We start from the raw sequence: 461,373 nt of genomic DNA, 5'->3' as shown, positions 1-461,373 counted from the left end.
AAAAATCTGCACCATTCCGGCTTGTGCATCCTGCTGTTCAATCGCTTGAAAAGCCTCTGACGGCAGCGGTGCCAAATCAAACTCATCGTGCTGCTCCAGAAAATGTCGGACAAACTCATCGTTCTCGGATCGCTCAATTGTACAAGTACTGTACACCAGTATCCCTCCTGGCTTCAGCAAACGATGCACCTTATCGAGCAGTGCTGATTGAAGGTTGCAGATGTTCGATACATCCTCCTCTTCCTTGGCCCACTTCAAATCCGGCTTACGGCGGATTACGCCGAAAGCCGAACAAGGCGCATCCAGCAGGATGCGGTCGAACGATTCCGGAGCAAAGTGCTCCGGCAGCTCTAACGCATCCATAACAAGTGTATGGATGGAAGTAAGCCCGAGCCGCTTAGCCTGATCTTCGATCAGCTTGCGCTTGTGCTCGTGCAAATCGCACGCCCAGATTTCACCCTGGTCGTTCATCTTCTCTGCGATGTGCGCCGTCTTACCTCCCGGCGCCGCGCAGCAATCCAACACCCGCATGCCCGGCTGCGGGTCCAATGCCTCAGCGACGAGCATCGAACTCTCGTCCTGAATCGAATAGTCCCCCTGCTGAAAGCGGGGGTCCAGCGCCATGTTGCCGGCGCCTTGCACAAGGATGCCGGCTGGCGCCAGCGGCGACGCTTCCGCGCGGATGCCGCTCTCCTGCAGCTCGCGAAGCAGCTGCTCGCGATCGGCGCGCATCGCGTTCGCGCGAAGGCTCAAGTGCGGCGGCTCATTGTTCGCCGCACAGATTTGTTCCGCCAGCTCGACACCGTACTGGCGGATCCAACGGCGTACGAGCCATTCCGGATGGGAATGGCCGTACGCGATGCGCTTGACGTCGCCGAACGCGGTCGGCAGCGTCAGCTCTTCCTTGCTGCGGATGATACTGCGCAGCACGCCGTTGACCATGCCCGAGATGCCCTGATGGCCTCGGCGCTTCGCTATCTGTACGGCTTCGCTTACGACCGCATGGTCAGGTATGCGGTCCAAATACTTCAGCTGGTACAAGCTCAGCCTCAGCAAGCATACTACCCAGGGCTCCAGCTTAGCGAGTCCCTTGCTGACAAAACGTTCGAGAAAAAAATCAATCGTGTTCTTACGGCCGATTGTGCCGTACACTAACTCCGTAGTAAGCGCGGCATCCGCGCGCTCCAGCGCATATTTTTGCAATGTCTGATTGAGCAGTAAGTTGCTGTAGGACTGGTTTTCCTCGACACGAACAAGCACATCAAGCGCGGCTTCCCGTGCCGAATGCGCAACAGCGCTGCTTGTCGCAGCGCTCTGGGATCGATGCTTTGAAGTTTTGGTTGCAGGCGGCTTTGCGCCCGCAGGTGATGAGTGGTTCGCAGCGGGGCGCTTGCTTGCATGTGCGCGGCCCTGCGTACGCTCTGGTTTTTGCGTTGACAATTGGTTTCCCTCATTCTATTGCTATTGATATCCCGCTTTTGCGATGCAGCAAATAGCGTTGCGATTTTCCATAAATAGTAATTGCAACCTGCCTAGCCCAGCACAGTTCCTGCGGGAATCTTAACTCCTCGTAAAAACTGGGCTGCATCCATAGCTTTCTTACCGGCCGGTTGAATGTGCGTAAGCCAGATTGTTCCGTTACCGGTCTTCACTTCGATCCCTTGCTCACCGCTGTTAACGACCGTGCCAGGTGCAGCAGAGGCACCCTGCAAATGAACCTCCTTGCGGCTAGCCGGAGAATCTCCGCTCTCTTTGGAAACTGGATTTGCACAAGCCCATACCTTCATGACATCCCCATTCCATAAGGTGTATGCACCTGGAAAAGGATGAAGCCCGCGAACCTGATTAAAAATGTCCGCTGCTGATCGAGACCAATCGATGATCTCGTCTTCTCTGCGAATATTCGGTGAATAAACGGCTTCCGCTTCGTTCTGCGGAACAGCTTGTAGGCGTCCGGCAAGAAGGTCGGGCAGCGTTCTTTTCAACAATTCAGCACCCGCTATGCTCAATTTATCGAACATCGATCCGGTGGTATCCGTGTCCTCGATTGTGACCTCCACCTTGCTAATCATATCGCCGGTATCCAGCCCTTCAGCCATATACATAATCGTGACGCCTGTAACCTGTTCGCCGCGGATAATCGCATGATGAATCGGAGCTCCGCCCCGGTATTTGGGCAGCAAGGATGCATGGATATTGATACAGCCGTGCTCGGGTAGCTCTAGCACAGATTTTGGCAAAATCTGACCGTACGCCGCCGTTACTATCAAATCGGGCTTTAACCCGCGCAATACTTCCACCGATTCCGCCTGTCGCAGCTTTTCCGGCTGAAGGACCGGAATCCCGTGCTTCTCTGCTTCAACCTTGACAGGTGTTGGCGTAAGCACCCGTTTGCGGCCCTTCGGACGGTCAGGCTGCGTTACAACAGCAATTACGCGATACCCTTCTTCCAGAAGCGCACGCAAGGAAGGCACGGCAAATTCCGGCGTTCCCATAAATATGATATTCAATTGGAATCTTCCTCTTCTTCGCCTGTATAGGTCTTGAGCGCCAAATCCGTAAACAGCACACCGTTTAGATGATCGATCTCATGCATAATACAACGCGCCAGCAATTCAGTACCTTCAACAAAAATCTCATTGCCATTGCGGTCCTGCGCTTTGGCTTTGACTTTCATCGGTCTGCTGACATCCCCGCGGAGTCCTGGAATACTTAGGCAGCCTTCCGGTCCGGTCTGTTCACCGCTGGAAGCAATGACCTCCGGATTCACCATTTCAATTAATCCCCCATGCTCATCGCCGCAATCCATGACAACTACCCGCTTCAAAATCCCAATCTGCGGAGCCGCCAAACCGACGCCTTCAGCATCGTACATCGTGTCTGCCATGTCGTCGAGCAGCTTATGTAAGTTGGAGTTGAATTTGGTCACGGTTACTGCTTTCTCACGCAATACCGGGTCCGGGTCTTTCACAATAATTTTAATCGCCATAAAACCACACCTGCCTCTATATTGTTAAAAAGATCTGTTGGGTGCATCGAACTGCCATCCATATGTTACATTAAGTATTGCGGATCCACATCCACGCTGATCTGCAGCTTTTCCTTGGAAGACCGCTCCTCAAACCAGGACACCGCGCTGCCAATCAGCTGCGAAGCCTGAACATTCCCCCGATATTTTACCACGCATTGGAATCGATATCTATCTTTGATTCGGGATATTGGTGACGCAACAGGTCCTAAAACCTCCATATGAGCTGGTTCCGGAGTCTGTTCCACAGCTGAAAATAAATCATTTTCACTTCTAAGCTGATCTGCTGCCAGTTCCTTCAGTCTCGTGACAAAAGCTTCAGCAGACTTGACCAACAGCGGAAGCTCCTCATGTGAAAATGTAATCAAGATCAGTCTTTGAAAAGGGGGATAACCTAAGGTTGCTCGAATATCCAGCTCATGATTGGCAAATCCGCCGAAATCATGCCTGCTCGCACATTGAACGCTGTAATGCTCTGGCGTATAGGTTTGTACAAAGACCTCGCCCAGCTTTTCATGCCGTCCCGCCCGCCCCGCCACCTGGGTCAAAAGCTGAAAGGTTCGTTCCGCCGAGCGGAAATCGGGCAGGTTCAGAACCGTGTCGGCAGCGATAACGCCAACGAGCGTCACATCCGGGAAATCCAATCCCTTGGCAACCATCTGGGTTCCCAGCAAAACATCCGCTTGCTTCTCTCTGAACATAGTCAGCCACTTTTCGTGGGAGCCCTTCTCCGTGGTAGTGTCTACATCCATGCGAATGACGCGTATGCCGGGAAACAGCTTTCCGAGCTCCTCTTCGACGCGCTGCGTACCTGTTCCGAAATGACGAATATGCTCGGAGCTGCAGCTTGGACATTGCGATACTTCCCGCTCCGCATAACCGCAATAATGACACCTCAGCATGCGAGAGCTTTGATGATACGTCAGAGAAATGTCGCAATGTGGGCAGGTTGATACAAACCCGCATGTCCGGCACATCACGAATGTCGCATATCCACGCCGGTTCAATAGTAAAACCGTCTGTTCTTTCTTGTGTAACCGTTCTTCAATCGCTTTATACAGCGGGCGGCTGAACATAGACCGGTTTCCGCCCTTCAGCTCCTCACGCATATCCACAATATGAACCTTCGGCATTGGCCGTCCCGCAACCCGCTGCTGCATCAAAAGCAGCCGGTAGGAAGGCTTTCCTCCTCGATAGCTTCGAGTGCGTTGAATACTCTCTAAGGAAGGAGTCGCCGAACCAAGCACAACGACTGCTTGATGCTGAAGAGCTCTCTGTACCGCAATCTCGCGGGCATGATACTTAGGACTCTCTTCTTGTTTGTACGAGGATTCATGCTCCTCATCAATAATAATGAGCCCAATTCGGGTAAATGGCGCAAATATCGCCGAGCGAGCTCCAATGACGACCTTTACTTGCCTGCGCGTAATTTTCCGCCACTCGTCATATCGTTCTCCGTTAGACAAGCGGCTGTGAAGAACAGCAACCAAGTCACCGAAGCGGCCTTTAAACCGCTCCACCATTTGCGGAGTCAGCGAGATCTCGGGCACCAGCACGATAGCTTCTCGCCCTTGGTCCAAGCATTCTTGAATGGACTGCAAGTAGACTTCCGTTTTACCGCTGCCGGTCACGCCCTGTAGCAAGAACACTTCATGCCGATGAGCCGCTACCGCACTCTGGATTTCTTGGAAAACATGATCCTGCTCATCCGTTAACGGCAGCGGTTTGGTGCGGAGGAATGTCCTGCCTGCATATGGATCACGGCCGACTTCAACTTCACGCAATTCAAACCAGCCTTTGTCCGACAAGCTCTTAACGGTCCCGGCCCCGACTTGCAGCTTATCCATGAGCTCTGCCAATCGAATCGGTACGGGATGATCCATCAGGAAGCGAAGTACTTCTTTTTGTTTCACTGCACGTACCGAAAGCTCTTGAACCGCATCTTCCAAAACGCCGATTTGTTCCGGCGGGAATATAGTTAATGCTTTTTTGGTATTCATGCGGTCTTTGACAATCTGAACCTCGCTGAGAGCGCCACTTTCAATTAACTGTTTAACTAGAAGCCCCTCATTAGGAAATCGTTCCATCAGAGCCTCCATGCCAACAGTCCCTTTTAACCTGACAAATTCTAAAATATCTAAAACGTCGGGGAGCGCCGTACGAGCCTGCTCACCAGCATGGTCCCCTATTTGAATCCCACGTTCATACTTCGCTTTAAGAGCACCGGGCAGCATGGCCTGCAGAGCTGTTACTTCATGGCATAAATACATGCCGCTCATCCATCTTCCAAGCCCGACAAGCTCCGGAGTCAAAGGAGGCACTACGTCCATCACATGCTGAATGGCTTTAACTCGTTTTGGATCTACACTGCTTTCCTCTTGAAGCTCCACGACAAATCCTTGAAGTACCCGGGGGCCGAATGGAACCCCGACTCTACTGCCCACCTCTACCCATTTGCGAAGCGGCAGCGGCACTACATAATCGAATGCCCGGTTGGTCTGCTTAGCCGGCACATCCACGATGACTTTTGCATACATCCCCATTCCCCTTTACAACCCTGAGCTTTCCTTATTCGGCGCCATACGCGCAGCCGTCAATTCGAGCAGCTTGCGCGCTACCTCCATCTTGCTGAGCATCGGAAGTGCCACTACAAGACCGTTCCGATCGTAAATACGAACGATATTGGTATCTATGCCGAAGCCCGCTCCCTCCTGCGAAACATCATTGCCGACAATCAAATCACAGTTTTTGCGGTTCAGCTTATCCATAGCCCGTTCGTCGAGCAGCTCCGTCTCCGCAGCAAAGCCAACAACAATTTGCCCTTTTTTGCTCGCTCCGATCTCCTGTAGAATGTCAGGATTTTTGACGAGTTCCAGGGTCAAGGTTTCGGACTTCTTCTTTATTTTTTGACTAGCGATTTCAATAGGTCTATAATCCGCTACGGCAGCCGCCTTCACAATGACATCCTGTTCCTGCAATCTGCTAAGAACAGCTTCTCTCATTTGCAGTGCAGATTGGATGTTGATCCGTAAGACTCCATCTGGACACGGCAATGCCGTAGGACCAGAGATGAGCGTCACTTCCGCCCCCATTTTCGCTGCCATTTCCGCGATGGCATACCCCATTTTGCCAGAGGAATCGTTGGTGATGTAACGAACAGGGTCGATCCTTTCGACCGTCCCCCTGCCGTTACAAGCACTCGTTTCCCTTGTAAAATTCCTTGTCCTGTAAAATGACGTTCAATGGCTGCAAAGATCTCCTCTGGCTCCGCCAGTCGCCCTTTGCCTACATACCCGCACGCTAGCTGGCCTTCTCCAGGTTCAATAAATCGAACGCCTCTACTTCGTAAGGTGGACATATTCGCTTGTACAGCTGGGTTGGCATACATATGCACATTCATCGCAGGTGCAGCCCAGATCGGGGCCGTCGCTGCCAAGAGTGTTGTGCTCAGCATATCGTCGCCAAGCCCTAGCGCAAGCTTGCCAAGCATATTGGCTGTAGCTGGCGCGATCAACATCAAATCGGCACGATCCGCCAAATCAATATGTGCAACAACCGACGCATCCTTCTCATCGAACGTATCCACAAATACGGGATGCTTGGACAACGTTTGAAACGTCAGGGGAGCAACAAATTGTACCGCTGAGTCCGTCATGATCACCCTTACTTCGGCACCTGCTTGGGTTAGCTTGCTGGTGAGGGCAGCAGCTTTATAGGCCGCAATGCCGCCGCACACTCCTAATACGATTGTTTTCCCTTGAAGCACACTCATCGGAAGACCTCCTTCTTGGGATTCCTCTTGACGGGAAAAAAATAACAACCACTAGGGTTGTCGGATCAAGCATTATTTCACGAGTTCTTTGGTCTGGATTTTCTCGTAAGAGATCAGATCACCGTACAGTTCTTCCAAGGCAATGCCGACGTTTTTGTGGGATTTTTGTCCTTTCAACTCGGTCTTGGAACCGTCTCTTAGCAATCTGGCTCGCTTTGCAGCGGCAACCACCAACGAATATTTGCTGTCTACTTTATCAAGAAGCTTATCAATTGAAGGGTACAACATGATTTACTTCACCTCACCAATCCATTGAATAATTTTCGGAAACATGCGGTCTTTTTTGCAATGCTCAGCCGCAAGTATTGCCTGAATCTTCGAACATGCGGTTTCCACACGGTCATTCACAATAGCGTAATCGTAGTGTTCCATTAAGCGGATTTCGTCTACGGCAACCGACATACGGCTTTGAATAACCTCTTCCGTTTCGGTTCCTCTTGTCACAATCCGGTTCTGCAGTTCGTCGAGAGAAGGCGGCAGCAAGAAGATGAACACACCTTCAGGAAACTTCTGCTTGACTTGAAGAGCTCCTTGCACCTCGATTTCCAGAATAACATCATGCCCGGAACGAAGCGTGTCCTCGACAAAACGTCGCGGTGTGCCGTAAAAATTGCCGACATACTCCGCCCATTCCAGTACTTCGTCAGCATCAATAAGCTGCTGGAATTGTTCCCTGGTTTTGAAAAAATAATTCACGCCTTCCACTTCGCCCTGTCTTGGAGCGCGTGTAGTCGCGGACACGGAATACACAATATCCGAAGACAGCTTGCGCAGAGCTGCGCAGACAGTTCCTTTGCCGACACCGGAAGGACCCGACAATACAATTAATATGCCTCGTTCGCGTTCTAATGTGTTCGTATTACTCGTCATGATCATCGTCCTTGTTCGAAAGTCGATGCGCTACCGTTTCAGGTTGTACCGCCGACAAAATAACATGATCACTGTCGGTGATAATAACGGCACGGGTTCTTCGTCCATATGTAGCATCAATCAGCATGTGGCGATCGCGCGCCTCCTGAATAATCCGTTTGATCGGCGCCGATTCCGGGCTAACGATCGAGATAATTCGGTTCGCTGAAACGATATTGCCGAACCCGATATTGATTAGTTTGATAGCCATTCAACTTCCTCCTCGCGAAGCGCTCTCGCACCTCACTCGATATTCTGTATTTGTTCCCGCATTTTTTCCAATTCGGCTTTCATTTCAATGACTCTAGACGTCAGTTCAGCGTAGTTAGCCTTGGAACCGATCGTATTGACCTCGCGGTTCATCTCCTGAATCATGAAATCAAGCTTGCGCCCCACCGGTTCACCGGATGTCAAAAGAGCTTCACACTGAGAAAAATGGCTTTGCAGTCTGGTTAGTTCTTCATCAATATTGGAACGATCTGCAAATAAAGCAATCTCTGCGGCCAATCTCTGCTGATCAATGGTGGTCTTGATCCTGCAGCAAGGACTGAATTCTGACTCTTAGCTTAGCTGCGTAATCTTGGACAACCTGTGGAGCATAAGCTCGAAGCTCCGCATGAGCGGTTTGTAAGCCGCCCAGCTTAGCCGCAATATCTTCAGCAAGATGGACTCCCTCTCGTCGTCTCATCTGCGACAAAGCGGCCACCGCTTCGGTCATGCATTCACATAGCTCTTGCTCCACTACATCATCAGATTCAGGTCGTTCTTCTCTCGTCTGCACCAAATCCGGCAGCTTTAACAGATCCATCAGTGAAACCTGTTCCTGAAAGCCATATCTTAGCTTCAATTGCTCAGCAGCTTGCATATAGGCATCCGCTAAAGCAATGTCAACGGATACCTCTTTTGGGAAAGCCGCTTCCTTTTCTACAGTTACAAAGACATCGACACGTCCCCGCTTGACGGTTTGCAGCACTGTCTTTTTCAATGGATCCTCAAAACGCGCCCATTCCTTGGGCATCCGAATCGCGACTTCACAGTATCTATGGTTTACCGATTTCGCCTCAATAAACACCTTATAACCCGCAAAGGAACGGCTCGCTTGTCCGAACCCGGTCATGCTGCAAATCATCCTGTTCACATCCATTACCCTATTTTAATTCATTTTGAAAGTGGGTACAAGTGGAAATCATGACGATTCGACTTTTCCCACACATAGTTCGTCAATTGAACGCTCATTTCATAGAGCAGGAAAGGCGTCATCAAATAGATGCCGTTAAAATATTTCATAGCTGCGTCCAGGAGCTCCTTGGCGATCTCAACGCCAACAGCGCGTCCTTCTTCGCCCTTCAAGTCCTTCATGCGAGCCCTGACTTCATCGGAAAGCTGAATGCCCGGCACTTCATTATGCAAATATTCGGCGTTGCCTCCACTGGCAAGCGGCGCTATACCTAGGAAAATAGGCACATTCAGATGCTTGGTAGATTCATAGATTTGCTCGATCAATTCAGCGTCGTACACGGGCTGTGTCATGATATAATCGGCCCCTGCTTCGATTTTACGTTCAAGCCGCTGCACGGCTTTGTCTAAGTGCTTGACGTTTGGATTGAACGCGGCGCCAACGACGAAGCTAGCTTTCTTCTTTAGCGGCTTGCCGGAGAAGGCAATCCCTTCGTTCAACTGCTTGATCATGCGGATAATCTCAAAGGAAGTAAGGTCATAAACCGACTTGGAACCGGGCAGATCGCCAAACTTGGCCGGGTCGCCGGTCACAGCAAGCACATGGTTGATACCGAGCGCGTGCAGCCCCATCAGATGGGACTGTGTCCCAATCATGTTGCGGTCGCGGCACGCGATGTGGATCAGCGGACGCGCGCCCAGCTTATCCTGCACGAGATGGCCGAGTGCCAGGTTGCTCATGCGCGTTACCGCAAGCGAGTTGTCGGCCATCGTAATGGCGTCGACGTGCGCGTCCTGCAGGGCCTTCGAGCCCTGCATAAATTCTGTCAATGTCGAGATCCCTCGGGGGATCTAACTCGACAATGACGGTCTTGCGCTGCTTGACGATGTCCAGCAGCGTTGGCTCTTCCGCCGGCGGCGCAGGCTGCGCCGGCTCGATCACGCGCACGGCAGGCGCGTGCGCTGAAGCGGCGCCTGGCGCCGCCGGCACGTAGCCGCTGAGCGCCTTGGCGACAGCGGCGATATGCTCCGGCGTCGTGCCGCAGCAGCCGCCGATCAGGTGCGCGCCGAGGTCGGCGAGGCGCAGCGCGCTCTCGGCGAAGTACTCGGGCGTCGCCGCAAAGGGTAATCTTCCCGTCCACGTAGTCGGGAAGTCCCGCGTTCGGGAACGCGGAGAATGGCACGCCCGAAAGCGGGGCTAGGCGCTCCATGGAGCGCAGGATGCCGTTCGGGCCGACACGGCAGTTGAAGCCGATTACGTCGGCCCCGCCGTCCTTCAGACGCTCGAACGCCTCTTGCAGTGGCACGCCGTCAGCCGTGCTGCCGGCCGCTTCTGTCGCGAACTGGCAGATTACCGGCAGGTCACTCATGCTTCGAATGATGCCCAGAGCAAGCTGCAGCTCCTCGAGATCGTAGAACGTCTCCAGCTGCAAGCCGTCCACCGGCGAGTCCAGAAGGAAGCCGATTTGTTCACGAAGTGCGACTTCTACATCGGCTGTACGTACGTTTTTCCTTTTCCCCGCACGAATCGATCCAATTGCCCCCACCACGTAGGCTTCGCTCCCGACAGCCTGTCTGGCTAATGCTACGCCTGCACGGTTAATCGCCTCAACATCACCTTCCAGACCATATTTGGATAATTTCTCGCGGTTGGCCGAGAAGGTATTCGTTTCAATAAGACGAGCACCGGCCTCAAAATAGCGTCGGTGCACGTCGACAACCGTTTCCGGTCTGAGCAAATTCAGTTCTTCATAAGAAATGCCGACAGGAAATCCCATCTGATATAAGTAAGTCCCCATAGCGCCGTCTCCGGTAAGGATACTTGTCTGCAGCGCCGTACGAAGATCCGTTTTCATCGCAACTCCCCATTTACTGAAAAAATGTAGTTCTACTGTATCACAAAAAGAGAGGGAATAATAAGACAAAAGCTTATCAAATAATTTGATACAACTTATTACACTAGCTTACATAGCTTACATAGCTTTCATAGCTTTCATAGTTTTCATGACTCACATACTTGCATCGCATCCTGATGCATTGTTTTGTTCCCCGACTACAAAACTCCGTTGAAAACCTCCTCTGCCGGCCCCGTCATATATACGTGGTTGTCGTCTTCCTTCCACTCAATATGCAGGTCCCCGCCTTTCAAAGGAAACGATCCCTTGACGATCCGTAAGACCATTCAAGACAGCGGCAACAAGCGTAGCGCAAGCTCCGGTACCGCAAGCAAGAGTTGGTCCCGCACCGCGTTCCCAAACTCGCATATCCGCGTAGTCACGGCTTTTTACAGTAACGAACTCGACATTGACTTTGCGTGGAAACACCGGATGCACTTCCAGTTGCGGACCCCAAGCATCGAGGTCGAAATGCACGGCGTCATCCACAAAAATCACACAATGCGGGTTCCCCATGGAAACAGCTGTGAAACGGAATTCTTTTCCGCCGACTTCGATCGGGTGATTCAGCACAGGCTCTTGATCAACTGTGGTTGGCACCATCAAGCCATTTAGAATCGGCTGTCCCATATCAACGCGTACGGTCGCCACTTTTCCGTCTTTTACATTCAGCTGCACCTTCTGCACGCCAGCGCCCAAAGTTTCGACCGTAATTTCTTCATTCGACGTCATTCCATGGTCATATACATATTTGGCTACACAGCGGATTGCATTGCCGCACTGCTCGGCTTCAGACCCGTCTGAGTTAATGATACGCATTTTAAAATCCGCTTGCTCGGAGGGAAGAATATAGACCAGGCCGTCTGCACCAATTCCAAAGAATCGATTGCAAAGCTTCACGGCTAACTGATCAACTCCAACCGGCAGCTCTTGCTCTCCTGCTATAACAATAAAATGATTGCCTAATCCATGCATTTTGGTAAAGTTCATGGCTCTCCATTAGCTCCTATACTCGTCGTTTAGCCAATATCATAGCGTAAAAGCAGTTCGTTGCAAAGCATTTTCAAGCAAAAGAAAGGCTGCTACTCATTGGCATGATGTGCACCTACAATAAAAAGAGCCGCCACAGGGGCAGCTCATGATATGTTGGTTGGTTCTTAACGGAAGCTTGGCTTTTTGCTGTAAGACGCGCCGCTGGAGCGCTTGGTCTTCTTCGGAGACAGAACGCTGCCAAGCCCCATCAAGAATGTTGGAATGCCGGCGGCGATCAATACAAGAATCCAATCCTTCCAACCGAGCGGAACTGTTTTGAAGATTGGCTGCAGTTGATCTACATACATCACGGCGAGCATTAAAATCAAGGAAGACAGCACAGCAAGCACCAGATAGCGGTTTTGCAGCGGATTGCGATGGAAAATAGAACGCGAACTGCGGCAATCAAATACATGAATAAGCTGCGCCATAACTAATGTGGCAAACGCAACACTTTGCGCTTTGACCAGCGTCTCTGGGTCATCCGGATTTACACGGAGAACAAGCCAGAAAGCTCCCAGTGTGCATATGCCAATCAAAATCCCACGGCTGATAATTTTCCAACCCAATCTTCTGGCGAAAATGTTCTCTTTGGAGGAACGCGGATGCTGCTGCATCAGATCTTTCTCCGCTTGGTCCACCCCCAGAGCCATCGCAGGGAGCCCATCTGTAACGAGGTTGACCCATAAAATTTGAATCGGGACAAGCGGCAGCGGCATGCCGGCCATCATGGCGATAAACATCGTCATAATTTCACCTACGTTAGATGCCAGCAAATACCGGATGAACTTACGAATATTCTCGTAAATACCACGGCCTTCTTCTATAGCTGCCACAATCGTCGCAAAATTGTCGTCACTGAGAATCAGCGATGAAGCTTCCTTTGAAACATCCGTACCGGTGATTCCCATTGCGATCCCGATGTCAGCCGCTTTGATCGCAGGCGCATCGTTGACCCCGTCTCCGGTCATAGCTACCACATGTCCTTTGCGCTGCAAGGCTTTGACTATTCGAAGCTTATGCTCGGGCGAAACACGTGCAAATACGTACATATCATCGATTTTGGCATCCAGCTCTTCATCAGAAAGAAGTCCGAGCTGCTGCCCGCTCATACTGATGCCGCCTGTCGGCAGCATGCCTAGCTGCTTCGCGATGGCCTCAGCTGTCGTGAGATGATCCCCCGTAATCATGACCGTACGGATACCAGCTTTACGGCATTTGGAGATCGCTTCGCGTACTTCCTTACGCGGTGGATCGATCATGCCGGTTAGGCCTACGAATACCAGTCCATTCTCAATATCCTCGGAATCTTCCCAACGATCCGTGCTTTTCAGCTCCTTGTAAGCTAGCCCAAGTACGCGAAGAGCTGATTTAGCCATGCCTTCGTTGGCGGACATCACTTTTTGCTTTAACGTGCTCGTAAATGGAATGACTTTGCCGTCCCACAGGATGTAGCTGCAGTGCTGAAGCAGCACATCGGGAGCACCCTTCGTGCAGGCTAACCTTCCCCCATCATAGGAGACCAGAACAGACATTCGCTTGCGCTCAGAATCGAACGGAAATTCAGCGATTCGTTTGAATTGATCATCAAGCTGATCTTGGGTAATTCCACCTTTGGCGCTGAGAACAACCAGTGCGCCTTCTGTCGGATCGCCTTTGATGCTCCAGGTCGAAGCTGTATCTTCTGCAGCTTCCTTCCCTCTCTTGCGCTTCTGTTCTTGCTTTTCCTCATACAGCGACGCATTGTTACAAAGCAAAGATACCTGCAGCAGCTTATTCAGCATTGGGTGTTTGCGCGGATCCGCCTGCTGACCATCTGCATGAATGTGACCATTCGGGGAATAGCCGTCGCCTGTCACTTCCAATATATCTCCGCCTACCCAAATGTGGGTGACGGTCATCTTGTTCTGCGTCAATGTGCCTGTCTTATCGGAGCAAATCACCGATGCGCAGCCCAGCGTTTCAACGGATGGCAGCTTACGAACGATCGCCTTCCGTTTAATCATGCGTTGAACGCCAAGAGCCAAAGCGATCGTAACAATCGCCGGTAATCCTTCAGGAATAGCAGCAACCGCTAAGCTAACGCCGGCCAAGAACATAGCATATGGCGGCTGTCCATGCATAATACCAGCCACAACAACAAGAATAGTGAGTGCGATCGCGACGATAATGAGAATCTTGCCTAACTGCTCCAGACGGTGCTGCAGCGGCGTCTCCATCGATTCTGTGTTTTGAATTAAATCAGCGATCTTGCCCATTTCCGTATCCATGCCCGTCCGAATTACTACGGCCCTGGCTGTGCCTCTAGACATCATCGTTCCCATGAAGCCAAGATTTCGTTGGTCCCCTAAGGCCACTTCCGTATTCGGCAGCGCATCCGTCATTTTGCTCACCGGTACGGATTCGCCAGTTAATGCAGATTCCTCAATATATACACCGTTCGTTTCAGGAACCTCACATCCGCGGGGATCCGATCTCCGCTTTCCAGCAGTACGATATCGCCAGGGACCAGATCGCGCGCTGGAACTTGGTGAATGCCACCTTCCCTAATTACCTTGGCATGTGGCGCGGACAGCTCTTTTAGAGCACGCAGCGAACGTTCAGCCCGAAACTCTTGCAGAAATCCTAAAATACCGTTCATCATGATAATGACGACGATTGTAATCGCATCGAGATACTCGCCCAATAGACCCGAGATTAATGTCGCGCCAAGCAGCACCAACACCATAAAGTCTTTAAATTGATTCAGAAACAGCGTTAACGGCGAGATGCGCTGTCCTTCCGCAAGCTCATTGCGTCCAACCTCAGCCTGACGCTTGATCGCTTCTTCCCAGGGCAACCCTTGCTGCATACTCACCTGCTGAGATTGCAAGACTTCTTCCGCCGTCATCTGGTACCAATTGCTCTGACTCATCCGCCCTTCTCCCTCCCAATTCCTCCATGTACTTGCCTTTCCTCGAAATAGGGTTACTTGTCCGTGTCCTTCCCGAACTGGACCCAGTAAACAACCTCTGGTACGTAAATGTATTCAGACAAGCAGGAAAATATCCCTGAAATCATCTTTCCGAGGAAAAGCCGCTTAAGTTTTTGCTGAAAATATGGCATGATAGAGGCTAGCAGTTTCAACATAGAATGGAGTTGTATGGAGTATGGCATTAGACGGACTCGTTCTGCATGCGCTTGTGCATGAGCTTCAAGCATGCGTAGGCGGACGAATAAACAAAATTCACCAACCGAACGATAACGATGTTCTGCTGCATATCAGGGCGCAGGGACAAAATATAAAGCTCTTGCTTTCCGCAAACCCTACCTACCCAAGGATTCACGTAACCAGCCAACAATTCACAAACCCTCTGGAAGCACCCATGTTCTGCATGCTGATGCGGAAGCATTGTGAAGGCAGTGTGATCGAGGCCATCGAGCAAGTTGGGATGGAACGTGTCATTCGTATTCAAGTGCGCCAGAGAGATGAGCTTGGCGATGTGAGCACCAAAGTGCTTCTCATCGAAATTATGGGGCGTCATAGCAATATCATGATTTTGGATCCATCTACCGGAACGATTCTAGACGGAATTCACCACGTCACTCCTGCAATCAGTTCCTACCGCATTGTCATGCCGGGGAGTAAATATACCGCGCCTCCCGAGCAAGAGAAACGCAATCCGCTGAACACAAACAAAGCCGAGTTCATGGAAATGATGCATGCACATGAAGGTGAGAAAGCTGAGAATCGAATCGTGAACAGCTTTAGTGGTCTTAGCCCATTAATTGCAAAGGAGATTGTGTATCGAAGCGGATATCCAAGCGGAGAAGAACTGACGGAGGTCATTCTAGAGTGGATATGGAAGGCTTTCCGCGAACTGATGGAAGCGGCCACCAACAACAGAATTGAACCTGAAATTGTGGAAAGCCGAGAATCGGGAAAGCTCTATTTTGCTATGACCCGGCTTACTCACATCGATGGGGAACCTACTCGATTTGCTACGGTAAGCGAGTGCCTCGAAAGCTTTTACGGTGATAAAGCCGAACGGGATACAGTCAAGCAGCGGACAAACGATCTGTTTCGTTTCCTTCAAAACGAGCTCAATAAGAATATGAAAAAGTTAGAAAAACTGCATGAAACCCTGGAAGAATCCAAGGATGCAGACAAATTCAGGATTTCAGGAGAACTGCTCAATGCATCCCTTCATACTGTGAAAAGAGGAGATAAGGAGCTTGAGACCGTCAATTATTATGACGAGGACCAAGCCTTGATCCGTATTGTATTGGACCCTCTTCTGACACCATCGGAGAATGCACAACGGTATTTTAAAAAATATACCAAAATGAAGAACAGCACTTCGATTGTTCAGGAACAGATTGAGCAAACCCATCAGGAAATTGATTATTTGCGGACCCTGCTGCAGCAGCTTAGTTCTGCTTCTATGGCTGATATCGAGGAAATTCGTGAGGAGCTCGTTGAACAAGGCTATGTAAGGGACCGCCAGAAAAAACAACGGAAAAAGAAAAAGCAGGATAAGCCGATCCTTGCTTGTTATCTATCCAGTGACGGCATTCCGATCTATGTAGGCAAAAACAACACGCAGAACGAATATTTGACAAACCGTCTCGCCGGTTCCAATGACACATGGCTGCATACGAAAGATATTCCCGGCTCTCATGTTGTGATTCGCAGCGACAGTTTTCCAGACAGCACGTTGCTAGAAGCAGCTGAGCTTGCCGCCTACTACAGTCAAGCGAAGCAGTCCAGTCAAGTGCCTGTAGATTACACATTAATCCGGCACGTTCATAAGCCCAACGGCTCCAAGCCGGGGTTCGTGATTTATGTCAATCAAAAAACAATCTATGTTACACCGGAAGAACAAAAAATAAAGCTCATGAAGCTCACCATGAAGTAACTAAGCATAAACGACTTTGTCGTCCTTAAAGGACGAGCGGATTTGTCAACTGAAATAGGCTATCCCTCTTAGGCCGCGCCGCGACCTGTGGGATAGCCTATTGTTTTGTTTTATAGAGTAAGTTATGTAAGTATTAATCCCATTTTCGAACCAAATCCGTCAAGTAGGCCTTCACTTGCGCCTGCAAATCGGGTCTTCTCAGGGCAAGTTCTATAGTTGCTTCGATGTATCCTAATTTGTCCCCTACATCATATCGGTCGGCTTGCATTAAATAGGCTACCATTTGATGCTCGAGGTTCAATTTACGCAGCGCATCGGTTAACTGGATTTCTCCGCCTCTACCCGGCTCCTGATTTTCGAGAATATGAAAGATTTCGGGTTCAATAATATACCTGCCTATGACAGCCAAATTGGAGGGGCTGCGCTCCTGTCAGGTTTCTCGACCAAATCCTCAATCAGACTGAATCCATTCATCTCGTTGGCTGGAGAAACAATACCGTATTTATCAACATCCTCCCACGGCACTTCCTGTACCGCGATGACCGAGGTTTGTTTTTGTTCATAGAGATCAATCATTTGCTTAAGTCCGGGAGGATTCGACTGCAAAATATCGTCCCCCAGCAGAACGGCAAACGGCTCGTCTCCGATAAACTTCCGGGCGCAAAGAATAGCGTGACCTAAGCCAAGAGGTTCTTTTTGCCGAATATAATGAACGTCAGCCAGGTTTGAGACCGACTGCACGATCTCCAGAAGCTTGGAGCTCCCCTTTACTTCCAAAGTCGTTTCCAATTCCACGGACTTGTCAAAATGATCCTCAATCGCCCGCTTGTTGCGTCCTGTTACGATGATAATATCTTCGATGCCCGAAGCCATCGCTTCCTCAACAATATACTGAATAGCAGGCTTATCCACGATAGGCAGCATTTCCTTTGGCTGCGCTTTGGTCGCAGGCAAAAATCGTGTGCCGAGCCCCGCGGCCGGAATAATAGCTTTACGAATTTTTTCACTTTATTCGCTCCTTCCTTTACGCAGTTCCGTAACAACCTCGATGCCTATTCGTCTGGCGCCGATTGGCGCATGGAAAACAACGCCCCCTCGTTCACCGTGGAAGTCTGACCCCGCCGTCACAAGGAGACCGTTCGTCTTGGCTAACTGTACATACTTCGCTTCTTGCTCCGGGGTATGGTCTGAATGATAAGCCTCGATACCATCCAGCCCTTGTGCCATGATGATTTCGACCAGCTCATCATCATGATAGATGCCGGGATGGGCCAGAACAGCCTTGCCCCCCGCCTCATGAATCCATTCGATAGCAGTCTTCGGCTCGATCCGGGGTGGGTTGGCGTATGCCGCAGCTCCTTTGCCCAAATAGCTGTCAAAAGCCTCGCTTATGGAAGCAACGACACCCTTTTTCAGCAAAACAGCCGCTATGTGCGGCCGGCCTACCGTGTCGCCTTTTGTTTTCACATTTGCGACCTCTTGAAGCACCTCATCCATTGTAATCGCTATACCCAACTGTTGGAGCTTCTCAATGATCATCTCATTGCGCTTGTCCCTCGTTTCGCGAAGCGAGTCCAAACGGCTCAATAGCTTCGCATCGGTGATGTTGATGTAATAGCCCAGCACATGGATATCCTGACCGCGGGCAACCGTACTAATTTCAACCCCCGGCACAACCTCGATTCCAAGCTTACGCCCGGCCTCGAGTGCCTCCGCAACACCGGATACTGTATCATGATCCGTGATAGCAATAGCTCCGAGGCCATTTTCATAGGCCATTTGCACATTAGCTGCAGGTCGCTGTGTGCCGTCCGACGCCGTTGTATGTGTATGCAAATCTGCTTCCATACGTAATTCCATCCGGAATCCTCCTTCATTCACAGCCACTGGCTTAAATTTTCTTGGCGCATAAAGGTCATAAAGCTGACTGCCGATATAGGCAGCAGTGTGGAATTTAATGAAATAGCGTAAAAGCTTCGTTCAAATCGGATATTTTCGATTTCTTTAATCTTAAATAAGCCTAATGTAACCTCGTGCTTCACGGAGGACTGCGAAAGGATGGAAATCCCGAGCCCGGCTTCTACAGCCGACTTTATGGCACCGGTGCTTCCCAGCTCCATCACGATATTCATTTTACTGTAATCAACCTTAGCCTTCGTGAGCTCTTCTTCCATCACTCTTCTCGTCCCTGACCCCTGCTCACGAAGCACGAACGGATATTTAAGCACATCGTCAAAGTGGATGACATCCAATTCATCAAGCGGGTGCCCTGCAGGGACAATCAGCTTGAGTTCATCACTCAGAATCGCTTCGGTATGAACGTCGGGATGATGAATCGGCGCTTCAACGAGACCAAAATTCAGCTGATGGCCGAGAATCTCATCGAGAATCTGCGCAGTATTCATCACCTTCATGGATACCAATATATTCGGGTATTCTTTACTGAACGGTCCGAGTAGCCGCGGCAGAATATATTCCCCCATCGTCAAGCTTGCTCCCAGCTGCAGCCGGCCCTCGATCATTTGCGTGAATTGGGACATCGCTACATCGGTCTCGCGAATAAGTTCTATGCTGCGCTTGGCAAACGGCATCAAGGTTCGGCCCGCCTCGGACAGCTCGATTTTCTTCGTGCTTCGGTGAAATAGCTTTACGCCAAAATAATCCTCGAGGGATTGAATTTGCATCGTTACAGCAGGCTGTGTCATATGCAGCGCGTTAGCTGCGTGCGAAAAGCTGCCTTTTTCCGCTACGGTGTAAAATATGTGAAGTTGGTGAAAATTCAGTGCCATCGTCGACCGCCTCTCTTTTGCTTTCATTATATGTAAAAAGATAAGCAGAGTCTATTCGATTGCGTGCTCAAACCCAAAAAAGAGCATGCGGATTCATGCCCGCACACTCTTTGAATACCAGGATTTGAGCTATCTGCGCTTGCGGCTGTTCTTGATCAAGGTCATTCGCCGCGAATGCCGCAGCCATGAATAATACGACTTCAAATCTCGAAGCTCAATGGTTTCCGACATCTTACCCAAGAAAGTAACGATGATCATTTTGTGCAAGGGATTGCCCGCGATGTCCGTTTCCTTCTCCATTTGCGTAAATTCGGCGACCACGACAAGGTCCTCATCAATTAAATAGACGTCCTGTTCATTCCGGTAATAAGGGACGATCTTATTGTTTTTCAGCTTTTCCCACATGAAGGAACAAATTTCCTCCAAGGAAGCGTTATCTATAGAGACACGATCAGTCCATCTCAGCTTCGCATGATTGGTGATCACGATGTCTGCTACTTTCTTATCTCCTAGTTGTACGAAAAATGGTTCGTAAGTACTCCATCTCCCCATTATCTTATCTTTCATGATCACAACCCCTCCCTTCTGAAAATGAGACCGATTACCTATTGTTTACCATTTGTATGTTATATTTTACTTTACCTCATTACAATTTTCATTGTCAATTCCTATGAAATTATTAATACATATTGATCAATTCACGGAAAAATACCCACTATTCAAAAATTCAAACAAAAAGAAAAAGCTTCTTTCGAAGCTTCTGTTTTGCACTGTCGCCTCAGAGGGTGTAAAATCTAGTTTTGTCCGGCATATTACTACTGTATTCTGTTTTAATTTCGTTGCGGTACGAGCGTTCTATCTTCTTCACGTAAGGCAGCTTCTGCAGACTTTTCATCGTCTCTTCCAGCTTACTGCTGTGGATGTAGAGAACCGCATAGTTCATTTTTTTGGATATGTAGTGTAGAGAGCCGAATCGTTCTAAATTTCTTGCGGCTTTCGTATCACTTACCCATATGATTAATCCGCTTCGCTCGATCATCATCATGATTACCTTCTTTCGATAAATCCCGTTATGGAGTGATTGTCATTTATGAAAATGTCCAAAGCCCTAGTCCGCGTCTACCGCGGACCTCTTACTGAAAGCATCCACCGCATCCATCTCGCGGTGGTTAACTCAAAAGGATCGCTGCTTCACGAAGCCGGCGATCCCTTCCTTCGCACCTTCGCCCGGTCGACGGCGAAGCTGATCCAAGCGCTGCCGGTCCTCGAGTCCGGCGCGGCGGCCCATTTCGGCCTCAGCCAGGCCGAAATTGCTTTATGCTGTGCTTCCCACAACGGGGAAGCGCAGCATGCCGACTTGGCCCAGTCCATCCTGGCCAAGATCGGCCTGTCGCACACGCATCTGCAGTGCGGCGTGCACGAGCCTTACCACACGCCAACTGCACAGGAGATGCGTAGGCGCGGAATTCAGCCCACGAGCTTGCATAACAACTGCTCGGGCAAGCATTCGGGAATGCTCACACTTGCCGCCTATTTGCAGGCACCTGTGGATACTTACATGGATGTGAACCATCCAGTGCAGAAGTTCATGCTGGAAGCAGTCAGCGACCTGTCGGATGTGAGCCAAGAAGAGATGATCCTAGGTACAGACGGCTGCGGTGTTCCTGTGTTCGGCATGACTATCGATCGTCTGGCTGTGGCTTTTGCGCGATTGGGTCAACCTGACGGTTTGGCCGCGGAGCGTGCAAGCGCTTGCCGACAAATCATCGACTCCGTTCGGAAGAATCCCGAATGCTTAGCTGGCGATGATCGCTTCGACACCCAGCTCATCCGCGCAACCCAAGGTCGGATTGTCGGTAAGATGGGAGCCGAAGGCGTCTTCGCGCTTACCATTCCTATAGAAGGAATAGGGTTCGCAGTTAAAGTTGAAGACGGCAACCAGCGTGCGCTGTATCCTGCCGTCGTGGAAGCTTTACATCAGCTTAGCCTGCTCTCAGCAGCGGAAGTTGCTGCTTTAGCTGAGTTCCATACCCCTGTTCAGCGCAACTGGCAAGGGACTGAAGTTGGCCGCATCGAGCCTGATTTCAGCCTTTAACCGCAGTTACCGCTGCAGCTTCCGCCGGAGCTGCAGCCTTTGCCGGTGGGCAGAGGATTATTACTCGGCACTTTAATAGAATCGGAGACCGCATGCGCGATCGTTGTGGATACTGTATACAACAAGTCATCTAACCGGTCTTCGGCTTGCTTAAAGCGGGAAACGGCTTCAATCGCATTCAGCCTCTCCTGCACTTCATTTACTGCGGCTAGCGCATCGTGATAGCTAGGGTGATAGTGTCCGAATCTTTCACACTCTTCAAAGGCTTCTTTTTCTTGGCAAACAGCTTCTTAAGCTCTTTGACTTCTTCGCTGTTCTCCACAATGGACTTCCAATATAAGTAATCTGCCACTTCGGCAGAGGAATTAATCATATCGCCCATGTCGTACGCCTGAAGCAGAATCGCGGACATGTCCAGTATTTCGCTCTCCATAATACTCATAGGTAGTATTCAACCTGCCTCTCCATTAGAACTATATTACTTCTTCATCATAACATAGTTCTCACAGACTTTCTTCCTTTTCTTCGTCATTAATACCTGGCAAAACAATTTGCATTTGCTCCCAGGCATCCCCCGCCAGCGTAACCTCTTTATGATTTTCAAAGCCAATCAGCGACCAACCAGTTCTTTCTTCATAGAGCGCTTTCGGAACAATGAGCCTTTCACGGCCTTCTTCACGCAGTTTAATGAAGCTCTTCCATTCAATTGCTTTGCGGATCATATCCTTGCGCGTAGCAGCATGATACTCTCTACAATCCTTCAACCAACCGGATGGAATCTCCTCTAAATCAGGATACAACTCACGATGATCGGGCCAAGCCGTGTCAATTTCATACAGCTGAATGTGATCTCTGGTATAGAACATACCCTTATTTTTCTTGTTTTCTCTGTCCGAGTCCTGGTCCCCGGACATATCCCGACCCACAACGGTATCAGTAGAAGATGCAACATGCTTTTGCAGCATTTTTTGGGATGATAGCCCATTTTTTCGACGATAACCTGTACTTTCTTGAGATGTTCTTTTTGGATTCGGAAGTCCTTCGTTCCGATTTTTCTTGTAAATAAGGTTGGCATGACGGATGCTTTTCTACTAACTCAGCGAGCTCAGCCGACTTACAGCGCAGCAGTGTAACCTCTTCGAAATATAACTTACCCAGCTGCTGCTCCCATTGATGAAGCGTTGTTGGAATCACCTCCGGCACTTCAAAGCAGGCATACTCCATTAGAAAAGTCGAAACGGAAGCTGCGCTATAGCCCGATTCACATGCTTTTAAGCTTTCTCTATTTATGCGGTACATTCGCACTGCATCCGAGGTAAGCAGTTCGGCAAAAGAGGCAATCTCCCATTCAATGGAAGGCGGAACATCCGGAGGAAGGATCAATTCAAAGTCCGGTTGTACATAAAATGTAGCCGAATGCCCGGGCTTCTCATCCATATTCTTTTGTAATGAAAAGCAATTATTGTTCCGATCACTGAATGACATATCGACTAGAACATGAAACCACAGGCCGCCCTGTTTATCCACAGCCAGCTCTAGCCACCGGAATAGTTGAAGCGGTCGAATCCACTGCTCCAGAAGCGCAGACATGACCTGCTCTTTGGATAAACCGTCGTCCCAACTTTGCATGTCGACTGCAGCGGCGGCAATATCATTTAACGAGTGCCATGCTTCTTGTGCTTGCTCCGCGCTATTTTCAATAAGAATCATACAGTGATGCAGCCATGCCGGCGCGGGCAGATACAATTGTCTCCAGTGCTTATAAAGTTCAGCCTCCTGCATATCATAATACAGCTGCAGCCATCGCCCAAGCGCACTCAAATCTATGAAGATCCCCTGATCATCAGGCAGAAGGATGTTCAGTTTATAAGCACTTTCCAGCAAAACCGCTACTAAAGGCTCATAAGCATCTTTAGCTGTAAAGGAAAGACCTGTTCGGCGGAGCACCTCACCACCTAAAGAAGGTTCTTGTAGTAGCTTTTGGAGCTGCTTTTTCGGCAGCACGCCTTTCGCAGAGTAAAGTAATCGTTCCTGCTTCGCACATTGGACTAAAAAGTGAAATAGGGTCTGTGCCAGTCCCCTTTCTTGCAGAATAAGTGCTTCCTCCGGTTCAAGATGCATATCCAGGGCCATAGCTTCGTCTAGCTTGCGGATGTGAATATCAGGGAATAAGAGCGTCAGCCACGCATCAATGCCATCCTCCGGCAGTATGAAGAGCTGCTCCCCCAGGACTTGCGGAATGCAGCTACAAGCCCTTGTCGCCGCAAGCCGTAAAGCCCGGCTTGGATTTCAGCTCCGGATAATCTGGCTCCCGCGAATTTTTCAAGACCATGCGTCGTGAACGGCTCCGCAGCAAAGGCTGTCCATATCAGCTTCAGAACACGCAGCTCCGTCTTCGACAGCATTCGGCGCAAGCTGCTCAAAGCTTCATCATCGGTTAATAAAGCGTGAATCCGATCCAGCGGCAGCCCCGATTCTGCAAACCACGGACCTGCCTTCAATTGTTCTTTGATTTCACGCGGTAGCTTTCTATACACCTGCTCGTACTTCATGATGTCCTCCTGTCTCGGTACTCTGCTGCCAGTGCTCCCAATCGAGCCATGCATACTGGTAGCCCTGCTGAACAAGAAATAATTGTCTCTTAAGCGAGAAATCCTGCTCTTTGGTGTCCCGGCTCACAATGGAATAAAAAACCGCTGAATTTGTCCCTTTTTTAGGTCTCAGCACTCTTCCAAGCCTCTGGGCCTCCTCTTGTCTGGAGCCGAAGCTGCCTGATACTTGAATCGCAACGGATGCGTCCGGCAGGTCCACAGCAAAGTTAGCTACCTTAGATACAATCAAGACCGATACGCTGCTGTCCTTGAACTTCTGATATAAGATGTCCCGTTGTTCCTGTGGCATTTCTCCGTTAATGACCGGAGCGCCAGTCCTTTGGGATATGCGCTCTAATTGATCCAGATACTGACCTATGATGAGCACCTGCTCTTGTTCATGCTGCTTGAGCAGCGCATCAATCACATCCAGCTTGACGATATTTTCACCTGCGATACGAAATTGTCTCTTTGCATCCGAGAATGCATAGTCTTCACGAGCTTTATCCTCTAAGGGCACACGTAACTCTATACAGGCTACCTTAGCGATATAACCGCTGGATTCAAGCTCCTTCCATCCGATCTCATAACGCTTGGGGCCAATCAAGGAGAAAACATCCTCTTCCCTACCGTCCTCTCGAATCAAAGTTGCTGTTAAGCCTAATCTTCTTGTGGCCTGGATGTCAGCCGTGGCGCGAAACACTGGCGCAGGCAGCAAATGTACTTCATCATAAATAATTAACCCCCATTCCCGCTGATGAAAAATTTGCATATGGCTAAATTCATCTTCTTTATTGGCTCGATGGGTTAAGATCTGGTACGTAGCGATGGTCACAGGCTTCACTTCTTTGCAAGCGCCGGTGTATTCTCCGACTTGTTCTTCCGTTAAGGAGGTTTTGGACAGAATCTCCCGTTTCCACTGTTTAACAGAGGTCACATTGGTTGTTAGAATTAATGTAGCGCAGTTATAAGCCTCCATCGCGCCAATCCCAATAATCGTCTTACCCGCTCCGCAAGGAAGCACCAACACGCCGCTGCCTCCGCTTGCACCTCGTCCAGCAGCTTCCGTACAGCGAAATGCCTCTACCGCGCTTCTTTGATAGTCCCTCAGCTGAAACGGTTCTGCCTCAAATGTTTCCTGTCGGAAATCGATCGGGACATGCTCCCCGCTTCGATAGACAGCCATATCGTCGACTGGATAACCCATTTTAATTAATTCCTGCTTGAGAAGGCCTCTATGTTCCTGTGAAATGCTGATGGCTCTCTCCCCCTTGGCCTCCCTTAAATAGGAGCTCAACGATTCGCGGCCGATAATTTCTTTCAGAATGACCGTATCGTCGCTGACCAGATGGAGCTCATTACCTACACTCTCCAAGCGTAAGACCCCATACCTGTACACGTATTTGCGTATTCCGCCAAGCACTGCAGTGGGCAGTCCAAATTTAGCCTTCTGCTGCAAAAACGAAGTGATTTCTTCCAGTTTCATCCCTGAAGCGGCTGCATTCCAGACCGACAACGGTGTTATTTTATAGGTATGAAGATGCTCGGGACTTTTCAATAAATCGGCAAATTGGCTTAATTGAGTCCTTACTGCCTCAAAGTCCGGGTGATGCGTTTCTACCAGCACTGTGAAATCATTCTGCACAACCAAAGGCCGGGTGGGATCAAATTTCATTCGGCATCTCCCTTTTCTATTTAGTATGAAAGGAAAAATGTCGATTTAAACATTCGAAGCCGTTGGAATTTGTCATATTTTCCCGAGCCCTCTGATAAGTTCTTGCCATTTCCTTGCCAACCGTGCTACCTTCTAATTGGTCATTCATTCTACTTACATACCGAGGAGCCCACATGAAATCGTACCTGCATCCAGTATTACTTATTCTTTTGATACTCACGGGCTGCTCTACTCACCTAGATTCCCAAACATCTTCTCCGAAAGATGAATTCGTTCGTCAAATCCTGAAGAATTACCCTGAGTTAAAGCAGAAGTCCGTCTCTACGGATACGGTCAAGCGGGTTATTGACGGGGATACGTTTGAAACGAATGCAGGTGAAAAAGTTCGACTGATTGGTGTAAATACGCCGGAGGTTTATGGAGAAGTACAGTATTACGGCCGTGAAGCCAGCGACTATAGTAAAAAGCAGCTCTCTAATCAAGCTGTTTATTTATTCTCTGACGTCGGAAATACCGACAAGTACGGTCGATTATTGAGGTATGTGTTTATGAAGAATAATCCTGTTATGTTCAATGAGATCCTTCTCATGGAAGGCTACGCTAATACGATGAGTGTGCCTCCCAATGTTACCTATGCGAAGAAATTCGCAGGATTGGAACGGCTTGCGCGGGAACAGAACAAAGGCCTGTGGAGTGGTCCGGTAACTTCCCCTTCACCTACTCCATCATGCAAAGAACCGAAAATCAAAGGTAATATAAACGCCCGCAACGAGAAGATCTACCATGTTCCCGGCGGCAGATATTATGATCAAACCCATGCGGAAATGATGTTCTGCACCGAAGAGGATGCTGTGGCGCAAGGCTTCCGAAAGTCATCCCAATAAATTCATCAGAAAAAAGAGCCATAGATGCGTTAAGCAGCAGCTTAACGCATCTATGGCTCTTTTTTATGAGGCAAGCCAGCGAATTGCCAGTATCAACGTAATACCAGCAGCGCTGCCTGCTAAACCAGCTGTGATTCGTATCGTTTTCCGATTGCTTCCGTACCAATGAGCGTAACGGTTTCGATGCTCTAATTTTCTGACATGATCTTCGTATCTTTTCTCTATTTCGTATGGATTCCACATCTATGTCTCCCCTATCCTCTGGTTGCGATTGATTTTACCATAGCCATAACTTCCAGAGTTATCTATAATAATTGATAGTTTCCATCGAAAAAACAGATGGTTGGGGAGGACCAGCAGCATGGACATATCCGTTTACAAGACAGCGCTTGAAGTGGCAAAATGGCAAAACTTCACAAAAGCAGCCGACATGCTGGGCTATGCTCAGTCCAGTGTCACGTCACAAATACAAAAACTTGAAGCGGATTACGGCATCGAGATGTTCGAACGTATCGGGAAAAAGATGAAGCCTACCCCGGCTGGAGAAGAGCTTCTTCGATATGCCGCCAAATTGGTGAGGCTGTATGAGGAGTCCAAAGTATCCGTTGCGGGCCAAACTGCAGGCAGCTTTATTTTGGGCACATTCGAGACAACGCTGGCATCTTATATGCTGCCGCCGTATCTTGGCTCATTCAAGAAATTGTATCCGCAATTCAGCATTGTACTAGGCGAGGTAGCAGAGAATGATATCTACCGGTCAATCAAAGCCGGGGAATGCGATATGGGGTTCGTGGTAGAGGATAGTCTGTTGGATCCGGACCTACGGTTCGAACCCATCAGAGAAGAGGAGTTCATCCTTATCGCTCATCCCGACCACCCTCTTGCACAACGAGACGTAGTTCATCCTGCTGACTTGAACGGCACCGAGCTGCTCATGTCTACGCAAGGATGCCGCTGCCGGAGGCTATTTGAACAAATGCTGCGCAGCCGGCAAGTTAAGTACACGATCCCTTATGAAATTAATAATTATGAAACTGTCAAAAAGTGCGTCATGCACGGCCTCGGTATTTCCATCATCCCGAAGACTATTGTGTTAAACGAAATAAAAACCGGGCAGCTGGCGGCTTTACCGCTCCACTACCCGGCATTCAAACTCATGGTTCACCTTTGCTATCATGTGAAGAAACAAATTTCCAAGCCGATGCGCGCATTCATTGAATCCTTATGCGGGACTACTCAACCCGAATGGCCTGCTCCTGCGCAATCAGACACAGCTCTGCCGCTTTGAATGCATGCTCCTGCGTCATAGCATTTTCCGTACGATGGATGCAGTCCAGAATAAGCTGACCAAAGTAAGGATAACCTACCTTGCCGCTTAAACTGAAATGCTGCTCGCCATGTTCATTCACCAAGTACAGCTGATCCCCTTGGGAATCCCGAGCAATATCTATGTACTTACGAAGCTCGATATAGCCTTCTGTTCCCAATATAATCGTACGTCCGTCTCCCCAAGTGCCTAGACCCTTTGGCGTCAGCCAATCGACCCGAAGTATTGTGTCGCGCCGTTGTCCCCGACTAGCGTCGCGTCACCATAGTCTTCCAGCTCCGGATAATCTTTATTATGATAGTTGGCTACTTTACTGCTAACAACCTTCGCATCCTTACACCCTGCATAGAACAAAAACTGCTCTACCTGATGGCTGCCGATATCGCAAAGGATTCCCCCGTACTTCTCTTTCTCGAAAAACCATTCCGGACGAGAAGGTGCATTTAGTCTGTGCGGCCCAAGGCCCATTACTTGAACAACGCGTCCGATCGCACCTTCCTGAATCAATTGACCGGCAAACACCGCGCTTTCAACATGAAGCCGTTCGCTGTAGTAGACAGCGTATTTGCGCCCTGTAGCAGCTACCTTTGCTTTGGCGGCAGCAAGCTGTTCAAGAGTCGTGAGCGGCGCTTTGTCTGTGAAATAATCTTTACCGGCATCCATAACACGTAGACCCAGAGCACAACGCTCTGAGGTAATAGCTGCACCGGCAACAAGCTTCACCTCAGGATCTTCCAGAACTTGCTGCTCGGGAAGCAGCCGATTGCACTTGGGGATACGTATCACAGAACCTTTGCACTTTGACCGGATCCGGATCATAGACCCATTTTAACATCGCGCCTGCTTCTATTAAGCCGTTACACATCCCATAAATATGTCCGTGATCCAGACCAATCGCTGCAAAGGTAAATTCTCCTTCGCCGACAACCGGACTCGGTTTTCCCTTAGGCGCATAGTTCATGCCATCATTTTTTTGCATAAGCTCTCTCAACTCCTTTTTCTCTATACTTCAAATGTTCTGTAAGCTTCGTTTTTCTTGGCTTTAGATGTTTTGATTTTCTCTTGTAGATGGTGGTAAAACAATTCTTCATCAATCGGGAGATCAACCCAGTTATCCGTCCACGTGGAGAGCAGCATAGCATTGGACAGCATGAGCCCTTTAATGCCTTCTTCACCTGGAGCAACAAGCGGTGTACCGTTTAGAATGGCATCCACCCAATTTTGTGTGATTCCCTTATGACCGGTTTCCTGCCCCTCAATCGGGATCTCGCACTTCCAACACTCCGGACTGCCAAACCCGCCGCGGAACGTCTGATTAAATTCCCTTTCAGATTGGCGCAATCTCCAGAATGTCAGCTTCCCATCTTCAACGACAATTTTGCCGCGGTCGCCCGACAGTTCGAAACGATTGGTTCCAGGCGCTTCACCGGTTGTCGTCACGAACAAGCCCGTAGCGCCGTTCTCATATTCAACGAAGGCCGTCACATCATCTTCCACTTCAATGTCGCGATGCTTGCCAAAGTAACAAAATGCACGAACACGCTTCGGCATCATATCGATCGTCCACTGCCACAGGTCAAGTTGATGCGGATCCTGATTAATTAAAACTCCGCCGCCTTCTCCCGCCCAAGTTGCACGCCAGCCGCCTGAATCATAATAGCTTTGGGAGCGGTACCAGTTCGTAATAATCCAATTCGTTCTGCGGACCTCACCTAGCTCCCCCGAGGATACTAAATCTTTGAGCTTTGTATATAACGGGTTTGTCCGCTGATTGTACATCATACTGAACACTTTGCCTGATGCCGCAGCTGCCGTATTCATTTCACGCACTTGTTTGGTATACACACCAGCCGGTTTTTCACATAGAACATGGAGGCCGTGTTGAAAAGCGCGGATCGCGACATCTGGATGATCATAGTGCGGCGTTGCAATTAATACGCCATCCATAGCACCGGATGAAAGAAACTCTTCTAAATTCTCAAACAGCTGTACATCTGGTCCCAGGTTTTCCCTTGCCCATTCCAAGCGATCGGGTCTGGGCTCACATACTGCTGTCAAGACTGCTCCCTTTACTTCCTTATTGATTAAGTATTTCGCATGTCCTGTCCCCATATTCCCGAGGCCAATCATACCAATTCGTACTAGCTCCATCTTTATGTCACCTTCTCATTTCTTAATTTCGTTGTTGAACACGTTATCAATGTAACACAAGACCGCTGAATGCTTCTTGTCGATGATTGACCACCTTATTGCATTCTTTGACCGTTAGTCACGATTATAAAAAAAGCCGTATCTCCCTATGGAAATACGACCTCAGTTCTTCAGAATTCGCTATGAAATATTAAAATTAACGAGTGCCAACAGGGGTTTTATCTTCGGAAATTTGGCTCAATGCCTGTCCAGCCTCATCCTGAGTGTTGTTACGAACAGCCAGGTCACCAATGGCCACAACGCCGATTAGCTCTCCGTTCTCTGTGACAGGCAGACGACGAATCTGCTCCTTCGCCATCAATTTCGCAGCTTCTTCCACAGTTGTGTTGGCATCAATCGTAGCAATTCCATCTGTCATAACGTCTTTAACTGCAGCAGAGCCGGATCTCTTCTCGGCATAGCCGCGAATGACCAAGTCACGGTCCGTCACAACCCCTATCAGCTTTTTGCCTTCTACAACAGGAACGAAACCAATGTCATGCTGTTTCATTTTTGTCGCAATTTCGAATACATTATCCTGCAGAGTAACGGTCACACAATCTTTAGCCATAATCTCTTTAATTGTTTTCGCTGCCACTGGACACAACCTCCTTCGATGTTGGAAAGAGCTACTCCAAAGGCGGAGTAATCTGCTTCACCCATATCGTCTGTCGAAAGAGGAAAAATGATTCATTCCATATAATCCAAAGCCATTGCAAGCAGCAGCTTAGCTGCATTCAGCATGGAACGTTCATCAATATCAAACTTTGGATGATGATGCGGATGGACGATCCCCTGATCAGAATTTCCAGCGCCAACAAACATATAGCAGCCAGGCTTATGCTGTAAATAATAGGAAAAATCTTCTCCAGCCATAATCAGCGGGCTTTCGTGCACCGCGGCTTCACCAAAAACGGTATTGGCCACTCTGAAGAAACGCGCGGTTTCTGCGGCATCATTAATTACAGGAGGGTAGCCCATTTTATACTCCAGTTTGTAGTTTGCATTCAGCATGCTGCAAGTAGCATCTGTAATCTTTTCCAAGCTGATGCGGACCTTCTTGCGCAGCTCAGGGTTGAAAGTGCGAACCGTGCCTGTTAGCGTACTTGTTTCGGCAATAACATTAAAGGTGCTTCCACCGTGAAAGGATCCGATGCTGACCACACAAGGCTCGACAGGGTCCGCTTGGCGGCTGACGATGGATTGCAGGTTCACGATAAGCTGGGCTCCGGCATGGACGCTGTCAATGGCTTGGTGCGGCAGCCCTCCGTGACCGCCTTTCCCCTTAATTTGAATCATAAATTCATCAGGAGCTGCCATCATGGGACCTGCTTTGCAGAATACTTGACCGATCGGGAACGGAGTCCACAAATGAACGCCAAACACGACGTCAACTCCATCCAGAGCTCCGTCTTCAATCATTGAAGCTGCTCCTCCGGGTGTTGTTTCCTCTGCGTGTTGAAATAGAAACACTAAGTTCCCTTTTAAATCATCACGGTGTTGACTTGCAAATTTAGCAATACCGAGCAGCGTTGACGTATGGGCATCATGCCCGCAAGCGTGCATAACACCGTTTACTTTGGACGCATACTCGCAGTCTTTTTCATCCTGGATCGGCAGAGCATCCATATCTGCACGAAGAGCTACAGTTGGTCCTGTCCCTTTGCCGCGAAGCAAGCCTACAACACCGCCCCCCTACTTGCCTTCTCACTTCTATTCCCCAGCCCGTTAAGTGCTCGGCTACAAATTCGGCTGTACGAAACTCTTGAAACGAAAGCTCTGGGTGCTGGTGCAAATAACGTCTCCAGCTCACCATTTCATCATAGATTTGTTGTAACCCGTTCAACATTTCATTCATAGGACGAATCCTCCGCCTCAACTAATAAGCTTGACTGATAAAATCAGTGCTTTCTTTGAATCCTATTCTATCAAATATAAGGATTTGTTTCATCTAGAACTGGCATATCTAGGTTGCAGTCACATTTTGAAATTGCAACATACTGTTCACTTGCACAAGCACTGGAAACATACTATCATGAATAAAGAATGCATACGTACAATATGGAGGCGTTAAAAAGTGATTATTGAAACTACAGGTTTAAAAGGTTTGAAGAGCGATCTTGCTCACCTTGATGAAGTGACATCCAAATTGGGATTTGTTCGTTGGCAATGGGAATACACCCGCGCTACATACGATCTTAAAATTGAAGATAAATCTGGTAAAGCTGTCTACTTCTTACGTGTAAATGCTCGCGTAGAATCCGGTAAGCTGGAATCCCCTTACGCTGTCCTTTATCTAGAGGATGCCTACGTCGGAAGAGAAACATTCCCTCATGGCTTGGACTATAACGTAACTCTGCCAGATTCCGTCAACAAAATTATTCAGCAAAAGCTGTCGCAGCTAAAGCAATTACTAGCCGAATAAGCGGGGATTTCTTATGAATCCCCCTCGTCGAGGAACGCCGGACTTTCCGCTGCTCTTTCTCACATTGGCGCTCGTCTGTTTCGGACTAGCCATGGTATTCAGCGCCAGCTCTGCGACAAGCGCTTATGCCAACCACGGAGATCCATGGGTTTTTACCAAGAAACAGCTCTTGGCTGTCGGCATGGGTGCCGTCGGTATGCTCTTCTGCATGAACATCCATTACTCCAAGTTTAAGAAACTGGTCATTCCAGTATTCTTCGTCGTCATCGTGATGCTTACGCTTGTGCCATTTATCGGTGAAAATACCAAAGGCGCCAACAGTTGGTTTTATATTGGAGCCTTCGGTATTCAACCTACTGAATTCGCTAAGCTCACTATCGTCCTCTATTTGGCTGCGTTGATCAGTAACAAGGAAGAGAAATTTCGAGATTTCAAAAAAGGGCTCCTTCCCGCTCTCCTGGTTGTCGGATTCGTATGCTTTTTAATTATGCTTCAACCCGATCTGGGGTCTTGCATGATTCTTCTCGTCGGCTCCGCAATCGTGATCATGGTCGGAGGCTCCAATCTCAAGCACATCTTCTATTTAGCAGCAGGCTTTGGCACCATCGGGCTGATGGGCTTCGCTATATTTATCTTAAAGGGCTCCTCATCCGAGCATAACTACCGTTTGGACCGATTAACGTATTTCATGGACCCCTGGTCTGATCATCTGGACAAAGGGTATCAGGTTGTGCAATCCCTGCTTGCCTTCGGGCATGGGGGCTTAACGGGCACCGGGTTCGGTCAAAGCATTCAAAAGCTGCATTACCTGCCTGAAGCTCATAATGACTTCATTTTTGCAATCATTGGGGAAGAACTCGGTTTTATCGGTAGCGCCATATTTATTCTCATTTATTTGCTTTTTATCTGGAGAGGAATTCTGATTGCGGTCCGTAGCCCGGACATGTTCGGCATGTTAACCGGAGTTGGGATTATGGGCATGTTCGCCTTTCAGGCATTCATCAACATAGGCGGTGTGACCAGCACAATTCCACTAACCGGTGTTACGCTGCCTTTTATCAGCTACGGAGGGTCATCTATGATGGCCACCTTGATCAGTATGGGCGTGCTGCTTAGTATTTCACGTGAGCAGCATCGTGTCACAGAAACGACTGTAAAAAAAAGACCACGCTCGAATGTCTAATTCGAACGGGGTCTTTTCTATTTACTTCACTCTATGAGGGTCATCGATGTCATCTTCTTTGAAAGCAACGCCTTCCACCTTAACATTGACTTCTACAACTGACAGTCCCGTCATATTCTCGACGGCTTCTCTCACATTTTCCTGTAATTCCCGGCATACATCCTGAATCCGGGAGCCATAATGAACAATAACTCTTAAATCAATCGCGGCTTCTACCTGGCCGACTTCGACCGATACGCCTTTTTGCACGTTTTTCCCGCTCAAACGTTTTGCCAAACCTTCCGAAATGCCGCCTGACATGCCTGCAATTCCTGGTGTTTCCACAGCAGCAAGACCTGCAATCGTTGATACAACATCATCTGAAATGCGGATTAAACCGGTTTGATTGTCTTCGGACATACGGATCCACCCCAAACTTGATATAAATCTATTGTAATAAGTTCAATTGCTGAAAGCAAGAACAAGCCCCATTGCTGAAAATCGAATTTACTTTACATGGAAAAATCGGTATAGTAAATACGTCAACACACTGATCACATTTTTTTACAGTCGGAGGGTTCAAATTTGAAAGGGAAATTGTTTTATCTCGGCTTACTTGTATCGTTCGTCATCAGCGCCGCCGCGCATTATCTACAATGGAATCATACGGTTCAATTCGTAATATCAGCGATAGCTGTAGTGTTCGTGGCTGGTTTTTTAGGCAAAGCAACCGAAAGTGTGGCCCATTATGCCGGAGAGCGTATGGGAGGGTTTTTGAATGCAACATTCGGAAATGCCGCCGAATTAATTATCGCAATCTTTTTGGTCAAAGACGGCTTGTTTGATGTTGTAAAAGCCAGCTTGACCGGTTCCATTATCGGTAACCTGCTGCTGGTTCTCGGGTTGAGCGTCTTTGCGGGAGGGCTTAAATATAAAGAGCAATCCTTCAATGTAAAGCTCGCCTCACATAACTCATCATTGATGCTGTTAGGTGTAATCGCTCTATTTATTCCGGCTGTTTTCGCGAGAGGACTTACGACGAAGGAGACTTCGTCAATGAGTATGATCGTCGCCATATTGCTCGTTGCCGCTTATTTATTATGGCTGCTGTTTTCTATGGTCACCCATAAGAACATTTTATCCGACGAAGCGATTGAGCACGGAGAACCCGCCTGGTCAAAGAAAACGTCCATTCTCTTTTTAATTCTAGCAACTGCCATGGTCGCCTTCACAAGCGAATGGCTTGTGGGAACACTGGAAGAGGTCACTCATCGATTTGGGCTCTCTGAGCTGTTTGTCGGGGCCTTTCTGATTGCCATCATCGGCAATGCCGCAGAACACAGCGCAGCAGTTATGATGGCTATGAAAAATAAAATGGGAGCTGCCGTTGAGATCGCCATAGGAAGCTCTTTGCAGATTGCTTTATTTGTTGCTCCTGTTCTTGTTTTAGTTAGCTTTCTGATGGGTGGAACTCCGATGAATATCGTGTTCTCTACCTATGAGCTAGCCGCAATTGGTGTAGCTGTATTTATCACCAAATCCATTTCTCAAGACGGCTCCACGAATTGGTATGAAGGGCTGCTGCTTATGATTGTTTACATAATCCTGGGCGTTGTCTTCTTCTTAGTTTAGCTGCAAGTCCTGAAAGACAAAAAAAGTAACCCGCTTGTAGGGTTACTTTTTGGCATTTAGCGCTTCATACAGCTGTGCAAGATTTCGTTCCAATTTGCTAAGTATTTCCTTGCCAACCGTCTCAGATAATAGACCTGCTCGAACGGCAAAATCAATTTCTCTCGATAATCCGTACATTTGAGTATCTAATACTTCTTCATACAGAGGGCACTGACGTGTCGTCAAGTTTGCCATCTGTACTTCAATCAGCTTTTCGATTTTATCGGCATCTTCTTGCAGAAGACTGAGCGCTTTTTGATTCAAATTAAGCAATAGATCAGATGAAGACATTCCAACTTTCCCCCTTGTACGCTAAGTCATCCGTCCTTATATGATCTATATTAAGCGATATTGCCTGAATATACAAGAGAAGGTACCCTCAGAGATTGCGAGGATACCTTCTTTGAATTTATGTATTTATTCTTCAACAATGTTAACGCCTAGGCTATGCTTAGCAAACACATCAGCCATTGCTTTTTTAGCTTCATCAGCGTCTGGGCCATGTACATGAAGATCATAGTTACTGGAGCTAAGTAACGTAGTGAACAATCCTAAGATACTTTTCACATCGATATACTTATTATCGTATTGAAGAACGATAGACGATCTAAATTTGTTTGCAGTTTGGGAGATTTCAACAATAGCTGCGTTATTTGCACTTGGCATAGTACATTCCTCCATTTTCACATATAAATCGGGTCACTTGCTTCCTCTATGATAACTTGTAGATACATGTAAGCGCAACAAAAATATTTCCTTCAATATCCATACTCACTCTTTACTTTTTATTGGATGTAAGCATTTTCTTTGACCAATTCCCAATGATCAGCAAAATAACAAATACCACTACGAGCATGAGAAGCCTGCCTTTGTACTTATGAAAATGAAACAAGTCATGCGCAATCATGGATTCCAGAAACACAATCGGAGCCTTCCCGAGCAGTGTTCCGTACAGAAATTGTGTAAATGGCATCCTAGTAAGTCCCGCTGCGTAATTAATCGCTGATGAAGGCAGGATAGGGATAAGCCTCCCGATCAACACATAAAAGAATCCCTGCTTCTCCATCCGTTCGCTAAACTGCATAACTGCAGGAAAGCGCTGAATTCTGCGTTCAACCCAATCATGCCCATAGTACCTGGCAAAATAAAAGGATGCTACGGCTCCTACACAAGCCATTATGTAATTGACGAAAAATCCCCAATGTATGCCGAATATCACCACATTCGTACCGGCTACCAGAACAAAGGTATAAACGGAAAAAAGGTTTGCAGAATGACCAGCGCCATACCTAATAATTTGCCATAAATACCAAGAGACCTTAAGTAATCAGATAGTTGCTGCATATTGCCATGCAAGATCCGGTTTCCGGCATGTGTATCAAACAGAAAATAAAGCAAACCTGCAATAAGCAGGATAATCATAAAAGCTTGTACGAGCTTCTTTCTAGTAAAAAACGACAATTTCCGACCACCCTCTCCTCAGACCCAATCATTGTACCATGATCGGACAAGTTCAGGAAGAGGAATCTGGTATCACAGCAGGCGCTTTTACTGTATCAAATTGAAACGTTGTGATCGAGCTTTCTTGCCTCTCTGCCCCTCCCTGCTTATAATCCATCATCGTCGTGATCTGCATCTGTTTTATGGTTTGGGCCCCGGACGCATCCAGCCATATTCGACATAACCGATTGACGGCGAGGGAACCCAGCATTTCGTCCAATTGGGATCTGGATTCTTTCATGAAAGTCTCAAGATTCGTGCTAACTTGCTGTCCTTGTTCCTTTGGGAGCTTGCTTAACTCACTGTTTGTCAAGCTTCGGGCCTTTGTGTTCAGAGCTTCCCATCGTTGTTCCAACTGCTGCTTAATAATGGGAGTCATTACTTCAGAACCGACCTTCACATCCATAACACGTGCCGCGCCCTTACTCAGTTCTTCATTCCAGCTCGGAACAGCATTCAAAGCTCTAAGCTGCTCTAATTGATCTATCGGATTAACCGGAATAAGTACATTCTCTTCATCCGATGGCTGCTCCTTTGAACGATTTGACTGTATTAGCAGTTGTTGCTCTCCTACTTTGTGCCCTTCAAACGCATTAGCAGTAAAAACTGTATGTCCCGCAATTGAGACTTGGGAAATCCCCTGAAAATATAGACTTTGCTGCTGCTTCACGCCACTAATGGCCTCCAGCATAATCTCATTAGGATTGCCTTTCTCTGGTGCGGAGCAGGACGTTAAGCAAAGCACGATTAAGATCATAACCCATATGTCAAATTTCATCGTCATCTGCTTCTTCATCTTCTTAACCTTCTTTCTCCTATGAAGAAGGTTTCCCAAAGACAGACAAAATTACGCAACAAAAAAACACAGCTCCAGGCAAGTGGTCAAGACCCCATTTAGTAGACATTGAAAAAAGCCCTAGGCAACAAGCTGGCGCCGGTACTCAACCGGAGTCAGCTTGTTTAGTTTTTTCTGTGCTCTTTCCTCGTTATAAAATCGAATAAATTCCTCAATTCGCCTTTGTACTTCCTCGATACTTCGGATATCATAGGGATAGAGAGCTTCCACTTTCAAATGAGAGAAGAAACTTTCCATAGAGGCATTATCATAACAATTGCCTCGGCGGGACATGCTGATTCGGGCGCCAACCTTTGGCAGCATGTCGTGGTAAGCATGAGACGTGTACTGGCTTCCTTGATCGCTGTGAACGATCAATCCAGACACGTCTTTATGCGCTTTAAATGCTTTTCTAAACGTATCTAATACAAGCGGATTGTCGTTACGGTTACTGATGTGATAAGCCACAATTTCGCCGTTCCAGAGATCCTTTATGGCCGATAAGTAGACCCGATCATCGAACACACGATATTGCGTAACATCTGTAACCCACTTTTGATTTGGACCGTCGGCATGGAAGTTCCGCTTTAGCAAGTTCTCGGCCACTCTCCCGTCGGATATAGCTGCTTCATGACTCGTTTGATACTTATATTTGCGGCGGATAATTGACTTGATGCCAAGTTCTTGCATAAGGCGCAAAACCTTCTTATGATTGACGATAAGGTTATGCTGACGATACAACTCATCTTGAATACGGCGGTACCCTAGAATCTTCTTACGCTGCTCGTAGATCGCCAAGATTTTGAGCTTTAGTTCTCCATCAGGATCTGTTGTCCTACGCTTTACATAGGCGTAGTAACCACTTCTGCTTACTCCCAAATAAGAACATAACTCTTTCACGCTTTGCTGCTCCTTCAACTCATCTATGACGTAGTATTTATCTTGTGCACCTCCCGACTCAAGATTTGTAACCACTTTTTTAGCACATCTACCTCTAATTGCAACTGTCGAATTAGTCGCTCTTGCTCTGTCTCTGCTCGAAAGGGGCCTCCACGCTTGTCCTTAAAACTTTCTTCGCCGCACTCACGGTATTTACTCATCCACTTCTTGACCCGTCCCTTATCATATATCCCCAAATGTTCTGTGATTTCTCGGTAGCTCCAACCCTCCACCTCATGTAAACGAATAGCCTCTGTCTTGATGGATTCTGGATAATGTCTAAACGTTTGTCCTTTGATCGCCATAGAAATGCCCCCCTAATAATTCATCGGTTTACCCAGGGGGTTTTTCCAATGTCTATTATAAGGGGGGCACTCCAAAGCTCAAGCTGTGTCTTCATATATCAACCTATTTGAATTTGATTTCGGCCATTATTCTTCGCTTGATACAGCGCCATATCCGCGCGATAGAACAATGATTCCACACTGATTTTATCTTCTTCCCAGTTCCAATCCGACACACCACAGGAAACGGTTACTTGCGGATTCGTCTCTTGGATTACTCTTGTACGGATTCGCTCCGCTATTCTTACCGTTTGATCCTTAGCTACCTGTGGCAGATAAACAGCGAGCTCCTCACCGCCCCACCTTGCGGCAATATCAGTATCTCGAATGCTTGTTTTAATAATATGACTGACCTGTATCAAAATTTTATCGCCAATTTGATGCCCATACGTGTCATTAACTCGCTTAAAATTATCAATGTCCACTACAATCAACGAGCCGCAAAAATCCTTTTTTTGCATAAGATTCGCTTGCTCATCCAAATAATGACGGGCGTATAACCCTGTCAAATTATCCGTGATGACCATCCGCTTAACCTCAGCATGTAAAGATGCATTGGTCATAGCCAGTCCGATGTGTCCTGATAATACTTGAAGCAGCTTATAATTATCGTACGAGAAGAAATTCGGTTTGCTGTGAACTACAAGAATAACTCCGACCACTTCACCATTCACTAAAATAGGAGAACCTATCAAAGAACGCGACTGACTTCTATCCATTAATGTCGAGCTTACTTTATTGTTCTGCCAATAATCCGAAATAATGATCGGCTCTTTTGTTGTATATATTAATCCGGAGAAGCCTTCGTCTAATGTAAATGTTTCGTGATACATCGCCGGAAGATTCGTCGCTTGCACGACAAGCTTCTCTTCATTTTTATCTGTTTGAAGAATACAGCAATAATCGGCTCCAAAAATAGAGAGCAGCTCGCTAGACGCAAAATTAAAAATTTCGTTCAGTCGCAAGCTTTGCTGGTTCAACTGCTTTGTAATTTCATTAATAAGACGCAGCTCATTGATTAATAAATTGGACTGCTCGTACAGCTTCGCATTCTCAAAGGCGGAACCGGCAGTATCCGCTAGTACAGAAATAAACTGCAGATCGGTGGAGTGTATTAAATCATACGCGGAGTGAAGATACAAAACTCCATACACGCCCTGTTTCCCTGATAACGGCACAGCAATGTTGCCATAGCTTGGACCATCTGTATCCGAAGTCGGTTCAAAAATAACGTGCCCTTCCATGAATGCTCTTGTACTGATGTCGTCTTCCAGGCTTTGAAAATTAAGTGGTTTTACAGGAAGACTAGTACTGTGGCTATCTTGAGATAACAACAGGTCCACTTCAATATTTGGGTACACACTGTGTATACTTTCGATTACTTCTGTTAATACCGAATCAACATCGATCTTGGCGTGAAGTTTTTTGGAAGCCTCGAATAAAACTTCCTGCTTTTTGGATTCCCTCTCGCTTTGCTGATTATGGCGGACTAGCTGCTCATATTTCCGTCTCTCTGCAAGAAGATACACACTGCTTTTCAAGGATTCCGCAATCGTGTATAGAGACGACACAAGCTTCGAAAACTCCGAAACTGTTAGACTTACGAATCCTAGGTAACCAATTGGAGTGCTCTGTTCATTCCAGAAGGGAACTGCCACACCCCTAGTTTCTAAATGAGTCGAGGTTTCTGATCGTTCGCTGACTAGTTCTAAGATAGCTGGCACAGCATCAGAGCTGGAAACTCGCTCCCAACAAGCAGATGGCCGGACCAAGTCGGTAAATTCGGTTTGAAGATTAGAACATGAATCTATAGGATTAAAATCTGTATTCATAAGCAAGAAGCAAGACTCTGAAGGCAACAGTTCTTCTGCGCCTTGGCTTCTCCACCCTGCAAACGCTTGCTGTATAAACGGCAGATATTGAACGGCACTTACATTATCGCTGGAAAGAAATAACCCACGGCGAAGAAAATCTTCGAAGTGCTTTGTATGAAAAATGGGATTCTGACAACGAAGGTTTTCGCTCATAAGCTGCTCCTTTAACAACTAAGTTATGTCATGATAGCTCTTGAAAACAATAACTGATACTATCATACTATTTTTCTTGGAGCATTGCACGAATTTTTCTCGAGCCACCAAGGGAAAGTCACTTGACACTACAAGGCGTTTTTTATAAAATAAGAAGTCGAGTACCAACATGATATCGGTGAATGCCATTTGTGATCACCCTCACTGATTTTGCTCCTGACAAGACAGCGGCTGAACTACTCTTGCCAGGGAGTCTCTACCTATCAGACTCGTAAGCAAAACCAGGCACTTGTCTTCACTCGAACATCTAGTGTATCTTACAACTAAATGTGAAAAAGAAGGAGTTTTTCCTAACATGGCACGTTATACAGGTCCTAAGTTTAAATTAAGCCGCCGTCTTGGCATTTCCCTAAGCGGTACTGGAAAAGAATTGAAACGCCCTTTCCCTCCAGGACAACATGGTCCAGGACAACGTAAAAAACTGAGCGGCTACGGCGTTCAACTTCAAGAAAAACAAAAACTTCGCCATATGTATGGTTTGAACGAAAAGCAATTCCGCAATCTGTTTGATAAAGCAACAAAAACAAAAGGTATCGCGGGTGAAAACTTCATGATCCTGCTTGAGAGCCGCCTGGACAACCTTGTGTACCGTCTTGGTCTTTCCAACTCCCGTGCAGGTGCACGTCAATTAGTTGCCCACGGTCACGTAACTGTAAACGGCAAAAAAGTGGATATCCCTTCTTACACTGTATCCACTGGCGACGTTATCAGCCTTCGTGAAAGAAGCAAAGGTCTTTCCACTGTGAAAGAAGCGCTTGCTAACCGCAACTACCTGCCAACTTACCTGGAGTTCAACGACTCCGGCATGGAAGGTAAATTCATCCGTCTGCCTGAGCGTTCTGAGCTTCCTCAAGAAATTGACGAGAAGCAAATCGTCGAGTTCTACAGCCGTTAATAAAAAAGGGACTGTCCCAAATGGGACAGCCCCTTTTTCTTTTCAATTAGCCTTGAAATTGAGCTAAATAGTAGTTTTTCTTCCCGCGTCGAATCACCAGGTAGGATCCACCTAAGCGGCCAAGATCACTTACCTTAGCTTCCGTCTGCTGCACACGTACACCATTGACAGTGACAGCACCGCTCTCAACATCCTGTCGAGCCTGTCGCTTGGAAGGTGCTGCTTTTACAGCCACTAGCAGATCGAGGATTCCCATATCTTCCAGATCAATCATGCTGGATGGAACATCCTGGAACGCTTCCTCAATCTCACTCTTTGACAGCTCTTGGATATTACCGCTAAACAATGCAGCTGTAATATTCAAGGCGCTCTGTAAAGCTTCTTCCCCATGTACGAGTTTGGTTACCTCGCTACCTAGTGTTTTCTGTGCCTCTCGTTTTTCCGGCTCCGTTTTCACTGTTTCTTCCAGACGATTAATCTCTTCATGACCAATGAATGTAAAGTATTTCAGGAAACGAATCACATCGTTATCATCTGTATTCACCCAGAATTGGTAGAATTGATACGGCGAGGTTTTGGCAGCATCCAGCCATATGGCTCCGCCTTCAGTCTTCCCGAATTTCTGACCGTCGCTCTTAGTCACGAGTGGCAGCGTAACTCCATAAGCTCGAACATCCGTCGTTTTGCCGATAAGCTCAAGACCCGCTGTTATGTTGCCCCACTGGTCACTTCCTCCGATTTGCAAGGAGCAGCCCTTGGTCTCAGCCAGCTTTAAGAAATCGTAGGATTGTAAAATCATATAACTGAATTCCGTGAAAGAAATCCCCTTGGTGATTCTAGAATCGACGGAATCCTTAGCCAGCATGTAATTCACCGTGAAATTTTTACCGATATCGCGAAGGAATTCAATCACGTTCAGTGGACCTAGCCAATCATAATTGTTCACTAACTCGGCTGGATTTTCACGTTCTTCGGAGAAGTCCAGGAATCGCGAAAGCTGAGATTTAATACTTTCCGACCAGGCTTCTACCACCTCCGGACCATTCAGCGTCCGTTCGTTCGCTTTTCCGCTTGGGTCTCCAATCAAGCCTGTACCTCCACCCACTAACGCTAGAGGAATATGCCCCGCTTGTTGAAATCTTCTTAATGTTAATATCGGAAGCAGACTTCCGATGTGGAGGCTGTCCGCCGTAGGGTCAAAACCGCAGTACAGCACCACTTTCTCCTCGCTCAGCTTCTTGTCGAGTCCCTCCCGATCCGTAATTTGATGCAGCAATCCGCGAAACTCCAAATCCTGTAAAATGTTCATGTTGAGCCAGTCTCCTTTTTCAAGTAATAAAAAAAAGCCTTATCATCCACAAGGGACGAGAAGGCTTTAGCTCGCGGTACCACCCTAATTAAAACAGCGGTTACGTATATTTATACATAAACCTGCTATTTTCACTCAATACCGATAACGGCGGCGCACCGGCAATCGCTACTCATGAAGGGATGTACCCTGCAAGTTCCCAACTGCTGCTCAGAACCGTAATTCACTAACGTGCAGGTACCGGTTCTCACCAACCACCGGCTCTCTGAAAGCATCTGCAAGCTACCTACTGCTGATTCGTCTTCGCATTTTTCATTATCCAATTTTATAGCACAGCATATGAATTTTGTCAAACTTGATCCTTCCACTTTATACGAGAGAATTACCGAACCAATGGCAAATATGGTATAATAGCAAGGTTCACGTTAGGAGGAATTTTGAACTTATGCGCAAATTTTTTGCCAAATTAAATCGACCTTGGATAAGAATGACGTTAAAAGTAACAGGAATTACTCTGAAATGGCTAATCATAATGGGATTCCTCGCCGGTCTTCTAGGAGGATTTACCGCATTCGGCTATGTCAGCGCGTTAGTAAAAAAGGACCCTGTCCGCAGTGAGGAATCCATTCGGGAGCAGATTCAGGAAAATGCAATTACAGGCTTCGCCTATTTTGATGACGATAAGGTCATCGGACAGCTCCGTACAGAGGAAGACCGCCGGCTTGTTGCTCTCGCGGATATCCCGCAAATTCTTTTGGACGCGGTGCTATCCATTGAGGATAGTGATTTTTACAATCATCGTGGCGTTGATTTTAAAGGACTTTACCGTGCTGTCACTCAAAAGCTCTTGCATGAGGACGTCCAAACAGGCGGAAGCACCATTACCCAGCAGCTGGCCAGACGTGTATTTTTGACCCTGGATCGGGATGACGGAAGGAAAGCTAGAGAAATTCTACTCGCTTTGCGAATGGAACGACTGATGTCCAAAGACGAAATCCTGTTGGCTTACTTGAACAAAATCCCTTATGGCAATGGTCATACCGGATATAACCTTTATGGAATTAAGGCAGCTGCCAAAGGCTTATTCAATATTGATGATTTAAACAAATTAAACATCGCTCAAGCAGCTTATCTAGCAGGCCTGCCTCAGCTGCCCTCCCAATATTCGGCTTATACAAGCAAGCCTGAATTTGACGAAGACGGATTCAAGAGAGCTGTTACCAGGCAGCAGCTTGTGCTGAGACGCATGCTTGAAGAACACAAAATAACAAATGAACAATATCAAGAAGCGTTGTCCTTTGATCTTCGCGGTTCGATGCCGGAGGCTTCTCAAAAAGCTTATACAACATACCCGTATCTCATGATTGAAACAGAACGGGAAGCAACTGAAATACTACTGAAGCTGCAAAAGCCGGACATTGATCCCAACAAGGATCCTGCCGCTTACAATGAGGCGTTCAAATCTGCACAAACCCAGCTCCTTCGGGGCGGATATCAAATCTATACCACGATAGACAAATCGATCTATGATTCCATGCACGAAATCTCAGGCAATGATAAGAACTTCGCGCCTTATGATGAGAAGAAGAAGGATGAGCAAGTTGGCGCCATCATGATTGACAACAAAACCGGTGCGATTAAAGGTATGATTGAAGGAAGAGACTTCTTTAAGGAACAGCTGAATCATGCCACGCAAGCCTATAGGCAGCCGGGTTCGACCATGAAGCCAATCGCCGCTTATATACCGGCACTTGAAAAAGGCGCCATTCAGCCTGCTAGTATTTTGGATGATGTGCCGATCATTCTAAAAGATGGAGTTAAAGGCTTCCATCTTCCGGAAAACTGGGACCACAAGTTTCACGGCTTGATGACCGCGAGACGCGCTCTTAATCAATCGTATAATATACCGGCCATTGACCTATTCTTAAACAAGGTCGGAATCGATGAGGCTTGGAACTTTGCCAAGACGCTTGGTATCACCTCCATTGCCAAGGAAGATTACTACGCACAAACAGGGGTCATCGGAGGACTCAGCCGCGGTACATCCGTTAAAGAGCTGACAGGCGCTTACGCCTCCATCCCGAATAAAGGTGTATTTAATGAAACTTATATGATCAGAGCTATTAAGGATTCTAACGGCAAAACAATCTACGAACATAAGGAAGAGCCAGTTACTGCCTTCTCCGAGCAATCGGCTTACCTGATAACGGACATGATGAAAACTGTCATCTCCCAAGGGACCGCTACCGATTTGATGAAGAAATATAAATCATACGGCAAGATTGAAATATCGGGTAAAACCGGTTCTACGCAGGACGATGCCGATGCATGGTTTATGGGCTTTACACCGGATATTACAGTTGGTGTATGGATTGGATACGACCAACCGATTAACAAGCTTTCCTCGAAAATCGGGCAAACGAACCACGCCAAAGATATTTGGGCGCTTGTCATGAACAGCACCATTGAAAAGCACCCCGAGCTGTTTCCTAACAAAGCATTTGAGAAGCCAGATGGCATTGTCAGTGCGACAGTTTCCGATCTTTCAGGTATGCTGCCAAGTGAGCTCACAACCAAAACCGGTCATTTGGTAACCGATATTTTTAATAAGAAATATGTGCCTACAGAAACCGACAATGTCATGCTGAATGCGAAAATCAGCACCTATAATGGGGTTAATTACTTGGCACAGGAAGATACGCCGGCAGACTTCGTCCAAGAGAAAACCGTAATCAGAAGACAGAAGTCGATCAGCGAGCTGCTTAAGGAAGTTGAAACCGCCATGAGTAAGCTTCCTGAAAAAAGCAGAAAGCCGATAGATAGTTACAAACCGACGGACTACGATTCAGACGCGCCTTCCGAACTCGATCCTCGTGTTGATGACGGCCTAGTACCAACGGCTCCGAGCACTGTCGTTGCCACTAAAGCCGGCGATAACGCGGTGATCACATTCAGGCCAGCCCAAGTCCAGATCTGGTCGGATATCGGATTTATCGCTCTGATAACCACGGCAAATTCCAGCTGCTGGGCGGCAAAGTTGTTCTAGCCGGCGCGGAAACTAAGTTTGAAGATCACGTGCCAGCTTCTAGCCTGCAGGGATACTACATTACGGCTGTAGACGTAGCAGGCAAAGAATCATCACCAAGCAGAGCCGCTTTTACAGACGGAAGTTCACTCGATACACTGTTTGTACCATCATCCGATGGTAGTCAAATACCTGGATCAATCAATGAAAAGGGAACCGAAGAGAACGGATCAGGACATTCGACTTCACCAACCGATCCTTCCAGCAACAGCGGCAAACCAAGCACCAATGCAAAAGACAGCCCTTCAGCGCCAACCGGTTTAAAGGCTAAGGAGGATGGTGCCGGCATCGTGATCAGCTGGAAAGCAAACACGTCCAAGGACAAAGTCAAACAGTACAATGTCTATTTCAGCGATAAAGAAAAAGGAACCTACACCAAATTAGGTTCCGTTAAGGATTCAACAGAGTTCCATTACTACGCAGCAGCCTATAACGGCTATTACAAAGTAACAGCTGTCAACGATGCAGGCGAATCGAAGCCCTCTGCAACAATAGCTTATAATCGGTAAAAGAATGGCTGCTCACGGTGTGTTGAGCTGGCCTCAGCCCTTAAAGTGATGGTCCTTCGGACAGAACAAACAAAGACCCATCGGGAGAAAATTCCTGATGGGTCTTTGCTTATTAATCTTCGATCGTGGATAAATCGCCTGTCGGCAGATTCAGCTCCCATGCTTTAAGCACACGGCGCATGATTTTTCCGCTTCTTGTTTTCGGCAGCTTGTCTTTAAACTCGATCTCTCTTGGTGCCGCGTGAGCAGACACGCCCTTCCTTGACGAATTTAGAAATGTCCGCTTTCAACTCATCGGATGGTGTAAAGCCTTCTCGCAGGGCGATAAACGCTTTAATAATTTCCCCGCGCATAGGGTCAGGCTTCCCGATAACACCAGCTTCGGCAACAGCGGGATGTTCTACAAGCTTACTCTCTACTTCAAATGGTCCTACACGTTCACCGGATGTGTTAATGACATCATCGACACGTCCTTGGAACCAGAAGTAACCCTCTTCATCTCGATACGCTGAATCACCGGAGATGTACCATCCGGCAATTCGGAAATACTCCTCATACTTGGCTGGATTGTTCCATATTTTGCGCATCATGGACGGCCAAGGCGTCTTAATCGCCAGATTCCCCATTCGGTATGGAGGAAGCTCGTTACCAGCATCATCGATAATCGCTGCTTGAACGCCTGGAATCGGCCGTCCCATGGAGCCGGGCTTTATCGCCATGCTTGGATAGTTGCAGATTAAGTGTCCACCTGTTTCTGTCATCCACCAAGTATCATGGATACGCTGACCGTATACTTTCAGTCCCCAGCGCACGACTTCCGGATTCAAAGGCTCTCCCACACTTAGGACATGGCGCAGCGAAGTCAAATTAAATTGTTTGACAACCTCATCGCCTGCTCCATCAGCATCCGGAATGCAGTCGGTGCGCTGTACCATACGGTTACCCCGTATTTCTCAATGGTCTGATACCAGTCCTGCGGACTGAAACGGCCGCCGCGGATCACATTCGTCGCCCCGTTAAGCCAAGGAGCAAAAATACCGTAGGAGGTCCCCGTCACCCAGCCCGGGTCAGCCGTACACCAGTATACGTCATCCTCTTTCAAATCCAGTACGATCCTGCCTGTAAAATAGTGTTGAATCATGGCATTGTGAACATGAAACACACCTTTAGGCTTACCAGTGGAACCGGAAGTATAGTGGATGATAAGCCCGTCTTCCCTGTCCACCCATTCAATATCTAATTCCTCGGAAGCCGCTTCCATTTCTTTATAAAAATCGACTTGGCCTTGGTCAAGTTCCAGATCGTTTCCAACAAGAATCACATGCTTCAGATGCGGAAGCTGGCTGACAGGTACACGTGAAAGAAGTGCAGGTGTGGTGATGATAGCAACCGCGCTACTATCTTCCAGACGATCTTTAACTGCGGTTTCCATGAATGCCTCAAACAGAGGGCCTACAACGGCTCCAACCTTGATCGTTCCTAGGAGTGCATAGTACAGCTCCGGAGTGCGCGGCATAAAGATAAACACACGCTCACCCTTGCCAACACCCAGCTTACGCAGCACATTTCCGAATCGATTGGATCTAGCTTTCATTTGTCCGAAGGTGACAGCCTCATCCCGCGAAGCGTCACTGTAATACAAGGCGACTTTATCTTTTCTTGATGAATCCGCATGTTTGTCAATCGCTTCATAGGCAAGGTTAATTTTTCCACTCTGATGCCAAGAAAAGCTCTTCTCCACTTCTGCCCAGTCAAAATCTGCATAAGTTTGCTCGTAGCTTTGCATATTGGGATCCAGTGCTACCGCATCAATCAGCTCCACTTTCATTTGATCCATGTGTGAAAAGCCTCCTCACGAATATTAAAACGCTTTCATTTTACTGATTTATTTGAGCAAAATGTGATCGTTTTTTTGACATATTCTATTATATCATATTGGTAATCTTTCGCATATGCCCAAAACGCTCTTGTTGTTGCACTTTTCATTGTCTGTAAAGTCTGCTATCGTACATAATAGAAGTTTTCTTCAATAAAGGAGAGCTGAAGTTATGCAGCATATCAAGCGCTACCACTCTCACAGCTTTCGCACTACGCCGAACCACCCAGAAATTACGGTCGAAGGCCCCGTCCTACCTGAAGTCTTACAAACATTATCCATGCACAACCAATTAGATGCTTTTCGCAGACCGAAAGAGCAGCTGGAAGCACTAATCGAAATTGCCGAACTTCCGGAGGGACGCATCATCATTGCACGGGACGGCTTCACGATCGTCGGCTACGTCACGTTTCACTATCCCGACGAAATTGAGCGATGGTCGGAAGGAAACATGGAGGATTTGATTGAACTTGGCGCAATTGAGGTCGCGGATGACTATCGGTCAATGGGACTTGGCAAAAAGCTCATCCAGCTATCCTTCATGGAAGAGCAGCTGGAGAACGTGATTTGCTTCACCACGGAGTATTATTGGCACTGGGATTTGGAAAAGAGCGGGCTCAACGTCTGGGAATACCGCCAGATGATGGAGAAGCTGATGAAGAGCGTAGACATGGTCTGGTTCGCTACGGATGACCCAGAAATCTGTTCGCATCCAGCCAACTGCCTCATGGTACGTGTCGGCAAGGATGTTCCTTTGTCATCGGTGGAACGATTTGACCGCATTCGTTTTCATCAAAGATTCATGTATTGAATTTGCAATCTGGCATGTTAAGGGAGTTAACCGGATATGAACAAAAACGCTCACGGGACCCCTCTCTTCATCTACGATGATCGGGAAACCCAATATAAATTTAATGATGAGCATCCCTTCAATCAAAATCGCCTGATCATGACCGTCGATCTGCTCCGAAAGGCCGGCGCGCTCCCGGACAGCGCGCTGCGCACACCGCGGGCCGCAGCTGAGGACGAGCTGCTGCGGGTTCATACTCCCGCTTACATCGAAGCTGTGAAAGCGCTTAGCCTGAGTGTACCGGAGGAGCGCTACATCCAGGAAGCGGCACGCTTCGGATTAGCTGACGACGATACGCCGTATTTTGCGGGGATGCACGAAGTAACATCCACGGTGGTTGGCGGCTCCATCACCGCTGCGGAGTTGGTGATGTCAGGTAAGGCCCCGCACGCGCTTCACTTGGGCGGGGGGCTGCATCACGCCCTGCGCAGCAAGGGCGCGGGCTTTTGTGTCTACAACGACGCCTCTGCGGCGATTGCGCATGCCAAAGAGACGTACGGCGCAAAGGTGCTGTACGTCGATACGGACGTGCATCACGGAGACGGCGTACAGTGGAGCTTCTACGCCGACCCGCAGGTATGCACGCTGTCCATCCATGAGACGGGGAAGTTCCTCTTCCCCGGCACCGGCGCTGTGAACGAACGCGGCGAAGGTGACGCGTTCGGCACTTCCCTCAACATCCCGGTAGAGCCTTATACCGAGGATGACTCATGGCTGGAATGCTTCGGCGAGGTGCTGACCGAGGCAGTCGCCCGCTTCCAGCCGGACGTGATCGTCTCCCAGCATGGCTGTGACGCCCATGCTTACGATCCACTCGCGCATGTCCACTGCTCCATGCGCGTGTATAAAGCAATGCCCGAGCTGATCCCTCCCTTGCGCACCAATGGTGCGAAGGGCGTTGGGTGGCGCTCGGGGGCGGCGGGTACGACATCTGGCGTGTCGTACCACGGGCCTGAGCCTGCTCTGGCTCGAGATGAGCGAGCAGGCTGTTGTCCGGCAGCTGGACGCGCAGCCGCAGCTGCAGCTTCCCCAGGCGTGGCTGGACGCCTGGCAGAGCAAGCCCGGTCCAGCTGCCGCATACGTGGCTGGACCCTGTTGAGACATGGGCGCCGATGCCCCGGCGCCAGGAGATCACGACCAACAACCGGCGAACAAAGGAATTAGCCATGATGTATTTGAGATAAATAAATGAACACTATTGAGCTCGTAGAGAATCATGGTCTCTCGAGGAAGATCAACCGCGTTTGTAGAGCTAATTATCCGCCAATCCTTAAGCATCATTGCAATCTTGAAACAAGGATTTCCATCTTATAGCATTCTTCTAAACTTGATTGAATTGTTACATTTTATCCAATTAAATCAATCCCCCACGAAGTGGCACCTTGGCTTCGAAACACATTCAGGTACTTTACTGGGGCACCGCAAATGAATGGTTAGAAAAAAGCCCAGCGCTCCTGACTGCTAAGCAGCCATTCAAGCGCTGGGCTATTTGATATGCTACAGATGTTTCAATATGCTTACAGATGCTTCACTATATCTTCTACCATTTTATACGAATTCTCGGAAGCTTGTACGGTAAATTCAGCGAAATTCACATGCGCCGATCCGTCCGCTTTGTCCGACATCGATCGGATCACGACGTACGGAATTCCGTTCATTTGGCAAACCTGAGCTACCGCTGCTCCTTCCATCTCTGTGCAGGTTCCGCCCAGCTCTTGATGAAGCTCAGCCACCAGCTCACGGTTAGCAACGAATTGATCGCCGGAGAGCACTCTTCCCAGCTTCACTTTTCCAGCGAACAATCGCTCACCGGACGTCGCCGCGAGCTGAACAAGCGTTTCGTTAGCAGCAAACACAGACTCCGCTTCGTATGGAATGACGCCCCTTGGAAATCCAAGAGCTGTAACATCCATATCATGCTGCATGCACTCCGTTGAAATGACGATATCTCCAATATTCAGTGCAGGGTCAAGGCACCGGCGACACCGGTAAAAATAACGGCTTCGACGCCAAAATTATCCACTAGAATTTGAGTAGTTACAGCCGCATTCACTTTACCTACTCCTGTCTTGCATACGACAACCTGCTTATCGAAGTACTTCCCTTCCCGGAACGTAATCCCCGCTTTAACAGTTTCACTTACATTATCCATTGCCGCAAGCAGCAGTTCAATCTCTTCATTCATGGCGCCGATCAGCGCGATCTTATTCCATGTCATCTTCGAATCCTCTTTCTTCTCGTTAAGTACCAAATAGAAAGATGGCTCATGATAAATGAGCCACCGAGTGACGATTAATAATTTCGTGAGGCAAGATCACCTGCATATAATCTGTTGATTCTTTATTCATAAGCTTCGTCAAAAGACGCATCGACACGGCTCCGATGTCATACATCGGCTGAGCAACGGTAGTAAGGGTAGGTCTAACCATGGAAGCCATACGGATATTGTCAACGCTAATGACAGAAATATCCTGTGGAACTTTAAGTCCGGCATCCTGGATCGTATGAATGGCTCCGATGGCCATCTCATCTGTTGCAGAGAAAATCGCAGTTGGCCGTGGATCGAGCTCCAGGAAATACTTGACCGCGTCCACACTAGATTCATAGCGGTAGTTACCGATTCTCACATACTCGTCACGAAGCTCAATTCCCGCGTTTTCCAGAGCTCTCTTATACCCCTGATATCGAGCAAAGCCGTTCGCAGGGTCCTGCAGCGTTCCGGAGATCATAGCAATGTGACGGTGGCCCTCTTCTATGAGAACGTTCACAGCATCGAATGCAGCCTTCTCATGGTCGATATCTACAGATGGCATCGTGTTGTTCTCATCCTTGGTTCCACAGAGTACAACTGGAACAGATGAAGTACGGAACGCTTGAATATGATCCTCTGTTACTGCGCCTCCCATGAATAAGAGACCATCGACCTGTTTCTCCAGCAAAGTATTAATGACTCGAATTTCTTTTTCCTTCTTCTTATCGGCATTACATAAAATGATATTATAATGATACATGTTAGCGATATCTTCAATGCCACGTGCAACTTCAGCAAAAATGGAATTCGAGATGTCGGGGATAACTACACCGACTGTCGTAGTCTTCTTACTAGCCAGTCCTCTGGCTACAGCATTAGGTCGGTAACCCAAACGCTCGATCGCTTCGAATACTTTTTTACGGGTTTGAGGTTTAACATTGGGATTGTTGTTTACGACCCTGGAAACGGTCGCCATGGAAACTCCTGCTTCTCGCGCTACATCATAAATAGTTACGGTCACGGTTACTCTCTCCATCTTCAAAAGTATTCTGCGATCCTATCATATTAAGGATATGATACGACAAATTACATCATCTTGCAATGAATATTGAAAATGCTTTGAAAAAATATCAAAACTTATTTTCAAAAAGCCAATCTCACCTGAGATTGGCCGCCAAAACGCTTATGTTGACATGGTATGTTGGGTGATTTGCGCCAGCCGCTTACGGATCTCTTCCGTCCAAGGAACATCCCCGAGTGACTGCGCCAGGAGAAGCACATCAAGGAGTTCATTGATACGCTCTTCTACGATCTTCTCCATCGAATCATTCATATGCTCTCTCTCTGTCACCTTCAACAATAGGTAGGCAACTTCCGATACTTCATGAAACATAATCTGCTGTTTATCGGGCTTACTGCCTAGCTTGCCGATAAGTCCGGTCAGCTCCGGTTTGACATGCGGCACGACTTCACTGCGGGTGCATGTCTCGCAAGAGTAAATTGGTACATTCTCGATGTCAACTTTATTTTGATAGATAACTGTACGCAGACGTAGATTCATAGATTGTCCGCATTTACAATGCTTTTGCATCCTACACACTCCTTCATGACAGGCGGCATGTACAACTCTTTTTCTTGTACTATGATATTCTACTTTATCGGTTGATTTCCTTCCGAATTATGAGTAGTATATTTTGCCACAAGCCTGGGCATTGTAGGATGAAGGTATGAATGAACCTATGTATTGCTTACAAAGACCGTTGATGATGATTAGCTCGGAATATTGTAGGGAAGGTATGAATTAACCTTGGTATTTGGCCAGTACGTCGACGAACGCCTTTGAGAAAGCTGGCAGGTCCGGCGGTCTACGCCCGGAGACAATATTCCGGTCAATCACCACTTCCTCGTCAACCCAAGTAGCTCCGGCATTTTCAAGGTCGTCGCGGATACCAGGCGTTGATGTCATGGTGTAACCGTCTACGATTTTCGCTGAAATCAGTACCCATCCGGCGTGACAGATCTGTGCGATCGGCTTCACGTCCGCATGAAACTCACGCGTCAGCCTAAGTACATCGGGATAACGGCGAAGTTTGTCCGGTGCCCATCCTCCTGGAACGTAGAGTCCGATATAATCAGAGGATTTCACCTCATCGAAGGCGTAGTCCGTTGTGATGGGAACCCCATACTTTCCATGGTAAACGGTTTTTGCCTTAGGTCCAACAATATCAACAGCCGCACCGGCTTCCTCAAGCGAAGAACGGGATACCACATTTCCAAATCTTCAAACTCTTCATCTACAAAAGCAAGTACTCTCTTACCTGTCAGTTCCATTTTAGTTTCCTCCTGCAATGGTTTCAGCCTGCTCAACTTGCGCCAGCAGCTCTTTAATTTGTTCACTGGATTTGCACTTGATCACTTTGTCCACTAGCTCACGGCATTTGGAGGCATTGCTGCGAAGCAGACGATGCTTAACCTGAAGCAAGGTCTGGACAGAAATACTCAATTCCTCGATGCCAAGTCCCAACCAAATCGGCAAAGCTCGAATGTCTCCCGCCAGCTCACCGCAGACCCCCACTGGAATTCCTGCAGACTGTGCTGACTCGATCACATGCTTCAAGAGACGAATTACCGCGGGATGGAAAGGATCGTACATATGCGCGATGTTCTCATTCATACGATCCACCGCCAAGATGTACTGCACCAGATCGTTCGTCCCGATACTCATAAAATCAACCTCACCTGCTAAGACATCGGCAATCATAGCTGCTGCAGGCACCTCAATCGTGAGGCCAACCTCAATATTTGGATTAAAGACAATCCCTTTGCCTGCAAGCTCTTGCTTAGCTTCTTCTAGCACGGCTTTTGCTTGGAGGACCTCACTAAGCGAAGTCACCATAGGATACATCAGCTTCACGTTACCAAAGCTGCTGGCCCTTAGAATGGCCTTAAGCTGCGTTTTAAAAAGATCTTTGCGGCTCAGGGAAATCCGTATCGCTCGGTATCCAAGAAACGGATTATCCTCCTTGGGAAGAGGCATATAATCGAGCTTCTTGTCTCCCCCGATATCCAGGGTTCTAATGATAATGGGCCGCCCCTGAAGCTGCATGGCAGCATGCTTGTATACCTCGAACTGCTCTTCTTCCGTAGGCAGGGATTCCCGATCCATATACAGGTATTCCGTCCGAAATAAGCCGACACCTGATGCTCCATTACGGATCACCTGTTCGATTTCCATCACAGAGTTCATGTTTGCATGAAGCTGAACTGTTTTTCCATCCATCGTCATGGGAGAGACATCGGCAATTTCCTGTAGGCTTTCCTTGAACTCCAACCAGTTCCTTTTTCCTTGCTTGGTAGCGCTCAATCGTATTCGGCTCCGGATTGATGTATAGTGTTCCTTCTTCGCCGTCAATAATGAGGAAATCACCATTTTGGATCGGTCTTAACAGCTTGTTCTCCAGTCCTAGAACATAGGGAACCGACATCGCTCTGGCCATAATGGATACATGGGAGTGTGTCCCTCCTAGAATCGTTACCAGCCCCAGTACTTTACTGGGGTCCAAATGCGCCAGCTGTGAAGGAGTCAGCTCTTTTGCAACCAGTATGTAAGGATGATCGATAGGCGGTACATTACTGCTCGTGTCGCCAAGAAGATGCTTCAGCAGTCGATTACCGACATCCTTAATATCCAGCGCACGTTCTTTCATGTATTCATCATCGATCAGATTGAACATGCCGACGAACTTGTCGATGACCTCTTTCACGGCGACTTCCGCGGCCTTATATTGAAGCTCAATAATTCCTTGGATTTCATTCATAAAAATAGGATCTTCCAGAATCGCCAGATGAGCATCAAAAATATAAGACTGTTCCTGACCTACAACCTCTTTGATCTCTTGCTTGATCAGCTCAAGCTCATTCTTCGAAGAGCGGATACCATCATACAACCTCTCAAACTCATAAGCGAGATCTGTAACATCAATCATTTTTTCTGGAAAATCCCACTCCCAAGTGGGAATGACAAATGCTTGGCCCATAGCAATGCCAGAAGACGCTCCTATCCCTCTGATCATCCGTTCGTCCCTCCCGACGTTTTAGTAGGTTTCAAGACGACGGACATCACAGAAGCTTGGCCTTTCTTCACTGCTTTGAATGGTGCGAAGCTCCAGGATTTGACTAAATCCTGATTGGTTATGATCATCGGTGTCGCCAAAGATGAAGCCAATTTTTTTACTTTATTCAGATTAAATTTCACGAGCAGTTGCCCTGGTTCAACATGATCTCCTTCTTTAACCACAGCCGTAAAACATTTGCCCGGGATACTCGCCGTATCGATGCCAATATGAAGAAGCACCTCTAATCCTTCTTCCGTTAAAATACCAAGTGCATGCATGGTCGGATAAATATGCATAATGGTGCCCGCTACCGGCGAGACCAGCTCTCCCTTATCTGGAAAGAAGGCCACACCGTTCCCCACAAGCCTAGAAGCAAATATTTTTGTCCGGGACCTCCTCAATGGGGATCATCCTGCCCTGCATCGGGGCATTAAAGAGTACCATTTGTATATCTTTTCGCAGTACTTTCATGATTTCTTCACGAATCAATTCTGAGAATGTGCCAAACACAACTTGAACATTGCCTCCCCCAAGACGGATGACGCCTGCTGCGCCTAGATGACGTAAAGCCGCGATGTCCATCAGACGATCATTAGCAAGTGTGAGCCTTAGTCTAGTGATGCAGGCTTCAATCTTTTTAATATTGTCTTTACCACCAAGTGCCTGCAGAATGAGTGGAGATCGATAGGGAATATCTCCTGCCCACTCCTCAAGCGGAGACCCTTCCTCCCTGCCGGGGGTCGGTATCCGAAATCGACGAATAGCAAAACGGAATAAAAAATAGTAGAGCAATCCATAGAGGATTCCAATTGGAATTAAGAGTAAGCCATTATGCGATAAATGCAGGTTGATCAAATAGTCAATAGCTCCTGCTGAATAAGAAAAGCCGTGTCGGATGCCGAGCTCATATGAGATCCACATCGCAGCACCGGACAGTACCGCATGAATGAAAAACAGATAAGGAGCTACAAATAAAAAAGCAAACTCAATCGGTTCGGTTACGCCGGTCAAAAACGATGCCAGAGCTGCCGTTAAGAACGTAGCTTTTATTTTGGGTTTTAAGTCTTCCCTTGCTTCTTGAATAATTGCAAATGCAATTGCCGGCAGGGCAAACATCATGATCGGGTATAAACCTGCCATGTACGTACCTGCAGTAGGGTCTCCCGCAAAATAGCGCGGCAAATCGCCATAAACCATTTTACCATCCGGTGTTTCATATGCGCCTACTTGGAACCAGAAAAAATTGTTCAAGATATGATGCAAACCGGAAGGAACAAGCAGACGATGTGCGATTCCATATAAAAAAGCGCCAAAACCGCCAAGCCCCAAGAGCCACTGGGTAAACTTGCCCATAGCCATTTCCAAATAAGGCCCTATCACTATCATTAGGTAAGAAAATACCAAGGTAGCAAGCCCCATGACGAGCGGCACAATTCGGGGTCCGCCAAAAAATTGGATATACTCCGGGAGCTTAAACTCCTTGAAGCGATGATAAATAACAGCGGCTAGTAAACCGATTAATATACCGCCAGGTACTCTAATTGAAACTGCGATCCCAATTGATGTTCAACAAGCCTGGTGAACATAAAATAACCAAGCAAGGCTGATAAGCCTGCGATTCCATTACTTTCGGTTAACCCTAAAGCAACTCCAACTGCAAAGATGATGGGTATGTATTCAAAAATTGTGTTTCCTGCTAACATCAGCATGTCCCCAAAGCCCGATGCATGAATCGCATCCCATGGAAGATCACCTATCCTGAGCAGGACCGCTGCTATAGGAAGCACGATGGTAGGCAGCATCAAGGAGCGCCCAAGCTGTTGCAAGTTCCCCATCCAGTTCAATCTAACGCTACCTCCTTTCTATATCAAATCGTATAGCCTGCAAGCCCGTTTGTCAAAAGCAAAAAAGCAGGCCGATAGCATCGACCCGCTCAATGGTGCTTTCGTAATTAGTAAGCAGAGTTGTAGCCGAATTGAGGAGCTACGTTGTTAATGCCTGTTTGAAAAGAGTTGGTATAACCTTGGGAGCCCATGCTGCCTTGAAAGCGCCTGTTTGTTGTTGAGCTGTGGTCATAGAATCGGAACGCAGGTAGTTATCATGGCCTAGTTGATTCCCACGGTAGTTCGCTGTGTGATAGGCATTTGGGTTAACAGCTTGACCATAGGATTGGTTAGCTTGAACAGCATTGCCGTAAGGTGATGCTGCGAATTGGGTTGCATTCCGTATTGTTGCGTGAATTGATTCATGCCGAATTGGTTTTGTGCTTGTGCGTTCATACCATAGGAGGAAACGCCTGCCTGGAAGCTCGACGGAGTTTGGGAGTCGGAACGCAGATAGGCGTCATGGCCGATTTGGTTTCCGCGATAATTCGCTGTATGATAAGCTTCCGGAGAAGCAGCTTGCGCATAGCCTTGGTTACCTTGAACGCTTTGGCCATAGACAAGATTGTACATAACCTACAGGTTGGTATTGTTTTTGATATCCTTGGTATTGGGTGTTCATACCTTGTTGAGTAGCGTTGCCGAAAGAAGAAGCGCCATAGTTGTTAAAGCTGTTGTACATGTGTAAATCCTCCTCTTGGTGGGTGGTTATAGATTGGGGCTCCTTCAAGAAGCCTTTTTTATTCTTTCCGCATCCGCGGTTTTTATTTATCGCAGCACACTCCTTCTACATGGAAATTTCTTCTAGATGATTCAATAAAAAAACCGTTCATGCTATTTCAATAAGCATGAACGGTCTTTGCTGCTTTTAATTATTTCTTGGATTTAGAATCGCATCTTCAACCTTAATGCATCGGTCCATGATGGCTTCCAATCCTGCATCTGTTGCGATTCTTGCTGCTTCCTCATTGACAATGTCGAGCTGCAGCCAGAATACTTTCGCTTTGATGTCTACCGCTTCTTGAGCAATAGGTACAACTTGATCCGCACGTCTAAATACATTCACGATATCCACAGGTTCAGGAATATCGGACAAAGAAGGATAGCAGGTTTCCCCTAGAATGGTTGAAGCATTAGGATTAACCGGAATAATGCGGTAACCGCGGCTCTGCATAGCTGCAGCAACCATATGCGAAGTGCGGTCTGGGTTGTCGGACAACCCGACTACTGCGATATTTTGAGCACTGGCTAACAGCTCCTTGATATGCTCCCTAGATGGATTCTCAAATGCCATATACGTTCCTCCTATTCAAGCTCATAGGTAAGTCCTTGTTTGCCCATTGCTTCCCAGCTGGCTATAAATTGGTTCTTATCGACTTGAAATTGCTTTTTGCCGCTAAGAGGGTCATTGACATATACATGATTCTCATCATACCCAACTAGAAGAACGGCATGCTCTGCAAATGAGGTTCGGATCGGCCCAATTGGCGTATCCCAGCTTGCCCATTTATACGGCACATTAAAATCGATCGTTGTCCAAACCATAACGGGTATTCCGCGGGCAACCTGCTCTTCATACAACTCGAATGGCTTATCTGTAATATCTTCAGCCTGAGGAATATAATGCTGGAGCAGCGGATAAATCCCGGTATGGTAAATGCCAAAAACCCTTTGCTTACGCGTCACATCTCCTACGAATCCTGTATTCGGGTTGCCCCAGTATTTGATGGAGCCGTCGCCATTATAAACAATAGGCGTCTGATCGACCGGCATTTCAGCCATCAGCTGCATTTTCGTCTTATCCATGCCGCTGAATTGAAGCAGCATCGTTAACGTTGTAATTTCACATCCAGCGGGCAATTCCGGCAGCTGCTCGATTATAGGTGCATCAATCGTAGCTGAAGCTGGTTTTTCAAAAACAGCCGGGGTTGGCGCTGCCGAGGGCGCAGGAGTCGCGACTTCAATGGGGGCCACCACAGCGGGACTTGAAGCAAGGGCAGCGGCTCTTTGCCTGTTGCTTTTGAATATAACAGCACTGAAAAAACAGCGCTAGCGAACACAAGCCCCACGATTAAGAAAAATCCGAACGTCACCTTCAATCCTTGCCATATAATCATCATGCTGATTCACCCGTTCGCTTCGTAATGATTTACTCGCTGACAAGTTCAACCTGAGCGCCAATGGAACGCAAATGATCAAAATATTGTGGATATGATTTAGCAACATGGTGAGCGTCTTTGATGATAAGGCCTTTCTTCGAGCGAAGTCCCACAACCGTTAAAGCCATAATCACACGGTGGTCGAAATGAGCGTTAATTTCAACGCCTCCCTCCACCCCTTCAGGCTTACCATGAACAATGATTTCACTCTGGCGTTCTTCGACGTCAGCCCCTGCTTTACGTAATTCATTCAAATAGTCTGTAATGCGATCACATTCTTTATAGCGCAAATTCTCAACATTGTAGAATCTTGAAGTTCCTTCTGCAAACACAGCAGCCGCGACCATCGCCAGGACAGCATCGGTAAAGTGGTCTCCATCGAACTCACCTGCTGTTAACTGCTGATTGCCTCGAACGTGCACGATGCCGTTATCATGAGAGAGGTTCACTCCCATCGCGCGGAGCACATCCACACAGGCTTTCTCTCCCTGCTTACTGTTCTCTTCCAAACGAAGCACACGTACATCGGAATTTGTAACAGCTGCAGCCGCCAAGACTGCTGCTGATCCTGGGTAGTCTCCTTGAATGACATATTCCTTGGCTTGATAAGCTTGTCTGCCTGGAATTTTGTAATGCATGAGATCAGCGCTTGCTTCGACCTTAATTCCAGCCTGCTCCAGCACTTCCAACGTTTGACCTACAATAATTTTGGACTTCAGGTCATGGAGTACTTCAATTTCGGAGTCTTCCTCTAAAAGTGGTGTCATAAACAATAAAGAGCTTAAAAACTGTGAGCTTACATTCCCGGAAACTGTCAGCTTACCGCCGCGGGGTTTCCCCCCTTTATTGTGATCGGAAGCTTACCCTGATTATGTTCAACTTCGATTCCCATTTGCTGTAATGTAACAATTAAGTCGTCATGCGGACGCTTGCCTAGTGACTCCGGATACTTGTTGATAAATGTTACTTCCGGACAAAATGCTGCAATCGACATCAAGAATCTCAGAACAGCTCCAGCATTGCCCACATTGAGTTCAGAGACATGCTTCGGATTCTTGCCGAATCCAGTAATAACAATCTTCTCATCGTCTTCCTCAATAACTGCGCCAAGATCTCTCACACAGCGTCTCATCGCTTCGCTATCTTCACTATGAGCAGGATAATAAATCGTGCTAGTTCCTTCAGCCAAAGCGCCGATCAACAGATAGCGGGTTGTGTAATTTTTGGAGGATAAAGCGTTAATTTCACCCTGTAAATGGGACGTAGGCTTCACAATTGCTTTCATGGGTACAATCTCTCCCTATATGTAATATCCGGTTTTAAATCAATGAGGTCAAACATTCCTTAGAAGATAATTACGACATAATTACTGTCAGTGTATCATACGAAATAGAACTTGGGAACCTACTGAAAATGGATATCAAGTGTAAAAACCGACACCTCAACACCTGTTGAAATGAAGCGCTGCGCCAGTTTGACAACCCTGACCATTCTTTCTATCATGGGTAAGGATGGGACAACTTCCCAATGAAATCACCATCTATCAGGAGGCCTAACATGGATACTATACTTCCAATCGAAGTGAAAGATCGATTAGATCGAGGCGAGAAGCTCACTATTATTGATGTACGCGAAGATGAAGAGGTGGCAGCTGGAATGATTCCAGGCGCCAAGCATATCGCCCTCGGACAGCTGCCGGAACGGCATGCGGAAATTCCTAAGGATGAAGAAGTCATCCTCGTATGTCGAAGCGGCGGCCGAAGCAGCCGTGCACTTGGCTATCTGGAATCCCTTGGCTACAGCAAGCTTAAGAATATGACAGGCGGTATGCTGGAGTGGCCGCAATAACGCCGCTTCCTTCTAATTCAACAAACCCGCATGCTCTATAATTTTTGCAGCAATCTCATCCGTACTCAGCGCAGAGGTGTCGATCGTCAAATGGGCGAAGTCATACGCATGTCTGCGCTGCTCCATAAGGGTATGCACCCTTTCCTCCAAATTCCCCTGCAATAAGGGACGGCTTTGATCGCTTTGTACCCTTTGAATGATGATCTCGGCCGTGGCAGTGAGCGCAACGACTAAGCCATTACTTAACATACACGTCCGATTGGCCTCAGCGAGTACGGCTCCTCCCCCAGTTGCCACAACTTGTCCCTCACCTGCAAGCAAATTCTCAAGTGCCTGACTTTCTAACTTGCGGAAAAAGGCTTCTCCTTGCTCACGAAACATATCCGCGATGCTTGTCTGCTGCTGCTGTTCGACAAATGCGTCGGAATCTTGGAAGTTCCAGCCAAGCTGGTCAGCCAATTTTTTGCCGATCGTCGATTTACCAGTTCCCATGAATCCAACTAGAACGATATTGCGCGTACTCACCATAATCCCCTTTTCTCTATTTCAATAGATGCAAACTTTCCCAATATCATAGCACAGGCAAGTGAGACATGAATACATCGTGTCAAAAATTCATATAGTAATGTGAATAAATTCCAGCACGAACAGCAAAGATGGAAGTATGAGACCACCAATCGACAAGGAGCGATGGATATATTGAACGCCACTTCCCCCTATACAAATCACACCAAGGGTAAACTGGAACAAATTTTACACCCCAGCCATCCGTTGTGTAGAGACGATGTTGTGTGGATCCTGGAATTCATTAAGAAAAAAGTGGCTGAAGAAGACCCGCAATTGCAGGACCTCAGTCAGCCACGCTTGATGAGAAACTTCCGATATTTTGCCGAAGTTGCTATGATGCTGATTCACCGCAGAAACGGCTTCGATCAGGAAGCTGACCGATTAAAGATGTGGCTGCGGGAAGCGGCCTACGGCCTGCAGGACCCCTCGAAGAGATAGACCGCAGGCCGTTTAGCGACACTTCATCTTGTGAATGGAAAAGATTAGTTCTCCATCCAGTTAAAGTGGTAAGAACCTTCCTTATCCACACGTTGGAAAGTGTGTGCTCCAAAATAGTCACGCTGAGCTTGCAGCAGGTTAGCCGGCAGTCTCTCTGTACGGTAGCTGTCATAGTAAGCAAGTGCTGAAGCGAAAGCAGGAACCGCAATACCGCGAGTAACAGCCTCAGCGATTACTTGTCTCCAAGATTGCTGGTACTTATCTACAACTCCTTGGAAGTAGGAATCCAGCAGGAGGTTTTTCAGTTCAGGATCACGATCATACGCATCCTTGATGTTTTGCAGGAATCTCGCGCGAATGATGCAGCCGCCTCTGAAGATCATGGCGATACTGCCGTATTTCAGATTCCAGTTGTATTCTTCAGATGCTGCTCTCATTTGCGCGAAGCCTTGTGCATAAGAGCAAATCTTACTTGCGTACAGCGCTTGACGCACAGCTTCGATAAACGCTTTGCGATCGCCTGCATAAGCGGAAGTCTCAGGGCCGTTCAGCACTTTGCTTGCCGCAACGCGCTCTTCCTTCATTGCAGAGATAAAGCGGGAGAAAACAGACTCCGTAATGATAGAAAGCGGAACACCTAGATCAAGTGCACTTTGGCTGGTCCATTTGCCTGTTCCTTTTTGACCCGCGGAATCCAAGATCACATCTACCATAGGCTTTCCAGTCTCAGGATCGTACTTGGTGAAAATATCTTTGGTAATTTCGATCAGGTAGCTGTCCAGCTCCCCGTTATTCCACTCTGTGAAAATCTCATGCAGCTCTTCTGTGCTGACATTCAGTACATCCTTCAGCAATTGATAAGCTTCGCAAATCAACTGCATATCCCCGTACTCGATACCGTTATGAACCATCTTCACATAGTGACCGGCACCATCAGGACCGATATATGTGCAGCATGGATCGCCATTTACTTTTGCAGAAATCGCAGTAAGAATCGGCTCTACCAATTGATAAGCATCCTCTTGACCGCCTGGCATGATCGCCGGGCCTTTCAGCGCGCCTTCCTCGCCACCGGAAACGCCTGTTCCAACAAAACGAATGCCATGGGCTTCAAGCTCTTTGTTGCGGCGCTGTGTATCCGGGAAGAACGCGTTGCCTCCGTCGATCAGGATATCGCCTTTATCAAGCAGCGGGAGCAATTGATTAATTGTAGCGTCTGTAGGACCTCCTGCTTTGACCATGATCAAAATTTTGCGAGGCACTTCGAGCGATTGCACGAATTCCTCCATGCTGTATGTACCTACCAAATTTTTACCCGGAGCTTCTTCAAGAAGCTCTTTTGTTTTTTCGGAAGAACGGTTATAGACCGAAACACTGAAGCCTCTGCTTTCAATATTCAGCGCCAGGTTTTTACCCATGACCGCAAGACCGACAACACCGATTTGTTGTTTTGTTGACATCTCTCTCATACATCCTTCCGACTAATGTTATTTAAATCGTCATCGCGCCAAAACCGCCATCCACTCTTAAGACAGAACCGGTAACGAAGCTTGAAGCCTGTTCAGAGGCCAGGAAAACCGCAGCGCCTTGAAGCTCTTCCGCTTCGCCGAAACGATTCATCGGCGTGTGCCGCATAATCGACTCGATTCGATCCGGGGACAAAATCTTACGATTCTGCTCCGCTGGGAAAAAGCCTGGAATAATTGCATTGACACGAACCCGGCTAGGGGCAAATTCGCGCGCCAAATTTTGTGTAAGATTGTTGACGGCCGCCTTGGAGGCAGAATACGTGAATACACGGGATAAAGGCGGATCTGAAGAAACGGACGAAATGTTGATGATGCTTCCGCCTTTTCCTTGATCGACCATATGCTTCCCGAATACCTGGCAGGCTAGCACGACGCTTTTCAAATTTACTTCCATAATAGAATCCCATTCTTCCATGGAAATGTCAAAGAAAGGCGTAGCACTGTTCTTACCGGGGCAGTTCATGAGAACATCGACAGAACCGGACCAAGCTAGAACATCTTTCAAAAGCTGCTCCAAATCTTCACGGCTTGTTGCGTCCGCTTGGAAACATTGTGCCTCTCCACCCGCTTCTATGATACGTTCCCGCACCTGTTCACTCTTCTCCTGATTGCGGCCGACTACAGCCACTTTGGCTCCATGTCCGCCGAGTGCTACCGCCATAGTCCCGCCAAGCGTACTATTTCCGCCGATAATGACGGCTGTTTTCCCAGTTAGATCAAATAAATTCATGGTCTTCGTCCTCCTCTTTTATGTATACATAGGTTGTTTATCGTGACGGAGGACTCTGGAGGTTCATCTCTTGAAAAGCGGTAATCGCATCGAATTGATCTTTTAATTGATGATATACGTTCGTGTAAATAGATGTCAATTGCTTATAAATGCGATGATCCGATTCATTCACCTCTAAGAGCCCTGCCTACGCGAATCCAATTATGGGCATAGGACAAATCGTCGATTTCTCCCATGGCCAAAAGTCCAAGCAGTGCGGCACCAATTCCGGAGCTTTCAATGGAGTCAGGAACCGTTACGGAAGTGCCCGTCATGTCAGCAAGCAGCTGCAGCCAAAATGCAGAACGAGCAAAGCCTCCGGATGCGCGAATTTGAGAAGCAGTCCCCATCAAGCCTTCCAGAGAATCCGCAACGGACTTAATGCTGAACATAACGCCTTCCAGTGCGGCGCGAATCATATGCTTCTTCTCATGACCGAGCGTAAGCCCGAAGAACACGCCGCGCGCGTTCGCATTCCAATACGGTGCCCGTTCACCGGAAAGCAGCGGCAGGAACAGCAGACCTCCTGAACCCGCTTCAACCTGCGCGGCAAGCTCAGTCAGCGTATCATAGGGATCGCAGCCTTGAGCGCGCCCCTGCTCGGCTTCAAGCGTAGCCAACTGGTCTCTCACCCAGCGAAATACGATGCCGCCGTTGTTGATGGGACCGCCCACCACCCAGAAACTCTCAGTCAGTGCGTAGCAAAACAGCTTGCCTTCCGGGTCGGTCACAGGCTCGGTGACAACACTTCGCACAGCGCCGCTCGTGCCGATTGTAACCGCGATGACACCAGGCTCGAATGCCCCTACCCCCAAATTTGCCAACACTCCGTCGGAAGCGCCCACGACAAAGGGAGTATCGATGGAAAGCTGCATAGCAGCCGCATATTCTTCGTGAAGACCCTCTACTCGATACGTCGTCGGAACCAGCTCGGACAGCTGCTCCCGAGTCACGCCCGCGAGACTCAACGCTTCCAAATCCCAGTCCATATTTTTTAAATTGAACAAACCTGTCGCGCTCGCCAACGAATGATCGATGAGAAACCGGCCGAACAATTTGGCGAAAACAAATTCCTTAATGCCGATAAATTTATAGGTGCGCTGAACCAGCTCAGGCTCGTGTTCACGAAACCACATCAGTTTAAACAGCGGCGACATCGGATGAATCGGTGTCCCGGTACGAGCATATAGACGTAGGCCATGATCCGTGTTACGAAATCTTTCCGCATAGCTTGCGCTGCGATTGTCCGCCCATGTGATGCAAGGGGTTAACGGATTCAATGCTTCATCGACCGCAATTAAGCTGTGCATAGCCGAGCTGAACGAGACGCAAAGCACTTGCTCCGGTCCGATGCCAAGCTTGCTCATGACGGCTGCGATTCCTTGCACAACGGCATCAAAGATCTGCAGCGGGTCTTGTTCCGCCCTGCCCGGAGCAGGCGTAAATAACGGATACTCAATTGAATTCGAGGCACATACGTTGCCTTGACGGTCAATCAAAAGCGTCTTCGTGCTCGTCGTACCGATATCCGCTGCTAGCACGTAAGGCTTCGCTGCTGAAAGCTCACTCATTTGCTGATATTCCCTTCTGCATTAAAAATAAGATCAAACGGCTCGGTCAGCACTTCAATATCCGGGTGCTTCCTTGCCTCTTCAAGCAAATTAACGGAGATTTCAATTTCGCCAAGGTGTAGCGTGTCCTGAATGCGAACCATTCTGCAAGTCGTATAGTCCAGTATGTTACAGGTTTTCACAGCTGCTTTAATGGCGTAATAATCATTTTCCAATGTCGTTGCCAGCTTTGTCGGCGCACAGACGGTGGAGGTCAATCCATTGGCATAGGTAGCAGCCAAATCAGTCTTATCTACCAGGCGCTGAGTTGTGAAATCGGCAGTCCCTACTCCATTAGCATTCCTTTAGTTTCCGGTGTTAGATCAAGAACAACCATTTTAGACACATCTGGTCCGCCATGTGCATACGGGGTCGGGTATCGACCGGTAATATTCGGATCCATACCGTCGCCACTGATGTTTTTACCGATGTAATCGATGACAAGAACGTCAATTTGGTCGAACAATATCTTAGGCAGGCGAGATTTCGCTTCAATAAGAAGCTGCTCTTCCTTAGCTTCAATTTCTTCTGCAAGAAGCACCTCTACGCGGCATGTTTCGTCGTAAGCATTTTCTACAAAAGCAACCCCGAAGACGATCGGCAGCTTCTCGATCATAATGTTGGCCATAGCAGGTACGTTCTCAGCCATATATTTAAATCCAAGCTGATGACAAGCTTCAGCTCCCTTTTGCTTACCCAATCCGATCGCAATCATCTTCATGATCCCGCTCTCGATGCGTCCGCGGAACGCCGTATGCGGTTTAACACGGTTTAGAACAACGATTGCGTCCGCTTCGGATGCAATTTTGTCTACATAAACAGGCAGTCCGTTCGGCAGCTGGTCAAGCTCCACGACTTCCATGGAGGAACGAATCGGCGCTCCCATCGTCTCTTCGGTAATGCCAAAGTGGCTCAACACCTCAGCTTGGCCTGCTGCTGTTGCTCCGCCATGGCTGCCCATACAAGGAACGATAAACGGATGAGCTCCTCTTGATTTGATCGCATCAATTGTCGTCTTCGTGAATGCTGCGATATTGGCAATACCGCGGCTTCCAACGGCTACCGCGACCTGCTGGCCCGGCTGAATGCGTTCAAGTCCTCCGCTTTGCTCAAGCTTGCGAAGCAGCTCCTGATCAGGATGTTCCAGCTTGGTAGCATCAAAGCGTTGACGAATTCGAACCATTTGCGGAATCGGAATGTCTTTTAATAGCTCTCTTAGAATACTCACGTTACATACCCCTCACTTTTGCCAATTGTTGAACGGATTCGCGGATCATTAATTCAGTTTTCAGCAGGACCTGATCCGCATCAAGCTGCTTTTTTCTATCATCTGAATGATTCGGCGGGCGCCCTCCCGACTGAGCTGCTCGATCGGTCTGCGCACTGTAGTTAACGCCGGAGTGACATAGGCGGCAAATTCCGCATCGTCAAAGCCTAGAATCGAGATGTCTTCCGGAACTCGCAGCCCTGCTTCAGCAGCAGCTTTCATCGCACCAAGGGCCATTTGGTCATTACAGCAAAAGACGGCTGTTGGCCTTACCTCCAATGCAAGAAATTGCTGCATCGCCATGCGGCCGCTCTCGAGATCGTATTTGCCCGGATACCTGTAATCCGGAGAATCCGCGACCCCATGCTGCCTCATTGCTCGCTCAAAGCCTTCCTTTCGGTTTTGCGCAGATTTAAAGCCTGCACGCCCCTCTATCAAAGCAATGCGCGAATGACCTTGTTCCACTAAATAAGAAGCGGCCTGAAAGGCTCCCTGCTCTTCATCCGACAGCACATTCACAACCCCCGCTGCCGCATCAACCGGACGATTGAGCACCACAAGAGGGATCCCCTTCTCTGCCGCGTGATGAATGAATTTCTGATCATCCTCGCTCTGGCTGACAACGATGATGCCGTCAAAATTCCGCCGAGTAATCATTTGAAAATTGTTGTAATCGTCAATCCCTTTGACCACCAAATAATACCGGTCCTGGATGACGCTGTTCACACCGCGTATAGCCTCATAAAAAAAGCTCGCAGAAGTACCCTGACTAAGCGTTGTAAAAAATAAGCCCACATTGTATGACCTGTCCAGCACCAGACTCTTAGCGCTGAAATTGGGCGAGTAGCCCATCTGCTGCGCCATCGTACGGATGCGTTCCTTCGTTTCTTCATTAATTAAAGGACTATCGTTCAAAGCCCTGGAAACCGTCGTGTGAGAAACGCCGACAAGTCGAGCGATATCTTTAATCGTTACGCTCATTCACTCACCTCTGCAATTAGCATATCACAGTTATGCACACGTTAACAATACTATTTTCGCAAGGATTTTTCTCGGTAAGATTAGATTTCCCTTCATGTTTATCTTTCATGAAACACAAAAGAGAGACCGTATTTACATACAGGCTCTCCTTTTATTTCAAAGCTATTTTCATTTTCACATCTCCAACAGCAGCATCTCTTGACGCATCTCGTCAAGCTTGGTTTTACACGCCATAGCCGCTTTCTGATCACCGGCTTGAATGGCATCAAACAACGTAGCCAGCTCATAATCCATTTCTAAACGCAATACGGGAATTCGTTCTTCCGGCCGTTTGGACTTTAATGCTTGCATCACTTCTTCAACCGTGACCGCAGGCTCTTTTTGATAGAGCACCTTATGTTCGATGCCGCTAATTTCCACCATTCGGATGATTTCTCCGAACATGATATTTTCAATCAGAATTTGACGGTCTTTAAATCGTTTGACAACCGCGTGACCTCGTGTATCGCCAATTAGCTTCTCCATCATTTCAGCCAGCTTCTCGTCTTTGAATGAATAGTTGCCTACAATTTTGTACTTTTCGCCGATTCGCTCGAATTTCAGCTTAATCAGCTTCCGTCCGGTACGAATGGATATAATGAATTGCTGTTCACTTTCGTTCCAATACAAAGAATAACCTTCCTGAATAAGCGCTTTGATAAAATTACGGATTAGCCGACGATCAAATCGTAACTCTAGGTTGCAATACTCAACTTCATGACTCTTACTCACGGCAATCCCCTCCATCATTCATTTGGAACATTTTAACTAAATATTCAGACAACTTATCCTCTTACCCTTATCTTATTATGAATTCTATGTTTTAGCAACTTGGTTTATTGACATTTTTTTAAGCCATAACGCACAAAAATATTGACTTCCCTCCATCGTGTTTTCCTCTATTATATGCAGCTCCTGCGCAAATGAAAACGCAAACATTTTTTTAGAAATCGGGACAGATGCACAATCATAAAAAGTGCCCACTCCTTCATCGCTCTGAGCCATACACTATCCGTGTAGTGCAAAACAATCAAACGAAAGGGTGATTGGAATGGGTTATGCAGCAGGTGTAGGTTGTGGAACTGGTGTCGGTTATACTTCCTCCGCAGCAATTCTGGTACTGTTCATTCTGTTAGTTATTATCACTTCAGCATTTGCTTGGTAATTTGAGCAGGTATGGTATAAGGACGATCTGCAAGTACAGCAGAGAGCCCTTCTATTGTTAGAGGCGTATGGATAAGCAAGATGCTGTCTGAAGGAACCGGGACATTCGCACAATCATCATATGGCCCAAACATCCCGGGTCCTGCGCCATATACTAACCGTGTAGTACAAACAAACCAAATCGAAAGGATGATTAGAATGGGTTATGCAGCAGGTGTAGGTTGTGGAACTGGTGTTGGTTACAACTCCGCAGCAGCGATCTTGGTACTGTTCATCTTGTTGGTAATTATCACTAGCGCATTCGCTTGGTAATCTCCCCCAACTGACGAAAGTTGCCTGAGGGATCAGGCAGCTTTTTTGAAGCGTTTGTTCCTACCGGGACAAACGCACATTCGCAGAATTGGCCCATACACATTTACTTGAGCCACATATAATGACCATGTAACACAAACCAAATCGTTGAAAGGGTGATCTACATGTCCGGAGTAGCAGGTGTTGGTTACACATCTTCCGCAGCAATTTTGGTGCTTTTCATCTTGTTGGTTATCATTACAAGCGCATTTGCATTCTAATGAACCCATAGAAGGGGCTGCCGGTCAACGGCGGCCCCTGTTTTTTTTCATACCGGAGAAATGGAAGGAAATGAACCTGCCTAAGCTGCTCACAGCACGCTATCTGTTCATCATGGTTCCATATATTAGCACCATGTAGCGAATGAGCATCAGCAACAACGGCACAATCAGCCAGAGGCCATTTTCAAAAGGCGTAGGAATAAGCGGCATGGAAGAGCGAGTCAAATTGGTGGGGGGCGAGCTGTGGGTAGAAGTCAAAGAGCCTTTTACCGTAACTACACTTCTTCCTAGCTACCAAAAATAAGAGATGTTGGATAGGAGTTACCACCATGATAAAAGTAATGATTACGGATGATGACCCGTTTATCCGAGAAAGCTTAAAGCTGATCATCGGACTTGATCCGGAAATGCAGATCACGGGGACCTACAGCAGCGGGCAAGAAGTACTAGAAGCCCTGCAAACCGGCGTAGAAGCCGACATCATTCTAATGGATATTCGAATGCCTGTGTGCGATGGTGTGCAAGGGACCCACTTGATCAAGCTGTCGTTCCCCCACGTGCGCGTTCTTATTCTGACCACATTCGACGATGACGAATTTATCGTTCAAGCGCTCCGAAACGGAGCAAGCGGGTACCTGCTTAAAAACATTCCGCCGGATCGGATCATCCAAGGCATCAAAAGCGTTCATCAAGGACATGTGTTAATCGATTCCGACATTGCCAAGAAGCTCACGTCACTCCTCACGACGGTAACCCCTTCTGAACCGGCTACCCCTCATTTCTTGACTGAGCGCGGCTTGACTCCCACAGAACAGAACGTTGTCATAAAAATATCTGAAGGCCTCACAAATAAAGAAATCGCCCAGGAATTATTCCTGAGCGAAGGTACGGTAAAAAATTATATTACAGAAATTCTAAGCAAATTATGTCTTCGGGATCGAACCCAAATCGCGATTTACTATTTGAAGCGGCTCCACTCCAGCTAAGTTACTCCGGCTTGGTAACCTGGATATCTTCCATGGTGGAGCTGCCCACCGTGTACCCAAGAGCATCGTTGATATCCACCGTCTTGGTCAGATGTAAGGTTGTCTTATAGAAGTGACCGTTCTCATTAAGCAAATACTCGTAGGTATTTTCCTCAGGCAGAGCATCAATAATGATCGGTGTTGTAGCGTAGGTTGTGTTATTGATCGTGTAGTACCGGTATCCATCTACATAATTCTGTAGAGCTTTCCGCTTCATCTCATCGGGCTCACCCGTGATAATCACTGGCTCCGTGGTATAGGTAATTTGAGGCGACTGTCCCCATTTGGTCTTAAGCTCTTCCTCACTTACGTATAGGTCTCCTGTATACTTCTCCTTGGCTTTACGCAGTCCATCTGTGTTGATGCCCATCCGGTTTAAATCCTTAAGCCTATAATAAGCACGGTCCGTGGCATTGACGAGAACCGGGTACTGTCCGCCTAAATACTCCAGCATCTGGGCGTATGGAAATTGCAGGACAATTTCCGTGTACGTCGCATCTGTGCCTTCCTCAGGCTGCTCCGCATGAATCCGGCTGTTCACATAAATCGTTTTATTGCTTTCTTTCCAATTGACGACAGCTCCCAGGTATTCTCCTAATTCTTTAACCGGCAGGTAGCTCGAATTGTTATAAATTAAAGGCGGATTCGTTAATGCCACTTCTTTACCGTCAACAACAACATGAAAATCTTTTCTCAGGTAAGCGTCTACCCGTTCTAATAAATCCTGCGCGTACACGCCTGCCGTAAAACAAGTGCCCATGATTGAGCCGAGAAGAGCAATCTTTGTCCATTTATGAATCTTCATCGATTTGGCTTCTCCTTTTCTGCTAAGTTTTGATATGTCTGGAAAACATTCGCCATAAATCGTCAATCTCCTGCTTTTTTCTACAAAGACAATAACTGCTTTTGTGACTATTTGCCGTACAACAAGAAAATTGCAGGATACGGAGATATGCTTTATGATGATGAAATACCAAGTATAGGAGAGACATTTCATGAGTTTTAACGGATTTACTGTCTATGATTTTGAAACGTTTATCATTCCCGGTCTGGAAGGACGCATGGAAGCGATACGAGAGCGCATTCAGCCTAAATTTCGTGCTTTAGGAGATTCATTAACCCGTCATCTATCCATCCTTTCCGGGACGGAAATGTTCCTGCATATTGCTAAACACGCTCGCCGCACTGTCAATCCTCCCGTAGATACCTGGATGGCGATTTGCCCGAACAAGAGAGGCTATAAGCAGGTGCCGCATTTTCAAGTAGGTCTCTTTGATGACCGTCTATTCATTTGGCTTGCTTTGATTTATGAACTTCCGAACAAAGATAAGATTGCATCCCGATACCTTCATCAACTAGACAGCCTTCAGAGGGAAATTCCCCAAGACTTCGTGATATCGTTTGACCACATGAAGAAGAATACAACCGATGTTGCTGAGCTCGATGAGACCGGTTGGACCACTGCATTAGCGCGTTTCCGGGATGTAAAGAAAGCGGAGCTGCTCATCGGGCGCAATCTGACTCATGATGACCCTCTTCTAACCAAACCAGAGGAGCTAGAGCATCTGATCAAGCAAACTTTCGAGAATCTAATGCCCGCTTATTTCGCCGCCGTTGATGCCGGAAAAATTTAGGTTATCTTAAGGTTTCTTTAAAGTAATATATATCCTTTCTGCAAAGACTACCTCTTGTAACTCACCAAGTTGTAGAAAGGGGTTTTAGCAAGAATGAAACCAATGAAACTTCCATTATGGAAAAAGCTGGGCGTTAGCTCCGTCGCGCTTACGATGCTGCTATCAGCAGGCTCACTATCAATGGGGAGCCTTCCTGTACATGCAGCAGCAGAAGATACATCCTCTGTACAAGCAGGCAGCGAATCACAGGGTGTGCACAAGCACGGCCATAAGTGGCCGATCATCGAAGAATCGGCTTCGCTCATCGGCGTGAACAAGGAAACGATGGTGAAATCGCTTCAGAACGGCAAGAGCATCGTTGATGTGGCGTCGGAAAAAGGGGTCAGCGAAGCGGACCTGACAGCGAAGCTGATGAAGCTGCGCACGAGTAAAATTGATGTCGCCGTGAAGGAAGGCAAGCTGAGCAGCGAGCAGGGTGAGAAGCTGAAGCAAAGACTTGACCAGCACTTGAAGCAAATTTTGAACGAGAAGAACCTTTTGGAAAAGATGAAGGAACGAGGCGCATGGAAAAAGCACGGGCATGGGCTAAGACCCGACACTGCTCAACTGGCACAATCGCTGGGCATGACTCAGGAAGAGCTGCGGGCTCAGCGCAAAGCCGGCAAATCTTTGGCGGAAATTGCTCAATCCAAAGGAATGTCGAAGGACAAATTAATCGAAACGATTAAAGAGCAGCTGACTCCTTCGATTGAGAAAATGGTTGATAGGAAGAAAGACGGAAAGAAAGAGTAACACCAAATTATAGGCAAGTGAAATAGAAAAAGCCGTACATCCACCTAAGGTGAAGTGTACGGCTTTTCGCGCTAGGCAACTTGACCCGCTGCGCTATGACGATCCAGCAGCACGAAGCGCTGCAGCAGGAGAATGGCGGCTAGACACAGTACGCCGCCGATTAGGAAAGGCAGCGCCCGGTCGATGGCGAACACGGCCCCTCCCAGCAGCGGTCCGGCAATCCGGCCCAGGCTGTCCATAGAGGAGCTTAGGCCGGTTGCCACGCCCTGCCCTACCTTCGTTCGCTGTGTAATCAGCGAAGTCACACAAGGCCGAATCAGCGCGTTTCCAGCGCCGAATACGGAAAGATAGATGGCAGCGGTCACTACGCTGGAAGAAAACAGCAGCAGGATGAAGCCCACTGCGGATAATACCAGACCGATTGCGATAACTCGCTGCTCGGCGCCTTTTTTGACCAGCCTGCGTACAACGCCTCCTGGATCAACGCCCCGACAATACCGCTTGCCAGGAACATCATACCGATGTCGAAGGGAGATGCGCCGATTTTATCCATTTCATAATACTGAAGTGTCGCTTCCAGTCCGGCTAATGTAAAGGTAACAAAGAATGAGAGCACATATAAATACTTCAATGATCCTGCAAACGCCGTCCATCGTGAAGGCTTGCTCTGCCCCGCAGCCAACTTGCGCTTCTCAGCCGTAAGAGACTCTTTCAGCACCAGGAATGCAAACACGAAGGACACCAAGGACAATCCCGCAGCAACGAAGAACGGAAGCGCCAGCCCCCATTTACTAAGGATACCACCTAATGCAGGTCCAAAGATAAAGCCCAGACCAATCGACATGCCAACCATGGCCATTCCCTTTGTCCGATTCTCAGCGGTTGTAATGTCGGCTACGTAGGCGACCGCACATGACGTCGCAGCGCCTGAGAACAGTCCACCTAATATTCTGGACACATACATGAGCCACAGATGATTGTCTGCAAACCCAAATATCAGGAAACTGACGCAGAAGCCTAGCAAACCGACCATGATGATGGGTCTTCGACCAATGCGGTCAGACAGTCCTCCCCAAATCGGGGACATGAAAAATGAGGCCGCCGAGTAGACCGAAAGCAGCAGCGCATTGTGAAACTTATCTCCACCCGCCCCGATAATTACTTCTGGAAGTACAGGAATAATGATGCCAAAACCGATAAATATGGTGATCAGCAGCAAACTTATGATTCCGATTTGTTTATTCACGATGCTTGTCTTCCTCCATATGAAACGTTTTCCATTATCGTACCACACCTTTTTTTCCGATGGAAATGAACATTTGTAGAACAAGGAGCACGACAAGCACAGAACCACTGAGCAGAAACGGGGCGTGATGACCGTACACATCCCACATCCTGCCTGAGACGATCGGTCCTACAATCATGCCAAGGCCTTCAATGGTTAGAAAAAATCCCCAAACGGCCCCCTCTTCTCTGGAGGAATCACAGATGCAATGAGTGCATTCCAAGAAGGAATGATCAGCGCATAGCCTACGCCAAGCATTGCCACAACCACATACAGGAGCCCCATACTCCGAATGTAAGTGAATATTAGTAAGCTAGCCGCACTAATGGCGAACCCCGCGATCAAGAACGACCTGATGCCTACTCTGTCTACTAGCTTACCTATAGGAATTAGGAAAAGAACGGTCACAGCGCCGCCGGCAATAAGGAACAAGCTGTATTGATTAGAGGTTAGCAGCAGAACTTCCTTGGCGTATAAAGTGAGAATCGGCGTTAAAATACCTAACGCAAACGTCTGTGCAAACATCGCCGGGAAAAGCAGTGGAGAAACCTTCAAGGAACGCTTCACTTCATGAAAGTACATCGCCGCCCGTTCTCGCCAATCGGTAGGAGGAGTACCTTGATGCTTATTCTCATTGACGCGGGAACCAGGCTCGGCAGAAAGCCTACTATTGCCAGAGGTCGACTGTTGAGGCTTTCTGGGCAAGAGAAGCGCCACTAATACGACAACAACCATACATCCAATCATGAATTGAAATGCGTGCCTGAAATCATGTCCTTTGATAAATAGATTAATAACAACAGGTCCTAAGCCCACACCTGACAACCAAGCCATATACACTACACTCATCACAGTGGCTTTGGCCTCGTCTCCTGCAACCTCCGTCGTTCCTGTAATGACACTCGGCCAAAGCGGGGCCGTACCGAAGCCTAAACCCGCGCAACCTAGTATGATCCAGATATAATCTGAAGTGAGCGCAATCAGCAAGAGAGAACCGAACGTGATTACGACCCCCAGTTAGCATAACGGTCCGGTACCCCGCCTTATCGATCAGCCATCCTACGGGCGTGCGCAGCACATTATCCCCCACATATTGAGCGGCTAACGTGAAGCCTATGACAAAGGTTGATGCGCCGAGGACTGTTTTCATATACACAGGCAGAATCGTCAGCAGCAAAGCTCCTTTAACAAATTCAACGCCGAACATGATGATCAAAAGCTCCCATACAAAAGGAGAAAACACTGCTTTACGGCTCCACTTTTTCATCCCTTCCATACTCCAAATTCCGCATCCTTTCATGAAACCGTTACGTTGTTTTTGTTAGTTTCTCCTATATTGGCACAAACTATAGGTAACCATGATCTGATTTAGAAAAATTTCACTTGCATGAAATTTCTATTTTGTTATACTCATTTTGTTTGTTGCTATGATCAACAAGCAATTTACAATAGAAGGGAAGCGATAATCAGGTGGATCAAAACCGTACCCCCCTGTTCTCCGCACTGCTCCAGCATGCTGAGAAAAATCCGATTCAGTTCCATATTCCTGGGCACAAAAAAGGAGTCGGCATGGATCCGGAGTTTCGTTCCTTTATCGGGGACAATGCTCTATCCATCGACCTCATTAATATAGCACCGCTGGATGATCTGCATCAGCCGATGGGCGTGATCGAAGAAGCACAAAAACTGGCCGCACAAGCCTATGGGGCCGACCACACCTTCTTCTCTGTGCAAGGTACAAGCGGAGCCATCATGACGATGATCATGACCGTTTGCTCGGAAGGCGATAAAATCATCATACCGCGCAATGTACATAAGTCGGTTTTGGCCGCAATTATTTTCGTCGGCGCCAAGCCCGTGTTCCTAAAGCCCGTTCGCGACAAGAATTTAGGTATCGACCATGGCGTGTCCTCCCGTTCGGTTCGCAGAGCGCTTGAGAAGCATCCTGACGCCAAAGCCGTGCTAGTCATTAACCCTACCTATTATGGGGTTTGCACGAACCTGAAGGAAATTGTAGACATTGTACACGAATATAACATTCCTGTATTGGTTGATGAAGCTCATGGCGTGCTCATTCATTTCCATGAAAAGCTTCCTGTATCCGCTATGCAAGCCGGAGCCGACATGGCTGCCACCAGCGTTCATAAGCTGGGAGGCTCGATGACACAAAGCTCTGTGCTTAACGTTCAGGGCAACCGAGTCAATCCGAAGCGTATCCAGACGATTATCAGTATGCTGACGACCACCTCCACCTCTTACATCTTGCTTGGGTCCTTGGATACGGCACGCCGTCATCTGGCTCTTAATGGACATGCCATGGCGGAGCGCTCCCTGGAGCTCGCACAGTATGCACGGAAGTCCATTAATGAAATTCCTGGTCTGTATTGCTTCGGGGAAGAAATTCTAGGTGATGAAGCTACCTTTAATTACGATCCAACCAAGATTACCGTTCATGTCCGCAAACTAGGCGTAACAGGCTTTGAGGTTGAGAATTGGCTTAGAGACAACTACAACATTGAAGTTGAAATGAGTGATATGTACAACATCCTGTGTCTAGTAACGCCAGGCGACACCCAAGAGAACATCGATATCCTGCTTGAAGCATTGCGCAAGCTCGCAGAGGTTCATCACGGTGCCGATACGATTCATGATGTTGTCATTAAAATCCCTGCAATTCCTCAACTGACACTGACGCCGCGAGACGCGTTCTATGGGGAAACCGAAACGTTACCTTTCAAAGATGCGGCCGACCGCATCATCGCTGAATTCATCTACGTGTATCCGCCAGGGATTCCGATCCTGCTTCCAGGTGAAGTGATCACCCAAGAGCTGATTGATTATATTGTCGAGCACGTCGAAGTCGGACTCCCAGTGAAAGGTCCCGAGGACCGAAGCGTACAAAATGTCAAGGTCATTGTAGAAACTCCAGCCATCTTCTAGCTCATAGGGCCATCAAGGGAAAATATTGTAAAACCGTTTCCATGGTGCTATGATGTTGGTGGGAGGTTCGATATACATGGCTCAAAGCGCTTATATCAAGTTTGTAACAGGCTCCGCTGTCTCCGCCCTTTCATTGGACGAGATCAAGGGAGAAGCTGCTGCATTACAGGGAGCAACTTTCCTTAACCGCCAAGCAATTGGGCTGGGAATATGACGATGCCGGGTTCCCTTACTCCATCGAAACAAAGCCGGAAGGCGAAGGCAAATGGTTCTATCTCAAGGGCACAAATCCGCTTTATAAAAATATTGTAATCGGCATAGGCACTGAGAACACGTCTGAAGTGCAGCACCATTATGTTCAAGTGGTGCTACCGGATAACGCAACTCACGGCGATAAAAGCAAAGGCAATGAATTTTGTAAATACTTAGGTAAGCAATTAAAAGCAGAACTGCACTTGTTTAACGGCAGAATCATGTATTTTAATCCTCGTAAATAAAGGCTAACCAATGGGAAACCCCCTATCAGCGGCGCTGAAAGGGGGTTTTATGTATGGTTCCTATTCTTCTTCTTGAGCTATAATTTCATTGTAAATATTAACGACACGTTCCCATTCCGCTTCATCTTCAATGTTAACGAGGTACGCTTCCTCGCCTTCTTCTTCGACACGGAAGATCACCCCGTCAGCTTCAGGATCATTTCGATCCAGCAAAACCGCATAGGCCTGCTCCTGGGATTGGAAAGTGTACACCATCACCATCTCATGCTCTTTACCGTCCTCATCGGTTACGATAAAAATATCTTCCCCATGCTCATGATCGTGATCACAGTCTGGGCCGTGTACATGATCGTCTTTATGATCGCTCACAGGCAGTACCTCTTTTCATCTCATAATTGGCTTTCCCAATTATCCTATCATTTTCATATGTTGAGGTCAAACGACAGTTTGAGAGCATACGATAGGCGAGGACGATTAATTAGACAGAATTTGCTTTTCTGAGACAACGACATAGCCGGAGCTGTCATCCAGCTGCATTTCAAATTTCACCTTGTAATTTCCATATTCATCAAAGGATACACCGTTAAAAAGAGCTGGCAGCCAGAAAGAACTCCCTGACGGCTTCTTATCGGGTACAAAGGTTCCGACCTCTTGACCGCTAGGCGATTCGATAGAAACGCGCACAGACGAAATCGATGTCGATAGATTATCCACCTGAGCTAAGATCACGAAGCTGTGACTTCCGCCCTTCTTGACCACACTGAACGGTCCTGTGATGTTAAATTCATTATCAATGCTGCTTGCTACGATCATGTGAACATTCGGCTTATAAATCGAAACCGTCTTGTTCGTATTGTCCCATTTCACCATAGCTTCCAGAGACTTCGTCAGCGATCGCAGCGGCAACATGGTCTTTCCGTTTACGATCAGTGGCGGCACATCCGAATCGCTAAACTCCTGTGTTTCATCGTTGATACTTAACCTTGCGATACTGAATCCCTCATAATTCCCCCATATCGAAGAAGCTACCACCGTAGCCGTACTTAGTCCAAAAAACACCAGCATCAACGTGAATATCCGCTGAACCTTCATCCCTCTTAACCTCCAGCATGTTAGTAGTTTCTGTCTGTCTCTTTATACTCTGGTGGAACGTAAGAGTTGCGAAGGAATTTATAATTTAGCAAAAAAAGAGCTGACCCGCCGCGTGTATTCTTCTGAAAATAGCCTATAAGTGCCTACGTGTCCTGCCTCGGAGCTGACCCACAGATCAAACACATCTTGGTGACGAGTCCACATGGCTTCGCTGTGACGGCTGGGAATTGCGGGGTCATCCTTGCTATGGATAAACAAGATCGGTCGGGGATACACCTCATCAACTGCTTGCAAAGCATCCACTTGAGCGGGTCGAATCCCTGTCAACCAAGGAAGGATCGTCAAGATCATTGGTGTAAAAGGAACATTCGGCAACTTGGACCATACCGGCAAATTATCCTGCAGATAAGGTTTTAACTGACTAAATGCACTGTCTGCGACTATACCGCATACGGACGAATCCATAGCGGCGGCTAAGATCGAAGTGCTCCCCCATGGAAAAACCGAGCAAACCAATTTTGCCCGGTTTATGTTCTTTGACCCAGTCGATGGCTCCAAGTAAATCCTGCTTTTCCATGTAGCCAACCGTTGTCATCGTTCCTTCAGATTCACCAGAATTACGAAAATCAAACATCAGCAGGTTGAAGCCTTCCTCAACAAGCGAGCTGCACAGGGCCAAAGCGGGTAATCCCTTCTCCAGTCTATTACCTGCATATCCATGTGAAACGATAATCGTCAGCTTCGCTTCTGGAAGTACGGATGGAAGAAACCAACCGCACAGCTTGACCCCACCGACCCTACTAGGAAACTCGACTGATTCATACATCAAACCATACTTTTCAGGTGAATCATCCACCGCCTTACGGGCTGGATGGGCGAGACGCCAGCCAACTAAGACAGATACGGCTGTGAGTGCGGCAACGACGATCAAGATAAAGCTAGCAGCTATCCATACCATATCTTCTCCTCATCATTTCTATGATTTCATGATTACTAGTTCCTTTTACCTATTAAATATTGTAGAATTACAGTATATGGGAATTGCTAGGAGGAATTGTTGTATGCCTTGTTCAACTGGGCTTGAATTAGAAGCCGAAATCAACGATTTAAAGAAACTGCTGATTTCAACGGCAGCTTCTTATACCTATAATCTTCACCATCCTCAGGTTATTGAGATCAGTCAAAGATTAGACCAGCTTATTGTAAAACTAGTGAAACAACGTGCATCTTCATAGAATAAACTAGTATTCCAGTTCAGTAGTACTAAGGTCTTATTTTTTTAAATTGAACGTACATATATACCCGCCATGGAAGCAGCATACCAAAGGCAAGAATGAAGAACACCGCCCCTGTTTGATAAATCGTGATCCACTCTTCCACATACTCATGTAACGCCAACCTTCCGATGAGCAATACAAACAAAATCCCTAAAAATGCTTTGGAACGCTTCATATACACTTGTCCGTCCTCTAGATACAATCGTGACGTCCGAATTAGCGGATAAGAAAACAGAACAGCCCCGGCAAGGAATGAAATGAGTCCCCACCACAGTGGAATTCGAGTCAAGGGTGCAACAAACATGAGAAATCCCGTGCTCATCCCGATTGGCGGCATAATGATCTTCATTATATTAAGAGGCTTCGCGGCAGACCGCAGACGGACTACCATCACCATTAAAGCCATACCTAGGGATCCAAACAGGGAAAGTGCATGTAGATGGGACCCGAGTGCTAGATTCATTTGAATATCCCTCCACTCTTTTTCTTTCATTATATCACTGCAAGCTCGCTGATCAAAAGTCTTTACAACCTTTTTGCACGCGCTTTACTTAGATTTCACAGAGAATTTACATTTAGGTTGAAATTGCTCAAGAACACGTGCTACATTAAGAAAAGGTGATTTTTGTCGAAAAATGGGAGGCTCATGAATGAGTTGGCAAATTCAAATGGTCGGTACCGGAAGCGCATTTGCGAAAAAATATTATAATACAAGCGCTCTGATTCTAAAGGATCAAGTGAAAGTGCTTATAGATTGCGGTTATTCCACTCCACAAGGATTACATGCACTGGGAGTAACTCCCGACCAATTGGACGGAATCGTAATTTCACATATTCATGCGGATCATGTCTTCGGTTTGGAAGAAATCGGATTCCGCTTATTTTATAATTACAATAAGAAAAGAATGAAGTTATTCCTAACTGAACCCATTGCCCGTGTATTATGGGAAGAAACACTACAGGGAAGTATGTACAATTCGGCGGAGAACTGCGTCCAATTGACGGATTACTTCGACGTGGTCATCCTTAAGGAATATGAAAAAACGACACTGTTCCCCGGTATAGATATTGAAATGATTCCAACCCTGCATGTCCCCAGCAAGAACAGCTATTCTCTATTCATCAATGAACAAACCTTTTACAGTGCAGATCTGCAGTTTAACCGCGAGTTGATTCTAGATGAAATCATTGGAAGACGGAAATGTCATACCCTTCTTCATGATTGTCAGTTAAGCGGCCCGCCGATTATTCATGCTTCCTTACAGCAGCTGCTCACTCTACCTCAAGACGTTCAAGAGAAAATATGGTTAATGCACTATGATGACCGTATGGAGCAGTTTATCGGTCAGACTGGTCATATGTCGTTTATCCTCCAGCAGCAGATTGTAACACTTCCTGAATAATTACATCGCCTCCCAACCATACTAGATAGAGGAGGCGATATAGATGAATCCTTTTGACCAAACATCTTCAGGAATGGAAAATGCAGCACCAGGCAAAGAGCAAGTTGTTGCTGTTAGAAAGAACGGTGACGGCGATATTGTACAATTACAGCTCTCTTCGGGGGCAGTGGTTGACTACAAGCAGGCACAGCAAATGGCCAAAGCAGGCCAAATCGAACATGTCAATGTCTTTAAAGGACGGGACGGGGATGAGCATCTTCGATCAGATGCCGACGGAGATCCTACCAATAATTTGGACAATTTACCAACTTTTTAAATAGAAGCAAGAACCTGTGGAGGAAATCTCTCTCAGGTTCTTTTTTTCGCGTTTTTCCTCTGAAATTCTTGTAATTTTTTCCTAAGTGATGCAGGTATTTTTCAAAAAATAGAGAACTTTACACATGATATACTTGAATCATCATCATTCATACACGGTTACCTATGCACTCAGGAGATGATAATGTTGATCTTGAAATCGATTCTCTACGCGTACGTCTTAATGCTTTGTGTTTATTCCATAGCTAAGCATAACACCATGCATCCATTAATCGTCTTAGCTTTCGGATTTTTGTATATTCTTACCCTTCAAATGAAGCGGCCTAAAAACCTCCTCCCTTGGATCCGGCTGATTGTCCTCTTTGGATTCCACGCGGTTACGCACCAAAGCATGATCATTATCCTGTATTTGCTATCCATGTCCATCGAAATTAATAATCAAGAACAGCAATGGCGCGGTTGGATCCTGTCTTTCTTCTATGCCTTAGGCTATTTCCTGCTTTCCTGGTACGTTCCTACCATGAAATTCGATGATTCCTGGCCTTCTTTCTTAGCCATCAGCATGCTGCATTTTGTGTCTGCCTTCTATCTGACATTATCCACTATGCACAAGACTAAACAGGCTGAAATGTTGAAAATAGAACGCACCCGCCTTACTACACAAGATGCCTTAACTGGGCTTGTTAACTATGAAGAATGCCACCGTCGTCTGGAACAGCTGGTCGCGGATAAAAAGAGCCTTGCCTTCATATTGATCGATTGCAACGATCTCAAGTCCATGAACACCAATAAAGGCTTTCAAGCCGGTAATATTATTTTGAAGCAAATTGCTGATTTACTGAAAATTTTGTTCTCTGATGCTTACATGATATCTAGATATGGCGGAGACGAGTTTTCCATTGTTCTGCCAATTGCCGATCAACAGACAACCCCTTCGCATTACAAGCTTTTGTTAGAATCTGAGCTCCCTAAGCTAACCGGGATACAAATTACATACGGAATATCAACTTTCCCTTATGAAGGACAGACCAAAGACGATCTTGTTCTGCTTGCCGAGCATCAGCTCTCATTGAAAAAACGGGAGGTGTGGCTAAAACGTGAGGAACACATGGTTCGAGCGGAGAAGCTACGAGTCGTAGGAGAGCTAGCTTCCGGGATGGCTCATGAAATCCGTAACCCTCTGACTACCGTTCGGGGATTTTTGCAAATTTCGAAATCGAACGATTACAACATTCGAGATTGGTATTCAATGATTATGGATGAAATCGATCGCATGAGTGAATTAACAGGAGAATTTTTACAGTTTTCAAAACCTCACTCTACCTTGTTTCATATTCGTTCCCTTCAGGAATGCTTGACACGTGTGATTTCGCTTACTGAATCAGAGGCTACACGGCTCGGTCACATCATCCGATATCAAGCTCCGGAGATGGCCATATATATTCTAATGGATCAAGATAAAATGATTCAGCTCATCCTGAATTTAGTAAAAAATGCGTATGAAGCTATTGAGGATAACGGCGTCATCCAATTACATCTAGCTAGTAACGGTTCGAGCGCCATCATGGTAATCGAGGACAATGGCCCGGGGATTCCGAGCGAGATGATGGAAAAAATTTTCCATCCATTTTACACGACGAAAGAGAGCGGCACTGGACTTGGGTTGTCCATCTGCCACAAGATCGTTCAAGAACACGAAGGAACCATTGAGGTTGAAAGCCAGCTAGGCATCGGGACTAGATTCATTCTCACATTCCCCATTGCCGCTGATCAAGAGCAACGGAACCAAGCCGCTTTAAGCTAAAGCGGCTTTTTCATTCTTACATGAAGGATTCCGGCATCATAGAACGGTTCTTCTGAAATAACCTCATAACCCAGTCCCCGATAGAAGCCCTCTGCTTGGCATTGCGCATCTAGCATCGAATAGGAGCAGCCCAATTCCTTCGCCTGCTCTTCCATGGCTAGAACGAGCTTTTTGCCAAGTCCCAAGCCTCTGCTTGATTTCAAAACCGCAATACGCTGGAGCTTGGCGGTATCCGGTTGATATTTATACCAGCGGGCTGTTCCAACAGCTTGACCCTCATGTACAATAAGAAAATGATGGCAGGATTCAGGCGATTGATCTTTCTCATCCATTTCCAAATGCTCCGGTACCTTTTGTTCTTCGACGAATACCTGCATCCGTATATCAAAACAGCGCTTTAATTGCTCTTCACTTTCAACTCTGATGATGTCTAACATCCAGACTTCTTCCTTTCCTAGAACATGCTTAGAGAATAGCGTATTCCGGAAGAGTTGTCCAGACTAGTCTCATTTAGATTCCATGAAATAACTTAGGGAACCGACTGCCGCGCCGAGCATGGCACCGCCTAATACTTCCGTGGGAAGATGGCCCAATCTTTCTTTGAGCTCTTTGCGGCGCCGTTCATGATAGACGCCAGGGTGCTGCTGTGCCAGCTTCTCGACCTGTTGATCCAGATCGTTTACCTCTACAGCGATCTCCCCTGCTGCGCGGCGAATCCCCATCGCATCATACATGACTACGGCTCCGAAGACAGCACTTATTGCGAAGTCCACCGCAGAGATCCCTCTCTTAAAACCAATGTAGGATGCCAAGGATGCTACTCCGGCCGAATGGGAGCTAGGCATACCGCCTGTTTGAATCAACTGTGACCAGTCCCACTCTCTTGTCTTGGCAAATGTCAATGGAACCTTCATAGCCTGTGCCGCACCTATTGCTACCAATGCCGTTACTATCGCTCGATTCATCTATGGATCACCTCTCTCTTAGAATCCGACGCAGATTTAGATTCTATTCACGCTTTTTGCTACAATAGTGAAGTATGATCCTGTACAAAGGGAGTTTTGATGGATGAATATTGCGTTTTTTCTTTTACCTAAGTCCGATGTGATCACAACCACCATGCAAGCCACACTTCGGCAAACCTTAGAACGAATGGAATACCACAGATACACAGCCGTACCTATTTTGTCTGAAAGCGGTCACTATGTGGGGACTGTAACCGAAGGAGACTTGCTTTGGTTTCTAAAAAATGCCGAAGGCATCAGCTTCGACAATGCCCATCGCCATCTTCTCCAGGAAGTGCCGCTGCGTATGAAGAATAGACCCGTACACATTCATGCCGACATGGAAGATTTGATTGAGCTAGCGAAGGTGCAAAACTTTGTACCCGTCGTAGATGATTCCGACAAATTCATTGGCATCGTTCGCCGAAGTGATATTATTGAGTATTGTGCCCAGCAAATGTTTAAATCCCCTTCCGCTGCAGCAGAGCACTAATGATTGCCAAACGCACTAATTGATAAGTCTGTGTGATAAAATAAGCGGTTCCCAGCATAAGGAATGGCAGCATCCCATACAAATATCGATCTACTGGGATAAAGAGCATATGGATGCCAAGAAACACGAATAAACCAACAGCTAAGTAACGTATGGATGTATCCCTGCGGCTGAATAGCAACAAAGCCAGCGATCCAAGATGGACCAAATAATCATGTAACCGCTCCAACAGATGAGCATACCACTGTGGAATTGAAAACGGATACGGGCCCACCCACATTGTTTTATAAAAAGCATGCAGCTTGCCAATCGTCAGCCAGCGAAGCCACAGCAGCGGCTCCGTCTTTAGCCCTTCCTTAATTCGCTCCACTCCTGCTGCAAACTGTTTATCAGGGTCAATATGATTCCAATCGATGGTGCCTCGAAAGTATGGGTCGGTTCCTCCTAAGAATGGGTTACCCGCTTCTCCTTTTGCAATAAATATGAACTCATGAAACGTCACCATGTTGCGAATCCACCAAGGAAGCATAACGATCGCGAATGAAGCCGCTGCCCATAGGGCCGGCTTTATTTGTATTTTCCTTGCTTGACTCCATAGAATTAGGTACGGCACGATCGCCATAGGAAGCGAATTCGGCCGAAACAGCACACAGATCCCTAGAAGGATACCTGCAAGGATATGATCTCTCCTTTTATTATCCTGTATGATGCGAACCTGCATGTAAATTAGGCCTGTGAACGCGGTGAGAAAAGGAACTTCCGTCAGCACTAGAGATGCAGACCATACATAGGAAGGATAAATCGCAGCAAATGCTGCTGCAAGAACCCCGGTCATGGCATTCATCAGTCTGCGTCCAATCAAAAAGATCAAGACAATAGCCCCCAACGCGATTACACAGTTCACAATCCGAACGACCATTAACGCAGGTTCAAGAGGCTCATAGCCTGTGATGCTAAAAATCGCCGCCAGCATCATCGGCCAGCCCGGGGTAACCAACGTATTCGGCTCCGTGTCCCGATAAGCATAAATGCCTTTTTCCAACAATTGAATGGCTGTCTTGGTATATTCGAGCTGATCCCATTCCAGTGGCGTATAATCTGCCTGTAACACGTAATCCAACCGCAGGTACAAAGCAACCCCAAGCAGCAGAATCAAGCCTATCCATGTGCCTTTATTCAAAATTCGGATTCCTCCTTTATTTCGCTAGCATAAATGCTCCGCCAACCAGAAGGAACAAGCCCATCCATTGAGAAGTAGTCAGCGTCTCTTTAAATACGAGAAGTCCGCACAAAGCCCCCAGCACATAAGCAAACGACTGTAGAGGATAGACGCGGCTAAGATCGAATCTGCTGAGTGCATAGAACCAAAGCAGAGTTGCTGCACCATAAAGAAGACAACCGAGCAGCAGATAGGGCTGCACCAGGACAGAGCCAAGGCTATCCCACCCATTCAAAGGCGTCCGAGTCAGCGCCAGCTTCCACAAAATTTGACCAGCCACAAGAAGCATGACATTGATGCCCACCAAAAGTAACGGGGAAATTGCCATTATTCCGCCCCCCCGTTCTTAAGCTGCTCCTGGAGCAAGGATACTTCTTGGACAAGTCTGGTTAGCCTTCGATGCAGCTTCGAAATAACAATCGTCAGATGCATAATGAACACCAGTGAGAACAGCAGACCTACCAGAAAGAGCAGGGATGGTGCGTAGTAAATTCTCACGAAGTGAGACAGCGGATTCAATATGTCGGGAAAGAAGCTAAACAGAACCATTACAGCACCCAGTGTCAGCCATAGCAGTGCATACTGCTCCTGCAGCTTTTGCCTTCTAATGAGCTCCACCGTGATAAACACAAACATCAAACAAAACACAATACCAAATAAATAAATATTCATCGTTATCAGCTCACATTGCGAATTCTTGTTATACAAACCGCCAATGATACTTTCAACATGTAATATAAGGACTTCAGCGGTGTAATCGAAGAACGGCCCGCTTGTCTTGAATGCATCAGGACCGAAGTCTCCATGACACGATATCTTTGTCTTTCCAGCAGCATAATCGCTTCCACTTCCGGATAATCCTCCGGGTAATAATCGGCAAATAATCGAATAATGTCCCGATTTACCGCTCTAAATCCTGAGGTTGGGTCGGTATAGGTCTTGCCGATCATCCACTCAATCATCCATGTGAAGAACCAGATGCCCATTCTGCGGCTCCATGCCGAACGGTATTCGGTTCGTTCCAAGAAACGGGACCCAATGCAGCAGTCCGCTTGACCGGTCATGATGGGCTCCACGATTTTACTCAACTCAGCCGCATCGTGCTGCCCGTCAGCATCCGTTTGAACAGCGATGTCATAGCCCTTCCGGTAGGCGTATAGATAGCCCGTCTGCATCGCCCCGCCAATGCCTAAATTGACAGGCAAATCAATAACAGCCGCTACACCGGTTGCTCTAGCCACTTCAGAAGTGCGGTCTGTGGAACCATCGTTGACTACCAAGATATCTGCTTTATGCACAGCGTGTTTAATCGACCGAACAACCTGCCCGATACTTTCTTCCTCATTGAAAGCCGGAATAATGACAAGCAGCCTCATGTCTTACGATTCCTCCTCCAACTGCCTATTACTATAACAAGGATACCCGGGAATAGATGGAAATAAACACGGATTCACCAAAGTGAAGATCGCTGCAAACGCAAAAAAGAATGGGCTTGTCCCATTCTTTCCTTCGTGAATACTATGTATGATTTCGTAAAGAGAATACAAATTCAATCAGTAGAACAACCGCAAGAAGATATGTATTTCGGCTGCGTTCGCAATCTATAACGACGTCTCTACCACTACCGAAAGCGAATCCTCGGCGTTCATCATGGGCAACACCTGCTCTTCTTCCTGCCCAAAACATATACGATCCTCTTGCTCTTGCCCGCCCAGCCATTGCTGCCATTCCTTCCGTTGAATGCCCAGCTGTTTTAATACCAGATCAATATCAATCTCTCTCACGCTTCCACACCTCGTTTCACAATTTGTTCTCTCTCTCTTCTACCCTATACTTTATCGGTCATTACAGATTCTGTAAATAAGTGCATATTGTCGAAACCTCTAAAAATTAAATTAAAGAGATATAAAGGAAAATTAATCGAAAACATGCCAATTCGACAAAAAGAACCGCACAAGCGGTCCTTTTGTCTTATTGCAATTGATCCGATCCCGAACTTTTACTTAGAACGAACTCACTGGCCCAATCTACCATGCCGTTCATGAGTGTCAGAACAAGGTTGACGGCGTCTTTTTCTGTCATAGAACCGCTAGATTGGTCACTAACGTATTTGGCGGTTTTTTGCTCCAGTTTATCCACCATATCCTTGATTTTAAGCAGCTCGTACGCCAAATCAGACACTTGACCGCCGCCTGAACCACCACTGCTTTTTCCGGATTGCGCAGACTGCTGGGACTGCTGCCCCTGACCTCCGCCCCCTGCCTGCGACTGTTGGTCCTGTCCTGACGCCTGCTGCTGCCCGCCTTTTTGCCCACTACCGCCTTGGGAGTCCTGGGACCCTTGGCCTCCTTGTGATCCTTGTGATCCTTGTGATCCTGAACTTCCCAGGAGCATTTTCTTTACCTGCTCCAGTTCGATCAGTACCATGTCGTTTTGTTTGGTCAACTCGTCCATTTGAAGCTTTAGGTCTTGTGTTTTTATCATGCTACATCGACGCCCCTTTGACTATTTCACAACTCCGCATGCGACTCTTTTGCCTGAGTTACCTGCTGGGTCCGATACCATATCATCAGGCTGTTCATGTATCACCAGGCTAGTGCCGCCCGGTTTGAACAACGAATTAGGCTTGTCCGGAAGAAGGACTACCTCTTTGGAAATGACATCCATCCGTCCGTTACCCTGTGAATCCACCGTCAGATTAGGCAGATCTCCTGCATGTGGACCTTTAGGATTTTTGAAGCCATGCTGCTTATGCAGCGGATTCAAATGTCCTCCCGCCGAAGTAAAGTCAGGAGCTTCGCACACACCCTTTTCATGAATATGAAAGCCATGCACACCTGGCTTAAGCCCAGTGACCTCGAGCTGAATGCGGACACCTTCTGCTACTTGCTGAAGCTTGGCCGTTCCGATTTGCTTGCCTGCTGTCCCAACAATTGCAACATTCACTACACTTGGCGGAGCAGCCGCTTCTGCAGACGCAGCCATGTTAGCGCTTTGGCATCCACTTAAAGTAAACAGCAAAACGCTGGCGGACATGAGTAGTTTTTTGGATTTCATCGTTTAAATGCTCCTTCTGCTTTTCTATGTACTTACAAAAATCTACCCTTATATTGTGCAAGTAAATTCCAGGGTAAACATGTCGCAGGGAGATTTTTTCACAAAAAAATATCCGCAACCGGGTTCGATTGCAGATGAATTCCTCTCAATTACAATATAGTCATTAATCTCGCGATTGTCTGTAGGTTCTCCAGCTTCCTCTTATAAAAATGGTACTCCACCTTCGTTTGCTCCAAAGCGGCTTCTACCTGTAGGACCTTTTTTTGAAGCTCCTTCGTATAGGGCCACATTTCAGCCTGACGCTGCTGTTCGTTCTTTCCGCTTACCAATCCTTCTCCAATAACCTCGCACTCCTTGGACAACAGCTCATGTTTCGCCCACGCAAGCTCAGTCACTGCATCAGCATAAATCGCCTCCGCCTGTTTAAGCAATTCCGGGACAAGCTGCAATTCCAAAATGACCTCGGACCGATTCATTTCGGATTCCTCCTATCGGCTTGACAATAATTCAGATTAGGTTGCTTCGCCTCATATATATTCACAGGAAGATGAAACATGCTCATGTATAAATTATCTGAACATTCACATAATAGGTGTGTACCAAAACAAAGGAGATGATTGAGAATGGCTAGCAACAATACTTTAGTCGTACAACAAGCAAAGGCAGCTCTAGATCAACTGAAGGTTGAAGTCGCTCAGGAAATTGGTGTTCCCCTCTCCCCTAATGGATACAACGGACACCTTGCTACACGTGATGCAGGAGCTGTTGGCGGACACATTACCAAACGCCTCGTGCAAATCGCTGAACAACAGCTGTCCGGATTTCAAAAGTAGGTACTTGTTTTAGTTGTATGCAACATTAGCTAAGGACTGTTTCCTGCCTAAAACAGGGGATGGTCCTTTTTTAAGCTTAACATGAATAAGTCTATGGGTTCCCGATCATAGTAACATGGTATTTATTTAATGAAAGAGAGGCCCTAAGATGCCAAACACGAAACCAACCATAGAAACCGATCGAGATCCCACCACGATCTATGAAGATACTCGCGCGCACGAGCGCCATGGGCTTCGCGTTAATGATAACGAGCCCGTGAATAGCAATGGCCAGCCTGAAGATAAAGTCGATGATATCGGGATATAATTGGAAGAGAAAAGACGCGAGCGCGCTCGCGTCTTTTGTATTCTATAAAACCGGGTCCATTACGAGCTTAAGCAGCTTTTCTCCGACGCTGATGACATGTAGTTAATACATGCATGAACTACATTGCTCCCAGCATGTGTTGCACCATCTGTTTGAGCCGCTCCCATATAGTCAGTTCCTTCTCCTGCTCATCATCCTTGTTAGAATCCTCCAACACTGGAGAATTCAGAGTAGGCACACCCGAATTGTTACGCTCGTGTACCCGAAGAATTGTACCCGCCGATTCTGAAATAGGATCCATGTCCGTTCCCAGCCCAAAGTAAAAAGAACCATCCAACTCTTCGAACGATCGCGCAAACGTTTCTTGAGGAAATCGTACAATCTCCGACCAAGCGGAATCATGGTCCAGTTCGGATACCTTCGCTTGATAGACAAGATTTGTATATACATTCGGTTTCGATTTCACATAGGCGAGAACATAAATATGATTGTCACGGATGAGTATATCCATTGGAACTGCTTCACCATTAGGCAGACCAATACGCCTCGCATCGTTAATGTCCTTAGCGATAAATAACCCTTTGGATTGCCACTGATGATCATTGTAGACCTCACCGCCAATATAAACAATCCGATCACCGACCACCGTAGTTCGAACCATCCTCATATATGGAGGTTTGTTTTCCTTAACATGAACCTCAGGTCCAGGAAACATTTTACTTCCATACACCGTAAGCTCCTCGGTAACCAGCTTATCAGAGCCATGTTTCGTCTGCCCTTTTATTGATAACATTTTATTTTCGTCTGACCACTTATCATTCTTAGGAAGGAGGCTGCCCAATGCATACAAGGTGTCCTTAAATTCGAAGAGCGTATACACACGCTTAGCACCGAATGCATGTAACTCAGCCAACTTGGACCAGCTATTGCCATCATCCTTGGATACAAATACATCCGAAGATTTGGCGCTCGTGCCGACAAAAAGGTTCCCATGATAGGAGGCCATGTCATATACATGGATTGCATTGGGAATATTTCTGAACTTGTTCCACTGGTCTTGATCCAGTCTGTAAAAATTACCGAAGTCCCAGCTGTCTCCCCGCGGGTCATGACCAGGAATATACAACTTGCCTTTGATGATTTTATAGAGATCGATCTGCTCCTCATCCACATATTTATTCATTTTTTTGGTGGAGGCAGCTGCCACCTCTTGCGTATTAAAGCGGCTGGCAGCAGGATCATAATAGACAATAGGAATTGGACCAGCATTAGGCGAGGGCCCCGTATTGCTGCTGTTGCCATAACCTAGATACACTTTTCCATCATATACTTGCATGTCCCACACATTCCGTGCATAAGCCGATTTTGCGAGAGGCTTACCCAGGTCCTCGACATTCAAAGTATTCACGTTCACTGCTGTTTCTGATCCGCTCGCGCTGCTGGCCGACACTGTTGACGAACTGATTCCTGAGCCTACGCATACCGAAATTGGCAGTAGTAATACAGCAGCTATAGATAGGATAAGCTTGATTTCGATACGATTGTTCATGGAGTGTACCTCTCTATTACTTTTGATATCATTGATACGTTGTGTATCAATGATATCACGACAAGTCGAAGATGTATAATCCTCCCAGAGGCCCAAACCGGTACAACCGCACATCTTCCTGATGGCCCAATCAAGCCTCCGCTTCGTTCATATGATGGTGATGTAAGGCAAATCAATCAAGTGAAAGGGTGATTTGAATGGCTTATGCAGCTGAAAGCGCATGTGGAGGCGTTGGTACTACTTCTGCCGCAGCAATTCTGGTTCTATATATTTTGTTGGTGATTATCCTTAGCGCGTTTGCTTGGTAATTCATATATATGAGCTCGTACATCAAGAAGGGGCCTGCTGCATGACGCAGCGGGCCTTTTTTTGACAAAATCTCTTATTTTACACCTCTATCATTCCGGTACGATTGATGATATTTTAAGATATACGAATCAATTTCGAAATTAGCAATTCAGCAGAATGCACCAATATATAGACTTTTAAGATATTAAATATCAACATATAGTTTTGGATTCTGTTTTATAGCTCATTATGAAATTGATTCATACATCAAATAAGGAGTGATCGTGTATGAGAACCGTTTATGAAAACTATAGGGGCTTCAAAATCAGCAAAGAAGATAACACATACAGTGCCATACACAATGAAGTGATATTTAACCAGGGCTTATTAAGCGACGTGTTGGATCATGTTGACCATTACATTGAAATTCATATTGACTCTACAGATAATGGTGATATTTCCCAGCATTAAGTCTGTCTATTCATCCATCCCTGGTATTAATTTAAATACCTCTTCTGATTCACAGGCTTCTCGGATTCATGCTCTCTGGCGGATGCCCAGAACATCACCATACAAAGCGCAAACATAAACCCAAGCAGCAGCATACTCAGCATGACTTCACTGTGCAATTGAAGGTAGATCATCACCGGAATCGTGGACATCAGTATCAAGTACAACAAGATGTGCAGTTTTTTGGAAGTTCGACGCTTCATCTTATCCCCTCCTATGCGGTTATTGATCTATATCTATGGTATTGTCCATCGCCAAGAACCATTCCTCACGCTCGAAATTTACCATAACTTGATTCAATTCGACTCTTCACGACAATTAATCCCCTTTACTCCTCACCTTAATAAGGCTATGATAAAAGTAATCAATTGAACATTTGGGAAGCTTTGATCTCGATTCTGTATGTGGGCGCTTGGAATCGAAGGAGCGAGTAGTGCAACCGACCATCTTTCCTACGGAAGATGGATTTTTTATTTCTGTCTTCCATTATTTATAGACCAAACAATAGGAGACAAGATGAACATGCCGAAAACTACACTTGCTGCCGAAACCATCGTACAACAACTAGCCATTCAACCCGATTTGTTCAAACAATGGAGATTACAAGTCGAAACTGTCACCATGAAAGGACCTGAGCAACCACCTCTTCAAGCGAAAGTGTTTCAGGCCGTTTGAAAAGAAAGACCGTCTCGATTCCTGAACTGTGACCCCCATCGTACAAACAAACCTTGGAGGTACTATTCACACCTAGACGGTCTTTGATATCTTTTTGAGTTCTTGATGCTTCAGCTGAGCAGTACGTATTATTGCTCCTCATTCGGAGCGACCAGCGATTGAATATGTGTAAAATTAACCGGCTCGTAATTCCATCGTTCTACGCTCACGTTGATGTATTGGTTGCTTTCATATTTTTGCCCATGGATGTGTCCATGAATATTGACATAGGGCATGTGTTTATTCATATACATGGGTTCATGCGATAATAGATAAAATCCTTGGTATACAATCGGGTATTCACTGACCTCGTCGAAGCCGACATCAAGCCACCAGCTCCGGAACGGCCCCTGTCATGGTTGCCCAAAATCAATATCTTATATCCATGCAAGCGCTGTACGATGTCCTTCGTCTTCTCACGATTCAAGAACGAGAAATCCCCTAAATGGAACACTTTATCCTCACTACCAACGACAGCGTTCCATGTGTCAATCATAACATGATTCATCTCATGAATATCGGCAAACGGCCGGGATTCAAAATCAATAATGTGACCATGACCGAAATGATGATCCGAGATGATGAATACATTTTGCATGCAGCATGTCTCCTATCCTTTACATTTCCTCGCCGAATCTACATCTACCTTAGCAGGTTACTCACATAAGAGCAAAAACTATTCGTAAACAATCAAACGTCATAGTCGAAAATGCCTATTAATTCGACAAAATTCTACAATAGTAGTATAATAGTCCTTAATCAATCATATCGAGGTGGGATCCTTATGGTCGAAGTATTGTGGAATAGTATCGGTCTATCGTTGCTTGGCTCCATTGTGTTTCTGTCCGTAAAAGAATATCACAGTCATCACTAATATACGTTTGTATGAAAATCTTTTACTATCGGCTGAATAGTAAGGGATTTTTTTATTTGTGTCATGTATACAGGGGTTTCCCCTAAGAATATTGGATAAAAAGGTGAGCATCCTGTATTTAATCATTGGTGATCTGCTTTATTATCTAATCACCTATAATTTTACGATGTGGAAATTCAACCCGATTGGCTTTGACAAGCACATTTATGCTAACCATGTCCTCATCACACTCGGCATCGATTTTATCAATTTTCCTGCTGTCGTCCTCCTATACCTCGGCAATTACCCGGATAGAAAATCAATCACTCTACAAGCAATCTATATAATGTGCTGGTCCGCTTTAAATTCCATCCTTGAATATATTTTCTTTATCGTATCCGGCGTTAGCTATGATAATGGCTGGAATTTTTGGTGGTCCGCATCGTTCAATATCCTCTTGTACACGTTGCTTCGGATTCATCATTTGCGTCCATTATTGGCCTGGCTGATATCCGCTGCCATCCCATTGCTATACTGCTACTTCTTTAAATTACCGTTAAATTCTATGAAGTGAGAAGCTATCCATATGCCATAGAGTACGTTGCGTCAGTCGGAATTTAGATAAATCAAAGAGGAAGACCATGACAGTCCTCCTCTTCTCTCTCATTATGACCAGTTAAGTATCATTCGTGCTAACATAGCCAAATCGGTTATGTCGATCTTGCCGTCATCATTGAGATCGGCAAATTTGCATTGCTCCCAATCTGCGTCGTTCGCGGTTTTTCCATAATACTTAGCAGCTAAAGCTAAGTCGCCTACACTCACTCTACCATCCTGATTCTGGTCTCCAGGAGTTCTTGTGATGACCGAATCATTGAACGCTTGCAGTGCCTCATTCAGTTGCTCTTCAGCTGCCTGGACTTCATCTTCAGTAGCAGCAGGGTTGACAGCTACCGCCACAGCGCTATCGATTGCTGTTTGTAGAGAGGCTTTTGAACCGCTAGGGTACTGTCCGGCATTCGAACCTTCGACTGCTGCATCATGGATTTGCTCCGCCTCGCTTATCCGTGCATGAAGGGCCGTCTTATCTACAAACATAATCGCTATGTCATGAGACGTGTCATCAACTTGAGTCTCTGCTCCAAGTTCATCGGCAATGACAATGCTAGTGATTCCAATCGAAGTTGTCGACGATTCTGTTAACGGCTTCGCCTTCCAATGGAGCTTCATCAAGCCGCCTAAGGGTATCGCACCTTCGCCCATTCCGGCAGCAATGATACGCAGCTCACCTTTCGTTTCTTTTTTATCTACGATAATGAATCCGTCTTTGATGGATTCAGCGGAGACGAATTCCACCTTTTCCGGATCAAAAATTACAGTAAGATCTTGAGCATAGACACGGCCGGTGACGTTATTAAGTTCATAGGTCATATCGAATGAATTACCCGCAATCACGCTGTCCATCCCGGTTAATGAGGCTTGAGGTCCCTTTGCACTAGCCGATACCAATACAGGAATGACTCCGGTTTCAGCTGTGGAACCGTCGGCTGTCCGAGTAATTTCCAGAATCAGATTAACGGTCGTCTCTTCATCCGGAGGGATGATGGTTCCGTTCGTTTGGATGACAGCCGGATTGCTCGAACTCTTAATGGTTACCGTAAACCCTTCAGGTACGGCCGGAAGAGTTAAAGCAGCGGCATTGTTATCGGGTGCTGCGATGGATGCGATACCGTTAGCAACCTCCTGCGCGCTGACTACCTCGCCGCCGCCAAGCTCAGGCACAATCAAGCTGTCCAGTCTAAGACCGCTGCTGCCGTTTGATTCTAGTGTAATTGTGTTTGCTCCTCTGTGAAGCGTAACGTCCTTGCCTACAAGAGAGTAATTGATATAAGGCACACCTTTGGCGTCATTGCCATTTGATGTTGTAGGGAAGGCAATTCCATCGTCCACTACCGTATCATTGACCGTAAGCTTCATGACTTTGGAATCTACCGCGCCATTGCTATATCTAAACGAGATCGGATAGGTTCCCGTTGCCGTTGCTACCACCTGGAATGTGACGCTGTCTCCAGCAGCATGTTGGTAATTCACATAGCCGATGCCTGTAAAACCGTCATAATCATCGGGGTTAGAGCTGGTGAACATAGTAGAGCCTAATAAGGTTGCATTCTCCGCTTCATACTTATCGGAAGCAGCCTCTCCGGAAGGAAGCGGCAATTCCGTGGTGTTGGATACTGGTACTCCAAAATTCGGCACATCCCCGTCCCATGTGATCTTCTGCATTCTTACATCACGTTCGTTCGGAACCTGGTTCAAACTACTAACGGAATGATAGACAAACCAATCTTCCGTTCCATCAACTGATGGAAAGAATCCATTATGTCCAGTTGATACTACACCATCTGCGATGGAACCGGTAAATACGGGCCCTGTCTTGATCCAGGAAGCCGGGTTCAGCAAATCATCGTTCTGATTCGCAGTCAATAAACCCAAGCAGTAATAATTCGTTTGGTAGAAGCTTCCTGAAAATGTCACATAGACCTTACCATTTCTAATTAAAGCGATCGGACCTTCATCGACGGGTTGACCACGTCTTTCCCATTCCTCTGTCGGCTCGGAGATCATGACTCTTGCGGAATCAATCGTCCACGGATTGCTCATATGTGCGATATATATTCTTTGAATATCGCTAGGCGTTCTTGTCGCATCATATTTCCCAGACCAAAGCATATACAAATCCCCGTTGACTTCGAATACATCTCCATCAATGGCATTTTCGTTCGCAGCGTCACTGACCTGTCCTTTGTAAGTCCAAGTACCCGTCATAGGATCGGTGTCTGCACATTCAAGGACATGCATCCTTCTGCCTGTGTCACCGGATCTGGTGCTGTTGTAGTAAATGTACCATTTACCGCCCAACTGATTGATTTCTCCTGCCCAGACGTCATTTTCCGCTGCTGGCATGGTAAAAACAACTTTTTGTTCTCCATAAGAAATCCCAGCCATACTTTGTGATCTTCTGAGGGTAATTCTATTGTTCTTGCCCGCACCTTCGGTAACTATCATGTAATAGTAACCATCATCCGCCATAAGCACATAAGGATCTCCTCCTCTGTTGATCTTAATCGGATTGTTGAAGGTAGTCTGTGGATAAGCTATGGCTACCGTATACTCGTTTGAACCTACACCGGAGCCATCCTTCGATACTGCCTTAACCGTGACAGTTCCTTTCGAAACGGCTGTCAGAAGTCCATTGGCATCAATCGTCGCACTACCCGTCCCATTCGTAACGGACCAGTTTACCGATGCATCCGTCGCATCTGAAGGTGATACATCCGCGACCATCTGCAGAGTTCCGCCTTTGGATGGTATGATCGATTCAGCGTCCCCGCTGCTCACTGATATGGAGCTTACAGGAATAACTCCAGCCCCGTTCTGACCGGAAATTTGTACAGTAAACTCATTGGACACGACCTCCGAACCATCCTTAGCGGCAGCCAACACGGTTACTGTTCCATCATCCTTAGCTGTCAAAAGTCCGGTAGGGCTTATCGTGGCCCTGGTCGATGGGCTTACTTTGTCGCTTCCTGCTCCATCATACACTTTCCAATTTACCAAACGCTCTACAGCAGCATCGGCGGGAAACACGTTTGCCTCCAGCTGCAACGATCCTTCTTTTGTATGTATCATCGAAACACCGCTTTGGCTGCTTACTTGTATGGATGACACACTTGGCATATAGTCAATATAATCAAAATTTGCGTATGCACTGGTTGCTTTGCTGTTTTTATTGCCTGTCGCGACCATTCTAATGGTATGCTGACCTGGCGTTATATTTCCGCTGTCATACATCGTTAGTTTGTATGTAACTGAGCTTTTGTATAAGTCAACCTCTTTGACAAAGGTGCCGTCTAGGTAGACATCCGCGATCCCAGCGCCAGGTCCCATCCTTGTTCCAAGTATGACTCTGCTAAAAAAACCGGTGTATTCCGTATAATTGCCGGCAACATTATGGGCAGAAAGAGTAGCGTTATAGTCGCCCTGACCATTAGTCAGTGTCCAGTTCCCCGAAATCGCCGAATAGGTGATATTTGGGTCTCTTTCATCTAATCTGACGAATTTATCAATGGTTATGGTGTAGGTATTGAGGGTCGAAGTACCGTCAGTCAGGCTAACCGTCAGTTTGTTTTTTCCGGGAACGAGAGACTTTGTCCCCAAGTCTGCTGGATTCACTGTAATTCCGGAAGATGATGTGCCAGCAGTCACCGTTGTCGAATTCAACGAATAATCCACTGTCGCTGTATAGCTTGTAGTGTTAGGGTCGAATGCAGGACTCAGTGTTATACCGCTCAAGGAAAGTGAATCTAATACAGGAGCCTGCGCAGCATGCACAACTTGCAAAAATGAACCGGAAATACTCAGCATGCTGATACTTAACATCATGACAAGCAAAACGGTCGATATCCTTCTCATTATCGCTTTCCCTCTAGACATAAATCCCTCCATGTACTCTTGAATATTCCCATCACCTGCGAGAAACCATTCCGTATCCATGACTTTCGAATGAATTTTTTCCTCCTTCCTTCATTAACTTTATCAGATTGAAAGCGTTCTTAAATGTTCATTTGTACTATGTCCATTTGTTTGTTTGTAGTATGATGGAACATGCAGCTCAGCACTTCACTTATGATTAAGGGGAGGGAACAATTCAGTTGATGGATGAATATACACACGAGTTTGCACACCATATCTACCATACACCCACTCAGCTCGAGCGACACTCCGGGATCATTCCTATTCGCACCGGCTATAACGAAGCTAAACCTAATTATAAAATTGGGCCCAGCAGTATTTTTTATTATAGCTTTCACTTTGTATTGAGCGGTTCCGTAAACTTTATTTATGAGAATCATCATTTGCAGCTTCAGCAAGGTGATCTATTCCTGCTGTTTCCTCACAGAACTCACCAATACTTCATCTCACCTGAAGCTAGCGAGACTCTTCGAATGTTTTGGATCGCCGTTGACGGCAAAATGCTCCCGTTACTTACCCACCGGCTCGGTGTTACGCCGCAAACGCCTTACGTGAAATCAATATTTGATTCGGATTTCCATCCTTGTCTTTTCAACTTAGCAGAGACATGGGAAAAACAATCGAAAAGCGATGACCTCATTTTACTTGCGCAACTAATTTCCCTCTTTAATCAACTGATCCAAATGTCCACAATCAAAACCCAGAAATATTCTGCCGATCATTGGCTGAACATGAGTCTGGAATATATACACCTATATTATACGGAAGGGATTACGGTGAAAGACATCGCCGATTATTTAGGCATTCATCGTGTCCATTTCTCGAACATGTTCTTTAAAAAGATGAAAGTCCGCCCGCAGCTGTACATGAAGAAAATGCTGATGGAAAAGGCGCTTACCATGATCAAAGATACATCCCAGCCCATCACTCAAATTGCCTTGACGCTTGGCTTTTCAGACATCTATTCGTTCACCCATTCTTTTAAAAATTATTTTGGAAAAGCCCCTAGTGATTTCCGAAAATGATCAAGAGGATGCCCCAGCCATTTTCATGGCTTGTGAGGCACCTTCCGCATAACAGAATTGGTCTAATTGATGATTTTACTGGCCATAACTGCTAAGTCAGTGATATCGATGAGACCGTCATGATTTAAATCCGCCTTCATGTACATGCTCCAATTTGGATCATTGGAAGTTTTTCCATAGAACGAAGCCATAATGGCTAGATCCCCAATACTGAACGAATCATCTTCGTTCAAATCTCCCGGATTCTTTGTATGGACGGAGGCGAGGAACTCTTGCAGCGCTGTGTACAGCTTATCTTCCGCTTGATCGATCTCGACTTGAGAAGATTGAGCATCATCCGCTGCTGCTTGCGCCCCAAGAATGGTATTCTGCAGAGCAGCTTTGGAGCCCGCCGGATACTGGCCAGCACCGTTTCCTTCTACTGCTGCATCATAAGTTTGCTGCGCTTTAGCTAGCAAAGATAGAAGTGATGTTTTATTCACATACTGAATCAGTACCGTATGCGAAACAGGACTCAGCGGAATTTCATCACCTGTACCACCCGCGATTACGGCATTCGACAGGGAGATTTCGGTCTGTGCGTTGCTTGTAAGAGACTTCGCTTTCCAATTCAGGACAAGCAGCCCTTCACTTGGCGAAGAGGCTTCCTCATTCTCCTCAATTCGAGCTAAAAGAACACGAATTTGACCCGTTGATTCCCGCTGATCTACAATTTCCACCCCAGCTTTGGCGGAATTGACGGAAAGCAGCTCTACCTTTTTGGGATCATAGGTGAAGGTCAAATCCTGCGCGTAGACGCTTTGCGTGACAGATTTCAGATCGTAGATGAGATCAAACGATACTCCGGAATTAACTTGGTCCGCTCCCTGCAATACCGCTTCAACCGATTCTGGTGCCCCATTCAATTTGAAATGAACCTTGTAGGTCAGCTTCGTTACTCCATCCTCGGCTGTCACCGTAATGTCTGCTTCTCCAGGCAAGCCTGAAGCCTGAATGATTTCAACCTCCGCATGAGGATCGTTGGCTGCTGCGGATACGACCGGCACATTTGTCGTCCCTTCCGGAAGCTCCAGTGTGTAGGTCCGTACATCTGCGCTGAATCCGTCTATCTGCTGCCCATCCACCATGATTTCACTTAGTGAAGCATCATCGTTCTCTGAATTCGCATCTCGAAGAGCCTTGACGGTCACGGTAAACCATTTGGTTAACCGTTCGTTGCCGCTTTGAATCGATGCTATCAGCGCTACCGTTACATCCGGCTCTCCTGGGCAGGGCAGCACGACATTCCCATGAAAGTCCACAACGGAAGAGTCAGAACTAGCCCACGTTATCATAACGTCAGGGATGCCTGGCACGAAGTTGGGCAAGGTTAAGTTCTTGGTAACTGCGCTCGTATCGCCCAAATCAAGAGCTTCCGCAGCCTGTAGTACCTTTACTTCATTATCGTTCATGGCCTTGACGAGAAGCATAAATTCTTTCGTTTGGCTTTCTTCGCCTTTGGTCAGGATGGCCGTGAGCTTGACACTTTCATCCGGCTGTCCGACGCCAGGCCGATGTACGATACCCGTGCTGCTTACTACGCTGTCGTTGGTACTCTCCCAGATCATAGTTGAACCAAATCGGCCTGACTTCGGCAGATAGACATTATTTGTTACCGTTGCGGAATCACCAAGATGAAGCTCCGCTGTGTCAGCCCGCACGTCTCCCTTATTACCATGAGCCACAACAACTACAGAAAATGACTTGGTCAAGGAGGAAGCTCCACTTGTTATGGTAGCAATCAGTGTTACTTCTGCATCCGGCTGATCCTGACCCGGGCGGCTCACTTGACCAGTCCCGCTCAGCACTGCCGGGTTTGCACTCTCCCAAGTAATGGAAGTTCCATGCTCGCCGCGAATGGGAAGCAGGATATCATCTGCAACGGCAGTGACGTGTGTTATTTGAAGATGCGCTGCGTCCATGTCAACGGCTTCTGCACGGGTAAGCGGGAGAACAAGTATGTGAAACATTTTCACAGCAAATGAATCGCCCTTTCCAATTGTTGCCGTTAGGTCAACCGCAGCACTTGATTCACCTGGATTAGGTCTGGATAGAAGCTCACCTGCAGCACTTAGGATCTCTGGATTAGAGCTCTGCCACGAAATGATTGTCTGCTGAGCACCTGATGTAGGCAAGCTCAAATCATAGGAGACTGCTGAGGTATCCCCCAGGTTCAGTTCTTCCTTTGCTGCTTTGACAGCTCTCGTGTTGCTCTCTCCCGCCGATGAATCATGCTCGATGGTAATATCATCAAAGGAACCGCGGAAATAACCGGGCTCTGCTCCGCCGGCGTCAAAGCCGAGTAAGATTTGATCAACGAATTTCCCGTTTGCTACCTCTCCAATATTAGCCGAGACGTAATTCCACTGGTCTTCGATAATAAAACCGCCTGCACCTTGAACGTTCGGATGGAGAGTCACGCCATGCTGGTCTTTTGCCCCCAGATCATGTAAGTAGGTACCATCTGTGAACAAAATATCTAACGCGACGTACTTGCTTGTTGTGCGTTCAAGAGACGGCAGGACGTCTGATTCTTTCTCTGGGAAGACCCAGTAGGAAAGAGTTGTAGAAGGTCTGATCATCAGCTCTGCATCAAAAATTTGGTTGTACGCATGTGCCTCCGCACTATTCAGAGCATCACCGGAAAACAGCAGCGCTCCCGCTCCATTATGTGCTGCCGATCCTTTTTTGGATTCCATTCCGCCGATTCCACAGCAGAACTCGCCGACATTTTTGGTAAGCGGCAGCACTCTGTAGGTATCAGCTGGACCTGCTGTATCCTTCGGCGAAATGTCCCCAGACTCAAAGCCGGTTTCAAAGTCCACTCCCGCTTCATAGGTTGAATCTGCTGCCGTCATAGCTAACACCGTAATTGGAAACTGTTTGGTCTCTCGTTCTGAGCCCTTCTGCACCGTTGCCGTTAAGGTCAATTGCTCATTAGGTTCGCCTAGCCCCGGACGTCTCAGCAGCTTGCCTGCGTTATTCATCACAGAGGGCTTGGAACTGACCCACGTAATCGTGGTGCCCTTCTTGAAGTTAACGGGAAGCGTTACTCCATGGGATAAGGCACTGGTATCACCTAAATCTAAAGAGTCAATGGCTGTTTTTACCGAAGAAGCATCATCAAGTGCTGGAGCATACAGCTTCCAATCGGCTAATTGAGTATTAACACGCTCCCCGCTATTCGACAGGATGAATAGACGATAGTAGGCGTACTCGGCCACCTTTTCATCCGCAATGGTGTATTCTTTGGTTTGAAACCGCGCACTAAAGGATTGATTAGTCTGCTCATCCAATACCGTCCAATTGCTTCCATCATTCGAGCCTTCAACCCGCCAATTTTGCGGATCTCGCGTCTGCGCATCGTTGGCTGATACCATCGCATACTTTTGAACAGCTTGCGTGTCTCCGTATTTGAATTGAAGCTGCACCCACACATTTGTTGGCTGCGCGCCAAGCCATTTGGTATTCGGGCTACTGTCAAACAATTTGTCGGCCGTTTCACTTGGCGGATTTTCTTTGTTAAAGGTCACGATCAGATGATCAGCAGTCGCTACATTCACAAGATCGTCTGTTGCTGCTTGAGCGGACAAAATCGGTATTAAGCAAACCAGCAGCGCAAAGCATGACGGCAGGAGAATTTTCAGGAAAATTCTTCTAATGAGGGGCCCTCTCATTGGTTCAACGCCCCCCTTCACGTCCATCGCTTCCTCACGATGACTTGCCGAATTAAGCGATGCCAACAAAGCATCTTCATAAATGCTTGCCAGGTCTTTGGCAGGCATGGAGGGTTGAATGCGTCGATGTCCGTGTCCGCTATCGCTGTCCATGTCTGTCAACTCCTCTGCCACCTTTTCCACTGCAGCTTCACTTCGAGCAGGGTTACTGCATGCCGGGGCGTCTGTGGTTGCTGCTGCCAAGCTGCCAAGCTGTCAGTCTGCACAGATTTAGAAACGTTAAGCGGTTCCGGAGGAGTGGTTGCCCAGCTCGTATTTGGCGTCGTTCCCAGTGTAAAGTCAAGCACAGCCCCGTTGTGAATACGCTTGTAGGGCAGCCAGGTACTATCGTAGTTTTCCCCATCCAGCTTCAGGTTTTGGATATATTTAGCATCCTCTGATGCTCCATGGCCAACGATCTTGATTTGGTTACAGCCATTCACATGAATGATCGTTTCTTCAAACATGGGCGCGCTGAGCGAAAAGCCTCCTACACCCGGAATAGACGGATACATGCCCAGTGCAGCGAGTACATACCAGGCCGAACCCGCGCCTAAGTCATTGTTTCCAATCATACCGGCGGGACCGTCATGGAACAATTCAACCATTCCCTTGCGCACAATCTCCTGTGTTTTCCAAGGCTCTCCGGCAAAATTATAAGCCCACGGGACGCCGTAGCTCGCCTGATTACCTAAGAAGGAGTGCGGCTCCTGCGAACCGGCATTTAATTCTTGGAAGAAGAAATCCAGCCTGTCTCTGGCCGCATCTAATCCGCCCATTTTTTCAAACAATCCCTTGTAATCAAAAGGCAACACCCATGTATATTGAGCCGAGTTCGCCTCTTGAAAGCCGTGCTCGGAGGCTGGATCAAAGTTGCTTTCAAAGCTTCCGTCAGTATGACGGGACTGGACATAGCCGTCTTTAAAAGAGTCCTTCCAGCTTTGTGAGCGTTCAAGGTACCTGCTGTAGGTCTCCTCGTCGCCCAGTGCTTTAGCAAGCTGCGCAATAGCAAAATCCGCATTATTATACTCGATCGTGTAGCCGGTCACCCAACCGCCGCGTTCGATCGGGATAAAACCTAGCTTTACATAGTCATCCAGATTAAATCGCCCGTTCAGCGGAGACGGTGTAGAGGCATGGTAATCCATCACTTGCAAGGCTTCTTGGGCATTAAAATGTTTCGCACCAAACGCATACATATTCGCAATCGTAATCGAGGCAGGATCCCCGTTCATCACATTCGTCTCGGAATTGGCGATACTCCATTTCGGCAGAAAGCCGCTTCGGCTTTTGGCATCATCGACTAGTGATTGAGCAAAATCAGCGCCGAGCTCAGGGAACAGAAGAGCAATCAGCTGCATCTGTGTTCGATACACATCCCACCCGGAGAAAGTAGAGTAATGCGTGTACTTGCCATTCGTGTTATAGATCTTTTGGTCAAACCCTCTATAATCCCCGTCCACATCACTGTACACATTCGGATGAATTAATGAATGATACAAGAAGGAATAGAACATCCGTTTGTGCTTTTCCGTTCCTCCGGAAACCTCAATTTTCCCCAGTGCCGCTTTCCATTTGGCTTGTGCCGTCTGCTTCACAGCATCGAAGTTCCAGCCAGGATTCTCGGTTGTTAGATTCAGCTTGGCATGATCGATATCCGTATAGGAAAGCGCAACCTTGACATACACCTGCTGCTGCTCGGTCGTATCGAACCGGACATAGGCGCCAACCTTGCGATTGTCGGGCACATCGGATTGCTCGGACACACTTCCTTTCGAGATATCTGAGCCCTTATAAGTCCCTACCTCAGTGAAAGGCACATTAAACTCTGCAGCAAAATAAACCGTATAATTGTTGGTGTTCTCAGCTAAAGTACCGCTGCCCTTCGTTCCGCAAAATCCACCTGCATTGACAGAACCGGTTACAATCCCGCTGCTTGCATCAATGTTAACGCTGGCATCCCGCACCCCGTACCGTTAATCCCTGTGTTGATTAGCATCATAGCCTGAGTGGATGCGGGGTACGTAAACTTGCCGATACTGGTCCGTTCCGTTGCCGTAAATTCACTCTTGATGTCGTATTTGTCAAGCAGCACACTGTAATAACCCGGTGTTGCAACTTCATTTGCACGTTGAAAGCGAGACGCATAATCCTCAAAATGAGTCGCCGGCGATTTGTTTAATTTCCCGACCACCGGCAAAATCGGCACATTCTGCCCGATATCACATCCAGGTCCATCGATATGGGTTAAGCTAAAACCGGATATCGAGGTGCGGTCATAATCATAGCCCGAGCCCAAAGGGGCCTTCCCCGTACCCAAATCGTTATAGCCGGTATCCGGGCTCCATTGGATCATCCCGAAGGGCACCACTGCCCCGGAAATGTATTACCGCGGTTGCCGCCGAACCCGATAATATCCAGCTTATTGTTCTGCGAGCCTAGCAGGGGGTCTGCATACAGGGTGGGATCAAAGTCTGCATTTCGAATTTGCAGCTCATCAAAAAAAGCTTTGTAGCTGCCAGCCCTTCCTACACGCTCATAGGTAACAAGGATCCGCTTAATGGTTTTGCCTGACACAGCAGAGCCGATCTTAGATGTCACAAAATTCCATGTATCTAATGTTAGTGCACCATCCTCCCCCTGCTCCTTCGCTTGAAGCTGAACCCCGTGTTGGTCCAAAGCGTCATAGTTGTGCAGATAAGTGCCGTCTTCAAACGCAAGATCTACAGCCACAGACCTGCTGTTCTCCTCACTTTGCGGATAGACCCAGTACGACAAAGTTGTATCGTCGTTAACGTCGATATTCACATCAAACACTTTATTGTACACAGCAGCATGATTAACACTTGTGCTTATACCGCTAAAAAGCAGTGATTGCGCGCCGGACTGCCTTTTCTCATTCGTGATCTGGGATTGAACATCATTTACATTCTCGCTTGCTTCTGACTCATTAACCCAAGCGGGCAATGTACCGTCCTTGCTTTCTAGTCCCGAATAAAAGCTCGGCGCTTTTGCCTCTGCCGTTTGAATGAACAAAGCTGGCAAGGAAACTCCGCTAGCCAGCGTGCAGCAAAGCAGTATACTGCACCATGTCTTCATAGTTGTTCGGATCATTCCATCAACCTCCATTTCCCCTATATGGATGATGCTAGGACTATACAATTGAACTGCTCGATAAGCATTCCTCCTTTAGTGAAGAGACGGTCGGTCTACAGCACATTGAGCAAAAGCAGGGCCAGACGCATTTGCTGACATCTGACCCTCCGCTCTTCTTTTTCAGTTACAACGCGAAATTGAAAGCGTTTTACAAAATCAATTTTACTCAATTGTGAAGTGTCCTTTTAATGAGGTAATTCTATCTTTTGTTCTGTTTTTATATACAGATGGGTTGGTTCTATCCATTACAAAGTTTAATAAGTCACCATTTCCAGGTGCTGTTCAGGTCAAAGATGTGTAGATAGTGTAAATACTTGGCTAGGCGTGTAAGAAAACCATATATCTGAGTCTTTTAACGCGGATACTCATACAAATACAGGAACAATCAGACATAAAAATAGACCACTGTTGCCAGTGATCTGCAATAATTAGTAGTTATTCGATACCATAAATCACTATAGCCCCCGCTTGGGCCCGCTTGGGGGACCCTTTGCTAAAACAAATCATGGAGATCCTGCGTGGGAGTCTCTGTGTTCCCTTTCAAAAAATATTCATGTTGGCTAAGCTTCAGCAGTGCCTCTTTGTCGGGCAGCCATACCCACTCGTCAATTTCCGTTTGGCAACGATGAGCTCGAAACGCAGCGAGCTTCGCTTCCAAATGATCACGAACATCGACTTGAATAACATCCTTACGGGTATACCCAAACCGCGCCGGATGTTTCATCGCATCACCGAACGTAATGAAATATAACTTACTACGATGTCCTGTCCGCCTCATAGCGGCAGTCGTTGCTTTTCCGATCGCGCAGTGATCTGGATGTCCGCCCAGTTTTTCGTGAAAAGTAAGCACTACATCAGGATCAATATCGTGGATGAGAGCTGCTACCCGTGCAATCAGGTTCTCCTCATCCGCAAACTCCACCGTCTTGTCACGGATATCAAAGAAAAGAAGCTCTCGAATGCCAAGGCACATACAGGCTTGCCTTAGCTCCAACTCACGTGCAGCAGGCATTGATTCCCGATTGAGATAAGGCGGATTACCCATGCGTCGTCCCATCTCACCTCGTGTTGCGCTAACCAGCGTAATCTCGACCCCTTCACTTGCATATTTTGCGAGAGTACCCCCACAGATAAACGACTCGTCGTCAGGATGGGCAAGAATCGCAAGAATCTTTCGCGTGTCTGTATCTGTCCTATTCATTCCGGAAACGGCTCCTTTCCTAAGTGAAGGGCAACATTCATCCGACCTCTATCGTCATAGCCGGCCAACAAAAGCCGGTTCTCAGCTACCTCATAATGCGTGAGCGCTTCCATTCGCAGCCAGCCATGCCCGTCGAATCGAAGAGCCACACGAAAGGGACCTTCCCCGCTATAAACGAATGAGTAACATGAACCTTAAAATTACGTTGTAACCGTCAAGTCCATTTGAGCATTTTTCGATAAATAAGTTTGAACAGTTTTAGCTGAAAATGGTCTGTCGATGCTTCAACCGATAGCTGTCCCCTTGGAGCTGGATGATTTCACTTTTATGCAGAATTCTGTCCAGGATTGCTGTGGTGATGGCAGGATCGCCTAGTAGCTCTCCCCAATCATCCGGACCCTTATTGGAGGTCAAGATGATCGAGGATTGCCCATATAACTTGTTTATAAACTGAAAGAATAAGTTGGCTTCATAACGGTCCATGGCCATAAACATCAAGTCATCCATGATCACAAGTTGGGATCGGTATAGCCGTTTGAGCTTGGACCCAGAGACCCTTGATATGGTCTCCGTTTTCAATAATTGAATGAGACCGTCCATCGTAATAAAACTGACCCGGTACCCTTTTTTCAATGCTTCCACGCCAAGACCTATGGCCAAATGGGTTTTTCCCACGCCCGGCGGCCCCAGAAAAATTAGATTGTAGTTTTGCTCGAGCCAAAGTAGCTCTCTTAGTTGGTTAAACTGCCGTCTGCTGAGCGACTGCTGCTCCTCTAGCATGAAGTCGTCGAGCCTCTTAATCTCCGGAAACAGAGCCCAGCGAAACCGTTTGGCGAGTTGCTTTTCTTCGCGGCGGTTCATTTCGTACTGCAGGAGCCATTGCAAGAATTGGCGGCAGGTCCATTCCTTGGAGTCCGCTTCCATTAATGTTTGCTCGATGACCTGAGCCGCTTCCGTTAGATTGAGATTTCGTAGTGCTTGTCTAAGTTCTACAGTCACTTCATTCATCGCTGTCCCCCCGTAAGAATGGCCTTGTAGGCGTCGAACTCCCGAATTTGGGGCTTGACTTTACGCTTGGACTGATCTTGATCGCTTAGCAGTTTTAGAGGAGCTTCTGAGGGAATTTCCGGTGGTCTCGGCCTCTTGTAATGCTCCACTGCATCAGCAAAGTCGGTTGCCCGATACAAACGGTGTTTGATACAGTAACCCAAAGCCTTCGTTACAGCATCCGGCTCTGCGGGCTCCAAAGCACGCTGAATGAGCTGTAATTGGTCCCTAATGTACCGGGGCTTACGGTTGTAAATCTCGTTTAGGAAGGGGCTAGCCGCTGTTGGGTCTGGGAATGCTTCCGCTACGGTTTGGATGTAGGCTGCAATGCCCTTCGTTCGATCTCGTTTGTGATTGGTGTTCTGAACGAGTTGTCCATTGCCTGTGGCCAGTGGATGTTCGGCCAATAGTTGCCCGCTGTCCAGATCTCGAATCGCTAGGCGCCCCATTTCCGTAACCTGAATACTCACTTGCTTGTCTGTCCCGTCATAGGTTCCAAGCGGAACTGAATACCGGTTTCCTTCATACCAAATGGTGTTGTCCTTCCGAACGGTCCTTGTTATACTTGGTGGTAGCGAGTTTATTTTTGTGTGGACCGGGCGGAGGTGCTCTTTTTCAAGAGCATAGACTTCGGCCGGTATTTTTTTAGTGGTGTGATGGATCTTGGCATTTCCCGTGCGATGGAGCCAAGCTACACAGTCTTCATTGAGCCTGTCTAGGTTAGCGAAGAGGCGATGCCTTGCGAAGTTTCGCTTTACATACTTGACTACATTTTCGATGCGGCCTTTACTTTCAGGATCTTGTTTCCTGCACATTCGGATTCGAAAATCCCGCTGCTTAACATAACTTGCAAACTCATGCGTGAATAACAAATCTCCATGATTCTCGCTGGTAAGAAGCAGATGGTCCTGGTCGTAAACAATCTCCTGCGGGATCCCACCGAAGAATGCGAACGCTTCCTCATGCATATCCACCACATCCTTCGTAGTAAAGGGACGGTCCAACCACTGTACATATTTATGCCTGGAATGGGACAAGACGAATCCCATGAACCACAACCGCACCAAATTTCCCTGAAGATTCCGGAGCTTTGTTTCCCCGAAGTCTACTTGTAGCTGATAACCCGGAGGAGGATCTTGTACAGCCTCGTATTGTCTGGCTTGCATGACTTTGGGGATGTTGTACTTTTTCCGAAGGTCCCTTACGTAGTTTCGCACTGTTCCCTCTGAAATGTTCTGCACCTGAAACCGTTCCTTGAGCCAGTCGTGAATTTGAGCAGCCGACAGGTCGGGATATTCCCGCAACCATTGTAGAATGGACGATTCATATCCATCTAACTTCTTTTGTCTAGTCTCCAGTTGTTCCAAATATTTACTAAATTCATCTGGATTCATTTCCAAGAACTTGTACACCGTATTTCTGGATACCTCTAGCTTTCGTGCAATTTGTGTGATCTTTAAGCCCTGCTCCTTCATTCCGAGTATGGAGAAGTACATATGCCACCTCTCTAAGCGCCTCATATCTCTTCCTCACCCTAATCTTTATGATCTAAGATGATTTTAATAGGGTGGGGTATGAGATGGAAAGAGTGTTCATTCTTATTTGTTGTTTTCTGTTGACTCCATTTTACCGGTTACATACGTACAAATACGAATGATGTTGCCTCGCTATGGATATACACATCCGCCCCGATGAAGCCCCTTAGCTCTGCCTCTACCTTTGATTTACTTATTTTGATCATCTACAACTATTCTCCCTCATGACTAAAAATATTGAAATTGAAGGTCACTCAAGCGTTCAATTTACATAAATCTATTATAGACATTAACGTTTCACGATTTACAATCAACTGTATCGTCAGCACTAAACTGTACAATTTTATAAGCATACTTCTATAGCAGAATCTAATGTCAGTATGATTAAAATTACTCACTTTCCAGCCAATTAAACTTTAGAATCTCGCATTTTAATATCTCTCTTGCCCATACTTCAACTTCTCTTTTAGAGTAAATATTGGTTGTGGAAGTATAAATAACCTTGGATTCTTTACTAATCTCAACTTCAAATACAAACTCATCAAGTGATGGAGAATATATCTTATTTGCAACAATAGTAAAGTGAATGTTATTTACAACAACCTGAGAAGTCCATTCATCCATCCCAGCACCTCATATCACTTAAAATTGTTGATTTACTTAATCTCGTTCCCTTAATGATACAATTAGTCAAATAGATTCACTCCTTTTTACAGGAATGTATGTTCTGTTTTTATTATATTGCAATGGATAAGTATAATGCAACGAAAAAAGACACATACCAAATACCTTGGATGTGTCGCATAAAAAAGAAAAAAAACCTTGATTTACAAGGTTTTTTTGTATGACCTGTAGTGGGCTCGAACCACTGACCCCCACCCTGTCAAGATGGTGCTCTCCCAGCTGAGCTAACAAGTCGTATCGTAGACAATAACAATATATCAAGCTTCAGTTTTATTGTCAACGATCAATTCCATATGTACTGCCCGTCTCCCCTCTCACACATACATAGGACCAAATCCAGGTACAGACCGGTAGCGACCATAAGAATGGCGCATGCATGATATAGCTTTCGACTGGTACGCCTAGTATGGTCCCGCAAAGAACGCCTAGCAAATTCCAAGGAACCATAGCTGCAAAAATCAGACTAGTGTCGGCCACGATACGTGTGAGTTGATGTCGCGGAAAGGTTTGCTCCCATCTTGGAAGCAAGCTGCGTCCTGTCATCATGATGGGGAGCGTTTGATTGCAAGAAATCAAGCACAGCAATAAACCGAATATCGATGTGCGCATTGTCGCTCCAAGCAAGGTGGGCTTCGTCCCTAGCAGTTTTTCCATAAACAGTTGCAGCACTTTGTTTTCTTCAAGGATTCCGTTGAAAGCTCCCGCCATCAAAATCAGAACCATGAGTTCGATCATGCTGGAGAAGCCTTTGGTCTCAAGGCTATGGAATCTATCCGAGCTATATCCGTTCCACAGATACTGAAACCATGTTGTCCATGTAATATGTTGAAATAGACTGCCTATGGTAACAGCTGAAAGTATAGAAAGCATGAATCCGTTCCTGGTGCCAAGCCGCAGAGCTATAGACAACAATAGAATAGCTGCGGGAACAAGCAGCCACGGACTGTATATGAAGCCTTCACCGAATTGCTGCTGAAAACCGGCGATACCAGCATGGTGCCAGCTTCCCTCCCAATCTTCCCAAGCAAAACATACAACAGCTACCAAAATACCCGCCACCGTAGTCGGCAGCATAGCCTTCCACTGCTCTTTCCCCTTCACTCCGGTTGAAGCTCCTGTCAGCTGCCTTGCGCTTGAGAACGGCGATGTGCGGTCTCCGACAAAAGCCCCTGAGACGAGTGCTCCAGCAAGCATCGACAAAGGAATGTGTAAGTAGCCTCCAAGTCCCATCAGCGGGATCCCGACCGAACTAAGTGTACCGGTAGAGGTGCCTAGCAGCATAGAAATAACAGCAGAAAGCACAAATGCAAATGTCACAAAATATCGGGGATCTATGAAATGGATGCCGCTGTCAATCATATAAGGAATCGTTCCACTGGCCGTCCAGGCCGGAATCAGAAGACCGACTAATGCAAGGATCCACACCACTTCTCTGGTATGCTTCATTCCAGCAAGCATGCTCCCGGTTAAAGTTTTGGCAGATAGGCCAGCTTTCCAGGAAAATCCCAGGAGTGCAATAAGCCCCAGAGCGAATCCAAAGGCCAAAGGAATATTCAACAAATACGCTGCGGCCAATCCTGTAATCGTTGTCATGACGATGAAGATAAACTGCCTGGTTGATAGCATCCGCATGTCCATGCCCTACTTCATGTCAAAATGATGCTTGCAGCATGCTGCGAATTGCTTCTTTGCTTGCTTCAATAGCTTGTTTCAATGGCTCTGTCTCTCCACGAAACGGATGAACCGTTCCAAAGGTATGATCACCGCTTGGAACTTGAATCCACTGCGTCCTCGTATGCTTGGCTGCAAGGCTAGCTGAGCCGTTCCGACGTTTATCCCCATCTTCCGTCCCCTGGATGAGATAAACAGGGAATTTGGCGTTTGCGATCCGACCCAATATATCAAATCGCTCATGCTCTTTTTCCATGTCTTCCAAAATTTCCAGATCCAAAGGCATCATCTGCTTAGTACGGCCATTTAGCGTGTAGCTGCGCCTTTCTCTCTCATTTCGGCCTTATTTTCTTCGCTGAGCAGGTCTACATCCACAATTCCATTCCAGCTAATAACACCGGCGATGCTCGCTTCTGGATGATCCAACGCATGAATGAGACAAACAGCCCCTCCGCGGCTATGACCGAGAAAAATAAACGGCTTACTTCTATTAGCGGGCTTGAAGCTATCATTGATATGAAAATGAACCGGCAGTTGCTCCGCTTGCATGATGTTTGTTTGAAATTCATCAGATGCAACCAGCCTTTGAATTGCGTTCAAATCTTCCAAGTCTTTGGAGTACGTTGCTTTTGCAAATTTTTCAAGCTCCGTAAATTCAAGCAGATCGTCTCCCACCCCATTATGCGAGAAATTTATAGCAACAACGTCCACATCTGAGGCTAAAGCCTCTGCCGCATGCGGGAACATCCCCCAATCTTTAAAACCCTTGTAACCATGACAGACAATCAAAGTTCCTAGAGATTCGGCGCTTGATGCAGGATAAAAATCCGCCCGTATCATCCGATCTTTAGACATCTCCAACTGAAAAGACTTCTTTTCCCCATTCGGCGCTACCTTCTTTCTTTTAACTACTTGTATAACGCTTGTGCATACAACTGCTATTTTAACACAAAATTTTATGGTAAAAGAGGCTTCTGCTTGTGCAACATTTCCAATCATCGTCCGTCTGTAGCAATAGAGGTGATAAGAATGATAAAAAAGATGGAGTTTACTAGGAGTAATGATGTTCGCGCTTGTTTGTACGTTTTGTCAGAGTGTGTTTGCCTTTACGGATATTGAAGGCGATCCGGCTCAGAGCAAAATCGAAGCCTTGCAAAAAGAAGGAATTGTTAGCGGGATCGATGACGATTTATTCAATCCCAAAGGGCATGTGACCATCGCCCAAGGTGTTCATCTAATTGTGCAGGGGCTTCACTTGAATATCGATAACATTCGATTTATCAAAGAACCGAAGGCCAGTGACTACTACTCTCATGTACCGGACAATGCCTGGTACGCCCCTTCCATGATTATTGCGGCGCATAACGGGATTGAGCTAAACCGCGATTTGATGCCGGATGACGAGATGACTCGGGAGCAATTTGCAGCAAATTTGTATCAGGCGATTCAGCATACCGGAACCTATGTTACGAACAAAATGTGGATCATCATGAAAGATGAGAACGCTTTTTCAGAAGGAACCATGAATGCAGTCCAGGATTTGGTGAAAATGAAGGTGATCGAACTTGACAATGGAGCCTTTCACCCCAAAACTCCCATTACCCGCTCTGAAGCAGCTGAAATGCTCTATAATGCGATTGAATTTGTAAATAGCCATAAACAGCCCGTCCAAGAGCAGTCCGTTACCTTTACATCTACACCTGTGAATGATGACGTGAACAAAATTGTCGTGTCCCGAGGCACCAAGCCTCATGCTGGGTACAAAATCGAAATAACAGGCATTGATTTCCAGACTGACGGCACTGCGGTAATCCGTTACCATCTGACCGATCCCGATCCCCTTGCTCTGTATGCTCAGGTGATAACCGAACCTACGGCCGAGACGTATGTTGCCTCCTCTTATACCATTACGCTGAAGCAAGAATAAGCATGCTATAGATGTGAAAAAGAAGACAAGTCCTTAGGGATTTGTCTTTTTTTATCATAAATTCGACATGTTTAGTAAAAACTTCACTAGAATGCTTCAACACTCACTACACCTCACTCAGGAGGCATATTTCGATGTTTCGATTCCAATCTTTCGGCTTTACAGCAGCACGTACAGGCATATGTCTGTTCATGACTTTGACTTCGGCGTACGGAGGACAGACATTGAATGCCGAAGCTTCTACGGAACAGATCAATCCGAACCAGATTCACATGATTGTCAAAACCTCACCACAATCGCTCTATCAATCCGAAGAAAGCTGGACGGATAAAAAAATAGTTCGCGATCTGGATGAGGCCAAGACATCGCCTTCTTACGATGCGGCGCTTTTGCCCGATACGGTCATTTCCTATGAATCCCAAACAGGTCAAACCAGGCAGTGGGCCGTAACACCGGAAGGTGATGTTGTGGATCCTATTCACAAACAAACCATGATGGTATCATCCCGAACCAAAGAAGAGTTAAAGCAGCATACGCTAGCTCTACGGGCAAAGCATTACGGAGAGATGCTGCCATGGAAAGAAGCAAGCATGGCGCTTCCCAAATACAGCAAATTCGAAATCATAGATTTGGAAAGCGGACTTCGCTTTCAGGGGCAGCGCCGCGCCGGCAGCAGTCATGCGGATGTACAACCGCTGACCAAGACGGACTCCGCGACGCTCAAGCAAATCTACGGCGGCCATTGGAGCTGGGACCGCAGAGCGGTCCTAGTGAGGCTTGACGGCCGCACGATAGCCGGCTCCATGCACGGCATGCCGCATGGAGGCGATGGCATTCCCGGAAATGACTTCAAGGGTCATTTCTGTATTCATTTTTTGGGGAGCGAGACTCATGGCTCCCATTCCATTGACCCTGCGCACCAGGTCATGGTGCACAAAGCCGCCGGCTTGCTCAGCGAGTACATGAGCAAGCTAACGCCTTGGCAGCTGATCGACGTGTGGATCGCTGCTGCCAACCAAGGCGACCTGCACCTACTGCAGGCCGCCACGGGGCAAGAGCAGGCGGTGCATGTTCGCAGCATGCGCCGCCTGTCCAAATTCCAGGAGCAGGATACTTCCGGGCTCCTGGAATTCGAAACCAAGGTCGAAGTGGCGGCTACGCCAGAGCGTTCGAGCAAGCTTCAAACAAGGCGAATCCTCTTTCGCCTGGAAAGAGTTTCGCCTGAGTCGCGCTGGTATATCCGCAGCGCCCAAATGAATAAATAAGCGGCACGTATAGGCGCCATTCTCAGAGAAGGCGCCTTGTTTATTCCCCTATTTCTTGCATTTCCAGCTCACTTGACCGCCAATCCGCTCCAGATTCGAATCCAAAATCATCTTAGATGATTTACAATGAACAAAAATAAAAACCTTCGCTGTCCTTAGCAAAGGTTTCTTTCGTATGGGCCCAGAGGGACTCGAACCCCCGACCAATCGGTTATGAGCCGACCGCTCTAACCAACTGAGCTATAGGCCCTCATACTTGATAATTGGTTGCGGGGGCAGGATTTGAACCTGCGGCCTTCGGGTTATGAGCCCGACGAGCTACCGGGCTGCTCCACCCCGCGTCGTTAGTGCCGCTAACAGCGACAAAAATAAATATACACTACACGCAAGTGTGAAGTCAAGCACTATTTCTCTATTAATCCACATGCAATCCGTTCCGTTATTGTGTGCTGTACCTCACACCAAACCGCCCTTTTTTCGATTTATACACTTCAACTTCCTGCGGACACTCGTATCCATAAATCCACCAGTCTTCCTCCATTCTTTTTGCGAGGCAGCCGGCTTGAAATTTAGAATCATATAGCTTTGCCCAATATACCCAATTCATCTCATAATCACTCCGTTTATTCTTCGTCTGTATTCCTATCTTAACCATTAAGGTGCTCAGATATGAGCCAAGCTCTTTTTCCATCCGTACAGTTTTAGAAAAAGCAGGAAAGCGGTATAATAGTACACAGACCAAGCAAGCGACAAGGAGGTATGTTCCATGTATTGCGGTATTGCCATTTTTCCGTCCAAAGAAATCCAAGACGCTGCCAATAGTTTTAGAAAACGGTACGATCCCCACTACAATCTGATCCAGCCCCATTTGACGATCAAGGAAAAAGAACAGTGGAATGAAGATCAACTTGCTGCTGCTGCCGCACATCTAGAGCAAATCACGAAATCGATTCAACCGTTCGAGATACACTTCAACCGATTTTCATCGTTTTACCCAGTAAATAATGTCATTTACTTGGCTCTGTCCGATACTACGGAAATGATCAAGCTTCATAACACGATATGTACCGATGTGTGCAGGGAGTCGGAAAAGCCGTACGCTTATAACCCCCACCTTACGATCGGTCAGGAGCTGGGCGCAGACGAGCTGCATGATGTACTTTCAAGCCTGAAAAACAGGAAAGTGAATCTCACATCAAAGGTTGACCGGGTACATCTCCTATTTCAAACCGATAATGAAGCGTGGACGGTCCATCAGACTTTTTTACTACGCGGCTAAGGAATTACTTAAACATGAAAAAGCCTCAAGCGCTGATCACACAGTGCTTGAGGCTTTTGTGTTACTTTCAAAAAATAGATGTAGAGACATAACATCGAATGAAAAGTTAGATTCCTAATAATTGCTGCTTGCCTCAATTTCATTAAATGAAAGGCATAATTTCAAATTACTGCTTAAATTCCGTAAGGAAACGCTTGGCAGTATCTCCCGCTGCTGTCGTAAATACTTCGTAAATTTTAACCGTTAGCGGGAAGTCAAGCTGTCCTGAATTGACATTCAAAGAAATCGTATTCGTGCCGTTATATAGACGATTGGTTCCGGCTAACGCTTCGGTTGTGCTGCCTACGCGATTGCCATCATTATCATATAAGTCAAATTGCAGCTTAGAAGTGTTGGCATCAACTGTTACAGCCTTATCCTGTTCAATATCCAAATCCAGCTTCAGCTTGTAGTTATACAAGAAGGATGTTGGCTGGAACAACGCAGTGATCGACCAGTCTCGAATGTTCACATTATATGGATACATTTTGAGCACAGAATCATCGGACTCTTCTTTTTGAACCGGAACCTTGGCTGTAGCTAACAGAGATTTATACGTCGTATCCGCGGTGGTTTGCGTGCTGTACAAGTTCATTTTCAAGCCTTCACCTGTTTCGGAAGCTGGAAGCGAGAACGCATAACTAACGATGTAAGAAGCTTTAGGTACGACTGCAGAAGCGGTGTTCGCCTGCCTAGTTCCAATATAAGAATATCCATCCTTGCTGATCAACTCGGTCTGAATGTTCGGAATCGGCAGCGGACGGTCGCTGTTGTTCGTTACTTTGAACTTCGCGACTGCCGTATTGAAGGCATCGTCATCGTTACCCGAGATATGCAGCTCCTCTAGTGAGATTTCCACATTGGAAGGAATAAATTTGTTCGTCGAATCCAGTCTCACAGGGGTACCGAGGGTATAGCTAGGTGCAGGAATCACCCCTTGTGTTGCCGCGCCGGCAGGGAGCAAGATGTTGATACGGCCTACACGGTAGGATTCTTCACCCGCTGCAGTGGCAAACTTCTCTGGAGTTACGACATTCAAGCTTGTGAACTCCGTATCCAGATCCGTCGGAATGACGACGTGAACGTATTTCTTTTCACCAGCCTCTAAAGTGACCGAAGACTCCGCTCTGCTTCCGGAATACACACTGCTCTCGGTTTTGCCGTCAATGGCGAAATTAGGAACGTTTTGACGCTCATCCGTAGGGTTTTCCGCTTGGATTTGAACGACTGTCGATACACCCTTCGCGGTAATCTCCTTATGAATATCGATAGGTCTGAATACGATAGAAGAATGGAGAGAAGGAAGCGTAAACGGCTCTCCCCATTTCAAGATCGCACCTTGATTCGTAATTGTGCTGTCCACACCGTTCCAAACCATGGAAGGATCCAGCGGCAGAGTGAGCAGCGTTGTTTCTTTTTTCGGATATACCTCCAAATCCACATCGACCCAGCTGATGTCTGTGAGTGTAACATCATCAATGCGATCTACGGTGGACAAATAGCTGAGCTCTTGTTCACTTTTGCCTTTGACTGCCTTTGGATTTTTAGAGCTAGGCTCCAGCGTATACTCGACTCCGTCAGCCGTACGAACGCGCAGTTCAAAATCCGGTACACGGGTCAATTTGGAGCCCGTGTTTTTCAAACGAATTACTGCACCCAGCTTGGTGGAATCCGATTCATGTTCGTTAAGCAAGCTTTTCAATTCAACCTCGATGGAGCCTGAGAGCGGATAACTTGCAACAGCCTGTGCAGCTATCGGAGCCTCTGAGGCTGCAGGTTCCGATGCCCATGCCGGATAGGCAGCAGATGTGAGTAATGCGGCAGATAGTACCAGAGTCGTTAGCGATTTTTTCATTGTCTTATTCACTTTGTATTCCTCCTGAACGTAAATGCGTTTCAATTCCGATCGTTAGTTTGCAACTTGAACCTTATCTTTATCTTTCAACTGATGCTGACCTGAGGTGATTAAGATTTCTCCCTCTTTCACACCGGAGATAATTTCTTGATTCGTCTCATTTAAGCGGCCCAGTTCCACTTTTCTTTTTTCCGCGATATCCCCATTCAAAATATACACGAAGTTATCTCCGCCTTCACGGACAATACTCAGCGTAGGTACAACAGGTACGATCTGCTCATCTTCCTTCGTCAGTTGGATTTGAGCTTTAGAGCCAGGCTTGATCTTACCGTCAGGATTCGGAATTTCCAGCTCTAGGTCATACGCTTTGGTTTGACCGTTAATAACGTCTGACAAATACGTGATCGGAGCCGTCGTCTTATCGAGCACATCCGGTATGTAGAAGGTAAGCTCCGTTTTGCCTCTAACAAGGCTAGCAGATGCTTCAGTTAATTGAGATTTAATTTTCACCGGATTGATCTGCTGAACTTCACCAGCGCGATAGCCTGCTGTTACACTTTGGCCCACTTCCACGTTCAAGTCCGTTAAAATTCCTGAAGTCGGTGCTTTTACTTCCAAATTATCCAAAGCTCTTTCGATGCTGCGCTTATTCACTTCCGCCGATTCCAGCTGTGTCTCCGCTTGAGCCAACGTGTTGGTCTCTTGTAAAGCCTTCAGCTGCCTATGCAAGCTGTCAAGGCTGCGCTTTACTTTATCCAGCGCATTTTCCGCCGCATCCAGGTCGGATTTGGACGCCTGCCCCTGATCGTACAGATTGCGGGTTTTGTTGTACGCTTTTTCCGCATCGCTGACCGTCGTTTCCATCGTCGTAATGTTATCTTTCATATCGGCTACATTGTTAGCCGAGCTTTTCTGTGCGGAAGAAAGCCCCTCTTGTGCACCCTTGAGTGAAACGGCATTTAAATCCTTCTGGATCAAGGTGTCGGTCGGGTCAAGACGGAACAGAACATCCCCTTCTCTACCTTCTCTCCACGTTTCTTTAGAATCTCAATGACTTCCCCTTGACCTTTGGTCACAACATCCAATTGAACCGAAGACACGACATCCCCTACCTGCTCAATCGGATCACCGATTTTCTCTTTGGTGATTTTTGCCGTCTTCACGGTCTTAACCATATCTGCTTGCGCTGCACTTGTTGCAGCTGGGTTAGCCGCTTGTGGAGCGGAACAGCCCGCGGCAATCGCCGCGCTCAGCGCGACGACCCGATAAGTTTGGTGCTTTGTTTTAAAGACAACAACTGACGTTTCATGTTTCAATTCTCCTTTTCCCAGTAAGCTTATTGCATAGACGTTGCAGCATTATCCGCTTGAATGGCATCCATTTTTGCTTTCCGTTTGGCCAACTTTCTCTCTTTTCTGCTAAAGATAAGCTCATACACGATAGGCACAATCACTAACGTCAGCAGTGTTGACGTTGTAAGACCTCCGATCACGACGACAGCCAGACCCTTGGAAATAATGGTACCCTTCGAAAGTCCAAGAGCGAGTGGCATAAGCGCTAAAATCGTAGCGCCAGCTGTCATAATAATAGGCCGCAGTCTGGTCATGCCTGCTTCAATGAGAGAATCCCGAACCGAATAATTCAATTCTCTTAGCTGCTGAACGCGGTCTACCAATACAATCGCATTCGTTACGACGATACCAATGAGCATCAGGAATCCGATCAAGGAGGTTACGTTTACGGATTCACCTGTAACAAGAAGTCCTAGTAGTCCTCCAATCGCAGCAAGTGGTAGGGAGAACAGAATCGTCAGCGGAGCACTAGCGTTTCCAAACGCTAACACCATCACCAGATATACAATGAAAATGGAAGCCCCCATCGCCATGAACATTTCCATAAAGCTTTTATTAATATCATCAGATACGCCTTTCACTTCTCTGCTTACACCTGACGGCAGCTCGATTTTGGCCAGCTCTGCTGAAACCTTCTTACTGACGCCGCCTTTATCGACATTGTCGATTTTGGCCGTTACATTCAACACCTGTTCCTGGCTCTCGCGGCTGATGCCGGTCGGCGCATCAATCTGTTTCACTTTCGCCACTTCGTTCAGCTGAACCGTTTGACCGGTTGACGTCTTCATCAGGAAGGCGCCCATCTTTTCAACAGAATCCTTATAAATCGGATCCAGCATCACCTTCGTTTCGTAAGTAACATTATTAAACTTCATATCCCCAAGCTTCTCTTCGCTAATCCAACTGTTTACCGTTTGAAGGATTTGACCTGCAGTGAGCCCATAGAGTCTAGCTTTGTTTTGATCAACCGTAATCTCTACCTCAGTTTTGGAATCGCTCAGACTGTCTTTAACGTCTGTTAGCTCCGGGAACTCTTTCATCTTCTCTTTAACCAGCTCAGCCGCTTGCTTGAGGTAGAGTTGATCGTCTCCTTTAAGCGAGTAAGAGAAGTCTGCTCCGCTTGAGCCTCCGCCACCCATCGTGATGAGCTCCATATTCACATCTGAGCCGGTAGGCAGCAGCTTCATGATCTCTTCCTTATATTTCTTTACAGCTTCCTTCGCATCAATGGAATCGTTAAATTCCGTAAACATGGTTGCGCGGTATGCAAATTTATCATTACTTCCCAAGTTGTAGCCTACAAGCGCTTCGTTATATTTGAAGACCGGATTACCTTTATCATCCTTCGCCGCTTTCAGCATAGCTTCAATTTCCATGGACTTCTGATTCATCATATCGAGTGATGTTTCACGCGGCAGCTTTAATTGAACGTAAGCTTGACGATCAGTTTCACTATCCGGCATGAATGACATAGCTAAATGCGGAACGATTAATACGATCGACAGCACGAAAATCAGCCCGGCAATTAACAATGTTTTAATTCGGTTGTTCAAAGACCAAACCAGCGCTTTCTTGTAGCGCATAGCCATGGGACCAACATGATTCTCATCATGTGTAGTAATTTTCTTGCTTTTCAGAACCAAAATCTTTGCCAGCATCGGAATTACGGTTAGTGCTACAAGCAGTGAAGACATTAATGCACAGACCAGCGTGATGGCAAAAGGACGGAATACTTCTCCGACTACGCCGCTAACAAAGGCAATCGGGCCAAATACACCGACGGTTGTAATCGTTGAAGATGTAATAGCTGCCGATACTTGCTGAGTAGCTAACTTGATCACGGACTCATTTCGTTCGTGCGCTTTTTGTAATTGGCTGTATATATTCTCAATAACGACGATACTATCGTCAACGACCCGGCCGACGGCAATCGCCATCCCTCCAAGTGTCATAATATTGAGGGAAATACCTAGAGGCGCCATTAACAGTAAGGTCACAAGAATGGATAAAGGAATGGACACGAGTACGATTAACGTCATACGAATATTTCGCAGGAAAATCAGAATCATCAAGGAAGCTAGAACGGCCCCCATTCCACCCTCTTGCACCATACCATGAACCGATTCCTTAATGGAGGTAGCGCCATTCAAAACAATATGAAATTTAACGCCTGGAATGGATTTCTCCCAATCCTTCATGAGCTTATCTGCACTATCGGCAAACTCAACGGCATTAGCTGCTTTTGTCTTGTAAAGCAATACACCGATCGCCGGTTTATCGTCCAATCTTGCCATAAACTTCGATTCGCTGATTGCTTCCACTTTAGCGACCTGCTTTAACAGCAGGGTATCGCCTGTTTTTGTCATGATCTTCAGATTATCCAAATTGTAGATGGTGTCCATATCGCCCTTTACCCGCACCATCTGCGAATTCCCATTAAAATCAACTGTACCTGCCGGACTGGACACCAGCGATGCTTTTATCATGTTAGAAACATCGGAAGGAGTCATACCGTAATTGTTAATAGCTGCTGCATCCAGCTTAATGGAGAGGACTGCATCCTGATTCCCGACGGAGTCTACGTGGTCAATCCCTTTTAAACCGTTGAAGCCCGGCAGAATCGTGTCTTTATACACTTTGTCGAGCTCTGTCTGATTCATCCCTTCCTCGCCGTATACCGCCATGTAATACACCGGCTCCGACGCAAAACCTGCTGTCAGCACCCGAGGCTTCTCCGCGCTATCCGGTAATTGAACATTGGAGACCAGACTTTCGACGTCCTGCTTGACATCCTCAGGATCCTTGCTCTGCTCAAGCTCTATGATGATCTGTGAATAGTTGTCCTGCGAGCTCGAGGTCAGGTTTTTTAACCCATCCAACCCCGCGACCGCTTTTTCGAGCGGCTTGGTAATTTCCTCAAGAACATCCTTAGGCGGCGCCGTGTATGTAGTACTTACGATCACAACAGGAAACGTAATATCCGGCATGCTTTCGACCTTTAACGTCGTAGTTGCGTATGTCCCCCCTACTAGCAGCAGAATCATAATAATGAAGATCGCTGCTATATTTTTCATCGAAAACTCTGTAAATTTGATCATTCTCACTACTCCCCTATCCCACAAACTGTAACCAACAAAACAAGCGGGCATTGCTTACTTTCATCATAAACGGTAAATCTTAACAAAAAATAAACCAGGTTTGAAAATTTTATGTTTTTTTACTTACCGCTAAATGGTTTTACTCCCCCCACTTTCTCTTCTATAGTAAAGTTTGACTGTGTTTCCCGGAATTCCTACTTCAAACAAACTTCAAAAATTTCCAATTCAGACAGCATTGCTTTCATTATATATGCCAAGTGAAAGAATGACAGGTGAAATAGGTCATATGTGCAGTCATAAATTGAGTCATGCGCAGAGTCGACTTGTTATGACTCCATGTGACTATACGGCATGGAACCTGCAGTGGTTCCAACAAGAATAAAGCGAAGCCCCTTATGGGCTCCGCTGACTTTGTTGATAAAGAAGGGTGCATTCCGAGCTTTAGTAGATTTTCTCCGATCGCTACGCTTCTCCGAAAACTACTGAGCCCTCCATATACCTTTATCAACAGTCTGAACGAAGTCCCCATAGGCTCCGCTCGTATTGCAAGATAATAGGTATTAGTCCGTTGTTACAAACCAGTCGATATCTTGGGAGCCCAGCAGCCTTCTTTGACCATCCAGCTCATCGTACAGGCTCAGCTTGTACTTTTTAAGGAAGGTAGATTTATAAATCAAATCCTCATCCGTCATGCTAATTTCAAAGTTCTCATGCTTGCCCAGCTTCAACTTCGTCCCAGCCGTATCAGGCGTGTCCCCGTCGACGGGATCAATTTCCTTTGCTTCAAAGGACTTTTCAAAGCCTTTTCTTCCCTTACCGTCTTCAAATACCAGCACCAACTTATGCCCTTCCATATTCGTTTCAATCAGCAAATCTTTTTGAATCTCATAATTAAAGCCGAGTGTAAACGTACTGTTATCAATCTGCGTCGAGATGTGGTCCAGCGTGATCGTATACGGATACAAGGTTAAGCCTTTCAAAGTAGATTTAGCGTCCTTCAGCTCATCCGGCAGCCAGAATGAAACTGGGTTTACGTAGGAGTCCGGCTTTTTGTCCCCAACGGTCAATTCTCCTTCGGTTATCGCGTCGCCGATCATCAAATTCATATTCTCCGTAGAGAATCCCTTCGGGATTTTTGCGGACACGTTAATCAGTGCTTTGCCGCTCGGACTCACTTTATTTGTAATCTCAGCTACATCCGCTGGGAAAATCGTACCGTCCGGCGCCCGGAAATGCGCCACAATTTTGGAAACATTCGTATAACGTTTCTCGGCGTTCGTCGCTTCCAGTTGGGCTGTGAATAGACTGCCCGTATTGCCTCCATACGTTTGAATGCTGCGAATTTTATAATTCGTCCTGTGACCAGCTGATGTCGTTGCGTACGATTCTCCCATTCCAATGTAAGGGATTGCTTGAAGCTCAGCTTGGGATGAGAACTCTAGTACATCGGTCAAATCAGCACTGCCGGTATCCGTTCCGGATGAAGTCGAATCGCCGTCCGCATCCTTCTCCTGCAGGACAAGCTTAATTTGAGAAAATTCATAAGTGTACGGGATTTTTGCTGCGATTTGCAAATTAACGCTTGAGCCAGCCGCAAGCCCAATGACCTTGGCCGTTTGAACTAGGTTTGCTTCAACCTTCACGGCATCGTCGAGCAAAAAATAACCCGTCAATGCCGGAATAGGCAATGAATCATCACCCTTGTTGCTAAGCGTTAAATCAGCTGTAACGATATCTTGATCTTCCCACGGCAGCCGATGAAGGCCGTTCAGGGCAGCATAATACACCCCGGACTTATCTGTGAATGAATATTCCTTACCAAGGGAGCCTTCCTCCTGTGAGGCAACAGCCGGAAGCTGAAACGCAGCGATTGCAATGTTCATTTTCAAATCTGCTATTGCCTCTGCTAGGGTGAGCTGCCAACCATCAGGAGCTACCGCTACGGGAATGGACCCTGACAATTGAATCTCTTTACTTTCTTTAGGGTTAATAGTCAGATTCTTCGTTCCCTTAGCCTCTAACGGATAAAGCAGTCCCTCTGGGGTACGTATAGAGAATAAATAGGAAGGAATTGTAACGGAATGTGACCCTGAATTCTCTAGAGTTAGATAGACCGTCGGAACATAATATTTCTCATTCTTGTTACTGACAAACTTCTTAATGGAGGCAGTCACATCATTGCCGCCTACGGAGATGATGCTGGAGCCGTCAGCCGGTGTAATATCCGTGTATCCATCCGGAACCTCAACCTCACCAAGAACGCGTTCAAAGTTGGACTGGCTGAAGTCCCATTTGATGAATTGGACGATCAAATCCTGTAAGTTCGTATCCGAATTGACCGTAGCATAGAACGTTAAATCCTCAGATGACTTTGGCGAGACCCGGTTTTTGTCCTTATCGGCAGGAAGCAGTCGAGCAGAGAATTGATTGCCTGTTTTGCTTTTAAGACGTACCCAGTAGTCGATAAATTGCAGCTCATTGCTGCTGTCATTATGAATCGTAATGGTAAAAGTAGCTAATTTGCCGCTTGCTTCCGGCAAGACGTGAATTTGTTTCAACTCGAAGTAACTGCTGTCTGAAATGGACACCGTTCCAACCGACGAAACAACCGGCGCAGACTGGCTGTCAGCCCACGCGTTGTTCATCGGACCAAGAACTAAAGTTGCAGATAAAGCCATAGCAGCTAATCGAGTGTAACGGAACCTGCTGTTCATGATCTTGAAGTCCTCCTTTGTAACGAGTAAGTCTGGTTTGGTGTATTAGCCTGCCGCACCAGCAGGTGCTGGAGGTGTGATCGGTCCATTCGGGTTATCCTTGATTTGTTTCAGCATGGTATCCCCTTGGGTTTGCCACTCTTTCAGACCCTCCCGCGCAGTAATCTTGCCGTTAAGCACATTAAGGAACTGCTGGCGGCCTAGATCCTGTACTTGATAGATATTCGGGTTGTTCTGGTAGATCTTCGTATTCGGATCGATCGGAGCCGGAATCACTTTATAGAATGCTTCCATGTGGAAATCTTCTCCGTCCTTCGGCTTCAAATATTTGGATCGGGATACGAGTTGATAGGAGCTGTGGGATTTCAGCTTCGCCCAGTCATCGCCATTGACGAATTTAATAAAATTCCAAGCATCTTCCGGATTTTGCGCTTTTGCATTAATGGCCATAATGCCGTTCATATAGATCGAACCGCCGACACCCTTAGCTTCCGGATGAGAAGGGACCGTTACAACATCCCAGTCAATCGGTGTAAAGCCCTTATAATTGGCCGCGTTTTTGTTGGCATTTACCAGCTGTTGGATCTGCCCGTAATTAATGATTCCCATCGCAAGTCGTCCGGACATAAAATCATCGTAGGCGAACGGATTTTCTTGATCATACTGACGATTCATTTGCTTTTGAGGGTCAACTACCTCCGGGAACACATGCTGTTTCTGAAGTTCTGCCATTTTGGACCAAACCTTCTCCCACTGATCCGTGTCCACCGTCATTTTTTCTGCATTGTCATCAAACATCTTCAATTGAAGCGGAGCCGTATACATCTGCATGCCGTAAAACAAATCCATCTGAGATTGCGTATAGAAGTTGAAGCCGTTAATGGTTTTATCTCCATCCTCTTTATATACCCGTTTGGCTAGATCGAAGACTTCATCCCATGTCATATCGTCCTTAGGGAAATCTACGCCGGCATCGGAGAAAATCTTCTTATTGTAAATGAGTGCCGAGGAACTGAAATTTGGTGCGAGCGCGTACAGCTTTCCTCCACCAACGTTTTTAATGCCGTCAATCACAGCGGGAACGATTCCGGTCGTATCAAATTTATCCTTCGTTACGAGTGGATCTAACTGGGTAAGCAGATTGCTATCGATGACATCGGGGAGCTGTTCGTAGCCCATCATGACCACATCGGGAGGGTTATCTCCCTGCATGACCTCTTTGAGTTTCTCAAGAGGGTCTGGCATTTTCTCCCCGGGAGCCGGGGCTTTATATCGAACCATATCATCCATCGTTGGAATGATCTCGATCTTAACATTGGGATTCGCAAATTCATAAATTTCCGTAAACTGCTGCCGCAGATATTCTTCATCGTAGCCATAGCTGGTTGCAATTTTTAATACACGCTCGGTTTTATTATCCTCTGTGGTGCCTTTACTGCACGCAACAGCCAGCGGTGCTGTCATGACAAGTGTCAGTGATACCGCAAGCAGTTTTCGATTGATGGTTTTCATCTACAATTCCCTCCAACTTATGAGTCCCTTATTATTGTTCATTAAGCTTTCTAGGCGCTTTGATGGTTATGGTCTCTCCGTCAAACTCCATGGTCGCTTTTCCCTTAATTTGCAGTGCTTCCAGATACGCTTTCGGTACCTGAAGCCGACCGACACGGTCAAGGACCACGTACTCCTCATGAGCCCTCTGACTTAGAGCAGACTGTCCGGTGTTAGTACCATCCCATGAGGCAATAAGCGGATTACGCGCTATAAACTCCGTACTCGTCATGCCGTCCCTAATCGCAACAACTCGATTTACCTTACCAGCTACAGACATATCATGGGTAACGATAACAATCGTAACGCCCAGTTCTTCGTTTAACTTTCGAAAGATGGATAAAATCATATCAGCCGTCTTTGTGTCCACCGAGCCTGTCGGCTCATCGGCTAGCAGCAGCTTGGGCCGGTTCGCCAGTGAAATGGCAATCGCTACGCGCTGCTGCTCACCACCGGACAACTGCTGCAGCTTGTTGTTCATCCTGTGGCCGAGTCCGACCCATTCAAGCAGCTGTTTGGCATACTCACGGTCATACTTACCGCTGAGCATCATCGGCATCTCCACATTCTCTAGAGCCGTCAAGTATGAGACGAGATTGCGGGCATTATTTTGCCAAATAAAACCTACGGTATTTCGCTTGTATTCGACCAGCTGCTGATCGGTGATCTTAAGCAAATCCCAGTCTCCCACCATAACCTGCCCGGCAGAAGGTCGATCGAGGCCTCCAAGAATATTCAGCAGCGTAGACTTCCCGCTCCCGCTGTTTCCGATAATCGCCATTAGCTCGCCGGTTTCCACCTGGATATTCAGCCCTTGCAGTGCGACCACTTCGATTTCATCCGTTTTATAGATTTTGACTAAGCCTTCGCAAGTGATCATCTCTTATTTCTCCTCTCCCAGCTTCACAGCTTGATGCACGCGCAGCCTGCGGATATGCATGAACAGTAGTCCTGCTCCAGTTGCCATCATAACGGCTACGACCAGATAGAGCTGGATCGTGTCTTTGGAATCGAAGACAACCCGGAACGGCGGTACTTGACGCTGAATATTTTCTGAGGTTTGCAAGAACGGCAAAAAGAAATAACTGGTCAACTTGCCGATGCCGATACCGAGTGCGATGGAAAGCCCCGCCGTAAAGCCTTGCTCGAGCAGCAGCATCCCTGTCAATTGTTTCCGTGAAAGTCCCATAGCCCGTAAAACACCGAACTGTACGACTCTGCTGGAGAGATTAAAGAACCAATACAAGATATAACCGATCAATGAGACGATAACCGACACCAGGAATCCCAAGCTGAGAATTCCGAACACGCCGCCACGGGCAGGATGCTTTTTCTGTGAAATGAGTTCATTACGTACATCTTTTACGGATACCAAATCAATATGTTTCGCCTGTAACTGATTGATAAGGGGCGCTACTTTAGCATCCGGCTTCATCTTCAGCCATACCTCATAGGGCATAATTGAAGCTTGATCGTACAAATATTCCAGATTCGTGATGAAGAACGGGGTCTGATCTGGATATTGGCTGGGCCAGTAAGGCAAAATGCCGACGATCACAAATTCAAGGGGCTGCTGTTGAATGGTAATCGATAGCAAATCTCCCTCTTTAAGCGAATATTTTTTAGCATAATTCGAAGGAATAATGACAGCTTGTTCATAGGAACCAAGCAAATTCAGATAAGAATTAATATGCGCCGGAAACAAATCAGGTCGATACCAGGCTACTTTAGCAAAATCGACGTTGTCGATCCCCATCACTAGTCCTTGACCGGTCGACTTTCCCGAAACCACGACATTCGCTTTGGTCTGCAGAACTCGAGCTGCGGCTTCTACACCATCCAGCTCACGAAATACTTGAAACGGCGGCTCAATATACCGGATCTTCGTCGGTATTTGCTCTCCTGGATTGGAACCAGGCTGTCCGCCTCCCGCTCCACCTGCGCTACCACCCTGTCCTTGGCCAGAACCGCCCGATGTGCTGCCGCCACCTTGCGAGGATCCGGCGTTTGGATTATCGGTAGGCAGATCGTCTGATACGCCCTCCCATACCGCTTGCAGCACAACATCGGTGCCGTATTGATAGAGCGTCCGCTCTGTTGAGTTCAAATCGATCGTCCGTGCAGCCGAAGAATTGTAAATTCCAAGGCCGAGGGTAAGAACGAGCAGAAGCATAAGCGGATAATAGGAGCTTGCGGACCGGGATAGCTGAGCAAGTGTCAGGTATAACGGAACAGGCAGGAATCTGCGTCCAAGCCAGCCGAACAAACGCAGCAGCCAAGGGAAAATCCGTAGAAAGAATAATCCAAGAGAAAATATCGATAACGCAGGCACAAAGAACAGCAGCGGATGCACTTGAAGCTGGTCCGTCGTCAAACCTGTTTGCACTGAAAGCAATTGACGCTGGTCAAATAAATAGAAACCATAGGCTACTACGCCTAGCAGAACAATATCCAAAAACCATCGCTGCCAGAATGGTCGGCGGTCGCTTCTGGCCAGCTGCTGCTTGTAATTAACAATGGATGACCTGGCAAACATCACAGCAGGAATCACGCTGGACATGATAGCGATAACAACGGCAAGCAGTCCGTAGGTCATCGCCTCAACCGTAAACCCAACCGGAATCGACTGTCTGTCGACGAAGGTCAGGAATCCACTGGAGGAACCAATGCTCTTGGCCATAAACCAGCCTATCGCTGGACCGACTACCAAAGCCAATGCGCCAAGCAGTAATCCTTCCAGCAAATATATGCCTGTAATTTGCCTTGTCGAACCCCCACGACTCCGGAGTACGGCAATTACGCTTCGTTGTCGTTCCAGCGATTGTCTGGCATTCATGACAATGTAGTAAAACACCATGGCAATCATTGGAGCTGCTAGGGTAAAGAGTAAAATTTGCATCTGCAGGCTTTGTGATTTGAACTCAGCCAAGATTGGCTGAAAGGATAGATCTACTTTCGTATCCTTCAGCTTTTGATACAAGTTGATATCGAGCCGCTCTAGACGATTGCCTAGAGGTGACAATTGACTCGTCTGAATGTCGCTTAAATCAAATGCGTAATACCAATTGGCCAGTTGGAGGGGCAGCTTTTTATCCGTAAGGAGGGTCTTTGTAAACAAGTCATCACTTACAATTAGAGAGTTTACTATTCCTTCCAATCCTTGAAACCAGTAAGGATCGTTCTCGTTTTTGGGCTTAAAGGCGCCGACGATTTTTACAGTAAGAAGTGAACTTCCATTACTCCCCGATGCCGAATAGCGGAATTCGTCACCCACGTGCAGATCGTTTCGGTACATAGCCTCTTCCAGTACAACAGCAGGAATCATGCCGTTATCCAGGTGGTCGGGAGCCATATTCCCCATCGTCCACTCCACATGATCGTTGAGCGACTCCAACGTGGAGATCGTCATCTGCCTGCGCTTGCTGGGATCTACTTTTTTAGGATCAACGGGTGATAAGTTCGAACCTTTAATGGAGTAGCTTCTGGCATAAGCCTCAACGGGAAACCCGATATCCTTCGGAATTTGCTCCTGTATATACACATTGACGTCCTTGAGTTCATCCATCCCTACACGATCGGAGCCGACTGCTTGATAACGCATCAGCAGGGAGCCTGCCGGAAGCCCGCTGCTTTTCTCCTGGAGCGACTTCGCGACAACACGTTTCAACGATCCATCGGCATACATCGGAATACTCGTCGTAAACGCAACCGCCATGACAAGCCCCAGCCACGTGCTGAGCGTCAACCACCTCGTATTCCACATTTTTCGAAACAAGAAACGCAGCATCGGCATAGACATTATCGACCCACTACTTTCTGTCCGGCAGTGAGACCCTTCACAATCTCCACTTCCGTCGATGTTTGCTGTCCGATTTCCACGTCAACTTCACGTTTGTTCCCTTGATCATCCACGACCTGCACATAGTTGCGGCCTGCATAAGACCTTAATGCCGAAAGAGGGATGGTGAGTGCATTCTCTTTGCGGTCCGTAATCACAGTAACACTCAGCTGAAGTCCCCTGCCCAGACCAGGCGGAAAATCATCCAATTCTACAACAAGATAGTTATCGATCGAGTCTTGCTCACTACCGGAACCTCCAGGATAGAAGCCGCCTCCATTCCCGTTATCCGATTGTGGAACAGGTAGAGACTTCACCTTCCCCTTAAACTGTCCTGCGGTATTGATATCGACAATCGCTTCCATTCCTACAGCGAGCTTCTTGGCATCATCTGCACTTACGCTTGCCGCCACAGTCAACTGGCTTAAATCAGCAATCGTTGCGACCGACTCATCCGTCTTCACTGTGTCGCCTTTCTTCGAGGTTACACTGACTATCGTGCCGCTAAACGGCGCAAGCAATTTCGCCTTGCTCACTTGCGACTCCAGCTTCGCCAGATCCTCCCGCTTCAGTTCAAAATCAATCTTCGCCTGCTCGACTGCCTCGGGCGTCATTTCGTCCGCCTTGCGCAGTGTTTCTATCATCGTCAGCTCGTCGCGCCTGGTTTCAAGTCTTTTGCGTTTCAAATCGCTCTCCAAGTCCGACACGTCCAGCTCCGCGATCGGTTGTCCAGCCTCAACGGGATCACCGCTATTCACAAGCACGGCATTGATACGTTTTGCAACCATTTCCTCGGGGAAGAACAGCTTTTCTTCCTTTAAAGCCATCAATCGTCCGCTTCCTCTGACTTTGGTCTCGAGTGTTCCCGATTTCACTTCATATTCGGGCTTCTTAGATAATTTGGGCGGATTGATCGTCGGAAGCACTTCCTCCTCCTGCTCCTTCGGCAAAAGCGAGCAGCCGGATGTAAGCAGTAAGGATGAACAAAGCACGATGGCGGCAATCGGCTTTATGGCTTGATTACGTGACGAACTTTCCGTCAACCATTTCATAAACATGATCGGCAACCTCCAGAATCGTAGGGTCATGAGTAGTCATACAGATTGTAATTTGTTCAGTTTGAATAATGCTACGAAAAACAGACATGATTTGTGCCCCCATTTGCGAATCCAGCTCCGCTGTCGGTTCATCCGCCAAGATAAGCGAAGGCTTATGGGCAATGGCTTTCGCAATCGCTACACGCTGCTGTTCTCCCCCGACAACTCAAAGGGACGATGATGCATCCTTCTGGATAAGCCTACCAAGTCCAGACAATGCTCGACCCGCTTTTTCCATTCGGAGCGAGGGGTTCCTGCCATTCGCAGTGCCAGCTCAACATTCTCCCAAGCTGACAATAACGGCATAAGCGCAAACGATTGGAATATAAAGCCAATCTCTTTACGTCGAATCATGGTTCGCTCATCGTCGCGCAGTGTGTGAAACGGCTTTCCCTGAAAATAAATCTCGCCTTCATTCGGCTGATCGAGTCCGCCAATTAGGTTTAGCAGCGTCGTTTTGCCGGAACCGGAGCGGCCTTTCAGCATCACAAGCTGTATGGGTAGAAGCTTCATCTCAATTCCTTTCAATACGTGCAGCTGCTGCCCGCCAACTTGAAATGAACGCTCTACTCCCCTCACCGTTAACAAAGGATCTATCGCGTCGTTCGGGAAATCATCCCCGGTTTCAGTAAGCGGACTATGTACGGATTTGCTGCGAAACCAACTTACCATGCGCGTAATCCTCCCTTTCCATAAGTAACTGTATGATGAAATAGACGGAGCAGCGTTTTAAAAAGTTTCATGAAACTGAAAATTTGCTGAAAATCTACGAACCTTGCAGTTCGGTGTATGTTTCTATTGAAATATACTAGAATTTGGATTATTTTACAAACTACTTCGCCAGAACCCAGAGATGAATTCTGAAAAAAAGCTGTCTCATGTTACAATAGAAAAGGAAATAGTCTTCCATTCGAATAAGAATTTATGATGCAAATCAACACGAATGGCGGATTTCGAGCAAATAAAGGAGTGGCTTTATGCAAATACAAACAATAGTGGATTATTTCAAAAAGGAACGGGAGCGGCATTTGGAGGAGTTAAAGCAATTCTTACGGATTCCAAGCATTAGTGCCGTGACGGATCATAAGGGAGACATTCTTCACTGTGCTGAATGGGTGGCGGAGTCGCTGCGTCAAGCAGGTATGGAGAACGTGGAGATTATGCCTACGGAGGGCCACCCTGTTGTGTATGCGGACTGGCTTCATGCTCCTGATGCTCCGACTGTTCTGATATACGGACACTATGATGTCCAACCTGCGGATCCGCTGGAGCTGTGGGAAATGGAGCCGTTTGAGCCAGTTATTAAAGATGGTAAATTATTTGGGCGAGGCAGCACAGACGACAAAGGACAGCTCATGCTGCATGTCAAAGCCGTGGAGGCTTTCATGCAAACAGAGGGCAAGCTGCCTGTGAATGTGAAGTTCTGCATTGAAGGCGAAGAAGAAATTGCCAGCAAGCATTTGCCTGCTTTCGTTGAAACCCATACTGACAAGCTTGCAGCTGATCTCATCACGCTTTCGGATACTCAGATGCATGGACCGGGTCAGCCTACTTTAATGTATGGACTGCGAGGACTTGCGGGTATTGAGCTCTCTGTTCAAGGCGCGAATAGCGATCTTCATTCTGGATTGTATGGCGGAGCTGTTCAAAATCCGATTCATGCGCTCTCTGAGCTTCTCGCCTCCTTTCATGATGCCGAAGGCAGAGTGGCTGTGGAAGGCTTCTATGACGAAGTCATTCCTTTATCGCAACAAGAACGGGAGGCCTTTAAGAAAGTCGAGCCCGATGAGGAGAAAATTCGTAAAGACTTGCAGGTCAAAGATCTCTACGGGGAAAAAGGGTATTCGTTCTATGAGCAAACGACATCCCGGCCGACGCTAGAGATCACTTCCGTCAGCGGTGGCTTTCAAGGAGAAGGCATCAAACCGATCATCCCGAATCTGGCTACTGCCAAAATCGCCTGCCGCCTTGTTGCCGCGCAGGTACCTGATCATGTCATGGATGCTATTGAAGATCATGTGGTTAAGCATACACCTGCAGGTGTCCAAGTATCCGTGAAGCGATCGTTATGGGGGAACCCGTTCATTACGCCTATCGATCACCCGGTCATGGTTTCCGCTGCAAAAGCGTACGAAGAAACCTATGGCGCCTATCCGGTATATACGCGAAGCGGCGGTTCCATTCCAATTGTGGAAGTATTCGGACGGCTTCTGGAGGCGCCAGTCGTCATGCTAGGTTTTGGACTGCCCGGAGAAAACCTGCACGCTCCGAATGAACATTTCCATTTGGAGAATTGGGATAAAGGCCTAGAGACCATATCTCGCTTTTGGCTAAAGATCGCCCAGTCTAATGAATAAATAAGGGGAACTGGAACAACATGACTAACATAGATATCAACAAGTTAACGATCCGGGATGCAAATCTTGAAGATTTAGCGGAAATCGTTCGTATCTACAATTCAACGGTTGCAGGCCGAATGGTTACTGCGGACACAGAGCCTGTTCCCGTCTCAAGCAGAGAACGATGGTTCCACGAGCATTCACCTGACTTCCGTCCTCTCTGGGTACTGGAACAGAGTGGAAAGATTTGCGGTTGGTTATGTTTTCAATCGTTTTACGGAAGACCTGCTTATCAGGCAACCGCCGAGGTTAGCATTTATCTCGACGAGGCCTGCCGCGGGCAAGGAATCGGACGTTTTTTGCTGCAGCAGGCTATCGACGCTTGTCCGAAACTGAACATAAAGACGCTGCTCGGCTTTATATTCGGCCACAATGACCCTAGCTTGAAGCTGTTCAAAAGCTTCGGCTTCGATAATTGGGCCCAGCTGCCAAGAATCGCCGAGTTGGATGGCATCGAGCGGGATCTCATCATTGTCGGCAAGCGGGTGCTGGAGTAGGGTAAGAACTACCGTGCAAGAAGATGTCTATGAAAGCTGTTCGTAACTTTGAATCCAAATGGCAGCTTCGTGACGAACAGGGAAATTTAACATTCGTATAGAAAAACGCTTATTGAGGCCTTTTACCTTTGGCCACCAATAAGCGTTTTTTATAGAGTAGCCCTACAAGATTACACGTACTTTGCTAAATGCTCTCTCAAGCTGTCCCCTACAGGCACCATAGGCAGACGAAGCGTATCCGATTCGATGAGTCCCCTCTGAGCGAGCATCCATTTTAGCGGCGCAGGATTCGGCTCTGCAAACAGCAATCGAATCAGAGGCGATAGCTGTTCGAATTGCTGTTTGCTCTCAGTAATGCGACCCTCTTCGAAATCCTTGAGCAAATCTACAAAACGTTCTGTCTCCATATTCGCCGTAGCACTCATGGCACCTTTCGCTCCGCAGCATAGTGCTGCAAATAACAGCGCATCATCTCCGCAAAGAACCGGTTTAGATCCCAAGCGGGATAACTCGGAAACCAGATGAATAGAAGGAGTACTATCTTTCATGCCAATGACACCATCCAAATCCAGGATCGATCTAACCGTATCCAGCTCAAGTGTCACGCCTGTTCGATGTGGAATTTCATATAGAATGACCGGTAGACCTACCTCCGCAACACGGCGGAAATGCTCAATAATTCCTTTTTGGCTAGGGCGGTTGTAGTAGGGAACCACCACAAGAGCAGCATCTGCGCCAAGCTCAGCAGCATGCTCCGTCTTTTTGACGGTAGCCATCGTATCGTTCGTCCCCGTTCCAACAATAATCGGAACATCAACCGCTGCAGCCTGCCTGGCCGTTTGCGCCGTCGTGAACATAAGCGCCATCTCATCACTAGACAAACCTGGCGACTCGCCCGTTGTACCACCCACAACTAGGCCATTGATTTCATCTTCAAACAAGTGATAGGTCAAATTATAGAATGAAGCAACGTCTAGTTCATATTCCTCGTCAAATGGTGTAATAACCGGTACATATAAGCCTTTAAGATCATTTTCCGTCAGCATCCTGCATTCCTCCATCTATCATCCTTCGGGCGTGAGCGTCCGAGCTTTCATTATGTTGTAGTTACACTGTAGCATGGAAGCTATCATCACAGTTAGCTATAAATAATAATAGAGGTCATCAAAAATATTAATAATAAGCGTTCTAACTTCAAATCCCGATTGCAACATTTACATGCTTCCAAGTAACATTCGAACGTTATTTAATACCTTGACACGGATAATCGTATCGCGTACACTCATTTTATACCGATCAGTACAGAAAGGAATTAGATTATGGTAAGACCACGGGAATTTGATGAACATACAGCATTGACTGCCGCCATGATGGTTTTTTGGGAGAAAGGCTATGAAGCTACGTCCCTCACCGATTTAACGCGTGCCATGGGTATTCAACGTCCGAGCCTATACGCCACGTTCGGCGGAAAAGAATCGTTGTTTCAAGCTGCTTTAACGCTTTATGCCGAGCGCAGTCTCATCTTCATTCGTCAAAAACTTCAAAACGCTCCCTCAGCTAGATCCGCCATCCTTCTCTATCTACAGGGGATTGCTGACAGCGGCGATGGGCGTAAGCCTGAGCTGGGCTGCATGTGTGTGAACACAATTGTTGAATTAGCCCCACATCATCAACCATTTACCCAGTTCACAAGAGAGTACCAGCAACAGCTGACTGCATTGATTCAGTCAGTTGTGGAGAATGGCATACATACAGGAGAATTCTCACAAAATTTAGATGCCTCTTCCATAGCAGGCGCCATTGTTATCGCGGCCGTGGGCCTAGCAGTCACGATGAAATCGTGCCCAGACCATTCAGTCGTTGAACAGGCCATACATCAAATCATCAAAATGCTCGATTAATTTTTTTCGTAGTTTTGTACTGATCGGTACATTATATGATTGTGAGGTACTTACATGACAAAGCAAGTTGCTTTAATTACTGGAGCCTACAAAGGAATAGGGCTTGAGATTGGACGGCAGTTGGGCCGATTGGGCTTTATCGTACTTCTCGGAGCTCGAAATAAGAACAAGTCGGAGACAGCAGCTCTTTTGCTGCAAGAGGAGAACATAGAAGCGCACGGTGTTGAACTGGATGTGACCAATAGTGTGCATATCGAAGCAGTTGCGAAAAGAATAGAAGCTGAATATGGAAAGCTTGATGTTCTTGTCAATAATGCAGGTGTATATACAGATCATCTTGAAAACTATCTCGATGCGATTCGAGCCAGCTTTGAAGTGAATCTTTTCGGCCCTCAAGCGCTAACGGAGGCTCTGCTCCCTTGGATTAAAGCAAGCCCCGCAGGCAGAATTGTGAATCAATCCAGTATTCTAGGATCACTCGGAACATTGCTGTCCAATCCCATGTACGGTGAAAGATCTGCTCCTGCTTACACAACATCTAAAGCCGCGATGAATGCCTGGACCGTACAGTTATCTATCTCTCTACGCGACACCATGATTAAGGTCAATGCCTGTCATCCGGGTTGGGTAAAAACGGATATGGGCGGCTCTAGCGCTCCGATGGAGATCAGCGAGGGTGCAGAAAGTGCAGTTTGGCTAGCTACGCTTCCCCCAGATGGGCCCACAGGCGGCTTCTTCCACAAAAGAGATCAGCTTCCATGGTAACCAGTTACAAATGTGAAAACCTGAGCTTATTTCAATTTTACAGCTAGACCTAAGACAAATAAAAAAGGAAAGCACGGATTTTCACACCGTACTTTCCTTAGTAACTCAAGATTTATGCTCTTACATCAATATTTTGTCCTAAATGCGGTGTCGCAGATGCAGCAGCTGAAATTTTCTGTTGTGACTTAGCAAAATCCTGCAGCATCACGTTCGCTTGCGCCGTTTGCGCATCGTTTGTCTTGCTCAGCAGCTTAATTCCTACTGCTTGCTTAACAGCGTCCCCGCTTCCGATTGCGGATAGCATGGCATTTACACTCATGAAGAATCCTCCTCTCATCGTTCGGCAGCTGGCTGGCGTTCGACCTCAAGCCGATTAGCCCCTTTAGCTTTGCGTCTGGTGCTTTCACACCATTTGCCATTTCGCAGATGTAAGGCATTGCCAATACATACATTAAGTATAGGTACTTCGCCCTGATCCGTCAATCCATACACGTCAATTTCCTACAGAATTCGACCGAATTATACGCCGAAAGCAGCAGGATTCGCTCTCCAGGAACGCAAAAGCTCCATGTCTTCGGACTTAATTTTGCCTTGCTCAAGCGCTACTTCCAACAAGGAAGTGTAGTTGGAAAGCGTATGAAGCGGCATACCCGCTTCTTGGAATGCATTAACGGCTTTATCCAACTCGTAGGAGAAAATCGCTAGGACTCCGAGCGCTGTTGCGCCCGCTTCGTTAACGGCAATTGCTGCCTTCAGCGAGCTGCCTCCAGTCGAAATCAAGTCCTCAATGACGATGACTTTTTGTCCGGGCTTTACGGAGCCTTCAATCAAATTCTCTTTACCGTGACCTTTCGCTTTATCACGAATATAGATCATCGGAAGACCAAGCTTTTGAGCAACCCAGGCTGCGTGAGGAATGCCTGCTGTTGCTGTACCGGCAACGACTTCTGCTTCTGGGAACTTCTCCTTAATGAGCGCCGCAAATCCATCGGCAATGAGTTCGCGAATCGCCGGATAAGACATCGTCAACCGGTTATCGCAATAGATCGGGGACTTCAAACCAGAAGTCCAGGTGAAAGGCTGATGCGGTCTAAGCGCTACAGCCTCGATTTCTAAAAGTGAAGAAGCGATTTGCTTCGCAATCGTCGTAAGCTGACTCATGGGTTCCGTATCCATCCCTTCGTTTTTTCAGGTACTGGCTGATGTAGACTTACACGACTGAGTCGATGATCGACTCGATCGCCGCGCGGGGATCGGCAGCGCCGGTAATCGGACGGCCGATCACCACAAAGTCGGTGCCCTGCGCGAAAGCCTCCGCCGGCGTCATGACGCGCGACTGGTCGCCGATATCCGCGCCCGCAGGGCGGATACCAGGCGTCACGGTGACGAAACCGTCACCGCACGCCGCCTTGATCTGCGTCACCTCAAGCGGTGACGCGACGACGCCCTGCAGCCCTGCCGCTTGCGCCAGGCGGGCATATTGAATGACGGCCTGCTCAACCGAGCCCGGCAGGCCGATCTCTTCATTCAGCACCTGCTGGCTGGTGCTGGTCAGCTGCGTGACGCCGATAACAATCGGGCGTCCGGCTCCCGGGCGAGGGCCTTGTCCACGCCCTCGAGCGCAGCTTCCATCATGCGCTTGCCTCCGGCCGCATGAACGTTAAACACATCCGCGCCAAGGCGCGTAATGCTCTCCGCACCGCCCTTAACGGTGTTGGGGATGTCGTGCATTTTCAGATCAAGAAATACCTTATAGCCTCTATCCTTCAGACCGGCTACAAAGCCTGGACCTGCAGCGTAAAACAGCTGCATGCCCACCTTCATATAGCAAGGGATGCCCTCGAGCTGCTTAAGCAGCTCGGAGGCACCCTCCGCAGAAGGATAATCTAGCGCGACCATGATGCGGCCGGCAACGTCGGTTCGCGTCAGTGTACTCATCCTATTTCACGCTCCCTTACGCATACACAGGCATTGCGCGGGATGAGAAGTTGATGGACTCGAGCATATTGACTAGCGCGCGAACTGTATCCAGAGAAGTCATACAAACGACGCCATTCTCTACCGCTTCACGGCGGATACGGAAGCCGTCACGTTCCGGCGTTTTGCCTTTGGTGAGTGTATTCACGACAAACTGCGCTTCGCCGCTGCGAATCAGATCAAGAATGTTAGGTGAGCCTTCGCTCAGCTTGTTCACGGTAGTTACCGGAAGTCCGGCTTCGTGAATCGCCTTCGCCGTTCCACCTGTTGCGATCAATTTGTAACCAAGACGGTAGAAGCCTTTCAGAATCTCAATCGCTTCTTCCTTATCCTTGTCAGCCACCGTTACTACTACAGAACCTGCCGGAGGAATTTTCATACCCGCACCGATCAGACCTTTGTACAGCGCTTTTGCAAAGTTGGTATCGCGGCCCATAACTTCGCCAGTGGACTTCATTTCAGGTCCAAGCGTCGTATCTACGCGGCGCAGCTTCGCAAAGGAGAACACCGGTACTTTTACGGATACGTAATGATCTTCCGGCCACAAGCCGCTTTGGTAACCCATATCAGCAAGCTTTTGTCCCATAATCACGCGTGTTGCTACGTTAGCCATCGGGATGTTCGTGACCTTACTCAAGAATGGAACCGTACGGGAAGAACGCGGATTCACTTCGATCACGTACACTTCATCGTTGAAGATAACGAATTGGATATTCACCAGTCCGACAACCTTCAGCTCCAAGCCAATTTTTGTCGTAATATCTATGATTTTTTGCTTGATTTCAGCAGAGATGCTCTGAGGCGGATAGACCGCGATCGAGTCACCGGAGTGAACCCCTGCGCGCTCTACATGTTCCATAATGCCAGGGATCAGGACCGTTTCTTTATCGCAGATTGCGTCAACCTCTACCTCTTTACCCAGCATATAACGGTCAATCAGAACCGGATGCTCAGGATTGATTTTCACAGCGTATTCCATGTAGCTCAGCAGCTCTTGGTCAGAATACACGATCTCCATCGCACGGCCGCCCAGTACGTAAGAAGGACGAACCAGAACCGGGTAACCGAATTGGGAAGCTACACCAACAGCCTGATCGACGGAAGTCACTGTGCCGCCTGGCGGTTGTGCGATGGCCAGCTTGCTGAGCAGCGCTTCAAATTTCTTGCGGTCCTCTGCGGTATCAATGCTCTCCAGATCGGAACCCAGAATGCGAACTCCTGCATTTGCAAGAGGTGCTGCTAGATTGATCGCGGTTTGACCACCGAATTGTACGATAACGCCGATTGGTTTTTCGCGCTCGATGACGTTCATAACATCCTCGAAGAACAAGGGTTCAAAGTACAAACGATCGGATGTATTAAAATCTGTTGAGACGGTCTCAGGGTTGTTGTTGATGATAACCGCTTCATAGCCTGCAGCTTGAATCGCCCATACGGCATGTACCGTAGAGTAGTCGAACTCAATTCCTTGACCGATACGGATCGGACCGGAGCCTAATACAACGACTTTCTCTTTGCTTGTTTCCGTTACTTCATCCTCTTGCTCGTAGGTTGAGTAGTAGTAAGGCGTAGATGCTTCGAACTCGGCTGCGCAAGTATCAACCATTTTGTAAACAGGCTTGATGTTCTGCTGCAAACGATGAGCCCGAATTTCCGCTTCTTTTGTGAAAGTCACAGCACCTGCAGCTGTGCGGATTTCTGCGATGGCGCGGTCTGTGAAGCCTTTGCGCTTCGCTTCAAGCAGGAACTCTGCATTCAGGTCGGACTTCACAATCTCAGCCTCGTACTTGATCATGCCATCCAGCTTGTTCAGGAACCACCAGTCGATTTTGGTTAAAACCTGCAGCTGCTCTACTGTATAGCCTCTGCGATAAGCTTCAGCCAGGAGGAACAGACGCTCGTCATCCGGCTTCTGCAGTCGGAATTCCAAGGTTTCTTGATCCAACAGATCTGTTTCTTTCAAGAACAGGCGGTGTGCGCCGATTTCTAAGGAACGAATGGCTTTATGAATGGACTCTTCGAAGGTACGTCCAATCGCCATAACTTCGCCTGTCGCCTTCATTTGCGTACCAAGCTTACGGTTGGCAGCAGTGAATTTATCGAAAGGCCAACGCGGGATTTTCGATACGATGTAATCCAGTGTAGGCTCAAAGCAAGCGTAAGTTTGTCCTGTTACTGGGTTTACGAGTTCATCCAGTGTATAGCCGATCGCGATTTTCGCTGCCATTTTGGCAATCGGATAACCGGTTGCTTTGGAAGCAAGCGCGGAGGAACGGCTTACACGAGGGTTAACTTCAATGACGTAATATTGGAAACTGTGCGGATCCAGTGCGTATTGTACGTTACAACCGCCCTCAATATTTAAGGCGCGGATAATTTTTAGTGAAGCGGAGCGCAGCATTTGATATTCACGGTCCGACAACGTTTGGCTAGGCGCCACAACGATACTGTCACCGGTATGTACGCCTACAGGATCGAAGTTCTCCATGTTACATACCACGATACAATTGTCGTTAGCATCACGCATAACTTCATACTCGACTTCTTTCATACCCGCAATGGAGCGTTCAACCAGACATTGACCGATCGGGCTGTAACGAATACCGGAAGCGACGATGTCCGTCAGCTCTTCCATGGTGTTACAGATACCGCCGCCTGTACCGCCTAGTGTATAAGCAGGACGTACGATGATAGGGAAGCCGATTTCCTGAGCAAATTCTACGGCTTGAGCCACAGTCGTCACGATTACGCTGTCCGGTACCGGCTGCTCCAGCTCTCTCATGAGATCACGGAACAGGTCGCGGTCTTCTGCTTTCTCGATGGCAGTCAGCTGTGTACCTAGCAATTTGACGTTCTCGCTTTCCAATACTCCAGCGCGTGCAAGCTCAACCGCCATGTTGAGGCCCGTTTGGCCACCCAATGTTGGCAGCAAGCCGTCCGGACGCTCTTGACGGATGATTTGTGTTACGAATTCAAGTGTAATAGGTTCAATGTATACTTTATCGGCCATATTCGTATCTGTCATGATTGTAGCCGGGTTGCTGTTGATCAAGATAACTTCCATGCCTTCTTCTTTCAGAGCCTGGCAAGCTTGTGTTCCTGCATAGTCAAACTCGGCAGCCTGACCGATGACGATCGGGCCGGAACCGATAACGAGAATTTTTTTGAGTGTATTATTTTTTGGCATACTGAAGTTCCCCCTTTTCCTCTGTCTGTGCTGCTTGAGCTTTCCAATTCGCTAGCATTTGCGCTTGACGTGGCTGCTGCGGATGATCCTGCTTGTGTTTGCGGATCATGTCGATAAAATCATCGAACAAGTAGCTGGAATCAAATGGACCCGGCGCCGCTTCTGGATGGTACTGTACGGAGAACGCGGGATAATTTTTATGCTTCAACCCTTCGATGGTACGGTCGTTATTGTTAATGTGCGTCACTTCAAGATCGGTTCCTTGAATGGAATCATCTTTTACGGTGTAGCCATGGTTTTGCGATGTGATGTAGCAGCGACCGGAAATCAGATCTTTGACCGGATGGTTGCCGCCGCGGTGACCGAATTTCAGTTTTTCCGTATCAGCACCGCAAGCTAGTGCGAATAGCTGATGGCCCAGGCAAATACCGAAAATCGGGAATTCGCCGAGAAGCTCTTTAATCATACCCACTGCATGGGAGACATCCTTTGGATCCCCAGGGCCGTTGGACAGCAGAATGCCGTCCGGAGCCAATCTGCGGATTTGTTCAGCAGTCGCATCTTGTGGCACGACGACAACATCGCAATCCCGTTTGCTAAGATCGCGGATAATGCCGCTCTTCGCTCCGAAGTCAACGAGTACAACACGCTCTTTGTGGCCTGGTGCACCGAAGACACTCTTCGTGGAGACGCGGGACACTTGGTCAGTCATAAGCGGAGTAGCTTTCAGCTGCTCCATCAATTCTGCAACCGATTTATTAGAGGTTGTCAGCATAGCCTTCATAACCCCGTGATGACGGATTTTGCGCGTAAGCATACGTGTATCGATACCACTGATGCCGATGATGCCGTATTCCTTCAGCAGGCTGCCCAGCGTATACTGCGCTCTCCAGTTACTAGGAATTTCTTCATGCTCACGCACTACGAAGCCGTGAATAAATGGACGAACAGACTCAAAATCATCGCGGATCACACCGTAGTTCCCGATCAGCGGGTACGTCATGGTCACGATTTGTCCACAGTAAGATGGATCGGAGAGAACCTCTTGATAACCTGTAATCCCTGTATTGAACACTACTTCGCCGACAGAATCGCCTTCGCCACCGAACGATTTACCTGTAAAAAGCGTGCCGTCTTCCAGCAATAATCTTGCTTGCATGTACTTTCAGCTCCTTCGCTATAGTCAACCGGCTCCTGGGAACCGAAGATGTGTCTGATTTGTATAAATAATTATCATTCTGTATAAATATACACGAATTTTCATTCGCCGTATAGCCCATTATGACCAGACGATATTCCCGGAAGCAATCGTCGTTACTGGCCAGCCCTGCAGCTTCCAACCGATAAACGGCGTATTCTTGCTCTTCGATACAATCTCTTCTTTTAGAACTTCTTGTTCCGTTTCCAAATCAACAATGGTAATGTCAGCAGCGCTGCCGGCATGGAGTGTTCCGTAAGGAAGACCAAATACATCAGCAGGCTTGGCAGTCATTCTGTCTACCAGGAACCCGAGCGTCCATTTTCCAGTCACAACAAACTTGCTGTACAGCAGAGGGAACGCCGTTTCAAACCCTAGAATGCCGAAAGGCGCAAGCTGCATTCCCTTCTCTTTCTCTTCCTCACTGTGCGGCGCATGATCCGTTACGATCATGTCGATCGTACCGTCCTCAAGCCCTTCGATCACGGCTTGTACATCGCGAGGCGTGCGAAGCGGAGGGTTCATTTTCCAGTTAGCATCCATACCAGGAATATCTTCATCCGACAGCACCAAGTGATGTGGACAAACCTCAGCGGTTACCTTGATCCCGAACTGCTTAGCATGACGGATGAGGCGAACAGATTGTTCGGTACTCACGTGACACACATGATAATGAACGCCCGTCGCTTCAGCCAGCAGCACATCGCGTCCTACGTGAATGGCCTCGGATTCGTTCGGAATTCCTTTCAAACCGTGCTTTTTGGCAAACGCCCCCTCAGTTACCGCTGCTCCTTCGACAAGTGTGTTGTCTTCGCAGTGTGCGATAATCGGCATGCCCAGCGATGCGGCAAGCGCCATTGCATCCTTCATCATCTGAGCGCTTTGGACACCCACGCCATCATCCGTGTAGCCAACGACACCCGCTTCTTTCAGCGCTGCAAAATCCGTCAACTCACGGCCGAGCTCATTCTTGGTAATACAGCCGTAAGGTATAACTCGCACGACACCTTCTGTTTCTGCTTTATCTTTTATGTAATTTACGGTATCAACCGTATCAATAACCGGTCTAGTGTTCGGCATGCAAGCAATCGTCGTAAATCCGCCTCTTGCTGCCGAACGGGTACCTGTAGCAATGGTTTCCTTGTGTTCGAATCCTGGTTCACGCAGGTGAACGTGCATATCGATGAACCCGGGAGCCACCAGTTTGCCTGACGCATCAAGAACGGTATGTCCCTCTGTGTTTGGCTGAGCGTCTGTTTCTGCATTTAGTACTTGAACAATTTTGTCACCTTCAACGAAGATGTGCTGTTTCGTCTGTACATTATCGGCACTCACTGTAAAACCGTTCACAATCCAAATTCCCATAATCTTTGATTGCCCCCTGTTCTATGATAAAGCCCGCTCGATGACCGCCATGCGGATCGGCACGCCGTTTGCGATTTGAGTGAAAATCTTCGACTTCTCATGTTCAACCAGTTCATCGTCCAGCTCAACATTACGGTTAACCGGCGCCGGATGCATGATGATAGCGTGAGGAGCCATTTTGCTTGCGCGTTCAACTGTCAGACCGTATTGTTCTCTGTACTCTTCTGCGGATTTGATCATCCCTTTATCATGCCGCTCAAGCTGCACACGAAGCATCATAACGACATCTGCTTTGAGCGCTTCGTCGAAGGATACATAAGGAGCAAACTCGGCAAGCTCTGGCGCTTGCATATTATCCGGAGCACACAGCTGAACCTTAGCTCCTAACGCTTGAAGTCCCCACAGATTCGATCTTGCTACTCTGCTGTGCAGGATATCGCCAACGATAGATATTGTCAGCCCTTTGATTTCACCAAAATGCTTGCGCATCGTATAGAAATCAAGCAGCGCTTGCGTCGGATGCTCGTTGTTGCCGTCGCCCGCATTAATGAGCGGAACTTTGATCTTCTCAGCCAGTTCTTGAAGTACCCCGATCGGCTTCAATCGAATGACTCCGGCATCGATCCCCATCGACTCTAGCGTGCGTACCGTGTCGTAGATCGATTCCCCTTTTTGCACACTGGACTCAGCCGCCGAGAAATTCAGCACCTCTGCTCCCAGTCTCTTTTGCGCTAGCTCGAAGGAAAATCTAGTTCTGGTGCTGTTTTCAAAAAAGAGGTTGGCTACAAATTTCCCTTGGAGCTGATTGGCTATTTTAATCGGATACTGCTCCCAGTATGCTGCGCGATCCAATATGCTCGTAATCTCCTGCGCGCTTAGCCCTTTCAAGCCCAAGAAATGCTTCGTTGCCTGTACTCCAGCGATACTCATTCTTGTTTCCCCCTCTGTTGAAATATAAGCACTTGATCATTCTCGTCGATTTCTGTCAGTAGAACTTCGATCTTTTCACTTTTGGAAGTTGGAACATTCTTCCCTACAAAGTCAGGTCGAATCGGCAGTTCTCTATGCCCGCGGTCAATGAGAACCGCCAATTGAATCATCTGCGGTCTGCCAAGGTCGATCAAGGCATCCATCGCAGCTCTCACGGTACGGCCCGTAAAGAGTACATCATCGAATAAGATCACTTTCCGATCCTGGATTTGCAGGTTGCCGCCTTCTTGGATGTCTTCGACCGCTTTGACCTTAATCCTGTCGTCGCGGTAAGATGTGATGTCGATTTCTCCTACCGGTACCGGGACACCCTCGATCTCGAGGATTCGCTCCGCTACTCGCTTAGCCAAGTAGATCCCTCTAGTTCGTATTCCGATCAGTGTACAGTTCTCTACACCTTTATTCTTTTCCAGGATCTCATGGGCAATCCGTGTGAGGGCTCTGCGAATTCCCATTTCGTCCATAATACTGTGTTCGGTGGTCTCGTCCATCCTTACAGCCTCCCTCTCGATTTGCACAGGTACCCCCGGTTCCGAGCAACCAAAAAACTCCTCGCCATTGTTCGGCAAGGAGTTACATGTGCACGCGAATAAAGACTAGGTCGTGAGGGTGCACCTCACCCCCAAGATTACACATACGGAGAATACCCTCTCATTCGTATGGCTGTCTTCATATTACGGTTACCTTGCCAGCCTCTCTGGACTGTTTTTAAAGGTACATATTTAATTTAAAAAAATTATCCCATTTTCGACAAGAGAAGTCAAGATATAATTTAAGAATAAACTTCCTATTCCTTATTCTTCTCGTCGGATGAACAAGAATGCCTAAAACCTTCCAAAACGGACAAAATATCATATAGCTGCATACGTTGCTCGTTACTGAGTCCATGCAGCAAGTTTTCCGAAAGTTCATTAAATACTTGACGTGCTTTCCGCATTTGCGGAGGAGCTGATTCTGTCAATTGAAGAAGGGTTGCTCTTCGGTCCGTAGGGTCTGGAGTTCGAATCAACACCCCCTCCTTCTCTAATGCATCGACGAACTGTGTAACCGTCATCGGCTTAATGCCCATTTTCGCTGCCAAATCGTTCATCCGAATTTGCCCTGCGTCCGCTATCATCGACAATAAACGTAAGCGAGGTCCTGTTAAGTAGGAAGGAACACCAGACTCTGAGAAGCCAGTTTCAAAGCCTTGCCGAAAGTAGTGTGCAGAGCGAAAAATAGCCTGAATCAGTTCGGCGGCATGGATCGGCCTGTCTGCTGGTGAGTTTGTCGGTTTCATGGCAAATCCTCCTTGACGTCTTGGAAAGAGTTAAGTAAACTAAAATCACCCGAATTTAATAAGTATACTTATTATAAGTATACATTATAATTGCATTGGATGCAAAGGAGGACATTCATGTTTACCTTGTTTAGGCTCTTGAAGCCTTATCGCCTTCCACTGATTGCAGTAATTGTTCTGATGCTGCTGCAATCCTTGGCTCAGCTGTATCTCCCTACACTGCTATCCGATATTGTCGATACCGGTGTCGTGAAAGGCGATGTACCCTTTATTCTCAAGTATGGTCTGTACATGCTTTGCGTCGCTTTGGGAGCTACCGTCTGTGTGGTGATCGCAAGCTATTTGCTCGCTCGTTCCGCTACAGGCTTCGGGAGAGACCTGCGTTCAAAAATGTTTACCCATGTAGAAAGCTTCTCCCTAGGTGAATTCGATAAACTAAGCACCTCTTCACTCATTACACGCACAACGAACGATATTGCTCAGGTACAGCAGGTAATTGTGATGATGCGAATGTTCATCGGAGCGCCCACCATGTTAATCGGCGGGGTTATCATGGCCATTTACAAAGATGCCCAATTGTCCATTGTGCTCATCTCCATCATCCCGATATTAGCCTTTGCAATTTTTGCTATCATGCGCAAAGGAATTCCTCTGTTTAAATCTCTCCAGGTCAAAATCGACAAGATCAACCTAGTGCTGCGAGAGAATTTGACTGGAATCCGTGTCATACGCGCCTTCAACCGAACCGGACATGAGCAGGCCAAATTCGAAAAGGCTAACCTTGATTACACCCAAACTGCCATTAAAGTCAATGTAATCATGTCAACCATGATGCCTCTCATGATGCTGGTATTCAATCTAGGTGTGGTCGTGATTCTATGGTACGGCGGTATTCGAATCGACCATAATCAAATCGAGATCGGAGATCTGATGGCCTTCATTCAATATGCCATGCAAATTATGTTCTCCATGTTCATGATGACCATGATTTTCGTCATGATTCCACGCGCATCGGCTTCCTCCGTTCGTATTAATGAAGTATTTGCCACCACGTCTTCCATTTCTGTTAACGCAGGTGCAACGAATTCATCTTTTGGGTCCTCAGCTGGGAAAGGTGCAGTTGAATTTCGCCATGTTACCTTTAGTTATCCAGGGGCTGAACAAGCAGCGATTCGGGATATTTCCTTCCGGGCAGAGCCAGGTCAGGTAACTGCGATCATAGGCGGTACAGGTGCAGGCAAATCAACACTCATCAATCTGCTCTTACGTTTTTACGATACTACCGAGGGTTCGATTGAGGTTGGCGGAGTTCCACTGAATAAGCTTGACCTCGCCCAGCTTCGAGAACATATTGGTTATGTGCCTCAAAAGGCACTTCTCTTCTCAGGAACTGTTGCTGATAATATCCGTTTTGGCAAGCAAGATGCCACAGAAGATGAAATTCGTCACGCCGCACAAATCGCCCAGGCGTCCGATTTTATTGGCGAAATGAAAGACGGCTACCAATCCGTTCTTGCTCAGGGAGGTACTAACTTATCCGGAGGTCAAAAGCAGCGTCTATCTATCGCTCGTGCTTTAGCGCGCAAGCCCGATATTTTTGTATTTGATGATAGCTTCTCTGCTCTTGATTTTAAGACAGACGCTAAACTTCGGGCTGCGCTAAAAGCTGAGATACAAGAAGCAACTATGATCATCGTGGCTCAGCGCGTCAGCACCATCATGGATGCAGATCAGATCATTGTGCTGGATGAGGGCAGCATTATGGGAATCGGCACGCATCAAGAACTGCTGAAGACGTGCTCGGTATATCAGGAAATCGTCGCTTCCCAGCTGTCAGAGGAGGAGATTGCATGAGCGAAAAGCAGAACAAACCGTCTCCTAGCGTTCATCCCGGACATTTTGGCCGTGGAGGCATGGGAGCGATGGGAAGACCCGTACAAAAAGCGAAAAACTTTAAGGGGACTCTAAAGCGATTAATCAGCTTCATGCTTCCCTTCCGTCTCTCATTAACGCTTGTCTTGATCACTGCTGTATTGAGTACGGTATTCAGCATTGTTGCTCCGAAATTAATGGGCAACGCCACAACCGTTTTGTTTGAAGGTTCCATGGCTAAACTAAAAAAACTTCCCGGGGCAGCTATCGATTTTAACGCCATTCTGCGTATTTCTGTTATACTCGCTGTACTTTATGTATTAAGCGCCATATTGAGCTACATCCAACAAAGGATCATGGTCGGTGTTACCCAGAAGATTGTATTCAATCTACGCAAGCAGATCAGTGATAAATTGGCTCGTGTTCCTCTTTCCTTCTTCGATTCTCGCAGCCACGGAGATACCATGAGTAGGGCCACCAATGATGTGGATACGATCAGCTCTACCCTGCAGCAAAGCTTAACTCAGCTTATCACATCGCTAGTTACACTGCTCGGTATCGTCATCATGATGCTGACCATCAGTCCTCTTCTGACTCTAGCTGCTATTATTGTACTGCCTTTGAGCATCCTCGGAACGAAAATGATTGCCTCCAGATCGCAGAATTACTTTAAAGGACAGCAGCAGGCACTCGGTCAGCTAAACGGTCACATTGAAGAAATGTATACCGGACATACCATTGTCAAAGCTTTCGGACATGAGCGCAAATCGATCGAACAATTTAACGAAATCAATGAACGTCTCTATCATTCGGGATGGAAAGCTCAATTCATTTCCGGCTTAATCTTCCCTCTGATGTCCTTCATCAACAATATCGGTTATGTGCTTGTCAGTGTCATCGGCGGCATTATGGTAACCCACGGAGCTGTAAAAATCGGCGATATTCAAGCCTTCATTCAATATTCCGGACAATTCGGAATGCCGATCACCCAAGTTGCGAACATTGCCAACGTCATTCAATCGACCATCGCTGCTGCTGAACGGATTTTCGAGCTGCTTGATGAACCTGAAGAATTACAGGAGCCGGCACAGAGAAAGCTTTCTCAGCAAGCACGGGGTCACGTGCAGTTCGAGCATGTTGCATTTTCATATAAACCTGAGGAACCGCTCATTCAGGATATGAACATCCATGTGAAGCAAGGTCAAACTGTTGCCATTGTAGGTCCAACCGGCGCGGGTAAAACGACAATCGTAAACCTGCTTATGCGATTCTATGAATTGGGCGGCGGTCGTATACTCATCGACGGAATTGACGCCAAGACGATGAGCAGAAGCGAGCTGCGCGGGCTGTTCGGCATGGTTTTACAGGATACCTGGCTGTTTGGCGGCACCATCCGTGACAATATCGCCTATGGTCGAGATGGAGCAACGGAGGATGAGATCGTGAGCGCTGCCAAGGCGGCCTATGCGGACCATTTTATACGCACCTTGCCTGATGGCTACGATACGATATTGAACGAAGAAGCATCTAATCTTTCCCACGGGCAAAAGCAGCTGCTTACAATCGCTCGAGCTGTCCTCGCCGACCCGGCCATCCTCATCCTTGACGAGGCAACCAGCAGCGTGGATACGAGAACTGAGGCTTCCATACAACGGGCTATGCACAGTTTGATGAATGGGCGAACCAGCTTTGTGATTGCTCATCGACTCTCCACCATCCGCGATGCTGACCTCATTCTTGTGATGAATCACGGTTCCGTAGTCGAGCAAGGAACGCACGAACAGCTGCTCGAAAGAGACGGCTTCTACGCGGACCTATATAATAGTCAATTCGCCCAAAAGGTCTCAATGGACCCTTCTTGATCGACAAACAGCAGCAAGGCTCTACTCAGAGTCTTGCTTGTTTTTTCATTCGCGGGTCTTTTGCGAACTACATCCACAGACCGAAGAGTCTCTGTTTGCTACTGTGTAGAATGAGAATATCGAACATGACCTTAAAGGAGAGATAAGTACTCATGACTCCATCACAAGGCAATTCATTCCGAGACTCTTACAGCTATAGGAATAGGAATATGAATCCACCATCTGTATCGAAGCGTGCAAGTTTCTGGACTGGCTCAGTGACGATTCCTCTTTGGTTTGATCTATTCGGCTGGTTCTATTTCACTCGCGATATTCGTACCAACTACAGCTCCGTTCTATGTGAGCATAAATCGTTTACAACAATACGCAGTGTCTCCGCGCATTGCAAAAAAGCATCACAAATCTGAGGAATTCAATACTGGCCGATTAACCTATTCAAGCTTTTTCTTATAGAAGGGTGTTCGAGTTTTACCGCATTACGCCACCCTTCTGTTCGCTTGTTTTCGACAAAATCATCGAAACGCATTGGCTCAAACGCGTCCTTTCTGATAATATAGGAGAGTCAATCTAATTACATAAGGAGATGTAACCATGTCAGAAATGAATACGCTAGAGATTATTCAATTTATTAAAGAAAGCACAAAGAAGACTCCTGTGAAAGTATATGTAAAAGGGAACCTTGAAGACGTTAATTTCGGTGAAGGCAGCCAAGCCTTTATTTCCGGAGGAAGCGGCGTCGTATTCGGAGAGTGGAGCGTAATCAGCCCAGTTTTGGAAGCAAACAAAGCTTTGATCGAAGATTATGTGGTGGAAGCGGACCGACGCAATTCGGCCATTCCTATGCTCGATTTGAAAGGCATCAACGCCCGCATTGAGCCAGGCGCAGTCATTCGCGATAAAGTACATATCGGTAACAATGCTGTCATTATGATGGGCGCTTTGATCAATATCGGCGCATCTGTAGGCGACGGAACGATGATCGATATGAACGCCGTACTTGGCGGCCGCGCGCAAGTAGGTAAAATGTGTCACATCGGAGCAGGCGCTGTTGTAGCAGGCGTTATCGAGCCTCCTTCAGCTCAACCGTGCGTGATTGAAGATGACGTTCTTATAGGCGCAAACGCAGTTATCCTGGAAGGTGTGCGCATCGGTAAAGGCTCCGTTGTCGCAGCTGGCGCTGTTGTTACTCAGGACGTTGAAGAATACACAGTCGTTGCCGGAGCTCCTGCACGAGTGATTAAGAAAGTGGACGACAAAACCAAATCAAAAACAGAAATTCTCCAGGATCTTCGCACTCTGTAATTAACTTTGGAGGGAAAACCCATGGCAAGCCCTTTCGTAGAGCTGCGACGTCAGCTGCATCAAATTCCCGAGCCCGGCTTTCAGGAATTCAAAACGCAGCAATTGCTTCTTGATTACCTGGACAAGCTTCCGCAGGATCGAATGACGATTCGCACTTGGCGTACAGGCATACTCGTCCATATTGCCGGAACGAATCCGAAGCGGCGCTTCGGTTACCGCGCCGACATGGACGGATTGCCGATTCCGGAAGAGACGTCTCTGCCATTCCCTTCCCTGCATCCGGGGTATATGCATGCATGCGGGCATGATCTGCACATGTCTATCGGTATGGGCATCGCGGCGAACTTTGCCCATGAACCCATGGAAGATGACTTGATTGTCATCTTCCAACCGGCGGAAGAGGGTCCTGGAGGTGCTCTTCCCATGCTCGCAGCCGAGGAACTCCAAGACTGGAAGCCGGATCAGATCGTTGCGCTGCATATCGCTCCGGAATATCCGGTGGGTACAATTGCAACAAAACCAGAAATCCTGTTTGCTAACACTTCCGAGCTATTCATTGACCTGCTAGGAAAAGGTGGACACGCCGCCTATCCTCATCTAGCCAATGATATGATTGTAGTCGGATCGCAAATGGTCGGTCAGTTGCATACGATCGTTGCGCGAAATGTGAATCCGCTAGATTCCGCGGTGATTACAATCGGCCGCATGGAAGCTGGGACGAAACAAAACATTATCGCAGAAAAGGCACGCCTGGAAGGAACGATACGTACGCTTTCCGCAGATTCCATGGCGAAGGTCAAGAAGCGCATCGAGTCCGTCGCTGCGGGGATCGAGCAATCATTCGACTGTCAGGTATCCATCGATTACGGCTCCAATTACCGACAGGTATACAATGATCCTGCATTGACACTTGAATTCATGGATTGGCTGCGCGGCAGCGAATCCATGAGATTGATAGAATGCACAGAAGCTATGACCGGTGAAGACTTCGGGTACTTCCTGGAGCAAATCCCCGGATTCATGTTCTGGCTCGGCGTTGAAACGCCGTACGGCCTCCACCATGCCAAATTACAACCGGACGAACAGGCAATTGATCTTGCCATCGATACAGTAGCGGCTTATCTTCGTTACAAATCCGGTCAATAAAACCTAACAAAGAACCTCCGAATCGCGTTCCTGCTTTCAACGCATTCGGAGGTTCTTTGTTATCCATGGTTCTATATAAGCTTATTAACAAACCGTTCCAACCTGTCCAGCGATTGCTCCAAAACTTCATGTGAATAGGCATAAGAAATGCGGATGTATCCTTCGCCGAATGTCGTAAATGCATCGCCTGGAACAACAGCAACATGCTCTTCTTGAAGCAGCCTCATTGCAAACTGTTCAGAAGGTAGGCCGAATCGGGTGATGGAAGGAAATAAGTAAAAGGCGCCGTCCGGTTTATCCAGTTCAAAGCCCATTTGAGTCAGACGATCATACACATAATCTCTGCGAGCCACATAGGCCTCACGCATAGGTAGCGCATCATCAAACCCATTCGTTAGAGCCTCCAACGCAGCGTACTGGCTGACAGAACTCGCACAGGACACGTTATATTGGTGAACCTTCACCATATGCTGTGTAATGGCTGCTGGAGCAAAAGTAAACCCGATTCTCCAGCCTGTCATTGCGTGGGACTTGGATAATCCGTTTATGACAATGGTCTTTTCTCGCATGCTGCGAATTGTAGCAATGGAATGATGCTTTTGTCCATAGACCAGCTCGCTGTAAATCTCATCGGATAATACGAAGATATCTTTGTTTTCCAGCAACGCTGCCAGATCCGCAAGCTCTTGATCAGAAAGAACTTGCCCCGTTGGATTGGAGGGGTAGCACAGTATGACGCAGCGTGTTTTAGGCGTTATATGCGGTTCAAGCAGTTCTGCGGTAAGCTTCAGATTATTGCTGCGCGTATCGACATAGACAGGTATCCCACCGGCAAGTCGAATCAGAGGTTCATAGCCGGGATAGATTGGCGCCGGAAGAATCACCTCAGCTCCAGGCGTCAGAATCGTCCTGAGCGTAATATCGACAGCTTCACTAGCTCCGACAGTGACAAGAATTTCGTCTGCCGCGCTATAACGCTGTCCATATTTACGGCCTACGAATGCGGAAGCAGCCTGTCTCAATTCGATGATTCCGGGATTGGCGGTATACACCGTCTTATTTTCATCTAATGCTCTTTGACCCGCTTCAATAATGTGCCTCGGTGTCGGGAAATCCGGCTGACCAATGGTCAGTGTCAAGGCTCCAGGGATCGTACTGACTAGATTGGAAATTTTACGAATGCCCGATATTTGAATATCCCTGACCTCAGGGTTTATTAAATGCTCCATCGTTGTTTCTCCACCTCTTTTAGCTCCTTGCCAAGACAATACCCTATGTCGTTCTCAATGAAAGCAGCAGTGAATTCATATCTTCAGGCAGAGGCGCTTCAAATTGAAGCTGTTCCCCTGTACGAGGATGAATAAAGCCGAGCACTGCCGCGTGAAGCGCTTGTCCCTCCATGAGCATGCCTTTGCTTTTTCCATACATAGGATCCCCGACAAGCGGTTGACCAATAAATTTCATATGTACGCGAATCTGATGGGTCCTTCCTGTCTCCAGCTTCAGTTCAACTAAAGTGAAGTCACCGAACCGTTCTAAAACGACAAAATGAGTTACCGCGTGCTTGCTGTTTTTGTCTGTCACCGTGTACATCTTCCGATCATGAGAATCCCGACCAATCGGAGCATCAATCGTTCCATGCTCATGCTCAATATTCCCATGCACCAGAGCTAGATATTTACGATTTACCGTGTGATCCTTCAATTGCTCCGCCAAAGAAGCGTGAGCTTTATCATTCTTGGCAGCCATAATAAGTCCCGAGGTATCCTTGTCAATACGATGCACAATACCGGGACGCAGCTCACCATTAATGCCTGACAAATCCTTGCAGTGGTACAGGAGCGCATTGACCAATGTCCCTGAATAGTGTCCCGGTGCCGGGTGTACAACAAGACCTCTCGGCTTGTTAATGACGATGACATCCGAGTCTTCGTAAACAACTTCTAGAGGAATGGGCTCACCCGTCAATTCGACAGCCTTTGGCTCCGGAATGGTTAAGATAATATGGTCCCCTTCAGCAAGCTTGTAGTTCGCTTTAACCGTTCTACCGTTGACCGTAGCATGTCCATCCTTGACCCATTGCTGTACTTGAGTACGAGAAACTTCTTCCTCCAATGATTCAGTAATAAACTTGTCGATACGCTCGTGATCGAATTCAGCCGAGACCACCCATTCGGCCGGTTCCGAGGCCAGGGACTCATTCGAGATCAGGTTTTTGCTCATGTTCTGCTCCTTTTTTCTCTTTTCTCCAAGCCAGTAAAGAATCAAGGAATATAAGGATAACACCGATTACAATGGCTGAATCCGCTATATTAAAGATTGGATAGATATAGTAAATGGCTTTTCCAAACAAGGTAAAGTCAAAAGTAAACTGCAAGAAATCCACAACCTCACCAAACAAAGCGCGGTCCAGGAAGTTACCCAAAGCTCCGCCTAACAGCAGGCTAAGCGCAAATGACAGCATTACCTTGCCTTCGCGAATCGTGCGGCGGATGTACCACAGAATCCCAACTACCACGATCAAGGTAATCAGAATAAAGAACCATCTTTGATTTTGCAGGATACCGAATGCCGCTCCGCGGTTTCTGTGTGAAGTAATGACAAAAAACTGACCGATGACGGAGCGTTCCTCGTGAAGCGGAATATGTTTAACAATCATCCATTTCGCAGCTTGGTCTAGTAAGAAAACAATAAGCGCATATACATAGTATTTCACGGATTTCAACGGACTTCCCTCCTATGCTTTTCCTTAAGTAGAATGACTTCAAGCTTATTCTGAGGACTTGCCGTGATTTGAAACAATTACCTCACTAAAAAAGATCATTGCTCGGAATGATAACGATTATGGAACACCTGTAAGAAGGGAGCTGCAATCATGAATCATCTTACCGAACAGCAACTAAGAGAGTTGAAACTGCAACTTTTGGAAGAAAAGCTCTATCTGGAACGGCACTTTGACCGAAACGATAATTACGGCTTATCCCAATCCTTCATTGAAAATACGGGCGAACTCTCCATGTATGACAATCATCCGGGTGACATTGGTACTGAAATTTACGAGAGAGGCAAAGATATCTCATTAAATGAGCATGCCGAGTTCCATCTCCGTCAAGTCAATGAAGCTCTCGATCGAATGGAAAAAGGAAACTACGGTATTTGTATCTTGAGCCAAAAGCCGATTCCTTTTGAAAGGCTTCAGGCTATTCCCACTACACTTTACAGCATTGATCACGTGCCTGACCCACATGAATCCGAACGCAGACCTGTAGAAGAAAAGTTCCTCCAGCCTCCATTTGGGCGTACAAGCTTGGATGAACTAGACACTCAAAACGGATTCGATGGAGAAGACGCTTGGCAAATCGTGGAAAGCTGGGGTACGTCGAACACGCCCGCTTTCGCTGAAGATCCGAATGTTGACGACTACAAAGACATGTATATCGAAGCTGATGAACATGAAGGCTTTGTAGAATCCTTTGAAAGCTTCATAGCAACTGACATGTATGGCGAACACGTTAATATTGTTAGAAACAAAGCGTACCGCGACTATATGAGCAGCGGCGAAGGAGATCACTCTTTGGAGCCGGAAAGCGAGTTTGATCTCGATAAATAAAGGAGACAGGCTAAACGAGCGACCCCCACGAGGGAAAATAACTCGTTTGCCTGTTTGCTCCAATTACTCGTGGTAATGTGCAGTAACTACATCATTGCATCGGACACAGAGTGTCGGATGCTCTTTACTTTGTCCTACTTCAGGTGTAACTATCCAGCAGCGTTCGCATTTCTCTCCTTCTGCGACAGCAATTTGAATAACCGTATCCTTCAAATAGGTGACACCTTCTGGCTTAGGTTCCGTTGGCAAGTGAACCTTCACTGCGGAAACAATAAACAATTGATCCAGCTGCTCGAACCCGCTTAACAGATTGTATACCTCTTCACTAGGATATAGATGCACAGCAGCTCCAAGAGAATTACCAATCACTTTTTGCTGTCTAGCCTCTTCCAAAGCTTTAAGAACCTCATCTCGCACATCCAGGAAACTGTTCCATTTTTGCTCCAATTTATCGTCGTAAAGGGTAGTTTGAACCTCAGGCAGCTCAGCAATTTGCACGGTCGGAAGCGTAATGCCCGGGATATATTTCCACACTTCATCAGCCGTATGAGGCAGAATTGGTGAGATCAGCTTTGTAATTGCAGTCAGCACCTCATATAAGACGGTTTGCGACGCTTTACGTGACGCGTCTTCCGGCGCATTCGCATAAAGTCGGTCTTTAATAATGTCCAGATAAAAAGAGCTCATCTCAACGGCACAGAAATGATGAATCGTTTGATAAACAACGTGGAACTCATAGTTTTCATACGCTTGGACGACCTTGCTGATCATACGGTTCAAACGAATCAATGCATAACGGTCCAGCTCAGATAGATTTTCTGCAGCAACTCGATCCGTAGCAGGATCGAAGTGGCTTAAGTTCCCCAGTAAGAAACGCAGCGTGTTGCGAATTTTCCGATATACTTCAGATGTTTGATTCAAGATGTTATCGGAGATTCTATGGTCGGATTGGTAATCGACAGACGAAACCCATAAGCGTAGAATATCCGCTCCAAGCTTGTTACTCACCTGATTCGGGTCGATCGTGTTGCCGATCGATTTGGACATTTTGCGTCCTTCGCCGTCCAGTGTAAATCCGTGACTGAGAATACCCTTGTAAGGAGCTTCCCCTTTCACGGCAACACCCGTAATGAGAGAAGAGTTGAACCAGCCACGGTATTGGTCAGAGCCTTCCAAGTACAAGTCAGCTGGCCACTGCAGCTCTGGACGAGCTTCCAATACACCGGCATGACTGGAGCCCGAGTCAAACCATACGTCCATAATATCCGTTTCTTTGCGGAAATGATCGCCACCGCACTTAGGACAAACTGTACCCTGCGGCAGAAGCTCGCTCTCGTCTTTGATAAACCAAGCATCGGAGCCTTCCTTGGCAAAAAGCTGCGCCACATGCTCAATGGTTTGTTCGTTCACGAGCGGTTCATTACAGCTGCGGCAATAGAAGATCGGAATGGGAACTCCCCACACTCGCTGACGGGAAATACACCAGTCTCCGCGTTCAGCGATCATGTTGTGCAATCTCACCTCACCCCAAGTTGGCGTCCATTTCACTTCCTTGATTTCATCCAGCATCTCTTGTCTGAATTTATCAATCGAAGCAAACCACTGCTCTGTGGCACGGTAAATGACAGGTTTCTTCGTACGCCAGTCATGCGCGTATTGATGCTTGATTTCTCCGACTTTCAGTAGCAGGCCTGATTCTTGGAGCTTCTCAATAATGACTTTGTTTCCCTTTTCGTAGAATAAGCCCTCGAAGCCAGGAGCTTCCGCTGTAAAATGACCTTGATCGTCTACGGGACAAAGCACACCGATGTTGTAGCGTTGACCGATGGCGAAGTCGTCTTCACCGTGTCCAGGTGCTGTATGGACGCAGCCAGTACCGGCTTCCAGCGTTACGTGCTCGCCAACCATGACCAGCGACTCTCTATCGTAGAATGGATGCTGGCAAGTCACATACTCCAGTTCACTGCCTTTCACTGTCGACAATACTTCTACGTCCGTCCAACCGATCTCTTTCGCCGCTGTTTCCAGAAGCCCTTGTGCAAGCACGTATTTCTTGCCGTCCACTTGCACGACAGCGTAATCGAACTCCGGATGCAAGCTGATACCCAGGTTGGCAGGAAGCGTCCAAGGCGTAGTCGTCCAAATGACGATGGCTGCATCCTGTGGAAGCTTGCCCTTGCCATCCTTCACAGGAAAAGCAACATAAATGGAGGAAGATGTTTTTTCTTTATACTCAATTTCCGCCTCAGCCAGCGCACTTTCTGACGAAGGAGACCAGTATACCGGCTTTAGCCCTTTGTAAATATATCCTTTTTGCACCATTTGGCCGAATACGCGAATTTGATGTGCTTCATACTCAGGCTGCAGCGTAATGTATGGATGATTCCAGTCACCACGGATTCCTAACCGTTGAAATTGGCTCTTTTGTTTCTCTACCGATGCCATCGCGTACTCCGCGCAATATTTGCGGAATTCATGAACAGACATTTTTTTGCGGTCCACTTTGCCACTGTTTGTGATCGCTTGCTCGATTGGAAGACCGTGAGTATCCCAACCCGGCACATAAGGGGAATCATACCCTTGCAGCGTTTTGAAGCGGACGATAATGTCTTTCAGCACTTTATTCAGTGCATGCCCAATATGAATATCACCATTGGCATATGGAGGACCGTCATGGAGAATAAATTTGGGTTTGCCTTTGCGACTTTCTTGAACCAACGCGTAGATATCCTCCGCTGCCCACTTTTCCTGCATTTTCGGCTCTGCCTGAGGCAAGTTCCCACGCATTGGAAAATCTGTTTTGAGTAGATTTAATGTTTTGCCGTAATCCATTTGCTCCACTTCCTTCTACAGTCATTAAAAATAAAAAAGCCCTCATCCCAAAAGGGACGAGAAGCTTATCTCGCGGTACCACCCTCGTTAAAAAGCAAGGTCCATTCGCATCATATGCATCATGAACTAACGCCTTTTCACTCGACCATGGATAACGGCATGACCCGATACTCTCTACTGAATTCAAGAGATGCTCCTGGGGGATATTCGGTACGCTGCAGAGGTTAGGCTTCCACCAAATCCCTAACTCGCTAACACTGCCATTGTCGTCCTACTCGTTCCAGTCATCGTTTTACTGCGATACAATTTACATGGAGTATAACGAATTCGCCCGGCATAGTCAATATGGCGAGCGCTGAAGCTGATTTACTCATCTCCTTGATCCATCTGCATGCTGTTCCAGCCCTCTGTATTTAAGAGCTCTAGTTGAGCCTCCAACAGTGTCCGGAACCTCGTGCGATAAATGGAGGCTTGCTTCTTCAATTCTTCAATTTCAAGGGCAACTTTGCGTGAACGCCCTAGAGATTCGTTAATAATGCGGTCGGCATTCTTCTCCGCTTCCTTCAGAATCAACTGGGCTTCTTTCTTGGCGTTATTCTTCACCTCATCGGCTGCTTCCTGCGCCACGATGATGGTTTTGCTTAACGTTTCCTCGATATTGGCAAAGTGATCCAAACGCTCCTGTAAGGCAATCGTCTGGTTTTGCAAATCTTTGTTTTCACGAATCAAAGCCTCATAATCCTTGATGACTTGATCCAAAAATTCATTAACCGAGTCCTCATCGTATCCGCGGAATGATCGGGAAAATTCCTTGTTATGTATGTCCAATGGCGTAAGTGGCATTGGTGCACCTCCCTGTATGCATAGGCTAAGCCTTATTCAAAGAAACATTCGCTGTATTCATGACGGAATCATGTATCCTGTCCACAAATACTGCATCCTGAATGTTTATTTCGACAGAAAACAAGAAATTCCTGCATAGCCGTTGGAGAAAATGACCAAATTCATGCATACCTGCCGATTATTACGCGAATTCTGCCTTTTTTTGTAACGCCTTCCACTTCAAGAACCTTAAAACGTCCAAAGCCCTGTAAAGAAATCATATCGCCTTCCTTGAGCGGCTTACTTGGGTCCTCTTCGGTTTTCCAGTTAACCCTGCAGCGTCCCGCCTGAATAGGAATGAGCACCTTGGCACGGCTAAGCCGAAAAACATCGCTGACAATACCATCCATCCGCATGGAAGCAACGGACAAATGTAGCTCCTCAAGTCGGGTTGAAGCAACCTGCAGCTTGTCCAGTGAAAGCAGCTCTGTCTGAACATGGACACGATGCACCTGAGATAAATTCATGTGCAGATAGCTGGCCGCCTCGTCTGCGACCAAGCAATGGCAGCCACCCTCTATAACATGAATATCGCCAATCTTGTCCCGCTTCATGCCGAGACCAAGAATGGCGCCCATGTAATCCCCATGCTCCAATGTGAGAAACTTACCGTCCCCCGACGAAATGGCCAGCACCGAGATATTCATTTCTTCATCATCTAAATGACGGTAATCAGGAGCGATTACAGCTCGTTTACGCTCCGCATCCGGATATCCGCCCTCGAGCCGGCAATGAACATCCGGATGACGGTTCACCAGGGTTGTAAGAATGAAAGTCTGTCTCGGGTCCAAAAAGTCAGTACGCTTGACTGCATGCTGCTCCGCCGAGCGCTCGACCCACTCCCAGGCTCGATCAACAAAATGATGTTCGTCCGGGTGAAAATGCGTGTACAGCTCTTTTTGAATCATAGGAACAATCTCACGATAAACGCAATCACTTGATACAACCCTTCCACAACGAAGTTAAGCGCAAGCAAAGCGACAATCGGGGAAAGATCGATAAATCCGATCGTTGGAATTATTTTACGGAAAGGACGTAGGTACGGTTCAACCACCTTGCCCAAAAGGTCACCGATAAAGCTTTCGCGCGCATTCGGAAACCAAGAGAGCAGGATATAACCGATAATCATAAAATAATAAATTTCTTTCAGGTAATGCAGTGCGACATAAATTTGAGTAAGCAATTGCGCAGTCACCTCGAGAGTCAGGATATGCGTCTATTCCTCGCTAACCATTTCCGAAATGTGCCCATGAATATCCACAGAATCCGGTGTGCACAGGAAAATATTCGTACCAAGCTTAGAGATAGACCCATTTAAAGCATATACCGTTCCGCTCAGGAAATCCACTATACGGACGGCTTGATCCGGACGAACACGTTGAAGATTCACCACAACCGCCTTTCTCGAACGTAGGTGGTCGGCAATATCCTGCGTTTCATCGTAAGTCCGCGGCTCACTGAGCACCACTCGCGTATTCTTCTGGGAATGGATGCTCACTACGTTTGCCTTATTTTTATTACGAGCTTCGTAAGGATTGGTTTCAGGTTCTTCCGTCTGTTCAACGATTCGTTCACGCTCTACGATTTCTTCCTCTTCCTGAAGGCCAAGAAAATTCATAAACTTATTCATTACGCCCATTAGTATCCCTCCTTATGTATGAGAGTCTTCTTTCACCAAAACACTGCCAAGGCGAATCATCGTAGCCCCTTCTTCTATCGCAACTTCAAAGTCACCAGACATCCCCATGGAAAGGTGCTTTACCTCATAAGGGAAAATGTCGCGGCCATTGAGAAGGTCCCTCAGCTCTCTAAGTTTGCGAAAATATGGCCTTGCCGCTTCTGCATCAACATCGTATGGAGCCATGGTCATGAGACCCTTAATATGGATATGCTTCATCTGGGCGCTTATCTCTGATCCGAAATCAAACAGCTCCTCAGGCGCCATCCCGTACTTGCTTTCTTCTCCAGATACATTCACCTGAAGCAAGCATTTCAACTGTAGGCCCTTAGCCGCTGCTTGCTTGTCCAGCTCTTTAGCAAGGGACAGACGATCAAGCGAATGGATGTAATCAAATTTACCGATGACATCCTTCACTTTATTCGTCTGCAAATGACCGATAAAATGCCAGGTTCCACGATCGTGGAGAGCCTCCCACTTGGGCTTAACATCCTGCCAGCGATTCTCACCGATGTGCAGAATGCCTTCATCCAGAACGGCCCTGGTTGTCTCAAGTGAAACATATTTGGTTACGGCTATTAGTTCAACATCCTGCCTGCTTCTGCCTGAACGCTCGCAAGCTGCCTGTATGCGTGTCTGAACCTCAAGTATCTGATCTCTTAGTGCCATTGATACTTTTGTCACCTCAATTCAAGCCATCTCTTGAATCGCCTTCATCCTTAAGTCCGATCCAAGCGATCATTCTCCCGGTTGCACCGCCTTCTTTTCGGTGGGAAAAGAATAGGTCAGTTCTGCAACTCGTACACAACTGTGTTACTTCGATATGAGACGACAATATTCCTGCTTGATTAATCAAAATTCGGTTTAATTCTTGCAAATTCAACATATATTTTCCATTCTCTTTACTTATCAAAACAAGTGCTGCTGCCTCTGAAGACACCTTTGTCTCTTCTAAGCAAGCCTTCACCCTCTGTGCCACCGTCTCATCCACCTCGTAGCAGCATACACCAATGGAAGGTCCGATCACAGCTCGAATGTCAGCTGGCTTGCTACCAAAAGTATGTGTCATTGAGGATATTGTAGCCATGGAAATCTTTAACACAGTGCCCTTCCAACCTGCATGTGCCAGGCCGGCTGCTTTATTGACCGGATCGTAGAAAAATAACGGCACACAATCCGCATACTGTGTACATAATATCGCACCAGGCACATTCGTAATCATAGCGTCTTTGGCCTGAATCGCATGCTCACGAGAATCCTTGCCCTTACCTGCTTCCTCAGCCGTCACGACCTGCACATCACAGCCGTGGACCTGTTCCGCGAACGTGAATTGTTCAAAAGGCTGATCAATAGCGTCAGCAATCAATCTACGGTTCATCACGACGTGCTGCTCATTATCCATGACATGTAGTCCACAGTTTAAGGTGCCAAAAGGCGCTTCGCTGATTCCGCCAAGGCGTGAAGTAAATCCGGCTGTCAATTTAGGAAAATGCCGCGTCCACGCTTCCAATTCCAAAAGAGTCAGTTGACCCTTTCGTTCTCTAATGACGAACGGTTCCACGCTTCTTTCCACTCCCTTATCCATTCTTTTCTATACTTTAGCACAAAATGAAAAGACACACGATCATTGCTTTGGCTTTCCGTGATTACGGATCGCACTCTGCTCGTGTGCCCATGCTTAGGCCCGGAATTGATTGTTATATTCGTAGCTCTGCTCGTTCTCATCGTTTTGCCGGTAAGGCCGGGTATCCTCCAGCTTCACGAGTACTACGTCAGCCCCGATTTTGACGATATGCTTCCATGGGATAATCACATCCGTCGCCGTGCCGAATATCCCAAAGAAGCGGCCTTGATTAGGAACAACAATCGATTCAATCCGGCCGTGTCGTAAATCCAATTCCAAATCGCTGATCTGCCCGAGCTTTTTCCCGTCCACGATATTAATTACGTCTTTTGTCTGAAAATCAGATATTTTCATGAGGCCAACACCTCGCGTTCGCAAAGTTTTTCGACTTTGTACTAGTATATGTGGAGATCGGGCAAAATGTCCTGAAAAACCAAAAAAGACCATCACGGCCCGTCCAAGGGGCCGATCCGATCTTTAGGTAGGTTGGTTAGGTCTTAACGTGTTTTTGCATTTGTGAGATCGCTGATTTTTCCAATCTGGACACCTGCGCTTGCGAGATGCCGATTTCGTCGGCTACCTCCATCTGCGTTTTGCCTTCAAAAAAGCGCATGGATAGGATCATCTTCTCTCTGGCGTTCAGCTTGCGCATGGCTTCTCGAAGAGCAATCCCTTCAATCCAAGACATGTCTTTGTTGCGCTCGTCGCTGATTTGATCCATGACATAGATCGGATCACCGCCGTCGTGATAAATCGGTTCGAACAGCGATACGGGGTCTTGAATAGCATCAAGCGCAAAGACAACATCTTCTTTAGGAACATTAAGTGCTTCAGAAATTTCGTAGATCGTCGGTTCGCGTGAATTCTGATTGGTCAAGCTGTCTCGAACCTGCAAAGCTTTGTAAGCAATATCCCGAAGCGACCGCGAAACGCGGATCGGGTTATTATCGCGCAGGTAACGGCGGATTTCGCCAATAATCATAGGCACCGCATACGTTGAAAATTTGACGTTTTGGCTGAGATCAAAATTATCGATTGCTTTCATCAATCCGATGCAGCCTACCTGGAAGAGGTCGTCCACAAACTCTCCTCGATTATTGAACCGCTGAATCACACTGAGAACCAATCGGAGGTTCCCGTTCACTAATTTCTCTCTTGCCGTGCGTTCCTGTTTCGTCTGCAGCTCAGCGAAGAGCTCCCGCATTTCCACATTACTCAAAACAGGCAGTTTGGCGGTATCAACACCACATATCTCGACTTTATTTCGGGTCACCGTGATTACCTCCCAAGGAGAAACATTAATGTTAATTATCCCCGAGGGCGGTCGATTTATTCTTCCATAGTCCGTCGATCAGCTACTTGACAAACTAGATACGACTCGCTCCCACTTGCCACTGCTGATTAAAATTTCATTTTGCCGACAAAAAATTTTTTTTCAAAAATAAGAAGAGAGGCTGCCCTCTCTTCCTTTACACCATTTTATTAAATTCCTTACGCAGCCGTTTAATGATCCGCTTTTCCAGCCTTGATATGTAAGACTGAGAAATACCTAATAAATCGGCGACATCCTTCTGCGTCTTCTCCTCGCCATCCTGAAGCCCAAATCGAAGCTCCATAATAATCCGCTCACGTTCCGTTAGCTTATCCAGTGCTTTATGCAGCAGCTTCCGGTCCACTTGCTCCTCGATATTGCGGTAAATCGTATCATTTTCCGTCCCCAGTACATCGGAAAGCAAAAGCTCATTGCCATCCCAGTCGATATTGAGCGGCTCATCGAATGAAACTTCGGTCCGAATCTTACTATTTCTGCGCAAATACATAAGGATTTCATTCTCAATGCAGCGAGATGCATAGGTCGCCAGTTTAATCTTCTTCTCCGGATCGAATGTATTCACTGCTTTAATGAGGCCGATTGCACCAATGGAAACGAGGTCTTCAATGTTGATACCCGTATTCTCAAATTTTCTTGCTATATAGACAACCAAACGCAGATTCCGTTCAATCAGCATCGCTCGAACAGCCGCATCCCCGGATGGTAATTTTTCCAACAAATATTCTTCTTCTTCTCTAGTTAACGGGGGCGGCAGCGCTTCACTTCCGCCTATGTAATAGATTTCCTCGCCTTTGAGGCCAAGCTTCATCAAAATCTTGTAATATACAATTTGCAAGAGCAATTTCCACTTCAAGAGCATGTTAGTTTCCTCCTAAGAGTTTTGCGTAAGAAGCCTTGCAACTCCGGCAAAACTGATCGTAAGCATACTTGTAAGATTCGCAGTAACAAACTTATCCAGACGAACGTCAATGAATGCGGCATTACCCGGCTGCAACAAGTGTGGGATGGATGATCGCCTGATACGATCCGTCGCTGCAAAGCTTGCCTCCATCCAAACCGATTAACACCTTAGAGGCTTCGATATGCTTGTCGTTATGATGTATCACCACCTTATCAGGCTTAATGGCCAGCATGAATTGTGTGTTGCGGTTTACCCCCCGATATGGCACCAGACGCAGTCGATCCTGCCAAATGAATTCCTCGCTTCCCAAACCGCTAATAATCTGGTCTACATCTGCAGAACGAATCCGCTTCAGCCATTCCTCAGGTAGCACCTCCCCCACTCCGATACTTCCATAACCATGACAGGAGTTCTGGTCAGAGGATCGTACAGCTGATTGCCCGTATCGATCAAACCTCTGCAAGAGGCCGTAAAGTCACCAACATAGATCGTTACGTCTGCTAGAAACGTTGTTAGCTCTTCTCGTTGTTTGGTACTGCTGAATACGGTACGATACCACCACACCATGATCACAGCCAAAATCAAGATTACAGCCAAGCTGCTCATTTGGATTCGGAAAGCAACGCCTCCTGCATGCGTAAATAACAAGCCATCCATAACTTCGGACGAAGAAGACAATATATAATGAATCCCAAAGATACCGCCCGCTACAGCAAAATTGACCAATAGAAAGGAACCCGTATTCCTTAAAAAATTTTGTAAGCTTCCAAATCCAAAAGCTGTCATAATCATACCGACACAAAACATACATTTCACAGAAAATGTAAAAAGCACGGAGAGATCGGGAACGAACATCAGTACGACATAGGAAGCGCCAATGCTGGCGGAGAGCGCGATTCTCCACCATTTAAAAGCCATTTTACGAGATTTGGCTGTTACAATCAGCATAGCTGCATCCATAAAAAAGTTTAAGAGGAAAATGAGATCCGCATAAACAACAATGACCGCCTCACCTCCCAGACGAATGCATTTCACACAGGTATCCTCTAAGGTTCTAGACCAGTATATAGTAATCATATTTCAAAGTCTGTCTAAACTTGCTAGTTGACAGCAACTTTTTTTGTCATTTGACGCTGCCAGCTGCAGGCTAGAAATAACCTGCATACAGCAAAAAACCGAAGCTTTGTGCATCTGCACAGCTTCGGTTCTTTGGTATGCCTCATGTAATTATTTGTCGGTATTACGTCCTCGGTTACGTAGGAACGTTGGTATATCCAATTGATCGTTAGAAGGCTGAGAGCCAAACGGTCTCAAATTATTCAACCGATTATCCGATCCGCTGTCAGAGGTTCCCCCGGTTGAGGGTCTTTTGGTTTGCGCGTGGGTTGGAGCTGCTTTGTGCTCGAATCCGGTAGCAATAACCGTCACCAGAATCTCGTCTTTCAGCTTCTCGTCAATAACGGCTCCGAAAATCATATTGACTTCAATATCGGATGCAGATGCAACAATATCAGCTGCTTCGTTAACTTCATAGAGACTTAGACTTACGCCACCCGTAATATTCATGAGCACACCTCGTGCTCCTTCGATTGATGTTTCCAAGAGCGGACTCGAGATCGCCTTCTTAGCAGCTTCTGCAGCACGGTTCTCACCAGTTGCTACACCGATACCCATCAATGCAGATCCTCGCTCTGTCATGATCGTCTTGACGTCAGCGAAGTCCAGATTGATCAGACCAGGAATTGCAATCAAGTCGGAGATACCCTGCACCCCTTGACGGAGCACGTTATCCGCTTCACGGAAAGCTTCCAGCATCGGTGTTTTTTTGTCTACGATTTCTAGAAGTCGATCGTTCGGAATAATAATAAGTGTATCTACTTTTTCTTTCAAAGCAGCAATACCTTGCTCAGCTTGAAGGGAACGCTTACGACCTTCGAAGGTGAACGGACGGGTAACTACACCAACGGTCAAAGCGCCGACTTCTTTTGCAATTTCCGCAATAACCGGTGCAGCACCAGTGCCAGTTCCGCCACCCATTCCTGCGGTGACAAACACCATATCTGCGCCGCGAAGCGTATTCAGAATCAGTTCTCTTGATTCTTCTGCCGCTTTCTTACCAACATCCGGGTTGGCGCCAGCGCCAAGTCCTCGAGTCAGCTTATCGCCGATTTGCAGCTTGTGTTCAGATTTGGCTAGGTGCAACGCTTGCGCATCTGTATTCACCGTAATGAATTCAACGCCTCGAAGCCCGTTTTCAATCATTCGGTTCACAGCGTTGCTGCCGCCGCCGCCTACTCCAATTACTTTTATTTGAGCCAACTGGTCCATATCCATGTCGAATTCAAACATGTGAGCCTTATCCCCCTAACTATACTTTCACTAGCATCCCTAAATAAACTCGCTAAAAAAATTCTTTACCCGTTCCATAAAACCGGGCTTTGTCGTTGTTGTGGTGGTACTGGAGGATTTTTTGCCTGCCGCCTTCGTAACCAACTTCTTAGCGAATCCTGATCCCGACGTACGGTTCCTCATGTACTTGGAAACGAACTGTATGATCCCTACACCACTGGTAAAGGAAGGGTCCCGTACACCGATAAAGTCTGGTACTGCAATGCGGACAGACGTTGCGAGTTCGGCTTGTGCGACGGCTAACATCCCTGGCATACATACGGTCCCGCCAGTCAGCACATATCCGCCGGAGGGATCTGAATAACCAAGTCTGTGCACTTCTGCACGAATCAGTTGGAAGATTTCCTGCACGCGAGGCTCAATAATATTAGCAAGATCCACTTGCGAGAACTCTTTCTCCACGTTGCTTCCGATCCTCGTTACTCTGAATACTTGATCGTCAGCGGAGTCATCGACAGAAGCGCATCCGTACTTCAGTTTGATTTTTTCCGCATATTCAAGCTGCGTACGAAGTCCAATTGCTATATCATTGCTGACAAACTCTCCGCCGATTGAAATCGTAGAAGTAGCAGCAAGATTTCCATTCTCGAAGATCGCGATGGTGGTTGCTCCAGCACCGATATCTACAAGCACGGTTCCAATGGATTTCTCATCCTTGGATAAGGCAAGCTGTCCAGATGCAAGCGACATCAGGATGAGACCTGCCACTTTCAGTTCCGATTTTTCCACAACACGGACTAAATTATGTATCCCTGTTTTGGCGCCGGTAATAATGGTTGCTTCTACTTCGAGACGCACACCGATCATACCGCGCGGATCATTAATGCCTTCTTGACCGTCAACTAAGTACTGTTTGGGTACAACACCAATGATTTCACGCTCGGGAGGTAGGGCGATTACTCTGGCTGCCTGAATCACTCGTTCAATATCCTCTTCCCCGATTTCACGGTCTTCATTAGAAACAGCCACAACTCCGTGGCTCGACTGAAGAGCGATATGATTGCCGGATATTCCCACGTAAACTTCAGATATTTCTACGCCAACCATTCGTTCAGCATGATCAACCGCACTGCGAATGGAATTCACAGTTTGATCGATATCGACGATGGCACCTTTGCGAATACCTTCAGAATCGGCAGATCCCACACCTATTATATTAATGGTTCCGTTTACGACTTCCCCAATAATAGCACGAACCTTGGATGTACCGATGTCCAAACTAACAATGATGTCATTGTTGCTCAATCCCTTGGCACCTCCTGTAACTTAACTAATAAATGTAAGATAAAACACATACTTTTGTACTTATTCAACACAACTGCCATATTCCCTCTTTTTTCTACATTTTTTTTACTACTCTGCAAAGATTCCATTTTTTCACAAGTAATTCAAACTGGCAGACAGCATTGTGATTGCATATACTTCGTCGTTTCACGCTGGATTGTGAGGGTAGAGAAACACCTTTTGGGCGTGATTCTAAAAGTAACCATAAAACTAATTTTAACATTATTTCTATTGATTGAGTAGTCTCTTTGCGTGTTTTTTGTCAGGAATCACGCGTATTTCCCTTAGGGGTAGATTGTGGTGTCGTTTTGGGAGTGGGAGATTCCCCGGCGGCCTTCGTACTTCCTCCGCCTGTTTGGGATTTCCCCGAGTTCTGATTGTTCTCAGTGTCAAACGGAGCATGGTCATCGACTTCAAGCATCCTAATCATGCCGCTTGTAATGTTCTCCTCCTCCAAGCTTGCTATATATGCAGGCAGCTTGTCAATTTTCTCTGGAAGGTAAGTGATCGTTGTATAGACTTCAAAGTCCGAACGCGTATACAGCTTAATCTTATCCGGATACGACTCCGAAGGATCAGGCTTGATTTCCGAGATATCGGCCAAGGCGCCAACGGGGATATCCCCCAAAACCTTGCACAACGCAGCTTTGTTCGGGTCATCGTCCGACCAGCCTGTCAGAATCGGTTTGTCGAGCGGAAATGCCCCATCCTTCAAGGTGACAACCGCTCCGTCAGCCAGAACGGCCTCTTTCGTACCGTCTGCAGTAATTTGGAACGCTACCTTAGGATACTCCTGAACCTGGATATGAATGCTGCCCGGAAAATGTTTGACCACCTGGGCGCTCTTCACCATCGGCAGCTTCTTGATCCTCTGTTCAATCGCTCTGGAGCTTGTTGCAAAAAAACGGTCTCCCGCAACAATTCCAGCTGCTTGTCCAATAGAATCAGTTGGGATTAGCTCATTACCCTCGATTTGAATATCACTAATACGACTTAGAGAAGATTGAAAGAAGAGAATGATAAGTACAGTGATGAAGAAAATAAACAAGAAACTAAGCAGCTTACGGTTTGAACGAGATCGAGGTCTCGGATTTGGAATAACAGGTACTTTACGTTCTTCAGGCAAGATAGGCACCACCTAAGAGTTTGATAAAGCAGCGTTGTATTGGATCGAGCTTATCGGAGCTGATGACCTTGAGGAAACGTCCTCCTCGCATGAAACCGCATATCCCCTCCTGCAAGCAGGAAGGGATCGGCGGATTGCTGTAACAATAAGCATTATTCGCTCGGAACAGGCGCCTGACGGTGCACGTTGGCTCCTAACCGCGTAAGCATATTCTCAATTCTATCATATCCTCTATCAATATGATGAATCTGCTCAACAATCGTCGTGCCATGCGCAACCAGACCGGCAATAACCAATGCGGCACCGGCTCGCAAATCGGTCGCCTCTACTGTCGCGCCGTAAAGCCTCGGCACGCCTCGAATAAAGGCGGAGCTCATATCCACACGGATGTCAGCCCCCATGCGGGACAATTCATCTACGTGCTTAAATCTACCTTCAAATATCGTTTCTTTCATCACGCTAAGTCCATCTGCTAGAGATAGCAGAACCATGACTTGAGACTGCAAGTCGGTCGGAAAGGCCGGATGTGGCGATGTCACAATCCGCTCTACCGCTTTCGGTCTTCCCGGACAGCTTACATGTATTATATCACCGTCGCAAGCTATTTGAATACCTGCGCGCTTCAAGACATGAATGACGGAAGTCAAGTGTGCCGGATTCACTCTTTCCAGCGTAATACTTCCCCGCGTCGCGGCAGCCGCGACCATGAACGTACCGGCGACGATCCGATCTGGAATAATACGATAATGGCATGGAGTCAGCGATGTTACACCGCGAATCGTAATGGCATCGGTGCCGGCACCGATAATATCCGCTCCCATAGCATTGAGGAAGTTTTGCAAATCCTGAATTTCCGGCTCTCTGGCGGCATTATAAATCGTCGTTATGCCTTCGGCCATTACAGCAGCCATCATAATGTTTTCCGTAGCGCCGACGCTTGGGAAATCAAGCACAATTTCGCTTCCCTTTAACGTTTCGGCCGTACAAACGATCATGTTATTGGATTCTTCGATTTGAGCGCCGAGTGCTTGCAAGCCTTTGAGATGCAAGTCAATTTTGCGCTCGCCAATCGCGCATCCGCCCGGCTGGTACACGGTCACGCTGCCGAATCTGGCTAGTAGCGGACCCATCAGAAAGATGGAGGAACGCATCTGTCCCATCAAATCTTCAGGGATATGAGAGGAATGAGCTGTGGATGTAAGAACGGTTACGGTATCGTCCTGCTGCTCCGCCCGGCATCCTAGTGCGCGGAGAATCTTGAGCATCGTTTCGATATCGAGCAATTTCGGAACATTCGTAATCGTATGAGTACCGCTAGCTAAGATGCTGGCTGCTAAGATAGGTAATGCGGCGTTTTTAGCGCCGTGTATCTGGATGGCTCCCGAGAGAGGTCTTCCACCTTCGATAACGAGCTTCTCCAAAATTCCACCTCCGATTTACCTCTCACCCACCACCAGAACTTCAGGCACCAGCGATATACCGTACGTATCAAGTACGATTTGCTGCACCTCTTGAATGAGGGTGAGGACGTCCTCGGCTGTCGCATTCCCGGTATTTACAATGAAATTGGCATGAAGCATGGAAATTTCCGCGCCTCCGACTCGCTTGCCTTTGAGTCCCGCTTCTTCAATCAGCTTGGCGGCAAAGCCGCCTGCCGGATTGCGAAACACACTTCCGGCGCAGGCTAATTGCAGCGGTTGCGTTCGCAGACGCCGATCCCGGTATGCTGCCATAGCTCCCGCAATTTCTTTGCGGTCGCCTTCCTGCAGTTCGAAGACGGCCTCTGTTACAATGCCGGGCAGCGTATGAAGAACCGAATGTCTATAGGCGTACTGCAAATCTTCTAGCTGCATCCTTACCAATTCCCCTGTATCCAGGATGACTTCAGCCTGCTTGAGTATGCGTGACACGTCCGATCCATGAGCCCCCGCATTCATGTAAACGGCGCCTCCCACAGAGCCGGGGATCCCTCCCGCAAACTCAAGTCCGGTTAATCCTTCTTTGGCAGCCAGAATAGACAGCTTAATGAACGAATACGATGCGCCAGCATATACGGTAGTGCCTTCAAAACGGAGCGTTTCCAGCGCGCTGCCTAATTTGATGACAACTCCGCGGATGCCTTTATCTCTCACAAGCAGATTCGAACCTCGGCCGATAACAGTCCATGGAATGCCATGCTGCTGTAAAGTTCGAATTGCAGCGGCAATCTGTTCTTTATCTTGCGGAATAATGAGCACATCTGCTGGTCCTCCAATTTTCCAAGTGGTAAACGGAGCCAGCCGTTCATTCGTTCTAATTTCCGTAATTCCTGCTGCTTTCAAATCAGAAATTAACTGCTGCATGGGAAACCTCCTTCACAGAACTTAGGGCGGAATACAAGATTCCGAATTATACGAGTGAGGCCGAATGCGGCCGATATTCGGTGAAACACCGCGTATAATGCCTTTGGGTTTCTGTCACGGTTATAGTGTAGTTTATGTAAAATCGAAAGAGAGTGTGACAATTGCCTATCCATATTCATCAAAGTTATGTACGCGAGCTGCTGGATTCGATTAAGTGGACAATCATGTCAACCGCGTTTGCTTCCTTACGTGACTTCATGGCTTCCATATAGGTTTCACGCTGTTCGTAAAGAGCGGTAACTCGTTCCGCCAGCGTTGTCGCCGTCAGCTGTTCTTCGAACAGGACGTCAGCATAGCCCGCTTTCTGGAAGGAATCCGCATTAAGCAACTGATCCCCCTGCTGGCTTGCAAAGTAAGCGGAATCAAGAGCATCGGCTTTCCAAGCATCAGAAATTCATAAATCGAGGTAGCGCCTGCGCGGGACACCACCAGATCCGCCATCGCCATAATATCCGGAAGCTCCTCGGTAATGTATTCAAACTGGCGATAACCCCTCTTACCAACAAGAGCGTTATCTACATGGCCTTTGCCGCAAATATGAACGATTTGGAAGCGCTCGAGCAATGTGTCAAGTTCGCTGCGCACAGCTTGGTTAATCGCTTGCGAGCCTAAGCTCCCGCCCATAACAAGCACGACCGGCTTTTGCTTATGAAAATCACAAAGCTGCAGGGCTTTTGAAGCCTTACCGCCTGATATTTGATCGCGAATCGGAAGTCCGGTCAGCACAGCCTTATCCGCTTGAACATGCTTCATGGATTCCGGGAATGTGACACACACTTTGTCGGCAAAAGGGATCGACAACTTGTTGGCAAGCCCAGGCGTCATATCCGATTCATGGATGATGACGGGAATTCGGTTCATTCGGCTGCCAAAAACGACCGGTACGGAAACGAACCCGCCCTTCGAAAAGACGATGGCGGGCTTCAGTTGGCGCAGCAGTCTATACGACTGGTACACGCCTTTTAAGACTTTGAATGGATCTTTTATATTTTTAAGATCAAAATATCTGCGAAGCTTTCCAGAGGAGATCGGATAAAAAGGAATGCCTTCCTTTTCAATAATATCCTTCTCGATCCCAGCGGCCGAGCCGATATATCGGATATCCCACCCCATGCGCTTCAGCTTGCTGATCAGCGCTAGGTTAGGGGTAACATGGCCGGCAGAACCTCCTCCGGTAAAGACGATCGTTTTCATGCTAGATCACCTCGAATAGCGGGATATGTTAAGCAGAATGCCGATGGAAGTCAGCATGAGCGTAAGTGATGAACCTCCTGCGCTTATTAGCGGCAGAGTAATACCTGTTACCGGGAACATGCCGATGACAACCCCGATGTTGATGATAACTTGTACGGCAATCATGCCGATGATACCTACCGCAATCAAGCTCGCGAATGAATCCGGCGCTGTGATGGCCGCTCTCATTCCTCTCCAAACTAGGATGGTAAAGAGCAGTAGAACCAACGAACCTCCGATAAAACCAAGCTCTTCAGAAATAATGGAAAAAATAAAATCCGTTTGAGGCTCCGGTAAATAGCTGTATTTCTGTCTGCTCATGCCTAGCCCTAGACCAACTAAGCCTCCGGGACCAATCGCATATAGCGATTGAATCGATTGATAGCCCGCTCCGAGCGGATCCTTCCAGGGGTCAAGGAATGCGGTAATCCGCTGCAAGCGGTAAGGAGCTGCAATAATCAGACCAACGAATCCAGCTACACCAACCATGGCTAAATAGGACAAGTGCAGAATCCTAGCGCCAGATGTGAAAATAATCAGCAAGGAGGCACCGACCAGCACGACCCCGGTTCCAAGGTCAGGCTGCAGCATGATGAAGCCAAATGCTAGCCCCATAATACCAAGTGGAGGCAGCAGCCCTTTTGTAAATTGCGTAATTTGCGACTGCTGATCCGACAGCATTTTGGACAAGAAAAGGATCATCCCGATTTTCATAAATTCCGATGGCTGTATCCCGAATGCTCCGATCCCCAGCCAACTTCGCGCCCCGCCACGTACAACCCCGATACCGGGTATCAATACGATAACAAGCATACCGAAGCAAACAAGAAGAGCGACCTTGGCATATTTTTTCCAAATGGGATAATCCACGTTCATCGTGAAAAACATCGCGACGATCCCTAGCACGGCAAAGAGCAGCTGCCGCTTCAAATAATAAAACGAATCGCCAAATTCCCGTAAAGCAAGAACCGCACTGGCACTGTACACCATAATAACGCCGATTGTCAATAACAACAAGGTAGGAACGATAATCCATATGTCCGGAGCGGACCGTGCTTTACCCATCACAAACACCTCTTACGCGTTGTAGTGGGCTTATCCCGTTTGCGCAGGTGGATAGGCCCTACTTAAAGGTTATGCACGGACTCCTTAAACATGCGTCCCCTGTCCTCATAAGATGGGAACATATCCCAACTTGCGCAGGCAGGCGATAGCAACACGATGTCGCCGGGCTCGCTTAACTCCGCAGCAAGCCGCACCGCTTGTGATACAGCGTCCGCCGCATCCTTAGCAGTATCGACGGTTTTCACCTTGCTAATCCCCGCCAATTCAGCTACACGGTTGATTTTCTCACGCGTTTGCCCTAGGGTGACAACACCTTTGATCCGTTCACGGAACGTTGGAAGCAGCTCCATATAATCCGAACCGCGGTCCAGGCCTCCAGCAATGAGCACAATGCCCTGCTCGAAGGCTTCAATAGATTTCACCGATGCGGCAGGATTTGTAGCTTTTGAATTATTATAATAAGTCACACCATGAAGCTCGCGCACGAATTCCAGACGATGCTCAACACCTCGAAATTGCTTTAATACGGCCGCAATCGAATCCAGCTTCACGCCTGCCGTTATAGCCGCCGCTGCAGCTGCCAGCGCATTTTCAATGTTGTAGCTTCCGGGAATCCCCATTTCCTTAGCATGCATAATCGTATGCACATGTCCTAGTCCGTCTGCATAGACCAGCGCATCGTTTTCCGCGTTCAAATAGACACCGTGAGGAAGCGTTTCTTTCATGGAAAAAGGCAGCAGCTTCGCGCGCAGCGATGGCAGCAGCTCCCTGCAAACCGCATCATCCCAATTCAAGATCGCCGTATCATCCTCCGTCTGATTCGCAAACAGCTTCGCCTTCGAGTGGATATAATCCTCCATTGTGCCGTGATAATCTAAATGGGTTTCGTACAGGTTCAATAATAAGGCGATTCGGGGTCTGAACGCACTTGTGCCCTTCAGCTGGAAGCTACTCAGCTCCACAACGAGCCAGTCGGACTCCGTGACTTCAGGCGCTGCCTCTGTTAAAGCGCGGCCAATATTTCCCGCTACAACAGGAGATAACCCTCCCTCAGCCAGCATAAGGCCGATTAATGTTGTTGTCGTCGTTTTTCCATTGGACCCGGTAATACCGATAATAGGAGCGTGGCTGAAATGGTAAGCAACCTCTACTTCTGTAACGACTTCAATGCCCAGCTCCTCGGCTTTCTGAATCGGCCCTACCGAATAAGGGATGCCCGGGTTCTTGACAACGAGGGCCACTCCAGGATGAACCAGTGTGTCCGGATGATGCCCGCATACAACAGAAATACCCAGAGCCTCCAATTCGTCGGCTTCAGGGCATGCAAATCGATCCTTCTTATCATTGACCTGGACGATGGCTCCCATCTGATGAAAAAGCTTAGCCGCAGCAACTCCGCTGCGAGCCAAGCCCAGAATAACCACTTCTAGTCCACGATAGTCACGCGGATGTCTCATTCTCTATAACACCTCATTCATATATAATCCAAGCGCGGCAAGCACTAAACCGACAGCCCAGAATGTGATAACGACACGCCATTCCGACCAGCCAACCAGTTCAAAATGGTGGTGAATCGGCGCCATTTTGAATACACGCTTCTTCCTAGTCTTGAAGGAGACGACCTGGATGACAACAGAAAGAATTTCCACAAGAAATACACCGCCTATGATGGCCAGCAGGAGCTCAGCTTTGGTCAGAATGGCTACAGCCACAAGTCCTCCGCCGATACCAAGCGACCCTGTGTCCCCCATGAACACTTTGGCAGGATGCGCATTGAAGACCAGAAAGCCAAGCACAGCTCCTACCATTGCCGCTGAAAAGATAGCCGCTTCCGGCTGCGTATTGCTCATCGCAATGACCGTATAGGCGCCAAACGCAATAGCGCTTGTACCTGCCAGCAAGCCATCAAGCCCGTCTGTAAAGTTAACGGCATTGGATGCGCCCAGCATGAGAATGGTCATAAGCGGAAAATACAGCCATCCCAGATTAAACTTAAAATCGATAAATGGGATAAATAATTCCGTGCTGTGACCTTCTTTGACAAGCAAAAAGCATACGATCGCTGAAATCAGCAGCTGACCAAACAGCTTTTGCTTCGCTGTCAAACCAAGTGATCGTTTGAAAATGATTTTAATATAGTCGTCCAGGAACCCGACAAGTCCATAGCCAAGTGAAGCGATCAGCAGAATCAGCAGATCCACCGTTTTGTCCGCAAAGCGCAGCGAAGCCAGCGCCAATGCGAGCAAAATAATGGTGCCACCCATGGTTGGGGTACCTTGTTTTTTCAGATGACCTTGCGGACCGTCTGTCCGGATCTGTTGGCCGAATTTCATGCGCCGCAGGATCGGAATAAAGAGCGGTCCCATGATGAGGGCCAGCACAAAGGCTACGCCCATCGTCAATAATATTGCGTTTTCCAATTTCGGTTCCTCCTGCTCGCTCGACACCATAATGGTAGATATCCTCTATAGGCAAGCGATATGCTTGTTTGTTACGGTGATTCTGCTAAAAGCCGGTTCACGACCTGCTCCAGCCGCATGCCTCTCGAGCCTTTGACCAGCACGAGATCCTCAGGATTAGCTAGCACGGCAAGCTCTGCGGACAACTGCTCCTTATCATCGTAAGCGCGGACGGCGCCGGACGGATACGCCTTGGCGGCTTCCTCCGCGATCAGGCTGCCCAGACGGCCGAAGGTGAACACGCCGTCAATTCGTTCCGGCGCGAGCAGCCTGCCGATCTCGCGGTGGTAGTGCTCTTCGTGCTCGCCCAGCTCCAGCATATCGCCGAGCACGACATACTTGCGGCCGAACCCGCTCAGCTGTTCGGTCAGCTGCAAGGCAGCCCGCATCGAGGCCGGGCTGGCATTGTACGCATCGTTAAGCACCGTGAGCCCCGTGGCTCCGGTCAGCTTTTCGATGCGCATGCTTGTCATTTGCAGCGACGCAAGTCCCGCTGCAACGGCACTCGGCGAAACGCCGAAGGCTTCGCCGACGGCAACAGCGGCGAGCGCGTTGATGACGTTGTGCTCGCCCAGCAGCGGGATGAACAGCTCCGGATACTCCGGACGGTTCATCCGGAAGTAAGCGCCATCCGCCTCCATGCGGATGCCGGTAGGCTGCAGCTCCGCGTCGGCGCTACGGCCGAAGCGGACACAGCGCAGGCCCTGCGGAAGCGAGGCCTCCTGTATAGCCATCTCGATCAGAGGCTCATCGGCGTTATAAATGAACAGCGCCCCTTCCGGCATTCCTGAGATGATTTCAACTTTAGCCCTGGCGATCTCTTCTCTGGACCCAAGCTGAAGCAGATGCGATTCACCGATCATCGTGATGATTGCAGCTTCAGGCTCGGCGAGCTTGGAGAGCAGCTCAATCTCACCGCGTCCGCTCATTCCCATCTCTACGACGGCAAATTCGGTCTCTTCCCCTAATTGCAGCAGGGTTAGCGGGAGTCCGATATGATTGTTGAAATTCCCCTTAGTCTTATGAACGTTATAAGTACTGCCAAGAACGGCAGCGACCAAATCCTTCGTTGTGGTTTTGCCGTTGCTGCCAGTAATCCCGACAATGCGCACGGGGAGCTGTCTCCGATAGGCGTTGGCCAGCTTTTGCAAAGCGGTCAGCGTGTCTTTGACGCGAATGATAGGCATCCCTTCCGGCGGGTGCGGCCGGTCGTGCTGCCAGATCGCTGCAGCTGCTCCTCTTTCATAGGCTTCTGCCGCATACGCGTGTCCATCGAATCGTTCCCCGACTAACGGTACGAACAAGGTTCCCGGCTCAATGGACCTGGTATCCGTGGAAACCCCATGGATTCGAACGCCCGGCTGTATATTCGTCGCTTCCGACACAGCCTGCGCTCCAAGCATTTCATATATTTCGGCAAGTGAACGGCTTATCATCGGCTTCTTCCCCTTATCGCAGCCTTAGCCACCAAACGATCGTCAAAATCATGCTTGACTCCCATGATATCCTGATACGTTTCGTGGCCTTTTCCTGCTATCAATACTACATCGCCCGGGCCTGCCAGTTCAATAGCCTTTTGAATGGCGGCCTTACGATCTACGATCAGTTCATATTTATTTTGCGGAACCCCAGCTTCTTCAAGACCTGGAACAATATCCTGCAGAATAGCATCTGGATCCTCAGTTCGGGGATTATCCGAGGTTACGAATAAGTAATCGCTGTAGGCTGCAGTCACTTTGCCCATCAGCGGTCTCTTCGTACGATCCCGATCCCCGCCACATCCAAACACAGTGATGATCCTTCCCTCTGCGAATTCTTTAATCGTAGATAAAGCATTCTCAAGTCCATCAGGCGTATGCGCATAATCGACAAGGACGAGATAATCCTGCCCTTCACTCACAGGCTCCATTCGCCCTTCTACAACAGCCACACCTTCTAAACTATTCCGAATTTGTTCGAGTGCGACGCCTTCGGCCAAAGTTGAGGCAATCGCCCCTAAAGCATTGTATACATTGAACTTGCCGACCAACTTCATTCGGAACCAGGCTTCTCCAACAAATGAAACCAACTTGAACTCCGTACCCTGCGATGTCACTCTAATTTGTTCTGCGCGGACATCACACGGAGTGTCAATGCCATAAGTTATTACTTGTGCAGCCGTTATGCTTTTGAAATAATCGGACGCCGGGTCATCCCCGTTCAATACGGCAAATTGGCGTTCATCGGGATTGGCACTGAAGCTGTTGCCCAGTCTAGAAAACAGCAGCCCCTTTGCAGCCCGGTAATTGTCCATCGTTTTATGATAGTCCAAATGATCCTGTGTCAAATTCGTAAAAATACCGGTGCGGAAATGAACTCCCTTCACCCGCCCCATATCCAGACCGTTGGAGGTGACCTCCATGACGCAATAATCCGTTTTGCAATCTGCCATCTTGCGGAGAATCCGTTGCAGCTCCACAGCTTCCTGCGTATTCGTCGACTTATTTTCAACATATTCATCACCGACTTTAATGTGGATATTCCCCATCAGTCCAGTTGTGAAGCCTTGATCACTTAATATCTTTTCAATTAGATAAGTCGAAGTCGTCTTGCCGTTTGTGCCCGTAATCCCGATTACTTTCATGGATTTGCTTGCATAGCGATAAAAATGGGCGGACAAAGCTGCCATCGCGTATCGTGCATCCTTGACGACAATCTGCGGAACAGATAGATCCAGTACTCGTTCTGTGACAAGCGCAGCTGCCCCCAGCTCTACAGCTTTGGGGGCGAAATCGTGACCGTCTGCAATTAATCCGGGTATACAAAAGAATACATCACCCGGGTTTACTTTACGGGAGTCGGCTTCCATGCCGGTAATCTCCCTCTCTGCATCTCCATGTATATGAGCAATGAGCAGTGCGGAAGCAAGCTCTTTCAAATTCACTGGCTAACCCTCCCGTTCCTTAGAAACATGCAATCTTTTCTATTATGGACAATTTTATGCGCCGGGAAAAGCAAAACATGTCTCCGCCTGCATCTTTTTTCAGAAAAAGTGAACATTTTATTGCTGCGGCGGCTCGCTGTCGGACAAGAATATCCGAATGGTAGAGCCCTGCTCCACCCTAGCACCAGGCTTCGGCGCTTGACTCATGACGTATTTGCCATTACCGGACTTAGCTAGTTTAAAGTTCATATTTAAATCCTCGTAGAGATCCTCCACGGTAGCTCCAATCAAATTAGGTACTTCTACAATCGGTGTTTCACCATATCGATAATCTCTTTCCAGCTGATCCTTGCTCGGCTCCACCTTCATGTATCGAAGCGCATCCGCCATGATGTTTTTTACGAGAGGTGCTGCAATGAGTCCCCCAAACTGAATCCCCTTCGGATCATCAACAGCTGCGTAAACAACGATTTTCGGATTATCAGCAGGAGCGAACCCGATAAAGGAAACGATATGCTCATCCGGTGAATAGCGCCCGTTCACGACCTTTTGCGCTGTTCCTGTTTTACCGCCTACACGGTATCCGTCAATAAATGCATTACGCCCGGTTCCTTTGGCGACGACACTCTCAAGCGCTTCCCTGACTTGCTTCGAGGTACTCTCGGAAATGACATTTCTCACAAGCTCCGGTTCAACAACATCTACAACCTCACCTGTCTCCGGATTCGAGAAGGATTTGGCCACATGCGGCTTGAACAGCTTTCCTCCGTTGATGGCTGCTGACACTGCTGTGACTTGTTGAATCGGTGTTACCGAGACACCTTGACCGAAGGCGGTAGTCGCCAGCTCTACTGGACCTACCTGAGAAGGCTTAAACATGATACCGTTCTCTTCCCCTCCAAGATCAATCCCTGTTTTCTTACCAAAGCCGAACTTGGATATGTAATCAAATAAAGTTTCCTTTACCTAAGCGCTGTCCCATGACAACGAAGCCAGGGTTACAGGAATTCTCGACGACTTGCAGGAATGTCTCGCTCCCGTGTCCCCCCCGTTTCCAGCAGCGGAGTCTTGCTCCTCCTACCTCAATGAATCCAGGGTCAAAAAATTGCTCGTTCTTTAAATCTACCTTTTTCTCTTCTAGCGCCGCTGCCAATGTAATGATTTTGAACGTAGAACCTGGTTCGTACGTTTTCCAAATCGGCAGATTGCGATTATATGTCTCTGAAGCGTAATTTTTGTAGTTACCCGGCTCATAGGTGGGTCTGCTGCCCATGGCCAAGATTTCGCCATTGTTCGGGTCCATCATGATAGCCAGAACATTTTGAGCCTGATACTGTACCATCGTTTGATCCAGTTCTCTCTCGAGGATAGATTGAAGATGGCTATCGATCGTAAGCTGCATATTCAAGCCGTCCTTGGGCTTCACATACTCATCGGTTGTCCCTTTCAGCTGTCTGCCCGCCGCATCAGCCATATAAGAAATACTTCCTGGAATGCCGTTTAAGTACTTATCGTACTTGGCTTCCACTCCCGTCAAGCCTTCATTGTAAGAATTGGTAAAGCCAAGAATGTGAGCTGCGAGCGATCCGTAAGGATAAAATCTTTTGTTATCTTCAGCTACCACGATGCCAGGCAGCTTCAAATTACGAATTTCCTGCGCCTTTTCAACGGTAATTTTACGACCAGTCGGTTTAATCTCGTTAATTCTTGTCCGTTTGGTCATTTGCTTGTAAATTTCGTCTTCGTTGCCTTGAAGTACCTCTGCCAATTTGGCAGCTTCTGCTCTCGCATCTTGCAGCTGTACGGGTATGGCCATGACCGATGGTGTGCTCACATTATAGGTAAGCGTTACGCCGTTTCGGTCCATAATTTCCCCTCGCTTCGGGGCAAAAGGAATGTCCCTTCTCCAGCTGTTCTCGGCTTTCTCCGCGAGATCCGGTCCTATCCATAATTGAACATAGGCAAGACGCAGGATGAGCGCAAAGAAAATGAATGTTCCAATAATAAGCGCAGTGAACAATCTGCGACGAACGGTAACGTTTGATACACGCATGTGCGTTCGCTCCCCTTTCCCAACAAGTCAAGATCGTTTCATATCAAGACTATTCGGGACAAACAGGGGTTAGAACAAGCCTTCTCTACTCAGCAGGCTTGGCACTCTTCTCTTTAGAGGCCGAATCCGATTTACTGCTGTTGTCTTTTGCGTTCGTTTTTGCTTTTGCTGCATTAGACGGAGTCGGAGTCGGGGAAGCGGCTGCTGTTTCACTGAGCGGCTGCAGCTGTAGGGTCACGGATCGGGAGTCCCCTTCACCGGATACGCTCTGATCGACAACGTAACCTTCACCAGTCGTTTGACAATCGAGTCTTAGGAACGAACAGGCCTCCAGCGCATCACGCAGTGATCTCCCTTTAAAGTTAGGAACCGGCAGTTCATCATAAGGCTGCACAGACACATAGATTCGTTGGGCGGTCGTGATTTCAGTTCCAGCCTTCGGAAATTGTTCGATCACTTGATTTCCGCTGCCAAATACATCAAGCTTCAAGTTCAATTCCTTCGCTTTATCCTGCGCAGATTGGAGGGTCGATTCGACCAAATCAGGCATAGTCAATGTGTTCGCTTGTTTGGTCTCCACCTTTGGTTGCTTATTCGAAGCCACCCCCATATATTGCAAGGACTGTGTGACGATATCTTTGAAAGCAGGTCCCAATACTTGTCCGCCCAAGTGGTAGTTGCCGCCGAGGTCCGGTTGGTCTGCAATTAAGGTGAGCAAGATCTTCGGATCTTCCACCGGAGCATAACCGATGAAGGATACGAGCCATTGATCCGTAGCATAAGTCCGATCTCCAGGTAGGACTACGTTCGCTGTACCTGTTTTACCGGCTACCCGGTACCCGTCAATATAAGCCAGCTTACCTGTACCGATATTCTGATCTGATACGACCTGCTCCAAGTATTCTCCAACCTGTTTGGCCGTTTGCGGTGTTACTACCTGACGCACTTCTTTGGGCTCAAAGGATTGAATAACCTGGTTTGTCTTCGGATCCAAGATATCTTTAACAATGTGGGGCCACATCATCATGCCGCCGTTGGCAATCGCTCCATATGCTGCGGTCTGTTGAATAGCCGTTACCACTACTTTACCTTGTCCATACGTAGCCGTCGCATACTCGGTAGGGTATTTCATATCAATTAAGCCTGACACTTCTCCAGGCATATCGATATTCGTTTTCTCATCAAAGCCGAACTTGTTAATATAGCTTCTAAGTTTATCCTCACCGAGCATCTCATAGCCCAACTTAACAAATGCAACGTTACTGGAACGTTTTAAGCCTTCGAGATAGGTGATTTTGCCCCATCCGACACGGTTATGGTCATGAAGCTCTCGATCCTCTACCCGAATAGCCCCGGATTGGTATTTGTCCTCCGGTTTGAACAATCCTTCTTGAACAGTAGCCGCTAAAGTGACAATTTTAAAGGTCGAGCCCGGCTCATAACGTGAAGCTACGGCATTATTCTTAAAATCCTCCTGATTGTCGATGGTCCAGTATGAATTCGGATTAAACGTAGGGACATTGGCCATACCAAGAATTTCCATGGTATGAGGATCGACAGCAATAGCCGTCAAGCTTTTTGGATGCCATTCCTCATTGACTTTTGCAAGCGCGCTTTCGATGTAATATTGGATGTTCTTGTCAATCGTTAGCCTTACATTCTTGCCGTCCTCCGCCGGTTTATAGGTAACTTTGGCATCAGGCAGCTCTACCCCTTTGGCGTCTGTCTCATAATTCATCATCCCCGGCACACCTTTAAGAATATCATCCATGGAGAGTTCCAATCCTAAAGCAGCTTTGCCTTCTTTGTTGGTATAACCAAGTATGTGCGAGGCGAGAGTTTCACCGGGATAGTACCTTTTCTTATCTTCAGAAATATAAATCCCTATATTTTCCTTGGATTTCACATCCAACTTATTCTGTATAGAGGCGATTAATTCCTTGACCTGATCGGCCTTGTCCTTGCTGATCTTCCAGCCTTCGTTTTTAATCTCAACGTTGACTAAAAATGTGCCGTCATTCCGCTTTTTGGTGCCTTTTTCTCGGATTTTGGCTTCTAGCTCGTCTCTTGTTTCATCGGAATCTTTTAAAATATCAGCAAGTCCTTGCGTTATGTCTTCTAAATCATGATAGGAATTAATAATTTCAGGATTCAAAGAAACGGTGTACGCGGTCGCGTCTACGGCGAGCACCTTATCGTTCCTGTCCAGGATCGAACCTCTGACGGGAGCAAGAACTTTATCTTCCTCCCACAATTCTTTCGCCTTGCTTGTCAACCAAGACGCTTCTACTACTTGAATCCAATAGACCTTTGCGATAAGCACAACAAAAAGAAGGGTGAAGAACCCTCCGATCAGTAATGAGCGCATTTTAATTTTTTTAGTCATGATCAAACTCCTGCCCTGTTAAGGATTAAAGGCTACTTTCGTCTTCTTATCCGTGGATGTTTTTGGCTTTGCAGCAGCGGTCGCCGTATGTGATTTCATCCACTCCTCTTGAGGTTTCAACCCGAGACGCTCTGCTTCCTTCTTTAAACGGTCAGGACTTTGCAGCGCCTCGGACTGCTGCTTTAAAGCACTGTTTTCCGCTTCAATCTGGCGAACCTGCTTTTGCATCTGAAGAATGCTTGCATTCATTTGGTAAATCGCCGCGTAACGCCATACAATGACTCCGGCAACAATCACACAAAGCACAACCGTAAATAGATACAACATTTTCTCCTGTACGGGCAAAGATTTGCTGCGGTACACGATTTTTGTCGTTTCCTTCATCTTCACTTTAGTCTCTTGACGTGGGCGTTTTTGGTCCAGGGCTAAATTCCCTTGAATATAGGAAGGCATCTATCATGTTCCCCCTTTATATTTATAGTTTCTCTGCTATTCTTAACTTGGCGGATCTTGCTCGCTGATTATGTTCCAGTTCTTGATCCCCGGGCACAATCGGCTTACGATTGACCAGCTTTACAATGCCTTTGTTTCCGCAAACGCATAGCGGGAAGTCAGGCGGACACGTGCATTTTTCAATGTATTTATGAAAGGTTTGCTTGCAAATTCGATCTTCCAGTGAGTGAAAGGTAATGACTGCTACTCTCCCTTGCGGTGCCAAGCAGCGAATGGATTGCTCGAGCGCATCTTCGAAGGCTCCTAACTCGTCATTCACGGCAATGCGAAGCGCTTGAAAGCTCCTTTTCGCCGGATGTCCGCCGGTCCTTCTAGCGGCTGCAGGGATGCCCTCTTTGATTAATTCAACAAGTTCACCGGTTGTTTCGATGGTGTGGTCAGCTCTTGCTTTGGCAATGCCTGCAGCAATGCGGCGGGAGAATTTCTCTTCACCATACTCAAACAGAATCTTTGCTATGCGTTCTTCCGGCCACTCGTTGATGATCACCTTCGCGGTGAGCTCACTCGTTCGATCCATCCTCATATCCAGTTCAGCGTCTTGATGATAGCTAAAGCCACGTTCTGCTTCATCCAATTGAGGAGATGATACGCCAAGATCGAAGAGGATTCCGTCTACTTGCGGCCGCCCGTCTTTCATAGCTTGGGGAATGGTTCTGAGCACCTGCTCCAGATACCGAAAATTACTCTTTACGATCTGCACGCGATCCAAGTAGGGAGCCAGGACTGTCTTGGCATTGTTCAAGGCAATGTCATCTTGATCGAAGGCAATCAGAAGCCCGTTTGGGCCTAATTGCGAAGCAATCAGAGAGCTGTGCCCCGCTCCGCCCATCGTGCAATCTACGTAAATACCATCGGGTTTTATATGTAATCCTTCTACCGACTCTTCCTTAAGTACTGTCACATGATGAAACACTTGTTGTCCTCCTAGCGTGTTGACTCAAAAAATCGTATGCTTACACTCTTTTATAGATCAAAATTAAAGTCTACGAGCTTCTCTGCAATTTCATTAAACGACTGCTCCGACTCATTGGAATAGCTTTCCCACATTTGCTTGCTCCAAATCTCAACACGATTGGATACACCAATCACGACACAATCCTTTTCAAGCTTTGCATGCTCAATCAGATTACTTGGGATGTTAGCCCTGCCTTGCTTGTCAAGATCACATTCCGTAGCACCTGAAAAGAAAAACCTTGTAAACGCTCTTGCATCCGATTTCATGAGTGGAAGTGCTTTGAGCTTCTGCTCCAGCACGATCCATTCGCTTCTCGGATACACGAACAAACATTGATCCAAGCCGCGGGTGATGACAAAGGACTCGCCGAGCGCCTCGCGAAATTTGGCCGGTATGATCATTCGGCCTTTTTCGTCTATGCTATGTTGGTATTCCCCCATGAACATAGCATGGCGCCCCCCTTTCCCTCCACTTTGTACCACTTTCCACCACTTTTATAGAATATTTCGCCAAACAAACAAAAAATCCTGCTCCAAGAACAGGATTTCTGAAAATTTTTTCATATTTTTCATATCATTTTGGTTCTACTTGGACTCATTTTCTTCCGATTCATGCAGTTTAGCGGCATTTTGTTCTTTGATCTCACTTCTTATGCTGGCAAGCTGACGTTTTTTTCGTCTCCGGTTCCACCATATGGGCAGCAGAATGACTGCTAGAATGACAACCACTGGCAGTGCGGCCGCTAGGAAAATTAAGATCCCTTGCAGGACTGCCGCCAAAATATTCAAACTGGAATACCACGCTTTCCCGATCCTCTCGCTTAACGACAACTCATTAGGATCCGAAAGCAGCGGCTTATTGCCTGTTTGTTGATACATGCGGAGCTCGATGGTGGAATAAGCGACATTTTGATCCAAATACCGCATTCGTCCTTTTATTTGCTCGATTTCCTCCTGAACCTTCGATAGCTCGTTGGAAAACGCAAGCAAGTCATCCGTCTTGGACGCTTTCTCCATGAAACTAAGCAACCTAGTCTCCACCATCTGTTTGGCTTTTAAACGGGACTCCAAATCCACATACTCTTCTGTAACGTCCTGTCCTTGCACGTTCCGCTGGAGAGAGGGACTTATGGACTCTAGACCGTCCAATAGGGAGACAAAACCCTTGGCCGGAACTTTGATCGTAAATGTCCCCCCTCGTTCTGAAGTGCCTGCATTCTCGGAGAATTGTAAAATGTACCCACCGCTTAAAGCCACTAGATCCCTGAGCTTGGTCTCTGACTGAACATAGTCTGTCACAGGCATGACCAGATTTGCATGATAGATCAGTTTCCGGTTAAAGCCTTCTTCCCCTTCATTTTGCGCGGCCGGCACAACAGACGTCTGTGATGGACTCGTAGTGGTGTTGCTCTCTGATGAAGTCGATGCCAGTGCTTTATCCTCTGCTGATGCCAACGGACTCCTGTCCCCCATTTGTTGACTTTGCCCCGTAACCTTTGCAGGTTCTGCAGCAGCCGAAGCAGATTGCGCTTCCGCTTTAGGCGCGCCCGCGGATTTTGCTGTACTGTTCTCTCCTGAAGAGCCACAGCCGCTTAAGATGGCAGCTACCAACAGTGTCGTTAAGCATAACCCGCTCATCCTTCTTTTCCACCCAGTACCTTTGTGACACCATAATGCGACGGTTTCTCTTTCTGTTTGAATGCGCATTCTCATCAACCCCTCTTTTCCATTAATAGGTCGTTCAACCTCTAAACGGAAAAAGATCGAAAAAGTTGCACGATTTCAAATTCAGCAACTTTCGATGATGAACACCCGTTATATGGGGAGAAGGAGGTGGCCGATGCGATCTACAATGATGCTTCTCGCCATTCTTGTTGTTATGATCACGCTTTTAATAGGATGCAAAAGCAATACCGTAGACTCAGAACCTTTACAACCAATAACGTTAAAGCAGCTGTACCCAGGCGACATCCAGAATGTCGATCAAATTGACATCCGGAGCGGATCAACAGGCGAATTAAAAAGCTATACGAATCAAAAAATGATTCACGCCTGGATAGACGCTGTAAGCGAACTAGAATTACAACCGGATCCGAATCAAGAAGGCCGCACGGGGTTTCAGTACAGCGTCACATTGTATGAACACAAAGAATCAAAGCTCTCATTTCTTACGAATTCCATCCACGGACATTACTATTTGGACAACAAAGCATTTACAGACCTCATCAAGCAGCTCTTTGAAAGTACACCTCAATGATACACTCTAAACTAAGCGATAAAAAAGAAAGCCGGAGGGACACGTTGTCCACTCCGGCTCTATGTATCGGATTAATGCTCCGCCCAGCTATCCAAGTACGATTTTTGTTCTTCCGTCAAAGAATCAATGCTTGTGCCCAAGGATTCAAGCTTATATCTTGCAACCTGTTCATCCAGTTCGTAAGGCACGTTAACAACTTTGCTGCCGATATTGTTATACTGTTCGTTCACATATTTCAAAGACATCGCTTGCAGCGCGAAGGTCATATCCATGATTTCTGCAGGGTGGCCATCACCAGCTGCAAGGTTAACCAAGCGTCCTTCCGCCAAGACATAAATTTTACGACCATCTGTCAATTCATACTCTTCAATGTTACGGCGTACCGTACGCTTAGAGACGGATTGCGCTTCCAGCTCCGGTTTGTTCACTTCCACATCAAAGTGCCCTGCGTTGGATAAGATAGCCCCGTCTTTCATGACTTTGTAGTGTTCACCGCGGATCACATCACGGTTTCCAGTAACCGTTACGAAGAAATCGCCTTGCTTGGCAGCTTCGACCATCGGCATAACGGCAAAGCCGTCCATGTAAGCCTCAACCGCTTTGATTGCATCTATTTCCGTAACAATGACATTGGCACCAAGTCCTTTAGCACGCATAGCAACACCTTTGCCGCACCATCCGTAACCGACAACTACAACGGTTTTTCCTGCTACAACTAGGTTTGTCGTTCTGTTGATGCCGTCCCAAACGGATTGACCCGTTCCATAACGGTTATCGAACAAATATTTACAAAAAGCGTCGTTCACCGCAAGCATCGGGAATTGCAGCTCGCCTTCTTTTTCCATAGCTTTCAAACGCAGAATGCCGGTTGTTGTCTCTTCCGCTCCGCCTCTTACATTCTCAAGAAGGTCCTTACGCTCGGAGTGCAGAATCGTCACTAGATCTCCACCGTCGTCGATAATAAGGTCCGGCTTGGACTCTAACGATTTGATCAAAAGTGATTTGTATTCTTCTGGACTTGGATTGTACTTGGCAAATACGGTGATTCCGTCTTCTGCCAATGCTGCACAGACATCATCCTGAGTAGATAGAGGATTACTGCCTGTAATTGTCACCTCGGCGCCGCCCGCTTGAACGACTTTGGCCAGGTAAGCTGTTTTCGCTTCCAAGTGCAAGGAGATCGTCACTTTCAAGCCTTTGAACGGCTGCTCCTTCTCAAATTGCTCACGAATACGGTTTAAAACCGGCATATGAGCCTTCACCCAGTCGATCTTCAAGTGACCTTCCGGAGCGAGCTTGATATCAGTTACAATGCTCTTCTCTACTGAATTCATCCTAACATCCTCCTGTATTTTACAAATAATAAATGCGATGTTGTCCATCTACCGGTATGGGAGTTTCGACTAATTGCTTCAACCAACCATTCCCGTATCGATTCATATAGGCACAACCATTATACACTCTTTCCTGCGGCTTGGCTAACGGCCTGATCGTAAGCTGAATGCGGTCAAGGTGACGCAGTGTAGATTCGAATTGCGCCTTGTGGCCGTCTGCAGCTTTTTGTTCGAGATATTCGATCTGATTCAGAATTTTGGCCAGATTCGATTCTCCGAGCAGTTTCACACCAGCATTAATAGCAGCCAAAGAGTCTACCAAGGGTCCGTAGCTCGCTTTGAACTCTTCCTTCACCACTTCAAATCTTTCCCCAAGACGCATCGTATCCTGCTTGCTCAGCCAAGACTGCTTCTTCTCTTCAAACCGGTTCAGCACGTCGTCAAAGCTCAGATCGTATCTGACCATATGTTTATGTACGGTTCCTTCGATCAAAGTAAACTCCAACCGCGGCGCCACAATCGGAAGCTTCATCCCAAACATTTCAAAGGCACTTGCTGTCAGCCCCCAATACGCTATTTCCCCGGGACCCAGCACCGTTGCCAGCACAGGAAACAGATATTCCTGCATGAGCGGCCGGGTCATCACGTTATTGCTAAGCCGCTGCGGATGCGTAACCGATATATCAAGCAGCTGCTCGCGAGAATAGGAGACTGATTTCTTTTTATCCGTAAAAAGTCCATCCTCCCGCTGCAGAAGCAGCCGGCCCCCTTTTTCAAAAACAAATAGATTCGCGCCATTCTCTGTAATATCTGCTTGCGGCTCATATCCGCATTCACGTACCCGCTTCCGTCCTTGCATGAGTGCATCGCTTAAAGCTTCATTGCGAGCGATCAACTGCTCGAACATGGCTGATTCGACACCTCTCAGAGGTGGGTCATCTGCATCAAGCAGAACAAGCCCGTATTCGCCAAATAACCACGCCATCCATCTGGCGAAAGCATCGGACAATGTGGAGGAAGGTAGTGCCGCGTTCTTCAACTTAGCCAGCAGCTCCGCTTTGAATTCGGTATCTATCAGCGAATCCTCTAAAGCCTGCAGCGCAGCTATCCATACATGCTCCTTCAAAGGCAATCTACTAATAGAGGTTCGTTGGCCTGTCGGATGTTCTACCTTGATTTTCTCGACGGTCTGGGCGCTTGTGAGTGAATAGATATGATTTACCTCATCAAAGTCATGATCTTCTCCGGCGATCCAAAAGACAGGAACTATCGGACGGCTCAGTTTACCGCTCCATTCGCGAGCCAATTGAATAATCGTAATTGCTTTATACAGCACAAGCAGCGGTCCTCCAAATAGACCTGCTTGCTGACCGCCTACAACAACCAATGATTCAGACTTCGATAAATCCTGTATCTTTTGCAGCGCTTGCTGCGTATTCCCGATTCTCTCGTTATAAGAGGTTAGCACGGCTGCTAATTGATGCCGGTCCGCACGAAGAGCTGAGGATTGTTCCGTAACCCAAGCAGCACGGGTCAACCAATCCTCAGTCCGTTTATAATGAAAATGAAATAAATGATTCGCCGTGCCTGAATCTTGTATATAGTCCTCGGCAAGCGCCTGATTTTTTTTCCAATGAAAAGCTTCCATCTGCATACCGTTATCCCCTTTCCGTAATGCAATTGTACACCCCTGCTTGTGATGAAGTCAAAACTGTATTTTATTCAATTACATTTAATACAGAGAAAAACCGCTCCAATCGGAGCGGTCAGTTTACTCTTAATACAAATGGCAAGCTACCAGGTGACCCGGTTCAACCTCTTTGACAGGCGGCATCGAAGCCGCGCATTGCGGCATCGCTTGCGGACAGCGTGTCCGGAACGGGCATCCGCTCGGCGGATTCAACGGACTTGGAACGTCGCCTTCCAAGATAATGCGCTCACGTGTTCGCTCTACTTCCGGGTCCGGAATCGGAATCGCGGAAAGCAGCGATTGTGTATAAGGATGGAGCGGCTTCGCATATAAATCATCGGAGGTCGTGACCTCAACTAAGATTACCCAAATACATGACACCGATCCGATCGGATATATGCTTAACCATCGCAAGGTCATGGGCAATGAACAAATAGGTAAGACCATGCTCTTTTTGTAGTCTTTTGAACAAGTTAACAACCTGCGCTTGAACAGACACGTCCAATGCTGAAATCGGCTCATCGGCAATAATAAATTGCGGCTCAATTGCCAGCGCACGCGCGATACCGATCCGCTGACGCTGACCGCCGGAGAATTCATGCGGGAATCGGTTGGCATGCTCTTCATTCAAGCCGACAGCTTTTAGCAGTTCAATCACTCGTTCTCTACGCTTCGTTCCCGAATAGAGACCATGGATATCAATGCCTTCCGCAATAATATTCCCAACTGTCATTCTAGGATTAAGGGAAGCATAGGGATCTTGGAACACCATCTGCATATTCCGGTTAAATTCCCGCAGTTTTTTCCCTTTCAGCTTGTGAACATTCTCACCGTTAAAGATGACTTCGCCTTCCGTAACATCATACAAATTAATGATGGTTCTGCCGGCTGTAGACTTCCCGCAACCCGACTCCCCAACAAGACCAAACGTTTCACCGCGGTATATTTCAATGGAGAAATTATCAACAGCCTTTAGTACACGGCCGCCTCCAACCTGGAAATGCTTTTTCATATTGCGAATCTGTAAAATGGGTTGTTTAGACATGCTGGTGACCTCCTATCTGAACAGGACGCTCAACCTTTGGTGCATCTGGATGCAGAAGCCAGCAAGCCGCGCTGTGCGTCTCCGAAAGCGGAGTGTGCTCAGGATCCTCTTCCAAGCAAGCCTTCATGGCGTATGGACATCTTGCCGCAAATGCACACCCCTTAGGAGGAGCGAACAAATCCGGAGGAGTCCCTGGAATAGGGATCAACTCTTCGTCACTATTTGTATCCAGACGAGGAACAGAGCGAAGAAGTCCCCACGTATACGGATGCTGAGGGTCGTAGAAAATTTCATCTACAGTTCCCTGTTCGACAATTTTACCGGCATACATAACCACGACTCGCTGCGCCATATCTGCGACAACACCAAGATCATGCGTGATAACAATAATAGAAGATTCCGTTTTTTCGGAAATGGACTTCATCAAGTCGATGATTTGCGCTTGAATCGTCACATCGAGTGCCGTAGTCGGTTCATCTGCAATCAGCAGCTTCGGCGAGCAAGCCAAAGCGATCGCGATCATGACACGCTGACGCATACCGCCGGACAGCTCATGCGGATACTGATGTATCCGCCCTTCCGGACTATTGATTCCTACCAACTTTAACAGCTCAATCGCTTTCTGTACGGCCGCCTTCTTTTTCAAGCCGCGATGCTTGATCAATCCTTCTGTAATTTGTTCGCCAATCTTCATCGTCGGATTCAACGATGTCATCGGATCCTGGAAAATCATCCCCATCTCGGAACCACGAATCTTCTCCATCTGTCGGTTAGACAGTTTAACAATATCCGTTTTACCTTCGAATAGGATAGAACCACTCTTTATATAACTAGGCGGAGTAGGAATTAAACGCATCAAGGTTTGAGCGGTTACGGATTTCCCGCAGCCGGATTCACCAACGATCGCCAAGACCTCGCCTTTATTTAAATGAAAGGTTACGCCGCGTACGGCTTGCACTTCACCCGCATAAGTACGGAAGGAAACCTTAAGATCTTTAACATCAAGCAATCTATCGCCCTTGTTCATCACGATTCACCCCTTATTACTTGCGCATCTTTGGATCAAGCGCATCGCGCAAGCCATCGCCAAGCAAGTTAAAACTCATCAAAACCAAACTGAATATAATACCAGGATAAATAAGTCGGTATGGGTACAGTCTCATAGAATTGGCCCCATCCTGCAGCAAGTTACCCAATGAAGCCATTGGCGGGCGAATACCCAATCCAATGAAGCTCAGAAAAGCCTCAACAAAAATTGCATTCGGTACAACGAATGTAATTTGAATGATAATGATTCCTAGCGCATTCGGAATGAGATGGCGAAGAATGATTCTCCATGGACTTGCACCCAAAGTACGGGAAGCCATGACGAACTCTTGCTCTTTCATAATCAGCATTTGCCCGCGGACAAGTCTCGCCATCGGAACCCAGCCTGTTATGGAATAAGCTAGAATGATGGTAGGTATACCGGGTCCAATGACCATGATCATCAAAATCGCGATCAAAAGGAATGGAATCGACCAAACGATCTCAATGATTCGCTGCATAGCGTCATCAATTTTACCGCCGTAATAGGCAGAAATGCCGCCGTACAGCACACCAACTACCAAGTCAATGAGCGCAGCTGCTATCCCGATAAATAATGAGATTCGAGTACCCCACCAGACCCGCGTCCAAATGTCGCGTCCAAACGCATCTGTTCCCATCCAGTGAGCGGCGGACGGCTTCAAGCTCTTATCCTTCAATACCTGAGTTTGGTAATCATAATGCGACAGAAACGGTGCAAGAATTGAAATCACTACAAGTAAAACTAGTATAATTAAGCCAGCCATTGCCAGTCTGTTTTTCTTAAGTCGTCTCCATGCATCCTGCCAGTAATTCAATGACGGCCGGACGATGGCCTCGCTTTTCAACTCAGTAAGTGAAACAGGAGCAAATCTGCCTTCGATGTCTTTCTTGTGGGTTGTTTGTTCCACGGCTTATTTCCCACCTTTCCCAATACGAATGCGAGGGTCAATGAAACCATAAAGAATATCGGTAATCAAAATTACGATAATCAGAATTGCCGAATAAAAAATGGTCAAACCAGAAATCATGGTATAGTCATTTGAATAAACGGAAGTTACAAAATGCTTTCCAAGACCAGGAACTGCAAACACTTGCTCAACAACAAGCGTACCTGTGATTACGTTTACAAAAATTGGTCCCAAGATGGTTACAACCGGCAAAATCGCATTTCTAATCGTATGCTTGCCGATCACCGCAAGACTGGACAAACCTTTGGCTTTAGCTGTCTTAATATAATCTTGATTTAATACATCAAGCATGGAAGTACGCATCAATCTAGCCAAAATAGCAATCGTACCAAATGCGAGTGCTACCGAAGGCATGATCCGGTTTAAAGGTCCATCCCATAGAGCAGCTGGAAGCCATCCCAATTTAACCCCTACATAATAAGAGAGCAGCGGTCCAAGTACGAAAGATGGAATGGATACGCCTAAAATAGCGATAAACATGGCTGTATAATCCCCAAGCTTGTTATGCTTCAACGCTGCGATGACACCCAGAGTTAGACCTACAACAATGGCAATAACAATGGAGTAAACACCAAGTTCCAACGACGCTGGGAATGCTTGCTTAATAATATCCGTAACCGTCTGAGCTGGGAATTGGAAAGAAAATCCAAGATCACCATGAAGCAGATTTTTTAAAAATGTCACATACTGCTCCCACATCGGTTTATCTAAGCCATATTGCTTGAGCAGCATCTCCCTTGTTGCTTTCGGGATTTTTTCAGAGCCTTCGCCTAACGGATCCCCCGGCAAGTTTTTCATAAGTACGAACGTAAAGCTAGCAATCAGCCATAACGTAATAAGTGCGTACAAGAGACGGCGAAGAATAAACTTAAACATATTGCCCCTCCTTGGGATAAAAATTCAGAAGGGGCCATCCTCACCAGGTGCGAACGACCCCTTCAACCTATCTTCTTATTTCACACTTGCCCATTTCAACTCAAACTCTGTACCGTATGCCGGCAAGAACATTCCTTGAATGCTATCTCTCTTCACGTATGGACGAGCACGGAAGTAGATCGGAGCAACACCCGGATCTTCCATCAGTATTTTCTCAGCAGCAACCATGAATTGAGCGCGCTTAGCTGGATCAGTTTCCGTTTGAGCCGCTTTTACGTTTTTATCGTATTCAGCATTGCTATAGTCGCCTTCGTCAAACTCTCCGCCAGTTACCCACATATCCAAGAATGTCATCGGATCGTTGTAATCCGCTCCCCATAGGGAAAGAACGATGTCGAAGTCATGCTTCGAAGAGTTTTCGATACGTAATTTATGCGGAACAGGGTTAGCTTCTGCTTCGTAGCCAAGATTTTGCTTCCATTGAGCAAGAATGAACTCATCGGATTTTTTCGCAACATCCGTATCATCGGAAAGAAGCTTCAATTTAGGCAGTTCTGTCAGACCAACTTCTTGCAATCCTTCTGCAAGCAATTTTTTTGCTTGTTCCGGATCAAATTTATATTGAGTTTCGCCAGCTGTTTTACGGAATTCGCCGCCTGCTCCATCGGAAGTACCTTCAGGAATCAAACCGTTCGAAGCAATAGAACCATCCATCAGAACAGTATCAACGAATGCTTGACGATCGATCGCCATTCCTAGAGCCATACGGATCTTCTTGTTAGCAAGAGCCGGAACTTTCTTTTCTTGGAACTGCAAGTAAGAGTTCGTAAGCTCTTTCTTCAAAATAAGATCAGGTTTTCCTTTATACAATTGAGATTGCTCACCGTTGATTTTCGCAAAATCGACTGCCTTCGACTCATATAGGTTCAAGCCTGTGTTTGTATCTTTCACAACATTAATCGTTGCTTTAGTGATCTTTACATTAGCAGCATCCCAGTACTTGTCGTTCTTCTCAAGCACCAGAGTCTGGTCATGATCCCACTTAGTCAATTTGAAAGGTCCAGCGCCGATTACGTTCGTTGCTTCCGCACCGTACTTGTCGCCTTGGGAAGTTACGAAGTCTTCTCTTTGCGGGAAGAATACCGGGAAGGATAGAAGCTGTGTAAAGAATGCGATAGGCTTGGACAGCGTAATCTCAAGCTGCTTATCACTAATAGCTTTTACGCCTAGATTATCCAGTGCAGCTTTAATCTCTGCATCCGTCTTGGCTTTCGTGACTTCTTCGCCGCCCTTTAATCCAAGCAACCATGAAGCTGTATTGAGCTGCTGTTGTTGGATTCAGCGTTCTTTTGAAGGAGTAAACGAAATCTTGAGCTTTAACCGGTTGTCCATCCGACCATACAGCATTATCGCGAAGGTCAAACGTGTAAGTCAGACCGTCAGCAGAAATTTTAGGGAAATCCTTCGCAAGACCCGGAACCGGCTTGCCGTCTTTATCTGTACGATACAAACCTTCGTTGAAGGCATTGATGATTGTAAACGCTGCTTCCGCTGTACCTTTGGAGCTATCTAGTACAGGTGGATCTGCAACGACGGACAGCTTCAATTCTTGACTAGCAGCCGGTGTGCCTGCAGCTTCGCTTCCTGGGGATGCAGCCGGAGCTTCTTCTTTTTTTGTACAACCGATAGCAACGCTACCTACCAAACTAAGTGCAACCGCTGTGGTAACCCACTTTTTCGCTTTCATAAAACTCCTCCTTTAAAATTATGTATATCTATTTATGGTCAGGTGATATGTTATTATCTGTTACATTAACCTTACACCTTTATCCCAAAAATATAGTGAATCTCTATTTCTACCCGAACAAATCTAACATAAATCTCTGGTAAAAAAATTTACTAGAGTATACGCAATAAATGATGGCGAAAATCAATTTGATTCACCACTTTATTTACCAATGTTAAATTAATAATCAAAAAAAGAGCTTCACGGTTTTTAATTATACAACCATTGGTTAATAAAATCTACACGAAATTCAATGTTATTTTCTACAATTCTCAAAAAAATATTACAAACAATTTACAACCTCACCTAAAACACCTTATTAAAAATCACTTTTGCGATCCCCGCTCAGCACCTTATCAATGGCATAGGACAGTTCTCTGTATACATCCGGTACCATTTGGCGCAATTGTGTTTTCACGAACATTTCGCCTTGATTCGAAGCCACATACTTGGGCGGAATCCTGTTAAGCGTGATAGCCATAATATCATCAAGCAGTCTATCATCACATTCCTTCAATTGAGCTTGCGTCTGTTGAAGTTCCTTCAAGCATTGCTGAACCAGATCCTCGATTAAATTATGAACCATATATTCGTCTTCCCTTCATTCTCTTTATCATGATTAAGTTACATATATATAGTTCTTCCCTATATTCAGAAGAAACAACAGTATGTACAGCATGGATAGCCCTAAAAATCCAAATCTCCAAACCACTCTACTAACCTTAAGCAGATCCGTTTTCCCTTTTAAGCGGGTTTGATAGCCTCCAATTGTTCCGAATGCAATCAGCAGCACGAGCATAATGAGCCAAAAACCAAAGGAAGTCTGAAAGAGTTGATTCCACATGAAGGCTACGGAACCGATAAGGAAACAAGTCGTAATATCCATCGTCAGTCTTGTTGTTTTTTTCTTATCCTTCATAATAAAATACACGACAAACCAGATGACAACAAACGTCAAAAACGGTGCAATCGCGAATAACGCGTATATTTTCGACAACACGTCAGTCAGAGTACTCATTGTTCGATCACCTCTTATTCAAGAGCTTTTACAAGCCTGTGAATGGTCCGATGGGTAGGAATACTGATCTGCCACTGCTCTGCAATTCGAAGCAAACTGCCGTTCAAGCTGTCAATCTCCGTTCTCTTGGAGTTCATTATATCTTGTAGCATAGAAGAATGATTTAAAGAAGTTGATCTGCATACTTGCAGCAGCGTCTCCCACAGCTGTTCATCGATCGGCGTCCCGTTTGCCTTGGCAACAGCAGCTCCCTCGATATATAGTTCTCGCATAAGTGAAATGGACCACTCGGAGTCCAGCAAATCCCCATTCCGAACCTTCATTACAGCTGTGAGCGGATTAATGACACAGTTCATGATGAACTTATTCCACACCTGTGTTAGGATGTCTTTCGACAAAATTGTCTGAAATCCTGCTTGGTTAAACAGGTTTACCAGCACTTTTTGCCTGACAAGCAGATTTTGTCCGTTTTCCGGCCGTGCGTTACCTATACGAGTCAAGCCGCGTCCGGTGTGAAGCACCTCGTTCAAGCCCTCTTTTTTCCTGCCTCTGTAGTAACGGCCAAGAGCACTCTATCCGCTCCAACGACATGCTCCAATTTTTCTCTATGACCGATCCCGTTCTGAAAGCATACAACAACGGCATCAGGAGGCAATTGTTTGCCTAGATACTGTAGTAGGTCGTCATCAAGCGCATATTGTTTTACCATCATCAATACGTAATCGCAATCCTTGATAGGGGCATCTTGCTCCACCTCATTTTCAAATGAAACAAATGTAAGGTTCCGTTTTCCCTTTAGGTAGTGACCGTCGAGCCGAATACCTTGCTTACGAAGAGCATCCGCTTGCTCATCTGTACGAGTCATTACAACGATTTCCTCACAGAACTCAGCTAGGCCCGCTGCAAACAACATGCCAAGCGCACCGGCTCCAATCACTCTTATCTTCATTGTCGTTATCCTCCGAGCTTCTTCTATGGTCCTATTATAATAAAATAACCCCACAAAGTGGAGCATTGGCTTGGAAGCTGAGTCAATTGCTAAACCGGGAACCCACATAATTAGGACGAGAAAAAAGCCCTAACCAATGGCATCTGCCAGTAGTTAGAGCTTCACAGTTACATCTCAACAAGAATTAGGATCCTTTCTTACTCGACTCTTTCCAAGTTTCCATTCGCGTCCATCTTGAACCGCGGCTTATCTTCTTCTTCCTCTTCTACGAGGAACGCCATCTTACGAGCACGATCCATGATTTGAATGAGAGCTTTGTAATCGTCATTGACAACGCGGTAATCCGTTGCCACTTCATTCACTTGCTTGTTCAGTTTATCATTTTCTCTGCTTAGACGCTCCATTTCTTCCTCTTTATCCTGAAGCTCTTTTTCTAAATTTTTAATATGGCGATTCATATCCTGATACGTACTTTTCCATTGTCTAAGAAAGCGAATTACAGCGTCGATCGAAAGTGTTTCTTCCGTGATTTCCGCTTTACTGGAGACAGTCGGCAAGTCATGTGGATCCAGCATGGCAATCGTAGGACTTGAAATACTGCTTACTGCTGCATGTTTTTTAAGCTGTGTACGTTTTTGTCTTTGTGCCTTCGCTATTTGAATGGCTGCTTCATATTTCTTTCGGACGAAGCTATTCCATCTGAATCCGCACGCAGCCGCTGTCCGGCCGATCCGCTCGCCCACTTCCTCGAATGCGGATAGCTGCGTACTTCCTTCCCGAATGTGACGAAGTGTTACCTCCGCCAAAATCAAATCGTCTTCATCGCTCCAAGCATCTTGTCTGATTGCTGACATAAGGTCAATCCTCCTAACGTAGTGTGCAGATGCATCTATACCGTAACCGGACGAATCAAGCTTCTTAATTGCCGCGCCTATACGGTAATGAATAAGAGAGAATCAATTCGCAAGAGAGGTATCATTGATTCGTGCCATTATTACTATATCTATGCCCATACTAGAGTTCATAGAATCTATTTGATACTAAATGGTATTGCCATTTTTTTTAAGGCTCATACATTGGATCTGCCCAAAATGCCATACTAGACATAGACGATGAAATGTTTTTAAATTCGTCACGGTTTGACGGTTTACACTGCTTCCATCAAAAGGTATAATGTGATGTAGTTAAAAGTGCAACGAGGAACGAGAGGGGGATATAACGTAGATGGATCGCATGTTTCGGGTTCTTGGATTTTGGACTTTGGTCATTGCCTTGATGAGTTTAGCTGGAGATATGATTCCAATGTCTCTGCTTTTCTTTTTCCAAACAGCCGTTTTCGTGATTCTAGGCTATATGCGCTTAGCTGAGCGTACTTACATACTGCTGTTTTGGGGATATATGATTATTTCCTTCGGCGGATTTACGTACTGGTCTTTCTTTAAAATGAGCGTTTAACAAAAAAAGCGGTTCGAATGATTACTCATTCGGACCGTTTTTTTTATGAGCTGTCCATACCTTAAATAGCTCGCTCATTTGATCGCTAAGCAACAACTGCCGGATAGTCCGGTTTCGTCTCGAAATATCGCTGAAAGGATTCGGATCGTTGTGCTCCTGCAATTTTTGTAGAATCCCTTGCTGGACAAGAAACTCTCTTTGCGTTTGGAGCCGAATGTCTTGAAAGCCAGCCTTCTCTGCGGCTTGAATGCATTGACTAAAATTAACATGTGACGTGATATCCTGCTGCCCAAGTCCATGCAAGAAATCTCCAGAAGCTTGATGCTTCCTATAGCAGAGAAGAGTCCCTTGATGGCGATGTGAAGCCAACAATTCGTCCTGAAGATCTCCATAATCGATGACTATGCATTCCCCGTTGCCCATCCTATCATAAAGTGCAGTAAGCCAAGAGGAAGCGTCAAGATTTAGCTCCATGATTTGGCCCTGTGTTAATTGAACCTTCTGTTCATCTAATAAGTCTAATATTCGCTTATCCTGAACCGGAAGCCATATCTCCTCAAATGACTGCTTATCTTCACACCATCGAATGAAGCTTTGCAGGAAATGACCGTCTAGGTATTGGAGGCGATGAACAGGAAACGCGTCCAACAGCTCATTGGCGATCACAAACATATAATCGACGGATGGGCTCTCTTCCCATTCTTCAAGAAAAAGAACCTTATCTCGGTGCTGCACTAGCTCTTCCATCTGCAGTCCGCGATGAAAGTTGCTGGATTCGATCATAACGTAGACTAGCTGATCATAAAGATCTGGCGCTATTCGTTTCATCTCTTCAAGCAGGTGAGAAGCCATTCGGCCGTTCCCTCCCCCCATTCTACAATAGAGATTATTCTTGAAGCCGAAACATTACCCCGCACTTGATGTACGATATAAGCGGCCAGCATCTCCCCCATAATAGTTCCTATCGAAGAACTGGTATAGAAATCGCCATCTTTTCCTATCTTTACATCCTTGTTTTTGTAATAGCCAAATGGCTCATGATATAGACATAATTCCATGTATGCTCGAAAATCTATAGCCTTCCTACTGCTGCCCTCTATGGCCGCTTTCACTGCTTTCACAACTTCAGTATGCCCTAAATCCGTATTCAATCGCATTCCTCCTATCCCGACACACGAGTGGTACATTTGCATTACTTACATACAGACAAATAGTGAACAAACATTTATAATGGAAAAGGACTTACGGAAGGAGATAATTAAGAAATGTTAAACAAATGGATGACATTAACGGTAATTACAGCACTAAGCCTCACATCATTAACCGGCTGCACAGACAACACCAAAATAAAGGAAGCCGTTGAGCTTTCCTTAACGAAACAAAAAGAGATGAAGTCTTATTCCTTTGATGGAAGCGCAGCACTTGAGCTTAGCGATGCATGGATGGCTTCCCCCAATCCGTTAACCAACGGAATATTAGGCCTCTTTCGTGAGTGCACGATTAATTGGAAAGGAGCAAGCAGTGCAGAGCCTCTTCAACTAGAGACCGACATTAACATTACACCTAAGGGCTCAACATCACCCATTGCCATTCCAATTCTTATTAAAGATAACAAATTGTATTTTAACTTACCAGCTATAAATACTTCGCCGGATGAGTACTATGCGATAGATCTTCAGCAAATGAGCCAAAATAGCAGTTCTCCACTTAAGCTTGACAATCTGAAAAACACGTCCGAATTAACCACAACACTTGGTACCAGCATGTTTCAAAGTATTGATCCTAAATGGTACTCGGAAGCTAAGGAGCCTGTTACACTTAAGGATGGCACTAGCGCACGTTCCATCACTGTAGATATTACAGATAAAAACGAGAAAGAACTGAACACCTCCTTGCAGGCTAAATGGCCAGACATGGTCAGCACCCTTCAAAACAACGGACTTCTAACTGCCGAGAAAGCCGACAAGCTGAAAACCATGCCATCAGGCTTACAAGTAAAAGCACCTGGCAAGCTATCCGTTGCCATCGATGATCAAGGATTTATTCGTGATGAGGTATTGGACTTACAGCTATCCATTCCTGCTGCGGACGGTAAAGCGACAGACAATAAAATTACTCTTCATCAAACCTACGACGGCATTAACCAACCTCCAGCTTTCACAAAGGAAACACCCGCTCATGTAAAAAGCTTTGATGATATCTTAAAGCTATTGAACAAAACAAAGAAATAAGAACCAAACAAAGAAATGACGACCATCAACTAAAAATACTTGCCCCTCTCTCCCCCGGGTAAGTATTTTTTTGTGCTTCATTTAATAGAAATATGATAATCTGTACATAGGAGGAGAACCGGCTGAAATGAGATATTGGTATAAACCTGCAATCGTCATCTTGTCCGCCCTGCTTATATGGAGTTCACATCTGCAGAGCCTAACTGTTTTCGCTGAAGAGGACAACCATCAACCTGAGGATACGAAGGAACTGCTGCAAAAAGGGCTAACCATTTACGAGGTCGATCGCGAAATCGAGCGATTAAATCAAAAAGATGGCCAAATTACGAATCAAATCGGACAAAATGAAGCCGATATCGCCGCTCAAAAGCAGCACGTCCAGGTTACGAAGGAGCATGCCGGCAAGGTGCTTAGAGCCTATTATATGGGTGATCGCGATACAATTTGGACCCTGCTATTCTCAGTAACTTCCATAAGCGATGCGATCCGAATGTTTGAATATATACAAATGATTATTTCGAATGATCATCGATCACTGGCAGCATACTCGGATTCATACGACCAGCTTAAACAGCTGCAGTCCAAGCTGGCGGAATCCCATGTACAGCTGCAAGAGACCAAAGAAAAATGGCTCCAGCAGCGGCAGCGGCTTGTACAGCTTCAGGAAGAATTGGACAAACAACTGGCTGTAACTGCTCAAGCTAATGTCATCCAACAGCAAATTCAATCCTTGAACGATCAGTGGAAAGCGCAAGGACTTCCATTGTTTCGTCAATATTTTAATCAGCTATCTGTTGCATTCTCGGAACTGCCACAGTATATTATGCAAAATAATGCCGATAATAAGTATTTGAACTTATCTTCCCTTAATAACCCGTTGATCACGATAAGCGACGACGATTTCAATCAGTATTTGCATCAAAGAAACGAACAGTTAAAAGACCTAACATTCGAATTTAAGGATGACGGGATTACGGCATCAGGCAAAACAGATGGCATGACCCTGCAGCTTCAAGGTCAATTTGCCATTGTGCAGGGCGTGGGTATGAATGAAGTTCATTTCATCATTGATCGCATTGATTTTAACGGCTTTGAGCTCCCCGATACAACGATTGAAGATATGATGAAGGAGTTCAAACTTGGCTTTGTGCCGAAAAAGCTTGTGAATTACCTCGATGTTGTTGACGTCGAAACCAAAGACAAGAAAGTGATCGTCAAGCTCAAGCTTTCTTTCTAAAAAAGCGAGGACATACATAATGGAAACCAAAATCGCACTGCTCATGGATCTTCCGGAAGGCAAGCTTCCAGGATTTTATGCTCAAATTGTGAAAGCACTTGCCGGAAAGACACAATTATTCGATCGCGACAAAGAGATGCTCATCGTATCAACTATCGAGGAGGAGCGGTCGGTTCTGAGCGTGATGGAGCAATATAACGTGAAGACTGAACGTATGGAGCTCCTTTACCTGCCGGATCACGCGGAACTAACCGACCAGTTTGAGGACTACGGATTTATTAGCCGATCGGAGCATCCTTACCTGTATAAAAAGCTCGCACAGCTTGTTCGAATTGAAGCTATTTCACCGCAATCAGAGCGGAAACTGGCCTTGCTTCAGCTCGATGAGCATTTGCTAGCGTGCTATGAAGAGGGGCAAACGGAGATCTTTGCATTCGATCGGCAATTGCAAGAGCTTGTAGCCGGAATCGCCAAAGCTTACAAGTGTGAGGCTCAATTTTTGTTATAGTAAGCTAGTCTTTACAATAAAAAAGAGATGCGCGCTCCTAGTTTATGGAGTCACGCTTCTCTTTTTTTGTGAGAATAACGTTATAGGAGATCAGCAGCCAATTGCGCGAGATGCGAACGTTCTCCGCGTTCAAGGGTAATATGTCCGCTGATATTCTCTTGTTTGAAGCGTTCTACGACATAAGTAAGACCGTTGCTAGAGGCATCGAGGTAAGGATGGTCAATTTGATCAGGATCGCCGAGCAGTACGATTTTACTGCCTTCACCCACACGAGAAACGATCGTCTTCACCTCGTGCTTGGATAGGTTTTGCGCTTCATCAATGATGATAAATTGTCCCGGTATGGAGCGCCCGCGAATATAAGTCAATGCTTCAACTTGAATGCTTCCCAGACCAGCTAGTATTTTTTCAATGTCTCCCGTTTTCTTCGTATCGAACAAGAATTCCAGGTTGTCGTAAATCGGCTGCATCCAGGGGCGCAGTTTTTCATCTTTTTCGCCAGGCAGGTACCCGATATCTTTACCCATAGGGACTACCGGACGTGCGATCAGCAGCTTTTTATATTTGCGCTCATCTTCAATTTTCATGAGTCCTGCCGCTAATGTCAGCAGCGTTTTACCCGTTCCAGCTTTACCTGTCAGGGTGACCAATGGGATTTCATCATTCAACAGCAGCTCCAGAGCCATTCGCTGTTGAGCGTTACGGGCGGCAATGCCCCATACAGGATCATTACTCATGAAGAGCGGCTCCAGCTTCTTCCCTTCCGCATTCACTTTTAGGAGAGCGGATTTCGAGGTACCTAATTCATCTTTGAGAATAACATATTCATGAGGATTCAGCGGATACCCCAGATTTAATGACTGAGTGCTCAAAAATCTGTACGTATAAAACTCATCTATGATGGACGGATGCACATGTAAAGTTACATAACCGGTGTACATATCTGTTTGTGCGACAATTCGATCCGTTAAATAATCCTCTGCAGTCAAGCCAAGCACATCAGCTTTAATTCGAACCAGTGTGTCCTTGGTGACAATAACCACAGGCTTCGGCTGGTCATTCTCCTGCTCTTCCAAATGATAATTGAGTGCAACCGCAAGAATACGGTTATCATTCGTCAGCTCGGCAAATGTTTCCTGAAGCTTGGCGAAGCTGCGATGGTTCAGCTCAACCTTAATACTTCCTCCATGTTCAAGTGTAATGCCTTCGGACAACGTCCCCTTCGATCGTAATCCATCGAGCAATCGGGATACGTGTCTTGCATTTCGTCCTATTTCGTCGGCGTTCCGTTTCTTCGAATCGATTTCCTCCAACACCACGGCGGGTATGACTACTTCATTATCATCAAAAGCAAACAATGCGTTAGGGTCCTGAAGCAGTACATTTGTATCCAGCACGTAAATTTTTTTCATAGGTGTGTTCCCTCCCGGATTTGGCGTTAGATCTTGTGCGATAGGAATCAAATTTTTGATTCATACGAATCCATACATTCCTCTGGATAGGGAACAAACGCGCATTGATTCATACGAATCAAATTTATTCCTGCTTCTAGGGTGCCATAGTGGTATATGAATGAGATTCATACATACAAACAAGCTTGGCAGGACAAACTAAACGCAAGAATCAAGGAAAAGAAAGGGTCGATGATGGTGAAACGTACTGGCCTGATATTGCTGCTGCTCTTCCTTGCTGCCGGCTGCAGCCAAGCGCCGAAACAGGGTAATTCTTCTGCGAATGCCAATCAGAATCAAGTCAAAGTGCAGCAAATCGCTCCGCAGAAGCTAGAAATAAAAAACTCTAAAGAAGTGGCCGATCGACTAGAGCATATCGCTACCAGTATTCCGCAGGTAGAGAGCGCTCATTGTGTAGTTTTCGGCAATACAGCAGTTGTCGGAATCAATCTAAAAAAAGATATGGACCGCTCCAGAGTAGGAACTGTCAAGTATTCTGTCGCTGAGGCACTTCGAAAAGATCCTTACGGCGTGAACGCCATCGTTACTGCAGACATGGACTTGGACCAACGGTTGCGTAATATTCGTCAAAATATTCGAGACGGTAAGCCTGTGACCGGCTTCGCGGAACAGATGGCTGATATTATGGGACGGATCATGCCGCAGCTCCCAAGAGATATCAGAGAAAATATCCCAGATAACCCAAGACCAACTGACGCGAATCAGGTCGGAAATCCTAACCTATAATATGACAAATCATGATGAGATAACAAAAAGCCTGACTGCACAAAGCATGTCTAGGCTTTTTCATCGCATCAAAAACTTGACCGTCGAGCTTGTCAGCAGCCCGCTTGTCATAAGTTTTCTCATATTCAGGTTCAGTTACAATTCGAGCGCCATAAAACATAGCGTCATGAACCGACTCAATGTCGACATCGACACAAGCCAGCTTGAAAGGAACATCCTCCAAGGAGTCTGTTACTACGCGCGCACTCCCGTTGATGGCATGGACAGAGCCAGCCCCGATAAAGCTCAAGGAGACGTGCGGGTTCTTCTGAAGATTGGACACGATCCGGGACCGTGCATCAACAGCAAATCGCAAAGTTCCAGGGTCTTTGGCATAAACCCAAGAAATTGCATGAACACTTGGATAGCCAGAATCTGCATCAAGGGTGTTCAGAATTAAAAATTTCTCTTTTTGCAGGACTACAAATAGCTGCTCCGGTAAAGTTGAGATCATTTCTGGCATGATGTTTGCGCCTCCTACAAGGTAGTAGCATACCAACCTTACAATATCAGTATATCATAAGGAAACCTACGTGTTCCACCATTAGAAATCTATTTTTGCTCCGCGTGAATGCTTTTTCAGGTGGATATACCCTATTGTATCTCCAAACTGGAAAAGTTATGTCGCAGAACAGGCGCTATTGGTTATATTTTGGATTGGAATTAATATCCTCGAGTAACTTTTCTGCGGCCTCGCGGTCAAAGACTTGCTGTTTACTAATCCCTTCTTGTTCATAGGTGATTGTGATTTTCAGCGTATCTTCAAGCGTTTCCATTCCGCTCACTGCGTGGTCTTCATTTAGCACTACCGCGAAAAAATCCAACGTGTCCTTTGCAGCTTGGTCATCGGGTCTGGCTTCTACGACGATGTGCATTTGCAGCCAATTAAATAATGCGTCTTGCAGCTTCATTAGATCCCGTCCTCTCTCAGCAACATAACCGCATACCCTTTGTTTAACCATTCCAACCACTTGTGCAGCCAGATGCTTTGCACGGATGCAGCAGATGAGTTCTCTAGCAATGTTTCAACCAAGCTTTGCGTCACTTTCGTATCCAGCATTCGATCTAGAAATGCCTCGGCACAGTGAGAAAGCGTCAACAGGTTACCATCAAATACAATACATCCCTCTTCAGATAGCTTCAGTGCCTCCCATTCTGATCCACATGCATCTTCATCATCACTGAGCAGCAGATCAGCCTTAAACAAAGGGAGCAGCCTAGCATGCTGCAAACTTGCCTTATGTCGAAAATCCTCTAACTCTTCAAGCTGTATACAGCAAATTCGGTCTGCCCCGATCGTAACAGGCTCCTTCAGCTTGACAGGGGTAAGCCAGTACTGAACCATTTGCTCCCTCCTTACACGCGGATTATCAAGAAGGTCTCTTGCCAGTGCGCCTCTCGACAAAATAACGCACACGAACAAGAAGCATCAACAATACAGCAACGGCTAAGCTAAGAATAATCGGGAGCCCTGCCACCTGAAACACCAACAGCATGATCGAGCCGATCGCGATCAGTACATAGACGAGCAGCGTTTTGAGGACAGGCAGCTTCCGAGTACGGAATACTTTATTGTAAACGTAGGACATGAAGATAAAGATTAATAGATATGTAATGTAGATATGGTTTCCAAACCATCCGGTCAACCACTGCATCCGTGCGCACCTCCAAAATAAAATAATTCCTAATAGGGAAAGGGAAATGCCGGCAAAAGCTGCGCTTTTTCCGCATTTCCCTCTTTTCATGACATGTTTACACGTTCGTTTCAGCCATTTTACGATGCTTCTCGGCACGCTCACGCTCTGATTTATTCAAAATCTTTTTACGCAAACGAACGGACTTCGGCGTAATTTCACAATACTCATCATCATTACAGTATTCAAGCGCCTGCTCCAAAGAATAAATGCGAGGTGTTTTCATTTTCACCGTTTCTTCTTTGTTCGCAGAACGGATATTATTGACCGCTTTTTCTTTACAAATGTTCACGATAATATCGTTATCACGTGTGTGCTCGCCAACGATCATGCCCTCATAAACCTCTGTTTGCGGATGTACGAACAGGATTCCGCGATCTTCAACGGACAGAATTCCGTACAACGTGGATACGCCCGTTTCACTGGAAACCAACACACCTTCATGACGTCCGCCAACTCCAGCCCCCATGTAAGGACCGTAGCTGTCAAACGCATGGTTCATAACTCCATAGCCGCGAGTCAGCGTCAAGAAATACGTTCTATATCCGATTAATCCACGTGCCGGGATAAGGAATTCAAGGCGAACATTACCGCTGCCGTTATTGATCATATTGACCATCTCAGCTTTGCGTGTTCCCAGACTCTCCATAACGGAGCCCATGCTTTCTTCCGGAACGTCGATGATCAAACGCTCAATCGGCTCCATCTTTTGTCCGTCAATCTCACGGATGATAACTTCCGGCTTGGATACCTGAAGCTCGTAACCTTCACGGCGCATATTCTCAATCAGAATACCTAGGTGAAGCTCACCGCGGCCAGATACGATAAATGCATCCGGGCTATCCGTATCTTCTACGCGCAAGCTCACATCAGTTTCAAGCTCTTTGTACAGACGCTCACGAAGCTTGCGGGAAGTGACCCATTTCCCTTCACGGCCTGCGAATGGGCTGTTGTTAACAAGGAATGTCATTTGCAGCGTCGGCTCATCAATCTTAAGCACCGGCAGCGCCTCAGGATTGGCAGGATCTGCGATCGTTTCTCCGATATTGATGTCTTTAATACCGGCTATCGCAATAATATCGCCAGCGCCCGCTTCCTCGATTTCTACACGCTTAAGTCCAGAGAAGCCAAACAGCTTTTCAATTCTTGCCTGCTTCATACCGCCCTCGCGCGTCATCACCGCAACACTTTGTCCTTGACGGATTTTACCGCGGTTCACACGGCCAACACCAATACGTCCTAGATACTCGTTATAATCCATCAAAGTAACAAGGAATTGCAGCGGCTGTTCGACATCCTCGGTAGGAGAAGGAATATGCGTGACAACCGTTTCATAGATAGCTTCCATGTTCGCATCTTGCTTATCAGGATCCAAGCTCGAAGTTCCTTGAAGCGCCGAAGCGTATACAACGTGGAAATCCAACTGTTCATCCGTTGCGCCAAGCTCGATAAAGAGATCCAGGACCTCATCCACAACCTCTGCTGGACGTGCGTTTGGACGGTCGATTTTGTTTACAACGACAACAGGTGACAAATTGGATTCTAATGCTTTACGAAGCACAAACTTCGTCTGCGGCATCGTACCTTCAAAGGCATCGACGACAAGAAGTACACCGTCTACCATCTTCATGATCCGTTCTACCTCACCGCCAAAGTCGGCATGCCCCGGTGTATCAACAATGTTAATCAAATAATCCTTATAGTTAATGGCCGTATTCTTAGCCAAAATTGTAATTCCGCGCTCTCTCTCTAAATCGTTGGAATCCATCGCTCTTTCCTGTACGGCTTCGTTCTCACGGAACGTACCGGATTGCTGCAGAAGCTTATCTACCAGCGTCGTCTTCCCGTGGTCAACGTGTGCGATAATCGCAATGTTGCGGATCTTCTCTCTTGCGTGCATGAATGTCAAACCCTCTCTATCCTTTAATTTTCGTCTCTGATCTCATAAAAAGAAGCGTCGGACGAAAGCGCCGACGCTTGACATTTAACCTTATTATATGCAATAAAGCGACATTATGCAAGATATTTGCCTTGTAATTCTGCAAAACAACTGATTATGTAGCATTTACCTGTTACCAAGATCTCGGTTTGCGTGAAATGATTAGTACACCAGCTGCGATCAATAGCAGGGCAATCACATAGATGCCCAATTTCACCAATAATGTAATGGCAAAACATATGGTTGCTACTATACCTAAAACCATAGCTGCGATCCACACTCCGCGGTCGCTGTTTCGATCGAACAGATGAAATTCATATAGGCCGATGGCTACACCAAGAATAAATCCCGGCCATAAATAACTCGTCGCATGCCAACCGAAGATATTGCAATAAAAGAACATCAGGGCATAGGTAGTTAAGATGCCGCCCGGCACCAACACGCCCGCAGGAAGAGAACGGTTAAAATATAACACATGAAACAAAAGCCCCGGTATAAGCAGCACGACCGGCCATAAGAATGCAAATACAAAGTGAATGACGCCGATCTTACCAAGAATCAGTACGACTGCCAGGCCAATCAGCAGCAGCCCGATGGAATAGCTGTTTCTCGCCATCCGACTTCCCCTCCTCCAGCGCGATAAGTGAGATTTGTTTCGACACTTGTCTACAATAGTTTATCTCACTTTTTTCCAAAACGCTAGGTGAGCAGGGCAATATTCCCTGTCACCTTCGATTGCGCCGCTTCGCATCCAGCAAGCGGCTCATCGCGTCCGGCGGCGCAGAGCGCTCCGCCGCCGGTGGAGCGCTCTGCGCCGCGCCCTCCTGCTGCGGCGGCCCGGCTCCAGGCCGCTGCTGCGCAGCAGCGGCCCCAGGCGCCAGCGGCGCGCTCGCCGAAGGCGGCGCCGCTGGCGCGGAGGCGGCGGGCTTCGCCACCGCCGCAGGGCGATGCAGCTTGCGCGAAGCAAGCTGCTGTCGCTCCCGGAGACGCGCAAGCGGCGTCTCCGCCAGGGCATCGCCGACGACGGCACACGTCGGCGGCGGGTTCACGGGCGCGCGGGCATCGCGCGCGCCCGGCGGCACAGCCGGGCCTGCTGCGCGGGCCCGAGCTGCTGCTGCCGTCCGGCGAAGGAGCCCGGACGGCCAGCTTATGCGGCGCGCTGCGATATCGAGCAGCAGCAGCGCAAGTGCTGCCATCAGCAGGCATTCGCTGATGGGCTTCTCTTGCCTCTGCCCTGCGGGTTCGAAGGCGAATACCTCTTCCGGATGCTCCAGAGACAGCATCCGGCCACCGGTTAAGTCTGCCAGCTGCTTCAGCTTCGTAAGCCCTTGTCCGTCTGTAATCCGGTACTCAGGGGAATAAGGAACAACAACCCCCGTCGTTGCGCTGCCGACAACCTGCGGCTCGCCTCCATGTCCATTATCAGTATCAAGCAGCTTGGTTTGCAGAAGATAGACGCCAGACTTATCCACAGGCATCCTGGTTGAATAAGTTCCAGGTGCAGTCGGTATGAAGCTGAGTTCCTTCGTTTGCAGCGATGCATCGGTTGCCACAGCTTGGAGATCCCCATGGAAACGAGGGTCCCCTACCTCAGCCTCCAACGAAGCTTCATTACCTGACACGTGCGTCGTCAAGGTAAGCGGGGAAGACTGGAATTGCGGAAATGTCCATTTGATCAAACCGGTAAGAAAGGCAGGAAATCTCTGCCACGCAACCCAATCAGACGACCAACCGCCCGTCACATCACTTGTCCACGCAGCTGATCTTCCAGTGCCATACTGCCACGTTGCCAGAATCGGATCCGGCTCAGCGCTTGATAAGACAACCTCTGCCGTCTCTTTTGGCGTTGTTGCTATATAGCCCTTTAGCCCAGGAACTCCGCTCCCAAACAGATTGCCCCATTCCGCGCCCCCTGTAAAAGAGGGGACAAATGGCTGATTCACCACATAGGTTCTTGAGATGAGAACAGCCTCCCGGCTAAAAATGGCGGGAATCGTTGTTTCATCCACAGCAGCGTAATATCTGCCCTTTGCTAGCTCAGCTAGCAGCTTGAGCAAGGTCTGGTCTGCATCTGTCCCGATGGCTACCGTTGACATCGTCACATTTTGCTGCTGCATGCTTTGTGCCAGCGCTTGGTAGCTCTGATTTGTCGAGGATTGCCCGTCCGTCAGCAGAATGATATGCTTCCGCTGTGCGTCCACATTCTTTAACTGTGTATAAGCCTCAGCGACAGCTGAATAAATTTCAGTTCCTCCGTCAGCCGGAATTGAATTGATTTTACCGATAATCTCGTCTTTATTTGCCAGCTGCTGCGGCTTCACATACCATACCGGTGAGGAGTCAAAACCTAGTACGCCAAGCGTATCCTTATCCCTTAGCAAATCGACGGTGCGAGAAGCGGCCTCTTGAGCCAACTTCATTTTATCGCCGGACATGCTTCCTGATTTATCGATGACTAGCACGATCCCGAGGGAAGGAATTTCTCTTTTCCCCCGCAAATCCATATACACCGGCAGCGCACGCTCAATCGGCGTTTGAAAATACCCGCCTAGTCCATAGCTGTCCTCCCCGCCAAGCATCACGAGTCCGACACTGTAGTCACGCACCGCCCGCTCGATCATGTCCATTTTCGCCTGAGGAATTCTTGTAGCCGGCACATTGTTCAGTACAATGCTGTCATAGCCTGCGTAAACGACTAGCTCATTAGAAAGTAGCTCCGGTTGAATGGTTTCATAAGGAACCAGCGCGGATTGAAGAGCTGCCTCTATATTGCGTGAGTTCCCCTCTGTTCCCTCCACAATTAGTACCTTAGGCGGACCTTCCACTTGACTAAAGGCATAGTCAGTATTATTGACGGACAGCTCGTCACCCTCCGTATACAGCTCCGCCTTGTACGAATGAAAACCGGGCTCCTTGGCCAATGTCTTGATAGCAAAGCGGTTCTCCCCCTTTTCCAGCTCAACATCCTGTTCGGTCATTTCATGATGATCTTCATAGATGCGCAGCTTTGCGCCTCCCGTGAATGTAGAGCGAATCCTAACTTCCACAGTATAGCCTTCGGCTTGGAACAGCTTATCGGGTATTTGAAGCGACTCCACTGCCGCATCCTTGCGCTCCCGCTGCGGGATCGGAACGACATCCACAGGTACTCCGAGATCCTTCAGGAGGTTGCCCTGCCGCAGCATATCGCCTACATTCTCCTCCCCCGTCACTGAGCAGAACGATACGTTTGCCTCCCTCTGTATGGAGCATCCCGGCCCCCAACTGCAAGCCTTCCGCAATGTTGCTGAATTGAGTATTCATCTTTGTCGTAAAATTGAAGTCTTCCAAGGAACGATTCGAAACTGCTGTCTCCAGCGCCGCATCCAATCCAATGGATACCACGCCTGTTACATCTTCGGCGGCTTTTGTTTGCGCAGCACTTTGAATCCAGCTCGCTAGTGTACTTTGAGCTTTTACACTATCCGATCGATCGACGGCAAACACAACACTGCGATTGTGCTGCCAAGTAAAAACCTGAGTCCCTGCTAGACAGCATATGAGCAGCAAAAGCAGGAAAAAACGCAATGTGAAGACAATGTATTTACGTACCCCGTATAAGCGAGGTGCTCGCTTCCATACCAACCATGTATACAAGAGTAGAAGCACAAGAAGCAGCAGCAGCCAAGGTCTTTCCCAATTAATACCCACGCCTATACACCTCCCATTCCACGAGAAGAAGCGCTAGAATAAAGGCTGTGATCCACGTCATCATCGACGCATTCGATGCTGACTCCTTATCACTTGAAGTAAGAAGGGACGGGCTGTCAGCTCCTACCGCTGGGCCTACATGCTCACTGTCAGTAACTAGCTTCAGATCTACGGTTGTCCCAATGCGGGATTCCCGTGGGTCTAGAATCGACTCAAGCAACCTCGATTGGATGACTGCTCCTGAGCGATCATATTCAACAAACTTGTACAAGCCTGGTATAGCGGGGACTTTTTGTACAGAGGACAGTCCATTTACTGTTTTTCCAATAGGATGTACTTCCTCTGAATCTGACATCGCCCGGTCATCACTCGTTACAGCCGAGACACCTGCATGCTGTTCATTCTTCGATTTACTTGGGCTAGAGGATCGTCGTGTTTCCAAAATTTCAGATGCATCTGTTACTTGCCCCGCATTCCTAGTTTCATCCGTTGCAGACAGCCGCTGCCCCTCCGGTCTATGCATTTCGGGGGATGATACCCTCTGCCACTCAGCTTTAACCGATTCCGGAGATATGGCCATTTCCAATTGCTCTGATGCCGTCCTGCGTCCCAGATTACCTCCCGCTTGATTCGTCAGCCATGAAACAGCATTCTGGATAAGAATCGGAAATTCCGCGCGCAGCGGCAGATCCGATTGTTCTAGAGAAAAGGCAAACAACAGCCTTGAAACCCCCATTTGTTCCCCAGCTAGAAGAAGCGGCTGATTACGCGTTGAAATAATTGCTTTTGCCCAAGTTAGGTCGGTAGAAGAAGTGTTCAAAACAGCATGTCCTATCTTGGACACATGGACATCCTGCCATTGCAGGAGGCGAGTAACGGGGTGGTCCGTCAACTGAAAAGGAGGTTCTGCAGAGGCTGAGTTCAGAGCACCTTGTGTATCATCAGCAGGCGGAATGGAAAGCACAGGCTCCTCACGAATCATCTTGCCCCACTCATTTCCGGCAATCTCGCTATCCATGACTCCGTTTAGAATAATAAGATCCTGATCCCTCCCGCTTGGCAACGAATACGTCCCGTCAGCCCCCCGTTGGCTTTTGATTACATCCACTTTTGCCAAGGACAGCGCTTTTTCAAGAAACAAATTATCCTTTCCCACATATAACGCACGCCTGCGTTCTCTATATTCGGCAAACGCATACGCAATATTGTCCATCTCTAAAGCATCATTCGAATCGATTTGCAGCTGATAATACGAAGCCGGCGATAGATGATTCCAATACATGGACTGCTGCTCGCCTGCCTGAAGCATAACCTGCTGAATGACAGGTGCCTTTGTTTCTGCATATAAGGCTGCGCGAAAGCTTACAGGCTCAGCGCCCCAATTTTTATAAACGGCAACAGCTTGCTCCTCATCACCTTCAGAGGAATGATTGACACCAAATTGCAGAATACTCACATTCCCAGCAGAGTTCGATGTGTCCAGCTTTTCAACGGTAACCGGAACCGAGAACACAATGCCTTCTGCTGATTCTGTCCATTCACAGTCTGAATAAACGCGAACCTCCGCATTTTTCTCATCCCGAGTCAGCGCAGAAGCAAGAGAAAGCGTCTCCATATAAGCTGCATGGCCGTAGCTCGGATCAACTTCACTTAGCGCTTCCTCCAGCAATTTCAAATCGGACTGATTTTGCAATGCAATATGGGGCTGATCTTTAATGACAAGTAATGAATAGGTGCTATAGGCTGCATGCTCTTTGGCAAATGACAGAATTTGACGCTTCGCCTGTTCCATCCGCGTCGATACTCCCGTTAACGCCTGCATACTGCCTGATGCGTCCAAAACAAACCAAACATGCGGTTTTGCCGCAGCGTGGTCCCAAGCAGGCACGAATGGCTTCATCAGGGCTCCTACCATGAGCAAAGCAGCTAACAGCTGCAGCCACAACAAAAGCTGCTTTTGCAGTCGCTGCCAGGGACGATTGGCTTCCAGCTGCTGCAGCGCACGCTTCCATAGCAATTGGCTGGGCACTTCCTTATCGAGATAGTGTCGTTTTAACAAATACAAGCCGGCAATGATCGGCAACGCCGATAAAAACCAAAGCGCGTTCAAGGACGCGAAGTGCAAAGGAATCCCCCTTTCTCATTGAAGTCGCACAATGATCTACTCTATTTAACGAATCAGACCGCTGCTCTGTAATTCATTCCACAACCAAGCAACAGGGTCGGTATCCGTTACCGCTAGAAAGCAAGCGATCCCGTGCTCATGGCAAAATGCTTTCAGATCTAGGGTATGCTCCTCTACAGCCAGACGGTATGACTGCAGCACTCTCTCGGTCATGGCAACCTCCTTGGACTGTCCTGATTCGCTGTCAATCAATTTTAATTCTCCGGTTAAGGAAGGAGTTATTTCTTCAGGTGTCAGAATTTGCACAACGACCACTTCTTGCCGAGCTGCGAGAAGATACTTCAAAGACTCCTTCACGCCCGCTTCATACATAAAGTCTGAAAAGAGCCAAGTCATGCCTGGTTGTCTGTACAGCTGGCCCGAATACTTGAAAACGGCTCCTATGTCTCCCTCTCCATTCGTTTCTACTGTTTCAAGAAATTCGAATAATCGCGGAACGCTCCCCTTACCTCGCAGCTGCTTGACTTGCCCCGTTATCGTATCTACAAATGTGGAGACGGACACCCGGTCGTACCTGCTGAGTGAAATATATCCAATGGCGGCAGCGAGTTGCCGGGCATAGTCCCATTTGGTCAGCGGCGCCTGTGAAGAATATGAATAGGAATAGCCTCCAAAATCCATAGATTTGGAAGCATCCAGCCATACATGCACATGCAGCTCCTGTTCATCCATAAAAAGCTTGATAAACGGTCTACCCGTCCTCCCATAAACATGCCAGTCCAGTCGGCGCGGATCGTCCCCCGGGGTATACAACCGATAATCCGCAAATTCCATCGATGTCCCCCTGTCAGTAGAACGTCTTTTTCCTTGCATTGCGCCTCGAATTCTGTTTTTGGAGGCTATACTGAGCTGCTCGAGCCGATGGAGCATAGGAGCATCTAACAGCGGAGTCCGGGATTCAGACTTCATCGGCTATTCTCCAAATGTTCGATAATGGTACCAATAATAGAATCCGGGGATATATCCATCGCTTGTCCTTCAAAGTTAAGCATCAGCCGATGACGCAGCGCAGGGTACGCAACAGCTGCAATATCCTGCTTGGAAACGTGGTATCTGCCGGCCAGGAACGCCCTGATCTTGGACACAGCGATCATAGCCTGCACGCCTCTCGGACCTGAACCAAAGCGGACATATTGCTTCACCATCGCCGGTGACTCACTCTCCTGAGGATGCGTACACATCAGCAGTTGAACAGCGTAATCCAACGTGTCCTCGGCAACGACTACTCCCTTTAATCCTGTCTGAATGTCTGTAAGAAGAGCGCCATCTATTATTTTCTCTGCTTGCTCCACAATCGCCAAGGTTGTACGAAGCACGATTTGTTTAAGCTCCTCCTTCGTGGGATAACTGACTGCGATTTTGAGTAAAAATCGGTCAAGCTGCGCTTCAGGCAGCGGGTAGGTCCCTTCCTGTTCCAACGGATTTTGCGTAGCCAGCACAAAAAATGGAGACGGCAGGCGATAGGTCTCTGAACCAACCGTCACTGTTTTCTCCTGCATCGCTTCCAACAAAGCACTCTGTGTCTTCGGTGTTGCCCGATTGATTTCATCCGCGAGGATGACATGGCCGAACAACGGTCCTTTTTGAAACCGATAGGAATTATCTCCCTGTGCTCCAAATTGAATCACATTCGTTCCGGTGATATCGGCAGGCATGAGATCAGGCGTAAATTGAATTCTGGAAAAGCTCAGGTCAACCGTATCCGCTACCGTTTTGACGAGCATGGTTTTACCTAAACCGGGAATTCCTTCAAGCAGTGCATGACCGCCTGCCAGCAAACACCAGAGAAGCTGCTCCACGACTTCCTGCTGGCCGACGATCACTCGTCCTATTTCCTCACGTATGCCTGCTATTGCTCTGCTCCAATCCTCAAGCTGTTGCTTTGATTCCAGCATTATCTGTGCACTCCTTTCGTTAAATAATAAATTGCTTATCCATTTTCCAAACTGTTATCGTTGTGGCTGTATCTCCAAAAATAATCCCGAACTAAACTTTGCACTTGCTGCGGCAAGTCGGAACGATTCATCGACTGGGATGCTTCTGCTTCATACTCCGCATAGACGTCCTCGTAAGGCCTCGATGCTCCGTCCATTGCGGGAGCGGATTCCCCAGCGCTTATTTGGCTTCCATGTCCGCCGCTGCTCAATGGGCCCCCATCTACGTACGTGCTGCCCGAACCGCTCCGCTCCCGCGGCGTCGAGACGAGCCCGCGAGTGCCTGCGCCGAAGCCGCCCTGCGTCCCGCCTGCTCCACTCGCTTGCGCTCCTGCTCCCGCGCCTGCTCCGCCCGCTTGCGCTCCTACTCCCGCGCCTGCTCCGCCTGCTTGCGCTCCCGTTCCCGCACCTACTCCGCCTGCTTGCGCTCCCGCGCCTGCTCCGCCTGCTTGCGCTCCTGCTCCCGCGCCTGCTCCACTCGCTTGCGCTCCTGCTCCCGCGCCTGCTCCGCCCGCTTGCGCTCCTACTCCCGCGCCTGCTCCGCCTGCTTGCGCTCCCGTTCCCGCACCTACTCCGCCTGCTTGCGCTCCCGCGCCTGCTCCGCCTGCTTGCGCTCCTGCTCCCGCGCCTGCTCCGCCCGCTTGCGCTCCCGCTCCTGCTCCACTCGCTTGCGCTCCTGCTCCCGCGCCTGCTACGCCCGCTTGCGCTCCTGCTCCGCCTGCTTGCGCTCCCGCTCCCGCGCCTGCTGCAAGCCGCTCGGCTAAGCCGCCCGCGTCCCAGGCAGCGCCAGGCTGACCGCCGCTTGCCGCGAGCTCGCGTGCCTCCGGCAGTGCGTTGGCGGCCATCTTCGCGGCGAGAGCTGCCGCTTGCGACTGCTCCTGAGCGAGCGCTTCTGCATCAGCGCCCGCTGTGGCTAATGCTGCGCCGAGCTCCTCCAGCGCAGCATCAGCCTTTCCGCTGCCACGCAGCGCAGCGGCAGCTTGCTTGAGCTGCGTGCGCAGCTGCTGCTCCTCTTCCTGCGTCGGCGCGGCAGCTGCTGAAGCAAGCCGTTCCAGCTCGCTGGCAAGCTGCTGCTTTTGCTGCGGTGTCATTCTTGCAATCCGTTCGCCTGCTTGGCTAACTGCCGAGCGAATTCGATCGGATTGCCGCGACTGAAACGCTTGCCCGATTTGTCGCAGTGCCTCTGTACGCTGCCACGATTCAGCCCACTGCTTACTCTGCAGCTGCTTCTTCTCGAGCTTAGCGATACTTGCATCCAGCTTTTTCATCGCCTGCTCCATCTCATGAAGCGCCTCAATTGAAAGCTTCGTATGGTCAAGCTTATCTTGCAATATCTGCAAAGCTTCTCCTATTTCTTTGGATTCCAATAAATCCGATGGTTTTTTATTCCAGTCTTCCTTCCACGCTTCCACCTGCTTACTTTGCTTCTCCATCCATTCCTGCTGCTTGTGCCGATTGGCCAAGTAAGTATCCATTTGATTAGGAATAAAGAGCATCAGAACAAATGCTGCTAATAACGACGACGCCGAAACCCAATGAATAGCTCCAATTCGCACTTTCAAGCGGCTCTTTAAATCCTTGCTGACAAAGCTACTTACCGCTTGTTCAGCATCCTCACGAAGCAGCACCGCGAAAACGGTGGTTTGATCTTCGCTTTGGAGCGCCGTAAGCACCCTGTCATCCAAGCCGTTCCTATCCAGCCATTTCGCAGCTGCAGCATCTCCAGGACGATTCCGATAAAACCATATACAACCCATCCCGAGAAATGCAGTACAGCTCGCACAAGCCCATATTCGGTAATCCGTAATGGGGAAGATACGAGCCATGACCATCCACGCGCATGCAGCCAACAAACCTAAACTTAGACTTGTGAGTCCATATTGAACGCCCAAGTTCATCCATAATCTACGTTTCACAGGACGCAAGTGAGCCCGAAGTGTTAAATTTGGCATAGGAATACGCTCCTTTCTCCCCTAATACTGGATTACTTATTTCTTCTTCGTGATAGGCCGCAAGTGACGAATGCTGAGCCACAAGAGCAGCACCGATATAATCGCGTATGCCGCAAAGAAAATGTGCCACATTTGCAGCCAAGAATGTTTTTGGAAAAATTGTCCTGCAGCCTCAGGCACCATTAAGCTTATCAATACAGCCATCGGATTTACGCTCAGAAAATATGAGAGCACCTCTTCATTCATACCGTTCCGTGACAATTGAGCGAAGAATAAGCCTGCTAAGGCTGTAAATCCGTAAGCAAACAAAACAAATCCATAAGTTGTAATGACCGAGATCACAGTCTTTTTGAACATCGTAGAAAAGAATACGCCTACCGTTCCGAGTACGATCATGGTAAAGATATAGAACAAGAACACAGACAACAGCTGCCACGGAGAGACGCCGCCATATAGGAACACGATGCTGTACAATGGCATTGAAGCAAGGACAGTCAACAGCATAAAGCTCAGTGAAGAGAACAGCTTGCTAAGAATAATCGTCGAAGAGCTTTGCTGCGTTGTAAGCAAAATGTTGAGCGTCTGCTTCTCCCGCTCGCCGCTAATTACTCCAGCCGTAAGTCCCGGTGTCATAAATGAGATCAGTACAAGCTGTGCCCCGCTTAAAAAGTAAAACAGCTCACTGCTTGTTCTCGTGCTCAAAACGCCTCCCGATAACTGCCCCATGTTGATATAAGCAAAACCTAACGCCAGAACACTAAGAACAAACAGATAAACCAAAATCGAAATCGGTGAACGCACGGTACGCATGCGAAGTCTGAATTCTTTCTCCATGACCGGATTAATCATATTGATTCTGCGCTGCATCGTGCGCTCCGCCTCCTTTTGTAATTTCCAGAAATACATCCTCGAGATTCGTCATAGCCTCACTGAAAGACACGATCTGAAAGCTCATCTGCAAGCATTGTGCCAGCAAAGCCGCCTGCTCTTCATCCGAGCCTCCAAAGTGAACGTGAACTCCTTTTTCATCGGTAATCACCATCGTAACCTGGGGCTGTCCCTTCAAAAATTGGGCACATTCCTCCTGCCGCTGTAGAACGCGAATATGTAAAACACGGTTCGCCTTCATTCGGTTTTGGATGTCTGCGACCTTTCCCTTAGCAATCAGCTTGCCATATTCAATCACACCAATTTCATCGACCATTTCGGCGAGCTCCGGCAAAATATGAGAGGAGATGAGGATCGTCTTGCCCATCAGCTTCAGCTCTTTCAGAATCTCCCGCATCTCAATGCGCGCTCTTGGATCTAATCCCGATGCAGGCTCATCTAGAATCAGCAGTTCAGGCTGATGAACCAGACAACGAGCCAGACAAAGACGCTGCTTCATCCCACGGGACAATGAATCCACATAAAAATCCGCTTTATCCGTCAGGTTAACAAGCTCGAGAAGCTGCGGGATTAGCTTAAGACGCTCCGCACGAGGAATTCCATAGCTCGCTCCATAGAAATCCAGGTACTCCGTCGTTTTGAAATTATCATAAACGCCAAAGAAGTCGGGCATGTAGCCGATCAGCTTCCGCACTTCCTTTGGCTTTTCCGTTACATCGTAACCTCCCACCTTAGCGATCCCAGAAGTAGGACTTAGGAGAGTTGCCAGAATGGACATCGTTGTTGACTTCCCTGCACCATTAGGTCCTACAAAACCAAACACTGTCCCTTGGCCAATGTCCATCGTTAACGAATCCAGAGCGGTAAAGCTGCCGTATCTTTTGGTCAAATTCGTGATTTCTATCATGACTGTACCGTCCCTTCCAGAGAAATGGCAGGTATGCGGAAGTTTACATTCGGTTGAACCGTCGACACCTTTAAGCGGATGATCTGTTCCTCACCTGCAAAAGGCGCAAATTTGTCTTCGTTCCATTGGAGCTCCGGTTGTGTCGGTAACGATTCCCATGCCTGAGACTTACGATTCCAAATTTCCACTTTCACATCCTGATTGACTTCTGTTTGCAAACTCAGCTTCTGATATACAGCTCCGGATATTTGGGGAAACGAATAGGTTAGCGTCATGTCTCCGCTGCCGATCTGCATGTAAGGCCCATTTTGAAACATGATGGCATTCATGGTCGTATGGTTATCCGTTATCTGTGGAACGAGAGCGCTGCTTGGTACTACGATTTTGCCATCAGGGGTCACAAAGTTCATGTTCATTTCTTGGGTTATTAGTGTGAATCGGTCCGTCGGAATTTGGTCTCCGTTTGTTAAAGATAGTTTCTCTCCATCCTTGGACCATCCGATGACCATCGGTTCAAATGCCCCTGCTGCATTCGTTTTTACATTCAAATATGAACTTAGCATCGATCGCTGCTGATAGTAGATATCTTCTGATGCAGAACCGCCTTGGTACGGGAAAACCACATTAGCCGCGTCCTGTGCATAGGAAATGTTGGCCGCTCCTGCCGTAGTGAAGGCTGCTTTGGCACCGGCTTTTAATTCCCCGATCCGGATCACATTCTGATTCATGATGACGGCAACGTCCGACATGTCCCATTTCGTCTGATTTATAATCTCGCCTTCCGCACCATTTATGGACAAAGAACGAAGTGTATACTCAAGCCTGCCTGTTTCAAGAGGGGCGTCCGTATCGATCTGCATTTTACTCACCGAAGAATACGGTACATCCTGTATACGAACCCGAGAGTTTCCGTCCCTTTGCTCAATGACCAGCTCATTGCGACCTGTCGTAGTACGGCTTGAATTGCCATCCACTGCTCTAAAGGGACTTACGTGTGTATGCCCCGGCAGCTGCAGCTCAAGGCTTCCGCCTTTCGGCAAAAATACAGATAAAAGCGCCTTCTCCGTTCCCATGCCTGTGCCGTCCAGCTCCAGAGTTTGAAACAATTGCGCCATCGTGCTGCCTCTGCTTGAAGAGCCGATTTGAAAGATACCCGCACTTACAGCAACGGCTAATACCGGAATCATCACCCAAGCCCATTCCCTGCGGTCCATTCTCTTCAATACTACATACAAGATGGGGCCAATAATTACAGAGTAGACCAGCATAACCCAAGCCAATATGGATAGTCTAGGCGGCTTCAAGGATTGGAAAAATTCTAAAGCGCGACTCAGATCCCAATAGGGACCAGGTCCGAACTTCATTTGATTCTGATTCGCTTGATAGGTTAGTTCGAATGGTTCTTTTAAAATTTGTTCCCAAAGCCTTGGGTTTCCGTTCCAGGATGCCATTGGGTTCAAGGCCAGATCATAGGCGGCATACATCACTTCCCCTCTGCCTACCGCAATGTCAGCAAATAATGGCACTTGATCTTGGGTTGCCGCTATCACGTTCGCATCCTGTTTAACTGCTGCCTTCGAGATGGTGAACGAATCCGTCAATGAAAGTTCTTTATCCCCCAGCTTTTCCAAAGCTTCAAGCACACGAATACTCTCTGTATGCTCATAGGTAACAGGTGAAATATCAACGAATGGCGCAGCTGTTTTCGGATAACCGGCTCCACCGGCAAGAAGCAAGTATCCTCCGCGGCGGACCCAACCTTGGATAGCAGAGACCTGCTCTTGCGAAAGAACATCAGAGGCAAAATTATTGAGCACCATCACATCGAAATTGTCTAAAGCCAGTGCTATATTCGGCACATCACTGCCCTTCAAATGTACGATATTCGTCTTTTTACCGTTTTGACTTAACAGCGCAAGGAAGTTCATCGTATCCACATCTTCGGCAAGAACACCTACTTGAACGGTATCTGCCGGAATTGTCGTTGTCTCCAAATAGGATGTACCTTCCAGTGGTATTGGCTTGCCATCCTCCAGCGAATCCCGATAAAGTAAGATTGCATTATTCCCTTTGGAGTAATCCATACCAGGTAACAACATGGTCACAGTCTTCGTGCTGCCGCGTGGCAAGTCAACATGCTGCACAAACATGCTGTCCTTGTTACCATCCATGCCGGCTGATTGAAAGGCAAGGTCTCCTGATACGTCTTCTCCCGAGTTGTTCAGAGTAACCTGGACAGGAAGCCAACGTCCCAATTTGACACCAGATCCAAACACTTGTTCCGTTTGTATCTGAATGGTCCCTGAAGGTTCAGCAGCGGCATGTCTCGCAGTACCTGGCGCGAGCTGCAAACAAGCTGCAACAGCTAACCATGCGGTGCAGACTTTTAGTATGACATTTCTCTTTATACTTAATATCCTCACTCTATAGACTCCCTTCATAACCACTAACTATCTATCCTTCTAGACGGATTCATTTCCAAAATGTTTCAATTCAACGAGCACAATTGATCATATTCAACAGTTATTGCCCTGCAAACAAACAAAAAACCGTCTAGATGCATGGCAACATGCAACGATAGACGGTTTTCTTCCATGAACTAAGCTTCGCTTGATTTTCTGCCCGATCTGACCAGCTTGACCAATAATCCGGCAGCGATCACGACAATCGTCGTAGCAATCGGGATGATCGTATGTAAATACTCGTTATGATAGAGGAATAGATCAATCATTTTATCATCCTGTACAAACATCTCACCGGACGTGTAGCCCAGTATTCCAGCTCCAATGTAGACGAGAATCGGAAATTTATGCAGCAGGTTCATGACCAAGGTGCTGCCCCAAATGATGATCGGGATGCTGAGACCAATTCCTAATATGATGACAGTCATATTGCCTTGTCCCTTTGCTGCTATCGCAAGGACATTGTCTAAGCTCATGACGAAATCGGCTACAATGATGGTCCAAATAGCTTTACCCAGCGTAGAAGCTTCCTTTACATTTGAGTGGCTGTCGTCGTCAGTAAGCAGCTTGACCGCAATCCACAATAACAGAATCGAGCCCCCCGCTTGAATATAAGGGATGCTGAGAACGCTCACGGCCACCACGGTAAGCACCAACCTTAGTGCGATAGCACCAAATGCGCCCCACCACACCGCTTTATTCCTTTGTTCCACAGGCAGATTTTTACTTGCAAGCGCAATGACCACCGCATTGTCTCCGCTAAGCACAATATTAATTAGCATAATTTGCAAGAACAAGAGCAACTGATCCCACACGTTTATTTCCTCCGATCATTCATTTGTAATCGTTCACGTTTAGAATAAATGCTGTGTTGCTATCGCTTTATCCTCATACACAATGCGAATCGTTTCCGTTTGCATGACCGCTTGTTCGATCAATCCCGGCAAAAATTCCATACTGCTCTCGATCTTCTCAATAACCCTGATATTCGGATTCGTGCTTGGTGAGGGCGGAAGAAATAACGTGCAGCAATCCTCATACGGTAGGATCGAGATCGGAAACGTACCGATCGACTCTGCAATGCGGACAATCTCCTTCTTGTCCATCATCATTAAGGGCTGGAGAATCGGCAGCGTCACTACTCGACCTATGGCATTCAAGCTTGGCAGAGTTTGACTAGCCACTTGTCCCAGACTTTCACCGGTGACAAGGGCCGACAAGCCCTCTCTCTCGGCAACTTTTTCCGCGATCCGATACATGGCCCTTCGCAGCAGCGTAACGAATAAATTATCCTTATACACACCATGGATGGATGTCTGAATGTCTGTAAAAGACACCAAATGGAGCTTGATGGAGTGTGTATAGCCTGAGAGCTGTCGAGCTAAATCAATTACCTTTTCTTTTGCTCTTTCGCTCGTATAGGGATAGCTGTGAAAATGAATCGCCTCCAGCTCCAAGCCTTTACGCATGGCAAGCCATCCGGCAACAGGACTGTCGATACCGCCGGAAAGCAGCAGCAGAGCTCTACCTCCTGTCCCAAGCGGAAATCCACCCGCACCCTCTTCTACTTCGGCGTACAGCAGCGCTTTTTCTTCACGCAGCTCAACTCGAAGCTCAACTTCCGGGTCGTGCACGTCCACAGTAAGGCCGTGGCTAGCTTGGAGCACGTAGCCGCCAACTAGATAATTCATTTTCTGAGAATCATAAGGAAAAGATTTATTGACTCTACGCACACTCACTTTAAAAGTAGCTGGCTGTTTGCGTAAATGTTTCATGATCGTTAATGCCGTTTCTTGAATGGCTTCAAGCTCCAGAGGAGCCGTAAAAGCCGGACTGAATGAGGCCAGTCCAAACACCTTCTGCAGCTTGATGGCAGCATCCTCATAGGATGCATCTCCTAGCTCCACATATACGCGTCCATACTCCGGAATATACCTCAAACTTGTAAATTCGGACAACGCTTTGCGAATTTGGGATAGCACGCTCTTTTCAAACTTCCTCCGATTTCTGCCTTTCAATGTTAGCTCACCTAAGCGCAGAATCATACAATCCGGTTTCATAGACGTTTCTCCCTTCTTGATGTTGACTTCTGAGCAGCAGGGACCAGCATTTTCACAGCCAAGGAAAGATGATCAAGAAAGTAGTCCGCTTCGCCTTCTGTGAGATCAAACCCATAACTAATTCTGATTCCGCTTTGTGCTTGCTGACGGTCGTATCCCATAGCCAGGAGCACTGAGCTCGGCTCCGAACGATTTGATGAGCAAGCAGATTTCGTAGATATATAAATCCCGCTTTTTTCCAATGCATGTACAAGAACCTCCGCTTTCAAGCCGGGACATGTCACATGTACAATATGAGGAGCCATTTTCTTGTCATCAGACGTACCAGTAAGATTCACACCAGAGATACGGGCTATGCCGGCTGCCAAGCGGTTACGAATTCGATAAGCGTGTTCGAGCCGCTCCTGCATGAGCTCCATAGAAAGTCGCATCGCCTTAGCCATACCTACGATGAGAGGAAGATTTTCCGTACCCGATCGCAAGCCGCGTTCTTGGCCGCCTCCAGCTAACAAGGGCTGGAGCTGGATCCCTTTTTCTGCAAAACAGTAAGCCTGCTCCCTTGGGGCCTCTAAATTTGTGAGCGGAGATGCTGCACAGATCTATCCCCCACTCTCCTAAAGAAATAGGAAGCTTCGTCATCCCTTGCACAGCGTCGACATGATAGATGATCCTAGGATAAGCTTTCAGATATCTCCCTATCTCGGCAATGGGCTGCACAGCCCCTGTCTCATTATTGACGAACATAGTGCTGACCACTATGGTTTCCTCACACAACGCTTCTACTAACGAGTCCATACTTATCGTTCCGGCCGAATCAACCGGCAGGTACGTCACTCGAAATCCTTCAGCTTCGAGCTGCCGAAAAACCCCAAGCACAGAAGGGTGTTCGATTTGAGTCGTTATGAGATGATTGCCGCGATGTCGGTACTGGTAAGCAGCTCCTTTAATCGCTAGGTTGTTGCTTTCCGTACCGCAAGAAGTGCAAATAAGCTCTTCGGCAGATACTTTGAGCAGCTGTGCCATCGATTCTTTTGCTTGCTGCAGCAATCGTTCCGCTTGGACACCGAGTCCATGAATCGAAGACGGATTCCCGTAATAGGTGCTCATCACTTCCGCTACAGCCGTGATTACGTCCTCATATGGCGGGGTTGTAGCCGCGTAATCCAAATAAAGCATGTTGATAAAAATCCCTTTCTTTGGGCAATGATATTCCCTTATCATTAAAGCTTATATTGGAGCATAACTCAAGCCTTTCTATGATTCGTTTCCCCACAGACAAACAGGCCGTCATTCGCTAAAGTAGCGAACATCGGCCTGTTCCTTTGGACATCATGTGGAAAACGTCTGTTTATATCCGAGAACTTTACTGATATAGGTTTGAGTTTCTTTGGGAAGCAAGTGAAGCTTATTCGCCAGATCCTGGTCCGTACGGATGCCCACGCGGTCAATTCGTCCGGGACCGGCATTATAGGCAGCTAAAGCAACTCCCTCATTGCCGTTATATTTGTTAATTAAATTACTTAAGAAGTGAGTTCCTGCATCCACATTTTGCTGAGGATCAAAGGCATTCGTCACTCCAAAGCCGGCTCCCGTTCCGTCCATAAGCTGCATGAGCCCCTTAGCTCCCGCGGAGGAAACGGCTTGATGATTAAAGTCGGACTCTTGTTGAATAACTCCTTTAATAAGCGCCGGATCCACGCCATAGCGACGGCTTGCTGCTTCGATGATACTGTCATATTGGGAACCGCTGTCTGACTCCGCAGATGCAGTTGTTGAAAGCGGCGTATATGCTCGATTTAAAGCGTACATAGAACTGGGAATCCCATTTCCCGTATCAGCCGCCATACCCGTGAGTCCAGACAAAACATCTTGACTGTCCGTCGTACCTCCGGCTTGTCCCATCAGAGCTTGAAGCAGCTCACTGAAATCTCCTGAGTCATCAGTTGAGCTTGTGGAGCTGGTATCACCTGAAATTAGCGACATCTTACTCAACAGCTGAAGTTGAAGGAGTTCTTTCATCACTCTGGGATCAATGCTGCTAGTGTTCATCATGCTTCCCTCACTTTTATATGGATAAGTGCTTTCATTGTACACGTTTTGTGACTTAACGACCATCCCCAAATTTAAGTAATAGCACCCATGCTCGACTTAGCCTCTAACCATTCAAGAGAAGCTGTCCCCTAATTCTTGATAATGCTGAATGAAAAACTAAGGAGCATTTGGTGAACAGCTACTAAAGCCAGAGTGGCCCAACCTGTAGCAACAAAATTAAAGAACAGCCCCACTAGGAGCTGCCCCATTTATTAAGAAATATTTTGTTGAAGAAGTTCATCCTGCTCCATCTGTCTGCGGACGGTCACCCTGGAAATTCGCAAATGATCGGTTTCTTCCACGATAAAAATCAGTTCATTCCCATAAGCAACTTGCTGATTCTTACTTGGAGGGATCTCGATTTGAGAGTAGATCCATCCTCCAATGGTGTCATAATCATCCGATACAATGTCAACTCCGAAATAATCATTCACTTCATCAATTAGCAGGAGACCATCGATAGAAAACGTGCGTTCATCCTTCATTTCGATACTCGGACGTTCTTCGTCGAATTCGTCCTGAATCTCACCAACAATCTCTTCCATAATATCCTCAAGCGTAACTAGGCCAGAGGTACCGCCGTATTCATCAATCAGTAGAGCCATTTGGCTCTTACGCTTCTGCATCATCTTCAGCAAATCGCTGATATGAATGGAATCTGGAACCGTCGTAATCGGACGAATGAGCTTCTTAATCCCTTTCAGATTAGCGTCAGGCTTGAGCAAGTCTTTGATATGAACAAACCCTACAATGTTATCCTTATCCGGGTCACAGACAGGATATCGGGTCCGCATTTCCTTTATGGCAATGCCCAGGTTCTCCGAGAAAGACAGGCCGGCATATAAACATTCCATTTCGGTTCTTGGAATCATAATTTCTTTGGCCGTAGTTTCAGCAAAATCGAATATATTATCAACAAGCGTTAGCTCCGTGTTATCGATTAATCCGCTTTTGTGACTCTCCTTCATGAGTACACGAATTTCTTCTTCCGTATGCGCAAGTTCATGCTCGGTCGTCGGCTCAATTCCTGCGCGGCGAAGCATCCAGTTCGAAATTCCGTTCAGTAACCAAATAAAGGGATACATAATCTTGTAAAAAATGATCATCGGCACGGATGACAGCAGGGTGATATCCTCTGCTTTCCGTATCGCATACGTTTTAGGGAATTGTTCTCCCAATGTGATATGGAGCGTAGTCATCAAAGAAAAAGCAATGATAAAAGTAATCGTATGAAAAACGGAATCAGGCAAACCAAGCGGGCTAAACATCGGCTCTAAAATTTTGGCAAAGGTTGGTTCGCCGACATAACCAAGGCCAAGTGAAGTCAATGTAATACCGAGTTGGCAAGCAGACAAATATGAATCAAGCTTATGAATGATACCTTTGGCAAACTTGGCGTTCCGGTTGCCATCCTCAGCAAGTGATTCAATACGGCTTCCTCTGACTTTCACCATCGCAAACTCGACAGCAACAAAAAAACCGTTAAGCAAAACAAGAAACAGCATTACCGCAAAACTAAGTATCGTTGCCGGTAAAGGATCGTCCAATACCTTACCTATCCCCTCAATCAGGTTCGGAGGAGTATAGGTGCACCTCCCTTTGAAGTCAATTTTGAAATATCACTTTTCATTATATAATAATACTCTAAGCATTCAAAGAAGTGAATATGTCTCCTGATGCCAAAAAGTACGAGCAATCGAGAGGAAAATGTCTAAAATGATGCTTGAACGGTCGATTACCCCTTAATAACCATGATCTACACGGAATACTAAGATTTTTTACATACAACAAGCCCAAGCTGAGGTTCGGCTTGGGCTTTGTCTTGTCAAGCATAAAATGGTACGAGTACAAAATAAGCGAATACTGCAAGAAGTCCAAGCGCAATTGACCAACTGCCAAGGGCTTTGTTTCCCAGAGAAAAAGCATAAATTCCAAGTATAACACCTGATATACCGAGAACCACAGGCCAAACAAAAAGCGATAGCAAAGCGATCAACAGCGCCGTATAACCGACTGCTTTGTTACGGGTGACAGCTTGCACCATTTCTTCCATCTCTTCATCGGATACATCTTCTGTTTGAATGGACCTAGTGGAAGATCGAGTGAAAGAATCACCGTAAGGTATTCTCCGTGCTGAAGGTGCGAGCTCGGCGGCATATTCCTCGTGCTCTTTCAATCCGCCTTCTACCCGAAGCTGTTCCCTTTGAAAGCGTGCTTTGGTCTCTGGCTTCAATTCATCATCTTTTGTCATAATTGCCTCCGCTTAACCTGAAGCGTTACCCGTTTTTCTTCGCCTTAAAGGTATGACAGCAAGTATTGGCGACGCGATTTGCAACATCCTGGTGCTCGGTGTCAAAGGATTCGCTCGCAAACTCCGAACCGTAGTCCGCATTAGCGTGCTTGTCGACTTCGATCATAATGGAATTAGCGCTGCACAAGTTGCCCTGCGCCCAGTATTCGCAGTTCGCAACTGAACATTTAACATCTGGCATTGTCGAATCACCCCCTTAACAATTTGCCCGTCAAGAAGGCGATGTATGCCCTATTTCAGCTTGTCAGATAACACCAGAAACATCGCGTGCGACCATAACAGAGGCAGTGCCGGCTCCCCCCACTTCGTCACCCATTCCGAATATGCTTCTGGCGCACGGAGCGAGTCTTGTACTTGTTCAGGCAATCTTCCAAGCGAGTCAGCCTTAGATACGATCCAGTCCAGGCAGCGCTTAGCTTCCTCTCTCTCTCCGTTCTCCGCTTTCACAAGGCCATACCAGGCCGTTAATAGGATCCATTCTCCCCCGCCATAGTATCTATCGTCTTCATACCGCCCAATCCCCTCATGAAGCAGCTTCTCTTCAATCAATTCAACGGTTTTTTTCATAAGCGGATCCGAAAGCGAGAAGAGTCGGAAAGGGAAGGCCAGCCAGAGCAGGCTTGCATCCACACCAGGCAGAACCGGCTGCCAAACTTCATTCAAGCATTGGATGGATTTAACGAAATGCCCATCTGATGTACCGTGCTCTATGAGGAAGCTTCGAATAGATTCAGCTTTTTCCAATAAGGGTGGTCTTTCCATCAACTCGCCCATTGCTTTCAAGCCCCCATACACACAAGCTAAGGTTGCAGGATGGACGAAGTCCGGATACTCTTCCCAGCAATCAAAATTCGGATAATGCCAGAATGTCATGAGATAATCGATAGACAACTCCACGCTGTCGCGGAATTCATCAAGCAACTCACGCTTTCCAGTTAAGCTAATATGTTCAGATAAACCCCAAAGCCAGGCTCCATAGCCATCAAGCTGAAAATGCCCCCACTCCGAATGGTCATCTCTTCCATCCAAATGATATCTGGTTCCAAGAAATTCACTTCGGTCTATCCATATTTGATGCTCATGTTTATGTATTAATTGGTTTACGTACTCTCTTTTATCCTTCAAGGCCTTGTGTACCCATCTGTAAAACTGCTCTGCACTTTCCCTCTCCCCTTTGACATCCATAGCATTGGCGATAAACGTGCCATCCCGCAGCCAGCTGTAGCTATATGGGGAAAATAAGGGAGAAGCTACATAGCCGCCCCTTGGATGTTGATTAAGCTTGATAATTTGGATGCTTGCTTCAACTAATTGCTGCTCGTTCATGTCAGCCACACTCCTATCTGAAAAGAAAAGAGATGCTCACTTGTATGTGGCATCTCTTGTTAGTTTATGAATGGGTTGAAAAAGTTATTAAATTTTCTCGCCTTGCATACGACGCTGAGTAATATAATCTGTCTCATAGTAAGACAAATCTTCGCGCAATTCTTCAAAAACCTTTGAAAGCTCAATCGTCAAATCGCGAACCTCGCGGGAAGGCTTCTTGCGGAAACGAATCGCATCTTGCCCTGTGTAAGCATAGCGTCCATCCTCCGAGTAGCACTCGTTTTTCGGGTAGAAGAAGTTGTTCACACAAGTGTGGTACACTTCGTAAAGAACTTTTTCAGAAAAATCAACGTTAAACGTAGGGCGGCGCAAGCTCACTCCTAGCTTTTCATAGGCCACTTCACAAAAAACAAGCAAGTGACGGGTATCTTGCAAATATCCACGATAGAATTCATCCATAGCAGGATCGTTTTCCACGTTTAACTGCTGCAGAGAATGTTGATTGAGAAATAATTCCATCTTAGCAGTTGCTTCTTTTAATTTCGTACGGGTAGACTCGCAAATATTTTTTACATTAAAAACAGCCATACGTGTAGACCTCCTCTAATTGCATTATTCCTATCCTACCATAAACTGACCGGAAAAAGGTATATGTAAAACACCACCTATCATGTATAAAACTCCTGCCCAAGCCGAACTCTATTCACTAGAAGCAAACACAAGCAGGCAAAGGAGGCGGAGTGACACATGTGGCGTTATATTTGTTCCTTATTTGTTGTACTGGGTCTGGGTTTATTTGTATTCGCCGACAGACCGAAGAACGGAAGCAATCCCGGACCAGAAGTCTATAGTGTAAAATATGAAACTAGCAGCAAACAAACCTTATTAAATCAGGATGTAAAGCTGACAGACGATCTATGCAGAAGTCAATGTTCGCTGGATTATGATAAGATGATTACTCAAATTGAAGGTGGAAGTCCTGTTGAGCAAGTTTTTTCGGCAATGAGAAGCAATCATGAGAAAATGGACATTCTAATTTGGACACAAAAGAATCAAGCACTTGACCAAGGGATCCACTTTGGCGACATTCAATCCTCCTATGAAGAACAAGCTAAGAATTACTTAAAAGAAGCTAAAGCTTATGTAGACAAAGGCAATCGATATCAATCTCCACCGTTTGGGGAGGGCAGTATGACCTTCTTCGTACTAGGTGTTCCTTCCTCAAGCGGAAAGGGCTCAATTGTCGGTGTAATTCACCAGGACGTCCTGCATCAAGTCGCCGACCATCAGCGAAAAAACCTTCGACTTGAGCCTTATCCAAGCGAAAATCGTTGGAAAGTTGAATCCGTCGATACCGATACGCTGAAGGATAAAGTCGTCGATCACCCGGAAGATAATCAAGGTACAAGCCATTACCATCAGAATGAGGTCGTTGTGCGCTTCAAAAGTACACCAACAGAGGCTCAATTAAACCAAATGAAAAAGGAAATCGGAGCTGACGATGTTCGTAAATTAGGCTATACGTACGTATTTAATGCAGGGAAGATGGAAGCCAAGCAATTGATGAATTATTTTACAAAATGGGACGTTTCTTATGTTGAGCCTCATTTCCTTTATTTAACCAATGACTATAATGATACGGATACAGCTTCTACGCAGGACATGAATCCTGTGAACAGCAACAATTTTTCACCTAATGATAATTTGTACAGCCGCTATCAATGGAATCTCCCGCTCATTGAGACCGTTCAAGGCTGGAAACTCAACCGCGGCGCCAAAGATGTAACGGTAGCTGTCGTAGACACGGGCGTAGATTTGCAGCATCCCGATCTTCGCGACCAATTGCTGCCCGGATACAATGTCATCAGCGGGACGGACTCGCCGCAGGATGATGTCGGTCACGGAACTCACGTAGCAGGCGTGATTGCAGCGCTTGTTAACAACAATCTTGGTGTAGCAGGAATGACCTGGTACAATAAGGTTCTGCCAGTCAAAGTACTGGATCAGACAGGTGCAGGAAGCACCTATTCGGTAGCTCAAGGCATCATTTGGGCAGCCGATCACGGTGCTAAGGTTATGAATCTCAGTCTGGGAAACTACGCGGATTCCGAGTTCCTGCATGATGCGATCCGCTATGCCTTTGATAAAGATGTTGCCCTGATTGCGGCAAGCGGTAATGACAACACCGAGCGTCCTGGCTACCCCGCCGCCTATCCTGAGGTATTCGCCGTAGCGGCTACCGACTCTGAGAACAATAAAGCGCCTTTCTCCAACTATGGAGACTACATTGATGTAGCTGCACCAGGAGTGAGTATCGCCAGTACGTACCCGAACAATCAATATGCCGCATTATCCGGCACTTCCATGGCCAGTCCGCACGTCACCGCATTAGCGGCACTAGTACGGTCAGCCAATCCTCTGTTAACGAATACAGAGGTGTATGAAGTCATCAGGCAATCGGCTCGGGATCTAGGAGACCAAGGCAAAGATAAATATTTCGGATATGGCCTTATTGATGTTGCAAAAGCCATTCAAGCTGCCCAGGAGGCCAAAAGCTCTCTCAGCTACTGGCCAGAAAAATACTTCGCGGGGCATCGACCAAATTCAAAGCAAATACGCTCAATAATAAAAAAGCCGATTTCACCTTTACTCTGACTCAGAGTTAAACGGTGATTTCGGCTTTATTTTCTATTAAATATAACTATCAAGCTAAAACGCAAATACCCGCATAGCCGAAGCCATGCGGATAACCGACCGTTATGAAAAGTTTGCCGTAAGCCGGGTTCTGTACTTCGTGTGGTCGTATCGGGCGTCTGTCCCCTGCCACGTTAGAAGCGACAATCATCTATCTAGGCCGTACATTGCTGCACGGCTCAAGCGACCAACCCGAACGCGCCTCGGGCTAAGGCTGCCGCTGCGAAAGCGGCTTGCGTTCCACTAGGTCTTGCTCCAAGTGGGGTTTACCAGGTCCTATGTCACCATAGCACCTCGTGGTCTCTTACACCACGGTTCCACCCTTGCCTGTGCGCTCAAAGCGAAGCCTTGAGGCCATCGGCGGTCCATTTCTGTGGCACTATCCTTCAACTCGCGTTGACTGGACGTTATCCAGCACCCTGCCCTATGGAGCCCGGACTTTCCTCTCGCGGCGGGTTCCCCCTGCCGCCAGCGATTGTCTGTCAAACTTTTCGGCGCATTTGCTAGTATACAAGGATTATCGAAATAATACAACCCGCTTTTGCATGTCAATTATAGGACGAATTTCCTGATGGTTCGCGATGGTCCGCGATGGTCCGCGATGGTCCGCTCAAGCTCCCCGTACGCGGTGAGACGTCACATGACTATCGTTAGCCACATGATGGTCCTTTCAACGGACGAAATTGGTCACCTAGCCCTACAGGAATTGAAACGGTTCCGTATTCACTTGGGATGCCTGAACCTGCGTATCTGTTTTGAGAAGCTGTTCCGCGAGATAATCGGCCACGCCGCGCTTCATGATCTTCTCGACATTATGCCCAACGTCGATGATGCATAGACCCGCCGCCAGCGCATCATGCGCGGTGTGGTAATCGATGTCGCCGGTGACAAGCACATCGGCGCCGGCAAACAAGGCGTGCCGCATGTAGCGGCCGCCAGAACCGCCCAGAACGGCCGCTTTGCGAATCGGCCGCTCCAAGTCACCGACGACGCGCACAGCCGGCACGTCGAAGGCCTTCTTCGCGAGCTCTACCAGCTCGCGGAGGGGCATTGGCGCCGGGAGCTTGCCGGCGCGTCCGAGCCCGAACACTCTACCCTTGAGGTCCATCGGGTAGAGGTCGTAGGCCACCTCCTCGTAGGGGTGGGCCTTCAGCATAGCTTGAACCGCCTTTCGCTGCACGCTGGCGGTTACGATCGTTTCCACGCGCACCTCGTCTACGCGTTCCAGCTTGCCCGCTTCCCCGATATACGGGTGCGTCCCTTCCTGCGGCAGGAACGTCCCCGTCCCGGGGATGTTAAAGCTGCAGTGGCTATACTGCCCGATCCACCCGCTCCCGCGGCGAATAGGGCATCCAGCACCTGCTGGTGATGCGTCTTCGGCACGAAGACGACGAGCTTTTGCAGCTTTTCGGTATGTACGTCCTCCAAATGTGTCAAATCCGTTAATCCCAGTGCAGAAGCCATCATGTCATTAATGCCGCCTTCCGCCACATCCAGATTCGTATGAGCGATATAAACCGCAATATCGTGCTTAATCAGCTTCTCATAAAGTCTTCCAGACGGAGTATCCGTCTGCAGGTTAGCAAGCGGCCGGAATATGATGGCATGATGTGCAATAATAAGATCTGCCCCTTCACGGATCGCCTCCTCTACAACTTCATCCGTAACATCAAGCGCTACGAGTACTTTGCGGATCTCTTTCTGCAAAGAGCCGAGCTGCAAACCGATCTTATCATCGGGCATCGCATAATGCTTGGGTGCCAGCTGTTCAAATAATTGAATCACCGTTTGACCTTTCGCAAGCAATCGAGCACCTCCCTGATCTCTTTGATCTCATTTCCAATCGCTAAGGCCTTCGCCTTGGATGCTTCCGCTGTAGAATGCGCTAGTTGAGCTTGAATCATGTCTAGCTTTTGAAGCTCACTTTCCCATTTACGGATCAAAACCTCGGAAGCCTCTTCTACTAGATAAGGACCCATGAGCAATAGTCTTTGTTTCGTTAGAGTTACCTTTTCGTCCAAGACTCGGCTTTGATACAAATCCGGATCTTCCGAAGACTTTTGCGGTACTGCTGTTAAAATCTCATAAATCTTCCCATCCTCTTCCAGGATGGTCTCCGAGGTTAATCTCCAACCATTCTCATCAAGCCAACGGCGCACCTGATCTTCACCTACGTTAGGCTGCAAAATCAATAAGCTCACATTGGCAAGCTTATTCTTACCTGCATCCAGGATGGAAGCCATCAAACTTCCGCCCATGCCGGCGATTGTAATAACATCTACCTCTCCCGGCTCGATGACGGCAAGACCGTCTCCCAATCGAACACTGATTACTTTGGAAAGGCCGCACTCCAATACTTGTCTGGAAGCCGCATCAAAAGGGCCGGGATTCACTTCACCCGCCACTCCGAACGTGATTCTGCCATCCTTAGCCAAGTAAGTAGGAAGCAGCGCATGGTCTGAGCCGATATCGGCAATCCTGGAGCCATTAGGTACCCTGTCTGCAATCATTTGAAGCCTATTCGATAATTTGACTATCATTTACATTACCCACTCTACCCATTTTTTACGTAACAAATAAAGCGCTAATCCAGCAGAAACCAGTTTGCCCGTAAACATGAGCTGGACTACCTTCGCGCTGATGTCGGAATCAACCAAGAATGTCATCGCCTCCGGTGCAAACCACACCAATACGCCAACCAACATCATCACACCTGCGGATTGCTTATTTGTATGATGTGCAAGCCAAGCAATCCATATAAGTATGATACTAACCGGAATCCAGCTGATTTCAAGCGCAAGTATACCAGGCTGATCCAACTGCCTAAGAAGCAGCCAGCCATACGTGCCTGTTAATCCTATCCAACCGCAAAATTGAAAAATACCCATACGTCCTGCAATACCAGAGATCAGCCAAACCAAACTACAGAACGCTAGATAACCTACATATGCATAAGGCGATTGTATATCATGAATATGTAACAAGTACACACCAATCATCAGCATCACAATGGAAGCAGCTCCACTAAGCAAGTAACTGATTGCAGGCGCTTTCTTGTTTTGCCGGAATGCCAATATGTAACAAAATACGACAAAAACAGTGGAAATTCCAATTTGCATTGGCATTCCAAAAGAGTTAAAATTAAGAGCAGATAAGGCAACAGCGGCTAACACTGCCATTGTGACCATCCAGATTTTCCAGTTACTGTTTGTAACAGAGGAAGCGGAAATACCCATAACCGATTTCGGTTTAGAGGCCCCTTCTTCCAAATACAGGTTCATGAGAAAATCACAATAATGCTCGGGCAGCAATTTACTTCTGCGCCAATGTTCAATTTCTTTTACAATCAGTTTTCTTTTTCGGAATCCATGAATGAGCTCACCTTCCCTAGCTTGTATATCGGCGGAATAGGCTCTAGGATTTAGTGGAATTTTCACGGCAAATAGAAAAACCCCGCCGTTAATGGCAGGGCCTTCATACAGCGTTTTATGCTATTCCAAGAAATCTTTTAATCGCTTGCTTCGGCTTGGATGTCTTAATTTACGCAGTGCCTTGGCTTCGATTTGACGAATCCTCTCACGAGTAACGCCAAATACTTTACCTACTTCTTCTAAAGTTCTAGTCCGGCCATCGTCCAACCCAAAGCGAAGACGAAGCACATTCTCTTCTCTTTCTGTTAGCGTGTCCAGTACATCTTCCAGTTGTTCTTTCAGAAGCTCATATGCCGCTGCATCAGCTGGTGCCAATGCCTCCTGATCTTCAATAAAGTCACCCAAGTGAGAATCGTCTTCTTCACCGATTGGTGTTTCGAGCGATACCGGCTCTTGAGCAATCTTCATAATCTCACGAACTTTGTCCGTACTGAGATCCATCTCTTTCGCGATCTCTTCCGGAGTAGGTTCACGCCCCAACTCTTGCAAAAGCTGCCGAGATACGCGGATCAGCTTATTTATGGTTTCCACCATATGTACTGGAATCCGGATTGTTCTTGCTTGGTCCGCAATCGCCCTCGTAATCGCTTGACGAATCCACCATGTCGCATAGGTACTAAACTTATAACCTTTGGTGTGGTCAAACTTTTCAACGGCTTTAATTAAGCCCATATTGCCCTCTTGAATCAAGTCAAGGAACAGCATTCCTCTGCCTACGTATCGTTTAGCAATACTAACGACCAGCCTTAGGTTCGCTTCTGCCAACCTTCTCTTGGCTTCCTCATCGCCGTTCTCAATACGCTTAGCCAAATCAACTTCATCTTCTGCAGACAAAAGCGGTACCCGTCCGATTTCCTTCAAATACATCCGCACAGGGTCGTTAATTTTAATCCCGGGCGGCAGCGCCAGGTCATCATCAAAATTAAACTCATCATGCTCCTGATCTTCTGGATTAATGGACTCATCATCTGATTCGTTGCCTACATCAATTCCCAGCTCTGAGAGCTGTTCGAAAAATTCGTCGATTTGTTCCGGATCCTGATCAAAGGGAGCGAGCTTTTCCATAATATCTTTGTAAGTAAGAGATGAGCGCTTTTTCCCCTGCTCAATGAGCTGATCCTTCACCTGATCCAAGGTTAATTCTGTCTCTAATTCGGTACGTTGATCATTCGCCATAGTACGGACTCCCTCCTCCCTAGCTTTGAGTAAATCATGTTGACTTCAATTGCTGTTCTAGGGCTATAATCTCGATTGCAATTTGTGCAGCTCTCAGGTGTTCTCCGTTCCGTTCAGCTCGGAGTCTTTCTTCTTTTTTACGCTCAACTTCTTCTTGCATTGGAACTTTGCGGATTTGGCGAATATAGTCGTCAATCACCTGATCATTCATTCCATGCCCCGCTCCCATCATAACGATGGAGCTGGCTAAGCTCTCCAACTTTTCGTCCTGCAGCATGGCGATATATCGGCTTGCATCGGGCTCAGCGTTCTGAGCATAGTAAGCGTATAAATAAGCAGCTAAACCTGCATGAGCTTCGACATTAAAATTGTCGCCTAACTGAGACTCCACATGTGCGCATACTTCGCGGTCATGCATCATCACGGCAAGAAGCAGACGTTCCGCATTGTGGTAGGCCGGCATCAAAGCCGGTGTACGGGCGGGTGTTCGTTCCGCTGTTCTCCCATTATTCATAACATTATTCCACAGAAATGGTTTATTATCCCCCTCGTCTTTCTTTTTTCCTTTTGGAGCAGGATCTCATGGAGATCAAGCTTCATGGACTCGTAAGACGAATCTGGGAATTCGGAAGCCAACTGTTTCAAATAATGTTCTCTTTCCACCTGAGAAGGAACATCGGCAATCATTTTGACTGCGGATTGCAGATAACGAAGGCGGTCACCGTCCTCGTGCAGCTTAAAATTTTTACGAATATATAGAAGCTTATATTTCATCGATGGTACGGCAGGTTCAACAATCTCCCGTACGAATCGGTCAAAACCATATGTGCTCACGTATTCGTCTGGATCCTTACCATCCGGCAGCATCGCTACCGTCACTCTGCACTTCGCTTCTTCCAGAATCGGAATGCTTTTGAAAGCAGCTGATTGTCCAGCCGAATCGCCATCATAGCATACGACAACGTTATCGGCGCTACGGTTTAATATAGCCGCATGCTCTTTCGTCAATGCTGTACCCATGGTTGCCACACCATTTACAATTCCGGCATCCCACGCTTTAATGACATCTACATATCCTTCAAACAAAACTGCCTGCCCCAGCTTGCGCATATTAGGTCTTGCCAGGTGTAAGTTATACATAGTTCGGCTCTTATTAAAAAGCATGGTTTCGGGACTGTTCAAATACTTGGGTGAAGCCTCTCCCATCGCTCTGCCGCCTAAAGCAATAACCCTGCCGTTGGCATCGCAAATCGGAAACATCACGCGGTCACGAAATTTGTCTACGTAACCTCCGCCTTCTTGCCTGGCCGAGATCAAACCGCCTCGCTCCATCAATGGCAGTGAAAACCCTCGTTTTTCAAGCTGTTGCACCAGAGTATCCCACATGGCAGGCGCATAACCAATCTGAAAGGTATCGATCAGTTTATCGGAAATCCCTCTGGCCTGAAGGTAATCCTTTGCCGTTTTGCCTTGCTTGGTATTACTTAAGATGTAATGATAAAACTTCGCTGTAAAATCATAAGCCTTCAGAAGACTAGATTTTTCAAGCTGTTGTTCCGTCAATTCTTCAGAGGCTTCATCCCAAGTCACCGGTATGTCTGCTTCCTCTGCAAGTCTTGTGACAGCTTCAGAAAAGCTGAGTCCTTCGAGTTCCATTAGGAAGCGAAACACATTGCCACCGGCACCGCAACCAAAGCAACGGTAAATCTGCTTTTCGGGAGTCACAGTGAAGGATGGGCTTTTTTCGGAATGAAAAGGACACAGCCCTTTCATGTAATGCCCTTGCTTGCTTAGATGAACATGCCTGCCGATCACTTCTACAATATCAGTTCGCTTGAGGACAGTATCGATGACCTCATCAGGTATGCGTCCGTTCCTCATTCTTATTTCCACCTACAATTCAGGTAGCTTTCGACTTATTGTAATTCGCTACTTGTTTTCATTTTCCTGCATAATTTAATAAAACTTTTGTCAGACTGTGTAGAAATTGTTGTCGATCCGCGTCTGTAAACGGTTTTGGTCCCTTACTGTGCTTGCCACTTCTACGCTGTTTGGCGGATTCATGGCGGCGATCAAGCAAGAAATCAATCGTCGAATTCGTATACTCCTGTCCACGATTACCAAGTGCAATCGCCCCTTTGGCAAGTCCAAGTGCAGCAAGTCCAAAGTCCTGCGTTACCAGAATATCCCCTTCATGAATATGATTGGCAATGTATAAATCGACAGATTGGTCTGAACGGTCTACCTGAACGACTTTGGATTGAGCGCTTGCTTTCATTCGATGATCGTAGGATGCGACCAGTATGACCTGTATACCGTACTGCATAGCGGCTTGCTCGATTTCGGCTTTCACGGGGCAAGCGTCGGCGTCAACGATAATGGATCTTGATCTTAGCATTCCTCAGCCCCCTGTGTGATGTCGAAATCCCACCGTAATATTATATACGATGGACTTACAAAAAATCCTGCTTGTCAGACGATAAAAAACCTTATCGAGCCCTTTCGATATAATCTAGTATCAAGCTGGCCGTTTCCTCTACTGCCCGGTTCGAGACATCAAATACTACACAACCGATCTTCGACATAATTTTGTCCGCGAATTCCAGTTCTTGTTTTATACGTTCCACATTCGCATAGGTTGCATTTTCTGCAAGACCTAGCGTCCGGAGCCTCTCCTGACGGATAATGTTCAATTTATCCGGATCTATTCGAAGTCCGATTACTTTGTTTTTAGGCACTGCATAGAGCCGATCCGGCGGCTGCATCTCGGGTACCAACGGTACATTGGCCACTTTAAAGCTTTTGTGGGCAAGATACATGGAGAGCGGAGTTTTCGACGTTCTGGATACCCCTACAAGGACAATATCCGCCTTTTGAATACCACTGAAATCTCGGCCGTCATCGTATTTTACAGCGAATTCCACAGCCTCAACTTTTTTAAAATAGTCCTCGTCAAGAGGATGAATCATACCCGGCTGTCTGCGTGGCTCCTGATTCAAGGCATTGCCTAATGAAGCCATGACTGGACCTAATAAATCAATGTATGAAATGTCTAGCTTTCCCGCATGCTCGATCAAATATTGCCTCAGCTCCGGTACCACGAGCGTAAACACGACGATACCTCCTTGAGATTGCGCCGTATTTAGCACTTTATCGATGCCTTCGGTTTCCTGTATAAAAGGAACACGCACGATTTCGACCTGGGCCGGATAAAACTGCATGGCTGCTGCTCGCACAACCGATTCCCCGGTCTCTCCTACAGAATCGGAGACGACATATACGCGAGTTGACGATGGATGTTCCAAATGATCCGATACTCCTTTCAGCAAGGACTGCCTATTGTCATTAGTATGTACAACTTACCGGAACAGAACGAAAGCACAAAAAAACTCACCGAGTTCGCAAATTGCGCGGCCGGCGAGACGTTTTACCAAATCATATCAAAGGCAAAGACATGTGTCAAATGAGTGCGATAAATGTCGTTATATGTCGTATTCCTCCATTTGCTCTATGAAGCTGCGAGATTTCCACTGTATGCCGATATGAAAATCCATATAGCTTCTCATACAAATCTTAAGCTCCGTTTTCGTTTCTGGCTTTACTTGAACAGAACCAAGTCGCCGGATATCCATACGGGTGAACAGTCTCAGAAGCTTAAGCGTTCCTTCAGATATAGCAATGGCCTGATTGTCCTTAAATCGGCAGCGGGCACATAAGCATCCTCCAAGTGAAGGACTGAACATGGTGAGCTCCATATGGTTACCGCAAGCAGCACAAGCATCAGTTACGGGTAAATATCCGGCTAATTCAAACATTTTCATTTCATACAGATGAACCACAATTTGCATATCTTTCTCGGATTCGATAGCAGTAAGCCCTGCCTTTAGCTGCTCGAATAAATAGGCACTGCCTTCTTCATCCCCAAGCATCCGATCCGTCATTTCAACCAAATAAGAGGCGTAAGCGGACATGTAAAGGTCTTCTCTCAATTTATGATGAGCTTCGACAATTTCACCATGATTGAGGGTGCCCATCTGTCCGCCAGCTTTGAAAAACACAAAATCGCCGTACGTAAATAGCTGCGTAACGGCGGCATGTCTGCTCTTCACTTTTTTCGCGCCTCTAGCCATTAGGCTTACCTTTCCCAATTCAGGCGTGAAGAGGCTTATGATTTTATTCCCTTCTCCATAGTCCATACTACGGAGAACAATCCCTTGTAAGCTGCGAAGCACTATTCTTCCCCCATAGTACCGCGGGAGATTTAGCTAAGTTCCTGAATATCCAGCGGCTCTTCGTTACTTTGGTCTTCTACCTGAACTTCTGGAGCAGTATCAGCTGCCCCGGCAACCTGTTTGTAAAGCAGGTAGGCATCCACATCACCGGTCATTGAAAAATACTTCCACGAAAAGTCTTTCATGTTCAGCATCCTCCCCATCGATCGTGATGTACTTAGGATGGTACACGAGAGGCTGAACTATGCGAAGCAATAACTGGCACTATTTACTCATTGCGAAAGCCCAAATCACGCAGAACGCGCTCATGATTGCGCCAATCCTTCTTCACCTTTACCCACAGCTCCAGAAACGTCTTGGAGCCGAGGAGCGCTTCCATATCATGTCTCGCTTGCTTGCCGATTTCCTTAAGAAGGCTGCCTTGCTTGCCAATAATAATCCCTTTTTGCGAATCTCTTTCTACGAAAATGACCGCAGAAATTCGCACTAATCCATTCTCCTCGACTCGCATATCTTCAATTTGAACAGCAATTGAATGCGGAATCTCTTCCCTCGTCATATGAAGGATTTTTTCCCTGATCAGCTCGGCGCAAACAAATTGCTCCGGATGATCGGTCACTTGATCGGCAGGATAATATTGAGGTCCCTCCGGCAAATATTTAACAATCTGCTCCAGCAGCGTTGTCACATTACTGCCTTGTAATGCGGAGATCGGAACGATTTCAGCAAAAGGATACAAATCTTTATAATTGACAATGATAGGAAGCAGATCTTCCGGGTGCACTTTATCAATTTTATTCAAAACGAGGATAACCGGCGTTTCCACCCGCTTCAGCTGCTCTATGATGTACCGGTCTCCGCCTCCGATACCTTCGGCTACGTCTACTAAGAAAAGTACGGCATCCACTTCACCAAGAGTACCGTGCGCAACCTTACTCATATAATCCCCGAGCTTTGATGTGGGTTTATGGATTCCCGGGGTATCGAGAAATACAATTTGACCGTTTTCGGACGTATAGACGCCGTGAATTTTGTTACGTGTCGTTTGCGGTTTGTCCGACATAATGGCAATCTTCTGGCCGATAATATGATTCATCAATGTTGATTTGCCGACATTCGGCCGGCCGATGATCGCCACGAATCCTGACTTAAATTCTTTTTTACTCACTCTTGTTCCTCCAATGATTGTAAATCTTTAGGTGTAAACGCTCCGGGAAGCAGCTCAGCCACGGTTGTTTTCAGCATCTCACCCTTCAAATTGCCCAGGTAAACAGGCATATCCGGCCGGCAAAGCTCAACCAACACTTGGCGGCAGACTCCACAAGGAGCAATAGGATCTTCGGTATCTCCAATGACTGCAATAGCATGAAAAGACTTTGGCGAATGGCCGTCAGCTACCGCGCGAAAGAGAGCGGTCCGTTCTGCACAGTTCGTCGGACCATAAGCGGCATTCTCGATGTTGCATCCCATATGAATCTGACCGTCAGCTCCTAGAAGCGCGGCTCCGACTTTAAAATGGGAATAAGGGGTGTACGCTCTATTTCTAGCTTCTGCAGCAGATTGAAGTAATTGTTGAGCATTCATATACATCCCAGCCTTCCTACATAAATTGATAGCATGCAAATGCTAAAATGACGACCGCCGCTCCGATCACAGCTCCCATGAACAGCGGTGCGAATGGACGTGTTTTTTTATCATATAAAATCATAGATATCATGAAAGCTAACAGATAGGCAAGCAGCGCGGCGATTGTGATCCCTGTAAATATAGCAATAACGGTTGACACCGCAAAGGCGATTGCCGACAAAAGACTGGGACGAACAAGCTTTCCTTTGTCAGAGAAGCGTGTCTCGATGACAATCACGGTGAGAACCACAAGCGCAATAAGAACCCATATTGTTCCTGCCGTCACGGGGGTATCTTGCAGCTTCGATCGCCTGAACAAAAGGTCCAGCGGTTCATAGAACACGACCATCCCCACAATCACGGCGAAGCCGGCTGAAACTAATACGGACGCCGCAGCGACGTCCTTGGCTATCTTCGCTAATGGATGGCGGTCTGGCATTGCCAAATCCACTGTTTTTTCAATTGCCGTATTGATCAGCTCTGTCACAATCATCAGTGTTACCGCCAATAAAATAAACAGAATATCTGTTTTAGGCAATCGGCACAATAATGCGGCCAACAGAACAAGAAACGCAACGCAAAAATGGAATTTCATATTGCGCTGCGTGTCTAAAGCATATTTAATTCCTTCATACGCGTAACGGAAGCTCCTGCGCCAATTGCGGAAGCCGCCGGCCATTATCGCATCAAGCCTGCCTTTTGCAGGATCGCCTCTTGCTTGGCAAACATGACTTTTTCTTCTTCTTCTGACTGATGATCATATCCGATCAAATGTAGAAAACCATGAACGAACAAGAATCCGAGCTCTCTATCAACAGAGTGGCCGTATTCCTCGGCTTGCTCAATAGCGCGGGGAACCGAAATAATGATATCACCTAGAGGCTCAATGAACGCCTCCGCGACATCGTCTTCGCCTTCCTCGTCGAGCAGCGAGTCTCCGTCATCCTCATAGTTAATCTCAATCTCATCCTCGCCGAATTCACTCATTGCAAAGGAAAGCACATCCGTCGGTTTGTCCATTCCGCGATACTGCTTATTCAGTTCATGAATAGCATCATCATCAACAAATGTAAGGGCGACTTCGCCCACAGTTACATTCTCCTGCTCACCAGCCAGACGAAGAAGTTCCTCCAGCTTAGCAATAAAGCTAGGTGTTATTTCTCTTATCTCTTGCTCGCTGCTCCACTCAAGTGTTAAATCGCCTGTCATAAGGCACCTCCAATTGAATTGCTGTCAACTGCTTATTAATTTGCCTTTTTGGGCGCTAGTTCGCTTGGGTATTCAATCCTGGAGTGGAAGATACCAAGCAGCGTCTCATTCAGCGTTTTGGCGATCGTATCCAATTCCTTGAGCGTCAGGTCGCACTCGTTAAATTGACCGTCGTCCAACCGGGATTTAATAATTTTATGAACCATCGAATCGATCTGCTCGAGTGTCGGATTTCTAAGTGACCGAACAGCGGCTTCCACACTATCGGCAATTCCGACAATCGCCGCCTCTTTGGACTGTGCTTTAGGACCCGGATAGCGGAAATCCTCTTCCCGATACTCTTTGTCGCTTCCTTCCTCCTCCGCCTGCTTGACTGCTTTGTGGTAGAAGTAATGCAGCAAAGTCGTACCATGATGCTGTTCCGCAATGTCGCGAATCGGTTTCGGCATTTTAAACTCCTTCAGCATCTCCACGCCATCACGAGGATGTGCAATAATGATGGATTTGCTTAGGTTCGGATCGATACGGTCGTGTGGGTTCTCAATGTTCGTCTGATTCTCGATAAAATAGCTTGGCCTTTTGGTTTTCCCGACGTCGTGATAGTAAGAGCCTACCCTGCACAGCAGACCGTCTGCACCGATCGATTCGGCAGCAGCTTCGGACAAATTCCCGACCATAACACTATGATGGTAAGTACCCGGCGTCTCTGTAAGCAGCTTACGGAGAAGCGGATGGTTCGGATTCGACAGCTCCACCAGCTTCAATGGAGACAGAATCCCGAAAGCAGCTTCAAAGAAAGGCAGCAGTCCAATGACGAATACGGCTGTAAGCAGTCCTCCGGCAGCTGCAAACGACAGCGAAAACAAAGCATCCTTCTGCGTCCATTGATCCTCCAGCAGCATAACCGAAGTAATGGTTAACATAGAAAAGAACGAGATCATAAGACCGGCTTTTAATATTGTTGCGCGTTGACTGGCACGCTGGATAGCAAACACAGCGCTAAAACAGATGACCAGACTGACAAGCCCGTATCTAAAATCAAACAACTGCACATGCTCGGTATTAAAAATGATGCTCGCCATTAAGGAAAAAAGAACGGAAGAAATAAAAGCAATCGGCGCATCCAATAATATCGCGATCAAAACGCTTCCAAGAGCGGTTGGAGCCAAGTATCCGATATGTGGGTAGTCCAGGTTTTGACCTAACGATATAATTTTCATCGCAGCTGTATTAATGATAAATATTAGCAGTAGCATCACTAACTGCGAGTTGTTGTATTGGATAGGTAAAACACTCTGCTTCACGAACATCACCATAACAAAGGACAGCAAAATAGACAAAATAACTAATCCCAACTGTGGAAGATGGTTCGCTTTATCTTTCAGCAGCTCCAACGTATCTAGCCTGGCATAGATTTCTTCCGTTATTACGTCGCCTTCATTGACCAGCACTTCATTCTTGTTGATAAAGACCGGCTTTACACTTTCTCTTGCTTGTCCCCTTGCGTCATCGGTGCCTTTTTGGTCATAAAACTTGTTCGGCGTAATGACTGCCCGCGCGATTTCAGTTACCATTTCCCTTGTCGTATTCTTCGTAAGAGGTGAAGTATTGACAAGCTCGGCCACTTTAGCGCGAGCAGGCTGAGCATCCAAAATTTGATCGTTCATTAACTTGGACACGATATCTTTCGTGACTGGAAGCATGGCGGCCAAGTCCTCTTTGGTTAATCTAGGAAGCTTAAAATACGCTTCCTCGGGGAGCTTATACTGCTGCTCCGTTAACCCTTGGCTGATCTGCTCCATCAGCTGATCATTATATTGGCCGCTGGCTTGCAGAGACTTAATGGATTCGCTCTCTAAATCACTGATTAATTGCGGAATTACACGTCTGTATATACTCACTTTGTCATCAAATTTCACTTCTTCATCACTGTTAATCAGAAGAAGCCTGTCAAAAATCGCGTCAATCAGTGCATCGTTCCTAAGGTTTACAACCTGGTAAACCGGCTGTACCCGCTTGGCGGCGTCTTCCTTGGCCTGCTCGGTGGCAACTGCATTCTCGATTTGCCTCGGTGCATATATCGTCTTCTCACTAATCGCTCCAAGCTGTATATCGTAGACCTGTGGGACAAGCTTCGTATACAGAGATCCATAAAACAGTAGAGCCAGGAGGAGAAATAACAAGGCACGCACCCAGTTGCTGTATTTCCATCCGATCAGCCGATAATGAAATTTGCCTTTAATCTGCACTTCATTCTTCATCTCGGAGGTCTCATTCCTCTCTACAAATCAAACATTCTAACTCTTAGTCATTCGCTTCGTTATAGGCAACAATAATCTTTTGAACGAGTGAATGACGTACAACGTCCTGTTCATCAAAGTGGATAAACCCAATTTCAGCAATACTGTTCAAAATTCGCTGCGCTTCAACAAGTCCCGAGGATTTTCCACGCGGCAAATCGATCTGTGTGACATCTCCGGTTATTACCATTTTAGAACCAAAACCAAGTCGCGTGAGAAACATTTTCATTTGTTCCGGCGTCGTATTTTGGGCTTCATCCAGAATAATAAACGAATCATCGAGCGTACGACCTCTCATGTAGGCGAGAGGGGCAATCTCGATCAATCCCCGCTCCAGAGACTTCGCAACCTGCTCGGGACCCAATACGTCGTTAAGAGCATCATACAATGGTCGCAAATACGGGTCAACTTTTTCCTGTAGATCACCTGGCAGAAACCCTAGACTCTCCCCTGCTTCAACAGCAGGACGGGTAAGCACAATTCGCTTCACTTGGCCTTCTTTTAACGCGGCAACCGCCAGCACGACGGCCAAATAGGTCTTACCGGTACCTGCTGGACCGATTCCAAAGACAATGTCTTTCTTTTTAATCGTGGCTACATACTGCCTCTGACCAATAGTTTTCACTCTGATCGGCTTGCCGCGATGAGTTGTTGTAATTTCACCCTTGTACAGCTCGAGCAACTGATCGGCCTTCATTTGCTTGGCCAGCTCGACGGCATACAAAATATCTCGTTCTGTCAACGTGTAGTTATTGCGGATCAATTGAACAAGAACCTCAAAAAGCTGCTGAAGCGAGTTCACTTCGGCAGCAGCCCCTTGAATCGTTATTTCCGCTTCACGCGTATAGATTTGCGCAGTTATTTCCCTTTCGATCAAATGCAGAAACTTGTCTTGCGGTCCAAACAGCGCAAGTCCCTCAGCAGGATTTTTCAATGCAACTTTGACGGTTTGTACGTTTTCTACCAACAGGCCTCATTCTCCTTGTGTGACAATTGGTTGCTCTTCGGTTATATATTCTTCCACTTCGAAATGTACTTCCATATAAACTTTACCATTCTCTGTTTTCTCATGCAAAATTTTTTCACCTACAATGCGCGAATCGCTTCCAGAAGCAGCCAAAAGCCGGGCTCTTGCTTGCTCCAAACCAGCCTTCTTCGCAGTATCCAGATCGATGGGTTCATTGATCATTTGAACCCTCCATAACCTTCTCGGAAAGCCAGCCAACCGGCAGTGTAAATGCGCCTAGCTGAAGCTTCTTCCTGTTCGGGATGATTTCCGATGCCTCATATGGAAGCTTGCCGTAGCCTGTAAGCTGAAGAGCTCTGGTTCCAAAAACCAGATATCTGCGATACGATGACTCGCCCGTATAAGCCTTGTAGCTTTTCGTGAGAGGAGCTTCAATATGTGAGGTATACCAGACAATCCCCTTCACCTTTCCGCTTGCCACGACAACCTGGCTGTTCTCTTCATCGCCGATAATTCCTGAGATCAGCACGTCCCCTTTACGGACATACGTATTCGGCTTAACCATCGGCCGCCCTCTGTCAGAATAGATTTCTGTAACAAGCGCATTCTTAGAGGCTACTAAATTACGCGGATTCATCAGCGGGTTCTTATCCGGTATTGTTGCCTCTACCACTTTAATGACAACATGTGTCCCGCGTATCTCGACCCCTACCCACGCTGCTCGGGGGAGCATGTTTTGAATTTCTCGAGAAAGCTCTTCAGAGCTCTTCATGCGGAATTTCCATTGAAATTTATGTATGCCCTGCTGAGAAGCAGCCTGCATGATCTCCGCTTTGGTAATTTGCTCGTTACCTTCAATACTAATTTGCCATACCATAGACGTAAGCACGTATAAAGCGATGACGAAGGTCAGTAAGCCCCCAATGAATATCTTTCTTCTTCCGAGTTTGTCCAGAAAAAAAGGAAAGCCAAACCGTTCCAGAACATGCAGCTTGCAGCCTGTCCCTTTCAAAATCGGGCGAAGACTGAAGAAATCTTTCACCATGATGCAGAGCTCCATGTTGTTCCGGTCCTTCGGCCGTATGTCCCACATGGAGATTCCTTTCTCCATGATGGGGTTAATTAATCTCTCGCAATCTTTTCCCCGCAGCTCTATGCGAACATACCCCCGGATTCGAGCAATGAACATGGATTGCTTCATCTCAACAGACCTCCCGCTTTCTTCACAAATTCCTGATTAAGGTATATACCTCACATCATCTATAAGACCCTCAATGAATACTTCTTCAGATAAAATAGCTCGGATGACAAGCTCTTTGCCGTACACTTCCAGCTTTCCTTTTGTTAGCTCGAGCCTCAAAGACTCACTGGAAAAATGAAGCACGCCGCGGTGATTTTCCACGTAAAGCTGTACGTTGCCAATCATCGTGATGCGCGGCAAATCCTGTACCACGTCCTGAGGAAGATCGAGGATTTTGGCCGTAAACTGGTTCCATTTGCGGGTCAAGCGACGCATAGCTTGGCAGTACCCCCTCTAATAAGATGATGATGACGGGCAGGAGCAAATAAACTTCTACCAAAATATGCGAAGGGGCTGAGATTTATGTAAGAAACCGGATATGGACATATAAATAACCCCGAAATTTAAAAATCTAACATGTAGAAAAAGCCGCCCTATTCCTCCATGAGGAAGTAGGACGACTCTGTTTGTAAACCTATTTACGGTAAGGCTTTCTAGCCCTGGGAGGACCTAAAATTTCGGCCCATATGAGGCCTTGCGCCAATTGATTTGCTGTAAGATTATCTCTACTCACGTAATTTGAATCATCAGCCTGCGTACTCTGGGCAGCACTAACAGCAGGGATTGCTCCGTAAGGCGATACCGTCTGAGACGAGGGAATGGTTTGCTTCGATTGCTCTTCCGCTCGGGGCATTCTATTACGATCTTCATCGTGTACAGAATTTCTCCAATCCTGCGCACGGTCTATTGTTCTCGTCAAATCCTTTTTCGGTTGTGCTTGCACCGGCTGTCTACCGAGCGCGGATGCCTTGCCTCCTCCGCCAAATGAGGGCATGCCTGCTGGTGTGCTTTGCTTCCTGTCACCCGTTGCAGCTCTTTTGTTCCTCAGTTGGTAAAATAACGTGATTACGATGATTACCACGTACCAATGACCGAAAAGAAAAGATATCCATGACTGCACTCGAGATCAGCTCCTATTCCTTTTCGCCCTTGCCGCTATCGTTCATCTTGCCTAACGAGGATCTCATTTGGGTGTCTGCATCAATATTTTTTAAATTCATGTAATCCATCACACCTAATTGTCCGCTGCGAAGGGCTTCAGCCATCGCCAGGGGTACTTGCGACTCCGACTCCACGACCTTCGCACGCATTTCAATGACCTTGGCCTTCATCTCCTGCTCTGCGGCCACCGCCATCGCTCTGCGTTCCTCAGCCTTTGCCTGGGCGATGCGTTTATCAGCCTCAGCCTGCTCTGTTTGCAAATGAGCGCCAATATTTTTACCGACATCAACATCAGCTATGTCAATAGACAATATTTCGAACGCCGTTCCGGCATCCAACCCTTTACCTAACACAGTACGTGAAATCATATCTGGATTCTCCAAAACATCCTTGTGAGCGTCGCTGCTGCCCACTGTAGTAACGATCCCTTCACCTACACGGGCTATAATCGTTTCCTCTCCTGCTCCTCCAACCAACCGGTCAATGTTAGCTCGCACCGTCACTCTTGCAATAACTTTGACTTCAATACCGTTCTTGGCTACAGCGGATACGGTAGGCGTTTCAATCACACGAGGGTTTACACTCATTTGCACAGCCATCAAGACGTCCCGGCCTGCCAAATCAATCGCGGCAGCACGTTCGAATTCCAGATGGATATTGGCCCGGTGGGCGGCAATCAAGGCATTCACAACACGGTCCACGTTCCCTCCGGCCAAGAAGTGGCTTTCGAGCTGATTGATGCTCAGATTAAGTCCAGCTTTGGTTGCCTTAATCATTGGATTCACTATTCGACTAGGAATAACTCGTCGCAGCCGCATGGCAATGAGTGTAATAATACTGATTCTTACTCCTGAAGCCAATGCAGAAATCCACAGCATAACGGGCACTACACTAAGTAATACCGCTAGCGCAATGATGACAATTGCGGCTAAGAAGAGTAAATATAAACTCGGTTCCAAATTCATGAAATAACCTCCTAAGGATTCACAAGTGGTCTAATCTCTTTTACAACGATTCGATTCCCTTCGACGTATGTCACTTTGATCGGCTTGCCTTTTTCAATAAATTCTCCATCTGTTACAACATCAACACGAGCATCTCCGATGAGCGCTGTCCCTGCCGGTCTAAGCGGGGTTATCGCCGTTCCCTCGGCATCAAGCAAGTATACGCGATCTGGGCTAGAGGTAAAGCCTTGCTCTGACGTTAATTGCTCTCTTAAAATAAAGCGATTCCAGACGCCACGATGATTGAAATACTTCACAGCAAGTGCGATGACGACAACTGAAAGGAGCAGTGCAATGCCCAAGATGATGGCTGCTTCTTTAGGATCCGAGGAAGCCATCAAGACACCACCAAATAAACATATGGCACCAAGTACGCTCAATATCCCGAAGCTGGGTACGACGAGTTCGAGAAGCAGCAGGACGATCCCTAAACCGAAAACAGCTAAATCACCTAGGCTTGCGTAGCCCGCCAAGTAGTAGCCAAGAAAATACATGCCGAATCCCGCTATCCCCGCGGCAGCTAATAACCCGCTGCTCAGAAACAACAGCTCCAGCGCGATTCCTGCAATCCCCACTACAAGCAGCACCGTTGCCGTGACGGGATGAGTTAAAAAAGCGGATAGTTGAGCCAACACACATCATCACTTCCTCTCCACAGCCTGAAATGAGAAACCGCTGCATACCTATTTACGTTGAAGCCTGCAACTTGTTTCAAAAAGAATAAAGAAAAAGACCGAAGAGCATTACCTCTCCGGTCTTATTATTACACGTGTTAAGTTAACGATTGTTGAACCAGCTGATTAATCAATTTACCATCAGCCCGTCCTTTAACCTGTGGCATTAAAGCATTCATCACTTTGCCCATATCCGCTTTGGAAGAAGCACCAACTTGTTGGATGGTCTGCTGTACAATGGCTTTCACTTCTTCCTCAGAAAGCTGTTGCGGCATGTATGCTGAGAGAACGACAAGTTCTGCCTTCAGGTTTTCGGCCAGATCGTCTCTGCCCGCTTTTTCAAATTCTTGGAGGGAATCCTTGCGCTGCTTGATCTCACGAGTTAGAACGTCAAGCACTTCATTGTCATCTAAGGTCCTCTTCAGTTCTATCTCGGAATTCTTGATAGTAGAACGAACCATACGGATTACGGAGAGTTTGAACTTGTCCTGACTCTTCATCGCTTGCTTCATATCTTCGTTCAATCGTTCGCTTAAGCTCATTTCCTGAATTGCCTCCTAGAACTTTCTCTTACGAGCAGCCTCTGACTTCTTCTTGCGCTTAACGCTAGGCTTCTCATAATGTTTGCGTTTCTTTACCTCTGCTAGAACGCCATCTTTAGCGATGGAACGCTTAAAGCGACGAAGTGCAGCATCTATAGTTTCGTTCTTGCGAACTCGAGTTTCTGACACCAGTTTTCCCTCCCTCCGAACAGACCGTCCAAGACAAAGCGGTTCATCAAACTACATTATATGTGATTGACTATAGGGTGTCAATCGTAACCTTTAGACAATTAATTATCTACACCCAAAGGAGCAAGCTTGGCGCCTGCCAACAGATGATAATGGAGATGATGCACAACTTGTCCTGCGTTGCTTCCGCAGTTTGTAACAACACGATAGCCGGAATCGGCTACGTCCAGTTTTTTAGCAATTTCTTGGGCAGCCTTATGAATTTGTCCGATTACTTCCCAATCTGACTCCCCCGCTTCATTGAGAGAAGCAAAATGCTTCTTCGGAATGATGAGAATATGGATAGGAGCAGCAGGCTGGATGTCATGGAAAGCAACGACCCGATCATCCTCATACACCTTAGTCGAAGGAAGCGAGCCTTCTACAATTTTGCAAAAAATACAATCACTCATCCATTCATTAACTCCTCTTCATATTGCTACAACAGCATTAAGTTTAATTTTAACGAATAACAGTGAAAAAATCCAATGCAGAAGCAAATGGCACAAATTACATGACCGCAATAAAAAAAGCGTCCTGAAATATGGCTCATTTCAAGACGCTTTATGCAAATAAAATGTCATTCCTATCAGCTTAGTAATAAGGCAGCAGGGACAATGCCAGCAGACCGGCAAGTGGAAGAACTTGACGCACAAACCGTCTTCTTGGAAAGCCGTAGCCCGGATAGGGGTAAGGATAACCATAGGGATATCCCCCGTATGGGTAGGGCGCGAATGCCCTCATTGCCTCATGGTCGACGTTACCAACCGGAACTGCCAAATAGAGCTGGTCTTCGTCAACATGCTCCACGATTCCGTCAAACATAGCTCCATCGCTCATCGTTACACTTACATATCGGTGCATGTGGTTGAAACATAATGCTTGCGCTTCTTTCTTGTTCATTTCATCCAGCCTCCTTCGTACCTACAACATATTCATGTATAGGCAAAAGGCCACTAACAGACGAGTATCCCAACTAAAATAAATTTTCAGTAGACCGACAGTCTAATTACGCATATAATACATCATAGCGTTGATGTGAACGGAAGAACGGAAGTGATCCCAATGAATCAATTCATGAGAGCCTCGACTCGCAAAAAAAGAGAAACCATGATGGAAACCGCTCTTGCCATGTTTATGGACAAAGGATACGAGAACGTATCCGTAGACGACATTATTGAGGCAACGTCAACATCTAAAGGAACGTTTTACCATTATTTTAAAAGTAAAGACGCCATTATCTCTGCTTTGTACAGTAAACAAATCGAGCTTATTCGTGAATGGGTTTCTCAGCCTCCATCTAAGGTTCAGTCACTTGAAGGGCATATGAATCGACTATTTTTAGACTTAGCGTCCAATATCACAGAGTCTCCCCGGCTTATCCGCAGCTTGCAAGCTGTATCACTCCAGAATGAAGCCGTAAGATCGGAAGAAAATCGGTATTTGCGCATACTATCGGAAAGCTTGCAGCATTGGCTGCCGGATCAGCAAAAAGTTGAACTTCTGATATGCCTGTACACAGGCACACTCACGCAATGGTGCAAGCAGGATGAAGCTAATCTCGTACATTTGATGAAAAATAATTTGGCCTGGCTGTGGGCAGGACTCCGTTCAGAGGATGCCCTGGCACCACTTCGGGTCGAGTCAGTCCCTAAGGAGGAACATATCATGAAAGTTGCCATTATCGGTGGAGGTTTAGCCGGCTTGACTGCTGCCGCCTATTTATCTGAGAATTCGAATATAGAAGGAGTGCTCTTCGAGCGCAGCCCACAATTGGGAGGACGGGCATTCACTTATGAAAAGTCCGGCTTTACGCTTAATTATGGAGCGCATGCCATCTATGGCATTGATCGCCATAAACTGACCTTGATGGAACGTGAGCTGGGCTTATCCTTCAGCTCCAAGCAAGTCGATAAACGCCGCGTCGTGTATGCCAAGCACAATGAATTAACACCTGCTCCACTCGACTTCGTAAACATTCTAAAAACCGATCTGCTAAGTACGATGCAGAAGGTAAGATTTGTCGGAGAAATCGCCGCTATTATCGCCAATATTCATCAGCTAAAAAATTATGACACACTAGGTGACTATCTAGCTGAGTCTGATGCAGACGAGGATGTCAAAGAGCTTTGGGAGCATCTAGTTTGCTCCAACTTCTTCATCGCTCCCGAGGATGCGCGGAAGGTCTCAGGGTCTGTCATCAGCGAGTATTATCACAACTTGTTTCTGTCCAGCAAGCCTGTCAGTTATGTGCTCGGAAGCTGGGCTGTCATCACGAATCAGCTCAAGCAAAAAATAGAAAATTCCGGCCGCTTCCAGATCGCGCTCCAGGAAGGTGTAGACAGTATTCGGTATGCGGATAAGAAGTTTATTCTGCAAACCAAGAGCCGCGAGGAAGCATTTGATAAAATTATTTTCGCCATGCCTGTCCAGCAAGTCGTCAAGCTGCTTAAAGGCACAGCCTGGGAGCCATTTCTTGCTCCTTATGAAGCGAATACGGCTACCGAAGTTATGGTGTACGACATCGGCTTAAAGTCCGTCGTTGCCAGACCTTTCAGCTATATCAGCGATATGGACAACAAACAATTCATTAGCGACGTATCCGCAACAGATCACACGCTCGTCCCCGAAGGCGGACAATTACTGCAAGGTATCGCTTATTTGAGTGACGACTTCGGCAGTGAGGAAGAACGCAAGCAATACCTTGAACGCAAAACACAGCAAATGGAAGCTTTGTTTGATAAGCATTATCCTGGCTGGCGTGAAGAAGTGGCTGTCAAACGCGTTTCCAAGAAAGCCATGGTCTCTAGTGTGAAAAATATAGCATCTAATATATTGCTACCGACCCGCGTTGAAAATGTGCCTTTTTATTTCTGCGGAGACGGCTGCAACGGCAAGGGTGAGCTCGCCGAAAGGGCCTTCTCAAGTGCAAGAAGTGTAGCCCAGTCGATCGTTGAAGAAGTCAATCACGCATTAGTGCATGCCTAAAAAACAAACTGCCCCAACACCAGAGGAGTTTTCCTTGGTATTTGGGGCAGTTTGTTTATTCAACCATCAAGATTTGATGAGAAGCATTTGATCATAATACTGAACGATAGCCAAGTCGAGTTTGACGCTTAATTGATAGACTTCAGAGTCTAAAAACGAGCTGCTAGCCGCAGCCGCATGAAGCCTTTTTCGCAAATCTTCGATGATCCGTTCCAGTCCTACCAGGTTTTGCGTCGATGCATTCATGTTTAGCCCTCCTTTAGTTTTCAGTCCAAGCGCAATATGGTTATTTCGTATTCATCGTTACAGTTCTGCTCTCACGATCCCAAGTTACTTGTCCGCCAAAAGTCTCGCCAACGAATCTTGCCGGCGCTACAGTGAATCCATTGACCAGCCGCGCCGGCTCGTCCAATCGCACTACACGCCCGTTGACCAAGGCAGAAGATTCATCCAACACCAACTCTACGGTTGTTTGTCCTTTACTCGCATGTACCGTTCGCGTTGCCGCATCATAGTCCACAGTTGCTCCAAGTGATTCAAAAATGGCTCTGAGAGGCGCCATTGTCGAACCATTCACGATTACCGGTGCCTGTTCGAAGCGCTGTTCCTTCCCGTCTATTTGGACAGATACTTGGGAGGATATGCGATAAGAACGGCTCTTAATGAATTGACCCGACTTGTTATAAACGTTTACCTCCAGCACCGAGCCTTCCGGAACATCTCCTGCCTTAAGATCTATACCAAAGGGCAAGCTTGTTTGCGATGCTAATAAGGTGCCATTAAGAACGTATTCCACTTTCCCTACATAGGTATCAGGAATTTTCACAAAGGGAATAAGTTTCGTCTTCTTCGAAAAAAGAAACGTATCCGTCGAGAGCTTCGTATACCCCGTTTCATCGACAGGACTGCTGCCCTGGGAGACCTCTGAAAGCAGATAGGGATTGGAGATCATCTGACTGTAAAAGCTCTTAATCTCAGCTGAGTCACTTAAAGAATAATCATTCTTTGCATTGTTCATTTGTTGATCGACATCAAAATAAGTAATCGCTTTTAGCCGCGGATACTCATAGGGCATGATTTCATATAAGCGCTGAAGGTTGAGCTTCGCCCACTCCGTGAAATCTTCATCCGCCGAATGTGAGTAGTGTGGAACGCCCGTCTCGCTCAGCATGAGCGGCTTGCGATCGGAATAAGTTGCATATAAACGTTTCAAACGTTCAATGTGGCTTGTAGCGATCATTGGAGGCAGAGAAGGATCTCCGTTCTCATAGGGCTCGATGTACAAACTCACGCCCACCCAATCCACATAGTCATCGCCAGGATAATAAGGATCAATGTCATCGGCCGGCACATCGCCGGGACTCCACACCATGGCTATATTGGGAGCTTCTTTAGCAAATACATCATGCAGCATACGGAATTTCTCCCTATATTGAGCCGGGTTCCCATGCCATTTTACCCAAGCGCCGTTCATCTCTCCGGCAAATCGCAGAAAAATAGGAATTCCCGAGACTTTCGCCGCTCGGGCCCACTCACGCAGGTACGCTCCGTCTTCGACTGGATCCAGTCCGTCATCCGGTTCCCACGCAATCTGAAGGGCGGAGCCCGCTTCCTTCGCTCTATTCGCATAACCTTCAGGGAAGTCCTGTCCCCAGTGAGAGTATGCCAAGAAGATTGCATGCTTCTTACCATACACTTCTGCTGCTTGAATAAAGTGGTTCCCTACCTCAGGATCCTGCTCTGAGTAAAGTCCGATGTATGCTCCAAATGCCGGCTCAAATTTGGCCAATGTACCGCTTTTAGGAGTAGCCGCTGCTTTCAATCGATATGTATCTCCGGTCTGAGCATAAAGCTCGATCGTCGTTCGGATCTGGTCGGCCCTCTGAAGTTTGACAGCGCCCCAATCCTTACCGGCATTGACCCAATAAGAATTCTCCATTTCGTAATAAACAATCGCTTGTTCATAATCTCCGATCGAATCATAGTAAGCATCTAGTTTGCCGCAAAATAAAGCCGCATTCTCCCAATCACCTGTACCCGCATAATAGTCGGATAAATACTTCCATAGTGGAGCTGCTGCTGCAAGATTGCCTTCCTTGACGAAGGACTCCGCCTTTTGCCAGCGATCCCAAACCTCATCCGCATAAGCGGCTTTCGGAGGGCTGAGCAGAGTTAACGTCAGCGCGAGGCTGACCAATGTAATCGCTCCAAGGCGAATTCTTCGATAATGGAATCCTATCACTATACCCTCCTTCCCCTTCCATTCCATGGAAGGTTTCTATATCCCATTATATAACAAAAAAAATGGTTTCGCGGATACGATTTGTATTATTGAACGGCAAGTTGTTAGCCGTTAAGTTGAACAAGCAGCGGAGGTGTTGTCCCCCGAAAGAAGAATGAAGAACCCAACAGCCCGCTGCTTGTTTACTCACGAATACGATTTATTTGGATGAGCGTACTAATACAGCACGATTGCGTTTACGCTGCTCTTTGGATAATGGCTGCACATAAGCATGGTTCCCTCTTGGCGCAGCGCCTTTTATAAGGCCCGCCTTGAACGTTCTGTTCGCCGCAGGAATAGCAACACGTAATCCATAGGTGGACATCACAACTCCGAGAGGGTTGCTGATCGAACGAAGACCATCTGCCGTTCCTGCAAAGTTCAGCGCAGCGGCGTATCTGTCACTGGCGCGAAGCCAAACCGATCCTGAATCTCCCGGAAGCGATACAGGGCCGTTATTTCCCCGAATGACGGATTGGTTACGGAACAGTAGAGTCCCGAGCGATCCGCCGTAACTGACCCTTACATCTACATTGTTGGATTCTACCGTACCTCTAACGAATCCGGAGGTACGGCCGGACTTCATGACCTGAAGGCCAACCGGATAGCTCAGCAAATGGCCGGGAACTGTAATCAATTGACCCGATGAGCTAATCTGATACCTCGGATTTAACAGACTGTTGGAGGTAGGAATGGAGATGGCTGAATCCTGGTAGTTCACTTGCCCCGGACGGAGAGGAACGAATTGGAAGGCCCTTCCTACCCGATCAACGCCAGACTGCCCGCCGTCAGCCGGACCAGGCTGTAACGTTTCTGAGTAAGCCGTGCTGTTGTCACGAATGAGTACATGGTTATTGCTGAGCATGTAAAGCTGATTGTTTTTAATCACAATCAGTCCAACGGTACCCGTCGCTGCGGGAATTGCCTTCCCTATGCTTACGCCGCCGGGGACAGGACGGACTCGACTTCGATAAGAGGTGCGTTTCACAACTTTCGGTTTGGCCGATTCCGCATGCGACTTGAACGCACCGGATGAGACGATTCGAACAGGTACATTTGCTCCTGCTTTGGCCATGACTTGATTGACATAGTTCATGCCTGTCGGAACAATTTTCTTTTTCGTATAGACCACAATTCCCGCTCCAAGATTCGGCTTGTTCGGGTCGGCATATCCGACACCTACTGCCAGCACATCAGAGCGTTTAAGCAAAGCCATAGAAATCCTGTTCTTGTGCTTGAGAGCCTCATGAAAGGTCGCCATCTGCATTCTCCTCTTCCAGTAAGAATGGTACAGAATATGGCGACCTATTTGACACCAACCGTACTTCTACCTAAGTACGTTTTAAATATGCGTTCATCCTAGTAAATTCGCCTGATATCGAGTCATTTGCTAGAGTTCCTCCATCTCGATTCGGCTCCCTCTTCCTGATGGCTCTGCCGGATGAACGACCAGCTTCCTTGGCAGCCTTGCCCGCAGCTCCGGCACGTGGCTGATGACCCCAACAGCCAGACGATCCATATGCAGCTTCTCTAGAGCGCCGATCACCATTTCCAGGAGCTCCTGATCGAGGGTTCCGAAGCCTTCATCCAGGAAGAAGAATTCAAGTGGATACTCTCCCTTGAGCTGGATTTGCGCAGATAAAGCAAGCGCCAGCGCAAGGGAGGTTAAGAAGGTTTCGCCGCCTGATAAGGTGCTGACCGGACGTTTCACACCGCCGTTGGCATCGTCACGGATGACGAATCCCCCTCCGGAATCCACCTCGATCGCGTAGCGGCGGCGGGTTAGCCCTCCCAGCCGCTCGGAAGCGGCGCGGCTGACCTGCATGAGCTGTTCTTCGGCCAAATACTCGACGAAGGCGTTCGCCTTGAGGACGGCTTGCAGCTTGCCGAGCCGCTCCAGCTGCGCCGCAAGCTCAGCGCGGCGCTCCTCAAGCTCGCGCCAGCGCGCGTGGCGCGCGTCCAGCTCGGCGGCGGCCTGAGCCGCCTTGGCGTGCGCCGTCAGCGCCGCTTCGGCGCCGGCTTTGGCGGCAGCGAGCTCCGCCTGCGCCGCCTCCCACTCGGCCGCGCTCAGCTCGCGGCCCTGCAGCTTCGCTGCGAGCTGCGCCAGCTGCGCGCGCAGCGACTGCTCGCGCTCGCGGTGCGCAGTCGCAAGCGCAGCCCATTCGCGGCGCAGCTCCGGCGCCAGCGCAGCTTCTGCGGCGGCTTCTCGCGTAGCGAAGCCGCTCTCCTCGAGCGCTGCTTGCAGCAAGCGCTCGGCTTGGGCCAGCTGCCGCGCCAGCGCAGCTGCGGCTTCTACGGCGGCGCTAGCGCGCTGCGCCGCCTGCTGCTGCGCCGCAAGCGCAGCTGCGTGCGCTTGCTTGGTCTGCTGCGCGCGCGAGCGCAGCCCCTCGAGCGCGGAGGTCGCCTCCGCGATCTGCTGGGCTGCGGCGCCGCCGGGCGCGCGCTGCGCCAGCTGCCGCGACTTGTCCGCGGCCAGCTGCCCCAGCCCTTGCAGCCGCTCCTGCAGCTGCAAGGCAGTGCGGTCGAACTCCGAGACGCTGCGCTGGAGTTCTTCGGCTTTCACCAGCAGCCCGTCCAGGAACGGGATGCTCTTCTCAATGCGGCCGCGGAGCTCGTCCGCGAGCCTCTCCTTCTCCAGCAGCTGCGCAAGCTGCTGCTCAACGGTCTCCCATGCCAGCGCTTCATAGCGAGCTAGCCACGCTTCCTTCTGCTGCTGAACATTTTGCAGGATTGAAGCATGCTTATTCTCCGCTTCCAGCAGCATCGCGGCAGCCGTCTCGTGCTGCACTTCAGCCTGCACCTGAAGCTGCTCCAGCTGCCTTTGCTCTTTTTGCCAGTTCAGCCAGAGCTGGTCCAACTCCTTAAGCTGTAAGTCGATCGCCTGTGAAGCGTCTTGAATTTGATTCCAGACCAGCTTAGCCTTCTCCGCAGACAAGTGAACAAGCTCACCGGTATCAGTCTCTGAATGGGTGGTTTCCAAAGCAGGAGCTGCTTCCATGTATCCCTTCGAACGCATTCCTCCTGCTGTCGATAATTTAGAATTGACTTGCAGGCTCTCGGATAACTCCCTCATACCGTTATCAATCGAAGTCAAACGTTGTAACTGCTGTGTGAGTGTATACTTACATTGATTCGCCTGCTGCAGCAGCTCCTGAACCTCCTGATATATGAGCTCGGAGGACTGAGACTGAGCTGCTGGCCTACTGCTATGTGAGCTATGGGGCGAAGGATGTTCGGTTGCCCCGCATACCGGACATGCCTCTCCATCCAGAAGCTGGTCCGCAAGCTGTGCTGCAAGCGCATCCCGCTCCTCTTTTTTCCATTCGGTTCTGTAGGAATCGGATGCTGCAGCCAGCTGTTTTTGAAGTAAATCCATGCGGCTTCCCAGCTGGTAGGCTTCCGCCGATAGTCGAACAGCTTGTTCCCCCAGCTGAGCAAGGCGATTGGTCAGCAGCTCGTTCTTTTCCAAAAGTTCCGTTTTCTTTTTCTCCGCAGTTCCGGATTGAGCGGCTTTTTGCAGCTTGTCTCTTTCGCAATCCAAAAGCTGCGTTTCGAGGTCCAGGACAGATTTTTTATCCAAAACAGCCCCCTGAAGCAGCTGCCTTTCGCCCGAGCTGTAATTCAGCTGTTGCAATTGATCCTTCAGCTCGCCTTGCTTAAGCAAAGCCCGCTGCTTGGTTTCTGTATTTTTTTGCAGCTCGGCCTGTGCGTGTTCCAGCTGCTCTAAAGCCTTCTTGCGAGCTGCTTCTTCGTCAGCGATCTGTTTATGTAATTGCTGAAGCTCCTGCTCAAGCAAAAGTGCTTGTTGAAGCTGATCCAGACGCAGCAGAAGCGGTCCTTCCTGATCGGCGAGCTTTTGAAGAGCCTGCTCATTCGCTTCATAAGCCAGTTGGAAGGCTTGATCTGCAGCTTCTAAAGCACCTTGTGAATGCTTTACAGCCGTTTGTGCTTCTTCGGATTCCCTACTCAAGGAATCGGCTTGCTTCAGAAAAGGACGAACGCGCTCTGCCTGCTCCGCTTTTGTAAGCAGCAGTTCTTTTCGCGCAATGTCAGCCTCAATTTCCGTCAATTGAGCCGATTGCTGCAGCAAAAGCTCCCTTTCCTGCTGCCACTGAAACAACTGGCGCCTCTCATCATAGGCAGCTTCCTGCTTTTGCAGCTCCAGCTTCGTTCGCTCTGTCTCCCGCTCCGCCTCAAACAGACGGGTATTGGCCTCAACCAAGGCCTCCTCGGAAGCATCACCCAATCCTTGCTGCTCAGCCAAGACCTGCTTCACTGATACATCCGTCTCTTTGAGTCTGGAACTAACTTTGGCGCTTAGCTGATCACCGTACTGCTCCAAATGGAACAAACGCTGAAGCATTTGCCTGCGGTCTTTTCCCGTCAAGGTAAGGAACTCTGCGAACTTTCCTTGAGGAAGCACCACCGCGCGAGTAAAATCCTGCATGGAAAGACCCAAAATTCGTTGAACCTGCAGATTGACCTCACCTGCTTTGTCGGCAAGCACCACGGTTTCTGCATCCCGAATATGCAGCAGCCTGCTAATCGTACCTTGAATCGACAGCTCCGAACTGCGCTTAAACTGCCGGTCTACCCGGTAACGCTCCGTGCCGGCTGCATTTGTAAGCTCAAACGTAAATGAAACAGACAGTGTCTGCTCCGCGTGATTCATAATCGCCTGCGTGCCCCCGCTGGCCCGCTCCACTTTGCCGTAAAGCGCAAGTGTAATCGCGTCTAGAATGGAGGATTTACCGCTGCCCGTCGGTCCGAAAATCCCGAATACGCCAGCATCGACAAGGCGGCTGAAATCAATGGTTTGCAGCTCCCTATAGCTTTGAAGACCTGATAATTGCAATTGTACCGGACGCATGATCGTGTAACTCCTTCCTAACCTTCATCCCTCACACCCCTCCTAAGCAGCTCGGCTGTACAGATTGGTGAACCCTCTCTTTATCCCGCCGCATCCTGGTCGGCAGCCTCATTTTCCTGCAGCAATTCGAGAAACAAGCGCACAAGCTCGGGCTCAGGCTGTGCCCCTCCGGTTTGTCTTGCATAGAAGCGGCTGAATTGCTCCTCCATAGACATAGCGGAACGCGGAGCGGCCTCCCGTACTTGCTCCATCTCCGGATAGACCGGACGAATGTGAATAAAGCCATCGTACGATTTGCGTAAAGACTGAATCTGCTCCATGGACATAGCTTCGGTCATATGGACTTCAAGATCGATCCATGCAGACGAATCTCTCCCTTCCTCCAGCCACTGATGAACCTGACTGACGCCTTCTTTGGCCTTCCAGTTCACTAGCGGTTTACCCGATCTCAAGAACAGCTCTTGCGGTACCGCTTCTTGTCCCGGCACCAGATCAAGCACGGTTACGGATTTGGCCTGTCCCGCTTCCGAGAAGCTGTAGGCAAGCGGTGAGCCGCAGTAGCGAATCGGGGAAGCAGCCTTGACATTCTGAGGCCTGTGCAAATGTCCAAGAGCCGTATACTGCGCGCCCGCGCACAACGCGGATGTATCCACCGTGTAGGCGCCTCCCACCTGAATCGGTCGTTCGGATTCGGTTTCCATACCTCCCAGTACATAGAGATGGCTCATTATCAGATTCACAGTTCCCGCTTCAAAATGCTCCGCCTGTCTGCTTATAAGTGCGGCTACACGCTCCGAATACTTGCTGCGTAGAGCCTCCTCTTCAGCCGCATCCGAAAGTAATTCCTTCAGTCTTGATTCCGATGGATAGGGCAGCATAATGATTTTAGCCAGTTCGCCGGTTCTGGCAATCCCAATCGACTGGATATCAGTAACAGGCAGACCAACCAACCTGATGCCCTGCTGCGCCGCCAGCGGTGCCGAAGCAGCCAGCCGGTCAGGATGATCATGATTTCCGGAAATGACTGCTACCTGACGCTTTCCACCGTCGGCAAGTCTCGAGAGCCCTTCGTAGAAGAGCTGCTCCGCAGCCGCCGGAGGATTCACGGAGTCATACACATCACCTGCAATCAGAACAAGATCAATTTGTTGATCGTTTACGATGTCAACGAGCTCGTCCATAAAAGCGATTTGCTCCGTGAGCCGGCTCCTGCCCTCCAGGGTCCTGCCAAAATGCCAATCTGCCGTATGCAAAATGCGCATCGTGTCAACTCCATTCGCTACATATCAATGAGTAAAGAGCCGTCAAAGAAATATAAATATTTTCCTGTTACGGGACGCTTCCAAATGTGCTCAACCGCTCTGGCGTAAAGAGTTACCTGCACCTCATAGCGGCTTCTCAGCTCTTCTACGCTGCGGCCTTTCACTGCATCCGTTTTATAATCCACCAGCACTAGTCCATTTTGATCCTCAAATAAACAGTCAATAACCCCTTGAATCAACACCGTCTCGCCTTCCGTGGAGCGGTCCGCAGCGTGATAAACTTCCATCGCAGAGAGCCCGTAGCTGAAAGGCACCTCCCGTTGGACGCGGCCGGCCTGCAGCATACGCCTGCCGATCGGCGTTTCAAAGAAATTCAAAATCGTCGGGATATCCACTACAGCGCACTGCTCTTCCGTCAATAGCTGTTTCTCTAACATATAGGCAAGCTTATCCTGCACGATACTTGCAGTCATCGGCTCTGTGAGCGGTAAATTTTGCATGACGGCATGTACGACCGTACCTCTTTCGGCGGCTGTCAGCTTCTTTTTCTCCATAAACCGCGGTCTTCTTAGCACTGAGGTTCCAGGTAAAACCGAACGTGCAGCCGAGATGACAGGTTGCTCCGTATGATTCAGTTGGACGACAGGCGGCTCCATTTCTTCCGTTAACCGATTCAGCTGGGCGACAGGCAGTTCCATCTCTTCCGTTAACCGATTCAGCTCAGATAGACGTTTCATTTCGGAAACCGTTGTTTTGGAAAACAGCTTAGGAGCTTTAGCGTAGGTATACGTCCATGACAGACGATGATCCAGCCAATTCGACCACTGTCCGGCGCTGTCAACAGGTTTTAAAGCTTGAACAGCTCCCAGCATTTCACGATCTAGCGTATGAAGGCCTTCTTGAAGCTGGCTGCCGGTAATCAGACTCTCTGGCTTCACGATTCGGAAGCGCCAACTGGATGCATCTGATAGGAGGTGGACACCTGATGCAGCTTCACCGATGCCAAGTCTCTCCCTCCATTCCTTCGCATGCGGATGGCGCAGCAGGGCCGGACCTACCCAATCCAAGTAGCACTTGGCTTTGGCAAGCTCATAGTCAGGCAAATAACGCTGCGTCCTTGACAGATTTCTGCCCCATGCACGAAGCAGCTTATCCAGCGATTTTACTGTGCCCAAGAGGTATAGCTTCTCTCTTGCTCTAGTGAGCGCTACATAGAGCACGCGCATTTCTTCCGCTAGGAGCTCCAGCTTCATTCTGCGTTTAATGGCAAGCGAAGGAAGCGTCGGGTAGCTGATTCTAAGTCTAGCATCCACAAATCTCGGACCAAATCCAAGCTCCTTGTGAAGCAAAAAGCTGTCATTCAAATCTCGTTGATTGAACATTTTGGCCATGCCAGCTACGAATACAACCGGGAATTCCAGCCCCTTACTTTTATGAATGGACATGATCCTCACCACGTCCTCCTGCTCGCCAAGCGCGCGAGCCGTGCCTAGATCTCCTCCGCTGTCCTTCATTCTTTCAATAAATCTGAGAAAACGGAAGAGCCCGCGAAGCGAGGTGCTTTCATATTGTCTCGCACGATCATAGAGAGCGCGCAGGTTGGCCTGCCGCTGCAAGCCTCCGGGCAGACCTCCAGCAAAGTCGTAGTAGCCGGTCTGTCTGTAAATACTCCAGATCAGATCTGCCAAGGAGCCCTGTCTGGCTTCACTGCGCCATGCTTCGAGCAGATGGAGAAAGTGTTCCAGCTTTTCTTTAAGCGTAAGCGGTCCTGCTCCCTTTGGCTGCTCATTAAAAGGCTGAGTCCCTTCTTGGGTTGCTTCTTTGCCTGATGCGATTTCCAGCATACTCTGTGCCCAAAATCCTTCACTGGCACGTTCTTCGAGAGTTTCAACTGAATCCTTAGTCGCATCCTGGACTTCCTTTACCGACTCAGCCTCATTTTTTACAAATTGAAGCACTGCCTCATAAAAAGGCACCTGCTTTCCACTTACCCGCACCTGCGCCAATTCATCGGCCGTCAGTTGTACAATTGGCGAACGCAGTACGGCCGCAAGCGGCACGTCCTGATAAGGATTGTCGATGACCTTGAGCAAAGAAATCATGACCTCAACCTCTGTCGCCGAGAAATATCCCGTGCTCAAATCGGCATAAGCAGGAATGCCCATTCCCTTCAGCTCTTCAATAATAACCGGCGCCCATGCCGAGGTAGCTCGAAGTAATATCACAATATCCCGGTACGTGGCCGGACGTGTTCCTCCCGTGCGTTTATCAAACACCTGGAAGGCCTGCCGGTCGCTTCCTTCTCCCACCAGTTCGCGAATCTGACTCGCCATCGCGCGCGCTTCCAGCTGCACCGTCTCCAGCTCCTGCGCATCCTGAACGGGATCGAGAGCTTCTGATGGCGACGAACCCGCTGATGTTTCTGAACTGCTGGATGGTTCCGTATCATTTTCCTCGGGTTCAGATGATTCTTCCGCCTCAGTCATTTTGTCAATGATGAGCATTTCCACAGCGCAATCTGCGGCCGGCGGAGGATACCCTGCTCCGTATACGAGCTCCGCTTGCTCATCGTATTCAATTTCCCCGACCGTTTCGTTCATAACCTGCTTGAACACATAGTTAACGGCATGCACCACCTCACTCCGGCTGCGGAAGTTCCTCGCCAAATCAATCCGGAGGCCTGCTGCTTGCTGCTTCTGTGATTCGAGAACGGCCGATTCTTTACTTGATCTGAATGCTTTATATTTCTCCAAAAAGAGTCCTGGCTCCGCCAAACGAAAGCGATAAATACTCTGCTTCACATCGCCAACCATAAACCGATTACCTGGTTTGGAGTTGGAGATAAGCTCCACAATCGCCTCTTGCACACGATTCGTATCCTGATATTCATCCAGCAGCACTTCAGCAAACTGCTTTCGATAAGCAAGCGCAGCCTCAGAAGGATACAGCTCTCCGGGCATGGACCCGCTTTGGCATAAGATTTGCAAGCAATAATGCTCCAAATCGGCAAAATCAATTAAACCCTTGTCGGCTTTCGCCGCCTGATATCTTGCGCCAAAATCCAGGACGAGATCTACAAGTGTATGAAGCACAGGGGCCAGCTCCGCCAGCTCCTGACCGAACTGCTCCGGCGTCCTGCCGAACAGATCTTCACGGATTTTGCCGATGATATCCTTCGCGCGGTTGCGCAGCTCTTTGACCTCTTCCTGCAGCTCCTTGTCATAATCATCGCCCTTGCAGGCCTTCAGCTTGCCGAAGGAAGCAGCTTGAAATGCCTCGTACATCGACGGCCAAGAAGTAGACGCCGCTTCCCGAAGACTATCCACGAGCAGTAGATCATCCCTCAAATTATCCTGATAAGGCGCAGGGCCACCTGGCATATCTATGACGTCCTGCGCCTGCCTTAGAAGATCAGCTGCGCCTTCCAGCTCCAGCTTCACATCCTGAACAAGGCTTTGTACCCATAAGGAATAATCAGCAGGCGCTGCGCCAGCTGCAACTAATGGCATCGCCTCTTGCATGGCGGCAGCCGCTTCATCCATATTCGGCTCGGCAGAAACGATAGGCTGCGGCCCGAACATAGATGCCATCGATCTCAGCCAATATGACGGCCACGGATGGCTTCTTGACACATCGTAAAGCTTCAAGATCAGCTGCATGATGGCGTCATCGCTGCGCTCCCCGCTGAAGGAATCCATCAAGCGCCAAAATGCACTGTCCTCTACGCTCTCCGAGTAGTACTGCTCGAGCATTTCCTGAAGCAAATCGTACCGCAAAAGCTCCCCTTCAGTCTCATTCGCAATACGGAAACCCGGATCCAGCTTAATTAAGCTGAAATAACGTTGAATGACTTCCAAACAAAATGAGTGCAGCGTGGTAATCGAAGCACGCCCCATCAGGGCAAGCTGCTTACGCAGGTGCTGGGAGTGCGGCTGCTTGGTCAGCTCCTTCTCCAGCGCTTCACGAATGCGGTGTTTCATCTCGGAAGCAGCAGCTTTCGTAAAGGTAGCCACCAGCAAGCGGTCTACATCCACGGGGTTCCATTCATCGGAAATCCGACGGATAATCCGTTCGACCAGCACCGCTGTTTTGCCGGAGCCTGCTGCAGCAGCAACAAGCATGTTTTGGCCGCTTAGCGTAATCGCGTCCCATTGATCGTCCGTCCATGTGCTGCCTTGCGGCTTGGGATACTGTTTTGACATCGGTATGCCTCTCCTTCCTGCAATTGTTTATTTCGGTGCCGTATGCTGCTCCATTTCGGACCACACTTGATCTTTAGGCCGCTGTTTCCATACCTGCTGTTCATTGCCTTCAAATAAAGGATCGTATTGGCATACCGATCGATACGAGCAGTGCATGCAAGCGGTCTTCTTGCCTAATCGGAACGGCGCAATATCTACGTGACCATTCGTAATATCAGTCCCAATGCGGCGCACCTGTTTGCGCACATAGTTGCGAAGAATGTCCCACTGGGCATCCGTAGCCACCGACGAATTCGTATAGAAGCTTCCATCTTTTTTCAATGCGACCGGAATCAGCTGCGAATGGCCTGGTGCATCAATGAGTTGACCATCCATAAGTCCCGCAACGTCTGCGTCGGCCGTAACCAATCCTTTCATCTTAAAACGTTTGCGAAGCTCCTTGTCCACCTCAGCGGGATCTATGGCATTCTTTTGCTGCAGCATCGGATTATGAACGTGAAAATAAAGTACACCGGCGGGCTTAGCTTCGATACCCAGCCACTGCTCGGCGTGTGTAAGGATGACATCCAGATACGTCAGCATCTGAAGAGAAAGGCCGTAATACACTTCGGACAGATGCAATGAGGTCTGGCTTGATTTGTAGTCGATCACGCGCAGCAGGACACCTTGTTCACCATCCGCTCGGTCTACACGGTCAATCCGTCCGATGATTTCCATCGTACAGCCGTTCTCCAGCTGAAACGTTAGCGGTGGCAGTTCTTTGCCCGGTCCAAAATCAATCTCCAATCCGAGCGGTTCAAATTGGCCGTGCCTTGCATGCTCACCCAGCACTGCTGCGGCTCTGCCAACGATTTGCTTCAGTTTCCGCGCAATGTAGGCATATCGGCTTGAACTGAGCAAAATTTCTCCTTGCAATCTCGGGGCAAGCTCATCTACAACCTGTGAAGACCTTTCCATGCATTCCTCTGCCGTGAGCGCTCCCCAATCCAGCTGATCCTGCTGAAGCTTTTGCACAAATTGATTCAATGCAGCATGAAACAGCTGCCCGATATCGGGAGCATCCAGACGGAACACTCGTCTTTCCTGAAGTCTCAGCCCGTGGGATAAGAAGTGCGCAAACGGACAAGCAACGTATTTCTCCATCCGTGACACACTCGCCCTTAAATGCTTGCCGTACAAAAGATGGCTAGTATGGCCAGATAAGCTATGCTCTTTGTTCGTATAAGTTATCGCCTGGATGAGCGCGTTCATCTTGTTCAGCCATTCTGGCTTGACGGCATACCAATTGTAGACGTCCCACCATAGCTCTGGCATCGTCCCGCCTTGCATCCATTGCTTCATGCGCACTGCCAAATAGGAAAGTGCCTGGTTCGGATGTGCCAGGTATTCCAACTGCTCCGCTTCATTAGAATCGGGAGATGGCTCGGCCAGAAGCAACTGCTCGCGAACTTGCGGAAATAAACGACGCAGCTGCTTAATCAGCTCGGACGGCAGCAGGGATTTGCCCTCTTCATCTGCGAGCGGGTAGCTGAGCCACAGTCGATTGGATGGAACAGTCAAGGATGTATACACGATGAACTGTTCGTCCAGCAGCTTTCTCGTACTGCCGTCTGCCATTGGCAAACCGGACATCAGGAGCGATTCCCGCTCCGACTCCGTAAGTACCCCTTTTTCATCCATCTGTGCCGGAATGACTCCATCGTTGACACCAAGTACGTACGCATAGCGAATACCACTCGATCTGGTACGGTCCATGCTGCCGATAAGCACCTGATCCATGGAAGGCGGCACCAACCCAAGCTTCATGCTCTCGGCGCCTGTCTCAATCAGTGCAGCAAACAGCTCCGTCGATACGGAATCGTCTGTCATCGTCTCGACGAGCTGGTCAAGCATATCCATGACACTGTTCCACATTTGCCCATGCTCGCGCGCTTTCTCCGGATGGCCTGACTGAAGCTCCCGAAGACTCCATGCATCGAGCTTGTTCGGGGCCTCTACATCCATCAGCAATCCATACAATGCTTCTACCTGCTGCTGCACGTTTTTGGCCTTTTTGAGCCGCCCAGCAAACGTATGCAAAGGTGTTACCACCCACATCCTCGCCTCATTCAGGCGCTCAAGCTCTGAGGAAACCGCAGCATCCTCAGCTAGGTCAGGCTGTTCCAGATTCATGCGATGCCTGTAAGCCCACGGTTTGCCGTCTGTCCACCGGTAGCCCTGAATGCCAAACGCCAGGACATAATTCTCCAGCTTATCCATTCGTTCCCTAAGGGTAATATCGTCACCCGGCAGAAGAAGATCTGTTTTGACACAGCGGAACACGGCGTCATAGTGCCAGTTGTGCTGAACGATCTCGAGCGCCGATCGAATAAATTCAATGAGGGGATGATGCAGAACCGTTCTTTTCTGATCAAAAAAGTGCGGTATCCCATAATCGGTCAGGACCGCTTTGAGCAAATCGCTATAGCCCTCCATGTTACGGACCATAATGGCAATATCGCGGTAACGGACATGCTTCTCCCTGACGAGATGAAGAATATCCCTTACAGCGCCCTCCACTTCGGCTCTTCGGTTGACTGCTTCCTTGATGACCAGCTGCCCTTCCAGTTGAACACCTTCTTCGGACACAAACTTGCTGTCTGCTCCGCCGATCCGCTTATCGTATGAAGCTTCCAAATGAGCGAGTGCAGGACTCTCTTGGAACCGCGGAAACGTTTCTGGCTGTAACAAGACGACTTCCGCAGGACCGATCCCAAGCTGCCAGATCAATTGCTGCAGCCGAACCATCGTCGTCGCGGTCGGATGAAACAGATCAAGCTCATCGGGTTGATCCTCAGCCTCCAAAGGGCGATCCAGACATAGCGTGATCGTAACGGACTTGCAGACAGCAAACAATTGTCCGACGACCGCAAGCTCTTGCGGTGTAAAACCATGGAAGCCGTCGATCCATACGTCTGCGCTTCGCAAATAAGCCGAATGGGCCGTTTGCTCTGCCAACAGCGTCAAGTAATCCTCTCCATCCAGATACTGCTTGGACAGCTCCGATTCAAACACACGGAAGACTAGGCGAATATCATGGAGCTTATCCGTCAGCAGACCGCTGCCGCCGATAGCCTGCACATTGCTTTTCTCAAATGCTTCGAGCTGATCCGCCGAGACGCGGTATCTTTTTAACTCTGTAAACAACTGATTTAGCCGATCCACAAAGCCTAGCTGCTCCGAGGCGTGTCCGAATACGCGAAGCTGGTGCTTGTAAGTATGTAAAATGCTTGTGAGCAGCATTTGTTTCCCTGTATCGTCGATCGGCTGTCTCGCTGTTCCGCCCTCTTCCTGCATGACGCGCCAAGCCAAGCGGTGAAAGCTGAGTACCTGCGCGCGAATCATGCCGCCAATGCCCGGATCGGACACAATGGCATGCTCAGCCTGGAACGTAGCCTGCTCAGGTACGAGCAGAACTAGCGGTTCGCCTTCCGGATTCGCCAAAAGCTGTTGTTTCATTTCTTCCAGACAGCGCCTGCTCTTTCCGCTTCCGGCCCGCCCGATCACAAATCGTATAGACATGCTGGGCCCTCCTATTTTTCAACATGATATTCCTTTATTCTATCATATTTTTACTAGAAACGAGGCGTACCAGATGCTGCCACAGCACAGATCGGTAAGATATTCAAGTTATTACAATCTTCTGACGAGATTAAAAAAGCCCGGAATTTCCATGACAGAATGACATGGAAACCCAGACTTCGTACTCTCTATTCAATTGTTACTGCTTACTCCGAACCTCGAAAATGGCGAACTTCAAATAATGTCCTTCATCTACGCCGAGAATCCGCGGATGATCCATTCCCGCACCGCGGAATTCAACCAAGCGGAGAATCTTACCGGCATCTGCAGCCGCTGCATGGATCGTCTCCAAAAACAGCTCCGGACGCATGTGATAAGAGCAGCTCGCGGTCACAAGATAACCGCCCTCATTAACCAGCTTCATCCCATGCAGGTTGATATCTTTGTAACCGCGGCATGCGCCTTCAACTGCGCTTTTCGTTTTGGCGAAAGCAGGAGGGTCCAGAATGACCACATCCCATGTCCGACCGCCGCTTGTAACAGGTTTGGAAGTATCGACCTTTGCTTGTCCAGAACCCGCAACAGCCCGCTGCTTGCGATCATCCAATCCCTTCACCTGCTGACGCAAATATTCAAACGCATCCGCTACGACAAACTCCACGCGTTCCTCAAAGCCGTTCAGTTGTACGTTTTGGCGGGCACTCTCGATAGCATGCTCGGAAATGTCGAGGCAGGTTACTTTTTTCGCGCCGTATTTGCAGGCATTTAGCGTAAAGCTTCCTGTATGCGAGAAGCATTCCAAGACCGTAGCCCCATCCCAGAAAGGGAAGGTTACAACTTTTCCATTCGCATTCACCGGCTTCCTCTGAATGGTGCCTGTCTCCTCCGCCACGTCCTGGAGCATTATGCCGCTGCGGCCTCCCCAGCCGAGCATGAGTGGCGCAATTGCGGCACGATTCTCTCTTTGGTCGAAGAAATAGCCTGTTTTTTGCCCTTCTTCAATATCGACTCGGATGTGAAGCCCGTTCTCCAAGATATCTACATGTCTCGGGCATTCGCCGTATAGCAGCCCCTTCATTTGCTGTAATCCTTCCAGCTCACGGATCGGTACATCACTGCGTTCGTAAATACCCGCAGGCTGCATCACCTCGGCAAGTGCTTCTACGATTTGGTTTCGGCAAACATCCATCCCGAGCGTAAGGATTTGCACGACCAGCACATCGGCAAACTTATCCACAATCAGCCCCGGCAAAAAGTCAGCTTCCCCATAAACAAGACGATAAGAATCCGCATCAGGAAGAAACCGGCTTCGGTGCTGCAAGCAGCGGCTGATCCTTTCCACGAAAAACTCCTTCGTCATTGCTTCAAGCGGCCCGTAAGATACGATTCGTACCGTTATCTGCGACGTTTCGTTGATATAGCCGGTACCCAAGTATTGTCCAAGGTGATTATGGACAGGAACAAGCTGACCCGGCTCTGCCGAACCATCGATTCTTTCAATTTCACTGCGGTACACCCATGGATGTCCTTGCTCCAAACGAAATTTTCTTTTTTATGTAAAAAAACTGCTGCCATTTTTCTAATGCCATCCTTTTTGATGCGATCCCGTTCTCACCTGCAAGCTTGTCATGCTCGTCTGCACGGTCACATATATTTGATTGATATGTTTTGGTTGATTCTGAATGAACGATCTTTTAAAAAAGGAGACCACCAACGATGATCATAGCCATCATTCTGCCCGTTCTTGCAGGCTTAGCGATGTTCATGTTCGGGATGAAGCTGATGGAAACAGCGCTTCAGCATTGGGCAGGAGCCCGCTTACAGCAATGGCTGGAGCGGTTCACCCGCACGCCCGTGCACGGGATGGCGACGAGCACAGCTCTAACGGCGGTACTGCAGAGCAGCACCGCCATTACCGTTATTGCCATCGGCCTTGTCAATGCCGGTGTGCTGACCTTCTCGCGTACGCTCGGCATCATCCTCGGCACCAACATCGGCACGTGTCTGACGACCGAGCTAATCGGGCTCAATATCGGCAAGCTTGGCATGCCGATGCTGCTCGTCAGCGCAGGTGTGTGGCTAGTCAGCTGGCTAGCTGGACCACTGCCGATGCTTCCTGCAGAACATGGAACATCTGGGCTCACACCAGCTGTGAACAAAACCAGCTCAACGCGGACTTTCGATCTTGCAGGTCGTACCTCAAGCGGCGGGGGCCTGGAGATCGGACCTCAACGCGTGATGGACGGTGCGGCTATCAGGTCGAATCACACGCCAGGAACTCTGCGAACGAGACATGCAAGCTCAGAAGCGTTAGGCGGCAGGACTTGGTCCCCCGCGGTTCACGGCTGGCTGCGCAGTGTTCGCTACGGCTCACTCGCGGCGGCTGGCTTTGCTCTCGTGCTGCTCGGCATCGAGATCATGCAGACCATCGGGCCTGCCCTTCAGGCCCGCGGCTTGTTCGCTTGGTTTGTTGACCAAGCGCAGAGCAGCCTGCTCTGGGGCGTCCTCGCAGGCGCAGCCGTCACCGCGCTCGTGCACAGCAGCGCAGCTGTCATTGCGATGGCGATGAGCCTTGCCGCCATTCAAAGCATCCCCGTCGAGCTGGGCGTTGCCATCACGCTCGGCGCCAATATCGGCACCTGCGTGACGGCACTCATCGCAGGCGTTAGCGGCTCTCGCGCCGGAAGATTCGTTGCATGGTCGCACATCCTGCTCAATGTTGGCGGCGCCGCGCTTTTTTACCCATTCATCGAGCAGCTTACCAGTCTATCCGCTCTTCTGGCAGACAGCGCGTCTTCACAGATCGCCCGCTCCCAAACTATTTTCAACATCGCTTGCTCACTGCTTGCACTGCCGCTTTGTTATCTTAGTATGTGGAAGCGCCTTGAATCCCGTTCATAATCGCCACACCGGAGCTGGTGCCCAAACGAGTGGCGCCGGCTTCGATCATAGCCACAGCAGTTTGCAAATCTCTAACGCCACCGGATGCTTTCACACCGATGCTTGCGGATACGTTTTGGCGCATAAGACGCACATCCTCCGCAGTCGCGCCGCCAGGACCGAATCCGGTAGATGTTTTAACAAAGTGCGCGCCAGCCTCTTCAGAGAGCTTGCAGGCCATTTTCTTTTGCTCGTCGTTCAAGAAGCCTGTCTCCATGATCACTTTCACGATCGCTTTGCCTTTCACAGCATCTACAACCTTCTTGATATCTTCCCGAACAGCATCATACTGACCTTCTAACAGCAAACCGATCGGAAGCACTGTATCGATCTCAGATGCACCGTTTTCCACCGCTTTAGCCGCTTCAAACGCCTTGACTTCACTCAGACTAGCTCCCAAAGGAAATCCAACTACAGCAGCTACCTTAACTCCTGTCCCTTCCAATGCCTTATGGCAGCGAGCCACCCACTGGCTGTTTACACACACGCTGAAAAAGCCATACTGCGCAGCTTCAGCGCATAGCTTGTCAATAGCCTCTGATGAAGCATCCGGCTTTAGAAGGGTATGATCAATGTAACTTGCGATTTGTTTCGCATTCAGTGTACTCATTTCTGCACCTCATATCCCAATTTATGTAGAGCCTTGCTCAATACCGAATTGTTGTTATCATATCCAGATTCCAGCTGTTTGCGCCAAGCAATGTCCGGATCCAGCCATTCCACACCTCTGATCTCTTCGATCTGAGCTTGTAAATCCCCACCCAGGGCTTCCACTAGATAATAATGAACTTCTTTATCAATGAATCCATATTGTGGATGTGTATATTGATAGGCGATCATCTCAATCGATTCGATGATTTTCCCTTGAATACCGGTCTCTTCTACAATTTCGCGCAGTGCCGTTTCCTCGATGGTTTCCCCCGGCTCCATCTTGCCTTTGGCCAGAGTAATTTTACCGTAACGGTCCTGGATCAATTGAATTTGCAGCTGACCGTCCTGATGACGATACACGACACCGCCTGCTGATATTTCTTTCACTGCCTGTGCCCCCTTCATAAAATCCCCCGTAAACCGAACAAATAGAGGATTCCACCCCACCATAGGGCGGAATGAAATCCTCTCCACAATTACAAATTAGCTGCTTGCGCAGGTTTCGCAGTCTCAGAAACACGTAATATGTTTCCTTTGCTTTCGTTCACGCCTGCTTCCGTCACTTGAACGTGGCAAATTTGGCCGATCAAATCCTCGGAACCTTCAAATACAAGCTGAACATAGTTATCTGAGTAGCCCATCAAAAGACCGCTGTCAGGAGCACCTTTGTAAGAACGCTCTGGAATGACTTCAAGCACTTGTCCCACAAACTTCTGAGCGTAAGCAAGCTGCATCTTTTCGGAAAGATCAATCAGCTCATGAACGCGGGCATTCTTGATCTCTTCGTCAATTTGATCTTCCATCCGCGCAGCAGGCGTACCTGTCCGTTTGGAATAAGGGAACACGTGCATTTCGGAAAATTTCATTTGTTCCATGAATTTGTAGCCGTCACGGAACATTTCCTCGGTCTCGCCGGGGAATCCGACAATCACGTCCGTTGTAATCGCAACATCCGGCATGATGGCATGCAAACGCTCGATCTTCTTGGCAAATTCAGCGGTCGTATATTTTCTACGCATACGCGCTAGAACTTGATCATCCCCCGCTTGCAAAGGAATATGAAGATGGCGGCACATTTTATCTGAAGCCTGGAGCACTTCAATCACTTCATCCGTGATTTGACTTGCTTCGATGGAGCTGATGCGGATTCGGTTCAAGCCTTCCACTTTATCCAGATCCCACAGCAGCTTCGCTAAGCTGTAATCCTCAATATCTTCGCCGTAGCCGCCTGTATGGATTCCTGTCAGAACGATTTCTTTGTAACCTGCAGCAACTAATGCTTTAGCCTGCTTAATCACGCTCTCCGGCTCACGGCTGCGCATAAGTCCGCGGGACCAAGGAATGATGCAGAATGTGCAAAAGTTATTGCACCCTTCTTGAATCTTCAGAAACGCACGAGTGCGGTCAGCAAAATCCGGAACATCCAACTCTTCAAATTGACGAGTCTTCATAATGTTGCGAACAGCATTAATGGGTAGACGTTCTTGCTCAAATTGTTTAACCAGAGGGATAATTTTGTCCCGGTCCTGCGTACCGATGACCATATCAACGCCCGGAATGGCCATAATCTCCGCCGGGGACGTTTGCGCGTAACAGCCTGTTACCGCAACGATGGCTTCAGGGTTGCGACGGATCGCCCTCCGAATCATTTGCCGGCTTTTTTTGTCTCCTGTATTGGTAACGGTACAAGTATTAATGACATACACATCCGCGGTTTGCTCGAAATCAACCTGCTCGTAGCCTTCGTTCTTGAACAGCTGCCAGATCGCTTCCGTATCATAAAAGTTCACTTTACATCCTAATGTATGAAACGCTACTGTTGCCATACTGCATTATCCTCCCATCTCTCCGGTTTCATAGAAAAGGCACGTCAGACCGACAAGCGCTGCGGTCTCCGTGCGTAAAATCCTTGCTCCTAAGGATACGGAACGGAAACCGGCTTCTTCCGCCTGCTTGATTTCCTGTTCCGTAAAACCACCTTCGGGTCCGACGGCTAACAAAACGCGGCTGCCTGGAGCTAGCTTACCTTCGGCTGCTGCCGCTTGAATTGCCGGCTTCAGCTGCTGCCCGTCTTCTTTTTCGTAGCAGATCCAGGCTGCATCCGCTTCTTGAGCCAATGAAAGCAGCTGCTTCCAGCTTAGAACCGAATCCACCTGCGGCACGCGATTCCGATGGGCTTGTTCTGCCGCTTCTTTCGCAATCTTCTGCCAACGGTCGGTTCGCTTTGCTTCTTTCTTCGCATCATATTGAACGACCGTACGCTCCGATAAAAAGGGAAGAAACCGGGCTGCCCCGATCTCAGTCCCTTTTTGAATGACCGTTTCCATCTTATCGCCTTTCGGCAGGCTCTGCGCCACCCATACCTGAACGGAAGGTTCCGCTGTCAACGCCAACTCTTCCACCACTTCAGCCGTTACTTCATGTTTATCCAGTACAGTAATCCGTACGACGGCTTCCCGATCGACTCCATTGCTGCATATGACCTTGTCACCAACTTCAGATCTCATAACGCGAATCAAGTGATGCGCGTCGTCGCCCTCAATGGTCACTTGGTTTGCACCTGCCGGAAATTGACCGGGCGGAAGAAAATAACGCTGCATATGTTAAAAGCCTCTCTATCTGCATGAAATTAATTTTCTATGAAACATCCACAGAACATCATACCTGTTTTTTCGAGGAAAATCTACACTCTTAACGGTCAATTATACGCCAAGCATGGCTGCGATTGGTCTATACATCCAATTTATAATATCGTCAATAAGCATAAAATAAGGATCCAACGTGATCTGACGCAGCGGTCTGATATAAAGAATGAGGAGAAAGACGATAAATGCCCACTGTTCAAAACGCTGCAATCTCATATTTGCCCGTAGCGGTAAAATATCCTGTAGAATCCGGTAACCATCCAGCGGTGGAATGGGAATGAGATTGAAAAGAAACAGACTTAAGTTAGTAATGATCATTCTAATAAAAAATTGATCAATGGCGTCCGAGCTGCCCTTCGACATTGTTCCCTGCCAACCTTGCTGTTGAACCAGTACATATAAAAAAACGCACAAGAACGCAAGAATTAAATTACTAAGAGGTCCTGCTGCAGTAACAATAATCCCCATGAGTCGAGGATTTTTGAAATTGTTTCGGTTAACAGGAACCGGCTTCGCCCAGCCGATCCCCGCTAACAGCATGACAATGGAACCGAATAAATCAAGATGTACCATGGGATTAAGCGAAACCCTACCCATTTGGTACGCTGTTGGATCCCCAAACTTATACGCGCTGTATGCATGTGCAAATTCGTGAATTGTAAAGGAAATCACTAATGCTAAGATAATAAAAGGGAGTGTATTCCAGTCATTAAAAAGTAAGCCCTGCATGCCACCACCTACAGCTTTCTCGCCGTAATGACTACCCAGTCGGAATCGTAATTTTTCTCAACAATCGTAAAGTTCGCCGCAACCAGCGCCTTTTCTACATCGGCTTCCTTGGCGGTGATAATACCTGAAGCTACATAATAACCGCCTGGCTCCAGCGCTTCATAGACATCATTTACGAAAAGCAAAATAATTTCTGCCAAAATATTGGCGACCACCACTTGTACCGGCAGCTTCACACCATGCTCCGAGCCCGTTTCAGTCTCTTGAGCCTTGATCACGCCGAGCAAATCGCTCAATCTCACTGTAATTTTGTTTTCCAGCTGATTCAACTTCGTATTCTCGGTCGCACTGGATACCGCTACAGGATCAAGGTCAACGGCAAGTACATGTCTAGCTCCCAGTTTCGCCGCTGCGATAGATAATATACCTGAACCCGTTCCCACGTCGATCACATCATCACCTGGCTTGACCACTTTCTCAAGCGTTCGCAGGCAAAGTGCTGTCGTTGCGTGCGTGCCCGTTCCGAAGGCCATACCCGGATCAAGCTCCAAAATCAGTTCCTCTGGCGAAGCCGTGTACTCTTCCCAAGTAGGCTTAATGGTCAAGCGGTCTGACACGCGAATCGGTTTGAAATACTGCTTCCAAGCATTCGCCCAGTCCTCATCATCAACCTCACGCAGTTCATAAGTAGGGTTACCCGTATCAATGTCATAGTCACGCAGCTGTTCAATGGAGGCCTTTAGCTGCTCCAGGATCTCTTCCATATCGATACCTTGCGAAAAATATCCTTTAATAACGGCTCGGCCCTCCGGAATATCGTTCAGCGGCAATTCATACCACTGGCCAAGAGAGGTGTCTCTCTCCTTATTAAGCGTTCCTGATTCCTCGATCGATACGCCTCCCGCACCGAGCTCGTGAATAAAGTTCGAAATCATTTCTATTGCTTCTTCTGTCGTATGTACCGTTATTTCATGCCAACGCATTAACAGCGCTCCTCCATTCGTCTACCTAAAAATTTCATAATGATTATTGTACTACAATTCGTTGCACGGGTAAAATGACATGCCCTGTAAGCATCTCATATGGCAAATAAAAAAACACCTGCACCACGATACCAGCTAACACGAAGCCAGCATCTCGTCATGCAGATGTTTCTTGGTTACAGCATCCCTCCGGCGCCTTCGATGACACGGAGAGATTGTTCATACACAGACTCGTCAACGACTGCAGCAAGGACAAAATTAAACCCCGTCACGCCGCCTCCACCGCCATCACTCATTCCGCTTGCAGCCGGATCAGCTGCAACCAGTATGCCTTGGTCCGGTGTGGAGATGTCAGCGGCTTGCGTCAAGCGGCCCAGACTTCCGAAGTCCCCCCCATACGGGTTGTAAACGGACTGCAAACCGTAACCCGGATACCGGCCAAACTCATCAACGCTCACATCAATCGCACGAAGCGCTCGCAGCTTTGTCTGTACAGCAGTAGCCTGCTCTTCCGATCGGAAGTAAGCAATGATATTCTTCTCAGCCATTTACTCTTGTTCCTGTCTGGCGTCAGCAGCGTGTGCGCGCTGCACCGCTTCCATATCGTCACGGTCCGCTATTTCTGAGGAGAATTCCACATCTTCGTTTTTGGCAACCGGCAGCTGATTGTTTTGCTCATTTTGTTTAGTCATGTTCTATGCCTCCTGATTCACATAAAAATTCATTCCTTGTTTAGCTTGCCTTGTGTAAGAATTTTTATGTATCAGCCAAGCAGCAGCTATTCGGTTACTTTGAGGAGTGTTATTAAACCGCCCATTTGACCGTGTATCATTTGACCGGCATTCATTGTATGATCCATGATGTGACAGTGGAACATCCAGGTACCTACTGCATCCGCAGTTAATGCGATATCGTAGGTTTCGCCCGGTCCAATAAGTATCGTATTCATGGATTGAGGCTTCTCGACGGGATGCCCGTCTTTTGCAATCACCTGAAAGTCTATACCATGGAGATGCATGGTATGTACTTCCATCGTATCGATATTTGCTAACCGAATGCGAATCGTTTCCCCTTTTTTCACTTCCATGTCTGGTGTAAACGGATAGCTTCGACCGTTAATCGTGTAATAATCCTGATCGTCTTCATCCGATGTATTCACATGAAAACCGCTTAACATCATCGTATATTCATGATCATATTTAATCTCATTGGCAGACGGTTTTGGATCAATGATCAGCATCCCGTATAGACCGTTACCTAACTGCTTCATATCATCATAATGGGTATGGTACATAAACGTACCGGCATGGCTGGCTGTGAATTCATAGGTAAAGCTCTCACCTGGCTTCACTGGATCTTGCGTCACACCTGGAATACCGTCCATCTCATTGGGCAGATGTAAGCCATGCCAATGAATCGCTGTAGGCTCTGGAAGCTTATTGTCCAGTGTTATTCTTACATGATCGCCCTCTGTCACTCTAAGAACAGGACCTGGCGCTTGTCCGTTATACATCCAGGCGGTTGTAACAACACCTTGAACCGGTGACCAAGGTCCCAATTCAGCAGTTAATTTGAACTCTTTTGTTCCATCCGAAGCTATATGAGGAGTTAGTCCAATGCCATGAAAGACATCCTCCACTTGCTTTTGTTCCTTTTGAAACTGCTCCGTAGCTTTGGAAATGACCTGTACCTGATTCACATCTGTATTCCACTTCACCTTCACATCAAACGCATGTTCAACCGTGTCGGCTGAAACAAAGACGATTCCATTCATCATAACAGGTTCCAAATCAGGCTGATATATGGCGCCGTTTAATACAAGCCCCAAGTGTGACATACTGTGACCTGAAGCTTGAAGTGCGTTCATGTTGTTCATAGCGTGGCTATGCATGGACATGTCCGTATCCTTTTGGGTATCCGGGTAGAAGTTACTATTGATTAAAGCCGCTTGATGCGCCTGATCCCATCGTACCTCGGCTCCCAGCATTTCACCGACACTTCGAAGCGGCAGCATGACTTCGACTAGATCGCTGCTAATCATAGCGCTGCCCTCCACAATCCTGCCATCCACTGTTACTGCATGTTCGCCTTCAGCTGAATCCATATCTTCCATTCCGCCGTGGGCAAATGATAGAGAAGAAGTTTGCAGCATGAAGAATAACGCTAGAGTAGCCCCGCATGCGATTCTTTTGATAGACATTGTTAATCTCCTTTTGTTAGATATATAAATGAAAGAGAACCACCGAAGCTGTTAAGCTTCAATGGTCTCTTATCCGAAGACAATTACTGATTTAAGAAGCTGGCAAGTACGGAAGATGAAATCATCGTCTTTTCATTTTCGATACGAGCTGAGTATGGAAGCTGGACAGTTTTCCCATCAATCACCGCTGAACCGTCGTTGATTTTGACTTGTAGCTTGTGTGAACCTTTCGTCACAGTTACGCTTCTATCGGCGTCGTTCCACTTTACTGCAGCACCATGAGCCTCGGCTTCGTCACGAAGAACGGATAGAGATTTATCGGAATCCTTCCATTCGATCATTTGACTAAATGTAGGTATGCCGCTAATATAACCGACTGAACCTGCTTTTTTATTATCAAAATTCTGACTGATGATCGCATCTACTTGACCTTTTAAAGGCTCTGGCAGAATCATTTCATCGCCTGGATGCTGGAGGTTGCTCATAATATAATTAAATCCATTCAAATTGTCGACCGCTTGTAAACCCGTTGCCTCTGCACCGGAAGGAACAGAAAGAATACGAGAGAGCTTGTGAGTATCAATATTGTACGCCCATACAAAGTTATTCGCATGTAAACCGCTGTCTTCCCCGATAAACAAAGTACGAAGCTCTTCGGAGTAGGACAGGTTGTCTGGGTTGGCAATTAAATCCTCTACCGCCATATTGCCTTTGCTGTCTGCATTCGCGAGATCTTTACCCACAACAAGCCCTTTCATGACCGTAGGTACATAATCACTGTTGATCGCGTGACCATCGCGGTCTTTTTGATCACCGCCTAGGCTAAGCTCATAAGTAACGCCTGCTTTGACTTTTTTAATTTGGATATCGTCCGTAGGATCTGAACCCTTTGCATCTTTTTCCATGGATTTTTCCGCGTAGGACATGGCAATGTAAAACTTATTGTCTTTCGCATTTACAGCAACGCCTTCCATTTTATTAAATTCGGAAGTCGCTCCCAGGATAGCGCCATAACGGCGGGCTTCTAGGAATGCCGCGGCCTTCTCCATGCCTGGCTTCACTTTCAGCCACTCGACTTTACCGCTTGGATACGTTTTGATTTTAGTAAATCCTTCCGTATCCTTGTCAGCTGTTTCAAACAAATCGCTAAATTTCAAACCTTTGTCAATATAAGACTTGATTTCCGCATCTGTCGCATGTCCTATTGGAATCCACTGCAGATTAGCCATTCCTCCGTTGTCATCGCTGACTTGGTTCCACTTAGCAGCATACAACGTACCGGATGAAAGATCCTTGGCCGTATCAGCCACATACATGAATAACATCGTATTTCCACCGTCATCGCCGAAAATAACTGTCTTCATATCAGGGGCAACACGAGCAATCTCATGTGAAAAGCGTCCCATGCTGTAATGCTTTACAACCGTTGTAGTTTGGTCTGCATTTACGGTTACTTCGGGAATGTAGCCATTAGCGTAAGGATTACCTACAGCCTTATCATCTTGATTCCAAGCTTTTGCAAAAGGTCCAATATAGGTTTTCGTCGGATCTGCTTCATACTCACGTGCATCCGCATCGTATTCTTCAGAGCTCAAATGAGTGTTCCATGGAGTTAAGGAGCCGTTACATGGAATCCAGAGACCGTCAACACCACTGAAATCAACTTTCTTCAAATCTGTAGCAGCGAGCTCACCCGTTGATTTGTTTTGGTCAATTGTCGTTAGCGACATCGATGCAGGAACGAGGCCGTAAGCGGATGATCCGGAATTATTGGCAGTTATGTACTCATAGTGTGTCAGCAAAGCAAGCGGGTTGCCGCCCTTAGCTGTCGGCGCTGCTCCCTCAATTTGGAACAGGCTGTTGGAGTCCGGTGCGTCCGATACGAAAGGAACAGGATTACTGGCTACGCTGGTATCCATAATGGGTTTACCACTCTTGTCAATCGCCACACCTGCGATCGTCCCGTTAATGGATTCATCGGATTTAAACAAGGTTTTATAAGTAAGCGGGAAGGATTTCACTGTACCGTCCGTGTACGTAACGTGCAGTGATGCTCCTGAATATACTTGCGCCATTTCTTGCGGAGTGGATGGGGCTGCCATTCCTACGAACTCTACAGATTTAACTTGAACAGACTCAGCAGCATAAGTCGTACTTGGAATCATGCTTGGAGCAAGAATTGCTAGTCCTAAAATTGGAGTCAACACTTTTTTCGAGCTTGTCTTTTGTAACAATTTCATGTTTGACCTCTCCTCAATTCATAGTAATGATTCACTTTTACTAGTTTAAGAGAGAAGTATAAGGGGAATGTTTATGAACGCGCTTTATCTTGTAAAGCTGGTGTTGAGATTTTGTAAATATTCCCCAAACCAACAAAAAAAGCACTTCGATCCTCACTGACAGGTGCTCAACAAGCTCCACTCAGTGATAATTCGAAGTGCTTTATATTCAAATTGCTAATTAGTCACCCAAAAAGGCTTTCTTCATGCGTTCAAAAATAGACTGATTCTGCTCGTGAGTATGCTCGCCGCTTTCCTTCCCGAATTGGCGAAGCAGATCCTTCTGATCTTCGCTCAGGCTCGTCGGTGTAACAACGACAACCTTCACGTGCTGGTCGCCCTGGCCGTAGCCGCGCAGACGCGGTACACCTTTTCCTTTCAAACGGAAATACGTATCTGTTTGCGTGCCAGCAGGGATTTTCAGCTTCACCTTCTCGGTCAACGTCGGGATCTCGATCTCGTCTCCTAACGCCGCCTGGACAAAGGTTAACGGCACCTCGCAGTAAATGTCGTCACCTTCGCGCTCGAAGAATTCATGCGACTTCACGCGAATCACAACATACAGATCACCTGGAGGACCACCACGGGTACCGGCTTCTCCTTCTCCGGATACGCGAAGTTGAGCGCCATCATCCACGCCAGCTGGAATTTTGATATGAATCGTACGCTGCTTCTTCACCTTGCCCGAGCCGTGGCACGTTCCGCATTTATCCTTAATGATGCGGCCCTGTCCGTTACAAGATGAACAGACTCGACGATTCACGATGCGGCCGAAAGCCGTATTTTGCACAACTTCCTGCTGTCCACTGCCATGACAGACGCCGCATGTTTCCGGCTTCGTGCCCGGCTTGGCACCCGAACCGTGACAGGTATCGCAGGACTCGGTACGAGGAATATGGATGTCGGTTTCTTTGCCGAATACCGCTTCCTTGAACTCGATCGTCATTGTGTACTGCAGGTCGTTGCCTCGCTGCGGCGCATTCGGATTGCGTCTGCCTCCGCCTCCTCCACCAAAGAACATGTCGAAGATATCACCAAAGCCGCCGAAGTCCTGACCACCCATGCCGCCCATGCCTTGGTTCGGATCAACGTGTCCGAATTGGTCATACTGGGCCTTTTTCTGGTCATCGCTGAGAACGTCGTAAGCTTCCTTCGCTTCTTTGAACTTATCTTCAGCGTCCGGGGCCTTATTCACATCCGGGTGAAATTGACGTGCTGCTTTGCGGTAAGCTTTTTTGATATCTTCCGCCGAAGCATTCTTGTCGACCCCAAGCACCTCATAATAATCGCGTTTGCTCATCGTTCCACTCCCATGTTTAAGACTACAAAACGGAAAGTCAAAGCAGCGGGGAGTCCCCAACCGGCTTTGACTTCACCCGTTGCCATTACTTCTTGTCGTCTACAACCTCATAATCCGCATCTACCACATTCTCACGGCCTTTAGAACCTTCATTTGCGGCACCAGCACCTGCCCCAGCGTCAGCTCCGCCTTGTTCAGCCGATGCTTGCTCGTAGAGCTTCACGGAAAGCTGTTGAATCACTTCAGTCAGCTCTTCTGTTGCTTTTTTGATCTCATCAAGGTCATTGCCGGCAAGTGCTGCGGTTACTTTTTCTTTTGCAGCATTGGCTTTGTCGATTTCGCCTTGATCTACCTTGTCGCCAAGGTCTTTGATCGTTTTGTCAACGGAGTACACCAGTTGATCTGCGTTGTTGCGCGCTTCGACCAACTCTTTACGCTTACGGTCTTCTTCCGCGTGCGCTTCCGCATCCTTCATCATTTTTTCAACTTCATCGTCGCTCAGACCGCTGGAAGAAGTGATCGTGATTTTTTGGCTTTTGCCTGTGCCTTTATCCAAAGCGGACACGTTTACGATACCGTTGGCATCAATATCGAAGCTGACTTCGATTTGCGGGATACCACGCGGAGCAGGAGGAATATCTCCCAGCATGAAACGGCCCAGTGTTTTGTTATCCGCAGCCATAGAACGCTCGCCTTGAAGGACGTGAATTTCTACGCTCGTTTGGTTATCCGCATAAGTGGAGAAGACTTGAGATTTTGTTGTAGGGATCGTCGTGTTGCGTTCGATCATTTTCGTGAACACGCCGCCAGCTGTCTCGATACCTAGGGACAGAGGAGTTACGTCCAGAAGAACGACGTCCTTCACGTCACCTGTCAATACGCCCGCTTGAACAGCTGCACCTAGAGCAACAACTTCGTCAGGGTTAACGCCTTTGTGAGGCTCTTTGCCGATTAGCTTCTTGATCGCTTCAACGACTGCCGGAATCCGTGTGGAACCGCCGACAAGAACAACTTTGTCGATATCGTTAGGAGTTAGACCCGAATCGCTAAGCGCTTGACGAGTAGGCCCCAAAGTTCTTTCTACTAGTCCAGCGGAAATCTCTTCGAACTTCGCGCGAGTAAGATTCAACTCCAAATGTTGAGGAACGCCGTCCGCAACTGTGATGAACGGAAGGGAAACGGTCGTCGTCAGTACGCCGGAAAGCTCTTTTTTCGCTTTTTCCGCAGCGTCTTTCAAACGTTGAACGGCTGCTTTATCTTTGGAAAGGTCAATGCCTTGTTCTTTTTTGAATTCAGCTACCAAATAATCAATGATCACTTGGTCGAAGTCGTCACCGCCCAGACGGTTATCCCCGCTTGTCGCTTTTACTTCGAAGAAGCCGTCGCCGAGCTCAAGGATGGATACGTCGAACGTACCGCCGCCAAGGTCGTATACGAGGATCGTTTGATCTTCGGATTTTTCCAAGCCGTATGCAAGAGCTGCAGCAGTAGGCTCGTTAACGATACGAAGAACTTCAAGACCCGCGATTTTACCAGCGTCTTTCGTCGCTTGACGTTGGCTGTCATTGAAGTAAGCAGGAACGGTAATAACCGCTTGTGTAACAGTTGTTCCCAGGTAAGCTTCCGCGTCAGCTTTCAGCTTTTGCAGAATGATTGCGGAAATCTCCTGAGGCGTATACTCCTTACCGTCAATGTTTTCTTTGTGGTTCGTACCCATAAAACGCTTGATGGAAATAACCGTTTTGTCCGGGTTTGTGATTGCTTGACGTTTTGCCGTTTCGCCGACAACGCGCTCCCCGTCTTTCTTAAAGCCAACAACGGATGGAGTTGTACGGTTTCCTTCGGCGTTAGGGATAACGACGGCTTCGCCGCCTTCCATAACGGCTACGCAAGAGTTTGTTGTACCTAAGTCAATACCAATAACTTTACTCACGAGAAATGCCTCCTTTGTATAGGTAAAATAAGGTTGGGCCCCTATTCAAATCAAATCTTACATCTATCTATGCGAATCGAAAGCTAAGCTTCGATTATACGCTCACTTTAACCATCGCTGGTCGAATCACTTTCTCTTTCAGCATATAGCCTTTTTGCAGCTCTTCCACGACGATTCCTTCTTCATATTCATCCGTTTCAACCTGCATAACCGCTTGATGAATTTCCGGATTAAACGGCTGGCCGACCGATTCGATCGGCTTCAGGCCTTCTTGGGTCAATACCTGATCCAATTGACGGAACGTCATGTCTATGCCTTTTGCCAAAGAATCGAAATCCTTCGTTTCCTTGCTGGATGAAAGAGCGCGGTCAAAATTATCCACGATTGGCAGCAGCTGCTCAATCAATTTAAGCGAAGCATACTTCGCGAAGTCTTCTTTCTCAGCTCTAGCGCGACGGCGAAAATTATCGAAGTCCGCTTGAACGCGTAAAAAACGCTGGTAATTTTCTTCGGATTGGGCGCGCAGCTGCTCTAGCTCACCGGACGCTGCTTCAACTTGCTCCTCTTGTGGTGCATCTACATGGTTATCTGCTGCTTCAGCATCATTCGCGTATGTAGCGTTCACATCTTGTTCCGCTTGTTTTTCCCCTGTACTCAATGTCCTTCACCTCCTTAATATGCGTTCTTCTACGCTAAAGTCTGCCCATCTTTATGTTTCTTCAAAAGGTGGCTTCATTTTAATAACGGTATGGATTCGCAGGATCGCGGAAGCCACTTCCCCCGCCGCTTGAAGTGCATGTATTTTCACTTCAGTTGGATCCATGATCCCCGCATCGAGAAAATCCGTCACCTTGCCTGAATCGCAATCGATACCTAGGCTGTCTGATTCCATGGCAGCCTGGGCTGCCTTCAGCTCCTCAACCTTTTCGAGCGGATTAAAGCCCGCATTAATCACAATCTGCGCAAGCGGCTTGCGCAGCGCACCGATGACGGCGTCGACACCGAACGCCTCCATGCCCTTCATCGTCTCGCGCCGGCGCTCGAGATCGCGCGCAACAGCCAGCTCGGCTGCGCCGCCGCCGGGCAGATAGCCGCCGCGGACGGCCGCCTGGACGGCGGACGCGGCGTCCCTCGCGATGCGCGAGCGCTCGAGCGCAGCCTCGCTTGTCGCAGCGCCGACGAGAATCGTCACGCGCTGCTCGCCGCCTCCGCGGCTGACGCGCACGCGCTCCAGCCGCTCGTCGTACGCGGCGTAGCCGGCGCTGCCGAGCGCGGGAGCCAGCTCGCGCGCGCTCTTGCGCAGCGCCGTGCGCCTCACCGGCCGCGCGCCGGTGTGCTCGCTCAGCTGCAGCAGATCCCTCCGGGATACGCGCTGCAGCACGAGAATGCCGTGGTCGGAGCAGAACTGCTCCGCCTCAGGGTCAACCCCGCGGTCGGCCGCGATGAGGCCGACCCCCAGCTCCAGCAGCTTCGGCAGGCTGCTGCGGAACTGCTCTCTCAGCTCCTGATAGCGCTGATAGCCCGCTTCCGTCACCAGCGATTCCTCGCTGACGTTCTCCGGTTCGAGCGCGTCCATCAGAACCAGGACGCCAATATCGCGCATTTCTGTATCCATATGCGCATTCATCGGCTTTTGACTCACAATGATACCGGGCCACACTTCGCTCAGAGAGCCTTCGCAGGCCATGACGCTGTCTGCCAATCGGAAGCCCTCTTCATGCAGCTTGGCCTCTCCGACTCCTGCAGCCGCCGCAATAATAAGTCTGGCTAGCTCACGCTGTTCTCGTCCAGCTGTGACAGCAATTCGCAGCATAGCTGTATCCTGCAGTCCAGCAATCTCTCTCGTGCGTTCACGAAATCGTTCAACGGCCAGCTCAATTCCTTGCTGCATGCCGCTTACGACCTTGGCTACAGGAACTCCACGGGTAACCTGCGTGACGCCTTCGCTAATGAGTGCGCCCGCCAGCACGGTGGCTGTCGTCGTTCCATCCCCAATCTGGTGCTGCTGACTCTTAGCCACCTGAATCATGAGCCTGGCAGCCGGGTGTGTGACATCCATCTTTTCCAAAATGGTGACTCCGTCATTTGTGATAATGACTTCACCCTGCGATCCTACCAGCATCGTATCAAGCCCTTTAGGGCCAAGTGTTCCTTCCACTGCTGAACAGATCGCACGAACAGCCGATGCATTATTCATTAGGGTAGAAAAACGCTCTTCTCCATCGGTGTGGACTTGCTTGCTCCCACTCATGATCTGCAAGCACCTTCCTTTATTTCGCTTCATCAGCGGAAAATCGTCATCTATTTACCATACCATCTGCCGAGAACGACCTCAAGGTGCTTGGATAAATGGTTCAACAGATTAATGACCCGGCCGTATTCCATTCGGGTCGGTCCAAGAATGCCAATCGTCCCAAGAGGCTGATCTCCAATGGAGTAAGAAGCTGTAATTAAACTGCAATTGCTAATTGCCTCAAGCGTGTTTTCCGTACCGATCTTCACGGCAATGCCTTCATTAGAAGGTGTAAATAATTTAATCAATGTTGGCGCTTCTTCGAGCAGATCCAAAATGCTTTTTACTTTAACAACATCTTTGAACTCAGGTTGGGTCAGCATGTTCGTGGTCCCGCTTAAGAAAACCCGATCCTTCTCGTCATTCTGAAGCACGCTTTCCACAACAGATAACAGTTCTTCATAGCCGCTTACGTAGTTGCTGAGTTCTTGTGAGATTTCATTATATAGCTTCGACTTGAACTGAAGCAGAGGCACATTTTTCAACCTATTGTTCAGCAAGTTTACAATTTTCTCAATTTCGAGCATGGAGACCCCTTCCGGGATCGAGACCGTCTTATTCTCCACATGACCGGTATTCGTTACGATGATCGCAACTGCAGTCGTATCGGTCAGAGGAACAATCTGCAAATGCTTTAAAGTCGTACTGAACACTTCAGGTCCCAGCACGATCGAGGTGTAATTGGTAAGACTGGAAAGCACCCCAGCAACATGCTGAATGACATCTTCCATCTCTTGGATGCGCTGAGCGAACATTATTTTCATGGTATTCAGCTCATGATCCGTCAAGGTACCGTGTTGAAGCAAATGATCAACGTAGTAACGATAGCCTTTGTGCGAAGGGATTCGGCCCGCTGAAGTATGCGGCTGTTCCAGAAATCCCATTTCTTCAAGGTCTGACATTTCATTACGAATCGTAGCCGGACTGAAACCGACATTGCCTCGTTTGGAAATGCTTCTTGAACCGATAGGCTCTGCTGAGCGTACATAATCATCAATGATCGTGCTGAGAATCATACGTTGGCGTTCCGATAACATCCAAATCCCTCCTCGCTTATCGCTCTTTCTCGGTGTCGTTAGCACTCATACTCAGTGAGTGCTAAATCCTAATACAAAAAAATAACAGACCCTAAGGTCTGTTGTCAAGTCAATCCAAGCGTTTCAGGACAGCAATCTCATCGCAGCAGTACTGCTTTTTACAATGAATACAATCCCTCCACACCTTCTCTGGAAAAATGTCCTTAGGCACGACGGTAAAGCCGTTCTTCTGAAAAAAAGCAACCTCATAGGTCAACGCCATCACCTTGACGATTTGCTGCTTCCGCGCCTCTTCGACCAGGAAATCCACCAACTTACCGCCGATTCCTTGTCCTTTATAGCCTTGTGTAATACCCAGTGAACGAATTTCGACCAAATCAGGACCCAGTCGTGTTAAAGAGCCGCATCCTATTAATACGTTGTCAAACTCCGCCACGACAAATGTTTCGATCTGCTCCTCGAGCATTTCTCTCGTCCTTGGGAGCATAATCCCTTGCCGCGCATATCCTTGTATAATGTCATACAGCTTCTCAATATCGTCAGTAGAAGCTTTTCTTACGGTTACTGTTGCCGTCATCCTCATTCCCACCATTCCCCAACAAAATGCACAAAACCCACGCGAGCGTGAGCGGCTGTGCGCTGTTAGGTACGCTTGTGGATTCATGTATAAATATACAACATCATGTATATTTGCACAACTATTATTTTTTATCCCACTAGGATAGGAATGACGCGAATACTTCATTGCCCAGAAGAATTCCTTCCTTGGAAAGACGATAGCCGTCCTCCTCCGTGCGTTCGAGCAGCTTCGCATTCAGCCATTTCGTCAGAGCTTGCTCAAAGTGCTCTTCTATCTTCGAACCGAACTGCTGAGAGAAATCGGCGTTGTTTACACCTTTCAGCATTCTGAGTCCTACCATCATGAAATCTTCCATTGCCTCCTGTCGCGTCACTTCAAACTGTTCCATTACAGGAAGTCCTGACTTGGTCGCATCGATATAAGGCTGAATCCCCTTGATATTCATATGCCGCTGGCCGCGCATATAACCGTGGGCCCCAGCTCCTAGCCCGTAATAGCTGTGGTTGAGCCAATACTTCGAGTTGTGACGGCTTTCAAAGCCCGGCTTTGCGAAATTACTAATCTCATACTGCCCATAGCCGGCCTCCATGAGAGTCTGCATGATCAGCAGATACATGTCGACTTCCTCCTCCTCACTTGGGAGAGGGAGCTGGTTCCTTTGGAATAACGTATGAAACAGCGTGTTTTCTTCCACTTTCAGGCTATAGATCGAGTAGTGCTGTAAGTCCAAGGCGAGAGCTTCTTGAAGTGTAGCCTTCATGATCTCTACTGTCTGTTTCGGCAGTCCGAACATCAAATCGATGGACAGATTGCGAAACCCCAACTTCTTAGCATTCTCAAGACTGCGGTATACATCATCCGTGTTATGAATGCGCCCGATCGCCGCTAACAGCTCGTTATTGAACGACTGCACGCCAAAGCTGATGCGATTGACGCCGCCTTCTTTCATCGCGGCAAGCTTTTCTTCATCCGTTGTTCCCGGATTTGCTTCCATCGAGAACTCCACCTGCTCCGGGTCAACCGGAAAGTAGGTTCGCACCATGTTCAAAAAGCGCTCCATCTGATTCGGAAGGAGGACCGTTGGTGTACCTCCACCTACAAAGATGGTCTCCACCTTCTCGACGGGATATTGCCTGACCGTAAGCTCCATTTCGCGCTCCAGCGCATCCAGATATTCCATAACAGGCTGATCCTTGAGGACATAGGAATTAAAATCGCAGTAATGACATTTATTTGTGCAAAAAGGGATGTGAATGTAAACGGCTGTAGCGGCTGCTTCAGCTCTAGGTGTTTCCTGCATGTTAACGCAACCTCTTTTCTTGCAAGGATTAACGACTTCGTATAAAACTTATATTTTCTTATCTACTGAAAAAAAGCCAAGGGACAGAGTCAACTGTCCCCGGCTTGACTTTCATTACTCGTCGATTTTCAGCACGGCCATGAACGCTTCCTGCGGCACCTCTACGCTGCCGACCTGCTTCATGCGCTTCTTCCCTTCCTTCTGCTTATCCAGCAGCTTTCTCTTCCGGGAAATATCACCGCCGTAGCATTTGGCCAATACGTTCTTACGCATGGCTTTTACCGTTTCCCTCGCAATAATTTTTTGCCCGATTGCCGCCTGAATCGGCACCTCGAACATTTGGCGCGGGATCAATTCTTTCAATTTATCGCAGATCACCTTACCGCGGTTATAAGCACCGTCTCTATGCACGATGAAGGACAAGGCATCGACCTGTTCGGCGTTCAGCAGGATGTCCATCTTCACCAGATTAGACTTTTTGTAACCGGTCAATTCATAATCAAAGGAAGCATAGCCCTTGGTTCTGGATTTCAATTGATCGAAGAAATCGTATACGATCTCTGACAATGGAATATCGTAGGTCAATGTGACACGGTTGGAGTCCAAGTACTCCATGTTGATATACTCGCCGCGCTTCCCTTGGCAAAGCTCCATAATGGTTCCAACGAAATCGTTAGGCACAATAACAGAAGCTTTCACATAAGGCTCTTCTACAAACTCAATCTTCTGCTGATCCGGGTAATTGGACGGGTTGTCAATGTCAATGACTTCTCCGTTTGTTTGCGTTACCCGGTAAATAACGCTCGGCGCCGTTGTAATCAGCGGAATGTTGAATTCACGTTCAATACGTTCCTGGATGATCTCCATATGAAGAAGTCCAAGGAAGCCGCATCGGAATCCAAAGCCAAGCGCAGAGGATGTTTCCGGCTCAAAGCGGAGCGACGCATCATTAAGTTCAAGCTTCTGCAGTGCTTCCCGCAAATCATTGTAATCCGACGTTTCGATCGGGTACAGACCGCAGAATACCATCGGATTAATCCGGCGGTAGCCCGGCAGCGGCTCAGCCGCAGGCTTGCTTGCTTCCGTTACTGTATCCCCAACGCGAGTATCGCCGACATTCTTGATACCTGCAACGATGAAGCCTACATCACCAACATCGAGAGATTCTACGATAGACATGCGCGGCTTGAAGGCGCCGACTTCGATGACCTCGAAGATTTTGTTGGTCGCCATCATTTTGATTTTGCTGCCTGCTCGGATGGAGCCGTCCATAACCCTCACATACACGATAACACCTTTATAAGCGTCATAATGAGAGTCAAAAATAAGCGCCTTGAGCGGGTTGTCCGGATCTCCTTGAGGAGCGGGAACCTTTTGGCACACCTGCTCCAAAATTTCCTTAATCCCGATGCCTGCCTTCGCTGAAGCGAGAACCGCTTCGCTGGCGTCAAGTCCGATTACATCCTCGACTTCTTGCTTCACCCGTTCCGGATCAGCGCTCGGGAGGTCAATTTTATTAATGACCGGTAAGATTTCCAGATTGTTATCAAGCGCCAAATACACATTGGCCAATGTTTGCGCTTCAATACCTTGAGCAGCGTCTACAACCAGCAAAGCGCCTTCACAGGCTGCCAAGCTTCGCGATACCTCATAGGTAAAGTCTACGTGCCCAGGAGTATCAATCAGGTTGAGGATATACTCCTCACCATCCTCCGCGCGGTAATTCAGTCTCACCGCTTGAAGCTTGATGGTAATTCCACGCTCGCGTTCCAGATCCATCTGATCAAGAACTTGCTCCTGCATCTCGCGGGAAGACAGCGCTCCTGTATATTCCAAGATCCGATCGGCAAGCGTCGACTTGCCGTGGTCAATATGAGCAATGATTGAAAAGTTGCGAATTTTCTTTTGTCTGGCTCGAATGTCCGTCATCCTTACGACTAACCCCCAACATGCAAATAATTTTCATTATAGCAGTTGTGAGTTAGGACAGCAATCCGCCCCTATCTATCCTTTTCCAAGAACAGAGTCAAACAGGGAGACAAACAGCTTAATTCCATGATGCGCGGCGATCTGCAGCAGATCGCCCAGCTTGTTGCCCACATGGTTCAAGGAGTTATCGTGGTCGGCAACCGGCCTAGCTGCTTCTTCTGCTTTTTCTTTGGCAGCCGAACCCTTGGCTGCTTCTTTAGAGTTTGCTTCCTTCGACTTTACAGAGCCCTTCGCTGTCGGTGTTGAAGAAGCTGATACCAGGGAGGCTGCTTTATCCTTCGCCTTCCCTGCTGCTTCTTGCACCTGCGCAGAGGTTGCCGAGATAGGACCTTGAATACTTTCCATGCCACTTCTCGCTAAACTCACCCCAAACAACACGCAGAACAACAGCAGCAGGATAAATAGTCCGGCTTTTACATAAAAGTTAGCTACTCTCATCTTTCTTCCTCCCTGGCTTCCTTATTACATTGGGTCTTACGATTTGGCCGGCGCATCTACTTTCTTCGCATTTAAAATGACTTCAGAGATCGCATCCGCAAGCCAGTCTGTCGTCCGATAGCATTCTTCAAGTGTGTTATACGGTCCGCCTACTTCAATTAATAGATTGTTGGGTGAAAAATTTTGATTGTAGACGCCGTTGCCTTCACTGGCTTCCTTCGCATGTATGCCCTTGGAGACTCCCGGATGCTTAGCTTCTAACGCATCATGAATGGCATTCGCCAATTCTTCATTCTTTTTCCAATTCGGATTTTTGCCGCCGATAATGAAATAGACCTGCGCATAATCCTTGCCGTCAATGTTGATCGTCGTGTATTTTCTGGCGGCTGAATCCCTGTGAATATCAAAAAAGTAGTTCAAATCAGGATGGGCAGAGACTGCTTCTTCAAGGGTTTTCAATGAGTATTTGTAGGAAAACGGATATTTAAAGCCTTTCACCGTGCTGGGATATACGGTGTCGTCATGAACAGCGCCAATACCGTCTTTCTCCAGATTTTGCGCTAATCGATTCCCTACCGAAATAATATTGACTTTATCGCTGTAGGACTCGTCCGGATCGGAGACACCTTTTAGCTCGGGTAAAAAAGATTCATTGCTGTGCGTCTGATAAATAAAAGCTATATTTTTCCCTGCTGACTTGGGAGGCGAAGCGGCGGAGACATTAGTAGGCTTTGGACTTAGACTTGGTTCTGGGCCTTGGCTTGGTGCCGGAGTTGCTGCCGCTGAAGTTTCTGCGGATTTATCCGGATCGTTTTCAGCTTGTCCCCCGTCACCATTCTCAAACAGGCTTGCCGGAGGATTCGCATGAAACGGCTCACTTGGGTTCGCAGCGCTGCCCTGCACGAGTACCGTTGTCCTATCTTCATCCATACCCGGAAGCTCGCTCGCAATCAAACTCCGAGGATCTTGGGGATTAATATCCGTCATAAGGCGAAATGCGAAATTAAAGACGTTATGCTGTGAGAAAGTAAACTTACTTTGATTCTTATTTAGATGCGGCACTTCCATGCCAAGCATATCAATAAAAAATTGATTCGTAACAGAAGCGGCTAGACCTTTCATCGAGGACACGGGCGACGTTGTCATGCTCTTTGCTTGCAGGTAGCTGCCAATACCACTAAGAGCGAAGATAGCGAGTGTAGCGGATCCAAGCAGGAAGAATGCCTTCCCCATTGAACCGGCGCTTTGGATCGTCTTGCGAACATGGCTAAGATTGAGTGTGGCGGATGTCCATTTCATAAGTGTTTTCCTCCTAATCTATCTTACTTTACTCTATGAACCGCCCCTCCCAACTAGAACCGATTCGCTAGAAATATTTCTGATAGACAAAAAAATAGAACCTTTCCATAGGTTCTATTTCCAGGAAAAAATGCTTTATTAGTGCGTATATGCCGCTACGTTATCTGCGCTTACCGCGTCGTGAAGAGCTGCATTCAGACCGCTAGCGATAATATTCGCGATATCTTCGATAAATTCGTCAATCTCTTTCGGCGTTACCAGCAGATCGTGCCCAACAGGGTTCAGCACTTCTTTAACAAGCTGCAGACGCTCCTCTTCATGCATGTTGTCCAGCAGCCCGAGAATCTGCCCCGTGTTGCTGGTCTGCTCGCTAAAATGCTTATGCATCATGTCAAATGCATTGTTCACTATGGTCGATGCATAAACAACTGTAGGAACGCCTATGGCGACAACTGGAACTCCCAGCGTCTCTTTGGTCAAGCCTTTCCGCTTATTGCCGATACCAGAGCCCGGATGAATACCCGTATCTGCGATTTGGATCGTTGTGTTAACCCTCTCCATGGATCTGGAAGCTAAAGCATCTATCGCGATGATCAGATCAGGATTCGATTTTTCCACGATCCCTTGTACGATATCGGAGCTTTCAATTCCTGTAGTTCCAAGCACCCCCGGCGCAACTGCACTGACAGCCCGGTACCCCGGAGTTACATCATTCGGATAAAGTTCAAAGTAATGTCTAGTTACCATTATATTCTCAACGACAAGGGGACCGAGCGCATCGGGCGTCACATTCGCATTACCCAGTCCAATAACTAATACCTTGGCATTCTTGCGTATACCGATCGTTCGCAAAAACTCCTCAAACTCCTGAGCAAATTTCGTAGCTACCCGATCCTGCAATTGACTGTCCTTCTGCCTTAGCGCGGGGACTTCAATCGTTATGTAATGGCCCTGCATTTTGCCAAGTGCCTTTGAGCCCTGTTCGTTCAATACATTGATTTTGGTAACTCGGATGCCGTTCTCCCGAGTAGAGTCTGTTTCAATTCCTGGAATGGTCTGCCCGTGGTTGGCAGCTTGGGCCATATCTCTGGCGTCGAGGGCGAGGTCGGTATGTGAAGAGTATTCGCTAAAATCCGTCATCTGATTGTTTCCCCTTTCTCATTCAAGCATCTAGCAATTATTGTGTGGAGAAGTGAAATTCATTATGCAAAAAGTTTGTCCCACGCTAAAATGTCAGGTATTGCATTTTAAATAGGAGCATGGTAGAATACTTAAAGTTGTCAGCAAACATGAAATGGTTCGTTGAACGTGTTTTGTGAAGTAGGAGGTGAATTTCATGCCAAACATTAAATCCGCTATCAAACGAGTTAAAGTTAGCGAAAAGCGCCGTCTTCGCAACGCTTCCCAGAAGTCCGCACTGCGTACTGCTGTGAAAGCTTTCGAAACAGCTGCAAGCACGAATGTAGAAACTGCTCAAGAAGCTCTGGTCAACGCTTCGAAGAAATTGGACAAAGCAGCTTCGAAAGGTTTAATCCATAAAAATGCCGCTAACCGCAAGAAGTCCCGTCTGGCTAAAAAGCTGAACGCTCTTACGGCTCAAGCGTAATCCAGAACATACAAACAAAAATCCAGCCCTCCATCGAGAGCTGGATTTTTTATTCCCCGTTTTATGCAGCTAATTGAAGCAAGAACATTTCTAGTCCCAAAACCTTATCGATGCGTCCGCTCTTCATTTGATAATCGAGATCCGCTAGTCTTGCCAATATAACACTCAGCTTATTTGCCTCATACTTCTTCGCTTGCCCTTCTGCGATTTTAACGGCATACGGATGCAAGCCGATCTGCGATGCCATTTGCTGCTGGGAGTACCCTTGTTTGCCCAGCTCTTTCACTTGAAGCATGATTCGGAACTGTCTGGCAATGAGGGCAGCAATCTTGATAGGCTCTTCTCTTTGCTTCAGCAGCTCCTCCAGAATCACAAAGGCGCGATCCAGGCGCAGGTTGACAATATCCTCGATCAAGATAAATACGTTCTGCTCAGTGCTTCGGGCAACTAACTGATCAATGACCGCCTCTGTAGCCACACCACCGCTTCCTATGTAAAGGGAGATTTTCTCAAGCTCAGCAGATAATACCTGCAGGTTCCCTCCGGTGTATAAAATCAATTGATCGGCGGCTCCAGACGCAAATGTAAAATCAAGCTTTTGGGCTTGTTTGACCACCCAGCTCTGCAACTCCTCTGAGGATAAAGAGAGGAAAGGAATAACGGCCTCCTTCTCTTTCAGTGATTTTACGACTTTCTTACGTTCATCCAGCTTCTCGGCATCGACTGTGAATATGATAACCGAGTGCTCTGCCGGAGATTTCAAGTAGTCAATCAACCGCTCTAGGTCATGCTCCACCTTACTCGTATCCCTGGCACCAGTAAAGAATATCGCGTTCGTCGCAATAATGAACTTCTTGGGTACCATAAAAGGAAGCGTCTCTGCATCTTCCAGAACTGCTGACAAACTCGTTTCACCCAGATCAAATTTACTGACCGCAAATTCCCTATGTTCCGGCTCGATCAAATGATCGGATACATGCTGAATAAACTCTCTCATTCTATATTTTTCAGGACCATAGCACAAGTACACCGGCGCCGTTCGACCTGCTTGTATGTCTTTCCACGCTTTTTTTACGTCCATTTGTCTCACCCTTCGAGCGCATTCTCTTTGTTGAACCATTGTCCATCCTGATAACCTTCAATCATCATCTTACCAACAACAAAGGGATTGCGTCAAAGTCCGAAAACTTTGACACAATCCCTTTGCCGAGCAACTGGAAGAATTTGTACCACGAAAGAGCCGTCTCTCTCCTGGCAGCAGCATCTATTTAAACACCGGCACAAAGGCTCTAGAAACCTTTGGCCGTGTGATAGAACCAGATGTCCGTTCTGATTGATGTCTCTAAGCCAGTATACGCCAAAAATAGTCAGTTGGTGCATACGGAGCCAAGAAAATTATGGAGTTAATTCTTCCTTGGCTGCTGCATCTATAACAAAAGTCTGCTCGTTTTCGCCGCTAACCACACGGTAGGTCAATTTATTATCTTGGGACCATTCAACGAGTGTAATTTGATCGGAGGACTGCCACTTATGAGATGAAGTAAAAACAGCCTTGTGAGTAGTTGCATCACGCACGACAACCTGATCGTTCTCTACAATGGCTTCATATAATCCTGACTCTGAAGTAAAAGGCACCGGAGCAGATAGCGTAAAGGAGCTGATCCCCATTGAAGGTCCAGCTTTGGCCTTAGGCGGCTGCACAGTTTCATCCGGTGTATCCTCCGGATTTGTTTGCGGGTGGGGCGAAGGCTCGCCTACAAGCGCTGGAGCTAGAGTATTCGCTCCTGGAGTAGCTGCTGGTGTCAAAGCTTGATCCTCATCTGAGGACCGTAACGTACTCGGAGCTGCAGATGGAGCTGCTTCCGGTTGACTCGATTGTCCTGGTTGATCCTGCTGTCCCGCCTCGGCAATCCCCTGAACCTTCGGTTGTGCTTGTTCGGGCTTCTTAGATGATTCAGGTGAGGTTTTCGATGATGCGCCTGCTTCCGAGCCTGTATTCGCTTCAATTCTTGGCTTTGCATCCGCATTCGGCTTCGCAGTTTGATCAATTACTGTCCAAGCACCTTCCGGCGATGCTTCAGGTGAAGCCTGTTGCACACCGCCAGCGGGTTGACCCGAATTCTGGGGCTCATGATCTTGTTCAGAAGAAGCTGATGAATCCGTGGCTGCAGCAGCAGCCGGACCGCCGGAATCGTTCTGACTTGCAGCTTTGTCGCTAGCGTCCGAGGACTTGCTCTGCGCTGAAGCTAGTGCATCATATTTGGCGGCACGCGGCTGAAGCAATTCATCGGCTTGTTGATTCACAGAGCCGGAATTCTGAAAAGCAAAGAATCCAATAACTAGCCCTGCCGCGACTACACCACCGGCAAGCTTCCACGAGAAGTACGAGCCGATACGTGATGGATTCTTACTCGAACCAGCTCGTTCAGAAACAACTCTACTAGGAGCCGTCGGTGTTGAATCGGCAATGGAAGCTTCAGCAGCCATGTGAATTTCATTCAATTGCGGCAATATGGAATCTACCAGGCTGAATGGCGGCACTACCTTAGGCAGTTGGCTTAACTCATCTGATAATAATTGAAGACGTTCAAACATTTGAGCGCATTCCAAACAATGCATCAGGTGAACATGCAGTTCCTCTTCCTCCTGTGCATCCAAATCTCCGTCCAGCTGTCTTTGCATCAGTTCCATCACCTCTTGACAATTCATCCCCGAACACCTCCTTTCTGGTAATCTTGAAGTAAATTTTGCAGCTGTGCTCTAGCTCTAAACAAATATGACTTCACCGTATTCAGCGGCAAATTTAATGATTCTGCGATTTCATGATACGAAAAGTCCTGCAAATAGCGAAGAACAACAACAGACCGGTGGTGTTCGGGAAGCTTGTCGATCGCCTCTCGAATATCTTGGGCCAAATAGCCCGACATAATTTCACGTTCAACATTGTGATCTGCTGTAAAAGTCATGTCATGCTCATCAATCGAAACCGTTGGTTTCGCCTTGCGAAATTTATCGATGCAGATATTCGTTACAATGCGCTGCACCCACGTCTTGAACAATGCTTTTTCTTCATAGGAATTAATTTTTGTATAAATGCGAATTAAAGCTTCCTGGGAAGCATCAAGAGCATCCTGTTCGTTATTAAGTATATAATAAGCGGTTCGATAGACGTGAGATTCAATTTCCCGCAATAGGGTAATGAGAGCATCACGGTCACCGGCTTGAGCTGTTCTAACCAGTTCGGGTGCTACCACTGGGATCCCTCCCTCTTGCAATCTTACAGACGGCCATATTGTCCATAAGGTTGCACCATTTAGAATAAAAAACAAGAAATAAAAAGTCACTACCAAGGATAACAAAAATACCTCTATTTGTACAAAATCCTTATATCCATCATAGTCTTCTGATCTATTAGACGCTGAAAATGACAATAAGTTTATCTTAGGTTCATGGAAATATTCAGCCCCTTCCGAGCACAAATATTTTAGGTTACTCTCCATTGTAAAGGTTTTGGTTGCACCGCATAGTACTATGTTTGTCTAGTACCCTATTGAAACATCACGTCTTATTCGTTCCATGACACTCGGTGTTCAAACATCAATTAAAGCCATTTCCGTTTATTTCATGCAAAAAAAGTAAATATTGATAATAAGTTGTCGAAAAGCAAGAGGTGAATCCAACATGTTCAAGCAACTGTTCGGCAAAAACAGGTCTCATGGCAAATCAGCTGCAATGCGGTTGATCGCCACGGCCAATCAGGAACCAAAGATACAGCAGCCTCTGGCCTCACAGCTGCAGGAGAATCTGGAAATCATTCAGACACTCCTGCATCGACCCAGCGATCTGATTATTAGACAATTCAGCTTTGCGGCAGAAGAGCTTACATGCTGTTTAGTCTGCATTGACGGACTTGTCGACTCCGCCTTTATCAATGAACAAATTCTGAAGCCGATGCTTCGTTATGGGGATCAAGCAGTCGGCTCCGTGGAACAATCCTTTTATATCCTCGAGCAATTCGTGCTTACAGCATTTGATATGGAAAAGGCCGAAACGATGGATAATTCCATACAAGCCATTCTTTCCGGGGATACCCTTGTCCTGGTCGACGGTTTGGCGCAAGCTCTCGTAATCAGCAGCAAAGGCTGGAGAACCCGTGCCATAGAAGAGCCGCAGACGGAAGCAATTATTAGAGGCCCCCGCACGGGCTTTACCGAGGATATTCGGACCAATACCGCTCTACTGCGACGCAGAATCAAAGAACCTAATCTTGTCCTGCAAAGCTATCAGTTAGGAGCAAGAGCGCGGCGCGATGTCGTTGTCGCATATAATGCCGCCATCGCCCATCCGGAGCTCGTCAAGGAGGTCGATCGACGGCTTCGGACCGTTGACATCGACGATATCGAAGGCTCCGGATATTTGGAACAATGGATTGCCGACAGCTTCTTGAGCCCGTTTCCTGTCATCCTCAATACCGAGAGGCCCGATAAAGTTTCAGGTGCGATTATGCAAGGTCGCATTGCGATCATGGTGGACGGTGATCCGTTCGCACTCATCGTACCCATTACATTCTCATCGAGCTTGCAATCGCCTGAGGATTACTATCAACATTGGCTGATTACTACATTGACCCGAATGCTGCGAATGATTGCTGCATTTATAGCTACTTTTTTACCGGCGCTCTATATTGCTCTGCTGGAATACCATCATGGTATGATTCCATCCAAGCTTGCTTTTTCCATTGCGGGCGCGCGTGAAGGCGTACCATTTCCTGCCGTTATGGAAGCTTTCATGATGGAAATCACTTTGGAGCTTCTGCGTGAGGCAGGCCTTCGACTTCCTAAACCAATCGGACAAACGATCGGTATCGTTGGCGGTCTTGTCATCGGAGAAGCAGCCGTTGCTGCAGGCATGGTCAGCCCCGTTATGGTTATCGTAGTGGCCGTTACCGCTATTTCATCGTTCGCCCTACCATCTTACGCATTTGCCATATCGCTGCGGGTCATACGCTTCGGCATCATGCTCTCGGCAGCATTCTTCGGTCTATACGGGATCATTCTCGCTTACATCATGATTAATGTTCACATTGTAAATCTGAAGAGCTTTGGTGTGCCGTATTCTACACCTTTTGCTCCTCTCTTCTTCAAAGACTGGAAAGATCTCATAGTAAGATCGCCGCTCATATTCATGAAGGACCGCCCGCAAATGATGCAAACAGAGGATTCGGTGCGATTAAACAAGGGAAACGAGTGAGAATCAATGAAGTCTTTCGAATATGGCGACAGAGAGATTGGACCTATAGAAATGGGTGTTACCGTTTCATCCATGATTATTGGTGTAGGTGTTCTCTCTCTCCCAAGAAACATAGCCAAGCTAACCCTATCCTCTGATGGATGGATTTCAATACTCATAGGCGGCATAATCTCTATGTCGGTAGCATGGGTCCTCGCCAAATTTGCAAGCATGTTTTATAAACAGGGCTTTTTCGCATTCGCCTCTGCCGCAGCGACCAAGCCGGTTGCCTATGTCGTAACGACCAGCCTTGCCTTATACTTTTTAATGTATTCCGGATATGAGGTAAGGTCCATTGCCAATATTGCCAAACAATATCTGTTCGAGCGGACGCCAGTTGAAGTAATCGCACTAACCTTCCTGCTCGTAGTTGTGTATGCTGTTTCCGGAAGCCGAGTGGGGCTTATCCGTCTGAACATTTTATTTTTGCCGTTTGTCATTTTCATTTCGCTCATTGTACTTGTTTTTAGTGCGAGCATTTTTCATTTTAAAGATTTAAAGCCCTATCTGATTTCCGATTGGACGCAAATCGCTCAAGGGATCAAAGGCTCTACGTTTTCACTGCTAGGCTTTGAGGTCGTTTTGTTTTATGTCACGCTTATGAATAACCCTAAGAAAGCCCCTCTTGCGACTGTCATCGGGGTAGCTATACCTACTTTGCTCTATATCGCCATTTATCTGATAAGTGTCGGCGTGTTTACTCATTTTGCGTTGTTTCAGGTTACATATCCAACTATTGAACTGGCGAAAGAAATGCAAATTCCAGGTGAATTCTTCGAACGCTTCGAATCCATCTTCTTTACAATTTGGATTATGGCGGTGTTTACAACGACCTTTATGGCTTATGATTGCGCCATCTACGCGATTCGTTCCATGAACGATAAGCTCAAGCACATCACTTGGGTATTCATCTTGAGCCCTGTCATTTACTTGTCCTGCATGCTCCCGCGAAACATTCAGGAATTTCAAAAAATCGGCACGCTAATAAGCTATACTGGAATAATCGTAGCGATTATCCTTCCGATTTCCATTTACATAGTTGCAAAAATTCGAGGTGTCCAGAGCGATGCTTCATAAAATTATAAGTATCGCTCTAGTCCTGCTCGGAACGACGGTGCTTACCGGATGTTGGGATCGTGTAGAAATCGACCAACGCGGATTTGTCACTGGAGTCGCCATCGATAAAAACCAAAGTAAGGATAAACACAAATATAAGGCTACCTACCAGCTCGTTTCGCCAAGCGGCCTCAAACAGGGCTCGCAAGGCGGAGGAGGCTCGACTTCTAAAGCATATTTCAATCTTTCGACGACTGAAAATTCTATGCCTGCTCTTTCCGCGCGGATGGCTTCCAAGACGAGCCGCTCCCCTTACTTTGAACATTTAAAAATCATTGTCATATCGGAAGAAATCGCTCGGACAAAAGGGTATTTCGGAGACCTTCTGGACTTCTTCCTCCGTAATAGCGAGATGCGGCGCGGCGTCCAAATTATCATTTCATCAGGTAAAGCATCTGACATTCTCAATATCCAACCAGTGAATGAAAATATGCCTGTTGAATACATTACATCCATTGTGAAAAATTTCAGGAAAACCAATTTCATGCTCCCTCAATCCCGTATCGGAGATGTTCATGAATTTTTAGTACGCAAAGAAAGCTATGCTATACAACGTATTAAACTCGAAGATTCAGGGGTCACTTTGGATGGAGCAGCTATATTTGACGGCAGCAGCAATACGTTAGTTGGCATGCTAAGCGGACAAGAAAGCCAAGGATTGAATTTTATTAAGAATGAAACCAAAGGCGGTATCCTTGAATCCAAGCTAAATGAAAGATCTATCGACTTTAACATTGAGCGTATGAACCGTTCCATCAAATTGACAAGCGGTGAAACCCAGCCTTTGACGTTTGACATTTCCATCCAAGTCGAAGGCACCTTGGACAAGTCAGTCCTCGGAATCGACCCGCTTGATGAGGAAGAACTAAAAAAATTACAAGATAACATCCAACAATTACTCGAAAGCAACTGTTATAAAACGATTACCAGACTCCAAAAAGATTTTAAAAAAAGATCCAATGGGCCTGGGGGCTTTTTTGTATGAAAATCACTATGGTCTTTGGAAAAAGATTGAAAACAACTGGGATAAAGGTGAAAATATATTCTCCAAGTCCCAGATTAACGTTCATGCCACCGTACTAATCAGGAGAATCGGCAACATCAATCAAAGTGAGAAGGAGTAAATCGTATGTGGTCAATGTTAGTTGGACGACTTCCTTCCGGTACCGTGTTGTTTTGCGCGTTCCTATCCGTGTTCATTCCTTTCACCATTCACTGGATCCATAATCAGCTTCACAAATATGGTGATCCACCGTGGAAAAGCAAAAAGTAAGGCGAAATAAAATGATGTTAACATTAAAAAAGCAGGAGGCCGTCCTCAATGCGACGTTACCTCCTGCAAGTTACTCAAGCTTAGTCCTGCTGTATAGCTGATGATTGTGAACTTCCATCTGAATTTCCCCAAGAAGATCCGTTCGAAAAAGTTGGATCTTATTCTGTTCAAGCCGGTCTACGACTGAGGGAGATGGATGTCCATAGCTATTCATCGCACCGACGGAAATCACGGCTATACGCGGTTTCCAATAATCCAACCATTCCTGTGTTGTAGACGTCTTACTGCCGTGATGCGCTACCTTTAGAACATCAACCGGACGCTGTTTGTTGTTGGCGGTCAAAGTTAAATCATTATTCAACAAGGATCGTTCAGCACCGCTCTCCATATCACCAGTAAATAACCAACGTGTACCATCCATGTCAAGTATACACACAATGGAACGCTCATTTTGATCCTCTTCAATTCTCACTTGACTACTTTTCTTCTCACTCGGATAAATGATTTGTAATGTCGTTAGCGGATCAATTCGAACAGGCGCAGTTGCCGTTGCTGCCAATAAAGGAATATGCAGCTGCTCCGCCGTTTCAAACAATTCCTTTATTCCTTTGTTTGGTTTGTAGGTGCCATTAAACAAGAAATTGCTAATAGGGATCTGTTTGGCAACCGCTTGTAATCCGCCGCTGTGGTCGGCATCTTCATGGGACAAAATGAGCAGGTCAATGTGATGCACACCCCGCTTCTTCAATAGCGGCACCAACAATTTTTTTCCCACTTCATAAGGGTCCTTGCGATCCTTCCACTCCTCTCCCTTCTTACGGAACGACAACGTGCCGCCTCCGTCGATTAAAATCTGTTTGCCGTAAGGTGTTCGAATCAAAATGCTGTCGCCTTGTCCTACATCCAGAAATTGCACCAGTCCGCTTCGAGAGAAGCGTTCAGGGAGTACCCCATATAAAGCAGGAACAAGAACATAACAGATAGTGAAATCATACCGAGAAAGAGCAGATGCCGCCTTCTGTTCGCCTGCTGATTGACAAGTATCTGGAGAGGACTCTTCGTTAGTTCGAGTAAGCGATGTGCATGCAAAGCGCAATATATGAGGACGAGAAGCCCATAATAGGCAGCGATCCAAATCATGGAGGGGGATGGCCATATGGTTTTGAATTCTCTTAGCATTTGTAAATGATCTGTGACCCAGAACAAGCACTCGTTCAACCAAGAGAGCAGCCAACCGACACAATGTCCAACCGGAATCGAGACTAGGCCGACAACGAGCGCTGTCATACCAAGCGGAAATATCACCATACTGATGATAGGAACAAGACATGCATTCGCTGCCCAAGACAAAAGTGAGAATTGATTAAAATAGTAAATGGAAACGGGAAATGAAATCAGCTGTGAAACTAACGTAATAGAAAGCATATTACGGATTGCTGCCGAACGGATCCATTCTTGACATAGCTCGCTTACCCGCTGAACACCAACAATTAAACCTACCGTTACTAAAAATGAAAGCTGAAAGCTCACGTCCAGCAAATAATAGGGATTCACAACTAGCATAACCCATGCGGAAATCGCTGCAATGTGCAGAGCGTCCTTTATAACCCCTCTTCGAATCGCATACAAAACAATCATGGACATCAGTCCGGCTCTTGTCACAGAAGGAGATGCACCGGTGAGCAGGATATACATAGGAAGCAGGGCGATGCAAACGAGCAAATAGGTCTCCTTGGTCAACCGCAGCTTCTTCATCAACCATATGCATACGCCAAGAAAAACAGCAACATGAAGCCCTGAGATGGCCAAAATATGCGTCAGCCCCAGTTCGGAAAATTGCTGGAACCGATCGGGATCGAGATCATCCTTCATGCCGATCAGCATGCTTTTCATAAAGCCGGCCTGCTTAGGCGGAAATATGGCATCAGCGCGCCGGCTGAGCGAATCTCTCAATTCATCGTTCCATCGAAGTAATGTAACGATTCCAAAGCGCTTAGGCGTCGCCGGCTCCACTCGCGCCTGATCCGCGCCCTTGGCTGTTAGCAGCCAATGAATGCGGTGAAAGCGCAGATAGCGGCGGTAATCGAAGCCGCCGAAGTTACGAGCCGGGGACGGACTGCGCAGCGTCCCCGCGAGTGTGGCGGCGTCGCCCCTGCGCCAGCGCGCCGCCACGTCCTGCTCCGCCTGCTGCATCAGGCGGAGCGAGACCTGCACGCTTTCCCCGCCCAGCGGGAAAGCGTCGCCGCTTTGGAAGCGGATCGCGTCCGCTTCCACGGTAAAGCTGGCCCTGTCGCCGTCTACGGTGACAGGGCTGCCGATTCGGCCGAGCAGCGTGACCTCGCTGCCGTCCAGCAGTTCCTGCTTCGGCTCCAGGCGAAGCAGGGCTGATACGTTGCGCTGGTCGTACCAGTGGTAGAAGCCCAAAGCGGCCCCGACCAGCAGCAGCATACAAAGCGGCTGCCTTGCCGGCAGCCGGAACATGAGCAGTGCTGCAGCAAGGCCAAGCAGCACTACACTCGCCGTGAGCGACAGCCACGGCAGCTCGATATACATGGCTAATACATAGCCAGTTATCCACAGACAACATCCTAGGACAACTGGGCGCTTCATAGGATGACTCCTGATACCGCAACGGGGGTCACCTCATTTTGTACGCTGCTCCTATCTCCCTTACTCCTTAAACTACCTTGGTTGCTCTCGGAGTGTACCTTGAATTCGATCGGTCTATCATGTATGAACAACCCGCCATCACCGTTCCTTTGCTTCTCACTAAATTCCCGCTGCTACTCCGTAACCTACGAACCCACCATCTTTCATTATCAAGTCTGATTTCCATAGCAAGCTTGATCCTTGCGCAAGCCGAGTACGTTCGACTCCCTTTTCACGAAGTTGTTTTTCTTCCTATTCAATAAAAAAACCTCTTACCGCATCAATACTGGATTGATGATGATAAGAGGTGCTTCCTCGATTAGTTCACTACTTCGGTTATAGTTCCTTGCGGAGGCTCATACGCATCCATTCTACGGAACAGAATGCCCCTAGCCTCCATCAAGCTGCTTACCTTCTCACTGTCCTTCGGGTAACCCCTGTGGAACACAATCTCCGTAATGCCGCTGTTCGCGAGCATATTGGCGCAGGTCCAGCACGGCTGATCGGTCACATAGACCGTCGAGCCCTCCCGGTCCTCCCTGTCCGTAAACAAAAGAAGGTTCTGCTCAGCATGAATGGTGCGGATGCAGCGCTGCTTACGAATCACTTCTTCTTTTTCTTCAATCATCTTCAGCTCAATCTCTTCAACCAGCATACAGCCAGCCTCACTGCAGTCGGGCAGCCCCATCGGCGCACCGTTGTAGGCCGTGCCGAGCAGCTTTTTACCTTGAACCAGAACCGCGCCGACATGCCTTCGGCCGCATTGGGATCGGGTTGATGCCATATAAGCGATGTCCATGAAATAAGTATCCCAATCCTTACGCTTGCTCATGCTTTGATCCTATCTCCTTTTATACCTGGCTTGCTTGAATCGCTTGTTCCAGGTCATAAATAATGTCATCAATGCCTTCAGTACCAATGGATAACCGGATCATGCCCGGTGAAACACCTGCCGACAGCTGCTCATCTTCAGCTAACTGCTGATGGGTTGTACTTGCAGGGTGAATGATCAGAGATTTGGAATCACCTACATTCGCAAGATGGGATAGCAGCTTAACGGCATTGATTAGCTTTCGACCAGCCTCAAGACCGCCTTTAATACCAAAGGTTAAAATAGCACCCTGCCCTTTAGGCAGATACTTTTGTGCCAATTCGTAGGAAGGATGGCTCTTGAGCCCGGCATAGCTGACCCACTCAATCGCTTCATGCTTCTCCAGATACTCGGCTACTTGCAGCGCGTTGGAACTGTGACGCTCCATACGCAGATGCAGTGTTTCAAGTCCTTGCAGCAGCATAAAGGAGTTGAATGGCGAAATCGATGCTCCCATATCGCGAAGAAGCTGTACACGAGCTTTAATAATATAAGCGATTGGCCCTACAGCAGCTGTATATACAACTCCATGGTAGCTTGGATCCGGCTCGGTTAAGCCAGGGAATTTGCCGCTTGCCTGCCAATCAAACTTGCCCCCGTCCACGATGACTCCACCGATTGATGTGCCGTGCCCGCCAATAAACTTTGTCGCGGAATGAACGACAATATCAGCCCCATGCTCAATCGGACGAAGAAGAAACGGACTTGGGAATGTGTTGTCTACGATCAGCGGTACTCCATGTTCATGAGCGATTGCGGCAACAGCTTCGATATCAAGCACATCCCCTTTAGGATTGCCAATTGTCTCTGCATAAACTGCTTTAGTCTTCTCTGTAATAGCTGCGCGAAAATTTTCAGGATTGCTCGGATCCACGAATTTCACTTGAATGCCAAGCTTCGGTAATGTCGTAGAGAACAAATTGTACGTACCGCCATACAAGCTTGCTGCAGAAACGATCTCATCTCCAGCTCCGGCGATATTCAGGATGGAGTATGTAATCGCTGCTTGACCTGAAGCCGTAGCCAGTGCGGCAGGCGCACCTTCAAGAGCGGCAATTCTTTTTTCAAATACATCCGTAGTAGGATTCATCAATCTTGTATAGATATTGCCGAATTCCTTCAGTGCAAATAGGTTTGCCGCATGATCCGTATCGCGAAAGCCATAGGAGGTTGTCTGGTACAAAGGAACAGCCCTCGACATTGTAGTGGGATCGATCTCTTGTCCTGCATGCACAGCTAGTGTTTCAATAGAAAGTTGACGCTCATTCGACATTGATTTCATTCCTCTCGAAGGTAATCTTTCCCTCTTATTCTCTCATACTATCAGAAAATTTGAAAGATTCACTACGGCTCGGCAACCATAACGAGCGGCTTCAGCTTTTGCAGCATTTTCTCCCCAATTCCTTTGACATCTGTCAGCTGCTCCACGCGAGCATAACGTCCTATTTTTGAGCGATACTCGATGATTGCCTTCGCTTTGCTTGCTCCAATGCCCGGAAGAGCGTCCAATTGCTCTATCGTTGCTGTATTTAAATCCAAAAGGGACGCGTTTGTGCTTGCTTTAGAAGCGTTCGATGGAGCGGTAGTATCAATTGGATTGGTTGGATTGGCTGGGTTTATAGTATCGGATGGATAGGATGGATTGGATGCGTCGCCAAATTGAGAGGTATTCTGCTGCATGGACGATTCTCCCGAACTGACCCCCTTGGATTCTACCCTATCCTTAGACGCTTGGTCCATATCCATGAATTCAGTTGTATCTTTAGACGATTGGCTACTCTTAGTAGGTTCCGGCGCTCCGTTTGTTTCTATTTGACTTGGATCCAGCAGCATTTGCATTTGTTCGTTGACTGGTATAAACGGCATTTGGAATTGTGAACGGCCACCGCTCACAAACTGCCAGAGCGCAATACCAAATAGTCCGATAGAGATTACAAGCAGCATGAGCAGAATTCCTCTTTTCCCAAAAAAAGCCACAAATTCTCTCCTTTCTCAGCATGATTCATTCCAGGAAAGCATATAGATGAAAAAACATGATATTGCCATTCATAGCTACAGCCCAGTTCTATCCAGTCTCCATTCTAACGGGATTGGAAATCAGGGTGACTGAACTTTTTCCGGGAGGGATTTCTAGATGAAGGCAGGATTCATCGGTACTGGGAGTATGGGAAGTATTCTAATTGAAGCATTTATTCATTCCGGCGCATTTAATCCAGAGCAGATTGTTGCTAGTAATCGTACGATGAGTAAAGTGAGTTGGCTTGCTGAGACATACTCAGGACTGCAGGCCGTCCATTCTAATAGAGAAGTCGTGCAGCAAAGTGATGTGATTTTTCTATGCATTAAGCCTGGAGAGTACAAAAAGGTCATTGATGAGATTAAAGAGGACGTGCTGCCTTCTCAATACGTGGTATCCATCACTAGTCCGGTTCTTATCAAGCATCTGGAAGGATTACTGCCGGCTAAAATCAGTAAAGTCATACCAAGTATCACGAACTACGTGTTAAGCGGGGCTACTTTATGCATTCATGGTAATCGCATGCAGCCTGAGGATAAAGAATGGATTGAAAACTTACTCGCTCATGTTAGCTCGCCCATAAGGGTTTCTGAAAGCTACACGCGTATATCCTCCGATATATCGAGCTGCGGTCCTGCTTTTCTGGCTAATTTCATACAATCGTTTATCGATGCTGCGGTGGAAGTGACGGGAATTTCACGTGAAGAAGCAACCATGCTTGCCAGCGAGATGACACTAGGTACCGGTAAACTGCTGACAACTGGAGGATTTGACCCTATTACCCTACAAAAACGCGTACGCGTTCCTGGAGGCGTTACAGCAGAAGGCTTACGAATTATGGAGCGAGATTTATCGGGGATGTTTGAGAGATTGATACGGGCTACACACGGAAAATTCGAAGAAGATCTCGAGAAGGCTGAGCTGCTCTTCACCTTAAAGCAGTAAGCCTCCCCGATGCTGCGATCTTACTTCCTTCTTCAATTACCAATCAAAGCTCGTTAAAACGATTAACCAACCACAATATTAACGAGCTTGCCTTTGACTACAATTACCTTGCGAACGGCCTTTCCGGCGGTCGCTTCTTTAACTTTATCCAAATTCTGCGCCAGCTCTTGCATAGCTGCTTCGTCCGTATCTTTGGAAATTTTCACGCGATCTACAATTTTACCGTTCACTTGTACGACGATCTCCACTTCGTTGTCAACCGTCCAAGCTTCCTCGTACTCAGGCCATGGTACATAGCTGATGGATTCGGTACCGCCCAGCTTCTCCCACAGCTCTTCCGACAAGTGAGGCGCAATCGGAGACAGCATTTGGACAAAATGCTTCATCGCTTCGAGCGGCAAGCGTTCTGTTTTGTAAGCTTCATTGACAAAAATCATCAATTGGCTGATCGCCGTATTGAACCGTAGACCTTCGTAGTCTTCGGTTATTTTTTTGATGGTGCGGTGCCATGTGCGTTTGAAGGTATCGCTGCCCAGCGTCTCTTCGGCGCTAATTTTCGGATGAACGCTTCCGTTCTCATCGACGAATAATCTCCATACACGGTTCAAGAAACGGAAATTTCCTTCTACCCCTGTTGTATTCCAAGGCTTCGTCGCTTCCAGAGGACCCATGAACATTTCGTACATCCGCAGTGTATCAGCACCGAATTCACGAACGATATCATCCGGGTTCACCACGTTACCGCGGGATTTACTCATTTTCTCCATATTCTCGCCCAGAATCATGCCCTGGTTAACCAGCTTGTGGAAAGGCTCCTTCGTGCTTACAACGCCAAGATCGTACAGCACTTTGTGCCAGAAGCGCGCATAGAGCAAGTGAAGTACGGCATGCTCCGCGCCGCCGATATACAGATCTACAGGCAGCCACTGCTGTTGTTTATCTTGGGAGCACAGCTCCTTATCATTACGTGGATCTATGAAACGCAGGTAGTACCAGCAGCTTCCCGCCCATTGCGGCATCGTGTTCGTTTCACGACGTGCTTTCATTCCTGTTTCCGGATCCACCGTGTTCACCCAATCAGCGACGTTAGCCAGCGGTGACTCTCCTGTACCGGATGGCTTGATTTCATCCACCTGCGGCAGCAGAAGCGGAAGCTGATCCTCAGGCACCGGTTTCATCGTGCCATCTTCCAAATGAAGAATCGGAATCGGTTCTCCCCAATATCGCTGGCGGCTGAACAGCCAGTCTCTCAAGCGGTATGTGACTTTTCCGCGGCCTTTGCCTTGCTTCTCCAGCCATTCGATCATTGTGCTGATCGCTTTTTCGTTATTCAATCCATTCAGGAACTCCGAGTTCACATGAGGTCCGTCACCGGCATAAGCTTCGTTGTCAACGTCTCCGCCTTCCACGACTTGAATGATCGGCAGATCAAATTGCTTGGCAAATTCCCAGTCGCGCTGGTCGTGCCCCGGAACCGCCATAATTGCGCCTGTACCGTAACCTCCAAGCACATAGTCGGCAATCCAGATCGGAGCCTTCGCGCCGTTCACAGGATTAATCGCATACGCACCGGTAAATACTCCTGTTTTATCCTTCGCAAGGTCCGTACGCTCCAGATCGCTTTTACGGGCTGCTTTTTCTTGATATTCCTTGATAGCCGCCTCTTGCTCAGGTGTAGTAATGCTCGCTACGAGCTCATGCTCAGGAGCAAGTACACAATACGTAGCACCGAACAAGGTATCGGGACGAGTCGTAAAGACGGTCAAGCTGCTATCGTGACCATCAATCGCGAACTGCACTTCTGCGCCCTTGGATTTTCCGATCCAGTTACGCTGCATATCCTTAATGCTCTCCGACCAATCGAGCTCTTCCAGGTCTTCGAGCAGACGTTCCGCATATTCCGTGATCTTCAAGATCCATTGGCGCATCGGCTTGCGAATAACTGGATGTCCGCCGCGTTCGCTCACACCGTCGATGACCTCTTCATTTGCCAAGACTGTGCCAAGTGCTGGACACCAGTTAACAGGTACTTCGTCCACGTAGGCAAGACCTTTTTTGTACAATTGGATAAAGATCCATTGGGTCCACTTGTAATATTCAGGATCTGTTGTGCTGACTTCACGGTCCCAATCATACGAAAAACCAAGAGATTTAATCTGGCGCTTAAAAGTTTCGATGTTCTTTTGAGTAAATTCGCGCGGGTCGTTCCCCGTGTCCAGAGCGTACTGCTCAGCCGGCAGTCCGAATGCGTCCCAGCCCATAGGGTGAAGCACGTTATAGCCTCTCATCCGCTTAAAACGGGATACAATGTCCGTCGCTGTATAGCCTTCCGGATGTCCGACATGAAGTCCTGCTCCGGACGGATAAGGGAACATATCTAGTGCATAAAATTTCGGCTTATCCGAGTTTTCCAACACCTTGAACGTTTTCTTCTCATCCCAATACCGCTGCCATTTCGGCTCGATGACCAACGGGTTATACCCTACTTGCTCTCTTGCTTCTTTCACTTCCTGTGACATACTTCTGCATCCTCCCTGTGTCTGCATGCTTTGCAGACCTCACTCTGTGAAACGCTAAAAAACCCCTCATCGCTAGCGGACAACGCTAGGGACGAGAGGTCAGATTCCCGTGGTACCACCCTAGTTAACACCAGACGTACTTCGTCTGTGTTCACTCAAACCCTTAACGCGGGCGAAACGATCCAGTTACCTCCGCATACGGTTGGACCCATCCAACACGTCAGCGAATGTTCACCTTCTTGCTCGGAGGCGAGTTCACGCGTTCTGCACCTTCCGGCTTCCACCTCATTCACCGGTTCTCTGGGAGATGCTGATTCCAGGCTACTATTCCTCGTCAAAGCAATGTTATGATTCTAATTAGGTATGATTATATGTAAAATTATGCAGTGCTGTCAAGTACGCTTCCTGCTATTTCATCGCTGCGAAAAAGGCTCGCTCCGTACGACTTCCCGGGGTCTGCCAAGTGAAGTCAGAGCCCATCTCCACCTTGCTAAAGCCCACTTCGAGCAATTGTTCCTTCAGCCAGTGTAACGAGTAAGCACGCTGCACGTGAATTTCGTCAATGCGGCGGAAGCGATCTGAAGCATCCCTTTCTTGAACAAAGATCGTCAGATCGTGCTCGATTTGCATTCTTTCTTCATCCAGCTCACTTGTCCAAATGTAGGAGACGTCATCTTCGTTTAGGAAGAAGGGCTGTGAATCCGCGTATGCCTTCAATTGCTCGGGTGTATGTACATCAAACAGAAACAGACCGCCTGCCTTCAAGCCCTGATAGGTCATTTTAAAAGCCTGGATGATATCTTCTTCCTCCAGAAGATAGTTGAAGCAATCGCAAAAAGAAAGAGCCGCGTCAGCTGGCTCAGGCAGCTCCCACTCTCTAAGATCCTGCTGCACCCATATAAGTCCGCCTTTGCGGGACACACCGGTAAGCTGCTCCGCCTTTTGCTGTGCAACAGAAAGCATATCATCAGAGAGATCGATGCCCGTGACCTGAAAGCCTTCGTTTGCCAGCGGAATGGCGATACTGCCCGTCCCGCAGCCAAGATCGACAACGGTTTCAGGCTTGAGTCCGAATTTATCCCAACTGTTGCGCGCAAACCGCAGCCACTCCCCATATGGCATCTCTTCCATTAGCCTGTCATACGTATAGGCAAATCCTTCGTAGCTCATGCTAGTCCTGCGTCTCCTCTTGCTTCAAATACGTCCAGTTCTCCTTCTGATAGACGAGTCCTTCTTTCATCAGCTTACCAAGCGCCCGTTTGAAAGCGGATTTGCTGATTCCAAAGCGCTGCAGAATCGTATCTGCAGGAGTTTGGTCGGAGTAAGGCATAGCGCCTCCCTGACGTTCCTTCAATACGGCAAGAATACGTTCAGCATCCTCGTCGCGTCCCTTCTCCTTGGGAAGCCTCATCGATAAATTCACGCGTCCGTCCTCTTCGCGAACAAAGACGACCCGAGCCTCGATCTCCTCGCCGACCCTCAGCAGCCTTGTCCGCTCTGGCGTTGCGATCATGCCGATGACACCATAACCTAAAACTCCGGCATCGCAGATGACGAATGTACCCATTTGCAAGGGCTTGTATACTCGTGCTCTGACGTACTGATTCTTCCAGGTCGAAGGAGCTCTTACACAAAGGGGAGCCAAATCTTCCTCGGTAGCCAGCTTGGCAATCAACCGTCCCTGACGGTCATGAGCCAGCGTAGCATATACTTTGTCCCCTACCTCCGGGCGAAGTGTTTCCAGCTCCGGGACATTACGATAAGGGAGGAGCAGATTGCGTCCGAGCCCCATTTCCAAAAAATACCCGAATCTGGGATGAATATCGACCACTTCAAGTAAGGCCACTTCGCCAAGCAGCAGCTGAGGTCGTTTCATCGTAGCCATCAACCGATCCTGCGTATCGTGAAACAAGAACACTTCCACACGGTCTCCTGGCTTAATCTGGCGATTGGATTCTGCATAAGGCAGCAGCACATCTTGTTGGCCGTCCGTCAGAAAAAATCCGTTAGGCGGAACCTCTCTGGCAACCTCAAGGTTGACCAGCGTCCCAGCATTCATGTTCATACCCGCTCCACAACCTTAGCATCCGACCATAGTCTCTCAATGTTATAATACTCGCGGTCATCGCGGTGGAATACGTGAAGGACAACATCTCCCAGATCCAGCAGCACCCATCTTGCGGTATCGACCCCTTCGTATCCGCGGATACGGACACCGTGCTCTTGCGCTTTTTTCTTGCTTCCGTTGCGATTGCCTGAACTTGTGTTTCCGAGTTACCGTGACAGATGACGAAATAATCGGCAACAAGAGAAATTCCCTGCAAATTCAGTGTCACCAGATTCATTGCTTTTTTATCTTCTGCGGCTTCTACCACAAGTGTCATAACGGCTTCCGGGGTTAGACTCATTCCATCATCCTCCTGTTAATTATCTGATACTTGCATAAGCAAATCATTGCGCGTTAATACCGTTAATGGATAAATCCGTTTTCCTTTCGAAAGCAAAAAGCCGATCGTGGAATCGAACCCGGCAATTAATGCTTTCTCAAGACTATGTTCAGCGATTTCACGAATATTATGCACACCTGGAAAATCCCGTCCCGGCTCCATATAGTCAGCAAGACAGACCACTTTATCAAGGAGCGTCATGCTTTCCCTGCCCGAGGTGTGGTACCGGATGGCATCAAGAATTTCTTCATCGTGAATATCAAACTCTTTTTGAGCGATAAAGGCGCCGGCATGCGAATGCCATAGCTCTTTATCATAGTCCAGCAGATCCTGCGGAAGTCCATTTTCCTTGATAATATTAGCTTGCTCCTGAATAGGCCAATACTTGCAATAATCATGCAGAATAGCCGCTAAATCCGCCTTCACTGGGTCAGCACAATAGCGCTCGGCCAGTCGGACCGACGTTTCCATCACGCCAAGCGTGTGGAGCCATCTCTTTTCAGGCATCTGCTCTTTGACCTTCTCCATGATTTGTTCACGGCTACGATTCATACAATCCGTTCGCCTCCATGTATTGATGCACGGCTTCTGGCACGAGGTAGCGCACAGAGCCTCCGGCTTTTCTCTCTTCGCGAATCATTGTGGATGAGATGTCCACAAGAGGCATCGTAACCAGCGTTACTCGTGCGCGGATATGTTCAGGCAATGCGTCCAGGTTGAGCTGGTAACCGGGTCTGCCTAATCCGATGAAACGGATTTGTTTGACGATATCATCAATGCGGAACCACTTGGGTAAATACTCCACCATATCCGCTCCGATAATATAGGCAAATTCAACACCTGGATACTGCTCGCAAAGCAGTTCAATCGTATCAATACTATAAGATACGCCACCCTTGTTTATTTCAACATCAATCGGACGAAACAAAGGGTTCCCTTCCGCTGCCCTGCATACCATCTCCCAACGCTGCCCGGTCGTTGCTTTCGGCGCATTCGGCTTATGCGGCGGCACATTAGCCGGCATCAGCCAAACCTCATCCAGTCCTGCTCCCACCCTCGCCCGTTCCGCGGCAATCAGATGCCCTGTGTGAATCGGGTCGAAGGTGCCTCCCATGATTCCGACCAGCATGCTCCCACCTCTTAATTTGGCAACTCTATTTTCTTCTGGTCGCGTGATTCCTTGTATAGAACAACGATCTTACCGATGACTTGCACAAGCTCCGCTCCCGATTTTTGCGATAATTCTTCGCCGACTTCATTGCGGTCTTCACCGCTGTTATTAAGGACGGTAACCTTAATTAATTCTCTAACTTCCAAGGCTTCTTCAATATGACGGATCAGGTGATCGTTTACGCCGCCTTTACCTACTTGAAAGATCGGATCGATGTGATGCGCCATAGAACGTAAATATCTCTTTTGTTTGCCAGTTAACATGTTGTGTCCCTCTATTCTTATTCAGCTAATGACTGCTCTACAACCTGTCTCATTGCAGAGACGGGGGCAGTCACGCCAGTCCAATATTCAAACGCGTAAGCGCCTTGATAAATAAACATGCCGAGTCCCCCATGAATACGGGCACCGTTCTTCTCCGCTTCCTGCAGGAAACGCGTGATACGCGGATTGTAGATCAAATCGCTGCAGAGATGACGAGATGAGATCCACTCAACAGGCATCGGCACGTCGCCGACATGCGGGTGCATTCCTGATGAAGTGGTGTTGACGATGATGTCAGCCTCGCTGACTGCATCGCGCAATTCGTTTAGGCCCATCCCCCTTGTGCTTGTGTAAGCTCCAATGGCCTCTGCTAGGTCAATTGCTTTTTCTTTCGTCCGATTGGCGATACAGATTTCCGCAGGGGCCTCTTTCGCTAAAGCGTAAGCCACACCTCTTGCGGCTCCTCCTGCGCCAAGCAGAACGATTCGTTTGCCGCGGATGTCTATGCCTGTTTCTTCTTTTAAAGAACGCACATAGCCGATTCCGTCCGTATTATAGCCGATCAGCTTACCGTTCTCATTGACGATCGTGTTCACAGCACCGATGACGCGCGCTCCTTCATCGATTTCGTCCAAATACTGCATAACTTCAACCTTATGCGGGATCGTCACGTTGACTCCGCGAAATCCGAGCGCGCGAATCCCCCGTACGGCATCCCCCAGAGCAGGCGGCTCAACATGAAAAGCAGCGTAGGCATGATTAAGCCCCGCTACTTGAAACGCCTGATTCAGCATGACCGGCGAACGTGAATGCCTTACTGGATCCCCAAAAACACCAAATAATATGGTATGACTGTCTAAAGCCCGGTTCTTCTCCATGATATCCCCCTCATAAGCTGCTTAGATGAGCGATTCACGCGAAATGACCTTAATTCCCTTAGGCGCGTGAACGGCCAATTCTGCCCCCGCCTCACTATTAACCTTGATCCAGCCTAATCCGGAGATGAGCACATCCATCCTTTTTCCTCTCGGAATGCGGATGGCATGCTTAACCAGCTTAGGAAGCTCGTCCACATCGCTTTTGCTTGGCGGCGCCAGCATGTCTCCTTTATGATTCTCATACAGCTCGTCGGCTTTTTCCAACTTGGTCCGATGAATCTGTATCGCATTGGAGATATAGCACGTGAAGGACTGGTGCTCGCCTTTCACAAAATCAAACCGCGCGAGTGCCCCAAAGAAAAGCGTTTGACTTTCATTCAGTTGGAAAACAACCGGCTTGATCGGCCGATCCGGCATGACTTTGGATAGGTCTCTCTTCGTAACAACCTCGGTCATCCGATGCGGGTATACGATACCCGGTGTATCAATAATAAACTTCCCGTCATCCAGCGGGATTTTGACCAAATCCAGTGTAGTTCCCGGATACTGCGAGGTCGTAAGCTCAGCGTCCAAGTCGCTGTAATCACTAATCAAGCGGTTGATCAGCGTCGATTTGCCCACATTCGTAGCTCCGACTACGTAGATATCACGGTTGCCTCTGTGCTGCTGAACCGCTTCGATCACACGGTCAAAGCCGATGTTCTTCTTTGCGCTGCAAAGTACGATTTCTACGACTCGAAGACTGTGCTCCTTGGCTTGCCGCTGCACCCAGTTTACGATCTTGTTCGGATTCGTTACCTTCGGCAGTAAATCTACTTTATTCACGACCAGCACAATAGGGTTATTGCCGACAAATCGGGATAAACCGCTGATCATGCTTCCTTCAAAGTCGAAAAGATCCACAATATTCACGACAAGCGCATTCTTTTGTCCAATTGTGCCTAAAAGCTTTAAAAAGTCGTCCTGGTGTAGCGTCATACTGGAAGCTTCATTATAATGTTTAATTCGGTAGCAGCGCTGACATATGACAGGGTCTTTTTGAAGCGCCCCCTCGGGGGTATATCCCAGCTTGCTGGAATCTTCAAATTGCAGACCAACGCCGCAGCCTGCGCAGTACATCTTGTCTTGTTGACTCATGAATCCTCCTACGATTCTTTCTTCATCATAGATAAAGCTAGCTTCTCAATCCGGCGGTTAATTTTTGTGAAAAAGCCTTCATCCGTAACCGAAATAGGCTTGACCAGAATGGTATACAACCCCATCCGATTGCCGCCGAGCACATCCGTTAGCATCTGGTCGCCGATCACAGCGGTCTGTCTAGCGCTCGTCCCGAGCAGCTTCATGGCCTTATGGAACGAAGCATTGGTTGGCTTCTTAGCCCGATAAATAAATGGAATTCCGATCGGTTCGGCAAATTTCGACACGCGGCCTCGGTGGTTATTTGAAACAATGACCACTTTTAACCCTTTCTGCTGAACTTTTTTCAACCATTCCAGCAGCTCAGGAGTCGCATGCGGGTCTTTGGCTCCGACAAGCGTATTATCTAAATCTGTTATAATGCCCCGGACTCCGAAGCTCCAGAGGTTCTCGATATCAATATCATAAATCGTGTGCACGGATTGTCTAGGCACAAGCTTATTGAGCAAACCAATTACCTCCAAAATGTTCCTTAAGCATATAGGAGCAACTATACCATAGTGCCCCGTTTGTTGCAAAAAGAATAGTAGACGAAATGCCCGTCCTTATTGGCTTGGCAAAGGCAGCCAACGCAGCACGGATTGGATTTTTTGATCCCAATATCCCCATTCATGCTCCCCCTGCTCCTCTTCATATGTATAGTCAAGATCCAAGGTCCGGCAATAGTCCCTAAACCTGACGTTATCCTTATAGAGGAAATCTTCCGTTCCGCAGCACTGATAAATTCGGGGAGCTGTTGTCTTAGCGTCACTGAGTTGCTTGGCCAAATGGAATAAATCGCTCTCACTGCCCTCCAACTTGCTTGTGTCTCCGAATATGAGCGACATGTCCGCTTTTCGCTCAGGATCATCGGCCAACCGGGCGATATCCACGACTCCTGACAAGCTTGCGCCTGCAGCAAACCGCTCCGGATGAGACAGCACGAGCTTTAGCGCGCCATAGCCACCCATGGACAAGCCGGCAGCATAATTGAACTCTCGATCGGAGGAAAGCGGAAAGAATGACTGCGCCAATCTTGGAAGCTCCTCGCTGATAAAGCTCCAATACTTATAGCCTGATTGCATATCTGTATAAAAGCTTCTGTTTACCGCAGGCATCACAACCGCTAGTCCTAACTCCGAAGCATAACGTTCGATCGAGGTACGACGCATCCATATGGTATGATCGTCAGAAAGACCGTGAAGCAAATATAAGGTTGGATGTTTGTCGCCGTGAACCTTAGATTTCAAGCCGATCTGACTCTGGCTGAGCTGGGGTAGGATCACATACATGGAAGCGGAGACCCCTAAAGTTTCCGAATAAAAGTGACAATCTATAAACGCCATAATTTCTTTTCTCCCTTCAGTTGAAAACCACCCGCATGCGGGTGGTTTTCTCAACATGATAAATTTGAGGTTACTTCATTATTTATTTCATATGCTCTTTAATTCTTGCAATGGATTGCTGCACAAGCAGATAATCCGACTCCTCCATGCGTTCCGTACTATATTTAGCCCGTTCGAACTGCAGCTGCAAGGTAGATAGATCGTTCTTGATCCATTTGCTTATCTCCGACCATGCGCTCACGGTTTCGCGCAGCGTCTGATGCTCCAATCTAGCAAAGCCTTTACGGCGGCTGTAACGTTGAAGCTTTTCAAACTCCAAGATGATTTTTTGATTAAAATCTACCGCTTCGCGTTTCGTTCGCCGAACATATCTCGGCAGTGTGAAGCCCCTGCGAATCACAACGAATACGGCAGCGCCTAATATCGCAGCTCCAAAGACAATAGCAGTTATCCACAACCAATGTATGTGGGTATTAGCTGCATCTGCATCGACTTCTTCCGCATCCGCTGCAAAGGCTGCGACATCCACTGGATCCGGCTCGTTATCCGGATATACATTAGGCAGACGGAAACCGGATGTCGGCTCAAATGAAATCCAGCCGTAACCTGCGAAGTAAATCTCCACCCAAGAGTGGGCATCTGAATTCCTTACCGTATAGGTACCGGCGCCATCAACGTCGACCTCCTCAAAATAGCGGCTCCCTGCTCCGTATTGGAGGATATCGTCCGGGATCGGAGACGAGCCTGAGGAATAACCTTTTACCCATCTTGAGGGCAATCCGATGGAACGGGCCATCACAGCCATGGCGGTCGAATAGTAATCACAATAGCCTTGCTTGATTTCGAACAAGAACCGATCTGTGAAATCTTTACTTTGCGCTTTGCTTTCATCCGGCGTGTTCGTATAAGGGAACGTTTCACTTAAATACTTTTCGATCAGCTTCGCCTTGTCGTAGGAGTTCGCACCTGACTTGGTGATGTCAACAGCTAGCTGCTTTACTCTCTCCGGGAGCTCATCGGGCAGCTGCAGGTATTCACTCCACTCGGGCTTACTTTTGTAATCCTCATTTACCTTACGAAGACCTTCCTCATCAATAACAGCTTCTTGGGTTACGATTTGATATTCTTTCGGATAGTTCTTCTCACCCACAAACCTCAGTTCCGCCTGACGGGGTGACCAAAGTAAGAGTTGGAACGGATTCTCTCCTTTATTCACTTCCGTAATTTTCTGTATCGGATATCCCCCGAACAGCACCGGAAACTGCTCTTCCTTCTCCATGACAACGTGTTGGGTGACTTCCTTGGTTTGCAGCAAAGATACATCAAACCTGGGATCCTGGTGTAATTCGGTTACGCTTACGAAGTTCAATGGAACCTTTTTCTCCGCTTCACTCTTGACCCACCCGGTCCCTGTGTAGAGCGCCCGGGTTTCGCCTCGAAAATAGGTTCTTTTGGACGTCTCGACTGTCATTACCGGCGAATAATCATACTTAAAGCCTCCTCCAAGTGCTGTATCATCACGGCTATAGCCTGATGAGGTATCCGATGTCGGAGACTCGACACTAACACCTTTGCCCAAGAGGGGGACAGACTCCCCACGGCTCATTTTCCAAGCGGTATAAGGATCCCTCAGTATCGGGTTAATTGAAGGGGTAACAGCGCCAATAAATACTGTCAATGCTATGATGCTCACAAGGGGAACGCCGACGGTTGAGGGGTATTCGCTGATCGTTTCCCAAATAGCAGGAGCGCGGTTCTTCAGTTCCATGAAATGCCGCAGCACCATCAGGGATAGCCCGCAGAACAGCACCATGGCTGCTTGAGGCCAGAGCACATAGACACTGAACGAATCTCTAATCGCAAAGAACAATACGCTGATTACGATCAGAATAAAAATTCTCAATTTGGTCCGCATGAACCAAAGCGCAAACAAAAAAATGAGCCATGCCGACAAACTGAACCAAATATACGGCTCGATTGGATTTAGGTTGGCCGTGATCCAGGATAGCAAAGCCTCTGCTGTCCGGCCTCTCAAAGCGATATAGTGATAATGGAGATAAAGTCCATGTATGAGAAGAATAAGTACGATTTGTACCGCTCCGCTCAGCCATTTGTTCAAGCCTGTACATACACGCAGCAGCCCTGCAATCAACAAGGTTCCACTAACGAGCATGACCGTCTCATTCAGCCAAATCACTTCTTCTTTATGGATCCAGATTACAAATTGATATAAAAACACGCCTAATAGGATCGTATGGAGTCGCAGCGGCCAATCCTTCACAAGGAAACGAACCAACCATCTTTCACGCATATCGTTTCGCTCCCCCCAATACGTTAGGCAGTTCATCCAATTGTCTGATTTCTTCTGCCGCGTAACCGTGTGAGCGCACCTGCTTCAACCAATCGCTGGCCCCAGAAGGAGCACCTGACGGATGAATCCACATATGGCATGGGTTCATTTGCAAACGCTCAATCTCATGGAGCAGCTGCAGAATGGAAGAACCGTTCTGCGGAGAAACGAGAACAAAGAAACAACCGGCCGGCAGCTGCCGGGCCCTGTCTTTGATGATGCTGCTGAGTGAATGAAAACCGTCGGCCTCTGCGCTTACCAGGTGGCTCATCACTTGCCGATAGTGATTGTGGCTTTGCTGGGGTTCCATGTATACAGCTTCTTTTCCGACCGACACGAGTCCCAAAGCCAAATTCCGGGACGATGCGTATCGGAACAAGGAAGCCGTTACAGACACGGCTAGCTCGAACTCTTCAGCATTTCGGTATGCTCGAGAGGAACGATCCAGTAAAAGAATGGTTTTGGGCAGTGACTCCCGTTCGAATTCTTTGGATTTCCAAGTCCCTGTTTTAGCCGTAGCCCCCCAATGAATTCGGGATAATCTATCACCATAGATATACTCTCTTACGCCGTTAATCTGAGTTGTCTCCCTGTGAGCGCGAGTTGAGGCAGAATTATGTTGAAGCCCCTTCATCATTTGGTGGAACTGCGTCCATTCACGAATCGCTGCAGTTTGTGGGTAGACGACAAATTGTTCCCTCAGCTCGATTCGGCCTTTGTGCTGAAAAAAACCGAAAATATCCTCAGTCGAGCATTCTGTATAGCCAAAACGGTACAAGCCCCTTCGCAAAGGCGGCGTAGAATAAAGGACCTCCCCTTTACGCTTCCAGTCCGGTACGAACGTCCCTTCAAATACAGACTCTTCTCCGTTTTGCCTAATGAGCTGATCACGAATGACCATGTAAGCGATAGGCCAGACTCCCGGAATTTGAACTTCAATGGTGACCTTAAGTGAGTGTCCCGCTTGCAGCTCAGCCGACTGTTGAGCAGCTCCCGCAAGCTTGCGGACACCTCGGGTTCTCTTAACTCCGCTCCAATTACCAAGCAGCAAATAGATGGCCAAAATCAATACAATGAAAAATAGCATGGCAGCGAGCTTACCGCCTTGAAACAAAAGGAAAAATAAACTGCAAATTACGCAGGACGTTATGGCCCAGAATCCGGCGGGGTAGCTCGAGCGATCCAATAACCGTTTCATGAACTGTCTGTTCATGCGGCTCACTTCTCCAATCGCACCGGAACGCGTACCTGTTCAAAAATAGCTTGCAGAACAGACGCGACGGTTGCTCCATCCATGCGCGCCTCGGATTGCAGAATAATTCTGTGTCCGAGTACAAATGGAGCTAAATATTTGATATCATCCGGGATCACATAGCTTCGGCCTTTCAAAAATGCGTAAGCTTTACACGCAGCAACTAAGGATAAAGTTGCTCTGGGACTTGCTCCAAGATAAACCGATTTATGCTCCCTTGTTTTCCTCGATATAGTAACCAGATAGTCCGCAACCGCATCATCCATATGCACCGCTCTTACTTGGTCCTGCATGTCCGAAACCTGCTCGGCAGTAGCCGCGGGTTCGAGAGATTCAATGGGATGGGCCTTACTCTGAGAGGAAATCATCTGTTTCTCAGCCGTTTCACTTGGATAGCCTAGACTCAGCTTCATCATAAAGCGATCCAGTTGAGCTTCGGGCAGCGTGTAGGTTCCCTCGAAGTCGATGGGGTTTTGGGTAGCTAGCAGCAGGAACGGGGAGGGCAGCTCGTGTATATCACCATCAACGGTGATATGCTTCTCTTCCATTGCCTCTAAAAGGGCGGATTGCGTCTTCGTTGTGGCTCGGTTGATCTCATCCACCAGGAGAACGTTGGTCATCACCGGACCTGGACGGAATAAAAACTTCTCCTCTTTGGGATGATAGATGGAAACACCTGTTATATCCGAAGGCAATAAATCCGGATTGCATTGGATTCTTCTGAATTGGCCTTCAATTGATTTTGCCAGCGCTTTGATAAGCACGGTTTTTCCGGTTCCGGGGACATCCTCGAGCAAGACATGACCGGCTGCCAGCAAGGCCGTGAGAAGTAATTCAATTTCATCTGTCTTCCCAAGTATGCACGACTCCAGATTGGCCTTAAGCTTAGCTAATACATCAACGTACTGACTTGTGGCAGTATCCATGTCTGATCCTCCTTAGAGCTTTCCGTTAGGAAAGCTATCTTCGTAAGCTTGTGCTGAGCTTTCCGTTAGGAAAGCTATCTTCGTAAGCTTGTGCTGAGCTTTCCGTTAGGAAAGCTTTCTTCGTAAGCTTGTGCTGAGCTTTCTGTTAGGAAAGCTATCTTCGTAAGCTTGTGCTGAGCTTTCCGTTAGGAAAGCTTTCTTCGTAAGCTTGTGCTGAGCTTTCTGGAAGAAAGCTTTCTTCGTAAGCGTTTGCTTTTCTTCCTCAAAATCGGCGAAATTTGCCTGAAAATCCAGACAAAATGGCTTAAATCTAGTTTACAGGATTCCACTTCCTGCGTACACTTGTAAAATCTCTAAATTTATTTGTAAAATATAACCATTCTTTGGTTAGACGTCAAACAAGCCCCTACGGTTTAACCGCAGGGGCTTATCTTCTTGGGCATATAGCTGCTACTATTATCCTTTCGGTTTGACGATTATGGCTGCCAAAAAAGAAAAAATAATCGCGGCAGATATACCAGCGCTGGTCACTTTAAATATCCCGGTAATAATACCGATCCATCCGTCCTTATGAAGCTCTTCCAAAGCACCGTGAACAAGAGCGTTGCCGAAGCTTGTGATCGGTACTGTCGCTCCTGCACCGGCAAATTCAATAAATGGCTCGTAGAGCCCGCAGCCATCAGCTATAGCACCTAATACAACGAGCGTGCTCATGGTATGTGCTGGTGTCAGCTTGCCCACATCCATGAGAAGCTGTCCGATTACGCAGATGGCTCCCCCAATAATAAACGCCCACAGAAAGTTCATCCGTCTACCCCTCCATCTCTATAGAAACGGCGTGTGCGATACATGGAATACTTTCACCCTGTTGAAAGGAAAGAGGTGACAATAGTGCCCCTGTTGCAACGACAAGAATCTTCTTCAGCTCGCCTTTCCTCATGCGCTTAAGCAAATGACCATAGGTCACAGTCGCGGAACATCCGCAACCGCTGCCGCCCGATTGTACCATTTGCTTTTCGCGATCGAAAATAAGTAAGCCGCAATCGTCGAACTTCGTTTGTTCAATTGGAAAATGATGCTTTTCAAACAATTCTTTCGCAATACTTAAACCTACGGCTGCTAAGTCCCCTGTAACGATAAGATCATAGTATCCCGGGTCCCTGCCAAGGTCACGGCAATGCGCTTGAATGGTATCAACAGCAGCCGGAGCCATCGCCGCGCCCATATTAAAAGGGTCTTTAATGCCCATATCAACAATTCGTCCAATTGTTGCTGATGTTACGACCGGACCGTCGCCTTCTTTCCCAAGAATGGCGACCCCTGCTCCCGTGACCGTGTACTGTGCGGTCGGCGGCTTCTGGGAGCCGTATTCCGTGGGATAACGAAACTGCTTTTCCGCTGTGCAATTATGGCTGCAGGTACCTGCCATGACATAATGGGCTGAGCCGGAATTCATAAGCTGGCTGGCTAAAGCCAGTCCTTCCATAGAGGTGGAGCAGGCGCCAAAAATGCCGATATACGGCATGGCGAGAGTTCGTGCGGCAAATGTATTGGAGATGATCTGATTCATGAGGTCGCCGCCGATATAGAATTGGATTTGACCGCCTGTTAATCCTGCATGGTCAAGGGCTCTTTGCGCGGCTTCCTCCAGCAAGGCCTTTTCGGCCTTTTCCCATGTTTTTTGGCCGACCATCAAATCACTGTGAACAATATCGAAGTCATCTGCGATAGGACCTTGTCCTTCATCAGGTCCAACAACAGTCGCCGTAGATAAAATGACGGGTTTATTTTCAAATATCCAGCTCTGATGTCCCTTCAGCATGATTTAACCCCCCATTCCAAAAATGAGGTGTACGATGCCGACGAAAAAAGCAGCGACTGTGCCAAATACAATAACGGACCCTGCTAGCTTGAACATATTGCCGCCGATGCCAAGCACGACGCCTTCCGCACGGTGCTCAATAGCTGCTGAGCACAGCGAATTAGCGAATCCGGTAACAGGAACACCCGTACCCGCTCCTGCCCATTGTGCAATCTTATCGTAGACACCAAAGCAAGTTAGGACGACTGAAATAAAAATAAGCACCGCAACCGTTGGATTGCCTGCCGTCTTCTCTGTGAATCCGAACCAATGAATAAAAGCTTTCATCAAGCATTCTCCGATTAGACAGATAAAGCCGCCGACCAGAAAGGCGCGAATACAATTTTTTAAAACCGGTCTAGGCGGTTCCTTTTCCTTCGCCAGCTTTTGATACTCTTGCTGCGTCATGGTCATATTCTTTTTCTTGTTGTTCGCCATATAAGCCCTCCTGCTGTCATGATCAGCTTAGCTTTTCAGTTGAGTTTCAACCAATCCGATCGCTTGCTTAAGTTCCTCCGAGCACTGTTCGTACATAGTCTTAGCCTTTTCATTTTGGGTTGTCAGTGAAAATAGCTCGAGATCTGCTTGGCATTTTTTCAGTGTAGCCAGCAGCATTGGTTTTTGACTCGGCTCCGGCACCTTCAGCTTATCGTCGTACAAATCAACTGTAAGCAAGCCGTCCGAATCGACCTGCCCTAGAAATACATTTTCGGTGGTTACGCCTATTTTATCCAACTCCGTATGAAGCCATCCTCTGCTTTTTCCGGCGGTTGCGAGCGGCTCGTCCGCAATAGTACCATCAGAAATAACAGCTTGAGCCGGCTTCTCGGTAGTCAGCTTCATACCCATATGTTTCGGTGTGAGCGGCTGCATGTCACTTTTCAGCAAAACACTGAGATCACCGTTCGATTCCAGCATGGCAAATTCAACATCCGCCACTCGAAAAATGCTCTTGGTGCGCAGCTGCTCAAGCAGTTCGTCCGCTGTATATCTTTCTTTCTTCAAGTTATCCTCGAGGATTTTACCATCCTTGATCATGACCGTTCCCTTGCCTTCAAACCACATCCGAATGGTTTTACTCTTTAACGATAAAAACTCTATGGAAAGAGGAACAACGAACCAGACACCCATAGCAAGCAAACCAAGGCCGAAGTGAGCTTCTATGTCTGTAGATGCGAAGCCTGCCAAATCACCAATGGCAATCCCGGTTACATACTCGAAAAAAGTAAGCTGGGAGATTTGCTTTTTACCAAGAATCCTAGTGAATATGAATAATGTGACTAATGCCGTAAGAGATCGGATGATTATATGTATCCATTCAGGCACATGTCGTTCCTCCTTTAGATTTCTATTCAATCAAATGTCATTATGTGCGAACAATAAATATTCTATGAGCAAACATAAATGTATGTATTTACCAAATATTAATCCACTTGATTGGGTATCTTATTGTCTCAGGAGGTGATAAAAGTGACCGTAGCAGCACAAGTGAAAACATGTTTGGCATCGCTAAAAAGCGCACAAGCCAGCTTAGAAACTTTCGCACTCAGCACGCAAAATCAAGAGGCTAAGCAGCTTTTTGAGAGTGCAGCCCAATCCACCCAGCAAATCGTCGATCAAGTGTCTTCCCGAGTACAACAGCTGGAAAATGAAGAGCCTCAATATAAAGGCTTTTAATCATATGGATGGACGAAAAAAGCGCACCCAAGCATCCGCTTGCCGTGCGCTTTTTTTTACTGCAGACAGAGGAATAGAAACAAACAAAGCAGTACGTACAAAAGTAAAATGAACAAGGTCAAATCTTCCCTTGTCATAAGCCTCTCTCCTTCATCGTATACGTATTCTACTGCAGCGGCTGCCCGGAGGCTTTTCGTAGCTCGTTAGCAAGTCTGTGAAATTCAGCACGTGCTTCTGGATCTTGTGTTGCATTGTAGGCCGCCGAAAGAAAAGCAATGATCACATTTGCATCCTGCACACTTAACATGGGAGCATTCCCTCCTGTCACAATGTCTGTGTACTGCTCCTGCACGCTGTCGATGACATCCTGCCACGTTTTTCCCCATGAAGCCAGGTATTCGATGGGATCGGTGTGAGTTGTCCCGCCCAGCCATCTGGATACTTCATCATGCGACCACAGCGTACCCGTACCATCTGCTTTGGCGGGTATGACTCCCAGACTTCGTTGGCTCAGGAAATAAGCGGCGCGCTGACACCATCGATCAAAAGAGCGGTTAAATTCATCTTGACTATTTGCCGAGCACAGCTCCAAATGAATAAAACGCGGGTTAGCCTGTGAGCCAGCTCCGTATGCCATATAATCGGGGTTTGCCACTTGTATAATTTCATTCGGATCGATAAATTCATGGACAAAAGCGTTTTGAAAGGTTGATGCTTCGTAGGCTCTTTCACTGCGTGCCGTATCGTTGGGATTCGCCGTTTGATGCATAACTACACCTTCCCACTCGCCAATACCGTTCCGATAAGGAATTTGCGGCAGCCCTGGTATCCAATCCACAATAACGGGATATAAGTTTGCCAAGCCCTTCCACCTCCGTCCCTTTCGCAGCCCCTCCCGTACCCGCTGTAGTCCATCGTATTCACTACAGAACCTTTCCGTGCAAATGCCTACAATAGAAAAAAGATAAAAGCGTCCTTCCATTGCGGAAGAACGCTCAGAGTTGTTACGCTGGATCCCTTACTAGCCATAGTAGGCTTTCTCAGACCGCTCGCTATTTATCCGTTTTTAATCAAGGGTGTATAGGAGTAATCACGGATCGTTCGAATAATTCGAAGCGAAATCAAGTTAGTTGTAGTCGTGTCCTTTGGCTTAAAGGTCATCGTTACATAATCCTTAATTTCCATGTCATAGCCAGCTTCTTGGAAAGCTTCAAGAAAATCACCAATTGTAGGCTTCTGTCCTTTAGGACAATAAATGAGAAATTCTCTATTGTTCGCCCCAAATCGATCCGTATACTCAACGGTGGAGTAATATCTGTCTTTTAGCATGCTGTTTCCCTCCTGATTGTATAAAGAACCATCTTTTCCGCCGTTATTTCATTGTAAGGCATACGAACCTATTTTTTTAGTGACATTTGCTGCCAACTTACACTTGTGCTCCTTTGGCTTGCGCTAGCGGTTTTCCACTCCTCAGATAAGACATGAGGGTGCCGATCAACATGAGTACGGCCATCAGCCAAAATACGCCATGCAGCCCGTGGATGAACCCGCTTAATGCGGAACTCCCGCCTTCCATTCCGACCTGCGTACCGGAGAATATCGCCAGCATCGCTTCATGCGGAATCGTATTGGTGATAATGGGCATGGAGAAAGCAATGCTGAGCATCATCCCCATGTTAATCGTTAACGAACGAATCCCCGATGCTTCACCGCGGTATTTCGGTCCCGCTGCGTTCATCACACTGCTCGTATTGGGAGAATTAAACAATCCCGAGCCGACGCTGATTAGCGTCATCCAAAGCGCCAAATGCCAATACGGTGTATCCAGCCATGTATCCATTGCCAACCCGACTAGACCCAGCATACTAATAAGAAGTCCGAGCGTTGCCGGCATTCTTTCGCCGAACCTGTCACCCAGCCAGCCAGCAACAGGAGAAACGAAGAGCATACCCACGGCCAGAGGAATCGTCAGAATACCGGCCTCCAGCGCATCATAATAAAGAGCTCCTTGAAAGTAAAAAATAAGCATGAACATAACGGCCATTCTTGCAATTCCGTTCAGCATCGCTGAAATCATTCCCATGGAGAAGGTTCGGTTAGCAAACAACGGCAAATGTAAAAGGGCTGAAGGGTGTTTCTTTTCCACAGATAGGAAGATCGGGAATGCGATTAAAAAGCAGATGCCGGCAATCCATACGACCGGAGATGCCCAGCTTTGAATCGGTCCCCATGTCAGTGCCAGCAGCAGCCCTGTCACACTTAGCGTGTAGGTCAATAGACCCCAGCGGTCCAGCTTTTTCACTTTCTGCTCCGAGCTTTTGGCGTCAGACATGCCCATAGCCCAATACCCCCATGCAACTGCGATCAGCCCGAACGGCACATTAAACCAGAATGTCCATTCCCATCCAAAGGTTTCTGTTAACCAGCCACCTAAGACAGGGCCGATAATTTGACCGATAGCCACAACCATGATATTCACGCCTAATGCGCGGCCCAATTCCTTCACAGGAAACACATCAGCCACGATAGCCGTACTATTGGCCATAACCATGGCTCCGCCAATCCCTTGCAATATACGCATTAGGATCAGAATACCTGCATTGGATGCAAAACCCGCCAGCAGTGATACGATTGTAAAAAGGATCATGCCCCACATATAAATCCGTTTGCGCCCAAACCGATCGGCCATACTGCCTGCTAGCAGCACGACAACCGTCTGTGCAACCATATAGGAAAGCATAATCCACATTGCTTGCAAGACCCCTGTTTGAAGACCCTTGATTAAATCAGGCAGTGCAATAATTAAGGTACTGAAATTCAGAGCCGACAGCAGTGAGCCTAGACTCGTAACAGACAGCACCCACCATTTTTTACTGGTATTCATCGTTGCTTCCATCTCCTATTTAACTTGATTGAGCAGATCCCTCACGTTATCTAACCTTTGCTCAAAGCTGCCCTTCAGCTTTTCCAAACTGGACACCTTTTGCTGGATTGAATCTACCAACGATTGCAGCAGTACAGAGCTTTGGAGCAAAATGCTGCGCTTGTCCTCATCGGAATCAATTTCCCGATATTGCAGCTTTAACTCGTTTAAGCTGTTCTCCGCCTCAAGAATCGCGGATATTTCCTGCAGAGAAACTCCCAGAACGCGCTTAATACGCAGGATATGGTCCAGACGCTCTACGATCTCCTGTGAATATTGCCTGTGACCTCCGTCTGTGCGAGGAATCGGGGGAATCAATCCGATCTCTTCATAATAATGAAGCGTTCTGGAAGTAACCTGAAATTTGGCAGCCACTTCTTCAACCGAATACACCATTTGATCCATTACATCCTTTACCTCCTTTCCAAAACCATAGTTGCCATATTATATCACAGTTTACGTCAACGTTAGGTATTGAGAAAAAAAGAGAAGCGATTCGCTCCTCTTATCACGTTATTTTATACCTTAAACCGTTCAAAGGTTCCCTTTACTTTTTGCATAGTTTCCGTTAATTCAGCTGCCTTGGCGGACACCTGCCCGAACATCTCCAGCTGAGTTTCTACGCTGGCGAGCACTTCTTCGGAGCCAGCCGCGGTCTGCTCCGTAATGGCAGATGCTGATTCAATAAATTGAATCATGGATTCCTTCTGAATGTTTAAGCTCTGAGTCATACCGCGCATGGTAATAATCAGCTGATTCATTTCGGTCAGCGTCTCTTCAATTTCACGAAAAGCGGCTCCCGTGTGCTCTACACTGACAAATTGCGCCTCTAAGGCACTATGAGAGGTCAGCATGACCTGCTTGGTCATTTCAGCGGATTGGATAACATTATCAAGAATACCTCGAATTCGGTCGGAGGCCTCAGTGGACTGCTCCGACAGCTTGCGCACCTCCGCTGCGACTACGGCAAAGCCACGTCCATGTTCACCGGCTCGAGCCGCTTCAATCGATGCATTAAGCGCTAGCAGTCCTGTTTGCTTCGAAATTCCCTGGATTAAATCGGACATCTGAAGAATGCCGCCGATCTCCGAAATCAGGGTATGCAGATTACCTGAGACGCTCTGAGATATATATCTGAATATTTGTTCATACTGCTTTGAAGTTCATGGACGGCGTCAGCCCCTGTCTGCTGTCTGGTTCGGATGGTGCTGCCCATTTTCTCGAGATTCAAAGCTTGTAAATCCGTATCCCGTATGGAATCAGCCATAAGGTGAATCGTCGTCATTCCTTCTTCAACACCTGAGGCTTGTTTAGCGGAAGCCTCTGCAATTTCATGAATGGCATGATTAATTTCCTTCGCCACAGCCGAAGTTCGCCCGGATGCATCGCTGATCTCAAGTGTATGGGCAAAGCTCGTGTGTGCCGCTTGTTTCACATCAGAGACGATACTATGGATGGTGGTTACGAATTGATTAAACGACGCAGCCAACACACCGATTTCATCACGGGATTTGACGGGCAATCGCTTCGTCAGGTCCCCGCTGCCCTGGCTTATGGTCACCATGGTTTGCTCTAGCTCTCTTAGACGAGCGAATTGCAGGTACACCACTACGTAGACCAATATGCCAGTAATTACTACGCTTGCGATGACTGCAATTAGAGAAGTCTTGAAAATCGAGCTCAGAGATGTCTGAGACAATCCGACCAATAGCGTCTGTCCGTTGGATAGGGCTGTCACGTAGTAACGGGCACTCCATTGACCATACGCGTCACTAAGAGAAGCCACCTCCTGCTGGCCGGCATGCGCTGCTATAAAGCTGCTTAACGTACTGCTAAGTGTAAATCCCTCATCACTAGAAAAAACACTTTTACCATCCTTGTCCAAAATCGCGGAATATAGCAGCTCGTTGCCCATCTTCGTGTGCATGCTAGTAAGAAAATGCTTGGCACCAATGTCCTCCTCCAGCTTGGTCAGCTTCTCCCCGTCTCTTCCGACCTGTACGATACGGGACTTGCTCCAACCGGACACCCCCACATATTTATATACCTTAGGGTCTACAGTTCTAGGCTGGGCAGGCTGCGATATCACTTTATCCTTACCCTTGAGAAGCTCTGTAAATTCGTACGCTTGTGAATTAGGATCTGAGCCAAAGCTAAAATCAATTTTTTCCCCCGCATTAGTAAGTGTTACTTTTCCAGAAGCGTCGGTAATCCAAAACTCATCAATTCCAGACCGCTTTGCAAGCTCGGTGATCAAGGGAAATGTCAGCTTCTGTGTATCCATCATATAAGCGGCTAACACAGCTTGTCCCTGCATTTCATGCTCCATCACCTCTTCAGCTGTCTTCCTCGCTGTGAGAGCGCTTTCTAAGCCGATCCGAACAGCCTCCACAGTGGCAAGCCCCTTCTGATTTGAACTCTCTTCCACCTTCACGTACAAATAATACGCGGTTGCCGACATCAGAAAGGCAATCATGATGATAATAGGGATCACGATTTTGGCGCGGATCGAAATGGACCGTTTGTTCCGATTGTTGGCTAACATCCGAAGAACCACCCTTCAACAAAATATGTATGTATTCGACAAACTTATTTGAATTATATGTCACACTTTCACATTTCGACAATAGAAATTTACTTCTTCAGACCTAATCTGCCATATGATTCCATGGTCAATTGTGTTCAAATGACAAGAACCCAGGTAAACCAAGCTCAATCCATTGATTGGGCAGGCTTCCTGGATCCTTGTGTAGGCTGCTTATTTCTTTTTGATAATCTGGCGATATAAACGTAAATACCGTCCCGTCATTTTCTTATTGGTAAATCGTTTGAGTACATAGGCCCTTAATTTATGAGGAGAGGGGTATCGACCCTTTTTAACCTTGTGAACCATTTCATCGATGGTGCGGCAGATTAGATTCGGAAAGCCAGACATAACTTCGGGAACCGCCCCCTCCGTAGCGCCACAACAGGTGTGCCGCAGGCCATGGCTTCGATCATGACGAGACCGAACGGCTCCTCCCAAAGTGTCGGGAACAGTAGACATGAAGCATTTTTAAGTAAATACTGCTTTTTCCTGCCGCCGACAGCACCAACATATCGAATGCGAGGGTTTCGCTTGATACGAGGTGCAAGCAATTTGTTGAAATAGCGACGGTCCTTGATGGGCCCCGCGATCAACAATCGATGTCCGGTTCTTTCCGCGATTTTGATCGCTTCCAGCACCCCTTTTTCGGGGATCAGCCTCCCGATAAACAGCAGAAACCCTTTTTTCTCCTTACTAAATTGGTAGTCTCTTGGACTGATTCCGTTATAAACGAAGTAACCTCTATTCTTCCCCATAATGGTCCTAGCACGCCGGCTGACATAGACGGGATGCTTAACACGCTGTTTAACAGGCAAATGCAAGGTACAGATGGTCGGTATCTTCAACTTTCTGCGCCCCAAAGTCGAAGTAAAGGTATGATCGTGGATGATATCCACATGCCGTGGCATTCTTTTCAACACGAACCTGGCTATTCCCCGATCTCTCAAATTCTTTTTATAAGGAATTAGCTTCGCGCTGCTTCGACTGCCGCGGGAGGCAAATAAATAAACATCATGTCCACGGCGAACCAGATTTTCCGTAAGCTCATGCACTACTTTCTCCGTCCCGCCTTGATTAGTCGGGGGCAGCGGGCGGGCGTCCGGGTAGTTTGATATGACCTGGACGATTCTTAGGCGTCTCATCCTTCCTATCACTCCATTTCCGGCAGCTGAGTCGATTGTATCTCTCTATCGTACAGAATATGCGATCGAGAAATGAATGGAACGGATCGGATCGTGTTCCACTGAAAATAGACAGAAGCTGGGGGACATCTAAACTGGTTAAAAGAGGTCGTAGGAAGATGAAGCGTTTTCAGTTATGATAGCTGTGCAGATCAAATCACGCATTCGGACTATTACTACTTCATACAGAGAGGAATCTGCCGCTATGTCTAAACAAAAGAACAAAATGCTCCGTAAGTTGGCTTTGATGGGCGCCTGTGCGGTCGTATCATTCACTTGCGTTTCCGGCTTGGCACTTGCGCGGGATAGCCAATATACAAAGAACGGAACTGGTCCTTTATACTGGAGCACTTATGAATATCAATATACCCACAACGCACCGATGGACGAGCAGGAATGGAAGAAGAACATCGACTGGATTGCAAAAGATTACAAAGCCTACGGCTACGATATGATCGCTTCGGATGGTTGGATTGAAGGTGCTCAGCAAACAAATGAAAACGGATACATTCTTTCCCACAACGATAGCTGGGAGCATGACTGGGCATATTGGTCCAATTACATCCACAATAAAGGCATGAAGCTTGGTGTCTATTACAATCCTTTGTGGGTGACAAGAAGCGCTGCAAACGATCCAAGCAAAACAGTCATAGGCACGAATATAAAGGTTCAAGATATCGCCAGCTCGAAGGATACCTTTAACGATGATCTTTACTGGGTGGATGTGACCAAGCCGGGAGCTAAGGAATACATTCAGGGCTATGTGAATTATTTCAAGCAGCTTGGCGTCACTTACTTGCGGATCGACTTTCTTTCCTGGTATGAGTCCGGAACGGATAAGGGCAAGAAGATCGGTGTGAACCATGGCTCTGACAATTACCAAACAGCGCTCAAATGGATGAAGGAAGCCGCGGGCGACGACATGGAGCTTAGCCTCGTGATGCCTCACCTGAACAATCATGCCGCAGGCGAGCTTCCTAACGGTGATATGGTCCGGATTAATGAGGATCTGGCACACGGCGGTTGGGAGAACCTGAGCGGTCAAAGGCAGAACTGGATGAACGGCTGGTCACAGTGGGCGAACCCGTTCCAAGGCTTCACCGGCTTCTCAGATATCGCAGGCCGCGGGTCAGGGATGATCCTCGATGGAGATTTTATTCGGATGAATACGTTCAAAACAGATGATGAACGGCGCAGCATCATTAACTTGTTTACCATGGCGGGATCGCCGATTGCTATCACGGACCAATATTCAACAATCGGAAATACTGGCAGCTTCTACAAGAACGAGAACATGCTGAATCTGCATAACCAAGGATTTGTAGGCAAACCTTATTATCGGAACGGTAACTCCTTCAGCAGCGACCCGAATTCGCGGGATTCCGAGAAATGGTTGGGCCAACTGGCTGACGGTTCCTGGATTGTTGGCTTATTCAATCGATCCGATGCTTCGGCCGTACGCTCGGTTGACTATGTCAAAGACCTTGGCCTAAGCGGCACGGCGCTGACAACCGACATGTGGTCGGGCAAAGATCTTGGCACCATGTCCGCCTACAGCCCGCAGCTTGCCAAGCATGCATCGAGTGTGATCAAGATTGAGCCTGTAGGTTCGACCGTTACGTATCAATCCGAAGTTGCTACATGGGTTGGAGGCGCGCATTTCAACAATGACCATACCGGCTATCAGGGCTTCGGCTTTGTAGACGGTTTAGGAAACCCCGGGGCTAAGGTTGTATACGCAATTGAAGCTCCCCAGGATGGAACTTATGCGGTAAGCTACCGCTATGCGAATGCTACAGGCGCTGACTCTACCTTACAAATAAGCGCTGAAGATTTGAATGGCAGCAAGGTGCAGCAAGCCAAGCAAGTATCGTTCCCATCCTCGAAGGATTGGAATACTTGGATGAATCAAACTAGCACGATTAAGCTTAAAGCAGGAGTCAACCTGGTTACCTTAGAGCGGACATCATCCGACCAAGGAGCCATTAATCTTGATTCGTTAAGCATGGCAAAAAAGCAAGGCACCTCCTATCCGGATGTGGAAGTTCGAAACGGAGACTTTGAAACCGGCACTCTAGCCGGTTGGACAGAATGGCACCCTGCAGGGCAGGAAGCTAAATATGGTGTGGATACCTACGATAACTATAAGGGAACTTACAAGCTATATTTATGGGATACAAAGGCCTATAAGCAAAGTGTGCACCAAGTCGTTTCCGGTCTTGATAACGGTTACTACACGGTATCCGCATGGGTGAAGGAAACGGTCTATGGTCAAACACCAACTATCGTAAGAATGGAAGTTGCCGATTATGGCGGTAATCCCGTCTATCAGCCCATTTCACCTTCTTCCTCCTATCGTCAAGTTCAATCCAAGGTCCATGTAACAAACGGACAATTAAATATCGGTTTTTATGTCAACTCACCTGGACTAACCTCGCTGCAAATTGATAATGTGAAGATCGAACGCACATCTTAATCGAAATGCCAAAACAGCCACTCTGCCCGGCTTCGGGCGGAATGGCTGTTTTGCTTTTCATTTATAATTGGGACTTTATTTTACAAATTAATTCGGACAGACTCGCTTGCTCTTCTGGTGTCAATGCCTTGGTTATTCGCTGCACCAAGCAATCAATGTGACGCGGAAAGCTGTTCATCAACTGATTGGCTTTGTCTGTGGGGGATATAATAAAGCTTCTACGATCACTCGGGTCCATTCTTCGATCTATGTAGCCCTTGTCCTCCAGACTGTCAAGAAGCCTTGTCAACGTACTTAAACTAATAGCAGGTACTTGCTGGGCAATCTCCTTCACTACAACAGGACCTCTCGTTCCGAGCACGAACAGCACATTGAATTCATGGCGGGAGAGCTCTGCGCTGCAGGCAAAGCTGTATTGATACTGCTGAAGGGATTGCCCTACGCTAATAAGAAATTCCCGAATGATTTCCGACTGCTGTTGTTCCGTGCGAAGTGACATGTAGAGTACCTGCCTTTCCCTATGATGAATCCAAAGTACTAAAAGTTCCATAAGAAGTCAATGGGGTTACCCATGAAATCCACCCGCAACTGCAAAAAAAGCCTTCATTCGAAGGCTTTTTTTAAGTATTTATTATCGTAAGTATAAGGCTAACGGTTGAATATTTTGCTCTCTGATGCATGCCACGACAAGACCCGCAATCTGGATGGCGCCTAATTCTTGAAAATGTGTATTATCCTCAGCACCGCGGGGAAAATTCGGAAATTCACCAGGCCAAGCCCATAAGAACAATGACTTCGATTCCTCTGCTCCGAGCTGTTCATATAACACTTTGCTCTTAGCAGCGAGATCGAGCAGGATCACCTGCTGTTCTTCAGCGAGCTCTTTCATCGCCGTAATATAATCGCCATGCGTATCACGCAAGGACCCGTCCTCGTCGAAGAAGCGCCGGTGAACAGGTGTAATCAGAATCGGGATAGCCTCGCGTATTCTTGCCGCGTCAATATATTTCTGCAGATGCTCTTTATACGTCGTGTATGGGGAAGTATGACGCTCTTCGTCCATTTTCTGATCGTTATGACCAAATTGAATGAATAAATAGTCACCTTTGCGAATTTGGGAAGCGATGACATCTAAACGTCCTTCATGGATAAAGCTTTTGGAGCTTCTTCCCGATACCGCATAATTGGCCACAGCTGCGTCAGCTTTGAAGTAATAAGGCAGCATCTGCCCCCAGCCCGCATAGGGATATCCGTCAGCAGGCTGGTCGGTGACCGTCGAATCGCCTGCAAGATAGAGCGTCGACACCTGAACGGCAGGAGCTATGTGCATGGCGTTAACCCTGGGCGCCGCGCCCGAGAAGGCTAATCGCAGCTTGCCGTCGCTGACATGAACTGTAAAAGAAAGAACGGCAAACTCACCTTCATTCGTTTGCAAATCCTTCGCGATCAGTCTGCCTTCGCCCGCTTTCAGCGTTGTCCGTGTCCCTATTATCTGATCACCGATGGTCATCTCGACTCGGTAATTCCCGCTTGGCACAGCTACTTGAAACACAGCTCCGGCCGGGATGCAAAAGGATCTCCTAAGAGGCCCGGGTACACCTCGATCCCGTGAATAAACATTCACGGGATTCAGGAATCCATAGCCGGATTCCTCTGTATATACGGTTGAGTCCAAGACCTGTGTGTAGCCTTCTGCTACAACTCCGGGCCCAAAGTCAAATTTAAGCTCGTTTCCCATATTTCGTCCGCCTACCAATCCTTGCGGTTAATCAGGGAGGAAAGGAAGATTAGCGCCAAGCCTTGTCCCCAGCCCTGAATGCGTTTGTGAGGCACGCCGCGGTAGCCATCGATATCTTTCATGACAGCTGTCCCTGCAGATACATTCAACACAGTGCCGTCTTCCGAGATGTTTGCCAGTATTCCTTGTATTGATTTGTTAATGTATTTGTTATACAAGCCTCCGCATCCGATCAACGCAGCCGCAATACCAGCAGAGCCTGATGTCTCCAGATAAGACGTCGGATCTGTCGTTACGGTATGCCACAAGCCGCTCTCATCCTGCAAGCGAACCAAAGCTGCCAATTGATCGCGCAGTGAGCCTTCAATGATCATGAAGGAAGGATGGGTCACCGGGATGATACCGAGCGCTCTTGCCATAGTAATGGATGCCCATGAATTGCCGCGGCACCAGAAAATGCCGGACATATGATTCTGGGCAATATGATCCCAGCCGTGATAGTACAAATTCGTCGTCATATCCTGCAAATAATTCTCATGCCCGTGGTACTGCTTGAGTCCATCTTCAAAATAATCCTCTCGACCCAGCAACGCTCCGATTCTCAAGAGAAAATAGCCTGCCATGAACATCGTATCCACCCATGCCTGCTGAGGGAAGTTATACGATTCCGAGTTTACGGTATGCTGGAAGATACCCTCGGCAAATCGCTCTGCATCATGCTTAAGAAATTCAGCCATCTGTGTCGCGATTTCGATATATCGATCCTCGCCTGTAGCTTTATAGAGCGTGAGCAGCGAGTGACCGATAGAAATCCCGTTAACGGACAGCTTCGGCAGCCCATCCTCCAGCTTTTCATCCACCCATTCTTTGAGCATTTGCAAATACTCTTCATTTCCAGTAGCTTCATAAGCTTCTGTGACACCGTAGAAGGCAACGCCACCCGGCCAGTCCCAGTTATAATCCATACGGAATGTACGTCTGACTACTTTATCAATAACCTCTCGAATTTCTTGCGGATCAAATTGTAATGCTGGCATCTCCGTCTCTCCTCTCATCTCTCTTTACCCTTTCAACCCGCTGGTGCTGATCCCTTCAACAATGTACTTCTGGAATGCCACGAATACGATGAAAATGGGAAGCAGCGAAAGCGTCGACATCGCGAACATACCGCCCCAGTTGTTCAGAGCATCGTTATCCAAGAACAGCTTGAGTGCCAAGGACATTGGATACAGCTTAGGATCGTTCAAATATAACAGCGGCGTATAGAAATCATCCCATCTCCAATAGAAGGAGAATATGGCGCTGGTTACTAGTGCAGGAACAATTAGCGGAATGATAATTTTATAAAAGATGGTGTACTTACTGCAGCCGTCCATCTTGGCGGCCTCATCCAGCTCTCCCGGAATGGTGCGGATAAACTGCATGATCAAGAAGATAAAGAAAGGAATTCCGAAAAATTGAGGTACAATAATCGGTTTGAATGTCGACAGCCAGCCCAGCTTAGAGAACATTACGTATTGCGAAATAATCGTAACGTCCTGCGGCAGGAGCATCGTCAGCATGACCGCACCGAACCAGAATTTGCTGCCAAAAAACTTAACCCGGGCAAATCCGTACCCTACGGCTGCCGAAGAAGCGACGGCACCAATGGTGGAGATAATCACGATAATGAATGAATTCTTCATGAATGTGCCAAATGTCGTACCTGCGAAGCCTTGCCAGCCTTTGGCATAGTTACTCCAGGTAAAGGTGCTTGGAATCAAGCTGCTGGCTGTTGAATATATTTCGTCATTCGGCTTTAACGAGCTGGCAATTAACCAAAGGATTGGGTACATAGCGGCAATAGCCAGCGCGCACACGAATACGTGATAGACTACGGTTTTTATACTTCTGGATCCATTCAACATATGCTCGCCTCCTAGTTCTCGTAATGAACCCAATACTTGGATGTTTTGAAAATAATAAGTGTGATGACCCCGATAATCAGGAGCATAACCCAAGCCATAGCGGATGCGTATCCCATCTCAAAGAATACAAATGCGCGGTGGAATAGATACAAGGAGTAAAGCAATGTATGTCCAAGCGGTCCGCCCTCACCGTTCGAAATAATGTACGCAGGAGTGAACGTGAGAAAGCCCGAAATCGTTTGCAAGATCAGATTGAACAAAATGATTGGACTTAACATCGGCAAAGTGATATTGAAAAACTTTCGAATGGGACCCGCGCCGTCCACGCTTGCCGCTTCATAATACGAAGCCGGAATATTTTTCAGACCTGCCAGGAAAATCAACATGGAGGATCCGAACTGCCAGACGGAAAGCAAAATGAGTGTTGAAAGAGCTGTTGCAGGGTAGCCAATCCAAGATATATCTGTATGAATGCCGATTATTGCAAGCAAAGCGTTAAGCAAACCTTTATCTCCAAAAATTTGTCTCCACATGATCGAGACCGCTACACTGCCTCCAATAAGAGACGGAAGGTAGTAGATAGCGCGGTAAACAGCAACTCCTCGAGCAGCCACATTCAGCAGCATCGCGACCAAAAGTGCGATAATTAATCTTGCTGGAACTGAAGTAAATACGTACAGTAATGTAACCTTAAGTGACTGAATGATTTTGTCATCTTCCGTAAACATTTTTTGATAATTAGCGAACCCTACCCATCTTGGCGTGGAAAGCAAATCATAGTCTGTAAATGAAAAATATAACGATGAGAGGATTGGATATACGGTAAAAATGAGAAACCCGACGATAAAAGGCAAAATAAATATATAACCGACTACATGATCATTCTCTTTAAGAAACGATTTCATAAAATCACTCCCATCCTCTAAGCTGCTTCTCTTTGTATAATAGGTCGTATGAAGTAAGAAGGACGGCTGTGACGGCCGTCCTCCTCCACACTCTCCGATCCAATCTTGTAATTACTTTTTGTTCTTAGCCAAGATTGCATTCGCTTCTTTTTGGAATTTCGCTGCGCCTTCTTCAACTGTAATTTTGTTGAACAGCATTTGATCCTGCACGTCTTTGAGCAATTTGCTCACTTCTGCTGCACCGGCTGGATCTGGAGGATCCATTTGGCTGCTGTTCTTCTCAGCCCATGCAATGTAATCGTATACTTGCACTTCTTCCGGCTTGAGCGTCGGCTTCATCGCTTCCTTCACTTTGCTTGAAAGCGGAATACCGCGGTCGCCTTTAATGACTTTGTTGGCTTCCGGATCATTCAGCAACCAGCTGATGAACTTAGCGGCTTCTTCTTTTTTGCTTCGAGCTCTTGGAAATGGACAACAGCATACTTGGCTTCATGTACAAGCCGTCCTTCGTATTAGGACCTGGAAGTCCGCCAATCGCAAGAGGTTTCTTTGCTGCAGCTTGCAGCGGGATGAATTGATTGGACCATGCCATCGTCATGAAACCGGTGCCTAGCGCAACCGGATTTTCTTCCGGTGTTCCTTTGGAAAGGGCGACTTTATCAAGCGTATCCATATAGCCCGCATCGTACCATTTTTTGTATTGCGTCCAGAAATCAATAAAATATTTGTTGTCGGTGTAACCTAATGCGGTACCGTCGTTATTAAAGTAGTGTTGTCCTTGTGTACGCAGATAGTAAGGGAAGAATACATCGTATCGCATGTGGTCCATAATCTTGCCTTGACCCTTCATGGTTTGAGCGATTTGTCCCAAATCCGTCCAAGTCCACTTTGTTGGATCCAGGTTAACGCCGGCTTTTTTCAGCATGTCTTCATCAAAGATCGTACCCGTTGCATTTACGCCTGTCGGCATGCCGTACAGCTTACCGTTCAGCTCGCCCGTCTTAACAGCCGCTTCGGCCATTGCGCTTGTATCAATAACCCCGCTCTTCGTGAACTGATTCAAGTCTTCGAGCTGGTCCTTACCGCCATATTGGGAGAGATAGGAGATATCCATTTGGATAATATCAGGAAGCTGATTCGCAGCTGCTTGAGGTGCTAACTTCTTCCAGTAGTCGTCAAAGCCGGAATATTCCGCATCGATTTTCACGTTTGGATGCTGCTGCTCATACATTTCGATCAGCTTCAAAGTATAGTCATGTCTGGACTGACCGCCCCACCATGAGAATCTTAGCTTCACGTCGCCCTTAGCCGCTGCTGTTGCTGCAGGTGCTGTACTTCCGGAAGCACCTGGCGTTGAAGAATTATTGCTTTGGCCTCCGCTGCTGCAACCTACGGCCGAAATTAACATCGCTGCTGAAATTAAAGTTGTAAATACTTTACGTTTCATGTATCGCGTTCCCCCTCTAGAGCAATTCGTTTGTACACCCTTATTATCAACAAAATCGGACATCATTTGAATGCAATAATCCGCCATGTTTGTTCAAAAAACAGTGATGTTCAATTTGCGGATTTTTTTGTACTCCGTCGGAGCGCAGCCTGCAATCTTCTTAAAAACTTGGCTAAAGTATTGAGGATTGTCCCCAAATCCGAGCTGCTCAGCCAATTCAAAGATTTTGACATCATCCTGGGTTTTGATTACATCCATTGCTTTGTGCACCCGCAATGTCACCACATAATTGGAGAACTTTTCGCCGGTCTCTTTTTTAAACAGTTTCCCTAAGTAGTCCGAGTTCATATACAGCATTTGATGGGCCACCCATGTCAAGGAAAGCTCGGGGTTGCCCAGCTGCTCATTTACAATTTCGATCACTTTTTGAATAATGACCGAATACTTTGTCCGGTTCCGCTCGTAATTCATGTCCGTAATCTCCATGGCGATTTCCTTCAGCATGGTCATACAATGTTGAAGCGTTTCCATTTGGACAAAACGTACGGTTTGCGACATGTACTCGTTCATCCGTTCCTCCGAGCACAGCCTTGCCATGGAGATAAAAGCCTGCAAGACATAAGACTTCGTCGTCTGAATATCCATTCTTGAGCTGACGAGCTGCTCAAAGAACAGATCGAGCTCAGCCTTTGCCTCATTCCAGTTCCCAGCCCTGATATGCAGCAGTATTTTATCCTCGTCATAGACAAATCTTTCGTAGCGCTGCTCCGATGCTTCCGGCACGTCGCGCACCGTTATAAGTCCCGCTTCTCCTAGATAAAACCTGTGACCTAGACAATCCAGCGCTTGGAGATACAGCCTCCTGGATTCATCAATGTCCCCCGCCTCGCTAATTGCTACTGTTGCATCCATTTTGTAGTACTGCTTAAACACTTTTCGGATATCCCTCACCTGCTGATGCAGCAATTCAGCATGGACAGCATCCTCGATAACGATAAGCACCTGATCGCCGACTGTTGAGCTTAAAAGCGGCTCATGCAGCAAGTCCTCCGCGATATTCTTCACTGCAAAAAGATGCTCATATTCAAATGTTCCGTCCAAATGAATCAGGATAAATCTGACTTTCTTACCGTTCAGCTGCAGACCGAACAGTTGGCTGTAATATTCCCAATCACGGGCTCCATACGATTTATTCATCACAAATTCTTTCAGGAACTGCGCCTTGACATGCGGGAGCACCTTCTGCAGGCTTTCCTTCATGGTTTGTATAAAAACTTCCTTACTCTCCTCCTGCTTGAGCTCGGATACGATCTCCTGCAGCGCGGAAACGATTGTATTCTCGTTGCACGGCTTCAGCAAATAATGCTTCACGCCGTATTGCATGGCTTTTTTGGCATATTCGAATTCGTCAAAGCCCGAAAGCATCATGAGCCGGATCTGAGGATGCGTCTCCTTCACCTTCGCTACCAATTCCAGCCCGTTCATGCCAGGCATGCGTATATCGCTGATAATGATGTCAGGCGGGTGCTCGCACACGAACGCGTACGCTTCCACGCCGTTGCGGGCTGTCCCCATTAATTCGGTTCCCGCCGAGGACCAATCCACAATGGAAGAAATACCCTCAAGAATCATTCTTTCATCATCTACTAACAGCACTTTATACATGAGTTACCCTCTCCTCATCCATGGAATTCGAACGGTGACGCGTGTCCCGCCTTCCGCTTTGTTCTCAATCCTTACACCGCAATCGTCTCCAAATGCGATTCGAATCCGCTCATCAATATTTTTCAAGCCGACCCCTGTTCCTTTGGATTGCCTTTCGCCCTTCATGATCTGATCCAGATACTCGATGTCGATTCCCGGCCCGTTATCTTCCACCATGATGTCCAGCCGGCTGCCGTCTTCGCGTGCGGCTATCGATATCAAGCATGGATCCAACATTTCTTCAAGCGCATATTTGATAGCATTCTCCAGTAAGGGCTGCAGGGTCAGCTTAGGGATTAAGCCGCTCCGAAACTCGCCTGGAACCTGCATGTGAAAGTCAAGCCGTTCTTCAAACCTGACCTTCTGAATCGTAATATAATGCTGAACCAGATCAAGCTCTGCACCGATCGTAATCAAGTCCTGCTTCATACTGATGGAAGAACGAAGCAAGTGCCCCAGAGCCTCAACCATTTGAGATACCTGCTTCTGACCGTTCATCTTAGAGATCCAGTTGATGGACTCCAAGGTATTATAGAGAAAATGCGGATTGATTTGCGCTTGCAGCGAACGGAACTCTGTTTCACGGATAACCAGCTGCTTCGTGTAATTTTCTTTGATCAGCTCTTGAATCCGCACAAGCATCATTCTGTAGCTTCGGTATAGAAGTCCTACTTCGTCCATTTGTATATCCGGGGGGCGTCTTCAATTGATATTCAGAATTTTCCAAATCTCCAATTTGAAGTCCCTTCATGTTCGCAATTAAGATCTCAATCGGACGCGTAATGCTTCTAGCCATCGCCATCCCGAATCCGGCAACGAGAAGAAAGCTGATCACAAACGCCGCGATCATCGCATTTTTCATCAAAATGATATTATGAAAGATCGTTTGAAACGGAATGGTATTAAAATAGGTCCAATCCATATAATCGGAATGAAAATGAGAGACAAAATAGTTCGACCCGTCTTGATTGACAATACGAAACCCCTTTTTTGTGGAAAAATCCAGCTGATAAATTGCAGGATTCAAGCTGACATTACGAGGAAACACGACCTTATTCCCTGCCATAATCAGCATTTCCCCATCTCTCGTAATAGCTTCCCCTGCGTGGCTCTCCACGATTTTCTCCAAATTTACTCTTAGAATCAGTACACCTAGCTCTTGCATATCCAGATTGTTGTAGGAGCGAATTTGTCTTGAGGCAATCAAGCTACTGTCCTCCTCGTCAGGAAACACCCAGCCCAAGCTTCCTGCTTCGGTGTCCGCCGCCTCAAGCACCTGATGCTGCCGCGCAGCTGAGAGCGTTATCAAATTACCGCTGGAATATTGGTCACCCTGCATATCAATAAGGTCTGCGGATACAATGTAGGACTCGGTATTGATGTACTGCACAAGCTTGTCCACTAATCTCTGCCTAGATTGGATCCGGTCGTATTCAGAGGTACTGTTATTCATCACTGTCGATCCTGCTGGATTTGCGTATCTGCCATGACATTGAACGTAATTTTATCCACTTTGCTTAATTCATTTTCAATTAATGTGGAGGAGAGGTTGAGGACCTGGCCCGACTTCTGGTAAATCTGCTCATCGTAAATCGAATAAGCAATTTGCAGGCCGGCGAGAGAAATCGTAGAGGTTAACAGCATACTAACCGAAATCAAGAGAAACAGCTTTGTCTTGATTCGCCACGCCTTCATTTCTATAAATTTGTTTGCTAGCCAGTACCTCATGGGTCACTACACCACTTTCATGCCGAAGTTAGGAATGCAAATGTACATACCTGTTCATTCACGTATATTTACGTTCATTATATCTGGTATTATAGCACATACATGTTGTTAGCTGACTATACAGCTGTCAAAATATGCAAGGATAAACGACTTCGTCGACCTGATTGGACGAGCGCGTTTGTCAAGGTCGATGCGAAGCAAACGTATAAAACTTATACTTTCTTATCTACAAAAAAAGGACATACGCTTTGGCATCTCCTCGAGCCAATTCGTATATCCTTTCTTCCCTTCCAACAGCATATACATGAGAAATTATCGTTTTACCAGATCTTCGCGAATCGGTGTGAACACATCAAGCAACGCAGCATCTTCTAGTGCTGTCACTCCATGCTTGGCCCCGCTAGGTATGTAAATGGATTGTCCCTGCTGTACAACCGTCGCCACTCCGTCAATGCGGAACTCAATTCTGCCTTTTAGACAGTATGACATTTGCTCGTGAACATGGCTGTGCTCGTAGCCCTCGGCACCCGGTTGAAAGTGGACCTCCATCATCATGAGTCCGCCCTCCGCTTTCAAGATGCAACGCTTAACCCCCGGTTCTGCTGCTTCCCACACACCTATATTAGACATGTTTGCTTGCTCCTCTCCAATGGAACTTTAGTTTGTTCCCATTATAGCGGAATCCTTTCAAAAAAAACAAATTTGAACGTAGACAAACGAATTAGAACAGTTCATTCGACTTCAGTGAGCGGATTTAGCACGTTCCTTTCCTTTATCCGCTTCACCGGCATTTTTGTTTGCCGCCTCGCGGTCTTGCCTCATCTCTTCAACGGACTTCAGTTTGAGGCGCGCCGCCCCTTTTTGTAATCTCTGGTCGGAATTAGATCGCCGGAAGCAAGGCGGCTCTTTGCTTCCGCAATGGCGCTTCCGTACTGCGGCAGCCATTTCTCCTGTGCGACGAGCATCTCATCAACCATCTGCCAGATCTCCTTGGGATTGCACACCGCACCTACGAGTGGGTCCATCATAAATGCCTGTCGCAGCAGCATGTCATCGCCGCGCACCGCAGCTTCCACCGCCAACCGCTGTACAGAAATGCTCACGTTGCATACTGCCGCCGGTCCGAGAGGAAGCTCCCCGATTCGCGGCATCGAAATTCCGTTGCGGTCTACATACCCGGGTGCTTCAATAATGGCATCGCTCGGCAAATTGGCAATCACGCCGTGATTCACCACATTGAAATGCCCACGGTATATACGGCCTGTTTCCAAAGCCTCCAGGATATAAGAACCATGCTCATGGCTTCGCTGGTCCTGCTTGTATGTAAGGGCCGGATCTTGGAGCCAGTTCGGAAAATCAGTTTCAAACCAATTGCGTCCTTCCGTGCAAACCCGTAAGTAGCCTCCGGTTTCCCCGTTTATCCAGCTCCCTAAGTCGATCCAATCTGCAATTTCCTCCGGGCGTTTGCGGTACCAGGGCACATATTCACTTAAATGTCCATTGGACTCCGTACTGTAGTAGCCGAAGCGGCGCAGCATGTCAATTCGAACCTTCTCCGTACGGCTGAAATCGGGATGCTTCTCAAAGGCCTCCAGCAATTTACCGGTCATGTCCTCACCCTGATGGCGGATCTGAATATACCAGGTTTGATGATTGATACCGGCGCATATAATATCCACTTCGTCTTGCTTCAGTCCAAACGCTTCTGCGATCTGCCAATGTCCTCCCTGAACGCCATGGCATAAGCCAATCGTTCGAATGCCCCCGTACTGATTGCACGCCCAAGTGAGCATAGCCATCGGGTTGGCATAGTTTAGCAGCAGTACATCAGGTGCGGCTACCTCTCGGATATCATGGCAAATTTGCAGCATTTCTGCGATGCCGCGCTGACCGTACATGATTCCGCCGGCACAGAGCGTGTCTCCGACACATTGGTCAACGCCGTACTTCAGCGGTATATCCACATCCATGGCAAAAGCCTCCAGGCCTCCCACCCGAATGGTACAAATCACATACTTCGCATCCTGAAGCGCTTCCCTCCGGTCGGTCGTCGCTTGAATTTGAATGGACAACCCATTTTCCGTGATATCCCGTTGGCAAAGCTCTCGTACCATTTCGAGATTATGTCCATTAATGTCTGTAAAAGAAACTTGAATATCATGGAACTCAGGAACTGAAAGCAAATCTCTCAGCAGTCCTCTAGTAAATCCAATGCTTCCAGCACCGATAAATGCAACTTTGAATGGCATGCTACTCATCCCTCTCTAACAGCTACTTGGTATCAACCTTACAAGTGCCATTGTAGCAAAGGAGGTTAGGGAAGCGTTATCAAATTCCTCACTTGATTCGATGCATCATGTCAAAAATTCTCACTTTCACTCCAACATCTTATGTGTATTCAAAGATAATCTGTATGCGAGTGGTGTCAAATTCGTATACGCTTTAAACAGCATGTGAAAATATTGACGGCTGCCGATTCCGATATAATCACAAATTTCCGTAATGGGCACATCGGTTTCCAGAAGCAGCATCTTGGCCTTCTCCATACGGATAGAAGTCACGTATTCCATGATTGTAGTTCCCGTCTGTTTTTTAAAAATCCGTTGTAAATAACCAGGGTGAAGGTTAACTGCTGCGGCAACATCTTTAACATGAAGTTCACGGTCATAATTTTGCTGAAGAAACTCAATACTCTGTCTCACATATACCTCCTGCTGGCCAAGGCTGCTACTCCGCCCCTCCTCCCGGAGACGTGAAATGCGAATGAGCAGCTGCGTGATGAGCAGCTGCACCAACGTTTCATTTCGGCCATCCGGCTTATCGAGCTCCAATACAAGGCTCTTGAGCACGTGGTATACCTCATCGGGATCCTTAAGCATCAAGTAGGAGGCTGTTTCATAAAGCAGAGAAGATAGTACAGGATCCTCATCCGCCCATTTCTTCATAGATGGAAAAAATCCCGTCGCTTCCGAAAGCCGGAACTCTACGTTCAGCATTCGGCAAGGCATCCCCTCATCCACCATTAACCGGTGGGGGACGTTCGCATCTAATATGATAAAATCGCCTTTCTTTAAGCTCAAACGAATACAGTTTCCAACATCTATTTGAATATCTACGCCGCAGGTCCCTTGAATTGCATACATAATTTCTGTCGCATCGTGCTGGTGGTACTGCATATGAAATCCGTTCCATTGTTTAAAATAGTACGCAACAACGTGAGGATGACATTCCCGCTCCAGCATAGCCTGTTGAAAAAGCGTACCGCCCATTTTCTTGTCCCTCGTCTCATCGCAATCTCGATACAATTAGCATACTACGAAGGTGTGTCTTTTGTAATGTTCCAGCTATTTCCGCTCTATTGCATCCTGCTTAACACTTTGAAAAGAATGGACAGCATCTCGTCGATTTCCTCCGTTGTTACTGTAAGGGCCGGCATCAAACGGATGGTCGATGGACCAGGTGCATTCACGAGCAGACCTTCTTGAAGACAAGCGGCCACCAGCTCCGCCCCTTTGCTAAACGGTAAATCAAACGCAAGCAACAGACCCTTGCCGCGAATGTGAAGGAGGCCATGCCGGCTTGCAGACTCCTGCAATTTGCCAAGCAAATAATCGCCCATCTCCTGGGCCTGCGTCGATAGATCGCTCTGAATGATCTCACTCACGACTGCATAGCCTGCAGCCATGGCAAGCGGCTGTCCTGAGTATGTGCCGCCCTGGTCCCCCGCTTCAAACAAATCGAACTCTGTCTTGGTCAGCATCGCCGAGAGCGGAAATCCGCCTCCGATTCCTTTGGCTAGTGTCATGATATCCGCTTCTACACCGTAGTGCTCATAGGCAAACAGCTTGCCCGTACGTCCAAGACCGGTTTGAATTTCATCAAAGATAAGCAGAATACCGCGTTCGTCACAAAATCTCCGAAGTTGACGAACATACTCAATATCGGCTTCATGGACGCCGCCCTCCCCTTGGATCAGCTCCAGCATTATGGCGCATGTATTCGAATTTACCACATCCAAGATGGCCGCTAGATCATTGAAAGGCACATGTCGAAACCCAGGTACCTTCGGAGCAAAGAGCAGCTCCCACCGAGCCTTGCCCGTTGCCGACATCATCGCAAGCGTGCGTCCGTGAAAGCTGTTGGTGGTCGTTACGATCTCGTAAGCCCCACCAAGCTTGAGAGCCCCGTATTTTCTGGCGAGCTTAACTGCACTCTCATTGGCCTCTGCGCCGCTGCTGGCGAAAAAAACTTTGTCGTAGCAGGAATGGTCCGTAAGCAGCTTGGCGAACTGAAGCATCGGTTTATTGTAAAAGGCAGGGCTTGTGTTCACCAAGGTCGCTGCCTGCAGGCTGAGGGCCTCTTGCAGAACAGCTGGAGAATGTCCGAGACAAGTAACCGCCCATCCCCCGACAAAATCCAGATATTGGCGTCCGTTCGTGTCCCACACATACATGCCTTCTCCGCGCTCGAGGATCATCTCAGGACGGTTAGCCGTGAATAAAATTGAAGCCTTAGCCATCTTCAGCTCTTCGTTACATTGCAATTGCAATTGGGGATTCATGCCATCACCTCATTCAGATAATGTATGATTATAATTATTCATGTATATTTATACAACTATTTTTTTGAAAATAAAAAATGGAATGGCCTCTACTCGCCATCCCACTGGTCCCTGCTTATTCCAAGTCACTTACGTCTTTTCTTGATCTTCTTGATCGAATGCATGTTCAATATTATCTACAATTTCTTCAACGGCTTGGCTGATCATATCTGTCGCCGTCACATCCTCTTCACCCGGCTTAGTCGGGATCGTATCCTGACATACATGCTCAAAATAGTTGGGCTCGCTCATTGTGATCATCCTTCCATGGCAACTGAAGTCATTTCTTCCATTTATGGTTTGAAGACATACATGATTTTATGCAGGAAGCCAGATACTACTCGAAATTACCTCTTGAAACTTCCGTTTAATTGGAGTAACTTAAACCTATATGAACCTAAATCTACATAATCAAACCTAAAGGAGAGATACTTAATTATGGAAATGGATATTCGACATGCCTCACACCCAAGAGAAGTTAAAGCCTACGACACTACCCGCTTGCGTGAGGAGTTTCTCATCAATACTTTGTTTGCTGCAAATGAAGTAAAGACCGTTTACTCGCACGTGGACCGCTTCATCGTAGGCGGGATCGTACCTGTGGACCGCCCTCTGCAATTGGAAGCTAACAAGAAAGACATGGCGGCTGATTATTTCTTGGAACGCCGTGAGATCGGTATCATCAACATTGGCGGTAAAGGTTCTATAAGTGTAGACGGTACCGTATACAACATGGATACGAAGGACGGCCTTTATATCGGAAAAGGCTCTCAAGAAATTATTTTCTCAAGCGAGAACAGCGCAGAGCCTGCTAAATTTTATTTCAACTCTACCCCGGCACATGCGACACATCCAACGGTCAAAATTGCCATCAGCGAAGCATCTCCGAATCATCTGGGAAGCATCACAAACTCCAACGAGCGCACGATCTACCGCTACATTCATACAGGCGGCGTACAGAGCTGCCAGCTAGTCATGGGCATGACGCTTCTCAAGCCGGGCAATATGTGGAATACGATGCCTTCCCATACGCATAACCGCCGTTCCGAGGTTTACTTGTACTTCGACATGCCGGAAGATGGCGTAGTCTTCCATATGATGGGTGAGCCGCAAGAGACCCGCCATATCGTGATGCGCAACGAACAGGCTGTCATTTCCCCAAGCTGGTCCATTCACAGCGGTGTAGGAACAAGCAACTATACGTTCATTTGGGGCATGGCCGGCGAAAATCAAATCTTCGAGGATATGGACCCCGTAGCCATGAAGGATTTAAAATAATCGGTAAAAAACTTCTTTAGAAACGGATGAATACCGATGAATCCACTACGCAGATATGAAATCATTATGGAAGCGCTGCTGGCGCAGCAGGAAGTAACGGTAAACGAGCTGAGCGAACAGCTGGAGGTTACCGGGAAGACCATCCGCGAAGACTTGGCGAAGCTGGAGGAAAAAGGGCTGCTGGTCCGCATTCATGGCGGAGCGATGCTCGCTCAGAGTGATCAGCACGGCATCCTATCCTCTAAAGAGCCGATTATCAAGCATGCGGATGAAAAAGTGGAAATCGCGGAGCTGGCGTTGAAGCATATCCAGCCCCGCGATATCATCGCCTTGGACGGCGGCAGCACGACCCTTGAGATTGCGCGGAGATTGGAGAATCAACCGTTAACGGTTGTCACCAACGATGTATACATCATCTCCGAGCTTGTCCGCAAGGACGAAATCCGCCTTGTCGTGCCCGGCGGCACACGAATTCGCAACATGCTCGCCGGCCCGGAGGCTTCTGAATACGTCAGCAAGCTGAACATTCAGAAGTCCTTCATTTCCGCGACAGGCGTGCATCTTCAATATGGTTTTACCATCTACACCAGTGAGCTGGTTGAATATAAACGGGCTTTAATCAACTCCAGCCATACCGTATACGGCGTGGTTGACCACTATAAATTCGGACAATGCGCCTTGCGAACGTTCGCGGAGTTATCAGAAATCTCTATGATTATTACGGATCGTCAGCTTCCATCCGAGACGGCCGAACAGTTCCGCGATAAGGGCATTCAATTGGAATACGAATAAGAACATGCTGGGGGATATGAACATGAGTTTATTTGATTTATCGGGCAAAACCGCTGTCGTCACCGGCGCTTCAGGCGGATTAGGCCAAGCGATGGCTATCGGGCTAGCTGAAGCAGGTGCGCAGGTTGTAGCGGTCTCTTCCTCGGAAAGCGTTCAAACTGTCGAAGCCATTCGTGCGTTGGGCTGCAAAGCCGAGCTCATCGCCGCCGACCTGAGCAAAGAGGAGATTTTGGAGGATGTCGTGAAGCAAGCGGCCGGTTTTTACGGCGGCATCGATATCTTAGTTAACAATGCCGGTATTATCCGCCGGAATCCTGCAGCTGACCACAGCCGTCAGGATTGGCATGATGTGATCGACCTGAACCTGAACTCCGCTTTCTTCCTGTGCCAGCTGGCAGGGCGCCACATGATTGAACGCGGCAGCGGTAAAATTATTAATATCGCCTCCATGCTCACGTACCAAGGCGGTATTAACGTGCCTGGCTACACAGCGAGCAAGCATGCCATTGCAGGGATCACGAAAGCTCTTGCCAACGAGTGGGCCAGCAAAGGTGTACAAATCAATGCCATTGCACCTGGCTATATGACTACGAATAATACGGCGCCTATCTTGAAGGACGAGAAGCGCACTCAATCCATTACTGAGCGCATTCCGGCAGGACGTTGGGGCTCACCTGACGACCTGAAAGGTCCTGTCGTCTTCCTTGCTTCGTCGGCATCCGATTATATGAACGGACACGTGCTGTGCGTGGACGGCGGATGGATGGCGAGATAGATGGGACTTGGCACTCTAGCGCATACCGTTGGCAGACTGCCTCTCGCAGAACTCACCGCCAAGCTTAGCGGCCGAGGTGTAGACTTTGTACAGCTTGCGCTTAGCAAAGCGATCAGCGATATCGATACCGGCTTGGGAAGGCTTAGTCCCGCCCTAGCCAACCATATCGGCGAGCAGTTCCACCGCGCCGGAATCCGGATCGGCGTTCTGGGCTGCTATATCAACCCGGTTCACCCAGATCCGCAGCAGCGAAGACTTGAAATCGACAGATTTAAAGAGCACATTCGTTATGCGCGGGATTTCGGCACGTCGATCGTGGCAACAGAAACCGGCGATCTGAAGACTTATATAGGTGTGGACGAGCAAAAGTATGAGGAAATCGGTTGGAGGATCCTTCGCGAGACCGTCGAAGAACTGGCAGAGGAAGCGGATAAGCGAGGCGTTTTTATCGGACTGGAGCCGGTATACACCCATACGCTATCCAGTACAGAGAAAATGGTCCGCATCCTTGAAGAAGTGCCGACGGGCAATTTGGGCGTCGTATTCGACCCGGTAAATCTCCTTCCACCTTCATCGATGGAGAATCAGGATGAGTTTCTGGATGAAGCCTTTGCCGCATTCGGCAGCCGCATTGTACTGGCTCACCTGAAGGATGTCCGTCTGCATGACGGCAAGCTGGAACAGGTTCGTTCCGGGTTAGGTCAATTTCAGACTTCATCTTTCCTGGAAAAGCTGCATCTGCAGAAGCCGCTGATTGATATTTCGCTAGAGCAGCTCACCGATGAAACATTGGATGAAACGTTCCGTTATGTACGCGGTTTGATGCACGCATAAACAAATAAGCCATCCCTTTCTTTTCGTAGGGATGGCTTGAGTTTGTTGATAAAGACGGTCCATTGCGAACTTCAGTAGCTTTTCTCCGATTACTGTTGACATTTTGTTATTCGATTGAAATAAAAGCTTCTAAGGTGATAACAAAACTGTCAAAGGCAACCGCTACACTTCTCCGAAAACTACTGAGCCCTCCATTACACTTTATCAACAATATGAATCCATCCCTTTCTTTTCGTAGGGATGGATTCTTTGTTTATGCTTACTTTGTTTTAGACTGAAGCAGCTCAACAAGCTGCTGACCGACGTTGTGATCGCCGCCCTGGAAGCCTCCGCCCTGCGGCCTTCCCTGGCCTCGCTGCGACTGGCCTCCGGAGCCGCTTTGTCCGCTGCTCTGGCCATCGGCAGGCGCAGCTGGCGATGCCGCCGGCGTCCCTTCGGTGCCCGGTGATGGTGCAGGTCGGCCTGCACGCTTTCCGCCGTTTGTGCCCGCTTGTGCATTGGAGTCTGCATTGCCATTCGTATTGACATTGCTTCTTTCATCGCCGCTGCCACCGCCATTGCCTTGGCCGCCGCCCTGCCTCATCGGTCTTTTGGATGCCGCATCTTGTAGATATGTTTTCTGCGCATCCGTTAGGCTGCCGGTAAGCTTGGTCTGGTTATCGGAAGTAAGCTCCTTATTTGAAACGGCTTCCTGCACGATTGGCAGCATCTGATCCGCCTGCTCCTTTGTAATCGCAAGACCATCCTGTTTATCCATCATGATCAGTGACTGGAAGGTCATCATCATTTGAAACTGCTTTTGATTGGCGCCGCCCTTGGCTCCCTGCTGAGCCTGCGCTCCATTCTGCGCCGTCCCAGCTTGTTTATCCTGCATCTGTGTCTGCGATTGCGCTTGTCCCGCTGCCGGATCAGCCTTCGTACCCGACGCACAGCCGCTAAGCAGCAGGCTCACAAGCAATATGCTGCCGTACAATTGTTTGCGTCTCATTGAAGCTTTCTTTTTCTGTATAAGTGTAAGCTCTCCAGTCATTTCTCCACTCCGCCTTTCCGATTGCAGTGATTGGTGTACAAGTATGTACAAGAACCATCCTAGCAGGCAAATGTGAACAGAGCTGAAAAGCAAGCTTAATCCCACATAAATTTTTGCTTAAAATGAATGAGGTTACAGCTGCAGGAAAAATTGAACCGCCTTATCATCAAAGCCCGGCAAATGCTCATGACCAAAATCAGGAAACACCTCAAGTTTCTTAGGTGCTTTAATTTTATTATAAGCTGCAAACTGAGTGGACGGCGGACAGATCGTGTCGCTTAAGCCGACAGCCATCATCACCTCGCCTTGGATACGGCCGGCTAAATGCTGAATATCGATATAACCTAGACGATAGAAGGTCTCCTGCTCCCGCTCATGCTGGGGGTCGTGCCTGCGAAAATAGTTTTTCAGCTCCGCATAAGCGTCCTTAGCCAAATCCATCTCCCACACTCGCAAGTAATCACTTAAGAACGGATATACAGGTGCTAAGCGTTTAATTCTCGGCTCCAAGGCCGCACAAGCAATCGTGATCGCTCCTCCTTGAGAACCGCCCATTGCGCCGACCCGATTCGGATCAACCTCCGGCATCCCCATTGCAAGGGAGGCAAGCTGTGCCGCATCCAGGAAGATATGACGGAACAGCAATTGATCAGGTGCATCATCCAATCCCCTAATGATATGTCCGTTTAATGTCGTCCCCTTCACGCCGCCTGTATCTTCCGATTGTCCACCCTGCCCTCGGCAGTCCATGGAGAATACAGAAAACCCAAGTGAGACATACGCCAGCTTGCTGCTCAATCACCTGAATCCCCGGAGTAACCATGAAATTGGACAATAGCCGGATGCGGTCCTTCAGCAAACTTCGGACGCAAATATTTGGCGTGAATACGTGCACCGCGTACACCTGTAAAGTACAACTCAAAGCAGTCTGCATAAGGTACTTGAAAAGCGCTCGGCCGCAGCTCCAGCTGTGGATCGACGCCCTTCATTTCGGCTATCGCACGCTCCCAGTAAGCATCAAAATCATCGGGACGCGGGTTGCGTCCTTCATAAGCAAGCAGCTGCTCCATGGGCATATCAACTAAAGGCATAATAGTTCCTCTTTTCTACAAAAAATCGATTCCATGATAAAAATAACGGCTGTAATCAGGTTGAATACCATTAATAAGCGCTTTTGAGAAATTTTCGTTTGGCTCCTTAAGCTCCAAGCGGTTTCCGCGCAAGGAGATATATTCAACAGACCATTCGCTCCCTGCATCTTTAGAGCGGCTTAGATGGAAAACTGGCTTGCGCTGCTCCATTTTCGCCATAAATGAAGTCAGTTCCGTAATACCCAAGCCCTCTGCTACCGCCTTGTCTATGCATTCCATAACGACCGCATTACCGGCACCACTCGTTGTCAGCGTCCACCGATCCTCATGCTCTTCCCTTTTAAACGGCTGTTCGATATGAACAGCAAGGAATATATTACCATAGCTTCCGTATAAACTTCCTGCTGCCTCCAGCCAGTCTCCCTTTGGCAAACAGCCGACAACTTGCCCACGATACGTAGCCGGTGCTGTAAATAAAGCCGCAGCACAATTTTGATAATACAGAACCTCAGTAAATCCGCTTTGGTGCCTCAGATCCTCGGGGGCATTCATCTCAGCCGCCAGGAAGAAGTACGCCCGATTCACGCTTCGGTCGCCTAATAATGGAAAGGTAACACTAAAACGATGCTGCTCATTATCAAATTCTTCGGCGCGCTCCCAAATCCCTCCAACCGCATAATCCCTTGTCAGATATACATAGCTGTGCAGAGGCTCTCCTGCTTCAGCAGCCGGACGCGGTACTTTGCACTTAATCTCCACAGGTTCTGTTCGATGCAAAGCCAGTTCCCTCGCCGATTGCGGCGCTTCATAAAAGAGGAACCCGGCAAACTCCGTGCGAGGCATTTCCTCGGGGAGCTCGAAATCTCCGAACTGTACGTAGTCCATCAATACGTTCTGGTCCTTTGGCAAATCGTGCCACCACGCTCTCGAATGAGCCCCTACCCATGCGCCGCGCAGATAGTAAGTTGCTCTCACATCCCACAGATAGTCGAGCATACGTGTCAAAGCTGTTCGAATCACGGAATCCTCCGTCAGCTCCCAAGCACAGGTGAATGCCTGGACCCAATGCCAGAACCACGGCAAGCAGCCGTATTCCGACATACCAACTTGGGAAAGCCGCGCCAACGTATCCTGCAGGCTTTGTTGTCCGTCTTCAAGCAGCTCACGGTCGTCGAACAGCTGACCAAATAGTAACTTTGCAGCTGTATATTTTGCTTCATGATGGTGATAATGCTCCATCCTCTTCCGGTAAAAGTTGCTCTGATAGACATATTGCAGCCCCTGCTCGAATGCCCCTCGCAAGACATCGTGAAAACCGGTGCCATACCTTTTATAAAAATAGACCATTAAACTTCCCATAAGCTCGACGGGCAGCGTGTTCTTCGGCGCCTCCTTGGGAATGGGATCCAGATGGAGCGGCCAATGTCCGAATGTCGGACTCGACGGATTCCGATCCTGAAGTTTAAAGATCTCTAGCATCATTTTAGCGGCTTTGTCCTTAGCTGCCTCTCGATCGAATGCTACTTCGATCTCCTTGTCCTCGGCAGCTGCATATAAATAGGAAGCGTAATAAAAGTTGTCGCGGATGTCGTTGTGAAACCAGAGTCCGCTTTCTAATACAGGTAGTTGAAACGCTTTATGAGCAATCTTGTGCATAAGCTCTTGTCGTCTTTCTGTGTATGCAGTTATGATCTTTCTCTCCCTCCGATCCGTTTCAATTCCCGGAATTGAAACGTTTAAATCCATAGTAAAACGAGAGTGGCGAAGCCGTCAACATGTACACAAATCATCATTCCCAAAAAATAGTTCTTGAAAGTATTGGCAAGTTCTTATAAAATATTTTACCGTCGGTTAAATTGATAGATTGATATCATGTACGTTTATTCGGGAGGGATGGAAGCTGATCCAGATTGTTGATTTACAAAAGATATATGACCATGTTCCTGGACAAATCCCAGCCATTTCACATATTAACTTGAACATTGATCAAGGCGAGATTTTCGGTATTATCGGACACTCCGGCGCCGGCAAAAGCACACTGCTTCGCTGTATCAATCTCCTGGAGCGGCCTACCTCGGGAAGTGTAAGCATCGGCGGGCAAGAAATGACGGCGCTAGATTCGCGCCAGCTTCAGGTTAAAAGGCGTAAGATCGGGATGATTTTTCAGCACTTCAACCTTCTGACCTCCGCTACAGTCGCGGAGAATATCGCCTTTCCGCTGCGGCTCTCCGGGCTGTCGAAAGCACAAATTCAGTCGCGCATCGATGAGCTGCTGGAATTGGTCGGACTTCAAGATCACGCCCATAAATATCCATCCCAGCTCTCCGGCGGACAAAAGCAGCGTGTAGGCATCGCCCGTGCGCTTGCCAATCATCCTGATATTCTACTCTGTGATGAGGCTACCTCTGCACTTGACCCGCAGACAACACATGCCATTCTTAATCTGCTGCTTGATATTAATCGCAAGCTCGGGATTACGATTGTGCTGATTACCCATGAAATGCAGGTGATTCGGGCGATTTGCGACCGGGTTGCCGTAATGGAGAAAGGCCGTATTGTAGAGATGGGACAAGTACTCGAGGTATTTCTCAAGCCGCAGCATGCCGTCACGAAGGAATTTATCGGTCAGCTGTCCGATATGGATGCTGGCAGTGAGCAGCCTGAGGCAGCGTCGAAAGCCTCTACTGGAACCCGAGTGCGAATTACCTACATCGGAAGCAAGACATACGAGCCTATCCTGTTTGAAACTGTCAAAGCGACTCAAGTATCCTTTGTCATTTTGCAAGGTACCATTTCTTCCATGAAGCATATACCCTACGGACAGCTCGTTGTTGAATTAAAAGGCGATGCCCAGGAAGTCGATTCCGTCATTGCCGAGCTGAGACAAAAAGGAATCGACGTGGAGGTGATGTCAGCATGACATGGCAGATCGAGTGGAGCGAAATCGGCAAAGCAACGAGTGATACTTTGATCATGCTCGGCTGGTCCACCCTTTTCACCGTCATCATTGGCTTGGCGCTAGGTATTATCCTGTTCCTGACGGCCAAAGGCCAGCTCTTGCAAAACAAGCCGCTGTATGCCGTACTTTCGCTTGTGGTCAATATTCTGCGTTCCGTACCTTTTGTGATCCTCATGATCAGTGTATTCCCGCTGACCAAGCTGCTGGTACACACGACCATCGGTGTCAAAGGAGCCATCCCGCCGCTTGTCATTGCTGCAGCTCCCTTTCTCGCCCGATTAGTGGAATCGGCTTTACGCGAAATCGACGGCGGCGTGATCGAAGCCGCACAGTCCATGGGAGCAACCCCATGGCAAATCGTCTGGCGTGTACTGCTGCCTGAGGCTCGTCCGGCGCTACTGTCTGCTGTCACCGTAACCGCCGTAACCTTGTTATCCTATTCGGCGATGTCCGGTGTTGTAGGCGGAGGCGGATTAGGCGACTTGGCCCTTCGATACGGATACATGCGTTTCCGTACAGACATTATGATAGTGACCGTTGTCTTCCTGGTCATCATGGTACAGCTTCTGCAAACGGTTGGCGACCGCCTGGTGCGCCGCTTCAACCGCAAGTAGAGTTTATTTTATAGAAAAACTAGAGAAACCAATCAGGAGGGAAAGAACACCATGAAAAAACTGTCTGTAACACTCCTCGCAGGTGTCATGATGCTAACCATGGCAGCGTGCGGGCAAAAGCAAGAAACCCCGTCGGCATCGCCGGCAGCAACTGCTGCTGCAACAGCAGCCGCAGCTAAAGAAGTCACATTGAAAGTCGGCGCGTCTTCAGTGCCGCACGCAGAGATTTTGAAATCCATCCAGCCTGCTCTTCAAGCAGAGGGCGTTAAGCTGGAAATCGTTGAATTCAACGATTACGTGCAGCCGAATGTGCAAGTATTCGAAAAGCAGCTGGATGCCAACTTCTTTCAGCATCAGCCTTACTTAGACCAATTCAACAAAGAAAAAGGCGAAAACCTGGTCAAAGTAACCGGCGTACACATTGAGCCGTTCGGCGCATACTCCCACAAGATTAAATCGGTTGACGAGCTGAAAGACGGCGCATCTGTCGCTATTCCGAACGACCCATCCAATGCAGGTAGAGCCCTAGCCCTCATGGAGAAAAATAGCCTCATCAAGCTGAAAGATGGCGTAGGCCTCAGCGGAACAATCGCCGATATTACGGAAAACAAGAAAAACCTGCAAATCAAAGAAATGGATCCCGCTATGCTGCCACGTACCATTGATGAATTCGATCTGGCTTTGATCAACACCAACTACGCGCTTCAAGCGAACCTGATGCCGACGAAAGACGCTCTGTTCATCGAGGACAAAGAATCTCCTTATGTGAACATTCTGGTCTCCCGTCCGGATAACAAAGACTCCGAGGCGATGCAAAAGCTGGCAAAAGCATTGAATTCACCTGATGTGAAGAAATTTATCGAAGATAAATATAAAGGCGCGATTGTGCCTGCGTTTTAATCCGAAAGAATCTACCTAAGTTTAGGAGCAGATTCTAGTAAAAACAGCGGTTGCTCCGACTACGAAATAATAGTCGGGACAGCCGCTGTTTTTTTGAATTAGTGTTCTTAATTAACCACCAGATCATGTGTAATTATTCAGAAGTTACTGCCTAACCATTACTGCCTCATCTAGAACATTGCCTAGATTTCCTCCATGCTTGCCACAATAGTAAGCATATACTAGCTATAAACCAAATAACAAAGTCTTCGCTCTTAAAATAATTCAAAAAATTATTTATCGATTGAGTTGGGTTAACAATGAATTTGTAGATGGTATCTACAGCTGCCCAACTCAACAAAAGGATAATAATTACAGGAATGATTTTATTAAAAGTCACCTTATAAATAGCTTCTAATCGTTTCAACGGTATTACAATTATGCATATAATAAAAGCCAAGGTTCCGAGTGGTAACAGGTATTCCATTAAATCAACATCACGTCCTTCAACTCTGAACAAGTAGTCCATAAACGAAACGTAGTTCCCCTCACACTAAGCTTCTTTCCGCCTCAGTCCAACAAGCTAATCTTTCTCCCTGTCCGGGCACTTTCGATGGCGCCGAACACCATCAGCATGCTCTGCAGGTTGTCTCTGCAGTCCGTCTCGGCACGTCGCCCTTCGGATAAGGCGGTGAACATTTCCTCCAAGCAGCCATGATGGAACGATTGCTCCTGCGGCCTCACTTCCGCAGCAACCCGAACATATTCGCGTAAGAATTTGCCGCCCTGATCACCAGGCGCGACAACCTCGGCATAAGGCTCCCCTTGACCATCCCATAGTATGGTTCCTTTCTCACCCGTTACACGCCATGAAGCTTCCCACGAAGTCGGCGCGCCTTCCGCACACCAGGAGCCGCGATAGCAGAATATGGAGCCGTCCGACATCTCAAAGATACAGATGGCAGCAGCATTACCAGCGTACCAAGACCCGGCAGGATTAAATTCCTGACAATACACCGACACAGGATCCGCTCCCAGAATGAGGCGCGCCTGATCAAATGTATGGATGGCCATATCCAGCAGCAGCGGGCTGTCCATCGCATCGCGAAAGCCGCCGAAATGGGGCCCTATAAAAAAGTCTGCGCCTGCATAACCGGCTTTGCCAATCGTGCCCGCCTCAATCATTTCCCGCAGCGCTCTGACTCGGGCATCAAAACGACGATTCTGCATCACGGCATGCATGCGCCCCGTTTCATCTGAGATGCGAATCACTTCCTTGCATTCCTCCAACGTTTCAGCCAAGGGCTTCTCGGTGAATACTGCGCAGCCCAGCCTCATCGCAGTCGTACTAACAGCATGATGACTCGCAGGGATGGTAATATCATAGACAAGATTGGCTCCTGTCTCTTCAATAGCCTGCTTCACTTCCGTAAAAACACGGCAGGCTAGTCCGTGCTTCTCTCGCATCGCTTCCGCAGATTCCAGCCGGATATCCACAAGAGCCACAATTTCGGCATCCTCCCGCTTGCTTGTATATTCAATCCATGTGTTTGCCATTCCTCCGCATCCGATTACGGCTATCTTATATGTCGACATGAATCATTCCTCCTATACTAAAGCTAACTATACTAAATTGAAACCGCTACCGCAACATTTGCACAACCACTTGCTTTTCCTACTTTTTCGCAACATTCAATGAACTTGTATGTCTAGACAAAAAGAACCGTGCAGGGCTCTTAAAGGGCTTCGAGTCCCCTCTGCTCCTGCAACGGTTCTTTACAAAAACGCTGGATTAATGGCGATCCACGAGCGACATAATCATCGTTACTGCTTCCGCTCTTGTCGCATTATCGAATGGCACGAACATATTATTGTCACGACCATGAATCAAGCCTTCACTAACTGCAGACGCCACTAGCGGGTTCGCCCAATCCGGAATATCATCCGTATCTGCAAATGAGGATTTAGAGCCTTCCTCGGCTTGAATGCCGGCAGCGCGCATGACCATAACCGCCATTTCAGCACGGGAAATCAATTGATTAGGACGGAACGTGTTGTCATCATAGCCGGACACAATGCCCGCATTAACTGCTTCTGATACCAAAGATCGACCCCAATTAGGAATGCTGTCCACATCTGTAAAATTGAGGGTCACACCGCCATTTGCAGGAACATCAACAGCGCGGAGCAGCATCGCTGTAAATTCTGCTCTTGTTACTTGTCCTTCTGGATGGAAGGTGCCATCTTCGTATCCATTTACAATGCCAAGGCCGGCTGCTTTTTCAATTGCCTTTTGAGCCCAATGCCCGATAATATCGCTGAACGTAATCGTCTTTTCAATAACGGAAGGCTTGACGCTTAGCTTCACATTTGGCGTATAGTCTGTTGCTTTCAACTGGCTGTCAACATTTTTCACACTCGTAAGCTGAATATCCGCGTCTCCGTTTTTGATGCTTTCGAACGTTAACACAGCAAGCTCAACCGTGCCGTTCTCACCGGATTTCGGTCCTACTTTCGTATGCGCAAAAGTAACTTTGCCGTCCTTGACAATTGCAGGTACGGAAAAGCCCGTCATAGAGCTGACCGCTTTTTTGAATTTCAGCAGCTTCGTATCATATGTGACATTAATTTCGTAGCTGTATAAATCAACCAAATCATCTCCTTTTACCGTCACGCGAAAATCATGCCCTGTGTTCGTCTGGTTTTCACTGACTGACATCGAATAGGTAGGCGATTCTGCAGCCATGATGGCAGCAGGGAACAACGATAGGCACAAGAGTAGAGTCAAGCATAGAAGCGTTAATTTTTTCATCATATGTAGATTCGTCCTTTCCGTTCAAATAATCAATTTCTTAACTTACAGATACTCTTTGTATCATCACATGCATAGCTCTTCCTACATTTCTTCATTTCGAATAATAAGGCATTTGCGATCCTATCGCAGCTGCGTGAAACCGAATCCCCTCCTTGTACAATTTCATAAGAAGTACACATAACAAGCACCAAGCATAAAGCTAAAGCGATCGCTACATCTAAGCGGGCCCACTAAGAAGACCCCATAGATGAACGCGCTTACAAATCCGCCAATTATATACGCCAAAGAATCTCAGACTCCAAGGCTATGAAACCGAGTGTACCAACTTGTACATCTTTAGCACGATACAAATCGTATCACATTTATAATAAAAATACAACAACTTCTGCAATCCGATGCAATTGAGATAAACGGCTTACCCCTTCCTTTAATGACCAGTACGTTTATAACAAATATAAGCCGAATTATGGAGTGAAACTTATAAATTCTGGCAAAAGAAAAACCGCAGACTCTCTACATTCGCAGAAGGTCTCCGGTTTCGCAATGGCTCAATGGCTAGGCTTCAGCCTTCAGCGGTAAGTGCAGCTCTATGGTCGTGCCCTTTCCCTGCTCACTTTGAATATGCATCGTTCCGTTATGATTGGATACAATGCGCTTGCTGATTAGAAAGCCAAGTCCTGTCCCAGTTGATTTGGTCGTAAAAAACGGTTCTCCAATCTTCTTCAGCATTTCTTCGGGAATACCTGTTCCAGTATCCATAAACTTAACAATTACAGTTTCACGGTCCTCCTGCATGCTGATCGAGAGTGTTCCTCCGCCAGGCATAGCATCAATTGCATTTTTGCCTAAATTGAGAAAAACCTGCTTCAGTTGGTTCTCATCTGCCATTAAATCGGGGCTCGAATCACCAAGATCCATTTCAATTTGCACATTTTGCATATTGGCTTCCCCTGTAATCAGGTAAGCTACTTCCTCAAGCTTGCTTCTAAGATTAGTAGCCTTGAACGAAGCTGCCTGAGGCTTAGCAAGAACAAGCATTTCGCTCACGATACCTTCGATGCGGGAAACCTCGCTCATGGTGACTTCATAATATTTGGCTTGCGCCGGGGAGCCCGAGCTGAACAGCAGTTGGAGAAAGCCTTTGATAGCAGTCAGCGGATTGCGGATTTCATGCGCCACTCCGGCGGACAACTGCCCGATGGCAGACAGCTTTTCAGAATTTCTAACAAATTCCTCCGCCACTTTGGATTCGGTAATATCCGTAAGCATGACAAAATAGCCGGTGATTTCCGCTCCTTCCAGCATCGGTACCAGTGTAAAACAAACAGGAATGGCGTGCCCCTTCTTATGCCGGAGTGTTGCTTCTACGTCCCGCTTAATGTCTGCAGTCAACACTTCATCCAACAATTGCTGGGCAAATTCATGCTGCTCCTCATTCCAAAGAAACAATCTGGATTTCCCAAGCAGCTCGTTCTCTTTGTAGCCTGTCATCGCCTCATAAGCGGGATTCACCGCCACAAAGCAATGATTCATATCAAACACACTAATGCCGATAGGATTGTATTTGATGAGCGATTCCTGCCGATGCCTGATCCGGCCTGTCTCAAGAATGCTTTCTATCAAGAAAAAAACAACGGCCATCATCGTGATTTGAATGATGCAGGCAATGAAAAGAAAATTCGCATAGTGAAAAAATTCATGAAAGGCGTCTTTTCCATACTTAATGAGAAAGAGAGCTATGATAAAAAGCATTTCAACCCCAATAATGACAACAGACAGCAACTGCGTAATCCTGAAGCGCTTCTTCTGCGGAAACTTATCAAATCGCATGCACAGCAGCATCGGAATCGCCGAATAAATGAGAATTCCAGCAAGACTCGCTACCAAATCGTGAGGGTTTTCCCAGGCAAAGAATTGATAGCCCGAGAGCAAAGCGATGGCCAGCAGTCCAGCTCTTCGCTTTCCATACAAGATCGATACGATGATAGGCACACATTGAAAATTTTCCGGATGACCCAAGATATGAACAGGCATCAACTGGCATAAAATCCCGGCAGCCCCACCGTAGAGTCCCAATATCCAGCTTCGCCAAGGCAGCTGGCTGAACGATTTTCCGAATGCCCATATTTGATACAATGTAATCGGCAATATGATAATACCAAACTGAACGACATACTCACTCAACAACTAGACACACACTTCTCTCTTAAAGATTAAGTAGTATAAGTCTTTCGTCATCGAAGTAATGTAATCCTGCCTTGGTCAGAAAGAAGTCCGTTCACGGTTTCATCATCCTCTGGATAATAAATTCGTACCAAGACCAAGGAAGCAGCGATTTGCCCCACAGATGCAAACGTATTCCCCGCCCAAGCGGATACCTTAGTGATGGATTAGAAGTTCTCGCGATTTGAGCGATTTTTTCCGCTACCTCCTGCGGATCAGCTGAGGCTGCAGCAACCTTTTGGGACACTCCCATAACCAGGTCCAGCATCTTGCGATACGGGGATAGCTCTGACACGCTTACGTTTCGAAAGCCTTTCTCCCATATGTTCGTTTTGTAAGCGCCAGGCTCGACGAGCACAACACGGACTCCAAACGGCTTCATCTCCAGTCGCAGAGCTTCACTAAAGCCTTCCACCGCAAATTTGGAGGTGCTGTAAGGCGCATAGCCGGGCAGTGCGACTTGTCCGCTAATACTGCTGACATTGATGATCGTGCCAGAGCCTCGCTCACGCATATAGGGAAGAACCGCTTTCGTTACTGCGATTAGTCCAAACACATTCGTCTCCAGTTGCTCTCTCCAGACCCTCATCGGTACGTCTTCTACGAAGCCGCCGGCGGCAAAGCCTGCGTTATTGACAAGAAGATCCATTCGCCCATATTCCTTAGCGACCTGACGAATCGCTTGCTCAACGCCCGAATGATCATGAACATCCATCTGGATGACACTTATTTGCTTGGAAAGCTCCGCTTCCCTGGCCCGTTCGAGCAAGGCTGCTTGTTTACTTGTGTCTCTCATTGCGGCAATCACCCTAAATCCGCAGCCGGCCAACGATATAGAAGTTAGTAAACCAAATCCGCTGGAAGCACCTGTCACCACGGCAACCGGTTGTGTGTTTGTCAAAGTCAGCACCTCTTTCTTGCCACTACAGCTTATATTTACGTAAAAGCGGTATACCGATTCCATCAAGCACCTTTTGCAAAAAGCTCCAACCCATCCTGCGATAAAAAGGTAAATGGGCATCATAAACCGCGCTGTATTCGATATCAGCAAAAGCTCCTCGATTTCGCTTGAACTGAGCTGCACCTGAGCTCTCATGCAGCAAATGCCCATTCTGCCTGGCAATGTCCAGGAGCATGGCTGACAGCATACGGTACAGTCCAATTCGTTGGTCTTTGGACGTATCATAACCGAAGATTGGGGTCGTCATTACACCGTTGCGGCAGAAATAGCCAAGCACAGCATCAATGACTCCAGTTCCTCTGTGTCTTAGAGCCTCGAAATGTAAAACATGCTCCCGCAAAGCATGGGACAAAAATGGGATTCCAAATTGCGGATTGTAATAGGAGTATTTATCCAAGTAAAGCGCCTGATAAAGCTGCGCAATCCTCGGAATATCGGCATCCGTCAGCTGATCATGCCGCAGCACTTCATAATCATGCGCAGCAATCAAGGCATAGTCGCGTTTGACCAGCCATCTCGCTTTGGCATTCATTGTACTTGGGTCCGATGGCCTTAAAAAGTAAATCTGCCTGCTCGGCACAAAACGGAAGCCGATTGCCCTCAAGTCTAACATAAGCTGCTGGTTCGTCGTACGATTCAATGATCGGAATATCAAGGTATGAGAAGGAAATGACTGCAGGATTAGCGCAACCGACGACATGACCTGGTCTCGCGTTAGCTCAGGGTATAAATTCGTAGAAACGAGCCAATTGTTCACATGTACCGCTTGATTGAAACGAGAGGCTCGGAGCATAGCCCCCATCCCGGCGAGCAATCCCTTAAGCAGTCTTTCTGTTAGAGGCGAGCGCAGCAGGTAAAGCTCTTCCTTTGCATAGCTGACATAATGCGTATAAGGCGAGGTTACGTAGGAACTCTCATATTCCTCGTGATTGACAGTAACAGGCAGTATGTGGCTTTCGTCAAGCTGAAGCGCATACAGGGAGGTTTGCACGTTTGGAATCATATACTCCGTCCCGTGGTCAAAAAAAGGAAACATGAAGCGCTTGGCATAGGAGCCGTCAACCGTTTGCGGCCACTCCATCTTACCAAAGTCATGTTTATTAAACAGCCTAGCTTGGGTCGGCATGCTTAAATCTCCTCTCTACCCTTCGCAGCTTCGTGACTCCCGGTGTAAATTGGTACTTGGAAAATTCGACTTGCGGTAACCGGCATTCCAATCGCTGGCACAGTGCTTGCAAGTGAACAAGAATAGCCGTTTGAATGTCCTCTTGTTGTTCTTCTGCAGCATCTAATTGGATCTCCAAACGATCAGGCGCATGAAGGATGGCGTGGTAGGCGCTCACATGCTCAGATGCATAGACGACACAGCGGGATATAAAATCCGGAAAGACCGCAACCAGACGACTCGAATCTGAACTTGTTGAAGGGAAATAATACATATCGTCACAGCGTCCTTCAATATGCTCGATGGCTGTAAACGGAGAGCCGCACGGGCATGCCTCTGTTTGTTCCGTCAAAATATCATTTAATCGATACCTGACGATCGGCTGAGTAATTCGGCTAAAGTCCGTAATGACCGGCACGAACTTACCGAGGCCACGGTCTATATATTCTTTCTCCACATAGACGATATCCTCGTTCAGATGCAGGGTACCCTGCTCGCAGGATGCCGCTAGGAATCCTTCCGTACACTGATACACCTGATGAATCTGCTGCTCGAAAGCATCACCGATCAAACGACGGTCAAGGGGATCAAGCACTTCCGCAACCGAAACGACCCGCTTCGGCTCAATTTTAAGCTGGCCCTGCCGCTTAAAATCGGCCAGCTGGCGAAGCATGGAAGGGGGCCGACAAGTAAGGTCGGCAGCTGTTTGTGGAGTGCTTCCATATGCTTCTCGATCGGATCAAGCAAATCGTAAAAAAGAAACTGCAGCCTGCGGCTTCCTACAGATTGGTAGAGATTACTGTTGGCTCTTAAGAAGAAAGCGATCCGATGACGGCCCAGCAGAGATCCGGGTAATATTTTGGCGAGCACGGTCCCCGCCCATGCTAAGCGTTCCCGCCGGCCAACCAGAAAAAGCCCCCGATTACCGGAGGTACCGGAGGACAATCCTACGGTCACGGATCCGATCGTCGGCGAGAATTCTCGTGTGCGTTCCGCTTCCAATGCCGTTTGGAAGGCGTGCTCTTTTGAAATGCCCGCTGTATTGAGCTGCTGAAAATGCTGCATCATGACATCCTTATAAATGGATGGGAAATCTCTCCAGCTCTCCAGTGGAATATCGTTCCAGAGCTCTCTATAAAACTCGGAGGACCGACGTACCTTCCGCAGATGCTTTAGCACTTTCTTTTCCTGCCATGCCTCCAGCTCCTCTCGGCTTTTCCACCTTCGGAATCGACGCGTCATGACGTAATGATAAATGAGCAGCGGCAGGTCACGAAGCTTTACCATTCTGCGCCTCCTTGGATCCAGTTCTCCCAAACCTCGGGGCAGTGTGAAGGCACAATCCGAAGCTCGGGATGCTGTCTATGCAGCGCAACCAGCTTATTGAAGCTGTTCGCATATTGCTTAAAGCTTGGCGTAATAAGTCCGGTCAAAGGATGCGGCGGACGATTCTCCCGGTATGCCCGGCTTGACCAAGCCGCATCCGCGCAAAGCAGGTAATTATGCGAGTGGGTTGACAGCAGCAAGCCGATCTGGCCATCGGCATGACCCGGTAGGTCAACCGCCAACAGGCTGCCGTCGCCCAGCACATCCATCGCATACGGGAATGGATAGCCTTGCGGCAGCTTCACCTGCCGGGCTCTATCTATGATGCGGGAACGTTCAGCGAAGTCATCCGGCAGCAGCCTAGGCAAAAAGGCTCGACGCAAGGCAGCAAGACCCTTTAGATGCTTCACTTGTTCATACGCCTCGGGAAGATAGATATAGGCTGCATGAGGGAAATCCCTCAAGCCTGCGATATGATCGGCATGAAAATGAGAGATGATGACGGCTTTCACCTGCTCCGGCTCTATCCCCGCAGCTCGGAGCTGCTTGGCGGCGCTGTCTGCATCAGAATAATGAACCGGCGTGAGCATTCGGTACAACCGGTTCGGCAATTGATCCGTCTCAGCGAAAAACCGCTCGCTGTAGCCGGTGTCCCATAGCAAGATGCCTGCTGAAGGGTGTTCTATGCAAGCAAACAGCGCAGGAATCCTGCAGCTGCGCAGTGAGCCCCCGCGTATGGTGACCCATTCCGGGTGTGTGCAGTAGCCCGCAGCAAAAGTGCGGAGCTTGACTTGACGCTTTGCCAGCTGTTTACTTTCCATGCTGCTCCCTCCACCATGCTGCAAATTCATCCATCCCTTGATCTAGAGTAACTCGAGGTGAATACCCCAAATCCTGCCGCGCTAAGCCAATATCCAGCGTCTGGCTTCTACCCAGCATGCCCACTACAGCACGCGTCAGCATCGGCTCCTTCTCTCCCGGCAGCACTTTCGCAGCCAGCTCCATTGCTGCTGCGGCCGCGTAAGCCGCAGCGAAAGGGATCGGCTTTGCCTTTAGCCGCATTCCAAGCTTGTCAAATAAGGCCGAGACCGCTTCCGAGAAAACGGCCGGCTCGCCGTTCGTTATGTTATACGTGCGGCCGAGCACATGGGGCGGCGCACTTTGACAGAGGAGCAATGCGTCTACGACGTTGTCCACGTAGGTGAGGTCGACAATGGCTCTCCCCTTGTCGATCATAGGCACTCCGGTTCTCACATTTGCCTCGATCAATCGAGGCAGAATCGACGTATCACCGGGTCCGAATATCGCCCGCGGACGAATCATTACCGCAGGCAGGCCTGCCGCCGCAGCGCGCTCTACTGCGGCCTCAGCCAGCCGCTTCGTTGCGGCATAAGCGCTCGCTTGGCGCGCGGGAAGCACGTCGCTTTCCTTCACGCCAAGCCGGTCCGATGCGCCGAAATATACACTCGGCGTAGAAACATGAATGAGCCGTCCCACCTCATGCTGCCGGCATCCGGCTAGCACATGCTCCGTTCCGGCTGCATTCGTCTCGTAAAAGCTGCGGTAAGCTCCCCAGGCAGCAGACAACGCGCCGCAATGAAACACGGCGTCCTGTCCGGCGCATGCAGCTAGCACATGCTCCTGGCTGCGAAGATCGGCTTGCAGGAATCGCGCGCCGATCTTCGCCAGCATATGACCCGCTTCTACGTTTCTGCCTAGCGCTGTGACGTCCCATCCTGCCTCAATAAGACGCTGCGTCAGCCGTCCTCCGAGAAAGCCTGTTGCTCCCGTCACTAATGCTTTCATATCTCATCACCGTTCCATTCCAAATCGACGGTCGAGGCTTCTACCAGCGAAATGCCAAGCTTAGAAGCCACTTGCCTCATATGAATTAACATCGGCAGCTGCTCAACAAAGGGACGCAGGTCCTTCCAATGGAAGACTGCATCCTTCGTTGTCACCCACTTTTGCAGCCATCTTGGAATTTCCCGCAGAGCTGCCCGCCCGGACAGACCGTAGAGAAGCATCGGCAGGCTTAGCATTTTCTTTGCATGAGGGGAAGGTTGTAGAACCTCCCCTTCCCATCCATCAAGGCTCAGCACAGCTTCAGCAAAGCCCGGCTGATCCGCCAGCAAATGAACGCCGCTAGTTGTTCTCGGGTTGCATTCGATCGGATATAACCGGCCATCGGCCGTTTCGATAAAGTCAAACGCGATTTGTCCGGTAAATGCTATCCGCCAAACAAATGACTTTACCCATTCCAGAGATGCCGGGTGATCGAGCGGTTCAAAATAAACACTTGCGCCGCCTTGGACAGCATACTGAGATGTGTAGGTTGCATGAGCGTATAACCGTCCTTCACGAACGATACTATAGGTACATATTTGACGGCCTTCGATGTATTGTTGGACAATCCACGGGTAATCCTGAGGATCTGGCTGAGGAGTCGCGGTCCGCTTCATCTTGCCTGTGTCCAAGATTCGAATCTTCGCTGCGAATCTGGAATACTCAGGCTTCAAGATCACTCTATCGCCAAAAATCCCCCGCTCCGCCTCCTCGTGTCCCTGGTTATCTAAAAATGTTTCCCAATCAGCTTCTGAATTCAATCGAATCGTCGCCGGCGCTAGAAAGCCGAGCTCCTTCACTGTCTGGATAAAGCTCCATTTGCTATGCAACACACGAAGCTGTGGCAGCGTAACTGTGAATACCTCGCATAAGCGGCTTAACTTCTCGTAGCCCGATGCGGCGTAAAACGTTTCTTCGCAGGTGGGGACGAGCAGATCTATATGCTCACTCACAATGATTTCTTCTAAAGCATCTATAAAGCCTGACGGATCCACAGCTGGACTCGGAACGCGATAACAACGCTTCACCGAGCTGCTCTTTCGGCAAAGATGCCTTGGCAGGCTCTCCGCGGCTATCACCTCGCAGCCTGCCTTAGCAAGAGCGCGAACTAGCTCCAGTGCTGCTGGAGCACGGCCTCCTGTCACAAGGACTTTGCGGATGCGCGTGCCGCTAACTCCCGACTTAGTAGACAAGGTCGATGCCTCCCAGCGAGAACCCTGCTGATGTGCCGAGCAGCAGAACACGCTCACCGCGGCGAATGCGCCCCTGCCGGATCGCTTCGTGCAAACCCATCGGAATAGAGGCTGCAATCGTATTGCCATGATCCGGCGTAATATACATGAGCTGTTCCTCGGATATACCGAGCTTACGTCTAAGCAGCCTCATGGCCATTGCACTTCCCTGGTGAGGAATGACCACCTGATAATCCTTGATGCTGGCTCCGCTTGCCGTCATCAAATCCTTAAGAAAATCCGGCAGGAGACGGGATGCCATGCGGAAAATCGCTTCCCCGTTCATATCGAACAGAAAATCCGCTTCCGTGCTTTTGCTGTATTCACTAGCGTGCTTGGCGCTGCCGCCTCCCCTAATTTCGGAGTAACGGGCGCCGCTGCTGTACGTCTTCATAGAGGCGCTGAGGATTCGGGATGCGGCATCTGGCGCAGAGCGCTCGATCACCGCCGCTGCGGCACCATCGCCGAATAGCGCTGCGCTTTCCTTTTGCTCCCAATTTAATCCCTTGGACGCCACTTCGGTAGAAACCACGAGGACTCTAGCATAGCGGCCCGCGTGAATCATATAGGACATGACATCAAGAGCGGCAACAAAGCTAAGGCATGTGGAATTTATATCAAAAGAAGGTACTCCCGAGTCTTCTTGCCCCATCGCCCTTTGAATCAGCGACGCCGTACAGGGAATGGGCTGCTCCATCGTGCCGCTGGCACAGACCAGACAGTCGATGTCAGCAAAAGTGAGATCAGCTTCCGCCAGCGCGCGCTCTGCCGCTTTTGCTCCCATTTCCGATGCCGTTTCGTTATCTATAAAATGCCGCGTTATCACATTGGTCTTCTTGCGCACCCAGCCGGGCCGCAGCTGCAGCTGCGCATCCATTTGCTCATCGGTGATTTGTTGGCCTGGCAAATATTTACCGGTTCCAGCGACTCTTACTTGAAGTGCCATGGTGTCAACCGCCTTTACAAGTGTATTCTTAGCATATATTGTAAGGAATCGATGACAGCTGATATAGTACTAAGTTCATCTAGTACCTTTCGACAAATCCACGCAGCAATCCTTTGTAAAATGACTGAAAACTACGGAGTCCTCCATGAATCTTTATCAAATGTCTCGCACCACAATATGGAGCCTCGAAACGAAAAAACCGCCGTTACAGCATGGAAATTCCCATGTTGTAAGGCGGAATCGGTCATGGAGCCTAACGAGGCTTTGCTTCTATCCTTCAGTCTCCTTAGGCATCCAGATCCGGTAATTGCCGCTCAATGCCAGCATACTGAATAAATACAGACAGTTATCATAATACCTTCTGGCTCCGGTTCGAACCGGCGTGTTCCAGAATAAGTCAACGTTCTCTTTGGCATGTGGCCCATCTGTGGCCAAAGAGGCCATTGCGTTGGTAGCAATCAACCCGACAGGGTGAAGCGACTTTTCTTCAAAGGGCTCACCCGTTATCGTGTATCTTCGATAATCATCCGGGCTCTTATCGGCAAAGAAGCGCTGGATGTTGTCGATAATGGTCTGATGCCAATCGGATCGGCCGTACCACTCAGCATCCAATCCTATGTTGGCTGCCACGCGGTATGAATCGCTAAAGAAGTGACCGTACCCACGGTCATTATTCGGCGTTCCGTCATAATGCGCGTATTCCGGTGCCAGCCCCGTTTCCGGATGGCAAGAGATGGGCAGATATCGGCGGCTTGCTTCCGCAGCCTGCTTCCAGAAATCGCGGTCCTCCGGATAGGCCCATAGAGCGAACAGTTCATAAAAATGCGGCAGATGATAGGATGGATCGGAATATTCAACCTCCGGCACAAATTTGATCAGCTTGTTGTCCGGATTCCACATCGGATAGCCATCATTATGTTCCCCTTTGTGAATGCAGTCGCGGAGTAAGTCCTTCGCCTGTGTGCTGTAATTGTATGGCTCATCCCCGTCTCCCCAGCGATGGGACGCAAAGAACAGCGCCATAGCGAAGTATTCCTCGCCGTCCGGTGCGGGACCGTAAGCTCGCTTAGAGCCGTCCAGGTTGCAGGACCAGGCAAAATAACCGGCATGTCTACCTTCGGTCATATACATGTTCGTCTTGGCCCATTTCCAGACACGGTCAAATTCGTCTTTACGATCCAGCTGCACAGCCATCATCATCGCATAAGACATGCCCTCGGTTCTCACATCATCGTTTCCTGTATCCATGAAATAGGCCCCGGCATCGCCGGCGTCATAAAAAATTTTCGTATCCTCATCGCCATAAAAAATCTGCTGAAATGCATCCTCAACACGCTGTTTGACTTCTTCTTCGCTATATCCGTACTCTACAAACAGATTCCGGTATACACCGGTTTCGACTGCTCCTTGTGTCAAATTCTTCATATGGGCTCCTCCTAAGTATCAACCATTTTGAAACGAAGGTTTGTTTATTGCACGGACTGCCGAAAATTTATTCACGCTTCCAGCTCGTGGAATGGCGCCGTATGGCGGTCGCCAATGATCAAGTCATGACCTGACAGCTTCCGTAATCCGGTAAAAGGATGACTTCGGGGCTTGATTCACATCAAACAGCAGCGGCCAATTCTTCCGACCTTGAACCGGAAAATAATCCAGCCATGTATATTCGTCTCCTGCCCCCCAGAATGTAACAGCTGTTAAAACGCTGCTGTAGGCTTTGAACACTTCAAAGATTTGGTCGTAACGCTCTGTTTGAAGCTGCAGCATTTCTTCAGTGGGCTCGGTCAGATCCTTTCGCTTGTCGTCAAATCGAAACACCGATACATCAAGCTCCGTAATTTGCAGCTGCAAGCCTAATGAAGCATACCGTTCAAAAGCTTCCTTGATCTCCTCTATTGAAGGATCATAAATATTCCAGTGGCCTTGAAGCCCAATGCCATGGATCGGCACACCTTGGTCCAGCAAGGATTTGACGAGTTTATAGATCTTTTCACGTTTAACGGGGTTCGTTTCGTTATAGTCATTGTAAAACAGAATCGCGTCGGGATCTCGCTTCATGGGCAAATTCAAAAGCCTTGGCGATGTAATCCTCGCCGATCAACTCAAGCCACTTCGATGAACGAAGGTAACCATCGTGGCTGTCCTCTATGGCTTCATTTACCACATCCCAGGCATAAACCTTCCCTTTGTAGCGCCTGACGACACGGTCAATATGTTCCTTCATACGGGTGAGCAGCAGCTCTCTGGAAGCAGGCTCTCCGTCCGGTCCCGTAAATACCCAGTCGGGTGTCTGATTGTGCCAAACAAGCGTATGACCGCGCACTTTTTTGCCATGTTGTGCAGCAAATTCTATGATCGTATCCGCATCTTCAAAGGTGTAATGCTCGGGACCCGGATGAATCTCAATAAATTTCATTTGATTCTCTGCCGTTAAGCTATTGTAATGCTTTGTGATCAAATCCTTCTGCGACACAAGTGTCTTGGGATTGACCGCTGCACCGATATCGAAATATCGTGAGAAAGCTTGGAATAAAGAAGACACATGGGTTTCCTGGAATGTCATCTGTCATACTCCTTTTCCATCAATATAACCAAATAGGTTGGTAACGCTTCCAATTACATTGAAACATTTCATCTCACTCATCAAAATCATATCAATAGCCGCTTCGTTAAAAAACCTCTCTAACTATATGAAATACCTGAAAAAATTTAGATATGAGGATAAACAACTTTCAAATGAAAAAGACACAACTCCGAATTGGAATTGTGCCTGGTGCTGCTTTTACATGGCATTTTTATAGTTCATCTTATTTTCAAACATGGAATAACGGTCCTTTAAGAGCTTCTTATTAAACCGATAGGAGAACACAACAACCAGGTAGGTGACCGCAATTAAAGAAAACATAATGACAATATGTATAGCACTGACTTCACTTTGGATATAGTAGACCGTCGAGATAATAAGCGCAGTAAGAGCAGCTATCATTAAGCTGGAAACGATAAAAAACAATTTGTTAAGCGGCGGTGAAGAATAGATATTAGGAATCATATACCCAAATTTCTTACGGTCAATAATGTAAGCCAGAATGGAAATGACAACGGAAACCGCCAAAAGATTCAAATTCCTATGATATCCATTTTGAAGAAGTTCGCTGACAAAATTCGCAACAAACTCTAGCCCCGCTCCCACCAATGCAGAGATAATTCCAATCAACATACTATACCAAATGGAGATTCGAAATACTACTGCAAGTGAGATGACCCAGAAGATCAGTACGGAAGTCAAGCTGAGCACCGGAAAGTGCCAGTAAGTATTAAAATACCCGGAGTAGACAGCCAAAACGAGTGCAACCAATGAAATCTTTAAGAATGTCCTTTCAAACCGAAACAATGCGCCCGCTAAAATCAGTCCCGCCAAAAATTCGATAAAAGAAAAAAAGATGTTGATGAGTACCTGCTGCATGTGAATCCTGCTCCTCTGTCAAATAACTAGTACTTTAGTGATATTATATATCATACTTCGACATTATACGACATAAATATTCATTGTTTTATTTACCAGTTGACAGACAGAGCAGATCACCTTGACAGCAAGCCAAAATTCTATTGCTCCATAATTTTATACTGATACTCCCAACCAAGAAGCTCTTTAGCTCTCGCGCTTGAGAGCAGCGAAATCCGACCGTCCAGCGGTGTGCGGATGTCTTTCACGCCAGGCAAATATTTGTCAACCAGCTCTTGGGTCGGACGGTTCGAGGAAGAATCGTCTGCCGCCAAATTCATGACGACTGCGCCTAACCCATCCTTCTCAATGGCCAATCTGCAAGCGCTGGCAACATCCCTAGCGTCAATGTACGACCATAAGATCCGCAGTCTCGCATCAGTATCGTCGAAATTGGCTTTAATAGGGGCATAGCTCTCCGGCCATAAAATATTGCCCAAGCGGAAGCTCACGACCTGCATACCGGTGCGGCGGTGGAAGGCTTCAGCAGTCACCTCATTGACGACTTTGGACAAGCCGTAGCTGTCTTCCGGAAGTTGGGGATGGTTCTCGTCAATCGGTAGATAAGCAGGTTCAAAAAACTCACTGGCAAAACAAATACCGTATGAAGACTCACTGGAAGCGCTAACTACTTTCTTGATGCCTAGATTTGCCGCAGCCTCCAAAATATTATATGTACTCATTGTATTGTTGCGGAAGCACACTTCATTAGGAACCATGTACGCTTCCGGTATCGCTGCAAAATGAACAATTCCCGCTACCTCTTGACGGTTCCCCGTACTAAACATCGACAGCGCGTTATGCACTTGTCCTAAATCTGTAAGGTCGGTAATGATGGTTCGGCAGATTTTCTCATCAGGCGCCTTCACATCCAAATTAATAACTTCATAATTATGCTCTACAAAATGCTTAAGAATCCATTTGCCGGCTCTACCACTTCCGCCGGTTACTATAACGCGTGGCTTTGACACGTGTATTCCTCCCTAGATGATCTTTATGAACGCGCGTACACGAACAGTATATCAAGCCTCTTGGTGACAATCAAGCTCTCTACTATGAGAAAAGACACACACGAAAGAGAGTCCGCTTCTATTCTCAGAAGCCGCTCTCTTCTCATGTGTGCCGTGCTTACATCATCTGCTTATTTCTTATTCGCTTTAGCCCATTCATCCAGCTGTCTTTGTTTTTCAGCGATAATTTTATCCATACCTGCCGCTTTCATCTTGCTTACGAACTCAGGAACGTATTTTTCTGGATCAATAGTTCCTGTGTAGAGCCCGCCGGTAAATTGGGTCATAACGTTATTTGTCGCTGCAATTTCATTCTTTACTTTTTCCGGATCAAACACGAAGCCGAGAGCAATTGATTTTTGTGCACTGGAGTTGAATTCTTTATATTTATCCCAAATCTTAGGATCCTCTGTCTTCCAAATGTAGGAGTTCAGCTGATTACCGAACATCCAAGGCAGGTTCAGGTTATAGCCTACTGTTGCGGCATCCACGCCTTGCGGATAGTCAATAATGTTGTCACCGGCTTTTACATAGTGCTTACCTTCAAGACCCCAATCGAGCATATTCAGCAGCGTTTTATCCGTATAGAGCAGGTTGAGGAACATCATGGCTCTCTCAGGATCCTTCGATGTATTCGGAATCGCGAACATGGCGCTTGTCGTATCACCTGTTGTCGTATAAGGTTTCGTCAATTCGGCGGTAACCATCGGCATACCGGTATTGCGTGTCTCCTGCATATCAAAGCCAGGCTTCATGGACTCACCGTAGGAGAAGGCTTTACCCGCTTTCACAGCCAGGAATTCACTGTCCTTGTTGGTCGCTCCGTCTTTGTTAATGTAACCGGCTTGATACCATTTGTGCATCAGCTTCACCGTATCCATGAACTTCTGCGTTTCAAACATATCGATAACCTTCAGTTCATTGCTTTCGCGATCAAGTACCCCTGGGCCATCGCCAAGCATATCGAACATGCCGTAGCCCAAGATAGCGCTTGCAGGAGAACGGTCATTTTTTACTTGCAGCGGAACGATATTCGGCTCATTTTCCTTGATTGTTTTATAAATTGGCTCCAAATCCTTTAGTTCCTTAATAGCAGACAAATCAATATGATACTTGTCGACTAAGTCTTTTCTCATGACGACGCCCTTCGTTGCCGCAAATTCTTTATTGGCCACTACGCCATAGGACTTCCCGTTCAACTTGCCGCCTTCCACATAGGCAGGATCAAGCACGCTTTTGATACCTTGCCCATACTTATCGATAAGGTCATCGAGCGGAATAATTTGACCTTTCGCCACTTCTTGACCCAATCCGTACCAGGATGCCGTAAACATGAGGTCGAATTGCTCACCGGAAGCGAACATCAGATTTTTCTTATTTTCCCAAGCGCCCCAGTCGATCGGACGGATTTCAATGGTAGCATTGATCTTCTCGGTCAAATATTTACTCATTTCGTCTTGAACGGCCTGCAGATCCTTAGGCACAACGCCGGACGGGAAAATCATAACCAGTTTGTATGGCTTTAAATCTTTAGCTGATGACGCGCCCTTAGCATCTGAGGTTGCTGCCGCTTCTTTAGTCGGAGCAGTTGTCCCAGCAGATGTTTCCTCCTTGGGAGCGCTGGAGCACGCGGTAATGGCCAGTGAGAAAACCAGTGCAGTTGATGCAAGTGTAAATAGTTTCTTTTTAAACATACAAACCCCTCCATGAATGGTAATGTTATTTATGATAAACCGAGCCTATCGGTATTACCCTTTGACAGCGCCTACAGTTAAACCCTTGACAAAGTATTTTTGAAAAAAAGGATATGCCAGTACAATGGGGCCGATCCCAATGATCGCCATGGCCATTCGAACCGTCTCTGTAGGCAGAGTCGCCATAAGCTGAGCTGCATTAGTATTGCGCGAATTTTGTGCCAGAAACTGAATGTTAAGCAAAATTTTATTCAGCAGGTACTGCAAGCTGTATAGCTTGGAGTTGGATAAGAAGACAAGACTGTTAAACCAGTCGTTCCAGTAAGCCAGTGTATTGAATAAACCAACCGTTGCCAGTACCGGTGTGGAAAGCGGGATCACGATCTGTACAAAAATCTTGCTCTCGCTAGCCCCGTCCATATAGGCGGATTCTATAATCGCCATCGGAATGGAGGTTGCAAAAAACGTTCGCATAATGAGGACGAAGAACCCGTTTAACAACAGCCCGGGTATCACCAGACTCCATACGGTATCCTTCAGCGGGATTAGTTTAGTAAACACCAGATACCATGGCACCAATCCGCCGTTAAAGAGCATCGTAAAGAATACGAAGAACGTGAGCCCGTTTTTGTATGGAAAATCTTTACGGGATATCGGGTAAGCAAGCAGCGCCGTCAGGAGTAATCCCCCAAGTGTTCCTACCACAGTAATGAAAATAGTAACGCCGTAAGCCCGAATGATGGTCATAGAATCGAGGAACAAGTAACGATACGCCTCAAAGCTGATTTTTTGCGGAAGAAAGGAGTAACCGTTTTGCGCGATTGTTGTTTCATCTGTGATGGATACCATGAACACAAGAATGATCGGCAGTATGGTGGAGCATGCAATGAAGATGAATAATACGTGCAGCAGCCAGTGTGTTTTGTTGGAACTTGCCATATTCGTTTCCTCCCTAGAACAACGCCTGATCGCGGTTGAATTTGCGTACGACGGCATTGGAAACCAGTACTAAGATGAAGCCTACGAGCGACTGATACAGCCCCGCTGCTGACGACATCCCCAGATCACCGAGCTGCAGAAGTCCGCGATACACATACGTATCAATGACGTTCGTAACCGGAAGCAGCATGCCTGAGTCGAGCGGAACCTGGTAGAACAAACCGAAGTCTGCGTAGAAGATACGACCGATGGAGAGAAGCACCAGCGTTGTAATGACAGGCATTAACAGCGGAATGGTAATATGCCGAACCTGCTGCCACTTGCTCGCTCCGTCAATAACTGCTGCTTCATAATACTCACTGTCGATGCCGACAATAGCCGCAATGTAAATCACGCAGGAGTAGCCTACACCTTTCCAGGTGTTCACGATAATGAGAATCCAAGGCCAATACTTCGGTTCGTTATACCACGAAATCGGATCCAAACCGAACATCGGGAGGACGACTTTATTTAAAAATCCGTATTCAGAGCTCAGCAAGCTATACACCAAGTAAGCGACAATAACCGCCGATAAAAAGTAAGGAAGAAGCAGTGCGCTCTGGTAAAACTTCTTGGCCAGCTGCTTTCTCACTTCATTGAGAAGAATCGCTAATGTGACCGAGCAAACCAGTGTGATGACAATAAAAGCCGCATTGTAGAGTATGGTGTTTCTTGTGATAACGAAAGCGTCGGATGTATTGAACAAATATTCGAAGTTTTTCAAACCGACCCAATCACTGTTCCAAATCCCTTTGGCATAATTAATATTCTTGAATGCAATCATCGTGCCGAACATCGGCAGATAGTTGTTAAGCAGCAGGTATATGATCCCTGGCAAAGCCATGAGCCATAGTGACTTATACCTGTTCATCTGTCTCCAGAATGTGCGCTTATTTGTCAGTTGTTTCGCAGCCATGATGTTCCGTTGCCCTCCAGTTCCTTCTGTATTTTTCTTATTCTGCAGCTCCTTCTCTCTATAGCTTCATTATAGGTCTGTAGATAGCCCTCCCCTACCAATTCTGTGACCTCAAATGATACGATTATGACAAAAAACGAAAAAAGGACTTTCCTCGCACGGGAGTGCGGGAAAGTCCTAAGTCTAGTATCACTATGAGGTAGTGGATCGAGGCTTAGTTAATAAATTTTACAGCTTGGAGCATTCTCTCCAGCATGACGGTTGCTTCAGCGCGTGTCGCAGCATCGCCCGGACGCAGGTTGCCCTGATCGTCACCTTCTAGAATGCCGGCTTGTACAGCGCTATTGACGGAAGAAGCTGCCCACGATGAAATCGAATCTGCATCGGCGAACACCTTGGACTTACCGGAAGTTGTAATGGCCGGATCGACAAATTTCATGGCTCTCGTAAAGATAGCGGCCAATTGCTCCCGGGTAATCGAATCTTGCGGGCCAAATTGATCGCCATACCCTTCGATAAGCCCTGCAGAAACAGCGATATTAACGTCCTTAGCGAACCAGTCATTAGCGCTCACGTCCGTAAAGCTTGTTGAAGCCTCGCTTGTACGATCGGAAAGACCCAGCGCTCTCACCATGAGGCTCGTGAACTGCGCGCGCGTCATTAGGGATTGCGGTTCAAAGCTAGTGTCGGTCATACCATTCACTAGCAAGTGGGAAGCCATTTTGGAAATGGAAGCTTCCGCCCAGAACCCTTGGGTATCGGCAAAATCCTTCTTGCCCGATATCACAGCGTAAGAGCTATTGCCCGGACGTTGAATGACGGCCGCATAGCCTGATTCATCCTTGGTGAAATATGTAGGCACCGGCATGAAGCTGCCGTCCTCATTCACTTTTACAGCTGCAGTATGCGCATCGTCAACCGTCATACCTGCATGCAGGGAACGGGCGACATATACATTACCGAAGCTTTCAATTTCATGCTTGTTATCGCTTGCATCCACCGATTCAATCTTAAAATCAACCGGTCCTCCCAGTAAGGTCAGCCCATTCTTGACGGCGTTATCTTTGGCTTTCTCCATGCCGGAGCCCGTCACTTGGGAAATTGAAAACTCGATCGCTTGACCTTTGTTTCCCTCCAATGCCTTAAGCGGCAGGCGGTAGTCGCCGTACTGTGTGGCAATAATAATGGAGGCTGCATCCCCGCCTTGTTTGCCAATAGCTTGCATGACATCATCAGGGATGGATACGGACAAGGTGCTTACCTCATCTGTCTCGGGTACCATAACAATGAATGTCTTGGAAGACGCGTCTCCCTTCTGAATGCTTTCCAGGGCTTTGCTGCTGTCAAGAGTAAACTTAGCTGTACCGGCCGTGTGGGAGGTAGGTTTAACAGCTGCTGAAATGTCGGTACTCACCTTATTTGTATCAAGAGTCGGAATGAGGCGTGATTTGGAGGGTGTTGTCGATTCTTGAGGTGCCCCCCACCTCCTCCACTGCCTGTATGTTGGGAACCTGACTTTTTCACTTCAAAGGTTGCTGTCTTAACCTGGGTACCTTGCCCGACAGCTATGGTGTACATACCAGTTGGCCACTTCAAATCGTCAGCAGGAACGGTGAATGTATCCTGGAATGTTCCATTCACAACCTTTTGCACATCGAAAAAAAGATCGATTTGATTAGGTCCTACAATTTTGATTGTGACTTCCGTCAATGATGATGTACCTGAAATTTGAAATGCGCTTCCTTTTGTAACGCTACCAGGGGCCTGTATGCTGAGAGCTGCCTCCCCCTGCGAAGCAGGGGTAGCATAAACAGCCGAGGCAGTTGACAGCAGCATACATGCGGACATCGTAATACTCGCCAGTATTTGTTTTGGCACGGCAACGATCCTCATCTTTCTTGTCAAATTAGTTCTGAATCCATAACGGATCAGCTAGATTCGTACCAACGTTGGTGATACTGCCGATATCGTATGAATCAACCACGAACACACCAAGCTTATAGTTGCCTCCGGTTACATTGAAATACGTTGACAATTCCTGTTCTCCAGCACCTACGCCTACGGCATTAATACCTACCGGCGTTGTTCCGTCCATCAACATGAATATCACAACCTTGTGGCTAATGCCGACACCAGAAACAGTTGGAGACACTTTCACTGAAGCTGTTACACCGTTCTGATTACTGAAGGATTGTTGCGTCAAAATGAATGGCTGCAAGTCGGGAACGTTATCAATTAGATCGTTTCCTTCCAACGTCTGGGAGTTGGCGATTATGGTCATCGAAGCCGAATTACTGCCGTTCTCAACTCGCAACTGATAAGATCCATTCGGCACTTCAAAATAATAACGAACTTTGGAGGTGTCTCCTGGAGTGCTAATGACCCCATATGTTGCTCCCTGAACCGTCTGCTTTTCTTCATCGTAGACCGCAGCTAAGACATCACCGCTAGTGTTGGTCAAGCTGACCGTTGTTCCTGCTTTCATGGAGCTATCTAAAGCAATATCACCTGTAATATAGTGCTTGTGCGAATAATCCTGACCTTGTCGCTGGATATTAGCCTTAAAGAACGCTGTGCCTCCTGGAACATAAGGTACCGTCCATGTCAGGTTGGGGTCGGCTCCCCATTCGGTATTGTTCGAGGCGTCCTTGCGAATAGCCTTGAATTCATAAGTCACCGAAGCTTTCAAATCCATATTCAACTGCCAAAATCCGTTGCCCTGATAAGTGGCCGGAACGGCATGGTCCGGATTCCAATCTCCAATCGAGCCGCTGTTGCCGACGATATATACCTTGGCATTCACCGGATCAGCCTCAGGATCATAGACATTCATGGATACGCTCTGAACAGGCAGTTCGCCGAGAGTCATGACCGTCATGAAAGGGGCTAGCATTTGTGTTGCTGACCCATCCGCCTTCACAATGTCCTGCAAGCGAAGCAGAGTGAAAACATCGTAGTCATACGTTTTTAATACATCGGAGATGGTCAGGTAATTCTCTGCATTTCCGATGGAGAGGGCGTTCTCCCCTTCGAGTACAATCCCTCTTTCTTTGGCAAGCTCAGATACCTGCGCAACCAAATCTTGAGGTTTACTGTAGTTAGGAGCATCACCATAGCCGTTGGCTGCATTAGTCATTTCCAGACAAGTAAACGTTAGGTCAACGTTGTTAGCTTGATAAAGATCCAGCATTTTCGCATAATCGTACAAGCCCGTTGCTTGTTCAGCGGAATGAGGCGCTGCCGGATTGCTGTACTGCCAGTGAATTCCGGGCATTTTGGCGCTTAAGTCCACACCAAACGTACCATCCAGATCTTGATGAGCTTTTGTAATAATATCGGTAAAGTGAGTTTCCAAAGTGCCTTGATACCAGCTCAGAAAGTCCACGCCGTACGTTTTGGCGTAATCCCCGCTGGAGTAAAACGTATCTCCATTAGCAGGTGGCTGCACCCCGGAGAAATCAGCAAGCGATGTACCCCATGCTGTATTGAGCTGGGCAATGTTGCCGTACTTGGCTTGCATGCTGGCTTGGAAATCGGCAATCGCTGACTCCGAGTACGCCTGGAACAATCCTCGGGATGGATAATTCCATTTTTGTGTATCGTTAAAATTATAGCTCGGATATCTCAGTTCTCCTGCCGGACCCATGCCGATATGGAACTTATCAATCGATGATTTGAATGATGCCATTTCCTGAGCAAACGATTTAAATGCACCGTCATACAGGTTCACTGCATCTTTATACCAAGGGGCTATGTATTCGTTGTCATAATATCCGGATTCGGATTTAAACTCCATTTGCTCCTTGCCGCCGAGGGACCAAACCCAATTAGGAAGCGGATAATAGCAGGTATCTCCTACGTTCGTTCCGCACTGATGAAAGGAAAAGATCGGAGCAATCTTCAAGCCTGCATCGGAAATATGTGTGAATAAAGTCTTATAATAACTCCAGTCATACTGGCCTTGCTGCGGCTCGAAATGATTCCACCACATATCGACTTCAACGCCGTAAACACCGCTGTCTTTTAGTGTCTTCATTTGCTTGTCAAAAGCGGGCCAATCCGTAACATCCGTTAAATTCAGCATGACAACAATCTTCGTATTGCCGCTTATTTCCGCTGCATTCGAAACTGGCGTAATTAGAGTGCTGCCAAGTAATAATAGCAAAGCAAGGATAAATGACATGACAATCTTGTACGATTTCGTACGATGGATATGAGGAACGAACAACAGTTTCAACTCCCTTTTACATTTTCAAATTCCGTCTGTTACTTGCCTGCACTAAGTATTCAATATTGTTTGTACGCTTCACTCCTTTGATATGGATAAATGAAACCCATAGTTGCAAACTGAAGTCATTTGATGTGAAGGTCGTTTATGTTGCGATTGTGCAATCGTTTGCTCAAATATGTAAAACATCATCCTGATTCTCAGTCTGAAACCTGATTTCACCGATTAATCACGCACAATCACAACTTGTAAACGCTTCACTCATAATGACATCATACACCAATAAAAGGATTTTGTAAAAACGTTTGCACAACTTTTTTTAATATAAATTGATTAACATCTATTACACCAAATGAACCACACACTTAGACGCAAAAAGGCCGCCTCAAGAGCGGCTCAAACTGTTGATCAAGGGAAGCGAAGGGCTCAGTTGTTTTCGTAGAGGCGTACAGGGCGCCTTTGACAGTTTTGTTATCGCCTTAGAAGCTCATCGTTCAATCGAATAACAAAATGTCAAAATGCGCTCGGAGAAAAGCTACTTCTTCCGGTACTCCTGTGGAGTAACCCCGTACACTCGCTTGAACATCCTAGCAAAATAAGAGAAATTCCCGTAGCCGAGATTAACGGCAATCTGGCTGACAGGCTGGTCTGTGCTAAGCAGCAGCTCCGACGCTTGTTTCATCCTCTCCTGAAGGATGTAATCAGATAAGGACATATCGGTTTCCGCCCGGAACAGCCTGGAAATGTATGCAGGATTCAAGAATACATGCTCCGCAAGATCCTCTCTTGAGAAGTCCACCTCTAGATTCGCCGCAATATAGTCCTTCATCTTTTGCACAATCGAATTTGGCGGACGTTTGGAGAAGAGCAGGTTCATGACGGAACCGATCATTTGCTTCATCCATTGCTCCAAATGCGATAAGGATCTCGTAACCAGGGACAGCTCGGCCATCGCGCCGTCTTTGTACAGCATTTGCACCTGCAGCCCTTTGCGGTGAAGAACATAGTAGACAACCTGCAAAAAACTGTGATAATAAGCTTCCAGCGTTTCAATGGTTACTTTCTGCTCATGGAACTCCATCATTTGCCGTTCAACGAGCTCATGAAGCTTTTCCCGGTCTCCCTTTTCAAACCAATCCGCCCATTCAATTAATGAGAAGCTTTGCAGCCCGTGATGATGACTGCTTCCGTATTCCCTATAGAGCAGTACTTGATTGGTCTGAATAACATTCTTATGTTCCCATTCCAGAAGCAGATGGTACGATTTCATCATATCCACAAGCGGCACGGATTCGCCGACATAACACGAGAGCACACAGTACAAGTATTCCCGGCAAGCCTTCATATAGCGGCTGCATGCATCAAGCAGCTCCTGCTCCTGCTCTTGGTCAGGATCCATCACAACATTGTAAAGCAATACAATCATATTGCCTTTATGATCCTCTACGACATGCCCGCTTCTGGTTCCGATCAGAATTTCCTCGGCCGCATTGCGCAGAGCAAAGCTCATAATTTCCTCATCTCTTGCAGTAAATAGCTTTTCCCATTGCTCGACACTAATCAGAATAAGCCTTATATCCGTATGCGTTGCCAGCGGAATCTGAAGCTCCTCAATGGCTGCCTCCAGCGTCTGATGGCTCAGAAGTAAGCGCTGACAGAGAATGTCCTGCCAAAACCGCTCGATGAGGGCTGTTTTCTTTTGTTCCCACATCAGCTGATATTTTTTCAACTGGTCGGCCGTTTCTTTCTGCTCGCGTCTCTCGTTAATGCTATCGAGCGCCCCATGCAAAATTTGTTCCAGATCGCTAAAAATAACCGGCTTCAGCAAATAATCATAGCTTCCAAGCTGAATAGCCTTCTGAGCAAAGGAAAAATCCGCGTGGCACGTCAGAAAAATGACAATGATTTCGGGATAGTGAATTTTAATCCACTCCACCAGCTCGAGTCCCGTTTCGTCGGGCATTTCAATATCACAAATGATCACATCCACCGGTGTTGTTTGCAGCCTCTCCTTCGCCATCGTTGCATGGTAGGCTTCATATACGTCGTGAATGCCAAGCTGCTGCCAATTCACACCTGATAGAATTCCCTTCACCGCAAAAATCTCATCATCCACGATCAATGCTGTATACATGTTCATCCCTCACTCTTCCATACTCAGACGCGGCAGTCTCAATGTAACAATTGCACCGCTTGGCTCGGCATTCTCCATAGCAATACCCGTCTCAGCTTTGTAATACAGCTTGCACCTGCGAATCACGTTCCACAGTCCCACATGCTCGCTGCCTTCCATTTCGAAATAGCTCCTGGACTGCATCAATTGAAGCTTATCGAGAGGGATACCCTTCCCGTTGTCGCTGACCCTGACCGTAATATAGCTGCTATCGTTCGGGTCGGGCTTTACTTCAATGTGAACCTGGAACACTTTGCCTTGATTGAAAGAGAAGCCGTGAATCATGGCATTCTCCACTAGCGGCTGAATCGTCGAAGGCGGAATTCGGCAGGCCTCGAGCTCTTTGGCCAGATGGATATCAACAGCCAGATGCTCGGGAAACCTGACCTGCTGTACGGCCAGATAGCTGCGGATATGATCCAGTTCTTCCTGCATCGTAATTGATGTCAAGTGCGTGCGGATGGCAAAACGAAAATATTTGACCAAATGAATGGACATCTGCTGGATTAACTCGTAGCTTTTCGTCTGGGCCAAATTATACACGATGTTTAAGGAATTCATGAAAAAGTGCGGATGAATCTGCGCCTGAAGATGCTTCAGCTCCGCTTTCTTCGTACGCAGCTGCTCCTCGTAGATATCGATTTTCAGCACCTCAATCTGTGAGGCCATGTTATTAAAGGTTTCTGCAATAATCATGAACTCTACTAATTTATGATCATTCAACCGCGCTGACAGGTCTCCGGAGTAAATTCTTCTCATCCCTTTAATCAGCTGCCCGATCGGTTTCAACAAAAATCTTTGCAGGAACAGCAAATATAATAACAACATAGCCAAGGCAAGAACAGGCACATAGTAATTGATTCTTTGGAAAAAAGTAAGACCCTCGAGCAGGTTTCGCTCCGGAATCATCACAGACAAATACATATTCGCATTGCGCGAGGACTGGACGACAAGCAAATAATTCTCCCACAAACGGACGATCTGATAAGGCTCCTCTTCTTTCAATAAATCAACGTTCCAGTCTTTGGCGTGAAGCTTATCAGCGAATTCCTTGTCATTAATCGTATTCAGAATGGCGCCTTCTTTGGAAAGAAACAAAGCTTGTCCACTTTCACCCAGATGCAGCAAATTCAGTGGAATCATCAGCCGGTTAATATCCACCCATGCACCGATGAACGACTCGTAGCCGGTATCCACAACCCGAACCAGCGAATATTGATCATCTTGGTGTATCAGCACCCAGGATTTAAGCAAGGGACTGCGGCTATCCTTGTCCTTCATCAATTCAATCAAGCGGCTTTTGATCGATTCTTTCCGCTCGTTGTTCATATAAGGCTGCGGAGCGGTGAGCAGCTCGTCATAACGGGAGCTGTAGGCAAACAGCACATCGGCATCCTTGTAATAATTCGTATTCACATACATCGCGTTCAGTGTACGAATCTTGGCGTAGTAGGATTCCGGGTTATCCGGATCGAATGCGCTCAGTGAAATCAAATCGTTATCCTGATTTGCCGTCCGGTACAAGTACTTATCCAATTCTTCCAACACCTGATCGATTTGATTCATATACATGGTGAGCATGTTTTTATTGGACTGAGCTACCTGGGAATGCACAACCTTCATGGCGTACATGTTATTCCATATCAATAGAACGACGAGTGGAACCGTTACCATAGCAAAACCGAGGATGAGCCGTGATCGAAGTGTTCCCTTTTTCATGGAAGGTCTCGATACCTCCTTTTCTCTCCGAGATTTCAACAACAGAACTAGTATTTCCTTCTTTTTATGCGTGATCTTCTTTGTTATAGTAAATCTAACAGGAGGGATCTTCGTGAATATTCTATTTAACATATTCCGCTGCACATTTACAGTAATTACAGCTTCCGCTCTTTTGATCTCATGCAGCCAAGATCATCCTACTTCTATCGATACAGCTTCGCCGCAACCATCAAGCGAACCTGCACAGGTCCTCTCTCTGGCTCGCTCCGACCTCCCGCCTTACCAGATGGTCATGATCTTCCCTTCGGGCAACGTTCCCAAAGATCTTCCTGACGTTGAACAAGCGATTAATGATTACTTACTAAAGAAAATAAATGCAACGATAGAAATCAGACCTATCGATTGGTCGGTGTGGCAGGATAAAACGAACTTAATGTTCACATCCAACGAACAGTTTGATTTAATGTTCACTTCTTCCTGGTATTATCTCGGACAAGAGGTGACCAAGCAGCAAATCATACCTTTGGACAAATTGCTCAAGGAGTACGGGCAAGGCATTACAAGCACTTTGGAACCTGCCTATCTCGAGAGCGGACGCGTCAAAGGCAGCATATACGGGGTCGTTACGAATAAAGAATTCGCCTCCACCAAAGGTATCGTCATGCGAAAGGACCTTGTAGACAAGTATCATATCGATTTATCACCGATACATTCCCTGGAAGACTTCAGCACCGTTTTGAAAACCATTAAGGACAACGAGCCTGATCTCATTCCTCTACAGGTCAAATATGACCGTTCACCGCTGACTGTCCTGCTCGGATATGGCGAGTTTGATATGCTCGACACCACAGGCGGCCCTGGAGTGCTGCGACGGGACAGTGATGATCTTAAAGTGATCAATATGTATGAGACGGAGGAATACGCACATTATGCCAAATTGATGCACGAATGGTTCCAGGCGGGCTATATCAACAAGGATGGCTCTATAACGAGACAGGATGAATTCGAAGCCGTGAAGGCCGGCAAAGCTTTCGCTTATGCGGAATCCATGAAACCTGGATTTGATGCACAGGAATCAAGAAATACCGGCTATCCTATGGTGACCGTCGAGCTCACGAAGCCTTATACAACGACAGGCGATACAACTAGTGCCATGTTCGCAATTCCGAGAACCTCTAAAGACCCGGCACGGGCTATGATGTTTCTAAACCTGCTGTACTCGGACCCCTACTTACTAAATTTGCTGGATTGGGGTATTGAAGGCAAGCATTATGTGAAAAAGTCGGACACCATCATCGACTATCCTCCAGGCGAGACTGCCAAGTCAATCGGCTATAACTTGAATTTACCTTGGATGTTCGGTAATGAATTCAATTCCTACATTTGGGCAAGTGACGATCCCAAGCTGTGGGATAAGTACAGAAGCTTCAATCAAAACGCGGAAATCTCCAAAGCGTTAGGCTTTGTGTTTGACCCCAGCGGAGTAAAGAACGAGGTCATCGCCTGCAATAACGTGCTCCTGCAATACACTGGAGCTATCAACGCCGGAGAGTTCGAACCGTCGCAAATCCTTCCAACCTTTATAAAAGCATTACATACGGCAGGTGCCGACAAGATCATTTCTGAAAAGCAGAGACAACTGGATGAATGGGCGGCCAGCCGTAACCGTCCTCCAACGCAGATGCGTTAAACCGATCCATACTGGATCAAGCCTAAACGCCAGTAGCTTCATCCAAATAGCTACAAAAAAGCAGTCCTTACGATCGAGTTCATCGATCTAGGGGACTGCTATTTTTCATTTTCCTAACATTTGCAACAGACTGGATCGCAGCAATAGTAGCTGTAGCTGCTGTAGCTGCTGTAGCTGCTGTAGCTGCTGTAGCTGCTGTATCTGCAGTAGGCGCGGTAGCTGTAGCTGCTGTAGCAGTAGCAACAGCTACCGCCTCCGTTGTCAGAGGCTATCCCTGACGGTATTGCTGCGGGGTCACCCCCGTCGCTCGTAGAAAAGCACGATGAAACTGGCTCGTGCTGGAAAACCCTAAATCGGCGCTGATACCCCCGATCGACACTTCCGTGCGGCGCAGCCTGCGCATCGCTTCTTGGATCCGCAAGGAGAGCAAATATTGATAAGGCGTGGTGCCCGTAGCTTTACGAAAGGAGCGGATGAAATGAAACCGGCTCTGCAGTGCCTGTGCAGCCAATTCGTCCACACAGATGGCTTGTTCATAGCAATCGTGAAGATACTCAAGCGTTCGCAGCATGTGCGGGTCCGTAATCCCCTCCGGCAGCGCGGATTGTGCAGGCTCTGACCTGCTTATCCCTAGCCAGTCGCCGAGGAAGGCGAGGACATCGTGCTCCACCTGCTGCACAGCCAAAGGATCTGAAAGCGTTTGACCTTGCATTAGAGAGAGCATCCAATGTTGAAAGCGGCTGACGAGCGCAGGCGGATTGAACGCTTGCAGAACATCTTGTTGTGCACCTGCTATAAATGGAGGATGAATCGCCGTCATGCCTCCAAGGCCTCTTTCCTGTACTTTAAGAATGATGACAGAGGCCTGCTCCCCGAGATGAAAATGATGCTTCATCCCCGGCGGTTGGATCAGACCGCTGCCCTGCCCTAACGCATAGCTGCGCGCTTCCTGAGTAAAATGACAAACACCTTTCACAGGAAGTGTGATCTGCATCCAATTCTCGTGTGTATGTGGAACATTTTTGAATTCATTACTGCCCTGCCACAATTCAATCCAAGCTGTTTCCGCTTTTACCTGCATCGTTATCACCTGCCCCCATTATAGCAAAAATTGCTCATTTCGCAGCAATTTTCACAACGACCTTGTACACTCCCATTGGGTATACTTGTAAAAAATGAAAGGGGGAGATCTTATGTCTCAAACTCAAACTGCGGCCATTCAGTCTCAGCGCTATTCGGCCGTATCCATTCTTGCAGGCGTCAGCTTTGCCCACTTGCTGAACGATGCGATGCAGACAGCCGTTCCATCGGCCTTTCCGCTTTTTCAAGCCTCCATGCATCTCAGCTTTACCAAAATCGGCTGGGTTGCCTTCATGCTCAACATCACAGCCTCCTTGCTGCAGCCGTTGATCGGCTATATGTCGGACCGCAGGCCAATGCCAGGCCTGTTGCCCCTAGGCATGGTGTTTTCACTCGTCGGCCTCCTTGGCTTTGCTTACACACAAGCCTTCTGGATGCTTCTCGTATCAGCCGCCTTGATCGGCGTCGGTTCGTCCGTGCTGCATCCTGAATCCTCTCGCGTAGCGCGCCTAGCAGCGGGGAAGGGACGCGGCCTAGCACAGTCCGTATTTCAGGTCGGCGGCAACACCGGCCAAGCACTTGCACCGCTGCTTGTTGCCTTCATCATCATGCCGCATGGGCCAAAGGGCTTCCTGTGGTTCACCATTGCAGCTGTGATCGGCATTGCTGTACAACTGATCATAAGCAGATGGTATGCAGATCAATTAGCCTACAGCTCGGCTAAACGCTCGACAAGTGCCGCAGCTGTTGTTGAACGTGCGCGTTCGCCGCATACGACAAAATTTATTGTCGGAGCCATGGCTGTCTTAATTGCCCTGCTCTTCTCCAAATTCGTCTATATTGCCAGTATGACAGGCTTTTATTCCTTTTATTTTATCGAGCATTACAACCTCCCAATATCACGCGCACAGCTGTGTTTGTTTGCACTTCAGTTCGCGGGGATGGTCGGTACCTTGCTCGGGGGCCGCTGGCGGATCGTTTTGGCCGTAAAACGATGATCTGGATCTCGATCGCGGGGACCGCTCCGTTTTCGCTGCTGCTGCCTTTTGTCTCGTCTGGAGTTGCTTTCGTATTGTGCTGCGCCATAGGTTTAATCCTCATGTCAGGCTTCTCCGTCATTATCGTCTATGCGCAGGAGCTGATGCCGAATCATGTCGGCACGGTGTCCGGATTGTTCTTCGGCTTGGCATTCGGCATGGCCGGTCTTGGCTCCGTGCTGCTTGGATGGATCAGCGATATGACCAGCGTCACTTTCGCAATCAAGCTATGCGCATTCCTTCCGCTGCTGGGACTTTGCGCCTTCTTCCTGCCCCGTGACGCCAGGCTGATGCAGCAGAAGGAAGCCTCATAAGAGCAGCGCACAGTGTACTGCAAAGGCAAAAGACAGCCTATGCACACGATAGGCTGTCTCTCTATTAATTAACCCACTGAATGACTTCTTCCTTGCAGCGTCTTGTCTTCGCACGAGGCTCCCTCACCCGGTAGCCAAAGGCAACCATGCAAGCTACGCCATAATTGCCCTTTAGAATCCCTTCCTCACGAAGCAACTGCTCGACTTTCTCCTTGTCGAAGCCTTCGATCGGGCAGGAATCAACGCCAATTTGGGCTGCAGCCGTCATCATATTGCCAAGTGCAATGTAGGTTTGGCGGCTTCCCCACTCAAACATAGCTCTTTCGTTGCCAAGTAGATCGAAATCGGATTCAAGGAATTTGGCAAACATGCTTTCTTTGCCCTTTTGCACTTCTTCGGGAAGCTGCTGCACATCCTGCATCATATGCCGGATATGAGTGGAATCAGCGGTCAAATCCTCCTTGGTTCTGGAGAGCATGATGATGAAATGGCTGGAGGTCGGCAGCTGCTTCTGCGCTCCCCAAGAGATAGGAAGAAGCTTCTCACGGATCACCGGATTTTGCAGCACCACAAATTTCCAAGGCTCAAAGCCAAAGGAGCTTGGAGACAAGCGTCCTGTTTCCAAAATAAACGCGAAATCCGCATCGCTGATTTTTTTCGCCGGATCGAATTCCTTGCACGCATGTCTGAATTGGAACGCGCTTATAATTTGTTCCTGTACATTTGCCATAAGTGTATAACCTTCTTTCATTCATAATCGTGTCCGATGAATGTTCATCGCGACATCTATTTACGATTATAAAGAGTATGACACAAAATGGAAGTACGCACATTTATGTAATGTAGTATCAAAATTTATACCGTTAAGTAATTCACTCATACCCTGCAAGTCGCAATAACTCATCAGCGTCCTGGCATTGTAACGCTCTCGCTAACGATAGGATCGCTTCCCTCGTTGGCGTTCTTTCACCGACTTCCATGGCATTTAGCAGTGAGTAACTAACGCCGGATTTATCGCTCAATTTTCGCTGCGACATCTCACGCTCTTTTCTGAGCTCCTGTAGACGTTCTCCGAATGTCATACAGCTTCACCTCCCGACTTGATGATTGTTTTACTCATGTGTCCAGCTTCATCAGATTACCTCGCTGCTCTTCTCATAAACCGCGCGGCATCGCGCTCAAAACCGAACTGCTCATACAGCTCATGAGCGTCCTTCGTACCAAGTAAACCGGTCAGTCCTTGTAATTCTTCACAATGAATAATTTCCTGCACGAGCGCCTTTCCGATCCCTTGTCCCCGATATTGCTCATCTACATACACATCCGCCAAATAATACATGGTTGCATAGTCTGTAACGATCCTTGCAAATGCAATTTGCTTGTCCTCATGATATACACCGAAGCACATGGAGTTTTCAATAGATTTCTCAATCGTACCGAGTGCTCTTTCCCCCGCCCAATAGCTTCTGCGTAAGAAGGATGCAATCGCATCGATCTGAAGGAGCGACTTATCGGAGCTGATCACATATTCTCTAAACATTCTATTCATAAACGATATTCCTTTCTATTGCGCATTGAGCTTGGGGTATTTCCCGGGCAACCGCAGAAACCGCTAAATCTCGCCCCAAGGTGACAGGATTAGCGCATCACTTCACGCTGCTCCCGATACTCCTGAGGCGTCACACCCTCCATCTCCTTAAATACGCGGCTGAAATGCTTGGTATTCTCAAAGCCGGACTTCTCGCTGATCTCATAAACCTTCAGGTCGGTAGTCTCAAGCAGCTCCTTCGCCTTGTCAATCCGTAATTTCTTAAGGTAGTTAACGAAGCTGTCTCCTGTGTACTCCTTAAATGCCTGGCTGAAATAAGAGTAGTTCAGGGATACATAGTTGGATACGATGGTCATATTCAAATCCTTGTGGTAATTTTCCTGCATGAAGAGAACTGCTTTTTTCATTTCCTTATGATCGATACTGAACGATTTCACCGTGGACACATATTCATTCAATCGATAGAGCAGACCTTCAATACTGTGAAAATAATCATGAAAAAAATGAAAATGGTGAATATCTCCGACCTTTTTGAACAGACGAAGAATTTCTACCGATTCCCCTCCGTAGATGTGAAACACTCTATCAAAAATATGCTCGTTACATGCTTGACTGAGCGCCTCCAAATAGCTGATGTCGTACCGGGACACCGTCTTCATATCCAGCAGTTCCAGGAGGAGCGTTTTCATTTCCTTATTTCTGCCGGTACCTAGCATATTGGCGATTTTTTTAATGGTTTCCATCGGGACGGCAAAATCTTTGCTTTTCTGTCCAATATTTTCGTACCTGATAATGCCGGGCCCCGATTGCAGGAACGTATATTTGAGAGCAAGAAGTGCCTCCTCGTACGCCGTATGCAGCCAATTCGAGCCTGACCCATAGGAACTCAGCCCCATACTATAAGCAAAATAACCCGAGCCAGCAATACGTTCCGCCAAAAATTGAAACAGCTCCCGGTGCTTCGCGATGAGAACAAGCTGATTTTCTTTATCAAATGTAAATGCTCTGGGATACCGGAAGGGCTCCGGTACATTGCTGAGCTCAGCTTGGATACGTGCGGACAGCTCCGTGTGGCCCATTCCTTCAATAGAGCCCTTGTACTTCAAGATTCCCAATTGAAAGCCGCCACTAAGCCACAGCATATCAATCTGCTGGAGCTTCTGATGGAGCTCGATATCAGCCAGATGCGGGTGATTGAGCAAATAATGAAACTGACTTTCTTGAAAAGCTTCCTGCTGCTGCATGGAATTGGTCAATTGCTGATCCACTTGTTCCTTCTGCTGCAGGTCTTTTTCAATCCGCAGCAGCGTGCGCGACAATTCATCCCGGATAATCGGCTTCAGCAAATAATCCTTCACATCGCAGCGAATCGCTTCCTTGGCATATTGAAAATCATCATGACCGCTTAGTATGACGACAGCCGGTTTGGGATCAAACTCCTGAATGTGGTTGATTAACGCGATCCCGTCCATGATCGGCATACGTATATCTGTGATGACCACGTCGATATCCGAGCCGATCAGCTTATCCAGCGCTTCCTGACCGTCTTCGGCAAAGCTGAATTCATACAATCCGGGGAATTCCCGTTCGATCATCGCTTTAAGGCCCAGCCGAATGTTCTTTTCATCGTCAACGATAAGCACTTTTCTCATCTGCAGACATTCCTCCGGATAATATGAGATAAGGCAGCTTGATCCTCACTTGCGTGTAAGCTCCTTCTTTACTTTCCACCTTGATTCCGTTCTCGTTACCATAATACATGGTAATTCGTTGCATGACATTACGCAGGCCGATTCCGTTACCCTCCCGATCATTTGAAGAGGAGTGACCGTATTTTTGATCAAAAACGGTGTCCTCCATCGTCATTCGCTCATGCAGCTCCCTCAGCCTCCGCTCCGTCATACCGGCTCCATCGTCCTCAACCTCAATGAGCATGTAATCTTCGCTCACCCAAGCCCGAATCCAGATCACAAGTCCATCCCGCCGGGTTCGATCGGTGACCATCCCATGCTTAACTGCGTTCTCGACTAGCGGCTGCAAAGACATTTTCAGCACCTCCTGCTCGAGATAGCCCTCCGGTATATCCAGCTTCAGCTTGATTTTATCATCATAGCGAATATTCATAATGGCAATATAGTTCTGAATGTGCTGAATCTCATCACGGAGCCGAACATGATCACTCGACCACTTCAAACTATAGCGCATCATAGCGCCTAGCGAGGTTAACGCATCAGATATCGTAAACTGCCCTTCTACCTCCGCCATCATTTTCAAGTTTTCAAGTGTATTGTATAAGAAATGGGCATCGATCTGGTTCTTCAGCGAGTTTAACTCCGCCTCTTTCGTTGCCGCTTGTTTATTTACAGCTTCGACGATCAGCTCGTTCATCTTCTTCATCATTTGCCGAAAATGGTGCGCCAGCTCCCCCACTTCCCCGCCTGCGTCGATATCAATTTGTACATTGAGATCGCCTCTGCGCACTTTTTTCATAGAATCTCTCAAGATATGCAGCTTCTTCAAAATCAAAGACTGCAGAAAATAAGTGATCACTGACATGAGCGCAATGAGAATAATGGCTGCTGCAATGAACAAATTTCGTGTCTTTTGAATGCGAGTAACCGAATCCTTCAATGACACAATGTTGAGCAAGTAGGCATCCAGAGGCTTAATTGACGTTGATAGCACGAGATACGGTGTGTCTCCGGCGGTAAATGTAAAATCCGAGCCATCCTCTTTGGAGTGGCTTACCCATTCCTCGCGCAATCGGTCCAGATCCATATGCCCCAAAAACGGACTATCCGCCGCTCCAAAAATACGCATATCCCGATCTATGACAAGCATTTGTGATTGGCCGTCTTGTATATGGCTGAAGGTCTTCTGAAAAAATTTATCGATTAACATATCGACTTCCAAAATACCCACGTGCTTACCGCTCGGCGATATTTCCCTAAGCAGAGAGACATAGGTTGACGTCGCTTCATTTTCCGTATCATAACGATTCATAATATCTTTCTCGTCTTTTAACACTTCCCACCACACAATCCCTTTGCGGGCGAGCACATCCTGATACCAGGCTCTTGAGGAGATGCGGTTTTCATTAAAGATAACAGGCCATATTTCCTTCATATTCGCATTATCCGTGTACAGCCGGACATTAGCGATATTAGGGTTATTGAACATAAGCCGCTGCAAGTTCGGAAAGATGTTCAGATTGAAATCAACAAGCTCGGAAACATCCAGCTCTCTTGGATTTGTCAAATAATCAATGACTTGTCTGTCAACGATGGCTAGCTGCGCCGCCCGCCCCATGATTTCAACGTTATTCAAGATGCTGGACTTTTCGCTTTCCAGTGCGTACTGATTATTTTTAAGCGTATCCTGAATCGTATTCTTATAAAATTCGTTAAATAAATACCATGCGAATAGGATGATCGGGATTAAGATGATGATGATATAAGCGGAGATTAGCTTGGTTTGTATCGAAACCCGATCTGTCATTTCTGCGAGCTGTTTTCTACCTTTACGCAAGACTTTGATCATGATGGCACATCCAGCCTTTCCATTCTCTGTAATCCTATCATAATACAAATTCAGACGGATGCGCATAAAATCTGATGCGAAAAACCCGAGCACCCGTGTTAGCGGGCTCTCGGGCTTACAGCTGTACAGCAAGGAATTATTTCGAGAATTCGGCGATCTTCTTGTTATTGGCTTCAAACGCTTGCTCTTGATAATCTCTGACCTTAGCAAAGCCGGCAGCATCACGGTCTTTTTGGTATTTATCAAAAATTTGGTCAAATTCGCTGTCGGACTTGGCAAGCAGCAGCTTAGGCAGGGCTTTGCCCCATAGTTGACCGATCTTCGTATGCGCCATTCCTTCCTCAGAGGTCCCGGTAGGATTGATATTATCATATTGAGAGAAGCTCTTCGTTTTGCCCTTGGTCCACTCTTCCGGCTGTTTGATCGGCTCTACGCTTGGCGGAGCCCACTGCAGATTCATGTTGGTATCCATCAGCATCCAGAATGTGAAGGAGGAGCCGTATTTTTTATCAAATGCAGAGCGGTCTTTGTTCATCAAATCCAGCACTTCCGGCTTGAATTGATCTTTGCCGTTAATCGTATCGTAGCTGACGCCCTTCTCGCCAAGGTACAGATCTTTGTTGCCTTCTTCACTGATCAAGTAGCTCAGGAATTTAATCGCTCTAGCTTTATCTTTGACATCTTTGGAAATCAGCGTTACCGTCCAACCGGAGATCCCAGGTCCTGCCAGGGTCGGAGCGTCTTTCTTGGAGTTTGCAGGTCCGTCAACAGCAATGTAGACCTTGTTCGGATCCTTTTGATAGAGCGAGATGTTCTGGTTCGCCATATCGGAACGCTGGTACAGCATCGCGAAATAACGGCCTTGCGCAATTTTTTCTTCCATTTGAGGACGCTTGTCGATAAAGATATCCTTAGCCAGAAGCCCCATTTCATTCGCTTTGCGGAATGTTTTGAGCCAGCTTACAAATTCAGGATCTGTGGAACGGTCGTATAGCTTGCCGTCTTTTTCGTATGGGATGGACAGGAAGTTTTGCAGCATCGACGAGTTCTGGTCACCGGCCAGCAGGGAATAGTTACCCACCTCGTTAAATTCGTGAAGCCCCAGCGGAATGAGCGGTTGTCCGTTGACTTCAGGGAACTTCTCTTTAGCTGCTTTAAGCGCAGCCAAGAAACCTTCTTGTGTGCTCATATCCGGTTTGCCGAGCGCTTCGTACATATCCTTGCGTACCATAAATGTCTGATTAGAAACGAAGTTTTCACCGTATTTCTTGTAATCCTGCGGAGAAGAGGACGCATTCGGATAGCCGTAGAAGTTGCCATCCTTTTGTGTATACCAGGATGTCTTAGCCGGGTCTGCGACTTTGAAGAAGTACGGGTCGTACTGCTTGGCAAGCTCATTCAGCGGAAGTACCATTTTGCCTTCGATCATCTTTTTCACGGCATCCTCATACCAGCCGAGTGTAATGAAATCAGGCAGCTTACCGGAAGCAATCATGGTGTTCAGCTTTTCATTTTCATTGCCTGCAGGAACGATAAAATTGATGTTTACGCCGGTTTTCTTCGTAATGTATTGAGATGTAGCGTCTACGCCCCATTTGTTCGGAAACCAGGAGAAATTCAGATACCAGTCGAAGGTAATCGGCTTCGTATCGGATTTCCAGCCGGGCTCATCCGCGTTGACCGCGGGGGCTGCCGTTTGTGCCGCAGGATCCGCCGCTTTGGAAGGTTCTGCACTGCTGGGAGCGCTGCCGCTGCCGCTGGTCGAACAAGCCGTAATGGAGAAGGCTGTAACCAACGCTAACAGCGTAGTTAAAGTTTTACGTGGTTTTCTCATGTACTTTACCCCTTTTCTGAATCATAATGGTATGTTCAATCTCTGTCAAAAACAAAGACTTTCACCCTGCTGAACGGATCAGCCCTTCACCGAGCCAATCATGAAACCTTTTACAAAATACTTCTGCATGAACGGATACACCAGTACGATCGGCACGGTCGTGACAACCATCGTAGCAAGCTTAATCGATTGCGAGGATACGGTTCTCGCTAAATCGCCAGTAGCTGCAGCAGCAATCTGATTGGAGCTTGACTGCGCCACAACGCGGTAGAGGTAAGTTTGAATCGGCTGCAAATCGGTGTTATTAATGTAGATCATGCCGGTAAAATAATCGTTCCATTGATAAACGCCGTGAAATAATGCAATCGTAGCAACCACGGGCATGGATACCGGTAAGATGATTTGGTAAAAAATCTTGAAATCATTCGCACCGTCAATCTTAGCCGCTTCCTCCAATGCATCGGGAATTTCCCGGAAGAAGGATACAAAGATAATGAGATCGAAGAAGCTGAACATGGCAGGAATAATATAGACCCAGAAGCTGTCAAGCATCCCTAAATCCCGAATCAATAAAAAAGTAGGAATGAGTCCCCCGCTGAAAAACAACGTAATGGTGCCGATCATCATGTATACCTTGCGGCCGATGAGCTCTCTGCGAGAAAAAGCATAAGCCACCATGGCGGTAAAGAGCACGTGAATGACCGTACCAACAAACGTCTTAGCGACTGTCACACCCATGGCCATCATAATGCCGTCATTGGCAAATACAGCCGTATAACTATCTATGCTAAACATCCTAGGCCACCAGTAAATACCGCCTCTCATGGCGTCATTGCCGTCATTGAACGAATTGACGAGCACATACCAGATTGGATATAACGTGGCGAAGCAGATTACAAGCATGAGTAGATTATTAAACTGATCGAACAACGCCTCTTGAAGGGTTTTGCGTTTAAGTGAGAACATGTCTGTCCACCTCCTTTAAAATAATGAAGTGTTATTCAATCGTTTGGTAATCGAGTTGGCTGATAACAGTAGAATGAGCGAGATGATCGATTTAATCAGCCCTACTGCCGTGGCGTAGGAATAACGGCTTTGACTGATACCGACTTGATACACGTAGACATCAATTACGCTGCTTGCGCTTTCATTCAGCTGATTTTTGAGTACGAGGATTTGATCAAAATTGGAATTCAGAATCCCGCTGACAGCGAGAATAAACAAAATCGTAATCGTCCCTTTAATAGAAGGAAGCGTCACGTAGAACATTTTCTGAAAACGTCCTGCCCCGTCAATCGTTGCTGCCTCATACATTTCTGGAGATACGCCCGTAATGGCGGCCAAGTAGATAATCGCTGACCAGCCCAGCTCCTTCCATATATCGGAGGTAACGACGATGCCCCAGAAGTATTTCGGCTCGGCCAGATAAGAAATCGGCTCCTTAATGACCTTCAAGGCAATGAGCAAATCATTGATAATCCCGACGTCAGCCAGCCAAGTAGCCAGAATCCCGCCAAGGATAACCCAGGAGAGAAAGTGCGGCAGGTAAGAAATTGTTTGGACGAATTTTTTGTATCGTACCGATCTTAGCTCGTTCAAAAACAAGGCAAACGCGATTGGCAGCGGAAAACCGATTATCAGCTTGAGCAGGCTCATCCCGAGCGTGTTTTTTATGACGGAAACTAAATTTTCATCCTCAAAGAATTCCTTGAAGTGCTCCAAACCTGACCATGGAGCCTCCGAAACCGGCCTGATGATATCAAAATCTTTGAATGCAATGATAATTCCGTACATCGGAGCGTAGTTAAAGATGAGCATCCACACGATCCCAATAAGCGCCATAGCCTGTAAGTATCGCTGTGAATACAGCCTCTTAAACAGCTTAGAGGATGTGCGCTTCGCTGTTTGCGACTCTTGCTGTACCAGGGGGATATCACTATTTGTGTTCAATCTCGCTGCACCTCCAAAACCTTCACTATTGTGTAAGCATTTTCATATTGTCAATTGTATGCCTTTTCCTTTTGTCATGTAAGGCTTCAAATTTTAGCTGTGGTCACCATTTTTCAGGTTTCTTGCCGCAAGTATAATCGACATGAGCTTGTTTCACGAATGCAAAATGAGGTCTGCCGCTATCGAAAACGGAGACCTCATTGGATTGAACGCTATTTGGTTTTACTTCCAACTTATTTAGACGCTAATTTGCGGCTGGCAGGACGCAGCGCCCACGAAGCCATGACCAGCACCAGGAAGACGAGCGGCTGGATGATGACGAAGAGACTTTCTCCCGAGAAAGCATGAGACGCTGCTGCGCCGGCAAGATCAAAGAAAAATCCGGCGTACGCCCACTCCTTCAAACGCGGAAAACGCGGAACCAGAATCGCGATGACTCCCAGCAATTTACATATACCTAACATAGTTAACACATAGACTGGATAACCAAGGTGCTGCAGCGTTTCTACCTGCTGTGCGCCGTGTGTTGTGAACAAGTAGCCTCCCATAACGAAGCTCGCCGGCCCCAGAATGGTGGTCACCCAGTAGGCTATGGTTTTTATTTTTTGTTTGTTTGCTGGCATGTGGATTTCCCCTTCTCACTAAAATCGAATTCTTGTTATATATGGATTTTAGCATAGTGGGTTCAGGCACATTTCTTTTCAATTGCTATTTCTCTTGCCATCGATCCTGTTCAGCTGCTGCCGCGAACACCTTATCGAACCCTGCTTTGGAGCGCAGTGTCAGCATCTCCGGAGACTCTGTGGGAGCCGCCGAAGATAAGATCTCCTGTGCGACCACTCCTTGGTAACCGATTGAATGAAGTCCATGAAGAAAGCCTGCCAGATCAATCACTCCCTCGCCAGGGTACACTCGTCCATTATCCAACGCCTCTTCGACGGGAACATCTGGCGCATCATTGATATGGACATGTACGATTTGATCGGCATGAAGCTTCAGGATATCAGCAGTTGTTAAACCATTAGTATACCAGTGATACGAATCGTACAGTAAACCGACATTTCTCTCCCCGATCGCCTCGATCCAATCCAGTGTCTCTTCCACAGTCCAAATAAACGGATTCGCCCATTGCGTTCGCAAGTGATGAGGACCTACAAACTCTAAACCCAGCTTCATACCATAGGAAGCTAAAAGTTGAGCGCATACACGCAAACGCCTCGTGGCTAGCGCCATAAAATGCGCCGCCTTCAGATCCGTTGAAGGCAAAATGTAGGTACAGCATGCCCTGCAGCCCAGCTGTGACGCTGCCTCAGCTGCTGCCGTCAGCTTGCTTAGCCCTTCACGGAACGTCTCTTCCGCCCCTCGCCATTCGACCGGCAGGCCAATGGCGCCTATGACAATGTTGTGCCTCAACAGCAGTTCTCTAGCCCCTTCGATTCCGTGGCGCTCTATGAGTCCAAGGGCATCCAGGTCGACAGCTTGAAAGCCGTACTCGGCTGCCAGTTCAATCATTCGCTCGTCACTATGAATGGACCCGAGACCCGCGCGGGTTAATCCTTTGAGCATTGCGATCCCTCCTACGATTCTGCATTCCAATTCAGCTTGACTTCATTCCCTGTCCGAGAAGATTCATAAATCGCATCCAGCACCAAATTGTTTGTATATCCGGTAAGCGCGGATGTGATCGGCTGCTTGCCTTCCTTGATGCACTCCAGGAAATGCCGGCTAAGCCTTATGCGTTCGCCTTCATCGTGTTCCGGTCGGGATAAATCCGTATCAATCGCACGATCGAACTTTTCCGTCAGAAGCTTACCACTAGCTCCTCTATAGCTTGCCCCGCCTTCCGAGCCCATAAGATGTACAAACGGCGTATTGTCGGTGTCCATGTGAACGGCCCAGCTCACCTCGAGAGACAGTGTGCTGCCATTGTCCATTTTAATCAGCGCGGTAGCCAGATCTTCTACATCGTATACGCCGTTCCAGTCCGGCTTGCCCCAATTTCCAATCCCTTTACGCTTGGGACCAAACTCTGCGTAAGTTGAGCCGTATACCGATACGGGCTTGGGATTGCCCATCAAGTAAAGCGCCAGATCAAGCATATGCACACCAATATCAATTAACGGGCCGCCGCCCGATTGATCCATCCGTGTAAACCATGTTCCCCAACCGGGTATCCCTTTGCGGCGGAACCAACCCGCTTTAGCGTTATAGATATGACCAAGCTCACCGCGATCAATCTGCTCCTTGATTTGCATCGGCACGGCTTCCCAGCGCATTTGATGTCCGATCATAACGACTTGATTCGAAGCCTTGCTTGCTTCATAAATTTGGCGCGCCGCTTCGGAATTGATACCCATCGGCTTTTCGAGCAGCACATGCTTGCCCGCTTGAATCGCTTGTAACGCGAGTGGAGCATGGAATTGATTCGGTACTCCGATAATGACGGCATCCACGTCAGCGCTTTCAATTAGCTGCTCAGGCGTAGCCATGACTTGGGCAATGCCGTTGGCTTTAGCTCTAGACTCAGCAAGAGGCAGGTAAGCGTCCGTGATCGCGGTGATTTCACATTGATCAGCCAGCTTGGAAAATTGTTCAATATGTACACCACCAATATTACCTGCGCCGATGATGCCAATTCGTACTTTTTGATTTGCTGCCATTCTTATTTCCTCCCTGTTCTGTGTCTACGATTCACATTCTCAGTGCATACCGGGATGTGCTCGTTTCAATCTGGCCCGAGATGCACTTCTGATATTTATGGTAGAATAAAAGGAAGAAAAAAGCGTACCTTGTTTTTCGAAAAATGTCCCATTTTTTCGGAGGAGCCGAGCAATCTATGACCTACTTTCCCGCTTATTTGAAAACGTACCCAAATATGAACACAGCTTCACCCTTGCATATAAGCTTGAATCGGCTGGAGCGGGGATATTTTGCACACCGCCATGATTTTTGGAATTTTCCTATGTGATTGAAGGTCATGGGGCTGAGACCATTAACGGTGTCAAGCATCTCATGTCTCCCGGAACCTTTACCTTCGTGCTTCCCTACCAGGTACACGAACTGTTCACAGATCCGGGCAGTACCTTAGTGCTGTATAACTGCATGTTCAGTATGGATCTGCTGATGGAGCCGGGGGCCGATGAAGGCTTGTCGGGGCTATTCAATGAGATCAACCCGCTCCCTCCTTTTGTACAACTCGGCCCGCACGAGCAGATCCGCATGGTCAAGCTGCTGGAAGATATGTTCGAAGAATATCTGGGAGACGAGTCTTGGCGCAGAACCATGCTGCAAGTGAAGCTGAAGGAAATCTTGGTCCGGTTTGACCGGGTGCGACAAACAGGCCAGCAACAACGGACTGAAGCGGCATATCCAATGCCCAAGCTTACCTCCATCTGGCCGATCATTCATTACATACATCGAAATTATCAGGAAGAATTATCGCTTTCCGAGTTGGCCGAACAATTCTCCATGAGTGTGTCTCGAATCAGCGAAGTAATTAAACAAACGACAGGTCAAAGCTTTGTCTATTTTCTTCATGATCTACGGCTGCGTCATGCTTGCAGCTTGCTTGCTTCCACCGATATGAGCGTGGCCGAAATCGCGCTAGAAGTAGGCTATGGCTCCTACAAAACGTTTTCGCGTATTTTTCGGGAAATCAAAGGCGTTGTCCCCAAGGACTATCGGAAGCAAAAGAGGGACGATTCTACGTCCCTCAGGCATTCTATAAAGCAGGGTTGATTCCATGGCCCTTTGTCATACCAATGTTTTCACTGAGCTCCGTGCGATCAATGAGACTGGCACGTACCATCTCATATTGGGCGGAGCCTCTTTCCGTCCGGTTTCCATCTGGAGCCACCTAGCCGCAGCTTCGCACATTCCGTTCTTATCGACCTTCATCGTTGTCAGCGGCGGTTCAGAGGATGCCGACATGTCCAACCCGTCAAAACCGATAACGGAAATATCCTCCGGCACCCGGATCTGACGAGTTTGCAGCTCTGTCATGAGCAGTAGTGCAATTCGATCATTTCCGCACAAGAAGGCCGTTGGAAGGTGCCCGCACGTATCCAGAAAATGCCTGATTTCTTCCTCTGTGTGGTGAAATCCTTTCGACTCCAGCAAACAGCACGATTCATCTACCATTACGCTCTGTTCGCTAAGAGCTTTCCAAAAGCCGAACCAACGCTCCTCATGACTAGTCGTCAGATGAACCGGACCGATAAAGCCGATTCTCCGGTGACATTGATCAAGCAGGTACTGGGCCGCCGTATAGGCCCCCTCTACATTAGCTGAAGTAACAGCCGGTCCGGGAACGCTGCGATAGAAAGAATCGAACATAAGCAAGCTACTCCACTTCTGTTGGACCAGCCTTGCGTACTCCTCCCTCACAATTCCGAAGAGAATAACGCGATCAAAGTTAATGGAGTGAGTCAGCTCGGGTAGGAACAGGCTCTGTTCCATCTGTAGGCTGATTCTTTGGATAACAGCGCTGAAGCCTTGGTCCCTAAGCTTTTGCTCCAATCCCCATATCAAATCATGATAAAACAAAAAGTGCTCATTATCTTCATAGCTCATAATTCGCTCCGGCACAAGAATCAATACCGCGCTATGCTCTTGCTTGCCGGTTAAGTCCTGTCCGATGTGCTTGTCATAGCCGAGCTCTTCTGCAGCTTGCAGCACCTGCTGCCTCAACTCTTCGCTCACGCCTTTTCGGTTCGAAAGCGCTAAGGAAACGGCATTCTTCGATATGCCCAAGTACTGAGCAATGTCCTGCATAGAGACTTTTTTGGGCCTCGCCATGTTGTTCAAATCCTTCCACCTATGCTACAATTATTGTAACTTGACATTATTCATTTTATCAAGTTTTGTCAAGTAACCATATGACTCTGGAGGGAACATCCTTGAAATTAGCGATTGGCATTGATATAGGCGGAACAAAGACAGCAATTGGAATCGTTGATGAGCAGGGCACCATAGCTGCTAAACACACGATCAAGACCGATTTAAGCATCTCTCCTCCCCAAATGGTGGAGCAGATAGCAGCTGCAGTGAAAGAACTGCTGCACCAACATTCGATTGAAGATTCATCCATACTCGGCATCGGTATTGGCGCACCTGGACCGCTTGATCCTGCAGGAGGCCGGATCACATGCCCTCCTAACCTGCCAGGCTGGCAGGATTTCCCGCTTGTGAAGGAGCTCGAGCGGCATCTGCCCTATCCGATCCGTATGGAAAATGATGCAACCGCAGCTACACTTGCGGAAAAATGGATCGGAGCCGCGAAGGATAGCCATCATTTTGTGTTCGTCACGATCAGCACGGGGATTGGTTCGGGCATCTACTTGCACGGCAAGCTTTTGACAGGAGCTAGCGGGAATGCCGGCGACGCCGGGCATATGGTCATTGATCCTTCTGCCGGCCGCTGTGTATGCGGACAGCTTGGCTGCTGGGAATGGGTAGCGTCAGGTACCGCCATCGCCAGACAGGCTTCTGAGTTCCTTGGCAGAACCGTCACTTCCAAAGAAGTGTTTGATCTTGCCAATGAAGGTGACCAAAATATGGTTGAATTAGTAGACAAATTGTATCAATATATAGGCATGGGCTGTGTATCGCTGATTAACATTCTCGATCCCGATACCATCGTTATTGGCGGAGGTGTCTCACAAGTTGGAGAACCGCTATTTCAAGCTGTCAGATCCTATGTATCAGCACATGCGCTTAACCCAGGCGGACGCCATACACGAATCGTTCCGGCTCAGCTGCAAACAGATGCAGGACTTGTCGGAGCAGCAGCGCTTGTTCATGTGAACTATTAATTACATATTGGAGGAACTATCGATGCAACCCATTTTTTTGAAGCCTGTTTTTAAAGACCGTATTTGGGGAGGTACGAAGCTTCGCGACCTGTACGGCTATGAGATCCCTTCCGAGCAAACAGGTGAGTGCTGGGCCGTATCCGCCCATCCGAATGGTCAGAGCGTAGTCGTAAATGGCGAATACGCTGGAACGATGCTAGGAGATCTATGGGAGAAACATCCCAAGCTGTTCGGCTCCAACGCCGCTAAATTCCCGCTGCTGACCAAAATCCTCGATGCTTCGGACGATCTATCCGTTCAAGTTCATCCTGAGGACGCTTATGCGATGGCGAACGAGAACGGCGAGCTAGGCAAAACAGAATGCTGGTACATTGTGGACGCTGAGCCCGGCGCGGAAATCATTTATGGGCATAAAGCCGCGACGAAAGAGCAGCTCACAACGATGATTCAACAGGGCCAATGGGACGAGCTGCTGGAGCGTGTTCCGGTGAAGGCCGGCGATTTCTTCTATGTGCCGAGCGGAACCATCCATGCCCTGGGCAAAGGCATTGTTGTGCTGGAGACACAACAAAGCTCCGATACAACCTACCGGGTTTATGATTACGACCGCCGGGATGCCGAAGGCAACCTCCGCGAGCTGCACCTGGACAAAGCGATTGAGGTCACGACTGTTCCTCACGCTTCGGCAACCACCGAGTACCGCACAGATTCAGTTGGACAGACGCAGGTTGTCACCTATGTGTCCAATTCCTTCTTTACAGTTCAGAAATGGAACGTGGACGGACCTTCTTCATTTGAAGCGCCTGCCAAGTTCACCATCTTCAGCGTGCTGTCCGGTGAAGGCAAATTGATAGCCGGTCAAGTTTCATATGAACTGACAAAAGGCGATCACTTCCTATTACCTCTTGGATTTGAAGCTTTCCAATTAGACGGAACGCTTGAGCTTATCGTTTCTCACGAATAAATATGAAATGCGCAGCGCGGATGCGGGCTACTAACCCCAGCCAATGCTGCGCATTTTTAAATGCTGGTTACTGACAGATGAAAGTATCGTTCAGATAGCATACAAGCTGTCCCTTCTGAATATCTTGTTCATGACTTTATCTTGCCGAATAGGAGAGCATGAACATGCATACCATCTTCAGCTTTATGTTTCTTGGCTTGTCGCTCGCGGCTCCAATCGGCCCCATTAATGCCGCGCAGCTGGACAAAGGAATAAGGAAGGGCTTTACACATGCTTGGCTGCTTGGCTTAGGGGCCATGTGTGCGGATGCCCTGCTCATGCTTTTGATTTATTTCGGTGTTATTCATTTTCTAACTACGCCGTTCATGAAGACATTTCTATGGTTATTTGGGTGCTTTGTTCTCATGTATGCCGGAATTGAAAGTTTACTGAAAGCCGGAAAAATGACCACGTTGAGTACTCAAAGTGATGAAACGCCGCTGAAATCGTTTGTTGTCGGTTTTGCTATGGCGATATCAAGCCCTTTAACCATACTTTTCTGGTTAGGGATCTACGGATCGGTTTTGGCTGATATGACCACAGATCTGAACAAACCTGACATATTCCTTCATACAGCAGCTATGTTCCTAGGCATCTTGATTTGGGACATGATCATGTCTTCTCTAGCCAGTACATTTCGAAGGTTTTTGACACCGAAAGCATTAACGATCATTTCAATCGTATCGGGGATGTCTTTGATTACATTTGGCCTCCATTTCGGCAAAGAAGCATTTCTTTTGATCATTAGTTAGCTTTACACCTCATCTTTGCTCTTTTTTGGATGAAGCTTGGAACTGCTCCTCGGAGTGAATTCCAGGCTTATTACCATTGCATTATTTTTGCGAACAAGCTCTACGATGAAGGTCAGAACGCCAATGATCCCTATAAAAAGAAGACTGATCCAGAATCCTGGACGACTTGTAGGATGAAAACATGTTCCCCCTACTGCAGCAAGGATGAGACCCATTCCTAGAAATCTTTTGATTTTCCCCCAAACCGATAAATCCAGAAGCCTTCCCGAAGATAATAATATAAACAGCCAGTTATAAAGCAGCATGATCCCGGCTGCAGTCGTTATGTACTCAAAAAGCTCTTCCGGCAGCAGTAACGCCATGAAGACTGAGGAGGATATCCCTATTGACGTAAGCCCGATTGCAGGCAGCGGAACCTTACGCTTCCCCTTTGTCTTCCTTGCAAAAATACCGGGAGCATCTTGATCCTCGGCCAAAGTGACCATTATAGTTGTCACTGCAAACAAGGAAGCAACCATGGTAGAGAAGCCGGCAACAATGAGGATTGCATTAAAAATATGCGGGACTAGGGGAATTTGATAGCTGTTTAATGCGATCTGAAACGGACTGTCCTTCCCATTCATCTGATCAATCGGAACCAGAGTTAACACCAGCACCAACGAAGCAATATAGATCAAGGTTAATAGCAAAAGCATGATTTTCCCTGATTTTGGCGCCTCCTGAGGATTCTTCAACCTTGTCGCCATAAGTCCCATGATTTCAATGCCGCCGAAGGCATAGAAGGCATAGATGAACGAGGACCAAGTTCCGAGTCCGCCGCCAGGAAACATCACACGAGAGGTGGCCGGGAACCTAGGCTCGGGAGCATTGCCTTTTAACCAACCGAATAACGCGGCTGCCGCGATAACCAGAAACATAACGATCGCCGATACTTTCACAACAGCAAACACATGCTCAGCTCTTTCAAAAGCCTTGGTACCAAGTAAAATAACGGTTATTCCTAAGATGGCATATCCTGCTGACAACAACCACATAGGCATGTTGGGAAGCCAGACTCTTGTAAATAAAGAAAGTGCAATTAATTGACTGCCCATGATAAGAAGCTCTGAACACCAATACACCCAACCGCTGCTGAAGCCGGCCCACCTGCCATATGCCTTTCTCGCATAAACCTGAAATGAGCCCTTCTGAGGATTCTTAGCCGTCATACGGGATAAAACATCAAAGACAATATAGGTCCCAAATGCCGCAAGTATAAATAGTAGAACGACCGAAGCACCGCCAACTTTTATGGCAATTCCAGAACCAAGAAAGTAGCCTGTTCCAATCGTACAAGCTACTCCAAAGAGTGACAGCTGCCACCATTTCATTGATCCCGTAGCGTTCCCTATCCGCCTCATTCAAACGTCCATCAGGATCGGCAGAATTACCGGTCTTCGGCCTGTCTGCTCGTACAAGAACCGGCCAAGCACCTCTTTGATGTTTATTTTTAGAGTGCTCCATTGGTTCACATTTTCTTGCAGAAGATCATTAATTTTGTTCGTAACCAACTCATTGGCTTTGTCTAATAATCCCTCGGATTCCCTAACATACACAAAGCCCCGCGAAATGATATCAGGACCTGACAGGATTTTATTATCACTAAGTGTCATGACCACGACTAAGATACCATCCTCCGACAAATGCTTCCTGTCCCGCAGCACAATGCTTCCTACATCGCCTATGCCAAAGCCGTCCACAAACGTATTACCCGTCGTAACTTTGCGGCTTTGGACAGCTGCTCCGTTTTCAATATCAAGAACGTCTCCATTATTCAAAATATAGATGTTCTTTGCGGAAACACCTACCGATTCGGCTAACAGACCATGCTGGTAGAGCATCCGGTACTCCCCATGAATGGGGATAAAATACGTTGGCTTCATTAGAGAAAGCATCAGCTTTAGCTCCTCTTGGCTGCCATGGCCCGAGACATGCATGCCTGTGGCGGAACCTGAGCCATAAATCACCTTGGCACCTAAACGAAACAGGTTATCGACGATCCGTGAGACGTTCCGCTCATTACCTGGAATAGGAGTTGCAGAGAGAATCACCGTATCGCCTTGTGATACGCCAAACTGTCGGTATGAGCCATTCGACAAACGGGACAAGGCGGCCATAGGCTCTCCTTGACTTCCTGTGCAAAGGACAGCAACCCTTTCTGGCGTTAACCGATTCACCTCAGCAGGCTCAATTAGCATACCGGGAGGAATTTGTATGTAACCAAGTTCGGTAGCGGTTTGTATGACGTTAATCATGCTTCTGCCTAGCAGCACTAACTTACGGTTCGTCATCTCCGCTGCATCAACAATCTGCTGAAGCCGGTTCACATTGGACGCGAAGGTTGAAATGAAAATTTTATTTTGCGCTTTGCGAAATGCTTCTGCAATATGCTCACCAACTACCCGCTCTGACGGTGTAAAGCCCGGGCGTTCAGCATTGGTGCTTTCTGAAAGCAGGGCAAGAACACCATTCTTGCCGATCTCGGCCATTTTATGCAAATCCGGATACTGCTTATTGACTGGACTGAGATCGAATTTAAAATCCCCCGTATGCACAACAGTACCTTCCGGAGTATGAAATACGACGCCTAGGCAGTCCGGTATACTGTGGTTGGTTTTGAAAAAGGTCGCCCGTACAGCTCCGAGTCTCAAGTCACTGTCGCCGTCGATTAAACTCATCTGAGCCGATACTCCCGCTTCTTTCATCTTGGCCGCGATTAAGCCCAGCGTCAGTCTAGTACCATAAATAGGCATGTTCAATTGTTTTAAAATATAAGGAATACCGCCAATGTGGTCTTCATGCCCATGTGTAACAATCATCCCTCTGACTTTATTTCTATGTTCAAGCAAATACGAAATATCCGGGACAATAAGATCGATGCCTAATAAACTTTCATCAGGAAATTTGGAACCGCAGTCGACAATGACGATATCATCTGCATATTGAATGACATACATATTTTTCCCAATTTCATTAATACCGCCAAGTCCTATGATAGACAGTTTCTTCGACAGTTTCTTTGAGCCACTCATGAAAAAGCCTCCCAGCTGACGATTTTCAATTATTTTGAGCGTTTATGCAGTTATTTATAAGGAAATTTATGAAGTCATTTCTTAGCGCTAAGCACGGATTTATGAAACTCATAATCCTACATGCCAAAGAAGCCTCTTGAAAGATGTTCAGGAGGCTTCTTGTTTACTCAGACGTCTAGATGGTTTCATCCAAATCCGGCTCATAGTAATCAATTTGATCCGGGAACGAATCCCGGGCAATCATTGCAGCTCCGCGGACCGAATCAAACCAAGCCGGTTCCTCCGCATTTTCCAGTTCCGAATCCGATCCCGGTTCCAATTCCATGGGGCTGTCTGCAGATGTTTCTCCAAATGCCGATTTGTCAGCCTTCAAGTGAAGGTCATTGTCGTTGTTTTCCATTGCGCTTGTCGAAGGGGTATTGGTTTCATTCGACAGTTGTTCCGCTAGGTCATGTGGCTCCAAAGATTGTTGTTCACTCATTGAATACTCCCCTTCCTATTCCAAACTATCGGTATTCTCTCCTAGTATTCTCAAATATTGAATCAAGATTCTATTTCAATCTTGGAAGGAAATGGTGAAAGAGCCCAACACCGATGCACGAGCTTGTTCATATGATATAAGGAGTCATAAACCTTCCCCTTGGAAGGAGGTGATTTCTATGTTAGTTACACTTACTGGTTGGATGCTTTACACGATGTGGGTGGTACTCGGGCTTATGGGCATCAAGTTCTTACTGGGTCTATATCGCTCAGTAAAAGCAAGCGAATTGCCTGATGGGCCAGTGCTTGGTTTCTTGCGAGACCTGCTGTACTATGTTTTCCCATTGTACATGCTGGCTGGCATGATGTCTCTCGATCCTACAGGATGGCTTCTTCTCATCGCTTACTATGTTGGAGGCGTTGGGGTTATCGTACACTATCTCAAAGACATCAAGAGCAAACTGTAAGCGCTTATCCTACAATCTAAACATTTACGTTAAACAAAGAAATGATAAAGAACTCTGGTCTGATGCAGACAGAGTTCTATTTGTTTACATCTTCTGGATGAAGGCAAGGATAAACGACTTCGTCGTCCTAAAAGGGCGAGCGCGTTTGTTAAGGTTGCTTATTAACGAAAGAAAAGGATCCCGGCTGGGACCCTTATCTTGTCGGCACATTAGTATCTTTACATAACCAGTTACTCGTTTACCTTTGGTAAATCTGCGTGTAAAACACGGTACGTGTCTTTAGCACATCCCCTCCAGCCTGCTATAACAGGTATGAAAGTCCTCTATGCAACGGTTGTATTTCGCTGAAAGCCTCCAACGGAACCACACCTCTCTGCTTGCCGACAAATATAGAATGCTCACTTTACAAAAAATTTATACATTTATTTTCATATGGAAAATTTTATTTGATGTCTTTACCGCGTTCGCCATGTTAAGATTGCCTCTCGAAAGACCAATACAGGCCAAAGCTTCTGAATGAAGAAGCGCGGGGGAACCATTCTTCTGGGGTAAAGCCGGTTATCCGGCCGGGTGATTGCTCTTTGACCCGAACCCGACAGCTAACCTCGCAGGCCAATAAAGAGAGGATGTTGATCCATGCGTTTTAAAAAATCCCTATTAAGCGGTATTCTTGCAGTTGGGACGATTATTGGTGCTGGCGCGGCTTCCGCGGCCACTTACACAGTGACCGATCATGATACCATGTATCTGATTTCGAAGAGTCAAGGAATTAGCTTGACTTCACTCATTCAAGTCAATCCACAAGTTAAGAATCCAAATAACATCTGGAAGGGCATGGTGCTGAATCTTCCTCAGAAGGCTGTAACCACTGCGCCGCAGACAGCACCTAGCACTCCGGCAGCTTCGACTGCCACATCCGCCTTTGCAAGCCAAGTTGTTACACTTGTCAATCAGGAAAGAGCAAAAGCAGGACTGAAGCCTTTAACGAGCGATACTGCACTTGCGGCAATGGCACTTGATAAAGCAAAGGACATGTACAATAACCATTATTTTGATCATACATCGCCGACGTACGGTTCACCTTTCGATATGATGACCTCTTACGGTATTCGTTACACGTATGCGGGAGAGAATATCGCCATGGGTCAAAAGACTCCGCAGGACGTTATGACTGCTTGGATGAACAGTGCGGGACATCGACAAAATATATTAAGTCCGAACTATACGAAAATCGGTGCAGCCTATTACAATGGCGAATGGGTACAGGAATTTATCGCAAACTAAATATAGCCTACAACCATGCAAAGCAGCCGGCTATTCGGCTGCTTTTTAACTTTTAAATAAAGGTGCTTGAACAGCCTCGCAGCTTTCGGAGAGGTCGTATTCATGATCCGCCTATGTTCCTGCATACATTCATTACAGATGTAATGACTCCAGCTGGAGGAGGAATACGGATGAGCATATTGAAAAAAAGCCCGTTCGCGATCATGTGTATCGTCGGCCTGATCTTCATGGCTGTGTACTTGATCATCGATCAGTCCGAAACAAGCAGCGCGGCCGGTAACGAGATAACGGCCGTCGAGCAGGCCGGCTATTCCATTGAGGTTTCGCTTGGTCGAGCTCCGGCTCAAATCCTTAAGAATAACGAGCTCCAGGTACACATCTCCGATGTACAGGGTAATCCCGTATCCCACGCAACGATTCATTTTCTATTAAAAATGCCGCATATGTTTTGCGGCACATTCGAGGGGACGGCCAGCCAAACAGAACCCGGAGCTTACCAGGGTAACGCTGTCCCTCTCATGGAAGGCGACTGGGAAGCACTCGTCGACATCGAGCTGAATGGTCAGACACTGCACGTCACACACCCGTTCAAAGCTGCCCGTTGACATTTACCACAGCCAGGGGTGAACGGATGGAATCCATCCGTTTGCCGCGAGTCCTCTTAGAATAGCCAGAATACCGATCACGGAAGCCATAAGCTGCCCGAGATAGGTAATTCGGCTGCGGAGCTTGTGCTTCATCATACCGGCGAGCGCCCCTGTCAGCGCTAATGCCGGTAGGGTGGACAAGCCGAATACCAGCATGATCAGCCCCCCATTCAGATAGCTTGCGCTCGCTACTGCATTGATTTCCATCGCGTACGTTAGGCCGCAAGGTATGAAGCCCATAAGGATTCCCGTAACAAATGTAGCCCAGAAGCTGGGGCTTGCCTTTAGCTTGATGAGCTGCGATCTGATCCCAGGTATACGATGCGGTCCCCACTCCGCTATCGGAATCGTATATTTACGGTAGGTCCACAGCAAAATAAAGATGCCTCCCAGCAAGCTGGCCAGCCCCTGCAGACCAGCCAATTCACCCGCGACATCGACAAATGAGCCCGCTCCCCCCATGACAACCCCGAGCAGCGTATACGTTGCAACTCTCCCGCTGTTATACGCGAGAATCGTGACCATCGCACTGCTGCGAGCTTCCATCGTCAAGGAAGACATCGTTCCCCCGCACATCCCGATGCAGTGAGGCGCCCCCATCAGGCCGGTGGCGGCCACGAGCCAGAAACTCATGCTCACACAATCCCTCCTAGCAAATGGTGATCACCGTCTTTTCAATTTCGCCACGAAGCTCTCTGAAGTCTTAACGCATTCGCAACAACAGAGACGGAGCTAAGCGCCATAGCCGTTCCTGCAATCCAAGGCGCCATCCAGCCCATGAACGCAAGCGGAATGGCAAGCACATTATAGAGCAAGGCAAATGCAAGATTTTGCCTGATGTTGCGCATCGTCTTTCGACTGATGACGATCGCGTCAGCCACGCCGCCAAGATCACTGTGCAGCAGATTGACATCCGCGGCTTCCTTTGCAATATCGGTTCCCGTTCCGACAGCGATTCCTATGTCGGCAGCGGCAAGCGCAGGCGCATCGTTCATCCCGTCTCCAACCATAGCAACACTGCTGCCTTTTCGTTGAAAGGAATGAATTAGCTGTACTTTATCCTGCGGCATCATCTCTGCATAAACCCTAGTGATACCGGCCTTTGCAGCGATGGCTTCCGCCGTCGTCCTCTGATCGCCTGTCACCATGATAACCTTGGTACGAAGCTTCTTCAGCCTTCTGATCGCCTGCGGCGATGAGGTTTTCAACGTGTCGGCAATAGCAATGACCCCCGCATGCACACCGTCTATCGAAGCATGAAGAACGGTTTTTCCTTCCGCTTGGAATCGGTCTGCCAGTCTAGCATGAGCTCCGATAACGATACCGTGCTTTTTCATGAACGATTTCGAGCCTACAACGATGTCATGCTGATCCACTTTAGCCACGACACCCGCGCCTACCACTGTCTGAAACGAATCCGCCTCCTTCACGTGAAGGCCTCGTCTGACTGCTTCTTTGACGATCGCTTTGGCAAAAGGATGCTCGGACCCTCTCTCAGCTGCGGCGATCAGGCGAATCAGACGCTGCTCTTGACCCGACTCAGTCACAATATCCGTTACACGGGGCAGACCGTTCGTAAGTGTTCCTGTCTTATCCAGAAGTACGACATCCACCTGTCCTAGCTGCTCCACATGCTTGCCTTCCTTGAACAAGATGCCTGCACTGATAGCTCTACCCGTTCCTACCAGGATGGAGGTTGGTGTTGCCAGACCGAGCGCGCAGGGGCACGCGATCACCAACACAGCCATCGATTTAAACAAAGCGCTCTCATAGTCGCCCGGCATTAACCAAAACGACCAGACACTGAACGTAAGCAATGCCAAGAACAAAACCGCCGGTACAAAAAGACCCGCGATGACATCGACATAACGCTGGATATCGGCCTTAGAGCTTTGAGCTTCTTCCATCATGGCAATCATCTTGGCCAGGGCTGTATGCCGGCCCACTGCCGTTACTTTCATCATCAGCGCAGCGTCTACATTCGTGGATCCTCCGATAAGAGGGTCCAGCTTTCCTTTTTCTGCAGGCACAGATTCCCCCGTAACGAATGATTCGTCAACGGCCGATCGGCCTTCCAGCACTTGTCCATCTACAGGGACTACGGCACCGGGTACAATGAGAAGCGTGTCTCCGATATCCACCTGCTCGATTGGAACGGTCTGGTGCTTCCCGTCACGAACAAGGAGTGCTGTATCCGTATAAAGCTGGCGCAGCTGCCCGAGTGCCTTCATGCTCCGCTGCTTCGCTGAGGCTTCAAGCCATTTGCCTAACAGAACGACCGTGATAATCATCGAGCTGGTTTCAAAATATACGGCATGCGGGTTGGCATCTCCGCTTTTTAAAGCCATCATCGTCATGTAATGACTGTACAGATAAGCGCATGTCGTACTGAGCGCAACCAGAACATCCATGTTGGCACTGCGGCTTTTTAACGCTTGATAGGCCTGAAAATAGAAGGAAGAGCCGATGACAAACTGTACCGGCGTCGCCAATAGCCACTGAAACCACGGCTGCAAAAAAGCTCAGGAATCCAAATCCCCGAGGTAAATTCATAATGGCGAACCATCGCCCATAGAAGCGGTACAGTTAGCAGCGCGGATAGAGCAAGCTTGACACCTAAGGCGGTTATGCCGCTTTGCTTCTTCTCCCCTTGATCCAGAGGCTTCGCGGTATAGCCCAATTGTTCAATACGCTGTACGATATGTTCGCTTGTTGTATCACCTGGATGGATAAGCAGAGCCGCGCGGCCCATCGTTAGATTCACCGATATTTGCCTGACCCCGTCCATTTTGCCTACAGCTTTCTCGATACGCGCCGAACAAGCTGCGCATGTCATGCCTTCTATATGCAAATGGACTTGCTGCAGCGTCGACTCATTGTTCACCTTGTCCGCCTCCCGCATCAAAAGCAATTCCTACTTACAGCTATATGGAGAAAGCAGGCGGAACATGCCATGAAATGAAATAAGACCCGAGAGGGAATTCCCCCTGGGTCTACTACTCCGACTTCGGATTTAAATACCTTTTATCTTTCAGGAACAGCTTCCAGAACCAAATAAATACCGGAACCAGCACCGCTGTGCTAATCACGTACCCAATCAACAGAGAACGGAACATCGCATGATTCGTAAACCCTTGATCTACCGTCAGAATCGGGTACAGGATGTACGGCAAATGCGAAGCGCCGTAGGCGTAGCTGGCTAGAGCATACTGAGTAATTACGGCCACCATGGCTACTCGAGGATATCCATGCTTCCCCTCCTTGCCCGGCCACCATAAGGCAAAATACCCGATAATGAAAGCAACCGCCGACAGTACGAACCACAGCCATTGCTTTTGAAAGTCTTCGACAATCCATCTTGCTTCCGGTGTCATCGCAACTGTAGTCAGTACAGCCATGATCAGCGTTAGCGGTCCCAGCAGAATCGCCATCCGCCGATAGACGCGGTAAGTCTCCTCATCCTGCGACTCCCTCGCATAATCGGCCAAGAATAAAGCGGAGAGAAACAATTCCGTCGCCAAGCCGAAGCCGAGATGCGCATATTCAGTCGGCGATTCGAGCAATCTGGCAAACTCAAGCGCGGCGTTCCATCGACCATCGTGATGAAGCCGCCGAGTGTAATCGGGAGCACACTGACCAGTAATGCAGGAATTAGAAGCCCTGTCACGCCTGAGACAATGCTCAGCACTCTGCTCAGTCGGCGAATGGAGTAAGCGTACACCATGAATGTACTGCGGATGGTAAGCAGGACGAGCGCTAAGCACACGGGCAGCACAAGCAGCGTCCCGAGCGTAAATGTCGCTTTCGGAAAAAATCCGACCAGCGCAACAACCATAAGTACCAAAAAGACATTCGTTACTTTCCACGTAGGCGACAAGAAGCGGTTCGCGATATCGCCTGCTTTCGTATGGGAACCCCTGCCAAAAACGAGAGCCCAATAGCCCGAGCCAAAATCGATAGAACCAAGAATCGAGTAAACGAAAATGAATACCCACAATATCGTAATCGCCAGCGTTACATCACTCATTACCGCTCACGCTCCTTCTCTGAGCAGCTCCGGAACTACAGGATGCCGCTTAAAATAGACCCACATGACCACGGAGGTGATGACCAGCAGCATCGCATAAATCGAAAGAAACAACACGAACAGCATGCCCAGTCCTTCCGCTTTGGTCGCGGCTTCAGCCGTTCGTTGAACATGATAAATCGTCCACGGCTGTCTCCCGGTACAGCTGAAAATCCAACCCGTTTCGATGCCGATCATGGAGAGCGGTCCCGATGTCACCAATACCCAAAGCAGCCAGCGCGGATACTTGCGCTTAAGAAGCAGCCTATAAGCAAGAGGACCGAAGGACAATACGATGAGCAGCGATCCGATGCCGACCATGGCATTAAATAAAGTGTGAATGTAAAGCGGCGGCCACTCGTCTCTCGGGAATTCGTTCAATCCGCGCACGACACCGTCAAAGTGATTCGTCGCAAGAAAGCTTAGCGCCCATGGAATTTCGATACCTCCCCGCACACTTTGGGTTTCTTCGTCTACGTTGCCGCCGATCGCCAGAGGCGCGTAGGTACGCGTTTCGAACAGACCTTCGGCTGCAGCGAGCTTTTCCGGTTGATGATGATGGAGCATCTGAGCCGTTTCATGTCCCCCAATGGCAGTTATAAGGGACATGATCCCTCCCACCAGAAGGGACAGAAACAGACTTTTGCCATGATAACTGCGCTCTTGGTCTGACTTCCTCTTGCTAAGCAGCTTGAACGCGCCAACCGAAGCAACGGCGAATGCCCCTGTCATGTAAGCTGAACTCAGCACATGAAGCGAGGTGATAAAGAAGCTTGGATTCATCACCGCCGCCCAAGGATCGACATCCGTAATTTGCCCATTTACCAGGTTAAAGCCCCGAGGCGTATTCATCCAGGCGTGTACGTTCGTAATCAGTACAGCCGAAGCAGATGCGCCGATCGCGACGAAGATTACACTCACGATCCGCATCCAAGGGTGAAGCCTGTCCGCTGCGTATACATAAATGGACATGAACAGAGCTTCCAGGAAAAATGCCCAAATTTCCACCTGGAAAGGAAGCGCGATAACCTGACCCACGTATTCCATAAATCCCGGCCACAGCAGCGCCAGCATGACACCCACGATCGTACCGGAAGGAATCGCTACACCTAGCAGAATGGCAAATCCTCGCGTCCACCGTTTGGCCATAATCGCAAAATCGGGATCCTTGCTGAATTGAAATAGAAGCTCGGCTAGTACAATGAGAAGAGGAATCCCCACTCCCAGCGTGGCAAAAATAATATGAAACGCCATCGAAGAACCGAACAACGAACGTGCCATCATGACTGTATCCATTCAGAGTCACCTTTTTCCAAAAATTGATCCCTCGTACTTTGTGAAAAAATGGATAAAGTTATGCGCCGTTCAGCATTTTGCTGCATATTTTGTTGTCCGATTTCATCTCTTTGTCATAATTGTGAAGCATTTTGTTGAATCTGCGACTTAAATCTTGTTGTTCGTGAAACAATTTGTGCCTACTGCCATTTTTCTTCTGATTTTTGTCATAAGAGCGTACCGACCCTGCATAGAATTAAAGATCAACAGCCCCGAGGTGATCAACATGGTGAAAGAATCAATGACGCTTGGACAATTCATGATTCGTCCGCAGAAGCCCAGCCGGACCCGTAGACCCGTATTGCTTATCCGCATCCCTGGCGGTAAAAAAACGGCAAAGCTAATTCGTTATGTATTTACTTAAGATTTCCTACAAGTACACATATTTTGCGGAAAAAGCCTAGCAGCCCTATTGGGTAAAATGCTAGGCTTTTTGTCAGTCGTGCGCGCAGCCTCAGATACCCATGCCGCTAAATGCAGCACCATCAGATGATGAATATTCAAGGGATAGACTAGGAGTATGACTCCCCTGATAACTGCTCCTCTGTCTGCTGTTTATTTTCTCCTGTATGCTTGCTGATGTGAAAGTGAATAGCAGGAAACAGACAAGGAGTGTTATCTATGGAAGCTTTATTCGATCCGCAAAAAACAGCCATCGTCGTTATTGATCTTCAACGGTGGATTGGCAGTAACTATGCCCCCCATACCGCCGAACAGGTTGTAAGTCAAGCCGCTGCCATGGTACAAGCTTTTCGGGAGAAAGGCTCGTTTGTCGCTCTGGTACGAGTGTCCACCAAGGATGTGAAGGATATGCCCAAACCATTACTGGATCAACCTCTCCCGCCCATGAACCTCGTGGAAAACTGGGACCAAATTGTACCGGAAATCGGCGTCATGGACACCGATCATGTCGTGACCAAGAGGCAATGGGGTGCCTTCTACGGCACCGACTTGGATTTGCAGCTTCGCCGCCGCGGCATTGATACCATCGTACTGTGCGGCATTGCCTCTGGTATCGGCGTTGACACGACTGCTAGAGAGGCCTTCCATCACGGTTATAAAGTTATCTTCGCCATCGATGCAATGACGGGCTTTACAGCACGTGAGCATGAGCATGTTCGCGATGTCATCTTCCCGCGTCTGGGGCGAATCCGCACAACCGAGCAGATCCTAGCATGCATGAACCAATAGCAATACTCCTAACCATGACAAAAAGCCGGGGCATCTTGTAACGATGCCACCGGCTTTTGCTATACGTTGCTGCTATGATCACTTTATGATCCCAGTTAGATTTCGATATCCACAATCAAGCTGTCTTCTCTACCTACCTCACGGATATAGGCAGCTACTGCCTGATGTTCCGGATTAGGACCATAAGCCTCTAAAGCTGCTCGATCTTCAAAGCGCACGGATAACACAACCTGGTACCCTTTATTTTTTTCAGAGAAATTCAGACCAGCCTGAATGTCTACAATGCCTGTCAGGTGCGGCTTTAAAGCTTTGAATCTATCGGCAACCTCCTGCATTTGTTCCTGTGTCGTAGTCTCTCCGAACTTCACTAATACAATATGGTCAATCATGCTGCAGCCTCTTTTCATGGATAATTTCCGAATCCCTACCATTCTATCATACTTCAGCTTCAAAAAGGTTGATGATACTTTTCATTTCCATTCCTATCCGGTATGCTTCTGAATGAGTTTAATAACCGATCGGAGGACTTGAGATGCCTAAACTTGTATTTTTTCTAGGAGCTGCAGGTGCAGGGAAAACAACCATCGCCAAAGCACTCGCCAAGCTGCGCCGTGCACCTTTTTTCGATATGGACACCCTGCTTAGACCTGCGGCTGAGGCGATCATGACGTTGTCCGGGCTAGATCCGAACGACCGTGATTCCGCCGTGTATAAAACCCGCTGCAGAGATCTGGGCTACCGCATCACGATGGATGCCGCGCTTGAAAATATGGAACTGGGCAATGACGCCTTTGTTGTCGGCCCTTTTACCAAGGAAACGGACGATCCCCTGTGGTTACATAACGAGCTTGCGAGAATTGGAGCCTCCATCCAGAGCGTAGATGTAAAGGTCGTATGGGTAGTCCTTTCAGACGAAGACATGTACCGCCGTCGAATTGAGCACCGTGCTTCCGTGCTGGATCATTGGAAGCTAGCCAATTGGGAGCAATTCCGAACATCCTTGAAACGACGTGAAATCGCATGGACTGGGCTATCCGATTCCTCCGTGTTGGAATTTGATAATTCCGGTCCGCTGTCTGAGGCGAAACTGCAAGAACTAGAACGTATGATTTACTTAAACCACTGCTGAAAAATATCTTTCCTGCTCTCCTTCGCAGGTTCTATTTGTAACAAACATTTCACACTTCGCGGCTGCATATAATGGTTCCTGTGAGGAGGAATGTTATGTACGCGTTAATCAGGTTGGAAGACATCGGCCCCGGAGGCTCCTATGAGTCGGCTGATGATCAAGCCAAGCTGCTGGCCGTAGCTGATTATTTGTCTGCCATGAAGGTCCCGTTTCACGCCGCGGTGATCCCCCGGTTTATCAATCCTGAGCGGCACTATGACTGCTCTATGGCTGGTACGGATCCCATTTCGGTGCGATTTCGCCAGATGCTCATTGACCTGCAAAAACGCGGTGCTTCACTCGGCATCCATGGTTACACGCATCAATATGGCAATGCGATCAGCGGGGTGGGCTATGAATTCTACTATCCAGGCTGTCAACAGGATTGCCCGCAGGACGACCCGGCAGAAGCGTTATCCTCATGGGCGACGATAGAGAGGACATACGCGTATAACCGGTACCAATTAGCGAGCAAGGAGTTCCAAGCCTCCGGTATACAACCCGAATGGTTTGAAACTCCGCATTATACGGCATCCGATACCCAGCGCAAGATTCTGGAGGCCTGCTCCTGTCTGATGTATGAAACCAATCCGGATCAACCGAGCAGCCGTCAGCTCAGCTGGCGCAGCTCCCAATCCCTGATTGGCAAAACTTACTATGTGCCGACACCGCTCGGCTATATAGGAGGTGATTCAATCGATCAAGACATCCAGAAAATGATCAGCGAAGCCGCAAGCTATGGTGAACAAGATCTAGCATCCTTCTTCTATCATCCCTATCTGGAATTCGATTACATTCAGCTTCAACAAGACGCTCCTCCTGCTTATAAGGATAATACCCCGCTCAAAAGGATCATACAGCAGCTTCTCGATATGCAGAGGCAGTTTGTGACCGTCAAGGATGTGATGCGTCTTAACGTCTCCCTTGTACCCCAAGTATTTACATAAACTCTTTCGCTCTTATTTAAAAAAGTTAACATGTTATCCATTCGTTACCCATATAAGACTGTATGCAGGAAAAAATCTACTTATTGGGGGAATGTCTATGGAATGGTATGTAAAGGTTCTTAAGAATTATGTAGGTTTTCAAGGAAGAGCTAGACGCAAGGAATATTGGATGTTCGTCCTCTTTAATTTGATTGCATCCATCATCTTGACAATTTTGGATTCAATCTTAGGACTAAAATCTGTATTCAGCGGATTGTATTCACTTGCTGTTCTGCTCCCGTCACTTGCCGTAAGCGTTCGCCGTCTTCATGATATTGGAAAAACCGGCTGGTGGATCTTGATCGGCTTGATCCCAGTGATCGGAGCCATCATTCTGATCGTGTTTGACTGCATGGATAGCGAGCCTGGGGATAATCAATACGGCCCAAACCCGAAGCTGTAAGATAAAACGAGGGACCCGATACCATTTACGTATCGGGTCCCTTTCTTTGGAGAAGCGTATAGCACTCGGAGAAATCTACTAAAGCTCGAAATGAACTGCTCGGTTTTCTTACTCCAAGAACATCCGTCTGGCTACTTCCGCCAAATCAAGAAGATCGACTTTACCGTCGCCATTGACGTCGGCTTTTTGATACTCGCTCCAATTCGGATCACTGGATGATTTGCCATATGCGGCTGCAACGATAGCCAGATCTCCGACACTGATTCTGTCGTCATGGTTCATGTCACCCGGTTTGGCGACAATCTCAATCTTGACGGCCGCCGATACGGCCCCAAGCTCGGTCTCTACCCCATTCGCGTCCGAAATGGTACTGCTGACACCAATAGAGCCAGATGCGGAGCTAGCCATGTTCTTGGCAGTAAATTGAAGCTTCAGCACATTCGCGTCGCCGGAAACCGCATTGCCTGCACCGATACTTGCAAGCAGCAGACGAACCTTGCCGGTTTGTTCGGTTTTGCCGACAACAGATACCCCGTCCTTCAGCGAAACGGCATCCACGAATTGGTACAAGGATGGATCGTAGGTAACCGTCACATCCTGCGCATACACGCTTTGCGATACACTTACATGGCTAAGACCGAAGGTCAGGTCGAAGCTTTGGCCAGGAGCCACGGTTCCTCCGCCGCTCAATACCGCAGAAGCCTCAGCAGGCTCTGTTTGGTCTGAGGAAGGCACCGGCTGCGGTGTGATCGTAGGTCCCCATACCTCCATCGCATCAGGTCCGCTAGCCTGCGGCACAAAGTGAACGCGGTCTATGGCAAGCTTTCTCGGATTGGTCACACCTGGTTTGAGATGAGTATGGTACACCATGAAGAGCTCTTTGCCATCCGGGGATTCCACAAGAGAATGATGCCCTGCACCCGGAACGACGAGATTCGATTTCATGATTGGATTATACGTATACTTCGTCCATGGGCCCATCGGTGTCGGAGCTGTCGCATAGCCTACGCCGTAATCAGGGCTTTCGAAATGGTTACCCGAATACGTGAGGTAATACGTGCCATTATGCTTGATCATGAACGGTCCTTCATTAATGGAAGCTACAGGCTGTTTTTGGCTGAGCTCCCACTCCTGCGTAGCCCGGAATACGAACTTCAGGGTGTCCTCTTTAATCGTCTTCATGTCGTCATTCAGCTCTGCCGCCCAAATCTCGTTACCTTGATTGAACCGGACAAAATACAAGTACCTTTTCCCGTCGTCATCTGTAAACACATGCGCGTCGATCTCCGGCGTATCCGGATGAATCGGCTGCTTCACATCTTGAACGAAAGGTCCAAGCGGAGAAGCGCTTGTTGCAACGCCAAGTCTTTCATTCGCGACGTAATACATGTAGAACGTTCCGTCCTTCTCAACAACCTCCGGAGCCCAGAACCCGCTTGTGCCCCACACGTCGCCAAGCTTAAGAGCAAGCTCGGATTGTTCCTGCCAGTTGACAAGATCCTTGGACGTGTAGACTTTGAAGCCTTTGGGAGCATTAGGGTCTTGTGATGTATTCGTCCCATATAAGTAATACATGCCGTCATGGTGAAGCACGAACGGATCGGCAATATCGGCCACGATCGAGTTCGTGTAGGTCGGTCCGGTTACCGTGTCCTTGTACGAGCTGATCTTGATATTATCAAACATGGCATCAGCATTCGATGTACGAAGTCCAATGTGACCGGTCGAAAGATGGGAAGACTCCAGCAAATCAAACTTCGGATATGGGGCCAGGTTCAATGGATTGTCATTCACAAACACTTGAAGGTGTGCGCCGTCCGCGACAACTTTCAGGTGATACCATTGTCCCGCCATAATAGGAAGCTTTCTTGAAGCAATCTCCGTCCATGTTCCTTTGGTCATCTGACCAAGCACAGCGGATTGTGTTGCTGCGTTAATACCAACATAGTAGCCGTTAAAGGCGTTAGCACCTTCAGCTTCGTTGTTTGTACGGAAAATCAGCCCGGCTTCATCTCCGCTTGTAATTTGCACATCGCCTTCGAGGACAAAATCGGTAAAGCTTTTGTCTGTAAGAACAGACTTATATCCGGCTCCTTTATTTACCTTATAACTGCCGTCTGTCATGCTCCATGCTCCTCCGTATGTCGTCCAGCCTTGCGCTGCAGAACCAGAGAAATCATTGGTATACAGCACATCAGGAAGCGGGTTCGAGCTTGGCACGGTAACAACAGATTCCGAGTGATAGGTGCCGTCTTCGCTTGCCGCTTCGATCACCGTTCTTCCCGCAGATTTGGCTTCAACAAGTCCAGTGCTTGAAACAGTCGCCACATCAGGATTCGCAGACGTCCAAATCACATCGTCTCCGCTGGCTCCGTTATTGTGGAGCTGAGCATTCTCGCCTACCTGAAGCGTCAATGCTTTCTGATCAAGATCTACTCCTCCATTGATCGGACGAACCGCAAAATACTCAAATTTCGCATCAATCGGATCGTTGTTCGCAACAATGTTATTGGCATAGAGACCGATTTTGATTGAATTCAGATTAGCGGTTACCGGATCGGAAGCTTGGATCCATTGATAGCCGTCCCAATAATAGGTGGTATATACGTTACCGAGCTTCTTGATCTTGAGTGTCATGGTGTCACCGCCCGGATGCGGTGCGTAGTTGCCTGGTTTCTGGTACACACGGTTCAGCTCATAGGCAGTTTCGATGATTTTGCCGTTCGCCCACACATGGCCCAGCTTGACGAAATTGTCTGCGTCCTGCCAGACGAATAGGCCCGCCTGTTGATGATTCAACCCGATCGGCGCCGTTACTTTTGTCACAATTTCAAAATCATTGCTTCCCGGGTCACGCAAGAACACGTTATTTTGACTATTGTTATCTTGGTAGACGTCCGTCGCTGTTGTATGAATCGTCAAGGAACCCGGATTTTTCGTCAAACTCCAATTGGATGCACTCTCCTGGAAAATCGACCAAGCGCTGTCCAACTGATTGCTGTCAAAGGAATCCACCGTAAACTTCGAAAGATCAGGCTCTGCTGGCAGTCCGCGAACCGTCACGGTGCTTGAAGCAATCAAGCTGCCGTTAACTGCGCTCACGACACGAATTTCTGCTGTTCCCACTTGCTTTCCTTCCACTGTCAGCGTCGTGCTCCCCGTTGCAGTATCTGTACTGGCTAAGGAGACGGATGCTATATCAGGATTGCTGGAAACGTAAGTCACCCGTTTGTCAGTGCCTTGCAGCGGCTTCAAAGAAGCTGTCAGTGTCCCTTTTTCCCCGTTTTGCAGAGTTAAGGAAGATTTATCCAACACCAAGCTCGTAACTGGCTTTCCGGTTCCATCATTCTCAAGTGGATCAACGACAATATAGTCGATGCGGGCATCGTTCGTTTTCTTGGTGAAACGAATGGTGTTTCCGCCTGCTTGCAGCTGAACGTCCATGGAAGCAGGAGCAAACACATTTTGCCCGTAGTTTTTATAGCTGATCACTTGTGCAGATCCGCCATTTACGGATACATCCTGCTGGGCCTCGGCACCGCTATTCGAGGCGTTATCCGCCATAGAAATCAGCGTGTAGGTACCCGCTTCTGGAACATTTACCGTAAATTGAACGTAATCGTCACCAGCCTGCTCTAATTGACCGGCCACCTTGCCGCCGGATGCATTAGCTGCTGAGACCGCAGCAGCTGAACCGCCAAGCTCCGCATTTTCAGCTTCCAGCTTCTGTCTTGCGACATTAGGTGTACCCGATGGTTCCTCGGTTAGCGATCCATAAGCAGCAGGAATGCCGAAGTTAGGCGATCCATCTTCATTCCAGGTAAACTTCTGCGCGCGCACGCTTCGGTTCCCCCAACCACCTCCGGAAACCTCATCCGCATGATAAACGATCCAGTCTTCTTTGCCATCCGGTGACTTCGTGAAGGTGTTGTGCCCCGGACCGTAAGCAGTCGGCTGCTTGCTAAACACAGGACCTGATTTGGTCCAGGAGGCAGAATTTAACATATCGCCGTCCGTATTAGTCAGCATGCCTAGGTTATAATCATCGGTCCAGCTGCCGCTTGCCGAGTAGACGATGAAGGTTTTGCCGTCTTTTTGCAGAACCTCAGGTCCTTCATTTATATAAGGCGTGCCGTTGCGCTCCCATGCTTGATCAGGCGTAGATATCTGCACTCTTGGTCCGCTGATGGTCCAAGGATTGCTCATCGGGGCAATGTATATATTTTGCTTTACATTCGTATCGCCTTCCCAACCCGACCAGACAAAATATTTGGAGTTATCGTCTTTCACAAGCACGGTTCCGTCAATCGCCCATTTGTCAGTCGCATCCGAAATTTTGCCTTTCAAGGTATATGTACCTTGCGGATCGTCGGAGTCAGCTTCCAGAACGTACATACGGTGGTGATCATTAGTGCCGTCATCCGCAGCAAAATAGATATACCATTTGCCGTCAATGAACTGAAGCTCAGGCGCCCATACCTCCTTCGAGTACTTCGTACCGCTTGGCGGCGTATACACCGTTACCCGCGGAACCGAACCGATATCTTGCAGCCTCTTGGCTTTCGCTATAAGAATGGAAGCATCCTTATCTGATTTGACGTAGTAATAGTAACCGTCTTTGAATACGATGCTCGGATCCGCAGCGGTAGCCGATACAATCGGATTCTTGAACATCGTACTGGCTGCAACGCTGATTTGGGAGGTTGCCGTGAAGCCTCCGTCTTTGGATGTTGCTGTAATCGTTACACTGCCTTCGTTGTTTCCGGTCACTTTGCCATGTTCATCCACAGAAGCGATTCCCGGATTGCTGGAAGACCATGTAACTTCCTGATTAGCAGCATCAACCGGCGTAAATTCAGGCTGAAGCTGCAGGGATTCATCTACTTTCAAGTTCACCGAAGCCGGCTTGATAGCAATAGATTCAACACTTTTTCCTGAATAAATAGGCAGCATCGCTTGCTTAGGCAGGCCCGGACCCGACCACCTGACATGCAGACTCGAGTTACCAGTACCGTGCACATATTCGACTCGTACAGGCTGAGTTTTGCCACCGATCAGCTCTATACTTCCACTCGCCTCTTCCCGAGTGTTGCTAGCCTTATCCACCACCAGCGTATCTCCTACCCAAACTTTGGCAATGTTGTCGCTGTCGGCGTAAATCGTGTACGCTCCAGTTTCCGAAGGCTGCACCGTTCCTGCCCAACGGACGGAGAAATGATCCTCCGCAATTCCTGCGGACGCATCCGGCGAACCGGTCCCTTTCTCATCGCCCAGATCAAAATCAATGCGCGGCGTAATGGATGTTTTAGCCAAATCCGTGAACTGTTCATCCTTATAATACTGAACCCGGTATACCGGAAGCGTATCATAAGCATCACCGGTAATCGCCTTCACATCATTGACATCCCAAGGATGTCCGTCAGGATAGACAATACCGTGAAACGGTACAGCAGGTTCCGAAGTCGCCGGATTCACATCCGTTCCCCAAGGAAAACGCGTATTATCACGGCCGATTCCAAACTCCCACATAACATAACCAACGCCTTTATTGCCGTAATGCTCTACTATGCCCGGTACAGACTGATTCAAGCGGTTCATCGCTTCATCCGCGAGAACTTGGCGGCTGGCGCCGTATGGCAGCGGATAACTCGCATCATAAGGATGCCAGGTGATAAAATCTGAGAACGGTCCTCCGGAGAAGTTGCCGGCTGTGGAGGAAACCGGAATCTTGGAGCCTGTATCTTTAATCCACATGCGGGCATCATTCATCAGCTGCTTCGTCACGGTATTCATGAGACCGCTTTCACCATTGCTCGGCTCATTGTAAATGTTCCAGAAAGCGATTCTCGGGTCGTCAAGATGAGCATTGACAATGCCCTGAACATAGTCCTTAAGATCCTGTTTGTTGGCGGCATAGTTGGCTTTGATATCATCGCCAGGGCCTTCCATCCAGCGGCTGTTATGTACGCCGTACCGTGGAGGAAGCTGAGGCCCAAGATGCGGGTGGTCGTCCCAACAGTCGTCAAAGAAGACAAGCTCGGTCTTAATCCCGTATTTGTCAGCCAGCTGAAGAAAATCCTCCAGATTGTTCTTCATCAACTCCGGGTCTTTTTTCCACACCAGATTATGCATGAACACACGCACCATATTGATGCCATAAGCATGCGCGTAAGAGAGCTCGCGGTCATTAATGTCGTGGTCGTACTCTTCCCACTGCTGCACCTGATTGACGGCATTCGTAGGTACGAAGACAGCTCCCTTCACCCAGGACCAGTCATAGTCAGGCAGCGTTACAGGACCTGTATCCGTCACACTCAAATTATCGAAGGTCGAATTTACCCAGAACGACCGTACACCGACAGAGCCTGATGTAAACATGGAATCCACGACGCTAACTACATGTTCCCCGTTGATGTATACCTCGATATTGCTTCCCGTTGCCTCTACTTTCATGTGATACGTTTTGTTTTGTTCAATCTTGTATGGAATAGAGGCGAGTTCGGTCCAGCTGTTGTTCATGCGCCCCACTTGCACGATATTATTGACGCCGATACCGGCGTAATAGCCTTTGAGATTATCGGCCCCATTCGTCGGATTCGAGACCCGGAAGATAAGTCCGGCATTATCGGAATTGAGCCCGTCTTTCACTGAAATATCAGCTTCATATGTAAAATTGCTAAAATTGGTGCCGTCTGCTACGGCTTTGTATCCTGCACCTTTGTTCGTGTGCAAAGCGCCGTCGGCAGCGTTCCATGTACCTTCATACGTTGTCCAACCTGTATAGTTGTTGTCACCGAAATCATCTTGAAAAACAGCAGGATTCTCGTCCGCTGCCGATACTAGAACAGGTGGAGATAAAGAAATAGCCATAGAAGCGACTAGCGTGCAAATCCATGCCGAACGCATACGTTTACTGCGAATGACTGAGAGCGGTTTCACTTGGTTTCCTCCCATTTATAGTTGTATGTGAAGCGCGACTGCCCTCCTCTCCTGATTGTATCAACAGTTACATTATGTATCATTAATCTGACTTCGTATTTAGAAAAATCTCGCATTTTTTATACTATTCCGCCATTCATCGGGGACATACAGCTATAAAAATGAAAAAAGAGGGCGGAATCCGCCACTCTTTTCCATATATGTTCCGTTTTGTATCTATCCAATCATAGAAGCAGAATTAAGAAAAGACGCCCGATCAAAGGCGTCTCACCACGCTTACTTTGCTTCTCGCTTCAGAATTTGAACTCCGTAAGGCTTCAAGTCTACCGATCCTGGAACAGATTCACTCGTCAGCAGATTCACATACGTACACGAGTCAAGATTAACCTCAACCACTTCATTGCTAAAATTCAGCAAAAACACATAGTCGTTCGTTCCGTCTGACCTCAACTGTGCAGTAACTCCATTCGGGAGTGCAGATTCGATGACTCGCGCAACGCCAGCTTCATTAACAAGCGCATCCATCATTGCCTGCTGAAACTGTTCGTCGTTCCTGCTTGCGATGTAGTAAGCTTTACCTTTTCCAAGACGATTTACCGTCAAAGCAGGACGTCCTGCATAAAAATCACTTGTGTAGGCGGCAAGCGCCTCAGCTCCCTCTAAATGGATCAGGTCACACAGCTCTCTGGCTTCAAAAGTTCCTTGAATGTGCAGGCTATTGTCCTCGTTCCACTTCACACCGTTCACTTGCCCGTCATGCAGCCCGTCGATTTCTTCAGACCAAATGCCCAGCGTCTTGCGCAGCGGTCCGGGGAAGCCTCCGAGGAAGCACAGATCGTTCTCATCCACGATGCCCGACCAGTAGGTGGCGACAAAGGTACCGCCATTTTCCACAAAACGTTCGATCCGTTCGGCTACACCGGGTCTTACCATATACAGCATAGGTGCCAGCAAGACCTTGTACGAGGAGAAGTCGCACTCCATATCGATGATATCAACCGGAACTCCCCGCTTCCAAAGCGGCTTGTAGAACTGACGCACCGTTTCCTCATACTTGATGCCGATATTACGCGGGCCTTGGGAATCCTTAACCGCCCAGCGATTTTCCCAGTCAAAAATCAGCGCAACTTCCGGGCTAACAGACGTACCCAGCACTTCGCTTAGCTGCTCAAGTGTCTCTCCTACCTCCGTCACATCGCGAAATACGCGGGTATGCTCGTGACCGGCATGGTCAACCACAGCGCCGTGAAGCTTTTCGCTAGAGCCCCTGCTCTTGCGCCATTGGAAATACTGAACCGAATCCGAGCCATGGGCCACAGCTTGTATGGAGGAAAGCAGGTGCATACCCGGCTTTTTCAGCTTGCTGACCTCCTGCCAGTTCGTCAAGCTTGGCGTGCTTTCCATTAGAAGAAACGGCTGGCCCTTTTTCAAAGAACGGAACAAATCATGATTGAGCGCGAACCATGCCGCTAAATCACTCTCATCATCTTTGTCATGCCAAGTCGGATAAGCATCCCAGGAGATAAAATCAAGTACATTGCTAAATTTCCAATAATTAAGCCCCTCGAATCCTTCCATAAAGTTGGTCGTCACCGGCAGCTGCGGGTTCACAGCCTTAAGCGGCCCAATCTCATGATTGCAAAAATCGACCGTTTGATCGGTGACAAACCGCTTCCAGTCCAGATTCATCGCATGTACCATGCTCTCTCCGTGCGGTGCAGGCGATTCGATCTGCGACCAATCGGTAATCGTATGGCTCCAGAAGCTCGTCCACCAGGCATCGTTGAGCACTTCCAAGGAACCGTACTTGTTCTTCAACCAGCCTCGAAAAGCATCCTGGCAAAAATCACAGTGGCAATCTCCGCCATATTCATTGGAGATATGCCAGCCGATGACGGCAGGGTGGGACGAGTACCTTTCGGCCAGCTTGCTGTTCATGATTGTTACTTTCTCACGATACACGGGAGACGTGTAGCAGTGATTGTGCCGCTGCCCGTGAAGATTGCGCACCCGGTTAGGCGCTGCCCGCAGCACCTCGGGGTATTTGGCCGACATCCATGCAGGTCTTGCTCCGCTTGGAGTCGCAAGGAATGCGTAGATGCCGTTTTGCGCGAATCGATCAAGTACATTGTCCAGCCACTCAAATGTAAACCGCCCTTCTTCCGGCTCCAGCGCCGACCAGCCGAAGATCGCAACGGACATGACGTTGCATTTGGCCAGCTTCATGAGCCGGATATCTTCTTCCAAGATGTGCGGATACTTTTGCCATTGGTCGGGATTATAGTCAGCTCCATGCAGGAAGCCTGTCACTTTCGGATGAATAGGTGAGAATTTCTTCACTCGGATAACCACCTTTACGTGTCTAAGTCATGCACCCCTATTGTACCAGTGTGAGCGGTCCGCCGTTACCCGATAAAATATCGATTCTCTGTAGAAATAGGAAGAACATCCGGTCTAATTGCCGGATGTTCTTTCTTCTAGATAAAGCTAGGTCCGTTACGAGCTTCAGTAGCTTTTCTCCGATTGCTGTTGACATATTGTTATTCGATTTAAATAAAAGCTGTAAAGGTGATAACAAAACTGTCAAAGGCAACCGCTTCGCTTCTCCGAAAACTACTGAGCTCTTCACTCCCGCTTTATCAAGAGTTTAATCCGGCTTGTTATACCGAATGGTCTTCCTTTATAACCTTTAAGGTGCGCTTACCATCCCAGCGACAATAAGTCCCAGGTCAGCTTGATCAATAACTCCATCGTTGTTGATATCCGCCGCTTTCACTTCGTCCCATTTTGCATCACCAATGTGGGCATGCAGGGCATAAGTCGCCCAGGCAAGATCTAGTGCATTGACGACCGAATCCCCGTTCAAATCGATCGGCTTATAAGTAACATGAACCGTAGCCGTCACCGGCTGTCCGAAGCCTTCCGCACTTCCCTGTACTGTAAACGTTCCAGGCGAAGCAAAGGTGGAGCTGTCCATCGCTTCCCACTGAACCGGTGTACGGATCGCGGACTGATCGTCTGCGTACACCGCTTTGATAACACTTGGCAGACTCGGAACGTCATGAACGAAAGCATCCACTTCAATCGGATTGATCGTGAGTGGCACCGCGTCCGTCTCCAATTCGCCGATTCGCGTCAGCACCACATCGTCCATGGAACCCCAATTGCCGCTGTTGCCCTTGATATGGAAGCCGATCGTGCACTGTCCGTTCACGACGTTAATATGCGTAATCTGCGGCTGACTCCAAACTGCCCAGCCTGTATTGGTGTAATCGGAAGTCAGCTCCGCTCCGCCAAAATCTTTGGCAAACAGCTGCGCTTCCGACTCCCCGCCCCCGCCTTCTACAGATGCGGATACGGAATATCTGCCGTCAGGAAGACCGGTTATTGTCTGGGAAACGGTAAATTCGAAAGGTGAACCCAGCCAATAATTCAGCGCCTTGGACCCGGCGTGCGTGTTATTGCCATTAATCGTGGCAGCTCCTGAGATGTCTTGAAACACCCAGGCATTCGAATTCGAATCCTCAAATCCGGGGTTTTGCACATAGTTGACAGGCTCATTCGCTGATACGCCGACGCCTCCTGCCACAAGGCTAAAGGCAAGCAGACTCACTGCGAGGATGCCCGATTTACGTTTCATTTTAACTCTAACGCTTCTCATACTTAGACCCTCCCCTATTTCAATTGCAATGCCCGATAGATGATCACGGCTGTTTCCGCTCTACTTGTATCGGCTTGCGGTGCCAAACCGGTACCGTTGCCGCTTACTACGCCGCTTTGAATCAGAGCAGCAATAGCTTGAACTGCATACGGCTGAATGGCCGAAGCATCCTCATAGGACTTCAGGACAGTAGAAGCATCCGTCTGCGGATTCCAGTTCTTACTCAGCTTAAGCGCTCTTGCTGTGAGCACCATCAAGTCTTCCCTGCTGATTGGAGCATTCGGAGCAAACGTACCGTCTTCATATCCAGCAGCAATGCCAAGCTTCTTGGCTGCCCCAACTGCTTCGTAATAGTAGACTCCTTGCTTCACATCTGTAAAATTAGCATCCACCGAGGCGCTTAAACCAAGTGCCCGCATAAGCATGACCAGGAAATCAGCACGTGTAACGGAGGATTGAGGACTAAAGCTCGTCTCGGAAGTTCCATTCGTAATCCCCTTGGAAGCTAGGGATTCGACGGCTTGCTTCGCCCAATCATATCCGGACAAATCGGCAAAGGATCGCTCCACATAAGCTACTGCATAGTTGCTAAAATGATGGGTAGTAAACACAACGCTATTACTCTCGGCATCATATGCTGCGTTCGGAATAGCCTCTGCCTTACCTTTATCATTGATATACCAAACCGTCAGGTGATTGGGATGCTGCAGTTCCTCAGCCGTAGGCGTGTACGGAATAGCTGCGGTCACAGGTGTATCAGCATTGTTCCAGGCAATCGTTTTACCAGATGCTTGTAAGCTCAGGTCAACGACCGGCTTATTACCTAATTGATTCTTCAGTGACTCGCCGAAGGATGCCGTGTTAACTTTACCGATGCGGATCACAACCTGGTCGCTTCCGGACAAGTGCTGGCTAAGCAGCATGTCGGCAGGAACCGTAACCGATCCTAAAGGAGTGTTGATCGTTATGGATTGACCGCTTCCTGCAGCTTGAAGAACACTTGCTGGCAAGCTTTGCGCGTAGCCCTCCGCTCCATCGATCGCGTCTATGCTCAATGTAATCGCACTATTTGAATTCGATCCTGCTTCGATCAACTGCTTCCAATCATCCGCGCTGATGGCGGCCATAGCCATTTTGTTCGCCTGCAGCGTAGGCTTCTGCGTAACCTTGATGGAACCGTTAACCCCTTTTTCTACCTTCTTCTCTGTGCTCGAGCTTGAAGCACCACCTCTTCCTGAACTCTTGTTTCCGCCATTGCTTGCATTCGTCACAGCAATTCGCTTCGATCCTAAAAGAGCAGGCTCAACGAGAGCAGACCCAGGAGTTCCACCCCATTCGGCACTAAGAATGCGGATGTCTCCATACGTCGCATCGGTCACTGACTTGGCTTGAAACGTCAGATTCAAGGTTCCGGTGTCGGTTGACTTACCTCCATCATGAGCCACGATAAAGCGCTGCATGCCGCTTCCAACCGGCTCATTGGCCAGCAGCAGCGTCTTGGCATCTGCGCTCTGAGCTGACACGAAATCCATCGCAGCCGGATCATATTGCAGCTTGAAATCCTGCGCATAGAGAGTATCTACAAGACCGTTATTTCCAACCTGTACCATAAATTGCTGCCCTTTCTTTACACTGTCCGGGGCTGTAATTGTCATTTCCGTCGAATCGGTGTACAGCTCGAAGTCATCGATATTTCCCCAGTTGCCGTTCTTCCCGTCCGCTTGTACACCAATGGTGATTTCGCCGTTGGTCACTTCAATATTCGTAATCTCAGGATGCTTCCACTGAACCCATCCCGTATTCACGATATCGGCCGTCTTTTCTTTACCGCCATAGCCGTTTGCAAAGAGCTTTAGGCTGTTCTCGCCACCCCCGCCTTGCGACCAAGCTTTCAGCGTATAGGTGCCGTTTTTCAGTCCGGTAATCTTTTGAGATACGGTAAACGGCATATCCTGATTCAATGAGTAATGCAGAGCGTACTCACTGTTGTGAGCGTTAGCGCTATCGGATACGACTTTGACGGCATTGCTGTCGCCTTCGATCGTCCAACTGCTGCCGTCCCCCAGCTCAAAGCCCGCATTGCTCACATAATTGGTAGCACCTTGCACCGTAATGACGGCTGTTGCCGGTAAAGCAGCGCCATCGATCGTGCCCTGAAGCGTTACAGTCCCAGGATGCTTCAAATCATCCGTGTTCGGCTGCTGCCATTCAACAGGCAAGCTTCTCACGGAATCGTCCGTAAATTCAACCCTCACTTTGTCTGGTAACAGCAGCGTGCCGCCTACACTCATATGAATATCCACCGGTTGAACCGTCGTAGCGGTTGCAACAAAAGGCTGGCCTGAGGACGAGTCGGATACTCGGTTGAACACATCCAGCGAAGGAAGCGCATTGCCGTTAAAATCGAACATCGCCTGATTCTCCCAGCCGTTGCCCTCGCCGTCTGCGGAGCTCCACTCTGCGCCTTTTACCGGAATCCAGTCAGGCTCCCAGTAAAACACACCTAAGCCCCCGGAGACATGGGCCACGGTGTCCATAACATCATGAACCTCCTGCGCTTGTCCCTGAATGGTCGCTTTGTAGCCGCCAAGCTGTTCTTGGGACGGTCCGAAATTGTTGGAAAATTGATCAGCATCGTCCAGCGTATACGCATACGCATTCTCTGCTACAAGCACTTGCTTATGATATCTAGCGCCAATATCCTCCATGTTCGCTTTCAGCTGCTGCATCGTTCCGTGCCAATATGGATAATAGGAGAAGCCAATGATATCGAAATCAACATTGCGGGCGGTCAATTGATCAAAATTGCGTCGATACAGCGCGTTATCTCCACCGTCAGCCAGATGAATCATGATTTTCGTGCGGAGCGCCGGGTCACCGTTATTCGGATCGTTATCCCGAACGGCCTGCACGCCTTGCTTCACGAGATTCGCCCAGCCGTCATAGCCGCCGCTGCCCGACGTTTGCCCATCGGGCCATACCATGCCGCTGTTCGTCTCGTTTCCGATCTGCACCATATCGGGCATGGCCCCGTTATCGCGCATTCCGCTGACAACGTCCGCCGTATAATCGTAGAGCGCTTGCTGCAGCTGCTCTGTATTTAAGCCAACCCAAGCCGCAGGCTTATTCTGCTTGCTAGGATCCGCCCAAAAGTCGCTGTAATGGAAATCAAGCAGCACCTTAAGCCCTAGATCCTTCGCTCTCTTCGCGATTTCGATGGTTCTCGCTTTATCGTTATTACCGCCACCCAGCGGCTTGCCGTTGGCATCGACAGGGTTGTTCCACACGCGCAGCCGCACCCAGTTGACGCCGTGATCCTTCAGAATCTGCAGCGCGTCCTTCTCCACGCCGTTATCATAGAACTTGCCCCCGCTGATCTCAATCTGCTTCAGCATGGACACATCGGCGCCCTTGATGAAATCCGAGTTCATTCCTTCGATGGGATTGATGTGGATATCGCCGTATACAGGTCCTGCTTCATCAGCCAAGACAGCCGCAGGCAAAGCTGTTCCTACCAGTAAGGAAGCTAAGACACTTGCGAATAGCTTTTTCATGGATTCTCATATCCTTTCGTTTTACAATTTGGAAGCGCTTCCACTTAGGCCAGTTGCCATACCTGCACATGCTGAACCGCCCCAGCCGAGGCATAAGGCGGTTCAACAGTCAGGCTATTTCCAATTACTTTTTCAGAAGCGGATTGGCTTGATTTTGCATCTCAGCAATGATTTTATCAATGCCGGCTTGCTTTAATTTCTCATTAAATACTTTCACACCATGGCTTGCATCATTAGGATCGACCAATCCGTAGAAAATCGGTTTGCCGAACGCATCCATCACGTTGCTGACAGCCGCTACTTCATTTTTCACTTTGGAATCGTCGAATGTGAAGGTTTCAAGCGGGTGGTTGACTGTTACTGTTTGTTTCCAATTATTTGTGAATTTCGCTGTTTCCTCAGCTACAGTGGAATCCAGACGCTCATGCAGCGAGTTCCAACCCCAAGGGCATGTGCCGGCAGGCGGGAAGTCTTTGGAAGCAGGAAGCGGTTTGAACTGATCGTCGCCGATCGCTTCGTAGTGCTTGCCTTTAATACCATAGTTCGTCAGATCGTGAATTTCTGGATCGTAACGCAGCAGGTCAATCGCCATCAGAGCGCGTTCTGCATTTTTGGAACCTGCATGAATCGACATACCGTTGTTGATAAACGGATTCGCAAGGCGCTTCTTATCGCCGCTCAGGTCATACAATTCCATTTTCCAATCCGGATGCGTGGTTTGGAGCTCGGATTTCGCACGCAGCAGCGTTCCCAGGTTCCATTCCAGAGAGGCTAGCTTACCGTCCTTGAAGGCTTGCTGTTTATCAATTTTGGAGGCGATAACGTCGCGAGCCCATGCACCGCTCTTTTGCGTGTCGTACATTTTTTGAGCATAGGTTACGAATTCAGGAGTCTCTACATAGTTAAAAATCGCGCTGGACGGATCCGTAACTTTATATGCAATCGGCAGCTGAGGTACGACATAGGTCCACTCATTCGGTTGAAGCAGCTCTACCGTGTTGAACTCGCTGGCGCCAATACTAGGCGTGTAGCCCTTTTCTTTCTCGGCAATGACCTTCAAGTAATTCGTATAATCGTCATAGGTTTTCAGCTCAGGCAGATTGTATTTCTCTCTCAAGTCTCCGCGGATTCCGATCATGTGATAGCTGTACTCGAAGTTATTTTGCGGAACCATGTAGATCTTGCCGTTTACTTTCGCCTGCTCCCAAGCGACCTTTGGCTCTTCCGCCCATGTCTTTGGCGCATACTTCTTCAGCATGTCCTCGGTCAGTTCCATATAGCCGTTCTTCACGGACTGTTGTGCGTAGTAGGACCAAGTAGCAGAGAATACAAGATCGAAGTCTTCATTAGCCGCGAACATCAGCGGATATTTCTGCTGGTACTCGCCCCAGTCCAAAAGCTTACATCCAGCGTTGCATTGATTTTTTGCTTCATGATCTTGTTGACTTCCGCGTAAACTTCGTCAAAATCTTTCGGTTTGGAGCCAAGCAAGACGGTTTTCAACTTTACTTCTTTGCTGGTATCGATGCCGCCGGAAGCGGAAGCGCTTGCTTGCGGAGCCGCCGATTGGTCCGGCGCAGGACTGGCTGATTCGCTACCCTTGCTGCAGCCTGACAATACACTTGCCACTGTAACGAGCGATACCAATCCAAGCGTTACTAATCTTTTCTTCATGATTTGCATGGTGTGTCTCCCCTTTTATGAAATGAATGAATAAAGCCTTTATGATAACCGGTTTCCCCAGGCAGCATGTTGATAAAGATTCATTATATCATCATTCTGTCCGGCTAACCCGGGGTTACCCTTTCACAGAGCCTACGGTTAAGCCTTGTACAAAATAACGTTGAACGAACGGATACAGGAACACGATCGGACCTGTTACGAGAATGGCGAGCGCCATCTTCAAGCTTTCTCCAGGCAGGTCGGCTACATGCATACCGGAGATCGCCATGACCTTGCGGATACCCTCCAGATTGCCTAGCATTTTATATAGAAGGTACTGGAGCGTGTATAAGGACTCATCCTGTACGAACAAGAGAGAGTTAAACCAATCATTCCAATAATTAAGTGCTGTGAACAATCCAATTGTAGCAAGACCAGGCTTGGCCAGCGGCAGAATCAAGCGGACGAAAATCGTGAAGTCCCCCGCCCCGTCAATCTTCGCCGATTCAGTAATCGCATCAGGAATACTGCGCAGGAAAGTTCGAAGGATGATGATATAGAAGACGTTCAACAGTGGCGGCAGCAGGAGCGACCAGAACGTATTTTTCATATGCAGATAGTTGACCATCAGAATGTACCACGGAACGAGCCCTCCGTTAAATAGAGTGGTGAAGTAGAAGAAGAAAGCAAATCCGTTTCTCCACTCAAAATCCTGACGCTGCAGCACATATGCGGCCATGGCCGATATGAAGAGCCCGATTAAGGTTCCCCCAACTGTTAACGAGATCGTCAGTACATAGGAACTGATAAACTGCTGCGGATGAGCTAGAGCAAACGAGTAGGCACTCAAAGAAAATTCTTTAGGCCAAAGGCGAAAGCCGTCGCTTGTAATCGATGCTTCACTTGTAAAGGAGCCGCTTATAATCAGAATAAAAGGGATCAAGCAGGCCAAGCTAATCAGCCCTACAAATACGTACCCGGTAAGATCCAACAGGCGCTGATCCCAGTGACTTTTTTCACACTCATCGTTTTCATACAATCACCTCGCTAATTTCCTTGCTGTTAAAATAGTGCATTCTCTTTGTCCTTCTTCCGGACGATGTAATTCGTCAGCATGATGGTAACGAAGCACAGAACCGATTGGTAAAAGCCGATTGCTGAGGACATCCCGATTTCATTATTGACAGTGAGAGATCGATACACGAACGTGTCGATGACATCCGTAGATTCATACAGCAAGCCATTATTGCCCACAAGCTGGTAAAAGAGTCCAAAGTCGCCTCTGAAAATGTTCCCGATCGCAAGCAGCACCAGAATGATAATCGTCGGTCTCAGTGAAGGCAGTGTGATGAAGAAAATCCGCTGGAAAACGTTCGCTCCGTCAATCTCGGCAGCCTCATACGTTTCCTTGTCAATGCTTAGGATTGAAGCCATATAGAATACCGCTCCATATCCTACCGCTTTCCAAGCTGAGAAAAAGACCAGAATGTATTTCCAATATTCCGAGGTCGTGTAAATATCCAGCGGCGTCATACCCAGCGATTTCAGTAACGTATTGATCGTACCGTGCTCGTAATTGAAGAGATTATACGCAACCGCTCCCACAACTACCCAGGATAAGAAGTAGGGCAGGAACATTAAGGTTTGCGCTGTTTTCCGGAACAGCTTGCTGCCGACTTCCGCCATCAGAATGGCGACTGCAATTTGCAGCACGTTGTTGATAACAATAAATGCCGCGTTGTAAAGCAGCGTATTCCGTGTTACTTTAAACGCATCCCCCGTAATGAAGAAAAATCGGAAGTTATCGAATCCGACCCAGGGTGAGTGCAGAATGCCGAGGTCGTACCGGTACTGTTTGAAAGCGAGTACAATGCCAGCCATTGGGACGTAACTGAAGAGCAAGAAGTACAGTGTCGCGGGCGCAATCATGAATAACAATGTCCGGTTTGCCCTGACTCTATCCCACAACGTATGTTTCATTTGTCGATCTCCCCCAATTGAATCTTGTTGTTGATGTAATAAGATTATCAGGGATCGAGCCGGCTTTTAACCCGATAAAATATCGATTGTCTGTAAGTTTTTTTGCTAGCGCAGGGTTCAAAATTGAGCTAACCTTACATCAGGGAGGAATGAACGTATGAAACTTCTTTTCATTGAAGATGAGAAATTCACAAGAGACGGCATCCGAAAATCTATCAAGTGGGAGAAGTTGGGGATTACAGAGCTTCGTGAAGCCATTGACGGTTTGGATGCGATGACCATAACCGAACAGTTTCAGCCTGATATCGTGCTTTCCGATATTCGCATGCCCCGCATGGACGGAATTGAATTCGCTTTTCAACTAAGAAAAAAGTATCCGAACTGCAAGATTATTTTCATGAGCGGATACGCAGATAAGGAATATTTAAAGGCTGCGATTTCGTTAAAGGCGATCAGCTACGTGGAAAAGCCCATCGATATCGATGAATTGGACGAAGCCCTACAGCATACAATCGCGATTTGTAAAGAAGAACAGCGCTTACTGGATAATGATGCTGCGGTCAGAGAAAACCTTGCCATCGTCAAGCAGGAAGCCGCTTTACAGCTGATACGAGGAAATCAAGACATCGACGCATTATGGAAGCGTCTCGCTGCTGCCGGATTTCATGCCCCCCCGCACTCGCCTTCTGTTACGATTCTGCTGAAGATCGTGAATGGCGGCACCTTTGCCGAGGTCATGGCACCACTTCTGGAGGAAGGACTTATCTCTCAAGGCTTTCCGTATTTATATGCACAGCGGGACGAGCTCCATATCGTCGTACATATATTCTCCAGCAATCATGAAATGCTTCAGCCGCTTGACGTACAGTCCATAAGCTACAAGCTCGCTTCAAGCTTAAATAAGGAGCAGTACCGCTATTCAATCGCAGCAGGTAATATCGTCCCGCGGCCAGGTCAGCTTCTGGTATCGTATTCCGCTGCAGCAGTCAGATTGCAGGAAGCCTTTTATCAGAAGCCGGGCTCCGTCGTCTTTCATGACAGCTACCAGGCGAGCGCAAACCTGCAGCAGTATCAAGCGGACCCTGACCTGTTTAAGCAGTTTCAGGAGCTGCTTATCGAGAGCAGCCTGGAGCAGGCGGCGCAGCTGCTGAGGAACGTAACCAGCCAGCTTCGCGAACGGCCCCATACGCTGATTGCCAGCGTCAAGGAGTTATACTACAGGCTGATGCTGGAGCTTCATACCTTCGCCGAGTCAAACAACATCGCCCTGTTTCCGGTGTCGGAGCAAGGAAATCTAGCATGGGAGCTCATTCTTGAGTGCCATTTCCTGGAGGATGTGCATGCTGCGGCTGCCGCCAAGCTTACCGAACTTCAGCAAATCCTGGAGGAACGGGGCAGCAGCAGTCTCTCCGCACTTGCTTCTCGAGTCATTAAATACATCCATCAGCATTATATGGAGGACGATCTATCTGTACAAGAAATGAGCGAAGTGCTGCAGCTGACCTCGTCCCATATGATTGCCGCATTTAAGGATTCTACTGGCAAAACGATCAAACAATATGTAACCGAATACCGCATGGAAAAGGCGAAGGACATTCTCAAAACAAACCGTTACAAGGTCTCTGACGTTGCTTCGCGCGTTGGCTTTAAAGACGGTGAGTATTTTGCTAAAATTTTCCGGAAACATACCGGCATGACGCCCTCCGAGTTCCGGGAGCGCAGCCAGCTATGACCTTTTCCATTACCCGATACATTCGCAAATGGCTGTACAATACGAAGCTGCGACACAAAATTTTGTACACCTACCTGCTGCTGATCATTGTTCCATTGGCCTTATATCAATTCATCGCTTCGGACAAGATGTCCCGGATTATGATCAACCATGTAACCTATTCGGCAGAGCAAGGCTTCGACCAGACCTATTCCTTCTTAAGCTACCGGGTACAGCGGATTGCGGAATCAACTAATGTGCTGATTTCCAATGCGGCCGTAACAGATTTGCTGCTAAACACCGTCGACATCCAGAACATCAATCAAGAGCTGCAAAACTATAACAGCCTAAAGCTGATGCTCAAATCCATGCAGGACAGTCTCGATATATCCCGGGTGCTGCTGTATGTACCCAACTCCTTCATTTTTGCCAATGAGGGCGAGAACTTCCTGCCTCTGAATAATTCGGAGGGAGTCCCTGCTTTAATCGGCTAGAGGAAGACCATATGAAATACATATGGTGCTCGCCTTCGGACATGGGACCTAATCATGTGAGCGACAGCTCTTCGCTCTATGTCGTGCGGAGCATTCTCGATCCCAACGATTACCTAAAGACAATCGGACGGCTGCGGATGGATGTACAGAAGGAAGTGCTGCAGACCATGCTTAAGAAGGCGAACGTCGTCAAGAACAGCTCCACGTTCCTGATCGATAACAACCATCAAGTGATTCTCGCGTCCGATATGAAGGCGTTTCCGGATTTCGAGCTGCCTGATTCAACGAGCGATGCGGTGACTGCCCAGTGGCAGAATGACAACAATTATTACCTGTACCGAGCTCTTCCTTCTTCGCAATGGAGCATGGTAACGGTCATTCCGCTGAACGAGGTCGTGCAGCAGAGCCGTCAATTGAGAAACGATTTGCTGTTTATGCTCGTGATCGTAACAGCGGTTACCTACGTCATTGCCTACTTATTCTCCTTTTCTGTCACCAGACGGATTACACAGCTTACGAGAAGGCTTCGAGATGTGCAAAACGGGAACTTCATCGCGCTTGCGCAAACGCAAGGCACCGATGAAATCGGCGAGCTGATCAGCACGTATAACTACATGATCGAACAGATTAGCCGGCTCAACAAGGAGCAGTACAAGCTGGGCCAGGAAGTAAAAAGCGCGGAGTTAAAAGCTCTCCAATCACAGATTAACCCGCACTTCCTGTACAATACGCTGGACCTGATTAACTGGATGGCCGACAGCGGCATGAACGCTGACATCAAGAAGGTTGTCAAAGCGCTCTCCCGCTTCTACAAAGTCAGCCTTAGCAACGGCAAGGATGTCATCACGCTGCGCGAAGAACTGCAGCATGTGACCTTCTACGTTCAGATCCAAAACATCCGGTACGAGAACAAGATCACCTTTGAAAATCTGGTCCCGGACGAATTTATGGATAACCGTATTCCCAAAATCACCCTGCAGCCCATCGTGGAAAACGCGATCCTTCACGGCATTCTCGGCAAGCCCGGCCGGGAGGGCACGATTCGGATAACCGCTTATCTGGAAGCGGATACCATTCATCTGGTCGTCGCCGACGACGGCATCGGCATGGGCGACCAGCAGCTGCAGGATGCCCGCGCGGGCATCAGCAAGAGCCGTCACAGCGGCAGCGGCTATGGCGTTAAGAACGTCACCGAACGCCTGCAGCATCACTTCGGCCCCTCCTTTGGACTTACCTATGAGAGCAAGTGGGGCGAAGGCACCAAGGTGAACATTTCAATCCCGGTTACCCGCGAAGAGGATTGATTGAGGCTGCTCCAAAGGTATATATGAGTATACAAGTAACCGCCACAAAGTAGAGCTTTGGCTTTGAAGCTGATTCAGGTGCTTTACGGTGGGTTGCCTAAATGTATAAAACTCTCTCGTCAAAAAAATTCCGTGCTCACTCTACTCCTTAATACATAAAGGATTAGAGAAACACGGAATTTTTCATTACATGAACAGTGAATGCGAGGCCGGACTCTGACTATGGATTGATCAAAAAATTCCCGCTAGGTAAGCCTTTACTTGCTCTGCCGCTTCCTCCGCGTTACTTGCTTGAATCACAATACGCTCGTGCTCGGTTTGATTCATCGCATGCCCGTAACGAGGATCGTAATAATATTCGAGCAGCAGCCGGACGGCATCCTCAAAGCGGTCCTCTGTCATACTTGTTTCAATCTCTTTCGCAATAGGCGTATGAATGCGGTCCTTGATATGCTGAAATGCCAGGAGCAGCTCATCTTTATACTGCTGTGGCTTGTAATCCTCCAGAATATGGCGAATCCGTTCCTCCATAGGCATTTCGATGATCAGCTGCACACCTGTCTCTTTGGCTTGGACCAAAAATTCAGGGAGAACCGCCTTCCCGATCCGCTTGCTCTCTCCTTCAAGCAGCACATATGGCGAATGCTCGTTCTGAATGAGAGCCGACACAAGCTTGGACTCAAACGTCTTCTGGTTGTTCGCGTGTAAGCCCACTTGTCCAAAGATCGAGCCGCGGTGTCCCGCCATAGCTTCCAAATCAAGAACCGGATACCCCTCTTGCTGAAGCTGCCTCAAAATCTTGGATTTCCCAGCGCCGGTGTAACCCGTCACAACAAGAGCCCGCGGCTTAAGCTGCATCGTTTCTAATGTTTCTACGACCCACTTACGATAAGCCCTGAAACCGCCTATTAACCGGTAGACTCGGATGCCCATCAGCGACAATACCGTGGCCGTCGTCTTGCTCCTCATGCCGCCGCGCCAGCAGAATACAACCTTCGGCTCCTTGATTTGTTCAAATGTCTTAACAAACGTCGGCAGCTTGGCCGAAACAATCTCCAGCCCTCTATCCTTTGCCGCTTGTACACTAATTTGCTTATAGATCGTTCCTATCTCCGCACGCTCCGGATCATCGAATAAAGGAATATTCAAACTACCCGGGATCGTGGAGTCTGCATGTTCCGACCCTGAACGAACATCGATCGAAACCACTTCTTTTTTATGGCGAAGCTCCAGTAATTCTTCAATCGTGATGTCTTGAAACAATGATGATCTCTCCTTTAAATGACAACAATGCGCCCAGGGTGCTCGGACGTAACATCGCCAATGAGACTAGCCTCTACGCCTGCCTGCTGAAGATTTGCCAAGAGCTCCTCCGCTTGCTGTCCTTCAACGGCGATGAGTAAGCCGCCCGAGGTGACTGCATCACATAAGATCCATTGTCCCACCTGATCCAGCGTTTCCGGGAACGTAACGGAATCCTTAACGTGGGCAAAATTATTCTTCGTGCCGCCCGGCACGAATCCTTCCTCTGCCAGCTCACGTACTCTTGGCAATACCGGAACGTTACCTGCCGTAATCCGAACGCCTGCGCCGCTTCCCTTAGCCATCTCCAGCGCATGGCCGATGAGTCCAAACCCGGTCACATCCGTGCATGCATGCACTTCATAAGGCTCCATCGTCTCCGCAGCCGTCTTGTTTAACGTTGCCATGACAGAGGTGACACGCTGGATTTCTGCTTCCGTCAGTTTGTCTTTCTTAATGGAGGTCGTCAAGATGCCTACACCGATCGGTTTCGTCAGAATCAATTTGTCCCCAGGTTTCGCGCCGGCGTTCGTGCGTACCTTTTGCGGATGGACAAGTCCTGTCACGGCTAATCCGAATTTAGGCTCATTATCATCGATGGAATGCCCCCCGACAAGGGTGATACCGGCCTCGTTCATTTTGTCTCCGGCTCCGCGCAGGATGTCCGCCAGCACCTGTTTATCGAGCGTTTTGATCGGAAAAGCAACGATATTCAGCGCGGTTAGGGGCTTGCCGCCCATCGCATATATATCACTGATCGCATTCGCCGCGGCAACTTGTCCGAACGAATACGGATCATCAACAATCGGCGTGAAAAAATCGACGGTTTGGACTAGCGCCAGCTCATCCGTCAATTGATAAACACCCGCGTCATCACTTGTATCAATTCCGACAAGAAGATTGGGATTAGCGACGGCAGGAGGCAGGGAACGAATGACTTGGGACAAGTCACCAGGCCCGATTTTACAACCGCATCCTCCCTTGGTTGAGTAGGAGGTTAGCTTGATTTTTTCAGTTGCAGACATGTAGATCCTTCCTCTCGAAGTTATCGTATTAGGTATGTTTTTTTTAGATCAGCTTGATGTGCTATAATGATAACCGATTTGTAATGCGATTACCTAATGACGGAGGAGCACATGACACATACCGGAAGTTCCAGCACGAAAATGTATCCCGATAACAAAAAAATCGCATTTTTTGTTATCATTTTTCTAATTGTTGCCTTTGTCGGTCTTACCTATGTAAAGTGGTGGCCCTATTATCATAAAGCGTTGGATGCCGCAACTAAGCACACCATCGGATCCTCCATCGTATCCGGTAAAAACCAAGTAGCGCCGGCTCCATCATGGCAGTCCGCTTGGGATTATGCTCTGGCCTACTATAAATCAGTTTGGAAAGCAGCGGTTTTAGGCATTTTGCTCGGTTCTCTTGTTCAAGTATTGATCCCTGCAAACTGGCTGTTCCGCGTACTCGGCAAGACCTCGTTCGGCAGCACCGTTGCTGGCGGTCTCGCATCCATTCCAGGCATGATGTGTACATGCTGTGCGGCTCCAATTGCTGTCGGCTTGCGGAAAAAGAACGCATCTGTCGGCTCCACGCTCGCCTTCTGGCTTGGCAATCCGACGATTAATCCTGCAACACTGGTCTTCATGACGTTCGTCTTGTCCTGGAAATTCACGCTCATCCGGCTTGTGTTCGGACTTCTTTTAACGTTCGGCGTCAGCTACATGGCCAATAGATTTGCTGCAAATGCCGAGCTGCCTAAGGAAATTACAAAGGAAACCGCACGATTACAGGAAGAGGAACAGACAGGCACGATGCTAACGAGGTGGCTCAGCAGTGTCTGGTCAATGATCATTCATCTTGTACCTTCTTACCTAATAGCCGTTCTTGTGCTTGGCGCAGCACGAGCCTGGTTGTTTCCAGCGGTCAGCGAAACTAGCTCCAACAGCCTGCTCGTCATCGCCGGCTTTGCGATTGCCGGCATGCTCTTCGTCATTCCGACGGCGGCCGAAATTCCAATTATTCAGACGCTCCTCTCGTTCGGACTTGGAACCGGTCCCGCAGCGGCGCTCCTGATCACCTTGCCATCTGTAAGCTTGCCTTCGCTGCTCATGGTATCCCGGTCATTTCCAAGAAAAGTTCTGCTGTTTGTTACCGCAGCTGTGATTGTTCTCGGCATTGCCAGCGGCATCACAGGCTTATTGATTTTATGAAATAAATCTCGAACACAAAAAGAAGCATATCCCGCCAGCATGCTCTGGTTACGGATATGCTTCTTCTTTATCAGCTCGCTTGATGAATCGGCAGTGTAATTGTAATTAACGTTCCTTTTCCTTTCTCACTGGAAACGGCAACGTTTCCCTGGAAAGATTGTATGATCCTGTGACATACCATCATCCCCAGACCTGTTCCCTTTTCTTTGGTCGAGTAAAAAGGCTCCCCCAACCGATTCACTTCCTCCGTCGTCATGCCCACACCGTTATCTCGAATATGAATATCTGTATAATCTCCGTTTATGGATGCGCTGAATTGAATAAGCCCCTCATCTGTTTGGATCGATTCAACGGCATTCTTCAAGATATTAACTAAACATTGGGTAAATTTTTCCTTACTCACGTAAACCAAAGGGCTATTTTCAAATGGACTCATCTGAATATCGACATTCTTAAGCAGCGCGTACGGAGTCATAATATCCACCGCCTGCTTCATCTGCGGCTCAATCTCCACGTACTCCATCTTCTCTACCTGAGGCTTGGCAAAAGATAGAAAATCATTAATGATGAGCTGCGCACGGTCAATTTCATCAATAATCATGGAGGAATAGAAGTGAAGCTTGGTATTGTCCTTGACTTCCTGCTTCATTAACTGCATAAACCCTCTAGCCGTTGTCATCGGATTGCGGATTTCGTGAGCAACGGATGCCGACAGCTCGCTGAGCACTTGAAGCTTTTCCGCTCGTTGAATATTCTCCCGCAGCTTAGCGGTTTCCCGGAGCTCCTCGATCAAATATACCATCGTCCACGAAGTCAAGGGATGCACCATCAAATAAAGGAAGCCAAAAAACACAAATTCATGGCTAATCGGGATGTGCGCCTTCCACCTCATTACAATGAGTATGAACAAAAAAAATGCGGAGCTGCCTAAGGAGAACCAGACAATCAATCGAAGCTTGGCATTTCGGGACATTCTATGAAAGGCGGGGATCATGACATACAACATGGCGGAAAATAGAGAGTTAATTAATAAGGTCAAATAAAATCCGCTTCCGCCTCCACCGCCCAGCGTATAACGGTATGCAAATAATAATAGAGTGACAAAGACGCCTGACCATCTACCGCCGTATAAAAAGCTTAGAATGACCGGGAGAAATCGGAGGTCATAAATAAAGCCTCCATCCATATGAATAGGAAATGTCATGCAGAGAAGCAAAGAAACGGCGGAACAGATCCCTACAATAAATCCATCCTTACCGCTCTCCACACCTCCGTTCTTAGTCCAATAAAATTGATAGACAAAGGTAGGGGTAATCACGATCAACATATTCAATAGTAAGTCCTTCAAGGAAAGTGTCACATACATAGCCGCACCTCGCATTTCAACCAATAGCTCCTTCACGATTATGCACGAATGCAGCTTGTATGTAAATGCGATATATCTAAATTATCTATAACATTCATCATGTAAGAATTGATAGATTCGTTTCATATGCTCATCGCTCTCTTCCTACAATCCTACCGTGTCATGTACGGGTCCTGTTGACTGCCTCACGATAAACTCCGATTCTACCTGAAATACGCGCTGCGAAACCGTTCCCTTCTCATTCAGAAGATCGATCAGCTTTTCCGCAATGAGTACCCCCCATTCTATACTTCGGCTGGTTGACCGTTGATAAAGCCGGTGTGACATATTGGGATATTCGGTTGTTATCCACCCCGACCACGGACAGTTCACCGGGAATATGGATAGCTTGTTCTTTGCAAGCCCTGTACACACCAAGCGCCATCTCATCATTTGCTGCAAATACGCTACTAAACCTCTCACCTTGAGCCAATAGCCGCATGAAAGCAGCATAGCCTCCGGCTTCATCGAAATCACCATGTTCAACGAGCGAAGCCAGGTACGGAATATCATGGTTGAGAATCGCCTGTTTATAGCCTTCGAAACGATCGATACTGTCCGAAGCGTCCATATAACCGCCAATAAAAGCAATTCGTTCATGACCGTTTTCAATTAAATAATCAACGACCTTGGTGGAAAAGCTTCGATTATCGGTATACACGCACGGCAGTGTCGGATGCTCGATATACCTGCCAATTACCCCCAATTGAAAACCATACTCATGAATACGGATAATCTCCTCGTCGCTAAGCTGCGACTGGGTGAGCAGCAGCCCGTCTACAGTGCGGTCCAGTAGCAAATTGGTGTAATCCCTCTCCTTCTTACTGGAATTATCCGAATCGCATATCAGCACCTTATATTTGTTCGCATAGGCAACATTCTCAATGCCTTTGATGATTTCTGCATAATAGGAGACATTAATATCCGGCACGACGACCCCGATCGTCATTGTTTTCTGGGATCGTAAGCTCTTGGCTGAAGCATGAGGAAGATAACCGAGTTCTTCGATGGCCTTCTGCACTTTTAATTTTGTTTCATCGGTCACCAATTGGCTGTCATTCAGCACTCTGGAAACCGTAGTAGGGGAAACTCCCGCTCTATGGGCTACATCAATAATTTTCTTGTTCACTTTACAAGACCTCGCTTTAAAATCAGTTGTATATCTATTATACCGCGAATGAAATCGTTTTCAATTGTTTTTGCAAACCTTCCTTCGTGTACTCTATTGTCTCATCCTGTATAATGAATGTGGCTTAAAGTTCCAAAGCTTCTATCCATGATAGACTCTACTAATTTATGGTATACTTCTCGATAGGGAGTTAAGAGCGGATCGCACAACCCATTTCATACCAGCAAGCTTTATATAAGTTGATACTATTATCTACGGAATAGGAGAACACAACATGGACATTCTGGATATTCGAACAGAGCTTATCGATGAAGATACAGCTCAGCCTAGATACCAATTTGGTGAAGAAGCTCTCCAAGAATTAATGAAAAGCATCGAAGAGCTTGGCATCCTTTCCCCCATTAAGGTGAGAGCCACCGCCGACGGCAGATACAAGATTA

At 47.8% G+C, this 461,373-nt stretch carries 399 protein-coding genes, 3 tRNA genes, 1 other RNA gene, 35 pseudogenes, 3 riboswitches and 2 other annotated features (2 of these 443 running past the window's edge); of the genes and pseudogenes, 86 read left to right on the top strand and 352 right to left on the bottom strand.

The annotated features are described in order from the left end of the window. The 12 genes and pseudogenes from rsmB to L0M14_RS09230 all read right to left on the bottom strand — a co-directional run. Positions 1-1,440, bottom strand: the 5' portion of a protein-coding gene (gene rsmB / locus L0M14_RS09285; RefSeq protein ID WP_405030827.1) for a 16S rRNA (cytosine(967)-C(5))-methyltransferase RsmB. It extends 57 nt beyond the left edge of the window; 1,440 of the gene's 1,497 nt are visible here — the first part of the coding sequence; its start codon is at positions 1,438-1,440; its stop codon lies beyond the left edge, outside the window. Between the two features lie 92 nt (positions 1,441-1,532). Next, positions 1,533-2,510: a methionyl-tRNA formyltransferase gene (fmt, locus tag L0M14_RS09280; RefSeq protein ID WP_235121841.1), complete on the bottom strand. Its 978-nt coding sequence runs from the start codon at positions 2,508-2,510 to the stop codon at positions 1,533-1,535. Then, positions 2,507-2,989, bottom strand: coding sequence for a peptide deformylase (gene def, locus L0M14_RS09275; RefSeq protein ID WP_235121840.1), 483 nt, complete (start codon positions 2,987-2,989; stop codon positions 2,507-2,509). The genes fmt and def overlap by 4 nt, the downstream gene beginning before the upstream one ends. A gap of 65 nt (positions 2,990-3,054) precedes the next feature. Beyond that, complete coding sequence (priA, locus tag L0M14_RS09270) at positions 3,055-5,565, bottom strand: primosomal protein N' (RefSeq protein WP_235121839.1); 2,511 nt, start codon at positions 5,563-5,565, stop codon at positions 3,055-3,057. 12 nt (positions 5,566-5,577) lie between these two features. Next, a pseudogene (gene coaBC / locus L0M14_RS09265) lies at positions 5,578-6,794 on the bottom strand (bifunctional phosphopantothenoylcysteine decarboxylase/phosphopantothenate--cysteine ligase CoaBC). Positions 6,795-6,872: 78 nt separating this feature from the next. Further along, positions 6,873-7,088: a DNA-directed RNA polymerase subunit omega gene (gene rpoZ / locus L0M14_RS09260; protein WP_235121838.1), complete on the bottom strand. Its 216-nt coding sequence runs from the start codon at positions 7,086-7,088 to the stop codon at positions 6,873-6,875. A 3-nt stretch (positions 7,089-7,091) separates the two neighbouring features. Next, complete coding sequence (gene gmk, locus L0M14_RS09255; RefSeq protein WP_235121837.1) at positions 7,092-7,730, bottom strand: guanylate kinase; 639 nt, start codon at positions 7,728-7,730, stop codon at positions 7,092-7,094. After that, positions 7,720-7,980 carry an extracellular matrix/biofilm regulator RemA gene (gene remA, locus L0M14_RS09250; RefSeq protein WP_009672664.1) on the bottom strand — a complete coding sequence of 87 codons (261 nt, stop codon included), beginning with the start codon at positions 7,978-7,980 and terminating at the stop codon, positions 7,720-7,722. The genes gmk and remA overlap by 11 nt, the downstream gene beginning before the upstream one ends. 32 nt (positions 7,981-8,012) lie before the next feature. Next, positions 8,013-8,898: pseudogene (locus L0M14_RS09245) on the bottom strand (YicC/YloC family endoribonuclease). Positions 8,899-8,927: 29 nt separating this feature from the next. Then, positions 8,928-10,801: pseudogene (locus tag L0M14_RS09240) on the bottom strand (bifunctional homocysteine S-methyltransferase/methylenetetrahydrofolate reductase). A gap of 197 nt (positions 10,802-10,998) precedes the next feature. Further along, positions 10,999-11,830, bottom strand: a pseudogene (dapF, locus tag L0M14_RS09235) (diaminopimelate epimerase). Positions 11,831-11,997: 167 nt separating this feature from the next. Then, positions 11,998-14,786: pseudogene (locus L0M14_RS09230) on the bottom strand (calcium-translocating P-type ATPase, SERCA-type). Positions 14,787-15,021: 235 nt separating this feature from the next. Between L0M14_RS09230 and L0M14_RS09225 the strand changes: the two are divergent. Beyond that, positions 15,022-16,770 (top strand): Rqc2 family fibronectin-binding protein, encoded by a 1,749-nt coding sequence (locus L0M14_RS09225; protein WP_235121836.1) that lies wholly within the window; start codon positions 15,022-15,024, stop codon positions 16,768-16,770. A gap of 133 nt (positions 16,771-16,903) precedes the next feature. Here the strand turns inward: L0M14_RS09225 and galU are convergent. From galU to L0M14_RS09200, 5 genes and pseudogenes are all read right to left on the bottom strand, one after another. After that, positions 16,904-17,769 (bottom strand): annotated as a pseudogene (gene galU, locus L0M14_RS09220) (UTP--glucose-1-phosphate uridylyltransferase GalU). Positions 17,770-17,778: 9 nt separating this feature from the next. After that, positions 17,779-18,630 carry a PHP domain-containing protein gene (locus tag L0M14_RS09215; protein WP_235121835.1) on the bottom strand — a complete coding sequence of 284 codons (852 nt, stop codon included), beginning with the start codon at positions 18,628-18,630 and terminating at the stop codon, positions 17,779-17,781. 17 nt (positions 18,631-18,647) lie between these two features. Beyond that, entirely contained in the window at positions 18,648-19,559 is a 912-nt protein-coding gene (locus L0M14_RS09210; RefSeq protein WP_235121834.1) for a selenium metabolism-associated LysR family transcriptional regulator, read from the bottom strand. A gap of 129 nt (positions 19,560-19,688) precedes the next feature. Next, positions 19,689-20,126, bottom strand: coding sequence for a hypothetical protein (locus tag L0M14_RS09205; RefSeq protein WP_235121833.1), 438 nt, complete (start codon positions 20,124-20,126; stop codon positions 19,689-19,691). Between the two features lie 211 nt (positions 20,127-20,337). After that, positions 20,338-20,601: a YlbG family protein gene (locus L0M14_RS09200; RefSeq protein WP_235122861.1), complete on the bottom strand. Its 264-nt coding sequence runs from the start codon at positions 20,599-20,601 to the stop codon at positions 20,338-20,340. 48 nt (positions 20,602-20,649) lie between these two features. Between L0M14_RS09200 and L0M14_RS09195 the strand changes: the two genes are divergently transcribed. Then, complete coding sequence (locus L0M14_RS09195) at positions 20,650-21,654, top strand: asparaginase (protein ID WP_311198862.1); 1,005 nt, start codon at positions 20,650-20,652, stop codon at positions 21,652-21,654. Here L0M14_RS09195 and L0M14_RS09190 read toward each other — a convergent pair. The 5 genes and pseudogenes from L0M14_RS09190 to L0M14_RS09170 all read right to left on the bottom strand — a co-directional run bounded on the left by L0M14_RS09190 (position 21,651) and on the right by L0M14_RS09170 (position 25,920). Next, a pseudogene (locus L0M14_RS09190) lies at positions 21,651-22,096 on the bottom strand (YlbF family regulator). The gene L0M14_RS09195 and the pseudogene L0M14_RS09190 sit on opposite strands and share 4 nt — an antisense overlap. A gap of 61 nt (positions 22,097-22,157) precedes the next feature. Then, positions 22,158-22,568 carry a hypothetical protein gene (locus L0M14_RS09185; protein WP_235121832.1) on the bottom strand — a complete coding sequence of 137 codons (411 nt, stop codon included), beginning with the start codon at positions 22,566-22,568 and terminating at the stop codon, positions 22,158-22,160. Positions 22,569-22,587: 19 nt separating this feature from the next. Next, the gene (locus tag L0M14_RS09180) at positions 22,588-23,787 is read right to left on the bottom strand and encodes a helicase-associated domain-containing protein (RefSeq protein WP_235121831.1); all 1,200 of its coding nucleotides are present in this window, start codon (positions 23,785-23,787) and stop codon (positions 22,588-22,590) included. A gap of 44 nt (positions 23,788-23,831) precedes the next feature. Continuing rightward, positions 23,832-24,206 (bottom strand): hypothetical protein, encoded by a 375-nt coding sequence (locus L0M14_RS09175; RefSeq protein ID WP_235121830.1) that lies wholly within the window; start codon positions 24,204-24,206, stop codon positions 23,832-23,834. Further along, positions 24,184-25,920 carry a DNA repair helicase XPB gene (locus L0M14_RS09170; protein WP_235121829.1) on the bottom strand — a complete coding sequence of 579 codons (1,737 nt, stop codon included), beginning with the start codon at positions 25,918-25,920 and terminating at the stop codon, positions 24,184-24,186. Before L0M14_RS09170 ends, L0M14_RS09175 begins: the two co-directional genes overlap by 23 nt. A 173-nt stretch (positions 25,921-26,093) precedes the next feature. Here L0M14_RS09170 and L0M14_RS09165 point away from each other — a divergent pair, with 173 nt between their 5' ends. Then, positions 26,094-26,804: a thermonuclease family protein gene (locus L0M14_RS09165; protein WP_235121828.1), complete on the top strand. Its 711-nt coding sequence runs from the start codon at positions 26,094-26,096 to the stop codon at positions 26,802-26,804. 63 nt (positions 26,805-26,867) lie between these two features. On the opposite strand, the gene L0M14_RS09160 is transcribed toward L0M14_RS09165, so the two are convergent. Further along, positions 26,868-27,047, bottom strand: coding sequence for a hypothetical protein (locus tag L0M14_RS09160; RefSeq protein ID WP_235121827.1), 180 nt, complete (start codon positions 27,045-27,047; stop codon positions 26,868-26,870). A 118-nt stretch (positions 27,048-27,165) separates the two neighbouring features. Between L0M14_RS09160 and L0M14_RS09155 the strand changes: the two genes are divergently transcribed. Next, complete coding sequence (locus tag L0M14_RS09155; RefSeq protein ID WP_235121826.1) at positions 27,166-28,092, top strand: LysR family transcriptional regulator; 927 nt, start codon at positions 27,166-27,168, stop codon at positions 28,090-28,092. Here the strand turns inward: L0M14_RS09155 and L0M14_RS09150 are convergent. The 4 genes and pseudogenes from L0M14_RS09150 to L0M14_RS09135 all read right to left on the bottom strand — a co-directional run bounded on the left by L0M14_RS09150 (position 28,037) and on the right by L0M14_RS09135 (position 32,179). Then, positions 28,037-29,110: pseudogene (locus L0M14_RS09150) on the bottom strand (Gfo/Idh/MocA family protein). The gene L0M14_RS09155 and the pseudogene L0M14_RS09150 sit on opposite strands and share 56 nt — an antisense overlap. A gap of 23 nt (positions 29,111-29,133) precedes the next feature. Further along, positions 29,134-30,282, bottom strand: a complete 1,149-nt coding sequence (locus L0M14_RS09145; protein ID WP_235121825.1) for a Gfo/Idh/MocA family protein — start codon at positions 30,280-30,282, stop codon at positions 29,134-29,136. A 196-nt stretch (positions 30,283-30,478) separates the two neighbouring features. Continuing rightward, positions 30,479-30,892, bottom strand: a complete 414-nt coding sequence (locus L0M14_RS09140; RefSeq protein ID WP_235122859.1) for a CBS domain-containing protein — start codon at positions 30,890-30,892, stop codon at positions 30,479-30,481. Between the two features lie 119 nt (positions 30,893-31,011). After that, positions 31,012-32,179: pseudogene (locus tag L0M14_RS09135) on the bottom strand (amidohydrolase). Between the two features lie 219 nt (positions 32,180-32,398). Here L0M14_RS09135 and L0M14_RS09130 point away from each other — a divergent pair. Further along, a complete protein-coding gene (locus tag L0M14_RS09130) occupies positions 32,399-32,746 on the top strand; it encodes a YugN family protein (protein WP_235121824.1) in 348 nt (115 codons plus the stop codon). Between the two features lie 13 nt (positions 32,747-32,759). Beyond that, positions 32,760-33,929 carry a putative lipid II flippase FtsW gene (gene ftsW, locus L0M14_RS09125; protein ID WP_235121823.1) on the top strand — a complete coding sequence of 390 codons (1,170 nt, stop codon included), beginning with the start codon at positions 32,760-32,762 and terminating at the stop codon, positions 33,927-33,929. 21 nt (positions 33,930-33,950) lie between these two features. Here ftsW and L0M14_RS09120 read toward each other — a convergent pair whose 3' ends face one another. Next, positions 33,951-34,328: an Asp23/Gls24 family envelope stress response protein gene (locus L0M14_RS09120; RefSeq protein WP_235121822.1), complete on the bottom strand. Its 378-nt coding sequence runs from the start codon at positions 34,326-34,328 to the stop codon at positions 33,951-33,953. 165 nt (positions 34,329-34,493) lie between these two features. Here L0M14_RS09120 and cax point away from each other — a divergent pair, with 165 nt between their 5' ends. Beyond that, entirely contained in the window at positions 34,494-35,540 is a 1,047-nt protein-coding gene (gene cax / locus L0M14_RS09115) for a calcium/proton exchanger (RefSeq protein WP_235121821.1), read from the top strand. Positions 35,541-35,582: 42 nt separating this feature from the next. Here the strand turns inward: cax and L0M14_RS09110 are convergent, their stop codons facing one another. The 8 genes from L0M14_RS09110 to L0M14_RS09075 form a co-directional block, all read right to left on the bottom strand. After that, complete coding sequence (locus tag L0M14_RS09110) at positions 35,583-35,870, bottom strand: Fpa/YlaN family protein (RefSeq protein ID WP_235121820.1); 288 nt, start codon at positions 35,868-35,870, stop codon at positions 35,583-35,585. Between the two features lie 126 nt (positions 35,871-35,996). Next, positions 35,997-36,245, bottom strand: coding sequence for an HPr family phosphocarrier protein (locus L0M14_RS09105; RefSeq protein ID WP_235121819.1), 249 nt, complete (start codon positions 36,243-36,245; stop codon positions 35,997-35,999). Between the two features lie 112 nt (positions 36,246-36,357). Beyond that, positions 36,358-36,798 (bottom strand): TVP38/TMEM64 family protein, encoded by a 441-nt coding sequence (locus tag L0M14_RS09100; protein ID WP_235121818.1) that lies wholly within the window; start codon positions 36,796-36,798, stop codon positions 36,358-36,360. Positions 36,799-36,812: 14 nt separating this feature from the next. Continuing rightward, entirely contained in the window at positions 36,813-37,040 is a 228-nt protein-coding gene (locus L0M14_RS09095) for a hypothetical protein (RefSeq protein WP_235121817.1), read from the bottom strand. A gap of 52 nt (positions 37,041-37,092) precedes the next feature. Then, complete coding sequence (locus L0M14_RS09090) at positions 37,093-37,875, bottom strand: hypothetical protein (RefSeq protein ID WP_235121816.1); 783 nt, start codon at positions 37,873-37,875, stop codon at positions 37,093-37,095. A gap of 120 nt (positions 37,876-37,995) precedes the next feature. Then, on the bottom strand, positions 37,996-38,889 hold the full coding sequence (locus L0M14_RS09085) for an IS3 family transposase (protein ID WP_235119064.1): 894 nt from the start codon (positions 38,887-38,889) through the stop codon (positions 37,996-37,998). Then, the gene (locus L0M14_RS09080) at positions 38,838-39,158 is read right to left on the bottom strand and encodes a helix-turn-helix domain-containing protein (RefSeq protein WP_235119063.1); all 321 of its coding nucleotides are present in this window, start codon (positions 39,156-39,158) and stop codon (positions 38,838-38,840) included. The genes L0M14_RS09085 and L0M14_RS09080 overlap by 52 nt, the downstream gene beginning before the upstream one ends. Before the next feature lie 98 nt (positions 39,159-39,256). Beyond that, on the bottom strand, positions 39,257-40,768 hold the full coding sequence (locus L0M14_RS09075) for a sensor domain-containing diguanylate cyclase (protein ID WP_235121815.1): 1,512 nt from the start codon (positions 40,766-40,768) through the stop codon (positions 39,257-39,259). A gap of 811 nt (positions 40,769-41,579) precedes the next feature. Between L0M14_RS09075 and rpsD the strand changes: the two genes are divergently transcribed. Further along, a complete protein-coding gene (gene rpsD / locus L0M14_RS09070) occupies positions 41,580-42,179 on the top strand; it encodes a 30S ribosomal protein S4 (protein ID WP_235121814.1) in 600 nt (199 codons plus the stop codon). 46 nt (positions 42,180-42,225) lie between these two features. Here the strand turns inward: rpsD and tyrS are convergent, their stop codons facing one another. After that, positions 42,226-43,488 carry a tyrosine--tRNA ligase gene (tyrS, locus tag L0M14_RS09065; protein ID WP_235121813.1) on the bottom strand — a complete coding sequence of 421 codons (1,263 nt, stop codon included), beginning with the start codon at positions 43,486-43,488 and terminating at the stop codon, positions 42,226-42,228. Between the two features lie 48 nt (positions 43,489-43,536). Further along, positions 43,537-43,801, bottom strand: a binding site (T-box leader). Positions 43,802-43,933: 132 nt separating this feature from the next. On the opposite strand from tyrS, the gene L0M14_RS09060 reads away from it, so the two are divergent. Both L0M14_RS09060 and L0M14_RS31475 read left to right on the top strand, forming a co-directional pair. Beyond that, positions 43,934-46,534 (top strand): transglycosylase domain-containing protein, encoded by a 2,601-nt coding sequence (locus L0M14_RS09060; protein WP_311198861.1) that lies wholly within the window; start codon positions 43,934-43,936, stop codon positions 46,532-46,534. Positions 46,535-46,563: 29 nt separating this feature from the next. Beyond that, entirely contained in the window at positions 46,564-47,082 is a 519-nt protein-coding gene (locus L0M14_RS31475) for a fibronectin type III domain-containing protein (RefSeq protein ID WP_311198860.1), read from the top strand. A gap of 112 nt (positions 47,083-47,194) precedes the next feature. Here the strand turns inward: L0M14_RS31475 and acsA are convergent. Further along, positions 47,195-48,919: pseudogene (gene acsA / locus L0M14_RS09055) on the bottom strand (acetate--CoA ligase). A gap of 211 nt (positions 48,920-49,130) precedes the next feature. On the opposite strand from acsA, the gene L0M14_RS09050 reads away from it, so the two are divergent. Together L0M14_RS09050 and L0M14_RS09045 are read left to right on the top strand one after the other, a co-directional pair. Beyond that, the gene (locus L0M14_RS09050) at positions 49,131-49,769 is read left to right on the top strand and encodes a GNAT family N-acetyltransferase (RefSeq protein WP_235121812.1); all 639 of its coding nucleotides are present in this window, start codon (positions 49,131-49,133) and stop codon (positions 49,767-49,769) included. A 36-nt stretch (positions 49,770-49,805) separates the two neighbouring features. After that, a pseudogene (locus L0M14_RS09045) lies at positions 49,806-50,992 on the top strand (acetoin utilization protein AcuC). A 333-nt stretch (positions 50,993-51,325) separates the two neighbouring features. Here the strand turns inward: L0M14_RS09045 and L0M14_RS09040 are convergent. The 10 genes and pseudogenes from L0M14_RS09040 to aroA form a co-directional block, all read right to left on the bottom strand. Next, a pseudogene (locus L0M14_RS09040) lies at positions 51,326-52,026 on the bottom strand (5'-methylthioadenosine/adenosylhomocysteine nucleosidase). 46 nt (positions 52,027-52,072) lie between these two features. Next, the gene (gene ccpA / locus L0M14_RS09035) at positions 52,073-53,080 is read right to left on the bottom strand and encodes a catabolite control protein A (protein ID WP_235121811.1); all 1,008 of its coding nucleotides are present in this window, start codon (positions 53,078-53,080) and stop codon (positions 52,073-52,075) included. Positions 53,081-53,242: 162 nt separating this feature from the next. Further along, positions 53,243-53,650 (bottom strand): hypothetical protein, encoded by a 408-nt coding sequence (locus L0M14_RS09030; protein WP_235121810.1) that lies wholly within the window; start codon positions 53,648-53,650, stop codon positions 53,243-53,245. Positions 53,651-53,860: 210 nt separating this feature from the next. Beyond that, positions 53,861-54,390 (bottom strand): annotated as a pseudogene (locus L0M14_RS09025) (type 1 glutamine amidotransferase domain-containing protein). Between the two features lies 1 nt (position 54,391). Then, positions 54,392-56,132, bottom strand: a pseudogene (ptsP, locus tag L0M14_RS09020) (phosphoenolpyruvate--protein phosphotransferase). Further along, positions 56,129-58,018, bottom strand: a pseudogene (locus tag L0M14_RS09015) (glucose PTS transporter subunit IIA). Before L0M14_RS09015 ends, ptsP begins: the two co-directional pseudogenes overlap by 4 nt. 261 nt (positions 58,019-58,279) lie before the next feature. After that, the gene (locus tag L0M14_RS09010) at positions 58,280-58,630 is read right to left on the bottom strand and encodes a hypothetical protein (RefSeq protein WP_235121809.1); all 351 of its coding nucleotides are present in this window, start codon (positions 58,628-58,630) and stop codon (positions 58,280-58,282) included. Between the two features lie 295 nt (positions 58,631-58,925). Beyond that, positions 58,926-59,351 (bottom strand): CoA-binding protein, encoded by a 426-nt coding sequence (locus L0M14_RS09005; RefSeq protein WP_235121808.1) that lies wholly within the window; start codon positions 59,349-59,351, stop codon positions 58,926-58,928. Between the two features lie 11 nt (positions 59,352-59,362). Further along, complete coding sequence (locus L0M14_RS09000) at positions 59,363-60,031, bottom strand: C39 family peptidase (protein WP_235121807.1); 669 nt, start codon at positions 60,029-60,031, stop codon at positions 59,363-59,365. Between the two features lie 175 nt (positions 60,032-60,206). Continuing rightward, a pseudogene (aroA, locus tag L0M14_RS08995) lies at positions 60,207-61,501 on the bottom strand (3-phosphoshikimate 1-carboxyvinyltransferase). Between the two features lie 272 nt (positions 61,502-61,773). Between aroA and L0M14_RS08990 the strand changes: the two are divergent. Continuing rightward, the gene (locus L0M14_RS08990) at positions 61,774-62,064 is read left to right on the top strand and encodes a rhodanese-like domain-containing protein (protein WP_235121806.1); all 291 of its coding nucleotides are present in this window, start codon (positions 61,774-61,776) and stop codon (positions 62,062-62,064) included. 12 nt (positions 62,065-62,076) lie between these two features. On the opposite strand, the gene L0M14_RS08985 is transcribed toward L0M14_RS08990, so the two are convergent. Next, positions 62,077-62,592, bottom strand: coding sequence for a shikimate kinase (locus L0M14_RS08985; protein WP_311198859.1), 516 nt, complete (start codon positions 62,590-62,592; stop codon positions 62,077-62,079). A gap of 162 nt (positions 62,593-62,754) precedes the next feature. On the opposite strand from L0M14_RS08985, the gene L0M14_RS08980 reads away from it, so the two are divergent. Then, entirely contained in the window at positions 62,755-63,069 is a 315-nt protein-coding gene (locus L0M14_RS08980) for a hypothetical protein (RefSeq protein ID WP_235121804.1), read from the top strand. Between the two features lie 44 nt (positions 63,070-63,113). Here the strand turns inward: L0M14_RS08980 and gndA are convergent, their stop codons facing one another. The 6 genes and pseudogenes from gndA to L0M14_RS08950 all read right to left on the bottom strand — a co-directional run bounded on the left by gndA (position 63,114) and on the right by L0M14_RS08950 (position 69,996). Beyond that, positions 63,114-64,538 carry an NADP-dependent phosphogluconate dehydrogenase gene (gndA, locus tag L0M14_RS08975; protein ID WP_235121803.1) on the bottom strand — a complete coding sequence of 475 codons (1,425 nt, stop codon included), beginning with the start codon at positions 64,536-64,538 and terminating at the stop codon, positions 63,114-63,116. 22 nt (positions 64,539-64,560) lie between these two features. Beyond that, positions 64,561-65,328 carry an SDR family oxidoreductase gene (locus L0M14_RS08970; protein ID WP_235121802.1) on the bottom strand — a complete coding sequence of 256 codons (768 nt, stop codon included), beginning with the start codon at positions 65,326-65,328 and terminating at the stop codon, positions 64,561-64,563. Between the two features lie 37 nt (positions 65,329-65,365). After that, a pseudogene (locus L0M14_RS08965) lies at positions 65,366-66,938 on the bottom strand (gluconokinase). After that, positions 66,935-68,205: pseudogene (locus L0M14_RS08960) on the bottom strand (lactate racemase domain-containing protein). The pseudogenes L0M14_RS08965 and L0M14_RS08960 overlap by 4 nt, the downstream one beginning before the upstream one ends. Before the next feature lie 60 nt (positions 68,206-68,265). Then, positions 68,266-69,225 carry a LacI family DNA-binding transcriptional regulator gene (locus tag L0M14_RS08955; protein WP_311198858.1) on the bottom strand — a complete coding sequence of 320 codons (960 nt, stop codon included), beginning with the start codon at positions 69,223-69,225 and terminating at the stop codon, positions 68,266-68,268. 174 nt (positions 69,226-69,399) lie between these two features. Next, positions 69,400-69,996 carry a hypothetical protein gene (locus L0M14_RS08950; RefSeq protein ID WP_235121801.1) on the bottom strand — a complete coding sequence of 199 codons (597 nt, stop codon included), beginning with the start codon at positions 69,994-69,996 and terminating at the stop codon, positions 69,400-69,402. Positions 69,997-70,315: 319 nt separating this feature from the next. On the opposite strand from L0M14_RS08950, the gene L0M14_RS08945 reads away from it, so the two are divergent. The 4 genes from L0M14_RS08945 (at position 70,316) to L0M14_RS08930 (ending at position 71,986) form a co-directional block, all read left to right on the top strand. After that, positions 70,316-70,429: a YjcZ family sporulation protein gene (locus L0M14_RS08945; protein WP_235121800.1), complete on the top strand. Its 114-nt coding sequence runs from the start codon at positions 70,316-70,318 to the stop codon at positions 70,427-70,429. A 197-nt stretch (positions 70,430-70,626) separates the two neighbouring features. Next, complete coding sequence (locus L0M14_RS08940) at positions 70,627-70,740, top strand: YjcZ family sporulation protein (RefSeq protein WP_235121799.1); 114 nt, start codon at positions 70,627-70,629, stop codon at positions 70,738-70,740. Positions 70,741-70,904: 164 nt separating this feature from the next. Then, positions 70,905-71,000 (top strand): YjcZ family sporulation protein, encoded by a 96-nt coding sequence (locus tag L0M14_RS08935; protein WP_235121798.1) that lies wholly within the window; start codon positions 70,905-70,907, stop codon positions 70,998-71,000. Between the two features lie 329 nt (positions 71,001-71,329). After that, positions 71,330-71,986, top strand: coding sequence for a response regulator transcription factor (locus L0M14_RS08930; RefSeq protein ID WP_235121797.1), 657 nt, complete (start codon positions 71,330-71,332; stop codon positions 71,984-71,986). Position 71,987: 1 nt separating this feature from the next. Here the strand turns inward: L0M14_RS08930 and L0M14_RS08925 are convergent, their stop codons facing one another. Then, positions 71,988-72,830, bottom strand: a complete 843-nt coding sequence (locus L0M14_RS08925; protein ID WP_235121796.1) for a stalk domain-containing protein — start codon at positions 72,828-72,830, stop codon at positions 71,988-71,990. 190 nt (positions 72,831-73,020) lie between these two features. Here L0M14_RS08925 and L0M14_RS08920 point away from each other — a divergent pair, with 190 nt between their 5' ends. Then, entirely contained in the window at positions 73,021-73,659 is a 639-nt protein-coding gene (locus L0M14_RS08920; protein WP_235121795.1) for a YktB family protein, read from the top strand. 93 nt (positions 73,660-73,752) lie between these two features. Then, positions 73,753-74,451, top strand: a complete 699-nt coding sequence (locus L0M14_RS08915; protein ID WP_235121794.1) for a DUF2680 domain-containing protein — start codon at positions 73,753-73,755, stop codon at positions 74,449-74,451. 71 nt (positions 74,452-74,522) lie between these two features. Here the strand turns inward: L0M14_RS08915 and L0M14_RS08910 are convergent. The 3 genes and pseudogenes from L0M14_RS08910 to L0M14_RS08900 form a co-directional block, all read right to left on the bottom strand. Further along, positions 74,523-75,697, bottom strand: a pseudogene (locus L0M14_RS08910) (MFS transporter). Positions 75,698-75,731: 34 nt separating this feature from the next. Next, the gene (locus L0M14_RS08905) at positions 75,732-75,875 is read right to left on the bottom strand and encodes a hypothetical protein (protein ID WP_235121793.1); all 144 of its coding nucleotides are present in this window, start codon (positions 75,873-75,875) and stop codon (positions 75,732-75,734) included. Between the two features lie 17 nt (positions 75,876-75,892). Continuing rightward, a complete protein-coding gene (locus tag L0M14_RS08900; protein ID WP_235121792.1) occupies positions 75,893-76,723 on the bottom strand; it encodes an MFS transporter in 831 nt (276 codons plus the stop codon). A 483-nt stretch (positions 76,724-77,206) separates the two neighbouring features. On the opposite strand from L0M14_RS08900, the gene L0M14_RS08895 reads away from it, so the two are divergent. Beyond that, positions 77,207-78,676 (top strand): aminotransferase class I/II-fold pyridoxal phosphate-dependent enzyme, encoded by a 1,470-nt coding sequence (locus L0M14_RS08895; protein WP_235121791.1) that lies wholly within the window; start codon positions 77,207-77,209, stop codon positions 78,674-78,676. Positions 78,677-78,752: 76 nt separating this feature from the next. Then, a pseudogene (locus tag L0M14_RS08890) lies at positions 78,753-79,173 on the top strand (DUF1885 family protein). 60 nt (positions 79,174-79,233) lie between these two features. On the opposite strand, the gene L0M14_RS08885 reads toward L0M14_RS08890, so the two are convergent. The 4 genes from L0M14_RS08885 to L0M14_RS08870 all read right to left on the bottom strand — a co-directional run bounded on the left by L0M14_RS08885 (position 79,234) and on the right by L0M14_RS08870 (position 81,223). Beyond that, positions 79,234-79,542: a DUF1292 domain-containing protein gene (locus L0M14_RS08885; protein ID WP_235121790.1), complete on the bottom strand. Its 309-nt coding sequence runs from the start codon at positions 79,540-79,542 to the stop codon at positions 79,234-79,236. A gap of 105 nt (positions 79,543-79,647) precedes the next feature. Beyond that, positions 79,648-80,265 carry a stalk domain-containing protein gene (locus tag L0M14_RS08880; RefSeq protein WP_235121789.1) on the bottom strand — a complete coding sequence of 206 codons (618 nt, stop codon included), beginning with the start codon at positions 80,263-80,265 and terminating at the stop codon, positions 79,648-79,650. 78 nt (positions 80,266-80,343) lie between these two features. After that, on the bottom strand, positions 80,344-80,658 hold the full coding sequence (locus L0M14_RS08875; protein WP_235121788.1) for an alpha/beta hydrolase family protein: 315 nt from the start codon (positions 80,656-80,658) through the stop codon (positions 80,344-80,346). 28 nt (positions 80,659-80,686) lie between these two features. Then, positions 80,687-81,223, bottom strand: a complete 537-nt coding sequence (locus tag L0M14_RS08870) for an alpha/beta hydrolase (protein ID WP_235121787.1) — start codon at positions 81,221-81,223, stop codon at positions 80,687-80,689. A gap of 103 nt (positions 81,224-81,326) precedes the next feature. Here L0M14_RS08870 and L0M14_RS08865 point away from each other — a divergent pair, with 103 nt between their 5' ends. Further along, on the top strand, positions 81,327-81,500 hold the full coding sequence (locus tag L0M14_RS08865; RefSeq protein ID WP_235121786.1) for an aspartyl-phosphate phosphatase Spo0E family protein: 174 nt from the start codon (positions 81,327-81,329) through the stop codon (positions 81,498-81,500). A gap of 28 nt (positions 81,501-81,528) precedes the next feature. Here the strand turns inward: L0M14_RS08865 and L0M14_RS08860 are convergent, their stop codons facing one another. Beyond that, positions 81,529-82,005 (bottom strand): CcdC family protein, encoded by a 477-nt coding sequence (locus L0M14_RS08860; protein ID WP_235121785.1) that lies wholly within the window; start codon positions 82,003-82,005, stop codon positions 81,529-81,531. Positions 82,006-82,192: 187 nt separating this feature from the next. Between L0M14_RS08860 and L0M14_RS08855 the strand changes: the two genes are divergently transcribed. The 3 genes from L0M14_RS08855 to L0M14_RS08845 all read left to right on the top strand — a co-directional run bounded on the left by L0M14_RS08855 (position 82,193) and on the right by L0M14_RS08845 (position 85,064). Beyond that, positions 82,193-82,945: an MBL fold metallo-hydrolase gene (locus L0M14_RS08855; RefSeq protein WP_235121784.1), complete on the top strand. Its 753-nt coding sequence runs from the start codon at positions 82,193-82,195 to the stop codon at positions 82,943-82,945. Positions 82,946-82,988: 43 nt separating this feature from the next. Next, positions 82,989-83,261, top strand: coding sequence for a DUF3892 domain-containing protein (locus L0M14_RS08850; RefSeq protein ID WP_405030826.1), 273 nt, complete (start codon positions 82,989-82,991; stop codon positions 83,259-83,261). Between the two features lie 183 nt (positions 83,262-83,444). Further along, a complete protein-coding gene (locus L0M14_RS08845) occupies positions 83,445-85,064 on the top strand; it encodes an ATP-binding protein (protein WP_235121783.1) in 1,620 nt (539 codons plus the stop codon). Here the strand turns inward: L0M14_RS08845 and L0M14_RS08840 are convergent. Both L0M14_RS08840 and L0M14_RS08835 read right to left on the bottom strand, forming a co-directional pair. Continuing rightward, positions 85,061-85,501: a GNAT family N-acetyltransferase gene (locus tag L0M14_RS08840; protein ID WP_235121782.1), complete on the bottom strand. Its 441-nt coding sequence runs from the start codon at positions 85,499-85,501 to the stop codon at positions 85,061-85,063. The two genes, L0M14_RS08845 and L0M14_RS08840, sit on opposite strands and share 4 nt — an antisense overlap. Before the next feature lie 69 nt (positions 85,502-85,570). Beyond that, positions 85,571-86,029, bottom strand: a complete 459-nt coding sequence (locus tag L0M14_RS08835; protein WP_235121781.1) for a divergent PAP2 family protein — start codon at positions 86,027-86,029, stop codon at positions 85,571-85,573. 103 nt (positions 86,030-86,132) lie between these two features. Here L0M14_RS08835 and L0M14_RS08830 point away from each other — a divergent pair, with 103 nt between their 5' ends. After that, positions 86,133-86,561 carry a CBS domain-containing protein gene (locus L0M14_RS08830; RefSeq protein ID WP_235121780.1) on the top strand — a complete coding sequence of 143 codons (429 nt, stop codon included), beginning with the start codon at positions 86,133-86,135 and terminating at the stop codon, positions 86,559-86,561. Here the strand turns inward: L0M14_RS08830 and L0M14_RS08825 are convergent. The 8 genes from L0M14_RS08825 to L0M14_RS08790 all read right to left on the bottom strand — a co-directional run bounded on the left by L0M14_RS08825 (position 86,530) and on the right by L0M14_RS08790 (position 91,313). Continuing rightward, positions 86,530-87,741 (bottom strand): ArnT family glycosyltransferase, encoded by a 1,212-nt coding sequence (locus L0M14_RS08825; protein WP_235121779.1) that lies wholly within the window; start codon positions 87,739-87,741, stop codon positions 86,530-86,532. The genes L0M14_RS08830 and L0M14_RS08825 overlap by 32 nt on opposite strands. Positions 87,742-87,757: 16 nt before the next feature. After that, positions 87,758-88,108: an EamA family transporter gene (locus L0M14_RS08820; protein ID WP_235121778.1), complete on the bottom strand. Its 351-nt coding sequence runs from the start codon at positions 88,106-88,108 to the stop codon at positions 87,758-87,760. Further along, positions 88,108-88,452 (bottom strand): DUF2304 domain-containing protein, encoded by a 345-nt coding sequence (locus L0M14_RS08815; RefSeq protein WP_235121777.1) that lies wholly within the window; start codon positions 88,450-88,452, stop codon positions 88,108-88,110. Before L0M14_RS08815 ends, L0M14_RS08820 begins: the two co-directional genes overlap by 1 nt. A gap of 5 nt (positions 88,453-88,457) precedes the next feature. After that, positions 88,458-89,156 carry a glycosyltransferase family 2 protein gene (locus tag L0M14_RS08810; protein WP_235121776.1) on the bottom strand — a complete coding sequence of 233 codons (699 nt, stop codon included), beginning with the start codon at positions 89,154-89,156 and terminating at the stop codon, positions 88,458-88,460. Positions 89,157-89,381: 225 nt separating this feature from the next. Continuing rightward, positions 89,382-89,564 (bottom strand): hypothetical protein, encoded by a 183-nt coding sequence (locus L0M14_RS08805; RefSeq protein ID WP_235121775.1) that lies wholly within the window; start codon positions 89,562-89,564, stop codon positions 89,382-89,384. Positions 89,565-89,751: 187 nt separating this feature from the next. Continuing rightward, a complete protein-coding gene (locus L0M14_RS08800; protein ID WP_235121774.1) occupies positions 89,752-90,264 on the bottom strand; it encodes a hypothetical protein in 513 nt (170 codons plus the stop codon). Between the two features lie 21 nt (positions 90,265-90,285). Continuing rightward, positions 90,286-90,837, bottom strand: coding sequence for a superoxide dismutase family protein (locus L0M14_RS08795; RefSeq protein WP_235121773.1), 552 nt, complete (start codon positions 90,835-90,837; stop codon positions 90,286-90,288). Positions 90,838-90,986: 149 nt separating this feature from the next. Further along, the gene (locus L0M14_RS08790; protein WP_235121772.1) at positions 90,987-91,313 is read right to left on the bottom strand and encodes a hypothetical protein; all 327 of its coding nucleotides are present in this window, start codon (positions 91,311-91,313) and stop codon (positions 90,987-90,989) included. 147 nt (positions 91,314-91,460) lie between these two features. Between L0M14_RS08790 and L0M14_RS08785 the strand changes: the two genes are divergently transcribed. Beyond that, the gene (locus tag L0M14_RS08785) at positions 91,461-91,670 is read left to right on the top strand and encodes an alpha/beta-type small acid-soluble spore protein (protein ID WP_235121771.1); all 210 of its coding nucleotides are present in this window, start codon (positions 91,461-91,463) and stop codon (positions 91,668-91,670) included. Between the two features lie 425 nt (positions 91,671-92,095). Here L0M14_RS08785 and L0M14_RS08780 read toward each other — a convergent pair whose 3' ends face one another. Then, entirely contained in the window at positions 92,096-93,526 is a 1,431-nt protein-coding gene (locus L0M14_RS08780) for a hypothetical protein (protein WP_235121770.1), read from the bottom strand. 576 nt (positions 93,527-94,102) lie between these two features. On the opposite strand from L0M14_RS08780, the gene L0M14_RS08775 reads away from it, so the two are divergent. Continuing rightward, positions 94,103-94,285 (top strand): hypothetical protein, encoded by a 183-nt coding sequence (locus L0M14_RS08775; RefSeq protein ID WP_235121769.1) that lies wholly within the window; start codon positions 94,103-94,105, stop codon positions 94,283-94,285. A 26-nt stretch (positions 94,286-94,311) separates the two neighbouring features. On the opposite strand, the gene L0M14_RS08770 is transcribed toward L0M14_RS08775, so the two are convergent. Beyond that, positions 94,312-94,527, bottom strand: a complete 216-nt coding sequence (locus L0M14_RS08770) for a hypothetical protein (RefSeq protein WP_235121768.1) — start codon at positions 94,525-94,527, stop codon at positions 94,312-94,314. A gap of 167 nt (positions 94,528-94,694) precedes the next feature. Continuing rightward, a riboswitch (cyclic di-GMP riboswitch) is annotated at positions 94,695-94,775 on the top strand. 71 nt (positions 94,776-94,846) lie between these two features. On the opposite strand from L0M14_RS08770, the gene L0M14_RS08765 reads away from it, so the two are divergent. Then, on the top strand, positions 94,847-94,999 hold the full coding sequence (locus L0M14_RS08765; protein WP_235121767.1) for a hypothetical protein: 153 nt from the start codon (positions 94,847-94,849) through the stop codon (positions 94,997-94,999). Between the two features lie 128 nt (positions 95,000-95,127). Here L0M14_RS08765 and L0M14_RS08760 read toward each other — a convergent pair whose 3' ends face one another. After that, on the bottom strand, positions 95,128-95,286 hold the full coding sequence (locus tag L0M14_RS08760; RefSeq protein WP_235121766.1) for a metallophosphoesterase family protein: 159 nt from the start codon (positions 95,284-95,286) through the stop codon (positions 95,128-95,130). Further along, on the bottom strand, positions 95,283-95,636 hold the full coding sequence (locus L0M14_RS08755; protein WP_235121765.1) for a metallophosphoesterase family protein: 354 nt from the start codon (positions 95,634-95,636) through the stop codon (positions 95,283-95,285). Before L0M14_RS08755 ends, L0M14_RS08760 begins: the two co-directional genes overlap by 4 nt. 367 nt (positions 95,637-96,003) lie before the next feature. Here L0M14_RS08755 and L0M14_RS08750 point away from each other — a divergent pair, with 367 nt between their 5' ends. Beyond that, positions 96,004-96,465, top strand: a complete 462-nt coding sequence (locus tag L0M14_RS08750; RefSeq protein ID WP_235121764.1) for a CBO0543 family protein — start codon at positions 96,004-96,006, stop codon at positions 96,463-96,465. 92 nt (positions 96,466-96,557) lie between these two features. Here L0M14_RS08750 and L0M14_RS08745 read toward each other — a convergent pair whose 3' ends face one another. Continuing rightward, positions 96,558-100,385 (bottom strand): family 43 glycosylhydrolase, encoded by a 3,828-nt coding sequence (locus tag L0M14_RS08745; protein WP_235121763.1) that lies wholly within the window; start codon positions 100,383-100,385, stop codon positions 96,558-96,560. 221 nt (positions 100,386-100,606) lie between these two features. On the opposite strand from L0M14_RS08745, the gene L0M14_RS08740 reads away from it, so the two are divergent. Further along, positions 100,607-101,449: a helix-turn-helix transcriptional regulator gene (locus L0M14_RS08740; protein WP_235121762.1), complete on the top strand. Its 843-nt coding sequence runs from the start codon at positions 100,607-100,609 to the stop codon at positions 101,447-101,449. A gap of 62 nt (positions 101,450-101,511) precedes the next feature. Here the strand turns inward: L0M14_RS08740 and L0M14_RS08735 are convergent, their stop codons facing one another. The 13 genes from L0M14_RS08735 to L0M14_RS31465 all read right to left on the bottom strand — a co-directional run bounded on the left by L0M14_RS08735 (position 101,512) and on the right by L0M14_RS31465 (position 115,359). Next, positions 101,512-105,318, bottom strand: a complete 3,807-nt coding sequence (locus L0M14_RS08735; protein WP_235121761.1) for an immunoglobulin-like domain-containing protein — start codon at positions 105,316-105,318, stop codon at positions 101,512-101,514. 5 nt (positions 105,319-105,323) lie between these two features. After that, the gene (locus tag L0M14_RS08730) at positions 105,324-107,171 is read right to left on the bottom strand and encodes a GH92 family glycosyl hydrolase (RefSeq protein WP_260115456.1); all 1,848 of its coding nucleotides are present in this window, start codon (positions 107,169-107,171) and stop codon (positions 105,324-105,326) included. Continuing rightward, positions 107,126-107,560 carry a hypothetical protein gene (locus L0M14_RS30965; protein WP_260115455.1) on the bottom strand — a complete coding sequence of 145 codons (435 nt, stop codon included), beginning with the start codon at positions 107,558-107,560 and terminating at the stop codon, positions 107,126-107,128. The genes L0M14_RS08730 and L0M14_RS30965 overlap by 46 nt, the downstream gene beginning before the upstream one ends. Continuing rightward, the gene (locus L0M14_RS08725) at positions 107,557-108,318 is read right to left on the bottom strand and encodes a hypothetical protein (RefSeq protein WP_235121760.1); all 762 of its coding nucleotides are present in this window, start codon (positions 108,316-108,318) and stop codon (positions 107,557-107,559) included. Before L0M14_RS08725 ends, L0M14_RS30965 begins: the two co-directional genes overlap by 4 nt. Before the next feature lie 535 nt (positions 108,319-108,853). Next, the gene (locus L0M14_RS08720; RefSeq protein WP_235121759.1) at positions 108,854-109,561 is read right to left on the bottom strand and encodes a PIG-L family deacetylase; all 708 of its coding nucleotides are present in this window, start codon (positions 109,559-109,561) and stop codon (positions 108,854-108,856) included. Beyond that, positions 109,558-109,710 carry a DUF1806 family protein gene (locus L0M14_RS08715; protein ID WP_235121758.1) on the bottom strand — a complete coding sequence of 51 codons (153 nt, stop codon included), beginning with the start codon at positions 109,708-109,710 and terminating at the stop codon, positions 109,558-109,560. The genes L0M14_RS08720 and L0M14_RS08715 overlap by 4 nt, the downstream gene beginning before the upstream one ends. A 109-nt stretch (positions 109,711-109,819) precedes the next feature. Then, positions 109,820-110,569: an IS21-like element helper ATPase IstB gene (gene istB / locus L0M14_RS08710; RefSeq protein ID WP_235117588.1), complete on the bottom strand. Its 750-nt coding sequence runs from the start codon at positions 110,567-110,569 to the stop codon at positions 109,820-109,822. After that, the gene (istA, locus tag L0M14_RS08705; RefSeq protein WP_235120825.1) at positions 110,566-112,104 is read right to left on the bottom strand and encodes an IS21 family transposase; all 1,539 of its coding nucleotides are present in this window, start codon (positions 112,102-112,104) and stop codon (positions 110,566-110,568) included. The genes istB and istA overlap by 4 nt, the downstream gene beginning before the upstream one ends. Before the next feature lie 429 nt (positions 112,105-112,533). Continuing rightward, entirely contained in the window at positions 112,534-112,767 is a 234-nt protein-coding gene (locus L0M14_RS08700; protein ID WP_235121757.1) for a hypothetical protein, read from the bottom strand. 221 nt (positions 112,768-112,988) lie between these two features. Next, positions 112,989-113,061: transfer RNA gene (locus L0M14_RS08695), tRNA-Val, on the bottom strand. Positions 113,062-113,103: 42 nt separating this feature from the next. Further along, the gene (locus L0M14_RS08690; protein ID WP_235121756.1) at positions 113,104-114,459 is read right to left on the bottom strand and encodes a Na+/H+ antiporter NhaC family protein; all 1,356 of its coding nucleotides are present in this window, start codon (positions 114,457-114,459) and stop codon (positions 113,104-113,106) included. A gap of 19 nt (positions 114,460-114,478) precedes the next feature. Next, entirely contained in the window at positions 114,479-114,778 is a 300-nt protein-coding gene (locus L0M14_RS31470; protein WP_311198857.1) for a hypothetical protein, read from the bottom strand. Positions 114,779-114,804: 26 nt separating this feature from the next. Continuing rightward, positions 114,805-115,359: an alpha/beta hydrolase family protein gene (locus tag L0M14_RS31465; RefSeq protein WP_311198856.1), complete on the bottom strand. Its 555-nt coding sequence runs from the start codon at positions 115,357-115,359 to the stop codon at positions 114,805-114,807. Between the two features lie 199 nt (positions 115,360-115,558). Here L0M14_RS31465 and L0M14_RS08680 point away from each other — a divergent pair, with 199 nt between their 5' ends. Beyond that, positions 115,559-116,425, top strand: coding sequence for an S-layer homology domain-containing protein (locus tag L0M14_RS08680; protein ID WP_235121755.1), 867 nt, complete (start codon positions 115,559-115,561; stop codon positions 116,423-116,425). A 134-nt stretch (positions 116,426-116,559) separates the two neighbouring features. Beyond that, complete coding sequence (locus L0M14_RS08675; protein WP_235121754.1) at positions 116,560-117,690, top strand: hypothetical protein; 1,131 nt, start codon at positions 116,560-116,562, stop codon at positions 117,688-117,690. 176 nt (positions 117,691-117,866) lie between these two features. Here the strand turns inward: L0M14_RS08675 and L0M14_RS08670 are convergent. From L0M14_RS08670 to L0M14_RS08660, 3 genes are all read right to left on the bottom strand, one after another. Further along, positions 117,867-117,940 (bottom strand) — tRNA-Ile (locus tag L0M14_RS08670). Between the two features lie 14 nt (positions 117,941-117,954). Next, positions 117,955-118,031 (bottom strand) — tRNA-Met (locus L0M14_RS08665). 98 nt (positions 118,032-118,129) lie between these two features. Continuing rightward, positions 118,130-118,297, bottom strand: a complete 168-nt coding sequence (locus L0M14_RS08660; RefSeq protein WP_235121753.1) for a hypothetical protein — start codon at positions 118,295-118,297, stop codon at positions 118,130-118,132. Positions 118,298-118,456: 159 nt separating this feature from the next. Between L0M14_RS08660 and L0M14_RS08655 the strand changes: the two genes are divergently transcribed. Next, the gene (locus tag L0M14_RS08655; protein WP_235121752.1) at positions 118,457-118,969 is read left to right on the top strand and encodes a 2'-5' RNA ligase family protein; all 513 of its coding nucleotides are present in this window, start codon (positions 118,457-118,459) and stop codon (positions 118,967-118,969) included. Between the two features lie 166 nt (positions 118,970-119,135). Here L0M14_RS08655 and L0M14_RS08650 read toward each other — a convergent pair whose 3' ends face one another. The 10 genes and pseudogenes from L0M14_RS08650 to L0M14_RS08605 all read right to left on the bottom strand — a co-directional run bounded on the left by L0M14_RS08650 (position 119,136) and on the right by L0M14_RS08605 (position 135,185). Beyond that, entirely contained in the window at positions 119,136-120,875 is a 1,740-nt protein-coding gene (locus L0M14_RS08650) for a hypothetical protein (RefSeq protein WP_235121751.1), read from the bottom strand. A gap of 42 nt (positions 120,876-120,917) precedes the next feature. Next, the gene (locus L0M14_RS08645; RefSeq protein ID WP_235121750.1) at positions 120,918-121,841 is read right to left on the bottom strand and encodes an efflux RND transporter periplasmic adaptor subunit; all 924 of its coding nucleotides are present in this window, start codon (positions 121,839-121,841) and stop codon (positions 120,918-120,920) included. Beyond that, a complete protein-coding gene (locus L0M14_RS08640) occupies positions 121,838-122,179 on the bottom strand; it encodes a hypothetical protein (protein WP_235121749.1) in 342 nt (113 codons plus the stop codon). Before L0M14_RS08640 ends, L0M14_RS08645 begins: the two co-directional genes overlap by 4 nt. 20 nt (positions 122,180-122,199) lie before the next feature. Next, positions 122,200-125,313 (bottom strand): efflux RND transporter permease subunit, encoded by a 3,114-nt coding sequence (locus L0M14_RS08635; protein WP_235121748.1) that lies wholly within the window; start codon positions 125,311-125,313, stop codon positions 122,200-122,202. Positions 125,314-125,873: 560 nt separating this feature from the next. Further along, on the bottom strand, positions 125,874-128,027 hold the full coding sequence (locus tag L0M14_RS08630; RefSeq protein WP_235121747.1) for a hypothetical protein: 2,154 nt from the start codon (positions 128,025-128,027) through the stop codon (positions 125,874-125,876). 45 nt (positions 128,028-128,072) lie between these two features. Next, on the bottom strand, positions 128,073-129,539 hold the full coding sequence (locus L0M14_RS08625; protein ID WP_235121746.1) for an ABC transporter substrate-binding protein: 1,467 nt from the start codon (positions 129,537-129,539) through the stop codon (positions 128,073-128,075). 31 nt (positions 129,540-129,570) lie between these two features. Beyond that, a complete protein-coding gene (locus L0M14_RS08620; RefSeq protein ID WP_235121745.1) occupies positions 129,571-130,458 on the bottom strand; it encodes an ABC transporter ATP-binding protein in 888 nt (295 codons plus the stop codon). 3 nt (positions 130,459-130,461) lie between these two features. Next, complete coding sequence (locus tag L0M14_RS08615; protein WP_235122857.1) at positions 130,462-133,371, bottom strand: ABC transporter permease; 2,910 nt, start codon at positions 133,369-133,371, stop codon at positions 130,462-130,464. Between the two features lie 5 nt (positions 133,372-133,376). Beyond that, positions 133,377-134,474, bottom strand: a complete 1,098-nt coding sequence (locus L0M14_RS08610; RefSeq protein ID WP_235121744.1) for an efflux RND transporter periplasmic adaptor subunit — start codon at positions 134,472-134,474, stop codon at positions 133,377-133,379. Next, a pseudogene (locus L0M14_RS08605) lies at positions 134,437-135,185 on the bottom strand (ABC transporter ATP-binding protein). The gene L0M14_RS08610 and the pseudogene L0M14_RS08605 overlap by 38 nt, the downstream one beginning before the upstream one ends. Positions 135,186-135,490: 305 nt before the next feature. Here L0M14_RS08605 and L0M14_RS08600 point away from each other — a divergent pair. After that, positions 135,491-136,870 (top strand): dipeptidase, encoded by a 1,380-nt coding sequence (locus L0M14_RS08600; RefSeq protein ID WP_235121743.1) that lies wholly within the window; start codon positions 135,491-135,493, stop codon positions 136,868-136,870. A 20-nt stretch (positions 136,871-136,890) separates the two neighbouring features. Then, positions 136,891-137,409 (top strand): GNAT family N-acetyltransferase, encoded by a 519-nt coding sequence (locus L0M14_RS08595; RefSeq protein WP_235121742.1) that lies wholly within the window; start codon positions 136,891-136,893, stop codon positions 137,407-137,409. Between the two features lie 170 nt (positions 137,410-137,579). On the opposite strand, the gene dapA is transcribed toward L0M14_RS08595, so the two are convergent. Continuing rightward, positions 137,580-138,455, bottom strand: coding sequence for a 4-hydroxy-tetrahydrodipicolinate synthase (gene dapA / locus L0M14_RS08590; RefSeq protein ID WP_235121741.1), 876 nt, complete (start codon positions 138,453-138,455; stop codon positions 137,580-137,582). Between the two features lie 273 nt (positions 138,456-138,728). Between dapA and L0M14_RS08585 the strand changes: the two genes are divergently transcribed. Then, positions 138,729-139,310: a TetR/AcrR family transcriptional regulator gene (locus L0M14_RS08585; protein ID WP_235121740.1), complete on the top strand. Its 582-nt coding sequence runs from the start codon at positions 138,729-138,731 to the stop codon at positions 139,308-139,310. Positions 139,311-139,364: 54 nt separating this feature from the next. Beyond that, complete coding sequence (locus L0M14_RS08580) at positions 139,365-140,075, top strand: SDR family oxidoreductase (RefSeq protein ID WP_235121739.1); 711 nt, start codon at positions 139,365-139,367, stop codon at positions 140,073-140,075. A 112-nt stretch (positions 140,076-140,187) separates the two neighbouring features. Here the strand turns inward: L0M14_RS08580 and L0M14_RS08575 are convergent, their stop codons facing one another. From L0M14_RS08575 to L0M14_RS08535, 9 genes and pseudogenes are all read right to left on the bottom strand, one after another. Next, the gene (locus L0M14_RS08575) at positions 140,188-140,394 is read right to left on the bottom strand and encodes a putative motility protein (protein ID WP_235121738.1); all 207 of its coding nucleotides are present in this window, start codon (positions 140,392-140,394) and stop codon (positions 140,188-140,190) included. 20 nt (positions 140,395-140,414) lie between these two features. Further along, positions 140,415-140,502: riboswitch (cyclic di-GMP riboswitch) on the bottom strand. A gap of 92 nt (positions 140,503-140,594) precedes the next feature. Continuing rightward, positions 140,595-141,236 carry an orotate phosphoribosyltransferase gene (gene pyrE / locus L0M14_RS08570; protein ID WP_235121737.1) on the bottom strand — a complete coding sequence of 214 codons (642 nt, stop codon included), beginning with the start codon at positions 141,234-141,236 and terminating at the stop codon, positions 140,595-140,597. Between the two features lie 49 nt (positions 141,237-141,285). Beyond that, a pseudogene (gene pyrF / locus L0M14_RS08565) lies at positions 141,286-142,013 on the bottom strand (orotidine-5'-phosphate decarboxylase). Between the two features lie 16 nt (positions 142,014-142,029). Beyond that, positions 142,030-145,239: a carbamoyl-phosphate synthase large subunit gene (carB, locus tag L0M14_RS08560; RefSeq protein ID WP_235121736.1), complete on the bottom strand. Its 3,210-nt coding sequence runs from the start codon at positions 145,237-145,239 to the stop codon at positions 142,030-142,032. Continuing rightward, complete coding sequence (locus L0M14_RS08555; protein ID WP_235121735.1) at positions 145,226-146,398, bottom strand: glutamine-hydrolyzing carbamoyl-phosphate synthase small subunit; 1,173 nt, start codon at positions 146,396-146,398, stop codon at positions 145,226-145,228. Before L0M14_RS08555 ends, carB begins: the two co-directional genes overlap by 14 nt. Positions 146,399-146,518: 120 nt before the next feature. Further along, positions 146,519-147,802 (bottom strand): dihydroorotase, encoded by a 1,284-nt coding sequence (locus tag L0M14_RS08550; protein ID WP_235121734.1) that lies wholly within the window; start codon positions 147,800-147,802, stop codon positions 146,519-146,521. Positions 147,803-147,823: 21 nt separating this feature from the next. Next, positions 147,824-148,732 carry an aspartate carbamoyltransferase catalytic subunit gene (locus L0M14_RS08545; RefSeq protein ID WP_235121733.1) on the bottom strand — a complete coding sequence of 303 codons (909 nt, stop codon included), beginning with the start codon at positions 148,730-148,732 and terminating at the stop codon, positions 147,824-147,826. Continuing rightward, complete coding sequence (pyrR, locus tag L0M14_RS08540; RefSeq protein WP_235121732.1) at positions 148,729-149,283, bottom strand: bifunctional pyr operon transcriptional regulator/uracil phosphoribosyltransferase PyrR; 555 nt, start codon at positions 149,281-149,283, stop codon at positions 148,729-148,731. Before pyrR ends, L0M14_RS08545 begins: the two co-directional genes overlap by 4 nt. A 296-nt stretch (positions 149,284-149,579) precedes the next feature. Further along, positions 149,580-150,071 carry a MarR family winged helix-turn-helix transcriptional regulator gene (locus L0M14_RS08535; protein WP_235121731.1) on the bottom strand — a complete coding sequence of 164 codons (492 nt, stop codon included), beginning with the start codon at positions 150,069-150,071 and terminating at the stop codon, positions 149,580-149,582. Positions 150,072-150,188: 117 nt separating this feature from the next. Between L0M14_RS08535 and L0M14_RS08530 the strand changes: the two genes are divergently transcribed. The 4 genes from L0M14_RS08530 (at position 150,189) to L0M14_RS08515 (ending at position 156,253) form a co-directional block, all read left to right on the top strand. Further along, positions 150,189-151,925, top strand: coding sequence for an ABC transporter ATP-binding protein (locus tag L0M14_RS08530; protein WP_235121730.1), 1,737 nt, complete (start codon positions 150,189-150,191; stop codon positions 151,923-151,925). Beyond that, the gene (locus tag L0M14_RS08525; RefSeq protein WP_235121729.1) at positions 151,922-153,805 is read left to right on the top strand and encodes an ABC transporter ATP-binding protein; all 1,884 of its coding nucleotides are present in this window, start codon (positions 151,922-151,924) and stop codon (positions 153,803-153,805) included. Before L0M14_RS08530 ends, L0M14_RS08525 begins: the two co-directional genes overlap by 4 nt. Positions 153,806-154,396: 591 nt before the next feature. Further along, positions 154,397-155,107: a 2,3,4,5-tetrahydropyridine-2,6-dicarboxylate N-acetyltransferase gene (gene dapD / locus L0M14_RS08520; protein WP_235121728.1), complete on the top strand. Its 711-nt coding sequence runs from the start codon at positions 154,397-154,399 to the stop codon at positions 155,105-155,107. A gap of 21 nt (positions 155,108-155,128) precedes the next feature. Beyond that, complete coding sequence (locus L0M14_RS08515) at positions 155,129-156,253, top strand: N-acetyldiaminopimelate deacetylase (RefSeq protein ID WP_235121727.1); 1,125 nt, start codon at positions 155,129-155,131, stop codon at positions 156,251-156,253. Positions 156,254-156,324: 71 nt separating this feature from the next. On the opposite strand, the gene L0M14_RS08510 is transcribed toward L0M14_RS08515, so the two are convergent. From L0M14_RS08510 to lspA, 3 genes are read right to left on the bottom strand one after another with little or no spacing between them, the layout of a single operon-like run. Continuing rightward, entirely contained in the window at positions 156,325-157,482 is a 1,158-nt protein-coding gene (locus tag L0M14_RS08510; protein ID WP_235121726.1) for an aminotransferase A, read from the bottom strand. 43 nt (positions 157,483-157,525) lie between these two features. Continuing rightward, the gene (locus L0M14_RS08505; protein WP_235121725.1) at positions 157,526-158,476 is read right to left on the bottom strand and encodes an RluA family pseudouridine synthase; all 951 of its coding nucleotides are present in this window, start codon (positions 158,474-158,476) and stop codon (positions 157,526-157,528) included. Continuing rightward, on the bottom strand, positions 158,451-158,969 hold the full coding sequence (gene lspA, locus L0M14_RS08500; RefSeq protein WP_235122856.1) for a signal peptidase II: 519 nt from the start codon (positions 158,967-158,969) through the stop codon (positions 158,451-158,453). Before lspA ends, L0M14_RS08505 begins: the two co-directional genes overlap by 26 nt. Before the next feature lie 159 nt (positions 158,970-159,128). Here lspA and L0M14_RS08495 point away from each other — a divergent pair, with 159 nt between their 5' ends. Next, positions 159,129-159,863 carry a TraR/DksA C4-type zinc finger protein gene (locus L0M14_RS08495; protein WP_235121724.1) on the top strand — a complete coding sequence of 245 codons (735 nt, stop codon included), beginning with the start codon at positions 159,129-159,131 and terminating at the stop codon, positions 159,861-159,863. A 63-nt stretch (positions 159,864-159,926) separates the two neighbouring features. On the opposite strand, the gene ileS is transcribed toward L0M14_RS08495, so the two are convergent. The 29 genes and pseudogenes from ileS to L0M14_RS08355 all read right to left on the bottom strand — a co-directional run bounded on the left by ileS (position 159,927) and on the right by L0M14_RS08355 (position 191,627). Then, positions 159,927-162,695: an isoleucine--tRNA ligase gene (ileS, locus tag L0M14_RS08490; protein ID WP_235121723.1), complete on the bottom strand. Its 2,769-nt coding sequence runs from the start codon at positions 162,693-162,695 to the stop codon at positions 159,927-159,929. A gap of 49 nt (positions 162,696-162,744) precedes the next feature. After that, positions 162,745-162,992, bottom strand: a binding site (T-box leader). Positions 162,993-163,061: 69 nt separating this feature from the next. Continuing rightward, complete coding sequence (locus L0M14_RS08485) at positions 163,062-163,538, bottom strand: DivIVA domain-containing protein (protein WP_235121722.1); 477 nt, start codon at positions 163,536-163,538, stop codon at positions 163,062-163,064. Positions 163,539-163,699: 161 nt separating this feature from the next. Beyond that, on the bottom strand, positions 163,700-164,485 hold the full coding sequence (locus tag L0M14_RS08480; RefSeq protein WP_235121721.1) for a YlmH family RNA-binding protein: 786 nt from the start codon (positions 164,483-164,485) through the stop codon (positions 163,700-163,702). After that, positions 164,482-164,760, bottom strand: coding sequence for a YggT family protein (locus L0M14_RS08475; RefSeq protein ID WP_405030825.1), 279 nt, complete (start codon positions 164,758-164,760; stop codon positions 164,482-164,484). Before L0M14_RS08475 ends, L0M14_RS08480 begins: the two co-directional genes overlap by 4 nt. Positions 164,761-164,793: 33 nt before the next feature. Next, positions 164,794-165,216: a cell division protein SepF gene (locus tag L0M14_RS08470; protein ID WP_235121720.1), complete on the bottom strand. Its 423-nt coding sequence runs from the start codon at positions 165,214-165,216 to the stop codon at positions 164,794-164,796. A 12-nt stretch (positions 165,217-165,228) separates the two neighbouring features. After that, positions 165,229-165,924: a YggS family pyridoxal phosphate-dependent enzyme gene (locus L0M14_RS08465; protein ID WP_235121719.1), complete on the bottom strand. Its 696-nt coding sequence runs from the start codon at positions 165,922-165,924 to the stop codon at positions 165,229-165,231. A 16-nt stretch (positions 165,925-165,940) separates the two neighbouring features. Next, positions 165,941-166,816, bottom strand: coding sequence for a peptidoglycan editing factor PgeF (gene pgeF / locus L0M14_RS08460; RefSeq protein ID WP_235121718.1), 876 nt, complete (start codon positions 166,814-166,816; stop codon positions 165,941-165,943). A 117-nt stretch (positions 166,817-166,933) separates the two neighbouring features. After that, entirely contained in the window at positions 166,934-167,233 is a 300-nt protein-coding gene (locus L0M14_RS08455; protein WP_235121717.1) for a YlmC/YmxH family sporulation protein, read from the bottom strand. 136 nt (positions 167,234-167,369) lie between these two features. After that, the gene (gene sigG / locus L0M14_RS08450) at positions 167,370-168,152 is read right to left on the bottom strand and encodes an RNA polymerase sporulation sigma factor SigG (protein WP_235121716.1); all 783 of its coding nucleotides are present in this window, start codon (positions 168,150-168,152) and stop codon (positions 167,370-167,372) included. 196 nt (positions 168,153-168,348) lie between these two features. Continuing rightward, positions 168,349-169,071 carry an RNA polymerase sporulation sigma factor SigE gene (gene sigE / locus L0M14_RS08445; RefSeq protein WP_235121715.1) on the bottom strand — a complete coding sequence of 241 codons (723 nt, stop codon included), beginning with the start codon at positions 169,069-169,071 and terminating at the stop codon, positions 168,349-168,351. A gap of 121 nt (positions 169,072-169,192) precedes the next feature. Then, complete coding sequence (locus L0M14_RS30960) at positions 169,193-169,495, bottom strand: sigma-E processing peptidase SpoIIGA (protein ID WP_260115454.1); 303 nt, start codon at positions 169,493-169,495, stop codon at positions 169,193-169,195. Further along, positions 169,465-170,148 (bottom strand): sigma-E processing peptidase SpoIIGA, encoded by a 684-nt coding sequence (locus L0M14_RS30955; RefSeq protein WP_260115453.1) that lies wholly within the window; start codon positions 170,146-170,148, stop codon positions 169,465-169,467. Before L0M14_RS30955 ends, L0M14_RS30960 begins: the two co-directional genes overlap by 31 nt. 192 nt (positions 170,149-170,340) lie before the next feature. Next, positions 170,341-171,462 carry a cell division protein FtsZ gene (gene ftsZ, locus L0M14_RS08435; RefSeq protein ID WP_235121714.1) on the bottom strand — a complete coding sequence of 374 codons (1,122 nt, stop codon included), beginning with the start codon at positions 171,460-171,462 and terminating at the stop codon, positions 170,341-170,343. Positions 171,463-171,501: 39 nt separating this feature from the next. Further along, positions 171,502-172,767 (bottom strand): cell division protein FtsA, encoded by a 1,266-nt coding sequence (ftsA, locus tag L0M14_RS08430; RefSeq protein ID WP_235121713.1) that lies wholly within the window; start codon positions 172,765-172,767, stop codon positions 171,502-171,504. A gap of 301 nt (positions 172,768-173,068) precedes the next feature. Continuing rightward, positions 173,069-173,932 (bottom strand): cell division protein FtsQ/DivIB, encoded by an 864-nt coding sequence (locus tag L0M14_RS08425; protein ID WP_235121712.1) that lies wholly within the window; start codon positions 173,930-173,932, stop codon positions 173,069-173,071. Positions 173,933-174,084: 152 nt separating this feature from the next. Continuing rightward, on the bottom strand, positions 174,085-175,353 hold the full coding sequence (murA, locus tag L0M14_RS08420; RefSeq protein ID WP_235121711.1) for a UDP-N-acetylglucosamine 1-carboxyvinyltransferase: 1,269 nt from the start codon (positions 175,351-175,353) through the stop codon (positions 174,085-174,087). Positions 175,354-175,368: 15 nt separating this feature from the next. Next, positions 175,369-176,274 (bottom strand): UDP-N-acetylmuramate dehydrogenase, encoded by a 906-nt coding sequence (murB, locus tag L0M14_RS08415; RefSeq protein WP_235121710.1) that lies wholly within the window; start codon positions 176,272-176,274, stop codon positions 175,369-175,371. Positions 176,275-176,458: 184 nt separating this feature from the next. Beyond that, positions 176,459-177,528 (bottom strand): annotated as a pseudogene (locus L0M14_RS08410) (undecaprenyldiphospho-muramoylpentapeptide beta-N-acetylglucosaminyltransferase). 6 nt (positions 177,529-177,534) lie between these two features. Further along, positions 177,535-178,632: a stage V sporulation protein E gene (gene spoVE / locus L0M14_RS08405; protein WP_235121709.1), complete on the bottom strand. Its 1,098-nt coding sequence runs from the start codon at positions 178,630-178,632 to the stop codon at positions 177,535-177,537. Between the two features lie 62 nt (positions 178,633-178,694). After that, a complete protein-coding gene (gene murD, locus L0M14_RS08400) occupies positions 178,695-180,089 on the bottom strand; it encodes a UDP-N-acetylmuramoyl-L-alanine--D-glutamate ligase (RefSeq protein WP_235121708.1) in 1,395 nt (464 codons plus the stop codon). Between the two features lie 3 nt (positions 180,090-180,092). Then, a complete protein-coding gene (gene mraY, locus L0M14_RS08395) occupies positions 180,093-181,028 on the bottom strand; it encodes a phospho-N-acetylmuramoyl-pentapeptide-transferase (RefSeq protein ID WP_235122854.1) in 936 nt (311 codons plus the stop codon). 95 nt (positions 181,029-181,123) lie between these two features. Continuing rightward, positions 181,124-182,527 (bottom strand): UDP-N-acetylmuramoyl-tripeptide--D-alanyl-D-alanine ligase, encoded by a 1,404-nt coding sequence (locus tag L0M14_RS08390; RefSeq protein ID WP_235121707.1) that lies wholly within the window; start codon positions 182,525-182,527, stop codon positions 181,124-181,126. After that, on the bottom strand, positions 182,524-184,014 hold the full coding sequence (locus L0M14_RS08385) for a UDP-N-acetylmuramoyl-L-alanyl-D-glutamate--2,6-diaminopimelate ligase (protein ID WP_235121706.1): 1,491 nt from the start codon (positions 184,012-184,014) through the stop codon (positions 182,524-182,526). The genes L0M14_RS08390 and L0M14_RS08385 overlap by 4 nt, the downstream gene beginning before the upstream one ends. Positions 184,015-184,131: 117 nt before the next feature. Continuing rightward, positions 184,132-186,067: pseudogene (locus tag L0M14_RS08380) on the bottom strand (stage V sporulation protein D). Between the two features lie 85 nt (positions 186,068-186,152). Beyond that, positions 186,153-188,453 carry a penicillin-binding transpeptidase domain-containing protein gene (locus tag L0M14_RS08375; protein ID WP_235121705.1) on the bottom strand — a complete coding sequence of 767 codons (2,301 nt, stop codon included), beginning with the start codon at positions 188,451-188,453 and terminating at the stop codon, positions 186,153-186,155. Positions 188,454-188,471: 18 nt separating this feature from the next. Next, a complete protein-coding gene (locus tag L0M14_RS08370; protein WP_235121704.1) occupies positions 188,472-188,906 on the bottom strand; it encodes a septum formation initiator family protein in 435 nt (144 codons plus the stop codon). Between the two features lie 22 nt (positions 188,907-188,928). After that, positions 188,929-189,879 (bottom strand): 16S rRNA (cytosine(1402)-N(4))-methyltransferase RsmH, encoded by a 951-nt coding sequence (gene rsmH / locus L0M14_RS08365; protein ID WP_235121703.1) that lies wholly within the window; start codon positions 189,877-189,879, stop codon positions 188,929-188,931. 50 nt (positions 189,880-189,929) lie between these two features. Then, positions 189,930-190,367 (bottom strand): division/cell wall cluster transcriptional repressor MraZ, encoded by a 438-nt coding sequence (gene mraZ / locus L0M14_RS08360; protein ID WP_235121702.1) that lies wholly within the window; start codon positions 190,365-190,367, stop codon positions 189,930-189,932. 138 nt (positions 190,368-190,505) lie between these two features. After that, the gene (locus L0M14_RS08355) at positions 190,506-191,627 is read right to left on the bottom strand and encodes a DUF4349 domain-containing protein (RefSeq protein ID WP_235121701.1); all 1,122 of its coding nucleotides are present in this window, start codon (positions 191,625-191,627) and stop codon (positions 190,506-190,508) included. Positions 191,628-191,760: 133 nt separating this feature from the next. Between L0M14_RS08355 and L0M14_RS08350 the strand changes: the two genes are divergently transcribed. After that, entirely contained in the window at positions 191,761-192,177 is a 417-nt protein-coding gene (locus L0M14_RS08350; protein ID WP_235121700.1) for a hypothetical protein, read from the top strand. Between the two features lie 71 nt (positions 192,178-192,248). Here L0M14_RS08350 and L0M14_RS08345 read toward each other — a convergent pair whose 3' ends face one another. The 13 genes and pseudogenes from L0M14_RS08345 to L0M14_RS08290 all read right to left on the bottom strand — a co-directional run bounded on the left by L0M14_RS08345 (position 192,249) and on the right by L0M14_RS08290 (position 203,765). Next, the gene (locus tag L0M14_RS08345; protein WP_235121699.1) at positions 192,249-193,511 is read right to left on the bottom strand and encodes an adenosylhomocysteinase; all 1,263 of its coding nucleotides are present in this window, start codon (positions 193,509-193,511) and stop codon (positions 192,249-192,251) included. A 19-nt stretch (positions 193,512-193,530) separates the two neighbouring features. Continuing rightward, a complete protein-coding gene (bshC, locus tag L0M14_RS08340; RefSeq protein WP_235121698.1) occupies positions 193,531-195,165 on the bottom strand; it encodes a bacillithiol biosynthesis cysteine-adding enzyme BshC in 1,635 nt (544 codons plus the stop codon). Between the two features lie 123 nt (positions 195,166-195,288). Then, positions 195,289-196,246, bottom strand: a pseudogene (locus tag L0M14_RS08335) (ABC transporter ATP-binding protein). Then, positions 196,239-197,273 (bottom strand): ABC transporter ATP-binding protein, encoded by a 1,035-nt coding sequence (locus tag L0M14_RS08330; RefSeq protein WP_235121697.1) that lies wholly within the window; start codon positions 197,271-197,273, stop codon positions 196,239-196,241. The pseudogene L0M14_RS08335 and the gene L0M14_RS08330 overlap by 8 nt, the downstream one beginning before the upstream one ends. 16 nt (positions 197,274-197,289) lie before the next feature. Then, entirely contained in the window at positions 197,290-198,195 is a 906-nt protein-coding gene (locus L0M14_RS08325) for an ABC transporter permease (RefSeq protein ID WP_235122853.1), read from the bottom strand. A 30-nt stretch (positions 198,196-198,225) separates the two neighbouring features. Further along, the gene (locus L0M14_RS08320) at positions 198,226-199,158 is read right to left on the bottom strand and encodes an ABC transporter permease (protein ID WP_235121696.1); all 933 of its coding nucleotides are present in this window, start codon (positions 199,156-199,158) and stop codon (positions 198,226-198,228) included. Positions 199,159-199,233: 75 nt separating this feature from the next. Beyond that, on the bottom strand, positions 199,234-200,463 hold the full coding sequence (locus tag L0M14_RS08315; RefSeq protein WP_260115452.1) for a peptide ABC transporter substrate-binding protein: 1,230 nt from the start codon (positions 200,461-200,463) through the stop codon (positions 199,234-199,236). Next, a complete protein-coding gene (locus L0M14_RS30950) occupies positions 200,405-200,905 on the bottom strand; it encodes an ABC transporter substrate-binding protein (RefSeq protein ID WP_260115451.1) in 501 nt (166 codons plus the stop codon). The genes L0M14_RS08315 and L0M14_RS30950 overlap by 59 nt, the downstream gene beginning before the upstream one ends. 358 nt (positions 200,906-201,263) lie before the next feature. Beyond that, the gene (locus L0M14_RS08310; RefSeq protein ID WP_235121695.1) at positions 201,264-201,530 is read right to left on the bottom strand and encodes a late competence development ComFB family protein; all 267 of its coding nucleotides are present in this window, start codon (positions 201,528-201,530) and stop codon (positions 201,264-201,266) included. A 33-nt stretch (positions 201,531-201,563) separates the two neighbouring features. Further along, positions 201,564-201,962, bottom strand: coding sequence for a DUF3397 domain-containing protein (locus L0M14_RS08305; RefSeq protein ID WP_235121694.1), 399 nt, complete (start codon positions 201,960-201,962; stop codon positions 201,564-201,566). Between the two features lie 14 nt (positions 201,963-201,976). Then, a complete protein-coding gene (locus L0M14_RS08300) occupies positions 201,977-202,483 on the bottom strand; it encodes a ketopantoate reductase family protein (protein ID WP_235122852.1) in 507 nt (168 codons plus the stop codon). A gap of 5 nt (positions 202,484-202,488) precedes the next feature. Further along, positions 202,489-202,911 carry a ketopantoate reductase family protein gene (locus L0M14_RS08295; protein WP_235121693.1) on the bottom strand — a complete coding sequence of 141 codons (423 nt, stop codon included), beginning with the start codon at positions 202,909-202,911 and terminating at the stop codon, positions 202,489-202,491. 197 nt (positions 202,912-203,108) lie between these two features. Next, the gene (locus L0M14_RS08290) at positions 203,109-203,765 is read right to left on the bottom strand and encodes an RsfA family transcriptional regulator (RefSeq protein WP_235121692.1); all 657 of its coding nucleotides are present in this window, start codon (positions 203,763-203,765) and stop codon (positions 203,109-203,111) included. Positions 203,766-204,135: 370 nt separating this feature from the next. On the opposite strand from L0M14_RS08290, the gene L0M14_RS08285 reads away from it, so the two are divergent. Then, positions 204,136-204,366 (top strand): DUF2626 domain-containing protein, encoded by a 231-nt coding sequence (locus tag L0M14_RS08285; RefSeq protein ID WP_235121691.1) that lies wholly within the window; start codon positions 204,136-204,138, stop codon positions 204,364-204,366. 21 nt (positions 204,367-204,387) lie between these two features. Here the strand turns inward: L0M14_RS08285 and L0M14_RS08280 are convergent, their stop codons facing one another. After that, the gene (locus L0M14_RS08280) at positions 204,388-205,218 is read right to left on the bottom strand and encodes an SAM-dependent methyltransferase (protein ID WP_235121690.1); all 831 of its coding nucleotides are present in this window, start codon (positions 205,216-205,218) and stop codon (positions 204,388-204,390) included. Beyond that, a complete protein-coding gene (locus tag L0M14_RS08275) occupies positions 205,191-205,517 on the bottom strand; it encodes a hypothetical protein (RefSeq protein ID WP_235121689.1) in 327 nt (108 codons plus the stop codon). The genes L0M14_RS08280 and L0M14_RS08275 overlap by 28 nt, the downstream gene beginning before the upstream one ends. Positions 205,518-205,631: 114 nt before the next feature. On the opposite strand from L0M14_RS08275, the gene L0M14_RS08270 reads away from it, so the two are divergent. The 3 genes from L0M14_RS08270 (at position 205,632) to L0M14_RS08260 (ending at position 208,342) form a co-directional block, all read left to right on the top strand. Continuing rightward, positions 205,632-206,597, top strand: coding sequence for a hypothetical protein (locus tag L0M14_RS08270; protein WP_235121688.1), 966 nt, complete (start codon positions 205,632-205,634; stop codon positions 206,595-206,597). 127 nt (positions 206,598-206,724) lie between these two features. Next, positions 206,725-207,834: a coiled-coil domain-containing protein gene (locus tag L0M14_RS08265; protein ID WP_235121687.1), complete on the top strand. Its 1,110-nt coding sequence runs from the start codon at positions 206,725-206,727 to the stop codon at positions 207,832-207,834. A gap of 19 nt (positions 207,835-207,853) precedes the next feature. Continuing rightward, complete coding sequence (locus L0M14_RS08260) at positions 207,854-208,342, top strand: hypothetical protein (protein WP_235121686.1); 489 nt, start codon at positions 207,854-207,856, stop codon at positions 208,340-208,342. Between the two features lie 80 nt (positions 208,343-208,422). On the opposite strand, the gene L0M14_RS08255 is transcribed toward L0M14_RS08260, so the two are convergent. Further along, entirely contained in the window at positions 208,423-209,754 is a 1,332-nt protein-coding gene (locus tag L0M14_RS08255) for a PhoH family protein (protein ID WP_235121685.1), read from the bottom strand. Positions 209,755-209,910: 156 nt separating this feature from the next. On the opposite strand from L0M14_RS08255, the gene L0M14_RS08250 reads away from it, so the two are divergent. Next, the gene (locus L0M14_RS08250; protein ID WP_311198855.1) at positions 209,911-210,540 is read left to right on the top strand and encodes a YhcN/YlaJ family sporulation lipoprotein; all 630 of its coding nucleotides are present in this window, start codon (positions 209,911-209,913) and stop codon (positions 210,538-210,540) included. Here L0M14_RS08250 and L0M14_RS08245 read toward each other — a convergent pair. The 25 genes from L0M14_RS08245 to L0M14_RS08130 form a co-directional block, all read right to left on the bottom strand. Then, positions 210,530-211,042 (bottom strand): pyridoxamine 5'-phosphate oxidase family protein, encoded by a 513-nt coding sequence (locus tag L0M14_RS08245; RefSeq protein WP_235121684.1) that lies wholly within the window; start codon positions 211,040-211,042, stop codon positions 210,530-210,532. The genes L0M14_RS08250 and L0M14_RS08245 overlap by 11 nt on opposite strands. 175 nt (positions 211,043-211,217) lie before the next feature. Next, on the bottom strand, positions 211,218-211,490 hold the full coding sequence (locus L0M14_RS08240; RefSeq protein ID WP_235121683.1) for a hypothetical protein: 273 nt from the start codon (positions 211,488-211,490) through the stop codon (positions 211,218-211,220). Beyond that, complete coding sequence (locus tag L0M14_RS08235) at positions 211,490-211,924, bottom strand: hypothetical protein (protein ID WP_235121682.1); 435 nt, start codon at positions 211,922-211,924, stop codon at positions 211,490-211,492. Before L0M14_RS08235 ends, L0M14_RS08240 begins: the two co-directional genes overlap by 1 nt. 25 nt (positions 211,925-211,949) lie before the next feature. After that, positions 211,950-212,234 (bottom strand): YlaH-like family protein, encoded by a 285-nt coding sequence (locus L0M14_RS08230; RefSeq protein WP_235121681.1) that lies wholly within the window; start codon positions 212,232-212,234, stop codon positions 211,950-211,952. A gap of 97 nt (positions 212,235-212,331) precedes the next feature. Further along, complete coding sequence (gene typA, locus L0M14_RS08225) at positions 212,332-214,173, bottom strand: translational GTPase TypA (protein ID WP_235121680.1); 1,842 nt, start codon at positions 214,171-214,173, stop codon at positions 212,332-212,334. Positions 214,174-214,345: 172 nt separating this feature from the next. Continuing rightward, positions 214,346-214,828, bottom strand: a complete 483-nt coding sequence (locus L0M14_RS08220; RefSeq protein WP_235121679.1) for a LiaF transmembrane domain-containing protein — start codon at positions 214,826-214,828, stop codon at positions 214,346-214,348. A 109-nt stretch (positions 214,829-214,937) separates the two neighbouring features. Beyond that, positions 214,938-217,397, bottom strand: a complete 2,460-nt coding sequence (locus tag L0M14_RS08215) for a VWA domain-containing protein (protein ID WP_235121678.1) — start codon at positions 217,395-217,397, stop codon at positions 214,938-214,940. Next, on the bottom strand, positions 217,285-217,902 hold the full coding sequence (locus L0M14_RS08210) for a vWA domain-containing protein (protein ID WP_235121677.1): 618 nt from the start codon (positions 217,900-217,902) through the stop codon (positions 217,285-217,287). Before L0M14_RS08210 ends, L0M14_RS08215 begins: the two co-directional genes overlap by 113 nt. Then, the gene (locus tag L0M14_RS08205; RefSeq protein WP_235121676.1) at positions 217,892-220,027 is read right to left on the bottom strand and encodes a vWA domain-containing protein; all 2,136 of its coding nucleotides are present in this window, start codon (positions 220,025-220,027) and stop codon (positions 217,892-217,894) included. The genes L0M14_RS08210 and L0M14_RS08205 overlap by 11 nt, the downstream gene beginning before the upstream one ends. Positions 220,028-220,072: 45 nt before the next feature. Next, the gene (locus L0M14_RS08200) at positions 220,073-220,861 is read right to left on the bottom strand and encodes a DUF58 domain-containing protein (RefSeq protein ID WP_235121675.1); all 789 of its coding nucleotides are present in this window, start codon (positions 220,859-220,861) and stop codon (positions 220,073-220,075) included. 131 nt (positions 220,862-220,992) lie between these two features. Then, positions 220,993-221,982, bottom strand: a complete 990-nt coding sequence (locus L0M14_RS08195) for an AAA family ATPase (protein WP_235121674.1) — start codon at positions 221,980-221,982, stop codon at positions 220,993-220,995. Between the two features lie 35 nt (positions 221,983-222,017). Continuing rightward, positions 222,018-223,973, bottom strand: coding sequence for a coiled-coil domain-containing protein (locus L0M14_RS08190; protein WP_235121673.1), 1,956 nt, complete (start codon positions 223,971-223,973; stop codon positions 222,018-222,020). 36 nt (positions 223,974-224,009) lie between these two features. Then, the gene (locus L0M14_RS08185) at positions 224,010-224,840 is read right to left on the bottom strand and encodes an ABC transporter permease (protein ID WP_235121672.1); all 831 of its coding nucleotides are present in this window, start codon (positions 224,838-224,840) and stop codon (positions 224,010-224,012) included. After that, positions 224,815-225,768, bottom strand: a complete 954-nt coding sequence (locus L0M14_RS08180; protein ID WP_235121671.1) for an ABC transporter ATP-binding protein — start codon at positions 225,766-225,768, stop codon at positions 224,815-224,817. Before L0M14_RS08180 ends, L0M14_RS08185 begins: the two co-directional genes overlap by 26 nt. Further along, a complete protein-coding gene (locus tag L0M14_RS08175; RefSeq protein ID WP_235121670.1) occupies positions 225,765-228,191 on the bottom strand; it encodes a DUF7408 domain-containing protein in 2,427 nt (808 codons plus the stop codon). Before L0M14_RS08175 ends, L0M14_RS08180 begins: the two co-directional genes overlap by 4 nt. A 176-nt stretch (positions 228,192-228,367) precedes the next feature. Beyond that, positions 228,368-229,045 carry a TerC family protein gene (locus L0M14_RS08170; protein ID WP_235121669.1) on the bottom strand — a complete coding sequence of 226 codons (678 nt, stop codon included), beginning with the start codon at positions 229,043-229,045 and terminating at the stop codon, positions 228,368-228,370. 39 nt (positions 229,046-229,084) lie between these two features. Then, positions 229,085-230,290: a tRNA uracil 4-sulfurtransferase ThiI gene (gene thiI, locus L0M14_RS08165; protein WP_235121668.1), complete on the bottom strand. Its 1,206-nt coding sequence runs from the start codon at positions 230,288-230,290 to the stop codon at positions 229,085-229,087. Then, the gene (locus L0M14_RS32330; RefSeq protein ID WP_350340492.1) at positions 230,287-230,721 is read right to left on the bottom strand and encodes an aminotransferase class V-fold PLP-dependent enzyme; all 435 of its coding nucleotides are present in this window, start codon (positions 230,719-230,721) and stop codon (positions 230,287-230,289) included. The genes thiI and L0M14_RS32330 overlap by 4 nt, the downstream gene beginning before the upstream one ends. A 4-nt stretch (positions 230,722-230,725) precedes the next feature. Next, entirely contained in the window at positions 230,726-231,466 is a 741-nt protein-coding gene (locus L0M14_RS32325; RefSeq protein ID WP_260115450.1) for a cysteine desulfurase family protein, read from the bottom strand. Positions 231,467-231,619: 153 nt separating this feature from the next. Continuing rightward, on the bottom strand, positions 231,620-232,342 hold the full coding sequence (locus L0M14_RS08155; protein WP_235121667.1) for a lytic transglycosylase domain-containing protein: 723 nt from the start codon (positions 232,340-232,342) through the stop codon (positions 231,620-231,622). Between the two features lie 251 nt (positions 232,343-232,593). Next, positions 232,594-233,886 (bottom strand): hemolysin family protein, encoded by a 1,293-nt coding sequence (locus tag L0M14_RS08150; RefSeq protein ID WP_235122850.1) that lies wholly within the window; start codon positions 233,884-233,886, stop codon positions 232,594-232,596. A gap of 320 nt (positions 233,887-234,206) precedes the next feature. Then, on the bottom strand, positions 234,207-234,632 hold the full coding sequence (locus L0M14_RS08145; protein ID WP_235121666.1) for a hypothetical protein: 426 nt from the start codon (positions 234,630-234,632) through the stop codon (positions 234,207-234,209). 25 nt (positions 234,633-234,657) lie between these two features. Continuing rightward, on the bottom strand, positions 234,658-234,873 hold the full coding sequence (locus tag L0M14_RS08140) for a DUF1540 domain-containing protein (protein ID WP_235121665.1): 216 nt from the start codon (positions 234,871-234,873) through the stop codon (positions 234,658-234,660). Positions 234,874-234,923: 50 nt separating this feature from the next. Continuing rightward, positions 234,924-236,018: a glycoside hydrolase family 15 protein gene (locus L0M14_RS08135; protein ID WP_235121664.1), complete on the bottom strand. Its 1,095-nt coding sequence runs from the start codon at positions 236,016-236,018 to the stop codon at positions 234,924-234,926. An 87-nt stretch (positions 236,019-236,105) separates the two neighbouring features. Then, on the bottom strand, positions 236,106-236,606 hold the full coding sequence (locus tag L0M14_RS08130) for a YpuI family protein (protein WP_235121663.1): 501 nt from the start codon (positions 236,604-236,606) through the stop codon (positions 236,106-236,108). A gap of 159 nt (positions 236,607-236,765) precedes the next feature. Between L0M14_RS08130 and L0M14_RS08125 the strand changes: the two genes are divergently transcribed. Continuing rightward, a complete protein-coding gene (locus L0M14_RS08125) occupies positions 236,766-238,673 on the top strand; it encodes a S8 family peptidase (RefSeq protein ID WP_235121662.1) in 1,908 nt (635 codons plus the stop codon). Between the two features lie 104 nt (positions 238,674-238,777). On the opposite strand, the gene rnpB is transcribed toward L0M14_RS08125, so the two are convergent. The 26 genes and pseudogenes from rnpB to L0M14_RS08000 all read right to left on the bottom strand — a co-directional run bounded on the left by rnpB (position 238,778) and on the right by L0M14_RS08000 (position 259,246). Next, an RNA gene (rnpB, locus tag L0M14_RS08120) (RNase P RNA component class A) lies at positions 238,778-239,203 on the bottom strand. Positions 239,204-239,409: 206 nt separating this feature from the next. Next, a pseudogene (locus L0M14_RS08115) lies at positions 239,410-240,518 on the bottom strand (Nif3-like dinuclear metal center hexameric protein). Then, on the bottom strand, positions 240,494-241,249 hold the full coding sequence (locus L0M14_RS08110) for a tRNA (adenine(22)-N(1))-methyltransferase (protein WP_235122849.1): 756 nt from the start codon (positions 241,247-241,249) through the stop codon (positions 240,494-240,496). The pseudogene L0M14_RS08115 and the gene L0M14_RS08110 overlap by 25 nt, the downstream one beginning before the upstream one ends. Before the next feature lie 3 nt (positions 241,250-241,252). Further along, positions 241,253-242,149 carry a hypothetical protein gene (locus tag L0M14_RS08105; protein WP_235121661.1) on the bottom strand — a complete coding sequence of 299 codons (897 nt, stop codon included), beginning with the start codon at positions 242,147-242,149 and terminating at the stop codon, positions 241,253-241,255. A 54-nt stretch (positions 242,150-242,203) separates the two neighbouring features. Further along, complete coding sequence (gene rpoD, locus L0M14_RS08100) at positions 242,204-243,319, bottom strand: RNA polymerase sigma factor RpoD (RefSeq protein ID WP_235121660.1); 1,116 nt, start codon at positions 243,317-243,319, stop codon at positions 242,204-242,206. Between the two features lie 34 nt (positions 243,320-243,353). Beyond that, positions 243,354-245,200 (bottom strand): annotated as a pseudogene (dnaG, locus tag L0M14_RS08095) (DNA primase). Between the two features lie 58 nt (positions 245,201-245,258). Then, entirely contained in the window at positions 245,259-245,717 is a 459-nt protein-coding gene (locus tag L0M14_RS08090; protein ID WP_235121659.1) for a YaiI/YqxD family protein, read from the bottom strand. A gap of 91 nt (positions 245,718-245,808) precedes the next feature. Continuing rightward, positions 245,809-246,624, bottom strand: coding sequence for a pyruvate, water dikinase regulatory protein (locus tag L0M14_RS08085; protein ID WP_235121658.1), 816 nt, complete (start codon positions 246,622-246,624; stop codon positions 245,809-245,811). 177 nt (positions 246,625-246,801) lie between these two features. Continuing rightward, positions 246,802-247,551, bottom strand: coding sequence for a DNA repair protein RecO (gene recO / locus L0M14_RS08080; RefSeq protein WP_235121657.1), 750 nt, complete (start codon positions 247,549-247,551; stop codon positions 246,802-246,804). 29 nt (positions 247,552-247,580) lie between these two features. Beyond that, on the bottom strand, positions 247,581-247,736 hold the full coding sequence (locus tag L0M14_RS08075) for a YqzL family protein (RefSeq protein ID WP_235121656.1): 156 nt from the start codon (positions 247,734-247,736) through the stop codon (positions 247,581-247,583). Between the two features lie 83 nt (positions 247,737-247,819). Beyond that, a complete protein-coding gene (gene era / locus L0M14_RS08070; RefSeq protein WP_235121655.1) occupies positions 247,820-248,719 on the bottom strand; it encodes a GTPase Era in 900 nt (299 codons plus the stop codon). Next, a complete protein-coding gene (locus L0M14_RS08065; RefSeq protein WP_235122848.1) occupies positions 248,716-249,135 on the bottom strand; it encodes a cytidine deaminase in 420 nt (139 codons plus the stop codon). Before L0M14_RS08065 ends, era begins: the two co-directional genes overlap by 4 nt. Before the next feature lie 16 nt (positions 249,136-249,151). Continuing rightward, entirely contained in the window at positions 249,152-249,856 is a 705-nt protein-coding gene (locus tag L0M14_RS08060) for a diacylglycerol kinase (RefSeq protein WP_235121654.1), read from the bottom strand. After that, positions 249,856-250,386: an rRNA maturation RNase YbeY gene (gene ybeY, locus L0M14_RS08055; protein WP_235121653.1), complete on the bottom strand. Its 531-nt coding sequence runs from the start codon at positions 250,384-250,386 to the stop codon at positions 249,856-249,858. Before ybeY ends, L0M14_RS08060 begins: the two co-directional genes overlap by 1 nt. A 35-nt stretch (positions 250,387-250,421) precedes the next feature. Continuing rightward, a complete protein-coding gene (locus tag L0M14_RS08050) occupies positions 250,422-252,647 on the bottom strand; it encodes an HD family phosphohydrolase (protein ID WP_235121652.1) in 2,226 nt (741 codons plus the stop codon). 43 nt (positions 252,648-252,690) lie between these two features. Continuing rightward, the gene (locus L0M14_RS08045; protein WP_235121651.1) at positions 252,691-253,653 is read right to left on the bottom strand and encodes a PhoH family protein; all 963 of its coding nucleotides are present in this window, start codon (positions 253,651-253,653) and stop codon (positions 252,691-252,693) included. Between the two features lie 6 nt (positions 253,654-253,659). Further along, positions 253,660-253,875 carry a sporulation protein YqfD gene (locus L0M14_RS30935; RefSeq protein WP_260115449.1) on the bottom strand — a complete coding sequence of 72 codons (216 nt, stop codon included), beginning with the start codon at positions 253,873-253,875 and terminating at the stop codon, positions 253,660-253,662. Beyond that, on the bottom strand, positions 253,865-254,854 hold the full coding sequence (yqfD, locus tag L0M14_RS08040; RefSeq protein ID WP_260115448.1) for a sporulation protein YqfD: 990 nt from the start codon (positions 254,852-254,854) through the stop codon (positions 253,865-253,867). Before yqfD ends, L0M14_RS30935 begins: the two co-directional genes overlap by 11 nt. Before the next feature lie 36 nt (positions 254,855-254,890). Beyond that, on the bottom strand, positions 254,891-255,169 hold the full coding sequence (gene yqfC, locus L0M14_RS08035) for a sporulation protein YqfC (protein WP_235121650.1): 279 nt from the start codon (positions 255,167-255,169) through the stop codon (positions 254,891-254,893). A gap of 199 nt (positions 255,170-255,368) precedes the next feature. Further along, complete coding sequence (locus L0M14_RS08030; RefSeq protein WP_235121649.1) at positions 255,369-255,854, bottom strand: hypothetical protein; 486 nt, start codon at positions 255,852-255,854, stop codon at positions 255,369-255,371. 13 nt (positions 255,855-255,867) lie between these two features. After that, entirely contained in the window at positions 255,868-256,860 is a 993-nt protein-coding gene (gene floA, locus L0M14_RS08025) for a flotillin-like protein FloA (RefSeq protein WP_405030824.1), read from the bottom strand. 11 nt (positions 256,861-256,871) lie between these two features. After that, positions 256,872-257,534: an NfeD family protein gene (locus tag L0M14_RS08020; RefSeq protein WP_235121648.1), complete on the bottom strand. Its 663-nt coding sequence runs from the start codon at positions 257,532-257,534 to the stop codon at positions 256,872-256,874. Between the two features lie 137 nt (positions 257,535-257,671). Continuing rightward, a complete protein-coding gene (locus tag L0M14_RS08015) occupies positions 257,672-258,115 on the bottom strand; it encodes a GatB/YqeY domain-containing protein (RefSeq protein WP_235121647.1) in 444 nt (147 codons plus the stop codon). 15 nt (positions 258,116-258,130) lie between these two features. Then, entirely contained in the window at positions 258,131-258,304 is a 174-nt protein-coding gene (rpsU, locus tag L0M14_RS08010) for a 30S ribosomal protein S21 (RefSeq protein ID WP_010491812.1), read from the bottom strand. A gap of 101 nt (positions 258,305-258,405) precedes the next feature. Then, the gene (locus L0M14_RS08005) at positions 258,406-258,756 is read right to left on the bottom strand and encodes a histidine triad nucleotide-binding protein (RefSeq protein ID WP_235121646.1); all 351 of its coding nucleotides are present in this window, start codon (positions 258,754-258,756) and stop codon (positions 258,406-258,408) included. Positions 258,757-258,937: 181 nt separating this feature from the next. Continuing rightward, positions 258,938-259,246, bottom strand: coding sequence for a hypothetical protein (locus L0M14_RS08000; RefSeq protein ID WP_235121645.1), 309 nt, complete (start codon positions 259,244-259,246; stop codon positions 258,938-258,940). A gap of 162 nt (positions 259,247-259,408) precedes the next feature. Here L0M14_RS08000 and L0M14_RS07995 point away from each other — a divergent pair, with 162 nt between their 5' ends. After that, a complete protein-coding gene (locus L0M14_RS07995; protein ID WP_235121644.1) occupies positions 259,409-261,331 on the top strand; it encodes an FAD-dependent oxidoreductase in 1,923 nt (640 codons plus the stop codon). A gap of 66 nt (positions 261,332-261,397) precedes the next feature. On the opposite strand, the gene L0M14_RS07990 is transcribed toward L0M14_RS07995, so the two are convergent. The 8 genes and pseudogenes from L0M14_RS07990 to L0M14_RS07955 form a co-directional block, all read right to left on the bottom strand. Then, the gene (locus L0M14_RS07990; protein ID WP_235121643.1) at positions 261,398-261,577 is read right to left on the bottom strand and encodes an aspartyl-phosphate phosphatase Spo0E family protein; all 180 of its coding nucleotides are present in this window, start codon (positions 261,575-261,577) and stop codon (positions 261,398-261,400) included. A gap of 40 nt (positions 261,578-261,617) precedes the next feature. Next, positions 261,618-263,573, bottom strand: a complete 1,956-nt coding sequence (locus L0M14_RS07985) for a stalk domain-containing protein (protein WP_235121642.1) — start codon at positions 263,571-263,573, stop codon at positions 261,618-261,620. A gap of 199 nt (positions 263,574-263,772) precedes the next feature. Beyond that, the gene (locus tag L0M14_RS07980) at positions 263,773-264,873 is read right to left on the bottom strand and encodes a S1 family peptidase (RefSeq protein WP_235121641.1); all 1,101 of its coding nucleotides are present in this window, start codon (positions 264,871-264,873) and stop codon (positions 263,773-263,775) included. Positions 264,874-265,002: 129 nt separating this feature from the next. Next, positions 265,003-268,482, bottom strand: coding sequence for an SbcC/MukB-like Walker B domain-containing protein (locus L0M14_RS07975; protein ID WP_235121640.1), 3,480 nt, complete (start codon positions 268,480-268,482; stop codon positions 265,003-265,005). An 80-nt stretch (positions 268,483-268,562) separates the two neighbouring features. Further along, positions 268,563-269,744 carry a metallophosphoesterase family protein gene (locus tag L0M14_RS07970; protein WP_235121639.1) on the bottom strand — a complete coding sequence of 394 codons (1,182 nt, stop codon included), beginning with the start codon at positions 269,742-269,744 and terminating at the stop codon, positions 268,563-268,565. 17 nt (positions 269,745-269,761) lie between these two features. Then, the gene (gene addA / locus L0M14_RS07965; RefSeq protein ID WP_235121638.1) at positions 269,762-273,946 is read right to left on the bottom strand and encodes a helicase-exonuclease AddAB subunit AddA; all 4,185 of its coding nucleotides are present in this window, start codon (positions 273,944-273,946) and stop codon (positions 269,762-269,764) included. A gap of 27 nt (positions 273,947-273,973) precedes the next feature. Beyond that, positions 273,974-277,507 (bottom strand): helicase-exonuclease AddAB subunit AddB, encoded by a 3,534-nt coding sequence (gene addB / locus L0M14_RS07960; RefSeq protein ID WP_235121637.1) that lies wholly within the window; start codon positions 277,505-277,507, stop codon positions 273,974-273,976. Between the two features lie 199 nt (positions 277,508-277,706). Continuing rightward, positions 277,707-279,082 (bottom strand): annotated as a pseudogene (locus L0M14_RS07955) (class I SAM-dependent rRNA methyltransferase). Between the two features lie 141 nt (positions 279,083-279,223). On the opposite strand from L0M14_RS07955, the gene L0M14_RS07950 reads away from it, so the two are divergent. Then, positions 279,224-280,408, top strand: coding sequence for a Na/Pi cotransporter family protein (locus L0M14_RS07950; RefSeq protein ID WP_235121635.1), 1,185 nt, complete (start codon positions 279,224-279,226; stop codon positions 280,406-280,408). Here L0M14_RS07950 and deoC read toward each other — a convergent pair. The 21 genes from deoC to gpr form a co-directional block, all read right to left on the bottom strand. Then, positions 280,374-281,057, bottom strand: coding sequence for a deoxyribose-phosphate aldolase (gene deoC, locus L0M14_RS07945; RefSeq protein WP_235121634.1), 684 nt, complete (start codon positions 281,055-281,057; stop codon positions 280,374-280,376). The two genes, L0M14_RS07950 and deoC, sit on opposite strands and share 35 nt — an antisense overlap. Beyond that, a complete protein-coding gene (locus L0M14_RS07940; RefSeq protein WP_235121633.1) occupies positions 281,054-281,503 on the bottom strand; it encodes an NUDIX hydrolase in 450 nt (149 codons plus the stop codon). Before L0M14_RS07940 ends, deoC begins: the two co-directional genes overlap by 4 nt. A 71-nt stretch (positions 281,504-281,574) precedes the next feature. Continuing rightward, the gene (gene mtaB, locus L0M14_RS07935) at positions 281,575-282,924 is read right to left on the bottom strand and encodes a tRNA (N(6)-L-threonylcarbamoyladenosine(37)-C(2))-methylthiotransferase MtaB (RefSeq protein ID WP_235121632.1); all 1,350 of its coding nucleotides are present in this window, start codon (positions 282,922-282,924) and stop codon (positions 281,575-281,577) included. A 6-nt stretch (positions 282,925-282,930) separates the two neighbouring features. Continuing rightward, positions 282,931-283,698 carry a 16S rRNA (uracil(1498)-N(3))-methyltransferase gene (locus tag L0M14_RS07930; RefSeq protein WP_235121631.1) on the bottom strand — a complete coding sequence of 256 codons (768 nt, stop codon included), beginning with the start codon at positions 283,696-283,698 and terminating at the stop codon, positions 282,931-282,933. A 102-nt stretch (positions 283,699-283,800) separates the two neighbouring features. After that, positions 283,801-284,472 (bottom strand): site-2 protease family protein, encoded by a 672-nt coding sequence (locus L0M14_RS07925; RefSeq protein WP_235121630.1) that lies wholly within the window; start codon positions 284,470-284,472, stop codon positions 283,801-283,803. An 8-nt stretch (positions 284,473-284,480) separates the two neighbouring features. Next, positions 284,481-285,455 (bottom strand): 50S ribosomal protein L11 methyltransferase, encoded by a 975-nt coding sequence (gene prmA, locus L0M14_RS07920; protein ID WP_235121629.1) that lies wholly within the window; start codon positions 285,453-285,455, stop codon positions 284,481-284,483. A 176-nt stretch (positions 285,456-285,631) separates the two neighbouring features. Further along, complete coding sequence (locus L0M14_RS07915) at positions 285,632-286,003, bottom strand: hypothetical protein (protein WP_235121628.1); 372 nt, start codon at positions 286,001-286,003, stop codon at positions 285,632-285,634. Beyond that, the gene (locus L0M14_RS07910; RefSeq protein WP_235121627.1) at positions 286,004-286,147 is read right to left on the bottom strand and encodes a YfhD family protein; all 144 of its coding nucleotides are present in this window, start codon (positions 286,145-286,147) and stop codon (positions 286,004-286,006) included. It abuts the gene before it with no gap. An 86-nt stretch (positions 286,148-286,233) separates the two neighbouring features. Next, a complete protein-coding gene (locus L0M14_RS07905) occupies positions 286,234-287,655 on the bottom strand; it encodes a multicopper oxidase domain-containing protein (RefSeq protein WP_235121626.1) in 1,422 nt (473 codons plus the stop codon). A gap of 83 nt (positions 287,656-287,738) precedes the next feature. Continuing rightward, positions 287,739-289,895, bottom strand: a complete 2,157-nt coding sequence (locus L0M14_RS07900; RefSeq protein ID WP_235121625.1) for an alkaline phosphatase PhoX — start codon at positions 289,893-289,895, stop codon at positions 287,739-287,741. 220 nt (positions 289,896-290,115) lie between these two features. After that, positions 290,116-291,234 carry a molecular chaperone DnaJ gene (dnaJ, locus tag L0M14_RS07895; RefSeq protein WP_235121624.1) on the bottom strand — a complete coding sequence of 373 codons (1,119 nt, stop codon included), beginning with the start codon at positions 291,232-291,234 and terminating at the stop codon, positions 290,116-290,118. A gap of 85 nt (positions 291,235-291,319) precedes the next feature. Beyond that, positions 291,320-293,167: a molecular chaperone DnaK gene (gene dnaK / locus L0M14_RS07890; protein WP_235121623.1), complete on the bottom strand. Its 1,848-nt coding sequence runs from the start codon at positions 293,165-293,167 to the stop codon at positions 291,320-291,322. 94 nt (positions 293,168-293,261) lie between these two features. Further along, positions 293,262-293,825: a nucleotide exchange factor GrpE gene (gene grpE / locus L0M14_RS07885; RefSeq protein WP_235121622.1), complete on the bottom strand. Its 564-nt coding sequence runs from the start codon at positions 293,823-293,825 to the stop codon at positions 293,262-293,264. A 51-nt stretch (positions 293,826-293,876) separates the two neighbouring features. Continuing rightward, positions 293,877-295,418, bottom strand: coding sequence for a TCP-1/cpn60 chaperonin family protein (locus L0M14_RS07880; RefSeq protein ID WP_235121621.1), 1,542 nt, complete (start codon positions 295,416-295,418; stop codon positions 293,877-293,879). A 50-nt stretch (positions 295,419-295,468) separates the two neighbouring features. After that, positions 295,469-296,497, bottom strand: a complete 1,029-nt coding sequence (gene hrcA / locus L0M14_RS07875) for a heat-inducible transcriptional repressor HrcA (RefSeq protein ID WP_235121620.1) — start codon at positions 296,495-296,497, stop codon at positions 295,469-295,471. Between the two features lie 109 nt (positions 296,498-296,606). Further along, positions 296,607-297,074 (bottom strand): N-acetyltransferase, encoded by a 468-nt coding sequence (locus L0M14_RS07870; protein WP_235121619.1) that lies wholly within the window; start codon positions 297,072-297,074, stop codon positions 296,607-296,609. Positions 297,075-297,213: 139 nt separating this feature from the next. Then, complete coding sequence (hemW, locus tag L0M14_RS07865; protein ID WP_235121618.1) at positions 297,214-298,377, bottom strand: radical SAM family heme chaperone HemW; 1,164 nt, start codon at positions 298,375-298,377, stop codon at positions 297,214-297,216. Positions 298,378-298,491: 114 nt separating this feature from the next. Beyond that, complete coding sequence (lepA, locus tag L0M14_RS07860) at positions 298,492-300,306, bottom strand: translation elongation factor 4 (RefSeq protein WP_235121617.1); 1,815 nt, start codon at positions 300,304-300,306, stop codon at positions 298,492-298,494. A gap of 75 nt (positions 300,307-300,381) precedes the next feature. Next, a complete protein-coding gene (locus L0M14_RS07855) occupies positions 300,382-300,804 on the bottom strand; it encodes a DUF3679 domain-containing protein (protein WP_235121616.1) in 423 nt (140 codons plus the stop codon). Positions 300,805-300,840: 36 nt separating this feature from the next. Then, positions 300,841-302,103, bottom strand: a complete 1,263-nt coding sequence (spoIIP, locus tag L0M14_RS07850; protein WP_235121615.1) for a stage II sporulation protein P — start codon at positions 302,101-302,103, stop codon at positions 300,841-300,843. 138 nt (positions 302,104-302,241) lie between these two features. Next, on the bottom strand, positions 302,242-303,243 hold the full coding sequence (gene gpr, locus L0M14_RS07845) for a GPR endopeptidase (RefSeq protein WP_235121614.1): 1,002 nt from the start codon (positions 303,241-303,243) through the stop codon (positions 302,242-302,244). A gap of 196 nt (positions 303,244-303,439) precedes the next feature. Here gpr and rpsT point away from each other — a divergent pair, with 196 nt between their 5' ends. Beyond that, positions 303,440-303,709, top strand: a complete 270-nt coding sequence (rpsT, locus tag L0M14_RS07840) for a 30S ribosomal protein S20 (RefSeq protein WP_235121613.1) — start codon at positions 303,440-303,442, stop codon at positions 303,707-303,709. A 61-nt stretch (positions 303,710-303,770) separates the two neighbouring features. Here rpsT and holA read toward each other — a convergent pair whose 3' ends face one another. The 3 genes from holA to L0M14_RS07825 form a co-directional block, all read right to left on the bottom strand. Beyond that, on the bottom strand, positions 303,771-304,790 hold the full coding sequence (gene holA / locus L0M14_RS07835; RefSeq protein ID WP_235121612.1) for a DNA polymerase III subunit delta: 1,020 nt from the start codon (positions 304,788-304,790) through the stop codon (positions 303,771-303,773). Positions 304,791-305,104: 314 nt separating this feature from the next. Beyond that, positions 305,105-306,418, bottom strand: coding sequence for a zf-HC2 domain-containing protein (locus L0M14_RS07830; protein WP_235121611.1), 1,314 nt, complete (start codon positions 306,416-306,418; stop codon positions 305,105-305,107). Then, positions 306,415-306,963: an RNA polymerase sigma factor gene (locus L0M14_RS07825; RefSeq protein ID WP_235121610.1), complete on the bottom strand. Its 549-nt coding sequence runs from the start codon at positions 306,961-306,963 to the stop codon at positions 306,415-306,417. Before L0M14_RS07825 ends, L0M14_RS07830 begins: the two co-directional genes overlap by 4 nt. Before the next feature lie 427 nt (positions 306,964-307,390). On the opposite strand from L0M14_RS07825, the gene L0M14_RS07820 reads away from it, so the two are divergent. The 3 genes and pseudogenes from L0M14_RS07820 to L0M14_RS07810 all read left to right on the top strand — a co-directional run bounded on the left by L0M14_RS07820 (position 307,391) and on the right by L0M14_RS07810 (position 311,238). Then, the gene (locus L0M14_RS07820) at positions 307,391-308,959 is read left to right on the top strand and encodes a spore germination protein (RefSeq protein ID WP_235121609.1); all 1,569 of its coding nucleotides are present in this window, start codon (positions 307,391-307,393) and stop codon (positions 308,957-308,959) included. 6 nt (positions 308,960-308,965) lie between these two features. Then, positions 308,966-310,075: a GerAB/ArcD/ProY family transporter gene (locus L0M14_RS07815; protein ID WP_235121608.1), complete on the top strand. Its 1,110-nt coding sequence runs from the start codon at positions 308,966-308,968 to the stop codon at positions 310,073-310,075. Next, positions 310,065-311,238, top strand: a pseudogene (locus L0M14_RS07810) (Ger(x)C family spore germination protein). The gene L0M14_RS07815 and the pseudogene L0M14_RS07810 overlap by 11 nt, the downstream one beginning before the upstream one ends. A 219-nt stretch (positions 311,239-311,457) precedes the next feature. Here the strand turns inward: L0M14_RS07810 and L0M14_RS07800 are convergent. The 5 genes from L0M14_RS07800 to L0M14_RS07780 form a co-directional block, all read right to left on the bottom strand. Continuing rightward, positions 311,458-312,267 carry a ComEC/Rec2 family competence protein gene (locus tag L0M14_RS07800; RefSeq protein WP_235121605.1) on the bottom strand — a complete coding sequence of 270 codons (810 nt, stop codon included), beginning with the start codon at positions 312,265-312,267 and terminating at the stop codon, positions 311,458-311,460. Between the two features lie 17 nt (positions 312,268-312,284). Next, on the bottom strand, positions 312,285-313,997 hold the full coding sequence (locus L0M14_RS07795; protein ID WP_235121604.1) for a ComEC/Rec2 family competence protein: 1,713 nt from the start codon (positions 313,995-313,997) through the stop codon (positions 312,285-312,287). A gap of 358 nt (positions 313,998-314,355) precedes the next feature. After that, complete coding sequence (locus tag L0M14_RS07790) at positions 314,356-314,868, bottom strand: deoxycytidylate deaminase (protein ID WP_235121603.1); 513 nt, start codon at positions 314,866-314,868, stop codon at positions 314,356-314,358. Positions 314,869-314,887: 19 nt separating this feature from the next. Continuing rightward, complete coding sequence (locus L0M14_RS07785; RefSeq protein ID WP_235121602.1) at positions 314,888-316,180, bottom strand: homocysteine synthase; 1,293 nt, start codon at positions 316,178-316,180, stop codon at positions 314,888-314,890. A gap of 71 nt (positions 316,181-316,251) precedes the next feature. Beyond that, on the bottom strand, positions 316,252-316,884 hold the full coding sequence (locus L0M14_RS07780; protein WP_235121601.1) for a ComEA family DNA-binding protein: 633 nt from the start codon (positions 316,882-316,884) through the stop codon (positions 316,252-316,254). 157 nt (positions 316,885-317,041) lie between these two features. Between L0M14_RS07780 and comER the strand changes: the two genes are divergently transcribed. Next, positions 317,042-317,869 (top strand): late competence protein ComER, encoded by an 828-nt coding sequence (gene comER, locus L0M14_RS07775; protein ID WP_235121600.1) that lies wholly within the window; start codon positions 317,042-317,044, stop codon positions 317,867-317,869. 62 nt (positions 317,870-317,931) lie between these two features. On the opposite strand, the gene leuS is transcribed toward comER, so the two are convergent. The 18 genes and pseudogenes from leuS to L0M14_RS07685 form a co-directional block, all read right to left on the bottom strand. Then, positions 317,932-320,388, bottom strand: a complete 2,457-nt coding sequence (gene leuS / locus L0M14_RS07770; protein WP_235121599.1) for a leucine--tRNA ligase — start codon at positions 320,386-320,388, stop codon at positions 317,932-317,934. A gap of 408 nt (positions 320,389-320,796) precedes the next feature. After that, complete coding sequence (locus tag L0M14_RS07765; RefSeq protein WP_235121598.1) at positions 320,797-321,558, bottom strand: class I SAM-dependent DNA methyltransferase; 762 nt, start codon at positions 321,556-321,558, stop codon at positions 320,797-320,799. A gap of 1 nt (position 321,559) precedes the next feature. Next, a complete protein-coding gene (locus L0M14_RS07760; RefSeq protein WP_235121597.1) occupies positions 321,560-322,453 on the bottom strand; it encodes a CvfB family protein in 894 nt (297 codons plus the stop codon). Beyond that, positions 322,450-322,796, bottom strand: a pseudogene (rsfS, locus tag L0M14_RS07755) (ribosome silencing factor). Before rsfS ends, L0M14_RS07760 begins: the two are co-directional and overlap by 4 nt. Positions 322,797-322,811: 15 nt before the next feature. Then, entirely contained in the window at positions 322,812-323,387 is a 576-nt protein-coding gene (yqeK, locus tag L0M14_RS07750) for a bis(5'-nucleosyl)-tetraphosphatase (symmetrical) YqeK (protein WP_235121596.1), read from the bottom strand. Next, positions 323,377-323,964 (bottom strand): nicotinate-nucleotide adenylyltransferase, encoded by a 588-nt coding sequence (locus L0M14_RS07745; protein ID WP_235121595.1) that lies wholly within the window; start codon positions 323,962-323,964, stop codon positions 323,377-323,379. Before L0M14_RS07745 ends, yqeK begins: the two co-directional genes overlap by 11 nt. Before the next feature lie 11 nt (positions 323,965-323,975). Next, positions 323,976-324,269, bottom strand: a complete 294-nt coding sequence (yhbY, locus tag L0M14_RS07740; RefSeq protein ID WP_235121594.1) for a ribosome assembly RNA-binding protein YhbY — start codon at positions 324,267-324,269, stop codon at positions 323,976-323,978. A gap of 17 nt (positions 324,270-324,286) precedes the next feature. Beyond that, positions 324,287-325,147: a shikimate dehydrogenase gene (gene aroE / locus L0M14_RS07735; RefSeq protein ID WP_235121593.1), complete on the bottom strand. Its 861-nt coding sequence runs from the start codon at positions 325,145-325,147 to the stop codon at positions 324,287-324,289. A 21-nt stretch (positions 325,148-325,168) separates the two neighbouring features. Continuing rightward, the gene (gene yqeH / locus L0M14_RS07730) at positions 325,169-326,284 is read right to left on the bottom strand and encodes a ribosome biogenesis GTPase YqeH (protein ID WP_235121592.1); all 1,116 of its coding nucleotides are present in this window, start codon (positions 326,282-326,284) and stop codon (positions 325,169-325,171) included. 8 nt (positions 326,285-326,292) lie between these two features. Then, on the bottom strand, positions 326,293-326,793 hold the full coding sequence (locus L0M14_RS07725; RefSeq protein WP_235121591.1) for a YqeG family HAD IIIA-type phosphatase: 501 nt from the start codon (positions 326,791-326,793) through the stop codon (positions 326,293-326,295). 96 nt (positions 326,794-326,889) lie between these two features. Beyond that, positions 326,890-327,669, bottom strand: a complete 780-nt coding sequence (locus L0M14_RS07720; protein WP_235121590.1) for an alpha/beta hydrolase — start codon at positions 327,667-327,669, stop codon at positions 326,890-326,892. A gap of 82 nt (positions 327,670-327,751) precedes the next feature. Further along, positions 327,752-329,980, bottom strand: a complete 2,229-nt coding sequence (locus L0M14_RS07715; RefSeq protein ID WP_235121589.1) for a transglutaminase-like domain-containing protein — start codon at positions 329,978-329,980, stop codon at positions 327,752-327,754. Continuing rightward, positions 329,973-331,232: a DUF58 domain-containing protein gene (locus L0M14_RS07710; RefSeq protein ID WP_235121588.1), complete on the bottom strand. Its 1,260-nt coding sequence runs from the start codon at positions 331,230-331,232 to the stop codon at positions 329,973-329,975. The genes L0M14_RS07715 and L0M14_RS07710 overlap by 8 nt, the downstream gene beginning before the upstream one ends. Positions 331,233-331,237: 5 nt before the next feature. After that, positions 331,238-332,197, bottom strand: coding sequence for an AAA family ATPase (locus tag L0M14_RS07705; RefSeq protein ID WP_235121587.1), 960 nt, complete (start codon positions 332,195-332,197; stop codon positions 331,238-331,240). Between the two features lie 456 nt (positions 332,198-332,653). After that, entirely contained in the window at positions 332,654-333,004 is a 351-nt protein-coding gene (spoVAE, locus tag L0M14_RS07700; protein WP_235121586.1) for a stage V sporulation protein AE, read from the bottom strand. Positions 333,005-333,008: 4 nt separating this feature from the next. Beyond that, on the bottom strand, positions 333,009-334,019 hold the full coding sequence (gene spoVAD, locus L0M14_RS07695; RefSeq protein ID WP_235121585.1) for a stage V sporulation protein AD: 1,011 nt from the start codon (positions 334,017-334,019) through the stop codon (positions 333,009-333,011). 3 nt (positions 334,020-334,022) lie between these two features. Continuing rightward, positions 334,023-334,496, bottom strand: coding sequence for a stage V sporulation protein AC (gene spoVAC / locus L0M14_RS07690; RefSeq protein ID WP_235121584.1), 474 nt, complete (start codon positions 334,494-334,496; stop codon positions 334,023-334,025). A gap of 27 nt (positions 334,497-334,523) precedes the next feature. Beyond that, on the bottom strand, positions 334,524-335,384 hold the full coding sequence (locus tag L0M14_RS07685; protein WP_235121583.1) for a DUF421 domain-containing protein: 861 nt from the start codon (positions 335,382-335,384) through the stop codon (positions 334,524-334,526). A 144-nt stretch (positions 335,385-335,528) separates the two neighbouring features. On the opposite strand from L0M14_RS07685, the gene L0M14_RS07680 reads away from it, so the two are divergent. Continuing rightward, positions 335,529-335,735 (top strand): DUF1657 domain-containing protein, encoded by a 207-nt coding sequence (locus L0M14_RS07680; RefSeq protein WP_235121582.1) that lies wholly within the window; start codon positions 335,529-335,531, stop codon positions 335,733-335,735. Positions 335,736-335,901: 166 nt separating this feature from the next. Here the strand turns inward: L0M14_RS07680 and L0M14_RS07675 are convergent, their stop codons facing one another. The 7 genes from L0M14_RS07675 to L0M14_RS07645 form a co-directional block, all read right to left on the bottom strand. After that, positions 335,902-336,597 (bottom strand): peptidoglycan recognition protein family protein, encoded by a 696-nt coding sequence (locus L0M14_RS07675; RefSeq protein WP_235121581.1) that lies wholly within the window; start codon positions 336,595-336,597, stop codon positions 335,902-335,904. 194 nt (positions 336,598-336,791) lie between these two features. Continuing rightward, positions 336,792-337,064 carry a hypothetical protein gene (locus tag L0M14_RS07670; RefSeq protein WP_235121580.1) on the bottom strand — a complete coding sequence of 91 codons (273 nt, stop codon included), beginning with the start codon at positions 337,062-337,064 and terminating at the stop codon, positions 336,792-336,794. Positions 337,065-337,161: 97 nt separating this feature from the next. Next, positions 337,162-338,619: an MFS transporter gene (locus tag L0M14_RS07665; RefSeq protein ID WP_235121579.1), complete on the bottom strand. Its 1,458-nt coding sequence runs from the start codon at positions 338,617-338,619 to the stop codon at positions 337,162-337,164. 15 nt (positions 338,620-338,634) lie between these two features. Further along, positions 338,635-339,063: a MerR family transcriptional regulator gene (locus L0M14_RS07660; RefSeq protein WP_235121578.1), complete on the bottom strand. Its 429-nt coding sequence runs from the start codon at positions 339,061-339,063 to the stop codon at positions 338,635-338,637. Positions 339,064-339,176: 113 nt separating this feature from the next. After that, positions 339,177-339,725, bottom strand: a complete 549-nt coding sequence (locus L0M14_RS07655) for a methyl-accepting chemotaxis protein (RefSeq protein ID WP_311198853.1) — start codon at positions 339,723-339,725, stop codon at positions 339,177-339,179. A 26-nt stretch (positions 339,726-339,751) separates the two neighbouring features. Next, a complete protein-coding gene (locus tag L0M14_RS07650) occupies positions 339,752-341,203 on the bottom strand; it encodes a HAMP domain-containing protein (RefSeq protein ID WP_235121577.1) in 1,452 nt (483 codons plus the stop codon). 368 nt (positions 341,204-341,571) lie between these two features. Further along, entirely contained in the window at positions 341,572-342,387 is an 816-nt protein-coding gene (locus L0M14_RS07645; RefSeq protein ID WP_235121576.1) for a glycosyltransferase, read from the bottom strand. A 244-nt stretch (positions 342,388-342,631) separates the two neighbouring features. Here L0M14_RS07645 and L0M14_RS07640 point away from each other — a divergent pair, with 244 nt between their 5' ends. Then, the gene (locus tag L0M14_RS07640) at positions 342,632-344,902 is read left to right on the top strand and encodes a carbohydrate-binding protein (RefSeq protein ID WP_235121575.1); all 2,271 of its coding nucleotides are present in this window, start codon (positions 342,632-342,634) and stop codon (positions 344,900-344,902) included. 61 nt (positions 344,903-344,963) lie between these two features. Here the strand turns inward: L0M14_RS07640 and L0M14_RS07635 are convergent, their stop codons facing one another. The 16 genes and pseudogenes from L0M14_RS07635 to L0M14_RS07565 all read right to left on the bottom strand — a co-directional run bounded on the left by L0M14_RS07635 (position 344,964) and on the right by L0M14_RS07565 (position 359,183). After that, positions 344,964-345,401: a MarR family winged helix-turn-helix transcriptional regulator gene (locus L0M14_RS07635; RefSeq protein WP_235121574.1), complete on the bottom strand. Its 438-nt coding sequence runs from the start codon at positions 345,399-345,401 to the stop codon at positions 344,964-344,966. Between the two features lie 132 nt (positions 345,402-345,533). Further along, positions 345,534-346,640, bottom strand: coding sequence for a rhamnogalacturonan acetylesterase (locus L0M14_RS07630; protein ID WP_235121573.1), 1,107 nt, complete (start codon positions 346,638-346,640; stop codon positions 345,534-345,536). An 11-nt stretch (positions 346,641-346,651) separates the two neighbouring features. Next, the gene (locus L0M14_RS07625; RefSeq protein ID WP_235121572.1) at positions 346,652-347,677 is read right to left on the bottom strand and encodes a glycoside hydrolase family 88/105 protein; all 1,026 of its coding nucleotides are present in this window, start codon (positions 347,675-347,677) and stop codon (positions 346,652-346,654) included. Between the two features lie 24 nt (positions 347,678-347,701). Beyond that, entirely contained in the window at positions 347,702-348,547 is an 846-nt protein-coding gene (locus L0M14_RS07620; RefSeq protein ID WP_235121571.1) for a carbohydrate ABC transporter permease, read from the bottom strand. 11 nt (positions 348,548-348,558) lie between these two features. Then, positions 348,559-349,452 (bottom strand): carbohydrate ABC transporter permease, encoded by an 894-nt coding sequence (locus tag L0M14_RS07615; RefSeq protein ID WP_235121570.1) that lies wholly within the window; start codon positions 349,450-349,452, stop codon positions 348,559-348,561. A gap of 111 nt (positions 349,453-349,563) precedes the next feature. After that, on the bottom strand, positions 349,564-349,869 hold the full coding sequence (locus L0M14_RS31460; protein WP_311198852.1) for a hypothetical protein: 306 nt from the start codon (positions 349,867-349,869) through the stop codon (positions 349,564-349,566). 13 nt (positions 349,870-349,882) lie between these two features. After that, positions 349,883-350,899, bottom strand: coding sequence for an ABC transporter substrate-binding protein (locus L0M14_RS07610; RefSeq protein WP_311198851.1), 1,017 nt, complete (start codon positions 350,897-350,899; stop codon positions 349,883-349,885). 93 nt (positions 350,900-350,992) lie between these two features. Next, positions 350,993-352,564, bottom strand: a complete 1,572-nt coding sequence (locus L0M14_RS07605; protein ID WP_235121569.1) for a response regulator transcription factor — start codon at positions 352,562-352,564, stop codon at positions 350,993-350,995. A 3-nt stretch (positions 352,565-352,567) separates the two neighbouring features. Next, positions 352,568-353,239 carry a sensor histidine kinase gene (locus tag L0M14_RS07600; protein WP_235121568.1) on the bottom strand — a complete coding sequence of 224 codons (672 nt, stop codon included), beginning with the start codon at positions 353,237-353,239 and terminating at the stop codon, positions 352,568-352,570. Further along, a complete protein-coding gene (locus L0M14_RS07595) occupies positions 353,184-354,056 on the bottom strand; it encodes a sensor histidine kinase (RefSeq protein ID WP_235121567.1) in 873 nt (290 codons plus the stop codon). The genes L0M14_RS07600 and L0M14_RS07595 overlap by 56 nt, the downstream gene beginning before the upstream one ends. Then, the gene (locus L0M14_RS07590) at positions 354,056-354,331 is read right to left on the bottom strand and encodes a hypothetical protein (RefSeq protein ID WP_235121566.1); all 276 of its coding nucleotides are present in this window, start codon (positions 354,329-354,331) and stop codon (positions 354,056-354,058) included. Before L0M14_RS07590 ends, L0M14_RS07595 begins: the two co-directional genes overlap by 1 nt. Before the next feature lie 312 nt (positions 354,332-354,643). Beyond that, entirely contained in the window at positions 354,644-354,961 is a 318-nt protein-coding gene (locus tag L0M14_RS07585) for a cupin domain-containing protein (RefSeq protein ID WP_235121565.1), read from the bottom strand. Between the two features lie 111 nt (positions 354,962-355,072). After that, positions 355,073-356,580: pseudogene (gene melA, locus L0M14_RS07580) on the bottom strand (alpha-galactosidase). 126 nt (positions 356,581-356,706) lie between these two features. Further along, on the bottom strand, positions 356,707-357,600 hold the full coding sequence (locus tag L0M14_RS07575; RefSeq protein WP_235121564.1) for an AraC family transcriptional regulator: 894 nt from the start codon (positions 357,598-357,600) through the stop codon (positions 356,707-356,709). Positions 357,601-357,686: 86 nt separating this feature from the next. After that, positions 357,687-358,892, bottom strand: a complete 1,206-nt coding sequence (locus L0M14_RS07570) for an aspartate aminotransferase family protein (RefSeq protein ID WP_235121563.1) — start codon at positions 358,890-358,892, stop codon at positions 357,687-357,689. Between the two features lie 129 nt (positions 358,893-359,021). Beyond that, positions 359,022-359,183, bottom strand: a complete 162-nt coding sequence (locus L0M14_RS07565; RefSeq protein ID WP_235121562.1) for a hypothetical protein — start codon at positions 359,181-359,183, stop codon at positions 359,022-359,024. Positions 359,184-359,375: 192 nt separating this feature from the next. On the opposite strand from L0M14_RS07565, the gene kduI reads away from it, so the two are divergent. From kduI to L0M14_RS07545, 4 genes are read left to right on the top strand one after another with little or no spacing between them, the layout of a single operon-like run. Next, positions 359,376-360,209: a 5-dehydro-4-deoxy-D-glucuronate isomerase gene (gene kduI / locus L0M14_RS07560; protein WP_235122846.1), complete on the top strand. Its 834-nt coding sequence runs from the start codon at positions 359,376-359,378 to the stop codon at positions 360,207-360,209. Positions 360,210-360,245: 36 nt separating this feature from the next. Then, positions 360,246-361,001, top strand: a complete 756-nt coding sequence (locus L0M14_RS07555) for a DeoR/GlpR family DNA-binding transcription regulator (protein WP_235121561.1) — start codon at positions 360,246-360,248, stop codon at positions 360,999-361,001. Between the two features lie 22 nt (positions 361,002-361,023). Then, complete coding sequence (kduD, locus tag L0M14_RS07550) at positions 361,024-361,776, top strand: 2-dehydro-3-deoxy-D-gluconate 5-dehydrogenase KduD (RefSeq protein WP_235121560.1); 753 nt, start codon at positions 361,024-361,026, stop codon at positions 361,774-361,776. Continuing rightward, positions 361,777-362,610: a sugar phosphate isomerase/epimerase family protein gene (locus tag L0M14_RS07545; RefSeq protein ID WP_235121559.1), complete on the top strand. Its 834-nt coding sequence runs from the start codon at positions 361,777-361,779 to the stop codon at positions 362,608-362,610. A 259-nt stretch (positions 362,611-362,869) separates the two neighbouring features. Here the strand turns inward: L0M14_RS07545 and L0M14_RS07540 are convergent, their stop codons facing one another. From L0M14_RS07540 to L0M14_RS07530, 3 genes and pseudogenes are all read right to left on the bottom strand, one after another. Beyond that, a complete protein-coding gene (locus tag L0M14_RS07540; protein ID WP_235121558.1) occupies positions 362,870-363,640 on the bottom strand; it encodes a hypothetical protein in 771 nt (256 codons plus the stop codon). A gap of 132 nt (positions 363,641-363,772) precedes the next feature. Further along, a pseudogene (locus L0M14_RS07535) lies at positions 363,773-364,731 on the bottom strand (acetylxylan esterase). A 15-nt stretch (positions 364,732-364,746) separates the two neighbouring features. Next, a complete protein-coding gene (locus tag L0M14_RS07530; protein ID WP_235121557.1) occupies positions 364,747-366,387 on the bottom strand; it encodes a hypothetical protein in 1,641 nt (546 codons plus the stop codon). Between the two features lie 244 nt (positions 366,388-366,631). Here L0M14_RS07530 and L0M14_RS07525 point away from each other — a divergent pair, with 244 nt between their 5' ends. Genes L0M14_RS07525 through L0M14_RS07515 form a run of 3 tightly spaced genes read left to right on the top strand, consistent with a single transcriptional unit; the run spans position 366,632 to position 369,204 of the window. After that, complete coding sequence (locus L0M14_RS07525) at positions 366,632-367,651, top strand: methionine ABC transporter ATP-binding protein (RefSeq protein WP_235122845.1); 1,020 nt, start codon at positions 366,632-366,634, stop codon at positions 367,649-367,651. Further along, positions 367,648-368,304: a methionine ABC transporter permease gene (locus L0M14_RS07520; RefSeq protein ID WP_235121556.1), complete on the top strand. Its 657-nt coding sequence runs from the start codon at positions 367,648-367,650 to the stop codon at positions 368,302-368,304. Before L0M14_RS07525 ends, L0M14_RS07520 begins: the two co-directional genes overlap by 4 nt. Before the next feature lie 51 nt (positions 368,305-368,355). Beyond that, positions 368,356-369,204, top strand: coding sequence for a MetQ/NlpA family ABC transporter substrate-binding protein (locus tag L0M14_RS07515; RefSeq protein ID WP_235121555.1), 849 nt, complete (start codon positions 368,356-368,358; stop codon positions 369,202-369,204). Positions 369,205-369,753: 549 nt separating this feature from the next. Here L0M14_RS07515 and L0M14_RS07510 read toward each other — a convergent pair. The 23 genes and pseudogenes from L0M14_RS07510 to L0M14_RS07405 form a co-directional block, all read right to left on the bottom strand. Continuing rightward, complete coding sequence (locus tag L0M14_RS07510) at positions 369,754-370,779, bottom strand: Gfo/Idh/MocA family protein (protein WP_235121554.1); 1,026 nt, start codon at positions 370,777-370,779, stop codon at positions 369,754-369,756. A gap of 196 nt (positions 370,780-370,975) precedes the next feature. Then, the gene (locus L0M14_RS07505) at positions 370,976-371,998 is read right to left on the bottom strand and encodes an S-layer homology domain-containing protein (RefSeq protein ID WP_235121553.1); all 1,023 of its coding nucleotides are present in this window, start codon (positions 371,996-371,998) and stop codon (positions 370,976-370,978) included. Positions 371,999-372,553: 555 nt separating this feature from the next. Beyond that, on the bottom strand, positions 372,554-374,185 hold the full coding sequence (locus L0M14_RS07500) for a PAS domain-containing sensor histidine kinase (RefSeq protein WP_235121552.1): 1,632 nt from the start codon (positions 374,183-374,185) through the stop codon (positions 372,554-372,556). Positions 374,186-374,276: 91 nt separating this feature from the next. After that, a complete protein-coding gene (locus L0M14_RS07495) occupies positions 374,277-375,122 on the bottom strand; it encodes an SDR family oxidoreductase (RefSeq protein WP_235121551.1) in 846 nt (281 codons plus the stop codon). Between the two features lie 22 nt (positions 375,123-375,144). Then, the gene (locus tag L0M14_RS07490; protein ID WP_235121550.1) at positions 375,145-376,308 is read right to left on the bottom strand and encodes a GNAT family N-acetyltransferase; all 1,164 of its coding nucleotides are present in this window, start codon (positions 376,306-376,308) and stop codon (positions 375,145-375,147) included. Beyond that, on the bottom strand, positions 376,292-377,020 hold the full coding sequence (locus L0M14_RS31455) for a F390 synthetase-related protein (RefSeq protein ID WP_311198850.1): 729 nt from the start codon (positions 377,018-377,020) through the stop codon (positions 376,292-376,294). Before L0M14_RS31455 ends, L0M14_RS07490 begins: the two co-directional genes overlap by 17 nt. Beyond that, entirely contained in the window at positions 376,915-377,634 is a 720-nt protein-coding gene (locus L0M14_RS31450) for a hypothetical protein (RefSeq protein ID WP_311198849.1), read from the bottom strand. Before L0M14_RS31450 ends, L0M14_RS31455 begins: the two co-directional genes overlap by 106 nt. Further along, positions 377,628-378,494 (bottom strand): MBL fold metallo-hydrolase, encoded by an 867-nt coding sequence (locus L0M14_RS07480; RefSeq protein ID WP_235121549.1) that lies wholly within the window; start codon positions 378,492-378,494, stop codon positions 377,628-377,630. Before L0M14_RS07480 ends, L0M14_RS31450 begins: the two co-directional genes overlap by 7 nt. Continuing rightward, the gene (locus L0M14_RS07475; RefSeq protein ID WP_235121548.1) at positions 378,484-379,479 is read right to left on the bottom strand and encodes an NAD-dependent epimerase/dehydratase family protein; all 996 of its coding nucleotides are present in this window, start codon (positions 379,477-379,479) and stop codon (positions 378,484-378,486) included. The genes L0M14_RS07480 and L0M14_RS07475 overlap by 11 nt, the downstream gene beginning before the upstream one ends. Further along, the gene (locus L0M14_RS07470; RefSeq protein WP_235121547.1) at positions 379,476-380,711 is read right to left on the bottom strand and encodes an ATP-grasp domain-containing protein; all 1,236 of its coding nucleotides are present in this window, start codon (positions 380,709-380,711) and stop codon (positions 379,476-379,478) included. The genes L0M14_RS07475 and L0M14_RS07470 overlap by 4 nt, the downstream gene beginning before the upstream one ends. Then, positions 380,701-381,696, bottom strand: coding sequence for a beta-ketoacyl-ACP synthase III (locus tag L0M14_RS07465; RefSeq protein ID WP_235121546.1), 996 nt, complete (start codon positions 381,694-381,696; stop codon positions 380,701-380,703). The genes L0M14_RS07470 and L0M14_RS07465 overlap by 11 nt, the downstream gene beginning before the upstream one ends. Positions 381,697-381,966: 270 nt before the next feature. Next, positions 381,967-383,121 (bottom strand): family 8 glycosyl hydrolase, encoded by a 1,155-nt coding sequence (locus tag L0M14_RS07460; RefSeq protein WP_235121545.1) that lies wholly within the window; start codon positions 383,119-383,121, stop codon positions 381,967-381,969. Between the two features lie 123 nt (positions 383,122-383,244). After that, positions 383,245-384,259: pseudogene (locus tag L0M14_RS07455) on the bottom strand (endo-1,4-beta-xylanase). A gap of 219 nt (positions 384,260-384,478) precedes the next feature. Continuing rightward, complete coding sequence (locus tag L0M14_RS07450) at positions 384,479-385,159, bottom strand: hypothetical protein (RefSeq protein ID WP_235121544.1); 681 nt, start codon at positions 385,157-385,159, stop codon at positions 384,479-384,481. A 140-nt stretch (positions 385,160-385,299) separates the two neighbouring features. Next, a complete protein-coding gene (locus L0M14_RS07445) occupies positions 385,300-386,169 on the bottom strand; it encodes an NAD-dependent epimerase/dehydratase family protein (RefSeq protein WP_235121543.1) in 870 nt (289 codons plus the stop codon). A 170-nt stretch (positions 386,170-386,339) separates the two neighbouring features. After that, a complete protein-coding gene (locus L0M14_RS07440) occupies positions 386,340-387,902 on the bottom strand; it encodes an ABC transporter substrate-binding protein (protein WP_235121542.1) in 1,563 nt (520 codons plus the stop codon). A gap of 54 nt (positions 387,903-387,956) precedes the next feature. Then, entirely contained in the window at positions 387,957-388,841 is an 885-nt protein-coding gene (locus L0M14_RS07435) for a carbohydrate ABC transporter permease (protein ID WP_235121541.1), read from the bottom strand. Between the two features lie 13 nt (positions 388,842-388,854). Continuing rightward, positions 388,855-389,796: an ABC transporter permease gene (locus tag L0M14_RS07430; protein ID WP_235121540.1), complete on the bottom strand. Its 942-nt coding sequence runs from the start codon at positions 389,794-389,796 to the stop codon at positions 388,855-388,857. Between the two features lie 214 nt (positions 389,797-390,010). Continuing rightward, on the bottom strand, positions 390,011-391,210 hold the full coding sequence (locus L0M14_RS07425; RefSeq protein ID WP_235121539.1) for an S-layer homology domain-containing protein: 1,200 nt from the start codon (positions 391,208-391,210) through the stop codon (positions 390,011-390,013). Then, positions 391,207-391,674: a hypothetical protein gene (locus L0M14_RS07420; protein ID WP_235121538.1), complete on the bottom strand. Its 468-nt coding sequence runs from the start codon at positions 391,672-391,674 to the stop codon at positions 391,207-391,209. The genes L0M14_RS07425 and L0M14_RS07420 overlap by 4 nt, the downstream gene beginning before the upstream one ends. Before the next feature lie 28 nt (positions 391,675-391,702). After that, a complete protein-coding gene (locus L0M14_RS07415) occupies positions 391,703-394,024 on the bottom strand; it encodes a family 14 glycosylhydrolase (protein ID WP_235121537.1) in 2,322 nt (773 codons plus the stop codon). Positions 394,025-394,559: 535 nt separating this feature from the next. Further along, positions 394,560-396,164, bottom strand: coding sequence for a helix-turn-helix domain-containing protein (locus L0M14_RS07410; protein ID WP_235121536.1), 1,605 nt, complete (start codon positions 396,162-396,164; stop codon positions 394,560-394,562). A 3-nt stretch (positions 396,165-396,167) separates the two neighbouring features. Next, on the bottom strand, positions 396,168-397,916 hold the full coding sequence (locus L0M14_RS07405) for a cache domain-containing sensor histidine kinase (protein ID WP_235121535.1): 1,749 nt from the start codon (positions 397,914-397,916) through the stop codon (positions 396,168-396,170). A 112-nt stretch (positions 397,917-398,028) separates the two neighbouring features. Between L0M14_RS07405 and L0M14_RS07400 the strand changes: the two genes are divergently transcribed. Continuing rightward, positions 398,029-399,606: an ABC transporter substrate-binding protein gene (locus L0M14_RS07400; protein ID WP_235121534.1), complete on the top strand. Its 1,578-nt coding sequence runs from the start codon at positions 398,029-398,031 to the stop codon at positions 399,604-399,606. Positions 399,607-399,874: 268 nt separating this feature from the next. On the opposite strand, the gene L0M14_RS07395 is transcribed toward L0M14_RS07400, so the two are convergent. After that, on the bottom strand, positions 399,875-400,687 hold the full coding sequence (locus tag L0M14_RS07395; protein ID WP_235121533.1) for a helix-turn-helix domain-containing protein: 813 nt from the start codon (positions 400,685-400,687) through the stop codon (positions 399,875-399,877). A 112-nt stretch (positions 400,688-400,799) separates the two neighbouring features. On the opposite strand from L0M14_RS07395, the pseudogene L0M14_RS07390 reads away from it, so the two are divergent. Continuing rightward, positions 400,800-402,037 (top strand): annotated as a pseudogene (locus L0M14_RS07390) (MFS transporter). Positions 402,038-402,101: 64 nt separating this feature from the next. Here L0M14_RS07390 and L0M14_RS07385 read toward each other — a convergent pair. The 11 genes from L0M14_RS07385 to L0M14_RS07335 form a co-directional block, all read right to left on the bottom strand. Then, positions 402,102-402,767, bottom strand: a complete 666-nt coding sequence (locus tag L0M14_RS07385; protein ID WP_235121532.1) for an NAD(P)H-dependent oxidoreductase — start codon at positions 402,765-402,767, stop codon at positions 402,102-402,104. Positions 402,768-402,909: 142 nt separating this feature from the next. Continuing rightward, positions 402,910-403,119, bottom strand: a complete 210-nt coding sequence (locus tag L0M14_RS07380) for a helix-turn-helix domain-containing protein (protein ID WP_235121531.1) — start codon at positions 403,117-403,119, stop codon at positions 402,910-402,912. Between the two features lie 56 nt (positions 403,120-403,175). Further along, positions 403,176-403,586 carry a GNAT family N-acetyltransferase gene (locus L0M14_RS07375; RefSeq protein ID WP_235121530.1) on the bottom strand — a complete coding sequence of 137 codons (411 nt, stop codon included), beginning with the start codon at positions 403,584-403,586 and terminating at the stop codon, positions 403,176-403,178. Between the two features lie 89 nt (positions 403,587-403,675). Beyond that, positions 403,676-405,238, bottom strand: a complete 1,563-nt coding sequence (locus L0M14_RS07370) for a response regulator transcription factor (RefSeq protein ID WP_235121529.1) — start codon at positions 405,236-405,238, stop codon at positions 403,676-403,678. Then, the gene (locus tag L0M14_RS07365; RefSeq protein ID WP_235121528.1) at positions 405,216-407,126 is read right to left on the bottom strand and encodes a sensor histidine kinase; all 1,911 of its coding nucleotides are present in this window, start codon (positions 407,124-407,126) and stop codon (positions 405,216-405,218) included. Before L0M14_RS07365 ends, L0M14_RS07370 begins: the two co-directional genes overlap by 23 nt. Positions 407,127-407,262: 136 nt before the next feature. Further along, positions 407,263-408,960: a type 2 periplasmic-binding domain-containing protein gene (locus tag L0M14_RS07360; protein ID WP_235121527.1), complete on the bottom strand. Its 1,698-nt coding sequence runs from the start codon at positions 408,958-408,960 to the stop codon at positions 407,263-407,265. 78 nt (positions 408,961-409,038) lie between these two features. Continuing rightward, on the bottom strand, positions 409,039-409,926 hold the full coding sequence (locus L0M14_RS07355; RefSeq protein ID WP_235121526.1) for a carbohydrate ABC transporter permease: 888 nt from the start codon (positions 409,924-409,926) through the stop codon (positions 409,039-409,041). A 15-nt stretch (positions 409,927-409,941) separates the two neighbouring features. Continuing rightward, positions 409,942-410,886: an ABC transporter permease gene (locus L0M14_RS07350; RefSeq protein WP_235122844.1), complete on the bottom strand. Its 945-nt coding sequence runs from the start codon at positions 410,884-410,886 to the stop codon at positions 409,942-409,944. A 257-nt stretch (positions 410,887-411,143) separates the two neighbouring features. After that, positions 411,144-411,533 (bottom strand): DoxX family protein, encoded by a 390-nt coding sequence (locus L0M14_RS07345; protein WP_235121525.1) that lies wholly within the window; start codon positions 411,531-411,533, stop codon positions 411,144-411,146. 85 nt (positions 411,534-411,618) lie between these two features. Then, complete coding sequence (locus L0M14_RS07340) at positions 411,619-412,476, bottom strand: sugar phosphate isomerase/epimerase family protein (RefSeq protein WP_235121524.1); 858 nt, start codon at positions 412,474-412,476, stop codon at positions 411,619-411,621. 11 nt (positions 412,477-412,487) lie between these two features. Beyond that, on the bottom strand, positions 412,488-413,570 hold the full coding sequence (locus tag L0M14_RS07335) for a Gfo/Idh/MocA family protein (RefSeq protein WP_235121523.1): 1,083 nt from the start codon (positions 413,568-413,570) through the stop codon (positions 412,488-412,490). A gap of 304 nt (positions 413,571-413,874) precedes the next feature. Between L0M14_RS07335 and L0M14_RS07330 the strand changes: the two genes are divergently transcribed. Continuing rightward, positions 413,875-414,648, top strand: coding sequence for a helix-turn-helix domain-containing protein (locus L0M14_RS07330; RefSeq protein WP_235121522.1), 774 nt, complete (start codon positions 413,875-413,877; stop codon positions 414,646-414,648). A gap of 15 nt (positions 414,649-414,663) precedes the next feature. On the opposite strand, the gene L0M14_RS07325 is transcribed toward L0M14_RS07330, so the two are convergent. Further along, positions 414,664-415,707: a LacI family DNA-binding transcriptional regulator gene (locus tag L0M14_RS07325; RefSeq protein ID WP_235121521.1), complete on the bottom strand. Its 1,044-nt coding sequence runs from the start codon at positions 415,705-415,707 to the stop codon at positions 414,664-414,666. Positions 415,708-415,808: 101 nt separating this feature from the next. On the opposite strand from L0M14_RS07325, the gene L0M14_RS07320 reads away from it, so the two are divergent. The 3 genes from L0M14_RS07320 to L0M14_RS07310 all read left to right on the top strand — a co-directional run bounded on the left by L0M14_RS07320 (position 415,809) and on the right by L0M14_RS07310 (position 418,478). Then, a complete protein-coding gene (locus tag L0M14_RS07320; protein WP_235121520.1) occupies positions 415,809-416,723 on the top strand; it encodes an ROK family protein in 915 nt (304 codons plus the stop codon). A gap of 22 nt (positions 416,724-416,745) precedes the next feature. Next, complete coding sequence (gene manA, locus L0M14_RS07315) at positions 416,746-417,687, top strand: mannose-6-phosphate isomerase, class I (RefSeq protein WP_235121519.1); 942 nt, start codon at positions 416,746-416,748, stop codon at positions 417,685-417,687. Positions 417,688-417,851: 164 nt separating this feature from the next. Then, positions 417,852-418,478: a LysE family transporter gene (locus tag L0M14_RS07310; RefSeq protein WP_235121518.1), complete on the top strand. Its 627-nt coding sequence runs from the start codon at positions 417,852-417,854 to the stop codon at positions 418,476-418,478. 2 nt (positions 418,479-418,480) lie between these two features. Here the strand turns inward: L0M14_RS07310 and L0M14_RS07305 are convergent, their stop codons facing one another. The 3 genes from L0M14_RS07305 to L0M14_RS07295 form a co-directional block, all read right to left on the bottom strand. After that, positions 418,481-419,848, bottom strand: coding sequence for an amino acid permease (locus tag L0M14_RS07305; protein WP_235121517.1), 1,368 nt, complete (start codon positions 419,846-419,848; stop codon positions 418,481-418,483). Between the two features lie 30 nt (positions 419,849-419,878). Next, the gene (locus L0M14_RS07300) at positions 419,879-421,549 is read right to left on the bottom strand and encodes a ribonuclease J (protein ID WP_235121516.1); all 1,671 of its coding nucleotides are present in this window, start codon (positions 421,547-421,549) and stop codon (positions 419,879-419,881) included. Positions 421,550-421,724: 175 nt separating this feature from the next. Further along, positions 421,725-422,030, bottom strand: a complete 306-nt coding sequence (locus L0M14_RS07295) for a hypothetical protein (RefSeq protein ID WP_235121515.1) — start codon at positions 422,028-422,030, stop codon at positions 421,725-421,727. Between the two features lie 178 nt (positions 422,031-422,208). On the opposite strand from L0M14_RS07295, the gene L0M14_RS07290 reads away from it, so the two are divergent. The 3 genes from L0M14_RS07290 (at position 422,209) to L0M14_RS07280 (ending at position 424,385) form a co-directional block, all read left to right on the top strand. Continuing rightward, the gene (locus tag L0M14_RS07290; RefSeq protein ID WP_235121514.1) at positions 422,209-422,496 is read left to right on the top strand and encodes a hypothetical protein; all 288 of its coding nucleotides are present in this window, start codon (positions 422,209-422,211) and stop codon (positions 422,494-422,496) included. A gap of 491 nt (positions 422,497-422,987) precedes the next feature. Beyond that, a riboswitch (cyclic di-AMP (ydaO/yuaA leader) is annotated at positions 422,988-423,126 on the top strand. Positions 423,127-423,132: 6 nt separating this feature from the next. Then, on the top strand, positions 423,133-423,780 hold the full coding sequence (locus tag L0M14_RS07285; protein ID WP_235121513.1) for a CAP domain-containing protein: 648 nt from the start codon (positions 423,133-423,135) through the stop codon (positions 423,778-423,780). 170 nt (positions 423,781-423,950) lie between these two features. Continuing rightward, the gene (locus L0M14_RS07280; RefSeq protein WP_235121512.1) at positions 423,951-424,385 is read left to right on the top strand and encodes a FixH family protein; all 435 of its coding nucleotides are present in this window, start codon (positions 423,951-423,953) and stop codon (positions 424,383-424,385) included. Positions 424,386-424,388: 3 nt separating this feature from the next. On the opposite strand, the gene L0M14_RS07275 is transcribed toward L0M14_RS07280, so the two are convergent. The 5 genes and pseudogenes from L0M14_RS07275 to L0M14_RS07255 all read right to left on the bottom strand — a co-directional run bounded on the left by L0M14_RS07275 (position 424,389) and on the right by L0M14_RS07255 (position 429,789). Beyond that, positions 424,389-425,060: a sulfite exporter TauE/SafE family protein gene (locus L0M14_RS07275; protein ID WP_235121511.1), complete on the bottom strand. Its 672-nt coding sequence runs from the start codon at positions 425,058-425,060 to the stop codon at positions 424,389-424,391. A gap of 41 nt (positions 425,061-425,101) precedes the next feature. Further along, positions 425,102-426,943: a copper-translocating P-type ATPase gene (locus tag L0M14_RS07270; RefSeq protein ID WP_235121510.1), complete on the bottom strand. Its 1,842-nt coding sequence runs from the start codon at positions 426,941-426,943 to the stop codon at positions 425,102-425,104. After that, positions 426,856-427,311 (bottom strand): cation transporter, encoded by a 456-nt coding sequence (locus L0M14_RS07265; protein WP_235121509.1) that lies wholly within the window; start codon positions 427,309-427,311, stop codon positions 426,856-426,858. The genes L0M14_RS07270 and L0M14_RS07265 overlap by 88 nt, the downstream gene beginning before the upstream one ends. A gap of 112 nt (positions 427,312-427,423) precedes the next feature. After that, positions 427,424-428,454: pseudogene (locus L0M14_RS07260) on the bottom strand (cytochrome d ubiquinol oxidase subunit II). A 6-nt stretch (positions 428,455-428,460) separates the two neighbouring features. Beyond that, complete coding sequence (locus L0M14_RS07255) at positions 428,461-429,789, bottom strand: cytochrome ubiquinol oxidase subunit I (protein WP_235121508.1); 1,329 nt, start codon at positions 429,787-429,789, stop codon at positions 428,461-428,463. A gap of 265 nt (positions 429,790-430,054) precedes the next feature. Between L0M14_RS07255 and L0M14_RS07250 the strand changes: the two genes are divergently transcribed. Continuing rightward, entirely contained in the window at positions 430,055-430,192 is a 138-nt protein-coding gene (locus tag L0M14_RS07250) for a hypothetical protein (RefSeq protein ID WP_235121507.1), read from the top strand. 257 nt (positions 430,193-430,449) lie between these two features. Next, on the top strand, positions 430,450-431,019 hold the full coding sequence (locus L0M14_RS07245) for a hydrolase (protein WP_235121506.1): 570 nt from the start codon (positions 430,450-430,452) through the stop codon (positions 431,017-431,019). A gap of 95 nt (positions 431,020-431,114) precedes the next feature. On the opposite strand, the gene L0M14_RS07240 is transcribed toward L0M14_RS07245, so the two are convergent. Next, positions 431,115-431,408 (bottom strand): Dabb family protein, encoded by a 294-nt coding sequence (locus tag L0M14_RS07240; RefSeq protein ID WP_235121505.1) that lies wholly within the window; start codon positions 431,406-431,408, stop codon positions 431,115-431,117. Positions 431,409-431,551: 143 nt separating this feature from the next. Here L0M14_RS07240 and L0M14_RS07235 point away from each other — a divergent pair, with 143 nt between their 5' ends. From L0M14_RS07235 to L0M14_RS07225, 3 genes are all read left to right on the top strand, one after another. After that, entirely contained in the window at positions 431,552-432,148 is a 597-nt protein-coding gene (locus L0M14_RS07235; RefSeq protein ID WP_235121504.1) for a P-loop nucleotide/nucleoside kinase family protein, read from the top strand. Positions 432,149-432,243: 95 nt separating this feature from the next. Further along, the gene (locus tag L0M14_RS07230; RefSeq protein WP_235121503.1) at positions 432,244-433,134 is read left to right on the top strand and encodes a DUF2334 domain-containing protein; all 891 of its coding nucleotides are present in this window, start codon (positions 432,244-432,246) and stop codon (positions 433,132-433,134) included. 97 nt (positions 433,135-433,231) lie between these two features. Beyond that, positions 433,232-433,576 (top strand): DUF805 domain-containing protein, encoded by a 345-nt coding sequence (locus tag L0M14_RS07225; RefSeq protein WP_235121502.1) that lies wholly within the window; start codon positions 433,232-433,234, stop codon positions 433,574-433,576. Positions 433,577-433,684: 108 nt separating this feature from the next. On the opposite strand, the gene L0M14_RS07220 is transcribed toward L0M14_RS07225, so the two are convergent. From L0M14_RS07220 to L0M14_RS07185, 8 genes are all read right to left on the bottom strand, one after another. Then, positions 433,685-440,515: a family 43 glycosylhydrolase gene (locus tag L0M14_RS07220; protein WP_235121501.1), complete on the bottom strand. Its 6,831-nt coding sequence runs from the start codon at positions 440,513-440,515 to the stop codon at positions 433,685-433,687. A gap of 276 nt (positions 440,516-440,791) precedes the next feature. After that, on the bottom strand, positions 440,792-442,855 hold the full coding sequence (locus tag L0M14_RS07215; RefSeq protein ID WP_235121500.1) for a beta-galactosidase: 2,064 nt from the start codon (positions 442,853-442,855) through the stop codon (positions 440,792-440,794). Between the two features lie 349 nt (positions 442,856-443,204). Further along, positions 443,205-444,176, bottom strand: coding sequence for an Ig-like domain-containing protein (locus tag L0M14_RS07210; protein WP_235121499.1), 972 nt, complete (start codon positions 444,174-444,176; stop codon positions 443,205-443,207). A gap of 14 nt (positions 444,177-444,190) precedes the next feature. Then, complete coding sequence (locus L0M14_RS07205) at positions 444,191-447,730, bottom strand: glycosyl hydrolase 53 family protein (protein WP_235121498.1); 3,540 nt, start codon at positions 447,728-447,730, stop codon at positions 444,191-444,193. A 124-nt stretch (positions 447,731-447,854) separates the two neighbouring features. Then, the gene (locus L0M14_RS07200) at positions 447,855-449,126 is read right to left on the bottom strand and encodes an ABC transporter substrate-binding protein (protein WP_235121497.1); all 1,272 of its coding nucleotides are present in this window, start codon (positions 449,124-449,126) and stop codon (positions 447,855-447,857) included. Next, a complete protein-coding gene (locus L0M14_RS07195; protein WP_235121496.1) occupies positions 449,090-449,413 on the bottom strand; it encodes a hypothetical protein in 324 nt (107 codons plus the stop codon). The genes L0M14_RS07200 and L0M14_RS07195 overlap by 37 nt, the downstream gene beginning before the upstream one ends. 115 nt (positions 449,414-449,528) lie before the next feature. Further along, positions 449,529-450,431 (bottom strand): carbohydrate ABC transporter permease, encoded by a 903-nt coding sequence (locus tag L0M14_RS07190; RefSeq protein ID WP_235121495.1) that lies wholly within the window; start codon positions 450,429-450,431, stop codon positions 449,529-449,531. A 23-nt stretch (positions 450,432-450,454) separates the two neighbouring features. After that, the gene (locus tag L0M14_RS07185) at positions 450,455-451,372 is read right to left on the bottom strand and encodes an ABC transporter permease (RefSeq protein ID WP_235121494.1); all 918 of its coding nucleotides are present in this window, start codon (positions 451,370-451,372) and stop codon (positions 450,455-450,457) included. A gap of 157 nt (positions 451,373-451,529) precedes the next feature. On the opposite strand from L0M14_RS07185, the gene L0M14_RS07180 reads away from it, so the two are divergent. From L0M14_RS07180 to L0M14_RS07170, 3 genes are read left to right on the top strand one after another with little or no spacing between them, the layout of a single operon-like run. Beyond that, the gene (locus L0M14_RS07180; RefSeq protein ID WP_235121493.1) at positions 451,530-453,104 is read left to right on the top strand and encodes a response regulator; all 1,575 of its coding nucleotides are present in this window, start codon (positions 451,530-451,532) and stop codon (positions 453,102-453,104) included. Continuing rightward, complete coding sequence (locus L0M14_RS07175) at positions 453,101-453,577, top strand: hypothetical protein (RefSeq protein WP_235121492.1); 477 nt, start codon at positions 453,101-453,103, stop codon at positions 453,575-453,577. Before L0M14_RS07180 ends, L0M14_RS07175 begins: the two co-directional genes overlap by 4 nt. Positions 453,578-453,588: 11 nt before the next feature. Further along, the gene (locus L0M14_RS07170; protein WP_235121491.1) at positions 453,589-454,881 is read left to right on the top strand and encodes a sensor histidine kinase; all 1,293 of its coding nucleotides are present in this window, start codon (positions 453,589-453,591) and stop codon (positions 454,879-454,881) included. 231 nt (positions 454,882-455,112) lie between these two features. On the opposite strand, the gene mnmH is transcribed toward L0M14_RS07170, so the two are convergent. Together mnmH and selD are read right to left on the bottom strand one after the other, a co-directional pair. After that, positions 455,113-456,144 carry a tRNA 2-selenouridine(34) synthase MnmH gene (mnmH, locus tag L0M14_RS07165; protein WP_235121490.1) on the bottom strand — a complete coding sequence of 344 codons (1,032 nt, stop codon included), beginning with the start codon at positions 456,142-456,144 and terminating at the stop codon, positions 455,113-455,115. 14 nt (positions 456,145-456,158) lie between these two features. Further along, the gene (selD, locus tag L0M14_RS07160; RefSeq protein ID WP_235121489.1) at positions 456,159-457,208 is read right to left on the bottom strand and encodes a selenide, water dikinase SelD; all 1,050 of its coding nucleotides are present in this window, start codon (positions 457,206-457,208) and stop codon (positions 456,159-456,161) included. A gap of 111 nt (positions 457,209-457,319) precedes the next feature. On the opposite strand from selD, the gene L0M14_RS07155 reads away from it, so the two are divergent. Continuing rightward, on the top strand, positions 457,320-458,399 hold the full coding sequence (locus L0M14_RS07155; protein WP_235121488.1) for a permease: 1,080 nt from the start codon (positions 457,320-457,322) through the stop codon (positions 458,397-458,399). 70 nt (positions 458,400-458,469) lie between these two features. On the opposite strand, the gene L0M14_RS07150 is transcribed toward L0M14_RS07155, so the two are convergent. Together L0M14_RS07150 and L0M14_RS07145 are read right to left on the bottom strand one after the other, a co-directional pair. Continuing rightward, entirely contained in the window at positions 458,470-459,780 is a 1,311-nt protein-coding gene (locus L0M14_RS07150) for an ATP-binding protein (protein WP_235122843.1), read from the bottom strand. A gap of 223 nt (positions 459,781-460,003) precedes the next feature. Beyond that, positions 460,004-460,933: a LacI family DNA-binding transcriptional regulator gene (locus L0M14_RS07145; protein WP_311198846.1), complete on the bottom strand. Its 930-nt coding sequence runs from the start codon at positions 460,931-460,933 to the stop codon at positions 460,004-460,006. A 274-nt stretch (positions 460,934-461,207) separates the two neighbouring features. Between L0M14_RS07145 and L0M14_RS07140 the strand changes: the two genes are divergently transcribed. Then, positions 461,208-461,373 carry the 5' portion of a ParB/RepB/Spo0J family partition protein gene (locus L0M14_RS07140; RefSeq protein ID WP_235121487.1) on the top strand. It continues 917 nt past the right edge of the window, so only the first 166 of its 1,083 coding nucleotides appear in the window; its start codon is at positions 461,208-461,210; its stop codon lies off the right edge, out of view.

Origin of the sequence: Paenibacillus hexagrammi (assembly GCF_021513275.1) — a bacterium.
GTDB lineage: Bacteria > Bacillota > Bacilli > Paenibacillales > NBRC-103111 > Paenibacillus_E > Paenibacillus_E hexagrammi.
This window is presented reverse-complemented; position numbering and strand designations above follow the sequence as displayed.

Coding starts and splice junctions, on each gene's coding strand:
- floA (WP_405030824.1), bottom strand. CDS start 256,860: ATGAATTTGGAACCGAGTTTATATTTACTCTTCTTAGCCGCAATTGTC.
- L0M14_RS08470 (WP_235121720.1), bottom strand. CDS start 165,216: ATGGGCGTAATGAATAAGTTTATGAATTTTCTTGGCCTTCAGGAAGAG.
- L0M14_RS07520 (WP_235121556.1), top strand. CDS start 367,648: ATGACATGGCAGATCGAGTGGAGCGAAATCGGCAAAGCAACGAGTGAT.
- L0M14_RS08700 (WP_235121757.1), bottom strand. CDS start 112,767: ATGGATGAATGGACTTCTCAGGTTGTTGTAAATAACATTCACTTTACT.
- selD (WP_235121489.1), bottom strand. CDS start 457,208: ATGTCTGCAACTGAAAAAATCAAGCTAACCTCCTACTCAACCAAGGGA.
- L0M14_RS08150 (WP_235122850.1), bottom strand. CDS start 233,886: ATGCTGTTTCTTGTTTTGCTTAACGGTTTTTTTGTTGCTGTCGAGTTT.
- def (WP_235121840.1), bottom strand. CDS start 2,989: ATGGCGATTAAAATTATTGTGAAAGACCCGGACCCGGTATTGCGTGAG.
- dapD (WP_235121728.1), top strand. CDS start 154,397: ATGTCAGAAATGAATACGCTAGAGATTATTCAATTTATTAAAGAAAGC.
- rpsD (WP_235121814.1), top strand. CDS start 41,580: ATGGCACGTTATACAGGTCCTAAGTTTAAATTAAGCCGCCGTCTTGGC.
- L0M14_RS08615 (WP_235122857.1), bottom strand. CDS start 133,371: ATGCCGATGCTGCGTTTCTTGTTTCGAAAAATGTGGAATACGAGGTGG.
- L0M14_RS08130 (WP_235121663.1), bottom strand. CDS start 236,606: ATGGCTGTTTTTAATGTAAAAAATATTTGCGAGTCTACCCGTACGAAA.
- L0M14_RS07460 (WP_235121545.1), bottom strand. CDS start 383,121: ATGAAGAATTTGACACAAGGAGCAGTCGAAACCGGTGTATACCGGAAT.
- lepA (WP_235121617.1), bottom strand. CDS start 300,306: ATGACGGACATTCGAGCCAGACAAAAGAAAATTCGCAACTTTTCAATC.
- yqfD (WP_260115448.1), bottom strand. CDS start 254,854: ATGAAGCAATCCATGTTCATTGCTCGAATCCGGGGGTATGTTCGCATA.
- L0M14_RS07225 (WP_235121502.1), top strand. CDS start 433,232: ATGGAATGGTATGTAAAGGTTCTTAAGAATTATGTAGGTTTTCAAGGA.
- remA (WP_009672664.1), bottom strand. CDS start 7,980: ATGGCTATCAAACTAATCAATATCGGGTTCGGCAATATCGTTTCAGCG.
- L0M14_RS30965 (WP_260115455.1), bottom strand. CDS start 107,560: ATGATCCAATGGAGCCCGGATACCGGCTATAACGATTTGGGTACGGGG.
- L0M14_RS07625 (WP_235121572.1), bottom strand. CDS start 347,677: ATGCCAGCATTACAATTTGATCCGCAAGAAATTCGAGAGGTTATTGAT.
- comER (WP_235121600.1), top strand. CDS start 317,042: ATGAAGGCAGGATTCATCGGTACTGGGAGTATGGGAAGTATTCTAATT.
- L0M14_RS08240 (WP_235121683.1), bottom strand. CDS start 211,490: ATGAAGCTGCAAGACGCATTATTTAATTGGCTGCAAATGCACATCGTC.
- L0M14_RS07475 (WP_235121548.1), bottom strand. CDS start 379,479: ATGAAAGCATTAGTGACGGGAGCAACAGGCTTTCTCGGAGGACGGCTG.
- L0M14_RS08265 (WP_235121687.1), top strand. CDS start 206,725: ATGAGATATTGGTATAAACCTGCAATCGTCATCTTGTCCGCCCTGCTT.
- L0M14_RS08295 (WP_235121693.1), bottom strand. CDS start 202,911: ATGAAGATAAGAGTGATTGGAGCCGGTGCGCTTGGCATGTTGTTTGCA.
- L0M14_RS08725 (WP_235121760.1), bottom strand. CDS start 108,318: ATGATCCGAACAACTATGAAGACATGGTGCAGTATACTGCTTTGCTGC.
- yqeH (WP_235121592.1), bottom strand. CDS start 326,284: ATGAGTCAACAAGACAAGATGTACTGCGCAGGCTGCGGCGTTGGTCTG.
- L0M14_RS08585 (WP_235121740.1), top strand. CDS start 138,729: ATGGTAAGACCACGGGAATTTGATGAACATACAGCATTGACTGCCGCC.
- rpoZ (WP_235121838.1), bottom strand. CDS start 7,088: ATGTTGTACCCTTCAATTGATAAGCTTCTTGATAAAGTAGACAGCAAA.
- L0M14_RS08555 (WP_235121735.1), bottom strand. CDS start 146,398: ATGCAAGCAAGATTATTGCTGGAAGACGGCACGCTTTTTACAGGTAAA.
- L0M14_RS09175 (WP_235121830.1), bottom strand. CDS start 24,206: ATGAAGTACGAGCAGGTGTATAGAAAGCTACCGCGTGAAATCAAAGAA.
- L0M14_RS07990 (WP_235121643.1), bottom strand. CDS start 261,577: ATGAATGCATCGACGCAAAACCTGGTAGGACTGGAACGGATCATCGAA.
- L0M14_RS07970 (WP_235121639.1), bottom strand. CDS start 269,744: ATGCGCATTTTGCATACGGCAGATTGGCATTTTGGCAGGACCCTGGAG.
- L0M14_RS07170 (WP_235121491.1), top strand. CDS start 453,589: ATGAAATACATATGGTGCTCGCCTTCGGACATGGGACCTAATCATGTG.
- L0M14_RS08305 (WP_235121694.1), bottom strand. CDS start 201,962: ATGAGTACTCTGACTGACGTGTTGTCGAAAATATACGCGTTATTCGCG.
- L0M14_RS08525 (WP_235121729.1), top strand. CDS start 151,922: ATGAGCGAAAAGCAGAACAAACCGTCTCCTAGCGTTCATCCCGGACAT.
- L0M14_RS07180 (WP_235121493.1), top strand. CDS start 451,530: ATGAAACTTCTTTTCATTGAAGATGAGAAATTCACAAGAGACGGCATC.
- L0M14_RS08250 (WP_311198855.1), top strand. CDS start 209,911: ATGAATGAGATTCATACATACAAACAAGCTTGGCAGGACAAACTAAAC.
- L0M14_RS07655 (WP_311198853.1), bottom strand. CDS start 339,725: ATGTCCGATTTAATCCAGGGAATTTCGAAGCAAACAGGACTGCTAGCG.
- L0M14_RS08195 (WP_235121674.1), bottom strand. CDS start 221,982: ATGCTGGAATCAAAGCAACAGCTTGAGGATTGGAGCAGAGCAATAGCA.
- L0M14_RS07830 (WP_235121611.1), bottom strand. CDS start 306,418: ATGAATTGTCAAGAGGTGATGGAACTGATGCAAAGACAGCTGGACGGA.
- L0M14_RS07820 (WP_235121609.1), top strand. CDS start 307,391: ATGTTCAAGCAACTGTTCGGCAAAAACAGGTCTCATGGCAAATCAGCT.
- L0M14_RS08510 (WP_235121726.1), bottom strand. CDS start 157,482: ATGGAGCATTTAATAAACCCTGAGGTCAGGGATATTCAAATATCGGGC.
- holA (WP_235121612.1), bottom strand. CDS start 304,790: ATGGACGTAAAAAAAGCGTGGAAAGACATACAAGCAGGTCGAACGGCG.
- L0M14_RS09005 (WP_235121808.1), bottom strand. CDS start 59,351: ATGGCATTTGAGAATCCATCTAGGGAGCATATCAAGGAGCTGTTAGCC.
- L0M14_RS08090 (WP_235121659.1), bottom strand. CDS start 245,717: ATGCTAAGATCAAGATCCATTATCGTTGACGCCGACGCTTGCCCCGTG.
- L0M14_RS07565 (WP_235121562.1), bottom strand. CDS start 359,183: ATGAGCGAGCCCAACTATTTTGAGCATGTATGTCAGGATACGATCCCG.
- gpr (WP_235121614.1), bottom strand. CDS start 303,243: ATGACGGATTTTAGCGAATACTCTTCACATACCGACCTCGCCCTCGAC.
- kduD (WP_235121560.1), top strand. CDS start 361,024: ATGAGTTTATTTGATTTATCGGGCAAAACCGCTGTCGTCACCGGCGCT.
- L0M14_RS08550 (WP_235121734.1), bottom strand. CDS start 147,802: ATGGGAATTTGGATTGTGAACGGTTTTACAGTGAGTGCCGATAATGTA.
- L0M14_RS08485 (WP_235121722.1), bottom strand. CDS start 163,538: ATGCCACTTACGCCATTGGACATACATAACAAGGAATTTTCCCGATCA.
- dapA (WP_235121741.1), bottom strand. CDS start 138,455: ATGCTGACGGAAAATGATCTTAAAGGCTTATATGTACCGGTTATTACA.
- gndA (WP_235121803.1), bottom strand. CDS start 64,538: ATGAGAGAGATGTCAACAAAACAACAAATCGGTGTTGTCGGTCTTGCG.
- L0M14_RS07305 (WP_235121517.1), bottom strand. CDS start 419,848: ATGAAATGGTGGCAGCTGTCACTCTTTGGAGTAGCTTGTACGATTGGA.
- L0M14_RS07585 (WP_235121565.1), bottom strand. CDS start 354,961: ATGTCTAATATAGGTGTGTGGGAAGCAGCAGAACCGGGGGTTAAGCGT.
- L0M14_RS08905 (WP_235121793.1), bottom strand. CDS start 75,875: ATGATTGTAGGACCGATCGTCTCAGGCAGGATGTGGGATGTGTACGGT.
- L0M14_RS07670 (WP_235121580.1), bottom strand. CDS start 337,064: ATGCTAAAAGACAGATATTACTCCACCGTTGAGTATACGGATCGATTT.
- L0M14_RS07290 (WP_235121514.1), top strand. CDS start 422,209: ATGTTAGTTACACTTACTGGTTGGATGCTTTACACGATGTGGGTGGTA.
- L0M14_RS07715 (WP_235121589.1), bottom strand. CDS start 329,980: ATGCGTGAAAGATGGTTGGTTCGTTTCCTTGTGAAGGATTGGCCGCTG.
- L0M14_RS08270 (WP_235121688.1), top strand. CDS start 205,632: ATGTTAAACAAATGGATGACATTAACGGTAATTACAGCACTAAGCCTC.
- L0M14_RS07210 (WP_235121499.1), bottom strand. CDS start 444,176: ATGAGAAGCGTTAGAGTTAAAATGAAACGTAAATCGGGCATCCTCGCA.
- L0M14_RS09185 (WP_235121832.1), bottom strand. CDS start 22,568: ATGTCCGGGGACCAGGACTCGGACAGAGAAAACAAGAAAAATAAGGGT.
- L0M14_RS08505 (WP_235121725.1), bottom strand. CDS start 158,476: ATGAGCAAAAACCTGATCTCGAATGAGTCCCTGGCCTCGGAACCGGCC.
- L0M14_RS07610 (WP_311198851.1), bottom strand. CDS start 350,899: ATGAAACGTAAAGTATTTACAACTTTAATTTCAGCAGCGATGTTAATT.
- murB (WP_235121710.1), bottom strand. CDS start 176,274: ATGCAGCAGTTAATTTCTGATTTGAAAGCAGCAGGAATTACGGAAATT.
- L0M14_RS07230 (WP_235121503.1), top strand. CDS start 432,244: ATGTACGCGTTAATCAGGTTGGAAGACATCGGCCCCGGAGGCTCCTAT.
- L0M14_RS08660 (WP_235121753.1), bottom strand. CDS start 118,297: ATGAATTGGGTATATTGGGCAAAGCTATATGATTCTAAATTTCAAGCC.
- L0M14_RS08870 (WP_235121787.1), bottom strand. CDS start 81,223: ATGGTATGGATAGCTGCTAGCTTTATCTTGATCGTCGTTGCCGCACTC.
- deoC (WP_235121634.1), bottom strand. CDS start 281,057: ATGAGTACACTGAATGCGAAACAAATCGCAAGTTACATTGATCATACC.
- L0M14_RS08280 (WP_235121690.1), bottom strand. CDS start 205,218: ATGGCTTCTCACCTGCTTGAAGAGATGAAACGAATAGCGCCAGATCTT.
- L0M14_RS08375 (WP_235121705.1), bottom strand. CDS start 188,453: ATGACTAAAAAAATTAAAATGCGCTCATTACTGATCGGAGGGTTCTTC.
- L0M14_RS07195 (WP_235121496.1), bottom strand. CDS start 449,413: ATGCAAATCATGAAGAAAAGATTAGTAACGCTTGGATTGGTATCGCTC.
- L0M14_RS07235 (WP_235121504.1), top strand. CDS start 431,552: ATGCCTAAACTTGTATTTTTTCTAGGAGCTGCAGGTGCAGGGAAAACA.
- L0M14_RS07910 (WP_235121627.1), bottom strand. CDS start 286,147: ATGACTAAACAAAATGAGCAAAACAATCAGCTGCCGGTTGCCAAAAAC.
- tyrS (WP_235121813.1), bottom strand. CDS start 43,488: ATGAACATTTTACAGGATTTGGAGTTTCGCGGATTGCTGCATCAAATT.
- L0M14_RS07605 (WP_235121569.1), bottom strand. CDS start 352,564: ATGTATAAAGTGCTGTTAGTAGATGATGAAAGAATGATTCTTGAGGGT.
- L0M14_RS08190 (WP_235121673.1), bottom strand. CDS start 223,973: ATGCCAAATTTAACACTTCGGGCTCACTTGCGTCCTGTGAAACGTAGA.
- L0M14_RS07795 (WP_235121604.1), bottom strand. CDS start 313,997: ATGAAGCGCCCAGTTGTCCTAGGATGTTGTCTGTGGATAACTGGCTAT.
- L0M14_RS07185 (WP_235121494.1), bottom strand. CDS start 451,372: ATGAAACATACGTTGTGGGATAGAGTCAGGGCAAACCGGACATTGTTA.
- L0M14_RS08690 (WP_235121756.1), bottom strand. CDS start 114,459: ATGCGGATGCTATCAACCAGGCAGTTTATCTTCATCGTCATGACAACG.
- L0M14_RS08050 (WP_235121652.1), bottom strand. CDS start 252,647: ATGAAGAATGAAGTGCAGATTAAAGGCAAATTTCATTATCGGCTGATC.
- mraZ (WP_235121702.1), bottom strand. CDS start 190,367: ATGTTCATGGGGGAATACCAACATAGCATAGACGAAAAAGGCCGAATG.
- L0M14_RS07640 (WP_235121575.1), top strand. CDS start 342,632: ATGTCTAAACAAAAGAACAAAATGCTCCGTAAGTTGGCTTTGATGGGC.
- ileS (WP_235121723.1), bottom strand. CDS start 162,695: ATGGATTACGGCAAAACATTAAATCTACTCAAAACAGATTTTCCAATG.
- manA (WP_235121519.1), top strand. CDS start 416,746: ATGCAACCCATTTTTTTGAAGCCTGTTTTTAAAGACCGTATTTGGGGA.
- L0M14_RS08775 (WP_235121769.1), top strand. CDS start 94,103: ATGAGAACCGTTTATGAAAACTATAGGGGCTTCAAAATCAGCAAAGAA.
- L0M14_RS08945 (WP_235121800.1), top strand. CDS start 70,316: ATGGGTTATGCAGCAGGTGTAGGTTGTGGAACTGGTGTCGGTTATACT.
- sigE (WP_235121715.1), bottom strand. CDS start 169,071: ATGCTCTTGAAGTGGAAATTGCTCTTGCAAATTGTATATTACAAGATT.
- L0M14_RS09080 (WP_235119063.1), bottom strand. CDS start 39,158: ATGGCGATCAAAGGACAAACGTTTAGACATTATCCAGAATCCATCAAG.
- L0M14_RS07665 (WP_235121579.1), bottom strand. CDS start 338,619: ATGAATACCAGTAAAAAATGGTGGGTGCTGTCTGTTACGAGTCTAGGC.
- yqeK (WP_235121596.1), bottom strand. CDS start 323,387: ATGAATCGTAGCCGTGAACAAATCATGGAGAAGGTCAAAGAGCAGATG.
- L0M14_RS07620 (WP_235121571.1), bottom strand. CDS start 348,547: ATGTTGAATGGATCCAGAAGTATAAAAACCGTAGTCTATCACGTATTC.
- L0M14_RS07870 (WP_235121619.1), bottom strand. CDS start 297,074: ATGACGGCAACAGTAACCGTAAGAAAAGCTTCTACTGACGATATTGAG.
- L0M14_RS08735 (WP_235121761.1), bottom strand. CDS start 105,318: ATGGACAGCGATAGCGGACACGGACATCGACGCATTCAACCCTCCATG.
- hrcA (WP_235121620.1), bottom strand. CDS start 296,497: ATGTTATCGGAACGCCAACGTATGATTCTCAGCACGATCATTGATGAT.
- L0M14_RS08940 (WP_235121799.1), top strand. CDS start 70,627: ATGGGTTATGCAGCAGGTGTAGGTTGTGGAACTGGTGTTGGTTACAAC.
- L0M14_RS08820 (WP_235121778.1), bottom strand. CDS start 88,108: ATGGCAATTTCCCCGTTACTTTTGGTGGGCATCAATGTCATGCTTCTT.
- dnaJ (WP_235121624.1), bottom strand. CDS start 291,234: ATGAGCAAACGCGATTATTATGAGGTGCTTGGGGTCGACAAGAATGCT.
- L0M14_RS07245 (WP_235121506.1), top strand. CDS start 430,450: ATGGAAGCTTTATTCGATCCGCAAAAAACAGCCATCGTCGTTATTGAT.
- bshC (WP_235121698.1), bottom strand. CDS start 195,165: ATGCAGATGGAAGCTTTTCATTGGAAAAAAAATCAGGCGCTTGCCGAG.
- L0M14_RS08845 (WP_235121783.1), top strand. CDS start 83,445: ATGTTGATCTTGAAATCGATTCTCTACGCGTACGTCTTAATGCTTTGT.
- L0M14_RS08760 (WP_235121766.1), bottom strand. CDS start 95,286: ATGAATAAACACATGCCCTATGTCAATATTCATGGACACATCCATGGG.
- L0M14_RS09170 (WP_235121829.1), bottom strand. CDS start 25,920: ATGAAATTTGATCCCACCCGGCCTTTGGTTGTGCAGAATGATTTCACA.
- L0M14_RS09030 (WP_235121810.1), bottom strand. CDS start 53,650: ATGCAAAAGCATTGTAAATGCGGACAATCTATGAATCTACGTCTGCGT.
- L0M14_RS31455 (WP_311198850.1), bottom strand. CDS start 377,020: ATGCTTCGCCAGCTGGCCGATTTTAAGCGGCAGGGCCAGCTTAAAATT.
- L0M14_RS08060 (WP_235121654.1), bottom strand. CDS start 249,856: ATGGCCGGCGGCTTCCGCAATTGGCGCAGGAGCTTCCGTTACGCGTAT.
- L0M14_RS08330 (WP_235121697.1), bottom strand. CDS start 197,273: ATGAACAAGGGCGATAGATTGCTTGATGTTAAAGATCTTAAGGTTTCC.
- L0M14_RS08465 (WP_235121719.1), bottom strand. CDS start 165,924: ATGGCACTAAGAGATCAGATACTTGAGGTTCAGACACGCATACAGGCA.
- priA (WP_235121839.1), bottom strand. CDS start 5,565: ATGTATGCAAAAGTCATCGTGGATGTGCCGGCTAAGCAGACCAACCGG.
- L0M14_RS08005 (WP_235121646.1), bottom strand. CDS start 258,756: ATGAGTGATTGTATTTTTTGCAAAATTGTAGAAGGCTCGCTTCCTTCG.
- L0M14_RS08245 (WP_235121684.1), bottom strand. CDS start 211,042: ATGCCAGAAATGATCTCAACTTTACCGGAGCAGCTATTTGTAGTCCTG.
- L0M14_RS08600 (WP_235121743.1), top strand. CDS start 135,491: ATGCAAATACAAACAATAGTGGATTATTTCAAAAAGGAACGGGAGCGG.
- L0M14_RS08350 (WP_235121700.1), top strand. CDS start 191,761: ATGCGATCTACAATGATGCTTCTCGCCATTCTTGTTGTTATGATCACG.
- L0M14_RS08745 (WP_235121763.1), bottom strand. CDS start 100,385: ATGTCTAGAGGGAAAGCGATAATGAGAAGGATATCGACCGTTTTGCTT.
- aroE (WP_235121593.1), bottom strand. CDS start 325,147: ATGGAGAAGAACCGGGCTTTAGACAGTCATACCATATTATTTGGTGTT.
- L0M14_RS08930 (WP_235121797.1), top strand. CDS start 71,330: ATGATAAAAGTAATGATTACGGATGATGACCCGTTTATCCGAGAAAGC.
- L0M14_RS07205 (WP_235121498.1), bottom strand. CDS start 447,730: ATGAAAAAGCTATTCGCAAGTGTCTTAGCTTCCTTACTGGTAGGAACA.
- L0M14_RS08290 (WP_235121692.1), bottom strand. CDS start 203,765: ATGTCAGCAATCAGACAAGATGCTTGGAGCGATGAAGACGATTTGATT.
- L0M14_RS08000 (WP_235121645.1), bottom strand. CDS start 259,246: ATGAACAAGAAAGAAGCGCAAGCATTATGTTTCAACCACATGCACCGA.
- L0M14_RS08145 (WP_235121666.1), bottom strand. CDS start 234,632: ATGACAAAAGATGATGAATTGAAGCCAGAGACCAAAGCACGCTTTCAA.
- istB (WP_235117588.1), bottom strand. CDS start 110,569: ATGAATGAAGTGACTGTAGAACTTAGACAAGCACTACGAAATCTCAAT.
- L0M14_RS07905 (WP_235121626.1), bottom strand. CDS start 287,655: ATGTCTATCAAAAGAATCGCATGCGGGGCTACTCTAGCGTTATTCTTC.
- L0M14_RS08255 (WP_235121685.1), bottom strand. CDS start 209,754: ATGAAAAAAATTTACGTGCTGGATACAAATGTACTGCTTCAGGACCCT.
- L0M14_RS09090 (WP_235121816.1), bottom strand. CDS start 37,875: ATGAAGAAGCAGATGACGATGAAATTTGACATATGGGTTATGATCTTA.
- L0M14_RS07340 (WP_235121524.1), bottom strand. CDS start 412,476: ATGCTCAAAGGATTAACCCGCGCGGGTCTCGGGTCCATTCATAGTGAC.
- L0M14_RS08545 (WP_235121733.1), bottom strand. CDS start 148,732: ATGAGTATCGCTGGAGTACAGGCAACGAAGCATTTCTTGGGCTTGAAA.
- ybeY (WP_235121653.1), bottom strand. CDS start 250,386: ATGACAGGCGATTTAACACTTGAGTGGAGCAGCGAGCAAGAGATAAGA.
- L0M14_RS08370 (WP_235121704.1), bottom strand. CDS start 188,906: ATGCCTTCCTATATTCAAGGGAATTTAGCCCTGGACCAAAAACGCCCA.
- thiI (WP_235121668.1), bottom strand. CDS start 230,290: ATGAAACCGGATTGTATGATTCTGCGCTTAGGTGAGCTAACATTGAAA.
- L0M14_RS08855 (WP_235121784.1), top strand. CDS start 82,193: ATGAGTTGGCAAATTCAAATGGTCGGTACCGGAAGCGCATTTGCGAAA.
- L0M14_RS08865 (WP_235121786.1), top strand. CDS start 81,327: ATGCCTTGTTCAACTGGGCTTGAATTAGAAGCCGAAATCAACGATTTA.
- L0M14_RS07760 (WP_235121597.1), bottom strand. CDS start 322,453: ATGAACATGAATGCTGGGACGCTGGTCAACCTTGAGGTTGCCAGAGAG.
- L0M14_RS08220 (WP_235121679.1), bottom strand. CDS start 214,828: ATGGCGAGAAACAGCTATTCCATCGGGCTGCTGCTGATTGGCCTGGCA.
- L0M14_RS07365 (WP_235121528.1), bottom strand. CDS start 407,126: ATGATCAAAGTCTTGCGTAAAGGTAGAAAACAGCTCGCAGAAATGACA.
- spoVAE (WP_235121586.1), bottom strand. CDS start 333,004: ATGAACTTTCTGTGGGCGTTTATTATTGGGGGAGCCATCTGCGTAATC.
- gmk (WP_235121837.1), bottom strand. CDS start 7,730: ATGACGAGTAATACGAACACATTAGAACGCGAACGAGGCATATTAATT.
- L0M14_RS09205 (WP_235121833.1), bottom strand. CDS start 20,126: ATGAAAGATAAGATAATGGGGAGATGGAGTACTTACGAACCATTTTTC.
- L0M14_RS07615 (WP_235121570.1), bottom strand. CDS start 349,452: ATGAAATCGTTTCTTAAAGAGAATGATCATGTAGTCGGTTATATATTT.
- L0M14_RS07995 (WP_235121644.1), top strand. CDS start 259,409: ATGAATCAATTCATGAGAGCCTCGACTCGCAAAAAAAGAGAAACCATG.
- carB (WP_235121736.1), bottom strand. CDS start 145,239: ATGCCAAAAAATAATACACTCAAAAAAATTCTCGTTATCGGTTCCGGC.
- L0M14_RS07765 (WP_235121598.1), bottom strand. CDS start 321,558: ATGAGCTACGAAGGATTTGCCTATACGTATGACAGGCTAATGGAAGAG.
- L0M14_RS08920 (WP_235121795.1), top strand. CDS start 73,021: ATGAGTTTTAACGGATTTACTGTCTATGATTTTGAAACGTTTATCATT.
- L0M14_RS09105 (WP_235121819.1), bottom strand. CDS start 36,245: ATGCCAAGTGCAAATAACGCAGCTATTGTTGAAATCTCCCAAACTGCA.
- L0M14_RS08135 (WP_235121664.1), bottom strand. CDS start 236,018: ATGAACGAGCAGCAATTAGTTGAAGCAAGCATCCAAATTATCAAGCTT.
- L0M14_RS08065 (WP_235122848.1), bottom strand. CDS start 249,135: ATGAATGCTCAACAATTACTTCAATCTGCTGCAGAAGCTAGAAATAGA.
- L0M14_RS09050 (WP_235121812.1), top strand. CDS start 49,131: ATGCAGCATATCAAGCGCTACCACTCTCACAGCTTTCGCACTACGCCG.
- L0M14_RS08575 (WP_235121738.1), bottom strand. CDS start 140,394: ATGAGTGTAAATGCCATGCTATCCGCAATCGGAAGCGGGGACGCTGTT.
- L0M14_RS07590 (WP_235121566.1), bottom strand. CDS start 354,331: ATGAGGTACTGGCTAGCAAACAAATTTATAGAAATGAAGGCGTGGCGA.
- L0M14_RS08795 (WP_235121773.1), bottom strand. CDS start 90,837: ATGAAATCCAAAAAACTACTCATGTCCGCCAGCGTTTTGCTGTTTACT.
- L0M14_RS07745 (WP_235121595.1), bottom strand. CDS start 323,964: ATGCTGGTCGGAATCATGGGAGGCACCTTCGACCCGATTCACACAGGG.
- L0M14_RS07720 (WP_235121590.1), bottom strand. CDS start 327,669: ATGGCGTTTATAGATTGTCACTTTTATTCGGAAACTTTAGGGGTCTCC.
- L0M14_RS08625 (WP_235121746.1), bottom strand. CDS start 129,539: ATGAAAACCATCAATCGAAAACTGCTTGCGGTATCACTGACACTTGTC.
- L0M14_RS07465 (WP_235121546.1), bottom strand. CDS start 381,696: ATGGCACTTCAAGTAAGAGTCGCTGGAACCGGTAAATATTTGCCAGGC.
- L0M14_RS07310 (WP_235121518.1), top strand. CDS start 417,852: ATGCATACCATCTTCAGCTTTATGTTTCTTGGCTTGTCGCTCGCGGCT.
- L0M14_RS07915 (WP_235121628.1), bottom strand. CDS start 286,003: ATGGCTGAGAAGAATATCATTGCTTACTTCCGATCGGAAGAGCAGGCT.
- L0M14_RS08720 (WP_235121759.1), bottom strand. CDS start 109,561: ATGAATAGGACAGATACAGACACGCGAAAGATTCTTGCGATTCTTGCC.
- L0M14_RS07855 (WP_235121616.1), bottom strand. CDS start 300,804: ATGAGAGTAGCTAACTTTTATGTAAAAGCCGGACTATTTATCCTGCTG.
- L0M14_RS08790 (WP_235121772.1), bottom strand. CDS start 91,313: ATGAATCGGTCCGAGGTCATTTTGGAATTGCAGCTTGTCCCGGAATTG.
- L0M14_RS07295 (WP_235121515.1), bottom strand. CDS start 422,030: ATGAGTGAACAACAATCTTTGGAGCCACATGACCTAGCGGAACAACTG.
- L0M14_RS09010 (WP_235121809.1), bottom strand. CDS start 58,630: ATGTACAATCTTGTCTATGGCCAAAGCGTTCAAGGTAACCAAGGCTAT.
- L0M14_RS08535 (WP_235121731.1), bottom strand. CDS start 150,071: ATGAAACCGACAAACTCACCAGCAGACAGGCCGATCCATGCCGCCGAA.
- L0M14_RS08955 (WP_311198858.1), bottom strand. CDS start 69,225: ATGAGCGTAACGATTAAAGATATCGCTCGACTTGTCGGCGTTTCTCAC.
- L0M14_RS08635 (WP_235121748.1), bottom strand. CDS start 125,313: ATGATCAAATTTACAGAGTTTTCGATGAAAAATATAGCAGCGATCTTC.
- murD (WP_235121708.1), bottom strand. CDS start 180,089: ATGAGACATCCGCGTGACTATCGTGGACTAGAAGTGGTTATTCTGGGC.
- L0M14_RS07440 (WP_235121542.1), bottom strand. CDS start 387,902: ATGTTTAAAAAGAAACTATTTACACTTGCATCAACTGCACTGGTTTTC.
- L0M14_RS07925 (WP_235121630.1), bottom strand. CDS start 284,472: ATGCAGGGCTTACTTTTTAATGACTGGAATACACTCCCTTTTATTATC.
- L0M14_RS07545 (WP_235121559.1), top strand. CDS start 361,777: ATGGGACTTGGCACTCTAGCGCATACCGTTGGCAGACTGCCTCTCGCA.
- L0M14_RS07975 (WP_235121640.1), bottom strand. CDS start 268,482: ATGCGTCCGGTACAATTGCAATTATCAGGTCTTCAAAGCTATAGGGAG.
- L0M14_RS07395 (WP_235121533.1), bottom strand. CDS start 400,687: ATGCAGGTAAAAGCGGAAACAGCTTGGATTGAATTGTGGCAGGGCAGT.
- rpsT (WP_235121613.1), top strand. CDS start 303,440: ATGCCAAACATTAAATCCGCTATCAAACGAGTTAAAGTTAGCGAAAAG.
- spoVAC (WP_235121584.1), bottom strand. CDS start 334,496: ATGGCGAACAACAAGAAAAAGAATATGACCATGACGCAGCAAGAGTAT.
- L0M14_RS08200 (WP_235121675.1), bottom strand. CDS start 220,861: ATGGAATTTGCGGATTATCGGTTGTATACCCCGGGGGACGATCCGCGC.
- L0M14_RS08230 (WP_235121681.1), bottom strand. CDS start 212,234: ATGCAGTGGTTGACCGGATGGTTTGGAAACCATATCTACATTACATAT.
- L0M14_RS07555 (WP_235121561.1), top strand. CDS start 360,246: ATGAATCCACTACGCAGATATGAAATCATTATGGAAGCGCTGCTGGCG.
- L0M14_RS08155 (WP_235121667.1), bottom strand. CDS start 232,342: ATGATGAACACTAGCAGCATTGATCCCAGAGTGATGAAAGAACTCCTT.
- L0M14_RS08815 (WP_235121777.1), bottom strand. CDS start 88,452: ATGAATATTTATTTATTTGGTATTGTGTTTTGTTTGATGTTTGTGTTT.
- L0M14_RS08610 (WP_235121744.1), bottom strand. CDS start 134,474: ATGTTTATGAAATGGTTGACGGAAAGTTCGTCACGTAATCAAGCCATA.
- L0M14_RS07645 (WP_235121576.1), bottom strand. CDS start 342,387: ATGAGACGCCTAAGAATCGTCCAGGTCATATCAAACTACCCGGACGCC.
- L0M14_RS07790 (WP_235121603.1), bottom strand. CDS start 314,868: ATGAGCAAGCGTAAGGATTGGGATACTTATTTCATGGACATCGCTTAT.
- ftsW (WP_235121823.1), top strand. CDS start 32,760: ATGAATCCCCCTCGTCGAGGAACGCCGGACTTTCCGCTGCTCTTTCTC.
- L0M14_RS07250 (WP_235121507.1), top strand. CDS start 430,055: ATGGTGAAAGAATCAATGACGCTTGGACAATTCATGATTCGTCCGCAG.
- mraY (WP_235122854.1), bottom strand. CDS start 181,028: ATGGGCGTAGCCTTTGTGCTGGCCCTCATCATGGGACCGCTCTTTATT.
- spoIIP (WP_235121615.1), bottom strand. CDS start 302,103: ATGAAATGGACATCCGCCACACTCAATCTTAGCCATGTTCGCAAGACG.
- L0M14_RS07450 (WP_235121544.1), bottom strand. CDS start 385,159: ATGCAGCAGGTACTCATCAACATCTTTTTTTCTTTTATCGAATTTTTG.
- L0M14_RS07300 (WP_235121516.1), bottom strand. CDS start 421,549: ATGAGTGGCTCAAAGAAACTGTCGAAGAAACTGTCTATCATAGGACTT.
- L0M14_RS08125 (WP_235121662.1), top strand. CDS start 236,766: ATGTGGCGTTATATTTGTTCCTTATTTGTTGTACTGGGTCTGGGTTTA.
- L0M14_RS07570 (WP_235121563.1), bottom strand. CDS start 358,892: ATGAATCCCCAATTGCAATTGCAATGTAACGAAGAGCTGAAGATGGCT.
- L0M14_RS08015 (WP_235121647.1), bottom strand. CDS start 258,115: ATGAGCTTAAGCGAACGATTGAACGAAGATATGAAGCAAGCGATGAAG.
- L0M14_RS08185 (WP_235121672.1), bottom strand. CDS start 224,840: ATGCAGCGCAGAATCAATATGATTAATCCGGTCATGGAGAAAGAATTC.
- L0M14_RS07710 (WP_235121588.1), bottom strand. CDS start 331,232: ATGAACAGACAGTTCATGAAACGGTTATTGGATCGCTCGAGCTACCCC.
- L0M14_RS07880 (WP_235121621.1), bottom strand. CDS start 295,418: ATGAGTGGGAGCAAGCAAGTCCACACCGATGGAGAAGAGCGTTTTTCT.
- L0M14_RS08680 (WP_235121755.1), top strand. CDS start 115,559: ATGATGTTCGCGCTTGTTTGTACGTTTTGTCAGAGTGTGTTTGCCTTT.
- L0M14_RS08075 (WP_235121656.1), bottom strand. CDS start 247,736: ATGAAAGACTTTTCGTGGAAGTATTTTTCAATGACCGGTGATGTGGAT.
- L0M14_RS08785 (WP_235121771.1), top strand. CDS start 91,461: ATGGCTAGCAACAATACTTTAGTCGTACAACAAGCAAAGGCAGCTCTA.
- L0M14_RS09180 (WP_235121831.1), bottom strand. CDS start 23,787: ATGGCCCTGGATATGCATCTTGAACCGGAGGAAGCACTTATTCTGCAA.
- L0M14_RS30950 (WP_260115451.1), bottom strand. CDS start 200,905: ATGAAAGCGAAAAAGTGGGTTACCACAGCGGTTGCACTTAGTTTGGTA.
- L0M14_RS08235 (WP_235121682.1), bottom strand. CDS start 211,924: ATGGTTCAGTACTGGCTTACCCCTGTCAAGCTGAAGGAGCCTGTTACG.
- L0M14_RS09060 (WP_311198861.1), top strand. CDS start 43,934: ATGCGCAAATTTTTTGCCAAATTAAATCGACCTTGGATAAGAATGACG.
- addA (WP_235121638.1), bottom strand. CDS start 273,946: ATGTCAAAACAGTATCCCAAGCCGCAAGGCAGCACATGGACGGACGAT.
- L0M14_RS07635 (WP_235121574.1), bottom strand. CDS start 345,401: ATGTCACTTCGCACGGAACAACAGCAGTCGGAAATCATTCGGGAATTT.
- L0M14_RS08580 (WP_235121739.1), top strand. CDS start 139,365: ATGACAAAGCAAGTTGCTTTAATTACTGGAGCCTACAAAGGAATAGGG.
- L0M14_RS08285 (WP_235121691.1), top strand. CDS start 204,136: ATGGATCGCATGTTTCGGGTTCTTGGATTTTGGACTTTGGTCATTGCC.
- L0M14_RS07575 (WP_235121564.1), bottom strand. CDS start 357,600: ATGGGCGGTACGCTTTTTCAACAGGCTATGCTGGAGCGGGAATGTCAT.
- L0M14_RS07410 (WP_235121536.1), bottom strand. CDS start 396,164: ATGAACATGTATACAGCATTGATCGTGGATGATGAGATTTTTGCGGTG.
- L0M14_RS08850 (WP_405030826.1), top strand. CDS start 82,989: ATGAATCCTTTTGACCAAACATCTTCAGGAATGGAAAATGCAGCACCA.
- L0M14_RS07240 (WP_235121505.1), bottom strand. CDS start 431,408: ATGATTGACCATATTGTATTAGTGAAGTTCGGAGAGACTACGACACAG.
- L0M14_RS09160 (WP_235121827.1), bottom strand. CDS start 27,047: ATGTGGAATCCATACGAAATAGAGAAAAGATACGAAGATCATGTCAGA.
- L0M14_RS07405 (WP_235121535.1), bottom strand. CDS start 397,916: ATGAAAAAGGGAACACTTCGATCACGGCTCATCCTCGGTTTTGCTATG.
- yhbY (WP_235121594.1), bottom strand. CDS start 324,269: ATGTTAACTGGCAAACAAAAGAGATATTTACGTTCTATGGCGCATCAC.
- prmA (WP_235121629.1), bottom strand. CDS start 285,455: ATGCGTTGGCATGAAATAACGGTACATACGACAGAAGAAGCAATAGAA.
- L0M14_RS07505 (WP_235121553.1), bottom strand. CDS start 371,998: ATGATGAAAAAATTAACGCTTCTATGCTTGACTCTACTCTTGTGCCTA.
- L0M14_RS07510 (WP_235121554.1), bottom strand. CDS start 370,779: ATGTCGACATATAAGATAGCCGTAATCGGATGCGGAGGAATGGCAAAC.
- typA (WP_235121680.1), bottom strand. CDS start 214,173: ATGCACGCAAGAGAGAAGATCCGCAACATTGCGATTATCGCACACGTT.
- L0M14_RS08480 (WP_235121721.1), bottom strand. CDS start 164,485: ATGATTCAAAAAGAGCTGTACACGCATTTTCACCCGGACGAACATCAT.
- L0M14_RS08320 (WP_235121696.1), bottom strand. CDS start 199,158: ATGTTTAAGTTTATTCTTCGCCGTCTCTTGTACGCACTTATTACGTTA.
- L0M14_RS08835 (WP_235121781.1), bottom strand. CDS start 86,029: ATGAATCGAGCGATAGTAACGGCATTGGTAGCAATAGGTGCGGCACAG.
- L0M14_RS08925 (WP_235121796.1), bottom strand. CDS start 72,830: ATGAAGATTCATAAATGGACAAAGATTGCTCTTCTCGGCTCAATCATG.
- spoVE (WP_235121709.1), bottom strand. CDS start 178,632: ATGGGTAAAGCACGGTCCGCTCCGGACATATGGATTATCGTTCCTACC.
- L0M14_RS08840 (WP_235121782.1), bottom strand. CDS start 85,501: ATGTTAGACATCATCAGAGTTGAAAGTGAAGAGCAATTAAAGCGCTGT.
- L0M14_RS07660 (WP_235121578.1), bottom strand. CDS start 339,063: ATGGATCAAATGGTGTATTCGGTTGAAGAAGTGGCTGCCAAATTTCAG.
- L0M14_RS07435 (WP_235121541.1), bottom strand. CDS start 388,841: ATGGCAAGTTCCAACAAAACACACTGGCTGCTGCACGTATTATTCATC.
- L0M14_RS07380 (WP_235121531.1), bottom strand. CDS start 403,119: ATGACATTCGGAGAACGTCTACAGGAGCTCAGAAAAGAGCGTGAGATG.
- L0M14_RS07325 (WP_235121521.1), bottom strand. CDS start 415,707: ATGGCGAGGCCCAAAAAAGTCTCTATGCAGGACATTGCTCAGTACTTG.
- L0M14_RS32330 (WP_350340492.1), bottom strand. CDS start 230,721: ATGCGACTTTCTATGGAGCTCATGCAGGAGCGGCTCGAACACGCTTAT.
- L0M14_RS07480 (WP_235121549.1), bottom strand. CDS start 378,494: ATGGAAAGTAAACAGCTGGCAAAGCGTCAAGTCAAGCTCCGCACTTTT.
- L0M14_RS08345 (WP_235121699.1), bottom strand. CDS start 193,511: ATGAATTCAGTAGAGAAGAGCATTGTAACTGATATCAAGCTCGCTCCG.
- L0M14_RS09145 (WP_235121825.1), bottom strand. CDS start 30,282: ATGGAGCTAGTACGAATTGGTATGATTGGCCTCGGGAATATGGGGACA.
- istA (WP_235120825.1), bottom strand. CDS start 112,104: ATGTACTTCTCCATACTCGGAATGAAGGAGCAGGGCTTAAAGATCACA.
- L0M14_RS09195 (WP_311198862.1), top strand. CDS start 20,650: ATGAAAATGTCCAAAGCCCTAGTCCGCGTCTACCGCGGACCTCTTACT.
- L0M14_RS08655 (WP_235121752.1), top strand. CDS start 118,457: ATGTATTGCGGTATTGCCATTTTTCCGTCCAAAGAAATCCAAGACGCT.
- L0M14_RS07360 (WP_235121527.1), bottom strand. CDS start 408,960: ATGAGAAAACCACGTAAAACTTTAACTACGCTGTTAGCGTTGGTTACA.
- L0M14_RS08455 (WP_235121717.1), bottom strand. CDS start 167,233: ATGAAAATATCTGATTTTCAGACAAAAGACGTAATTAATATCGTGGAC.
- L0M14_RS07150 (WP_235122843.1), bottom strand. CDS start 459,780: ATGCGAGGTGCGGCTATGTATGTGACACTTTCCTTGAAGGACTTACTA.
- L0M14_RS09155 (WP_235121826.1), top strand. CDS start 27,166: ATGGACATATCCGTTTACAAGACAGCGCTTGAAGTGGCAAAATGGCAA.
- L0M14_RS08495 (WP_235121724.1), top strand. CDS start 159,129: ATGAATCATCTTACCGAACAGCAACTAAGAGAGTTGAAACTGCAACTT.
- kduI (WP_235122846.1), top strand. CDS start 359,376: ATGGATATTCGACATGCCTCACACCCAAGAGAAGTTAAAGCCTACGAC.
- L0M14_RS08390 (WP_235121707.1), bottom strand. CDS start 182,527: ATGATAAGCCGTTCACTTGCCGAAATATATGAAATGCTTGGAGCGCAG.
- L0M14_RS07630 (WP_235121573.1), bottom strand. CDS start 346,640: ATGGGAAACGAGCTTAAATTTGACTTTGGGCCCGGAGTTGTAGCAGAA.
- L0M14_RS08810 (WP_235121776.1), bottom strand. CDS start 89,156: ATGAGGCTGCTTGTCATTATTCCGGCTTTCAATGAGGAAGAAAGTATC.
- L0M14_RS07430 (WP_235121540.1), bottom strand. CDS start 389,796: ATGGCTGCGAAACAACTGACAAATAAGCGCACATTCTGGAGACAGATG.
- L0M14_RS08310 (WP_235121695.1), bottom strand. CDS start 201,530: ATGGTTCATAATTTAATCGAGGATCTGGTTCAGCAATGCTTGAAGGAA.
- rpoD (WP_235121660.1), bottom strand. CDS start 243,319: ATGGCGAATGATCAACGTACCGAATTAGAGACAGAATTAACCTTGGAT.
- L0M14_RS08180 (WP_235121671.1), bottom strand. CDS start 225,768: ATGATAGAAATCACGAATTTGACCAAAAGATACGGCAGCTTTACCGCT.
- L0M14_RS08630 (WP_235121747.1), bottom strand. CDS start 128,027: ATGAACAGCAGGTTCCGTTACACTCGATTAGCTGCTATGGCTTTATCT.
- L0M14_RS08935 (WP_235121798.1), top strand. CDS start 70,905: ATGTCCGGAGTAGCAGGTGTTGGTTACACATCTTCCGCAGCAATTTTG.
- L0M14_RS31450 (WP_311198849.1), bottom strand. CDS start 377,634: ATGGTAAAGCTTCGTGACCTGCCGCTGCTCATTTATCATTACGTCATG.
- addB (WP_235121637.1), bottom strand. CDS start 277,507: ATGTCTATACGATTTGTGATCGGGCGGGCCGGAAGCGGAAAGAGCAGG.
- L0M14_RS08620 (WP_235121745.1), bottom strand. CDS start 130,458: ATGATCACTTGCGAAGGCTTAGTCAAAATCTATAAAACGGATGAAATC.
- L0M14_RS08780 (WP_235121770.1), bottom strand. CDS start 93,526: ATGAACAATCGTATCGAAATCAAGCTTATCCTATCTATAGCTGCTGTA.
- L0M14_RS09200 (WP_235122861.1), bottom strand. CDS start 20,601: ATGATGATCGAGCGAAGCGGATTAATCATATGGGTAAGTGATACGAAA.
- leuS (WP_235121599.1), bottom strand. CDS start 320,388: ATGTCACAGGAAGTGAAAGAAGCAAGAGAGCAAGTAGGGTATAACCCG.
- L0M14_RS08770 (WP_235121768.1), bottom strand. CDS start 94,527: ATGAAGCGTCGAACTTCCAAAAAACTGCACATCTTGTTGTACTTGATA.
- L0M14_RS08595 (WP_235121742.1), top strand. CDS start 136,891: ATGACTAACATAGATATCAACAAGTTAACGATCCGGGATGCAAATCTT.
- L0M14_RS07900 (WP_235121625.1), bottom strand. CDS start 289,895: ATGAAATTGTTACAAAAGACAAGCTCGAAAAAAGTGTTGACTCCAATT.
- L0M14_RS08980 (WP_235121804.1), top strand. CDS start 62,755: ATGGATATATTGAACGCCACTTCCCCCTATACAAATCACACCAAGGGT.
- L0M14_RS07255 (WP_235121508.1), bottom strand. CDS start 429,789: ATGGATACAGTCATGATGGCACGTTCGTTGTTCGGTTCTTCGATGGCG.
- L0M14_RS07950 (WP_235121635.1), top strand. CDS start 279,224: ATGATCATAGCCATCATTCTGCCCGTTCTTGCAGGCTTAGCGATGTTC.
- L0M14_RS07980 (WP_235121641.1), bottom strand. CDS start 264,873: ATGGCGACCTTTCATGAGGCTCTCAAGCACAAGAACAGGATTTCTATG.
- L0M14_RS07280 (WP_235121512.1), top strand. CDS start 423,951: ATGAGCATATTGAAAAAAAGCCCGTTCGCGATCATGTGTATCGTCGGC.
- L0M14_RS08355 (WP_235121701.1), bottom strand. CDS start 191,627: ATGCGCATTCAAACAGAAAGAGAAACCGTCGCATTATGGTGTCACAAA.
- L0M14_RS07370 (WP_235121529.1), bottom strand. CDS start 405,238: ATGAGAAAAGTGCTTATCGTTGACGATGAAAAGAACATTCGGCTGGGC.
- pyrR (WP_235121732.1), bottom strand. CDS start 149,283: ATGGACGAGACCACCGAACACAGTATTATGGACGAAATGGGAATTCGC.
- L0M14_RS07345 (WP_235121525.1), bottom strand. CDS start 411,533: ATGCCAGCAAACAAACAAAAAATAAAAACCATAGCCTACTGGGTGACC.
- L0M14_RS07540 (WP_235121558.1), bottom strand. CDS start 363,640: ATGACTGGAGAGCTTACACTTATACAGAAAAAGAAAGCTTCAATGAGA.
- L0M14_RS08755 (WP_235121765.1), bottom strand. CDS start 95,636: ATGCAAAATGTATTCATCATCTCGGATCATCATTTCGGTCATGGTCAC.
- L0M14_RS08215 (WP_235121678.1), bottom strand. CDS start 217,397: ATGCTGCGGCAGGGCAACCTCCTGAAGGATCTCGGAGTACCTGTGGAT.
- pyrE (WP_235121737.1), bottom strand. CDS start 141,236: ATGAGTCAGCTTACGACGATTGCGAAGCAAATCGCTTCTTCACTTTTA.
- L0M14_RS08830 (WP_235121780.1), top strand. CDS start 86,133: ATGAATATTGCGTTTTTTCTTTTACCTAAGTCCGATGTGATCACAACC.
- L0M14_RS07940 (WP_235121633.1), bottom strand. CDS start 281,503: ATGAAGGGGGCACAGGCAGTGAAAGAAATATCAGCAGGCGGTGTCGTG.
- L0M14_RS09140 (WP_235122859.1), bottom strand. CDS start 30,892: ATGGCTAAAGATTGTGTGACCGTTACTCTGCAGGATAATGTATTCGAA.
- L0M14_RS08530 (WP_235121730.1), top strand. CDS start 150,189: ATGTTTACCTTGTTTAGGCTCTTGAAGCCTTATCGCCTTCCACTGATT.
- ftsZ (WP_235121714.1), bottom strand. CDS start 171,462: ATGTTTGAATTCGACATGGATATGGACCAGTTGGCTCAAATAAAAGTA.
- L0M14_RS08985 (WP_311198859.1), bottom strand. CDS start 62,592: ATGGTGAGTACGCGCAATATCGTTCTAGTTGGATTCATGGGAACTGGT.
- L0M14_RS07530 (WP_235121557.1), bottom strand. CDS start 366,387: ATGCACAAGATTGCTCATAAAGCGTTTCAACTACCTGTATTAGAAAGC.
- L0M14_RS09120 (WP_235121822.1), bottom strand. CDS start 34,328: ATGTCCGAAGACAATCAAACCGGTTTAATCCGCATTTCAGATGATGTT.
- L0M14_RS07355 (WP_235121526.1), bottom strand. CDS start 409,926: ATGTTCTCACTTAAACGCAAAACCCTTCAAGAGGCGTTGTTCGATCAG.
- mtaB (WP_235121632.1), bottom strand. CDS start 282,924: ATGGCAACAGTAGCGTTTCATACATTAGGATGTAAAGTGAACTTTTAT.
- L0M14_RS07705 (WP_235121587.1), bottom strand. CDS start 332,197: ATGGATACTGCCACAAGTCAGTACGTTGATGTATTAGCTAAGCTTAAG.
- L0M14_RS07930 (WP_235121631.1), bottom strand. CDS start 283,698: ATGCAGCGTTATTTTCTTCCGCCCGGTCAATTTCCGGCAGGTGCAAAC.
- L0M14_RS09215 (WP_235121835.1), bottom strand. CDS start 18,630: ATGGAATTACGTATGGAAGCAGATTTGCATACACATACAACGGCGTCG.
- L0M14_RS32325 (WP_260115450.1), bottom strand. CDS start 231,466: ATGCTTTATTTGGATTACGCGGCTACAACCCCGCCATATGAGGACGTA.
- L0M14_RS07785 (WP_235121602.1), bottom strand. CDS start 316,180: ATGTCGAATGAGCGTCAACTTTCTATTGAAACACTAGCTGTGCATGCA.
- L0M14_RS07335 (WP_235121523.1), bottom strand. CDS start 413,570: ATGGCAGCAAATCAAAAAGTACGAATTGGCATCATCGGCGCAGGTAAT.
- L0M14_RS07275 (WP_235121511.1), bottom strand. CDS start 425,060: ATGAGTTTCTGGCTCGTGGCCGCCACCGGCCTGATGGGGGCGCCTCAC.
- L0M14_RS07595 (WP_235121567.1), bottom strand. CDS start 354,056: ATGAATAACAGTACCTCTGAATACGACCGGATCCAATCTAGGCAGAGA.
- L0M14_RS08515 (WP_235121727.1), top strand. CDS start 155,129: ATGGCAAGCCCTTTCGTAGAGCTGCGACGTCAGCTGCATCAAATTCCC.
- L0M14_RS30935 (WP_260115449.1), bottom strand. CDS start 253,875: ATGATCAATGAACCCATCGATCTGGATACTGCGAAGAAGGCTGGTTTG.
- L0M14_RS08880 (WP_235121789.1), bottom strand. CDS start 80,265: ATGAAGGTTCAGCGGATATTCACGTTGATGCTGGTGTTTTTTGGACTA.
- L0M14_RS09110 (WP_235121820.1), bottom strand. CDS start 35,870: ATGTCTTCATCTGATCTATTGCTTAATTTGAATCAAAAAGCGCTCAGT.
- L0M14_RS08990 (WP_235121806.1), top strand. CDS start 61,774: ATGGATACTATACTTCCAATCGAAGTGAAAGATCGATTAGATCGAGGC.
- L0M14_RS07155 (WP_235121488.1), top strand. CDS start 457,320: ATGACACATACCGGAAGTTCCAGCACGAAAATGTATCCCGATAACAAA.
- L0M14_RS07815 (WP_235121608.1), top strand. CDS start 308,966: ATGAAGTCTTTCGAATATGGCGACAGAGAGATTGGACCTATAGAAATG.
- L0M14_RS08765 (WP_235121767.1), top strand. CDS start 94,847: ATGCCGAAAACTACACTTGCTGCCGAAACCATCGTACAACAACTAGCC.
- hemW (WP_235121618.1), bottom strand. CDS start 298,377: ATGCAGGAAACACCTAGAGCTGAAGCAGCCGCTACAGCCGTTTACATT.
- L0M14_RS08860 (WP_235121785.1), bottom strand. CDS start 82,005: ATGAATCTAGCACTCGGGTCCCATCTACATGCACTTTCCCTGTTTGGA.
- yqfC (WP_235121650.1), bottom strand. CDS start 255,169: ATGCGTCGCTTGACCCGCAAATGGAACCAGTTTACGGCCAAAATCCTC.
- L0M14_RS07175 (WP_235121492.1), top strand. CDS start 453,101: ATGACCTTTTCCATTACCCGATACATTCGCAAATGGCTGTACAATACG.
- L0M14_RS07515 (WP_235121555.1), top strand. CDS start 368,356: ATGAAAAAACTGTCTGTAACACTCCTCGCAGGTGTCATGATGCTAACC.
- L0M14_RS09210 (WP_235121834.1), bottom strand. CDS start 19,559: ATGGCACTGAATTTTCACCAACTTCACATATTTTACACCGTAGCGGAA.
- L0M14_RS08260 (WP_235121686.1), top strand. CDS start 207,854: ATGGAAACCAAAATCGCACTGCTCATGGATCTTCCGGAAGGCAAGCTT.
- L0M14_RS07650 (WP_235121577.1), bottom strand. CDS start 341,203: ATGTTAGCCAACAATCGGAACAAACGGTCCATTTCGATCCGCGCCAAA.
- L0M14_RS08675 (WP_235121754.1), top strand. CDS start 116,560: ATGTTTCGATTCCAATCTTTCGGCTTTACAGCAGCACGTACAGGCATA.
- L0M14_RS07375 (WP_235121530.1), bottom strand. CDS start 403,586: ATGAATAGAATGTTTAGAGAATATGTGATCAGCTCCGATAAGTCGCTC.
- L0M14_RS09225 (WP_235121836.1), top strand. CDS start 15,022: ATGGCATTAGACGGACTCGTTCTGCATGCGCTTGTGCATGAGCTTCAA.
- L0M14_RS08800 (WP_235121774.1), bottom strand. CDS start 90,264: ATGATAAAAACACAAGACCTAAAGCTTCAAATGGACGAGTTGACCAAA.
- L0M14_RS07285 (WP_235121513.1), top strand. CDS start 423,133: ATGCGTTTTAAAAAATCCCTATTAAGCGGTATTCTTGCAGTTGGGACG.
- spoVAD (WP_235121585.1), bottom strand. CDS start 334,019: ATGCTGAAGGGACATCAGAGCTGGATATTTGAAAATAAACCCGTCATT.
- L0M14_RS08915 (WP_235121794.1), top strand. CDS start 73,753: ATGAAACCAATGAAACTTCCATTATGGAAAAAGCTGGGCGTTAGCTCC.
- L0M14_RS08740 (WP_235121762.1), top strand. CDS start 100,607: ATGGATGAATATACACACGAGTTTGCACACCATATCTACCATACACCC.
- L0M14_RS08140 (WP_235121665.1), bottom strand. CDS start 234,873: ATGCCAGATGTTAAATGTTCAGTTGCGAACTGCGAATACTGGGCGCAG.
- L0M14_RS09165 (WP_235121828.1), top strand. CDS start 26,094: ATGAAATCGTACCTGCATCCAGTATTACTTATTCTTTTGATACTCACG.
- L0M14_RS07385 (WP_235121532.1), bottom strand. CDS start 402,767: ATGGCAAATGTACAGGAACAAATTATAAGCGCGTTCCAATTCAGACAT.
- L0M14_RS07490 (WP_235121550.1), bottom strand. CDS start 376,308: ATGCCGACCCAAGCTAGGCTGTTTAATAAACATGACTTTGGTAAGATG.
- L0M14_RS08970 (WP_235121802.1), bottom strand. CDS start 65,328: ATGAATTTATTTGATCTAACTGGGAAAACAGCCGTCATTATCGGCGGA.